At 66.3% G+C, this 461,373-nt stretch carries 416 protein-coding genes, 1 tRNA gene, 3 pseudogenes and 1 riboswitch (2 of these 421 cut by a window edge); of the genes and pseudogenes, 227 read left to right on the plus strand and 193 right to left on the minus strand.

All coding sequences use genetic code 11. The features are described 5' to 3' along the window. From ASG64_RS04865 to purD, 6 genes are all read right to left on the minus strand, one after another. Positions 1–1,779, minus strand: the 5' portion of a protein-coding gene (locus ASG64_RS04865) for a DUF4012 domain-containing protein (protein WP_056070495.1). Its footprint begins 27 nt before the window's first position; only the first 1,779 of its 1,806 coding nucleotides appear in the window; it begins with the start codon at positions 1,777–1,779; its stop codon lies beyond the left edge, outside the window. Positions 1,780–1,862: 83 nt separating this feature from the next. Further along, positions 1,863–3,185 (minus strand): UDP-glucose dehydrogenase family protein, encoded by a 1,323-nt coding sequence (locus tag ASG64_RS04870; RefSeq protein WP_082518071.1) that lies wholly within the window; start codon positions 3,183–3,185, stop codon positions 1,863–1,865. A gap of 93 nt (positions 3,186–3,278) precedes the next feature. Beyond that, positions 3,279–4,700 carry an adenylosuccinate lyase gene (gene purB, locus ASG64_RS04875; protein WP_056070500.1) on the minus strand — a complete coding sequence of 474 codons (1,422 nt, stop codon included), beginning with the start codon at positions 4,698–4,700 and terminating at the stop codon, positions 3,279–3,281. A gap of 11 nt (positions 4,701–4,711) precedes the next feature. Continuing rightward, on the minus strand, positions 4,712–5,338 hold the full coding sequence (locus ASG64_RS04880; protein WP_056070502.1) for a TetR/AcrR family transcriptional regulator: 627 nt from the start codon (positions 5,336–5,338) through the stop codon (positions 4,712–4,714). A 57-nt stretch (positions 5,339–5,395) separates the two neighbouring features. After that, positions 5,396–6,553, minus strand: coding sequence for a pyridoxal phosphate-dependent aminotransferase (locus ASG64_RS04885; protein WP_056070506.1), 1,158 nt, complete (start codon positions 6,551–6,553; stop codon positions 5,396–5,398). Between the two features lies 1 nt (position 6,554). Next, positions 6,555–7,814 carry a phosphoribosylamine--glycine ligase gene (gene purD, locus ASG64_RS04890; RefSeq protein ID WP_056072713.1) on the minus strand — a complete coding sequence of 420 codons (1,260 nt, stop codon included), beginning with the start codon at positions 7,812–7,814 and terminating at the stop codon, positions 6,555–6,557. 107 nt (positions 7,815–7,921) lie between these two features. On the opposite strand from purD, the gene ASG64_RS22000 reads away from it, so the two are divergent. Next, positions 7,922–9,013 carry a serine hydrolase gene (locus ASG64_RS22000; protein WP_056070509.1) on the plus strand — a complete coding sequence of 364 codons (1,092 nt, stop codon included), beginning with the start codon at positions 7,922–7,924 and terminating at the stop codon, positions 9,011–9,013. Further along, entirely contained in the window at positions 9,010–9,477 is a 468-nt protein-coding gene (locus ASG64_RS22005; protein ID WP_056070512.1) for an ArsR/SmtB family transcription factor, read from the plus strand. Before ASG64_RS22000 ends, ASG64_RS22005 begins: the two co-directional genes overlap by 4 nt. Positions 9,478–9,538: 61 nt before the next feature. Here ASG64_RS22005 and ASG64_RS04905 read toward each other — a convergent pair whose 3' ends face one another. Together ASG64_RS04905 and ASG64_RS04910 are read right to left on the minus strand one after the other, a co-directional pair. After that, positions 9,539–11,530, minus strand: coding sequence for an ArnT family glycosyltransferase (locus tag ASG64_RS04905; protein WP_056070516.1), 1,992 nt, complete (start codon positions 11,528–11,530; stop codon positions 9,539–9,541). Beyond that, positions 11,527–12,786, minus strand: coding sequence for a bifunctional glycosyltransferase family 2/GtrA family protein (locus ASG64_RS04910; protein WP_056070521.1), 1,260 nt, complete (start codon positions 12,784–12,786; stop codon positions 11,527–11,529). Before ASG64_RS04910 ends, ASG64_RS04905 begins: the two co-directional genes overlap by 4 nt. Positions 12,787–12,895: 109 nt before the next feature. Between ASG64_RS04910 and ASG64_RS04915 the strand changes: the two genes are divergently transcribed. Further along, positions 12,896–13,324, plus strand: a complete 429-nt coding sequence (locus ASG64_RS04915) for an HIT family protein (RefSeq protein WP_042574482.1) — start codon at positions 12,896–12,898, stop codon at positions 13,322–13,324. Here the strand turns inward: ASG64_RS04915 and ASG64_RS04920 are convergent. Further along, the gene (locus ASG64_RS04920; protein ID WP_056070524.1) at positions 13,284–14,183 is read right to left on the minus strand and encodes a LysR family transcriptional regulator ArgP; all 900 of its coding nucleotides are present in this window, start codon (positions 14,181–14,183) and stop codon (positions 13,284–13,286) included. The genes ASG64_RS04915 and ASG64_RS04920 overlap by 41 nt on opposite strands. A 72-nt stretch (positions 14,184–14,255) precedes the next feature. Between ASG64_RS04920 and ASG64_RS21450 the strand changes: the two genes are divergently transcribed. Next, positions 14,256–14,870: a LysE/ArgO family amino acid transporter gene (locus ASG64_RS21450; RefSeq protein ID WP_056070527.1), complete on the plus strand. Its 615-nt coding sequence runs from the start codon at positions 14,256–14,258 to the stop codon at positions 14,868–14,870. A gap of 18 nt (positions 14,871–14,888) precedes the next feature. On the opposite strand, the pseudogene ASG64_RS04930 reads toward ASG64_RS21450, so the two are convergent. Both ASG64_RS04930 and ASG64_RS04935 read right to left on the minus strand, forming a co-directional pair. Next, positions 14,889–16,286 (minus strand): annotated as a pseudogene (locus ASG64_RS04930) (sensor histidine kinase); the annotation flags it as partial. Then, positions 16,283–16,999 (minus strand): response regulator transcription factor, encoded by a 717-nt coding sequence (locus ASG64_RS04935; RefSeq protein WP_056072715.1) that lies wholly within the window; start codon positions 16,997–16,999, stop codon positions 16,283–16,285. The gene ASG64_RS04935 and the pseudogene ASG64_RS04930, both read right to left, overlap by 4 nt. Before the next feature lie 107 nt (positions 17,000–17,106). Beyond that, a riboswitch (guanidine-III (ykkC-III) riboswitch) is annotated at positions 17,107–17,169 on the plus strand. A gap of 15 nt (positions 17,170–17,184) precedes the next feature. Between ASG64_RS04935 and ASG64_RS04940 the strand changes: the two genes are divergently transcribed. Both ASG64_RS04940 and ASG64_RS04945 read left to right on the plus strand, forming a co-directional pair. Beyond that, the gene (locus ASG64_RS04940) at positions 17,185–17,499 is read left to right on the plus strand and encodes a DMT family transporter (protein ID WP_042574479.1); all 315 of its coding nucleotides are present in this window, start codon (positions 17,185–17,187) and stop codon (positions 17,497–17,499) included. A 34-nt stretch (positions 17,500–17,533) separates the two neighbouring features. Continuing rightward, positions 17,534–18,406 carry an ABC transporter gene (locus tag ASG64_RS04945; RefSeq protein ID WP_235579486.1) on the plus strand — a complete coding sequence of 291 codons (873 nt, stop codon included), beginning with the start codon at positions 17,534–17,536 and terminating at the stop codon, positions 18,404–18,406. On the opposite strand, the gene ASG64_RS04950 is transcribed toward ASG64_RS04945, so the two are convergent. Together ASG64_RS04950 and ald are read right to left on the minus strand one after the other, a co-directional pair. Next, on the minus strand, positions 18,403–19,104 hold the full coding sequence (locus ASG64_RS04950) for a dienelactone hydrolase family protein (RefSeq protein ID WP_056070530.1): 702 nt from the start codon (positions 19,102–19,104) through the stop codon (positions 18,403–18,405). The two genes, ASG64_RS04945 and ASG64_RS04950, sit on opposite strands and share 4 nt — an antisense overlap. 11 nt (positions 19,105–19,115) lie before the next feature. Next, positions 19,116–20,201: an alanine dehydrogenase gene (gene ald, locus ASG64_RS04955; RefSeq protein ID WP_056070533.1), complete on the minus strand. Its 1,086-nt coding sequence runs from the start codon at positions 20,199–20,201 to the stop codon at positions 19,116–19,118. A 94-nt stretch (positions 20,202–20,295) separates the two neighbouring features. Between ald and ASG64_RS04960 the strand changes: the two genes are divergently transcribed. Beyond that, positions 20,296–20,817 (plus strand): Lrp/AsnC family transcriptional regulator, encoded by a 522-nt coding sequence (locus ASG64_RS04960; RefSeq protein WP_056072719.1) that lies wholly within the window; start codon positions 20,296–20,298, stop codon positions 20,815–20,817. 183 nt (positions 20,818–21,000) lie between these two features. Beyond that, entirely contained in the window at positions 21,001–21,699 is a 699-nt protein-coding gene (locus ASG64_RS04965; RefSeq protein WP_042574558.1) for an anti-sigma factor, read from the plus strand. Positions 21,700–22,043: 344 nt separating this feature from the next. Here the strand turns inward: ASG64_RS04965 and ASG64_RS04970 are convergent, their stop codons facing one another. Further along, positions 22,044–22,991, minus strand: a complete 948-nt coding sequence (locus ASG64_RS04970; protein ID WP_042574476.1) for a proline dehydrogenase family protein — start codon at positions 22,989–22,991, stop codon at positions 22,044–22,046. A 2-nt stretch (positions 22,992–22,993) separates the two neighbouring features. Further along, entirely contained in the window at positions 22,994–24,631 is a 1,638-nt protein-coding gene (gene pruA / locus ASG64_RS04975) for an L-glutamate gamma-semialdehyde dehydrogenase (protein WP_056070535.1), read from the minus strand. 138 nt (positions 24,632–24,769) lie between these two features. Here pruA and ASG64_RS04980 point away from each other — a divergent pair, with 138 nt between their 5' ends. Then, positions 24,770–26,416 carry a PucR family transcriptional regulator gene (locus ASG64_RS04980; protein ID WP_056070538.1) on the plus strand — a complete coding sequence of 549 codons (1,647 nt, stop codon included), beginning with the start codon at positions 24,770–24,772 and terminating at the stop codon, positions 26,414–26,416. Here the strand turns inward: ASG64_RS04980 and ASG64_RS04985 are convergent. Further along, the gene (locus ASG64_RS04985; protein ID WP_056070541.1) at positions 26,401–27,033 is read right to left on the minus strand and encodes a DUF2461 domain-containing protein; all 633 of its coding nucleotides are present in this window, start codon (positions 27,031–27,033) and stop codon (positions 26,401–26,403) included. The two genes, ASG64_RS04980 and ASG64_RS04985, sit on opposite strands and share 16 nt — an antisense overlap. Positions 27,034–27,042: 9 nt before the next feature. Beyond that, a complete protein-coding gene (locus tag ASG64_RS04990; protein ID WP_056070544.1) occupies positions 27,043–28,182 on the minus strand; it encodes an acyl-CoA dehydrogenase family protein in 1,140 nt (379 codons plus the stop codon). Positions 28,183–28,287: 105 nt separating this feature from the next. Here ASG64_RS04990 and ASG64_RS04995 point away from each other — a divergent pair, with 105 nt between their 5' ends. The 8 genes from ASG64_RS04995 (at position 28,288) to ASG64_RS05030 (ending at position 33,806) form a co-directional block, all read left to right on the plus strand. Beyond that, positions 28,288–28,860 (plus strand): TetR/AcrR family transcriptional regulator, encoded by a 573-nt coding sequence (locus tag ASG64_RS04995; RefSeq protein ID WP_056070547.1) that lies wholly within the window; start codon positions 28,288–28,290, stop codon positions 28,858–28,860. Positions 28,861–28,922: 62 nt separating this feature from the next. Continuing rightward, positions 28,923–29,399 (plus strand): VOC family protein, encoded by a 477-nt coding sequence (locus ASG64_RS05000; protein WP_042574471.1) that lies wholly within the window; start codon positions 28,923–28,925, stop codon positions 29,397–29,399. A 46-nt stretch (positions 29,400–29,445) separates the two neighbouring features. After that, a complete protein-coding gene (locus ASG64_RS05005) occupies positions 29,446–30,132 on the plus strand; it encodes a hypothetical protein (RefSeq protein ID WP_056070550.1) in 687 nt (228 codons plus the stop codon). Between the two features lie 122 nt (positions 30,133–30,254). Further along, positions 30,255–30,857: an FAS1-like dehydratase domain-containing protein gene (locus tag ASG64_RS05010; protein WP_082518335.1), complete on the plus strand. Its 603-nt coding sequence runs from the start codon at positions 30,255–30,257 to the stop codon at positions 30,855–30,857. A gap of 10 nt (positions 30,858–30,867) precedes the next feature. Next, positions 30,868–31,479: a pentapeptide repeat-containing protein gene (locus tag ASG64_RS05015; protein ID WP_082518077.1), complete on the plus strand. Its 612-nt coding sequence runs from the start codon at positions 30,868–30,870 to the stop codon at positions 31,477–31,479. 296 nt (positions 31,480–31,775) lie between these two features. Then, on the plus strand, positions 31,776–31,985 hold the full coding sequence (locus ASG64_RS05020; protein WP_056072724.1) for a dodecin: 210 nt from the start codon (positions 31,776–31,778) through the stop codon (positions 31,983–31,985). Between the two features lie 100 nt (positions 31,986–32,085). After that, positions 32,086–33,234, plus strand: a complete 1,149-nt coding sequence (locus ASG64_RS05025) for a zinc-dependent alcohol dehydrogenase (protein ID WP_056070553.1) — start codon at positions 32,086–32,088, stop codon at positions 33,232–33,234. 11 nt (positions 33,235–33,245) lie between these two features. Then, positions 33,246–33,806 carry a hypothetical protein gene (locus tag ASG64_RS05030; RefSeq protein WP_056070556.1) on the plus strand — a complete coding sequence of 187 codons (561 nt, stop codon included), beginning with the start codon at positions 33,246–33,248 and terminating at the stop codon, positions 33,804–33,806. Between the two features lie 102 nt (positions 33,807–33,908). Here the strand turns inward: ASG64_RS05030 and ASG64_RS05035 are convergent, their stop codons facing one another. Next, complete coding sequence (locus ASG64_RS05035; RefSeq protein ID WP_056070559.1) at positions 33,909–34,352, minus strand: 6,7-dimethyl-8-ribityllumazine synthase; 444 nt, start codon at positions 34,350–34,352, stop codon at positions 33,909–33,911. A gap of 75 nt (positions 34,353–34,427) precedes the next feature. Between ASG64_RS05035 and ASG64_RS05040 the strand changes: the two genes are divergently transcribed. The 3 genes from ASG64_RS05040 (at position 34,428) to ASG64_RS05050 (ending at position 35,759) form a co-directional block, all read left to right on the plus strand. Then, complete coding sequence (locus ASG64_RS05040; RefSeq protein ID WP_056070562.1) at positions 34,428–34,781, plus strand: TetR family transcriptional regulator; 354 nt, start codon at positions 34,428–34,430, stop codon at positions 34,779–34,781. Between the two features lie 5 nt (positions 34,782–34,786). Beyond that, on the plus strand, positions 34,787–35,131 hold the full coding sequence (locus tag ASG64_RS05045; protein ID WP_235579488.1) for a hypothetical protein: 345 nt from the start codon (positions 34,787–34,789) through the stop codon (positions 35,129–35,131). Between the two features lie 73 nt (positions 35,132–35,204). Continuing rightward, positions 35,205–35,759 (plus strand): hypothetical protein, encoded by a 555-nt coding sequence (locus ASG64_RS05050; RefSeq protein WP_056070568.1) that lies wholly within the window; start codon positions 35,205–35,207, stop codon positions 35,757–35,759. Positions 35,760–35,772: 13 nt separating this feature from the next. Here ASG64_RS05050 and ASG64_RS05055 read toward each other — a convergent pair whose 3' ends face one another. The 3 genes from ASG64_RS05055 to ASG64_RS05065 form a co-directional block, all read right to left on the minus strand. Then, positions 35,773–36,987 carry an alanine racemase gene (locus ASG64_RS05055; protein ID WP_235579489.1) on the minus strand — a complete coding sequence of 405 codons (1,215 nt, stop codon included), beginning with the start codon at positions 36,985–36,987 and terminating at the stop codon, positions 35,773–35,775. A 59-nt stretch (positions 36,988–37,046) separates the two neighbouring features. Further along, positions 37,047–37,355: a chorismate mutase gene (locus ASG64_RS05060; protein WP_056070571.1), complete on the minus strand. Its 309-nt coding sequence runs from the start codon at positions 37,353–37,355 to the stop codon at positions 37,047–37,049. A gap of 154 nt (positions 37,356–37,509) precedes the next feature. Then, positions 37,510–37,818, minus strand: a complete 309-nt coding sequence (locus ASG64_RS05065; protein WP_056070575.1) for a chorismate mutase — start codon at positions 37,816–37,818, stop codon at positions 37,510–37,512. A 378-nt stretch (positions 37,819–38,196) separates the two neighbouring features. On the opposite strand from ASG64_RS05065, the gene ASG64_RS05070 reads away from it, so the two are divergent. Continuing rightward, positions 38,197–38,745, plus strand: coding sequence for a hypothetical protein (locus ASG64_RS05070; RefSeq protein WP_056070578.1), 549 nt, complete (start codon positions 38,197–38,199; stop codon positions 38,743–38,745). Positions 38,746–38,792: 47 nt separating this feature from the next. Here the strand turns inward: ASG64_RS05070 and ASG64_RS05075 are convergent, their stop codons facing one another. Continuing rightward, entirely contained in the window at positions 38,793–39,239 is a 447-nt protein-coding gene (locus ASG64_RS05075; protein ID WP_056070580.1) for a Rieske (2Fe-2S) protein, read from the minus strand. Between the two features lie 106 nt (positions 39,240–39,345). Here ASG64_RS05075 and ASG64_RS05080 point away from each other — a divergent pair, with 106 nt between their 5' ends. From ASG64_RS05080 to ASG64_RS05090, 3 genes are all read left to right on the plus strand, one after another. Next, a complete protein-coding gene (locus tag ASG64_RS05080) occupies positions 39,346–40,566 on the plus strand; it encodes a low temperature requirement protein A (RefSeq protein WP_056070582.1) in 1,221 nt (406 codons plus the stop codon). A gap of 94 nt (positions 40,567–40,660) precedes the next feature. Continuing rightward, the gene (locus ASG64_RS05085; protein WP_056070585.1) at positions 40,661–41,446 is read left to right on the plus strand and encodes a GAF and ANTAR domain-containing protein; all 786 of its coding nucleotides are present in this window, start codon (positions 40,661–40,663) and stop codon (positions 41,444–41,446) included. Positions 41,447–41,493: 47 nt separating this feature from the next. Continuing rightward, entirely contained in the window at positions 41,494–42,714 is a 1,221-nt protein-coding gene (locus ASG64_RS05090) for an AGE family epimerase/isomerase (protein WP_056070588.1), read from the plus strand. 28 nt (positions 42,715–42,742) lie between these two features. On the opposite strand, the gene ASG64_RS05095 is transcribed toward ASG64_RS05090, so the two are convergent. The 5 genes from ASG64_RS05095 to ASG64_RS05115 form a co-directional block, all read right to left on the minus strand. After that, entirely contained in the window at positions 42,743–43,606 is an 864-nt protein-coding gene (locus ASG64_RS05095) for an ABC transporter ATP-binding protein (protein ID WP_056070591.1), read from the minus strand. Next, positions 43,603–44,634 (minus strand): FecCD family ABC transporter permease, encoded by a 1,032-nt coding sequence (locus tag ASG64_RS05100; protein ID WP_042574458.1) that lies wholly within the window; start codon positions 44,632–44,634, stop codon positions 43,603–43,605. The genes ASG64_RS05095 and ASG64_RS05100 overlap by 4 nt, the downstream gene beginning before the upstream one ends. Next, a complete protein-coding gene (locus ASG64_RS22010) occupies positions 44,631–45,656 on the minus strand; it encodes a FecCD family ABC transporter permease (RefSeq protein ID WP_042574457.1) in 1,026 nt (341 codons plus the stop codon). The genes ASG64_RS05100 and ASG64_RS22010 overlap by 4 nt, the downstream gene beginning before the upstream one ends. Further along, complete coding sequence (locus tag ASG64_RS05110) at positions 45,653–46,681, minus strand: iron-siderophore ABC transporter substrate-binding protein (protein WP_042574456.1); 1,029 nt, start codon at positions 46,679–46,681, stop codon at positions 45,653–45,655. The genes ASG64_RS22010 and ASG64_RS05110 overlap by 4 nt, the downstream gene beginning before the upstream one ends. A 107-nt stretch (positions 46,682–46,788) precedes the next feature. Continuing rightward, positions 46,789–47,826: an NAD(P)-dependent alcohol dehydrogenase gene (locus ASG64_RS05115; RefSeq protein ID WP_042574455.1), complete on the minus strand. Its 1,038-nt coding sequence runs from the start codon at positions 47,824–47,826 to the stop codon at positions 46,789–46,791. A 93-nt stretch (positions 47,827–47,919) separates the two neighbouring features. On the opposite strand from ASG64_RS05115, the gene ASG64_RS05120 reads away from it, so the two are divergent. Then, a complete protein-coding gene (locus ASG64_RS05120; RefSeq protein ID WP_056070594.1) occupies positions 47,920–48,489 on the plus strand; it encodes a TetR family transcriptional regulator in 570 nt (189 codons plus the stop codon). 27 nt (positions 48,490–48,516) lie between these two features. Here ASG64_RS05120 and cynS read toward each other — a convergent pair whose 3' ends face one another. Beyond that, complete coding sequence (cynS, locus tag ASG64_RS05125) at positions 48,517–48,957, minus strand: cyanase (protein ID WP_042574453.1); 441 nt, start codon at positions 48,955–48,957, stop codon at positions 48,517–48,519. Positions 48,958–49,098: 141 nt separating this feature from the next. Next, positions 49,099–49,245, minus strand: a complete 147-nt coding sequence (locus ASG64_RS21850; protein ID WP_197074734.1) for a hypothetical protein — start codon at positions 49,243–49,245, stop codon at positions 49,099–49,101. Positions 49,246–49,363: 118 nt separating this feature from the next. Between ASG64_RS21850 and ASG64_RS05130 the strand changes: the two genes are divergently transcribed. Continuing rightward, positions 49,364–50,107 carry a glycosyltransferase gene (locus ASG64_RS05130; RefSeq protein WP_162245358.1) on the plus strand — a complete coding sequence of 248 codons (744 nt, stop codon included), beginning with the start codon at positions 49,364–49,366 and terminating at the stop codon, positions 50,105–50,107. A 6-nt stretch (positions 50,108–50,113) separates the two neighbouring features. Here the strand turns inward: ASG64_RS05130 and ASG64_RS05135 are convergent, their stop codons facing one another. From ASG64_RS05135 to ASG64_RS05155, 5 genes are all read right to left on the minus strand, one after another. Beyond that, entirely contained in the window at positions 50,114–50,680 is a 567-nt protein-coding gene (locus ASG64_RS05135) for a class I SAM-dependent DNA methyltransferase (RefSeq protein ID WP_056070599.1), read from the minus strand. Then, a complete protein-coding gene (locus tag ASG64_RS05140) occupies positions 50,677–51,426 on the minus strand; it encodes a PIG-L deacetylase family protein (protein ID WP_056072730.1) in 750 nt (249 codons plus the stop codon). Before ASG64_RS05140 ends, ASG64_RS05135 begins: the two co-directional genes overlap by 4 nt. Continuing rightward, positions 51,423–52,385: an acyl-CoA dehydrogenase family protein gene (locus ASG64_RS05145; RefSeq protein ID WP_235579490.1), complete on the minus strand. Its 963-nt coding sequence runs from the start codon at positions 52,383–52,385 to the stop codon at positions 51,423–51,425. The genes ASG64_RS05140 and ASG64_RS05145 overlap by 4 nt, the downstream gene beginning before the upstream one ends. Before the next feature lie 65 nt (positions 52,386–52,450). Next, positions 52,451–53,641 (minus strand): acyl-CoA dehydrogenase family protein, encoded by a 1,191-nt coding sequence (locus ASG64_RS05150; protein WP_056070602.1) that lies wholly within the window; start codon positions 53,639–53,641, stop codon positions 52,451–52,453. 27 nt (positions 53,642–53,668) lie between these two features. Continuing rightward, entirely contained in the window at positions 53,669–54,472 is an 804-nt protein-coding gene (locus tag ASG64_RS05155) for a bestrophin-like domain (protein ID WP_056070605.1), read from the minus strand. Positions 54,473–54,617: 145 nt separating this feature from the next. On the opposite strand from ASG64_RS05155, the gene ASG64_RS05160 reads away from it, so the two are divergent. The 5 genes from ASG64_RS05160 to ASG64_RS05180 all read left to right on the plus strand — a co-directional run bounded on the left by ASG64_RS05160 (position 54,618) and on the right by ASG64_RS05180 (position 58,950). Beyond that, positions 54,618–55,496, plus strand: a complete 879-nt coding sequence (locus ASG64_RS05160) for an SDR family oxidoreductase (RefSeq protein ID WP_056070607.1) — start codon at positions 54,618–54,620, stop codon at positions 55,494–55,496. Further along, positions 55,493–56,461, plus strand: coding sequence for a Bug family tripartite tricarboxylate transporter substrate binding protein (locus ASG64_RS05165; protein ID WP_056070610.1), 969 nt, complete (start codon positions 55,493–55,495; stop codon positions 56,459–56,461). Before ASG64_RS05160 ends, ASG64_RS05165 begins: the two co-directional genes overlap by 4 nt. Next, on the plus strand, positions 56,458–57,366 hold the full coding sequence (locus ASG64_RS05170) for a DMT family transporter (protein WP_056070613.1): 909 nt from the start codon (positions 56,458–56,460) through the stop codon (positions 57,364–57,366). The genes ASG64_RS05165 and ASG64_RS05170 overlap by 4 nt, the downstream gene beginning before the upstream one ends. Before the next feature lie 173 nt (positions 57,367–57,539). After that, positions 57,540–58,040 carry a hypothetical protein gene (locus tag ASG64_RS05175; RefSeq protein WP_056070616.1) on the plus strand — a complete coding sequence of 167 codons (501 nt, stop codon included), beginning with the start codon at positions 57,540–57,542 and terminating at the stop codon, positions 58,038–58,040. Further along, positions 58,027–58,950, plus strand: a complete 924-nt coding sequence (locus ASG64_RS05180; protein WP_056070619.1) for a LysR family transcriptional regulator — start codon at positions 58,027–58,029, stop codon at positions 58,948–58,950. The genes ASG64_RS05175 and ASG64_RS05180 overlap by 14 nt, the downstream gene beginning before the upstream one ends. On the opposite strand, the gene ASG64_RS05185 is transcribed toward ASG64_RS05180, so the two are convergent. The 11 genes from ASG64_RS05185 to ASG64_RS05235 form a co-directional block, all read right to left on the minus strand. Then, positions 58,951–59,820, minus strand: coding sequence for a dioxygenase family protein (locus ASG64_RS05185; protein WP_042574443.1), 870 nt, complete (start codon positions 59,818–59,820; stop codon positions 58,951–58,953). It abuts the gene before it with no gap. 9 nt (positions 59,821–59,829) lie between these two features. Further along, entirely contained in the window at positions 59,830–60,900 is a 1,071-nt protein-coding gene (locus ASG64_RS05190; RefSeq protein ID WP_056070622.1) for a maleylacetate reductase, read from the minus strand. Beyond that, entirely contained in the window at positions 60,897–61,604 is a 708-nt protein-coding gene (locus ASG64_RS05195; protein WP_042574441.1) for an alpha/beta fold hydrolase, read from the minus strand. Before ASG64_RS05195 ends, ASG64_RS05190 begins: the two co-directional genes overlap by 4 nt. Next, positions 61,601–62,398: an SDR family NAD(P)-dependent oxidoreductase gene (locus tag ASG64_RS05200; protein WP_056070625.1), complete on the minus strand. Its 798-nt coding sequence runs from the start codon at positions 62,396–62,398 to the stop codon at positions 61,601–61,603. Before ASG64_RS05200 ends, ASG64_RS05195 begins: the two co-directional genes overlap by 4 nt. Before the next feature lie 50 nt (positions 62,399–62,448). Further along, the gene (locus ASG64_RS05205) at positions 62,449–63,654 is read right to left on the minus strand and encodes a VOC family protein (RefSeq protein WP_056070631.1); all 1,206 of its coding nucleotides are present in this window, start codon (positions 63,652–63,654) and stop codon (positions 62,449–62,451) included. Positions 63,655–63,656: 2 nt separating this feature from the next. Continuing rightward, positions 63,657–64,673 (minus strand): fumarylacetoacetate hydrolase family protein, encoded by a 1,017-nt coding sequence (locus tag ASG64_RS05210; protein WP_042574438.1) that lies wholly within the window; start codon positions 64,671–64,673, stop codon positions 63,657–63,659. Positions 64,674–64,713: 40 nt separating this feature from the next. Further along, positions 64,714–65,106, minus strand: coding sequence for a nuclear transport factor 2 family protein (locus tag ASG64_RS05215; RefSeq protein ID WP_056070634.1), 393 nt, complete (start codon positions 65,104–65,106; stop codon positions 64,714–64,716). Then, complete coding sequence (locus tag ASG64_RS05220) at positions 65,103–66,581, minus strand: aldehyde dehydrogenase (protein ID WP_056070637.1); 1,479 nt, start codon at positions 66,579–66,581, stop codon at positions 65,103–65,105. The genes ASG64_RS05215 and ASG64_RS05220 overlap by 4 nt, the downstream gene beginning before the upstream one ends. A gap of 155 nt (positions 66,582–66,736) precedes the next feature. Further along, a complete protein-coding gene (locus ASG64_RS05225; RefSeq protein ID WP_056072736.1) occupies positions 66,737–67,576 on the minus strand; it encodes an HpcH/HpaI aldolase/citrate lyase family protein in 840 nt (279 codons plus the stop codon). 1 nt (position 67,577) lies between these two features. Beyond that, on the minus strand, positions 67,578–68,738 hold the full coding sequence (locus ASG64_RS05230; protein ID WP_056070640.1) for a CaiB/BaiF CoA transferase family protein: 1,161 nt from the start codon (positions 68,736–68,738) through the stop codon (positions 67,578–67,580). 33 nt (positions 68,739–68,771) lie between these two features. Next, positions 68,772–69,977, minus strand: a complete 1,206-nt coding sequence (locus tag ASG64_RS05235) for an FAD-dependent oxidoreductase (protein WP_056070643.1) — start codon at positions 69,975–69,977, stop codon at positions 68,772–68,774. 92 nt (positions 69,978–70,069) lie between these two features. On the opposite strand from ASG64_RS05235, the gene ASG64_RS05240 reads away from it, so the two are divergent. Further along, the gene (locus ASG64_RS05240; protein WP_056070646.1) at positions 70,070–71,005 is read left to right on the plus strand and encodes a LysR family transcriptional regulator; all 936 of its coding nucleotides are present in this window, start codon (positions 70,070–70,072) and stop codon (positions 71,003–71,005) included. Between the two features lie 5 nt (positions 71,006–71,010). Here the strand turns inward: ASG64_RS05240 and ASG64_RS05245 are convergent, their stop codons facing one another. The 8 genes from ASG64_RS05245 to ASG64_RS05280 all read right to left on the minus strand — a co-directional run bounded on the left by ASG64_RS05245 (position 71,011) and on the right by ASG64_RS05280 (position 77,977). Next, entirely contained in the window at positions 71,011–72,216 is a 1,206-nt protein-coding gene (locus tag ASG64_RS05245; protein ID WP_056070649.1) for an NAD(P)/FAD-dependent oxidoreductase, read from the minus strand. After that, entirely contained in the window at positions 72,213–73,034 is an 822-nt protein-coding gene (locus ASG64_RS05250) for a hypothetical protein (protein ID WP_056070652.1), read from the minus strand. The genes ASG64_RS05245 and ASG64_RS05250 overlap by 4 nt, the downstream gene beginning before the upstream one ends. Continuing rightward, positions 73,031–74,422: an MmgE/PrpD family protein gene (locus ASG64_RS05255; RefSeq protein ID WP_056070655.1), complete on the minus strand. Its 1,392-nt coding sequence runs from the start codon at positions 74,420–74,422 to the stop codon at positions 73,031–73,033. Before ASG64_RS05255 ends, ASG64_RS05250 begins: the two co-directional genes overlap by 4 nt. After that, positions 74,419–75,630, minus strand: a complete 1,212-nt coding sequence (locus tag ASG64_RS05260) for a cytochrome P450 (RefSeq protein WP_042574428.1) — start codon at positions 75,628–75,630, stop codon at positions 74,419–74,421. Before ASG64_RS05260 ends, ASG64_RS05255 begins: the two co-directional genes overlap by 4 nt. Then, entirely contained in the window at positions 75,627–75,818 is a 192-nt protein-coding gene (locus ASG64_RS05265) for a ferredoxin (protein ID WP_042574547.1), read from the minus strand. The genes ASG64_RS05260 and ASG64_RS05265 overlap by 4 nt, the downstream gene beginning before the upstream one ends. Positions 75,819–75,960: 142 nt before the next feature. Beyond that, positions 75,961–76,245 (minus strand): antibiotic biosynthesis monooxygenase family protein, encoded by a 285-nt coding sequence (locus ASG64_RS05270; protein WP_042574427.1) that lies wholly within the window; start codon positions 76,243–76,245, stop codon positions 75,961–75,963. Then, positions 76,242–76,781, minus strand: coding sequence for a flavin reductase family protein (locus ASG64_RS05275; RefSeq protein ID WP_231568664.1), 540 nt, complete (start codon positions 76,779–76,781; stop codon positions 76,242–76,244). Before ASG64_RS05275 ends, ASG64_RS05270 begins: the two co-directional genes overlap by 4 nt. Continuing rightward, a complete protein-coding gene (locus ASG64_RS05280) occupies positions 76,778–77,977 on the minus strand; it encodes an acyl-CoA dehydrogenase family protein (RefSeq protein WP_042574426.1) in 1,200 nt (399 codons plus the stop codon). The genes ASG64_RS05275 and ASG64_RS05280 overlap by 4 nt, the downstream gene beginning before the upstream one ends. Positions 77,978–78,258: 281 nt before the next feature. Between ASG64_RS05280 and ASG64_RS05285 the strand changes: the two genes are divergently transcribed. Further along, the gene (locus ASG64_RS05285) at positions 78,259–79,200 is read left to right on the plus strand and encodes an NAD(P)H-binding protein (protein ID WP_042574425.1); all 942 of its coding nucleotides are present in this window, start codon (positions 78,259–78,261) and stop codon (positions 79,198–79,200) included. A 90-nt stretch (positions 79,201–79,290) separates the two neighbouring features. Next, positions 79,291–80,673, plus strand: coding sequence for an MFS transporter (locus tag ASG64_RS05290; protein ID WP_082518086.1), 1,383 nt, complete (start codon positions 79,291–79,293; stop codon positions 80,671–80,673). 23 nt (positions 80,674–80,696) lie between these two features. Here ASG64_RS05290 and ASG64_RS05295 read toward each other — a convergent pair whose 3' ends face one another. Next, positions 80,697–81,236: a winged helix-turn-helix transcriptional regulator gene (locus ASG64_RS05295; protein WP_235579492.1), complete on the minus strand. Its 540-nt coding sequence runs from the start codon at positions 81,234–81,236 to the stop codon at positions 80,697–80,699. A 138-nt stretch (positions 81,237–81,374) separates the two neighbouring features. Further along, on the minus strand, positions 81,375–82,607 hold the full coding sequence (locus ASG64_RS05300; RefSeq protein ID WP_056070658.1) for an oxidoreductase: 1,233 nt from the start codon (positions 82,605–82,607) through the stop codon (positions 81,375–81,377). Positions 82,608–82,850: 243 nt separating this feature from the next. Here ASG64_RS05300 and ASG64_RS05305 point away from each other — a divergent pair, with 243 nt between their 5' ends. From ASG64_RS05305 to ASG64_RS05335, 7 genes are all read left to right on the plus strand, one after another. Next, positions 82,851–83,786 (plus strand): NAD(P)H-binding protein, encoded by a 936-nt coding sequence (locus ASG64_RS05305; protein ID WP_042574542.1) that lies wholly within the window; start codon positions 82,851–82,853, stop codon positions 83,784–83,786. Positions 83,787–83,832: 46 nt separating this feature from the next. After that, positions 83,833–84,237, plus strand: coding sequence for a 5-carboxymethyl-2-hydroxymuconate Delta-isomerase (locus tag ASG64_RS05310; RefSeq protein WP_052493219.1), 405 nt, complete (start codon positions 83,833–83,835; stop codon positions 84,235–84,237). 99 nt (positions 84,238–84,336) lie between these two features. Beyond that, the gene (locus ASG64_RS05315) at positions 84,337–85,653 is read left to right on the plus strand and encodes an MFS transporter (RefSeq protein ID WP_056072744.1); all 1,317 of its coding nucleotides are present in this window, start codon (positions 84,337–84,339) and stop codon (positions 85,651–85,653) included. A 139-nt stretch (positions 85,654–85,792) separates the two neighbouring features. Continuing rightward, positions 85,793–86,479 carry a hypothetical protein gene (locus ASG64_RS05320; protein WP_056070661.1) on the plus strand — a complete coding sequence of 229 codons (687 nt, stop codon included), beginning with the start codon at positions 85,793–85,795 and terminating at the stop codon, positions 86,477–86,479. A gap of 63 nt (positions 86,480–86,542) precedes the next feature. Continuing rightward, entirely contained in the window at positions 86,543–86,908 is a 366-nt protein-coding gene (locus ASG64_RS05325) for an ArsR/SmtB family transcription factor (RefSeq protein WP_056070665.1), read from the plus strand. Beyond that, positions 86,905–87,993 carry an ACR3 family arsenite efflux transporter gene (gene arsB / locus ASG64_RS05330; protein WP_056070669.1) on the plus strand — a complete coding sequence of 363 codons (1,089 nt, stop codon included), beginning with the start codon at positions 86,905–86,907 and terminating at the stop codon, positions 87,991–87,993. The genes ASG64_RS05325 and arsB overlap by 4 nt, the downstream gene beginning before the upstream one ends. Next, positions 87,993–88,403 carry an arsenate-mycothiol transferase ArsC gene (locus ASG64_RS05335; RefSeq protein WP_056070672.1) on the plus strand — a complete coding sequence of 137 codons (411 nt, stop codon included), beginning with the start codon at positions 87,993–87,995 and terminating at the stop codon, positions 88,401–88,403. The genes arsB and ASG64_RS05335 overlap by 1 nt, the downstream gene beginning before the upstream one ends. Positions 88,404–88,482: 79 nt before the next feature. On the opposite strand, the gene ASG64_RS05340 is transcribed toward ASG64_RS05335, so the two are convergent. Next, on the minus strand, positions 88,483–88,938 hold the full coding sequence (locus tag ASG64_RS05340; RefSeq protein ID WP_042574420.1) for a MarR family winged helix-turn-helix transcriptional regulator: 456 nt from the start codon (positions 88,936–88,938) through the stop codon (positions 88,483–88,485). 61 nt (positions 88,939–88,999) lie between these two features. On the opposite strand from ASG64_RS05340, the gene ASG64_RS05345 reads away from it, so the two are divergent. Further along, positions 89,000–89,371, plus strand: coding sequence for a VOC family protein (locus ASG64_RS05345; RefSeq protein WP_042574419.1), 372 nt, complete (start codon positions 89,000–89,002; stop codon positions 89,369–89,371). Between the two features lie 27 nt (positions 89,372–89,398). On the opposite strand, the gene ASG64_RS05350 is transcribed toward ASG64_RS05345, so the two are convergent. Together ASG64_RS05350 and ASG64_RS05355 are read right to left on the minus strand one after the other, a co-directional pair. Continuing rightward, positions 89,399–91,750, minus strand: a complete 2,352-nt coding sequence (locus ASG64_RS05350) for a transketolase-like TK C-terminal-containing protein (protein ID WP_056070675.1) — start codon at positions 91,748–91,750, stop codon at positions 89,399–89,401. Between the two features lie 197 nt (positions 91,751–91,947). Then, a complete protein-coding gene (locus tag ASG64_RS05355; protein WP_042574417.1) occupies positions 91,948–92,307 on the minus strand; it encodes a cyclophilin-like fold protein in 360 nt (119 codons plus the stop codon). A 329-nt stretch (positions 92,308–92,636) separates the two neighbouring features. Between ASG64_RS05355 and ASG64_RS05360 the strand changes: the two genes are divergently transcribed. The 4 genes from ASG64_RS05360 to ASG64_RS05375 all read left to right on the plus strand — a co-directional run bounded on the left by ASG64_RS05360 (position 92,637) and on the right by ASG64_RS05375 (position 96,611). Continuing rightward, on the plus strand, positions 92,637–93,845 hold the full coding sequence (locus ASG64_RS05360; RefSeq protein WP_231568662.1) for an MFS transporter: 1,209 nt from the start codon (positions 92,637–92,639) through the stop codon (positions 93,843–93,845). 26 nt (positions 93,846–93,871) lie between these two features. Further along, positions 93,872–94,531 (plus strand): SDR family NAD(P)-dependent oxidoreductase, encoded by a 660-nt coding sequence (locus ASG64_RS05365; protein WP_056070679.1) that lies wholly within the window; start codon positions 93,872–93,874, stop codon positions 94,529–94,531. A gap of 94 nt (positions 94,532–94,625) precedes the next feature. Beyond that, positions 94,626–95,672, plus strand: a complete 1,047-nt coding sequence (locus ASG64_RS05370) for an NAD(P)-dependent alcohol dehydrogenase (protein ID WP_056070682.1) — start codon at positions 94,626–94,628, stop codon at positions 95,670–95,672. A 66-nt stretch (positions 95,673–95,738) separates the two neighbouring features. Then, on the plus strand, positions 95,739–96,611 hold the full coding sequence (locus ASG64_RS05375) for a helix-turn-helix transcriptional regulator (RefSeq protein ID WP_042574413.1): 873 nt from the start codon (positions 95,739–95,741) through the stop codon (positions 96,609–96,611). 75 nt (positions 96,612–96,686) lie between these two features. Here ASG64_RS05375 and ASG64_RS05380 read toward each other — a convergent pair whose 3' ends face one another. After that, complete coding sequence (locus ASG64_RS05380; RefSeq protein ID WP_056070685.1) at positions 96,687–97,289, minus strand: TetR/AcrR family transcriptional regulator; 603 nt, start codon at positions 97,287–97,289, stop codon at positions 96,687–96,689. Between the two features lie 81 nt (positions 97,290–97,370). Between ASG64_RS05380 and ASG64_RS05385 the strand changes: the two genes are divergently transcribed. The 3 genes from ASG64_RS05385 to ASG64_RS05395 are packed head-to-tail and all read left to right on the plus strand — an operon-like array spanning position 97,371 to position 99,978. Then, positions 97,371–98,102, plus strand: coding sequence for an SDR family oxidoreductase (locus ASG64_RS05385; protein WP_056070688.1), 732 nt, complete (start codon positions 97,371–97,373; stop codon positions 98,100–98,102). Next, positions 98,099–99,118, plus strand: a complete 1,020-nt coding sequence (locus ASG64_RS05390; protein WP_056070691.1) for an NADP-dependent oxidoreductase — start codon at positions 98,099–98,101, stop codon at positions 99,116–99,118. The genes ASG64_RS05385 and ASG64_RS05390 overlap by 4 nt, the downstream gene beginning before the upstream one ends. Further along, a complete protein-coding gene (locus ASG64_RS05395) occupies positions 99,115–99,978 on the plus strand; it encodes an alpha/beta fold hydrolase (RefSeq protein WP_056070695.1) in 864 nt (287 codons plus the stop codon). The genes ASG64_RS05390 and ASG64_RS05395 overlap by 4 nt, the downstream gene beginning before the upstream one ends. Before the next feature lie 39 nt (positions 99,979–100,017). Here ASG64_RS05395 and ASG64_RS05400 read toward each other — a convergent pair whose 3' ends face one another. From ASG64_RS05400 to ASG64_RS05410, 3 genes are all read right to left on the minus strand, one after another. Further along, a complete protein-coding gene (locus tag ASG64_RS05400; protein ID WP_056072747.1) occupies positions 100,018–101,805 on the minus strand; it encodes a multicopper oxidase family protein in 1,788 nt (595 codons plus the stop codon). Positions 101,806–101,939: 134 nt separating this feature from the next. Next, positions 101,940–102,578: a TetR/AcrR family transcriptional regulator gene (locus ASG64_RS05405; protein WP_027504457.1), complete on the minus strand. Its 639-nt coding sequence runs from the start codon at positions 102,576–102,578 to the stop codon at positions 101,940–101,942. A gap of 60 nt (positions 102,579–102,638) precedes the next feature. After that, positions 102,639–103,454: an esterase/lipase family protein gene (locus ASG64_RS05410; protein WP_056070698.1), complete on the minus strand. Its 816-nt coding sequence runs from the start codon at positions 103,452–103,454 to the stop codon at positions 102,639–102,641. Between the two features lie 196 nt (positions 103,455–103,650). On the opposite strand from ASG64_RS05410, the gene ASG64_RS05415 reads away from it, so the two are divergent. The 8 genes from ASG64_RS05415 to ASG64_RS05450 are packed head-to-tail and all read left to right on the plus strand — an operon-like array spanning position 103,651 to position 112,099. Further along, positions 103,651–104,391 (plus strand): MlaE family ABC transporter permease, encoded by a 741-nt coding sequence (locus ASG64_RS05415; protein WP_052493233.1) that lies wholly within the window; start codon positions 103,651–103,653, stop codon positions 104,389–104,391. Positions 104,392–104,402: 11 nt separating this feature from the next. Then, positions 104,403–105,242 (plus strand): ABC transporter permease, encoded by an 840-nt coding sequence (locus ASG64_RS05420; protein WP_197074732.1) that lies wholly within the window; start codon positions 104,403–104,405, stop codon positions 105,240–105,242. Between the two features lies 1 nt (position 105,243). After that, positions 105,244–106,437, plus strand: coding sequence for an MCE family protein (locus ASG64_RS05425; RefSeq protein WP_056070700.1), 1,194 nt, complete (start codon positions 105,244–105,246; stop codon positions 106,435–106,437). After that, entirely contained in the window at positions 106,434–107,456 is a 1,023-nt protein-coding gene (locus ASG64_RS05430; RefSeq protein ID WP_056070702.1) for an MCE family protein, read from the plus strand. Before ASG64_RS05425 ends, ASG64_RS05430 begins: the two co-directional genes overlap by 4 nt. Further along, positions 107,453–108,508 carry an MCE family protein gene (locus tag ASG64_RS05435; RefSeq protein WP_056070704.1) on the plus strand — a complete coding sequence of 352 codons (1,056 nt, stop codon included), beginning with the start codon at positions 107,453–107,455 and terminating at the stop codon, positions 108,506–108,508. Before ASG64_RS05430 ends, ASG64_RS05435 begins: the two co-directional genes overlap by 4 nt. Continuing rightward, positions 108,505–109,662 carry an MCE family protein gene (locus tag ASG64_RS05440; RefSeq protein ID WP_056070706.1) on the plus strand — a complete coding sequence of 386 codons (1,158 nt, stop codon included), beginning with the start codon at positions 108,505–108,507 and terminating at the stop codon, positions 109,660–109,662. The genes ASG64_RS05435 and ASG64_RS05440 overlap by 4 nt, the downstream gene beginning before the upstream one ends. Beyond that, positions 109,659–110,816, plus strand: a complete 1,158-nt coding sequence (locus ASG64_RS05445) for an MCE family protein (RefSeq protein ID WP_056070709.1) — start codon at positions 109,659–109,661, stop codon at positions 110,814–110,816. Before ASG64_RS05440 ends, ASG64_RS05445 begins: the two co-directional genes overlap by 4 nt. After that, positions 110,813–112,099: an MCE family protein gene (locus ASG64_RS05450; RefSeq protein WP_056070716.1), complete on the plus strand. Its 1,287-nt coding sequence runs from the start codon at positions 110,813–110,815 to the stop codon at positions 112,097–112,099. Before ASG64_RS05445 ends, ASG64_RS05450 begins: the two co-directional genes overlap by 4 nt. A 9-nt stretch (positions 112,100–112,108) precedes the next feature. Here the strand turns inward: ASG64_RS05450 and ASG64_RS05455 are convergent, their stop codons facing one another. Then, positions 112,109–112,681, minus strand: a complete 573-nt coding sequence (locus tag ASG64_RS05455) for a hypothetical protein (RefSeq protein WP_056070723.1) — start codon at positions 112,679–112,681, stop codon at positions 112,109–112,111. After that, complete coding sequence (locus ASG64_RS05460) at positions 112,678–113,166, minus strand: hypothetical protein (RefSeq protein WP_156388254.1); 489 nt, start codon at positions 113,164–113,166, stop codon at positions 112,678–112,680. The genes ASG64_RS05455 and ASG64_RS05460 overlap by 4 nt, the downstream gene beginning before the upstream one ends. 185 nt (positions 113,167–113,351) lie before the next feature. Between ASG64_RS05460 and ASG64_RS05465 the strand changes: the two genes are divergently transcribed. Genes ASG64_RS05465 through ASG64_RS05490 form a run of 6 tightly spaced genes read left to right on the plus strand, consistent with a single transcriptional unit; the run spans position 113,352 to position 120,407 of the window. Then, complete coding sequence (locus ASG64_RS05465; protein ID WP_197074731.1) at positions 113,352–114,509, plus strand: alpha/beta hydrolase; 1,158 nt, start codon at positions 113,352–113,354, stop codon at positions 114,507–114,509. Further along, positions 114,506–115,750 carry an oxygenase MpaB family protein gene (locus ASG64_RS05470; RefSeq protein WP_042574400.1) on the plus strand — a complete coding sequence of 415 codons (1,245 nt, stop codon included), beginning with the start codon at positions 114,506–114,508 and terminating at the stop codon, positions 115,748–115,750. Before ASG64_RS05465 ends, ASG64_RS05470 begins: the two co-directional genes overlap by 4 nt. Continuing rightward, complete coding sequence (hmgA, locus tag ASG64_RS05475) at positions 115,747–117,060, plus strand: homogentisate 1,2-dioxygenase (protein ID WP_042574399.1); 1,314 nt, start codon at positions 115,747–115,749, stop codon at positions 117,058–117,060. The genes ASG64_RS05470 and hmgA overlap by 4 nt, the downstream gene beginning before the upstream one ends. Continuing rightward, positions 117,057–118,538, plus strand: a complete 1,482-nt coding sequence (locus tag ASG64_RS05480; protein ID WP_056070731.1) for an aldehyde dehydrogenase family protein — start codon at positions 117,057–117,059, stop codon at positions 118,536–118,538. The genes hmgA and ASG64_RS05480 overlap by 4 nt, the downstream gene beginning before the upstream one ends. Next, the gene (locus ASG64_RS05485; RefSeq protein WP_056070734.1) at positions 118,535–119,605 is read left to right on the plus strand and encodes a lipocalin-like domain-containing protein; all 1,071 of its coding nucleotides are present in this window, start codon (positions 118,535–118,537) and stop codon (positions 119,603–119,605) included. The genes ASG64_RS05480 and ASG64_RS05485 overlap by 4 nt, the downstream gene beginning before the upstream one ends. Before the next feature lie 25 nt (positions 119,606–119,630). Continuing rightward, positions 119,631–120,407: a hypothetical protein gene (locus ASG64_RS05490; protein WP_156388255.1), complete on the plus strand. Its 777-nt coding sequence runs from the start codon at positions 119,631–119,633 to the stop codon at positions 120,405–120,407. A 24-nt stretch (positions 120,408–120,431) separates the two neighbouring features. Here the strand turns inward: ASG64_RS05490 and ASG64_RS05495 are convergent, their stop codons facing one another. Both ASG64_RS05495 and ASG64_RS05500 read right to left on the minus strand, forming a co-directional pair. After that, positions 120,432–120,824, minus strand: a complete 393-nt coding sequence (locus tag ASG64_RS05495; RefSeq protein WP_056070741.1) for a hypothetical protein — start codon at positions 120,822–120,824, stop codon at positions 120,432–120,434. A gap of 95 nt (positions 120,825–120,919) precedes the next feature. Further along, positions 120,920–122,227: an NtaA/DmoA family FMN-dependent monooxygenase gene (locus tag ASG64_RS05500; protein ID WP_056070745.1), complete on the minus strand. Its 1,308-nt coding sequence runs from the start codon at positions 122,225–122,227 to the stop codon at positions 120,920–120,922. Positions 122,228–122,364: 137 nt separating this feature from the next. Here ASG64_RS05500 and ASG64_RS05505 point away from each other — a divergent pair, with 137 nt between their 5' ends. Both ASG64_RS05505 and ASG64_RS05510 read left to right on the plus strand, forming a co-directional pair. After that, on the plus strand, positions 122,365–122,988 hold the full coding sequence (locus ASG64_RS05505; RefSeq protein WP_056072750.1) for a TetR/AcrR family transcriptional regulator: 624 nt from the start codon (positions 122,365–122,367) through the stop codon (positions 122,986–122,988). Between the two features lie 56 nt (positions 122,989–123,044). Continuing rightward, a complete protein-coding gene (locus tag ASG64_RS05510; RefSeq protein ID WP_056070748.1) occupies positions 123,045–123,752 on the plus strand; it encodes an NADPH-dependent F420 reductase in 708 nt (235 codons plus the stop codon). Positions 123,753–123,817: 65 nt separating this feature from the next. On the opposite strand, the gene ASG64_RS05515 is transcribed toward ASG64_RS05510, so the two are convergent. Beyond that, positions 123,818–124,501: a GntR family transcriptional regulator gene (locus tag ASG64_RS05515; RefSeq protein ID WP_056070751.1), complete on the minus strand. Its 684-nt coding sequence runs from the start codon at positions 124,499–124,501 to the stop codon at positions 123,818–123,820. A 96-nt stretch (positions 124,502–124,597) separates the two neighbouring features. On the opposite strand from ASG64_RS05515, the gene ASG64_RS05520 reads away from it, so the two are divergent. The 4 genes from ASG64_RS05520 (at position 124,598) to ASG64_RS05535 (ending at position 128,067) form a co-directional block, all read left to right on the plus strand. After that, positions 124,598–125,761: a mandelate racemase/muconate lactonizing enzyme family protein gene (locus ASG64_RS05520; protein WP_056070753.1), complete on the plus strand. Its 1,164-nt coding sequence runs from the start codon at positions 124,598–124,600 to the stop codon at positions 125,759–125,761. Positions 125,762–125,979: 218 nt separating this feature from the next. Next, positions 125,980–126,405 (plus strand): PaaI family thioesterase, encoded by a 426-nt coding sequence (locus ASG64_RS05525; RefSeq protein ID WP_327212883.1) that lies wholly within the window; start codon positions 125,980–125,982, stop codon positions 126,403–126,405. Between the two features lie 3 nt (positions 126,406–126,408). Further along, positions 126,409–126,924, plus strand: coding sequence for a winged helix-turn-helix transcriptional regulator (locus ASG64_RS05530; protein ID WP_056070759.1), 516 nt, complete (start codon positions 126,409–126,411; stop codon positions 126,922–126,924). Positions 126,925–127,041: 117 nt separating this feature from the next. Next, positions 127,042–128,067 (plus strand): YncE family protein, encoded by a 1,026-nt coding sequence (locus ASG64_RS05535; protein ID WP_056072753.1) that lies wholly within the window; start codon positions 127,042–127,044, stop codon positions 128,065–128,067. A 24-nt stretch (positions 128,068–128,091) separates the two neighbouring features. Here the strand turns inward: ASG64_RS05535 and ASG64_RS05540 are convergent, their stop codons facing one another. The 9 genes from ASG64_RS05540 to ASG64_RS05580 all read right to left on the minus strand — a co-directional run bounded on the left by ASG64_RS05540 (position 128,092) and on the right by ASG64_RS05580 (position 135,780). Then, positions 128,092–128,538: a GtrA family protein gene (locus ASG64_RS05540; RefSeq protein WP_082518092.1), complete on the minus strand. Its 447-nt coding sequence runs from the start codon at positions 128,536–128,538 to the stop codon at positions 128,092–128,094. Then, the gene (locus ASG64_RS05545) at positions 128,490–129,170 is read right to left on the minus strand and encodes a TIGR04282 family arsenosugar biosynthesis glycosyltransferase (protein WP_056070765.1); all 681 of its coding nucleotides are present in this window, start codon (positions 129,168–129,170) and stop codon (positions 128,490–128,492) included. Before ASG64_RS05545 ends, ASG64_RS05540 begins: the two co-directional genes overlap by 49 nt. Beyond that, positions 129,167–129,823: a glycosyltransferase family 2 protein gene (locus tag ASG64_RS05550; RefSeq protein WP_042574386.1), complete on the minus strand. Its 657-nt coding sequence runs from the start codon at positions 129,821–129,823 to the stop codon at positions 129,167–129,169. The genes ASG64_RS05545 and ASG64_RS05550 overlap by 4 nt, the downstream gene beginning before the upstream one ends. Before the next feature lie 2 nt (positions 129,824–129,825). Then, complete coding sequence (locus ASG64_RS05555; RefSeq protein WP_056070768.1) at positions 129,826–130,887, minus strand: NAD-dependent epimerase/dehydratase family protein; 1,062 nt, start codon at positions 130,885–130,887, stop codon at positions 129,826–129,828. A gap of 39 nt (positions 130,888–130,926) precedes the next feature. Next, positions 130,927–132,303 carry a hypothetical protein gene (locus ASG64_RS05560; RefSeq protein ID WP_056070771.1) on the minus strand — a complete coding sequence of 459 codons (1,377 nt, stop codon included), beginning with the start codon at positions 132,301–132,303 and terminating at the stop codon, positions 130,927–130,929. Beyond that, the gene (locus ASG64_RS05565) at positions 132,300–133,001 is read right to left on the minus strand and encodes a class I SAM-dependent methyltransferase (protein ID WP_042574383.1); all 702 of its coding nucleotides are present in this window, start codon (positions 132,999–133,001) and stop codon (positions 132,300–132,302) included. The genes ASG64_RS05560 and ASG64_RS05565 overlap by 4 nt, the downstream gene beginning before the upstream one ends. A 189-nt stretch (positions 133,002–133,190) precedes the next feature. Further along, positions 133,191–133,880, minus strand: a complete 690-nt coding sequence (locus ASG64_RS05570; RefSeq protein WP_056070774.1) for a hypothetical protein — start codon at positions 133,878–133,880, stop codon at positions 133,191–133,193. A gap of 164 nt (positions 133,881–134,044) precedes the next feature. Beyond that, positions 134,045–134,557, minus strand: coding sequence for a hypothetical protein (locus tag ASG64_RS05575; RefSeq protein ID WP_082518094.1), 513 nt, complete (start codon positions 134,555–134,557; stop codon positions 134,045–134,047). Continuing rightward, a complete protein-coding gene (locus ASG64_RS05580; protein WP_056070777.1) occupies positions 134,554–135,780 on the minus strand; it encodes a molybdopterin-dependent oxidoreductase in 1,227 nt (408 codons plus the stop codon). The genes ASG64_RS05575 and ASG64_RS05580 overlap by 4 nt, the downstream gene beginning before the upstream one ends. A 220-nt stretch (positions 135,781–136,000) precedes the next feature. Here ASG64_RS05580 and ASG64_RS05585 point away from each other — a divergent pair, with 220 nt between their 5' ends. From ASG64_RS05585 to ASG64_RS05610, 6 genes are all read left to right on the plus strand, one after another. Next, positions 136,001–136,351, plus strand: a complete 351-nt coding sequence (locus ASG64_RS05585) for a VOC family protein (protein WP_056070779.1) — start codon at positions 136,001–136,003, stop codon at positions 136,349–136,351. A 20-nt stretch (positions 136,352–136,371) separates the two neighbouring features. After that, positions 136,372–137,244 carry a hypothetical protein gene (locus ASG64_RS05590; protein WP_200933420.1) on the plus strand — a complete coding sequence of 291 codons (873 nt, stop codon included), beginning with the start codon at positions 136,372–136,374 and terminating at the stop codon, positions 137,242–137,244. A gap of 126 nt (positions 137,245–137,370) precedes the next feature. Further along, positions 137,371–138,228 (plus strand): GAF and ANTAR domain-containing protein, encoded by an 858-nt coding sequence (locus ASG64_RS05595; RefSeq protein ID WP_056070782.1) that lies wholly within the window; start codon positions 137,371–137,373, stop codon positions 138,226–138,228. Beyond that, a complete protein-coding gene (locus ASG64_RS05600; protein ID WP_056070785.1) occupies positions 138,225–138,581 on the plus strand; it encodes an STAS domain-containing protein in 357 nt (118 codons plus the stop codon). The genes ASG64_RS05595 and ASG64_RS05600 overlap by 4 nt, the downstream gene beginning before the upstream one ends. Positions 138,582–138,679: 98 nt before the next feature. Beyond that, positions 138,680–139,084: an ATP-binding protein gene (locus ASG64_RS05605; protein ID WP_082518339.1), complete on the plus strand. Its 405-nt coding sequence runs from the start codon at positions 138,680–138,682 to the stop codon at positions 139,082–139,084. Positions 139,085–139,136: 52 nt separating this feature from the next. Then, positions 139,137–140,294: a N(5)-(carboxyethyl)ornithine synthase gene (locus ASG64_RS05610; protein ID WP_056070789.1), complete on the plus strand. Its 1,158-nt coding sequence runs from the start codon at positions 139,137–139,139 to the stop codon at positions 140,292–140,294. Between the two features lie 470 nt (positions 140,295–140,764). On the opposite strand, the gene aztA is transcribed toward ASG64_RS05610, so the two are convergent. Next, positions 140,765–141,412 carry a zinc ABC transporter ATP-binding protein AztA gene (gene aztA, locus ASG64_RS05615; RefSeq protein WP_056070792.1) on the minus strand — a complete coding sequence of 216 codons (648 nt, stop codon included), beginning with the start codon at positions 141,410–141,412 and terminating at the stop codon, positions 140,765–140,767. A gap of 55 nt (positions 141,413–141,467) precedes the next feature. Here aztA and aztB point away from each other — a divergent pair, with 55 nt between their 5' ends. The 4 genes from aztB (at position 141,468) to aztD (ending at position 145,773) form a co-directional block, all read left to right on the plus strand. Beyond that, the gene (aztB, locus tag ASG64_RS05620; RefSeq protein WP_235579493.1) at positions 141,468–142,334 is read left to right on the plus strand and encodes a zinc ABC transporter permease AztB; all 867 of its coding nucleotides are present in this window, start codon (positions 141,468–141,470) and stop codon (positions 142,332–142,334) included. A 54-nt stretch (positions 142,335–142,388) separates the two neighbouring features. Further along, positions 142,389–143,600: a hypothetical protein gene (locus ASG64_RS05625; protein WP_056070795.1), complete on the plus strand. Its 1,212-nt coding sequence runs from the start codon at positions 142,389–142,391 to the stop codon at positions 143,598–143,600. 110 nt (positions 143,601–143,710) lie between these two features. After that, positions 143,711–144,529, plus strand: coding sequence for a zinc ABC transporter substrate-binding protein AztC (aztC, locus tag ASG64_RS05630; protein WP_327212888.1), 819 nt, complete (start codon positions 143,711–143,713; stop codon positions 144,527–144,529). Between the two features lie 32 nt (positions 144,530–144,561). Next, positions 144,562–145,773: a zinc metallochaperone AztD gene (gene aztD / locus ASG64_RS05635; protein WP_156388257.1), complete on the plus strand. Its 1,212-nt coding sequence runs from the start codon at positions 144,562–144,564 to the stop codon at positions 145,771–145,773. A gap of 77 nt (positions 145,774–145,850) precedes the next feature. Here aztD and ASG64_RS05640 read toward each other — a convergent pair whose 3' ends face one another. Further along, complete coding sequence (locus tag ASG64_RS05640; RefSeq protein ID WP_082518096.1) at positions 145,851–146,669, minus strand: alpha/beta fold hydrolase; 819 nt, start codon at positions 146,667–146,669, stop codon at positions 145,851–145,853. Positions 146,670–147,266: 597 nt separating this feature from the next. On the opposite strand from ASG64_RS05640, the gene ASG64_RS05650 reads away from it, so the two are divergent. From ASG64_RS05650 to ASG64_RS05660, 3 genes are read left to right on the plus strand one after another with little or no spacing between them, the layout of a single operon-like run. Continuing rightward, positions 147,267–148,517: an MCE family protein gene (locus ASG64_RS05650; protein ID WP_056070806.1), complete on the plus strand. Its 1,251-nt coding sequence runs from the start codon at positions 147,267–147,269 to the stop codon at positions 148,515–148,517. A gap of 28 nt (positions 148,518–148,545) precedes the next feature. Next, the gene (gene moaA, locus ASG64_RS05655) at positions 148,546–149,634 is read left to right on the plus strand and encodes a GTP 3',8-cyclase MoaA (protein WP_056070809.1); all 1,089 of its coding nucleotides are present in this window, start codon (positions 148,546–148,548) and stop codon (positions 149,632–149,634) included. After that, positions 149,627–149,884 carry a MoaD/ThiS family protein gene (locus ASG64_RS05660; RefSeq protein WP_235579495.1) on the plus strand — a complete coding sequence of 86 codons (258 nt, stop codon included), beginning with the start codon at positions 149,627–149,629 and terminating at the stop codon, positions 149,882–149,884. Before moaA ends, ASG64_RS05660 begins: the two co-directional genes overlap by 8 nt. A gap of 28 nt (positions 149,885–149,912) precedes the next feature. Here the strand turns inward: ASG64_RS05660 and ASG64_RS05665 are convergent, their stop codons facing one another. Both ASG64_RS05665 and ASG64_RS05670 read right to left on the minus strand, forming a co-directional pair. Then, positions 149,913–150,125 (minus strand): TOBE domain-containing protein, encoded by a 213-nt coding sequence (locus ASG64_RS05665; RefSeq protein ID WP_056070812.1) that lies wholly within the window; start codon positions 150,123–150,125, stop codon positions 149,913–149,915. Between the two features lie 125 nt (positions 150,126–150,250). Continuing rightward, on the minus strand, positions 150,251–152,494 hold the full coding sequence (locus tag ASG64_RS05670) for a molybdopterin-dependent oxidoreductase (RefSeq protein ID WP_056070816.1): 2,244 nt from the start codon (positions 152,492–152,494) through the stop codon (positions 150,251–150,253). Positions 152,495–152,775: 281 nt separating this feature from the next. Between ASG64_RS05670 and fdxA the strand changes: the two genes are divergently transcribed. The 3 genes from fdxA (at position 152,776) to ASG64_RS05685 (ending at position 154,888) form a co-directional block, all read left to right on the plus strand. Beyond that, entirely contained in the window at positions 152,776–153,102 is a 327-nt protein-coding gene (gene fdxA, locus ASG64_RS05675; protein ID WP_056070820.1) for a ferredoxin, read from the plus strand. Positions 153,103–153,128: 26 nt separating this feature from the next. Next, the gene (locus ASG64_RS05680; protein ID WP_162245360.1) at positions 153,129–154,310 is read left to right on the plus strand and encodes a molybdopterin molybdotransferase MoeA; all 1,182 of its coding nucleotides are present in this window, start codon (positions 153,129–153,131) and stop codon (positions 154,308–154,310) included. 146 nt (positions 154,311–154,456) lie between these two features. Continuing rightward, on the plus strand, positions 154,457–154,888 hold the full coding sequence (locus tag ASG64_RS05685) for a molybdenum cofactor biosynthesis protein MoaE (protein ID WP_235579496.1): 432 nt from the start codon (positions 154,457–154,459) through the stop codon (positions 154,886–154,888). A gap of 8 nt (positions 154,889–154,896) precedes the next feature. Here the strand turns inward: ASG64_RS05685 and ASG64_RS05690 are convergent, their stop codons facing one another. Continuing rightward, entirely contained in the window at positions 154,897–155,907 is a 1,011-nt protein-coding gene (locus ASG64_RS05690) for a LacI family DNA-binding transcriptional regulator (protein ID WP_042574365.1), read from the minus strand. Between the two features lie 113 nt (positions 155,908–156,020). Here ASG64_RS05690 and ASG64_RS05695 point away from each other — a divergent pair, with 113 nt between their 5' ends. The 7 genes from ASG64_RS05695 (at position 156,021) to ASG64_RS05725 (ending at position 164,078) form a co-directional block, all read left to right on the plus strand. Next, positions 156,021–158,252, plus strand: a complete 2,232-nt coding sequence (locus tag ASG64_RS05695) for a glycoside hydrolase family 3 C-terminal domain-containing protein (protein ID WP_056070824.1) — start codon at positions 156,021–156,023, stop codon at positions 158,250–158,252. Continuing rightward, positions 158,252–160,219 carry an alpha/beta hydrolase fold domain-containing protein gene (locus tag ASG64_RS05700; protein ID WP_056070826.1) on the plus strand — a complete coding sequence of 656 codons (1,968 nt, stop codon included), beginning with the start codon at positions 158,252–158,254 and terminating at the stop codon, positions 160,217–160,219. The genes ASG64_RS05695 and ASG64_RS05700 overlap by 1 nt, the downstream gene beginning before the upstream one ends. Before the next feature lie 320 nt (positions 160,220–160,539). Further along, positions 160,540–161,136 (plus strand): hypothetical protein, encoded by a 597-nt coding sequence (locus tag ASG64_RS05705; RefSeq protein ID WP_056070828.1) that lies wholly within the window; start codon positions 160,540–160,542, stop codon positions 161,134–161,136. A gap of 135 nt (positions 161,137–161,271) precedes the next feature. Beyond that, positions 161,272–161,721 carry a hypothetical protein gene (locus tag ASG64_RS05710; RefSeq protein ID WP_156388258.1) on the plus strand — a complete coding sequence of 150 codons (450 nt, stop codon included), beginning with the start codon at positions 161,272–161,274 and terminating at the stop codon, positions 161,719–161,721. Beyond that, a complete protein-coding gene (locus ASG64_RS05715; RefSeq protein ID WP_082518102.1) occupies positions 161,714–163,177 on the plus strand; it encodes a multicopper oxidase family protein in 1,464 nt (487 codons plus the stop codon). Before ASG64_RS05710 ends, ASG64_RS05715 begins: the two co-directional genes overlap by 8 nt. After that, complete coding sequence (locus ASG64_RS05720; RefSeq protein WP_056070838.1) at positions 163,174–163,443, plus strand: hypothetical protein; 270 nt, start codon at positions 163,174–163,176, stop codon at positions 163,441–163,443. Before ASG64_RS05715 ends, ASG64_RS05720 begins: the two co-directional genes overlap by 4 nt. A 23-nt stretch (positions 163,444–163,466) precedes the next feature. Next, positions 163,467–164,078: a hypothetical protein gene (locus tag ASG64_RS05725; protein WP_056070841.1), complete on the plus strand. Its 612-nt coding sequence runs from the start codon at positions 163,467–163,469 to the stop codon at positions 164,076–164,078. Here the strand turns inward: ASG64_RS05725 and ASG64_RS05730 are convergent, their stop codons facing one another. Further along, entirely contained in the window at positions 164,079–167,522 is a 3,444-nt protein-coding gene (locus ASG64_RS05730; RefSeq protein ID WP_056070844.1) for an AAA family ATPase, read from the minus strand. Between the two features lie 441 nt (positions 167,523–167,963). On the opposite strand from ASG64_RS05730, the gene ASG64_RS05735 reads away from it, so the two are divergent. From ASG64_RS05735 to ASG64_RS05750, 4 genes are all read left to right on the plus strand, one after another. Next, the gene (locus tag ASG64_RS05735; protein ID WP_056070847.1) at positions 167,964–168,875 is read left to right on the plus strand and encodes an NADP-dependent oxidoreductase; all 912 of its coding nucleotides are present in this window, start codon (positions 167,964–167,966) and stop codon (positions 168,873–168,875) included. Positions 168,876–168,946: 71 nt separating this feature from the next. Beyond that, positions 168,947–170,002 carry an alkene reductase gene (locus ASG64_RS05740; RefSeq protein ID WP_056070851.1) on the plus strand — a complete coding sequence of 352 codons (1,056 nt, stop codon included), beginning with the start codon at positions 168,947–168,949 and terminating at the stop codon, positions 170,000–170,002. A 15-nt stretch (positions 170,003–170,017) separates the two neighbouring features. Then, positions 170,018–170,527 (plus strand): MarR family winged helix-turn-helix transcriptional regulator, encoded by a 510-nt coding sequence (locus tag ASG64_RS05745; RefSeq protein ID WP_056070854.1) that lies wholly within the window; start codon positions 170,018–170,020, stop codon positions 170,525–170,527. Positions 170,528–170,684: 157 nt separating this feature from the next. Next, on the plus strand, positions 170,685–171,392 hold the full coding sequence (locus ASG64_RS05750; RefSeq protein WP_268793316.1) for a glycoside hydrolase family 26 protein: 708 nt from the start codon (positions 170,685–170,687) through the stop codon (positions 171,390–171,392). Between the two features lie 159 nt (positions 171,393–171,551). Here the strand turns inward: ASG64_RS05750 and ASG64_RS05755 are convergent, their stop codons facing one another. After that, positions 171,552–172,265, minus strand: coding sequence for a YoaK family protein (locus ASG64_RS05755; protein ID WP_056070859.1), 714 nt, complete (start codon positions 172,263–172,265; stop codon positions 171,552–171,554). 337 nt (positions 172,266–172,602) lie between these two features. On the opposite strand from ASG64_RS05755, the gene ASG64_RS05760 reads away from it, so the two are divergent. Together ASG64_RS05760 and ASG64_RS05765 are read left to right on the plus strand one after the other, a co-directional pair. After that, a complete protein-coding gene (locus tag ASG64_RS05760; protein ID WP_056070862.1) occupies positions 172,603–172,881 on the plus strand; it encodes a hypothetical protein in 279 nt (92 codons plus the stop codon). Between the two features lie 41 nt (positions 172,882–172,922). Then, positions 172,923–173,243, plus strand: a complete 321-nt coding sequence (locus ASG64_RS05765; RefSeq protein WP_156388259.1) for a hypothetical protein — start codon at positions 172,923–172,925, stop codon at positions 173,241–173,243. Positions 173,244–173,339: 96 nt separating this feature from the next. Here ASG64_RS05765 and ASG64_RS05770 read toward each other — a convergent pair whose 3' ends face one another. Both ASG64_RS05770 and ASG64_RS21455 read right to left on the minus strand, forming a co-directional pair. After that, positions 173,340–174,242, minus strand: a complete 903-nt coding sequence (locus ASG64_RS05770) for an oxidoreductase (protein WP_056072769.1) — start codon at positions 174,240–174,242, stop codon at positions 173,340–173,342. 132 nt (positions 174,243–174,374) lie between these two features. After that, positions 174,375–174,539 carry a hypothetical protein gene (locus ASG64_RS21455; RefSeq protein WP_156388260.1) on the minus strand — a complete coding sequence of 55 codons (165 nt, stop codon included), beginning with the start codon at positions 174,537–174,539 and terminating at the stop codon, positions 174,375–174,377. Between the two features lie 192 nt (positions 174,540–174,731). On the opposite strand from ASG64_RS21455, the gene ASG64_RS05775 reads away from it, so the two are divergent. The 7 genes from ASG64_RS05775 to ASG64_RS05805 all read left to right on the plus strand — a co-directional run bounded on the left by ASG64_RS05775 (position 174,732) and on the right by ASG64_RS05805 (position 181,706). Then, positions 174,732–175,394, plus strand: coding sequence for a MerR family transcriptional regulator (locus ASG64_RS05775; protein ID WP_056070868.1), 663 nt, complete (start codon positions 174,732–174,734; stop codon positions 175,392–175,394). A 494-nt stretch (positions 175,395–175,888) separates the two neighbouring features. Then, entirely contained in the window at positions 175,889–176,272 is a 384-nt protein-coding gene (locus ASG64_RS21765; RefSeq protein ID WP_056070871.1) for a hypothetical protein, read from the plus strand. A gap of 358 nt (positions 176,273–176,630) precedes the next feature. After that, positions 176,631–178,784: an MMPL family transporter gene (locus tag ASG64_RS05785; RefSeq protein ID WP_056070874.1), complete on the plus strand. Its 2,154-nt coding sequence runs from the start codon at positions 176,631–176,633 to the stop codon at positions 178,782–178,784. Positions 178,785–178,802: 18 nt separating this feature from the next. Next, a complete protein-coding gene (locus tag ASG64_RS05790) occupies positions 178,803–179,222 on the plus strand; it encodes a DUF302 domain-containing protein (RefSeq protein ID WP_056070877.1) in 420 nt (139 codons plus the stop codon). A gap of 59 nt (positions 179,223–179,281) precedes the next feature. Further along, the gene (locus tag ASG64_RS05795) at positions 179,282–179,551 is read left to right on the plus strand and encodes a metal-sensitive transcriptional regulator (RefSeq protein ID WP_042574340.1); all 270 of its coding nucleotides are present in this window, start codon (positions 179,282–179,284) and stop codon (positions 179,549–179,551) included. Between the two features lie 104 nt (positions 179,552–179,655). Further along, positions 179,656–180,483: a class A beta-lactamase gene (bla, locus tag ASG64_RS05800; RefSeq protein ID WP_162245362.1), complete on the plus strand. Its 828-nt coding sequence runs from the start codon at positions 179,656–179,658 to the stop codon at positions 180,481–180,483. A 32-nt stretch (positions 180,484–180,515) separates the two neighbouring features. Then, positions 180,516–181,706: a GDSL-type esterase/lipase family protein gene (locus ASG64_RS05805; protein WP_056070881.1), complete on the plus strand. Its 1,191-nt coding sequence runs from the start codon at positions 180,516–180,518 to the stop codon at positions 181,704–181,706. 415 nt (positions 181,707–182,121) lie between these two features. Here the strand turns inward: ASG64_RS05805 and ASG64_RS05815 are convergent, their stop codons facing one another. Beyond that, complete coding sequence (locus tag ASG64_RS05815; protein WP_056072774.1) at positions 182,122–182,883, minus strand: SDR family NAD(P)-dependent oxidoreductase; 762 nt, start codon at positions 182,881–182,883, stop codon at positions 182,122–182,124. Positions 182,884–182,985: 102 nt separating this feature from the next. On the opposite strand from ASG64_RS05815, the gene ASG64_RS05820 reads away from it, so the two are divergent. The 3 genes from ASG64_RS05820 (at position 182,986) to ASG64_RS05830 (ending at position 186,889) form a co-directional block, all read left to right on the plus strand. Beyond that, the gene (locus ASG64_RS05820) at positions 182,986–183,837 is read left to right on the plus strand and encodes a helix-turn-helix transcriptional regulator (protein ID WP_056070887.1); all 852 of its coding nucleotides are present in this window, start codon (positions 182,986–182,988) and stop codon (positions 183,835–183,837) included. 540 nt (positions 183,838–184,377) lie between these two features. Further along, positions 184,378–185,346 carry an iron-siderophore ABC transporter substrate-binding protein gene (locus ASG64_RS05825; RefSeq protein ID WP_056070891.1) on the plus strand — a complete coding sequence of 323 codons (969 nt, stop codon included), beginning with the start codon at positions 184,378–184,380 and terminating at the stop codon, positions 185,344–185,346. Between the two features lie 688 nt (positions 185,347–186,034). After that, entirely contained in the window at positions 186,035–186,889 is an 855-nt protein-coding gene (locus tag ASG64_RS05830; RefSeq protein ID WP_235579497.1) for an alpha/beta fold hydrolase, read from the plus strand. Positions 186,890–187,213: 324 nt separating this feature from the next. On the opposite strand, the gene ASG64_RS05835 is transcribed toward ASG64_RS05830, so the two are convergent. The 3 genes from ASG64_RS05835 to ASG64_RS05850 form a co-directional block, all read right to left on the minus strand. Continuing rightward, positions 187,214–187,885: a hypothetical protein gene (locus tag ASG64_RS05835; protein ID WP_156388261.1), complete on the minus strand. Its 672-nt coding sequence runs from the start codon at positions 187,883–187,885 to the stop codon at positions 187,214–187,216. A 933-nt stretch (positions 187,886–188,818) separates the two neighbouring features. Continuing rightward, positions 188,819–189,343: a hypothetical protein gene (locus tag ASG64_RS05845; RefSeq protein WP_056070904.1), complete on the minus strand. Its 525-nt coding sequence runs from the start codon at positions 189,341–189,343 to the stop codon at positions 188,819–188,821. 69 nt (positions 189,344–189,412) lie between these two features. Beyond that, positions 189,413–190,087, minus strand: coding sequence for a hypothetical protein (locus ASG64_RS05850; RefSeq protein WP_056070909.1), 675 nt, complete (start codon positions 190,085–190,087; stop codon positions 189,413–189,415). 463 nt (positions 190,088–190,550) lie between these two features. Here ASG64_RS05850 and ASG64_RS05855 point away from each other — a divergent pair, with 463 nt between their 5' ends. Continuing rightward, complete coding sequence (locus ASG64_RS05855; RefSeq protein WP_235579498.1) at positions 190,551–191,282, plus strand: GAF and ANTAR domain-containing protein; 732 nt, start codon at positions 190,551–190,553, stop codon at positions 191,280–191,282. Between the two features lie 1,103 nt (positions 191,283–192,385). Next, positions 192,386–192,523, plus strand: coding sequence for a hypothetical protein (locus ASG64_RS21460; protein WP_156148859.1), 138 nt, complete (start codon positions 192,386–192,388; stop codon positions 192,521–192,523). Positions 192,524–192,727: 204 nt separating this feature from the next. Here the strand turns inward: ASG64_RS21460 and ASG64_RS05860 are convergent, their stop codons facing one another. Further along, complete coding sequence (locus ASG64_RS05860; RefSeq protein ID WP_082518108.1) at positions 192,728–194,089, minus strand: FAD-binding oxidoreductase; 1,362 nt, start codon at positions 194,087–194,089, stop codon at positions 192,728–192,730. A 402-nt stretch (positions 194,090–194,491) separates the two neighbouring features. Here ASG64_RS05860 and ASG64_RS05865 point away from each other — a divergent pair, with 402 nt between their 5' ends. The 5 genes from ASG64_RS05865 to ASG64_RS05885 all read left to right on the plus strand — a co-directional run bounded on the left by ASG64_RS05865 (position 194,492) and on the right by ASG64_RS05885 (position 197,291). Beyond that, positions 194,492–194,818, plus strand: coding sequence for a polysaccharide deacetylase family protein (locus ASG64_RS05865; protein ID WP_056070915.1), 327 nt, complete (start codon positions 194,492–194,494; stop codon positions 194,816–194,818). Between the two features lie 35 nt (positions 194,819–194,853). Further along, complete coding sequence (locus ASG64_RS05870; protein WP_042574328.1) at positions 194,854–195,552, plus strand: SDR family oxidoreductase; 699 nt, start codon at positions 194,854–194,856, stop codon at positions 195,550–195,552. Between the two features lie 95 nt (positions 195,553–195,647). Next, the gene (locus ASG64_RS05875; RefSeq protein WP_235579499.1) at positions 195,648–196,130 is read left to right on the plus strand and encodes an ester cyclase; all 483 of its coding nucleotides are present in this window, start codon (positions 195,648–195,650) and stop codon (positions 196,128–196,130) included. Between the two features lie 45 nt (positions 196,131–196,175). Next, complete coding sequence (locus ASG64_RS05880) at positions 196,176–196,364, plus strand: hypothetical protein (protein ID WP_042574326.1); 189 nt, start codon at positions 196,176–196,178, stop codon at positions 196,362–196,364. Between the two features lie 36 nt (positions 196,365–196,400). Continuing rightward, the gene (locus ASG64_RS05885) at positions 196,401–197,291 is read left to right on the plus strand and encodes a LysR family transcriptional regulator (RefSeq protein WP_042574325.1); all 891 of its coding nucleotides are present in this window, start codon (positions 196,401–196,403) and stop codon (positions 197,289–197,291) included. Between the two features lie 280 nt (positions 197,292–197,571). Here ASG64_RS05885 and ASG64_RS05890 read toward each other — a convergent pair whose 3' ends face one another. Beyond that, complete coding sequence (locus ASG64_RS05890) at positions 197,572–198,297, minus strand: hypothetical protein (RefSeq protein ID WP_056070921.1); 726 nt, start codon at positions 198,295–198,297, stop codon at positions 197,572–197,574. Positions 198,298–198,409: 112 nt separating this feature from the next. Then, positions 198,410–199,162 (minus strand): hypothetical protein, encoded by a 753-nt coding sequence (locus ASG64_RS05895; RefSeq protein ID WP_156388262.1) that lies wholly within the window; start codon positions 199,160–199,162, stop codon positions 198,410–198,412. A gap of 61 nt (positions 199,163–199,223) precedes the next feature. On the opposite strand from ASG64_RS05895, the gene ASG64_RS05900 reads away from it, so the two are divergent. Continuing rightward, entirely contained in the window at positions 199,224–199,826 is a 603-nt protein-coding gene (locus ASG64_RS05900; protein ID WP_056070927.1) for a TetR/AcrR family transcriptional regulator, read from the plus strand. A gap of 79 nt (positions 199,827–199,905) precedes the next feature. Continuing rightward, on the plus strand, positions 199,906–200,082 hold the full coding sequence (locus ASG64_RS21465) for a hypothetical protein (protein WP_156148857.1): 177 nt from the start codon (positions 199,906–199,908) through the stop codon (positions 200,080–200,082). On the opposite strand, the gene ASG64_RS05905 is transcribed toward ASG64_RS21465, so the two are convergent. Beyond that, complete coding sequence (locus ASG64_RS05905) at positions 200,079–200,600, minus strand: CGNR zinc finger domain-containing protein (protein ID WP_042574322.1); 522 nt, start codon at positions 200,598–200,600, stop codon at positions 200,079–200,081. The two genes, ASG64_RS21465 and ASG64_RS05905, sit on opposite strands and share 4 nt — an antisense overlap. Positions 200,601–200,740: 140 nt before the next feature. Here ASG64_RS05905 and ASG64_RS22300 point away from each other — a divergent pair. The 4 genes and pseudogenes from ASG64_RS22300 (at position 200,741) to ASG64_RS05925 (ending at position 205,584) form a co-directional block, all read left to right on the plus strand. Next, positions 200,741–202,265: pseudogene (locus ASG64_RS22300) on the plus strand (MFS transporter). Further along, positions 202,252–202,791: a TetR/AcrR family transcriptional regulator gene (locus ASG64_RS05915; protein WP_056070932.1), complete on the plus strand. Its 540-nt coding sequence runs from the start codon at positions 202,252–202,254 to the stop codon at positions 202,789–202,791. Before ASG64_RS22300 ends, ASG64_RS05915 begins: the two are co-directional and overlap by 14 nt. A gap of 308 nt (positions 202,792–203,099) precedes the next feature. Then, on the plus strand, positions 203,100–204,695 hold the full coding sequence (locus ASG64_RS05920; RefSeq protein ID WP_056070935.1) for an MFS transporter: 1,596 nt from the start codon (positions 203,100–203,102) through the stop codon (positions 204,693–204,695). Between the two features lie 58 nt (positions 204,696–204,753). After that, a complete protein-coding gene (locus ASG64_RS05925; RefSeq protein WP_056070936.1) occupies positions 204,754–205,584 on the plus strand; it encodes an NmrA family NAD(P)-binding protein in 831 nt (276 codons plus the stop codon). On the opposite strand, the pseudogene ASG64_RS05930 reads toward ASG64_RS05925, so the two are convergent. After that, a pseudogene (locus tag ASG64_RS05930) lies at positions 205,581–206,563 on the minus strand (IS481 family transposase). The gene ASG64_RS05925 and the pseudogene ASG64_RS05930 overlap by 4 nt on opposite strands. 1,179 nt (positions 206,564–207,742) lie before the next feature. After that, positions 207,743–209,188, minus strand: coding sequence for an aldehyde dehydrogenase family protein (locus tag ASG64_RS05935; RefSeq protein WP_056070940.1), 1,446 nt, complete (start codon positions 209,186–209,188; stop codon positions 207,743–207,745). A 235-nt stretch (positions 209,189–209,423) separates the two neighbouring features. Between ASG64_RS05935 and ASG64_RS21470 the strand changes: the two genes are divergently transcribed. From ASG64_RS21470 to ASG64_RS05965, 6 genes are all read left to right on the plus strand, one after another. Beyond that, positions 209,424–210,257 carry an IclR family transcriptional regulator gene (locus ASG64_RS21470; RefSeq protein WP_056070943.1) on the plus strand — a complete coding sequence of 278 codons (834 nt, stop codon included), beginning with the start codon at positions 209,424–209,426 and terminating at the stop codon, positions 210,255–210,257. A gap of 112 nt (positions 210,258–210,369) precedes the next feature. Then, the gene (locus tag ASG64_RS05945) at positions 210,370–211,323 is read left to right on the plus strand and encodes an acetaldehyde dehydrogenase (acetylating) (protein ID WP_056070946.1); all 954 of its coding nucleotides are present in this window, start codon (positions 210,370–210,372) and stop codon (positions 211,321–211,323) included. Continuing rightward, positions 211,320–212,345 carry a 4-hydroxy-2-oxovalerate aldolase gene (dmpG, locus tag ASG64_RS05950; RefSeq protein WP_056070949.1) on the plus strand — a complete coding sequence of 342 codons (1,026 nt, stop codon included), beginning with the start codon at positions 211,320–211,322 and terminating at the stop codon, positions 212,343–212,345. Before ASG64_RS05945 ends, dmpG begins: the two co-directional genes overlap by 4 nt. Further along, the gene (locus ASG64_RS05955) at positions 212,342–213,883 is read left to right on the plus strand and encodes an AMP-binding protein (protein WP_156388264.1); all 1,542 of its coding nucleotides are present in this window, start codon (positions 212,342–212,344) and stop codon (positions 213,881–213,883) included. Before dmpG ends, ASG64_RS05955 begins: the two co-directional genes overlap by 4 nt. A gap of 10 nt (positions 213,884–213,893) precedes the next feature. Further along, a complete protein-coding gene (locus tag ASG64_RS05960) occupies positions 213,894–216,173 on the plus strand; it encodes a CaiB/BaiF CoA-transferase family protein (RefSeq protein ID WP_056070957.1) in 2,280 nt (759 codons plus the stop codon). Further along, positions 216,170–216,946 carry an enoyl-CoA hydratase/isomerase family protein gene (locus ASG64_RS05965; RefSeq protein WP_056070960.1) on the plus strand — a complete coding sequence of 259 codons (777 nt, stop codon included), beginning with the start codon at positions 216,170–216,172 and terminating at the stop codon, positions 216,944–216,946. The genes ASG64_RS05960 and ASG64_RS05965 overlap by 4 nt, the downstream gene beginning before the upstream one ends. A 3-nt stretch (positions 216,947–216,949) precedes the next feature. Here ASG64_RS05965 and ASG64_RS05970 read toward each other — a convergent pair whose 3' ends face one another. From ASG64_RS05970 to ASG64_RS06000, 7 genes are read right to left on the minus strand one after another with little or no spacing between them, the layout of a single operon-like run. Then, on the minus strand, positions 216,950–218,275 hold the full coding sequence (locus ASG64_RS05970; protein WP_056070963.1) for a M20 family metallopeptidase: 1,326 nt from the start codon (positions 218,273–218,275) through the stop codon (positions 216,950–216,952). Then, a complete protein-coding gene (locus tag ASG64_RS05975; RefSeq protein ID WP_200933421.1) occupies positions 218,272–219,258 on the minus strand; it encodes a quinone oxidoreductase family protein in 987 nt (328 codons plus the stop codon). Before ASG64_RS05975 ends, ASG64_RS05970 begins: the two co-directional genes overlap by 4 nt. Further along, on the minus strand, positions 219,255–220,130 hold the full coding sequence (locus ASG64_RS05980) for an alpha/beta fold hydrolase (RefSeq protein ID WP_056070966.1): 876 nt from the start codon (positions 220,128–220,130) through the stop codon (positions 219,255–219,257). Before ASG64_RS05980 ends, ASG64_RS05975 begins: the two co-directional genes overlap by 4 nt. Before the next feature lie 30 nt (positions 220,131–220,160). Further along, positions 220,161–220,304 carry a hypothetical protein gene (locus tag ASG64_RS21475; RefSeq protein WP_156388265.1) on the minus strand — a complete coding sequence of 48 codons (144 nt, stop codon included), beginning with the start codon at positions 220,302–220,304 and terminating at the stop codon, positions 220,161–220,163. A gap of 22 nt (positions 220,305–220,326) precedes the next feature. Continuing rightward, the gene (locus ASG64_RS05990) at positions 220,327–221,223 is read right to left on the minus strand and encodes an alpha/beta fold hydrolase (protein WP_056070973.1); all 897 of its coding nucleotides are present in this window, start codon (positions 221,221–221,223) and stop codon (positions 220,327–220,329) included. Next, positions 221,220–222,161 carry a catechol 1,2-dioxygenase gene (locus tag ASG64_RS05995; RefSeq protein WP_235579539.1) on the minus strand — a complete coding sequence of 314 codons (942 nt, stop codon included), beginning with the start codon at positions 222,159–222,161 and terminating at the stop codon, positions 221,220–221,222. Before ASG64_RS05995 ends, ASG64_RS05990 begins: the two co-directional genes overlap by 4 nt. Before the next feature lie 50 nt (positions 222,162–222,211). Further along, positions 222,212–223,417 carry an aromatic ring-hydroxylating oxygenase subunit alpha gene (locus tag ASG64_RS06000; protein WP_056070975.1) on the minus strand — a complete coding sequence of 402 codons (1,206 nt, stop codon included), beginning with the start codon at positions 223,415–223,417 and terminating at the stop codon, positions 222,212–222,214. Between the two features lie 241 nt (positions 223,418–223,658). On the opposite strand from ASG64_RS06000, the gene ASG64_RS06005 reads away from it, so the two are divergent. Together ASG64_RS06005 and ASG64_RS06010 are read left to right on the plus strand one after the other, a co-directional pair. Further along, on the plus strand, positions 223,659–224,654 hold the full coding sequence (locus ASG64_RS06005; protein WP_056072787.1) for an NAD(P)/FAD-dependent oxidoreductase: 996 nt from the start codon (positions 223,659–223,661) through the stop codon (positions 224,652–224,654). A 33-nt stretch (positions 224,655–224,687) separates the two neighbouring features. Beyond that, a complete protein-coding gene (locus ASG64_RS06010; protein ID WP_056070978.1) occupies positions 224,688–225,023 on the plus strand; it encodes an indolepyruvate ferredoxin oxidoreductase subunit alpha in 336 nt (111 codons plus the stop codon). A 7-nt stretch (positions 225,024–225,030) separates the two neighbouring features. On the opposite strand, the gene ASG64_RS06015 is transcribed toward ASG64_RS06010, so the two are convergent. The 9 genes from ASG64_RS06015 to ASG64_RS06055 all read right to left on the minus strand — a co-directional run bounded on the left by ASG64_RS06015 (position 225,031) and on the right by ASG64_RS06055 (position 239,304). Then, the gene (locus tag ASG64_RS06015; RefSeq protein WP_056070981.1) at positions 225,031–225,603 is read right to left on the minus strand and encodes a TetR/AcrR family transcriptional regulator; all 573 of its coding nucleotides are present in this window, start codon (positions 225,601–225,603) and stop codon (positions 225,031–225,033) included. 35 nt (positions 225,604–225,638) lie between these two features. Next, positions 225,639–227,162 carry an aldehyde dehydrogenase family protein gene (locus ASG64_RS06020; RefSeq protein WP_056070984.1) on the minus strand — a complete coding sequence of 508 codons (1,524 nt, stop codon included), beginning with the start codon at positions 227,160–227,162 and terminating at the stop codon, positions 225,639–225,641. Positions 227,163–227,217: 55 nt separating this feature from the next. Then, on the minus strand, positions 227,218–228,006 hold the full coding sequence (locus tag ASG64_RS06025) for a 2-keto-4-pentenoate hydratase (protein ID WP_442971116.1): 789 nt from the start codon (positions 228,004–228,006) through the stop codon (positions 227,218–227,220). Positions 228,007–228,081: 75 nt separating this feature from the next. Next, on the minus strand, positions 228,082–229,266 hold the full coding sequence (locus tag ASG64_RS06030) for a multidrug effflux MFS transporter (RefSeq protein ID WP_056070988.1): 1,185 nt from the start codon (positions 229,264–229,266) through the stop codon (positions 228,082–228,084). An 80-nt stretch (positions 229,267–229,346) separates the two neighbouring features. Further along, entirely contained in the window at positions 229,347–229,838 is a 492-nt protein-coding gene (locus ASG64_RS06035; RefSeq protein WP_056070992.1) for a hypothetical protein, read from the minus strand. After that, positions 229,829–231,757, minus strand: a complete 1,929-nt coding sequence (locus ASG64_RS06040) for a primary-amine oxidase (RefSeq protein ID WP_056070995.1) — start codon at positions 231,755–231,757, stop codon at positions 229,829–229,831. Before ASG64_RS06040 ends, ASG64_RS06035 begins: the two co-directional genes overlap by 10 nt. 103 nt (positions 231,758–231,860) lie before the next feature. Next, on the minus strand, positions 231,861–232,697 hold the full coding sequence (locus ASG64_RS06045) for an alpha/beta fold hydrolase (protein ID WP_056070998.1): 837 nt from the start codon (positions 232,695–232,697) through the stop codon (positions 231,861–231,863). A gap of 4 nt (positions 232,698–232,701) precedes the next feature. Beyond that, entirely contained in the window at positions 232,702–234,150 is a 1,449-nt protein-coding gene (locus ASG64_RS06050; protein ID WP_056071001.1) for an APC family permease, read from the minus strand. A gap of 1,176 nt (positions 234,151–235,326) precedes the next feature. Further along, positions 235,327–239,304 (minus strand): helix-turn-helix domain-containing protein, encoded by a 3,978-nt coding sequence (locus ASG64_RS06055; protein ID WP_082518118.1) that lies wholly within the window; start codon positions 239,302–239,304, stop codon positions 235,327–235,329. A 76-nt stretch (positions 239,305–239,380) separates the two neighbouring features. Here ASG64_RS06055 and ASG64_RS06060 point away from each other — a divergent pair, with 76 nt between their 5' ends. After that, complete coding sequence (locus tag ASG64_RS06060) at positions 239,381–241,330, plus strand: DUF4209 domain-containing protein (protein WP_156388266.1); 1,950 nt, start codon at positions 239,381–239,383, stop codon at positions 241,328–241,330. Between the two features lie 1,810 nt (positions 241,331–243,140). Here ASG64_RS06060 and ASG64_RS06070 read toward each other — a convergent pair. Beyond that, positions 243,141–243,707 carry a TetR/AcrR family transcriptional regulator gene (locus ASG64_RS06070; RefSeq protein ID WP_056071013.1) on the minus strand — a complete coding sequence of 189 codons (567 nt, stop codon included), beginning with the start codon at positions 243,705–243,707 and terminating at the stop codon, positions 243,141–243,143. Continuing rightward, on the minus strand, positions 243,707–244,291 hold the full coding sequence (locus ASG64_RS06075) for a sugar O-acetyltransferase (RefSeq protein ID WP_056071016.1): 585 nt from the start codon (positions 244,289–244,291) through the stop codon (positions 243,707–243,709). Before ASG64_RS06075 ends, ASG64_RS06070 begins: the two co-directional genes overlap by 1 nt. Positions 244,292–244,422: 131 nt before the next feature. Between ASG64_RS06075 and ASG64_RS06080 the strand changes: the two genes are divergently transcribed. After that, positions 244,423–245,010, plus strand: a complete 588-nt coding sequence (locus ASG64_RS06080) for a DUF1349 domain-containing protein (RefSeq protein ID WP_056072790.1) — start codon at positions 244,423–244,425, stop codon at positions 245,008–245,010. A gap of 429 nt (positions 245,011–245,439) precedes the next feature. Here the strand turns inward: ASG64_RS06080 and ASG64_RS06085 are convergent, their stop codons facing one another. Together ASG64_RS06085 and ASG64_RS06090 are read right to left on the minus strand one after the other, a co-directional pair. After that, a complete protein-coding gene (locus tag ASG64_RS06085) occupies positions 245,440–246,636 on the minus strand; it encodes a hypothetical protein (protein WP_056071019.1) in 1,197 nt (398 codons plus the stop codon). 211 nt (positions 246,637–246,847) lie between these two features. Next, entirely contained in the window at positions 246,848–247,927 is a 1,080-nt protein-coding gene (locus ASG64_RS06090) for a HoxN/HupN/NixA family nickel/cobalt transporter (protein ID WP_056072791.1), read from the minus strand. Positions 247,928–248,574: 647 nt separating this feature from the next. Between ASG64_RS06090 and ASG64_RS21480 the strand changes: the two genes are divergently transcribed. Further along, positions 248,575–248,721, plus strand: a complete 147-nt coding sequence (locus ASG64_RS21480) for a hypothetical protein (protein ID WP_156388267.1) — start codon at positions 248,575–248,577, stop codon at positions 248,719–248,721. A gap of 222 nt (positions 248,722–248,943) precedes the next feature. Here ASG64_RS21480 and ASG64_RS06105 read toward each other — a convergent pair whose 3' ends face one another. The 3 genes from ASG64_RS06105 to ASG64_RS21485 form a co-directional block, all read right to left on the minus strand. Next, a complete protein-coding gene (locus tag ASG64_RS06105) occupies positions 248,944–249,129 on the minus strand; it encodes a hypothetical protein (RefSeq protein WP_056071030.1) in 186 nt (61 codons plus the stop codon). A gap of 127 nt (positions 249,130–249,256) precedes the next feature. Then, complete coding sequence (locus tag ASG64_RS06110; RefSeq protein ID WP_056071032.1) at positions 249,257–249,889, minus strand: DJ-1/PfpI family protein; 633 nt, start codon at positions 249,887–249,889, stop codon at positions 249,257–249,259. A 104-nt stretch (positions 249,890–249,993) separates the two neighbouring features. Continuing rightward, a complete protein-coding gene (locus ASG64_RS21485) occupies positions 249,994–250,164 on the minus strand; it encodes a hypothetical protein (protein ID WP_156388268.1) in 171 nt (56 codons plus the stop codon). Between the two features lie 1,041 nt (positions 250,165–251,205). Between ASG64_RS21485 and ASG64_RS06115 the strand changes: the two genes are divergently transcribed. After that, positions 251,206–251,712, plus strand: a complete 507-nt coding sequence (locus tag ASG64_RS06115) for a gamma carbonic anhydrase family protein (protein WP_235579680.1) — start codon at positions 251,206–251,208, stop codon at positions 251,710–251,712. A gap of 95 nt (positions 251,713–251,807) precedes the next feature. Here ASG64_RS06115 and ASG64_RS06120 read toward each other — a convergent pair whose 3' ends face one another. Continuing rightward, positions 251,808–253,199 (minus strand): helix-turn-helix domain-containing protein, encoded by a 1,392-nt coding sequence (locus ASG64_RS06120; protein ID WP_082518122.1) that lies wholly within the window; start codon positions 253,197–253,199, stop codon positions 251,808–251,810. Between the two features lie 69 nt (positions 253,200–253,268). On the opposite strand from ASG64_RS06120, the gene ASG64_RS06125 reads away from it, so the two are divergent. The 4 genes from ASG64_RS06125 to ilvC all read left to right on the plus strand — a co-directional run bounded on the left by ASG64_RS06125 (position 253,269) and on the right by ilvC (position 260,178). Next, positions 253,269–256,676 (plus strand): pyruvate carboxylase, encoded by a 3,408-nt coding sequence (locus ASG64_RS06125; RefSeq protein WP_056071041.1) that lies wholly within the window; start codon positions 253,269–253,271, stop codon positions 256,674–256,676. 156 nt (positions 256,677–256,832) lie between these two features. Continuing rightward, on the plus strand, positions 256,833–257,591 hold the full coding sequence (locus tag ASG64_RS06130) for a GntR family transcriptional regulator (RefSeq protein ID WP_082518341.1): 759 nt from the start codon (positions 256,833–256,835) through the stop codon (positions 257,589–257,591). 59 nt (positions 257,592–257,650) lie between these two features. After that, positions 257,651–258,796: a PDR/VanB family oxidoreductase gene (locus tag ASG64_RS06135; protein WP_235579501.1), complete on the plus strand. Its 1,146-nt coding sequence runs from the start codon at positions 257,651–257,653 to the stop codon at positions 258,794–258,796. 368 nt (positions 258,797–259,164) lie between these two features. After that, complete coding sequence (gene ilvC, locus ASG64_RS06140) at positions 259,165–260,178, plus strand: ketol-acid reductoisomerase (protein ID WP_056071046.1); 1,014 nt, start codon at positions 259,165–259,167, stop codon at positions 260,176–260,178. A 35-nt stretch (positions 260,179–260,213) separates the two neighbouring features. On the opposite strand, the gene ASG64_RS06145 is transcribed toward ilvC, so the two are convergent. Continuing rightward, positions 260,214–261,116 carry a LysR family transcriptional regulator gene (locus tag ASG64_RS06145; protein WP_200933422.1) on the minus strand — a complete coding sequence of 301 codons (903 nt, stop codon included), beginning with the start codon at positions 261,114–261,116 and terminating at the stop codon, positions 260,214–260,216. A gap of 105 nt (positions 261,117–261,221) precedes the next feature. On the opposite strand from ASG64_RS06145, the gene mmsB reads away from it, so the two are divergent. The 4 genes from mmsB to ASG64_RS06165 all read left to right on the plus strand — a co-directional run bounded on the left by mmsB (position 261,222) and on the right by ASG64_RS06165 (position 265,852). Then, positions 261,222–262,109 carry a 3-hydroxyisobutyrate dehydrogenase gene (gene mmsB / locus ASG64_RS06150; RefSeq protein ID WP_056071052.1) on the plus strand — a complete coding sequence of 296 codons (888 nt, stop codon included), beginning with the start codon at positions 261,222–261,224 and terminating at the stop codon, positions 262,107–262,109. A gap of 47 nt (positions 262,110–262,156) precedes the next feature. Continuing rightward, a complete protein-coding gene (locus ASG64_RS06155; protein ID WP_056071055.1) occupies positions 262,157–263,632 on the plus strand; it encodes an aldehyde dehydrogenase family protein in 1,476 nt (491 codons plus the stop codon). Positions 263,633–263,769: 137 nt separating this feature from the next. Beyond that, on the plus strand, positions 263,770–264,651 hold the full coding sequence (locus ASG64_RS06160) for an enoyl-CoA hydratase/isomerase family protein (protein WP_056071058.1): 882 nt from the start codon (positions 263,770–263,772) through the stop codon (positions 264,649–264,651). 1 nt (position 264,652) lies between these two features. Next, the gene (locus tag ASG64_RS06165; protein WP_056071061.1) at positions 264,653–265,852 is read left to right on the plus strand and encodes a CaiB/BaiF CoA transferase family protein; all 1,200 of its coding nucleotides are present in this window, start codon (positions 264,653–264,655) and stop codon (positions 265,850–265,852) included. A gap of 141 nt (positions 265,853–265,993) precedes the next feature. Here the strand turns inward: ASG64_RS06165 and ASG64_RS06170 are convergent, their stop codons facing one another. The 6 genes from ASG64_RS06170 to ASG64_RS06195 all read right to left on the minus strand — a co-directional run bounded on the left by ASG64_RS06170 (position 265,994) and on the right by ASG64_RS06195 (position 272,834). Next, the gene (locus tag ASG64_RS06170) at positions 265,994–267,976 is read right to left on the minus strand and encodes a HoxN/HupN/NixA family nickel/cobalt transporter (protein ID WP_156388269.1); all 1,983 of its coding nucleotides are present in this window, start codon (positions 267,974–267,976) and stop codon (positions 265,994–265,996) included. 231 nt (positions 267,977–268,207) lie between these two features. Then, positions 268,208–268,597: a nitrile hydratase accessory protein gene (locus ASG64_RS06175; protein WP_056071063.1), complete on the minus strand. Its 390-nt coding sequence runs from the start codon at positions 268,595–268,597 to the stop codon at positions 268,208–268,210. Further along, entirely contained in the window at positions 268,594–269,172 is a 579-nt protein-coding gene (gene nthA, locus ASG64_RS06180; RefSeq protein WP_056072799.1) for a nitrile hydratase subunit alpha, read from the minus strand. The genes ASG64_RS06175 and nthA overlap by 4 nt, the downstream gene beginning before the upstream one ends. A 65-nt stretch (positions 269,173–269,237) precedes the next feature. Next, a complete protein-coding gene (nthB, locus tag ASG64_RS06185) occupies positions 269,238–269,936 on the minus strand; it encodes a nitrile hydratase subunit beta (protein ID WP_056071067.1) in 699 nt (232 codons plus the stop codon). After that, on the minus strand, positions 269,933–271,507 hold the full coding sequence (locus ASG64_RS06190; RefSeq protein WP_235579502.1) for an amidase: 1,575 nt from the start codon (positions 271,505–271,507) through the stop codon (positions 269,933–269,935). The genes nthB and ASG64_RS06190 overlap by 4 nt, the downstream gene beginning before the upstream one ends. A gap of 265 nt (positions 271,508–271,772) precedes the next feature. Then, complete coding sequence (locus tag ASG64_RS06195) at positions 271,773–272,834, minus strand: ABC transporter substrate-binding protein (protein ID WP_056071070.1); 1,062 nt, start codon at positions 272,832–272,834, stop codon at positions 271,773–271,775. 66 nt (positions 272,835–272,900) lie between these two features. Between ASG64_RS06195 and ASG64_RS06200 the strand changes: the two genes are divergently transcribed. Continuing rightward, on the plus strand, positions 272,901–273,296 hold the full coding sequence (locus ASG64_RS06200) for a MarR family winged helix-turn-helix transcriptional regulator (RefSeq protein ID WP_056071073.1): 396 nt from the start codon (positions 272,901–272,903) through the stop codon (positions 273,294–273,296). 251 nt (positions 273,297–273,547) lie between these two features. Here ASG64_RS06200 and ASG64_RS06205 read toward each other — a convergent pair whose 3' ends face one another. The 4 genes from ASG64_RS06205 to ASG64_RS06220 form a co-directional block, all read right to left on the minus strand. Beyond that, a complete protein-coding gene (locus tag ASG64_RS06205; RefSeq protein ID WP_056071077.1) occupies positions 273,548–274,045 on the minus strand; it encodes a Rieske (2Fe-2S) protein in 498 nt (165 codons plus the stop codon). Beyond that, positions 274,045–275,175 carry an amidohydrolase family protein gene (locus ASG64_RS06210; RefSeq protein WP_056071080.1) on the minus strand — a complete coding sequence of 377 codons (1,131 nt, stop codon included), beginning with the start codon at positions 275,173–275,175 and terminating at the stop codon, positions 274,045–274,047. The genes ASG64_RS06205 and ASG64_RS06210 overlap by 1 nt, the downstream gene beginning before the upstream one ends. Positions 275,176–275,180: 5 nt before the next feature. Further along, a complete protein-coding gene (locus ASG64_RS06215) occupies positions 275,181–276,299 on the minus strand; it encodes an amidohydrolase family protein (protein WP_056071083.1) in 1,119 nt (372 codons plus the stop codon). Between the two features lie 231 nt (positions 276,300–276,530). Then, on the minus strand, positions 276,531–277,988 hold the full coding sequence (locus ASG64_RS06220) for an MFS transporter (RefSeq protein ID WP_056071086.1): 1,458 nt from the start codon (positions 277,986–277,988) through the stop codon (positions 276,531–276,533). A 338-nt stretch (positions 277,989–278,326) separates the two neighbouring features. Here ASG64_RS06220 and ASG64_RS06225 point away from each other — a divergent pair, with 338 nt between their 5' ends. From ASG64_RS06225 to ASG64_RS06240, 4 genes are read left to right on the plus strand one after another with little or no spacing between them, the layout of a single operon-like run. Beyond that, positions 278,327–279,073 carry a (Fe-S)-binding protein gene (locus ASG64_RS06225; protein ID WP_056071087.1) on the plus strand — a complete coding sequence of 249 codons (747 nt, stop codon included), beginning with the start codon at positions 278,327–278,329 and terminating at the stop codon, positions 279,071–279,073. Then, positions 279,070–280,596 (plus strand): LutB/LldF family L-lactate oxidation iron-sulfur protein, encoded by a 1,527-nt coding sequence (locus tag ASG64_RS06230; protein WP_082518130.1) that lies wholly within the window; start codon positions 279,070–279,072, stop codon positions 280,594–280,596. Before ASG64_RS06225 ends, ASG64_RS06230 begins: the two co-directional genes overlap by 4 nt. Next, positions 280,593–281,195 (plus strand): LutC/YkgG family protein, encoded by a 603-nt coding sequence (locus ASG64_RS06235; protein ID WP_056071089.1) that lies wholly within the window; start codon positions 280,593–280,595, stop codon positions 281,193–281,195. The genes ASG64_RS06230 and ASG64_RS06235 overlap by 4 nt, the downstream gene beginning before the upstream one ends. 46 nt (positions 281,196–281,241) lie before the next feature. Further along, a complete protein-coding gene (locus tag ASG64_RS06240) occupies positions 281,242–281,559 on the plus strand; it encodes a WhiB family transcriptional regulator (protein ID WP_056071093.1) in 318 nt (105 codons plus the stop codon). Between the two features lie 200 nt (positions 281,560–281,759). Here the strand turns inward: ASG64_RS06240 and ASG64_RS06245 are convergent, their stop codons facing one another. The 3 genes from ASG64_RS06245 to ASG64_RS06255 all read right to left on the minus strand — a co-directional run bounded on the left by ASG64_RS06245 (position 281,760) and on the right by ASG64_RS06255 (position 284,017). Beyond that, the gene (locus ASG64_RS06245) at positions 281,760–281,984 is read right to left on the minus strand and encodes a hypothetical protein (protein WP_056071096.1); all 225 of its coding nucleotides are present in this window, start codon (positions 281,982–281,984) and stop codon (positions 281,760–281,762) included. A 239-nt stretch (positions 281,985–282,223) separates the two neighbouring features. After that, on the minus strand, positions 282,224–282,961 hold the full coding sequence (locus ASG64_RS06250; protein ID WP_056071099.1) for an SDR family NAD(P)-dependent oxidoreductase: 738 nt from the start codon (positions 282,959–282,961) through the stop codon (positions 282,224–282,226). Positions 282,962–283,150: 189 nt separating this feature from the next. Next, positions 283,151–284,017: an NAD(P)-dependent oxidoreductase gene (locus ASG64_RS06255; RefSeq protein WP_200933423.1), complete on the minus strand. Its 867-nt coding sequence runs from the start codon at positions 284,015–284,017 to the stop codon at positions 283,151–283,153. A gap of 253 nt (positions 284,018–284,270) precedes the next feature. On the opposite strand from ASG64_RS06255, the gene ASG64_RS06260 reads away from it, so the two are divergent. The 3 genes from ASG64_RS06260 to ASG64_RS06270 are packed head-to-tail and all read left to right on the plus strand — an operon-like array spanning position 284,271 to position 288,468. Further along, positions 284,271–285,443, plus strand: a complete 1,173-nt coding sequence (locus ASG64_RS06260) for a thiolase domain-containing protein (RefSeq protein WP_056071105.1) — start codon at positions 284,271–284,273, stop codon at positions 285,441–285,443. Continuing rightward, positions 285,440–287,047 (plus strand): acyl-CoA synthetase, encoded by a 1,608-nt coding sequence (locus ASG64_RS06265; protein ID WP_082518134.1) that lies wholly within the window; start codon positions 285,440–285,442, stop codon positions 287,045–287,047. The genes ASG64_RS06260 and ASG64_RS06265 overlap by 4 nt, the downstream gene beginning before the upstream one ends. After that, positions 287,044–288,468: an FAD-binding oxidoreductase gene (locus ASG64_RS06270; RefSeq protein ID WP_056072809.1), complete on the plus strand. Its 1,425-nt coding sequence runs from the start codon at positions 287,044–287,046 to the stop codon at positions 288,466–288,468. The genes ASG64_RS06265 and ASG64_RS06270 overlap by 4 nt, the downstream gene beginning before the upstream one ends. A gap of 321 nt (positions 288,469–288,789) precedes the next feature. Here the strand turns inward: ASG64_RS06270 and ASG64_RS06275 are convergent, their stop codons facing one another. From ASG64_RS06275 to ASG64_RS06285, 3 genes are read right to left on the minus strand one after another with little or no spacing between them, the layout of a single operon-like run. Then, positions 288,790–289,653 carry a PRD domain-containing protein gene (locus tag ASG64_RS06275; RefSeq protein WP_056071108.1) on the minus strand — a complete coding sequence of 288 codons (864 nt, stop codon included), beginning with the start codon at positions 289,651–289,653 and terminating at the stop codon, positions 288,790–288,792. 11 nt (positions 289,654–289,664) lie between these two features. After that, entirely contained in the window at positions 289,665–291,077 is a 1,413-nt protein-coding gene (locus tag ASG64_RS06280) for a glycoside hydrolase family 1 protein (RefSeq protein ID WP_056071111.1), read from the minus strand. Positions 291,078–291,090: 13 nt separating this feature from the next. Continuing rightward, positions 291,091–292,956, minus strand: coding sequence for a beta-glucoside-specific PTS transporter subunit IIABC (locus tag ASG64_RS06285; protein ID WP_056071114.1), 1,866 nt, complete (start codon positions 292,954–292,956; stop codon positions 291,091–291,093). Positions 292,957–293,607: 651 nt separating this feature from the next. On the opposite strand from ASG64_RS06285, the gene ASG64_RS06290 reads away from it, so the two are divergent. Then, the gene (locus ASG64_RS06290; RefSeq protein ID WP_056071117.1) at positions 293,608–294,669 is read left to right on the plus strand and encodes a hypothetical protein; all 1,062 of its coding nucleotides are present in this window, start codon (positions 293,608–293,610) and stop codon (positions 294,667–294,669) included. Positions 294,670–294,733: 64 nt separating this feature from the next. Continuing rightward, positions 294,734–295,732 (plus strand): alpha/beta hydrolase, encoded by a 999-nt coding sequence (locus ASG64_RS06295; protein ID WP_056071120.1) that lies wholly within the window; start codon positions 294,734–294,736, stop codon positions 295,730–295,732. Between the two features lie 1,781 nt (positions 295,733–297,513). On the opposite strand, the gene ASG64_RS06300 is transcribed toward ASG64_RS06295, so the two are convergent. Further along, positions 297,514–298,200 (minus strand): DUF3089 domain-containing protein, encoded by a 687-nt coding sequence (locus tag ASG64_RS06300; protein ID WP_056071123.1) that lies wholly within the window; start codon positions 298,198–298,200, stop codon positions 297,514–297,516. A 299-nt stretch (positions 298,201–298,499) separates the two neighbouring features. Here ASG64_RS06300 and ASG64_RS06305 point away from each other — a divergent pair, with 299 nt between their 5' ends. From ASG64_RS06305 to ASG64_RS06335, 7 genes are all read left to right on the plus strand, one after another. Further along, complete coding sequence (locus ASG64_RS06305; protein ID WP_235579503.1) at positions 298,500–298,940, plus strand: DUF6640 family protein; 441 nt, start codon at positions 298,500–298,502, stop codon at positions 298,938–298,940. Between the two features lie 43 nt (positions 298,941–298,983). Further along, on the plus strand, positions 298,984–299,946 hold the full coding sequence (locus tag ASG64_RS06310) for a fumarylacetoacetate hydrolase family protein (RefSeq protein ID WP_056071126.1): 963 nt from the start codon (positions 298,984–298,986) through the stop codon (positions 299,944–299,946). A 24-nt stretch (positions 299,947–299,970) separates the two neighbouring features. After that, positions 299,971–300,651 carry a helix-turn-helix domain-containing protein gene (locus ASG64_RS06315; protein ID WP_056071129.1) on the plus strand — a complete coding sequence of 227 codons (681 nt, stop codon included), beginning with the start codon at positions 299,971–299,973 and terminating at the stop codon, positions 300,649–300,651. Continuing rightward, positions 300,648–301,082 carry a nuclear transport factor 2 family protein gene (locus ASG64_RS06320; protein WP_056071132.1) on the plus strand — a complete coding sequence of 145 codons (435 nt, stop codon included), beginning with the start codon at positions 300,648–300,650 and terminating at the stop codon, positions 301,080–301,082. The genes ASG64_RS06315 and ASG64_RS06320 overlap by 4 nt, the downstream gene beginning before the upstream one ends. A gap of 194 nt (positions 301,083–301,276) precedes the next feature. Then, the gene (locus tag ASG64_RS06325; protein ID WP_056071134.1) at positions 301,277–302,134 is read left to right on the plus strand and encodes an alpha/beta fold hydrolase; all 858 of its coding nucleotides are present in this window, start codon (positions 301,277–301,279) and stop codon (positions 302,132–302,134) included. After that, the gene (locus tag ASG64_RS06330) at positions 302,131–303,030 is read left to right on the plus strand and encodes an alpha/beta fold hydrolase (RefSeq protein WP_056071137.1); all 900 of its coding nucleotides are present in this window, start codon (positions 302,131–302,133) and stop codon (positions 303,028–303,030) included. The genes ASG64_RS06325 and ASG64_RS06330 overlap by 4 nt, the downstream gene beginning before the upstream one ends. Beyond that, entirely contained in the window at positions 303,027–304,598 is a 1,572-nt protein-coding gene (locus tag ASG64_RS06335; protein ID WP_056071140.1) for an FAD-dependent monooxygenase, read from the plus strand. The genes ASG64_RS06330 and ASG64_RS06335 overlap by 4 nt, the downstream gene beginning before the upstream one ends. 35 nt (positions 304,599–304,633) lie before the next feature. Here the strand turns inward: ASG64_RS06335 and ASG64_RS06340 are convergent, their stop codons facing one another. The 3 genes from ASG64_RS06340 to ASG64_RS22020 form a co-directional block, all read right to left on the minus strand. Further along, positions 304,634–305,293, minus strand: coding sequence for a TetR/AcrR family transcriptional regulator (locus ASG64_RS06340; protein WP_056071144.1), 660 nt, complete (start codon positions 305,291–305,293; stop codon positions 304,634–304,636). A 149-nt stretch (positions 305,294–305,442) separates the two neighbouring features. Further along, positions 305,443–305,691: a hypothetical protein gene (locus tag ASG64_RS22015; protein WP_235579504.1), complete on the minus strand. Its 249-nt coding sequence runs from the start codon at positions 305,689–305,691 to the stop codon at positions 305,443–305,445. Then, positions 305,688–305,843 (minus strand): hypothetical protein, encoded by a 156-nt coding sequence (locus tag ASG64_RS22020; protein WP_235579505.1) that lies wholly within the window; start codon positions 305,841–305,843, stop codon positions 305,688–305,690. The genes ASG64_RS22015 and ASG64_RS22020 overlap by 4 nt, the downstream gene beginning before the upstream one ends. 99 nt (positions 305,844–305,942) lie before the next feature. Here ASG64_RS22020 and ASG64_RS06350 point away from each other — a divergent pair, with 99 nt between their 5' ends. Continuing rightward, a complete protein-coding gene (locus tag ASG64_RS06350; RefSeq protein ID WP_056071147.1) occupies positions 305,943–306,365 on the plus strand; it encodes an EAL domain-containing protein in 423 nt (140 codons plus the stop codon). 1,032 nt (positions 306,366–307,397) lie between these two features. Here the strand turns inward: ASG64_RS06350 and ASG64_RS06355 are convergent. Next, positions 307,398–308,117: a FadR/GntR family transcriptional regulator gene (locus tag ASG64_RS06355; protein ID WP_056071150.1), complete on the minus strand. Its 720-nt coding sequence runs from the start codon at positions 308,115–308,117 to the stop codon at positions 307,398–307,400. Between the two features lie 113 nt (positions 308,118–308,230). Here ASG64_RS06355 and ASG64_RS06360 point away from each other — a divergent pair, with 113 nt between their 5' ends. The 4 genes from ASG64_RS06360 to ASG64_RS06375 are packed head-to-tail and all read left to right on the plus strand — an operon-like array spanning position 308,231 to position 312,890. After that, the gene (locus ASG64_RS06360) at positions 308,231–309,862 is read left to right on the plus strand and encodes an AMP-binding protein (RefSeq protein ID WP_056071153.1); all 1,632 of its coding nucleotides are present in this window, start codon (positions 308,231–308,233) and stop codon (positions 309,860–309,862) included. Positions 309,863–309,870: 8 nt separating this feature from the next. Further along, positions 309,871–310,641 (plus strand): enoyl-CoA hydratase-related protein, encoded by a 771-nt coding sequence (locus ASG64_RS06365; RefSeq protein ID WP_056071156.1) that lies wholly within the window; start codon positions 309,871–309,873, stop codon positions 310,639–310,641. After that, positions 310,638–311,828, plus strand: a complete 1,191-nt coding sequence (locus ASG64_RS06370) for an acyl-CoA dehydrogenase family protein (protein WP_056071159.1) — start codon at positions 310,638–310,640, stop codon at positions 311,826–311,828. Before ASG64_RS06365 ends, ASG64_RS06370 begins: the two co-directional genes overlap by 4 nt. A 9-nt stretch (positions 311,829–311,837) precedes the next feature. Then, a complete protein-coding gene (locus tag ASG64_RS06375; protein ID WP_056071162.1) occupies positions 311,838–312,890 on the plus strand; it encodes an acyl-CoA dehydrogenase family protein in 1,053 nt (350 codons plus the stop codon). Positions 312,891–312,909: 19 nt separating this feature from the next. On the opposite strand, the gene ASG64_RS06380 is transcribed toward ASG64_RS06375, so the two are convergent. Next, a complete protein-coding gene (locus ASG64_RS06380) occupies positions 312,910–316,293 on the minus strand; it encodes a pyruvate carboxylase (protein WP_056071165.1) in 3,384 nt (1,127 codons plus the stop codon). A gap of 208 nt (positions 316,294–316,501) precedes the next feature. Here ASG64_RS06380 and ASG64_RS06385 point away from each other — a divergent pair, with 208 nt between their 5' ends. The 4 genes from ASG64_RS06385 to ASG64_RS06400 are packed head-to-tail and all read left to right on the plus strand — an operon-like array spanning position 316,502 to position 321,043. Continuing rightward, positions 316,502–318,241, plus strand: a complete 1,740-nt coding sequence (locus tag ASG64_RS06385; protein WP_056071167.1) for a PEP-utilizing enzyme — start codon at positions 316,502–316,504, stop codon at positions 318,239–318,241. Continuing rightward, positions 318,238–319,173 (plus strand): TIGR03619 family F420-dependent LLM class oxidoreductase, encoded by a 936-nt coding sequence (locus ASG64_RS06390; RefSeq protein WP_056071170.1) that lies wholly within the window; start codon positions 318,238–318,240, stop codon positions 319,171–319,173. The genes ASG64_RS06385 and ASG64_RS06390 overlap by 4 nt, the downstream gene beginning before the upstream one ends. Continuing rightward, on the plus strand, positions 319,173–320,279 hold the full coding sequence (locus ASG64_RS06395) for a zinc-binding dehydrogenase (RefSeq protein ID WP_056071175.1): 1,107 nt from the start codon (positions 319,173–319,175) through the stop codon (positions 320,277–320,279). The genes ASG64_RS06390 and ASG64_RS06395 overlap by 1 nt, the downstream gene beginning before the upstream one ends. Then, positions 320,276–321,043 carry an SDR family NAD(P)-dependent oxidoreductase gene (locus ASG64_RS06400; protein ID WP_056071178.1) on the plus strand — a complete coding sequence of 256 codons (768 nt, stop codon included), beginning with the start codon at positions 320,276–320,278 and terminating at the stop codon, positions 321,041–321,043. The genes ASG64_RS06395 and ASG64_RS06400 overlap by 4 nt, the downstream gene beginning before the upstream one ends. Here ASG64_RS06400 and ASG64_RS06405 read toward each other — a convergent pair. From ASG64_RS06405 to ASG64_RS06430, 6 genes are read right to left on the minus strand one after another with little or no spacing between them, the layout of a single operon-like run. Further along, a complete protein-coding gene (locus ASG64_RS06405) occupies positions 321,040–322,086 on the minus strand; it encodes a zinc-dependent alcohol dehydrogenase (RefSeq protein WP_056072815.1) in 1,047 nt (348 codons plus the stop codon). The genes ASG64_RS06400 and ASG64_RS06405 overlap by 4 nt on opposite strands. 8 nt (positions 322,087–322,094) lie before the next feature. Continuing rightward, entirely contained in the window at positions 322,095–323,072 is a 978-nt protein-coding gene (locus ASG64_RS06410; RefSeq protein ID WP_056071183.1) for a TIGR03621 family F420-dependent LLM class oxidoreductase, read from the minus strand. Then, positions 323,069–323,911, minus strand: a complete 843-nt coding sequence (locus ASG64_RS06415; protein ID WP_235579507.1) for a sugar phosphate isomerase/epimerase family protein — start codon at positions 323,909–323,911, stop codon at positions 323,069–323,071. Before ASG64_RS06415 ends, ASG64_RS06410 begins: the two co-directional genes overlap by 4 nt. Positions 323,912–323,917: 6 nt before the next feature. Beyond that, entirely contained in the window at positions 323,918–325,042 is a 1,125-nt protein-coding gene (locus tag ASG64_RS06420; protein WP_162245364.1) for a sugar ABC transporter substrate-binding protein, read from the minus strand. Positions 325,043–325,061: 19 nt separating this feature from the next. Further along, a complete protein-coding gene (locus ASG64_RS06425) occupies positions 325,062–326,090 on the minus strand; it encodes an ABC transporter permease (protein ID WP_056071196.1) in 1,029 nt (342 codons plus the stop codon). Between the two features lie 10 nt (positions 326,091–326,100). Then, positions 326,101–327,645: a sugar ABC transporter ATP-binding protein gene (locus ASG64_RS06430; RefSeq protein ID WP_056071199.1), complete on the minus strand. Its 1,545-nt coding sequence runs from the start codon at positions 327,643–327,645 to the stop codon at positions 326,101–326,103. A 228-nt stretch (positions 327,646–327,873) separates the two neighbouring features. Between ASG64_RS06430 and ASG64_RS06435 the strand changes: the two genes are divergently transcribed. Beyond that, positions 327,874–328,362, plus strand: coding sequence for a VOC family protein (locus ASG64_RS06435; RefSeq protein ID WP_056071202.1), 489 nt, complete (start codon positions 327,874–327,876; stop codon positions 328,360–328,362). 21 nt (positions 328,363–328,383) lie between these two features. Here ASG64_RS06435 and ASG64_RS06440 read toward each other — a convergent pair whose 3' ends face one another. Together ASG64_RS06440 and ASG64_RS06445 are read right to left on the minus strand one after the other, a co-directional pair. Beyond that, on the minus strand, positions 328,384–328,857 hold the full coding sequence (locus ASG64_RS06440; RefSeq protein ID WP_056071207.1) for a nuclear transport factor 2 family protein: 474 nt from the start codon (positions 328,855–328,857) through the stop codon (positions 328,384–328,386). A 1-nt stretch (position 328,858) separates the two neighbouring features. After that, positions 328,859–330,301, minus strand: a complete 1,443-nt coding sequence (locus tag ASG64_RS06445; RefSeq protein ID WP_056071210.1) for an aldehyde dehydrogenase family protein — start codon at positions 330,299–330,301, stop codon at positions 328,859–328,861. A gap of 243 nt (positions 330,302–330,544) precedes the next feature. On the opposite strand from ASG64_RS06445, the gene ASG64_RS06450 reads away from it, so the two are divergent. Genes ASG64_RS06450 through ASG64_RS06460 form a run of 3 tightly spaced genes read left to right on the plus strand, consistent with a single transcriptional unit; the run spans position 330,545 to position 334,784 of the window. Continuing rightward, positions 330,545–331,171, plus strand: a complete 627-nt coding sequence (locus ASG64_RS06450; protein ID WP_056071213.1) for a hypothetical protein — start codon at positions 330,545–330,547, stop codon at positions 331,169–331,171. Further along, positions 331,168–333,717 (plus strand): putative PEP-binding protein, encoded by a 2,550-nt coding sequence (locus ASG64_RS06455; RefSeq protein ID WP_056071216.1) that lies wholly within the window; start codon positions 331,168–331,170, stop codon positions 333,715–333,717. The genes ASG64_RS06450 and ASG64_RS06455 overlap by 4 nt, the downstream gene beginning before the upstream one ends. After that, entirely contained in the window at positions 333,714–334,784 is a 1,071-nt protein-coding gene (locus ASG64_RS06460) for an acyl-CoA dehydrogenase family protein (RefSeq protein WP_056071218.1), read from the plus strand. Before ASG64_RS06455 ends, ASG64_RS06460 begins: the two co-directional genes overlap by 4 nt. A 6-nt stretch (positions 334,785–334,790) precedes the next feature. Here ASG64_RS06460 and ASG64_RS06465 read toward each other — a convergent pair whose 3' ends face one another. The 6 genes from ASG64_RS06465 to ASG64_RS21860 are packed head-to-tail and all read right to left on the minus strand — an operon-like array spanning position 334,791 to position 341,075. Further along, positions 334,791–336,041: an acyl-CoA dehydrogenase family protein gene (locus ASG64_RS06465; RefSeq protein ID WP_056071221.1), complete on the minus strand. Its 1,251-nt coding sequence runs from the start codon at positions 336,039–336,041 to the stop codon at positions 334,791–334,793. 16 nt (positions 336,042–336,057) lie between these two features. After that, positions 336,058–337,209 carry a thiolase family protein gene (locus tag ASG64_RS06470; RefSeq protein WP_082518142.1) on the minus strand — a complete coding sequence of 384 codons (1,152 nt, stop codon included), beginning with the start codon at positions 337,207–337,209 and terminating at the stop codon, positions 336,058–336,060. After that, entirely contained in the window at positions 337,206–337,586 is a 381-nt protein-coding gene (locus tag ASG64_RS06475; RefSeq protein WP_056071225.1) for a Zn-ribbon domain-containing OB-fold protein, read from the minus strand. Before ASG64_RS06475 ends, ASG64_RS06470 begins: the two co-directional genes overlap by 4 nt. Positions 337,587–337,594: 8 nt before the next feature. After that, complete coding sequence (locus ASG64_RS06480; RefSeq protein ID WP_056071230.1) at positions 337,595–338,983, minus strand: dihydrolipoamide acetyltransferase family protein; 1,389 nt, start codon at positions 338,981–338,983, stop codon at positions 337,595–337,597. A 4-nt stretch (positions 338,984–338,987) separates the two neighbouring features. Continuing rightward, positions 338,988–340,025, minus strand: coding sequence for an alpha-ketoacid dehydrogenase subunit beta (locus tag ASG64_RS21855; RefSeq protein ID WP_056071233.1), 1,038 nt, complete (start codon positions 340,023–340,025; stop codon positions 338,988–338,990). Positions 340,026–340,046: 21 nt separating this feature from the next. Then, entirely contained in the window at positions 340,047–341,075 is a 1,029-nt protein-coding gene (locus ASG64_RS21860) for a thiamine pyrophosphate-dependent dehydrogenase E1 component subunit alpha (protein ID WP_235579508.1), read from the minus strand. Positions 341,076–341,237: 162 nt separating this feature from the next. Between ASG64_RS21860 and ASG64_RS06495 the strand changes: the two genes are divergently transcribed. Genes ASG64_RS06495 through ASG64_RS06505 form a run of 3 tightly spaced genes read left to right on the plus strand, consistent with a single transcriptional unit; the run spans position 341,238 to position 344,019 of the window. Beyond that, positions 341,238–342,782, plus strand: coding sequence for an AMP-binding protein (locus tag ASG64_RS06495; protein WP_056071236.1), 1,545 nt, complete (start codon positions 341,238–341,240; stop codon positions 342,780–342,782). A gap of 38 nt (positions 342,783–342,820) precedes the next feature. Further along, positions 342,821–343,423 (plus strand): histidine phosphatase family protein, encoded by a 603-nt coding sequence (locus tag ASG64_RS06500; protein WP_056071240.1) that lies wholly within the window; start codon positions 342,821–342,823, stop codon positions 343,421–343,423. After that, complete coding sequence (locus ASG64_RS06505; protein ID WP_056071243.1) at positions 343,420–344,019, plus strand: histidine phosphatase family protein; 600 nt, start codon at positions 343,420–343,422, stop codon at positions 344,017–344,019. Before ASG64_RS06500 ends, ASG64_RS06505 begins: the two co-directional genes overlap by 4 nt. A gap of 9 nt (positions 344,020–344,028) precedes the next feature. Here ASG64_RS06505 and ASG64_RS06510 read toward each other — a convergent pair whose 3' ends face one another. Beyond that, positions 344,029–345,042 carry an NADP-dependent oxidoreductase gene (locus tag ASG64_RS06510; protein WP_235579509.1) on the minus strand — a complete coding sequence of 338 codons (1,014 nt, stop codon included), beginning with the start codon at positions 345,040–345,042 and terminating at the stop codon, positions 344,029–344,031. Continuing rightward, positions 345,039–346,763 (minus strand): PEP-utilizing enzyme, encoded by a 1,725-nt coding sequence (locus tag ASG64_RS06515; protein WP_056071246.1) that lies wholly within the window; start codon positions 346,761–346,763, stop codon positions 345,039–345,041. Before ASG64_RS06515 ends, ASG64_RS06510 begins: the two co-directional genes overlap by 4 nt. Positions 346,764–346,922: 159 nt before the next feature. On the opposite strand from ASG64_RS06515, the gene ASG64_RS06520 reads away from it, so the two are divergent. Continuing rightward, complete coding sequence (locus tag ASG64_RS06520; protein WP_056071249.1) at positions 346,923–347,699, plus strand: SDR family NAD(P)-dependent oxidoreductase; 777 nt, start codon at positions 346,923–346,925, stop codon at positions 347,697–347,699. A 31-nt stretch (positions 347,700–347,730) separates the two neighbouring features. After that, the gene (locus tag ASG64_RS06525; RefSeq protein ID WP_056071253.1) at positions 347,731–348,525 is read left to right on the plus strand and encodes a maleylpyruvate isomerase family mycothiol-dependent enzyme; all 795 of its coding nucleotides are present in this window, start codon (positions 347,731–347,733) and stop codon (positions 348,523–348,525) included. A gap of 23 nt (positions 348,526–348,548) precedes the next feature. On the opposite strand, the gene ASG64_RS06530 is transcribed toward ASG64_RS06525, so the two are convergent. The 5 genes from ASG64_RS06530 to ASG64_RS06550 form a co-directional block, all read right to left on the minus strand. Further along, positions 348,549–349,328, minus strand: coding sequence for a ThuA domain-containing protein (locus tag ASG64_RS06530; RefSeq protein WP_056071256.1), 780 nt, complete (start codon positions 349,326–349,328; stop codon positions 348,549–348,551). A gap of 36 nt (positions 349,329–349,364) precedes the next feature. Then, positions 349,365–350,765 (minus strand): dihydrolipoyl dehydrogenase, encoded by a 1,401-nt coding sequence (gene lpdA / locus ASG64_RS06535; RefSeq protein WP_056071259.1) that lies wholly within the window; start codon positions 350,763–350,765, stop codon positions 349,365–349,367. Positions 350,766–350,773: 8 nt separating this feature from the next. Next, positions 350,774–351,535: an SDR family NAD(P)-dependent oxidoreductase gene (locus ASG64_RS06540; RefSeq protein ID WP_056071261.1), complete on the minus strand. Its 762-nt coding sequence runs from the start codon at positions 351,533–351,535 to the stop codon at positions 350,774–350,776. Between the two features lie 35 nt (positions 351,536–351,570). Continuing rightward, positions 351,571–352,278 carry a histidine phosphatase family protein gene (locus ASG64_RS06545; RefSeq protein WP_056071264.1) on the minus strand — a complete coding sequence of 236 codons (708 nt, stop codon included), beginning with the start codon at positions 352,276–352,278 and terminating at the stop codon, positions 351,571–351,573. Positions 352,279–352,387: 109 nt separating this feature from the next. Further along, positions 352,388–353,029, minus strand: coding sequence for a TetR/AcrR family transcriptional regulator (locus ASG64_RS06550; protein ID WP_056071265.1), 642 nt, complete (start codon positions 353,027–353,029; stop codon positions 352,388–352,390). A gap of 69 nt (positions 353,030–353,098) precedes the next feature. Here ASG64_RS06550 and ASG64_RS06555 point away from each other — a divergent pair, with 69 nt between their 5' ends. The 7 genes from ASG64_RS06555 (at position 353,099) to ASG64_RS06585 (ending at position 361,481) form a co-directional block, all read left to right on the plus strand. Continuing rightward, positions 353,099–353,884 (plus strand): TetR/AcrR family transcriptional regulator, encoded by a 786-nt coding sequence (locus tag ASG64_RS06555; protein ID WP_056071268.1) that lies wholly within the window; start codon positions 353,099–353,101, stop codon positions 353,882–353,884. A 66-nt stretch (positions 353,885–353,950) separates the two neighbouring features. Further along, a complete protein-coding gene (locus ASG64_RS06560) occupies positions 353,951–354,694 on the plus strand; it encodes a ThuA domain-containing protein (RefSeq protein WP_056072829.1) in 744 nt (247 codons plus the stop codon). Positions 354,695–354,807: 113 nt separating this feature from the next. Beyond that, positions 354,808–355,113, plus strand: a complete 306-nt coding sequence (locus ASG64_RS06565; protein WP_056071271.1) for a hypothetical protein — start codon at positions 354,808–354,810, stop codon at positions 355,111–355,113. Further along, positions 355,110–356,492: an aromatic ring-hydroxylating oxygenase subunit alpha gene (locus ASG64_RS06570; protein WP_056071275.1), complete on the plus strand. Its 1,383-nt coding sequence runs from the start codon at positions 355,110–355,112 to the stop codon at positions 356,490–356,492. The genes ASG64_RS06565 and ASG64_RS06570 overlap by 4 nt, the downstream gene beginning before the upstream one ends. A gap of 1,912 nt (positions 356,493–358,404) precedes the next feature. Next, positions 358,405–358,923 carry a restriction endonuclease gene (locus ASG64_RS22025; protein ID WP_042574318.1) on the plus strand — a complete coding sequence of 173 codons (519 nt, stop codon included), beginning with the start codon at positions 358,405–358,407 and terminating at the stop codon, positions 358,921–358,923. Then, a complete protein-coding gene (locus ASG64_RS22030) occupies positions 358,901–359,419 on the plus strand; it encodes a helicase-related protein (RefSeq protein ID WP_042574317.1) in 519 nt (172 codons plus the stop codon). The genes ASG64_RS22025 and ASG64_RS22030 overlap by 23 nt, the downstream gene beginning before the upstream one ends. A gap of 1 nt (position 359,420) precedes the next feature. Then, positions 359,421–361,481, plus strand: a complete 2,061-nt coding sequence (locus tag ASG64_RS06585) for a heavy metal translocating P-type ATPase (protein WP_082518146.1) — start codon at positions 359,421–359,423, stop codon at positions 361,479–361,481. A 102-nt stretch (positions 361,482–361,583) separates the two neighbouring features. Here the strand turns inward: ASG64_RS06585 and ASG64_RS06590 are convergent, their stop codons facing one another. Together ASG64_RS06590 and ASG64_RS21770 are read right to left on the minus strand one after the other, a co-directional pair. Next, positions 361,584–362,219, minus strand: coding sequence for a DUF305 domain-containing protein (locus tag ASG64_RS06590; RefSeq protein ID WP_042574315.1), 636 nt, complete (start codon positions 362,217–362,219; stop codon positions 361,584–361,586). 84 nt (positions 362,220–362,303) lie between these two features. Next, on the minus strand, positions 362,304–362,732 hold the full coding sequence (locus ASG64_RS21770; RefSeq protein WP_162245349.1) for a hypothetical protein: 429 nt from the start codon (positions 362,730–362,732) through the stop codon (positions 362,304–362,306). Between the two features lie 96 nt (positions 362,733–362,828). Here ASG64_RS21770 and ASG64_RS21140 point away from each other — a divergent pair, with 96 nt between their 5' ends. From ASG64_RS21140 to ASG64_RS21490, 4 genes are all read left to right on the plus strand, one after another. After that, on the plus strand, positions 362,829–363,155 hold the full coding sequence (locus ASG64_RS21140) for a hypothetical protein (RefSeq protein WP_371829995.1): 327 nt from the start codon (positions 362,829–362,831) through the stop codon (positions 363,153–363,155). A 278-nt stretch (positions 363,156–363,433) separates the two neighbouring features. Continuing rightward, positions 363,434–364,339, plus strand: a complete 906-nt coding sequence (locus ASG64_RS06605) for a LysR family transcriptional regulator (RefSeq protein WP_229746301.1) — start codon at positions 363,434–363,436, stop codon at positions 364,337–364,339. Between the two features lie 69 nt (positions 364,340–364,408). Then, a complete protein-coding gene (locus ASG64_RS06610; RefSeq protein WP_082043007.1) occupies positions 364,409–365,581 on the plus strand; it encodes a TDT family transporter in 1,173 nt (390 codons plus the stop codon). 247 nt (positions 365,582–365,828) lie between these two features. After that, the gene (locus ASG64_RS21490) at positions 365,829–365,981 is read left to right on the plus strand and encodes a hypothetical protein (protein ID WP_156148856.1); all 153 of its coding nucleotides are present in this window, start codon (positions 365,829–365,831) and stop codon (positions 365,979–365,981) included. Between the two features lie 28 nt (positions 365,982–366,009). Here ASG64_RS21490 and ASG64_RS06615 read toward each other — a convergent pair whose 3' ends face one another. The 3 genes from ASG64_RS06615 to ASG64_RS06625 all read right to left on the minus strand — a co-directional run bounded on the left by ASG64_RS06615 (position 366,010) and on the right by ASG64_RS06625 (position 368,301). Beyond that, entirely contained in the window at positions 366,010–366,645 is a 636-nt protein-coding gene (locus tag ASG64_RS06615; RefSeq protein ID WP_162245516.1) for a uracil-DNA glycosylase, read from the minus strand. A gap of 419 nt (positions 366,646–367,064) precedes the next feature. Then, positions 367,065–367,136: transfer RNA gene (locus tag ASG64_RS06620), tRNA-Thr, on the minus strand. Between the two features lie 25 nt (positions 367,137–367,161). Further along, a complete protein-coding gene (locus ASG64_RS06625) occupies positions 367,162–368,301 on the minus strand; it encodes a GGDEF domain-containing protein (protein WP_056071289.1) in 1,140 nt (379 codons plus the stop codon). A gap of 244 nt (positions 368,302–368,545) precedes the next feature. Between ASG64_RS06625 and ASG64_RS06630 the strand changes: the two genes are divergently transcribed. Further along, positions 368,546–370,015 carry a threonine/serine ThrE exporter family protein gene (locus ASG64_RS06630; protein WP_442970492.1) on the plus strand — a complete coding sequence of 490 codons (1,470 nt, stop codon included), beginning with the start codon at positions 368,546–368,548 and terminating at the stop codon, positions 370,013–370,015. A 3-nt stretch (positions 370,016–370,018) separates the two neighbouring features. Here the strand turns inward: ASG64_RS06630 and ASG64_RS06635 are convergent, their stop codons facing one another. From ASG64_RS06635 to ASG64_RS06650, 4 genes are read right to left on the minus strand one after another with little or no spacing between them, the layout of a single operon-like run. Beyond that, positions 370,019–370,267 carry an MbtH family protein gene (locus tag ASG64_RS06635; protein ID WP_027506921.1) on the minus strand — a complete coding sequence of 83 codons (249 nt, stop codon included), beginning with the start codon at positions 370,265–370,267 and terminating at the stop codon, positions 370,019–370,021. Continuing rightward, on the minus strand, positions 370,264–371,634 hold the full coding sequence (locus ASG64_RS06640; RefSeq protein WP_056071292.1) for a lysine N(6)-hydroxylase/L-ornithine N(5)-oxygenase family protein: 1,371 nt from the start codon (positions 371,632–371,634) through the stop codon (positions 370,264–370,266). The genes ASG64_RS06635 and ASG64_RS06640 overlap by 4 nt, the downstream gene beginning before the upstream one ends. Positions 371,635–371,667: 33 nt before the next feature. Continuing rightward, the gene (locus tag ASG64_RS06645; protein WP_056071297.1) at positions 371,668–387,684 is read right to left on the minus strand and encodes a non-ribosomal peptide synthetase; all 16,017 of its coding nucleotides are present in this window, start codon (positions 387,682–387,684) and stop codon (positions 371,668–371,670) included. A 21-nt stretch (positions 387,685–387,705) separates the two neighbouring features. Continuing rightward, positions 387,706–388,518 (minus strand): alpha/beta fold hydrolase, encoded by an 813-nt coding sequence (locus ASG64_RS06650; RefSeq protein WP_056071300.1) that lies wholly within the window; start codon positions 388,516–388,518, stop codon positions 387,706–387,708. A 147-nt stretch (positions 388,519–388,665) separates the two neighbouring features. On the opposite strand from ASG64_RS06650, the gene ASG64_RS21865 reads away from it, so the two are divergent. From ASG64_RS21865 to ASG64_RS06660, 3 genes are all read left to right on the plus strand, one after another. Beyond that, complete coding sequence (locus ASG64_RS21865; RefSeq protein WP_197074725.1) at positions 388,666–388,839, plus strand: hypothetical protein; 174 nt, start codon at positions 388,666–388,668, stop codon at positions 388,837–388,839. A 72-nt stretch (positions 388,840–388,911) separates the two neighbouring features. Continuing rightward, positions 388,912–390,405 (plus strand): alpha,alpha-trehalose-phosphate synthase (UDP-forming), encoded by a 1,494-nt coding sequence (locus ASG64_RS06655; protein ID WP_082518152.1) that lies wholly within the window; start codon positions 388,912–388,914, stop codon positions 390,403–390,405. Between the two features lie 19 nt (positions 390,406–390,424). Beyond that, on the plus strand, positions 390,425–391,174 hold the full coding sequence (locus ASG64_RS06660; RefSeq protein ID WP_056071305.1) for an FAD-binding oxidoreductase: 750 nt from the start codon (positions 390,425–390,427) through the stop codon (positions 391,172–391,174). A 3-nt stretch (positions 391,175–391,177) separates the two neighbouring features. Here ASG64_RS06660 and ASG64_RS06665 read toward each other — a convergent pair whose 3' ends face one another. From ASG64_RS06665 to dnaK, 4 genes are read right to left on the minus strand one after another with little or no spacing between them, the layout of a single operon-like run. Next, the gene (locus ASG64_RS06665; RefSeq protein WP_042574307.1) at positions 391,178–391,603 is read right to left on the minus strand and encodes a heat shock protein transcriptional repressor HspR; all 426 of its coding nucleotides are present in this window, start codon (positions 391,601–391,603) and stop codon (positions 391,178–391,180) included. Next, positions 391,603–392,787, minus strand: a complete 1,185-nt coding sequence (dnaJ, locus tag ASG64_RS06670; protein WP_042574306.1) for a molecular chaperone DnaJ — start codon at positions 392,785–392,787, stop codon at positions 391,603–391,605. The genes ASG64_RS06665 and dnaJ overlap by 1 nt, the downstream gene beginning before the upstream one ends. A gap of 38 nt (positions 392,788–392,825) precedes the next feature. Continuing rightward, positions 392,826–393,386 (minus strand): nucleotide exchange factor GrpE, encoded by a 561-nt coding sequence (grpE, locus tag ASG64_RS06675; RefSeq protein ID WP_442971127.1) that lies wholly within the window; start codon positions 393,384–393,386, stop codon positions 392,826–392,828. 44 nt (positions 393,387–393,430) lie between these two features. Continuing rightward, on the minus strand, positions 393,431–395,275 hold the full coding sequence (gene dnaK, locus ASG64_RS06680) for a molecular chaperone DnaK (RefSeq protein ID WP_042574304.1): 1,845 nt from the start codon (positions 395,273–395,275) through the stop codon (positions 393,431–393,433). A gap of 444 nt (positions 395,276–395,719) precedes the next feature. On the opposite strand from dnaK, the gene ASG64_RS06685 reads away from it, so the two are divergent. Both ASG64_RS06685 and ASG64_RS06690 read left to right on the plus strand, forming a co-directional pair. Next, positions 395,720–396,559 (plus strand): ABC transporter ATP-binding protein, encoded by an 840-nt coding sequence (locus ASG64_RS06685; protein ID WP_056071310.1) that lies wholly within the window; start codon positions 395,720–395,722, stop codon positions 396,557–396,559. 1 nt (position 396,560) lies between these two features. Beyond that, on the plus strand, positions 396,561–397,691 hold the full coding sequence (locus ASG64_RS06690; RefSeq protein WP_056071314.1) for an ABC transporter permease: 1,131 nt from the start codon (positions 396,561–396,563) through the stop codon (positions 397,689–397,691). Positions 397,692–397,696: 5 nt separating this feature from the next. Here the strand turns inward: ASG64_RS06690 and ASG64_RS06695 are convergent, their stop codons facing one another. Continuing rightward, on the minus strand, positions 397,697–398,413 hold the full coding sequence (locus ASG64_RS06695; protein ID WP_056071318.1) for an SDR family oxidoreductase: 717 nt from the start codon (positions 398,411–398,413) through the stop codon (positions 397,697–397,699). Between the two features lie 150 nt (positions 398,414–398,563). Between ASG64_RS06695 and ASG64_RS06700 the strand changes: the two genes are divergently transcribed. Continuing rightward, the gene (locus ASG64_RS06700) at positions 398,564–399,379 is read left to right on the plus strand and encodes a hypothetical protein (protein WP_056071319.1); all 816 of its coding nucleotides are present in this window, start codon (positions 398,564–398,566) and stop codon (positions 399,377–399,379) included. Positions 399,380–399,403: 24 nt separating this feature from the next. Here the strand turns inward: ASG64_RS06700 and ASG64_RS06705 are convergent, their stop codons facing one another. Beyond that, complete coding sequence (locus tag ASG64_RS06705; RefSeq protein WP_082043030.1) at positions 399,404–400,618, minus strand: lipase family protein; 1,215 nt, start codon at positions 400,616–400,618, stop codon at positions 399,404–399,406. A 286-nt stretch (positions 400,619–400,904) separates the two neighbouring features. On the opposite strand from ASG64_RS06705, the gene ASG64_RS06710 reads away from it, so the two are divergent. After that, positions 400,905–401,462 carry a hypothetical protein gene (locus ASG64_RS06710; protein ID WP_156388270.1) on the plus strand — a complete coding sequence of 186 codons (558 nt, stop codon included), beginning with the start codon at positions 400,905–400,907 and terminating at the stop codon, positions 401,460–401,462. A gap of 3 nt (positions 401,463–401,465) precedes the next feature. On the opposite strand, the gene ASG64_RS06715 is transcribed toward ASG64_RS06710, so the two are convergent. From ASG64_RS06715 to ASG64_RS21495, 3 genes are all read right to left on the minus strand, one after another. After that, positions 401,466–402,935, minus strand: a complete 1,470-nt coding sequence (locus ASG64_RS06715) for a dynamin family protein (RefSeq protein WP_042574297.1) — start codon at positions 402,933–402,935, stop codon at positions 401,466–401,468. After that, on the minus strand, positions 402,932–404,827 hold the full coding sequence (locus tag ASG64_RS06720; protein WP_042574296.1) for a dynamin family protein: 1,896 nt from the start codon (positions 404,825–404,827) through the stop codon (positions 402,932–402,934). The genes ASG64_RS06715 and ASG64_RS06720 overlap by 4 nt, the downstream gene beginning before the upstream one ends. 161 nt (positions 404,828–404,988) lie before the next feature. Next, positions 404,989–410,526, minus strand: coding sequence for an IniB N-terminal domain-containing protein (locus ASG64_RS21495; RefSeq protein WP_056071326.1), 5,538 nt, complete (start codon positions 410,524–410,526; stop codon positions 404,989–404,991). Positions 410,527–410,834: 308 nt separating this feature from the next. Here ASG64_RS21495 and ASG64_RS06730 point away from each other — a divergent pair, with 308 nt between their 5' ends. The 6 genes from ASG64_RS06730 (at position 410,835) to ASG64_RS06755 (ending at position 418,995) form a co-directional block, all read left to right on the plus strand. After that, the gene (locus ASG64_RS06730; protein ID WP_056071329.1) at positions 410,835–412,628 is read left to right on the plus strand and encodes an Hsp70 family protein; all 1,794 of its coding nucleotides are present in this window, start codon (positions 410,835–410,837) and stop codon (positions 412,626–412,628) included. Beyond that, entirely contained in the window at positions 412,625–414,565 is a 1,941-nt protein-coding gene (locus ASG64_RS06735) for a LuxR C-terminal-related transcriptional regulator (protein ID WP_056071332.1), read from the plus strand. The genes ASG64_RS06730 and ASG64_RS06735 overlap by 4 nt, the downstream gene beginning before the upstream one ends. Continuing rightward, positions 414,562–415,572, plus strand: a complete 1,011-nt coding sequence (locus ASG64_RS21500) for a hypothetical protein (protein WP_056071335.1) — start codon at positions 414,562–414,564, stop codon at positions 415,570–415,572. The genes ASG64_RS06735 and ASG64_RS21500 overlap by 4 nt, the downstream gene beginning before the upstream one ends. Before the next feature lie 110 nt (positions 415,573–415,682). Beyond that, positions 415,683–416,762, plus strand: a complete 1,080-nt coding sequence (locus tag ASG64_RS06745; RefSeq protein ID WP_056071339.1) for a hypothetical protein — start codon at positions 415,683–415,685, stop codon at positions 416,760–416,762. A gap of 188 nt (positions 416,763–416,950) precedes the next feature. Further along, complete coding sequence (locus tag ASG64_RS06750; protein ID WP_442971128.1) at positions 416,951–418,246, plus strand: S1 family peptidase; 1,296 nt, start codon at positions 416,951–416,953, stop codon at positions 418,244–418,246. Positions 418,247–418,686: 440 nt separating this feature from the next. Beyond that, a complete protein-coding gene (locus ASG64_RS06755) occupies positions 418,687–418,995 on the plus strand; it encodes a hypothetical protein (protein WP_056071343.1) in 309 nt (102 codons plus the stop codon). Positions 418,996–419,059: 64 nt separating this feature from the next. Here ASG64_RS06755 and ASG64_RS06760 read toward each other — a convergent pair whose 3' ends face one another. Next, complete coding sequence (locus ASG64_RS06760) at positions 419,060–419,716, minus strand: hypothetical protein (RefSeq protein WP_056071346.1); 657 nt, start codon at positions 419,714–419,716, stop codon at positions 419,060–419,062. Positions 419,717–420,207: 491 nt separating this feature from the next. Between ASG64_RS06760 and ASG64_RS06765 the strand changes: the two genes are divergently transcribed. Then, positions 420,208–423,498, plus strand: a complete 3,291-nt coding sequence (locus ASG64_RS06765; protein ID WP_056071349.1) for a (Fe-S)-binding protein — start codon at positions 420,208–420,210, stop codon at positions 423,496–423,498. Positions 423,499–423,937: 439 nt separating this feature from the next. Next, positions 423,938–424,858 (plus strand): type IV toxin-antitoxin system AbiEi family antitoxin domain-containing protein, encoded by a 921-nt coding sequence (locus ASG64_RS06770; protein ID WP_082518158.1) that lies wholly within the window; start codon positions 423,938–423,940, stop codon positions 424,856–424,858. A 382-nt stretch (positions 424,859–425,240) separates the two neighbouring features. Here the strand turns inward: ASG64_RS06770 and ASG64_RS06775 are convergent, their stop codons facing one another. The 4 genes from ASG64_RS06775 to ASG64_RS06790 all read right to left on the minus strand — a co-directional run bounded on the left by ASG64_RS06775 (position 425,241) and on the right by ASG64_RS06790 (position 428,139). Continuing rightward, positions 425,241–425,708: an SRPBCC family protein gene (locus ASG64_RS06775; protein WP_056071354.1), complete on the minus strand. Its 468-nt coding sequence runs from the start codon at positions 425,706–425,708 to the stop codon at positions 425,241–425,243. Then, complete coding sequence (locus ASG64_RS06780) at positions 425,705–426,757, minus strand: AAA family ATPase (protein ID WP_235579510.1); 1,053 nt, start codon at positions 426,755–426,757, stop codon at positions 425,705–425,707. Before ASG64_RS06780 ends, ASG64_RS06775 begins: the two co-directional genes overlap by 4 nt. Beyond that, the gene (pnuC, locus tag ASG64_RS06785) at positions 426,754–427,383 is read right to left on the minus strand and encodes a nicotinamide riboside transporter PnuC (RefSeq protein WP_056071357.1); all 630 of its coding nucleotides are present in this window, start codon (positions 427,381–427,383) and stop codon (positions 426,754–426,756) included. The genes ASG64_RS06780 and pnuC overlap by 4 nt, the downstream gene beginning before the upstream one ends. Positions 427,384–427,452: 69 nt before the next feature. Beyond that, positions 427,453–428,139: an SOS response-associated peptidase gene (locus ASG64_RS06790; RefSeq protein WP_056071360.1), complete on the minus strand. Its 687-nt coding sequence runs from the start codon at positions 428,137–428,139 to the stop codon at positions 427,453–427,455. Positions 428,140–428,269: 130 nt separating this feature from the next. Between ASG64_RS06790 and ASG64_RS06795 the strand changes: the two genes are divergently transcribed. The 3 genes from ASG64_RS06795 to galK are packed head-to-tail and all read left to right on the plus strand — an operon-like array spanning position 428,270 to position 431,414. Continuing rightward, on the plus strand, positions 428,270–429,058 hold the full coding sequence (locus ASG64_RS06795; protein WP_056071363.1) for a DeoR/GlpR family DNA-binding transcription regulator: 789 nt from the start codon (positions 428,270–428,272) through the stop codon (positions 429,056–429,058). Then, positions 429,055–430,209, plus strand: coding sequence for a galactose-1-phosphate uridylyltransferase (gene galT / locus ASG64_RS06800; RefSeq protein WP_056071366.1), 1,155 nt, complete (start codon positions 429,055–429,057; stop codon positions 430,207–430,209). The genes ASG64_RS06795 and galT overlap by 4 nt, the downstream gene beginning before the upstream one ends. Further along, complete coding sequence (gene galK / locus ASG64_RS06805) at positions 430,206–431,414, plus strand: galactokinase (RefSeq protein WP_082043210.1); 1,209 nt, start codon at positions 430,206–430,208, stop codon at positions 431,412–431,414. The genes galT and galK overlap by 4 nt, the downstream gene beginning before the upstream one ends. On the opposite strand, the gene ASG64_RS06810 is transcribed toward galK, so the two are convergent. Both ASG64_RS06810 and ASG64_RS21775 read right to left on the minus strand, forming a co-directional pair. After that, on the minus strand, positions 431,329–432,348 hold the full coding sequence (locus tag ASG64_RS06810; RefSeq protein WP_162245517.1) for a DUF3068 domain-containing protein: 1,020 nt from the start codon (positions 432,346–432,348) through the stop codon (positions 431,329–431,331). The genes galK and ASG64_RS06810 overlap by 86 nt on opposite strands. 5 nt (positions 432,349–432,353) lie before the next feature. After that, entirely contained in the window at positions 432,354–432,524 is a 171-nt protein-coding gene (locus tag ASG64_RS21775; protein ID WP_162245366.1) for a DUF2613 domain-containing protein, read from the minus strand. 155 nt (positions 432,525–432,679) lie between these two features. On the opposite strand from ASG64_RS21775, the gene ASG64_RS06815 reads away from it, so the two are divergent. The 11 genes from ASG64_RS06815 (at position 432,680) to ASG64_RS06865 (ending at position 441,523) form a co-directional block, all read left to right on the plus strand. Beyond that, positions 432,680–433,126 (plus strand): phage holin family protein, encoded by a 447-nt coding sequence (locus ASG64_RS06815; protein WP_042575868.1) that lies wholly within the window; start codon positions 432,680–432,682, stop codon positions 433,124–433,126. After that, positions 433,123–433,494, plus strand: coding sequence for a DUF3618 domain-containing protein (locus ASG64_RS06820; RefSeq protein WP_042575869.1), 372 nt, complete (start codon positions 433,123–433,125; stop codon positions 433,492–433,494). The genes ASG64_RS06815 and ASG64_RS06820 overlap by 4 nt, the downstream gene beginning before the upstream one ends. Beyond that, positions 433,491–433,763, plus strand: a complete 273-nt coding sequence (locus tag ASG64_RS06825; RefSeq protein ID WP_042575870.1) for a DUF4235 domain-containing protein — start codon at positions 433,491–433,493, stop codon at positions 433,761–433,763. Before ASG64_RS06820 ends, ASG64_RS06825 begins: the two co-directional genes overlap by 4 nt. A 28-nt stretch (positions 433,764–433,791) precedes the next feature. Further along, positions 433,792–434,379 carry a hypothetical protein gene (locus tag ASG64_RS06830; RefSeq protein ID WP_042575871.1) on the plus strand — a complete coding sequence of 196 codons (588 nt, stop codon included), beginning with the start codon at positions 433,792–433,794 and terminating at the stop codon, positions 434,377–434,379. Beyond that, entirely contained in the window at positions 434,376–435,023 is a 648-nt protein-coding gene (locus ASG64_RS06835; protein ID WP_056071371.1) for a hypothetical protein, read from the plus strand. Before ASG64_RS06830 ends, ASG64_RS06835 begins: the two co-directional genes overlap by 4 nt. A 66-nt stretch (positions 435,024–435,089) precedes the next feature. Then, positions 435,090–436,349, plus strand: a complete 1,260-nt coding sequence (locus ASG64_RS06840; RefSeq protein WP_042575873.1) for a pyridoxal phosphate-dependent aminotransferase — start codon at positions 435,090–435,092, stop codon at positions 436,347–436,349. Continuing rightward, a complete protein-coding gene (gene add, locus ASG64_RS06845; RefSeq protein ID WP_056071374.1) occupies positions 436,346–437,344 on the plus strand; it encodes an adenosine deaminase in 999 nt (332 codons plus the stop codon). Before ASG64_RS06840 ends, add begins: the two co-directional genes overlap by 4 nt. 368 nt (positions 437,345–437,712) lie before the next feature. Beyond that, on the plus strand, positions 437,713–438,975 hold the full coding sequence (locus tag ASG64_RS06850) for a YibE/F family protein (protein ID WP_056071377.1): 1,263 nt from the start codon (positions 437,713–437,715) through the stop codon (positions 438,973–438,975). Positions 438,976–439,131: 156 nt separating this feature from the next. Next, complete coding sequence (locus ASG64_RS06855) at positions 439,132–439,386, plus strand: acyl carrier protein (RefSeq protein WP_056071379.1); 255 nt, start codon at positions 439,132–439,134, stop codon at positions 439,384–439,386. A gap of 5 nt (positions 439,387–439,391) precedes the next feature. Next, positions 439,392–440,576: an acyl-CoA dehydrogenase family protein gene (locus ASG64_RS06860; protein ID WP_056072839.1), complete on the plus strand. Its 1,185-nt coding sequence runs from the start codon at positions 439,392–439,394 to the stop codon at positions 440,574–440,576. Between the two features lie 2 nt (positions 440,577–440,578). After that, the gene (locus ASG64_RS06865; protein WP_056072842.1) at positions 440,579–441,523 is read left to right on the plus strand and encodes an amino acid--[acyl-carrier-protein] ligase; all 945 of its coding nucleotides are present in this window, start codon (positions 440,579–440,581) and stop codon (positions 441,521–441,523) included. Here ASG64_RS06865 and ASG64_RS06870 read toward each other — a convergent pair. The 3 genes from ASG64_RS06870 to ASG64_RS06880 all read right to left on the minus strand — a co-directional run bounded on the left by ASG64_RS06870 (position 441,509) and on the right by ASG64_RS06880 (position 445,990). Next, the gene (locus tag ASG64_RS06870) at positions 441,509–443,926 is read right to left on the minus strand and encodes a glycosyl hydrolase 2 galactose-binding domain-containing protein (RefSeq protein WP_156388272.1); all 2,418 of its coding nucleotides are present in this window, start codon (positions 443,924–443,926) and stop codon (positions 441,509–441,511) included. The two genes, ASG64_RS06865 and ASG64_RS06870, sit on opposite strands and share 15 nt — an antisense overlap. Beyond that, positions 443,923–444,927 carry a DUF1839 family protein gene (locus tag ASG64_RS06875; protein ID WP_442971117.1) on the minus strand — a complete coding sequence of 335 codons (1,005 nt, stop codon included), beginning with the start codon at positions 444,925–444,927 and terminating at the stop codon, positions 443,923–443,925. The genes ASG64_RS06870 and ASG64_RS06875 overlap by 4 nt, the downstream gene beginning before the upstream one ends. Positions 444,928–444,988: 61 nt before the next feature. Next, positions 444,989–445,990: an Hsp70 family protein gene (locus ASG64_RS06880; RefSeq protein WP_056071382.1), complete on the minus strand. Its 1,002-nt coding sequence runs from the start codon at positions 445,988–445,990 to the stop codon at positions 444,989–444,991. A gap of 472 nt (positions 445,991–446,462) precedes the next feature. Here ASG64_RS06880 and ASG64_RS06885 point away from each other — a divergent pair, with 472 nt between their 5' ends. Genes ASG64_RS06885 through ASG64_RS06920 form a run of 8 tightly spaced genes read left to right on the plus strand, consistent with a single transcriptional unit; the run spans position 446,463 to position 457,537 of the window. Further along, positions 446,463–447,551 (plus strand): glycosyltransferase family 4 protein, encoded by a 1,089-nt coding sequence (locus ASG64_RS06885; RefSeq protein ID WP_056072852.1) that lies wholly within the window; start codon positions 446,463–446,465, stop codon positions 447,549–447,551. Beyond that, positions 447,548–448,711, plus strand: coding sequence for a glycosyltransferase family 4 protein (locus ASG64_RS06890; RefSeq protein WP_056071386.1), 1,164 nt, complete (start codon positions 447,548–447,550; stop codon positions 448,709–448,711). Before ASG64_RS06885 ends, ASG64_RS06890 begins: the two co-directional genes overlap by 4 nt. Then, on the plus strand, positions 448,701–450,089 hold the full coding sequence (locus tag ASG64_RS06895; protein ID WP_082518346.1) for a lipopolysaccharide biosynthesis protein: 1,389 nt from the start codon (positions 448,701–448,703) through the stop codon (positions 450,087–450,089). Before ASG64_RS06890 ends, ASG64_RS06895 begins: the two co-directional genes overlap by 11 nt. After that, a complete protein-coding gene (locus ASG64_RS06900) occupies positions 450,086–451,087 on the plus strand; it encodes a CgeB family protein (RefSeq protein WP_056071388.1) in 1,002 nt (333 codons plus the stop codon). Before ASG64_RS06895 ends, ASG64_RS06900 begins: the two co-directional genes overlap by 4 nt. A gap of 36 nt (positions 451,088–451,123) precedes the next feature. After that, positions 451,124–452,530: a hypothetical protein gene (locus tag ASG64_RS06905; protein ID WP_056071389.1), complete on the plus strand. Its 1,407-nt coding sequence runs from the start codon at positions 451,124–451,126 to the stop codon at positions 452,528–452,530. Continuing rightward, on the plus strand, positions 452,521–454,422 hold the full coding sequence (locus tag ASG64_RS06910) for a Wzz/FepE/Etk N-terminal domain-containing protein (protein ID WP_056071391.1): 1,902 nt from the start codon (positions 452,521–452,523) through the stop codon (positions 454,420–454,422). Before ASG64_RS06905 ends, ASG64_RS06910 begins: the two co-directional genes overlap by 10 nt. Next, complete coding sequence (locus ASG64_RS06915; protein WP_056071394.1) at positions 454,419–456,188, plus strand: alpha/beta fold hydrolase; 1,770 nt, start codon at positions 454,419–454,421, stop codon at positions 456,186–456,188. Before ASG64_RS06910 ends, ASG64_RS06915 begins: the two co-directional genes overlap by 4 nt. Beyond that, a complete protein-coding gene (locus tag ASG64_RS06920; RefSeq protein ID WP_056071397.1) occupies positions 456,185–457,537 on the plus strand; it encodes a glycosyl hydrolase family 28-related protein in 1,353 nt (450 codons plus the stop codon). The genes ASG64_RS06915 and ASG64_RS06920 overlap by 4 nt, the downstream gene beginning before the upstream one ends. Here the strand turns inward: ASG64_RS06920 and ASG64_RS06925 are convergent, their stop codons facing one another. Continuing rightward, on the minus strand, positions 457,538–458,800 hold the full coding sequence (locus ASG64_RS06925) for a glycosyl hydrolase family 28-related protein (RefSeq protein ID WP_162245367.1): 1,263 nt from the start codon (positions 458,798–458,800) through the stop codon (positions 457,538–457,540). A gap of 228 nt (positions 458,801–459,028) precedes the next feature. Then, positions 459,029–459,805 (minus strand): hypothetical protein, encoded by a 777-nt coding sequence (locus ASG64_RS06930; protein WP_056071405.1) that lies wholly within the window; start codon positions 459,803–459,805, stop codon positions 459,029–459,031. 180 nt (positions 459,806–459,985) lie between these two features. Between ASG64_RS06930 and ASG64_RS06935 the strand changes: the two genes are divergently transcribed. Both ASG64_RS06935 and ASG64_RS06940 read left to right on the plus strand, forming a co-directional pair. Continuing rightward, a complete protein-coding gene (locus tag ASG64_RS06935) occupies positions 459,986–460,285 on the plus strand; it encodes a phosphopantetheine-binding protein (protein WP_235579511.1) in 300 nt (99 codons plus the stop codon). Further along, a protein-coding gene (locus ASG64_RS06940; RefSeq protein WP_056071407.1) for a sugar transferase crosses the window boundary here: on the plus strand, positions 460,282–461,373 show its 5' portion. 441 nt of this gene lie beyond the right edge of the window; the window shows 1,092 of its 1,533 coding nt (coding positions 1–1,092); its start codon is at positions 460,282–460,284; its stop codon lies off the right edge, out of view. The genes ASG64_RS06935 and ASG64_RS06940 overlap by 4 nt, the downstream gene beginning before the upstream one ends.

Consider the following 461,373-nt stretch of genomic DNA (forward strand, 5'->3'; position numbering starts at 1 on the left):
GACGGTCGCGGTGCCCTCCAGCGTCTGCGGCTGGATCGGCACGCGGGCAGCACCCGGAACAGCGGGCTCCACCAGGTCCAGAACGATGGTCTTGGTCTGTCCGGGTTCGACGACGAGGGGCGTGTAGAAGAGTGGATGGTTGCGTTCCTGACCGGTCAGCAGCAGTGCCTGCTTGCCGTCGACGGTCGCCTTGGTCAGCGTCGACCCGGTGGTGGTGAAGATTCCGACGACGGAGCGATTGGTGCCCGGAGGACCCTCGTACGCCGTGGTCTCGTTCTGACGACCTGCGATGTAGACCGGATAGTCCTGCGCCGGTGCGGTATTGGTGACGCTGGCGGTGATCTGCGAGGTTCTCGTGCCGCCCGTGCAGGACGACGCGGTGTAGGTGATGTCCCGCTTCAGGTAGTAGTCGAGTTTGCCGCCCGCACCGTTGTTGACGACGAGCGAGGCGTACGGCGCGGGGTCGTCGGGCACCTCGTGAGCGATCTTGGTTCCCGACAGCACACTCTGGATCGCGGGGTCCGCGCTCCACACTGCGGTGTGGCCCTCGCTGACACCCTTGCCGATCGCATCGAGCAGCTGGGTGGGGTTGCTGATCTTGCCTTCGACCTTCGAGAACACCCGAGCGGCGATCTGCTGGAGGTAGTCCTTGCGGGCGGTGTTGTCGTCGGCGAAGCGGAAGTACGCCTCGGACTGCGTCAGGTTCACCACGTTGTCGGCGGTCACCTGCTCACCGTCGGCGAGTGTCACCGGTCCGACGACACCCAGGATGTAGCTCAGGGCGACCGGATCCGTCGCCAGGACACCGTCGACGTCCTGACCGGATTCCTGCTGCCAGATCGAGCGCAGGATCTCGCCCGTGTACGGGAAGTGCGGGCTGGCATTGGCGTTCTGCCAGTTCGCCGTCGCGTTGTACAGATTGCCGTAGTTCTTGGCGAAGTCCGGGCCCAGATCGATCGGGTCGTACGTCGCACCGAGTTCACTGTTCTTGGCCAGCGCGTCGAGGCCGATCTTGCCGCGGTCGGCGTCGATGATGGCGAAACCGCCCATCAGTCCACCGGTTCCGCGCGATTCCGAGTTGGTCTGGAACGCCAGGAAGTAGCTTTGGGGCGAGTTCTCCCCCAACATGTCCGGCAGGATCTTCGCCGCGAGACTCGTGTTCGTCAGCAGGTTCGACAGATCGTCCAGCTGGGCCTTCAGCGAGTCGCCGGCCTCCGTGACCTGAGGAACGTAGGTGTCGGTGTCGACGGCCTCCGCGCGGGCGTTCAGCGCATCGGCGGACACGGAGACCTCGTCGAGTGTGGGCGCCGCCTGGCGGAGCGCCGCAAGGTCGATGGTGCCGTCGTCCGCGCGGAGCTCGCTCGGGTTCAGCACCGCCCCGACGTCGACCGCGGGGCGGAGCACGTCGACCGTCAGGTCGTGCACGAGTCCGGTCAGCGGACCGACGACCTCCAGCGGCGACCCCACTCCGGGGATCGCCGCGACGGCCTTCCAGATGGGCGACTCGGTGGCATCCACCGCATCTGCGGAGGACGAGGTCGCATCGTCGACATGAGAGCGACCGGCCTCGGCGTCACCGGCGAGGATGGCGGATCGCGCGGCGAGGGCGTCGTCGCGTGCTGAGCTCAATCCCTGGTACGCGGAGTAGGCCGTCCACCCGAACCAGGCCACCAGGGCGAGCAGGACGAGGAGCACGACCCAGACCCAGACCGGAACGCGTCTGCCGCGGCCCGTGGAACGGTGTCTGTTCGTTGCGGTACCACCGAGCTCAGCCGACACGTAATTCCTTTGCTCGTCACGAATTCACGATCGGCCGGAAGTGTACCAATCGGTTCGACCGGTCGAGAGTTCTCGAAATCGACTCAGGGACGACCGAGTCCGCGATAGACCCAGCCGGCAGATCGCCACATGTCGAGATCCAGGCAGTTGCGCCCGTCGATGATGCGCCGCTCCCGCACGACGCCGTCCAGATCCGCGGGAACGAGATCTCGGAATTCGCGCCATTCGGTCAGCACCAACACCACATCGGCTTTGTCGCACGCTTCGAGCGCCGACGACGCGTACCCGAGTGTGGGGAACAGCGCGCGCGAGTTGTCGTTCGCCTTGGGATCGTAGACGGTGACGCCCGCACCCTGAAGTTGCAGCTGCCCAGCAACATTCAGGGCGGGAGAGTCCCGGACGTCGTCGGAGTCGGGCTTGAACGCAGCGCCGAGTACGGCCACCTGGGTGCCGAGGAGCGTTCCGACCGTGTCGCGGACGACGTCCACCATTCCGGTGCGTCGGCGCATGTTGATGTTGTCCACCTCGCGCAGGAATGTGAGCGCCTGATCGGCGCCCAATTCACCGGCGCGTGCCATGAAAGCACGGATATCCTTCGGCAGGCAGCCACCGCCGAATCCGATACCGGCGTTCAAGAATTTGCGCCCGATACGGTCGTCGTGACCGATTGCGTCGGCAAGAACGGTGATATCGGCGCCCGCGGCGTCGCATACCTCCGAAATCGCATTGATGAAGGAGATCTTGGTCGCAAGAAAAGCATTGGCCGACGTCTTCACCAATTCGGCGGTAGCCAGATCCGTCACGATGAACGGTGTGCCCTCGGCGAGCAGCGAGGCGTAGACCTCGCGTGCCACCTCCTCGGCCCGACCGGGACGGTTCCTGTCGACGCCCAGTACCAGGCGATCGGGGTGCAGCGTGTCCTCCACCGCGTGACCTTCGCGGAGGAACTCGGGGTTCCACGCCACCTCGAGGTCGTCGCCCGCAGGAGAGAGCTCGTGCGCCATGGCGCCGAGCCGCTCGGCAGTGCCCACCGGAACCGTCGACTTGCCGAAGATGACGGCGGGGCCGGTGATCAACGGCGCCAGGTTCTGGACGACCGAATTCACGTACGTGACGTCCGCGGCGTACTCGCCCTTCTTCTGGGGCGTACCGACAGCGAGGAAGAAGATGTCACCGAACGCCGCTGCGTCCTCGTACGACGCGGTGAATCGGAGCCGACCTGCGGCGATGTTGCGCTGGAGCACCTCACCGAGGCCCGGCTCCCAGAAGGGGACCTCTCCTGCCTCCAGTTTGGCCAGCTTGCTCGGGTCGACGTCCACACCCAGCACCTCGTGGCCGATGTCGGCCATGCACGCCGCGTGGGTTGCCCCCAGGTATCCGGTTCCGATCACGACTACTTTGCTCACAGTCGAACCGTAAGGTCTGACGGCCGACAGTTCCACCGGAGGACCTGCCGACCGTCACGGGTCACATCGGAGCGCCGCGCTCACGGCGGACAGTCACAGAATCGGTGCCGGACTGTAGGCGGCAGCGCCCGGCCGGGTGTCGACGAGTGCCTGCACCGCGGCGACGACAGCGGCCACCTGAGCGTGCGCCGCCCCGATGAACGCCGACCGGTCCGCCAGCGCCACATCGAGCGCTGCGCGGTCGAGCGGCAACCGCTCGTCCGCAGCGAGTCGGTCGAGGAGGTCGGGCTCCTTGCCCTGTTCCCGCATGGCCAGCGCCACCGCGACGGCATGCTCTTTGATCGCCTCGTGGGCGGTCTCCCGACCGACGCCCGCGCGGACCGCGGCCATGAGCACCTTGGTCGTCGCCAGGAACGGAAGGTAGCGGTCGAGTTCGCGGGCGATCACGGCCGGGTACGCACCGAATTCCGCGAGCACGGTCAGGAAGGTCTCCATCATCCCGTCGATGGCGAAGAAGGCGTCCGGCAGTGCGACGCGGCGGACCACCGAGCAGAACACGTCACCCTCGTTCCACTGCGCCCCCGCCAACTCGGCGGCCATGGACCCGTATCCGCGCAGGATCACCTGCAGGCCGTTGACGCGTTCGCAGGACCGGGTGTTCATCTTGTGCGGCATCGCGGAGGATCCGACCTGGCCGGGCTGGAAGCCCTCGGTGACCAGCTCGTGGCCCGCCATCAACCGCACCGTGTGCGCGAACGAGGACTGCGCGGCGCCGACCTGCACCAGAGCCGAGACGACGTCGTGGTCGAGCGAGCGCGGGTACACCTGACCGACGCTGGTGAAGACGGTGGCGAATCCGAGATGCTGGGCCACGGCGTTCTCGAGTGTCGCGAGCTTCTCCTCGTCGCCCCCGAGGAGGTCGAGCATGTCCTGGGCCGTGCCCATCGGGCCCTTGATCCCGCGCAACGGGTACCGCGCGATCAGCTCACGCAGACGAGTGAGACCGACCAGAAGTTCGTCGGCCGCCGACGCGAACCGCTTGCCGAGTGTCGTGGCCTGCGCCGCGACGTTGTGGCTGCGGCCGGCCATGACGATCTCGGTGTACTCGGCCGCGCGCTCTGCCAGCCGCGCCGCCACCGCGATGCCGTGGTCGTAGACGTATTCCAACGACCGCAGGATCTGCAGCTGCTCGACGTTCTCCGTCAGATCGCGGCTGGTCAGACCCTTGTGGACATGCTCGTGGCCGGCGAGGGCGTTGAACTCCTCGATGCGCGCCTTGACGTCGTGTCGGGTGACGCGTTCACGATCGGCGATGGATCCGAGATCGACCTGGTGGAGAACTCGCTCGTAGTCGACGATGGCCTCGGCCGGAACGTCGACACCCAACTCCGCCTGCGCGCGCAACACGGCGATCCACAGCTGGCGTTCGAGCACGATCTTGTGTTCGGGCGACCACAGCTGTGCCATGTCGGGGCTGGCGTAACGGTTGGCAAGGACATTCGGGATACGGCTCACGAGCGGCCAGTTTACGGCCCGGCAGTCAGGGGTGCGTGACGGTCCACCGCGTCGAGCAGCACCTCGCGCGCACGCGCCCGCGGATCGCCTCCGCCCTCACCCAACGCGGCCATCACCACGCCGTCGACCAGCGCCAACAACGGTCGCACATGGTCCCGGTCGGTGGGTCGCCCGGCGCAGGACAGTGCGTCGAGGAGCATGTCCTCGAGGTCCGCACGCAACCGGCAGTGCAGTTCCTGCAGTTGCGGATGACGCGCCGCGGCCAGCACTCGCTCGTACCGCGCGACCAGCAGATCGTGGCGGTCGATGTCGCTGTCGACGGGTCCGATCAGCAGGTCGACCATCAGGTTCACGGTCCCGGCGGTGTCCAGCGCCGTCGGTGAGAAGCCGTCCATCTGCTGACGGATCAACTCGTGCTCCCTGGCGCCGTTCAGTTCGGACGCATGGGTCACGAGGTCGTCGAGGGAGTCGAAATAGTAGGTAGTCGACGCCAGCGGAAGCCGAGCTTTCGCGGCGACGCTGCGGTGCCGGACGGCGTCGTACCCCCCTGCGAGCAGCAGGTCGGCTGCTGCGGAGATGAGGGCTTCCCGCCGACGCCGACCCTTGGGCGTCGAGCGCGAAGCGGAGCCGGTCGACATGGCTACACATGCTGCCACCGACTCGACGGCCGTCGAGGGGAAACGGCGGGATGCCGGTCAGCCTCGGAGGCGGGGCGCCAGTCGACGCAGTGCCTCCGACATGTCCTCCGTCGACCCGGCGAAGGAGAACCGCACCGTGTGATGACCGTCGACGATGTCGAAGTCCGCGCCGGGTACCACCGCGACTCCTGTCTCCCCGAGCACCTGCGCGCACCACTGCATCGAGTCGTCGGTCAGATGTGCGATGTCGGCGTAGGCGTAGAAGGCGCCGTCCGCCGGAGCCAGCCGCGTGATGCCGGCCGCGCGGAGCCCGCCGAGTAGCACGTCCCGGTTGTCGGCGTAGCGGCGCACGTGCCCGTCGAGCTCTGCGATCGACTCGTCCGAGAACGCCGCGACGGCCGCCAGTTGCGACACCGTCGGTGGGCACACGGTCATGTTCGACGCCAGTCGCTCCACCGCACGAGTGAGACTGCGCGGCAACACCATCCAGCCGAGTCGCCATCCCGTCATGGAGAAGTACTTGGACACCGACCCGATGGAGACCGCCTGATCGGAGAACTCGCGCGCACTCCGTGTGTCTAGGTCCCCGTAGGAGATGCCGTGGTAGATCTCGTCGGAGATCAGCAGCGTTCCGTGCGCGTCGCACCAGCGCGCGAGCGCCTCCAGTTCGGCGGGATCGATGATGGTGCCCGTCGGATTGGCCGGACTCGCGACGATCAGTCCCGCCGGAGGCTCGTCCAGGGCATCGAGCATCGCGACGGTCGGTTGGAAGCGCACGTCCTCGCCGCAGTCCAGCTCGATCACGCGTGCACCCAACGCCGACAACGTGTTTCGATAGGCGGGGTACCCGGGACGGGCCATCACCACCGTGTCTCCGGGATCGAAGGCCGCGAGGAACAGCAGTGTGAACGCACCCGACGAGCCGGTGGTGACCACGACGTCCTCGGCCTCTATCGCCACGCCGGTACGGCCGGTCAGGTACTCGGCGATGGTTCGACGCAGCACTGCCCTGCCGAGGGACTCCGAATACCCGATCACGTCCTCGTCCAGCGCTCGCCGCATCGCGTCGAGTACCGGGCGCGGCGCTCGCGTCGACGGCTGACCGGCCGCCAGGGACACCACGTCGCCGTGCGTCTCCTGCCGACGAGCGGCGGCGGCGAACACGTCCATGACGTGGAACGGCTCGATACGGGAGCGCCGACTGTCCGACCTCATGTCAGGACGGGATCGCGATGTCGCCCCGCTCGGCTGCCAGCCCGATGTCGGTGCGGAAATGGCTGCCGGTCAACGACACGTGGGACAACACCTCGTAGGCGTCGGCGCGGGCCTCGGCCAGATCGGCACCCGTTCCGACCACGCTGAGCACCCGGCCGCCGGCCGACACCAACGCCCCGTCCTTGCCCAGTGCGGTACCGGCGTGCAGCACCCCGGAACGGTCGGCGCCCGTGATGACATCCCCCGTCCGCGGGCGGCCCGGGTAGTTCTCGGCGGCCACGACGACCGTGACGGCCGACCCCGGCTTCCACTGCAGCGCAGGGAGGTCCGCCAACGTTCCCGTCGCGGTCGCCTTCAGAGCAGCCCCGATCGGCGACTCGAGCAGGGCGAGCACCGCCTGTGTCTCGGGATCGCCGAAGCGACAGTTGAATTCGATGACAGCGGGGCCCTCGGCGTCGACGGCCAGACCCGCGTACAGCAGTCCGGTGAACGGGCAGCCGCGCGCCACCATCTCGGCAGCGACGGGTACGACCACCTCGTCGACGATGCGCGTCACCATCTCCTGCGGCAGCCACGGCAACGGCGTGTACGCGCCCATACCGCCGGTGTTGGGGCCGACGTCACCGTCGCCGACTCGCTTGTGATCCTGTGCGGGCAGCAACGGAACCACCGTCTCGCCGTCGACGAAGCAGAAGAGGGACACCTCGGGACCCGACAGGAACGACTCGAGCAGCACGGGATGGCCCAGCTCGAGCAGTTCCGCAGCGTGGGCGCGAGCCTTCATCCGATCGTCGGTGACGACGACGCCCTTGCCGGCGGCCAACCCGTCGTCCTTGACCACCCAGGTGGGGCCGAAGCGGTTGAGCGCCGCGTCGAGAAGCGCGGGGGTGTCCACTATCTCGCTGTGGGCTGTGCGGACTCCCGCCGACGCCATGACGTCCTTGGCGAAGGCCTTCGATCCCTCGATGCGTGCTGCTGCGGCGGACGGGCCGAAGCACGCGATGCCGGCCTCACGGACCGCGTCGGCCACTCCCAGGACGAGCGGAACCTCGGGACCGATGACGACCAGGTCGGCAGCACGCTCGCGGGCGAGCGCGACGACAGCCTCCGAGGACGCCACGTCCACCGCGAAGGTCGGCGCGATCGTCGCGATCCCCGCGTTGCCGGGGGCGCACATCACCGCGCTGACGTCGGGATCGGCCGCGAGGGCGATGAGCAGGGCATGTTCACGGGCTCCGGAACCGATGACGAGTACTCGCACGAGAGCAGCGTACTGGCACGCGCACTGCGACCTCGACTCCGCGACCGGCATGCTGTTATTGTCGTTATTCCGGAATATCGTAATAGCCGAACACATGGAGGACGTCGATGATCAGGACCGTCACAGTGCTCACCGCCCTGTCCGCCGTTCTTGCGGGATGCACCGCCGCGACCCCCGACTCCGACAGCGCATCGGACACCACGGTGTGTTCGGCAGCCCCTGCCGCCGACGTCACGACGCCGGACGGGTGGATCGGCCTGGCGGCCGAGAATCCCGACACGGTGTCGTTCTCCGTCGACGACGGCCGCGGCACCACCGCCGTGCACGCGGCGGACCGCGATCAGCCGTTGGCGTCGGCGGTCAAGGTGGTGCACCTCGGCGCGTACGCCCGTGCGGTCGCCTCCGGGGTACTCGATCCGGACGAGCAGGTGCCGGTGTCCGAATGGCAGCGCTGGTACGCCCCGGGAACGGACGGCGGAGCACATATCGCCGCGCTGGACCGCCTGGGCATCGCCCACGACTCGACGGTTGCGCTGGACCCCGCCGCGACCGTTCGCCTGGACGACATGGTCTCCGCGATGGTCCGCGAGAGCGACAACACTGTCCCCGACTATCTCCGTTACCGCCTCGGAGACGACGCCCTGCGGGATGCCGCCGCAGCGGGCGGGTGGACCGACTTCGAGCCACCGACTCTCATCGGCACGACGATCGGCGTCTTCGATCGCGATGTCCCGGCCGACCAGCTGTGGCCGCTCACCCAGCGATTCGCTTTCGACACGGACTTCCGAGCGACGTACGGCCAGGACTCGGCGCCCACGACCGAGTCCGACCTGGTCGACTACTTCGACCGCGTCGGGCCACGGGGATCGGCCGCCGACCTGGCCCGCTTCTACGGCGCCATTGCCGACGGCTCGTTCGGCCCGGGCGTGGACGACGTGCGGCGTCAGCTCGAGTATCAGGAGCCGCCGGACGGGTTCACGGCCATGGGATTCAAGGGCGGCAGCCTCCCCGGAGTGCTGACGCAGGCATTCGAGTTCCGCAGGTCCGACGGTTCCGACGCCGTTGCCGTGTGGCTCACCAGCGGGATGGACACCGCCGAATACACCGCCGCGGTGTCCAATCTCGCGGCCCAGCAGGGACTGCTGCTGCAGGCGGTCTCGGATCCCGCGACGCTGGAACGGATAGCCTGCGTGTCGTGAACGACGAACCGGATCTCGCCGAGAGGGTGGCGGCCCTGGAGGCCCGCGTCGCCGCGCTGGAGGGATCCGGTGGTGAGGCATCACCCGGCACCGGCGGCTCGATCTCCTACGCGGGCGACGTTCACCTGTCCGGCGACGTCTCCTGGTCCATCGGCTACTCCCCCGACGGCGTTCTGAACCTGCCGCCGGATCGGTCGGTCGAGGTCCTGGCCGCGCTGGGGCACCCGGTGCGTTTCGCCGTCGTCCGCGCGCTGCTGCACGGCCCTGCCACCGCAACCGACCTGCAGTCCGCGGTCGGGTTGTCCTCGGTGGGCCAGCTCTACCACCACCTGAAGACACTGACGTCCGCCCGCGTCGTCGAGCAGCACGGCCGCGGGGACTACCGCCTGGCACCGAAGACCGTCGTTCCGGCGCTGGTGTTGATGCTGGCGTCCGCGGACGTCGCCGGCGAGCTGACACGATGAGAATCCGGTGCGGAAATGTTCGTCACGCGAACGTTTCCGCACCGGATTGCCGGCCAGGTCCTCAGGCGGTCAGGTCGTACAGCGTCACGTTGTCCACCGTCTGTGCGGTGAAGTTCGCTGTCACCCACTCGCTGATCTCCGCGGAGGTTCCGGAGTCGCGGCCACCCATGCCGCCGCCGGCGATGAACCAGTGGATCTCGCCCTGCTGCACGTAGGCCTGGAACTGCGCCAGCGTCGGTGACGGATCGCTGCCGTTGAACCCACCGATCGGCATGACCGGGTCCTGCGTCGCCAACTGGTACCCGGACGCCGAGTTCGACCCGATCGCCGCAGCAACCCAGGTGTAGCTGTCCGCGTCCTCCGCGAGCAGCTCGGTCAGTTCCGCGCTCGGCGTGCTGCCGCTGAGCAGTCCGCCCATACCGCCGCCGTCCGCGCCGCCGGGCATCGCACCGGTCGGAGCTTGGGCTCCCGGAACCTGACCTGCAGGAGCCTGACCACCCGGAGCCTGACCACCCGGAGCCTGACCGGCACGCATTCCGCGGCCGTCGTCCCTACCGCCTCCGCGGCCGAAGCCCATGCCGCCGCTGTTCGGGCCCGCGGTGACGATGGAACCTTGGTGAGCGGTCGCGATGGTGTCCACCGCGTAGGCCGTGGGTCCGGCAAGTCCGGCGAACAGAGCGGCCAGCACAGCCACCGTCGCGAGGCGACCACGGGTGAGGCGGGGAATCAGCAGGGCCACGATCGCGAATACCCCGACCACGGCGACGACGACCTTCAGCCACGGCACGAATGTCGCACTGCGCGAGAGCAACACCCACTCGGTGACGACGGTTGCGGCCATCGCCACAGCAAGAACGAGACGGGTCCAGTACTGCTCACGTGCCCGCCACAACGCGACGCTGCCCATGCCCACGACGGCGGCGACAGCAGGTGCCAGCGCCACGGTGTAGTACGAGTGGAAGATGCCGGCCATGAAGCTGAACGTCAGTCCGGTCACCAGCAGCCACAGTCCCCACACCACCAGCGCAGCACGGCGGGCGTCGGCACGAGGAGCCCTGCCCCGCAGGACGATCGCGGCGACACCGAGTATCAACGCGGCCGGGATCAGCCAGGCGATCTGGCCGCCCTGGGACGAGTCGAACACCCTGGTGATGCCGGTTTCACCCCACATGCTCCCGCCGCCGGTGCCGCCACCCGGTGTGACCGATCCGGTCTCTTCACCGTTGAGTCGACCGAGGCCGTTGTAGCCGAGCGTGAGTTCGAGGATCGAGTTGTTCTGCGAGCCACCGATCCAGGGGCGTGACGACGCGGGCCACAGTTCGACGATCGCGATCCACCAGCCTGCGGCGACGATCATGGCGCCGAGCGAGACGAACAACTGCCCGATGCGGGCGCGTACCGATACCGGTCCCGCGAACAGGTAGGTCGCGGCGATCGGTGGCACGACGAGCATGACCTGGAGTTGCTTGGTCAGGAAGCCGAAGCCGACGAACACTCCGACGAGAACCAACCATCGGGTGCGACCGTCCTCCACCGCGCGCAGCATCGCCCACACCGCCGCGATCATCAAAAAGCTGAGCAGGGCATCCGGATTGTTGAACCGGAACATCAGAGCCGCAACGGGAGTCACGGCCAGGACCAGTCCGGCGAGCAGACCGGCCGCCGGACCGAACTGGCGGCGGACCGTGCGCCACATCAGCGCCACGGACGCCGCACCGAGCAGGACCTGCGGCACCAGGATCGCCCAGGAGTTCAGGCCGAAGACTCGGACCGACAGTTCCATCAGCCACAGCGACATCGGGGGCTTGTCGACGGTGATGGAATTGGCCGCGTCGGACGAGCCGAAGAAGAAGGCCTCCCAGGATTGCGAACCTGCCTGTACCGCAGCGGAGTAGAACGAGTTGGCCCACCCGTTGCTGCTCAGGTTCAGCAGGTAGGCGACGGCCGTACCGACGATCAGGACGGTAGCGGCGATGGGCTCCCACCGGCGATGGCGGGACGGCGGCGTGTAGCCGCGGGCATGATCTTCGGGAGCGGTGACGAGAGTGGTCATCGGTTCGTGTCCATATCTGTCGTAGAAGTATCGGTCGTCGAAGTACGGAAGACCCATCGCAAGGCGATGAAGCGGGTGACGGTGGCAACCAGATTGGCGAGGACGAGGACCGCCAGCTCGAGGTGCTTCGACGCATCCGGGAGCCAGTCGTGCAGCGCGAACAGGGAGCCGGCGGTGATGAGCCAGCCGACGACGAATACCGCGAGTCCCTGGAGGTGATGGGTCGCTGCGCCGCCGGAACCGCGGACGCCGAAGGTGAAGGCGCGGTTGGCCGCTGTGTTCAGCACGGCCGTCACGAGCAGTGCAACGAAGTTCGCGCCCTGGGCGCCGAGCACGGTGTGCAACATCAGATACAGCACCGCGTAGGCGACGGTGCTGGCGACTCCGACGAGACCGAACCGGACCAGTTGTCCGACCATGCCCACGGGAACTCCTGTCACCGGACCGATCGGCTCCCGCCCCAGGCTGCGACGCAGGTCCGCCACCGGGAGTACGCCCGTGGCGAGTGCTCGACCGACGCGCCAGCACCCTTTGAGATCGGCGACGGCCGTGTCGACGATGTCGACGCTCGAGCGGGGATCGTCGATCCAGTCCACGGGCACCTCGTGGATCCGCAGCCCGACACGTTCGGCAATCACCAGCAACTCCGTGTCGAAGAACCATCCGGCGTCCTCGACGAGCGGCAGGATCTTCCGGGCGACGTCGGTGCGGATCGCCTTGAATCCGCACTGGGCGTCGGAGAACTTCGCGCGCAACGACGTGCGGAGGATCACGTTGTAGCTGCGAGAGATGAACTCTCGCTTGGCTCCTCGGACGACCCGCGACGACGTCGCCAGGCGGGACCCGATGGCCAGGTCCGAGTGGCCGGATGCAAGCGGTGCCAGGAGCGGCATGAGCGCTCGTAGATCGGTGGACAGGTCCACGTCCATGTAGGCCACGATGTCGGCGTCCGACTCGAGCCACACCGCCTTGAGTGCTCGGCCGCGCCCCTTCTCGTCGAGATGACGGACTGCGACCCCGTCGAGTTCCGCGGCGAGCCGCTCGGCGATGGCGCGCGTCTCGTCGGTACTCGCGTTGTCGGCGACGGTGATGCGCGTGGAATAGGGGACATCGACGGCGAGGTAGGCGTGCAGCCGGCGCACACACGCCTCGATGCCGTCCTGCTCGTTGTAGACGGGAACGACGACCTCGACGGTGGCCACACCCCCGCGCCGCCGCGCCCGGAACTCCGGCCGTTCGATGGAATCAGTTGTCATGACCTGAACACTCGCTCCGCGCCCCGGGACCGCCCCGGGCTCGACCCGGGAGTTACCCGGGAGCGTCAGGCCACCGCGCAGGACCGCGCCCGACCATTACAGTCGCATCATGGCATCCGTGTTCAGCGCAATCATCGCCGGCGACATCCCCGGTCGCTTCGTCTGGGAGGACGACGACGTGGTCGGGTTCCTCACCATCGCCCCGGTCACGCAGGGCCACACGTTGATCGTTCCCCGAGCGGAGATCGATCAGTGGCAGGACATCGATCCCGCCACGTTCGGCGCTCTCACGTCCGTCGCGCAGACGGTGGGCAAGGCGGTGCGCACAGCATTCGGGGCGCCGCGTGCCGGGTTGTTGATCGCCGGTCTCGAGGTGCCGCACCTGCACCTGCACGTCTTCCCGGCGTTCGACATGGCCGACTTCGACATCACGAAGGCCGACACCTCACCGTCGCCCGAGTCGTTGGACGAGGCACAGGAGAAGATCACGGCTGCCCTCACCTCGTTCGGTCACGGTCAGCACGTTCCGACGCGCTGACCCGGGCCAGCATCGTCCGCGCCGCTCCGATGACGGCGTGGGCGACGGCGTCGAGGGCCGGTGATGCGAGCGACCACTGTTGCCAGAACAGCGCCACGTCGATGACGGTGTCGTCCAGTTCGACCACGTCCAGATCGTCTCGCTGTTGATCCGGCACCATCCCCCATCCGAAGCCCAGGCCCACCGCCCGCGCGTACTCGGTCGATGACGGCACCAGATGTCGCGGCGGGGTGTACGCGCCGACACCGTGGAGCGACAGGTAGCGATCCTGCAGCGAGTCCTTCTCGTCGAATGCGATCACGTGGGCGTGCGACAGCGCCGCGGGCGTGATGCCGTCGGCAAAGAACCGATCCACGAAACTCTCTGTCGCACAGGGTCGGTAGAGCATCGAGCCGAGCGCGGTGGACGAGCATCCCCGCACGGCGGAATCCACCGAGGTCACCGCGGCGGTGACGGTCCCTCCTCGGAGAAGGTCCGCGGTGTAGTCCTGGTCGTCGCGGTGGATGTCCAGGATCACCGAACCCGCAAGCGGCGCCAACGCCGGCAGTACCCACGTGGCCAGCGAATCGGAGTTGACGGCCAGGGACACGCGCGCGACGCCGTCGGTCGCACGCAACTCGTGCACGGCGCCGTCGGTCAGCGTCTGGATCTGACGGGCGAGACGCAACAACACCGCCCCTGACTCGGTGGGCGCCACCGGCTTCGTGCGCGTGACCAGGACGGCGCCGACACTCACCTCCAGCGCCTTGATGCGTTGACTCACGGCCGAGGGCGTGATGTGAAGCGAGCGAGCGGCGGCCTCGAATGTGCCGTCGTCGACCACGGCGCGCAGGGCTTCGAGCTGGTCGGACTGCATCATATGAAGCTACGCTCATGACTGCTGAAAAACATGAGCTGGACTGCATTACAACCACGCCCTAGCGTTCGTCGCATGTCATCCATGCTGGTCGGCTTCGGTGTCGGCCTCTCACTCATCGTCGCCATCGGCGCACAGAACGCCTTCGTGCTGCGTCAAGGAATCGCCCGGCAGCACGTCCTCGCGGTAGTGCTGGTGTGCGCGCTGTCCGACGCGATCCTGATTCTTGCCGGTGTGTCCGGCATCGGCGTCGTGGTCGAGACCTACCCGACGGCCGTCACCGTCGTGACCGTCGCCGGCGTCGTCTTCCTGACCGTGTACGGCCTCACCGCTTTCCGACGCGCCCTGCACCCGTCCGCGCTGACGGTCGAGAAGACTGCAACCGGCGCGTCCCTGCGATCGGTGATTCTGACGAGTGTGGCTCTGACCTGGCTCAACCCGCACGTGTATCTGGACACCGTGGTGTTCCTGGGATCGGTGGCCAATCGTGAAACCGGTTCAGCGCGTTGGTGGTTCGCTGCCGGCGCTGTCCTGGGCAGCGTGGTGTGGTTCACGGCTCTCGGTTTCGGCGCCCGCTTCGCGACGCCGATCTTCGCCAAGCCCGTCGCCTGGCGAGTCCTCGACGTCGTGATCGGTGTCGTCATGCTCCTCATCGCCGTCGTCCTGGTCGAGGGACTGGTAGCCGGCTGAGTCGGCGAGTGGCAGGAGTCGGGGCAGTTCGACCCGGAACGTGGCACCCTCCCCCGGCACGCTGTGCACGGACACGTGGCCGCCGTGCGCCGCGACCAGAGCCGACACGATCGAGAGCCCCAGTCCACTGCCGCCGCTCTCGCGCGTGCGTGACCTGTCGGTGCGGTAGAAGCGCTCGAACACTCGGTCCGCGTCGTCCTCACTCAGGCCCGGCCCGGTGTCGCGTACTTCGAGAACCGCTGTCTCACCCACGGTTCCGACGGCGACGGTGACCGACGCGGTGACCGGGGTGTGCCGCAACGCGTTGCTCACCAGGTTGCTCAGAACCTGGCGTAGCCGCGCGTCGTCGCCGAGCACCTCGGGTACGTCGCTGTGGTCGATCACCTCGAGGCGCACGGCCCGCTCGGGCGCGGTCGCCGACGCGTCGTGCACGGCGTCGGCCGCGATCCTGAGCAGATCGACGGGCTTCTGCTCGACCGGGCGCTGCGCGTCGAGGCGCGCGAGCATCAGCAGATCCTCGACCAGCAGCCCCATCCGAGCCGCCTCACCACCGATGCGGGTCATCAACATCTCGGTGTCGGTCATCGCGCCTTGGCGGTAGAGCTCGGCGAATCCGCGGATGGTCGTCAGCGGTGTCCGCAGTTCGTGGGACGCGTCGGCGACGAAGCGACGCATCCGGTCCTCCGATTCACGGGCCGCGTTCTCCGACGCCTCGGTGGCCGCGAACGCCTGCTGGATCTGGGCGAGCATCCCGTTCAGTGCGGCCGACAGTCGTCCCACCTCGGTCCGCTGATTCCATTCCGGGACGCGACGGTGCAGATCTCCGGCGGCGATGGCGGCAGCCGTGGTCTCCACTTCACGCAGCGGCCGCAGACTGCGCCGGACCACGAAGTACGCGAGGACACCCAGGACCAGCATGACCCCGAGCCCGATGAAGATCTGCAGCCTCACCAAGCTCGAGACGATGGCCTGATTTCCCGTCAGCGGAATGGCGACCGTGGTCTCGCCGTCGGAGTTGGTCACGGTCACCGTCCGCCACTGCTGATCGACTCCGTCCAGAGACCCGACCGTTCGGGGCGTCGCGGACACCGCGCCACTGAGATCCGGTTGGACGTCGCCGAGGTCGCTCACCGGCTCGCGGACGGACCCGTCCGCCCCGACGGCGCGCACGTAGAACGCTGCCGGCGGTCGCAGCGGATTCGCCTCGGACGGAGGCGGACCGAGGAAGCGGTCACCACGCGGCTTGGCCCATCCCGATGCAGCATCCATCAACTGCTCGTCGACACGCTGGGTCAGCGTGTTCTGCAGAGCACTCGTGACGGCCACGCCGGAGCCCGCGAGGCCGAACGCCACGAGCAGCAGCAGCACCGCCACCAGCGTGACGCGGAGCGGGACGGCCCCGAGACGGCGCCTCACCGTCGCGGTTCCCGCAGGACGTACCCGACCCCGCGCAGCGTATGGATCAACCGTGGTTCCGTCGTGTCCACCTTCCGGCGCAGGTAGGAGACGTAGGACTCCACGACGCCCACCTCGCCGCCGAAGTCGTAGTGCCAGACGTGGTCGAGGATGCGCGGCTTGGACAGCACCGTTCCGGCGTTGACCATCAGGTAGCGCAACAGCGTGAACTCGGTCGGCGACAGCGCCACCGGTTCGCCGGCCTTCCACACCTCGTGGGTGTCGTCGTCGAGTTCGATGTCCGCGAACACGAGCCGGGACGGCTGCGTCAGCGGCCCGGGTGCCGACCGGCGCAGGATCACGCGGAGCCGTGCGACGACTTCCTCGAGACTGAACGGCTTGGTGACGTAGTCGTCGGCGCCCATCGTCAACCCGGTCACCTTGTCCTCCACCGAATCTCGTGCGGTGAGGAACAGGGCCGGTGCGTCGATACCGTCGGCGCGCAGTCGTCGCAGCAACCCGAAGCCGTCCATGTCCGGCATCATGACGTCGAGAATGAGGGCGTCCGGCTTGAAGGTTCGCGCGACGTCGAGCGCCGCCGGGCCGCCCGATGCGGTGCGCACCTCGAAGCCCTGGAATTTCAGACTCACCGACAGCAGCTCGACGATGGTCGGCTCGTCGTCGACGACGAGCACCTTGGCCTCGGCAGTCGTGGAGGGGCGCGACGTCGTCATGGTGGAATTCTCGCTCACGACTGCCATCGTGTCCGTCGGTGCTGACATCTACCCGGGGCGTCGCTGTGAGCTTGCTGTGAGCCGCGGCGACTTTGCTACGGTCGAGGGCAGACTGCTGACACAGACCCGGACGAGCGCACCGTACCCGGCCAGCGACAAGACGGTGCCAGGAGAGTCGACGACACATGGCTTGGATCGTTCTCGTACTGTCCGGCGTCCTCGAGGCCGTCTGGGCGACGGCACTGGGGAAGTCCGAGGGCTTCACTCGTCCCGTACCCACCATCGTCTTCGGCACGGCGCTGGTGATGAGCATGGGCGGGCTGGCCTACGCGATGCGCACGATTCCCACCGGCACGGCGTATGCCGTATGGGTCGGGATCGGCGCGTCCCTCACCGTCGTCTACGCGATGGTGTCGGGCACCGAGTCCGCCACCCCGATCAAGATCGCGCTCATCGCGGGCCTGGTCGGCTGCGTGATCGGATTGAAGCTCGCGCACTGATCCGCGACGTCGGATGCAGGGTTACAGTGACCCCATGAACTGGGTGTCCGCAGTCACATTGCCGGTGCGCGTCGGGCTGGCGGTCGCCGAGTCTGCAGTCGGCGTCGCCGAATCCGCCGTCGCGACGACGAGGATGGCTCTGGCCGCCGGAGCGTCCGGCTCGATCGACGCCTTCGCGCTGGCCAATCCGCGCGGCGGACCGCTGGCCCTTCTGGGTCAACTTGCCGAACTCACCTCGGACGACCGGGCGTTCGGCCACGCTCTGCGACCCGGTGGACCGCTGGATCGCCTGCTCGAGCCGGGTGGCGCCGTCGACCGACTCACCAGCAAGGGCGGCACCCTCGACAGGTTGCTCGAACCCGGCGGTCCGCTCGAACGCATCCTCGCCGACGACGGTCCCCTCACCCGAGTCCTCGCCGAGGACGGTGCCTTGGATCGACTGCTGGCCGAGGGAGGACTGCTCGACCGGCTCACCGCCGTCGACGGTCCCATCGAGCGGTTGACGGCGAAGGACGGTCCGATCGAGCTGCTGACCATGGAGGGCGGCGTCATCGAGGCGCTGACCAAGAAGAACGGCGTGATCGACACGGCCATCGCCGAGGGCGGCCTGGTGGAGACGCTTCTCGGAGACGACGGCGCCATCAAACGACTCACGGCGAAGAACGGCCCGCTGGATCAGCTGGTCACCGTCGCCGAGTCGCTCAGCTCGCTGGCGCCCAACCTCGAACGCATGAGCGCCAGCGTGGAGATCCTGCAGGACACCGTCGACGTTCTCGCGGCGGCGGTGAACCCGCTGGGCGAGCTGGTGGGCAAGCTGCCCAGCCGATGGGTCAAGAGTCGCGGCGCCATCGAGCCCAAGACCGGCGAGGTGCGCGGTGCGCTGCAGGGGCCGGGAGTCGGACGCTAGTTCTTCACGTGGCGCCCGAAGAAGTCGAAGACGCGGGCGAACGCATCCTCCGACTGATCGTGCTTGTAGCCGAAACCGGTGATGCGGAGCAGTAGTGCGGCGGGACCTCGTGCCGAATCGTTCGCGAAGCTGTGGCCGGCACCCGGGTACGTCTTCACGTCGTGCTCGATCCCCTTGTCCTGCAACACCTTCTCGACCTTCTTGCCGGCTCCCTGCAGAACCGGGTCGTGCTTACCGAAGCTGGCGACGATGGGGCACGCGCCCTCGAGTGCCTCCTCGATGTTCTTGGGGAGCACACCGTAGAAGGGCGCGCTGGCGTCGAATCCACGAGGCGCCAGGGCCAAGGCGAATCCGCCGCCCATGCAGAACCCCACGATGGCCACGGAGTCCGTCGTGTCGTCCCGCGCGACCAGCGCGTCGCGACACGCCATCAGATCGTCGACGGCCTGCCCCTGGCGGGCGAACAGCGACCGGAACACCCCGACGACGCACTTGGCCCGGCCACCTCGTGCGTACAGGTCGGGCACCAGAGCCAGGTACCCCTTGTCCGCGAATCGCTGTGCGATGTTGCGGACGTCGTCCGACATGCCGAACACGTCGTGCACGATCACGACCGCCGGCCACGGCCCCTCTCCCGACGGTGTCGCGAGTGTCGCGTCGATGCGATCGGTACCGGTGTCGACCTGGATGACAGTCATACCGGCCGACTCTAGCGACCCAGCGCCGTTCTCACGGTGTCCGAGAGCAGGTCGCCGTCGTGGACACTGAGACCGTCGGCGAGACCGGGCATCGTGCGGCACGCCTGCTCCCATCCCTGGTCCGCCAACGTGAGCACGTAGGGCAGGGTCGCGTTGATCAGCGCTTGCGTCGACGTGCGCGGAACGGACCCCGGCATGTTGGCGACGCAGTAGAACAGCGAGTCGTGCACCGCGAACGTCGGATCGTCGTGGGTGGTGGGGTGTGAGCTCTCGAAGCAGCCACCTTGATCGATGGCGATGTCGACGAGGACGGATCCCGGCTTCATCCGCGCCACCAACGCGTCCGACACGAGTGTGGGGGCCTTCGCCCCGGGCACCAGGACCGCGCCGATGACGAGGTCGGCGTTCACGACCGCCTGTTCGAGTTCCCACGTGGTGGACACCAGGGTCTTGACCTGGCCGCGGTATCTCGCGTCGATCACCCGCAACTTGTCGACGTCCAGATCGAAGACGGTCACGTCCGCTCCGAGACCGTGCGCCATCGAGACGGCGTGCGAGCCGGACACCCCGGCGCCGATGACGACCACCGACGCCGGACTCACTCCGGGCACACCCCCCATCAGCACTCCGCGGCCACCGGCCTGCTTCATCAGGTGGTAGGCGCCGGCCTGCGTCGCCAAGCGGCCGGCGACCTCGCTCATCGGCGCGAGCAACGGGAGTCCGCCGCCGCGCCCCGTCACCGTCTCGTAGGCGATGGCCGTCGTTCCCGACGCGAGGAGGGCGTCGGTGCAGTCGGCCGACGCGGCCAGGTGCAGATAGGTGAAGAGAGTCTGACCGGCCCGAAGTCGGGAGTACTCGGCCGCGATCGGTTCCTTGACCTTGAGCAGCAGGTCGGCCTCGTCCCAGACCTCGTCCGCGGAGCGCCTGACGTCCGCACCGGCCGCCTTGAAGTCGGCGTCCGAGAACGAGGAACCCTCGCCCGCGCCGGTCTCGATCAGGACCCGGTGCCCGCGACCCACCATCTCGTGGACACCGGCCGGGCCCGCCGCCACCCGGTATTCGTGGTTCTTCAGCTCACGGGGGATGCCGATCTTCATGACGGGTCCTTTCCAGTCGGAATACGTCCCCATATCGTGAACTTTGTTCGCCATCTCCGCGATCCGAGTGAAGATAATTCTCTACGATGCCGTCATGGACATCGAATCGTCGGACCTCGGCCTGTCGGACCCGGTCACGTCGAACAATCTTCGGCCCTCGACGCTGGACCGTGTCGACCGCGTCATCCTGCGGGAACTGGCCGTCGATGCCCGCATCCCCAACAACACACTGGCCGGAAGAGCGGGCATCGCCCCGTCCACGTGCCTCGGCCGCGTGCGGTCACTGGTCGAGCGCGGCGTCATCCGTGGATTCCATGCCGACATCGACCCGGCCGCCCTGGGGCAGGGTCTCCAAGCCATGATCGCCGTCCGCCTGCTCGCCGGAGCGCGGCGCCACCTCGGCGAGTTCGCGGAATCGTTCACCGCGCACTCGGAGGTACTCGACGTCTACTTTATCGCCGGAGCGGACGACTATCTGATCCACGTGGCGATGCAGGATTCCGCACATCTCCGCGACTTCGTCGTCCAGAACCTCAGTGCTCATCCCTCCGTGGCCTCGACCGAGACGATCCTCATCTTCGAACACCTACGGCCGCGCTTGGTGGACGGCGGGTGACCGCCTGCGGAGGGGGTGCCCATCCGGCCGGTCGAGCGCACCGAATACCCGGTGTACTTGCCAGGAGAGACGGCCGTGGATGTAACGGGGGTTCTGTGTCGCCCACTCTCTGCCTGAGCCCTATTCGACACATGGAGGCACTTCGAGATGAGCGACCACGGTTCGCCCGATCAGCCTCTCAGGATGCCTGACAGAGATCTCCTCGAGCTCGCGTACGTATGCGCTCTGGATGCGATGGCAGCGTCCGAGCAGTTCGAGACCATGACTCGACTCGACAACTCCGACACATCGACGCGGCGCCGCTTCGACGCCATCGTGCGCGACGTCCGCGAGACCATGGCCGTCACGTCCGAGTCGACACGAGTGCCCGCACCGGCCGAACTGCGCGATCGCATTCTCGGTGCCGTCGAGGACACGCACCAGGTGCCGGTCGCCGGAGCCACCGTCGTTCCGCTCCGCCCGTCTCGCCGTCGCGGTCGACGCACCGCGGCCCTGGTCGCTGCTGCGGCCGCCGTGGTCGCCGTCGGAGGCGCAGTCACGTTCCAGCAGAACACGACTGCGGACGCGCCCGTCGTGGCGGTGGCCGCTCCGCTGGAATCACCCGTCGTCGGCGGCGGAACGATGACCGTCGACTACGTACCCGGCCAGGATCGCGCGATCGTGCACATGACGGGAGTGGAGGCGCCTCCCGCCGGCTCGGTCTACCAGGTCTGGCTCATCGAAGGCACACCCGTGTCCGTCGGCACCATGGACGCCGATGCCCTGGCGGTGCCGGCCTCCGTTCCTGTCGACGACGCCACCGCTTTGTCGGTCACCGTCGAACCTGCGGGCGGTTCGCCGTTCCCCACCTCGGGTGCCGTCGCGCGCGTCGATCTCGCCTGACGCATCGCTGTCGAACACATGTTCGATGTGTTGTAGGGTGATGTCACTGCACCGCCCGACGTCAGACCTTCCCTCGTGACGTGTGATTCCCGAGGAGACGTCCGTGATGAACCGCCGTCGGCAGCTGCATCTCATGAACGGGGTGTGGCACGAGGAAGCGCCCGCTACCTGCACCAACGGCCATGCGCTGCAGGCCCGTTCGGTTCTGGTCGGCGCGCGGGCATGCTCGTGCGGCATCGGCCATCACCGCACGCACTATTGCCGCACGTGCGGTGACACCATCTTCACTCCCGCCCTCGGTGAGTCGTGCCGGGACGGAAGCTTCGACGGACGCGCGAACCGGCTCAGGAGCGGGAGAGAAGTGAGCGGAGGAAGAACGTCATGTTCGCCGGACGCTCCGCCAGCCGACGCATGAAGTAGCCGTACCACTGGGTGCCGAACGGTACGTAGACGCGGACGCGGTGACCTTCGGACGCCAGCCGGACCTGTTCGCCGTCGCGGATTCCGTACAGCATTTGAAACTCCATGTCGCCGGGACCGCGGCCGAGCTCAGCGGCGTCGCGGAGTGCAGCGTCGATCATCCGTGGGTCGTGGGAGGCGACCATGGGGTAGCCGTCGCCCTCCATCAGCACGCGCAGGCACCGTTCGTAGGAGGCGTCGACGTCCTCCTTCTTCTGGAATGCGACCGCCTCCGGCTCGCGATACGCGCCCTTGCACAGGCGAATTCGCGATCCGGGGCCGGACAGGTCGCGGCAGTCCTGCTCCGTGCGGTGAAGGTACGCCTGCAGGACGGTGCCCAACGACGGGAAGTCCTTGCGCAGCTCCCGCACGATGGACAGCGTCGAGTCGGTGGTGGTGTGGTCTTCCGCGTCGACGGTGACCCAGACGCCCGCGGCGTCCGCGGCGGCGCAGACCTTGTGTGCGTTGGCCAGCGCGACGTCGTGGCCGTCCCCCGGCAGCGATTGCCCCAGGGCCGACAACTTGAGAGACACCTCGAGCGCGTGCTCACCGGGCGCTCGCAGTGCGGCGTAGGAGTGCAGTAGCGACAGGTAGGCGTCGACGGTGGCCGTGGCCTGCGCGGCGTCGGTGGTGTCCTCGCCGAGGTAGTCGACGCTGATGGCGCGACCGGAGGCGAGCAGGCCGCGGACCGATGCCAGGACCTCCGGCTCGGTGCTTCCGGCGATGAACCTCTGGACCAGCGAACGGGTCAGCGCCGACTTCGCGACGACGCGTTCGAGTCGGTGCGAGCGCCCGGCGGCGAGCAGGACGGGACGGAGCGGATTGGTCGGCATCGTCAGACTCCCTGGTGGGGGTAGGTGTGATCGGTTGCGGGAACGAACGTTTCCTTGATGGTGCGTGCCGACGCCCACCGCAGCAGGTTCTGCGGTGACCCGGCTTTGTCGTTGGTCCCCGAGGCTCGGGCTCCACCGAACGGTTGTTGTCCGACGACGGCTCCGGAGGGCTTGTCGTTGACGTAGAAGTTCCCGGCGGCGAAGCGGAGGGCGTCGGTCGCCTGCGTCACGGCGACGCGGTCGGTCGCGATGATCGATCCGGTGAGCGCATACCTGGAGGCCTTGTCGACCATGGCGAGGGTGTCGGCGAATGCCCCGGGTATCGAATCGTCGTACACGTGGACGGCGAGGATCGGCCCGAAGTACTCGGTGTGGAACGCGTCGTCGCTCGGGTCGTCGCCGAGCAGCACCGTCGGGTCGACGAACCAGCCCTCGGAGTCGTCGCAGGTACCACCGGCGGCGATCGTCAGGCCGGGGGCGGACTTCGCCCGGTCGAGAGCTGCGGCATTGCGGTCGAACGCCTTCCGGTCGATCACCGCTCCCCCGAAGTTCGACAGGTCGGTGACGTCGCCGTAGGTCAGGGACGACGCGGTGTCGACAAGGGTGTCCCCCATCTTCGCCCAGACCGACTTCGGCACGAACGCCCGTGATGCGGCCGAGCACTTCTGGCCCTGGTAGTCGAAGGCGCCTCGGATCAGGGCGGTGGTGAGGACGTCGGGGTCGGCAGAGCTGTGGGCGACGACGAAGTCCTTGCCGCCCGTTTCGCCGACGAGCCGCGGGTAGCTGTCGTAGTTCGCGATGTTCTCGCCGACCTCACGCCACAGTCGCTGGAAGGTCGGCGTCGATCCGGTGAAGTGGATTCCTGCCAATCGACGGTCGGCCAATGCGACCTCCGAGACCAGCGGCCCGTCGCCGAGGACCAGGTTGATCACTCCGGCGGGCAGCCCGGCGGCTTCGAGCAGTTGCAGCGTCAGGTACGCGGCCACGGCCTGCGTCGGAGACGGCTTCCACAGCACCGTGTTGCCCATGAGGGCGGGAGCGGTGGGCAGATTGCCGGCGATGGCGGTGAAGTTGAAGGGGGTGATGGCGTAGACGAATCCCTCGAGCGGTCGATACTCGACTCGGTTCCACACGCCGGCCGACGACATCGGCTGCTCGCTGAGGATCTGGCGGGCGAAGGAGACGTTGAAACGCCAGAAGTCGATCAGTTCGCACGGGGAGTCGATCTCGGCCTGGTAGGCACTCTTGGACTGTCCGAGCATGGTGGCCGCAGCGATCGTTTCGCGCCACGGGCCGGACAGCAGATCGGCGGCGCGGAGGAACACCGCGGCACGCTCGTCGAACGGGAGCGATCGCCAGGCGGGTGCCGCCGCGGCCGCAGCGTCGATCGCGTCGCGCACGTCCTGGTGCGTGGCGCCGGCGAAGGATCCGATGACCGACGAGTGACGATGGGGCTGGACGACGTTCTCGCGTGGGCCGCTCGCATCACGGTGCACCCCGCCGATCACCTGCTTGATCTCGGTGGGTGTGCCGGCCAATCGGTCGAGCTCGGTGGTCAACCTGGTTCGTTCGGCGCTTCCCGGTGCGTAGGTGTGCACGGGTTCGTTCGTCGGGGTGGGTACGGCGGTGACGGCGTCCATCTCGGGTCCTCCGGGTGTTCTCGTCGATCGGGGTGTGATCACTCAATCCCATGACCGCCCCCCGGATATTCGGCCGATCCGACGAGAGTTCGTCCGATGCTCTGTCCGACCGGACAAGGGATTGTTATCGTCGACGGCATGGTGTCCCGTCGGAACGCGCCGAGTCTCGACGCGGTGGTCCGCGCACTGCACGCCGCCTTCGTCGAGGTCCTGGTCGCCCCGGCGGGTCTCGAGGTTCCGATCTCGTCCGTCACGCTGGTGGATCCGGACGACCTGTCCGCCGAGGCGTACACGACGGCGGCAGCCGCCGATCTCTATCTTCTGGCTGGTGTCCGCGAGGCGGACGCGGTGACGTGGCTCGAAGAACTGGGGACGCGCAGCGCGGACCTACGACCGGTCGCTGTCATGAGCAAGGCCGCCGCGTCGTCGACGTTGATGCAGCACGCTGCCCGCGTGGCGGGGGTTGCGCTGATCACGGTGCATTCGCAGACGCGCTGGGACCGGTTGCTGTCCATGGTGCGCGGCGTGCTGGACCAGTCGAACCAGCACATCGTCCCGACCGGACCCTCCGACCTCGGCGGCGTACTCGGTGCCGACACCGACCTCTTCGGCCTCGCGCACACGGTCGCCGTTCTCACCCGGGGCATGGTGAGCATCGAGGACGAGCGGTCGCACGTGCTGGCCTACTCCGCCTCGAACGATCAGGCCGACGAGTTACGCACGTTGTCGATCCTCGGCAGGGAGGGCCCGTCCGAGTACCTTCGGCGTCTCGAACAGTGGGGTGTCTACGACAGTGTCCGGCGGTCCGACGACGTCGTCGAGGTTCCGGCGCACCCCGATCTCGGCATCCGACGACGGCTGGTCGCGGGCATCCGGACGACGTCGTCCGAGCCGAAGTTGCTGGGCACCCTGTGGATCCAGGAGGGACAGCGACCTCTGACCGACGACGCCGGCAGCGTGCTGCGCGGAGCCGCCGCGGTGGCGGCACGGCTGATCACCCGCATCATCGAAGCCCCGACGAACGAGGCACTGCAGATCCAGCGTCTGCTCGGCGCCCGCGGCGGCGGTGTCGACGTCCCGTCGCTCGCCGCCGCACTGTCCATCCCCACCGACGGGCCTGCCGCGGTGATCGGGTTGGCAGCCACCGGCGCCACGTCCGCCACCGCGACGTCCGATCTGTCGACGGCGATTCGACTGCACGCCAGCTCTTTCCACCGCCTGTCGTTGGTGACCACCATCGGCGACCGGATCTACGTGCTGATACCGCGAACACGCGCCGAGACGTCGGTCGAGTCATGGACGCGCCAACTCCTGGACCGCATCGACGCGCGCACGACCGTCCGCCTCCGCGCAGCCGTCGCATCGCCCGTCGCCGCCCTGAGCGAAGTGGCGGCTGCGCGGACCGAGGTGGACCGCGTGCTGGACGGAACGTCGGAATCCACCGGCGACCGCGTGACGACGCTGGCGGATTCGCGCACGTCGGTGCTGCTCGGCGAGATCGTGGACATGGTGGCGGCCCACCCCGCTCTGCAGGATCCGCGGATGAGCGCCCTCGTCGAGTACGACGCCAGAACGTCGTCGTCGATGTGCGAGAGCACCCGGGTGTACTTGACGCACTTCGGTGACGTCCGCAGGGCCGCTGCCGATCTGCACGTCCACCCGAACACGTTGCGCTACCGAGTGCGCCGGGTGGAGGAGATCACGCGGACCGATCTGTCCGACCCCGCCGCGCGTCTGCTGATGGAGATCCAGTTGGCGGTGTGGGCCCGTCAGGCCAGAACCTGACGGCACCATTCCATCAACGGAGTGAAATCGCGCCACGCCGCTCGGACGTGGTCGGCGCAGGCCTCGGTGTCCAGCCAGGGCGGGCACCCGAAACCGCGGCCGAGGGTCAGGGATTTGTGACGCAGCAGGTCGATCCGCGGGTGATCGGCGTCGTATCCACGAGGGGACGTCTTCAGGCGATCACCGCCGCGGTCGTACCCTCGCCCTTCCAGGTCGGCGACGATCTTCTCCAGCTCGGCACCCCTCACGTCGTCGTCGACGACGGCGCGGAACTGCGCGATCGTGTCGGACGTCGATGCGTAGAAGCCGCCGGCGACCATCAGACCGGCCGCGTCGACCTGGACGTAGTACCCGGTGGACGGCGCCACCTGCACATAGGCGCCCTGGTGAGTCTTGTACGGCACCTTGTCCTTCGAGAAACGAACGTCGCGGTGCGGGCGGAACAGCTTGGCGCTGCCGAACTCGTCGGCCAGCACCTCGGTCAGCGCGGTCATCGGCGCACGGACCGACTCGTCGTAGGTGTGCTTGTGCTCGGCCCACCACGTCTTGCTGTTGTCGGCCTCGAGGTCCTCGTAGAAGTCGAGGGCGGCTTCCGGGATGCCGGTGAACGAGGTCATGTCTGCAGGCTATCGCCCCAGCGACCGACTGATCACCAGTCGTTGGATCTGGTTCGTCCCCTCGAAGATCTGCGTGATCTTGGCGTCGCGCATGTAGCGCTCGACCCGGAAGTCGCGGGTGTAGCCGTAGCCGCCGAAGACCTGCACGCCGTCCGTCGTCACCTTCATCGCAGCATCGGTCGCGACGAGTTTGGCCACCGACGCCTGGCGGGAGAACGGCAATCCGGCGTCCTTGCGTCGCGCAGCATCGATGTACGTCGCGCGAGCGGAATCCACTGCCGCGGCCATGTCGGCGAGCACGAAGCCGAGACCCTGGTGGTCGATGATCTTGCGGCCGAACGTCGTTCGCTCCTGCGCGTAGGCCACGGCGTCGTCCAGGGCCGCCTGCGCGATCCCGACCGCGACGGCGGCGATACCCAATCGGCCGGCGTCCAGTGCGCTGAACGCGATACCCAGGCCCTGCCCTTCGGCGCCGACGAGCCGATCCTTCTCCAGCAGCGCCCCGTCGTAGTGTGCCGCCGTGGTGGGGACGGCGTGCAACCCCATCTTCTCCTCGGGCGCACCGAACGAGAGCCCGTCGAGATCGGCGGGGACGAGGAAGCAGGAGATGCCCTTCGAGCCTTCGCCCGTCCGGGCGAACAAGGTGTAGAAGTCGGCCTTCCCGCCGTGGGTGATCCACGCCTTCGATCCGGTGACCGTGTACCCGTCGGGTCCGGGAACTGCCTTGCAGGCCAAGGCGGCCGCGTCGCTTCCCGCCTGGGGTTCGGACAGGCTGTAGGCGCCGATAGTGCTGCCGCTCAACATGTCCGGGAGCCAGCGCTGCTTCTGCTCCTCGGTTCCGAACGCCATCAGCGGGTGGCACGAGAGCCCGTGCACGCTGACCGCCACCGCCACGGCGGCCCACCGCGATGCCAGTTCCTCGAGCACCTGCAGGTACACCTCGTACGGTTGACCGCCGCCGCCCCACTCCTCCGGGTACGGAAGGCTCAGCAGTCCCGCCTCGCCCAGCGTCGCGAAGACCCCCTCGGGGTAGGTCTCTTCTTTCTCGTGCCGATCGACGATCGGGTCGAGAACCTTGTCCGCGATGTCGCGGGTCAGCTGCAGCAGATCGCGCGCGTCGTCGTTCGGTAGCAGGCGGTCGACAGCCATGTCCGGTCCTCGTTCCCTCGGTGGTCGTGAGCGCACCAGTACTGCGGCGGCCCTGTCAGTACTATCGACAGTACTGTATCGGCGGCTCCAGTACTATGAGCGCTCATGACGGCAGCTCACGCGACGGCGCGGCGCGCACAACTCTTCGACGCCGTCGTCACGCTGTTCCTCTCCGAAGGCTTCGCGCACCTCACGCTCGAGGACATCGCCGCTCGACTCCGGTGCTCCAAATCGACCCTGTACACCCTCGCGCCCAGCAAGGACGAGCTCGTCCGCACCGCCACGGTGCACTTCTTCACCTCGGCGGCCCACTCGGTCGATGCGGCGGCGGCCCGAGCGCACGGGACCCGCGCGCGCATCGCCGCCTACCTCGGCGCGGTGGGCGAGGCACTGGCTCCCGCATCGGAACAGTTCATGACGGACCTCGCGGAGTTCGAGCCGTCCCGGTCGGTCTACGAACGCAACACGGCGATCGCCGCCGAACGCGTACGCCGGATCATCGACGACGGAGTCCGCGCCGGGGACGTACGCGACGTGCACGCAGCATTCGTGGCCGACGTCGCCGCCTCGGTCATGGTCTCGATCCAGAGTCGCGCGCTCCCGCGGCGCACCGGACTCGACGACGCCGACGCCTACCGCGAACTGGCCACCTTGCTGACCGAGGGCATCGCGCGATGAGTTTCCTCCTGTCGCGCAGTCAGAGTCGGTACACCGTCCACCTGTGACATCAGGAGCTTCGCATGCAGAAGATCACCCCCACGCTCTGGTACGACGACAAGGCCGAGGAAGCCGCCGAGTTCTACATCTCCACCTTCGGTGACGGCGCGATCCTGAATGTCAGCCGCTACGGCGACGACGGCCCGGGCACCCCCGGCAGCGCGATGATCGTGGATTTCGAGTTGTTCGGTCAGCGGTTCAACGGCCTCAACGGCGGGCCCATGTTCACCTTCACCGAGGCGATCTCCATGTCGGTCAGTTGTGACGGACAGGAGGAGGTGGACCGGTACTGGGATGCGTTGGTGTCCGACGGCGGCGCGGAGTCGCAGTGCGGGTGGTGCAAGGACAGGTTCGGAGTGTCGTGGCAGATCGTGCCCGTCCAGCTGATGCACCTGATGAGCAACCCCGATCCGCAGGTGTCCCAGCGGGTCATGCAGTCGATGCTGTCCATGCGCAAGATCGTCATCGCCGATCTGCAGCGAGCTCACGACGCGGCCTGACGCACTCCCCCGGTTTCGCGGGCCGTATCGCGGGAACACCGCGTCCGTGTCCGACTCCTTGCTCGTCCGCGCCCTGGCGGCCCCGTTCGGCCTGGGGTCGGCGGTGCGGCACGCGAAGCTGTTCCATCCGAAAGGCATCGTTCTCCGCGGCACCCTCGAGCGGATCGCTGCCGACGGCGCCGGGTTGCCGGTGGGATCGGCCGACGACGTGCTGGTCCGTCTGTCGTCCGCGCTGGGTCTGCCCCGCTCCGTTCCGGACGTGGCCGGGTTGGCGATGCGTCTGCCACCCACGGACCTCACCGACTCCGCGTGGGACATCCTGCTCGCGAGCGCCGGCCGCGACGTCGTCACGCGGTGCGTTCCCCTGCCCGTCGGCTCGTTCGACTCCGCGTCGTTCTCCTCGCTGATGCCGTTGCGCCACGACGGCCGCAACTGGTGGCTGCGCGCCGGCGTCGTCAGCGCTCCGACACTGCCCACGCTGGAGTCGATCTCCGATGCCGTCCTTTTCCGACCCCTCGTGATCGAGCTCGAGCAGTCCCCCGGCACCGACGACTACCAGCCGCTGGCGAGACTGTCGCTGACCTCGGTCGACAACTCCGGTGGGCAGGTGTCCTTCGATCCGGTCCGGCGCACCCCGAGCAGCGTCCGCCCCGGCCCCGAGTGGTTGCGATCCCTCCGGGCGCGCGCCTACCTGGACAGTCGGCGCGGCCGGGAGACCTCGAGGTCTGGTTGAGGGTTCCCGGTTGTGGTTACTCACACCCTCAGTAGGCTGTGATCACAGACAACGTCGTTCGTACGACATAGGGGAGAGTTCCACGTGAACAGGATTTCGGCGTGACCGGTGACATCGGGTCGATGGCACCTGACGCAGTGCAGGAGACGCGCCCCCTCGTTCCCCACGAGGTGGACCACCGCTTCGAGCGCACCACCACGCTCGTCGGGCACAAGTACGTCATTCCCGACTACTACGAGGTCGGTCGCGAGAAGATTCGCGAGCTCGCGCGTGCCATCCAGAACAATCACCCGGCTCACCACAACGAGGCAGCTGCCGCAGACCTGGGATACGACGGTCTGATCGCTCCGGCCACGTTCGTCAGCGTCGTCGGCTCGATCGCCATCGACTACCTGTTCTCCCACATCCTGGTCGAGTACGAGATCACGGCAGTGCTACAGACGGACCAGAGCTTCGTGCTGCACCGCCCGCTGTTGCAGGGGGATCGCCTGGTGTCGGAACTGCAGGTGATCTCGGTCCGGCAGTTCGCGGGGAACGACATCATCGTCGTCCAGAACCACATCACCTCGCGCGGCGAGGATGCGTGCACCAGCACCACCACGTTCATCGCCCAGACCGACGCCGATGTCGATCCGCGAGCGGCCGCTCTGGTGAGCGCCGTCCTGCCCGCGAGCACTCCGCGCATCGGACCCACCGCACGACCGGAGGACACGGACAGCGTCTAAGGTCGCTGCGGTGGTGGACGAAAACGCGGACCAGTCGTTCGAGGGCGAGAACTTCAACGAGATCGACGCGCACGGTGAGCTGTGGACCGGCAGGACCTACACGTCGTGCTCGTTCATCGACGCCGACCTGAGCGGGCTGTCGACGCACGGCGTCGTCTTCACGGGGTGTGATTTCTCGGGCGTCGACCTGACCGACTCCACACATACCGGCACGGCGTTCCGCAACTGCGAGTTCCGACGTAGCCGCTTGTGGCACAGCACGTTCCGCAGTACATCATTTCTCGGATCGTCCATCTCCGACACTCGGATCAAGCCGTCGACCTTCGACGAGGTCGACTTCATGCTCGCCTCGCTCGGCGGACTCGACCTGCGCAACCTGGACCTGACGGGTGCGCGATTCCGGGAGTCGAACCTGGTCGGCGCCGACCTACGGTCGTCCGTGCTCCGCAACGCCGACTTCGGCGGAGCGCGCACCTCGGGACTGCGCGTGAACGACGCGGACCTGCGCGGAAGTACGGCCGACGCGACGTTCTGGACGTCGGCGACACTGGACGGCGCTCGTATCGACGCGGTCCAGGCGTTGGCCTACGTCCACGCACACGGCCTCGTCGTCCAGGACTGAACCTGTTTTTCGGTCTCGTCCGGTAGGCCGTCCGCGTCGAATAGACCGTGGAAACTGCCTCCCCGCGCGATACGTCCGGGCGGGAAGGCAGTTCCGTCGGGAAGCTGTGGTCTCAACCTCCCGGGCGGTGACGCGGACGTCGCCGCCGCCAGTCAACTACCCGGAGCCCGCCGTCCCGAAACGACGGGGCCCTCGAAGCCGTTGCAACCGAGTTGATCCGAATCCTGGACGTAGCGCCGTACCGAGCGCACGATGACGGCGCAGGTACATCCGAGAAGAGGGTCGAGGACACCACAATGAGCGACAACGTCTACCGCGTCACCGAAATCGTCGGCACGTCCACCGAGGGCACCGACGACGCCGTGCGCAACGCCATCTCCCGCGCCAGCAGCAGTCTCCGAGAACTGGACTGGTTCGAAGTCGTCGAGACCCGCGGCCACATCGAGAACGGTGCGGTCGCGCACTTCCAGGTGACGATCAAGGTCGGGTTCAAGCTGGAAGCCTGATCCGTCCCGCGGCGCCCCGTCAGCCGTCCGCCGTCGAATTCGGACGAACGTTTCGGGGCAGTTCTGTTTGAGGGCAATATCACAGGGTAGTTCGCACGGCATGAAAGCAATGACGTACCGCGGCCCGTACAAGGTCCGCGTCCAGGACAAGGACATGCCCACCGTAGAACACCCGAACGACGCGATCGTGCGCGTGGAGATGGCGGCGATCTGCGGATCCGACCTCCACCTCTATCACGGCATGATGCCGGACACGCGTGTCGGGATGACGTTCGGCCACGAGTTCATCGGCGTCGTCGAAGAAGTCGGTCCGTCCGTGCAGAACCTGCAGCGCGGCGATCGAGTCATGGTGCCGTTCAACGTCTACTGCGGTTCGTGCTTCTTCTGCACACGCGGTCTGTACTCGAACTGCCACAACGTTAACCCGAACGCGACTGCCGTCGGCGGCATCTACGGCTACTCGCATACCTGCGGTGGGTACGACGGCGGTCAGGCACAGTTCGTCCGTGTGCCGTTCGCGGACGTGGGACCCTCGATCATTCCCGACTGGATGAGCGACGAGGACGCGCTGCTCTGTACCGACGCTCTGGCCACCGGATATTTCGGTGCCCAACTCGCGGACATCGTCGAGGGTGACACCGTCGCAGTGTTCGGCGCCGGACCCGTCGGCCTCTACGCGGCGAAGTCCGCGTGGCTCATGGGAGCCGGTCGAGTGATCGTCATCGATCATCTGGAGAATCGACTTGCCAAGGCGCGGACGTTCGCTCATGCCGAGACGATCAACTTCGCGGAGCAGGACGACGTCGTGGTCACGATGAAGAGGACGACGGATCACCTCGGCGCCGATCGAGTCATCGACGCGGTGGGGGCGGAGGCCGACGGAAACTTTCTCCAGCACGTCACCGCCGCGAAGTTCAAGCTGCAGGGCGGCTCACCCATCGCCCTGAACTGGGCGATCGACAGCGTCCGCAAAGGTGGGACCGTCTCGGTCATGGGCGCGTACGGGCCCATGTTCAGTGCGGTCAAGTTCGGCGACGCGATGAACAAGGGACTGACGCTGCGCATGAACCAGTGCCCGGTCAAGCGCCAGTGGCCACGCTTGTTCTCGCACATCCAGAACGGCTACCTGAAGCCGAGCGAGATTGTCACGCATCGCATTCCGCTCGAACACATTGCCGACGCGTATCACATCTTCTCGTCGAAACTGGACGACTGCATCAAGCCGATCATTCTTCCGCACGCGAGCTGAGAGGGCCCCTCATGGTCTACACCGCCGATCACCCGTCGACCCCCGATATCGAGGGTCTCCGCGCTCGAATACCCGGCTGGGGCGTCGACCTCGATCCAGCCGACCGGCCCTCCGTCCCCCGTGAGCGCATCGACCCGGCCGGCACCGGTGCGCACTGGGACTTCCCCGAACGGCAACCGGAACTCCGCCCCCGTGAGCGGTCCATCGAGCACGGGATGCTGACGCCCGTCTTCGGAACCACCGCTCCCCTACGCGGCGCGTCCGGAGCCATGCGACGATTCGCCTATCGATACAGCGAGGGCAGGGCCGCGCACTGGCTGATGCTCCTTGCAGCCGATCGCGTCGACGCGATCGAATCGCACGCCCAGTCGTTCCTCAGCCTGCATCCCGACAACCCGATCACTCAGACCGGGGTCCGAACGGAGTTCACACACAACGGACTTCGAGCCCGGCGTGGCACGACGCGTGTTGATACGAAGCACGCGTGGATGGACCCGATCATCGTCGCCGGACCCTGGGTTGCGACTGCCGCGGTGATCGCCCGCACCGTTCGCTCGCTGCGTCGCGGGTGATTCACGTTCCCGCGTGCGTTCCGTGTTCCCGCGGTGACTGCACCACCCGCCGGAACATACAACGCCCGCGGGAGCCGAGAAACGTCGTGGCCGACTGACGGATCAGGCTTCGGCCTTCACGATCGCGTCGCAGGCCTCCGCCGCTTGGGCACCCTTGGTGACGAAGTGGTCGCGGAAATAGGTCAGATGTTCCTCGTGCTCGTGGAAATGGTGCGGGGTCAACACCACAGAGAACACCGGCACATCGGTGTCGAGCTGCACGCGCATCAGCCCGTCGATCACGGCCGTCGCCACGAACTCGTGTCGGTAGATTCCTCCGTCCACCACCAGACCTGCCGCGACGATGGCGTCGTAACGTCCGGTGCGCGCCAGTCGCTGGGCCTTCAGCGGAATCTCGAAGGCACCGGGAACCTCGTAGAACTCGAGGCTGTCGCGCTGGTGTCCGAGAGCGAGCATCCGGTCCGTGAAACCCTCTCGGGCCTTGTCGACGATGGCGCGATGCCATGTTGCTTGAATGAAAGCTATCTGTCCCGGTGCGTCGGCCATGCAGTGAAACTAGCCCAGCACCGGTCCCGGCGGTCACGAGTAGCCGTTCTTGACTGTTCAGTCTAAAATGAGCTCATGGCTCGACCTCGCGCGTTCGACACCGATGAGGTGGTGGCCGCTGCCGTGGCGGTGTTCACCGAGCACGGCTATCGGGGCGCGTCGGTCGATCAGATCCTGGCCGCGACGGACATCCGGCGAGCCAGTCTGTACAACGCGTTCGGGAGCAAGCGCGGACTGTTCCTGACGGCGCTTCGATCCGACAGAGCGACGATGGACCTTCTCCTCGTCGCACTCATGGAACTCGCGCCCACCGACGCGGCACTACGCCGCGAGCTCGGCGCCACACTCGCCGAGAGGGGAATCGACGAGCGCGCACTCGGCACCGCACTGCTCTCCCGCGCCGACATCCGACGAGAGGAAACACTGTGAACACCGTGACGATCGAAGGCGGACGGCTGGTCGTCAGCCCTCGTGGCCTGGACAAGCTGTGGAGCTTCACTCGCCGACTCGACGTGCCGTTGTCGCAGGTGAAAGGTGCGACCGCCGATTCGGGTGTCCGCCGGGAACCCAAGGGCATCCGCGCTCCCGGCCTCTCCGTTCCTGGCAAGTACGCCGGAACCTTCCACCGTGACGGGGAGAAGACCTTCTGGAACGTCAGCGACCCCGTGCGGAACGTCGTCATCGAGCTGGACGGCACCGGGAAGTACGATCGACTTGTCCTCACGGTGGACGATCCCGGCGGCATCGAGAACGCGATCAACGCTGCGATGACGTCCTGAAAGCCGTCCTCTCGGAGGTATCGACATCCGGAGCTGGTCGTCCGAGCGCCACCAGTGCTTCATACTGACCCACATGGCGTCCAACTCGAAACGAGCAGTACTGAGCAATGAGGGCGACTCGGTCACCGTCTTCCACGACGGCCGGATCAAGGTCACCTCGAGGGATCACCGCTGGGAGATCGTCGAGGTCGGCAGGCACAGCGCCCTCGGCCAGTACGTGACCCTCGGCGTCGGACGCCCCCTGTCGGCGAGCGAGACCGCGACGGCTGCAGCACCAACCGCCGACTACACCGTGGCCTTGACGCCCGACCGTGAGACCGAGGTCGCCGGCACCGTCGCCGCGACCAACGGCACCTTCATCCAGTTCCTGCACAACGGTTCCATCACCGTCGGAAGCGACGGACGGGACATCGCCGAAACGTTCAACACGGGCCCGGAAGCCAACTCGGAGATCGTGTCGGTCCGTGGTGGCTCGGTGACCGTGACCTTCCGCGGCTCCTACCGCCCGTCGTCCCTGCGTGAGCACGACTTCCTGGTCGACATCCCGTCGCCCGAGAAGCCTGCCCTGAACCGTCTGCACCCCGGCGAGCACGAGTCGCGTGCCGGAAAAGTGGGCCCGTTCCGCTGATCGAGGAATGCCCTCAGAGGAACGCAAAGCCCTCTCCGCGGTAGGTCGGTAGCTCGCTGATCAGGCGGTCGCCCGAGACCAGATGCAGGACATCGACTCGCTCGCAGAGCTCCCCTGCCTTGGCGTGACGGAACCACACTCGGTCTCCTACCCGTAGCGACGCAGCCGTCGGCCCGACAAGGGGCGTCTGCGCTTCGCCGGCCGCCTCACGTCCTGTCAGTTCGAGTCCGTGAGGCCACGCCACCGTCGGCAGTCGGTCTGTGCCGACCGGCCCCGAAGCCACCCATCCGCCACCCAGGACAGTGGCGGTGGACGCGGACGGCTTGCGCACGACGGAGTTGACGAAGAACGCGGCGGGCTCGGGCCGGAAGCGTCGATAGTGATCGAAGAGGGCGGGCCCGTACAGCCCTGACCCGGCGCCGACCTCGGTGATCACAGTTTCCGACGCGGTCTGCTCGATCGATCCGGTACCGCCTCCGTTGACGAACTGCAGCGGTGCGATCGCTCGTACCGCGGCGACGGCATCGGCTCGGCGTGTGCGCAGTTCACGGGCGGATGTCCCCTGGACGGCTCGCAGTGCTGCGCGAGCAAGAGGGTTCCCGGGCTGATCGTCTCCGATTCCGGCGATCTGTCCCTCGTAGGACATCACGCCGACCAGATCGAAGCCGCGTCGCTTGTCGATATGTCGCGCCAGTTCGGTGGCAGCAGCAACCGAGTGCACGGGAGATCGCAGAGGACCGAGATGTACCCGACCACCCAGGAATTCGAGGGAGGCGTCCATGTCGAGGCAGACACGAATCGATGACCGCACAGAAGGCACGACCTCGTCGATGTACTCGAGCTGATCTGTCGAATCGATCATGATCGTCACGCGCGAAGCCAGGCGATCGTCACTGCACAACATTGTCAACGCAGCGCGATCCGCAGTCGGATATCCGACGACGATGTCCTCGTGCTGGTTTGCGAGCCAGATCGCTTCCGGAAGCGTGAGCGCGAGAATCCCGCGGTAGCCGTCCAGGGACAGTGCACGGTCGATGAGGCCGCGACAGCGGACTGATTTACTGGCCAACCGAATGGTGGCCGAACCGCCGGTGCGAGCGACCAGACGGGCGGCATTGGAGTCGAACGCGTCGAGGTCGACTACCGCGAAGGGCGGCTCGAGATCAGAAGTAGCCGACTCGAGCGCATCCATGCGGGCGGAGCGGCCGTGTGCGGCGGGGCGTCGCATGAGCCAGAAGTCTGGCCGGACGCACCGACCGCGTCAAGGTCGGTGAAACTACTACGAACCTACTGGCCGATGCGGCCGCGGCCCATGCGCAGGAGGAGCATCCCGAGGGTGCGACCTTCCTGGCCCAGGTCACCGAAACGCTGGAGTGCGGACATCTCGCGAACGTTGGACGCCGACCGGCCCTGCGCGGCCTGGGCGAGCCCGACCGTGCGGGCAACTTGGTTGCGACGCTCGACTGCCGCGAGGATCGTGGCGTCGAGGCGCTCGATCTCGTCATGCATCGCGTCGATCTCCTGCTCGGCAACCGTGACGTCGACGTCATCGGTGCGAGTGAAGGATGCGGCGGCGAAGTCGATTGATGCGCTCATGATCAGTACATCGCCCGCCGCCCGACTTTCATTACCGAGTCTCGCGATACGACGGTGTGACGTAGGCAACACCGGCTGTGACCTGCACAGACGACAGCACCCCACACGTCCGAGGACGTATGGGGTGCTGTCGTGAGAGCGGGTGGGTGGGAGGTCAGTGAGCCATGCGGCCGCGGCCCATGCGCAGGAGGAGCATCCCGAGGGTGCGGCCTTCCTGACCCAGGTCGCCGAAGCGCTGGAGAGCGGACATCTCGCGAACGTTGGACGCCGACCGGCCCTGCGCGGCCTGGGCGAGTCCGACGGTGCGTGCGACCTCGTTGCGACGCTCGACTGCCGCGAGGATCGTGGCGTCGAGGCGCTCGATCTCGTCATGCATCGCGTCGATCTCGTGCTCGGCGGCGGTGACGTCCGCGTCATCGGTGCGAGTGAAGGATGCGGCGGCGAAGTCGATTGATGCGCTCATGACTACTACGTCGCACGGGGCTCCGATTCCGTTACGCACACTCTCGAGTATTTTTTTCGAGCGCTGAAACCGCTGGTAAGCGCATCGAAGAGTCTGCAGAACCGGATCCATGGCTACCCGCGTTCTGGGAACCGCGCACCCGCTCCCCTTCCAGCAAGGCTCACCGGTTGCAACCAGAGCAAGTTGCTGGAACCGGAGCACGTACGTCGATCACCACCACCACACCGCTACCTGCAACGGTTTCGGCAACCTGCAACGGCTACAACCGACGCAGGTTGCCGGAACCGTTGTGGGAACGCCCAAGCCCAAGCCCCACCCCCACGTTTCGAGGCACCGGCCACGGGTAGAGCGAGGTACGTCACAACAGAGGAGATTCTCATGGCACGTGCCACCCTTGCCCACCTGCTTCACGACGTCGGGATCGCTACCTGGTTCGGTGGAACGCTCGCGAATGCTGTCGCCCTCAACAAGGCTGCGTCGAGCGCGGACACCGCCGGTTCGACGGGCGCCGTCGCCAACAAAGGGTGGGATCGCTGGACGCCGGTCAACGCTGCGGCGATCGGGGTTCACCTCGCCGGCGCGGCCGCGCTGCTGAAGAACGACTACGGCCGGATGAAGACGCAGGACGGTGTCGCCACGATGGCCGTCGCCAAGACCACCCTCACGGCTGCCGCGCTGGCAGTCACCGGGTACAGCCGTCTTCTGGGTCAGACCATCTCGAGGGAAGGGTCGGTTCCGGCAGCCGACGGCACCACGCCCACGGCGTCGACTCCGCCTCACGTGGCTGCGGCGCAGAAGAAGTTGCAAGCTCTGCAGTGGGTCGTCCCGGCACTGACCGGCGGGATCGTTGCCGTCTCCGCGTACGCGAGCGAGCAGTTCCGTCCGGAGGAAGTGACGAAGGGCGTGCTGTCCCGCGTCATCGGCTGAGCCGCCGCACCCGGACGGCCCCGGCACCGAACTCGGTGTCGGGGTCGTCAGTCGGTCAACCAGATGAATCCGTCTAGCACCTCGACGGCGTAGGTGGACAGCGTCGCGATCCGTCCGACGGCGGTCACTGCGGCCGAGTAGGGCGGGAAGCCGAACACGACGCCCTTCGGCCCGCTGCGCATCGATCCGTCCGTCACGTCGAACTCCGCTCGATGCCACGGGCACTGCAGGCACCCGTCGTCCGTGACGATTCCCCGGCCGAGTTTCCCGAACTGGTGTCGGCACACGTTGCTCACCGCGAACGGGGTGTCGTCGGGAAGCATGCCGACGGCGATGACTCCGTGCTCGTCGGTACGAACTTCCGTCACCCGCCGCTCACCGAGGTCGTCGATGCCGACCAACCGTCGACCGACCGCCTGCACGGTGTCGTTGTGGAAGACCGGAGGAATCAGGCCGCGACGCTGGGAACCACCGCGTCCGTGCGCTTCGCTCATGACCCGGACATACCCTGGCCCTCCGGTCCTAAGCGTGCGAGGTTTGCCCGTTCCACGTTCGGGCACTACCGCGGAGCCCTGTCGGAGCTCTCGGAGTGGAGATCACGTGGCACGACAACCGGACGACGGTGCCGACAGCGACGCCGGTGCCGATCAGTCCACTCCCCTGCTCGAACCGCCGAAGCTGCGTCTCGAGGACGACCGGGTCGCGACCAGGTTGGAGCTCTTCTTCGACCTGGCGTACGTCCTGGTCGTCCACCAGCTCGCGCTCGCACTGAAGGACGATCTGCGATGGCAGGGAGTCGCGGAGTTCGCCGGGCTGTTCGCCGTCACGTGGTGGTCGTGGGTGACCCCCACGCTGTACGCGAACCGGTTCGACACCAACGACGTGCTCTACCGGTTGCTCGAGCTTGCTGCCACCTTCGCCGTGGCGGTGATGGCCGCCAGCGCGGCGACGGCGGTGGGCAGCGACGGAACCGTCGCGTTCGGTGTCGGGTACATCGCCACGCGGGTGATCCTCGCTCTCCTGTACCTGCGCGCGCGGCGTCACATTCCCGATGTACGCGTCACGGTCGATCTCTACCTCGCGGCGACGGTCGTCAGCGCCGTGATCTGGGCACTGTCGTTGCTCACTCCGTCACCGGTCACCTACATCCTGTGGGCGGTGGGGATCGCCATCGAAGCCGCGGCGCCGTTCGCCGCGACCCGGTGGGGCCCGGACGTGCCGCTGCACCTCGAACACCTGCCGGAACGCTTCGGACTGTTCGTCATTCTCGTCCTCGGCGAGTCCATCTCCGCGGTGGTGCTCGGGATGCACGACACGCACTGGGCGTTCTCCTCGGTGGCGGTGGCGGCCCTGGGCTTCACCATCGCGTCGGCCGTGTGGTGGATGTACTTCGACATCGGTGGTGCCGAGGCGAAGACGGAGATCCAGGACGACGACCGCGCCGTCGGCAGTGGTCGCGCCGACGGATACGTCTGCGGACACCTCCCCCTCACCCTGGGCGTGGCACTTCTCGGCGTCGGAATCCAGCAGTACGTCCTGCACCCGGTGGGCGAGCTGACCGACACCGGACGCTGGGTACTGTGCGGCGGAGTCGCACTGTTCGTCACCGGGGTCTGCGCCATTCTCGGATGGAGTTCCGGCCATTGGCGGACGGTCTTCCCGTGGCCGGCGCTGGCCATTCCCGTCGTCATCGTGGTCGGCTTCGTCGACACCAGACTTCCCTTCGCCTCCGCAATTGTCCTGGCTGTGGGGGCGATCGCGGCGGTCGTCACCGGCGTCGTGCGTCGGCGCCGCAGTCCGGTCGACACCACCGAAAACTGACGCAACACCCTTTTCGAGCCATTCTTCGACGTGGTTCGGAGGCGCTTCGACGTTGCGGTTCGGTAGGTCGGTTCGATCGGTCATAATCAGTGACATGCATGCAGATGATGCACGCGCTGCGGTCGCCGACTCGCAGCTCGAGGCACCCGTCCCGGTCGTGCGCTGGGGTCGTCCCGAACAGGGCGCCGACCTTCGCGACGCCCTGGGCGGACAGATCGACAGCGACGAGCAGCTCGCGCGGGCGCTTCGTACCCTCGTGGGCCTCGCTCACAAGACCATCGACGGTGCCGCGAGTTGCGGAATCTCGGTCTCGGTATCGGGTCGCTCGTTCACCGCGGCGCACAGTGACGCCCGCACCCTGATCGTGGACACCGAACAGTACGAAGCCGGTGACGGTCCGTGCCTGCACTCGGCCCGCACCGGAACCGTCGTGCGCGTCGATGCCATCGACGCCGAGAAGCGGTGGCCGGTATTCGCCGCGTCCGCGCGCAGCGAGAACATCCGGTCGTTCCTCGCAGCACCGCTGCACACACCGGAGACGCGCTTCGGATCTCTCAACCTGTACGGTGAGGCACCCTCGGCATTCACCGACGCCGACGTCGACACCGCGCTGGCGCTGACCGACGCCCTCTCGCACGCCGTCGGGCACTACCAGCGATTCGATCGACTCCTGGACCAATACAACGGGTTACGCCTCGCACTGGAACACCGGGCTCCCATCGAGCAGGCGAAAGGCATGCTGATGGCTGTCCACCGCATCGATGCCGACGCCGCCTTCGACATGCTCGCGACTCGTTCACAGCACGAGAATCGAAAGCTCCGTGACATAGCCGCCGACGTCATCACCGACATCGTCGGACGGCCCACCGCAGGGGAGTGACCGGCCGACCCTTGCCTCGGACACCGATCGACGGGTCGAATGGCACCATGGATTCCTGGCTGGACAGCTCTACCCACACGACGTGGCTCGATTCGCAGACCCGCGCTCTGCTGAACTTCGGTCGCCGGGTCGCCGACCCTCGTGGCGGGGCCGGCTGGCTCACCGACGACGGATCGATCGATCCTGCCCAGCCGATCCATACCTACGTCACGGCTCGGATGACCCACGTCTACGCACTGGGAAGCCTGCTCGGGATTCCGGGAGCGCGTCCGATCGCCGAGCAGTGCATGGACGGGCTGCGCACGCTGCTGCACGACGACGATGCGGGCGGATGGTTCTCGTCGGCGGACGGTTCCGGCGAGCACGGCGACGGTAAGTCCTGCTACGAGCACGCATTCGTGCTCCTCGCCGCGTCGTCGGCAGTTCAGGCGGGAATCGCGGGAGCCGACGCTTTCTTCGCCGAGGCGCAGCAGGTGTTCCTGGACAGGTTCTGGAGTGAATCGGACGGCCTGTGTATCGACATGTGGGACACCGCGTTCACCGCGCCCGACGACTACCGAGGGCTGAACGCCAACATGCACGCGGTCGAGGCGATGCTGGCGGCGGCATCCGCGTCGGGTGACGCCGACTGGATCTCGCGGAGTGAACGCGTGTGCCACTTCGTCGTGGAGTCCTCGAAGGACCGTGCGTGGCGTATCCCCGAGCACTACGACGCGACATGGCAGCCGGATCTCGATCTGAACCGCGACCAGCCGAGTCACCCGTTCAAGCCGTTCGGCGCCACCGTCGGTCACGGATTCGAGTGGGCCAGATTGATGCTGCACACGGAGGCGGCGCGCGATTCCACCAGCGACTGGTTGCTCGATGCTGCCCGGAACCTGTTCCATCGGGCTGCTGCCGACGGGTGGTCCGTCGACGGCGCACCAGGATTCGTCTACACGACGGACTGGGACGGCGAACCTGTCGTCCGCGACAGGATGCATTGGGTCGCCGCGGAAGCCATCGCGGCGGCCGCAGCGCTGTACCGCAGAACGGGCGATCGGATGTACGCCGATCACTACCGCCGGTGGTGGGACTATGTCGCCACCGTGATGATCGATCCGGTGGACGGTTCGTGGAGGCATCAACTCGACGAGCGGAACGAGCCGACCGACACCGTGTGGTCGGGTAGGCCCGATCTCTACCACGCGATCCAGGCGACCTTGATTCCTCGCCTTCCGCTCTACCCGATGATCGCAACTGCGGTGGCCGACGGACGTGTGCGCTGAGCGGCCGGCCGCGGAACTTCCACCGTCGTCATAACGTCGACCGCGACGACACCGCTGCCTCCTCGTGTCCGGGCGTCTGCTCGTCGGCAGCGCGGACCAGATGGTGACGACCCATCGGAAGCATCAAGGGTGTACCGGAGACGGGGTCGGTGATGATGCGACAGTCGAGGCCGAAGACAGCCCGCACACATGACTCCGTCAGAACGTCCGCCGGCGTTCCGGCAGCGTGAATGGTGCCCTCCGACAGCGCGATCAGATGGTCGGAGTAGCGCGCCGCCAGATTCAGGTCGTGCAACACCATGACGATGGTCGTTCCCCGCGCAGCGTTCAGATCTGTCAACAGATCGAGCACCTCGACCTGGTGGCTGACGTCCAGGAATGTCGTGGGCTCGTCGAGCAGGAGAAGATCCGTGTGCTGCGCCAGCGCCATGGCGATCCAGACACGTTGACGCTGACCGCCGGACAATTCGTCCACGGTCCGATCGGCAAGGTCGGCGGTGCGTGTCATGTCCAGCGCATCGGCGACCGCGATGTCGTCGGCGGTGTTCCAGCGAGAGAAGGCCGACTTGTGCGGATGCCGCCCCCGACCGACCAGGTCGGCGACGGTGATCCCCTCGGGCGCGAGGGGCGACTGCGGAAGCAACCCCAGTGTACGAGCAAGGTGCTTGGCCGGGGTGCGGTGGACGTCGCGTCCGTCCAACAACACCCGACCGCCACTGGGCTTCAGAAGTCTCGACATCGATCGCAGCAGGGTCGACTTCCCACATGCGTTGGCACCCACGATCGAGGTCACGCGGCCCGGCAGGATGTCGAGGTCCAAGCCGTCGATGACAGTGCGATCTCCGTACCCGAGAACGAGATCGTGCATCGTGAGGGTGTGGTCGGTGGTCATATGGATCCTCCCGCGCGATTGCTGCGGACGATGAGATAGATGAGGTACGGAGCGCCCAGGATCCCGGTCACGATGCCCACGGGATACCGGGTCCCGAAGGCGTATTGGCCACAGAAGTCCGCCGCCAGGACCAACAGGGCGCCGACGAGAGCGGACGGGACCAGCAAGGATCCGGCCGGGCCCACGATGCGTGCGGCGATCGGTCCGGACAGGAACGCGACGAAGGCCACGGGTCCTGCTGCCGCAGTGGCGAACGCGATGAGGCCGACTGCGCTGACGATGACGACCAGTCGAGTGCGGTTCACCCGCACGCCCAGCGCCGGCGCCATGTCCTCGCCCAGTCGGGTGACGGCCAGGTCGCGGCTCCTGCTCATCAGGACGGGCGCGAGAAGGACGAACGGCACGATGACGGTGACGACGTTCGACCATGTCGCACCGTTGATGCTGCCGGTGAGCCACCGGGAGGCTTCCTGCAGATCCCACTGAGCCGCACGCGAGAGCACGTACGCGGTGACACTGTCGAGCATGGCCGCGATACCGATGCCGACGAGGATCAGTCGCGTCCCGACGACTCCGTCCTTGAACGACAGCACGTACACCGCGACGGCGACGACGAGTCCGCCGACGACAGCGAACACCGAGACCTGTGTGGCACCCAGGGACAGCGTGATGATGGCGAATGCCGCTGCGGCGCTTGCCCCGGCGCTGATGCCGATGATGTCGGGACTGGCGAGCGGATTGCGCAGCATGGTCTGGAACGCCACTCCCGCCATCCCGAAACACAGTCCCGCGACCGCTGCCAGAACCGTGCGAGGCAGTCGCAACCTGCCGACCGTGTACGACGCACCGGGCACGTCCTGGCCGAGGATCACGCGGACGACGTCGTCCAGCGGGTAGTAGGTGCGTCCCACCGTGAGGCTGACGACTGCGATGGCGACGACGAGTACAGCGAGAACGGCGAGAGATGTTCGGCGACGCGTCGACCGACTACGGCGGCCTGCCACGACACGCTCGAGTGTCGTCGTCACAGCGCACTCACCCTCCGTCGACGGACGATCGCGATGAAGAACGGGGCACCGAGGAGCGCGGTGATGATGCCGACGTCTATCTCGGCGGGCCTGGCGACGATGCGACCTGCCACGTCCGCGACGGTCAGCAGCACCGCGCCTCCCACCGCGCAGTACGGGAGCAACCATCGGTGGTCGACTCCGACGAGCAGCCGGAACACATGTGGCACAACAAGTCCGACGAATCCGATAGGTCCCGCCACGGCCGTCACGGCGCCGCACAGGACGACTGCCCCGAGAGCGGAGGTCGCGCGCACCAGAGCCACGCGCTCCCCAAGTCCCGCGGCGAGATCGTCGCCCAGAGCCAGCGAGTTGAGCGACCGTGCCGATGCCAGACACAGCGCTCCGCCGACGATCAGGAACGGCAGGATCATCGACGTCCGCTCGAAGGTGGCTCCGCCGACTCCCCCCACGAGCCACGACCTGATGCCACCGGCGAGGTCGCTACGCGGTAGCGCAACGGCGCTGACGAACGACACCAAGGCCGCCGACGTCGCCGCGCCGGCGAGCGCCAGCTTCAATGGCGACGCCCCACCGCGGCCGAGAGAGCCGACGGCATAGACGAATACGGCGGTCACACCGGCTCCGGAGATCGCGACCCAGAGATAGCTGGTCGCGGACGACAGAGAGAAGAACACCAGTCCCGTGACCACGGCGAGCGACGCACCCATGTTGACTCCGAGAATTCCGGGGTCCGCCAACGGGTTCCGGGTGACGCCCTGCATGACGGCGCCCGACACTGCCAGGGCTGCGCCGGCGAGCACCGCCAGCAGCGTCCGCGGAAGACGCGTCGCCACCGCAGCTCGGTCGAATCCTTCCGTCGATCCACCGAGTGCGGCGACGACGTCGTCGATACCCACATCGCGGGAGCCGATGGTCACCGACAGGAACACCGCGACGGCCAGCGCACCGACGGCGGCGAGCAGCCCGGCGCCGCGCGCCCATGTCGCGGACGACGGTGCCGGCCCGACGACCGATGTCACTGTGTCGGTCGTGCTGCTCGTTCGAGGAGTCCGAGGTAGTCGTCGAGCACCCAGGAGAGAGACAAGGGGGTGGGATTGGACGCGGTACCCAGCGTGCCGTCGCTGGGAAGGGCGACGATGGCGTCGTTCTTCACCGCGGGCATCTGTGACAGCAGGGGGTCGGCCTCGAGCGATCGGACCAGCTCGTCGCCGCCGTAGGTGACGATGATGTCGACGTCGTTGAACGCGTCGGCCTGCTCGGCGCTCTGCTTCAGGCTGAACTTGTCCGTCGTCGCCGAGGCGGTCGCGACGCTCGGCGGCGTGACCATGCCGAGGTCCTCGAAGAACATGGTCCGGGTGTCGTGCGTGGTGTAGAAGCTGACTTCGCTGAGATTCGTCGTGTCCACGTGGGTGAGGAACATCGTCGACTTCCCGGCGATGGCCGGATGAGCGGCAACGGCCTCGTCGATCTGTGCGTCGAGATCGGCGATGAGCCGCGTGCCTTCGTCCTCGAGGCCGAGCGCACGGCTGCTGACGGAGATCATGTCCCGCCACGGCGTCCCCCACGCGGTCTCCGGGTAGGCGACGACCGGTGCGATTTCGCTGAGCTGGTCGTATGTCTCCTGGTCGAGACCCGAATAGGCGGCAAGGATGACGTCGGGGTCGGTGTCGGCGACAGCCTCGAAGTCCACTCCGTCGGTCTCGTCGAACAGCACCGGTCGCTCGCCACCCAGCTCGTCGAGCTTGGCGTCGACCCAGGGAAGGACGCCGTCACCGTCGTCGTCGCCGAAGTCGGCGAACGCCATCCCGACGGGGACGATGCCCAGCGCCAGGGGAACTTCCTGGTTGGCCCAGTTGACCGTCGCGACCCGCTCGGGTTTCTCGGCGATCGTGGTCGTCCCGAGAGCGTGTTCGATGGTGACGGGTGTCCAGTCGGAGGCGGCACTGTTCCGGTCGTTCGACTCCGTCGACGTGGAGCACGACGTGAGGCCGACAGTGACCAGGAGCGCGGCGGAAAGCACGGCGAACCGTGACGCGTGGGACATGAGATCCTTCTGGTCGAGGCGCGAAGTTAGGTGAGGGTTACCTCAAACGAAAGTAAACCATTCCCCATGTTCTGCGCAATCGAGCCATCGCGTCCGACCCGTCCAGGTCACTCGAGATCACTCATGTCGAGCACGAATCGATACCTGACGTCCCCCGCCTCGAGACGCTCGAGTGCCGTGCCCACTCGGGCGGACGGCATGACCTCGACATCGGCCGTGATGCCGTGTTCACCGCAGAAGGCCAACATCTCCCGAGTATGTGTGCGCCCGCCGCTGCCGGCGGAACTCAGTGACTTGCGTCCGACCAGAAGACCGAGAGTGTCCACCGAGATCGGCCCGAGAAAGCCGACGGTACAGAGTGTTCCGTCGAGCGCGAGGCTCGCCAGGTACGGCGCCAGGTCGTGCGAGACCGGAATGCAATCGACGATGAAATCCAATGATCCGACCACCGCCTCCATGGCGTCGCCGTCCCGCGAGAGCACTGTGTGGTCCGCTCCGAGTGCGCGCGCCTCGTCCGCCTTGGTCGTCGACGTCGTGAATACCGTGACCTGCGCTCCCAACGCGTGGGCGAACTTGACCGCCAGGTGCCCCAGCCCGCCGAGTCCGGCGACGCCGACGCGCGACCCGGGTCCGATGTTCCAGCGCCGCAGGGGTTCCCACACCGTGATGCCCGCGCACATCAACGGTGCGACGGCGGCGGCATCGAGTGCCGCGGGCCGATGGAAGACGAACCTGTCACGCACGACGTACTCCGCGCTGAACGCGCCGACCGTCGTCGTGCCGTCGACTCGATCCGTGCCGCCGTAGGTGAGGGTGGGAAAGTCGCGGCAGAAGTTCTGCTGCTCCGCGGTGCACATGTCGCACCGACCGCAGGAGTCGACGATGTTGCCCACGGCGACCTCGTCCCCGGTAGAGAAGTCCGTGACTGCGTCCCCCACGGCTACCACCGTGCCCACGAACTCGTGGCCCGGGGTCAGCGGAAAGTGTCCGGCCGGATCGTTCACCGCGTGCAGATCCGAGTGGCACACACCGCAGAACGTGACGCGGACCGCGACGTCGTCGTCACGAAGCGCGCGGCGAGTGAAGGCGAACCGTTCCAGCGTCGCTCCCGTAGTGAGCGCGCGATATCCGGTGGTGGGCCTCATGGTTCCTCCTCGGTCGTTTCCAACCAACTAGTTGTTTATCGACACCCTACCCCTTCCAACCAACTGGTTGGTGGCCTGCCTACACTCGTGCCCATGGGAGATGCGGCGATGACGAAAGAACGGCTACTCGACGCCGGCGTGACCGAATTCGCGCAACACGGCATCGCCGGCGCGCGCGTCGACCGCATCGCCGCGAGCGCCGGGATCAACAAGTCGCAGATCTACGCGTACTTCGGCAGCAAGGACGGACTGTTCGACGCGGTGTTCGATCACCGTGTCGACGTCGATATCGCAACGGTCGCACTGGATCCGGACGACATTCTCGCGTACGTGACGGCTCTGTACGACATGTACCTCGGCGATCCGGAATTGGTGCGGCTCCTCACGTGGGCCCGTCTCGAGCGCACACCTCGGGGAGCACTGTTCGGCCACCGCGGCGACCCGGACCGTCCCGTTCTGGACGCACTACGGGACGCGCAGAAACGCGGGGTGCTGGTCGACGACATCACCCCGGAAGACCTCTGGTCGATGATCGTCGCCCTGGCCGCGACCTGGGCGCGGTCAGCGATCGTCCACACGGCGGACACCCGCGAAGAGACTTCCGTGCACGACCGTCGGAAAGCCGCTCTCGCCCTCACGGCGCGCCGAGCGTTCTGTGCGTGACCGGTTACTCAGGCCCCACGGCGCACGTCACGTCGTCCACCGGTAGTCGAGGAACTTCCCGTCGAACGTGACGACGACTCTGTCGCCGTCCTCGTGGGGCCTCCGCGACACATCGACCGTGAAGTTGATGGCGCTCATGATCCCGTCGCCGAACTCCTCGTAGATCAGTTCCTTCAGGGCCGGCCCGTACACCTGGAGCGCTTCGTGGAAACGGTAGACGGTCGGATCCGACTCGAGGTTCAGAGCGCCTCGGTACGGGGCCAACGTCAGCTCGTCGAGCGACCCGTCGGGTAGTTCCAGCAGATCGGTCAGCACCCGAGCCTGAGCGTCGTCCAGGGGATGCTGTCCGTACAGTGCCGACACCGTCCACGCTGTCGGCGACCCCAGCGCGGCGGCAATGTCCTTCCAGGACAACCCGAGACGCTTCTTCGCCAGTCTGACGGCCGTGGTGGCGGTGGGCGCGTTCATGCTGCTACCTCGGCAGCAGTCGACTGCACTTCCTGGTTGCACATCCGGGTGACCTCTCGGTGGTGGGAAGACGCTGTCGTCGTCATCCCACCACCGACCGGGGCGATCCGCGACCGGACGCGGGTCGCTACTGCGTCGGTGTCAGGAATTCTCGTTCGCGTCGCCGGGATGAGGCACGTTCTCCTCGTCGACGTATGCCGTGTGCTCGGTGTCCGCGTCGTGGTCCCGCGGGCCCTCGTTGGTTCCTGCGGCGGGTACTGCGTCTGCGGCATCGCTGGGCATCGTCATGTTCTCTGCTCTCGTCGAGGAATCCGGATGTACGAGGTGATGAATGCCCCACCCGCCGTCCGCGCAACCATTCCCGGCCCCTCGCGGCTCGACGGCCGTGACTCGTACTCGCTCACGATTGGCAGAACACGGAACTGGGCATCTCGGTGGGGTGCACTTCACTCCGGTCCGCCCAGACCGCTTCGTCGTCGTCGTCCCTGCGCACAACGAGGTCGAACTACTTCACCGGTGCCTGGTCGCCCTGCGCAATGCTCGTGCAGCATCGCCGATCCCGGTCAGGATCGTCGTCGTACTCGACTCCTGCACGGACGGCACGTCCGACGTGGTCGGCACCGGTGTCGACGTCGTCGTCACCGAAGTGCGCAACGTCGGTTCGGCCCGAAAGATCGGATTTCGCGCCGCAGAGGTGACGAGCAGCGCGTCGACCTGGTGCGTCAGTACCGATGCCGATTCCGTCGTGGACCGCGACCATTTCCGGACATTGGCGGAGTGCGCCCGCGACGCACACGTCGTCACCGGATCCGTTCGTGTGTCGGAATGGGCGCACCGCTCCACTGCTCTCGCGCGGCGATACGAACGAGACTATGCAGCCGAACACAGTCGTGGTCTGCGGCACGTCCACGGGGCCAATCTTGCTGTCCGCGCCGATGCCTATCGGTCGGTCGGAGGTTTCCGCCCTCTCGGCGAACACGAGGATGTCGATCTGGTCGACCGGCTGGAACGCCGAGGATTCCGGGTGCGCAGCGAGGGCGCGCCGTCGGTGATCACCTCCGCGCGCTCGAGCCGGCGGACAGCGGGCGGATTCGCGTCATTTCTCGACACCCTCGCCGAGGAAACGGACCCGCCCGCGATCACCGCCTGAACGCGGTCAGGAATCCACCCGGAACACATCGATCAGGACGTCGTCGTCGCGGTACTGCGCAACGATCGTCATCCTCGATGCGGACCCGAATGCGGTGTGCACCTGGTCCGCTGTACTCGGGTACTCCGGCACGTCGTGACGCCAATGCGCGATACATACTGCGCCACCCGGCTCGCTCGCCGACACTGCAGACGACGCCAACCGGTCGAGATCGAACGGGTCGAAGTAGTAGCACATCTCGCTGAGGACGACGAGGTCGAAACGGCCGTCCGGCCACCCGTCGTGGAGGGATTCTCGACGGAACGTCGCGTTGGCGATTCCGCGTTCACGGGCACGACGCAGGGGCGCCTCCGCAATGTCCGTCGACAGCACGTGGTCGCATCGGCTCGCGAGGAGTTCCGTCAGCACCCCGATCGAGCAGCCGGGCTCGAACGCCGACCGGTAATGCTCGTCCGGCAACATCGACAGGGTCAGCGCATACTTCCTCCGCTCGTACCACCGGGTTTCGAAGCCCCAGGGGTCCGGGTCGGCGTCGTACATACGCTCGAAGTACTGCCCGGACATCCCGCTCATACGAACACCGTCTCGTGACGACGGGTGAGCCGTTCCAGCACCCACGGCGGGAGGATTTCGTCATCGTCGTCGGCGCGGATCTGTGTGTGGAACCTGCTCACTGCAGCCAACTTTCGGTCGTAGGATTCGTCGCTCGTGAGCACCGTCCGGGCCGAGGTCCAGGGAACCTGCGGATCGGCGGGCTCCGCCCAGTGCCACATCCAGATGGGGTATTCCACCACCACGCACCCGGCGGCGGTCGCTGCGTCGACCGATGCCCGGCCGACCGCCTCGTGATCCGGATGTCCGTCCGTGCGCAGTGTCGTCGCACACCAGACGTTCTCACCTCCGCCGAGTGTCGTCAGGACGTCGTGAAGACGCTCGGCCAGTTCCCGTTCGTGCTTGTCGACCTGCCCGTCCGGCACACCCAGTCGCACCGAATCACGCACCCCGAGATCCTCGCGTGCGGCGTCACTTTCGGCGACCCGCAGCCGTTCGAGGTCGCGCCGGGTTCGAGACGGTCTCGGGGTGTGCGACGCACCGCCGTCCGTCACGGCCACGAGAGTGACCGCAGCGCCGGCCGCCGCCCGTGCCGCAGCCCATCCGCCCACTCCGAGCACCTCGTCGTCCGGATGAGGAGCCACCACGACCAGGTGTGAACAAGCGCTGTCGTCGAGGAGCGGAAAGACCGTGCCCGCCTGCAGCCACACTGATTCCGGCGTGCCGCGGGCGGCGATCGGACGGTCGGCGAACCGCTCGACGCTCACCGACTTTCCCACCCGGCTGCAACAGCATGCCCGAGCGTCTCCAGATCGACCTCGGCATGGCTCTGCCGCAGGTACACCGTCAGATCTGCGGCTCGCCGGGCATGGGCGTCGTCGAGAGCCCACGGCGCTGCCCCGAGCGCGCGGCCTACCCGGTCGAGCACCTCCTGTGCAGCGCGTTCGACGATGGCCCGAACACGGAACGCACGGATTCGCGCATCCTCGAGTGAGTCCGGGTGTCGATCGACGGCCGCTGCAGCTCCCTCGAAAGTGTGCCTACAGGCTGCCAGTGCCGCGTCCACTGCTCCGAGATGAGCCAGCGCGTGCGGCCCGGCGCGGCCCTCTCCGGCTCGGCGATACAGCGGCTCGGCAACTCCGGACGCGGCTCCGAACCAACACGCCGCAACTCCGATCGCACCGTGCCAGAACCCGGCGCGACCGGTGTAGAAGTCGGGGTCCCCGACCGCGGAGGCACGAGCACCGTCGAAGGACACTGCTCCGGTATCGCTGTCATGCATACCGACGGGGGGCCAGGAGTTGGGTTCGGGACGAACCGTCGACCGGTCCAGCACGACCGCGAACAGGCGTGAAACACCGTCGGCCCGAGCAGTGACCAGGGCGTGGGTACATCTGTGCGCCCCGGAACACCACTGTTTACGACCCGACAGGGTCCATGAACCGTCGGCCAGTCGTCGCGCCTCGACCGCCGGGGCCACCTCGGCTGCCCACACGCCCCACAGCTGACCCGACGACACAGGATCAGCGCCTGCCTCGGCAAGGATCGCGGCAGCGTCGTAGTGCGCTTCGAGCAGTCTGCCCACGACGGTGTCGGCGCGGGTCCAGTCCGTCAGCGCGGTCCACCGCTCGCCGGTAGCACCCGAGCCGGGCAGAGGGAGATTCCCTGTGTCGGCAACGATGGTGCGGACAGCGGCCGATACCCGGCTGCCGATGTCATGGGCCACGCGTCGCTCCCGAGGTTGTCGTTCGAACTGACGGTGTACCCCGACGGCCCGATCCCCACGCGGAGCTACGTGGCCCGCCCCAGCAGTTCGTCGGAGATGATCCGCATCTGGATCTCGCTGGTTCCTTCGAAGATCTTGGTCAGCCGCGCGTCACGCCAGTGTCGCTCGACTTGGTAGTCGGTGGTGTAGCCGGCACCCCCGTGGATCTGGACGGCCTCACTGGTCACCCGTTCCGCCATCTCGGTCGCGACGAGTTTGCACATGGACGCTTCGAGTGAGCAGCGCCGCCCGGTGTCGATATCGGTGGCGACGGAATACATCAGCTGCCTGGCAGCCTCGATATCCGCCGCCATCGTCGCGATCTTGAAGCGGAGGTGCTGGAAATCCGCGAGTGGTTGTCCGAACTGGCGACGCGTGTGCATGTAGGCGATCGAGTCCTCGAGTCCCGCGCGCGCCAGCCCGATAGCCCGCGCGGCGGTGTGCACACGGCCCACCTCCAGTCCACTGACCGCGAGGTAGAAGCCGCGGCCCTCCTCCCCCAGCATGTTCGACGCCGGTACTCGGAACTCGTCGAACGCCAATTCCCATGTCTTCCAGCCGAAATATCCGATCGTCCGGGCGGCGGTGCCGCGGATGCCGGCCGGAAACGATCCACGCTCCTTGTCGATGAGGAAGGCACTGATACCGCGGTGCGGCGCGGCCGGGTCGGCACGAGGATCCGTCCTCGCGAACAAGACGATGTAGTCGGCCTCGTCCGCGTACGTGCACCACATCTTCGTTCCGGTGACGATCCAGTCGTCGCCGCTGCGGGTCGCGCGGCACGCGACGTTCGCGATGTCCGACCCGGCGTCGGCTTCCGACAGTGCGTAGGAGCCGAGGTAGTCGCCCACGGCCACCCTCGGCAGCAGCGCGGCCTCCTGTTCGGCCGTGAATCCGCCGCCCATTCCGTTTCCGCGGGCGAGCAGACCGGACACGCTCATCCACGCCCGCGACAATTCTTCGGCGACGAGGCAGTACTCGAACACGCCGAGTCCCAGGCCGCCGTGCTCCTCGCCGATCAGGATGCCGAAGAAACCGATGTCGGCCATCGCCTTCTTCAGGGACTCGGGGATCCTGCCCTGCACGGGGTCGAGCTCGTTCGCCACCGGAAGTACGTGCGTCATCGCGAAGTCGCGGGCGAGATCGCGAATCGCGATGCGGTCGTCGGTCAGGTGCCGCGGTGAGTCCGCGCGGGGGTTGCTCGGTCGATGGGTCACGGGACTGCTCCTGACTGAGGCCGAGGGCTAGGTCGGGATACCGTTCGCATCGCACGGCACCGAATGTCCGTCGTCGATGAGGTGCAACGTCACCCGCATCTCGTCGGGTTGGATACTGCCGGACCAGTCGGCGTACGGATGGTCGAGAAACGCGACGACGACCAGAGCCGACGCTACCAATGCGGAGACGAAGGCAATCGGGATTGCCTGCACCACTGCGCTTTCCCGCTTGTCGGCCTGGACGCACATGTAGGTCAGGATCGCCGACGCTCCGATACCCAGCACGATCCACAGCGGAAGAGGAACGGACGGTTCTGCCTCGGCCGCGCGGGCACGGCGACCGTCCCGGCGCTCGGCCTGCTGATCGAACCATTGCCCGTACGCCGCCTCCTGAGAGGCACCGACCGGTTCTTTGGCCGCGAATTCGTCCACCATGGAGTCGACCCAGTGATCGACCGCCGGGGACCGCTCTCCACGCGCCATGGCCGGCCACTCGTCGGAGACCACGGCACGGGAGTAACAAATGAGGCCACCGTGCAGGCGGTCACCGTCATGCCCTTCGAGAACATCGGCGACGTTGTGCAATTCCGTCACAGCAACGGCTTCCATGCTGGCTCCGTTGCGCGCACTCTGATAACTCTGCAACGCGAAAAAGATGGTGAATGCCAGCAGCACGGCGAACATGGTTCCGATCACCGTCAGAGCGCCTGCCGCCCGGGTGCTGTCGATGAACCAGCCGGGGTCGGGTGCCCGGGTCCGCACTGCCAATTTCACGGTGACGGCCAACGCCACGACGACGACCACGATCGCACCCAGTATCCAGCTCGACACCGCGCAACTGTAGGCGCGCCAGCAGTTTCGCGCGACCGGTACCGCATTATCCGAGACCGACCATTCCGCTACGCTGCGCGCCGGCGGATTCTATGGTGTTCAGCGACGCAGGATTGCGCCGTGCGGACCGGACAGAGGACGTGCTGTGATCGCGAGCATCAGAAGGTCGCTCAGGCTGGCCGGAATGCGTCCACTCCCTCGATGGCATTCCGGTCCCGCAATTTCTCTGCACGGCAAACGAATTCTCGTAACCGGCGCGTCGTCCGGAATAGGCGCCGTCGCGGCCGTGAAACTTGCTTCCGAGGGTGCGACCGTTCTCGCGGTCGCGCGTCGGGAAAGCCTCTTGAACGACGTCGTCGGCACGATCAAGGCCTCGGGTGGCACCGCGATCGCCATTCCGGCGGACCTGTCCGACCTCGACGACGTCGACGCCGTGGTCGAGCGCGCCGGGCACGTGGACGTCCTCATCAACAATGCGGCCAGATCGATTCGGCGGCCGCTCTCGGAGTCCCTCCAGCGGTGGCACGACATAGAGCGGGTGATGGCACTGAACTATTACGCGCCGCTCCGGCTCGTCCGGGGACTGTCTCCCGGAATGCTCGAACGCGGAGACGGCCACATCATCAATGTCGCCACGTGGCGTGTCCTTCCTGAGTCGTCGCCGATGTTCGCCCCCTACAACGCCTCCAAGGCCGCGCTGAGCGCGGTCAGCCGTGTCATCGATACCGAATGGGGCGCAGCGGGTGTCCATTCCACGACCATCTACTACCCCTTGGTGGCGACACCCATGATCGCGCCGACACGCGCCTACGACGGTGTCGGCGCGCTGAGCGCGGAGGAAGCCGCCGACTGGATGGTGACCGCCGTCAAGACCCGACCCATCCGCATCGCTCCCCGTAAAGCCCTGGCTCTCCGGGCACTCGATGTCGTCGCACCGCGCATGCTGAACACCATCCTCGAACGGGAGACGGACCGGATGAACGCGAGAACTGCTTCTGCTGCCCTGATGGCGGACCCGGCGTGAACAGGTCCGCGTTCGCTGCCGCGGTCGCCGTCACGCTGACGCTGACCGGTTGTGCGACAGAAGAACCCACCGCGGACGTGACGTATCCCGCGGGGCCCGTCACGATGACTGCCGGGGCCGACGAGGGCAGCGGTTTCGACCTCACCATCCGCTCGGTCGTCGACGCGCTGCAGAAGGAACGCATCGTCGATATTCCACTGCCGGTGCAGAATCGACCGGGCGGCAGCGGCGCCGACTTCCTCGCCTCCATGGTCCGCGACCACAAGGGCGCCGACGACCAGATCGCGGTGACGTCGCTGTCGATGATGGTCAATCAGGTACGCGGCACGTCCGACCTCGGATACACCGACGTCACCATGATCGCCCGCCTCATCACCGAGTACTACATGGTCGTGACACCGACCGGGTCCCCCCTCGGCACTCTCGGCGACGTGATAGCCGCCATCAGGACCGACCCGGCAAGCGTCACGGTCGGGGCCGCCAACGACGACGAACTCCCCTTCGGTCTCCTGGTGTCGGCGGCCGGTGGCGACCCGTCGACCGTCCGCTACGACACCCGTGAAGGTGGCGGTGAGCAGATCGCCGCCCTCGCGGACGGCACCGTCGACGTCGCGGTGGGCGGCGTCAGCGAATTCGTCGATCAGGTCACCGCCGGAAACCTCACGGCACTCGGTGTCCTCGCCGAGGACCGCCTTCCCGGACTCGATGTCCCCACCGCTCGTGAACAAGGGTTGGACGTCACGCTGTCGAACTGGCGAGGCCTCTACGGACCGCCCGACATGCCGGCCTCCGCCGTCGACTACTGGCAGAACGCGCTCGCCGCGATGGTCGAGACACCCACCTGGAAAAAGATCGCGGAACAGCGCAAGTTCACGACCACCTTCATGATCGGCGCCGAGTTCCAGGACTTCCTGGCGTCGAGTCAGGAGGACGTCGAGACCGGATACCGCGCAGCGCCGCGATGACCGACTCCGGCTCCGCGGCAGCACTTCCCGGCACGACATCATCGGGACACAGGCCCGAGAATCTGGTCCTCGGCGCGACCTTGATCACCGCAGCGTTCTTCTGTGTCGCCCTGGTCGGAGCTCTGGCGAAACAGTCCGGAACATATACCTCGACGGGCGTGCTGCTGCTGTTCCAGAACGCGATAGGACTGCTCTTCGTCGTCCCGGTGGCTCTGCGGGGCGGACGGTCGACGGTGGCGACCGGGCGGTTCGGCATGCACGTCCTGAGAGCGGCTATGGGGACGGCATGCTGGTACGCGCTCTTCTTTGCCATCACCCGAATTCCGCTTGCCGACGCGACGCTGCTCACCTACAGCGCACCGCTGTGGATGCCGTTCATCGCATGGGCGGTCACCCGGCAGCGAGTCGCGGGAGCCACCTGGATCGGCGCGGGCATCGGGTTCGTCGGAGTGATTCTCGTCCTCCAGCCACAGGGACACAGCTTCGGCCTCGGCTCGGCATCCGCCTTGGCCGGCGCGCTGTTCTTGGCTCTCGCGATGATGTCGGTCCGCTGGCTGGGTGCCACCGAACCGGTCATCAGAGTCCTCTTCTACTACTTCCTGCTGTCCACCGTCATCTCCGTCCCGATCGCGCTGGCGGACTGGGAACCGATACCGCCGCAAGCGTGGGTGTCGTTGACGGCTCTCGGCTTCGCGCAGCTGGCCTCGCAGACGCTCATCGTGGTGGCCTACCGGTACGCCTCCGCCGAGAAGATCGGCCCGTTCATCTACACCGTCATCATCTTCGCCGCCCTCGTCGACTGGGTCGTCTGGAATCACCGACCCTCGCTCGTCGCCGGCCTCGGCATGGCGCTCGTCATCGGTGGAGGGCTCGTCGCGGTCCGGGTGCGACGACGGTCGGGGTGAGGGCGACAAGCCCGTCGACGGAACCGCCCGCGTGTCCGCCGATCGTGCCGTAGGTTCCCTCCATGCTCCGAGCGCCGATCACTGCAACCCGTGGCCGCTCCATTCACCGCAGACATGGTCACCCCAGCAAGATAGGCCAGGTCGCAGGTGGTGATCCCTGCAACACTCGGTACATGCCGTCACCCGCCTCCGTGCCCCGTCTCCAGACCTCGAGGCACCTGTATGTCGCACTGGATACACAGAGGACCGACCCCTGCGTCCGACGCATCCAGGCCACCGACCTTCGACGTGCGACGGCCGTTCACGACGAGCTGAGCGACCCTGCCGCGGGAATCGTCGCGGTCCTGGACGTCGAGTTCCTCATCGCGTCGTCGGCACGTACGGCCCGCCAGGAGTATCGACGCCGCGGGCTGGACGACGTCACCGCGAGGACGGTGCAGTACGTCGGCACGCCGACAGGACTCGCGGGACTGATCGCCGACATCGGCGCCGCCGGAGTGGCCGACGGGGTCGTCCTCGTCGCGCTGGACGACAGTGCCTCGACCGAGTTGTTCTCGTCCACAACGCTTCCGCATCTCCTACGGCTCGGTATCGTCGACACCGAGAACGCGTCGGTAGTGGGTGCCGAGGCTCGATCATCTGCGAGAGAGTGTGTAGCACATGGAGGTTCGTGAACTCGAGTGGTTTGTCGTGTTGGCGAGGACGGAGAATGTGACCAACGCGGCGACACAGCTCCATGTCAGCCAACCGACGTTGTCCAGAGCGCTCGCCAGAATAGAACGTCAACTCGGCGTGAAGCTGTTCGACCGCAATCAGAATCGGCTACGTCTGAACAAGTACGGTGAGATCTACCGGGCACATGCCGAGCGCGCCATGAAGGAGCTCACGCAGGGCGAAGAACGCATCCGCACCCTCGTCGACCCGCATCAGGGCGTCGTGTCGTTGGGGTTCCTGCACTCTTTCGGTGGATGGCTCGTTCCGTCGTTGCTCGATCGCTATCACGTGCAGGCGCCACTCACGTCGTTCGAATTGGAAGGTGGGGCTGCCGATTCCATCGTCGAGGCAGTGCGCTCGGGCCGGATCGACATCGGCTTCGTCGCACCCCGACCCGTGGCCGACGATCTGGCGTGGGTGCGGCTGGGTCGCGAGCTGCTGTGTCTCGAGGTGCCACCGGGTGACGAGTTCGCCGATCGGGAGTCCATCTCGATCGCCGAGATCTCGACGCGCCCCATGATCGCACTCGGACAGAGCTACGGACTGCGACACGTGGTGGACAGATTGTTCGACGATGCCGGCTGCGTGCCGTCGATCAGCATCGAGGCCACGGAGCTGTCCACGCTCCGCGCCCTGGTGCGCCACGGAAGTGGAATCGCGATCGTTCCGGTACCGCGTTTGGATCAGCAATCTCCCACTGTCACAGTGCCGATCAGCGACGCCAACGCATTCCGCTCCTACGGCGTCATCACGCGGAACGACGGTCCGACGGGGAGTGCTGCGCGCGCATTCCTGGAATTCGTGACCGGTTCGTACGACGAGTCGTTGCTCGACGAGCCGACCACGGCGTCGCCGGTCCCGACGGCCTGATTACTGCGACGGTGCGAGCACGATGTCGAAGGTGACCTCGCTCCATGTCGACACCGCGCGACCGTCGGGCGTCGGAACGCCCTCGCGACGTACGAACTGCTTGATCAACGACTCCTTGACGCCGAACACCGCATCTTTCCAGCCGATCTCGTCACCGTCGACGAAGATGTGCGTGACCAACCGGCGATAGCCGTCGGCAGTGACCATGAAGTGCAGGTGGCTCGCGCGCATCGGCGACCGTCCCACCGCGGCGAGCATGCTCCCGACGGGGCCGTCGTGCGGAATCGGGTAGGGCGTCGGAGTCAGCCCCCAGAAGCGGAACGCGCCGTTGTCGTCCGAGAACAGGTGCGCCCGGGCGGCCGTTCGATCGTCGTCGTACTGGACGTCGTACAGGCCGTCCTCATCCGCTTCCCAGACCTCGATCCGCGCACCGACGACTGGACGGCCATCGGTCCCCCGGACGGTTCCGCTCACCCAGCAGGGCTCACCGGCCGCACCGAAGGCCATGTCGCCGCCGTCCTGGATCTCGGGAGCCCCGTCGACGAAGAAGGGCCCGAAGACGGTGGCCTCGGTGGCATCCGCCACCGGTGGGTTGTTCATGCCGATGACCTGCATGGACAACCCCAGCACGTCGGACAACAGGATGAACTCCTGACGGGTCTCGGTGCACGTCTGCCCGGTCCGGGTGAGGAAGTCGATCATCGTGTTCCACTCGGTCTCCGTGAGCCTGAGCTCGCGGGCCGCGGCGTGAACATGGCGGGTCACCGTCTGCATGATCTGCCGTAACCGGCCGTCGGGTGCTCCGTCGAAGGACCGCACCACGGTGTCGACGAGCATCTGCTCGCGTTCTGTCTGTACATCGTCGGACATGGTTGCTCCTCAGTAGTCGCGGCGTCCCACAGGGGCACCTGCCCACGCGGCGCCGATCAGCGCACTAAGCATCGCTGGGTCGACCGGGCGCGGAGTGGACGGTGGTACGAGTGCCGCGACCCGCGTTGCAGCATCGTCGATGCCGCCCTCCGGCATACCGAGTTCCCGCAACGATCCGACCACACCGAGCTCCTCGCGCAGGGCGAACAGGCCGGATGCGGCGTCGGGGCCGCCCACCGCGTGTGACACTCGCGACGCGGCATCCGGAGCCGTCGACGCGAACAGATCCATGACGTACGGCAGCACGACGGCGTGGGTCTGCGCATGGGCCAGATCGAAGGTACCGCCGAGCACATGGCAGATCTTGTGGTGCAGTCCACTCCCCGCCGACGCGAAGGCGACGGCGGCCAGATACGCGCCGTACAGCGTGCGTTCGAGGGCATCCAGGTCGTCTGCGTCGGCGGCGATCCCACGGAGCCCGGGAACCAGTGCCCTGATCCCCTCGGTCCCCAGCGCGGTGTTGATCGGGTCGGCGCGAGGTGCCCAGAAGCCGTCCACCGCGTGCGCAAGGGCGTTGAGTCCCGACGCCACGGCCAGGTCGGCGGGCAGCGTCGCGAACAATTCGGCGTCGTAGACGACTGTCCGAGGGAGCACCGCCGGACTCGACCCGGTGGTCTTCCGATCGCCCGCGGTCTGCCCCCACACGTCGGTCGCTTCGGATCCGGCGAACGTCGTCGGAACCGCGACGATCGGTGTCCCGGTGTCGCGAGCGACGTACTTGGCGAGTCCGGTGGCGGACCCTCCACCGATGGACACGACCACATCGACGTTCTCGCGCCGGGCGAGCGCCACGGCTGCGTCGCCGTGTTCCACGGGTACGTGCTGGACGATCTCGCCGATCCTGGCGACCACCGGGATTCGCGTCGCCACCGAGTCGGCCACCGCGGCCACCGAGGTGTCCGCGACGAGCAGAACTCGAGCGCCGGACAGTGCGGCGACCGCGGCCTCCACGTTGTCGACGACGCGACCGTGCTGGAACAGCACTCGCTGCGCGAGGGTGGTGTGGTCGAAGGCCATCATGCTCGGGCCACCGAGTCGGTCAGCGCGGCATGCCAGCGAGCGAGGTTCGCGGCGACGGATTCCGGTGCTTCGAGCGTCGACAGATGACCCACGCCGGCGAGCACGACCAGTTCGGCACCCGGAACCAAGCTGGTGACCTCACGACCCAGGTCACTCGGTGTGATGGCGTCGTCGGTGCCGGCGATCACCAGGGTGGGCACGGTGAGAGAAGACAGTTCGTCCCGACGATCGTGTCGGGTCATCACGGCGACCTGCTGGGCGACGAGGACGTCCTCCCCCAGGTCGCGTGCCATCGTCGCGGCGAGATCGGCGACCTCCGGCCGACGGGGTGCTACAGCACCGGACATCGCGGTCACCGCCTCGTCGAAGCGTCCCCCGCGCACCATCTCGATGATGCGACGAGAGTTCTCCCGACGCCCGGCGTCCGCTGCGATCGCAGACGAGTTCAGCAGAGCCAGGCCGTGCACCCGCGGTGACATCCGGAGCGCTATCTCCAGGGCTACATAGCTTCCCATCGAGTTCCCCGCGACGGCGAACCGTGGGGGGCATTGCTCGAGGACGCTGTCCGCCATCGCCGAGATCGATGATCCTTCTCCGCGAACCACGATCGTCTCGATCGAGTCCGCCAGCAGGTCGGCGACGGGCTGCCAGAGACGTTCGTCCGACCCGAGTGCGGGGACGAAGACGAGCGGGAGTGCTGTCATGTCGCTGCTCCGTCGACAGCCAATATGCATCCCGAGGTGAAGCCCGCGTGCTCGGACACCAGGTAGGCCACCGCTTCGGCTATCTCCGACCCGGTTCCGGTGCGGCCCAGCGGTATCGCTGCTCGGGTGGCGGCCTGTGCATCGGCGGGGAGTGCATCGAAGATGTCCCGGACTCGACCCGCGTCCGGAAGGACCAGTCCGGGAGACACCGCGTTGACGGTGATTCCGGTGGTTCCCAGGTCCTTCGCCAACTGCTTGGTGAATCCGTTCACGGCGGCCTTCGACGCGGCATAGGGCAGACGCGCGCCGACTGTCCCCGAGGGGCCCGAGAGCCCCTTCGCCACCGCCGACGAGAAGTTGACGATACGGCCGTAGTCGTGTCGGAGCATGAGCTGCACCGCTTCTCGGCTGCAGAGGAACGCACTGGTGAGATTGTTGTCCACCACCCTGCGCCACACGTCCACCCCGAGATCCGCGAGCGAGCGCACCGGGTCCGTGCCGCTACCTCCCGCAGTGTTGACCAGGGCGTCGAGTCGGCCGAAGCGTTCGTCGATCTGCTGGAACGCCGCCACGACGGCCGCCTCGTCCGCGAGATCGGCGACGACGGTGATGACCTCGATGCCGGGGTGCAGCTCCTCGATGTGGGCTCGGGTGTTCTTCAGGCCCGTGTCCTGCAGGTCGAGGAGAGCGAGTGAGAAGCCCGCTCTCGCCAGACGTTCGGCGATCTCGGCTCCCAGGCCCTGTGCGGCGCCGCTGACGGCGGCGACGCGGGTGACGGTGGTGTGGTCGGACACGGATCTCCTATGACGTGATGTGAACGGACGGGTTCGCCGAGAAGCGGACATCAGCCGAGCGGACCCCAGAAGGTCTCGCCGCCGTATGTGTCGGACATCGGCTCCAGGGTCTCGGGCCACACGCCGGCCTCCACCACACGACGACCCGACTGCGGACGCACGGCACCGTCCCAGCCGACCTGCTCCATGTAGTAGTAGAGCTGCATGACGTGTCCGTCCGGTGACACCGCGTGCAGGACGTAGTCGATGCCGGGGTGGATCTCCGGCGGGAGGTCGACGAGCTTCACGCCCCTGCCCTCCAGGAAAGTCCGTGCGGCCCGCAACTGCTCGTACGATCCCACCTGGACACCGAAGGCGAGCAGCGTCGTCTCGTCACCCAACCCGAGCGGCTCGCGTGCCTCGACCGGGAACAGAGCGATGCTGTGATGCTCGGTGTTGGCACGCAGGAAGACCGCGCGATGGCCGAGTACAGACGTCTCCTCGGACACGACGAGTCCCAGCGTCTCGGTGTAGAAGCGCACAGCGGCATCGAGATCGGAGACGAAGATGCTTACGGGGCCGATGCGTACGGGCTTGAACGGACGGGACAACAGCACGCCGCCCACGTCGTGCGTCTTGGGGAGAGTGTCGACCCACCGGTGTCCCGAGGTCAGGTCGATGCCTGCCTTCTCCGCATCGTCGAGCTCGGTTCCCTCCGAGCGGGTGGGCAGAGCCGGATGCTCGTTCGCCCACGGCCACATGATCTCCGGCTTGCTGACGCCGTCCCATCCGACCTGCTCGATGCCGTACTCGAGTTCGTTCGTGTGACCCGTCGGATCAGGGAAGTAGGTGTGCCAGTTGGACCCCGGATCGCGACCGTACCGGTCGACCTTCGACCCCTGCTCCTCGAGCCACAGACGCGCCTCCACGACCTCGCGCAGCGAACCGACCTGCCACGTGATCTGGTTGACCGTGATGTCGTCCCGAGCCGGGCTCTCGTTCTTGTCCACCCACGCCCGCGGCATGAGCACGAGGGTGTGATGGTCGCTGTTGTGGCGCAGGAAGTAGATGCGCGTGTCCGGGAGGCCGTCGAGCCAGGGTCCCGGGTCGTACTTGTTCAGGTCGAGCATGTCGGCCACCACGAATCCGAGAAGGTCGCGGTAGAACGCCACGGCGTCACCGGTGTCGGCGACGCTGATGCCGAAGTGGTTGAGCCGACGAATCTTGAACGGGCGGTCGTACGTCACTCCGCCGACGGAGTACTTCTTCGCGGCCACGGCTAGTGCCCCTTCCGCGTTCCGGTGACGGTGTTGGTGATGGAACCCAGTGCAGCCGAGCTGATCTCGACGACGTCGCCGGGGCTCAGGAACTTGGAGTCGTCGTCGAAGCCGCCGTCCGCGTTCTTGGTGCTCGAGTCGACTGCGGTGCCCTTCGGGGTGCCGCCGCTGATGAGATCTCCCGGGAACAGGGTGGAGTCACGGGAGAGGTACTCCCCCAACGCGGCAAACGAGTGGATCATGGATTTGGTACTACCGCTCTGCCGGACCTCACCGTTGACGCGTGCCTCGACGGGAATGTCCTGCGCATCCAGTCCCTCGTCGACGACGATCCACGGACCGACGCTCGCTGCACCGTCGAAGTTCTTCGAGTACTGGAAGTCCGGGCCGAAGGAGATGTTGTCTCGGATCGACCAGTCGTTGACCAGGGTGTAGCCGTAGATGTACTGGTCGAAATCCGCTGCGGCGATGTCCTTCCCGCGCCGACCCAGGACCACGGCGACCTCGGCCTCGTAGTCCAGCAAGTCGGTGCGGGCGGGGTAGGACAGATCGTCACCGTCCGCGGACACCACTCGGGGATCCTTGATGAAGTACTTTGGCCCACCCGACACCAATCTGTCGAGGGTCGCCTTGTCGGTTCCACTCGACGTGTTGTCCGCTGCCGCCTGCATGTGGTCCGCGAAGTTGGCCAGCGCGGCGAAGATGCGCGACGGGCTCTCGATCGGCGCGTGCAGCGTGACCTCGCCGAGGTCGAATACCAGTTGCTCCCCGTCGACTCCCCTCGTATCAGGTCGCTCGGCGAGGTGATCTAGTGCCGCGCGGGCACCGGCCAACGCGCTGTCCCCCTGCTCGATGAACGAATTCAGGTCCGACGGGACTTCGTGATCCGCTCGTGCCGATGCCCGTGGGCTCGGCTCCTTCTCCGTCAGGTAGGCGATATAGGCCGCATGGAGGTCGACGACGGTCCCGTCGACGACGGCTCCCACGCGGCGGTGCGGTCCGAAAACTGCGATCTTCATGAATCTCCCTGTAGTGGTGAGTGAGTCAGTGGGGACCGAGTCACGTCGTCGGTGCGGACGGATCGACCCCGACGTCGTCGAGCAGGCGCCCTCCGGCGGGTGTGAGGCTGTAGATCGCCAGAGAGGTGATCAGTCCGTCGCGCACCGTGAAGAAGTCACCGAGAACGACGACGTTGCCGTTCACGTCGAGGTCGATCTCCACGGCGACGTCGTCACCGTCGACCAGCAGGCGACGCGGGGACGGACGCATCATGGTGGTGCCGTTCAGCCCACCCTCGTACATCCGCCCGATAGCTGCGGATCCGGTGAGGGTGCCGGCGGCGTTGCTCAGTACCGCGTCGGGTGCGAAGAGTGCGGTGACCGCGCCGGCGTCACCGGCGGTGACCCCGGCGAAGTATGCGGTCACGACATCGGCCGGCGACTCGCCGCTCATGCGTCGAGGTAGCGCGTCGAGGCGTAGACCGACTGGTACTCCAGGTACGCGTTGATCCCCTCGGGACCGAGTTCGCGTCCGAGGCCGGAATCCTTGAACCCGCCGAACGGTGCACCCAGATCCAGTGTGTAGTAGTTCAAACCGATAGTCCCGGTGCGCACCTGACGGGCTACCGCCAACGCCCGGTCTTCGTCGGCGCTCCACACCGAACCGCCCAGCCCGTAGTTGCTGTCGTTGGCCATCCGAACGGCGTCGGCGTCGTCCTCGAACGGGATCAGTGCCATCACGGGGCCGAACACCTCTTCCCGCGCCAGGCGATCACCGTTGTCGACGTCCGCGAAGACCGTCGGCTGTACGAACCAGCCGCGATCGAGATGTGCAGGACGGTCGCCGCCCGCGACGAGGCGTGCACCGGAGTTCTTGGCGATGTCGATGTAGCCCAACACCTTGTCGCGATGGCCACTGGTAGCCATCGGACCCATCGTGGTGGCGGCGTCCAGTGGATCACCGAGCACGTAGGAATCGGCGAAGTGTCCGATGGCCTCGACGACCTCCTCGTACCGCGACCGGGCGACGAGAATCCGCGATTGCGTGGTACAGGTCTGGCTGTTGTTCAGGAAGGACGCGTTGTCCAGACCCGCGAGCACCGTGTCGATGTCGGCGTCCTCGAGGACGATCGCGGCGGACTTGCCACCGAGCTCCAGCGTCGATCGCCGAAGCAGTCGTCCGCACTCCTGACCGATGATGCGTCCGGCCTCGGTGGAACCGGTGAACGCGATCTTGTCGACCAGCGGGTGCGACACCAGTGCGGCACCCGCGTCACGGTCGCCCAGGACGATGTTCAGGACACCCGCCGGGAGGCCGGCCTCGAGGGCCGCATCGGCGAAAACATAGGAATCCAGGGCAGTTTCGGGCGAGGGCTTGAGAACGACGGTGCATCCTGCGGCCAGAGCGGGCGCGATCTTGAACATCGCGAGCGCCTGCGGGAAGTTCCACGGCGCGATCGCGCCGACAACACCGACAGGGAGACGACGGACGATGGTCGAACCCGCCTGGCTCGGTCGCACCGACTCGAGCGGAAGCGCCTCCACGATGTCGGCGTACATCCGCAGCAACGCTCCGGGCGCACCGCCGTTGAGTGCGTGCGACAGACCGAGAATCATGCCGTTCTCGCGGCTGACCAGGGTGGCCGTGTCTCCGGCTCGCGCGTCCAGGGCGTCGGCGAAGGCGCGCAACACGGTGGCGCGCTCGGACGCAGTGGTGCGGCCCCACGGGCCTTCGTCCAGTGCCCGACGGGCCGCGCGGACGGCGCGATCGATGTCGGCCTCGCCGGCGAGAGCAGCGACGCCGAGGCGTTCACCGGTGGCTGCTTCGATCTGGTCCCGCAGCTCGATCCGCACGGGATCGACCCACTCGCCGTCGATGAAGAAGCGGGTGCGATCCAGACTGCTCGGCCTGTCGACGGTGACGGACATCAGGGATTCTCCTCGGTACTCGGAACGAAGGGCGACGACCGTGGAGTGAGACTCCGGTCACTGTCGAGTCTGTGCGCCGGCACACAGTCGCTGCAATGCCAGGATGTTCCCGGCCACCATGCCTGCGGCGTATCACTGCAGTTCCGGCGCTCGCGCTATCCGGCCGAAGACGGCGCGGAACCCACGCCGGCGGAGTGCAGGACGCGGTGAGCGCGAGCAAGCACTGGCGCGTCCACCATGAACCCGTCGACCTTCACAGCAGCCCCCGACCTAGCAGCCGCGACGATCCTGCGCGCGGCCTCCACCTGATCGTCGGAGGGCGCGAACGCGCGCCTGGCCGGGTCGACCTGCGACGGATGGATCAAGAGTTTGCCGCCCATACCCATCTCCTGCGCATGCCTGATGTCGTCGGTGAGAGCACTTACGTCGCCGAGCGCTGTGGTGACTCCGTCGATCGGCGGGGGCTTGCCGCCCACTCTCGATGCCAGGACCAACCGGGACCGGGCGTGCATCATCGCCGCCCGAGACGGTTCGGCGCCGAGATCGACGGCGTAGTCCAGGTGGCCGAACGCCAGCCGCGCCACGTCCGGGTCGCGTGCGAGAGCAGCCGCGCAGTCCAGGCCCGCGGCCGTCTCGACCAGCGCGACTGCCTGTCCGCGCACGCTCCGCTCGATTCCGGCCCAGTCCACAGTGACGTCCGCCTTCGGAACCATCACGCAGCACAGGCCCGCGACGTCGGACAGAGCTTCGATGTCGTCGTGGTGATGATCGCTCGTGACCGCATTGACCCGGACACAGCCGATTCCGCCCTCCGACAGCCAGCGCACCACGTGTGTGCGTGCTGCGGCTTTCGCCCCCTCTGCGACGGCGTCCTCGAGATCGAGAATGACCATGTCGGCGCCGGCGCGCGCGGCTTTGTCGAACCGCTCGGGGCGATCTCCGGGAACGAAGAGGAATGTGGAGGCGTGGTCGACCGACGGTCGATCGGGCCTCACGTCACGCACCGGTGGCGACCGGTGACGCGATGCCGAACTCCGCGAGCACGGCGTCGGTGTGCTGGCCCACCTCGGGAATTGCGCCCATGAACGGCGCCGCGTCCGACATCGTGACCGGCGGTACCAGCGCACGCAGCGGGCCGGCCGGCGAATCGTAGGTCCGCCACCGATCTCGGGCGGCGAGCTGCGGGTGCGCCGCAAGGCCGTCCATCGTACGCAGCAGCGCGTTCGCTATGCCCGCCTGCTCCAATTTCTCCGCCACCGATTCCGCTGTGTCGGAGGCGAAGACGGCCTCGATGGCACTGCGCAACTCGGCGTTGTTCTCGACCCGGCTCGAGTTGCGGAGGAACCGCGGGTCCTGCGCGAGCGCCGGGGTGTCGAGGATGACGTCGCAGAACGTCGCCCATTCGCGCTCGTTCTGGATACCCAGGAATACCTCGTTCGCGTCCCCACAGGTGAAGGGCCCGTACGGGGCGATCGCCGCGTGCCTGGCGCCGGTCCTCGACGGGGACGATCCGCCGTACATGGCGTAGTTGAGGGGGAACCCCATCCACTCGGCGAGTGCCTCGAGCATGGACACCTCGATGGTGGCGCCCTCACCTGTGCGGTCGCGGCGGATCACCGCGGTCAGGACGCCCGAGTAGGCGTACATCCCGGATGCTATGTCCGCGATGGAGATTCCGACTTTCGACGGCTCGTCCTGCGTTCCGGTAATCGAGACGAGACCGGCCTCGCACTGCACGAGCAGGTCGTACGCCTTCTTCGACGAGTACGGCCCGCCGCGTCCGTACCCGGAGATCGAGACGTGGATGAGACGGGGGTGGCGGGCACGCAGATCCTCGGCGCCGAGCCCCAGCCGCTCGGCAGCACCCGGGGCGAGGTTCTGCACGAAGATGTCGGCCTGTTCGACGAGCGCGTGCACCGCGGCACGCCCCTCGTCGGACTTGAGGTCGAGCGCCACGGATTCCTTGGAGCGATTGAGCCAGACGAAGTGACTGGCCAGCCCGTGCACGGTCTCGTCGTAGCCACGGGCGAAGTCGCCGACGCCCGGTCGCTCGATCTTGATGACGCGGGCGCCGAGATCAGCAAGCTGCCGCGTGGCGAAGGGCGCCGCGACAGCCTGTTCCAACGACACGATCGTGAGTCCGTCGAGAGGATTCATGGTGGTACACCTTCGTTTCGGGTGGTGGTCGCGCTACACGGAGAGCAGCGACGGACTTTCGAGGGTCTTGGTGAAGTACAGGACGTCGGCCGCGAACTCGCGGTCCCGGGACATCCGGCGGAACATCTCCAGATCCCGATCTCGCTGCACGGGGTCGGACGAGTGGAACAGCAGCTTCTTGTTCGACGATGCGCGCGGACTCGCCTTGTCGACGAAGGCCGACCGTCGTTGTCGCGCATACTCGTCGAGAACGTCGTCGCTCGCTCGACCGGTGACGACAGCACCCAGACCTTCGATGAGCGAGTAGGCGTCGAACAGGCCCATGGTCAGCCCGAGTCCACCCGTCGGGTTCGTCGCGTGCGCGGCGTCACCGGCGAGCAGCACCCGGCCCACCCGGAAGGCGGATGCGGCGCGTTGATGCATCCGGTACGGGGACGTGGCGACGACCTCGATCCGGTCGGCCACCTCGTGCCCGAATACCGCGGACAGGAAGCGTGGCATGCGGTCGTCGATCGAATCCGCGGCGAGATCCGCGTCCTCCATGTACGTGTACCGCCACAGCCCGTGATCACCCGACTCGTCGATCTTGGCGATGATCGCGCCGTACACGTCGTCGAGGTAGAAGGTGGACTGCGCCCATCCCTCACGGTCATCGGGGAAGCGAATGTTGGTGGCGACGAACCGTTCCGGCCATGTCATACCCTCGAACTCGAGTCCCGACAGTCGCCGGACGGCCGATCCGGCCCCGTCGGCACCGACGAGCCACTCCGAGCGCAGGACTTCCTCCGAGTCGGCACCGCGCACCGTGACGTTCACTCCGGTCGCGTCCTGCTCGATCGCGGTGACCTCGTGGCCCCACAGCACCCGGACGTTGTCGAAGGCCTCGAGTCTGCCGAGTACGACCGCGGCGAGGGCGCCCTGACCGAGGTGCAGGTTGTGGGGTCTCTCGACCTTCCCGTCGAGCGCCGCGAGTCCGTACGAGATGATCTCGCCGGTGGCACGGACTCGATAGGCGTAGTCCTGCTTGAAGAATCCGGCACGACCGGCGTCGTCGAGGAGATCGAGTCGCGCCAAGCCGTCCAGGGTGGACCAGTGGTACACGATGGCCCGCGGTGTGTCCTGCAGACCCGGCGCCCGCTCGACGACCGTGACCGTGACGCCCTGTCGAGCCAGGCCGAGGGCGGTCAGGAGCCCCGTCGGGCCGGCCCCGATCACTGTCACCTGCTGATCTTCGGACACTGTTCCTCCATCACTCGCCTGGTTGTTCACGATCCTGCACTCGTCCCCGAAAGGCCAATACCATTGCGGTGGCCCTGCCATACACTCGGCGCATGGACATCCGGAGCGTCACTTACTTTCTCGCCGTTGCGGATGCCGGATCCATCACCGAGGCGGCACGTATCCTGCATCTGTCGCAGCCCCCGCTCAGCTCTGCGATGACCAAACTGGAGTCCGAGCTCGCCGTCCGGCTTCTCGAGCGCCATCCGCGCGGCGTGACCCTCACCGACGCCGGGCGCTACCTGCAGAACGCGGGCAGGCGACTCGTGGCCGAGGAGCAGCGCATCACGGCGGCGCTCAGGTCCATGGGGCAGGGATTGGACGGCGAACTCCGTATCGGCGCGGAACCGATCGGGTTGTGGCACATGGTCAACAGCGCGGTATCCGACTTCCTGGCAGAGTATCCGCGCATCACGTTCGAACTCGCCGACGCCAATCCTCTGGTTCTGCTCGAGAACCTGGCGGACGGCTACCTCGATCTTGCCGTCGTTCCCGTCCTGGTGGAAGAACCACTGCCCACGGTGAACGACGTCGCCTTCGACACGACGATCATCGCGCACTCGCCACTGACGCTGGTGGTGTCGGGGTCGTCGCCCCTCGCCGCACGGAAGCGGGTTGCTCTCGAGGAACTGCGGGGCGAGCGGTGGATACTTCCGTCCCGGGTGCCAGGGGCACGTAGCCTGTCCCGACTGATCGACGACAGATTCGCCGCCGTCGGCGGCAGCCCGGAGTCGGTCGTATCCGTCCCCACCGTCGAGACCGCAGCAGGTCTCGTCGCCGCAGGCGTAGGAATCTCCGTCATCAGTACCGTTCTGGCAGAGCATCATCCGGGCGTGGTGGCGGTCGAGGTGCAGGGTGGCTGGCCGGATCTGCCGCTCGGCGTCGTGACCCGGAGGGGAGGCGTCATCACCCCTGTCGCCGCACAGTTCGTCGATGTACTTCATCGCCGCGGCGACGGCAGTTCGGCGGCGCAGCCGTCGACGGACTGACACGGTCAGGCTCCGACGGACAGGATGTCGCGGGCCGCACCGACCGTCGTCTCACGACGGAGCATCGCCCGGATCTTCACGAACTCGGCGCGCCGCTCGAACGCCAGCACACCGTGGAGCGTGTCGCCGCCGGCGTACAGGTACAGGGATCCGCCCGGACCCGGGCACTCGACGATCTCCTCGTCACCTCGGATGAATCCCGAGAACTGGATGCGGACACCGTGCTGATCGGACCAGAAGTAGGGCACGGTGACACAGTCGATCGGGGCCAGACCCGTCACGGCGTTGGCCGCGTTGATTCCGGCCGCGCGGCCCTGCTCGGCCGCGTTGGTCCAGTGCTCGATGCGCATCGTCGCACCGAATCGCTCGTTGGGCCAGGTGACCGCGTCGCCGGCCGCGTACACACCGTCCGCCGCACGCAGCGTCGAGTCGCACACCACACCGTTGTCCAGCGTCAGTCCTGAGTTCTCCATCCACCCGGTGGACGGTCGCACACCGATGCCGAGAAGGATGACGTCGGCCGGGACGGTGGCACCGCTGGCCAGGCGGAGCACTCTGCCGGCCTCGGCGTCCTCCACTCCGGTCACCGCGTCCCCGAGTACGAGTGTCACACCGGAATCTCGATGCAGCGCCGCGTATTCGGAAGCCACCGGGTCCCCGAACCGGCCCAGAGGTTTCGTAGCGAGATCGACGATGGTGACGGGTCGTCCGACCGTCGCCAGCGTGGCGGCGAATTCCCCACCGATGAAGCCGGCCCCGATGACGGCCACCGACTTTCGTCGATCCGCCACCGCGGCGCGGAGGGCGACAGCGTCCTGGAAGCGCCTCAGCACGAACACGTCGGGGAGCTGTCGGAACATCGGCGGAAAGATCGGTTCGCATCCGGTGGCCAGAATCGCTGCGCCGTAGGTGATGTCACCGGCGGTCGTGGAGACCGTGCGGCCCTCGACATCGAGAGAGGTGACTCGGGTATCCGTCACGAACTCCACTCCGTGCTCGCGTAGACCTGCGACGGAGGGGTAGGTCAATGCCGAGAGGTCGAGGGTGCCGTCGAGTGCGGTCTTCGACAGTGGTGGCCGCTCGTACGGTAGGTGCGGCTCGTCGCTGACCATCGTCACTCGAACAGCGGGCGCATGCCGCGAGATCGCCTCGGCCGCACGGACCGCAGCCACGGACCCGCCCACGATCAGAACGTCGGTCTCGGCGCTCATCGCTGCGGCCCGTCGGACAGCGTGCCCACCGCGCACATGACACCCGCGGCGCTGCGTGCTTCGGCGCCGACCTGGAGACCGTCGGCATCGGGGGTCACGGTGACTGTCTGCGGCCGCGTCATCGGTGAGACCAGTCGGTACCCGAACGTCCGGTTCAGCAGCGAGATTCCCTGGCGACGCATGTGATCGGCCATCAGGAACGCGAGCAGTGGTCCGTGGATCACCAGCCCGTCGTATCCCTCTCGGCGGCACCAGTCGAGGTCGTAGTGGATGCGGTGCGCGTTGTAGGTCAACGCCGAGAACCGGAACAGGAGCGCCTCGTTCACTGGGAGGGACAGCGACGGCTCACGCACCGGATCGACCGCCGGAGCGGGTGTCGGGAGGGGCGCAGAACCACCCTCCCGGTAGACGATGTCCTGTTCCTCGCGGATGACCAGTTCGCCGTTCTGGGTGATCTCCTGGAGCACGGTGGTGAGCGTCAGCGCACCGGTGCGGCCCACCTTGTCCACCGACTTCGCGATGGAGGTCATCTTCGTCGCGGGCTCCCCGATCCGCAGCTCCCCGAAGGTCGTCACGCGACCTCCTCCGAACATGCGTCGGCGACCACCACCGGGCGGTGCCGGGATCCCCGTCAGCGGGTGTCCGTCTTCACCCAAATCTGCCTGCGGGTCACGAGGAAGCAGGTGCAGCCAGTGCCAGATCGGCGGCACCGTGTCACCGAGTGCGTGGGGAACGTCGATGTCGAGAAGTGCGGCCATCGACTCGACCGGTTCGGCCGAGATCACCTCGGTCCGCGCGATCGTCTCGGGCGTGGTCATGATGTGGGTACCCTTTCGGCCGCCAGCACGGCGAGGAGTTCGGTGAGGTAGGGAGCGTCGTCGAGGTTCTCCACGGCAGCGACCAGGCGAGACGCAATGTCCCCGCCCAGTGGGCGGAGCACCGACGTAGCCTTGGCGACGACCTCGTCGTGGGAGAGCGGGCGCACCGCGGATCCGCGTGCGTCGGTGGGGTTTCCGGCGTCCACGGTGATCGTCTCGCCGTCGGTGAGCACGAAGGACAGCCGAGGACCGTCCTCGATCTCGATGGAGTCGTCCACCTCCATCGAGATCGCCGTCAGAAGATCGGCGATCCGTGCCTCGCCGTGACGGGGCGGGTCGTAGTCGGCAAGCCCGAGGTCGCTGCCACACAGCGCGAGAGCGACAGCGTAAGGAAGGCTGAACTGGGCGTCGAAGACGTTCTCGATCGGCGAGACCGACAGCATGTTCACCGCGGTGGTGCCGGCGGTGATCGTCACCGACCGGACGTTCTCCGGAGTGAGGCCGCGTTCGGCGATCAACCTCCGCACCGCGTCGACGGCGGAGTGGCTCCCGCGGCAGCACGCGTACGGCTTGAGATAGGAGGTCGCGACGTTGAAGTCGACACCCAGATCCCGCAGTGCGCGCTCGGGATGGCCGATCCCGTCGGCGAGAACCGAGTGCAGGCCGCCCCACTCGGCTTCGAAGATGCGCCGAGGTCCGGTGATGCCTCCGACGGCCAGGACCGCGGCGTCGACGCCGGTCTCACCGGCCTTGCCCGGGTGGATACGTTTCGTCAGCGCACCGTCGTCGATGAACGCCCACACACCTCCGGTGAACGATCCCGCGATCCCGAGAGCGTCGGCATAGGCTCCGCGGTCGGCGCCGAGAAGCGACGCCGCCGCTGCGGCTGCGCCGAGGCTGCCCATCGTGCCGCTGGTGTGCCAGCCGCGATCGGTGTGCGCGGCGAAACCACCGAGCGATTGCAGTGCGCGATACCCCACGTCGTAACCCGCGACGACCGCGGTGATCACCTGTCGCCCGGTCGATCCGGCATGTTCACCGACGGCCAGTGCGGCAGGTAGCACCGTCGAGCCGGCGTGGCCCGCGCCGCCACCGTCGTCGAAATCGCGGGCATGCGCCGAAGTACCGTTGACCAGGGCGGCGTGCGCGGGGGTGAACCGGTGTCCGGTCCCCCAGACGACGGATCCCGTGGGCGAGGACGAGAACGACACGGACGCGTCGATCACGGCCGTCACCTCGGGTGTGCTCGCACCCACGAGCGCGACGGCCAGCGTGTCGAGGATGTGGTCCTTGACGGCGTCGACGACATCGCGCGGGAGATCGTCGTACGTCGTGTCTGCCCACTGCGCCGCAAGGTGTTCGGTGATCGTCTGCGCTGCCGCGGTCACGGCGTGGCCTCCGCGACAGATCGGCCGGCGCGTGCGGGTCCGAGGTCGACGGCGAGCGAGTCGACGAGCCAGCGTCCGCCGGCATGTCCGATGCGTGTCCCCTCGTCGACCACCGTCGCATCGGGGTAGCGGTCGAGCAGGAAGCCCACCACCTCCTCCATCTCCACCTTGGCAAGGCTCTGTCCGAGGCATCCGTGCAGACCTGTACTGAAGGTCAGTGGTTGCACGCGTTCACGATCGATGTCGAAGGCATCCGGGTTCGGAAAGCGTTCGGGATCGCGATTGGCCGACCACACCGCGACATGGACATCGGATCCGGCCGGGACGGTCGTGCCGGCGATGTCGATGTCCTCGGATGCGATCTTGCTGACGATGCCGGGACGGGGGTAGAGCCGGCATGCCTCGACGACCGCGGCAGGAACCAGGGATCGGTCCTCCTGCAAGCGCTTCCACGTCTCCCGCTCCCGCAGGAGTGTCCACACGACGAGAGCAGTCTGGTGGGAGGTGTTCACCGAACTGGCCTCGAGCATCGCCGTCGCCTCGCTCAGCAACTCCTCGGCATCGAGCTTTCCCTCGATCTCCTGGCCGATGAGGAACGAGAGCATGTCGTTGCCCAGTCCCTGTTCGCGCTTGCGTGCAATGAGCGAGGTCAGGTATGCGAACAGTTCGTCGTAGGACTGCAAGATCGAGTCCTTCAGACTCGGATCTCGTTGCAGCAGCGCGAGAGTGCCCGCGGACAACCTGGCGACCAGAGGTGCGTCCTCGGCGGGCGCTCCGGCGAGGAGGCAGTAGACCCGCGCCGGGATCTTCCGCGCCACGGTCTCGTTGAAGTCGACCGGGCCGTCGGACCGGCCACCCGGATCGATGTCCGCGAGGATTGTGCGGAGTTCGACGCGAATGTCCTCGACCATCGTCGGGCCCATGAATCGGGCGAGCGGGGTCCGCAGCCGAATGTGCCGTGCGCCCTCGGCCATGATGAGGCTGCGGGCCCGGAAATCGTGGACCGGACCGTCGGTGATGCCGAACTGTTCCATGAGCGTCAGCGCAGCGTTGACGAAGCGCATGTCGCGCAGAACGGTGGTCGCGAGCGCGAAGTCGAGGACGGCGTATCCGTACTCGCCGCGGATGACCGACTGGCCATCGGCTGCGCCACCGGAATGGGTGGGCGAATCGGGTGCGAACGGATCCAGAGCGTGTGAGGTCGTCATGAGCGCGAGATCGCTCCCATCGGGCAGCAGAGAATCGCTTCGTCGAGGTCCTGGTCTCGATCGTCCGGCACGGACTCTGCGAGCTGGACCAACAATCCGTCGTCGCCGATACGGAACACGTCGGGCATCAGCGCGGCACACGTGCCGTTGGCATCACATCGGGCGAAATCAACAGTGACGTCGATCATGGCGAACATCCTCACTCGGTCGAAAATTTATGGCGTGGAACACAGTCTTCGCCGGCTCCAACCATTTGACAAATATCAATAAAGCGCCCCTGCCATAGCGTGAATATATGGCAGGGGCGCGAGTAGCCGAGTGGCTCATGACTCAGCAGCAGTAGTGCGTCACCCGCGGCATCTCTGCGCAGAGCGGCTCCAGGATGCGGCGCACACGAGCGCCGGACTCCGAACCTGCGAACGTCTCGGTGTGGTCCTCGAGCCGTGCCCACCGCGCGGTCAGCAGGTACGTGTCCTGACGATCGACGCTGGCGGCGAGCGCCGCGTCGGAGCATCCCGGTGCGGCCAGCAGCAGAGTGCGGATCTCGTCGAACCCGCTCTCGAGGTCGCCGGCACACCCCTCCCTGACCCGGATCTCCACGTGCTCGGCGATCATCGGTCGACACCTCGGTCCGCGATGGCCGACATGTCCACGAAACCACCTCGCAGAAAGATCAATGGTTCGTCGGAACGCTGCTGCGCGATGGCTTCCACTCGACCCACCACGTGCAGGTGATCACCGATGCGGTCCACCGAGTGCGGACTGCAGTCGATCGAGACGATGGCGTCGGACAACCAGGGCACACCGTGTCCGGACGGACTCCACTCGACCCCCAGGAAGCGTTCGGCGCCCCGTCGGGCGAACGCGCGACAGAGATCGCCGGCGTGAGCACCGAGAACGTTGATCCCGAAGTGGTCCGCCTCGGCCAGGACCGGCCAGGTAGTCGAACCCAGATCGACGTAGAAGGCGACCAGGGGCGGGTCGAGCGACACCGAGGTGAAGGTTCCGACGGTCATACCCGCCGGACCGTTCTCGGTCATCGCGGTGATCACCGAGACGCTCGTGGGCACGTGGCTCAGAACGTGACGGTAGTCCTCGGCATTCGCCTGACCTGCGAACGTCTGCGCCACGGCGGCGGTCACCGTCCTCACAAGCCGATCGTCGGATCGTAGTTGCCGAGAAGCTGACGGCCGTAGGCCTCGCGGCCGATCTCGGGCGTCACCAGCGCGTGCCGCGCAGCCGTCTCGCTGTCGCGCCAGACGCGGCCGAGGACGTTGACGTCGGCGAACGAGCCGGCGCCGTTGGCGGTGAGCAGGTAGTCGATCTCTTCCTTGACCAACTCGGCGACCACGCCGGTGTCGTTGCGGATGCGCGCAAGAATTTCCGGATTCGGCAGCTCGTGCTTTTCTGCGGCGCCATCGATGTCCGCCGCCATCGCGTCGAGCAGCAGCTCGGCGAGACGGAGCTTGGTGGCAGCGCGCGCCACACCCAGCTGGTGGGTCGGCGAGTCCTTTGCCTGGCCGTACGCGGTGTAAGCAACGGGCTTCTTCGGCAGCTTCTCACGGGTGAGCTCGAGGGCGTGACGGCCCAGACCGATCTGAGGCGCGACGAGGATGCCTGCCGCGACCGCGTTGAACGGCATCGAGGCGACGTGCTCCTCGGTGAACGGTGAGCGGAACTTGGACGAGAACATGTCGGCGACCGGCTGGACGCGGTATTCCGGCACGAAATGATCCTTGACCACGATGGTGTCGCTACCGGTTCCCTGCATGCCTGCGACGAACCAGGTGGGCTCGATGGTGAACGCCTCGGCGGGGATCAATGCCATACCGGGTGCGCCACCTTCGAGAGTGATGGTGAGGCTCGCCCACTGGGCCGCGAACGAACCGGAGGCATACGGCCACTTGCCGCTCACCAGATATCCGCCCTCGACCTTCTCGCTCTTGTCACCCGGGGAGAAGATCCCGCAGATGCGCGCACCGGGGTTCGCACCGAAGACATCGTCCTGCGCCTGGGTGGTGTTGGTGGCTCCGTAGGCCGTCGCGAGCAGAGTGAGCGCCGTGACCCAGCCGGTCGATCCGTCGCCGCGGGCGATCTCGGCGACCACGTCGCACGCTGTCTTGAACGTCGCACCCTGTCCACCCCAACGCTTGGGGACCATCACATGGAACAAGCCGGCCGAGGCGATCGCATCGATCACCTCGGGCGAGACCTTGCGATTCTTCGTGGCGTCGGCGGCGTGTTCGCGAATGAGCGGGATCAGCGCGGTGGCGCGTGCCACCAGCTCTGCGTCCGATACGCCGGCGGTGTCGAGATCTGCGAGCTCGGGGGTGGCGAAGGCGGTCATGTCGGGTCTCTTTCGTTCGGGAGGACGTGTCCGTCGGGTTCGGTGACCCCGATCACGTCTGGCTTCCCCAGCATGCGACGCCCGTCAGAACGCTGCAACGCCGAAATGTTGGGCGGGACCATGCATCCGACACATGCCACACGATGCTCGGCGTGCATGGTCGACCACATGATTCTGGTGGTGGACCGGACACGTGGACCGATGGTCGTATGTAGCGCACGTCACAACATCAGACGCGGTTGCGGTGCGACACAGTCCCATCGCCCACACAAGGAGTGCATATGAGTCGAATCATCATCAGCGGAGCCTCGGGCGATCTGGGGAGGAGAGTGACGCGCCTGCTCCTCGACGCCGACCCCGATCGCGAGCTCATCCTGACCACCCGCACCCCCGAGAAGCTCGCGGACTTCGCCTCGGACACCGTGCAGATCCGGCACAGCGATTACCAGTACCCGCCGACGGTTCGGGAGGCCTACGTGGGTGGGGACGTGCTCTTCCTCATCAGCGGCCTCAACCTCGGGAGGCGAGTGTCGGAACATCGCGCCGCGATTGCCGCCGCTCAGCACGCCGGTGTGGGCCACATCGTCTACACCTCGGTCGGCGGCGTGCAGCCGGGCAACCCCGCGCTGTCGGCCATCGATCATCTGCAGACAGAAGCCGATCTGCGGGAGTCCGGCATCACGTACACCTTCATGCGGAATCACCTGTATGCGGAGATCGTCAGCAACATTCTCGTCGCACCGGCAGTACCGTCGGGCGTCCTGTCCCAGGCCACCGGAGACGGAATGTTCGCTCCGGTCGCCAAGGAGGATGTCGCACGCTGCGCCGCGCAATGCCTGATGCACCCGGCGGCGCATGCCGGACGGATCTACGAGATCACCGGTCCCGAGCTACTCGACTTCCACCGGATCGCGGCCATGGCCTCGCACGTGCACTCGTCTCCGGTCGAGTACAAGCCGGTCTCCGAGGAGGAGCGACTGGCATTCTTCGACGCGGTCGGAATCCCGCGCACGTACGACCCGAGCATGCCCCCCAGCCCGGACGGCCACCTGTGGGCCAGCGACGAGCTCGTCTCCGCGGAAGTCGGTCTCGCCCAGGGATATCAAGCTCTCCAAAGCTTGCACGTGCAGCAGATCACCGGACGCGCGCCGGAGCCGCTCGCCTCGGTGATGGAGCGAGTTCGCGAAGTCCGTTACGACAAGATCGACGCCACTGTAGCGTGACCGATCTTCCGCCGGGGGTGGCCGCGTGTCACAGCGGCCGCCCCCGGCGGACACACCTCGACACCCGTACCGAAGGACCGAAGACCCATCATGACGATTCCCGTGGAACCGACACCGCTTCGACCACGCACCCTCGGTGCGGACAACTCTGCGCTGGTGCCTCCACCGACCGACGCGAGACGCCGCGAGATCAGACGGGTCGTTCTGTCCAGCTATCTGGGCAGCACCATCGAGTACTACGACTTTCTTCTCTACGCCACATCCGCCGCCATCGTCTTCGCTCCCGTGTTCTTCTCCGACCTCTCACCCGTCGCGGGCACCATCGCGTCACTCGGCACCTTCGCGGCCGGTTATCTGGCACGGCCTCTGGGCGGAGCGATCTTCGGCCACTTCGGTGACAAGTACGGACGCAAATCGATGCTGCTGGTGTCGATGAGCGTGATGGGCGCGGCGTCGTTCCTGATCGGACTGGTTCCGCCGGCCACCGCCATCGGTTCCTGGGCAGCGATCATCCTGGTTCTGCTCCGCGTCCTGCAAGGCATCGCCATCGGCGGTGAATGGGGTGGCGCGACCTTGATGTCGCTCGAACACGTCGGTGGTCGAGGGCGGGGCTTCGCTGCCGCATTCACCAACGCAGGCGCACCGACCGGCTCGCTGCTGGGAACCCTCGCCCTCGCTCTCGTCGCGCTGCTTCCGGAGGACGACTTCCTCGCGTGGGGTTGGCGGATCCCGTTCCTCCTCTCCGCCGTCCTTCTCGCCGTCGGCCTGTTCGTTCGCAGCAGGGTCTCCGAGAGTCCCGTGTTCCGCGAGGCACTCGAACGCAGTGCGGCACAGGCTTCGGGAGCGCGTGCGGCCGCGCCGATCGTGAGCATTCTCCGTCGCCCGCGCAATCTGATCCTCGTCGCCGGCGGGTGCATGGCCAGCGTCGCCATTCAGATCATGTTCGCCACCTTCGCCATCGGTCACGCCACGAAGTCCGGGGTGGCCCGGTCGGACGTCCTGCTCGGTTTCGCCCTGTGCCAGTTCGTGGCAATCTTCGCTCTTCTCGGTTTCGCCCGACTGTCCGACCGTGTCGGCCGTCGACCGGTGATGCTCGCCGGGCTCGGCGTGTTCGCGGTGGTGATCTTCCCGGTGCTCGCGATGCTGTCCTCCGGAAGCGCACTGCTGGTGACACTGGCCTTCGTGCTCGGTTTCAGCCTCGTCCAGTCCGCGACGTTCGGCCCGATGGCGGCATACATCGCCGAGCAGTTCGGCACGTCCGCGCGGTACACCGGCGCGTCGCTGGGGTACCAGGCCGCCACGCTGCTGGGTGCAGGATTCACTCCGGTGATCCTGGTGTCTCTTCAAGCCGCCGCGAACGGTTGGACATTCCTGGTGGGCCTTTACATGATCGGCCTCGCCGTCGTCAGCGCAGTGTTCATCGCACTGTCGAAGGAGAGCAAGGACCGGGATCTGGACACGTACAAGCACTGACCGACGCTCCTATCCGCCCCCGACTACGACGTCGGGGGCGGTTCGTGTGCGCCGTGCTCGGCGGTCTGATCGAAACGCGTCCGGGCACGGTCGATCTCATCGGTGTGCCGGAATCCCCAGTCGATCAGGTTCACTACGAGATCGGACAACTCACAACCCAGCGGAGTCAGGGTGTACTCGACGTGCCTGCGCGCGCCGGCGATCACCGTCCGCGTGTACATGCCGTCACGCTCGAGCATGCGCAGATTGTGGGTCAGCATCTTCTGGGACAGAGGGTGTGTGGGATCCAACGTGTCGAGCAGCCGGCGCATGGCCGAGGGGCGTAGCGCGCCGACGCGCGAGATCACCAGAAGCCAGTTCCGCCAGTAGTTTCCGACATGCCCGACGATGCCCACCACCGGCACATTTCTATTCCTGTCGAACTCGGTGAGCACGGAGGCGAGACTTCGGAACAAGTCCTCGGTCTCCTCGGAAGGTGCGGACACGCCGCGAAGTACGAGTGCGATGTCCTCCATGATGATGTCCACGGGTGACGCGTCACCGGGGACTGCGTCGACGCCCACGGGTCGGCCCTCCTCATGTATCCGTCCGCACAGTACCGCGAACGCAGCCACGTTCTCGCGTATTCGTCACACGGATCGACGAGCCGCACACCATGGTGCGGCTCGTCGACCGGTCAGCGCCTCGGGTCTCTACCGCCGTCAGCGAGCTGGAACGTCGCTGTCGCCTTTCCTGGACTGGTCGACGAGTTGCCCCTCGTGCGAATAGCTTTCGTACGCCTCGGCGAGGTCTCGGTATTTCCTGAACTCGCGCAGGCCGTCGTAATCACCGCGGCGCACACGGTCGACGAAGTCGGGGTTCGATATCTGGGCGCGCCCGACGCCGATCATGTCGAAGTCGCCGGCCTCCAGGCCCTGACGCACTCGGACGACGTCGTCCTCGACCTGAAGGAGCGGGTCCTTGTCATCGAAGACGTCGCTCGCCAGATCGGTGGACAAACCGACACTTCCGATGGTCATGACCGGAAGGTCGGTCATGGCCTTCACCCATGCTGCGACGCTCCTGCGCGGGTCCAACTCGGGCCACCCCGGAGTGTCGAATCGCCGCGCCGAGATGTGGAAGACGTTGGCGCCCGCCTGCTCCATGCGCTCGAGGAACGGTCCGAGGTCGTCCGGGTGCTGCGCAATCTTCGCTCCGTAGTCCACTTCCTTCCATTGTGAGAATCGCACCGAGACGATGAAGTCGGGTCCTGTCGCCGCGCGGATAGCTGCGATGATCTCGGCGGGATAGGTTGCGCGCTCGGCAAGTGTGTCGCCACCGTACTCGTCGGTGCGAATGTTGCTCTCGTGCCACAAGAACAGGTCGAGGAGGTACCCGTGTGCGCAGTGGAGCTCGATCCCGTGTGCACCGAGACTCTGCGCGATCCGGGCGCTGTCCACGTAGGCGTTCTTGGTGTCCTCGAGGTCCCGTCGAGTCATGGCGACACCGTTCGGCCGTCCCTCCTGGATGAGGCCCGACGGGCTCCACGCGGGATGATCAGGATAGGGGTTCTCGATGCTGTCGACGACGAGGCGCAAGGCTCCGGGGTGCCACAGCTGCATGAGCACCACGACGTCTCCGGTGCCCAGCACCTCGCGAACCACGAGACCCCAGTCGTCGGCGGTGTCGCGGCCCAGGATGCTGAACGCCGGCTGCCAGTATCCCGCAGGATGTTCCGGCGCTGCCCCCTCCGTGATGATGACCCCCGGCCCCTGCTCGGCAGTGGTTCGGAGTGTCGTCGCCATTCCCGCCGTCGGCCGATAGCCACGCGATCCTCGCTGCATCGCCGGCAGATAGAACCGATTGCGAACGGGTGTCGTGTTGAGCACGAGTGGCGAGAAGAGTGGGTCCGTCGCGGTCGGTTCCGGATCGAGGAGAATCGAATTCTGTTGCATGCGCCTGCCTTTCGAAGGTCACTGAGACGCTCGTCACATTATGTCCATCACGTTTGCCGTGACAATCGGGCACTTTTTCGTTCCCGATCGCCCCCGCCTCGTCGGGCATCCACATGACAAGCGGCTATGCACGTCGGGCATGCCTCGGATGAAGTACGTGGTGTTGCCCGGGTCACTCGCCGACGTCACGCTTGGTGCTCGGCAGAAACACTCGGCCCGCACAACCAATCGATGGAGGAAGTCGTGACCCGGATCGTCATCAGTGGAGCATCGGGCGACCTGGGACGCCGGGTCACGCAGCAACTCCTCGAGGCGGACCCGGGTCGAGAGCTGACCCTGGTCACGCGCACCCCCTCGAGCATCAGCGTCGACGGGCCCGGCGTCAGCGTCCGTCCGGGCGACTTCGAGAAGCCGGAGCTCTTCGACGACGCGTATCGCGGGGGCGATGTCCTTCTTCTCATCAGTGGTTTGAACCTCGGTCGTCGCACCATCGAGCACCGAACTGCTATCGACGCCGCCGAGCGAGCCGGCATCCGCCACATCGTCTACACCTCCGTGGGCGGCGTGCAGCCGGGTAATCCCGCACTCTCGGCGATCGATCATTACGAGACGGAGCGCGATCTCCGCACGAGCCGACTGGCGTACACGATCCTCCGCAACTCCCTGTACGCAGAGATCGTCGGCGCCATCTGGTTGGCCCCCGCCGCCCGCGAGGGCGCTCTCGAGATGGCCACCGGGCAGGGGTCGCTGGCTCCCGTGTCCAAGGTCGACGTCGCCCGTGCGGCCACCGCCGTCCTGGAAGACCCGACCGAACACGCCGGCGCGGTGTACGAGATCACCGGGCCGGAGCTGCTGTCGATGTCCGACATCGTGCGCCTGGGAGCGGAGGCGTTCGAGACACCCATCGAATACCGGCCGGTGTCGGAGGAACAGCGGCTGGCCTATTTCGATTCAGTCGGGCTGCCGCGGACCTACGACCCCTCCATGCCGCCCAACGAGGAGGGCCATCTGTGGGCGAGCGACGAACTCGTCTCGGCGGATCTGGCAGTTGCCGGCGGATATCAGTCGATTCTGTCCGGCCACGTCGAGCAGATCACGGGTCGAGCTCCGGCCTCACTTCGGTCCGTGCTCGACACCGTCAAGGACGTCCGGTACGACCGCATCGGGTCGATGGTGTGACGGAGCTCGACCCTTACCGCTGCAGTCTCGGAGAAGAGGGATCCTTGTGCCACACATAGCGATCGAGTACACCGACAACGTGTCCGACCTGCTGGACGCGACGGGTTTGGTCGATGCGATGCATGCGACGGCCCAGCGGCTGGGCGTGTTCCCGCACTGGGGCATCAGGACGTTCGCGACAGCTGTCGAGACGTCGCGTATAGCCGACGACGCCGTCGGCGGTCCGACCGGATACGTGCATGTCCGCGTCAAGATCGCAGCCGGTCGTGACGAGGCCACCACTGGACGGATTGTCGAGGAGTTCCATCGGACCTTGTCCACGCACCTGGTGGACCTGTGTGCCGATCGGCCCGTGGGTTTCCAGCTCGAGATCTTCGAGTTCGATCCGGCGAAGACACGGTCGGGTGGAAGTATCGCGGGGTCGCCGACTCGGACGACACCGACTTACTGACCGTGGCCTTCTGCCAGCCGTCTCACACCCGCCGGACTTCCGATCACCTCGAGCGCAAAGGGTGACCGAGGGGCCGTCGGTACGTCAGTGTCGGATTACATGACCGCTCTCACCGAATCGGCGTCGCTCGAATCCGATGTCGACCGGCGCAAGCGACTCCGCACTGTGATCGCGTCGAGCCTGCTGGGCACCACTGTGGAGTGGTACGACTTCTTCCTCTACGCCACCGCTGCCGGCCTGGTGTTCAACCAGTTGTTCTTCCCCGACCAGTCCTCGTTCGTCGGAACCATGCTCTCGTTCGCCACGTTCGCTGTCGGTTTCGTCGTGCGCCCCATCGGCGGACTGGTCTTCGGCTATTTCGGCGACCGAATCGGCCGCAAGAAGACCCTGGCTTTGTCGATGCTCATCATGGGTGTCGCGACCACCCTGATGGGTGTGTTGCCGACGACAGCGGACGTGGGCCTACTGGCCCCGGTTCTGTTGTTGCTACTGCGAATCGCGCAGGGATTCGCCCTCGGCGGTGAGTGGGCGGGTGCGGTACTCCTTGCGGTCGAGCACAGCCCGGCCCGGAGGCGCGGCCTGTTCGGCAGCATCCCGCAGATCGGCCTCGCCCTCGGACTCGCTCTCGGTACCGCGATGTTCGCCGTGCTGCAGGTGGTCTTCGACGACGAGCAGTTCCTGTCCTACGGATGGCGAATCGCGTTCCTGTTCAGCCTGGTGCTGGTGATCGTCGGTCTGGTCGTACGCCTGAAGGTCGAGGAGACGCCGGCCTTTCGCGAGGTCTCCGACCTCCAGCAGCGTTCGAGCGCACCGATCAAGGAAGTTTTCTCTCGACGTCACGGGCGGAACACCGTGCTGGGGTTGCTGTCGAGATGGGGCGAGGGCGCGGCTTTCAACACCTGGGGAGTCTTCGCGATCACCTACGCGACGACGCAACTGAAGTTCGACAAGGTGTCGGTGCTGTTGGTGGTCACCGTGGCGGCCGTGGTGATGGCACTGCTCATTCCCGTGTCCGGTCTGCTCGTCGACAGAGTCGGCGCGAGAAGGATGTACCTCGTCGGCATCGCGGCGTACGGGCTGGCGGTGTTCCCCGTGTTCGCCCTCTTCGACACCGGCAACTTGTGGTTGTTCGGAGTCGGCCTGGTGCTGGTGTTCGGCATCGTGCACGCGACGTTCTACGGAGCTCAGGGCACCCTCTACGCCGGCCTCTATCCGACCGAGATCCGGTACACCGGGCTGTCGGTGGTCTACCAGTTCTCCGGCATCTACGCCTCCGGAGTGACCCCACTCGTCCTCACCGCCCTGATCGCCGCGGCAGGCGGATCACCGTGGTTGGCGTGCGGATTCCTCGCCGGCACGTCGGTGATCAGCGTCATCGCCACGGCACTGATCCGCAAGGACGATCTGTACTTGTAGCCGGCTCGGGCGCCACGACCTGTCCCGAAAGTGTGACCGCGCATTCGGTGTAGACGCTCTGTTACCGGGTACAGAAGGAGTGGCGAGTTCTCCCTCAGCTGCGGTCTGCACAGGCCGGATTCCCGTGAAGGGCTCGCCCATGGATTTCGACGACACACTCCTCCGAGGTCTCGGCGGAGCCGTCACACCGCAGACGTGGATCGGTGAATGCCTGCGGGTCCATTCCGCCGACGGCGCCGCGGTCGTCGCCGAAGGAAGCCCGGACGACGCCGGAACTCGCGCGGTCACCTACACCACCGATGACACAGCAGCCGCAGTCGCCGACCTCCAGTACGCGGTGGGTATCGGCCCGCACGCCGAATCCATGGCGGACGGCCGACCCCATGCCGCTCATGTCCACGATACTCGGGACTGCGACCGGTGGATGACCCTTGTCGACGAACTTCACAGACTCGGAGTCGTTGCCGTCCGCACATTCCCGATCGGTCCCCCGTCGCGGCCGCTGGGCACGCTGCAGATGCACTGGTGCACCGGTTCGGCGTCGGAGGTGGACACCACCGCCGTCGCGGTCGTCATCTCCCGTCGACTCGAACTGCTCACTCCCCGACTCTCCCCCCTGCGTGACCGCGTCGTTGTCGACGCCGTGCTCGACAGCACCGACGACGGTTTCGACCACGGCACCGTCAACATGGCCATCGGGGTTCTCATGGCCCGACACAGTCTTGCGCCGTCGGCCGCTGCCGCGATGCTGCGTGCCGACGCCTACAGCAACGCGGATTCCGTCACTGGCCGCGCCCGCGCTCTCCTCGATGCCCTCGACGAGTGACCCTGAGCGCGGGGGCAGCTCGCGTGAATTGACCCCTGTATCGCCATCGGTCAATATAGACAAATGTCGAAACAGCAGCCGTCCGCGGCGACAGCCGGAACCGAATGCTGCATTCCGCTGGTCCATGAGCCGCTGTCCGCGGACTCGGCTGCCGACCTGTCCCGGATGTTCAAGGCGTTGGGCGACCCTGCGCGGTTGCGTCTGCTGAGCGTCGTCGCCAGCCACGAGGGCGGCGAAGCATGCGTGTGCGACATCTCCGACTCCTTCGACCTGTCGCAGCCCACCATCTCGCACCATCTGAAAGTACTCAGAGAAGCCGGCCTGCTGGACTGCGAGCGACGGGGCACATGGGTGTACTACTGGATCGTTCCTGCTGCCATGCAGCAACTCTCGACGATCCTCTCGTCCGAGAACCTGGTCGCCGCATGAGCAGCTCGGCAGCTACCTCCGACCGCCCTGCCGTCGTCGGGAAGTTGTCCACCCTCGACCGCTTCCTCCCGGCGTGGATCGGCGTCGCCATGGTCGTCGGACTCTTGCTCGGACGGCTGATCCCCGGGATGAACGACGCTCTGTCGTCCATCTCCGTCGACGGCGTCTCACTACCGATCGCGATCGGCCTGCTCATCATGATGTACCCGGTGTTGGCCAAGGTGCGTTACGACCGGCTCGACACGGTCACCGGCGACAAGAAGCTCCTGCTCGGTTCCCTGGTTTTGAACTGGATTCTCGGCCCGGCGTTGATGTTCGCGCTCGCCTGGCTGTTCCTGCCCGACCTGCCGGAGTACCGCACCGGGCTGATCATCGTCGGCCTCGCCCGCTGCATCGCGATGGTCATCATCTGGAACGACCTCGCCTGCGGCGACCGCGAGGCCGCCGCCGTTCTCGTGGCGATCAATTCGGTGTTCCAAGTGGTCATGTTCGCCGTCCTCGGCTGGTTCTACCTGTCCGTCCTTCCCGGCTGGCTCGGCCTCGAGCAGACCACTATCGAGGCGTCGCCCTGGCAGATCGCGAAGTCGGTCCTGATCTTTCTCGGCATTCCGTTGATCGCCGGATTCGCCTCGCGATACTTCGGCGAACGCGCCAGGGGACGCGAGTGGTACGAGACCTCGTTCATCCCGAAGATCAGCCCCTGGGCGCTCTACGGCCTGCTGTTCACCATCGTCGTCCTGTTCGCCCTGCAGGGCGACCGCATCACCTCCCAGCCCCTCGACGTCGTCCGCATCGCCGTCCCGCTGCTCGTCTACTTCGCGGTGATGTGGGGCGGCGGATACGCCCTCGGCGCAGCGATGGGCCTGGGCTACGAACGCACCACCACGCTGGCATTCACCGCCGCGGGCAACAACTTCGAACTCGCCATCGCCGTCGCGATCGCCACCTACGGGGCCACCTCCGGCCAAGCGCTCGCCGGGGTCGTCGGACCGCTGATCGAGGTGCCCGTCCTGGTGGGACTCGTCTACGTCTCACTGGCACTGCGTAAACGGTTCTCACACACCCCGCGGACGAAGGAATCGTGATGTCCGACAAGCCCAGTGTGTTGTTCGTCTGCGTGAAGAACGGCGGCAAATCGCAGATGGCCGCAGGCCTGATGCGCACGCTCGCTCGCGGCGACGTAGAGGTGTATTCCGCGGGCACCGCTCCCGGTAGCTCCGTCAATGCTCTGTCGGCACAGGCGCTGCTCGAGGTCGGTGTCGATCTGGCCGGTGAGCATCCCAAGCCGATCGACCCGGACCTGTTGTCCCGCATGGACTACGTAGTCACCCTCGGCAGCGAGGCGACGATCGACCCGGTCGAGGGACCGACCTATCTGAACTGGGACACCGACGAGCCGTCCGAGCGCGGCATCGACGGGATCGACCGTATGCGGCTCGTGCGCGACGACATCGCCCACCGGGTCGACGATCTCGCCGCACGACTTCGGGGCTGAATTCGCCGGTGTAGCGGCGGTGACGATCACTGACGGCGACTCGACAGGGAGCGCATCCATGTCACCGGGTGCATCCGAGCTACGTGGCGCCTCGGTCATGCAATCCGTGGACGATGTGTCGTAGGCCGTCGAGCACGCCCTGCCGCTCGGCATCGGTCATGCCGGACAGCATGTCGACCTCGACCGACCGGACGGCCGCGCTCGCCTCCTCGAGGCGCCGCCGACCGCGAGCGGTCAATCGGGTCGGAAGCGCTCGTCCGGCGGGCGCTTCCGATGGTCGGGTCACGAGCCCCTCCCGTTCGAGGGTCTGCAGCAGCACGTTCATCGATTGCCGCGTCACGAACGCCCCGCGCGCCAGCTCAGAGTTGGACAGCCCCGGTCTCTGCGCCAACAGCTCGAGACACGAATAACGCGTCACCGTCATACCGAGCGGTCCGAGCACGTCGTCCATCGCCGCCCGAAGCGCACTCGCCGCTTCTTTGAGCAGATAGCCCACGGACGTCCGGAGGTCGATTCCCTCTCCGTCTTGACTCATGTCAGCATCCTGACATACGGTCCCTCATGTCAGATAACTGACATACCGAAAGGACATCTCGATGACCGTCACCGGGCCTGATTTCATCTCACTCCAAGTACGCGATCTCGACACGTCGAGGACCTTCTACGAGCAGTACCTCGGCATGGTCCGATCGCCGACCGGCCCCCCACATGCTGTCGTCTTCCAGACGACGCCGATCGCGTTCGCGCTGCGCGACATCGTTTCCGGTACCGATCTCGCCTCCGCTCCTCAGCCTGGCATCGGCGCCGCGATCTGGTTGCACGCCGACGACGTTCAGGCAATTCACGACGCCATGCTCGACGACGGCCACACCATCGTGTCCGCGCCTGTCGACGGACCCTTCGGCCGGACATTCACCTTCGCCGACCCCGACGGCTACCGGATCACTCTGCACGACCGCGCCGAGTGACCGACCCTGCCGTGGTGACGTGCGCTGTCAGCGCCCCGTGACGTCGAGCGCGGCGCGCACGATCGAGTCGGTGTCGATGCGGTGGTGTCGGTACACCTCGTCGAGTGAGCCGACCTGCCCGAAGTCGCTGACTCCCAACGATGTCGACGCCACCCGATTGACGGTGGCCAGGAACGCGAGCGTGTGCGGGTGGCCGTCGAGGACGGTCACGATCGGTGTGGCGCGCTCCGCCGGCAGCAGCTGATCGAGGATCCACGTCTCCGCCTCGAGGTGCCCCTGCCGCGCCTGCACCGCCCGATACAGCTCCCCCGGACTGGTGATGCACAGGACGTCGGCGACCAGCCCGATCTGCTCGAGCCGCTCCGCCGCCGCGAGGGCCTCGGTCATCATCGCGCCCATCGCGGCGATCGTCACCGCGGCACCGTCCCGCCGTACCAGCGGGTATCCCCCGGCGACCACCTGCCGTCGACGACGCTCTCGCGCAGCAGGATCGGCCGGAACATTCGCCATGCTCTGGTCGACCGGCCTGGTCGACAGTCGCAGATACGCCGACGTGCCGCCGGGGCGCCCCAACCGCCCGATCGCCGCCAGGAGAGTCCACTCGACGTCGATCGCGAACGCCGGTTCCCAGCTCACACACCCGGGCTGCTCCAACCCGATCGACGGCGTCTTGATCGACTGATGCGCACCACCTTCCGCGGCCAGCGTCACCCCCGACGGGGTGCCGACGAGGATCGATTGTCCGCCCGCGTAGATGCCGTACGACCACGGTTCGAGAGCGCGTTCGACGAACGGGTCGTACATCACCCCGATCGGGAACAGCGGCTGACCCCACCGGCTCCACGTCGCACCGAGCTCACCCATCAACCCGACGAGGTTGGTCTCGGCGATACCCAGCTCCATGTGCTGCCCGGTCGGCGCTTCACGCCAGTGCATGATCGTCTCGGCATCGTCACCGAACCAGTCGTGGCGCTCCGAGGACGACCACACTCCGACCTTGTTCACCCAGCCGCCCAGGTTGGTGGTGGAGCTGACGTCCGGGCTGACGGTCACCACACGTCGGGCGGCCTCCGGCGCCGCCCTGGTCAGATCGAGAAGGACACGCCCCAGAGCTGCCTGCGTCGTCGCCGTTCCCTTCGGCGTCCGCCCGATGTCGGTCGGGACCGCGGGGGGCCGAGAGGACGGCACAGGGTCGCGGCGCAGGCGTTCGGCCACCTGCGAGCACAGTTCACCGGCGGAGGTGTCGGAAGGGAAACGGTCCCAGGGCGATTCCGGGTTCTCGTCCTGTGTCGCGGCGAGCGCGGCGTACTCCTCCACGGTCAGCAGCGATGAATGATTTTGCGGGTGACCCTGCGTCGGCAACCCGAAGCCCTTCACCGTGTACGCGATGATCACCGTCGGTCGGGTGTCGTCGATACGCGCGTAGGCGGCGCGCAGCGCGTCGAGATCGTGTCCGCCGAGGTTGCGGATGGATTCGGTGAGCATGGTGTCGTCGATGTCGGCGATGAGGTCGGCGATCGCGGCAGCGTCGTCACCCGTACCGGGCAACCGAGTGCGCACCTCGTCCGCGGAGCAGCGCAGCAGACGCTGGTATTCCGGGTTCGGCATGTCGACGATGCGCCGACGCAGTGCGTCACCGCCGGGACGTGCGAAGAGGTTCTCGAGCAAGCGACCGAAGGTGACGGTGATGACCTGCCAGCCGGCGGCATCGAACATCTTCTCCAGCCGACGCGCCGCGAAGTTCGGGACCACTCGATCCAACGACTGCCGGTTGAGGTCGACGATCCACACGATCTCCCCGAGTTCCGCGATGCCCGGATCGATCACCGCCTCCCACACGGCGCCCTCGTCGAGTTCGGCGTCGCCGACGAGTGAGTACTGCCGACCCCGGAAACCCTCGGCGGCGGCCGTGTCGTCGTCCCCGAAGGCAGCGTCGACGTAGCGACGCGACATCGCACCCCAGATAGGTGCCGTCGCACCGATTCCCACCGACCCGGTGGAGTAGTCGACGGTGTCGGGGTCCTTGGCGCGCGAGGGGTACGACTGCAAGCCGCCGTAGGAGCGCAGCGTCGTCAAGTACTTCTCGTCCAGCTCACCGAGGAGATAGTTGATCGCGTGCAGCACCGGAGATGCGTGCGGTTTGACCGACACGCGATCCCCGGGCTGCAACTGCTCGAACCACAGGGACGTCATGATCGACACCATCGACGCGCAGGAGGCTTGGTGGCCTCCGACCTTCAGCCCACTCGGATTCGGACGAATCCGATTGGCGTGATGGATGATCGACGTCGACAGCCACAGCACCTTCTCGGCGACGGTGCGGAGGTCGTCGTCCGTACCGTGCGCCGAGCGGCGGTCGGCGGGACTGATGCTGGTCATAACCGTGCTCCTGAGGTGGTATCGAAAGGGTGAGGCGACGCCTCGGCCTTCGGATCGCGAAGCACCTGGAGTCACTGGCGGGTGGGTGACTGCGCTCAGTCGACCAGAGCTGATCGAGCTGCACAAGAGCGATGCAGGAAAGTGAGCAGAATGCTCGAGTGTGCCGGTTCATGCCAGGGTGACGACGCGCGGCGTGCTCAGCTCTCCCCAGCGGACAGGGTCACCGTCGCCGCGTTGCCCGCCGAAGCGACCACGTCGACGCCCGACGGATCCATCGCCCCGAGAATCACGATGCCGGGGAAGTAGCTCTGATCGCCGTAGTACAGAACGAAGTCCTCGGACGGCGCGTAGTAGCCGATGTCACCCGGCACCGGATCAGCGCCGTCCGGCGCCCCCTCGGTCGTCAACGCCGCGGACAACGGACCCGTCTTCTCCACTCCTCCGTGGTCGGACATGGTGACGGTCACCGGTAGCCGGGCTGCAAGATCGCGAGCGGCCGCACTCTCGTTCAGTGTCCCGGTGACCGTGGTGCCTCCGACGTCGATCGTGATGCGCACGGCGACTCCGTTCTGTTGTTCGGTTGCTGCTTCCGTGCTTCCTGCCGTGGTTGTGGTCGGACCTGTACTGCCACAACCACATCCGGCCGGCAGGGCGAACACCGATACCAGAGCGAAGGAGGACAGGAGTCTTCTCATCGTTCGTACCTCGTCACGTCGGCAAGCTGGAATGTCCTCGGAACGCTAGGGACTGAATCGATGCGGTGGGAGTCCCTACGAGGGAACCCCTGACTGGGGTTCCCTCCCAGTGCCTCGTTGATCCGATCGGCTCCGGTTACGGTCGTTTCCGACCCACGATACCGTCCGCATCCGAAAGTGAAGCTCTCCCTGTGTCTTCCACCGCGCGACAACCCCTTCCCTTTCTCGTCTCCGTGTTGGCGATGGGCACGTTCCTCATGGGCACGTCGGAATTCGTCGTGGCCGGGCTGCTACCCGACATCGCCACCGACCTTGCCGTCGACATCTCCGACGCAGGACTTCTGGTCACCGCATTCGCGATAGGCATGATCGCCACACCGCTGGTCGCGGTGGCCGCTCTGAAGATCCCCGAGCGCACCACGCTCCTCGTGTCACTGGCCGTGTTCGCCGCAGGCCATGTCGTCGTCGCCCTCACCGACGACGTGACCGTCGTGCTCCTTGCCCGATTCGCGACTGCGCTCGTGACGGGTGCATTCTGGTCGATCGCCGCGTCCGTCGGTGCACGAGTATCCGGGCCCGACAATGCCGCTCGCGCAATCGGACTCGTCCTCAGCGGCGGCATCCTGGCCACTGTCATCGGAGTGCCTCTCGGATCCATCGCCGGACAGATCATGGGATGGCGTGGTCCGTTCTGGATACTCGCCGGCCTTGCCGTGCTCGCAGCCGTTCCGGTCGCACGGTTCGTTCCGGGTGGCCGCTCGTCCTCGACAGTGGTTCCGTTGCGCTCACAGCTCGCCTCGCTGACCTCCGGTCGACTCTGGATCGTCATGGCTGCGTGTGTCCTGGTCACCTCCGCCGTGATGTCCACCTACTCGTTCATCGCTCCCCTGCTCACCGAGCGATCGGGCCTCTCGGCAGAGCTGCTTCCGATCGGTCTGGCGATCTTCGGAGTCGGCGCCGTCACCGGGACGCTCGGCAGTGGACGCTTCGCCGACCGGGCGCCGTACGCCACCGCGCTGACCGGCGGCATCCTCGTCGTCGTGTCGCTCGGACTGCTCAGCCTGTTCTCGGAATTCACGGTCGCCTCGATCGCGCTTCTCGCCGTCGCGGGGATGGCCGGGCTGGGCATGAACCCCGTGCTCATGTCGATGGCGGTCCGATTCGCCGAGGGCGCACCCACCCTGGCTACCTCCCTGTGTACGTCGATGTTCAACCTGGGTACCGCAGTCGGCAGCTGGGTGACCGCGCACGCCATCAGCGGTAGCGGACCCGTCGCAGTGCCGATCGTCGGCACGGTGTTCGCGGCGGCGCTACTCGTTCCACTCGCTACCCTCGTAGTCGTCGACAGAAGTCGAGCAGCGAGCAGCCACGCGGTGACCGAGCACGCGAGCGTCCCGTGACCCCACCCCCGCCCACGAGGAGCACTATGACCACGATCGCCATCATCGGTGCAGGAGAAGGGCTCGGCGCAGCGGTGGCTCGCCGATTCGGGCTCGAAGGGTTCTCCGTCGCACTGATCTCCAGGAACCAGGACAACGTCGATCGCATCGCCGCTCGGCTGACCGACGAAGGGATCACGGCCCGCGGTTTCGCCGCCGATGTCCGGAACACGACATCGCTGACGGCAGCATTGTCGGACGCCGAGCAGCTCGGTCCGATCGAGGTGCTGCAGTACAGTCCGGTTCCTGCCAGGGAATTCATGAAGCCCGTTCTCGAGACCCGTGCCGAGGATCTGGTCGGTCCGGTCGAGTTCTCCATCTTCGGTCCCGTCACTGCTGTCACGCAGGTCCTACCCGGTATGCGGGCACTGGGACGCGGCACCGTCCTGTTCGTCAACGGCGGCAGTGCCATTCGTCCGGGCGCTACCGTCACCGGCACATCCGTCGCCTTCGCTGGTGAGAGTGCCTACGCACAACTCCTGCACGATGCTCTCGTGCCCGAGGGCGTGCACGTCGGTCAGCTGATCATTCCGAGGGGAATCGGAGCCGGTGAGCCGTCACACGAGCCTGCTGCCCTCGCCGAGTCCCTGTGGACCATCCACACCGAACGCGCGCAGTTCCGCACCCTCGCGGCGCCCCTCGACTGACCGGGCCGAGAACTCGTCGACTCGAGGGGCGCCCTGCCGGTACACCTCACGTCAGGGACTCCCTCGGTCTCGGCATCGGGTGTCGACTGGTCGTATGACTACTTCCGTGAAGGCCTACGCCGCCACCGCAGCCGATCAGCCGCTGTCCCCCACCACCATCGACCGCCGCGACGTCGGGCCCCACGACGTCCGCATCGACATCGCGTTCGCCGGGATCTGTCACTCCGACATCCACACCGCTCGAGGCGAATGGGGCCCGTTGCCGTACCCGCTCGTCGTCGGCCACGAGATAGCAGGACTCGTGGCCGAGATCGGCTCGGAGGTCACCGAGCACGCCGTGGGCGACCGCGTCGGCGTCGGCTGCATGGTCGGCTCGTGCGGCGAATGTGCCCAGTGCATCAAGGGATCGGAACAGTACTGCCTCGTCGGCAACATCCAGACGTACGGCAGCACGGACCGCGACGGCACCACCACCCAGGGCGGCTACTCCCAGCAGGTCGTCGTCACCGAGCATTTCGTCGTCAAAATCCCTGACGGCATCGAGCTCGACGCTGCGGCGCCGCTGCTGTGCGCCGGCATCACCACCTATTCTCCTCTCCGCCACTGGGGCGCCGGGCCCGGCAAAAAGGTCGCTGTCGTCGGAATGGGGGGACTCGGTCACATGGCCGTCAAGATCGCCCACGCCATGGGCGCCGAGGTCACCGTTCTGTCGCAGTCGCTGAAGAAGCAGGAGGACGGCCTCCGCTTGGGAGCCGACCACTACTTCGCGACCGGGGATCCCGACACGTTCACCGCACTCGCCTCCACGTTCGACCTGATCATCAATACCGTCAGTGCCGCGATCGATCTGAATGCGCATCTGTCGTTGCTCGCTGTCGACGGGGCCATGGTCAACGTCGGCGCTCCTGCCGAGCCCCTGCCCCTGCAGATCTTCTCCCTCATCCCCCACCGACGGACGTTCGCAGGCTCTGCCATCGGCTCGATCGCCGAGACGCAGGAGATGCTCGACTTCTGCGCCGAGCACCACCTGGGGGCGGAGATCGAGGTCATCTCCGCCGACAAGATCAACGACGCGTGGGAGCGAGTACTCGCCTCGGACGTCCGCTACCGCTTCGTCATCGACACGGCCACGCTGGCCTGATCACCGCGGGAAAGGTGTACTCGTAGGGTCTCCCTCCCTCGCCGTCGCCGCCCTACCCTGGACATCATGGACAACAAGGCCGAGGTGCGTGAGTTCCTCATGACGCGCCGCGCGAGGATCACACCGGAGGATGCCGGGATCGCGAGCAGCGGCACTCGTCGGGTGGCCGGCCTGCGGCGCAGCGAGGTTGCGTCGTTGGCCGGCCTGTCCGTCGAGTATTACGCCCGCATCGAGCGAGGCGCCATCGGTGGCGCATCCTCGTCGGTGCTCGACGCACTGTCACGCGCACTCCACTTGGACGACACGGAGCACGCGCATCTGCTCGATCTCGCGCGCGCGGCGGACGGCGTTCCGACATCGGGGCGACCCCGCCGTAAGGCGGCACGCCCCGCGGCACCGCGAATCAGCTTGCAGTGGGCACTCGACTCGATCACCGACGGCGTCGCCTTCGTGCGGAATCAGCGGCAGGACATTCTGGCGACGAACGAACTCGGCAAGGCTTTCTACGCGCCGATCATCGGCGACGGCGGACGAGTTCCCAATCTCGCGCGGTTCCAGTTCCTGGACCCGGTCTCGCGCGAGTTCTATCCCGACTGGGATCTGTTCGCACAGATGTGTGTCTCGATCATGCGCTCGGAAGCGGGCAGAGATCCCCACGACAAGGGACTGCAGGACCTGGTCGGCGAATTGTCCACTCGCGACCGAACTTTCCGCACGTTGTGGGGAGCCCATGACGTGCGAACCCATGGCGCGGGTACGAAGCGCTTCCATCACCCCGTGGTCGGAGAGGTGCACCTGGCTTACGAGGAACTGGTGATCACGGCGGACCCCGGCTCCATTCTCATGGTCTATACCGCCGAGCCGGGGTCTGCCAGCGCGGAGCGCCTTCGACTCCTCGGATCGTGGGCGGCGCAGCAGGCTGCGCCACACAACGCCTGACACCCCGCGCCACGATAGTGGAATCGGGACCCCGGATTCCGGGGTCCCGATTCCACTATCGATGCCAGAGCCGAATCACCGCAGCAGGACGGCCACCTGAGCCTCGATCTCACTCAGCAGATCCTCGACCGACTTGTCGGCGTTGAAGGACGCAGCCATCGCGACGAACATGATGGCGGAGACGATGTGCGCCGTCACCTCGGCACGCGCCGGGTCGGCTGTCTCGTCACGCAGCAGTACCGAGGCAATTTCTCCCTCCGTCTCCACGGTCAAACCCAGTGCGGCACGGTGGTGCGGTTCGTCGGGATCTCCGAACACGATCTCGCGCAGATACGTTCGCCCGTTGTCCACCCTCGTCCTGTTGCATTCGACCACCGGACGCACGATGGCCATCACCGCACCGAGCGTGTCCTCGATACGAGCCGCGGCGGCCCTACCCCTGACGAGTGCGTCGGCGTAGAACGAGTTCTGGACGAGCAGCAGGAGTTCGCTCTTCGTCTTCGCGTAGAGGAACAGCGTTCCGGTTCCGATGTCGGCTCTGTCCGCGATCTGCTGCGTCGTGACGTCGTCGACTCCGTGCTCGAGGAAGAGCTCACCGGCCGCAGCGGTGATGCGGGCAAGCTTCTCCTGCTTGTTGCGTTCTCGGCGCCCCGGTGTCTGCGGGCGAGCGTCTGGCATCGGACCTCCTTCGGAATAAACCTGATCGCACTCAGTTATGAGTATAGTCGTGAATATCGAACGCCCGAAGGAGCCTCGACCATGCCCACACTGCTCAACTCCATTGTTCTGGTCACCGGCGCGAACGGGGGCATCGGGACCCAGTTCGTCCACGACGCGCTCGAACGCGGCGCCATCAAGGTCTACGCCACAGCGCGCACACCGAGGGATTGGAACGACGACCGGATAGTTCCCCTGACCCTCGATGTCACCGATTCCCGCTCCATCGCGAGCGCGGCCGACACCGCATCCGATGTCACGGTGCTCATCAACAATGCCGGGGCGACGCCGCCGAGCGCCAGCCTCCTCGATGTCACCGAGGCCGACATCCGAGAGAACTTCGAGACCAATTTCTTCGGGCCGGTTCTGCTCGCCCGCGCGTTCGCACCCATCCTGGCTGCGCGACCCGGATCGGCGCTGATCGACATCCATTCGGTTGCGAGCTGGCTCGCCTTCGGCGGCGCGTACAGCGCGTCGAAAGCAGCCCTGTGGTCGGCGACCAACGTTCTGCGGGTCGAGCTCGCACCCAGGGGTGTGCACGTGGTCGGAGTCCACATGGGATACGTCGACACGGCCATGGCCGCGCACGCCGAAGGCCCCAAACTGACCACCGAGGACCTCGTGCGCTCGGTGTTCGACGCCGTCGAGTCGGACCGGTTCGAAGTGCTGGCCGACGAGATCTCCCACCACGCCAAGAACGCCCTGAGCCAGCCGGCCGAATCCGTTTACGCCGACCTGCTCACGGTCGCCGCAACCCGGAATGCGGCGTCGTGAAAGCGTTCGTGCTCCCCGGCTACAGGAAGCCACTCGAACTCCGTGACGTTCCCGAGCCGACCATCGGTGCCCACGACGTCCTGGTCCGAGTGGACGCCGCCGGCATCAACGTTCTCGACGAGAAGATCCGAGCGGGCGAGTTCAAGCAGATCCTCCCGTACTCGCTTCCCCGGACGGTCGGTCACGACGTCGCCGGAACCGTTGTCGACGTCGGTCCGGAGGTGCGGAGCATCGCACCGGGCGACGAGGTCTACGCCCGCGTCGGCAAGGACTACATCGGCACCTTCGCGGAGCGGGTCGCGATCGCCGAGGCCGACCTCGCGCTGCGCCCGACCACGGTGACCGCCGTCGAGGCAGCGTCCCTGCCTCTCGTAGCGCTCACCGCGTGGCAGGCACTCGTCGACAAGGGCAACCTTCGAGCAGGACAGAAGGTCTTGATCCACGCCGGGTCCGGCGGCGTCGGCACCATTGCCATCCAACTCGCGAAGCACCTCGGAGCGACGGTCACGACCACCGCGAGCGGGTCGAACGCGCAATTCCTCCGCGACCTGGGTGCCGACGTCGTCATCGACTATCGCAGCGAGGATTTCGAGGACGGTGATCACGACTTCGACCTCGTTCTCGACAGCCTCGGAGGCGAGAACCTCGAGAAGTCGCTCCGAGTACTGAAGCCAGGCGGCATCGCAGTCGGCATCGCCGTTCCGCCCGACCCGGCATTCGCACGGGAGGCCGGCCTCAATCTTTTGGTACGCACGGTGATCGGCGTGCTGAGCCGCAGGATCCGCAAGCAGGCGGACAAGCTCGGCGTCACCTACACGTTCCTCTTCATGCACTCCGACGGCGAGCGACTGCGCCGCATAGCCGCGCTGATCGACGACGGCACGATCCGCCCCGTCGTGGGCGCCACCTCCCCCTTCGAGCAGACGCCGGACGCACTGGCCTCGCTCGGTACGAGCAGCGTTCGAGGCAAGACCGTCATCACCCTCCCCCACCACGAGACGAGCGAACCAGCATGAGTGACAACACTATCGGCGATCGCACCATCACCTCCTACGCGGAGGCGCCGACCCGGACGATCTCCGCGGGCGGGACGACGTACGCGTACCGGGAGCTCGGTCCGCGAGGTGGTGTCCCCGTCGTCTTCTTCGTCCATCTGGCAGCCAACCTCGACAACTGGGACCCTCGGATCGTCGATCCCATCGCGCAGACCCGCCACGTCATCGCCTTCGACAACAAGGGGGTCGGGGCGTCGTCCGGAGCAGTCGCGAGGACAGTCGAAGAAGCTGCCGCCGATGCGTACACCTTCATTCGCGCCCTTGGCTTCGACACGATCGACATCTTCGCCTTCTCCCTGGGAGGCATGGTCGCGCAGGATCTCACCCTCGCGCACCCCGAACTGGTTCGGAAGCTCGTGCTGACCGGCACCGGGCCGCGGGGAGGAACCGGTATCGACAAGGTCGCGGGTGTCACCTACAAGGACATCCTGCGTGCGACGCTGACCCGGTCGGACCCGAAAGAATTCCTGTTCTTCGACCGGAACGCGCCGGGTAAGAAGGCCGGCAAGGAATTCGTGTCACGACTGAAGGAACGCACCATCGATCGCGACACCGAGGTCCCCGTCAGCACGCTCCGCACGCAGCTCGCGGCGATCAAGAAGTACGGGCGGTCCGCACCGTCCGACCTGTCCCTGATCACGCAGCCGACGTTGATCGCGAACGGCGACAACGACCGCATGGTGCCTAGCATCCTGTCCGAGGACTTGCACCGGCGCATCGCCGGCAGCGAGTTGATCATCTATCCGGATTCCGGCCACGGGGGGATCTTCCAGTTCCACGAGCAATTCTCCTCCGCCGCAGTCGACTTCCTCACCGACTGATCGACGTCGGCCTGAAGGCGGGTGATCACGTCGTCCACATCACCGAATAACGCGGTACCGCAACATCATCTCGTGATCCTCGTGGTCGAGGATATGGCAGTGCCACATATAGCCCTGCAGGTCTCCGGCCGGTGCGCTGTGAGCTGCATGGTCGTAGGACGCCAGAGCACCCGGTTCGGGCGGCCGGGGGAACACGGCGTCGGGATCGAAGTCGAGTTCCTCAGCGGTGGGGAATCGCACGACGATGCGAGTCACGGTGCCGGGATCGAGTCGCACCGTGTCCTTCCACCCGCTCTCCCACGGCGCCGGAGGGAGTCCCGGACCGGCGAGGAAGGGTTCCGGTGACGGCGTCCACTTCGTCCCGACGGCGGGTTGCGGATGAGCGAGTTGAAGATCCACGGTGCGCAGCGGGACGCGCTCGAGAATGCGGAAGTGCACCAGGTGCAGATGGATCGGATGCGGATCCGCGGTGATGTTCACGATGTCCCACCGCTCGGTGGTCCCGGCGCGGGGCGACTCGATGTCCCCGTCGGTGTAGCGGAGGTTGTTGAGAGCCATGTACGCCGGCGGAAGCCGTAGCGCGTACGGCTGACTGACGGTGACGACACGGTGGCGGTCGGGAGTCGCGATCGGCGGTAGGGGTTCCGGTCGTGATCCGCCGTCGCGCAGACGGTTCGGAATCGCGCCCGTGTGGCCACGAGCTGCGGTGACGTCGAAGCGGCAGAAGTGCGTCATGGCGACGGCGCCCAGTTGCGCGGCCTGCAGTGGAGGTACCTCGTCGTTGAGAAGCCGCACCGCCGTGCCGGGTTCGACTGCACCGAAGTCCACGAGCACGTCGTATCGCTCGCCCGGCGCGACCCGGAGGTGCCGCGTCTCCACCGGCGCGTCGAGCAGTCCGCCGTCGTTACCGATGACCAGAAACGGGATCTCGTGGTCCAGGTAGAGATTCCAGACGCTGTACGAGCCGGCGTTGATCATGCGAAAGCGATACAACCCGCGAGCGACCGGAATACGCGGCCACACAGCACCGTTCACCACTCCGAGGTCGCCGACGGCACCGCCTTCCCAGGACCCCTCGGGCACCACGGGCGTGGATCGCAGACTCGCTCTCCCGTCAGGATTCAGGATCTTCTCCTGCAGAACGAGCGGCATCTCGAACTCACCTGCGGGCAGACCCAGCGGATTGCCCGGCTCGCCGGTGTCGAAGCGGTCGCGGAGCAGGACGTTCCCGGCGAGTCCGCCGTACACGTTCGCGCGGGTGATTCCCATGGCGTGGTCGTGATACCAGAAGTGCGCCGCCTCCTGGCGGAACGGGAACTCGTAGCGCAGGGTGCGACCGTAATGCACGAGTTGCTCGGCGTGCCCGTCGCTGTCCGGCGGGGTCAGCCCGCCGTGCAGATGCAGCACCGTCGGCGGACTGGTCCGGAAGAGAGGCGAGACTCCGTGGAGACTCGTGTCGAGATCGCGCGCGAACGGATGCGGGCCGAGGTCGTTGCTGAGGGTGAGCGACATCCGTTGACCGGACACCGCTTCGAGGGTGGGGCCGAGCACCGTGGTCGCCACCCCGTCCACCTCGTACGCCATCGCGGGCGCGGCAGACACTCCCGAGTGATATCGATGCATCGTGGACACGGTTCGGACGACGTGGTCGGTCCCGCGCACAGTAGGTAGCGGAGCCACTTCGTCGATGTACGGCGTCAGTGCCGGCGAGTGGAACAGCAGCGGACTCGAGAGGGTCGGCTGAGCCTGAGCGCGGGTAGCAACACCCCCCGTGGCACCTACTGCCACCGCCAAGCCCAGATTGCGCAGGAACCGCCGGCGCGCCATCGCACCGTCACGACCGACCGAGAATTCCTCCGCCACTTCGCACCCCCATGCCCGCGGCGCGAGTGCGCCGAGGCTGACCGTACCGCACCGTATGGTGTGTCGGGTGCGTTTTACGCGAGCTCGGTACCGACCCGCTACCGCGCGGTCAGCAGGGCGAACATCGCCCGCACCTCGTCCGGGGTGGGCGTGGGAAGGTTGTCACGGGCATGCACGAAACCGATTCCCGCGTACACGAGGAAGCCTGCTCGCAACCGTGCCTCGGCCTCGTCGAACCCCAGTTCGCGCATCGAGTTCTGGACGACGTCGAAGATGCGCTGATCGAGCTCGCGGACGACCACGGCGATCTTGTCGTAGGTCCGAGCCCAGTCCCGCACCGCCGCCTCGACAGCCCAGGTACGTTCCTGCAGAAGCAGTTCCGCCATCACCTGCAGTCTCGCGTCCACGGGTACGGTGTCCACCTGCGCCAGCCCGCGAAGCGTGTCGTTCTGCTCGTCGCACCACTTGTCGGCGATGGCGGTCATCAGCTCGTCGATGTCGGCGAAGTGCCAGTAGAAGCTGCCCTTGGTCACCTTCAGCCGCTCGCACAGCGTCGTGATCTTCACTTCCGACACGCCCTCGCTCACCAGCAGTGCGAAGGCGGCGTCGATCCAGTCGTCGACGGTGAGCCGCGGAGCCCGTGGCGCGGGCGCCGACTTCTTCTCACTGCCACGCCGTCGACGCGCGGGGGCGCCACTCCGGGTGCGGGCATCGCCGGACGCGGCTTCGGGTGCCATCGCTCTCCTTCGTGTCGTGATGCTCGACTGATCCGTCGATCGTACGATCACCTCGCCGGGTCACACCCGACCGAGGGCGTCCAGCGCGAGTCGCCGGACCTGCTCGTCGCCCGAGAGCTGGGCGTGGTCGACCGTGCTCGTCGGATCGACGGACTGCACGACGATCGCCTCACTGCCCGGCATCGCACTCGTGAGCGGATCGGTCACGAGTCCGTCGGTCGCCGTGGCGACGTCGACATACCGCACGCCGACCACCGGTACATCGACGGGCGGAGTCGTGAGAAACGTCGACCCCGTGACGATCTCACCGCACGCCCCGCACCATGGACCCACCACTGGCTTCTCCAGACGGGCCAGCTCGTCGTAGATACCGATACCGCGGTTGAACGCCGCAATGGTGCCGGCCCCGGCGAGGTTCGTTCCGCGCCAGAGCGGTCCGAGCGTGACCAGTGTGGACACGGGGGCAAGTCCGTCGTTCATAGAGCGGGTCAGTGCAGACTGCACGGCCAACGCTCCCGCACCGCGTGCCACGACGCGGATTCGCGACTCCCCGGTGCGGTACAGGATCCCGTCGATCGCCGACCGAATCTGCGACGCGGAGTCCTCGAGGGCAGCCAGACCGGCGACGGTGGCGACCGGCCGGAGCGCCTCCGTGAGAGCCGATTCGCCGTAGGTCAGCGCGACCGGACACCACCCCCGACTCGTCAGATCATCGGCCCACCCGTCCCACTCCGCCGCGGAGGAACCGAGATCGTGCACCAGGAGAACAGTGTCGACGCACGGATCCGCCGGGCCGGCCATGGACGGAGCCACGACACACGCCTGGACTCCGATCGCGATGAGCACCGCGTAAATGAGCCTGCTGCACAACGACATTCATGTCTCCCAGGGCCGGATCGTCGAAACCGTTCGAACACACCATACAGTGCGGTATGGTGGCCTGAGTCACAGACGCTGTGCCGAGGATCGCCGGAAGGGCAGGTCGCATGGACCACGAACGGACACAACCCGGTCGGGTAGGCCGGTGAGCGTCTCCACCTCGAGAGCAGTCACGTCCGCGGCACGCGGCGCGGTGTCGTCTCTCGGGGAGTTCTACGCCTTGACACTCGACACCGCCCGAGCCGTCGCGAAGCGGCCGTTCCAGTGGCGGGAGTTCGTCGATCAGAGTTGGTTCATCGCACGGGTCTCCCTGCTGCCGACGATCCTGATGTCGGTCCCGTTCACGGTGCTGGTCGTCTTCACTCTCAACTCGTTGCTCATCGAGATCGGTGCCTCCGATCTGAGCGGTGCGGGCGCAGGTCTGGGCGCCGTCACCCAGATCGGGCCGCTCGTGACCGTTCTCGTCGTGGCCGGCGCTGCGGCCACCGCCATCGCCGCGGACCTCGGATCGCGCACCATCCGCGAGGAGGTCGATGCGATGGAGGTGCTGGGCATCGACCCGGTACACCGCCTCGTCCTGCCTCGCGTTCTCGCCTGCACCCTTGTCGCGGCTCTTTTGAACGGCGCCGTGTGCACCATCGGACTGGTGGGCGGGTTCTTCTTCTCCGTGTACCTCCAGGACGTCACGCCGGGTGCCTATGCCGCAGGAGTCACGCTGCTGGTGGGACTTCCGGAACTGCTGCTCTCCGAGGTGAAGGCAGCACTGTTCGGTCTCCTCGCCGCGCTGGTCGCCTGTTACCGCGGACTGTCCGTGCGGGGTGGACCGAAGAGCGTCGGGGAGGCGGTCAACGAGACCGTGGTGTTCTCGTTCGTCGCCCTGTTCCTGGCCAACCTGGTCCTCACCTCCGTGGGCCTCGCCGTGAGCGGCCGCTGATGGTTCTCGAGATGAGCGACGTCGCCGCTGCGATGCGACGCCGGACGAACGCTGCCTCCGGAGCGGTCGATGTACTCGGCGAACGCGCGATCTTCTTCACGCGTGCACTTGCGTCCACCGGCCGAGCCGTCCGGTCGTACCGTGGGGAGACGATGCGCGTCATCGCCGAGATCTCCCTCGGCACCGGGGTTCTCGCCGCGATCGGCGGCAGTATCGTCATTCTCGGCTTCCTCACGCTGTTCGCCGGTGCCACCGTCGCGGTGCAGGGTTTCGACTCGCTCGGGAGCATCGGGGTCGACGCGTTGACCGGGTTCCTCGCCGCCTACGTCAACGTCCGGGTGGTCGCACCGGTCACCGCGGGAGTGGGCCTTGCCGCGACCATCGGCGCCGGGACCACGGCGGCCCTCGGCGCCATGCGGATCAGCGAGGAGATCGACGCGCTCGAGGTCATGGCGATCAAGTCGCTGCCGTACCTCGTCGGCACCCGCATCGTCGCGGGCATCGTCGCCGTGGTGCCGCTCTACGCGTTGTCACTCATCACGTCGTTCCTCGCGAGCCGGGTCGCGACAGTCGTGGTGCTGGGCCAGTCCGGAGGGGTCTACGACCACTACTTCTCCACGTTCCTCGTCCCGACGGACGTTCTGTGGTCGTTCGTCCAGGTCATCGTCATGGCCGTCGCGGTCATGGTCATCCACACCTACTACGGCTACACCGCCTCCGGGGGTCCCGCGGGCGTCGGCACGGCCACCGGACGCGCCGTGCGACTGTCCCTCATCACGGTCGTCAGCGTCACGCTGCTGATCTCGCTCGCGCTGTACGGCAGCGCACGATCCGTGCACCTGGCAGGGTGAGATGACGCAATCCTCCGCTCGCCTCAAAGGTGCTGCGCTCCTGTCGATTCTGCTGATCATCGGAGTGGTCGCGGCGGCCTACCTCGCCTATCGGGGCACCGTCACCGAAGCGATCATGCCGTCGGTCTCGGTGTCGGTGCAGTCCGATCGCGCCGGGCTGGTGATGCAGCGGGGCGCCCTGGTCAAGATGAACGGTGTCGAGATCGGCACCGTCTCGCAGGTCCGCCGGTCGACCCGCGGCGCTGTGATCGACCTGCGCCTCCGCGGCGACATCGCGGCTTCGGTGCCCTCCGATGTCGGGGCCACCATCGCCGCCACCACCATCTTCGGATCGAAGATGGTCACCCTCACCGCTCCTCCGTCACCGTCCGCTAGGCCCATCGCCGACGGCGCCGTCATCGCCGCCTCCTCCGTCACCGTGGAGGTGAACTCCGTGTTCGAATCGCTGACGTCCGTTCTCGTCGCGTCGCAACCCGAGAAGCTGAACACCACCCTGGGAGCGCTCTCGACCGCCCTGAACGGTCGCGGCCGCGCGCTGGGCACGACCATCGAGAACCTGGACACCGTGCTCGGGGCGGTCACTCCGCTCGTTCCCACACTCCGACGTGACCTGCGTTCCGCTGCTGTCACATCAGGTGCACTGGGCGACAGCGCACCGGATCTGGTCAGTATTCTGGCCTCGCTGACCACCACCGCGCGCACGGTCACCGACAGCACCGATGCGCTGGGCCCCGCCCTGACATCGCTGACGGGAGCGGCGACCGACGCTCGCACCGTTCTCGCGGAGAACGCCGACGGAGTGACAGCCACGGTGGCCGATCTCGTCCCGACGACCGGGTTGCTGCGGGAGTACTCCCCCGAGTTCACGTGCTTCCTTCAGGGCGCCGACATCGCACGGCAGGCCGCGGAGAAGGTCTCCGGCGGCAACGGCCGCACGATGTTGCTGAACAGCACCGTGCTGTTCGGGGTGCCGGCGTACGAGTACGCCGCCGACCTTCCGAAGGTCGCGGCCACCGGCGGGCCCCGGTGCGGTGCGCTACCGCTGTTGTCCGACAACGATATTCCGGCTCCCTACGTCCTGGCCGACACCGGCTCGAACCCCTTCCGCGCCGCGACCACCGCCCCCGTCCTCGACCCGACGTCCATCATCGACTTCCTCCCCGGCGGTCTTGCAGCACCGAGAACGACTCGATGAGCCACCGAGGCACCCTCGTTCGGCTCACGACCTTCGTCGTCGCCATGACCTTGGTGCTTGCCGCCCTGGTGGTCGTCTTCGGCCAGGTCCGCTTCGACTCGACCACCACCCACCGGGCGATCTTCACCACCGCGTCAGGACTGCGCAGCGGCGAGTTCGTCCGAGTGGCGGGTGTCGAGGTCGGATCGGTGGGCGCGGTGGACGTCGACGACAACGACCACGCCGTGGTGGAGTTCGACGTGACCGACGCGTACACCGTGACCGAGTCCACCACGGCCACGATCCGCTACCAGAACCTGGTCGGCGATCGTTATCTCGAACTGGCCGACACTGCCGGTGACGCCGCGCCTCTCGATGCCGGCGCCACCATCCCGGTCGACCGGACCTCTCCTGCACTGGATCTGGACCGACTCCTGGGCGGATTCCAACCCTTGTTCTCCGGCCTCGACCCCAGCACCGTGAACAGAGTGACCGGCGAACTCGTCGACGTCTTCCAGGGGCAGGGCGGCACCGTCGCCTCGGTGCTGGCGCGGCTCGCGAGTCTGACGTCGTCGTTGGCAGACCGTGACGAGGTGATCGGACAGCTGGTCACGAATCTGCGGACCACCCTGGCGACACTCGCAGGGCGCCAGGACGACGTGTCCCTCGCGATAGACAGTGCTCAGACGCTGGTGTCCGGCCTCGCTGCCGACACCCGGACCTGGGGTGAGGCACTGACGAGCATCGACAGTTCGGCCGCCACGATCGGCGACCTGCTCGTCGACGCACGTCCCCCGTTGGACACCACCGTCGACCAGTTGCAGCGCACGGCAGCACAACTCGATGCCGGCAAGGACACCATCGCGAGCATCACTACTCGCCTTCCGGACACGTACGCCTCCCTCAGCCGCCTCGGCGCGTACGGGAACTTCTTCAACTACTACCTGTGCGGCATCAGGTTGAAGATCGACACGCCCGACGGGCAGGGCCTGACGACACCGCTCATCGGTCAGAACACGGGAAGGTGTGCCCCAGCATGATGGAACGCTTTCGCACGGTCGACACCGTCCGCACCGGCATCGTCGGCACCTTCCTCGTGGTGATCGCTGCAGCAGCAGCGATGAACGCGGCCGCACTGCCGATCGTCTCCGCCGGAACGTCGTACAGCGGATTGTTCCTCGACACCGGAGGACTCGAGACAGGCGCCGCCGTGGAGGTCGCGGGAGTGCGGGTAGGGACGGTCACCGACATCGCGGTCGCAGGAAAGGCCGTCCTGGTGACGTTCTCGATCGAGGGAAAGGTGCTGCCCGGCAATGACACCCGTCTCACCATCGCCACCGAGACCGTCCTCGGCACCAAGAACCTCCGGATGGATCCGCGTGGCGCCGGCCGCCTGTCGACGACGGAACCCGTCGGACTCGACCGCACCACCAGCCCGTATCAGCTCACGGACGCTCTGGGCGACCTCACCGACGACGCGGCCGGTATCGACACCGAGCAGCTCACCGACTCACTCGCCGCCACCACCGAGATGCTCGATCGCACACCGGACGACCTGGGCCGCGCCATCGACGGGGTGGGTCGTTTGTCCGCGACGGTCGCGTCGCGGGACGAGAGCTTGCGTGACCTCCTGGCGTCGGCCGAGAAGGTCACCGGCGTCCTTGCCGACCGCAGTGCGCAGGTCGACACGCTCATCGTCGATGCGGCCACGGTTCTCGCCGAACTCGACCGACGACGCGGCGCCGTGGACACACTCTTCGGAACCGTGACGCGGTTGGCGGACCAACTGCGCGGACTGGTGGCCGACAACCAGGCCGAGCTTGCGCCGACACTGGCCTCGCTCGACTCCGTCCTCACCGTCCTGACCGACAACAAGGCGGACATCTCCGCCGCGATCGAGAACCTGGGGCCGTACGTGACGCAACTCGGCGAGGCGGTGTCCAGCGGACCGTTCTTCAACTCGTACATCCAGAACCTGATCCCCGGCCAGGTCATCAGCCCGTTCATCCGGGCTGCCCTCGGACTGGGCCCGGCTCCGGCCGATTCCACCTCCGTCAATCCGCTGACTGCGTTGAACGGAGCACCCCGATGACCAGGAGGCTCGTCGGCGTCGTGCTGTTCCTCGTCGTCGCTGCGACCGCGTCCTATGCGATCGTGCCGCGGTTCACTTCGGTTGCGGTGACGGCGGAGTTCGCGAACACCACCGGTCTCTACGTCGGTGACGACGTGCGCCTGATGGGAGTGACCATCGGCTCGGTGACCTCGATCGAGCCTCGCGGCGACCACGCGGAGGTGGGACTGCGCTACGACTCGTCGTATTCCATTCCGGCCGACGCGAAGGCGGTCATCGTCTCGCAGAGTGTGGTGGCGTCGCGCTTCGTCCAGCTCGCCCCGGCGTACGACGGCGGCGACACCCTCCGATCCGCCGACACCATCCCGCTCGATCGGACCGCAGTGCCCGTCGAGTGGGACCGCATCACCGAACAACTCGCTCGCGTGTCCGAAACGCTCGCGCCGCAGGGCCCCACCGGGCCCGACTCGGTCGACGCCGCCAGGCCCCTCGGAGCGCTCGTCGATGCGGTGGACGCCAATATCGGCGGGCGTGGGCAGGACATCCGCACCACGCTGACCCAGCTGTCCGACGCGATGCGCACGCTCTCGGACGGTAGAACCGACCTCTACTCCCTCGTGCGCAACCTCCAGGTCTTCGTGTCGGCACTCGCTGCGAGTGATCAGCAGATCGTCACGTTCAACGAGACGATGGCCTCGGTCACCTCCGTGCTGGCCGACGATCAGGACGAGATCGGCAGCGCGCTGGCATCATTGGACGGCGCGGTGTCGGACGTGGAGCGCTTCGTCCGCGAGAACAGGACGGGCGTCGCAACCACGCTGGGCAGCCTGGAGGAGCTCACGGCCGAGCTGGCGTCCCAGCGGGACGGCATCGCGCAGATCCTCCACGTAGCGCCTACTGCGCTGTCGAATCTGAACAACATCTACCAGCCGGCGCACAACGCGATCGTGTCGTCGTTGGCGCCGAACAACTTCGCGAATCCGATGGACTTCGTCTGTTCGGCCATCGCCGCCGCCGAGCAGGTGGGAGCGCAGGAGGGAGCAGAGTCGTGTGTCCGGTACCTGGGTCCTTTGCTGAAGACTCTCGCGTTCGACTACCTGCCCCTGCAGGCGAACCCCATCAAGGGTGTCGGCGCTCTGCCGGGCCAGATCGTCGACAGCGAGGGTGGGCGATGACGACACGGAAGGCCGCGGCGTCGGTGGCACTCGTTCTGTGCACGTCGACACTGCTGTCGGCGTGCGGATGGCAGGGCCTGAACTCGCTTCCGCTGCCGGGCACAGCGGGGGACGGTCCCGGATCGTACGAGGTGGTCATCGAGATGCCGGACGTCTCGACGATCGAACGCAACGCGCGAGTCCTCGTCGGCGACGTCACCGTCGGACGTGTGGCCGATCTGGCGCTCGTCGACGGGCACGCCGAGGTGACCGTGCGTCTCGACGGCAGTACTGCACTCCCTGCCGATGCCGTCGCATCGGTGGGGCAGACGAGCCTCCTCGGATCGACCCACATCGAATTAGCCTCTCCGACAACGGGAGAAGCCCAGGGTCGACTCTCCGATGGCGATGTGATCCCCCTCGACCGGGCGGGCGCGTATCCGACGACCGAGCAGACGTTGTCGTCGTTGTCCCTGGTACTGAACGGGGGTGGGCTCGCCCGCATCAACGACATCACGACCGAGGTGGACGCGGCACTGGACGGCAACGAGGAGTCGCTGCGCTCGGTCCTGGCGGGTCTGGAGACACTGCTCGTCGGACTCGACGATCAGAAGAGCGACATCCAGAACGCCATCGTGGATCTGGACCGATTCGCAGGGACGGTCGCCGCGAACGACGCGGTCCTGGGCGACGCGGTCACCGCGCTGGCTCCGGCTCTGACCGTGTTGTCGGATCGCCGGGGGGACCTGGTCTCGGCCCTCGACTCCCTCGGACGCCTCGGTACGACGGCGGAGGCCATCGTGAACGACACCGGCGACGACCTCGTCACAGCACTGGACGATCTGGGCCCGGTCCTGAAGTCTCTCGCGGATTCGGGAACATCACTCACCGAATCATTCCGGTATCTCCTCACCTATCCGTTCCCCATCGACGTCTACAAGAACGCGGTGCGCGGCGACTACGCCAACGGCGAGGTGACGCTCGATCTCCGAATGGCCACGCTGGACAACGCTCTTCTCCTCGGCACACCGTTCGAAGGGATGCTCGCCGGGCTCGAGGGAGCCGTGGGCGCCATGGCACCCACGCCGACGCCAACGCTTCCCACCGTGAACGACCTGCTACTGCCCCCGAACCTCTTGCCCCCGAACCTTCTGCCACAGAACGGCGCACCATGACTCCGACTGTCCGACTCCGTGTTCAGCTGACGGTCATCGCCGTGGTGGCAGTGCTGTCGGTGGGGATCACGGGTGTCCACTACGCACGCATTCCGCAAGAGCTGGGGCTGGGCCGGTACAGCGTGACTGTGGAGCTCGCGGGGGGCGCCGGTCTCTACACCAACGCGAACGTCACCTACCGCGGCAGCGAGATCGGCAAGGTCAGTGCCCTGCGCGTCACTCCCACCGGTGCATCCGCTGTCGTCTCGCTGTCGTCGGACGTGTCGGTTCCTGCGTCGACACGTGCCGAGGTGCACAGCATGTCGGCCATCGGCGAACAGTTCATCGATCTCCTGCCCGACACGGACGACGGCCCCTTTCTGGGGGACGGGTCGGTCATCCCGATCGACCGCACCACGATCCCGACGGCGGTTGCCCCGACCATCGACCGTCTCGACGCGGCGTTCCGCTCCGTCGACCCGGTGACTCTCGGCCGCGTTCTCGACGACAGCTCCCTCGCGCTGGGTGCCGACGGTGACACCCTCGGCGAGCTGCTCGACTCGCTCGGGTCCGTCACCTCGGCGACGCGGGAGAACATCGACCCGATCGCGGCCCTCGTCACCGATCTCGACCCGGTGCTCGGTGCGACCGCCGCGAGCAGTGACGCCATCCGGTCGTGGGCCGCGTCGCTGGCCACCGTCACCGGTCAGGTGTCGACGCGCGACGGCAACCTACGATCCGTCATCGACGGTGGTGAACCCCTGGGCGCTGCGGTGTCGGGACTGTTCCAGGACCTGCGCCCCACACTCCCCTTGTTGTTGTCGAACCTGATCAGCGTCGAGCAGGTAGCCGTCACCTATAACGCTGCGCTGGAACAGATCCTGGTTCTGTATCCCCCACTCATCGCCGCCACGCAGGGCACCGGTAAGGCGAATGCCGACGCCGGTGACCCCGGCCAGAACACGTACTTCGCCGCACAACTCAACGACCCGCCGCCGTGCACGGAAGGTTTTCTCCCCGCCGGCCAACGCAGATCACCCGTCGAGGTCGACACCGTGCCGACGCCGACCGACCTGTACTGCAAGGTTGCGCCGGACGACCCCAGCGCGATCCGCGGTGCACGCAACCTGCCGTGCCAGGAGTTCCCGGGCCGGCGGGCGGCGACGGTGCAGTTGTGCCGACAGGGTGCCTACGACCCGAACAACGGGTCCTACATCACCGATGACGGGTCGCGATGGGTCGAGTCGACACTGTCCGACGCGCCGCCCGCAACAGTGGAACAGATGATGCTGCCGGACGAGTGACCCGGCGACCTACCGCACAGGATCCAGCGCGGAGACGAGCCAGCGGCCGTCCACCTGCGCCATCTCCACGCGGAGGCTGGTCGAGGTGGCACGCGGATCGGGAGAGTCTGCCGCAGTGACAGTCTGGTTGACGAACAGCAGCGCGACGGCCTCGGCGTCGTCGATCGAGACGAGCGCGGCACCGGACACGACCGCGCTGGAGGTGAGTCCGCGTTCGATCGCTCCCGGAACGACGGACTGCTCGGCGAAACCGGAATAGTAGGTGAGGAAGTCGCCGGTGAGGCGTGCCTTCGCGCCGTCGACGTCGGACTGCACGCTGTCGGCTCGGTAGGACAGGACGGCGACGGTCCCCTCCGTCGCCGCCCGGACGACGTCCGACTCGACGGCATCGGATACCGCCCGATCCGGGACCGTCAGTTTGATCCCGACCGGGACAGCAACCAGCGCAACGATTCCGACGACGATCGAGATCTGCGCACCCCTCCGGCGCAGGCCCCGTCGTCGATCGGTCGCCGCGCCGTCGTCGACCGCATCCTCAGGTTCCGTGTCGGCGTCCAGAGTGACCGCCACGTCGTCGCTCACGGCACGAACTGCACGTCGGACAACGCGAGGCGGTCACCGTCGCGTGCGACCGAGACGCGCAGGCGCCAGACACGCGGCTCGTCCGTGGCTCCCGAGGCATTGGTGACCGTCGATGTCGCCGCCACGAGCACCTGCGCGTCGGAATCGGTCATCGTCTCGATTCCCGCCTCGCTCACCGCTCCGGTGGCAGTGACGTCCGCATCCCGGACGACGGACACGAAATCCGCAGCGCGCTGGGAGAACTCGTCGCGGAAGCGACCGGTGGACGCCGACGTCACCCGCTCGACGTCCGCATCGACCGTGTCTGCGGAGATGGTCGTGAGGTCGAGGACGCCCTGCCGTGCGACCTGCAGGTACTGCTGCTCGAGCGTGGTGCGCTCGCGAGCCTCCTGAGATCGCGTCCACGTCGTGGCCGAGACCGTGACCGAGGTGGCCACCGCGGCGACAGCGAGTACACCGACGATCACCCGCGTTCGTGTGCGCACAGCCACTCCTGTCCCGGGCCACTTCCAGCGCGGCCCTCAGGTCCGACCGTACTACAGAGTACGGATGCTGTTTCCGAAACAGCGGAACAGATTTCGTTGTCCGAAACGCTTTCTCCATACCCGGTAGTACGGTACGTTCGCTCCACACGAACAACCGGATTTCACCGATCGAAAGCAGGGGGCAGGTGCCGGAGACAGTCGACGAGTTCCAGCGAATACCGTACGAACCGGCGCGGGACGGGCGCGTGGAGATGCATTCCGGACTCTCCCGGCACTACCCGACGTTGCATGCGAATCTGGTGTCGCCCATCGGCAGGCCTGATCGACGCGTCGGCATCCTGATGGCGCACCCGTCGAGCGACTTCCTGTCGCACTTCCTGCTCCGCGGATTCGCGGCCGCCGGCATCCCCACGATGGGTCTCAACACCCGCTACTCCTCCAACGAGCCGGCACTGATCATGGAACGCGCGGCTCTGGACGTGGGCGCCGGTGTGCGGTGGATGAAGGACGAGCTCGGGTTCGAGAAGGTCGTTCTCCTCGGATTCAGCGGCGGCGGTTCGCTGTCCGCGTTCTACCAGTCGCAGGCCGAGACTCCGACGATCACGACGACTCCCGCCGGAGACCCTGTCGATCTCGCGTCGGCGGAGCTCGTTCCCGCGGATGCCCTCATGCTTGTCGGAGCGCACTCCGGACGCGCCCGCGTCCTGCGCCACTGGATCGACGGAGCAGTCGTGGACGAGTCCGACCCGTCCTCGGTCGCCCCCGACCTCGACCTCTACGCACCTGGACGTACGACGCCACTCGACCGCACGTGGGTCGAGGAGTACCGGGCGGCGCAGCTCGCCCGCATGCGCCGAATCGACACGTGGGCACTGGGCGAACTCGACGATCTCACGCGGCGCGGGGCGTCGGACCGGGCCTTCGTCGTCCACCGCACCGTCGCGGATCCACGCTTCGTCGACATCACGCTGGACCCGAGCGATCGGGTTCCGGGCAGCATGTACGGAGACCCGTTCGCGGCCAATTCCGCTGCCGGCGGACTCGCGCGCTTCGTCTCGGTCCGCAGCTGGCTCAGCACGTGGAGCCTCGACCACACGAACGCGGATGCCGTGCGCAACCTGACCGACGTGACAGTTCCTACCCTCGTCATGCCTCTGCTCGGTGACCAAGCGGCCTTCGCCGACGATGCGCGTGCGATGGCCGCAGCTCGCGGCGGCGCGACGGTCGTCGAGATGCCCCACCTGAACCACTACCTGGTCGATCAACCCGACGGAGTCGACCGAGTCACCACCGCAGCGCTGGCCTGGCTGACGGACGCCCTGTCGGAGAGGACATCGAGATGACCAGCGCCACCCGCACTCCTACCGCCTTTACCTACTGGGAGAACCGGCAGAGTCCCGGTATCCAGCGCGCTGAAGCGTTGTTCGAGCGAGTGTTCCGGTCGTCACCGTTCCCCAGCGATGACGTCGCGAGGGAGTTCTGCGAGAGTCTGTTCCTCGGCGACACAGTGGCCGAGAACTTCGTCGACGAGGTGTACGCGGCAGACCCGACGGGAACACGCGCCCTCCTCGACCGTGCACTCGCTCACGGGATCGATTCTCTTCCCGACGTTCCCGAGAGCATGCGCGTCCTGTTCGACGAGTTCGAGACCGAACCGGACTGGCTCGACACCGATCTGGTGGAACGCGGGGCCGCGGTGTGGCGACGGTGGGGCACGATGCTGTTCACCGTTGCCGGCGGCATCACCCTCGAGATGTACACCGAGGCTGCCGTCGCCACCCCGCTCTCACTGGCAGGCGGGTACGCCGGCGACAACGCGATGCGCCGATTCCTCGAGACCTGCAAGTTCTGGATCGACACCTCCGAGCCGGGTGCCCTGTCCCGCATAGGGTCCGAAGGCCGAGCCACCGCGATGAAGGTCCGCGTCATGCACGTCGCCGTACGTCGCAAGGTCGACGGACACCCGGAGTGGGATCGCGAGAAGTGGGGCTACCCCATCAGCCAGGGCTACCAGATGCTGACTCTCCTCGGCGGCAGCACCGTCCCTGCTCTGGCTCTGCGGCTGGTGGGTCTGCAGACCACCGCCGACGAGATCCGGGCGTTGCTCCATTTCCAGAAGTACATGGGTCACCTGCTGGGTGTCGACGTGTCGAACTTCCCCACCACCATCGCCGACTCACTCCGCATGACGGCGATGGTGTCGGCCGCCCGCAGTTACGACGCCGGACCACACGGCAAGGAACTCATCGAGTCCTTCCCTGCAGGGTTCGCACCGCGCCCCGAGCAGCGAGGCCTCGCGCGTCTCCGCGCGCGGTACAACTACGGCATTCACGGCGCTTACACCGCTCTCTTCATGAGTCCGGTGACACGGTCGGACTACACGATGCCTCGGGCGTTCCCGTGGATTCTGATCATCCTCCTGCGCTTCCCTCTCCTGACAGCGATCGAGCTCTCCCGACGATTCCTACCCGGAGTGGCGCCCGTCGTCGAGAAGGTCGCTGTGGCACAACGACTCCGGTGGTACCGGGACCAGATGGACGGCCGCGAGGCCGAATTCGACGCGAACGGAGCACTGCGACGATGACCGAGTATCTATCCGGCTTCGGCAACCAACACCAGTCCGAAGCCCTCGACGGTGCACTCCCCCGAGGTCAGAACTCGCCGCAGCGAGCGCCCCACGGTCTCTACGCGGAACAACTGTCCGCGACGGCGTTCACCGAGCCGCGAGAGGTCAACCGTCGCACCTGGACGTACCGGATCCGCCCCAGTGCAGCGCACCGGCCGTATCACCTCATCGACCACCCAACGCTCCGATCCGCGCCGCTGAGTGACGGAGTTCTCGACGTGAACCGGCTTCGGTGGAATCCCGTGGCCCGACCCTTCGAGACGGCCGACTTTCTCGACGGCCTCACGACCATCGCTGCCAACGGTGATGCGCTGCAGCGTGACGGCATCGCGATCCACCTGTACCACGCGACACGATCGATGACCGACCGCTACGTCGCAGACCTGGACGGAGAGTTGCTGATCGTTCCCCAGTCCGGCCGTCTACGGATACACACCGAGGTCGGAATCGTCGACGTCGCTCCCGGCGAGATCGCCGTCGTCGGACGGGCCATCACGTTCCGAGTCGTGCTGCTCGACGACGATGCCGCGGGCTATGTGTGCGAGAACTACGGGTCCTACTTCACGCTCCCCGAACTCGGACCCATCGGCGCGAACGGTCTCGCCCACGCGCGGGACTTCCACTACACCGTCGCAGCGTTCGAGGACGACGACCGACCCGTCGAGAAGATCCAGAAGTTCGGCGGCCGACTCTTCTCGACAGAGCTGGACCACTCGCCTCTCGACGTGGTGGCCTGGCACGGCAATCACGGTGTGTACAAGTACGACACTGCCGACTTCAACGTCATGGGAACACTCGGGTGGGACCACCCCGACCCGTCGATCTTCACGCTTCTGACGTCGCCCTCCGAACGGCCGGGACAGGCGAATGTGGATCTCGCCATCTTCCCGCCCCGGTGGAACGTCGCCGAGCACACGTTCCGGCCCCCGCACTTCCATCGCAACGTCATGACCGAGTTCATGGGACTGGTCCGGGGGCAACACGATTCCAAGGCAGAAGGCTTCCTGCCCGGGGGTGCAAGTCTGCACAACATGTGGGGTGCGCACGGACCGGACCAGGAGACTTTCGACCTCGCCACCGCGGCCGACCTGGCACCGCAGAAGCTCGAAGGATCGTTGCCGTTCATGTTCGAGACACGGCTCCCCCTGCTCGTCACCCCACTCGCCCACGACGCACCGCATCGCCAGCCGGATTACGACTCCTCGTGGGCCGGACTGCAGCGCCATTTCACGTCTCCCCTCACTCCCAGCAACCCGGAGCAGCCATGACCGCGAGCACCACCACCCGTCCCTCTGTCGCCCTACCCGATCCGCTGCTGCGTATCGGCGGCGCCTCGCAGGCTGCCTCCGATGGGCAGACCTACGACAGCATCGATCCGACCACGGGTGCTCTCGTCACCTCCGTCGCTGCCGGCGCCGAGGCCGACGTCGACCGGGCCGTCCGCGCTGCACGTGCGCAGTTCCACGGTGACTGGTCGCGCGTCAGCGGCCCGGAACGTACGAGGATCCTTCTCACGATCGCGGATCTGATCGATCGCGACTGCGAGACCCTCGCCGCACTCGAAGCAGTCGAGATGGGCAAGTTGTTCCGCGACTCCGTGAACGGCGACATCCCGGCCGCTGCCGCGGTGTTCCGGCACTTCGCTGGGTGGGCGGACAAGATCTCCGGAACCACCGTCATGCTGCCGGACTTCGGACCGCAACGTCGGTTCGGCTACACCGTCCGGCAGCCTCTCGGTGTCGTCGCCGCGATCACGCCGTGGAACAACCCGCTGTTGATCGCCGCGTGGAAGCTGGCACCCGCACTCGCCGCAGGAAACGCGGTGGTCATCAAGCCCGCGGAGGACGCGTCCTTGTCCACACTGCATCTCGCGGATCTGTGTGCCGAAGCCGGCCTACCGCCGGGTGTGCTCAACGTGGTCACCGGTCTGGGCGTCACCGCCGGTGCGGCTCTGGCCGGCCATCCCGGTGTGGACAAGGTGTCCTTCACCGGCAGTCCCCGTGTCGGCCGGCAGATTCAGTCGCTCGCCGGCACCACGTTCCGCAAGATCGTCCTCGAACTCGGCGGGAAGGCACCGCAACTGATCTTCGAGGACGCTGACCTCGACGCGGCGATGCCGTGGATCGCGATGGGCAACTTCTATCACCAGGGCCAGGTGTGTGCCGCGGGCACGCGCGTTCTCGCACACGAGTCCGTCGTCGATCGTGTCGTCGAGGGGCTGGTTGCTGCGGCCGACGCGGCCGTGATCGGAGACCCGTTCGACGACGCCAGCACGATGGGCACCATCGTCAACGAACGACAACTGGACGGCATCATGCGATACATCGACTCCGGTGTCGCCGAGGGTGCAGAACTGGTGACCGGGGGGCGCCGACTGGACGGCCCGGGACAGTTCGTGCAGCCCACCGTCTTCCGCGGACACAACGACCTGACCATTGCCAGGGAGGAGATCTTCGGTCCCGTCGCCACCGTCATCAGCTTCTCGTCCACCGAGGAGGCCGTCGCGATCGCCAACGACACGCAGTACGGCCTCAACGCGATGGTGTACTCGCAGAACATCTCCCGAGTGCACTCCGTCGTCGAGCAACTTCGCGTGGGCACCGTGTGGGTGAACGGGTGGGGTGTGCCGGATCCGGCTCTGCCGTGGGGCGGACGCGGTGCGAGCGGGGTCGGCCGCGAACTCGGCCGTACCGGACTCGACGGAGACACCGAAGAGAAGACCGTTCACATCGGATTCTCCGCATGAGCGCGCCGGAGATCGTCGAGACCTGGAACGGCCCCGGCCGCCGCGACGCGCGACTGACCGACGTCCACCCGCGCCACAACGCGGCCCACCCTGTGCCGGGGAGCCGGTCCGGCTTCGAGCACTGGTACTTCGACGCACATCTCGACGACGGTCACACCATCATCGGATTCCTCAACCTGCGCCGGCCGGAAGAGCCTGCGCTGGTGGCGAAACCGAGCGTGGAGATCTTGATCTACGCACCCGACGGCTCACGGCGGCAGATTTTCGTCCGTCACTCCAAGAAGGACGCCACCGCGTCGATCGCCGCCTGCGACGTCGTCGTGGGGCCGAACCACGCATGGGCGGAGTTCCCTGCGGACGGGCTTCCCATCCATCATCTCTACCTTTCCGAGGAGGACGTCACTTTCGATCTCCGCTTCCACAACGAACTTCCGAGCTGGATGCCCGGAGAGGGAGAGACGTTGTTCGGAGGCACCGACGTCTTCGGCTGGGTCGTCGCCGCGCCGCGTGCGCGCGTCGAGGGATCCATCACCATCGGCGGACGAACCACTGCCGTCACCGGGCGCGGCTACGCGGACCACAACTGGGGCGCGGGCGACATGAAGCGCGTCATCGACCGCTGGCACTGGGGCCGACTGTACGACGACGATTACTCGCTGCTCTACGCCTTGGTCAAGACGCAGGCTCGGCTCGGCGCCCACGAGAGTCGCCCACTGATGTTGGCGTACAGGGACGAGATCATACTGAGCTCCGGCGAGGCGGACGTCACCGAGGGACCGATGGTGTTCAACGAGATCGCCAACCGGTCGTACCCCGCGTGGCTCCGCATCGAGGTACCGGGACAGGTGTCCCTCCTGCTGACCGTCCAGAACGTCGTGCACGCCCACGACCTGCTGGACGACGTTCCCGTCGCCGGCCATCGCATGTTCCGACCGTTGCTCTACAGCCTCGTCGGACACCCCGGGTACTTTCGCTTCGACTCGACTTTCGAGCTGACCGTCGTGCGCGACGGGGTGACCGAGACCCGCACGGGGCGAACGCTGCACGAACTCGTCGCCTTGAACTGACCGTTCACGCCACAGGAAGATGTCGATGCACACACATTCGAAGGACTTGCGGCTTACGGCCGTCTCGTTCACCGCGGCACTCGTGTTCGCCCTTGCTTCGGCGGTCGCCCCGTCCGCGTCCGCCACACCGAACGATGTTCTCGGCAGCTTCCAGCTTCGAGACTGCGTCGAGGTGTCCGCCATCGTCTCGGTGCCACCCGAGCGCGCAGCCGCAGCACTGCCGGACGGCTATACCTCCTCGTCCTTCATCGGATTGCCCGGTGGCCCCGGCATTCCGGGTAACTCGTCACTCCTGATGGGTGTCGAGACCTGCCAGAGCGGGACCATCGACGGCGTCCCCGTCGACGGTCCCGTCACCTTCGGTGAGCGTGTGCTCTCCGTCGACCGCAAGGATGCTCGGCCGGGGTACCACTTCTACGCCGTGGAGCAGGTGACCGACAATCAGCAGATCCACGATCTGATGCGTTCGGCCGGGTTCGATATCACGTTGGTGCCGGGAGTCGGCGCGACTGCCGACGCAGTCGGCGGAGTCTCGGAGGGCGGCTCCGTACGGATCGTGGACGAGGCGCCCGTTCCACGACTGCCGTCGCCTCTCGGTCAGGTCAGCATCTGGAAGGACACCGAGAACAGCAGAAGTGCTCTTCGCTTGACGGTCGATCGGCCGACGGCGCAGGCCGGAATCGGGCACGTGACCGCCGAACCGAATTCACCCATCGCGTCCCTGATGGGCACCGAGACGACAACGGGAATCGGAGCGATCAACAGGTTCGACTTCGATGCTCAGGTGGAGATGGTGCGCTGACCGTCGGATCACGTGGTTCGGCCGTCACCGATCCAGGTGCATCTCGGCCAGGGCGCCGGCGATGGCGAAGCCCCCGGCGATGATGCATCCGGCTGTCCGCGTCCTGGTCGGCAAGTCAGCGGTGCAGGCGAATGCAGCGGTGTCCCACATGTCGACGACCACCCCTGCGCGGAGCAGTGTCCGCACAACGGCCGGTGCGTGACGAGTTGCCGCGTACAGCCCGCCGCCGATGTAGATCTCACGGACACCGAATGTTCGGGCCGCTGCGCGGGTCGTGGCGAGCGACGCGTCGGGGCCGGCGAGCAGCTCGTTCGCACGAGTCGGCGCGATCATGTGGGCGATACCGATCGCCGCACGGGCGAGCCCGACGGCCGCGGGAAGGTCTCGCGAAAGCCCGCGCGGCGATGTTCGAAGCATGATGATCCTCAGGTTGCCGACTATTTGACGATATCGTCACCTATGACGGCATCCGCAGTCAAGGAGCCGACGTAGACAGGACGGCGCCACCGGGGTCACCTCGTCCCGTACAGCGCCGGGACGTCGAGGTGGTCTCGCAGGGTCGACCCCTCGTACTCCCGGTGGAACAGACCGCGGTCCTGCAGGATCGGGACGACTCCGTCGACGAACGCATCGATCCCTCCGTCGTAGACGTCCGGGGAGACCCAGAAGCCGTCGACTGCTCCTGCCTCGAACCATTCCTGCATGTGATCGGCGGCGTCGGAGGCCGGACCGACGATGACAGGGTGGTAGTCGATGACCCCGTGGGCGAGCACGTCTCGGACGGTCCAGCCCTCACGTGCGATGGCCAGGGCGTGACCCGATCGGGGGTCGCCCGGCGACGGACGGGCCGCGGACAATTGCTGGGCCGACAGTGGTTCGTCGAGGTGCGTGTGGTCGAGGCGCAGTCCCAGCATGCGTCCGAGGTAGGACACGCGCGGGGGAAAAGTCCGCCCGCTGAGCAGGATTCGACGATCGAGCGCATCCCTCCGCGTGTCGGCGAGGGAGGTCATCAGACCGGCGACGTAGCGAATCGCATCGGGGTCGCGCCCGGCGCGCTCGGCCGCACGTCGGAACGCATCGCGCTGCCCACGTGCGTCCTCGATGGTGAATGCGGCACCGATCACGGCGTCGGCGAAACGACCGGCGAGCTCGAGGGAATTCGCGCTTCCGCCGGCATGGAAGATGACCGGTTGTCCCTGCTCCGACGGTGGGATGTACAGCGGACCGCGTGAGGCGACATGGGCACCACCGAGGTTGATCGGAGCGATCTGTTCGGCATCCGCGAAGCGGCCGGTCTTCTGGTCGTGCACCCAGGCGGATTCTCCCCAGCTGCCCCAGAGCGACTGCACCAGCTGCACCGTCTCGTGTGCTCGTGCGTAGCGCTCGGGCCCGGAGGGCAACGACCTGCCGTAGTTGGCCGCGACATCCTCGCCGCTCGAGGTGACAGCGTTCCACCCCGTCCTACCGTGGCTCAGAACGTCGAGCGCCTTGAACTGCCGGGCGAGGGTGAACGGTTCGGTGAAGGTGGTGGAGCCGGTTGCTACCAGGCCGATCCGGGTCGTTTCGCGCGCGACAGCAGCCACTGTGATCATGACGTCGAGGTTGAAGTTCGGCGGCTCGTTCTCGATGTCGCCGACGTGGGTGGGCCCGTCGGGCAGGAACAGGAACTGCAGCTTTCCTCTCTCGGCCGTCTGCGCGTGTCGCACCTTCGCGTCGTAGCTCGCATAGCTGGTGGGGTCGACTCCGGGTGCCCGCCAGGAGCCGGGCAGGTTGCCGTACCCGTTGCCCAGATGCATGCCGATGATCATCTGTTCGGACATCGTGTCTTCTTTCCGTGGCAGAGCGTGGTCGCGATCGAGAGACAACCGGCTGTCGACACCGTCGACAAGAGGAGGTAGTCTCCACTTCAGCAAGATATGGAGACACTCCCCGCTTTGTCAACAGAGAGGTGACCGACGTGGCCGATGACGCGATCAGCAAGGTTCGCGCCCCGCGAGCCGATGCACGCCGCAACAGGGACCACATCCTCGGCGTCGCCGAACAGTTCTTCTCCGAACACGGAGTCGGCGGTTCCCTCGACGCGATCGCGAAGCAGGCCGGCGTCGGCGCGGGGACGCTGTACCGCCACTTCCCCAGTCGCGAAGCACTTCTCGCCGCACTGCTCACCGCGCGAGACGACGCACTGGTCTCCCGACGCGACGAGCTGCGCACCCGATCGACGACTGCGGCCGACGCCCTCGACGGGTGGCTCGAGGCACTGACCGAGTGGGCGAGCGCGTTCGACGGGCTCCCCGAACCACTGCGGGCCGCGACGACGACGGACCAGTCCCCACTCGCCACGACGTGTCAGGGATTCATCACCACGACCGAAGAATTCCTCGAAGCCGCACAGCGCGAAGGCAGTGCACGCTCCGACGTCCGAGCACGCGACCTGTTCCTCGCCGGCCTCGCCACGAGTTGGGTCCGAGGTGCGGCGATGGCCGACCGCGACTCCGCCGCGGCACTGGCCACCCTCACCCGCAGAGGGTGGGAGACCACCTCGCACACCCGCGACACGACCGGCGAACCCGCCCAGAAGTGACCGACGACTTTACGTTTCACGACCGTGAGACGACATCGACAGAAGGAGACAGCACCATGACACGCTTGGGAATCATCGGCAGTGGATCGATCGGATCCGCGGTGGCCCGACTCGCCGTCGCCGCGGGCCACGAGGTCGTGATCGCGAACTCGCGAGGACCGGAGTCCCTGACGGACCTGATCGCAGAGTTGGGACCCGGCGCTCGGGCAGGCACGGTCCGCGACGCCGCAGAGTTCGGTGACATCCCCCTGCTGTCCGTGCCGCTCGGGGCGTACGGGAACCTCCCGGTCGATGCTTTCGCCGGAAAGACCGTCATCTCCACCGGCAACTACTACCCGCACCGCGACGGACGCATCGCGCAACTCGACTCCCTCGACAACACCACCGCCGAGTACGAACAGGCACTGCTACCCGACACCGTGATCGTCAAGGCGTTCAACAACATCCTCTTCCATCACATCCCGAACCTGGCCCACTCCACACCCCGGACAGCCCTGCCGATCGCCGGAGACGACGCCGACGCCAAAGCGCGCGTGGCGGCCATCGTGACCGCCCTCGGTTTCGACACCGTCGACGCCGGAACCCTCGCCGAATCCTGGAGCTTCGAACCCGAATCCGGCGCGTACACCCCGATCTACGCTGCAGATCAAGCCGCATTCACCGCCGACTATCTCGCCGACCCCGGAGCGCCGGTCCCGGCCGACCGTCTCCGCGAGCTGCTCGCCGCCTCCCACCGACCTGACGTCGCCGCGCGACAGTTCTGACGGCGACCAGGCGCCGGCCCCCGAAGGCTCGGCCTGACCTGTGCGGGGAGCGGCTGACCACCGGGTCAGAAAGGGGTGACCTCGTCACCCTCGAGCGCCTCGATCGCTGCGGCGGTGAGGCTGTTCAGGATGTGCGTGCGGGTCAGCTCCCCCGCCGCGCGACTGTCACCCGAGACGACGAGTTCCAGGATCTGGAAGTGCTCCTCATGATCGATGGTGCGCGGTTCGGCGCCGGGCGGTAGTTCCAGGCCCACCCGGCGGTACCGATCGGACTTGTCCCACAGGTCCTCGAGCAGATGAATGAGAACGTCGTTGTGGGACGCGAGGTACAAGGTCCGGTGGAAGTCACGGTGCGCGATCAGACCTTCTTCACCCCACCTCTGCGTCACCGGAACCAGTCGAGAGGCCGCGGCCCGCATCTCGAAGATGTCGCGTTCGGTGCGCCGCTCGGCCGCCAGTTCCACGGCGGTCGGGTCGAGAGACAGACGCACCTCGAACAGCTGGCGTGCCTCGGTGGCCGACATCGATGCGATGCGCACGTTCTTGTGGCTGTCGAGTTCGATCAGACCTTCACTGCTCAGTCGCCGCACCGCCTCTCGTAACGGGGTGATGCTCATCTGCAGACGATCGGCGAGTTCGTACTGCGCCAGACGGGATCCCGCGGGAAGTGTTCCCAGCAGGATCCAGCTACGCAGTTGGGCGTAGGCCACGTCTCCCTTGCTGGAGAAGACATTCTGCGCAACGGCCACGGTGGTCCGCCTCTCGTCACGGGTTGTGTTCTCGGTCGTGATGAGTATAGCGTTCGAATATCTTATAAGGCTTACAAGATTCAAGAAGGGGTCCAGATGAAAATCACCGCTGTCCACGAGGGCACAGTTCCGATCAGCTCGTCGATCCGCAATGCCTGGATCGACTTCAGCAAGATGGACTGCTCCATCGTCGCGATCGTGAGCGACGTGGTGCGCGACGGCGAGCCCGTCGTCGGATACGGCTTCAACTCCAACGGCCGCTACAGCGCCGGCGAGATCCTGCGCCGCCGCATCATCCCGCGCCTGCTCGACGCGACGCCGGACTCGCTCCTCGACGCAGAGGGCGAACTCGATCCCACCATCGCGTGGGACGTCATGATGAGCAACGAGAAGCCGGGCGGCCACGGTGAGCGGTCGGTCGCCGTCGGTGTCGTGGACATGGCCCTGTTCGACCTCGCCTCGAAGATTGCCGAGAAGCCGCTCTACCGTTGGCTTTCCGACAAGCACGGCGATGGCGTGCCCGACGACTCCGTCTTCGTCTACGCGGCGGGCGGGTACTACGCCCCCGGGAAGACCCTCGCCGATCTACAGGACGAGATGCGCGGGTTCCTGGACATGGGATACCACGTGGTCAAGATGAAGATCGGCGGTGCTGACCTCGCCGAGGACCTGCGCCGCATCGACGCGGTGCTCGAGGTCCTCGACGGTGACGGGTCACGCCTCGCCGTCGACGTCAACGGTCGATTCGACCTGGCGACCGCCCTCGAATACGGCGCGGCGATCGAGCCGTACGGACTCTTCTGGTACGAGGAGGTCGGGGATCCACTCGACTACCGACTCAATGCTGTTCTTTCCGAGCATTACTCGGGTCGCATCGCTACCGGCGAGAACTTGTTCTCACTCCAGGACGCTCGTAATCTCGTGCGCTACGCCGGCATGCGACCGGACCGCGACATCATCCAGGTCGACCCGGCGCTGAGCTACGGCCTCACCGAGTACCTGCGCATCCAGACGATGTTGAAGGACCACGGCTGGTCGTCACGTCAGTGCATCCCGCACGGCGGGCACCAGTTCTCGCTGCACATCGCCGCCGCATTGAAACTGGGCGGCAACGAGTCCTACCCCGGCGAGTTCCAGCCCACCGGCGGGTTCGCCGACGGCGCGGTCGTCGAACGCAGTCAGGTGGGGCTCACCGAGAGCCCCGGCATCGGGTTCGAGGAGAAGGCCGCGTTCTACACGGTGCTGCGCGAACTGCACTGATCCCCCGGATCCACAGACCGCAATCATGGGCACAGTCGATCACCATGGTCGGTTACTTGCATCATGCTAGTAACCACCATAGTGTCGGCACCACACGCCGGCGACGGCCCGATTCGAGCACCTATGGGAGCGCTATGCACAGCGACACCGACGAGCTTCAGCGGTCCGAAACCTTCACCTGGGCAGACCCGGGTCCGGTTCTGGCCCGGGCAGCAAGCATGAGCGGACTCGAGGTGATGCAGGCGTTGGTCGACGGCGAACTGCCTCCCCCACCGATCGCCGCCCTGATGAAGTTCACCGCCATCCGGGCCGAGGTCGGCACGGTGGTGTTCGAGTGCACGCCCTCCCAGGCGCACTACAACCCGATTGGGACGGTCCACGGCGGACTCGCGTGCACGCTGCTCGACACGATCGTCGGGTGCGCAGCCCAGACGACACTGCCCGCCGGCACCGGTTACACCTCGATCGACATCAATGTCAGCTACCTCCGCAACATCCTGGACACCAGTGGCCCGTTGATCGCGACGGGACGGGTAACCAAGACGGGGTCGCGGGTGATCTTCGCCGAAGGGTCCATCGTCGACAACCAGGGCAGACTCGTAGCGACCGCCACCAGCTCGCTGCTCGTCATCGCACCGCGATAAACGATGCAGCGCAGCAGCTTCGACAGCATGGGATGCCCTATCGCCGACACCCTCGAGCAGGTCGGCGAATGGTGGACGCTGCTGATCCTCCGCGACGCTCTCGACGGTTTCACCCGCTTCGACGAGTTCGAACGCAACCTCGGTATTGCGCCGAACATGCTCACCAGGCGTCTGAAGTCTCTGGTCGAGGCGGGTCTGCTCGAACGTCGGCAGTACCAGGACCGTCCACCCCGCTACGAATACGTGCCGACCCGCCGGGGACGTGAACTCACGCCCGTCATCATCGCCCTGTACGCGTGGGGCAACAAGCACGTCGACTCCGACGATCGAGGGGTAATCCTCGTCGACGACGCGGGCGAGGAGATCGACCCCGTGTTCGTGGATCGTCGAACGGGCCGCACTCTGGGCGAGAGCAACGCTCGGTTCGTCGCCGGCCCCGCGGCATCCGAATCGCTTGCGCGGCGACTCGATCCCGACCTCCGAGCCGAGCGGCGCACACGGCAACCTTCCACTCGATGAGGAGTGCTCGATACGGAATGCCGCGCCTGATCGAGCCCACTCGCGCAGATCCGGCCGACCTACTGGGTATGTTCGAAGGAACGCTCCATGCCGCACTAGGGAAGCTCGGTGCACAACGTGAAACGACTCGTCGTCGCTCTGTCGGTACTCGCTCTTCTCGCCGGCTGTTCCACCGAGGAACCTGCACCCGCGCCCACACAGACGCCTGCTGCGGAACCCGCCCGGGCACCCGAGGCACAGGACCCGATCGGCACCGTCGTCCCGCTTCCGGGAGCACCCGAGGGCATCGTCGTCACGGCGTCCGGCATCGCCGTCGCCGCAGTGCGTGAACCCGACGGTCTGAGGCTGCTCGATGCGGCGACCGGGGTGGAGCGGCAGTTCGTGCCGACGGTCGGTGCGCCGCGGCACCTCTCTCTGGCCGGCTCGGACGGACCGGTACTCGCGCCACTCGAGTCCAGTGACGAACTGATCCTGGTCGATCCGGCGAACGGCGCGTCGCTCTCCACCACTCGAGGCGTCGGACGGCAACCGCACGATGCCGTGGTGACCGCCGACGGCACGACCGTCGTGACCAACGAGATGGGCGGCGGAGTCGTCTTCGTCCGCAACGGTGTCGTGACAGCATCTCTCCCCGCCGGCCCCGTACAACCGGGCGGAGTTGCCGCTGTGGGCGATTACGCAGCTGTCGCCGATGTTCAGGGCAACGGGATCTGGATCTACAGCGGGCCGGACCAGAAGCTCGTCGCGCAGGGACCGTTGGGGACCAAACTGACGCATGCGACATCGCTCGGCCCCGACCTCGCTGCCTTCGCCGACACCGACGGTGGCGCGGTCTACCTCGAGCGCATCACCCCGGACATCAGCGAGGTCGCTCGCATCGACGCACCCGGTAATCCGTACGGGCTCGCCTACGACGCCGATCGGAAGCTACTTCTGATCACGCTGACCGAGAGCAACATCCTTCGGGTGGTCGATGTCGCCGACCCGGCGTCGCCGCGGATCGTGGCCGACTTGCCGACGGTTCGTCAGGCCAATTCCGTTGCCGTGGATCCACGAACGGGAAACGTCCTGGTGACGGGCAGCGATCCCGGCGCGGACTCGAGCCTGCAGATCATTCCTGCCGACAGTGTCGACGCGTCGTGACACGTGCCTGTGCGACGTTCACGATCAGTGTTCGGTGAACACTCGGCGCAGCCCTAGGAAGCGCACCACCGCGGCCACGAGGTTCGCGGCAACGAGGACGGACACCTCCACTGCTCGCGACGCATCAGGTACCCACCTGTGGAGGAGCACCAACGACCCGCTGGTCACCGCCAGCCCGAGGGCGAAGACGACAAGTCCTTGCACGTACTGGCGAACGATCGCATCGGTGCCGCGAATACCGAAGGTGAATCGGCGGTTGATCGCGGTGTTCGCGAGCGCAGAGACCAGGAGCGCCAGCACATTCGCAGCCTGGGACGACATGACGACCCGAAACACGAGAAACAACACAACGTACGCGACGGCGCTCGCAGCCCCGACGAGGTAGAAGCGGAACAGCACACTCCGGGTTCCGGATGTCGTAGTCAGAGCATCTCTCCCGTCGGCCTCGAAACGGGGAGCGCAGCCACGCATCGGGCGAACTCACTGTTCGGGTGGCACTGTCGTGCGATCGGGTCGAGATCGACGAGTTCGTCCGCGTCACGCAGAGTCGGTGCTGCACCGACGACGAGGCCGCAGCGCTGCAGGGCGTCCCGGGTGTCGTCCCCGGTGCGGTCGGTGGACATCTCCACTGCTCGCAGGGCCTGCGCATCGGATGCGTCGTGCAGTCCGAGCACCCACCACCCTCCGTCCTCGGCACGGCCCAGGATCGCCGACGACGGTGCCAGAGCCTCACCGACGTCGGTGAGCATCGCGGGGTCGACCTGCGGTGTGTCCATGCCTATCTGCACGACGGGACCGGATCCGGTCCCGTCGTGATACGCGTGGATCAGGCGTTCCGCAAATCCGTCCCCGCGTTGGTCGATGACCAGAAAATCTGCCAGTGACTTTCGGATCTCGTCGCTGCGCATCGCCTCGGCCAGGTCGCCGGTCATCGCGACCACCCGCCGGGCAAAAGGAGCCTGCCTCGCCGCGGCGAGCGTGTCGAGCAGCGCCGCAGCCGCCACCGACGCGGCGTCCTCGGCGGTCATGGCGGCCATCAATCGAGTCTTGGCGAAGCCGGGTACCGGCGCTTTCGCGATGACGAGCAGCGTCGCATCGATCATGGAATCACCTTCGCGAAATCCCAGACGGCCACCACCGTGCCGCGAACCGACCCCGACACCTTCGACACTCCCCCGGTACGCGGGCGGTAGGTGATGTCGTGCTCGACAACTGTCCACCCTGCCCGAGCGGCGAGAACCAGCAGCTGCAGCGGGTAACCGGAGCGTCGGTCCGGGACGTCGAGCGAGAGCAGATCCTCTCGGCGTGCCACCCGAAGAGCGCCGATGTCGTGGACGTCGATCTTCAGCCGTCTGCGCAGACGCCAGGCAATGGCCTTGTTGCCGAGGCGGGCGTGCCACGGCGAGCCACTGCGGTGCACCGGGCGGCGCCGACCGACGACGAGTTGGGCGGAGTCCAACGCTGCGACGAGCCCGGGCAGCTCGCGCGGGTCCATCGACCCGTCCCCGTCCATGACGGCGACAACCGTCGTTCGCGCGGCGGTGATTCCGGCGTGCACGGCGGAGCCGTACCCGGGAACAGCCTCGACGACCACGTGCGCCCCGTGCGCGCGGGCCACGTCCGCAGTGCCGTCGGTGGAGCCGTTGTCGACGACCAGACGGTGATAGCCGTCGGGCACGGCGTCGAGAACATCGGGAAGAGATTGCGCCTCGTTGCGGCACGGGAGTACGACGGTGACATCGGAAGGATCGATCATCGTCACACCACCGGGGCCGAGCCGTCGGATGCCGCCCGAAGCGGTGCCGACGCGAACCGCGTCAGGCCCTCGTCCGGACCGACGGCAGCTCGGAATCCGAGAATCTCGTCGGCCCGATCGGCACCGGCAACGATGTGCCGCACGTCGCCGGGACGGAACTGACCCGTCACCTTCGGCTCGATGCCGCCGCCGTGGGCACGACACAGAATGCGCGCAACGTCACCGATCGAGATCGGGTGTCCCGAACAGACGTTGCAGGCCACGAACCCCGCTCCGTCGTGCTCGACGGCGGCAAGGTTGGCGGCGGCGACGTCCCGGACGTCGACGAAGTCTCGCATCTGCCCACCGTCCTCGTACACAGTCGGTGATTCACCGCCCTCGAGCGATGAGCGGAACATCGCGGCGACACCGGAATACGGTGTGTCACGCGGCATTCGGTCACCGTAGACGTTGTGGTAGCGCAGCGCCGTGACCGATCCGCCCGTCGCCAGCGACCAGGCGAGTGCATAGTTCTCCTGCGCGAGTTTGCTTGCTGCATAGAGACTCCGGGGCTCGAGCGGAGCGTCCTCGTCCACCGTCTCCCACGTCACCGGCTCGTCACCCTCCGGGCACTTCGCATCGAAGACACCGTTCCGCAGATCCGACGGATTCCGGGGGCGCGGACGGACGACACCGTGCACGGGGCAGCGGTAGCGACCTTCGCCGTAGACGACCATCGACGACGCGAGAACGAGCTTCCGACACTCTGCTCGGGCCATCGCGGCGAGTACTTCGGCAGTACCCAGGTCGTTGTGGCTGGCGTATGCGGGTGCGTCCGCGGTGCTGACGCCGGCTCCGACGACGGCGGCCTGGTGACACACCACGTCGACCCCCGCCATGACATCGTCCAGAGCGCCGGGGTCGCGGACGTCGACCGTCGTGACGTTCGGCGCGTGCAGTGGCGTCGAGCCGTGCGCCGAGGGTAGGAACGCGTCGACAGCCGTCACGTCGTGGTCGGCCGCCAGTAGTGCTTCGTGAATGTGTTCACCGATGAAACCGGCCGCGCCGGTGAGTAACACGTGCATCGTTTTCTCCTTGTCGTGTCGATCGAGGGGGCGGGTCGCTCACCAGTTCGTGTACGTCAGATGGTTGATCGCCAATGCCAGCACGACTTGCGCTGCCAGCCAGAAGCGCACCGAGCGGTCCCCGATCGCGACAGTGGCAACCGTCATCCACACCTGGAACGGCAGCCAGATGCGTTCCGTCTCCGCCTTGCTCAGCCTGCTCAGGTCGGCGAAGGTCACCGCCAGCAGAGCTGCCACCACGAGTAGCGTCACCGGCTCGGCACGTCGCACACGTGGCAGTGACACCACGCGTGACAGGGCGGCGGGCACCGCGAGTCCCACGGCGCAGACCAGAGCCGCGATGTTGCCCCAGCTCCAGTACTGGAACGGACGTGCGGACGCGATGCCCTGCCAATACCGTTCCTGGACGGCCACATACCCGTCGAACCACCAGAAGCCCGACGCGGTGAAGAGGCCGGCGACGACGAGGGCGCCGCCGATCGCCGGTACCAGTGGCCGCACGCGGCGAGAGGCGATCAGGACCGCCAGGGCCGGCAGTCCCATCAGAGCGAGGCCGTAGTTCAGGTAGACCGAGAACCCGAGCAGGAGACCCGCCGCGACGGCCGCGGCATCGTGCCGAGGTCGTCGACCGGCTGCTGCGACGGCCAGAAAGGCGATGCCCCAGGCGGACACACCCGTGAAGAATCCGTCCGCGGAAACACCGATCCAGATCGCGCTCGGCGCGATCACGGCGAACGGGATCAACCGTCGGGCGGTGTCGCGGTCGACGAGCGCTGCCACGGCGACAGCGGTGGCGACGGCGGCCGATGACCCGACGATCACACACAACCATGCGGCGGCCGCGCCTCCCCCGAGTCCGATGCGGTCCAACCACACGAACGTCAGAATCGCGCCGGGGGGATGCCCGGAGACGTGCGTGGTCCAGGACTCCGCCTGGCCGTCGACGATCCGGTCGGAGAAGCCGCGCAGTGTGGCACCGATGTCGTCGATACCACCTACTTCGGACAGATACTCGTCGCGGGACGTCAACTTGTCGACGAACCCTTTCTGCCAGCCGTCGACCGCAGCCAGACCGACGGTCCAGACAAGGGTCGTCGCCCAGGTGACGAGGAGCAGCGGACGCCACGACATGCGTGCCGCCACGGACGGGCTGAGGATCACCACCAGGACGCCGACGATCACCGCGACCGGAGTCCCCGGCCCCACATGAGCGCCCCACCGCCCGAACAGAGGCGCGAGCGACGCGAAATCGTCGAAGTCGAAACCCATGCCGCCGATCAGCGGAGTGACGACGGCATTCTCCCGCCGCGCCACGACCACTGCCGCGACGACCAGTGCAGCCGCGAGGAGTGCGCCGATCAGTTCCGGAACTCGAGGAACCCACCCCCGGCGATCGGTCGCGGTCGGGCCGCTCACTCGGAAGTCTCGGGGGCCGAACCGTACGGGGGTTTGACGAAGTGAGCGAAATGCCGACCGGCGATCGCGGTCACGCCCACCGGCACCAGCCCTCGTGCCGCAGCGAGCGGCGCCAGCGTCTCCGCATCGATTCGCGCCCAGTCGTACCAGGGCCCCGCAGTCTCGTCGCTCTCGATGCGCAGACATTCGGCGACGAATCCCGTTCCGGGGGTTGCCACTTCGACGTGGACCGATCCGCTCTCGCACGCGATGTCGTGAGCACGACCGATGACACGGCCGGGATCACCACCGATGCCGATGTTCCCGTCGACGAGAAGCACTGTGTCCCAATGCCCTTCGTGTGGAACGATGTCGAAGATGTCGGCCAGCTCGGCTTTGGCACCACGTTCACGGACCAGCGCGACAGCTGCCGGGGACGTGTCCACACCCATCGCCGACACTCCCCGTCGCCGCAGTTCCTCGACCAACCGGCCCGGCCCACACGCGAGATCGATCGTGCGTCCCCGGCAAAGGGCGAGCAACGTCTCGTCCACTGCGCGGTCATCGGCGTCCGCGTGCTCGCCGCCGAGCCAACGCCCGACCGGCAACAGGTTCCGTCGGCCGTCCCGGTGCCGCACCCACCACGCGGTACCGGTTGAGGCAGTGTCGAACAGAACATCGAAATTGTCAGGGGCCTCGCCCGCCGAAGTCGCTGTCACGCTTGTCCCTTCTACAGACCCCGACTGGTCCGGCACTTCCTCGATGTGGATGCTTGTCCATTCCCGGTGGACGTCGGCGACAAACGTCGCGTTCAGTCGTTTTCCACGTTCAGGGGCCATCGCCCGACTCGTCGACACGATCCGGCCCACATCGGTGTCGATGTGGGCCGGGTAGGAGGCTGTGCCTCGTTACTGCGTGTTGACAGTGATCGTGGCGACTCCCACCAGCAGTCCCGGGGTGACGGCGTCGGTCTTGAACGTCTCGTTCAGCAGGCCGGCGGCGGTCTCGGAGATATGCACGGTCGTGCCCTGCAGAATCGCGGTGTTGTTCGAGCCGGTGGCCAGCGGCTCGAGTGTGCGGCCGTCGAGATCGAACAGCACGGCGTCGGTGGCGGCGCTCTCTCCGTTGACGGTCACATCACCCATGAGCAGTGAGGTGCCCGGATCGATGACGAAGTTGGTCAGCTCCACCGTGGTACCGCCGGCGGTCAGCGACAATCCGCTGCCTTCGTGGTCGATGGAGCCCTGCACGTATGGATCGACCGTGCCCGGCGTCCAGTACTTGACGTTGCCGCCGGTGATCGGGAATCGAAGTGATCCATCCGCGAGGGTCGCCGTGCCCACGGTTCCCGGGGTCAACCCGAGCGTGGTCAGAGCGTCCGTGAAGCCGGTATCGAGCGCAACGGCGGTGTCCACGCCGGTCAAAGCATCGACCTGCGCGGCAGGTTCGGGCTGAGTGGACGTCGATGCGGCGGCGGAGGACGAACTGGACGTCGTCGCTGCCGATCCGCCGTCGTCACTGGACGAGCAGGCGGCCAGCGGAATCAGGGACATCACGCCGATCGCAGTAGCGGCCACGGATTTACGGATGGTGAACATATCAGCTCCTTGTCGTCGGTAATGGTTACTCCACATTCGCCGCGACACGGCCCATGGATGGTGTTCGACCGCAATCGTTCCCGCGGCCACCTGCGTGGCAGCGACGGTGGAACGCCACCGGACCGGGCGTGAAACGTTCTCGCGGAGGTCTTTTCGCATGATCCCTAGGCGCCCTGTGTATCCGTCCGATCGTGGCCGTGTGGCGTCGCTGGTGACGGCCGCCTCACCGCCGCGAGCACCCGCACCACGAACACCGCGACGCTGATCGCGACCATGGCCGCCACGACCCACAGCCACCGCTCGAGATACGGGTCACGGTTCAGGCCAGTGGCCGCCACGATGGCAGTGTCGTCGGTGTTCAGGATGCCCGGGAAGAACACCAGCAGCGTCAGGGCGGCGCCGAGGGCCGGCACCCGAATGTGCTGCCGCACCGGGACCTGTCGAACCGTCCAGTTGCGAGTCGGGCGCGTCGCCCGATCCGCCAGCGAGTACAGCGGGTACAGAACGAGGTCGTGCAGGATCGCCGCGCCGATGAACCACACGGCGATCGACTGCCACCACCTGTCCGAGTTCCACAGTGCGTCCACCCCGAGAGTCAGGACGGCGGCACCCGCGAGGACGAAGGACACGACCATGACGGCCGCGTGAGCCGCGCCTGCCCCGTACAGCCGCCTCATCGATCGGCCCCGCCTGCGAAGTCGATACGCGACACCCACTTGGTGTTGTGGACACCGGGAAGGCCCGGAACGATCACCCGCGCGGGATAGCCGTGGTCGAGCGACAGCGCCGCACCGTTGACGGTCAACGCGAGAAGCGAATCCGGATGCCACACCTGGTTCTGCGCCAGCGTCGCCTGCGCGAACGCACCTCCCTGTTCCAGCGAGGCCACTGTGGCGGTGCCGTCGGTCACGCCGGCGAGGCCGGCGAGGTCCCGCAAGCGCACCCCGGTCCACTCCTGCGTCGTCGACCACCCCTCGACGCACGCGATCGGCAATACCGCGGTGTGCTGATCCATCGCCTCGAGTGCTGCTCGGTCGAGAACCACGCTCGTCGTTCCCGACAACTCCACACGCCATGAATCCCCGGTGGACGCCGGATCGATTCCCGCTGCGACCGCCGTGCGATTGATCTGGAAGTCGTTCGGCCCGTCGCCGTAGGAGCGGCCGCGGGGCACCAGCAGAGCGGTCGATCGCAATGGCCCGTCGATGGTCTGCCCGATAGTGAGTGCCGCCAGCAGTCCGCTCCCGCCGGCCACGAGTGCAAGGGCCCCGCGCCGAGAGATGCCGTCCGGCGCTTTCTGCTCGTGCTCCGGTTCCACCCCGGCCGCTCGATTGCGCTCCCGGAGCACCTCGGACAGCGACGTCTGTCGCAACGTCCTCCACATGACCGGAACCTTGACGGCCACGTGCGCGAGGAATCCGGCAATGAACACCCATGCCCCGAAGTAGTGGGCGGTGTAGAAGTCGAAGCCGAAGACGTAGTCGTACTGGATGTTGAGTACACCGGTGACGATCTCGAACAGCACACCACCGACCAGCATCAACAGGCTGAGCCGCTCGAGCGCCTGCGCCGGGGATCGGACCGGCGGCCACTGCACCAGCTTCGGCATCACCGACCACAGCTTCGCGAGCACCAACGGAATGATGACGATGCCGAGCGTGACGTGCAGGCCCTGGTTCACCCGGTAGATCCATGACGGATCGGTCGGCCAGTCGAACTGGGGCAATCTCAGCCACCCCACGTCACCCGGGCGGGCCTGCCCGAACTGGGGCCCGTACGCGATGAAGGACAGCAGCCCGGTCACGGTGATCACCGGAAGGGCCACCACAAGGACCGCACCGAACACCGACGTCAACCAGGGACCGCGAATCGCACTTCGGAATTCAGGCAGCTGACGCAACGGCGGAACCCTTTCGACTGACTGTTCTCCGACTCTCGAAGTGTTGCACGGCCACGCGTTGCAGGCCGGACGATCTCGAATCGTCGGCACAGCCGACCTACGCCCACTGATCAGCACGTATCGAGCGGGGTCGAATCGACGCGGATAGCGTCCGGAACATCGATGAGTTCGCGACCTCTCGCCGGTCTACACCCACGACACCCGACGAGAGGACAATCCCATGATCGACCACGTGCTGACCGTCGTACCCGTGCGCGACATCGATGTCGCACGCGATTGGTACACACGCCTGCTGGGACGTGAGCCCGACAACAACCCGATGCCGGGTCTGATCGAATGGCAAGTCGTTCCGGGTGCATGGATCCAGGTGTTCCGCGATGCCGACCGGGCCGGCCACACACAGTCGAACCTTGCCGTCGACGATATCGACGCTCACATCACGGAGGTCACAGACCGCGGACTACGCGTCGGCGACACGACGGATGCCACCAACGGAGTCCGACTCGCACCGGTCACCGATCCTGACGGGAACGTAGTCACGTTGATCGCCGGGTTCAGGCCGGTGTACTGACGGTTTGCGACACTGATCGAGTGAATGCCCAGGCTCTGTCCAGCGTCTCCGCCCCACCCGCCCGCAAGCGGGTTCTCTACGTCACCGACCTCGCCTACGAGGCTCGTGGGCGCCGCTATTGCGACGAGGACATCTACCTCTCGACACGTTTGCGAGAGCATTTCGACATAGCACTGTGTCATCCCCTGGACGCGTCGCACTTGATGGACTTGTTCGATGCCGTCCTCGTTCGAAACTCCGGCCCCGCAATCCATTACCGACAGGAACACGATGCGTTCAGGGCGCTTGCCGAGGCCCGGAAGGTCTTGGTGCTGTCCGAGTTGAGCGGCAAGGCCGACATGGCCGGCAAGCAATACCTGGTGGACTTGTTCGCCGACGGGTACCCGGTGATTCCCACCGTCGATCGTCCCGCGGATGTAGCACGCCTGCCCGAGTCGGTCGAATATGTCGTCAAACCGAAGTTCGGCGCAGACTCGGTCGGTTTGCGCTTCGTCCGTGATGCCGAGCTCGCGGATCTGGACGACGACGACAGTCTCGTTCAACCCCGGATCATGTTCGAGTACGAGGTGTCCTTCTACTTCATCGGTCATACATTCGAGTACGCGCTCTACGCACCGGATCCCAGCCGGCGGTGGGCGTTGGAACGCTACGAACCGACGCACGCCGATCTGGTGTTCGCTCGAACTTTCATCGACTGGAACGACATCGACCGTGGGATCCAACGCGTCGACGCGTGTCGCACCGGTGCCGGCGACCTACTTCTCGTCGAACTCGAAGACTTGAACCCCTATCTGTCGCTGGACCGAGTCGCTGCCGAGACACGCGAGGTGTTCGTTGCCGATCTGGCGGCATCCATCACGTTGTTGATCGGAAGCCGGTCCCGGCGGAAGTAGGCCGCGCGAGACGTCAGGGGGGGTTGACCCGCAGCGTACGGTTGGCGTCATCCGGTGAAGTCATCACCGCGCAGCGTCCTCCGCGCACGTCGACAGGTGTCATGACTGCACCACAGAGGACTCCGCATGACGGATTCGATCTCGTCCGGCCTGCCCCCGGATGATCACAGCACGGCGGCCACGCTGGCGGCTGCGACCGCCTTCGACGACGAGATCGCGGGGGCGTTGTCGTCCCGCCCTACTCGTGCGACTCCCACCCCGATCACGATGCGCTACTTCGCTGCGGACACTTTCGACGCGTTGGACGTATTTCGTGAAATCCTGCTGTCACACAGTCGGTTTCAGGCCCTTCTTCAGGGATTGTGCGACCAAGCGGTGGCCGCACTCCCCGGCGCGGACATGGCCGGGGTGACACTCCTGCATCACGATGCGGCCAACCCGGAAACCGCGGCGAGATCCGATTCGAGGGTCAGCGACATCGAAGCCGATCAGTACCGCGTGAACGAGGGGCCCTGCCTCGAGGCCGCCCGGACCGGGCGCATCGTGCGGGATCGCGTCGAAGAAGCAGCTTCGCGGTGGCCGCTCTTCGCGGCGGCGGCCACCGACGCCGGCGTACGCAGCTTCCTGTCCGCACCCTTGGATGTGGATTCGGAGCATGCAGGGTCGTTGAACGTCTACAGCGTCGGCGATCACGGCTTCAGCGACATCGACGAGGTCCTGGTGAAGGTCCTCGTGACCGCCGTGGAGGTCGCTGTGTGGGAATCGCGGCACACCGCGGAGGCCCGGGAAGAATCAGGCAACCTGCGTCGTGCGATGGAGACCCGCGCTTGCATCGAACAGGCGAAAGGCATCGTCATGGCGGTACGCGGTATCACCGCGGATGCGGCTTTCGCCGCTCTGGTCGAACAATCTCAACGGGAAAATGTGCGTGTGTCAGTGCTCGCGGAGCGCACGGTCAGCTCGGTTGTGGCGGTAGCGCAATGAACCGGAACCACGACACCCGCTCCGTCGAGGTCACCACTGCCCGCGATGGTTCGGTGTTGATCGTCTCGGTCCGGGGAGACCTGGACCTCGACTCCACGCCGATGCTGACGGCAGCGCTCGACCGAGCGCTGTCGCAGACGATGCCGTCCGCTGTCATCGTCGACCTGACGGAGGTCGCCTTCCTGTCTTCCACCGGGATGACGGCTCTGATCGACACGCACCGTCGGATCGGCGCGCTCGCGGTCGTCTCGAACGGCCCGGCCACGACGCGTCCGCTGATGCTCGTCGGATTGGACGAGATGCTCTCCCTGCACGCCGACCTCGACACGGCGCTGGCCGCGGTGTCGTCCTGAACGGCCGTGCGTTGGGCGTACTGGAGACGACACGCGACCCCGCCAAGGACCGCAGCGGCGTCCCCGGCCTTCCGATCACCCGGCACCCGCACTTCGTCATGTCCGAAGTACCCGCCGACGCCCTGTGCATCGGCGCCGTGCGGAGGGCGCTGGCCGCGTGGCTCTACATCCTGCCGTTCGACAGCACGCGCAGAGCAGACGTCGTGCTGGCGGTGTACGAGGCGATGGCCAACGTCGTCGATCACGCGTACCTCGACTCGGACGGTGTCGGCACGATGCAGATCAGCGTCATCTACACGGTCGACGTCGGTTCCCTCGACGTCACCGTGATCGATCGCGGACGGTGGAAGAACCCCGTACACAACGGTCTTCGCGGCAACGGCCTGCCGCTCATCGCGGCGCTGAGCACCGTCTCGACGGTCGACCGTTCGGCGACCGGGACCACCGTCCGCGCGAGATGGTCTTCCACGACCCCCCACCCGCAGGAACCGGCATTCACCTGACGTCCGATCTCGTTCTCCGACACTCGGTTGCACTGCAACCGGAAGGGCACTCGTGCACCAGCTCACCCTCGGCGTCGCATCACTCTCCAGTAAACCGAGCGAACGTCGCCTCCCGATCCATCCCCGACACCTCGAACGCATCGACCCGGATCTTCGCGCGCGCATCTACTTGGAGAAGGGATACGGAGCACCGTACGGCGTGACGGACGACGATCTGTCGACTCTGGTCGCCGGGCTGCGATCGAGAGACGACCTGATCTCCGACTGCGACGTCCTCCTCCTCCCCAAACCGCAGGTCTCCGACCTCGCGGGAATGCGCGTCGGGCAGACACTGTGGGGGTGGCCGCACTGTGTTCAGGACGAGAAGCTCACGCAGACAGCCATCGACCGCCGGCTCACATTGATCGCATTCGAGGCCATGAACCACTGGTCCAGCAGCGGTTCGTTCAAACTGCACGTCTTCCACAAGAACAACGAACTCGCCGGCTACTGCTCCGTACTGCACGCACTCCAACTGGCCGGGTCGACCGGTGATTACGGTCGCCGACTCCGCGCAGCCGTCATCGGATTCGGCAGCACCGCCCGCGGCGCAGTGACCGCGCTGAACGCCCACGGCATCCACGACGTCGATGTCCTGACCCAGCGAGGCGCATCGGCGGTGAGCTCGCCCATCCACTCCGCGCGCATCGTCAATTTCGATGTCGACGAGCACGATCCGCACGAGAACCGAGCCCTCACCGACACCGGCCGAGTGCCGCTGCCCGGGTTCCTCGCCGACCACGACATCATCGTCAACTGCGTCCTCCAGGACACCGCGTCACCATTGACGTTCCTCTCCACCGACGACTTGCAGGCCGTGCCGTCCGGAACGCTCATCGTGGACGTTTCCTGCGACGAGGGAATGGGATTCGAGTGGGCACGGCCGACGTCGTTCGACGCTCCGACATTCCTCGTCGGCGACAACGTCCGGTACTACGCCGTCGATCACAGCCCGTCCTACCTGTGGGACTCCGCGACCTGGGAGATCAGCGAAGCCTTGCTGCCCTATCTGCGCACCGTGATGGACGGCCCGTCCTCATGGGACTCCTCCCCCACCATTGCCCGGTCCATAGAGATACGGAACGGCAAGATCAGCAACCCTGCGATTCTCGCCTTCCAGCACCGCGAGGCGGACTACCCCCACCGGACGGTGCCGACAGCGACTGCGTGACAACCGATCAACCCGGCGCGAATCCAGGTGCGAGGCCGTTGTGGCGACGATCGCGACGCCGTGTGCATCCACCACATCGGCGCACACACTCGCCCAGTCGGTTCCGCACGAAAAATCCGACAGCGAATGACGACCTGCCGGAAGCCCGTGCGGGTGATCGGAGTCCAAGTCGGACACGGGACGGCTCCTCCTGCCGAGCGTTCGTCGACGATGTTTCGACGTACCCGAATTCGGGCCGACGAACCGTGCAGCGAGCGCAGCTACTCCCCAGGGGTCGCCAAGACCTGAACGAAGCGTTCAGTACTGGACGACGGCAACCGCTTCCGCTCGATCCGTTTCGAGACCCCTCATGGGTGTCAATGCCCACCTCAGGCGCCCCGCTACGCCCGGAGCGGTGCGCCCGTCAAGCAGCGGCGAGCGCACCGTATCCGCACTCGCGACCCGTATTCTGCGTTCTGCCCCTGGTGCTGTCAGGAAACGATGCGACCGTCCTCGAGTGTCACGACCCGATCGGCGGTGCCCAGCACCGACGGGTCGTGAGACACGCAGACAACGGCCGCGCCGCGCTGGGATTCCGCTCTCATCACGGCCCGAATCCGTTCCCCGCTCGCAGTGTCCAGACCTGTGGTGGGTTCGTCGAGCAGGAGCAGGTCTGCCTGGCCCGCGAGACCCTGGGCGAGCAGCGCACGTTGGCGCTGCCCACCGGACAGTGTCGAGAAAGGCACCGCCGCCAGTTCGGTGATGCCGAGACGGTCGAGGGCGTCGTTCACCGAAGCGCGAGAGCCGGAGTCGAGTCTGCGCCACCGACCGGTTCGACCCCACGCGCCTACGGTCACGACATCGCGCACGGTGAGAGGCAACCGGTCGGACACCGCTGCACGTTGCGGCACGAACGCAATCCGCTGTGTCGCAACACGACTACCCGACGTCAGCGAGGTGGTGCCGGCGATCACCTCGAGCAGAGTGGACTTGCCGGCACCGTTGGGACCGGCGATCGCCATGATCGCACCGCGTGACACGTCCAGGTCGACATCGCGCACGGCGACGCGGGTCGGGTATTCGACGCGCACCCCACGAAGACGAGCGGCGGGTGACTGTTCGGATCGGGAGGTAAACACGATCCCACCCTAAACGATTTTGAAAACCGTTATCACTGTCATTAACATCCCGTGGGTGATAGTCGAGGCCACCAGCACCCTGTTCGAGCCGTTCACGCTCGGCTTCGTACAGCGGGCCATGTTCGGCGGCGCACTGGTGGCGGTGCTGTGCGGAGTCGTCGGCACCTGGGTCGTCATCCGCGGCATGGCATTCCTGGGCGAGGCGCTCGCGCACGGGATGCTGCCCGGCGTTGCTCTGGCCACGGTCTTGGGAGCACCGGTACTGGTGGGCGGAGCGGTGAGCGCGGTGGCGATGAGTCTCGGAATCACCGCACTTCAGCGGCGGGGGAAGTTGTCCTACGACACGAGCATCGGCATGTTGTTCGTCTCGATGCTCGCGCTGGGGGTCATCATCATCTCCCACTCGGGGAGCTTCGCGACCGACGCCACGTCGATCCTGTTCGGCGACATTCTCGCCATCACCGCCGTCGACCTCGTTCTCCTGGCAGTAGCGGCCGTGATCGGTCTCGCAGTCGCAGTCGCCTTTCATCGGCCGTTGGTGGCGCTCGCGTTGGACCCGCGGATCGCCGCCGTTCTGGGTCTCGGTCCCCGCTCGGCCCAGGCCGGCCTCGTCGCTCTGGTGACATTGGCGGTCGTCGCCTCGTATCAGGCCGTCGGCTCGCTTCTGGTCGTCGGACTTCTTCTCGCCCCTGCCGTCGCGGCCGGGCAATGGACCACCCGCATCCCGACCCGGATGGTATTGGCCGCACTTCTGGGGGTGCTGTCGGTGTTCGGGGGGCTTCTGGTGTCCTGGCACGCAGCCACGGCCGCCGGCGCCTCCGTCGCCGCCACCGCGATCGCGATATCAGGCCTGTCGGTGGCCTCGAGATCTGCCGTCACATCGCTCGGACGCCGCGGCGCGGTGGCAGCTCTCCCCGCCTGACAACTGCCCGATCACCCACCACTTACCCGTAAGGACACTGTGCGACAACGAATCATGACCGCAGCCCTCGCACTCGGCGTCCTCGTCGTCGGCTCGATCGCGTGCTCCACCGAGCAGGCGGCGCCGCTTCCCGTCGACGAGGCGTCCGGTGAAGGCCACGGGGCCGTCGCCGACGCGGCGGAACTCGCCGAGCCTCGCTTGGGGCTCACCACCATCGACCCCACCGGGGCCGTCTCACACCTCGATCTTCTGGACGACTCGGTGTCCGATCTCGGCACCATCGGCGCACCCGCGGCGATGACCACCGACGGCCGCTACCTGTTCGCCACGACGAACGCCGGCATCGAGATCGTGGACAGCGGCGTCTGGACCTGGGACCACGTGGACCACTTCCACTATTACCGCGCCGAACCCCGACTCCTCGGCACTGTCGAGGGTGACGGTGAGCCGACCGTCGCCACGTCGAACCTGTCGACCTCGGGAGGAACCGGGCTGTATTTCCCCGACTCCGGCGACGCCGTGCTTCTCGACACCGAGGCACTGTCGAAAGGCGATATCGCCGAGTCCTTCCGCCTGCAGAACCCACCCGGCGTCGGCATGGTCGTGCCCGTCGGAACGTTCGCACTCGTCACCGAGGGCGTCGGCGCGTCACGGACGGTCGTCGGCTATACCGCCGACGGTCAGCGCACCGGCCTCGTCGAGCCTTGCCCCGATGCCGCCGGCACCATCACCACCCGGGTCGGCGCCGTTGTCGGCTGCTCCGACGGCGCACTGCTCGCGTCAGCCACCGGAAACGAGCTCACGGTGGAGAGGATCCCGTACCCCGCCGAAGCGACCGCCCCTCCCGCAACAGCATTCGACAACCGCGAGGGTCGTCCTACTGTCGCAGGCCTTGCCGGTGACCAGGGCATCTGGTTGCTCGACACCCGCGAGAAGTCGTGGACGCTCCTGCCCACCCCCACACCGTTGGTGCACGTGTCGGCGGTCGACGACAGCGACGAGAACGTCCTGGCTCTCGCGACCGACGGTCGCGTCCTCGTGTTGGACGGAAGCGACGGTTCCGTGGTCGCCGAGACGGGTCCGCTCGTAGCCGCATCCCTGGCCTCAGGGAAGGCACCGACCCTGGTCGCCGATCAGCAGCGCGCTTATCTCAGCGCGCCCGACGAACGTCGTGTGTACGAGATCGACTATGCCGACGACGCCCGCATCTCACGCACATTCGAGACGGCGACCGAACCGGCCTTCACCGCCGAGACGGGACGCTGAGCATGAGAGGACATCGGACAGGATCATCCCTCGCCGCGGCGGTGGTGACGATCGGCGTATTCCTCTCGGTCACTGCGTGTTCGGTGGTAGGAGACGACCGTCCGTCCGTGATGGTCTCGACGAACATCCTGGGCGATGTCGTCGTGGAACTCGTCGGCGACGAGGTGGACGTCGTGACCCTGATGAAGCCCGACGCCGACCCGCACTCGTTCGAGATCTCCGCACAGGAGGGCGCTCGACTGCGCTCGGCGGACCTCGTCGTCTCGAACGGACTCGGCCTGGAGGAGGGTCTGCAGCAGCATCTCGACGCGGCAGCCGCGGAGAACGTCCCGATGTTCGTCGCCGGGGATTCCATCGACGTCCTCGACTACCGCGAGGGGGACGCGGCCGGCAGCCCCGACTCGCATTTCTGGACCGATCCTGCGCGCATGATCGCCGTCGTCGATGCCCTCGAGCCGGTGCTTGCCGGACTCGACGGCGTGGATCCGACCGCGATCGCCGAGCGCGCCGGCGTCTATCGCACGAAGTTGGACACTCTGGACGCGGAGATGTCCGCCGCTTTCGCCGCGATCCCGGACGAACGGCGTGCGCTCGTCACCAATCACCACGTATTCGGTTACCTCGCCGATCGCTTCGACTTCGAGGTCGTCGGCGCTGTCATTCCCGGCGGCACCACCCTCGCCGCACCGTCGGCGTCGGACCTGTCCGACCTCGTCGACGCCGTGAACACCACCGGAGTCCGCACCATCTTCGCGGAGTCGTCGTCGCCGGACCGCCTCGTCCAGGCACTCGCCAGCGAGGCCGACATCCGTGTCGACGTCGTCCCGCTGTTCACGGAGTCCCTCTCCGGCGCCGACGGCGGCGCTCCCGACTACCTCACGATGATGCGCGTCAACACCGAGCGCATCGCCACGGGCCTCTCTTCCTGATCAGTTCCGTTCCCCACAGAAAAGGACATCACATGCGCATCAGTCACGTCCGGCGAGCAGGCACCACGGTGCTCGCTCTGGGAGCAGTCGCTACCCTCGCGGCCTGCTCCTCTGGAACTACCACTGCCGCCGACTCCACCTCTACGACCACGTCGGTAGCGCGAGAGGCCGGGCCCCGTGTCGCGGTCTCCTACGAAGGCGGCCTGCGGGTGCTGGACGCGGCCACCCTCGAGACCGTCGCAGACTTCGACTCGGAGGACTACACGCGGCTCAACCTCGCCGGAGACGGTCGCAACGTCATGGTGACCACGAGTCAGGGCTTCCAGGTACTCGACACCGCCGCCGGAACTACGGACGAACCCGTGCTCACCGACACTGTGTTCGAGGCGCAGAAGGCCGGCCACGTCGTCCGCCACGGCGGCAAGACCGTTCTGTACGCCGACGGGACCAGTGATACAACCATTTTCGACACGGCCGCACTTGAATCGACCGACGGGCTCCCCGAGGTGGAGAGCATCCCCGGCGTCGAGGCGCACCACGGAGTATCGATCGTCCTCGAGGACGGCACGTTCCTCACCACCGTCGGAAACGCCAACGGACGCACCGGTATCGAGGTGCGTGACACCTCCGGCGCCGTCATCGCCCGCAACGACCAGTGCCCCGGCGTGCACGGTGAGGGAACGGCACAGAACGAGGTCGTCGTCTTCGGCTGCGAGAACGGCGCTCTGGTCTACGACAAGGGTGAGATCACCAAGCTCGACGCGCCGGATCAACCCTACGGGCGCGTGGGAAACGCGTACGTCAGCGAGACCAGCCCCCTGATCGTCGGCGACTACAAGGACGACGCCGACGCGGAAGGCTCACTGCTGCACGCGGTCACCGTCATCGACACCGCCACCAAGACACTCGAGGTGGTCCAGATGCCAGAGGGTGCCGAGTACACCTGGCGCGGGGTGTCCCGTGGTCCCGACGACAAGGCATACATCATCGGCACCGACGGCGCGGTTCACGTCTTCGACCCGACGACGCGCGAGTTCACCGCCTCCTACCCCGTCATCGGTGAGTGGGAAGGCCCCACCGAATACCAGGATGCGCACCCCGGAATCTCCATCACCGGCGACACCGCCTACGTCACCGAACCGGACACCGACGGCATTCACGCCGTCGACCTGACCACCGGTGACGTCACCGTCAGCAGCACACTCGACATCACCCCGAACGAGTTCGTGGCCGTCACCGACTGATTCTTTCGATCGACTGTCGCGGGTGCGGAGTGCGTGCTCCGCACCCGCGACAGTCGTCGCGGGGCGATCATGCGTGCTCAGGAAGTCGTCGTCGAGCCCGTGATCAGATCCGCGACGAGCTCCGGATCGTCCCATGTCGGAACGTGACCCAAGTGCTTGTGCGCGACGACGGCAACGAGCGACGGCAGCTCACCCAGGTCGGTCTCCGCTGCCCGGATCAGCGGGTCTCTGCCCCCGAAGACCACCGTGATCGGGACATCGACGTCTGCGCCGCCGCCGAATCGGGTGCCTTCGAGTGCCGCCATCGTGCGATCGAAGTCGCAGGTGGCGAGATTCCGTGCATCGTCTGCCGCCACGGCGGGCGGAATGCGCCACGGACGGCCGAACAAACCGAACAAGCCGATGGTCCGCAGCAGCGAGCGACGCAGGAGGAACCCCGCACCCGGAAGTCGAGAACCGTTCGTCCACAACGAGAACAGCACTTGCCGCCGCACACGCGCTGTGCCACCCGTCGACCGCCACAGACCGGCGGGCATGAGTGCACACACCGACGTCGCCCGACCACGGCGCGCCAGCACCAGCGAGAGCCATCCACCGAGAGAATTACCGACGAGGTGCGCACTGCTCCAGCCCAGTTCGTCCATCACCAGCTCCACCCGATCCGCCAGCCGTGCCGGCGTCGGTACGTCACCGTCGCCGAGGGGATCGCTCTCTCCGAAGCCCGGGAGATCGATCGAGACGGTGTCGAAGTGTTCTGCCAGTATCGGTATCACCGGATCCCACATCTGATGTCGATGCCCGATCCCGTGAATCAGGAGCATGGGAGCCCCCCGGCCCGTCCTGCTGTAGCGGGGCAAGCCAGAGGCATCGATGTCGGTCACGTGACAAGTATCCATCCGAGACGGACGTCGTCGATGTGGACTGTGGCCAGTATCTGTCCCCGGAGTCAGGACACCCGACAACCGAGCCGTGTAGGTGGGCTTACGCGACGGCGACGACCCTCACGGGTGACGTCATAGGGCGGACTCAGAGCGTCCGGCATCGCTGTCGCCGCAGTGCGCGAACCCGACAGTCTGAGGCTGCTCGACGCGGCGACCGGGGCGGAGCGGTAGTTCGTACCGACGGTCGGCGCCCCGCGGCACCTTCCCCTGGCCGGCCCCGACGGACCGGAACCCGCGCCACTCGAGTCCAGTGACGAACCGCTTCTGGTCGATCCGGCGAACGGCATGTCGCTCTCCACCACTCGAGGCGTCGGACGGCAACTGCACGATGTCGTCGTCAGAGCATCTCCCCCGTCGGCCTCGAAACGGGGAGCGCAGCCACGGCTCGGGCGAACTCGCTGTCCGGGTGGCCTACCCGCGCCGTCGACGCTCGGGATGCGTTGCGAGAAGGGCATAACATTGATATACATGCGCTATGACAGCGTTACACGGCACTGCACATCCTCACACGGTGACGGACTGCCCTCCTGCGGCTGACCGCGCGACCGCTGCATGACCGCCGTCGGACGCAGCACCTACGTCAGACTCGCCGCCCTCGCAGTAGCCGCGACCGCTCTCGCCGTGGCCGGCGGATCATATGTCCGCATGGAGTCCCTCCTGGGGATCGGCCAGTATTCGGTCACAGTGCAGCTCAGCGACTCCGGCGGCATCTTCACCAACGCGGAGGTGACGTCGCGCGGCATTCCCGTCGGTCGCGTCGGATCGCTGACACTTGTCGACGCGGGCGTCGACGTCGAATTGTTGATCGACGACTCGTCCGATCCGATTTCCGCGTCGACCTCCGCGGTGGTAGCCGCACGCTCCGCCATCGGTGAGCAGTACGTGGACCTGCGGCCCGATACCGACGAGGGCCCTTATCTCGAGGACGGCTCGATCATCGAACGATCGATGACGACCATCCCGACTCCAGTGGAGAGCGTGCTGTCCAACGTCGACGGCCTCGCGCGCAGCATTCCGGTCGATGAACTGCGAACCGTCGTAACCGAACTGGGCGACGGGTTCGACGGTATGGGAGGTGACCTCGCGACACTCGTCACATCACTGGACTCGCTCAGTGCGGCGCAGCTCGACGCCCTACCCGAGACACTTGATCTCGTACGGGATGCGAGTGTCGTGCTCGACACGCAATCCGAACAATCCTCCGCAATACTCGATTTCAGCTCGGGGCTCGATGACATCACCGCGCAGCTCCGCGCGAGCGACGGCGACCTACGTCGAATAGTCGACAGCGGAATCGACGCATCCTATGAAACCGGTGCACTGATCACCAGTGCAGGAGCGAGCATCACATCGATCGCGAGCGACGTCGCCTCGGTGACCGCCGCGGTCAGCCCACGGGCATGGGCCCTTCGACCGCTGCTGCAGGTTCTCCCCCGGACGGCCATGGGGGCCCGAGCTCAGAGCCCCGGTGACGGAACCACCCACTTCGGCCTCGTCGTGGAGACGAACAACCCCCCGCCGTGCACCGTGGGATACGAAGCCACCCAGAGAACCCTCGAGCGAGAACGCGCTGCCGATCCCGACTTCGACGAGACGACCCGGGACTTCCCGATCGATCTGTCGGTCGGGTGCACAGCACCGCGAGGATCCGTGACGGGCGTCAGAGGTGCCGGCAGTGCGCCCTACATGGATCCCGCCGTTCCGCAGCCCTGGGACGACAAGCCCAAGGTGGACCCCGGCGCACTCGACCTCAATCCGATTGCGAATCAGCTGGCCACACTCCTCGGTGTCACGGTGCGATGATGCCCGCGACTCGACGAGAGGTGATCGGATGACGGCGGTGAGCATGGGAATTCCCAGCCTGCCCGGTGTCGCACGCGCGCCGTCCGCCCTACCGCGTCCGCAGCACATGATGGTCGGCCGTCCGGACGTTCCGCACCTGCTGGACAGTTTCGGTCGCATCGCGCGGGACCTCCGCATCTCGGTCACCGAGAAGTGCTCGCTGCGATGCACCTACTGCATGCCGGCCGAGGGGCTGCCGAACCTGGAGTTCGAACAACTGCTCGCGGCGGAGGAGATCGCCCGCCTCGTCGGCATCGCCGATCGTCTTCTCGGTGTGCGGGAGGTGCGCTTCACCGGCGGCGAACCGCTGGTCCGCAAGGACATCGTGGACATCATCGCCCTGACTGCTGAGCACGCGCCCGGTGTCGAATTATCGATGACCACCAACGGGATCGGCCTCGAGCGCCGCGCGGAGCGTCTGCGCGCGGCGGGTCTGACGCGGGTCAACGTCTCCCTCGACACGGTCGACCGCAAACACTTCGCGTCGTTGACGCGGCGGGACCGTCTGCCCGCCGTGCTCGCCGGTATCGACGGGGCCCTGGCGGCCGGTCTGACGCCGGTCAAGATCAACGCCGTCCTCATGCGCGAGACTCTGCACGGCGCCCGGGACCTGGTGCAGTGGTGCCTGGACCGGGGTGTCGATCTGCGGTTCATCGAGCAGATGCCGCTCGACGCGGACCGGGAGTGGGCTCGTTCGACGATGGTGTCGGCGGCAGAACTGTTGGATGTGCTCGGGGGTCGGTTCACCCTGGAGGAGATCGGACGCACCGACCCGTCGGCACCGGCCGAGGAGTGGTCCGTGAACGGCGGCCCGGCCACGGTGGGAGTCATCGCCTCGGTCACCCGCTCGTTCTGCGCCGACTGCGATCGGACGCGGTTGACGGCGGAAGGGACCGTGCGGTCGTGCCTGTTCAGCGACTCCGAGACCGATCTGCGCGTGGCGTTGCGCGGGGGTGCGACCGACGAGGACATCGCCGACTTCTGGCGCGGAGCGATGTGGAACAAGTGGGCCGGGCACGGGATGGAGCGAGAAGACTTCGTGCCACCGGAACGCTCGATGGGCGCCATCGGTGGCTGAATCCGTGACTGTGAGCGTGCGGTACTTCGCAGGGGCCGCGGACGCCGCGGGCACCACGCAGGAGTCGTACGATCTGAGGGTCGGCGCGACCGTGGCGGACGTGAAGTCGGCGCTGCGTGGACGCCACGGGCACAAACTGGATCGTGTGCTGGACGTGGCGGTGTTCCTCATCGGCGACGAGATGGTCCGCGACGATGCCTACCCCGTAGGTTCCCGGATCGACGTCCTGCCGCCCTTCGCCGGCGGCTAGCTGTGTCGACCCGAGACTGCTGACCGGCTCACTCGACGCCGATCGTCACCTCGGTGGACTTGACGAACGCGGTTGCGTTCTGACCGACTTCGAGGCCGAGGTCTTCGGCCGCCTCTCGTGTGATCGAGGACGTGACGGTCTGGTCGCCGCCGTCGAGACGTACCTTCACGGTCGCCATCACGCTACCGAGAGTGACCTCGGTGATGGTGCCGACGAGCTGGTTGCGAGTGGACAGTCGCATGATGAATCCTCCTGTGAGAACGACGTTGTGACGAATTCGAGAAACGGGTTACTACCAACGGCGCAGGATCGCAACACGTGGCGCAGTGTCGATGCCGCGTGCCCGTGTTCACTGCGCCGGCGCAGTTACTCCGGAGTGTGCATCGCGTCCACGCGTGCGGGCACGTTCTTGTGCCAGGGGGTGGCCGAGTACTCGTCGCGGCGGGCAGCATCGGTCAACTCGTTGGGTGCCACACCCACGCGGGCCGAACCGGGAAGGTCGAGTCCGAACCCGTTCGGCAGGGCGATGTGGCCGGGCTGCATGGTGTCCGTGATCTCCACATGTGCCATCGCTGAACCCTTGGCAGTCGTGATCCGAACAGTGGAACCTTCGGAGAGACCGAGCTTCTCGGCATCGAAGGGGCAGATGCGCAAGGCGCCGTTTCCGCCCCGCTTGCGCCACGTGTCATCACGGAAGATTGTGTTCGCGGTGAACGCGCGTCGCTCGCCGGCGGAGAGAACGAACGGGAATTCGTCGCTGACATGGGACGGGTTCTTGCCCGTCAACGCCGTCAACGACTCCAGCAGGGGTGTGATGGCCAGCTGTATCGGTCGGTTCGCAGCGGGAACATAGTTCCACGCTCCACCGTCGAGATCGTCCACGGTGATCTCGACGCCTGATCTGGTCTCCAGGATCGCGGTGAACAGCGCCTCGGCGTTGCGATGGCCTGCTGCGCGGACCGAGTCGGGATGTTCGTGGAAGACTTTCTGGGACAACGCCCACATGACCGAGGCCGATGTCGCGCCGTTCGGGAGCGTGGGCCCCAGTGTCGCGTAGAGCAGGTATGCCGCGACCGGGACGGACCTCTTGTCCAGTCTTAGCAGCGCGAGAAAAACGGCGCCGTACACCTTGTGACCGAGCTTCAGCGCTCCGCGCAGCAGCGCGAGCCACCACGGTTCGATCAGCCCGAGAGCGTCGATCAGTCGTGCGTAGATCTCGGGTTCGGGCAAGGCGCCCGGCAGCGGGTCCAGAATCGGCGCCCGGAGCTGAAAACTGTTGCGTGGGAACTCCAGACTGAAGAAGGTTGCCTCCCACTTCTCGAACTGGCTGGACGCGGGCAGCACGTAATCTGCGCACCGTGCGGTCTCCGTCATGGCGACATCGATCACGAGGCTGAACTCGAGGTCCTCCATGGCTTGCCGGAAACTCGCCGAGTCGGCCATCGAATGCGCCGGGTTGGACGACTCGATCACCATCGCCCGGAATCTTGCGGGGTGATCGTTCGACACCTCCTCCGCGATGGCGTTTCCCGGAACCAGCCCGCCGAACATCGGAGTGCCGTGGACCGGTGTGTGCTTCACGTCCAGCGAGTAGTTCACCACCGGCGCCATCCACGAGTGATTGTGCATGGCACCACTTTTTGCGAAATTTCCGGTGATCAGCCAGATGAGCTTCTCGAGGTAGGACACCAAGGTGCTGTTGGGGCTCTGCTGCACTCCGAGATCCTCATACATCGAGACGCTCTCCGCTGTCCCGATGAGATGCGCCGCTCGTCTGATCGACGACTCGTCCACCCCACACGTCCGTGCGTACGCCGAGACGTCGAGTCCGCGGACAGCGGCCACGATCTGCTCGACACCGGCCGTGTGCTCACGGAGGAAGGCGTGGTCCATCATTCCGTCGTCGATGATGACGGCGAGAACGGCAGCGAGGCACCAGGCATCGGTTCCTGGCTTGACCTGGAGATGGAGGTCGGCGCGCTCCGCTGTGTCCGTGCGTACCGGGTCCAGAACGATCATCGACCTGTTCGGGTCCTTGCCGATCTCCTGCAACACGGTGCGCGCCCGAGCGACACCGTGAGACTGCCACGGATTCTTTCCGAGAAAGACGCTCACCTGCGCACGGTCGAAGTCGCCCACCGTGTGCCCACCGGTGAGGTGCGCGTCCACCCAGGCTTCACCGGTCTTCTCCTGAGCGATGGCGTTCGATCTGTACCTCGCGCCGAGTCCGCGCATCATGGCACCGGCGTACGCGCCACCCAGATGGTTTCCCTGTCCTCCACCCCCGCAGAAGAAGATGCTCTCGCCGCCGTGTTCGTCGCGCACGGCCCGCAGACGGTGTGCGATCTCGCTGATCGCCGTGTCCCAGTCGACCGGGCTGTAGGTGCCGTCGGTCTCACGTCGCATGGGGGTGTCCAGTCGAGACCCGCCGTTCTGGTAATGGTCCAGTCGAAGTGCTTTGTTGCACGTGTACCCCAGCGACTTGGGGTGCTCTTTGTCGCCACGTATCTTGGCGATACTCCGGCCCTCCATGGAGACAGTGATACCGCAGTTGTTCTCGCACAGAATGCATGCGGTCTTCTGCCAGCCGGGGCCGTTCTCGTCCGTCACGGTCGTCTCCAGTCGTTGTCTGTGATGAAGCACGGATCGTCGCCGTGCGTGATCGCCGGGGGTGGGTCTTCCCGGCCGGAATCGCCTCGAGCGGCGTCACCTGGCCCTGATTGCGAGTGTTGCTGGGACCGAGTGGCGACGACAAGAGGTGTGAGTACACGTTCACGTCGGAAATGCTGTGCACACGCACACATCACGCATTCCGGCGACTGCTGCTTCGAGATACGTTGTGCTGCTTTGGAATCTCTGTATTATGGAGGCGTACATAGAAGGGGATTTTCATGACTTACGTGGTGGCAGAGCCGTGCGTCGACGTTCTGGACAGGGCCTGCATCGAGGAGTGTCCGGTCGACTGCATGTATCAGGGTGACCGCATGCTGTACATCCATCCGGACGAATGCGTCGACTGCGGAGCGTGTGAACCTGTGTGTCCGGTGGAGGCAATCTTCTACGAGGAGGACGTTCCTGCGCAGTGGTCCGCGTACGTCTCGACCAACGTGGACTTCTTCGACATCATCGGATCACCGGGCGGCGCAGCAAAATTCGGTGCCACCGGCGTGGACACGGACCTCGTGTCCGCTGTCGTCGTCGGCTCACCTTCGCCGTGATGCCGTCGGCACCGAGCCTTCGGACGGTGGAGCAGCATCGAAGGATCATCGCCGGCCTGATCTCGCGCACGCCGACAGTGCTGACGCCGCTGGCGGCGGCAACGGGACTCGTCCTTGCCGAGGAGGTGAACGCGTCGATCCCGCTTCCGCCGTTCGACAACTCCGCTGTCGACGGATATGCGGTGCATGCCCAGGACGTGGCCGCCGCCGGATCGGACGCGCTGGTCCGGCTCCCGGTGTCCCACCTGATACCCGCAGGTCACCCGATACCGGAAGAGCTGCGCGCGGGAACGGTGGCGCGCATCATGACCGGCGCCCCGCTTCCTGCCGGGGCCGATGCGGTGGTGCCGGTGGAGGACGCTCGGTACGACGGCCTGCAGGTGGCGTTTCGTCGTCCCAGCACGCTCGGCGCGCACGTGCGGCGGACCGGCGAGGACGTCATGCCTCCCGAGCGGCTCTTCGGTGCGGGGACGGTCCTGACACCGTTGCGGATCGGACTACTGGCAGCGTCCGGCGTGGGGCAGGTTCTCGTGCATCGCCGAATCCGTGTCGCCGTGGTGTCGACCGGAGCCGAGATCGTCGACGCCTCCACTCCCCTGCGGCACGGTTCGATCCACGATGCGAACTCGGCACTCCTGTCTGCCGCAGTCGAAGACTGCGGGGCCGAACTCGTCGCGTGTGTCGCCGTGCCGGATTCGGTGGACCGGCTCAGCGCACACCTCGAAGACCTCGGAGCACGGGCGGACGTCGTCATCACCTCGGGCGGAGTCAGCGTGGGGGATCACGAGGTGGTCAAGCAGACGCTCACGCCCCACGGCGTACTCTTCGCCGGCGTGTCGATGTCGCCCGGGCGACCGCAGGGTGCCGGGACCGCCTTCGGTACGACCCTGCTGACGTTTCCGGGCAACCCCCTCGCGGCCTACGCCTCGTTCGAGATCTTCGCGCGGCCGATTCTCCGGCGCGCCATGGGTCTGGTGCCGGACAACCGTCCCACCGTGCGGATGCCGCTGGCCCACCCGATGGCCAGGAGGCCTGGCCGACACACGCTGGATCTCGCCGCCGAACGCCCTGACGGGTCGCTCGCCCTGCTCACCGGTTCGGGACGACACGGACTCGGGGCGGTGCGGGAGGCGCGCTGTCTCGTGGAGCTGGACGGCGAAGTTCCTTCGCTCGACGCCGGAGAGACGGTCACGGCGATTGTGCTCTGACCGGGGCGCCCGCGTCGGATCACCACCACGAGTGGAAGGAATCGTTCATGCTCGAGAGCAGCACAACCAGCGGATCGCAGAAGACGGACTGCCCGCCGTATCGACACACCTCTGCCGCTACGCACAGAACTGATTCAGCATCCGGCGTGAGCGACAGGCACCTGAGGCCAACGGTTCTCGCCCGGATCTCGAGCGACCCGATCGATCCCGCGGGGGTCTCCGACGCCGTGGCCGGTCCGGAACATGGTGCCGTGCTGGTGTTCTGGGGAGTCGTGCGCGACCACGACCACGACGAGTCGGTATCCGCACTCGAATACCGAGCCCACCCCGACGCCGTGAAGTTCCTCCGTCGCTGCTGCGAGGACGCGGCCGCGTCGTCCGGCCTGCCGGCAGCGGCCGTCCATCGCGTCGGCGACCTGACGATCGGCGACACTGCTCTCGTTGCCGCGGTCGCGTCCCCTCACCGCGCCGAGGCGTTCGCAGCGTTGCAGGCCTTGGTCGACCGGATCAAGACGGAGGTGCCCATCTGGAAGCGCCAGCAGTTCGCCGCCGGCACCAGCGAATGGGTGGGTCTCTGACGTGGCGCTCACACGGAGTCGCGCTCGACCACTCCCGCGACGTCGGGACCCACCTCGGGAACCTCGCGGCCATCCAGCAACGCGGTGACCACGTCGACGACGAAGCCGGCACTCGCCGCCACGTCCAGGGTCACCATAGTTAGGGCGGGGAACGCGAGAGCCGCTGCGGAAGAATCGTTCACGCCGATGACGGCCAGGTCTCTCGGCACCTCGAGGCCGGCGTCGCGCGCTCCGGCGAGAACGGCGAGCGCGGTCAACGCATCGTGCGCGCAGACGGCGGTGACCGGAGCCGGCCCCTCCCGCCACGTCGAGACAGCGTCGCCGGCGAGACCTCGATCGAGCGGAACACGCACGGCGACCGGGGCGGTCAGTCCCTTTTCGGCGCAGACACGTTCCAGCGCGCGCAGACGGAGCGTCGCAGCTGGGGACAAACGGTCGTCGTCGGGCACCGCGTAACCGAGCGTTCGATGGCCGGCTCGACGCAGCCGATCGACCTGCAGGCGGGCGATTCGATCCTCGCGAGGTCCGGTGACCCACCGACCGATGGCGTCGGGCCCGGTCAGCGAGGCCGTCACCCCGACACCATTGCGCCGCAGACGATCCGCGTCCGTGCCATCGAGCGTCCACGCAATGACCGCCGCGGGTGTCACCGCCGTCCAGGCCGAGCCGCCCGGAAGATCGGTGGACGGCACAGTCATCAAGGTCAGTCCGGTACGGCCGAAGTCGTGCGACAGATGCTCCACCAGTTCCCCGACGTCCGAGGACAAGGGAAGTGCCGGAGGAAGGATCATCAACACCACGTCGCTGCGCCCCCGGCTCAGAGCGCGTGCCTCCGCGAACGGCGCGTACGACAACCGTGCCGCTGCGTCGAGCACACGGCGACGCGTCTCCTCGGGGAGCACCTTGTGCGGAGCGTCGTTCAACACGAAGCTCACCGTCGTCCGCGAGACACCGGCCTCCCGCGCGACGTCGGCGCTCGTCGCACGCCGCCCGCGCCCGGCGCTCACCGCATCGTCCATGAGCTCATCCTGTCATCCGGCCTTGCGCGGCTGTAAGTCCGTCTCTACTCTGACATGCGGTAACACGCGTTACTGACACGGGTAACCACACCCCGAACGTCTGGAGTCGACCCATGACCCATCCCGTCGTATCCGAGATGACGGCGGAGGAGAAGGCGCACCTACTCAGCGGTCGAGACTTCTGGTCCACCCACTCGGTCGAGAGACTCGGCATCACGTCCGTGACGATGACCGACGGTCCGCACGGAGTCCGGTTGCAACGACGTTCCGATGAATCGGGCACGCCCGCGACCTGCTTCCCTCTGGCCGCAGCCGTGGGTGCGAGCTGGGATCCCGCCGTCGCGCGCGCGATCGGTGCGGCGATCGCGATCGAGGCGCGCGCGCAGGGCGTCGGCATCGTTCTGGGGCCGGGGGTGAACATCAAGCGATCACCGCTGTGCGGGCGGAACTTCGAGTACTACTCCGAGGATCCCCTGCTGTCCGGCGTCCTCGGCGCAGCCCACGTAGAGGGTCAGCAAGCGGAGGGAGTTGGGGCGTCGGTCAAGCACTTCGCGGCCAACAATCAGGAGACGGACCGCATGCAGATCAGTGCCGACGTCGACGAGAGGACGTTGCGCGAGATCTATCTCCCGGCCTTCGAGCGGGTGGTCACCGAGTCCGCTCCTGCCACCGTCATGGCCGCCTACAACAGGATCAACGGCACACCCGCATCGGCGAACACCTGGCTGCTGACGGACGTCCTCAGGGGCGAGTGGGGATTTCGGGGTGCGGTGGTCTCCGACTGGGGAGCGGTCGCCGATCCCGTCGCATCGGTCCGGGCGGGTCTCGACCTCCAGATGCCCGGAACCGGCGGCAGAAGTGCACGCCTGATACTCGATGCGCTGGCCGACGGGTCGCTCGACGAGACCGTCGTCGACAGGGCCGCCGCGCGTGTGCTCGAACTCGGTCGCGGCGCCGCGGAGATGGACGACCGCGACGTCGACTTCGCAGCTCATCATGCGCTGGCCAGAACTCTCGCCTCAGAATGCGCGGTACTCCTGACCAACGATGGCACTCTCCCACTGCACCAAGGCACCAGGATCGCGGTGATCGGCGAATTCGCCCGGACTCCCCGCTTCCAGGGCAGCGGAAGCTCACGCGTGGCAGCTGTCGATGTCGACGAGCCACTCGCCTGTCTGTGCGAACTCGCCTCGATGCGCGACTGCGACGTCACCTTCGCACCGGGATTCACTCTCGACGACGCCCCGTCGACCGAGGCGGCCACCGCACTCCGCGCGGAGGCCGTGGCTACCGCGAGCGCAGCAGAGGTCGCGGTGATCTTTGCCGGACTACCCGACACCGCCGAATCCGAAGGGTTCGATCGCTCGACGACGCTCCTGCCCGAGCAGCAATCTGCGCTGATCACCGCGGTGGCGGCCGCCGCACCTCGCACCGTCGTCGTACTCGCGCACGGCGGAGTGGTGACCATGGAGGAATGGCACGACGACGTTCACGCCGTCCTGGACGTGTCGTTGGCCGGCGAGGCCGCCGGTGGTGCGGTAGCCGACCTGCTGTTCGGCGTCGCGAACCCGTCGGGCCGACTGGCGGAGACCATCCCGGTACGCCTGTCGGACACTCCCTCCTACACCAACTTCCCCGGAGAACAGGGGCATGTCCGCTACGGCGAGGGTGTCATGGTCGGATATCGCTGGCACGAAACTGCGGAGCGCCCTGCTCGACACCCGTTCGGACACGGGCTGTCCTACACCACCTTCGGGGTCGACGACCTGACTGTCACAGCGGTCGGCGACGACAGTGCCACGGTGACGGTGACGGTCCGCAACACCGGCCGGCTGGCCGGTTCCGAGGTCGTGCAGATCTATGTCTCCACCACCGCCGGCCCCGTTCGCCGTCCCGTACGTGAGCTCCGGTCCTTCACGAAGATTCGCCTCGAACCGGGCGAGAGTCACCGAGTCGAGTTCTCGTTGTCGCGACGAGCGTTCGCGTACTGGGACATTCGTCGCCACGGCTGGGTAGTGGCGCCCGGTGACTACACCGTCCAGGTGTGCCGGGACGCTGCGACGGTGCTGACAGATCAGGTCGTCACTCTCACCGGCGACCACACCGCGGCAGCACTGACTCTGCAGTCCACTGTCGAGACCTGGACGACGCACCCGCAGATCGGACCCGAGTTGCTCGAGTTGCTTGCACAGGTGCCACCCGATCGTGGACTCCCCGAGATCACACCCGAACTGCTCCGCATGGTCGGCTCCATGCCGATGCAGAAGATCGTCGACATGCTCGGCGACGTCCTACCGGCCCCGGTACTCGACGAGATGATGACACGCACCGAGACGGAGGCATGATGACCGACAGAGCGAGCGTCGTGATGCGCACTGCGGGATCGCTGGCCGGGATGCGCGCACGACGGCGAGAGGGCAGGCCCGTCGACCTCGACGCGGAGAGACGCAGTATCGACAGGATCACGGGTCTCCTGAGAGCCCCGCGGGGTGTGAACGTCACCTCGGAGCATCGCGGAGGAGTACCCGTCGTACGCCTGTCCTCCGGCGCAGCGCAGAGCGGTGTCGTGCTGTACCTGCACGGAGGTGCCTACGTACTCGGGGACGCCCGGCAAGGCCTCACCGTCGGATTCCTCGCCGCTCGCGGCGGTCTGGACGTGGTGAGTGTCGACTATCGGCTCGCACCCGAACACCCCTGTCCTGCAGCGGTGGACGACGCCCTGTCCGTCTACGAGGACCTCGTGGTATCCGTCGGGGCGCGGAACGTGATCGTCGTAGGCGAATCCGCAGGCGGTGGACTGGCACTGCTGATGCTGCAACGGGCCAGGAACCGCGGTGTGGTTATGCCGGCCGGTCTGGCCGTGGCCTTTCCCTGGGCCGACCTGACCATGAGCGGTGCCAGCATCGTCGGCAACAGTGGCCGAGACATGCTCACCCGATCCGAACTCGTCCGCGAGGCAGCGTGGTTCGCCGGCGAACGCGATCTCCACGACCCGGCAGTGTCCCCGATCCACGGATCGTTCAGGACGTTCCCACCCACCATGATCTCGGTCGGTACGCGAGACCTCCTGCTCGACGACTCGCGCGCGGTCACCCGCGCCATGCGTTCCGACGGCGTCGACGTCGATCTGGTCGAATACCCCGGCGCACTACACGGATTCACCGCTCTGCCGTCACCCGAACAACGGCGTCATAGACGCCACCTGCTCGCTTTCGTATCGACACACTTGCCCGCACCATCCGACAGCACAGGAGCAGCCACGGCCGTCGCCGACACACCCCCCGGCAGGCGCCGTTACGCCGCTCTCGGTCACGTGGTGCGCGTGATCACCCATCTCCCGGGACCGATTCGAGAGCGGTTGTTGGACAGCATGACCGGCTCCATCACCGGCGATCTGCCACCGGTCCCCGATCTGGTCCGTCTACTCGACGCGGCGGGCGGCATGCCGAACGGGAAAAGATGGAAGAACAGGCTCCTCGCGAGCGAACCGCACCTGAAGACCGTGCGTACGAGGGACCTCGTCGCCGACACCGGCGGTCGGTTACGCGCGCGCCTCTACCTTCCGCCCGCGGGTGGGCCCGAGGCGACCGCGGCGTTCGTCTGGGTCCACGGCGGCGCCTTCCTGGTGGGCGGCCTCGATCAGGAGGAAGCGCACTGGCCCGCCATCGAACTCGCTGCCTCCGGTATCCCCGTCCTGTCCGTCGACTACCGCATGTGCCTAGGCGGCGTGAGCTACCCCGCGCCGCAGGACGACGTGCTCACCGCATGGAGATGGGCGGTCGCTCACGCTGACGAGATCGGTGTCGACCCCACCGCACTGCACCTCGGCGGGGGCAGCGCGGGCGCCTGCCTCGTCGCCGGCGCGACCCTGCGACTGCGAGACGCCGGAGAACCTCTCCCCGCATCCCTGTACTTGGGGTATCCAGTTCTGCAGGCGCATCTTCCGCCGCCCACTCCCGACATGGCCGAGGCGATGGCGGCCCACGACATCATCGATGACGCGTGGGTCGAGGCCATGGTGCGGCACTGGGCCGGTTCGACGCCGATCGACTCTCCCTACGTGTCACCGGGGCTGGCAGACGTGCGTGGACTTCCGCCGACCTACGTCATGAGCTGCGGGCTGGACAGCCTGCGGCGCGCCAGCGAACCGTTCGCGGCGCGCCTGCGGGAGAACGGTGTACCCGTTCAGCACGACGTGTTCGGCGAATCCGAACACGCGCCGCTCGACCGGCCCGGCACACCCGACGGGATCCGAGCCGTGAAGCGTCTCCGAGAGTGGTTGGTGGGCGGCTACAGCGACCTGCGGGATTGAGCGTCGGCAGGGCAAGGGCCGCTGCCGACCCCCGGAGGAGCTCGGATCGGAGCACCTCGGCGTGGAGCCCTGCCGCTGGCTCTACCGGCCTACACCAGCTCTGACGGTCTGTTTACACAATGTGCAGTGGTGCTGATTGCTGCCGGGCGGTCTCGCCGTCAAGACTCGGCACGCCTCCATCGCCGTGTCAGCTGATCTGGTCATATCCTCCGACACTTTGTGACATTGCAAAAAAATTGCAGTCGTCAATCAGAGTTTCGCCGACCACCATCAACACCTGAGCCGAACCCACTGGGATGACTCACAGTCGAAGGACTTCCATGATCCGTCGTTTCCGCATTCTCGCGGCCGCCATCGCTGTCGCGGCCGCCATGACCGGCTCCCTCGTCGCACCCACTGCCATTGCCTCGGCGGACCCTGTCCAGTCGACAGCGCAAACCAAATACTTCAACACACACATCCGCGTAGCCGACGGACCGCAGGGCTCCCCGCGGTGCTACCGCAACGCTAGGTTCAGCTACGAAGGAAGTCGTTGCGAGGACTCGGGGTTCTACGACGCCGGGCACACCGCCGGGTTCAACAACATCGATGGCCGCGTGTACTACGGCGGGTACCCCGGCGGCACGGAGCTGGTGTTCACGACCAAGGCCGGGTCGGTGGTCAAGGGCACCATTCCAAGCCGCGGATCCGGCGACTTCACCATCACCGAGTTCAACGTCCCCGAATTCGGAACCTTGGCACGCCCTGGACAGAAGTTGTTCTTGAAAGTCGACGGCGACGGCCCCGGCCTGACCGGCGATGCGTGGCAGGACTTCTACCTCAGCGGCAACCTCGACATCGTCTCTCCCCCCACCGGCGGTAACGGCGGCCTTTTCGGTGACTTCTTCGACGATCTGTCCGGCATCTTCGGCAGCTGAGCCAGTACCAACTGCGAATACCCCCTACCCCTCCGCGGGGTAGGGGGTATTCGCGCCACCACCGATGAGCACCAGGAGAACTTCATGCAAGCCCCAGCGGGACGGCGACATTCACCACCACGTGCACTGGTGTCCATGACCATTCTGGCAGCGGCGCTGCTCGCCGCAGCATGCTCTGCCGACTCCGAGGATCGCGCCGGGTTCGTACCCGTACCCACCCGTACTGCGCAACCCGCATCATCGTCGCCGACGCCCGGGTCTGCGATCGAGGTCGCCGACTTCACCGTCCTGCCCACCTTCGGATGCCTGGACGAAACACCACCCCGTGCACTCGTCACAGTGGGGTGGACCGCCCCCTCTGCCACCGCTGTCGAAATCACCCTCGACGGACGCGTCCTCCCCGCCGGCATCGAAGACCGACTGCCCTATCAAGTTCCGGCCGGAGGGCCGACCGGCATAGGCGCCTCCGTCGTATTCGCCTGCGACGGTGCACCCGGCCACACCATCGACGTCACCTGGACCGCGGACGGCGTCGACCCCGTCACCCGCACCGCCACCATCACCAAGGAGCCCACCGATGGCTGACCCGGCATCCGCGCGTAGTGCCTTGAACCGTCGACAATTCCTCGGCGCCGCCACAGCACTCCTCGGGCTACCCCTCCTCGCCGGCACCACCCTCACCGCCTGCGCATCCGAACCGGACGCCGACGCCATCACGTGGTTCGAACCCGAGGTACGGCGCAGCAATGGTGGCACTCTGTCCACCCAGCTACGAGTGGCCGACAGCGATGTGGCACTCGGCGGCAGCAGGATTCGAGCCGTCACCTACGAGGGCACCTACCCCGGCCCCACCCTCGACGTGCGCCCCGGCGACCGCATCGAGGTCGCGCTGATCAACGACATCGACGAAGCCACCAATCTCCACACCCACGGCTGGCATGTCTCGCCGAAGCAACCCAGCGACGACGTCCTGCTGGCTATCGAACCCGGCGACACTTTCGACTACGCCTACGATCTCCCGGCCGACCATTCCGCCGGCACGTTCTGGTATCACTCGCACCAGCACACCCTCAGCGACACACAGGTTTTCGGCGGCCTGTTCGGAGCACTCGTCGTGCGCGGCGAACTCGACGACCTTCCCGGCGTCGCCGACCGCCCCGAGCGCCTTCTGGTGATCAGCCAGACCCAGATCATCGACGGTGAGATGGTCCCCGGTGACAAGAGCTCGAACGACCTACAACAAACCCTGATCAACGGTACCTACCAACCCACCACCGACATCGCGCCCGGGGAAATTCAACGCTGGCGCATCATCAACGCCAGCTCGCTGTTCCTCCGCCTGCAACTCGACGGCCACCGCATGCACATGCTGGCCGTCGACGGGGATGCACTCACCTCCGTCACCAGCCACGACATCATCGAAGTCATTCCCGGCGGACGCGCCGACGTCCTCATCGAAGGCGCCAACACCGGCACCTACCAACTCCGCTCACTGAGCTGGGAAGAATTCGGCCCCTACTACTCTTCTATGGTCCCCGCGCCGATGCCGCTGATGAACCTCGTCTCCCGCGGCGGCACCCAGCAGCCCGCGTCTCTGCCTACGACACTTCTGCCGTTCGACGACCTTCGCACCGCCACCATCGACCGCCGTCGGGAATTCGTCTTCGAAGAACTCGAACCCCGCGGCACCGGCGACATGGGCCACTTCATGTATTACATCAACGGCACCACCTTCGATCACCACGTCGTCAACGAGACGATGATCCTCGGCGACACCGAGGAATGGCACTTCGTCAACCGAACCTACGAACCGCATCCGGTTCACATCCACGTCAACGACTTCCAGGTTGTCGCCATCAACGACGAACCCGTCGACCAACAGCATTACCGCGACACCGCGATGCTCCCACCGTTCGGATCACTCACCATTCGTCACAGATTCGAGGACTTCACCGGCCAGTTCGTGATGCACTGCCACATCCTCTTCCACGAGGATCACGGCATGATGCAACTCCTCGAAGTCGTCGAGCGTCCGGCATGACCGGCTCGAGTCCCACCCGCCGGGCCCCCGCCGTCGTCCTGCAGGTGATCGTCGGCATCGTGCTCGGGCCCGTCGTCGCCTGGGTCCTGATCAACGCGCTCCCCATCAGCTCCGGGCGCGCTTCGGTCATCGCCGCCGCCGGCATCGCCCTTGTCGTCGCAGCGGTCCTCTGGACTTCGGTGCGACGAGTTCGGCCCATGACCATCGCCTTCGCCGTTGCTGCGGCAGCGACGTGCCTGCTCGTCGGCCTCGTCGTCGCATCATGATCCCCTCTCCCGAAAGGTCTCCGATGACGACAATCGCAGTAGGTCGACGTCCCCTGCGGCGCGCGTTCCTCGGTGCGCTGGCCGTGCTGGCAACCTCGACGCTGGCCACTGCACCCGCGTCAGCCTCTCCGGTGAGCGACATACTCGACGGCATCGACTTCGGATCGTCCGGTTTCGGCTCTCCCACCGACCCACCGGGATCCACCGCAGGCTTCAGCTACCCCGTCACCTTCAGGTACACGGGCAGCGTTCCTTTCACGTCAGCGCAGTTCGAGTTCGGTTATCCGGGGGCGTACAACAGCTGCGTGTTTCTGTCATCCGAAGGGTTCTTCGAGCAGCAGGACGCGTTCCCCAGCACCAGGACGGCAACCTTCACCTTCCGTAAGAGCGGAAGCTGCTCGACGGCCACCGGAAACTTCCGTCTCACTCTGCGGTCGGAGGGCAGTCGTGATCGGTACACCGGCAACTTCCAGGTGGTCATGTTCGCCCCGTCGAGCGGCAACCCCACCACGACCGCCTGGACGCGATGCGCCGGGGAGCCCGACTACATCGTGCCCGGCTACACCGGTATCCGTATGGGCTGCACCGCCGACGGCGTGCGCGGCGCTGACAGCGCTACCGTCGTCTACTCCTGATCACTGCTCGCACGGCACCTGCATGTCGTCGATTCTGTCGAGCAGTGCGGTGGCACCGCAGTGGTACGCGATCGAACGCGCCGCCTGCAAGTGTTCGGGGTCGATCTCTCGTCCGGACGCGATGTCGATCTGCGCCGCCAGAAGGAGACTCTCGGCCTCCCATACGCGGAACCCTCGCTGCCCATGAAGTTCTCGGGCTTTCACGACATGGCTCCGGGCCTCGTCCCACCGTCTCAGCGCCATGCAGACGTGCGCCAGATGGTGATCGACGACCCCTAGGACACCGGGAGTCAGCACGATGGTGTGCTCTGCGTAAGGGGCCAGCAGATCGAGTGCCTCCTCACAGACCGAGGTGACGCGTGTCAAGGCGGCCGCCCGCGCGGCCAGCACGACGGTGGCGAGCCACAGGATGCCGTCGGGAACTGCACTGAGGCGCCCATAGGCGAACCACCCCACGATATCTCGGGCACCATCGACATCGCCTATGTCGAACAGCGACAGTGCGATAGCGCCTCGGTAGGCAGGAATGGCGTCGAACTTCGGTGCCATGTCTTCCCTCATGGCGGCTATCTCACCGAGGCCGCCGCGGAACATACGCAACTGGAGCAGTGCAGTCTTGTCTCGACCCCATGTGTGGAGACCCATCGGGGCGGGTGGAGGTTCGCGGACGGCGTCGTCGAAAATGGTCTCCGCGCGACCCAGATCGCCGGCGGTCACGAGGAGACCGACGCGCATGTAGTGCACCGTCCACGACGCCTCCGTGTCGATCGCCAGGCGGGAGGCGGACACCATATCCAGGGCATCACCAGCTGCGTGGGTGTCCCCCATTTCCAGGTGGGCTCTGGCGAGAGTGACTGCCAGCGATGGGTCGAGGGGACGCTGCTCGGTATCGACGAGCATCTGCAATTCCGCCACAGCAGCTCGGCGCTCGTCGCGATATGCAGGCACGCGAAGTCCCGTGAGCACGGCGCGGAGGGCGTGCATCAGCGCGCCGCGGTCGGTGGACCGGCCGATCTGCATTGCCCGCGCCAGCTGTGCGGCTCGGCGTGACCAGCCCGAGGACGTCCAGGTCATCTCCTCGGTGGTCTGCGTCAGCAGTTCCGCGACCGCCGCGGTCGTACCGCGCCCGGCGCGCTCGAGGGCGTCGAGGCCCGCGTAGAGGTGGCTCAGCCGCGTCGAATCCGGTTCGTACAATTGGAACAGCGCGATGCCGTCGATCACGTCGGAGGTCAGGGCATCGACGAGTAGGTCGAGATCGCCCAGACGGTGGGCCATGTCGACGGCCTCGAACAGTGTGGCGCGGTACTCACGATCCAATGCCCGCCGCTGCGCCCGCCCCCGTCCGATGAGAAGCTCGCACCGGGTGCGGGTGTGCCCACGAGGAATCGACGCGGCCAACGCGCGACGGTAGAACTCGGCGGCATCTTCGTATGCCGCAACGGCATACGACCGGTCCCCCGCACGGCGGAGGAAGTCGGCGGACGCCGCGCGATCCGCGTCCAGCCCGCGCTCGAGGTGATCCGCCACTCGTGCCAGCTGGTCGACTGTCGAGGTGGCACCCACCGCGATCAGGGCCACGGCGAGCGCGGAATGGACCGCGGCACGTGTTGTCCCGGAGACGGTTCCGTCGACGACATCGACGATCAGCGCGTGGCGCATCGTCAACGCGTTCTCGACAGCGCCGACCAGGCCCGCATCCATCAGCTCGTCCAAGGCTGCGACGAATTGCAGATCGGTGCAATCGACGGCGTGTCGAACCACCTCGCGGGCAGTGTTCGACCCGGCGATGGCGCAGGCGGTGACAATGTCTCTCGCCGTGGATGTCAGCCGATTCAGCAACCAGAGCACTGCGTCGTCGACGGACGACGGAGACGGCCCGTCGGGGTCTCGGCGACGCGCGTCGAGCACCGCCTCGACCAGAATCGGCAACCCCGATGTCCACCCGTGCAGCCACAGAGGGTCCAGGTCACTGCCGACGCGCCGCACCCACTCGGCGACGTCTTCCACAGCGAGAGCGGAGACACCGACAGACGTCACCTCGGACGGAGGAAGCGCCGAGCGCAGCGCGTCGGTGCTGCTGTGACTGCGGCCGGCGCCGCGCACGGTCACCACCACGCACAGTCGTCGGTGGGCGGCAGAATGCAACAGATACCGCAGAACCGACAGCGTTGCGGGCGATGCCCACTGCAGGTCGTCGACGACGAATACCGTCACCGGACCTCGGTCGGGCCCGGTCAGCCAATGCTCTACCGCAGCCACCAGCATCGAGCGGTGGTCTGCTTCCGGCCCCTCCGCCGACCACTTCTCCGAGCCACCCCATCCGGTAGTCAACATCGACAGAATCGTCTGTCCTGCACTTTCACCTTGCCCCGTCGACGGGGAACCACCCGTATGAGGGTCGGATTCCCGCACGAACGCATCGATGAACGGTTCGAACGGAATCAGAGCGTTCATACTGCACCGCCCCACCAACACATCGGCTCCGGTGACAGCCGCGCGGCGGACAGCTTCGGCGACCAATGTCGTCTTTCCCGCACCCGCGTCACCGGCGACGACGACCAACTGTGCCCGACCCGCCGACGCGGCCGTTATCGCATTCTCGATCATGCGAAGTTCTCGTTCGACCCCCACCACGACGGTCCCCGGACCATTCGCATCCAACCGACGGGACACGGCCACTGCAGCCGCATCCGAGCCGGCGAGTTCTCCCGCTTCGGGCCCATCAGGGACCACATCGACGGGTGCCAGGGAGACAGGCACCGGGTCGACCAGCAGCTCCGAGAACACGGCCTGTGTCTCCGCCGACATCTCGACACCGAGCTCGTTCGCCAGCACGGTACGACACTGTTGCGCCACACCCAGTGCCCGAGCTCTGTTCCCGAGCGCAGCGTGGGAACGCATTGCTACCCGATACGCCTCCTCGCAGAACGGATCCGCCTCCAGCAGCTCCTGCGACCTCCGTAGCGCATGGTCGTGGCGCCCGAGCTCCGCTGCCGCGACTGCATCGACTTCCAGCGCGCGCAATCGAATCCGGTCGAACACGCCGCGAACCTCGTCCGCCCACGGACTGTGCAGACCTTCGAGCGCCGGCGCGGCGAGCAGCCCCAACAGTCGAGAGGCCCGATGCGCACGATCGAGCGCAGCACTGTCCTCGCTGACTTCGAGATGTCGCCGAGCGAGGTCCAGGTCGACCTGCACCGACGGAGCCAACGACAGAAGAAGTGCCCCGGACCTACTGGTAAGAGTCGACCCGGCAAGAACGTCGGACTCGGTGAGCAGTTGGCGGACCTTGGAGATGACACTTCGCAGAGCTGCGGCCCAGGTGGTCGGGCGATCCTTCGACCAGACAGCAGTCGCCAGTTCTCCGTAGAGGACGGCTCGCCCGTTGTTCATGGCGAGGTATGCGAACACGGTCGCGCACCGCGGACCACCGAACGCGCGCACGTCGACAACACCTGAAATCCCCTGAACCCGAGGCGAACCGATCAGCCTGATCGCGGCGGTTTCCGAAAGGTGCACGTCCGAGAAACTATCGCACACAGCGCTGCGCGGTGTCCCAACTCGGCACCACACGGTGCGCACCGACGCCCGCGCTCGCGGTGCTCGATCGCAGCGCCCGGTGCTGTCCACATTATCGGGAGCAGACAATGTTTCCAGGCTGCCGCGGACAGTCCACCGCTGTTTCAGTTGCTTGAATCATGCCCCCGATGTTCGAGGCCGGTTGTCGCAACGGGTCCGGGTTCCGGGGGTGCGCCACGTGCCGGTGTGACCTGGACGGCCTCACTGTCACCCGACCGAGTCGAAGCAGCCGTCAGCAGCAGTCATTACTTGGCCAGCCACATAATTGTGCTAACGTGTGGCTAGCCAAATAAATGAGGAGACTTCGTGAAAGCCATCCAGTTCGATCGATTCGGTACCACCGCAGAACTGCACCTTGCAGACATCGAGATCCCGCAGCCCGGCCCCGGCCAGGTGCGCGTCGAAGTGCGGGCCGCAGGGGTCAACGCCCTCGACGGCAAGATCCGTTCGGGCCAGATGTCCGGCGCCATCACCACCTCGCTGCCGTCGACACCCGGGTTCGAGGTCGCCGGCATAGTCGACGCCGTCGGTCCGGACGTGAACGACATCGTCGTCGGAGACGAGGTGTTCGGTTGGTCGGACACCGGGAGCTATGCCGAGTACGCCCTCGCCGGCAACTCCGCTGTGGCGATCAAACCCGCCGACCTCTCCTGGGAACAGGCGGTGGCGCTGCCTATCGCCGGAGCGACCGCCGAGCGGGTTCTCGATCTACTCGAAGTCGCTGCGGGCGAGACGGTTCTGCTGCACGGTGCCTCCGGGGCGGTGGGCACCATCGCCATCCAGCTCGCCACGGCGCGCGGTGCCCGAGTGATCGCGACCGCCGGGCCGGCGAACCAGGACTACATCACCTCACTCGGCGCAGTCGCCACTGAGTACGGGGAGGGCCTCGTCGACCGGGTGAAGGCCTTGGCCCCCTACGGCGTCGACGCGGTGTTCGACCTGGCGGGCAGAGGTGCGCTCGACGACTCGATCGCACTTCGCGGCGGGACCGAGCGGATCGCCACCATCGCGGACTTCCGCGCCCGCGAGCTCGGTATCCCGTTCGTGAGCGGCCCCACTCCGCGCTCGCCGAAACGCCTGCGCGAGCTGGCCCGTGACGCAGCCGCCGGCACTCTCGTCACCACCGTCAACACCTATCCGCTCGAGCAGGCCGCTGCCGCCCAGGACACGAGCGATGCGGGCCACTCCCGCGGCAAGCTCGCTCTGACAATCGACTGACCTCGCCACGCTCCGAGCGGCCTCGACCCGCTCCCCCGATGGCACACCCCCACCACACGTCAGGAAATCCCATGTACGACGCTCTCTGGTCACCGACAACCGTCGGCGGCACCGAAGTCGCCAACCGCCTGGCGATGGCCCCGATGACCCGCGATCGCTCCACACCCGAAGGCGTTCCGACCGAGCTCAACGCCCTCTACTACGCCCAACGCGCCTCGACCGGCCTGATCATCACCGAGGGAACCCAACCGTCGGATGACGGACAGGGCTACCTGCTGACCCCTGGCATCTACACCGACGCCCACATCGCCGGGTGGCGCCAGGTCACCAGCGCAGTCCATGCAGCCGGCGGCAAGATCGTCATCCAGCTGATGCATGTCGGACGTGTCTCGCACCCCGACAACACTCCCCACCGACGTCAACCGGTAGCACCGTCGGCGATCACACCCGCAGCGTCGATGTTCACTGCGTCCGGGATGCAGCAGATCCCTCAGCCTCGGGAACTGTCCGGTCGGGAGATCTCGCAGACCGTCGACGACTTCCGCGAGGCCGCCGCCGCGGCGATTGCAGCCGGCGCAGACGGCGTCGAGATCCACGGAGCAAATGGATATCTGATCCATCAGTTCCTCTCCGACAACACCAATCACCGCACCCACACCTACGGCGGTTCGCTCGACAACCGGATCCGCTTCGCCGTCGAGGTCGCAACAGCCGTCGCCGACGACATCGGCGCCGATCGAACCGGATTCCGCATCTCTCCCGGCAACACCCTCAACGACATCGCCGAATCCGACACCCGGGAGCTCTACCCGGCACTCGTCGGCGCCCTGGCGCCGCTGGGCCTTGCATACCTGCACGTCATGCACTTCGGCGACGATGCTCTACTCACCGGCCTCCGCGACCTGTGGCCGACGACACTGATCCTCAATCGCGCCGGCACCGACATCGCCACCCGCGTCGCCGACGTCGACAGCGGAGTCGCCGATGTCATCTCCGTCGGCAGCCTCACCTTGGCCAATCCCGACCTCGTGGCCCGGCTGAGGAGTGGTGCCCCGCTCACCGAGCCCGACCCCAGCACGTTCTACGGCGGAGGAGAGGTCGGGTACACCGACTACCCGACCTTGTGAGCCGAGAATAGAGACATGCCTGACTCCGCAGCACCGCCTCCAGGAACCGTCTTCGTCGAAGGGAACGTGAGCTACTCGATCTTCCAACTAGCACGCGCCCACCGCAGCTACGCCTCAGCACTGCTGCGGCGTCTCGACCTTCACCCCGGGCAAGAACTGATTCTCATGCACCTGCATCAACGAGACGGTCAGACACAGTCCGAGCTTGTGGCGAATGTCGGCGTCGACCACTCGACCATGTCCAAGGCGCTACGACGGATGCAGGACACCGGGCTGCTCACGCGCCGACCCGCCGAGCACGACCGCCGCGTATCGGTCAACCACCTCACCGCGAAGGGTGAATCGATGCGCGAGCCGATCGCCGCGATGTGGCGCGAACTGGACGACGTCACCACCGCGAACCTGACAGCCCGTCAGCGCACAACGCTGGTGACAACCGCGCACACCATCGTCACCTCCATCAACTCCCGACTGCCGTCGACCGGGACCAACGAAGGCGACCCACCAAGATCCCCCGGGCCATGACTGTTCAGGTCGGCGACATGGGTGAAGGTGTTGTCCACTACGCGGAGATCCTCGCCCGCGCTCGTTAGGAACACATCGACCGACGAATAGCGGGCGGGTGCCCGGGACGCCATTCTGCAAGACACACTCGAAGGTCGTCTGTACTCCTGTCGACCTCGTGTCTTGTGGTGTCCTGCAGCAGCCCGGTGCCGAGTTCGCGAGTTCTCGGCTTGTCGTCGGAAGGGCTCGAATCGGGCGTGGATGCCGCCGTTGCGCGGCAGGGACATTCGACCCGTACATCGAAGAGTGGGCGCGCGCAGCAGCGACTTTCGGCAAACCGATGCAGATCCGATTCGGCCATGAGATGAACGGCACGTGGTACCCGTGGGCCGTCGGCGTCGGGGGCACCACCGCAGAGCACTACCGTGACGCCTACCGCCACGTGCACGACGTGTTCCTTCGTGCAGGCGCCACCGCCGTTCAGTGGGTGTGGTCGGTCGGCGGCTCGTCCGAACGACCAGCAGGGCTCGACGCGGCAAGGGCGGCATATCCGGGAGATGCCTACGTCGACGTCATCGGCGTCGACGGATACAACGGCGGTGCATCGGGCGCTTTCTGGCAGACACCCGCCGAAGTGTTCGGTCCGATCCTGTCGACCGTCGACATGATCGCTCCTTCCGCGCCGGTATGGGTCTACGAAACAGGATCAGGTGACCGCCACGGGGATAAGGCAACCTGGACGGGCGATCTTTCGGCGTATCTGTCGTCGGAGAACGTGTCCGGAGTCCTGTGGTTCGACTTCGCCAAGCTGGGGGAAGCCGATTGGACACTCACCAGTGATCCCGGCGTCACGAAGGCGATGGCTGACGCACTCGCGTCTTGGTGAATTGCCGCATGCATCCGTGCTTTCGGCTCGGCTACGCGTAGAGGCCGCCTACCTCGAGTCGCACGACACCGACCGGCGCCTGCGAAAGTGGGCAGTGTCCGGTAGTCACGAGACGGCCGGGGTTCAGTACCCCGCCCTCGATTCGTAAGGCGTAGAAGGTCAGCCGAAGACCGACTGGCGCTCGGTATGCGTCAACGTGAAGAGCGTGGCACCGAAGCTGATGGCCGCGGCAATCAGAAGCACCTGGGGGCCGGTGATGACGACGCCGATGAAAGCGCCGAAGGCGCCGCCGAGCGAGAACGATCCCAGAAGCATGACGTAGCAGAGCCAGTCGTAGCGGGTTCCGCCACCGAACAGGTGGCGCTCGATTCCTTGCCCCAATTTGACGACGGTCCCGGTGACATAACTCAGAGGAATGTAGGTCTCCTCCTTCTTCGTGAAGGCGGTATTCAGCGCGCCCAGCGCGAAAGCGATGAGCAGAATCGGATAGAAATTGACGTCGGCGGACGACCATCCGGACAGAGCGATATCGATCAGTCCGGCAGCCGCGAGGGCGATCGTCGTCACCACGGTGGCGCCGTGCGGGTGATTGGACCAGTATCGCCGTCGACAGATCGATGCGATGACCACGCCGAGCAGGAACGATCCCATCAGAGCGAGGGCCGCCCAGGGTGATGCACCCGGCGCCACCTCCTTGCCGGCGGGCTCGCCGAAGTGACCCACGACCGCACGTTCGGTGTTTCCGGTCATGAAGGTCACGAAGTATCCGGCGGAATGCAGGAATGCGACAGCCCCGACCATCCCGGCGAGGCCGGACAATATCCAGGACAACCGGGCTTCGGGGCCGACTGCTGTGTCACGACTGAGAGCCATAGGTGAGGTCACCCCCACTATTGTCCGGACAAATCGCGGACCACCGACCGCCATGAGGCGGGAATCACACATGCCAACCTATGTGAGCCTCTTCGTTTCGACCGTAGGTTCGAACATTCAGAGGCAGGCCGCGGCATCGAAGCATCGAGCCTCTCGGGTCTCGAGACGACAGTCGATTCATAGGCCGGCCGCACCGTGAACGCCACCGGCGCTGTACCGATCGTGTTCGGCGTACGGTTTCAGCGTGGCCGCCGCGAGCATGCTTCGTCGCCGGATCGTTCGGACCAGAGACCGATACCCCGGATGAGTTCACTCTGCGCAGTGGAGAGACCCACCGATGGCTGAAGCACCGCCCGGCCGACCGGTGTATCGCAACGGCGCCGGCAACACCGCTCTCGTCGCCGGAATAGTCGCTCTGGTCTGCGCCTTCATTCCGCTCATCGGCGACTACGTCGCAGTCCCCGCCGGCGTCCTCGCCGTCGCGTGCGGGTGGATCGGCCTGTGCCGCGACGAGGACGGCGTTGCGACCAACGGGCGCGACGCCGTGATCGGCGCAGCACTCGGAGGAGCGGCACTGTTCGTGGTGTTCCTGACCTTCGCTGCCACCTTCGTGTAATCGGCGCCGGCACGTCGGTCACGAGCGGTGTTGCCCTGGAGGTGAGATCGGATGCTGGACAGGGGATGTCGGCGCATCAGAAGATCAACATCAACAAGCGTGGCCTGCTGGTGTGGCCCACCACCGGCGAAATGGTGACTTTCGAGCCCAATCGGGAGATCTCGTACCGGATCACCGAGAATGGCATGGTGTGGGGTTTCGAGATCACCCCGACCACAGGCGGCGTGACGTTGACGGAACCCCGCGTGGCGGCGAACGGAGAAACGGTTTCCGCTGTTACGCGACTGCCGGTGAACGGCATCTCGGCAGCGTGTCCGGATGCGACCGGTCGCTACAACGCGCGCGTAGGCGGAACCGGGTAGGCGATGCTCGAACGCGCCAAGGGCATCGTGAATGCACAAGCCACGTCGGTGTCCCGCCGAGACGGGAACCCCGCGGCCCCCAGGGACGTGGAGCCCTCAGGCAATCGGCGGGTCCCGGCGCAGGCTCGTGTAGCTCACCCCGGTCAGCTGCTCGGACAGATTCCACAGGGCGGTCGCGAGCTTCAGGTCGCGCGAACGGTTACTGGACGAGACGACAGTCGGATGGCCACGCATCTCCCGGAAACCGTCGGGTCCGATGTATGAGCCTCCCTCGACGCCGGCGGCCGTGGCCGCGTACAGCTGCGGCAACGCTCCCATATTCGAGGTCTGACCGATGACGCCCGCTCCGAACGAGAGGATCTTGTCGAGGGCAGACTCGGTGTGGGACGCCAGGTTCGTGGACGAGATGCCGGGATGCGCCGCGACGGAGACGACCGAGGAGCGCGCTTCCGACAGGCGCCGCTGGAGCTTGTACGCGAACAACAGATTCGCCAACTTGGACTGGCCGTAGGCAGCCCAACGACTGTAGCGGCGGTGCTCGAAATTGGGGTCGTCGATCGAGATGTCTCCGCTCGTGTGCGCGAGACTGGACAGTGTGACGATCCGGTCGGAGATGCGGTCGACGAGCAGTCCGGTCAACGCGAAATGCCCGAGGTGATTGGTCCCGAACTGCATCTCGAAACCGTCAGCCGTCGTCTTGTGCGGCAACGCCATCACACCGGCGTTGTTGACCAGGACGTCGAAGGGCTCGGTCGCGTCGGCGAAGCGTCTCACGGAGGCCAGATCGGCGAGATCGAGCTCGCGAACGGTCGCAGTCGGCCCGATCTCGCGGGCGACATCCTCTCCCCTGTCGGTATTGCGACACGCGAGTACCACCTCCGCCCCACGAGCACCCAGGGCTCGCGCCGTGGCCGCACCCAAGCCACTGTTGGCGCCGGTCACGACGAAACGCCGCCCCGTCTGATCCGGGATGTCTGCGGTCGTCCACGTCGAGGTCACCGGTCCGAGAGTAGCCGTGCGCGTGCCGAGGGCGCAGGCGGCGAGCACGCATTGCATCGACCGCGTCGCGGTCTCGCCAGGAGCTGAGTGTGTAGAACTCACGACGCAGCGGCCTCGCGATCAGGGCTACCCCTATCGCTCCGTCGGATCGGCGCACCTGACGATGTATGCGGAGCGACGCGACCTGAACTGCATGACGTGCCGGGTGGAGGCGAGCTCGAATCGCGACGCCATGACGACAGCGGTGTCGAGTCCCTTCGCGTCCTGGGGGCCCGCGAGCCAGGGCAGTGCAACCATGCAATTCTCCTCTGCGGGTACGGGTTCACCCGAGTGAACACCCTTGTCGGCGGTCGCCTATTCGTCTACTGCGGAAGCTCAACTTCGGGCGACACCCGCATATGGGCGGGAAGCGCCCCTCAGCAAATTAGAAACCTCAGCTATCCATAATGGATATGGCTCGTCTCCGATTGTGATGTCAAGGCCCCGGTCGTGAAGATCGCCGAACTGAGCACGCGCTCGGGCGTGCCCATTTCAGCGATCAAGTACTACCTCCGCGAAGGATTGCTGCGAGGCAGAGTGCGGACGGCGACGAATCAGGTGGACTCCGGGGAATCGCACGTGCGTCGACTCAGGCTCATTCGCTCGATGACCGAGATCGGCGAACTGCCGCTTGCGCGTGTGCGCGCCACCTTGGCTGCGGTGGACGACGACACGGTGACGCTGCACGACACCTTCGGCGCCGTGACGCACGGCCTGGGCGACCCTCGTACCGCCTCCGATACCGATCCGGACCTGGTTGCCGCGCGCGACGAGGTGGAGGCATGGATGACCGCCCGGCACTGGCACGTCGACCCGGCTGCGCCTGCGCATCACCGACTTGCGGAACTCATCACCACGATGCGCCGATTCGGCATACCGGTGTCGATGTCGGACTTCGACACTGCCGCAGACCATGCCGAGACCGTAGTAAGAAGCGAAGTCGCCTACGCCAGGGCGAGCAAGGACCGCGCGGCCGCTGTCGGAACCATGATCGTGGGCACCGTCATCATCGAACGAGCGTTGCTCCAGATTCGACGACTGAGCCTCGAGTCCGCCAGCTTCGACCTCGAGAACGCGGACACCATGTCGCGTACCTCCCGAAAGGGCGATTGACCCGAAGCGGCTGTCCAGCTGAGGCGTTCGAGAATTGTTGCCGTGCGTGGGCGTATTGGCACGTACAGTTGCCGAGTTGTGGGCTACTGGCGATCTGCGACTGTCGGACTGTACCTACTCGCGGTCATCGTGCGCGTGTCGACGTGGAGTGACACCGCGGCCGCGGATCGCAGCAACGATGTCATGATGCTGTTGCTCGTCGGAGCTGTCATCGCGGCAATCCTGTCGACAGGACACCGATCCCGCTAGTCGTGATTCGCACCTCTGTCGACTGCTTCTTCACGACAAGACACCCAGTTCAGCGTCGATCAGTCGTGAGCGGCTGGTCGGCCTGTCGGGGCTCATCGTGTCCGGATGTCGAGATTCGCGTCGGATACCGACTCGGATCGACGACTTCCCGACCCCCGCGCAGGGACAGTAGGGGTTTCTACTCTGTCATCGGCCGAACCGATGTGCGAACGTCGAGGACAGGCAGCTCAGAACTGGAGGCGTGAATGAAGAAATGTGTAACCGCAGGGCTCGTCCTCGTCATAGTGGTCTCGTGGACAGGACTGGACATTTTCGAAACATCGCTGTGGATTGCGTTGGCTGCCATGGCCTTCGCCGAAGCCTTGCTGGCGGCCGCGCTGTTCGCATCGCGGTGTCGCAACAGATGGGCCGCGGTCGTCGTAGCGGTGTTGGCGGCGTTCCAATTCGGTCAGAGCTACTTCGCTGAACGAGCGCAGCACACATCCGGTGATCCTGTAATTCCGATCGAGAATGTCGGTGTGCTCATCCTGTGCGGGACGGCAATCGGTCTGATCGCGACCGGGCCGTCGTGGCCGCGCAACAGAGTTCATGCAGTTCTAAGGCATTCCAAAGCCTCTTTTCGGGAGTAGACGGAAGACCGCTCGCTCACCCGGCGTCGACCACCCGCCTCGTCCATTCATCTGGACTGCCGAAACTTCCTCTGCTGCACGATCGGTTATTGGCGTCCACCTCGGTTCATACCGACTTGCGCTACTCCCGTGAAACCAGCAATCGCAGCTGCTGGTCAACACATTTCGTTGGGTGAACGGTCTGCTCAGGCGCACCTGGCGCCATGACGGTTCTCGCTACGCACCCGGATGAGCATAGTCCCGACAGCACAGCGACATAGTTTGATACCCCCGGGGGTACTTGCATACCCCCCCTCGTATGTGGCACCGTGGGCGCAGTTCGGCCGTTCTGATACCCCCACCCGTATAGGAGTACATCGTGTCCCAGTCCGACACCGTCGCCGAATCCCGACCTGGCGACCACCACGACAGTTCCCCCGGCCGCCTCGGCCGGTGGGGCGCGGCCATGGTCACCCGCCGCCGCTGGGTCTTCGGCACCTGGTTGATCTTGTTGATCGCCCTCGGATCCGTTGCGCCGTCGGTGTTCTCGTCCCTCGCCGGCGCCGGATGGCAGGCGAACGGATCGGAATCGGTCCAGGTCCGCGAGCTGGCCGAGGAACACTTCGGCGGCAACTCTTCCGCCGCCGTGCAGGTCGTCGTCCACAGCGACTCCGGTGCGCTGACGGACCCAGCCTCCACCGCCGTTCTCGCCGAGGCCACCGCCATCCTCACCGGCGATCCTCGTTTCGGTGAGATCGTGCCCCCGCAGCCGGGGATGACCATCAGCCCCGACGGGCGCACCGGCATCCTCATTGCCGGGGCCGACGGCACCACCGACGAGATGGTCGCCGCCGTCGACGACGTCAAGGACCAGCTCACCGCACTCTCCGGCGACGGCATCGAGGTCTATCCCACCGGCGCATCGGCGCTGTGGTCGGACTTCAACAAGGCCAACCACGACGCGATGATCCAGGCCGAACTCATCTCCTGGCCCGTCACCCTTGCCATCATGGTCCTCGCGTTCGGCTCACTCGTCGCCGCCGGATTACCCCTGCTGCTGACCATCGCCGGCCTCGTCGCCTCCGCGGGCGGGCTGGTCCTGCTCAACGAGATCACCCCGATCTCGGTGTGGGCCATGAACTTCGCCATGATGTTCGCGCTCGCACTCGGCATCGACTACGCCCTGTTCCTCGTCGCCCGCTTCCGCGACGCCCTGCGCTCCCGCGATCCCCGCGCGGCCGTCGCCGAGACCATGGACACCGCCGGCAAGGCCGTGGTCCTGTCCGGACTCACCGTCCTGGTGAGCCTGTCCGCCGTGCTGATCGTTCCCGCCCCCGCGGTGCGGACCATGGCGGTCGGCATCATGCTCGCCGTCACCTTCGTCCTGCTCGCCACCCTCACCCTGCTCCCCGCCGCCCTCGGTGCGCTCGGACCGAAGGTCAACGCCGCGTCCCTCCCCTACGCCAAGCGCCAGCAGCACCGCTCACCCATGTTCGCCGCATGGGGCGCACTCCTGCACAAGCACCCGTGGCCGTTCGCGCTCGCCTCGATCGGCGTCCTCGTCGCACTCGCACTGCCGGTCCTCGGCCTGAAGGTCGCGATGCCGTCGATCTCCGTCGTCCCCGAGGACGCACCCGTGCGGCAGGGCTACACCCTCGTCCAGCAGCAGTTCGGTGACGGCGCCCCCGGCGCACTGCAGATCGTCGTCCCCGACTCCGACGCCGCCGACACGGCCGCCGCGGCGGCGCAGGTGCCCGGCATCGCCATGGTCACCGCACCGCAACCCGCCGCCGACGGCTCCGGCTACGCACTCCTGCAAGCGATTCCGACGGTCGACCCCTCCGACGAGTCGATGGGCACCATCCTCGCCGACCTCCGCGGTCAGCTTCCGGAGTCGGCACTGGTCGGCGGCGCCCCCGCGGAGAACCTCGACCTGCAGCAGGCACTGAACGACTACCTACCGCTCGTCGTCACGATCATCCTGATCCTCGGATTCGTGCTGCTCCTCGTCGCACTGCAAGCACCCCTGATCGCTTTCCTCGGCACCGCGGTCAGCCTGCTCTCCACCGCCGCCGCGTTCGGCGTCGCCAAGCTGATCTTCCAGGACGGACACGGCGCCTCGCTGCTCGGATTCACCCCGCAGGGCTTCCTGAACGGGTGGGGACCGGTGTTCTTCTTCGCGATGATCTTCGCCATCGCCATGGACTACACCGTGTTCCTCCTCGCCACCGCCAAGGAGCACTTCGAGCGCACCGGCGACGCGACGACGGCCATGATCGACGGCCTCGCCCACTCCGGACGGGTCATCTTCGCCGCCGCCGCGGTCATGGTGGCGGTGTTCTTCACCTTCGCCCTCGCCGACCCGCTCCCGCCGAAGGAGATGGGCATCATCCTCGGCGTCGCCGTCCTCCTCGACGCTGTGCTCATCCGGTTGATCCTGCTGCCCGTCCTGCTGCGCGTGACAGGGTCCGCCGCCTGGTGGTCGCCCACGTGGCTCCGCAGAGCTCTCCCGTCCATCAGCTCCTCCCACTGACCCCACGAAAGATTCCTCATGAGCATCGCACTGACCACCACCCTGACCGGCACCGACTTCGACACCGCCGTCCAACGCACCCGCAACGCCCTGGCACAGCAGGGATTCGGCGTGCTGACCGAGATCGACATGCAGGCCACCATGAAAGCCAAGCTCGACGAAGACATGGAGCGCTACCTGATCCTCGGCGCGTGCAACCCGCCCCTGGCCCACCGCGCCGTCGGCATCATGCGACAGATCGGACTGCTGCTCCCGTGCAACGTCGTCGTCCGCGAAGACCCGGACAACGCGGATGTGATCATCGTCGACGCGATGAACCCCGACATCATGGTCGACGCAACCGGAGAGCCCGCACTCGGCGACGTCGCCCGCGACGCCGCGACCAAGCTCCGCGCCGCCATCGCAACACTCGCCGAGCAGCCGACACCCGAAAGCTGAGACCTCGATGCCCCCGGGGGTACCATCGGAGTCTCACAGTAATTCTGACAGGAGTTCACATGATCGGCGACGAAGACAGCATCGCACTGGTACTCAACCGGCTCCGACGCGCCAACGGCCAACTCACCGGGGTCATCTCGATGATCGAGAACGGCCGCGACTGCAAGGAGGTCGTCACCCAACTCGCCGCCGTCTCCCGCGCACTCGACAAGGCAGGATTCAAGATCGTCGCCACGGGACTGCGCGAATGCATGACCGGTGCCACCGCCGACAACAAGGAACCCATGACCGAAGCGGAACTGGAAAAGCTGTTCCTCGCACTGGCGTGACGAGTCGAGTACCGCGGCACATGCCGGCCCGACCGTGCGCCGCGCTCGCTGTCGTCGCTCTGGCCCTCACCGCCTGCGCTCCCTCGGGGGGTGACCAGGGAGGCGTGCCTGTCTCGACGGATCCCACGTCGAACCAAGCAGTGCGCGAGGACTTCTCGACCGAACTACAGGCTGTCGAGGATCGCTACGACGTGACGGTGGGTGTCAGCCTCCTGGACACCGGGACCGGAGAGACGATCAGCTATCGCGGTGCCGAACGTTTCGGTTTCGCCTCCACTGTGAAGGTGTTCCTGGCAGCCGAGTTCCTGCGACGAACTCCTCAGGACGCTCGGGACGACATCGTGAGGTGGTCCGCGGCCGACATCGAGCGCGCGGGCTACTCACCGGTGACCACGGCACGTCTGGACACCGGACTCACTGCGGCCGAGTTGGCAGAAGCGGCCGTGCGGGCGAGCGACAACACGGCGACCAACCTCGTATTCGACCGGATCGGCGGTCCCGCACAACTCGATGCTGCTCTCTCCCGACTCGGTGACGACGTCACGGACATCGTCGACGTGGAGCCGGGCCTCAACACGGTCGAACCCGACAGCACCGCAAACACCACCACCGCCGACACGTTCACGGCGAATCTGGCCGCATTGCGAGGTGACGGCTCGTCCACCGATGCCGACGCAGCGACTCTGGTCGAGTGGATGAGCGAAAACGCCACCGGCGATGCACTCGTTCGTGCAGGGGCGCCGAGCGGATGGACGGTGGCCGACAAGTCGGGTGGCGCCGGGGGCGTGCGAAACGACATTGCCGTCGTCACACCACCCGGCCGTCCCCCACTCGTCCTGACGGTGCTGACACGGAAGAACGACCCCTCGGCACCGTACGAGGACGCCGCGGTGAGCGAGAGCGCCGCGGTTGTCCTGAACACCGTTCGGTAGCCCTTGAACACCGTTAGGTAGCCTCGGACAGCATGATTGCCGCACCGCTCACCGACGACCTCGTTCTCGGTGCAGCCGAGCTCGAGCAGGTCGAACGCGGGGTACGCCCGCACCGTCTGCCCCGCGCAGTCCGGCAACGCGACGCGGATCCGCAGCTCGCGATGATGGAGGCGCAACCGTCCGGAGTACGTATCGCTACGCGCACGACCGCCGTCACGATGGTCGTCGAGGTCCACACCACGCGCATGACCTACCGGGGTGTGATGCGCGACCGGGGCGCCGTCGACGTGGTGGTCGACGGCTCGGTTCACCAGTCGCACGTGCTCTCGGGTGGTGACACCGTCGAGATCGATCCGACCACCGGGACAAGCACGGTTCACCCGGGAACAACCGAATGCATCACCCTCACCGACCTGCCGGCCGGGGAGAAGACGATCGAAATCTGGCTCCCCCACAACGAACAGGTGGATCTGGTCTCCCTGTCAGCTGACGCAGTTCTGCACCCGGCTCCGACGAGTGGACCGAGGTGGCTGCACCACGGCAGCTCCATCAGCCAGGGTTCCAACGCCGCGAGCCCCACGCGCATCTGGCCTGTCGTCGCGGCCCGTCGTGCCGGCGTTCGGCTGCGCAACCTGGGGTTCGGGGGCAGCGCCCTCGTCGATCCGTTCATGGCTCGCGTCGTGCGGGACTCCCCCGCGGACTTCATCAGCGTGAAACTGGGCATCAACGTCGTCAATCTCGACGCGATGCGCCTTCGTTCGTTCGTTCCCGCCGTTCACGGGTTCCTCGACACTGTCCGCGACGGGCACCCCACCACACCGTTGCTGCTGGTTTCGCCGATTCACTGCGCGATCCACGAGCACACGCCCGGCCCCGGGGCACTCGATCCCGAGGCATTCGCCGCCGGCTCCGTAAGATTCCGGGCGACGGGTACGGAGGGCGATACCGCCTTCGGACGACTGACACTTCGCGTGATCCGTGACGCGCTCGCTCAGATCGTCGAGAGTCGATCGGACGATCCGAACCTCCACTACCTCGACGGGCGAGTGCTCTTCGGCGAGGATGACGAACGGCGCCAACCACTTCCGGACAGTCTGCATCCCGACACCGATGCCCACGCCCTCATGGGACAGCGCTTCGCGAACACCGTTTTCGGACTATCAGGGCCGTTCGCGCCGAGAACGACTACAGAAGACGTGCCCGATCGGTCGTCGAGAGGGTGACGGTGGCTGCGGCCGGATCCTCCGCCACTGCGGTCGTCGCCGGCGCTGAAGATGTTCTTAGATAAGCACATTCGTCCGTAACCCTTAGCCTCGGTGTCACCTCGACGTCCGCAGCGCCGACCCGTCGGATCAGTACCTCGCCGCCGTGCAAGGACTGATCGACGAAGTGCACTCCACTCCACTCGCGCACGGAAACGACCGCATCTACTACCCAGGTGAGGCCGAAGACGTTGCCGCAGGACGCAACTCGGTGGACGGCGGAGTGGTCCTCGCCGACCGAACCCTCGACGACCTCGATGCGCTGGCATCGGAGTCCGGAACCACGCTTCCCTTCCGAGCCTGCAACTGGCCTGACCGTCCCCCGGTCGGGAAAGTTGAGTTCGATGAATCGCTGTGGTGACTCTCCGTCCGCCGCCTAACGGGTTCCGGTGATGCCACCGTCCACCGGGATCGTCGCCCCGTGCAGGTAAGCCGCCTCGTCGGAGACCACCCACGCGATGGCCGACGCGATCTCTTCCGGCCTACCCGGACGTCCCGCCGGAATGCCGGCCGTCATCTGACTGATGACGTCGCTACTGGAGTCGTTGATCGGAGTTCGGGTGGCGCCCGGCGCGACGGTGTTCACTCGCACCCCTCGTGGTCCGAACTCGGCGGCCCAGCTTCGAGCGAGCTGAGCTTCGGCCGCCTTGGTGGCGGAGTACAGGCCGACGAATGCATGGCCCACCGTGGCCATCCACGACCCGACGACCACGATCGCGCCGCTGCCTCGTTCGGCCATTGCCGGCGCTAGGGCAGCAGTCAGGACATGCGGTGCCCGGATGTTGACGGCAAGTGTCGCTTCGAGATCGGCGTCGGTGAGGGAGACGGTGTCGACGGCGGGGCACAGTGCCGCGTTGTGCACCAGGATGTCGACCCGCCCGTCGAGAGCGGTGGTCCACGCGGCTGCCAGCGCACGCAGGTCGGCAGGTGACGCGGCGAGATCGCCGTTCACGAACGCGGCGGATCCGCCGGCGCCTTCGATCTCGGCGACCAGATGCGCACCACGTTCGGCGTCACGCCCGGTGATCACGACGCGAGCGCCACGGGCTGCGAGTTCGCGGGCGGTAGCGGCGCCAATCCCGCTCGTCGAACCGGTGACGACGGCGGTGCGGTCGGACAAATTCAGTGGGTTGCTCATGAAGACCAGTTCACCGTCCGGTTCCGTATCGCACCAGGGCGAGCGCTGCCTGGTCACGGCACGACCAGGCGCAGGAAGCGGTCTCTCCGTAGTCTGACCAAGGTGCCAGCAGACAGATCCGCACTCGGGGCATTCCTCCGGTCACGACGTGACGCACTCACCCCGGCAACGGCGGGGATTGCGCCGTTCCCCGGACCGCGGCGCGTTCCGGGCCTCCGCAAGGAGGAACTTGCGGTGCTCGCAGGACTGAGCCCCGACCACTACAGCCGGCTCGAACAGGGCCGCCAGCACACGGTCACCGACGACATCGTCGACGCCTTGAGCCGGGCCCTGCGCCTCGACCGGATCGAGGACGCACACCTGCGGAATCTCGCCGCTCCGCTTCGCCGGAAACGCTCGAGTACGTGGGAGTCTGCGCAGCGTCCCGATCCCGGCCTTCTGCGGGTGCTGACCATCATGGACCACGTTCCTGCGCTCGTCCTCGGGCGCCGGTCGGAAATCCTGGCGTGCAACACGCTGGCGCGGGCGGTCCTGGGGGCAGAGATAGACGCGGGCGCCGTGTTGGTGCGCTGGCTCTTCCTGGACCCACGTGCGAGGGAACGCATCGTCAACTGGTCCGATTACGCGTCGGCCGCGGTAGGGGCGATGCGCTACGAGGGCGGTCGTCACGTCGCCGACGCGCGATTGACGGTTCTGATCGACGAATTACGTTCGGCAAGTGAACACTTCGCCCGGTGGTGGAATGATCACGGTGTGGCGGATCGCACGTCCGTCGACAAGAAGATCGCTCACCCCGTGGTCGGCCGTCTCTCGTTCGGCATCGAATCGCTCGTGTCGCCGCACGATCCGGAGCAACGCTTGATCATTTACACCGTCGAGCCCGAGTCGTCTACTGCTCGAGCACTTCCGATGTTGGCGTCGTGGGGCCCGGCATCCGCCGAGTCGATGGGCTGAGGCGCGGATGATGAATCGATCGGTCGGTCCGCATTGTGGTACCGATATCAAGTTGGGTAGAACTGCTGACATCGAGCCCCGGTTCGGAGCATTTCGCAGGTGAGCGAACGCCCTGGACCGTGGCGGACCTGCACGGACGTACAGCGGAAGTCGTGAACCGAGAGGTTAGATCGGGCTGTTTCGGAGATCTTTGCGGGTCAAAGGCAATCGAGAGCCTGTCAGGATCTGAATGACGACCACTCGCTACAAGGCTCCGACGTCACCTGAACTCAGAAAAAATGTTCTGACCGGCACACTCGTCCTTCAACGTCCGTTTCGGTCGACCTCCGTCCGTCCCCACTTGTGACACTCTTGTGACACCGAGAATCCGACAGTTCGACGTCACGTATCCAGAAACATGTTGTCCAACAGAGTTCTCGACGCCGTAGACACCAGCTCCTACGAGCCCGGTTTTGCGGCAGCCGTGGTGACCGTTCGACTGGAGCAGGTGGTCGAGGTAGCACCCCCGCGGCGAACCACCGGACCCTAAAATAGTCCGGTATGCGAAGAATTCTCGTCGCCCTGATCGTCGCCGTCGCGCTCGCAGGTTGCTCGTCGAACGAGCCCACCGGGGCGTCGCCGACGGGGACCGCAGGCGCCGCTGCGTCGTTCCCTACCATCACTGACGGGGCGCTCGGATCCGCCGCCGTCGAGAGCGAACCGGCACGTGTCGTCGCGTTGTCGTGGATCGACGCGGACATCCTGCTGGCACTGGGCGTGACACCGGTCGCGACCGCCCGCGCGACGGCCGAGTCGGGATTCCAACCCTGGACCGAGGCAGCGATGGCGGGGAAGGACGCACCCGCATTCCTCCAGGGCGCCAACGCCGACCTGTCGATAGAGGACGTGCTGTCCTACGAACCCGACCTGATCGTCGGCACCAAAGCATTCGGGCTCGACACCCGCTACGACCAGTTGTCGGCGATCGCCCCCGTCGTGCACTACGCGAACACTCCATCCGCCGAGACATGGCAGCAGGCCACACGGACCATCGCAGGCGCGCTCGGTCGCACCGCCGACGGCGAGCGCGTGATCGAGGAAACCGAATCGACGATCTCCGCTGCCGCCGAAGCGAACCCCGACTTCGCAGGCCGCACGTTCACGTTCTTCGTCGGTCCCACCGACGGTGGTGTGTACGTCGTGAACTCGACCGACGACGCCGGTGCACAGTTCCTCGACGCCCTCGGGATGCGGCCCACCGATCACGCGACGACGCTGCCGACCAGCTCCATTCCGGGACGGGCTCAGATCACCTACGAGGACCTGTCGAACAACGATGCCGATCTCGTCATCGCCACGGGTCAGCCCGCCGCTCTCGACGAGTTCCGGGCACTACCCGGCATCTCGGCCCTCGCCGCGGTGCAACGAGGGGACTACGTGCCGCTCGCTCCGACCGACGCGCAATCGATCGCATTCCCGTCCCCATCCAGCCTCACATGGGCGGTGCAGAACATCGTGCCCAGGTTCTAGCTCTACCGGTCATCGGTGCTGGAAGTGGCCCGGTGGCGGGGGCATGCGCTGCCCTGCGGCGTCCACCGCGCAAGATGCGGTTAGGTCGCCCGGCTGCATGACCAGGATGTGCCACTGCACCGCTCCCCAGGGGTATCCGTACGCAAAACAGCATCGTCGACGTGCCCGCCCGTGGTGGGGTCCGCGCGGGGTGACTCGGTCATCATCGATCCGTTCGCTCGGCGATCGATGGATGCGAACCGGCGTCGGCGAGACCATGTCCGTACAAGACCGGCCCGATGAGAACGGGCCACTGAGGGAAAACCCGACCCGAATCTCTTTCCGCGCGACCCGTGCCGGCGCGGGCATGCCTCACCCGACGCATCGGCTGTTGCTCCCGGCGAAGTCGACCGTCGCCGCGTGATCGCTGACGCACGACCGGACAGCATTCGCCAGTGCCTGTAATTCGCCGATCATCGGCACGTGCATGGTGCCGGGGGTGCGTTCTCACCGCGGGACGAGCCGGAACCCGAGGACGAGCTGTCGCCTCCGGGACATCTCGCGATCGTCAGCGAACGCGTACCTCGTCCCACCCGTCCACCATCCGACAGTGGCGCTATCCCGGTCGTACCGGGGTGCCTCGGCCGCGAACTCGGTGACGTGGCCCCGAACAGTCTATACCCGGCGAGAGGTTGCATTTGGACACTCGGTGAGCGGGTGCCATCGGTCTTCCGGAACCCGTTCATCAGCCGGGCATTCGCGTACCGTCGACTATATGACGCTGAATTATGTCAGATTCGGACACGGCAGCCCGCTGTTGCTGGTGCACGGCTTGGGCGTGGGATGGCGATCCTGGTCCCCGATCATCGACGAACTGGCGAAACACCGTGATGTCATCGCGGTCGACTTACCGGGGTTCGGCGAAACGCCGCCGTTGACGGGCGAGGTATCGATCGCTGCTCTCGCCGACTCCGTCGCGGATTTCATTCGCGAACACGATCTAGGTGGCATTTCCACCGTCGGTCAATCTATGGGCGGTCGAATCGTCCTCGAACTTGCGCGACGGGGAGTCGGCGGCGACACCGTGGCACTCGACCCCGGCGGTTTCTGGAGCGACCGCGAACGGGCTGTCTTCGGCGCCACACTGCGGCCGTCGATAGCCCTTGTCAGAGTGTTGCGGCGCTTCCTGCCTGCACTTTTGGGCAACCCTGCGGGAAGGACCCTGCTGCTGGCACAGTTGTCGGCGCGGCCATGGGCGCTCTCGCGCGACACCGTGTTGCCCGACGTGCGCGGGCTCGCCGACTCCCCGTCGACCCAGGCCGCTCTCGATGCCCTCATCCACGGGCCGAAGCAGGAAGGCGCCTCGTCCGGCACAGTGCCCGGGCGGGTCACAATCGGTTGGGGACGACGAGATCTGGTGACGGTGCCGAAGCAAGCGGCGCGCGCATCGGAGCTGTTCCCCGATGCCGTTCTGCACTGGTTCGAGCGATGCGGTCACTTTCCGCAATGGGACGCACCGAAAGAAGCCACTCGACTGATTCTCGACCGCACCGAAAGAGGATGATCTTCGAACGAGTCGGACCAGTTCATGTAAATTGCGGGTCGACAATTTGCCGGTGAACTCGCCCGGGCCCTCGGCGAACTCGCCGCGAAGGAACGACCGTCGCGAGGTTCGCGGCGTACCTACCGGGGGATTCGCGAAGGCCTGCACATCAGCTCCGAGGCGGCGTGCGGGCAGCGCTGGAGGTTGCTCAGCCACCCTCGGCGATGACCCGACGTGTCCCCCTCCGCGCCGACATAGAAGTCAAATCTGCCCATGAGCCGACTAGCCGAACTCCGTGTCGCCATCTTCGGCCGGCGACTCGTACATGATGGGAGCGGCTGGTCCTCAGGGGTCGACAGAGTTGATCGAGTCGATGACGCGATGTGCTTCGCCCGCGGAGCCGTGCCCGCGGGAGTAGGCGCCCGCTCTCAGCAGCGCAGAGGCCACCGCAACGGTGCAGCCGTGCCGGGCGGCCAAAATCCCGATGGCGATGTTCACCGCCTCGCTGTCCTGGTGACGACGGATGAGCATGTCGGCGGCCACGCCGGCGGCGACGATGCCCGTGCCGAGCATGCGAGCGAGTTGGGCGATCATGGTGTGGGTAGCGCGGTCGTCCCCCGCGAGTCTGTGTGGTGACCTCGTCCGGCGGTAGAGCTGCAGCGTGCCCAACGGGGCGCGATGGTCGCCGAGCGGGTGCGCTTGCACCCATCCGATCCCGCTGACGGCCAGTTCGTCCACCAGTAGCGGCCAGCGGCCCCGGTCGGCAGCGTCGTCGACGTCCACAGCGCACGCATTACTTGTCGACATGGCCTCTATGTGGGGGCCACACCCGAGGATGTACCCGAGGTCGGCGGCCTGCACAGCGACGGAGTCGGTGGCGTGCACCACCTGATGGGTATCGGGGTGGTCCTCCGCAGCGACGACGAGCGCGGCCCCGTCCGCGGCGGCCAGATCGACGCACACATCGACCCAGTCGATCGCGGTGACACCGTCGAACGCCCCGCGCGCATCACGCATCGAATGTGCATCGTCGTCACCCCACACTGGGGTCCTCCCTGCATCGGCCACGGCAGCATACGAACACAACGACGGTACCCACGACATCGTCCGGCAAACCGAGGGAGCGCTCGGGTCCCCGGTCGTCGAGACGACGGATGCTCTCCGGGACCACGGTGAGGCCACCGGGAACACAATCCCAGGCAAAGGCAAGGCATCGCAGGCGACCTTCGGCGCCATCATGGCACTGGGCAGCTACCTGATCGACGTCTTCCTCGTCCTCGAGAAGGAGGGCGTCCGGAAGTTTCGAAGCATCGTGGGGCGAACTATTCGACACCACCCGAGACCAGCTCGCGGAGGCAGAACGCGATCGCGGATGAGCTGCCCGAGGCGACTCGTCCGCACGCACGGGTCGGCCCGCGACTGACGGCCGGTCTACGAGTACCGCTGTCGGGCAATCTGATTCATATCCGTTCATCAACGAAGCGCCCGCGTCAGCGCAGTGTTTTGATTGAGCCCGGGGGCACCGGGGCACCCCGAGAACAGCAAGCGGGGACCGAACCGCTTCTGCGCCTGAGGAGGCCCTATGTGTGGAAGAGGTCGGTGGGTTCGATCGCGGTGACACTGTCGGGGAGGCGAGTGACGAGGTGCGGGGTACGACGGGTGTCGGCGGACCGGTACATCCACGCACATGGTGGGCACAGTCCCACCCCGCGTGGGCGCACCCACAGCGCCGATGCGGCAGCGACATGCCCGGCACTCTCGTGGCGGGCGTCAGCTGAGGCGTCGTGGTCGCGCAGCGTGCGCACGTTCCCGTCGCAATCGCGGCGGCATCGGGCACGCCGGCGTTTCCGGTGGCCCGATGGGCTGCGTGTTCCGGGCCGTCGGTGGTCGGACTCGGGGGTGCTGCGGCAACGGCGTCTTCCGAATTGCCGGCCATACCGTCCGTCGACGTCATCTCGATGAGGTTCCTGCCGGTGAGGGTGTCGAACGCGGAAAGTGCCCGTCGGGGGCATTGCTGACCACGAGGGCGCGACTGCGGAGGTCGGGCGGTAGTAGCTGCCGCCAGCGCAGCGCCGCGTCGAGATGGGTACTGGTCCAGAGCGCTGTCACCAATTCCTCACGCCCGGTGGAGCGGGGAGAACGGAGCTCGACGGTGTAGACGTAGGGCAGGGGCGCAGTGCCCGAACACAGCGTCTCCCACGTTGCACGTGGCACCACCTCGCCCCGCGGATCCTCGATGTGACGCACCTGCGCACCCCACGCTGCGCAGTACGCGCGGGCCACGTCGACGGCATCGGTCAGAGAGCTCGCGGTGCGCAGGATGACTGTGTCCCGGTCGTCGACCATCCACACCAGGAACCTTCGCTCGTCGGTGACATGGGGTGCGGTCGCGTCGGGTGCGGGCGTCTCGGCGGTGGGGCCGACGAGGTCGAGGAAGTCGCACGAGCGCGGTGTCGGATTCACACGGTCGGTCATCGACGGGCTTCGCTCTCACGTGTGGTGATACCCGACGTGCCGTTCACCACGGCGCGATGTTCCCTGCTGTCACGATTCATGGTCGCCGAGAGACTCGACAACGCGTTGCGCCTCGTCCAGCGACGAATGTTCGCGCGCATAGGCGCCGGCTCGGAGCAGCGCCGATGCCGCCGGCACCGAAAGACCGTGCCGGGCAGCGAGAACGCCGATCGCGACGCTGACGACGTCGGAGCCCGCAACCGGCTCCGATGATGCACCGAGGACCCGGTCGGCGACCGGTTCGCTACCGAGCGCTCGCGCCAGCGCGCTGACCGTGGTGTCCGCATCGAGCGACCGCGCGGGCGGTCGACGCCGCCGGTAGAGCTGCAGGGTTCCCAACGCCGACCCGGGTGACCCGATCGCATGGACCTGTAGCCAGTGAACGCCCACCGCGACGAGTTCGTCGATCAACAGCGGCCAGGTGCGGCGGTCGTCGGGATCGGTGGTCGTCACGGTCTGCACCGGATGCGTGGGCGTCGTGCGGGGTCCGTAGCCGAGGACGAAGAGCAGGTCCGCCACGCGCTCGGCTGTCGGGTCGGTGGCATAGAGGATCCGGTGCCTGTCATCGTGGCGCTCGGTGGATGCGACGACAGCTGCGCCGTCCGCGGACGACAGGTCGACGCACACCTCCACCCACTGCGACAACGACTCCAGGCCGGACAGTGGATGATCCCTCGGCTGACGGTCGTCGGCGTCACCGGTCACCGGGACTCGCAGACCGGCACAACCTGGTGTGCACGACGGGGGCACGCGGCGACGTTGACGCACAACGTTGTTCGAGAATCTGGATCCGAGCGCCCGCTCTCGCCCGCAGGTGCGGAGTCAGCTGCAGGACAGGTAGGGCGGGCGACACGTGACCGACCGCCGCGACGATATCGGGACGGTCGGGTAAATGCTGAGACATGTTTCGCGCACACTCCTCGAGGTCGTCTTCGCGCCGCAGCGGCGAGACGACTGGTTCGGATGATCGGTCCGAACGGCAAGGGTTGTACCGAACTGACGGTAACTGTACGCCGCGTCGCCCTACACCGGGCGACGACGAACTATCGAGGACTGCCGTTCTACAGCGGCGGTGCACTTCGTTGCGGGCGCCCAACACCCGTGTGACATGGTGTGCTCGACCTCGGCGTACGTTCTCACGACCGAGGATCTGGAAGAAGGTACGTTCGTGACCGCTACTTCCGACCCGCCGCTCGACCCGGCGCGCGCCGACAGTGATTCCGAGACAGTGTCTTTGGGCGCCGCCATGGCCGAGATGGCCAGGGTGATCCAACAAGAACACGGCAGCGTCGAGGGCACCCTGCTCTCGATCACGGCGGAGGCGGTCCGGCTGATACCGGGCGCTGATCACGCCGGCATCACCCTCGTCGTCCGCAATCGCAGAATCGAATCCCGCGGTGCCACCGACGAACTCCCTCGCCGTGTCGACGCCCTGCAGGAGGAGACCGGGCAAGGGCCGTGCTTGGACACGGTGTGGAAACACCACAGTGTGTCCGTCCCCGATATGGCCCGTGAGGATCGGTGGCCACAGTTCGCTCCCGCGGCCTCAGAGGCCGGAGTGCGCTCGATGCTGACGTTCCGGTTGTACACCCACCACGATCACCTCGGGGCGCTGAACCTGTACTCCGACGCCGTTCACGGCTTCGACGACGCCGACGATGACGTCGGCGTCCTGCTCGCCACGCACGCCGCCCTCGCTCTCGTCGCCGCCGAGCAGGAGCACAATTTCGAGTCCGCGCTCGCGACCCGCGATGTCATCGGACAGGCCAAAGGCATCATCATGGAGCGCTATGACCTGCGCGCCGACGCTGCGTTCGCGATGCTCGTGCGACTGTCCCAGGACTGGCACACACCGGTGACGGATCTGGCAACGAAGATCGCGCGACGCGAACCCGAATGACGACGGCCTAGCACCGGAGACGAGTAACCGACGGGAAGGGTCGCTGCTTCCGGTGGACCCGTCCGGTGTACCGGACAGTGCCACCACAGCGGTGAGCACCGACCTGCCGCCTCGGCCACGGCTCGCGGGATAGGTCGTCGAGGAGGGGCCGAGAGCGCGCCGCAACAGACGTCGAGCTACGCCGCTGACCGGCTCGAACTCGACTAGGCAATAAACACCTCTGACCGCATCGCCCGCACGACGCGAAAATGCCTGTCCTACAACGGTTCGGCACCTTCTCAGCACCCGGTAAGCCGACGTGAACGAAGACGGCCGCGGATGGTTCACGAGGACCAGTGAGCCCCGCCCTGCCCGATGCTCGTCGATTCGACGAGGTTCCGGCGTTCGAACATCGCACCGTCCGCCGAAGTCCGAGAATGTTCACGCCACCCGTGACGGGGAGTTGAACGAGTGGTTTCCGTCCACAGACGTTTCTGGAGGTCCGCAGACTGTCGTGGACTCTTCGGCGCTGAGGTCCACCCACAGCCATCCACGTCCACCGGAGTCCATCGAACGAGTTACGAATGAGTTGTGACAACTCGTGACATCGAGCGGCATTTCGGCAGTTTTCGCAGGTGACCGGACTCCCCTGGACCGTGACGGACCCGCACGGACGTATCGCCCAAGTCGTGAAACGAGAGGTCAGATCAGGCTATTTCAGAGCATTCGTGCTGGTCAGAGGCGTATCGAGAGCCTCCTTTCGGGATTGAACCGAAGACCGCTCGCTTACAAGGCTTCGACGACCCGATCAGGTGGATTCACCTGGACTTAGAAGAACCGGCCTGAGCTGCACATTCGTCCATCGAGGTCCGCCTCGGTCCACCTCCGTCCGTCCCGACTTGTGACACTCTCGTGACACCGACAAACCCTTGCGTCGTTCTCACTAGAATCTGTATCAGTCTGCTGGACAGTCTATCTCGTTCACGGAGAAACGACTGAGACGGGCAATGCGGCGGGGGCGGTTTCGGCCACAGGCGCCGGTAGGCCGCAGCCCCATCAGCTACTCGGCTCTCCACACTCGAACGCCGGATCTGACACGACAGCGTGTCACACAGGTGTATGTTTTGATCACGAGCAGTTCCGTCCTGAGCGCCTCTCTCGCCGATCGCCGCACCGCAGTGGACCGGTCGAAATACCGAGTGATGGTCGTGGCCATCAGTTACGCCGCGCTGATCGTCGCCATCGCCGTCGCGATGTTCTGAAACAGTGCTGTTCCTGGGTCTCCTAGGTGGTGTGTGGGCGGCGCAGAGTGCGCGGCGACAGCGTCGCGTGGCACCGACGAATGGGTCGGTCGCGCGCGGGTGCGCGCTGCGGTGATCTTGACTGGGGTCGATCATGTCGGACCACCTCTTCCGGGATGTGTGGTTGGGGTGGTGCGCGGGTGCGCGCTACCGAGGGTCTTCGTGTTACCAGCGCGCCGCTGGAGCGAAGATGCCGACAGGGTCGACGACGTGCCGGATCGACTCCAACCGGTTCAATTCCGTGGCATTCCAACCGGCGCGGACTGGGAGCATCGATCCTGTGCCGGCGAGGTTGAGGAAGGCGCGACTGGCAGAATCTGCGTCGAACCGTGAGAGAAGTCGGTCGAGTACTTCCGGTAGGTCTGCCGCGGTGGATGATTCGGCAACGCCGATGAGATACAGGTTGAACGCGGCGCCCCGGCCACCGACGGAACTGGGCGATCGTGTCGGACGATCGAGTGCTCCGCCCATCAGTCGCAGCTCGACAGTGGCGATCGGAAGTTCAGCTGCCGACAGGAAGGCTTCGATGCTGTGATCGCTCAGTCCGGTCAGCAGCATTCCGCGCTCGATCACGGGTAGGGGTTCGACAGGATCCATGTGGATGGACGACACCGCGGTCAGTGGGATGGTCGCCACCGTGTCGATGATCGGGTCGGCGGTCGATCGCATCGGTTCGAGCAGTTCGATTCCGTGCTCGGTGGACCCGACATGCGCGTACCGCACGTGAAGGACGGTGCGGCCACGGAGCTGTTCGGGGAGTGCGGGATCGGGCGGGAGGTGCAGGAGCGCTACTGATGTCGAGACCGATTCCGGCAGCTCCCGTGTCCATGTTCGCCACCGGTAGAGGACGTCGGAGGCGTCGGACACCGCGAAGAAGAGGCCGCCGCCGTACACCGTGTGCACGGGCAACAGGTCGATTACCATCTCGGTCACGACGCCGTACCCGCCGCCGCCGCACCCCCTCAGTGCCCAGAACAGGTCTCCGTCCGACTGCTCGTCGACGGTGCGGATCGTTCCATCAGCGGTGACCAGTCGAAACGAGCGGACGAGGTCGGCACCGAAGCCTGTGGTCCGGCCCAGAGGGCTCAGACCGCCGCCGAGTGTGTACCCGACGGCTCCCGCTGCGGTCGATGACCCGGACGCGGCTCCGAGACCGTGCGGCGCGGCGGCGTCGAGTACCTGTTGCCACAACACGCCGGCTCCGATGGTCGCGGTGCGTGAGGCGGGGTCGATATGCAGGTCGGTCAGGCGCCGTGTGGAGATCATGATCGAGTTCGCGTCCGCGGCGCGGGCGCCGTGGCCCGTGCACTTGACCGATACCCCCAGTCCGGCGGTGGAACAGATGCGCACTGCCGCTGCCACGTCGTCAGCGTCCTCGGCAACGACGACCGCGAGCGGTGAATGTGACACGGCACGATTGAAGCCCGCGATTTCGGAGTCGTAGTCCGCACATCCCGGGCTCAGCACCGCGCCGCGGGTCGCGCGCTCCAGGAGTGCGGTGATTGCGTGGTCGTCCACAGTTGTCATGAATTCCTCAGGTCGGGGTTCCAGATGTGACTCCTTGCTTTCCCGTTGTACCGCAACGGGTTCGGTATGTCCGATCACCAGCCTGCCCGCTGGTCACGCGACCAGGCAGGAGGCGGGGCCGTGGGGGGCCACCACGATCGGTGACAATCTGGACCCTTACCAGCGCTGATCGGCTGACGAAGCCGTCCGTGGTCTTGGCCGGAGCGCGGTGGGATCGATTCGCACCGTCGATGGGTGCCAGAGAGAAAACGAACGAAGTGTGCGGCGTGGGTGCGTTCGCCGGTAGGAATGCAGAAGTCGATTCCGAAGGAACCTGAAAATCGTTCGTAAGACGGGCCTTTGAATCAGGGTCTGTCGGTGCCAGAGAGGCTCCGCAGCACACCTCCACGACAGGACACCACCATGACCACACACACAGGATTCTGGCCGGACGGGGCACGGACGGCCGTCACTGTGTCCATGCAGTTCGAAGCCGGCGGACAGCCCATCAGCGGTGCAGGCGGACCCATCACCGAGCCGGTGCTGGCAGGACTCCCCGACCTCGGACAGAACAGCTTCTACGAATACGGTGCTCGCGAGGGGGTACCGAGGATTCTGGACCTGCTCGACAAGCACTCCATTCCCATGACCTCGTTCATGATCGGTGGACCGAGATGCTCGGTATTCGTCATATCGATGGCACGTGACAGATCTATCGATTGTTCGCCGGGCACATCCCTGCTTCACTGAGAAATCCACGCACACAATGAGAAAGGGTCGTCCACATGCGGATACTTCTGGTCAGCGGCGCGTCGGGAATCGGCCGATCCATCGCAACGGCGGTTCTGGACAGCGGCGGTGAGGTGATTCTCGCCGGGCGCCGACCGGACACCCTCGACACGGCAGTGGCGGAACTGGGCCCGGGAGCGAGCGCCGTGACGATCGACCTCGCCGATGAGTCGACCATCGCACGGGCCGCCGCGTCAGTCGGGGCAGTGGACCACGTCGTCAGTCTCGCTGCCGACCACGCGAACGGACCGCTGGTCGACCTGGACGGTAGCGGCGTCCGAAAGGCATTCGACGCCAAAGTGATCGGACCTCTACTACTCGCTAAGCACTTCGCGCCCGTGATCCGCGACGGAGGGTCGTTCCTTTTCTTCTCCGGTGTCGCTGCGTGGAAGCCCGCACCCGGCCTCTCCGTGGTGTCCACGACGAACGGCGCGGTGGCGTTTCTCGTCGAGGCGCTCGCGGTCGAGCTCGCACCCACCCGCGTCAATGCACTGTCACCCGGAATCGTCGAATCCGGTGCCTGGGACTCGATGGGACCCGACAAGGACACTCTGTTCGCCGACACCGCACGCACCAACCCCGTGCGCAGAGTCGGTCGACCGTCCGACATCGCAGCCGCTGCGCAGTCGCTGCTGACGAATACCTTCGTCACCGGCGTCACATTGCACGTCGACGGAGGTGGACGGCTCGCATGAAAGGGCTTACAGCGATGTCGGCATCGGTGGCAACGGCGTTTGTGGCAACGGTCTTGGTGGCCTGCTCCCCCGTCAGGGCGACCACGGATGAGCCCGTGATCGATTCCTCGACCGACCTCGTCTCACCAGGAACGGTGAACGTCGGGGACGCACCGGTCACCGACCGCACCCGCCAGGTCGTACGCGTCGCGCAGACCCTGTACACATTCTGGAACACAGGAGACGCCGCGTACCTCGACGACGCTGTGGATCCCGGTTTCGTGGACAACACCCTGCCCCCGGGTCGCCCACAGGGCCCGGCCGGCCCCGTAGCGGCGTCCGTCACGTTCCGGGCCGCGGTACCCGATCTGACCTGTGAACTTGCGGATCTGTACGTCACCGGCGACACGTTCACGGCGCGGTTGATCTTCCGGGGCCACTTCACCGGCACCTACGGCGGCCGCGCCGGAGCCGGACAGCAGATCGACTTCGGAGCCATCGACATCCAGCACGTCGGTGACGACCGCATCGTCGAGGACTGGCACCTCGAAGACAACCTCACCTTCCTTCAGCAAGCAGGGATCGTCCCGGTCGGTTGACCGAGCCAGCCACCACCGACAGCACTCTTCGAAAGGAACCAGCGTATGAGCATCGACCCCAGAATCAAGATGACCGCAGGCATCATCATGGCCGCGATCTCCTACGTCGTCGCCGTCACCAACTTCATCGACGGCGACGTACGTTCAGGTCTGATCCTCACCCTCATCGGGATCTTCTTCAGCACGGTTCTCGTGCAGACGATCGGCCGTTTCGTGGCTGACAAGTCCCGCTGACGGCACCCGTCCCCGACCGTCGCTTACCCTCGACCGATGCCGACCCTGCGTGCCCTCGAGTGCTTCGTCGCCGTCGTGGACGCCGGTTCCGTCACCGCCGGGGCGGCGCAGTTGCATCTCTCCCAACCTGCGTTGTCCCATCAGTTGGCGTCGTTGGAGTCCGACATCGGCACCGCACTGCTGGACAGGCTCCCTCGCGGGGTCCGTCCGACTCCCACCGGCCGCGCGTTGCTCGCCGATGCTCGGGTCGCGCTGGCGGCCGCCGACCGAATCCTGCGGACCGGTCGGGCTCTGGCGGAAGGAAGCGAAGGTCGCCTGCGCCTGGCCTGCGCAGAGAGCATGACGGTCCCTGTCCTCGCCCCGACACTGCGTAAGTGGACGAGGAAGTATCCGCACATCGGGTTGGATCTGACCGAGTTCACCAGCGCCGACGCCATGGCGGACGCGATCTCGAACGGCGACATCGACCTGGCGGTCGGCCCGTCCCCCACCCAGTTCGCCGGCGTCATCCATGGCATCGGTGCCGAAGACGTCGTCGCCGTCGTCCCCGAGGGACTGGATCTCGCCGATCTGCCGGCAATCACGTGGGCAGATCTCGCCGGCGCTCCGATCGTGCATTACCACCGTGCGAACGGTCTGCGCGGGTGGTTGGACACCATCGCTGCAACTCACGACATCCATCTCGACACTGTCACCCTCACCCGAAATGCCACCACGGCAGCCCAACTCGCTCACGCCGGACTGGGTGTCGCCCTCGTACCGAACACTGCACTGCCGGCGCGCTTCGCCGGCATCGTTCGACCATTGAGGCCGGCGCTGCAGCGGACGGTGGTCGTGATGACAGGGATCACACCGGACGCTTTGACGCGCCGGTTCGTCGACGATCTGCTGTCGCGAGGAATGGGCCCGCGGAGCGGCCAGGTGTAGTCGGGCAGCCGACCCGCGCTGCGAGCCGGGACTGTTCGGGGCAAGCATCGCCGGTCCCACGTATTCGCCGCGTCGGGAGCCCTCGACGGTGGGGCGTCCCCTCCGTACGAGGTCACCCGCGCCAAAGCTGTCGGACTCCGCGGGCGGGGTTGCGAGCAAGTCACCACCAGTGTCGCCGTCGTGGCCTGACTCCACGAAACGAAGACTGTGCTCGGGCAAGGACTGCGAGCAGATGCAGATCGACCGAAGACACGCCGCGTTCCGTCGGTCGGACGGTCGGCTAGGTGTTCGCGTGGACGATCCAGTTCGAGAACTCGCACGCGAGGTGCCAGCGGTGGCCGGCGATCATCGTCCACAGGGTCGGGAATGGGAACTCGACTGTGAGGCGGGCCTCGAAACCGTCGGGGGTGTCCCGGAACTGATGCCGAACTCCTCCGATCGGTTGTCCGTTGCCGGCGAGGGCGACTCCTGCGATTTGATGTGGGAAGGTCTGATCGATTGTCGTGACGAGTGAGCTGATGTCCTGGTAGTCGATGCGGAACCGGGCCGCGAGTGGACTTCCTCCGGGTGTCTCGCACACGTCCTGTCGCCCGTCAGGTGCGGTCCGGATGACGAAGTGGTCTGGGCATCCTCGAAGCAGTGCTGTGTCGTCGCCGGACTGTGACGCGTTCTCGAACCACTGCACGAAGTGGCTCGCTCCTCCCCCTGCAACTCGGAGGTCTACGGTGCTGGTGCGTCGCCGCGTAGTGACAGCCGACTGCAGGCGTGCTGTACGGTCGGCCCAGCGAGTCTCTCGCGCGAGGCGTCGGGTGATTCCGTCCTGTCCCAGTTCGAGCTTGCGGCGTAGGAGTTCCTCTCGCCGGACGCCGATGTGGCCGAGCGACGGAACCGTGACGCCGAGTTTGTCGGCGGCGGCAGTGATGCGTGCGCCCTCCCAGCGAAGTACCTCGGCACGCGGAACGTGGCGTCCGTCGATGACGGTGTCGATTCGGACGCTCTCGGTCATCGCTGCCCTCTGGTGGTGACGCGGCCGGTCCGGTCCGGGATTCGACCCACTCTGGACGTTCGCAGGTCATGAGAAAAGCTGCGTTGGGGCCGTCCGGCATCCTCGTGCGCAGTCATGCGGAGAGTGCGCCGGTCCCGGTGTGATGAGCGTGCAGAACGGGGATGACGTCCTCGGATCGGCCCGTCTCCTCGATGTTGTGCCGTATCCAATGATCAGCGGTGCGCGCCGAATACATCAAGGGTCGAACCAGATTGGCGAGACGGCCCGCGCGGGTGGGGAGACCGATGACCGTCTCGGCGTAGAAGCGCAGACCGCCACGTTCGGGGCTGTACCGGTGCAGCACATGCCCGACTGTCCGTCCGAGCATGCGGATCTCGAAGGTGAACTCCGCATCGTCGAGGTCGGTGGTGACGACGGTGGCACTGATCCGGTCGCGGTAGTCGTTGAACCGTTCGTCGATACGGGTGCGTGCGCCGACGGCGAAGCCGGTGCTCACGGTCGAGGCGCCCAGGTCTGACTCATCGCAGTCCACAGGAGCACCGCGGTCGAGTGGTGTGACGGCGATGTGGTCGCGGTGGTGCCAGAGGTGGTAGTGGCTGACGGCGGGTCCCGAGAAGTCCACGCCGTTCCAGGTCGTGCTGTCGGCAAGGTGTTCGAACCACCATCGCATCATCTCGGGAGTCACCCCGCGGATGGTGTCGTGCTCGATCTGCACTCGCACCATACCGTTGCTGCTACTCACGTCGACCCATTTGGCCGAGGACACCGGCTTGAACGGCAACCGCTGCGCACGGTGCAGCGCCGACCGTGCGAGGAGACGACCCCGGCGCAGGTCATCGAGATCGTCGACTGCCGGACCGGACATGGCCATCTCCTTGCTCGGTTCTCTACGAATGTAGAACTTCTACGAATGTAGTGTGAACGGTATGGAGACCGCAAGAGCCAAGGCCGCCTCTCGGCGACGACGCGACATCGCTGACGCCGTCATCGCCCTTCTCGCCGCGAAGGGTTCTCGCAGTGTCACCCATCGAGCCGTGGACCAGCACCTCGACCTCGCCGAGGGTTCGACCAGCGCGTACTTCCGAACGCGGGTCAGTCTGCTGACGGCCGCCGCGCAGCGTCTGGCGCAGCGCGACCGGTCCGCAGTGGACGCGTTGACCGCCGATCTCGGTGAGAACGCACGTACGTCCACCTTCGCGGAGCTGCTGGCTGCGATCGTCGACGAGTGGACAACAGTGGACGCGGCACCTCGGCAGCTCGCGCGTCTCGAGCTGCAACTGGAGGCGCGCTCTCTCCCGGACCTTGCCGACGCCTTCGCCGAGCTGCGGGCGGCGTTCGTCGACTCGGCACGTCTGCTCATCGCGCTGCGGCAACCCGAGCTCGACGACCACTCGGCGACGGCATTGGCCGGCGTCATCGTCGCGATGGTGGACGGGCTCGTCGTCGACCGCCTGCTTCATCCGGCCACGGCAGTGTCGACGCAGGCATTGCCGGCGGCGATCGCGAGCCTGGCGGCATCGAACTGGTGACACCACCGGCCCACCGCGCGGCGGAGCACGCCTGTTGTAATGGTTGAACTGTACTGACGCATTGCATCAGGCTGCGGCCATGAGCATCTCGCAGGAAAAGTGGTCCACGGTGTCGACGCACGAGAGCAGCGACGGAGTCGTGCACTACGAGCGAAACGAAAGTGGAGTATGGCGGGTGACGTTGGCCGCTCGCGCAGCCGATCGCGATGTGATCGGCGGCGTCACTCCCGAGTCGAGTCGATCCGTGATCGGCTAGCGCTGGGACCGGTGACGTCGGACGGCGTCTCTGTTGCCGCACCGTGCGGTGCAGTAGCTGCGTCGACCGTTCCGACTGGTGTCGACGAAAGCCCGAACGCAACTCGCTCGCGCGCACACCCCCAGGCGATGGCCGTCCGCCTCCACCGTGAACAGCGCCAGACCGCCTGCGGTCACCGCCATCACTCGCCCGACCACATCGTCGTCGTCGGGCGTGAAGTGCAGATGCGGGCGCAGGCCGTCATGGGTCGTCAGGTGCACGTTGGCGACACCGTCGACGAGAAGAGCGTTGATCGTCTCGCACCGTGACGCTTCGTCCGCCGCGGCGAACACGGTCCGCATCCGAGCCGACCATCGGCGCAGCGCCACGAAGGTCGACTTGCTGATCTCCACCCGGCGGATCGAGTGCTCGAGCAGCAGCGACTCGACATCGCTGCCCGTCGGCTCGTCGCCGCTATAGAGGTTGACCAGGCCAGCGGCCAGGAACGCGCCGGTCATGTTGTCATGGTCGAACTGCACACGACAATTGCACCACGCGGTGGCGCCGCGAGGCGGGTGGCGCCGATCCGCGTGTTTGGGGACCCGCCCTCAGCCTGTTACTATACTTTTTGTACGGTTACGGAGCAGTGCTCGAGAACGTGAAATTCAGGGGTGCAGGTGTGAGCTCGACGCGGCGATGGGCAGTACTGGCGACGGTGGCGGCGGGTCTGCTGCTGATCACACTGGACAACTCGATCCTCTACACGGCGCTACCGACGCTCGTCGACGAGCTCGACGCGAGCTCATCGGAAAGCCTGTGGATCATCAACGCCTATCCGGTGGTCATGGCGGGTCTGCTCCTCGGAGCCGGGACGCTCGGGGACCGCGTCGGGCATCGCCGAATGTTCGTCATCGGGTTGTGCATCTTCGGCGCGGCCTCGCTGATGGCGGCGTTCTCACCGAGTCCGGTCCTGCTGATCGCCTCGCGTGCTGTACTCGCCGTGGGAGCTGCAGCGATGATGCCCGCCACGCTGGCGTTGATCCGCGTCACATTCGAGGACGAACGCGAACGCAACATCGCCATCGGTGTTTGGGGAAGCATCGCGGTCATCGGAAGTGCCCTCGGACCCATCGTCAGCGGCCTCCTGCTCTCCCAGTTCTGGTGGGGGTCGGTGTTTCTGATCAATGTCCCGGTGGTCTGTGCTGCTCTGGTCGCCACCACGTTCCTCGCCCCCCGCAACGACGCGGACCCCTCCAAGCAGTGGGATCTCCTGTCCTCGTTCCTCGCGTTGGTTGGCACTGGCCGGTCTGGTCGTCGCCATCAAGGAGATCGTGAAAACCGACAACTCAGCGGCGACGGCGACATCGGCGGCGGCGATCGCCGCGGTCGGTGCAGCCCTGTTCGCCCGTCGCCAGGCACGGTTGCCCTATCCCCTGCTGGTCTTCGGCATCTTCCGCAACGCAGCCTTTCTCTCCGGAGTGTTGGCGGCGGGTTTCGCGATGTTCACCATCGGCGGCGTTCAGCTCGTCACCACCCAACGGTTCCAGCTGGTCGCGCAGTATTCCCCGCTCGACGCCGGGATCCTCGTGGCCGCCATCGCGTTGGGTTCGCTCCCCACGTCGATCCTCGGCGGCGCGGTCGTCCACCGAACAGGCCTGCTGCCGCTGATCAGCGGCGGTCTCGCTGTGAGTTCCGTCGGAGTGCTGACGGCAGTGCTGACCTTCGACGGCTCGGTCGTCGCGTTCGCGGCCGCGTTGGTCGTCACCGGTATGGGCCTGGGTGCTGCGATGGCAGTCGCCTCGTCGGCCATCATCGGCAACGTTCCGGTCAGCCGCGCAGGGATGGCCTCCTCCGTCGAGGAAGTGTCCTACGAGTTCGGGAACCTGACCGCCGTCGCACTCCTGGGATCACTGGCCTCGGCAGTGTTCACCTCGACCGTCGTGCTCCCGGACGGCGCCGACCCCGAAGCGCGGGAGAGCATCGACGGCGCACTCGCAGTAGCCGAACAGAACCGCGATATCGGCGAGGAACTGGCCCGCGCCGCCGGTCAGGCCTACGACACCGCGTACTCCACGGTCATGATGGTCGTCGTGATCGTTCTCGCCGCCGCGGCGGTCGGCACCGGCGTGCTGCTGCGTCGACACGGACCGGGGTCTGACGTCGTCGCCGCCGACAGCGAAGGGGCTGGCCATGCGACCCAGTAAGAAGACGAGCATTCTCGACGCAGCCGCGCGAGTCGTGGAGAAGGACGGTATCGCGGCCGTCACCTACGACAGCGTCGCCGCGGAGTCCGGTATCACCAAAGGTGGACTGGTGTATCACTTCCCGTCCAGGGAATCGCTGATCACCGCTCTGCACCACCACCTCGCCGACGCCTGGGAAGCAGGAATGGCCGCCGCGGCCGGTCGAACACCCGATCAGGCCACCGACACCGAGCGGCTACGCGGATACGTCCGCGCCGCGGTGACGAGCGCGACCCGCGCCGAGATCCTCTTCCTGCTCGAAGGTGCCACCACCACCGAGCACGCCGCCCCGTGGAACACCGTCCTGCAGCGCTGGGTTCCGCACGCCCCTGGCCCTGAGGCGGACGCTGGCGACGTCGATCGGTTCATCGCTCGCCTGGCTGCCGACGGACTGTGGATGTACGAGTCCCTGTCGTCGGACACTCTCGACCCCGAGGTCCGCCAGAAGATCGCCGACGCGATCTCCGAACGCATCATCGACCGCTGAGCCCCACGATGCCTGAAGACCCGGAACGCGGCCTACCGGTGTCCGCAGAGCTGCTCGTCGTATGACATGTATCGCGCCGGCAACCCTCGACACCATCGTGAGGCTGTGTGCAACGAAAGGTAACGCCGCGGCCGGCATGACTTCACCAGCACTTATTCTGGTAAGGGCATAGTCCAGAACTGTTGTCAAGCAACATAATTCGACTTCGCTCACGTTCACTCGGCTTGAACCGGCCCCTCATACGAGGCTAGTTTCGACGTTCAGAACAACTCGTTCACTTTCACAGACAACACCATTGGGGGTGACGCGTGACAAACGCGTCCGCACAGACTTCGGCCGGTTCCACATCGGCCTCCGATCCCAACTACGAGCGACGATGGCTGGTCCTGGTCATCGTCGCCGTGACCCAGCTGATGATCGTCTTGGACGCGACCATCGTGAACATCGCCCTCCCGCAGGCACAGGCGGATCTCGCCATCACCGACGGAAACCGGACCTGGGTGGTCACCGCATACGCCCTCGCGTTCGGCGCACTTCTACTTCTCGGCGGCCGCATCTCCGACTACTGGGGCCGCCGCAGGTCGTTCGTGGTGGGGATGTCCGGATTCGCAGTCGCCTCGGCCGTCGGCGGACTCGCACAGGAATCCTGGCAACTCTTCGTCGCCCGAGCAGGACAGGGCATATTCGCAGCACTGTTGGCCCCCGCCGCGTTGGCGATCCTGACCGTCACCTTCACCGACCCCAAGGAGCGAGCCAAAGCCTTCGGCGTCTTCGGCGCCATCGCCGGCGGCGGCGCGGCCGTCGGTCTACTGCTCGGAGGAGTTCTGACCGAGTACCTCAGTTGGCGCTGGTGCCTACTGGTCAACGTTCCCGTCGCCGTCATCGCGGTCGTCGCGGCAATCGTGGTGGTGAAAGAGAGCAAGGCCGACGGTGACACCCGCTACGACCTTCCCGGCGCCGTCCTCGTCGCACTGGGTCTCGGGTCGCTGGTGTACGGGTTCACCCGAGCGGAGCACGGCTGGGGTTCTGTGTCCGCGGTGTCGTTCATCGCGATCGGCCTGGCGCTTGTGGTGGCGTTCGGATACGTCGAAGCGCGCTCCGACAATCCCCTGCTGCCGCTCAGCGTGCTGTTCCACCGGGACCGCGGGCCTGCGTTCTTCGCATCGATGATGGTCGGAGCAATCCTGGTCGGTGCCACCCTGTTCCTGACGTTCTACTTCCAAATCGTGCTGCAGTACAGCCCGATCATGGCGGGACTTGCGTCCATGCCGATCACCGCAGGAATATTCGTGACCGCGGGAATCGCATCGGCCCTCCTGCCTCGCTTCGGCCCTAAACCGCTCATGTCGGTCGGTCCGGTGATCGCCGCAGTCGGCTTGCTGCTGTTGACGCGCATCGGCGTCGACTCCTCTTACTGGGCTTCGGTGTTCCCCGCTTTGATCCTGGTCGGACTCGGACTCGGACTGCTTATCATCCCCCAGCAGAACGTCGCGCTCATCGGCGTCGCCGACCACGATGCAGGCGCAGCGAGCGCACTGGTCAACGCGACGATGCAGGTAGGCGGCGCGCTCGGAGCGGCGATCTTCACCTCCGTCTACACCTCCGGGAAACAGACCTTCCTCACCGACAATCCAGCCCCCACCCCACCGGCGACCATGCCAAGCCCCGCGGCGTCGATGAAGCAGGTCCCCTCCGACCAGGAACTCGCTGCCATGCCCGAGTCGATGCGCGACTTCGTCCTTGCGAGCGTTGACCGGATCTTCCAGGCGGAAGTAAACGCTTACCACACCGTGTTCGCCATCGCCGCGGTGTTCATCGCCCTCATCTCCCCGGTCGTCGTTCTGGTCGTCCGAGCCAAAAAGGACGACCTCCCGGCCGGAGACGTCGTCGTCCACGCTGGCTGATCCACCACGGGGTAGCTCCCCGCCCAGCTTCATGCACACAAAGAGAGAAGAGACGCACATGGCAAACACGACAGTGTTGGTGACAGGTTCGACGGGAAAGACCGGCCGGCGCGTCAGTGAGCGTCTACGACAACGTGGGCACGACGTACGCGAGGCGTCCCGATCCTCCAGACCGTCGTTCGACTGGCAGGACCACAATACCTGGCCGCCCGCACTCCACGGCGTGGACGCCGTCTACGTCGTCATCCCCGACCTCGGTGACCCGGCAGCGGTCGAGACCACCCGCTCCTTCGCCGCCCACGCCGCCGCAGCCGGGGTCCGCAAAGCGGTGATGGTGTCGGTGCCGATAGCCGGAACCGACGACTCCGCAGCAATCACCGACACCGAGAAGGCCTTCACCGCCGCCGGACTCGCACTCACCGCGTTGCGACTGCGGTGGTTCAACCAGAACTTCAGCGAGGACTTTCTTCTCGACTCAGTGACCGTCGGCGACATTCGCGTACCCGCCGGCGACGGGCGCGAAGCATTCGTCGACGCCGACGACATCGCCGACGTCGCAGTCCAGTGCCTGCTCGACGACGTCCACGACGGAAGGTATTACGAACTCACCGGACCAGATGCGTTGTCGTTCAAAGAAGTCGCGGCAATTCTCACCGAGATCACCGGACGCACCATCACCTACAGCCCGCTCAGCGCCGCCCAGTTCATCTCCGAGCAAGAGGCGTCCGGGGCGCCCACAGATTGGGCGCACGCCCTCACCGGTCTGTACTCCAAGATCGCTGACGGGTCACTCGACTCCACATCCACCGACATCGAGGCGGTACTGGGAAGACCCGCGCGTAGCTTCCGCAGCTACGCAACCGCCACTGCACAGGCATGGACGAGCTAGCTGTTCTTCGCGGGGAGGTTGTGGACGGTGAGTCGCTCGATGGGTGACTTTCCGTCGATGCCTGTGTGGGGTCGGTGGTGATTGTAGTGATGGACCCAATCCTGGTAGGTCGCTGCGCGGGCTTCGTCGGAGAGGTAGGTGTGGGCGTAGGCCCATTCCTGGTTCAGGGTGCGGTTGAACCGTTCGACTTTGCCGTTGGTCTGCGGTCGGTAGGGGCGGGTCCGCTTGTGCACCACAGTTCCGAGCGCTTCGGCGAACAGTGCTGGGCGGTAACAGGATCCGTTGTCGGTGAGCACTATGGCGATGGTGACGCCATGCGCTGCGAAGTACGCGACGGCGCGCCGGTAGAACCCGGCGGCGGTCTCCTTGCGTTCGTCACCGAGGATCTCGGAGTAGGCGAGCCGGGAGTGGTCGTCGACGGCGTGGTGGACGTACGCGTATGCGAGACCCTGTTTCTTGTTGTGCCGGTTTCCGATCGTGCGGCCGAACTTGCGGTGCCCGCCGCCGTCGGGAATCCGGCCGGGTTTCTTGATGTCGACGTGCACCAGATCGCCGGGGGTGGGGTGTTCGTAGCGTTGCGCCCGCGGTCGGCGGACGGGTAGTCCGGTGTTCTGGTCCAGGTGGGACAACAAGGGCATCGCGTATCGGCGCAGTACTGCTTCGACGGTCGAGCGGGCCAGGTGCAGGTGGTAGGCGATACGGTGCGGTCCCCACCGGTTGGTGAAGCGCAGCGCCACGATTCTGTGTTCGGTGCGTCTCGGTGTGCGCGCGGGGCTGCGGCGGGGCCGGCCGGACCGGCCGACCGGTCGATCATCGCCGGCGCCCCGCCGGCCCGGTACCGGTCGGCCCACTTCGATGCGGTGGCGGGTGAACACTGGAATCGTTCGGCGGCGCGGCGGACTGTCCAGCCGGCGTCGACGATGGTGCGCGCCAGGTCCAACCGTCCCCGCGGCGTGAGGTAGGCGTTAGCGTGTGTCATGAGGGCCTCTGGTGGTCGGGGTGTGTGTGGTAACCACACCGATACCGGAGGCCCTCCCTCATCGACTCACGCCACGCCGTTCACAACCTCAGCAAGAACTACAGCTAGTCACCTCGACGGGACCTGCCCAGCGATGTCATCAGAGCGTGCGTATCGTCGGCGTGCCGACACGCCGTGGCCCCAGCCGTATGCTCGTCACGGACACCGACGCCGGTGTCGCGTGGGTCGTAGGTCACCAACGGTCGATCGGTGATGTGCGCGGCACGTGGTGATATCGCGCATCAATCGGTGATCCGATGAGCGTCGGGTTGCACCCGAGTTCAGTTTTCGTGGACGTCGTTGGAAATGGTGGCGCCGGGAACAGCGAGCGTGTGTAGTCATGCGTGTCGAGTCGACTAATGTCCACTGTCGAATCCCTCGCCGGGACTGAGTGGAACCTCCGCGTCGCCGCTTCGTTCAATGGCTCGGAAAACGTGTTGGAGAGTGATCGCACGAGTTCCCGGGCGTCGCGATGTGGCCAACGGCTGCCATCTTGCTGGTCGAACGCCGAGGCGCAGCGGTCAGTCCACTCGGGTCCGTCCCACGTCCACGCCACCCGTGACAGAACGCGAAGCGAGTTGAATCCCCCCGCAGAGGTCCATGGACTGTCGCGGACTTTTCTCATCCGAAGCCCACCCACGTCCCCCGTCCACCCAAGTCCATCCAACGAGTTACGGATGAGTTGTGACAACTCGTGACATCGAGCCGAGTTTCGCAGGTGACAGGACACCCCTGGACCGTGGCGGACCTGCACGGACGTATCGCTGAAGTGGTGAAACGAATGGTCAGAACGAGCTATCTCGAAGCATTTCTGCTGGTTCAATCCCGAAAGGAGGCTCTCGATATGCCCCTGAACCGAAGACCGCTCGCTTACAAGGCTTCGACGACCCGATCAGGTGGATTCACCTGGACTCCTTAAAACCGGCCTGAGCTGCACATTCGTCCACCACCGTCCGTGTCGGCCCACCTCCGTCCGTCCCGACTTGTGACACTCTCGTGACACCGAGAGCATGCCCGTTCACGAAGCCCTGGTCCGTATTGCGTTGCATCGCATGGTGATTCCCGATGGGAAAGATCGCGAGGTCAGGCATCGCACACACAGAGCAGAGTCGACTGACTGGAGTTCACGCGATCGGTCGATCACCCGAGATTGATGAACGTCGTCTTGGTCTCGGTGTAAGCATCGATCGAATGCGAGCCGAATTCACGACCCCAGCCGCTCATCCCGAAGCCGCCCCAGGGTGACGCGGGATCGATCAAAGGCAGCTGATTGACGAACACCGTTCCGAAACGCAGTCGAGGCGGGAGCGCGAGAGCCGAGTGGAGCTCCTTGGTCCACACCACCGCGGCGAGTCCGTAGTCGGTGTCGTTGGCGCGCGCCACGACCTCGTCCTCGTCGTCGTATTGCATGACGGCGAGAACCGGCCCGAAGATCTCGTCTCGCGCGATCACCATGTCGTCACGGACGCCGGCGAATACCGTAGGAGCGTAGAAGAATCCGTCGGCAAGGTCACCTCCGACGCGGCCTCCTCCGGTCACCAGTTCGGCCCCCTGCGAGCGACCTGACTCGACGTAGGAATGGACGCGATCAAGGTGTTCCTGCGACACCAACGGCCCGACGACGGTCGACGGATCCGATCCATGTCCGATCGGTAGTGCATCGGCCGCGGCGGCGATCTTCGCGGTGAACTCCTCCGCACGTGAGCTGTGCACGAAGAAGCGGGTATATGCACCGCACGCCTGGCCGGTGTTGAACAGTGCGCCCTGCAGATTGCCGGCCACCGCAGCATCGATGTCGGCGTCGGCCGTGATGATGCTGGGTGCCTTGCCCCCGAGTTCGAGCGACACCCTTTTGAGATTCCCGGCCGATGCGCGGACGATGTGCTGGCCGACCTCGGTGGAACCCGTGAAGGACACCTTGTCTACGCCGGGATGCGCCACCAGCGCCTTACCGACCTCGGGCCCACCGGTGAGCAGGTTGACCACACCTGCGGGCACTCCCGCTTCGCGGCAGAGTTCCACCAGCCGCACAGTCGAGAGCGGGGTCTGCTCCGCGGGCTTCATGACCACCGCGTTGCCAGTGGCCAGGGCCGGTGCCAACTTCCACGCAGCGATGGCCAGCGGGAAGTTCCACGGTGTGATCAACGCGCAGACCCCCACCGGGACTCGCTGCTGGAAACTCAGATTGCCGGGAATCGACACCGGCGACACCGTGCCCTCGATCTTGGTCGCGTATCCGGCGTAGTACCGGAACACCTGCGCGGTCAGCGGCAGGTTGACGCCGACGCTCATGAAGGACGGCTGCCCCTGATCGGCAGTCTCCAGCGCGGCGATCTCCTCGGCGTCACGGTCGAGCAGGTCGGCGATCCTCCACAGCAGTCGGCCGCGCGCATCCGGCGTCATGTTCTGCCAGTCGTCGGATTCGAATCCGGTACGCGCCGCCGCCACTGCGGCGTCGACGTCGGCACCGGTGGCCTCGGAGAATCGGCCGATCACCTGATTAGTCGCCGGGTTCACGGTCTCGCCGGTGCGACCGTCGGACGCGTCGACCCACTCGTTCGCGATGAGCAACTGTGTGTTGTGCATGGTGTTTCCTCAACATCTCGTTCGACGAGCGCCGTCTCGGGCTTGTAGCGGCCACTGTCCCAGCGAAAGGACCCAGAGACCCTCGGGCGTATCGGTCAGCGAACCGACTTCCGAGACCCACCGCTGTGAACAGTGTGTTCCGGTCGTGTTGCCCGGCTGGACTTTATTATCCATCTGGATAATGATGGGTGTGACAGGGAGCACACTCCCTACCGAGCACGCACTGGAGGCAACTATGTCCGAGTCGGCACACACTTTCGACTCGGACGACGAGTCGTTGCTCACCCCCCCGAATTCGGTTCTGGGCAAGGCGTTCTCGATCCTGTCGGCCTTCGACGGCGAAAGCGAGTCACTACGCCTGGTCGACCTGTGTCAGCGCAGCGGTGTGCCCAAGCCGTCCGTGTATCGCCTCGCCCAGGAACTGGTGGACCTGGGCCTGCTCGAACGTGTCGGGTACGAGTACCGCATCGGATTCAGCGTGTTCGCCCTCAGCCAACGCGCCGGAAGCACGTCGCTGCTGCGACGGGTGGGTCGCCCGGTTCTCGTCGACCTCGTCGCATCGACACGGGGGACCGCCCACCTCGCCGTCCGGAAGGGCACGCACACGTGCTATCTGGAGAAACTGGGCGGCACACGCAGCGTGCACTCACTGTCGCAGGTCGGCGGCAGACTTCCCCTTACCTGCACGGCGTCGGGAAAGCTCCTGCTCGCCATGGCACCCGATACGAACGCGCTTCTTTCCCAGCTGGTCGACAGTGACCTCCCTCGTCTCACGACGCAGAGCACCCGCGACCTGCACGCCGTCCGCCGCGAGATGGCCACGATCCGGACACAGCGACTGGCCACGGAACGCGAGGAGGCGCTTATCGGGTACAAGAGCTTCGCCGTACCCATCTACGATTCCGGCGACAATGCCATCGCGGCGCTCTCCCTCACGGTTCCCGTGGATCACGCCGGAGACGCCGCACTGGTCAGTGCACTTCGAGGTGCCTCGCACGCGATCACACGGCAGCACACCCGCGCGGTCATGAGCATGCCCACGACATTCGGCGCCTTGCGTCCGGCATAGGCACGTATCGCTCAACGGACCCGGATCACGCCTCGTTCGTCGATGGACTGTGAAGCTGACGCCGTTCTGCCACAGGGGCGGTGACATCGCAGTTCCGTGAGTGAGGTCAACCATGACAAACGCCGTAAGGGTCGCCATTATCGGATCCGGCAACATCGGAACCGATCTGATGGTGAAGATTCGACGCTCGCACGTACTCGAAATGGGTGCCATGGTCGGGATCGATCCCGAGTCGGACGGCCTCGCGCGTGCATCTGCACTCGGCGTACCCGTCACTCACCGTGGCGTCGAGGGACTGATCGGCCTCGACGGGTTCGACAACATCGAGATCGTGTTCGATGCGACGTCGGCGAAGGCACACGTGGCCAACGCCGCCAGGTTGCAACCGCTGGGCAAGACGATGATCGATCTGACCCCCGCGGCAGTGGGGCCGTATGTCGTTCCCGCGGTCAACCTGGACAGTCACGTCGACGCGCGGAACGTCAATATGGTCACCTGCGGCGGCCAGGCCACGATACCGGTGGTCGCCGCGATCAATCGCGTCGTCCCCGTCGCCTACGCGGAGATAGTCGCGTCGATCGCGTCGCGGTCCGCTGGTCCCGGAACCAGAGCCAACATCGACGAGTTCATGGAGACCACCGCCGCCGCCATCGAGTCGGTCGGAGGCGCCGCTCGTGGCAAAGCGATCATCGTTCTCAACCCCGCCGAACCCCCGCTCATCATGCGTGACACCGTCTTCGCTCTCGTCACGACCGACAACAGTGCCGGCCTGACCGAACGAGTGCGTGATTCCGTTCGCGCCATGGTGGCCGACGTCGCCGCGTACGTGCCGGGCTACCGACTCAAACAGGAGGTTCAGGTGACCTCTGTACCCGACGATCAACCGGTGGAGACTCTGCTCGCCGATACATCGACACCACGACCCACACACCAGATCTCGGTCTTCCTCGAAGTCGAGGGTGCAGCGGACTACCTCCCCGCCTTCGCGGGCAATCTCGACATCATGACCTCCGCCGCCATTCAGGTGGCCGAGCGAATCGCGACCCGGAAGGTGGCCCTCCGATGAGCACGTCCATCTACGTTCAGGACGTCACCTTGCGTGACGGCATGCATGCCGTCCGCCATCGGATGTCTCCCACCGACGTCGCCAGGATCGTGGTGGCTCTCGACAACGCCGGCGTCGACGCGATCGAGGTCGCACACGGCGACGGTCTGGCGGGGTCGTCGATCAACTACGGCCCGGGTTCGCACAGCGACTGGTCCTGGTTGGAAGCAGCCGCCTCCGTGATCGAGCGAGCCACGCTCACAACTCTCCTCCTGCCCGGCGTCGGTTCGATACACGACCTGAAACGGGCGTACTCCCTCGGAGTCCGGTCGGTGCGCGTGGCCACTCACTGCACGGAAGCAGACATCTCCGCTCAACACATCGCGGCCGCTCGCGAGATCGGCATGGATGTGTCCGGGTTCCTCATGCTCTCTCACATGGCGGAACCGAGTGACCTCGCGGAGCAGGCCAAGTTGATGGAGTCCTACGGGGCCCACTGCGTGTATGTCACGGACTCCGGCGGCCGCCTGACCATGGGTGAGGTCGCAGCGCGAGTACGCGCCTACCGCGACGTCCTCGAACCGACCACGCAGATCGGGATCCACGCGCACGAGAATCTGTCTCTCTCGGTCGCCAATTCCCTCGTCGCCGTCGAGAACGGTGCATACCGGGTGGACGCATCACTCGCCGGGCACGGTGCAGGCGCCGGAAATTGCCCCATCGAGGCGTTCGTCGCAGCCGCGAATCTGACTGGGCTCCAGCATGGTAGCGATCTGTTCGCGCTGCAGGATGCCGCGGACGACATCGTCCGTCCTCTCCAGGATCGGCCGGTTCGCGTGGATCGGGAGACTCTGACCCTCGGCTACGCCGGCGTGTATTCGAGCTTCCTCCGGCACGCCGAATCGGCCTCGACCGCTTACGGAATCGACGTGCGAGATCTGCTCATGGAGTGCGGACGCCGCGGGTTGGTGGGTGGCCAGGAGGACATGATCATCGACATCGCGCTCGGCCTGGCGGCCGGGAGACAAGCACAGCCGGCGTGACTCCTCCAAGCTCCTTGGCCGAGGCCGTCGAGCGTCGTGCGCACGCCGACGCGGACGGTGAGGTCATCCGTCGCGTCGGCGGGTCGTCGATGAGCGCCGGGCTGGTGCTGGAGAACGCTGTCGACATGGCGGGCTCACTTGCGACGCTCGTCGGGTCCGGTGATGTCGTCGCGACAGCCTGCCCGTCGGGACCGACCGCCGTGACGCTGACGACGGCACTCTCCTGGCTGGGAGCAATCGAACTACCGATTCCCATCACACTCGAGTCCCGTGTCGCGGTTCGACTGATGACCGCTGCAGGGTGTGTCCTCGTCGTCGCCTCGACGGATCGGCTGAGCGCCGAACTGCACTCGATCGACCTCGCCGGCGCTGTCGGGATCCCCGTCGTCACGGTCGACGGGCGATGGGACGGACTCGCAGCGCTGTCGGACCGGACCGGCCCCCGCCCGTCACGCCGCCGGACGTCGAGAAACGATCCCGCCGCGATCATGGTCACCTCCGGCACGAGCGGGCGGCCCAAGGGCGCACTGCTGTGCAACGGTGTCGGCCTCGGTCAGTCCGCACGTGTACGACGAGCCATGCAGTACGACTCTCGTGACGTGCTCCTCAATGTCTTTCCGTGGCAACATGTCAACGCCCGACACGCCGCCTTCCTCCCCGCGGTCGAATCCGGGGCTCGACTCGTGGTGGACGACTTCTCCGCGCGTCGGTTCTGGCACACGGCACGCGAGGAGAACGTCACTGCCTTCAACTTCATGGGTGCAGTGTGTGCGATCCTGTTGCGCGGGAACGAGAGCGATGACGACCGCGCCCACAGCATCTCCCGCGCCTACGGAGGACCGGCACCGGAGTGGATGTGCCGGGAAGTGTCCCGACGGTTCGGTGTCCAACTGCGTCAGGCGTATGCGTCGACCGAGCTCGGCGATGTCGCGACCACCGGCAGGCTCGTGAAACCGGGTGCGGCCGGGCAGATCGTCGCCGACTATCGGGTTCGCGTGACCGCCGATGACGGCAGCATCCTCGAAGACGGCCTCACGGGTTCACTGGAAGTGCTTCCCCGTAGGAGTGATTCGACGTTCACCGAATACGTCGGCGAGCCGGAGACGACTCGACAGGCGTGGCGTGATGGCTGGTTCGTCACCGGTGACCGTGGACGACTGGTGGACGGCTGGCTCCACTACGAGGGGCGATCGGCCGACACCATTCGGCGGCGAGGACTGACCGTCGACGCCGAGCACGTCGAACGGGTGGCGTCCGTCCACCCCGATGTCGCACACGCCGCTGCAGTGGGGGTGCCGTCCGAGCTGACGGAGGACGAGGTCCTGTTGGCGGTGGTCCCGCACGTCGGACGAATCATTCACCCGGCCGACCTCTTCCGGCATTGCGCTCGCGAATTACCCCGCCACGCCGTTCCCCGCTACATCACCATCGAGACGGACCTGCCCACGTCGACCGGCACGAAGCTCGATCGCCGTGCCCTGCGCGATCGTGGTCTGCCGACCGCAGCGTGGGATGCCGAGGCGCCACACCATGACTAGGAGCACCACTGTGTCCGTCGAACCTCTCCGCGTCCTCGACCTGACCGATCGGCTCGGCTACAACGCCGCACGTATCTTCGTCGGCCTCGGCGCCGATGTCGTCCGAGCGCCTCGGTCGGACGAGTCCGACTCGGCAGTCGACGATGTTCACTGGCACGCCGGGAAGAGGATCCTGCGACACTCCGCAACCGAGCTCACGCATGCAGACTTGTGTTCGTTGATCACCGAGGCCGATGTCGTGCTCGAGTCCGGCCCGGTGTCGACGCTGCGAACCCTCGCTCTACGGGATTCGCAGCCGGCACTCTGGAGCCCGATCGTGCACACCCTCATCACACCGTTCGGACTGTCCGGACCACGACGCGAGTGGCTCGGGGACGACACCGTCATCACTGCGGCCGGCGGCATGGCATGGCTGTGTGGTGACGCGGGTCGGGCTCCCGAGGCGCCACCCCGCGAGCAGGGCACCCAACTCGCCGGTACGCACGGCGCCATCGGCGCCCTCCTTGCCCTGATCGCGCGGCGGCGCACGGGGACAGGCCAACTAGTCGAGATCTCCGCGCAGGAAGCCGTCGCCGCCACTCTGGAGATCGGTGCCATCTCGTGGATTCACGGCCGGACGATTCCCGCGCGCACCTCGGGGGTCTACGGCCATGTCGCTCACCGGGTGTTCCGAGCACGGGACGGATTTCTCGGCGGTGGCTACTCCGGATCACCCCGCATGTGGGACGACTTCCTCACCTGGATGATCGACGAGGGCGAAGCCGAGGATCTTGTCGACGACCGTTGGCGGGACACCGATGTCCGGTGGCGCGAGCGAGCGCACGTGGACGCTGTGGTCGCGCGATTCACCGGCCGCCGCTCGGCCCGGTCCTTCGCCGAGGAGGCGCGGCGCCGCGCTCTGCCGTGGGCCGAAGTGGCGAGTGCTCACGCTTTGTTGGACAACCCTCAACTGCTGGACCGGATGTTCTTCGCCGACACCGGCGAGAACGGCAGTATCCGGGATGTGGGATTCGGCTGGGAATCACCAGCTCTCCCCCGCCCGATACGTCTGGCCCCACCGCTCGACGTCTCGACCGACGACGCATGGGCGACGGGATCCCCTCGATCCGCCGGCGCGGGCCGCGGAGACCATCGGTCGGAAAAAACGTCGCCCGGCCATGCCGGTGCGCTGGACGGCGTTCGCGTATTGGACCTCACGTGGGTGTTGGCCGGGCCTTATGTCACCAAAGTCTTCGCCGAACATGGTGCGGACGTCCTCAAGGTGGAGTCCTACCACCGGAAGGACCCGACTCGTTTCGCGCCGGGAATGCGGCTGCGCCCGGGTGCCGACTTCGACGAGAGCGGATACTTCCTCAACTTCAACCGCAACAAGCGAAGCATCGCCCTGAATCTGAAGACGGACAGCGGTCAGGCTCTTCTGCGCCGACTCGCTGCGGACGTCGACATCGTCGTCGAGAACTTCAGTCCGGGTGTTCTCGCGCGATGGGGTCTCGATTTCGACCGACTGCGCGAACTCAATCCGCGCGTCGTGTTGGTGTCGATGGCGGGTGTGGGCCAGACGGGACCATGGCGCGACGCGGTGACGTTCGCCGACACCCTGGCCGCCATGTCGGGGCTGACAGCGGAGACCGCCCGCCCGGATCGGGACCCACAGGGGCTGACGTTCGGACTGGGCGACATGGTCGCGGCGAACTCGGCCGTGATCGGTGCGCTCGAGCTCCTCCACCGCGGGGAGGGCGGACACGTCGACCTGTCTCAGCTCGAGGCAATGGCATCTCATCTGGGTACCGCCGCGGCCGAGAGCCAGCTGCCGACGGAATCGACGGACGATATCCCTGCTCGCATTCTCCGTTGCCTCGGCGACGACCGGTGGATCGCGATCGGCGCGAGTGCACCCGACACACTGCACAGCGTGGCATCCGACCTCGGGTTCGGGACCGACCACGATCCGATGGAGTCGCTGACGAGGGCGGCCGCGCAGATGGACGCCGACTCACTCGCAGAAGTCTTGCAGGGTCGGGGAATTGCTGCGTACGCAGTCCGCGACGGGCGCGACCTCGTGGAGACGGATGCGCAGCTGCGTGACCGCCGCTTCTACGTCGATCTCGAGCATCCGCTCGCCGGCCCGGTCGCTCACGAAGGACTCGTGGCGCACCTTTCCGACACGCCGGGAAGCCTGCATACCTCCGCTCCCCTGCTGGGCCAGCAGACGGACGACATCCTCCGCGAGCGACTGGGACTGAGTCCGCAGGAGCTCGCCGACCTGCACACCGAAGGAGTACTCACATGAGCACTGGACCCACCGGCCACCGTTACGAGCGCGACGGGGACATCGTCACCGTGGTCATCGACCACGGGCCGATCAACATCGTCGACCCGGACCTCATCGAGTCGCTCATCACGCACCTGCCGTCGGTACTGGACGACCCGACGGTGCGGTGCGTCGTACTCCGCGGGAAGGGCCGGATATTCGTCGGCGGCGCGAACCTACGCGTCATGCATCGCCTCGATGCCGACACCTACCGCGAGATGCGGCGGTGGGTAGTGGTTCAGCGCCTGCTGGAACTGGCACCGAAACCGGTGATCGCCGCGTTGAACGGACATGCGTTGGGCGGAGGAGCAGAGTTGTCGCTCGCGTGCGATCTGCGAATCCTTCACGCGGACGCCCTGTTCGGTTTCCCCGAGACCGACCTGGGGATCTTCCCCGGTGCAGGCGGTTCACAGCGCCTGCCCCGACTGGTCGGCCCCCACCGCGCGAAGCGTTTCATCATCGACGCCACCAGGTTCACCTCGGAGCAGGCACTCCGAGAGGGTTTGGTGGACCTCGTCGCCGGCGAGGACTTCGAGGAGGTGGTCGCACGGGAGGCCCGGCGCCTGGCTCAGCGCCCCACAGCCACGATCGGTCTGGTCAAATCTGCGATCGACCAGGGCTGGGACCTTCCGATCGACGAGGCCATGTCGGTCGAGGAGCAGCACGTTCTGGCAAACCTCGAACTGGACGACGCGGCCGAGGGAATCGGAGCGTTCCTCGACAAGCGCACTGCGCTGTTCGAGGGGCGCTGAGCGTCACGTCGTTCGGTGGTCGATCTTGGTGGGAAGAAGGAAGACGGTACGGATCAGGATCTCGGCCAACCGCCGCATGTCACCGAGGTCGACGAGGTTCATCCCCCGCGTGAAGTCGATATCCGAACCATCGGGTAGCGCAGTCACTTTCGGCATTCCGACCCGAGCTGTCGGCACGCCGCGCATGCGCAGGATATTGGCGTCGGTCGCCCCGCTGTTGTCCATGGTGACCGCGTGGGGTGCACCGGACACGGTCTCGAACGCGTCGACGGCCGCCAGGACAACCGGCGAGTCCGGCCGGGTGTGCGTCGCGGGGATGGCCGCCACTTGTCGTGCCGACACCTCCACTCCGAGCTGTTCGCTCACACCGTCGAGCATGGCGCGCACGTCCCGCAGCACCGTGGCCGGAGTCTGTCCGGTGGTCAGCCGGAGATCGAGCCGGAGCGTCACGACCGCAGGGGTCGACGCCGCCAACCGTTCGAGTCCGCCGTTGATCGACGAGACGATTCCTTGCGGTGTCATCGTCGCGTGTCGGTGGCGATGCGCGTACTCCTCTAGCCAGTCCTCGAGAGCGATGGCTACGCGGCCGGCGGAGGCGACCGCATTGCTGTACGGGATTCGGTGCCGGCTGCCGACGTAGGTGTGCCGACCGTGCACGGTCACGTCGATCCATACCAACCCGACCTCCTCGTGCAGAACGGTCCACCCGGGCTTGGCTATGACGGCGAAGTCGGTGGTGTGACCGCGCTCGAGCATGAACCCCGCACCCACCCCGTGACCGGTATTCGTGCGGTCGGGCGCGCCGATACCCGACACCGCGAAACTCGGCATGCCGCCGGCTCCGAAGCCCCCGACGACATCGCCGGGTGGAGTGACGCCGGCCGCGTGCAACGCGTGCACCACGGCCAGCACCACAGCGCCGTGGCCCTTGGGATTACCGGCTCCGAGTCCCTCGACGATGTCGCCCGAGACCACCGACCGCGCAGCGAGATCCGGCCGCCACCGCGCAGCGGCACCGGGGATGTCGAGCGCGGGATCGCCGGTGGTGAACGTATCGATCGGGGCGTAGAGCAGAAGCGATGGTCCGTCACCACCGGAAACAGTGGCGACGGCATTCGCCTGGCTCCCGTCGATTCGTTGGACCTCGGCATCCACTCCCGCTGCCGCCAGGTCCGACGCGATCCACTCGGCCAACGGTGCCTCGCCGCCTGTGGGGCTGGCGATGTCCACCATCGCGCGGACGGCAGCGAGCAGACGTTCACGAGTGACCTGAGCGAGAACGCGCTCGACGGCCTCGTCGGCAGAAGGCCTCGTGCTCTCGATCGTCACGTCGGCAGGACGACCGCTCGGCCGCGGACCTTTCCCGCACTCAACTTGTCGAGCGCTATTCCGGTCTCCTCCAACGTGAAGTCCTCGAAGTCGAGAGTCAGCTCACCCGCAGCCAGCAGAGCGGCGAGTTCCGGGACCGCGGCACGCGCCGACTCCTCACGCCGAATCATGTTGACCGGCAGCAGAGCAACGTCGTCGAGCAGCCAGTTCGACAGACCGATCGAGACATCGTTGCCGGCAACGTATCCGATCGACACTGCGCGGCCACCGGGACGAACCCACCGTGACCTGACGACCAGGTTCGACCCACCCAGTGTGTCCACCAGCAGGGTGGCCGGGCGCTGTTCGGTGAGTTCGGCGAATCGCTCGTCGTCGTCGGCGACCACAGCGGTGGCCCCGTCCGCGACCCGCGACGCCTGCTCGTGATCGGCCACCAGGGCAGTCACGGTCGCCCCGTGTCGCAGGGCCAACTGGGTGACCATCGAGCCGACGGCCCCGGCGGCACCGGCCACGATGACGTGCTCGTCTGCAGCGCTGCCGACGTCGGGCAACCAGGATCCGAGTCGCCCGACGTCGACGAGTGCGGTGTGCGCGGTCGTCGTCGGGACCCAGAACGTCGCAGCGACCTCGGGTGAGAGACCGTGGGGCACCTCGACCAACGCCTTGTCCTTGACGACCACGTACTCGGCCCAGGTCCCGTTCTTGAACAGACCGAGACCACCGCCGCGCAGGACCACCTTGGTGCCTGCGGGGAAGAGAGCCGACTCGACGACGACGCCGCTTCCCTCCACGCCACCGGTGTAGGGCAGGGTCGGCTTGATGCCGAACTCACCACTGGCGACGGTGACGTCGAGGTGCGCCACCGAGGCGGCCTCGACGCGAACGAGGGCTTCCCCCGGGCCGGGGGTCGGCACCGGGACGTCCTCGACGACCGGTGCCTGTCCCCACGCGTGGACCCGGGCTGCTCGCATCGCCGCACTCATGCGATCGGGTGCTTCTCGAGGAACGCCAGACTGGCCGAGTTGTACTCGTCCGCGTGCTCACGCTGCGGCCAGTGGCCACAGTTGTCGAACAACAGAAGCTCGGATCCGGCGATGTTCTGGTGCATCGCCGTCGCTTCCGGAATATCCCCGAACGGGTTGTTGCGACCCCACACGACCAGGGTAGGAACGGTGATCTGCGCGAGGTCCTCGGGCGTGAGGATGTTTCGCATGCGGGTCTCGAGATTCTGCAACGACAACAGGTTGTCGATGCCGGCGACGAAGTCCGGCTGGTGATAGATGGTGTGGCGGACCGACACCAGTTCCTCGGTCGCGTTCGCCGGATCGTGCATGAGCAGCTGCATACGGCGCCGGGTGAGCTCGACGTCGTCCGTCTCGACGGCCTTGCGGGTACTCGTCCGGATGCGGTCCATCACCTCCGGATTCGCAACCGTCCCTCCGGCGGCGATCATCTGCAACGAGGCGACGCGGTCGGGGTTGTCGATCGCAGTCCGACCGCCGACCCACCCACCGAGCGATTCTCCGCCGATATGCGCCTTGTCGATTCCGACGGCATCGAAGTACGCCAGAAGATGATCTCGGTAGCGCGGGATCTCGTAGGGGTAGTCCGGCTTTCCGGTGTAGCCGTGGCCGAGCATGTCGATCGCGTGGACGGTGTAGCGCTCCGCGTGCGGCTTGATGTTACGGGCGAACGCTTCCAGGTGGCCACTGGTGCCATGAAGGAACACGACGTGCTCGGCACCGTTGCCGGCCCTGAGTGATCGTGTGGGGATTCCACCCGCGTTCACGGTGCTGACGCTGAAGTCCAGCCCCGCGAGCTCTGTCCAGATCGTCTGTGCGAGTTCTTGTGTCATGATCGTTGCTCCTACCGAGAGGTGTGCGTGCTACTGATTGATGCGATGTACTTGGGTGTTGACGTGGGCCAGCGGATTGGGGATGACGCGCTGGTGGGTGGCGACCCGGTCACTCAGCTGACGCAGCGCGCCCACCGCCAGAGCGGCGGCGAGAGGGATGTACACGAACTTCACAACGGTGTCCTCGTCTTGTCGGTCAGGGGTGCCGGCTGGCGGTGAAGAAGCCTGCGACCACCGCGTGATATGCAGCGGGGCGCTCCTCCTGCAGGTGGTGCGAGACGTTGTCCATCACGTGGAGGTTGCCGCGCTTGATCATGCGAGCCAACATCATCGGGTAGTCGGGCGTGAGAAATGCGTCCTCACGCCCCCAGATGAACAGGGTGGGCGCCTCGATCAGGCCAAGTTGCCGGGTCAGGTCCTGCCAGTCGCCGCGCGGGCTGTCCGACATCGCGGCGAGAGCTGTCTCCTCGGGATCGAGGCTCTGCCGGTACCGCATGTCCAGGGTCTCCTCGGGGAGACGGTCGGCGTCACACCATTCCAGACGGGTGATCAGTGTCCGCATCTTCTCCCGGGTGGGCCCCTCGCCGCCGTAGTAGACGTCACGAGCCGTTCGTCCCCGATGACCGCGCTCGGGAAGCGGGGCCAGTGGACCGTAGAACACCGGCATGCTTCCCGTGATCACCAGCGACCGAACACGTTCGGGATACAGCGCCGCCAGATTCAGTGCGATCGTTCCGCCCCAGGAGTTGCACACGAAGTCGGCTTGCTCGATGCCGAGCGCGTCCATCAGCGCGACGGTCTTGGCCGCATGGAAGTCCCACATCGGACCGGTGATCAGACATTTCTCCGATTGCCCGTACTGCAGGATGTCCACCAGGACGCAGCGGCGATCAGCCTCGAAATACGGCGCGACCGGTCCGAAGTCACTCCATGCGGTGCACCCCGGGCCGCCACCGTGCAGAAAGAGGGTGTCCGGGCCGGTACCTATGTCGTAGTAGTGGTAGGTGGCACCGTCCGCGTCGACGAAGTGGCTTTCCGGGGGTGCCGACGCGGCGGGCGATGTCGGGGCCGCGACCGGCGATGCGACAGTCATGACGTCTCTTCTCGCGAGGAATCGGGTTCGATCAGGGCCACGCCCATCCCGGTGAGCCACTCCGGCATCGGCGAGTACGCGAGGGCTTTCCCCGGTGCGAAACCGAGTGCGGCGGCCATGAGCAACCAGGTCCGCAGCTCCTGCCCGCCGTTACCCGCGTTCTCTGCGATCCGTTCCGACGTCCACCGCGTGTACTGGTCCAACGCACCGAGTTCGAGATCGCGGAGAAACTGCTCGTCGAACTCGGGAAAGATGGTCGGCTGGGCACCTACGATGATCTCCCGACGGCGCTTGTCGTACCGCTCCCACTCGCCGCGCCCGTTCAACCATGCCTCGACGAGGAATTCCTCGTCCTCGCCGTCCGGAGACGTCCAGTCACTGGGCCAGGGCAGCTGGTGGGACAACCCACCCGAGGCGATGACCACGACGCGTCGATCACCGATCGCGGCGACCGCTTCGGCGATGTTGCGGCCGAGCTCGGCGACTCGCGGAAGCGTCGGCAGAGGTGCCGCGAAGACGTTCACCACGAGCGGTACGACCGGTACGTCGATCCCGTCGAGCAGGTACTGGATCGCGTGCGATTGCCCGTGGTCGATCTGCAGGCGCGCGGAGATGGCCACTTCGGTACCGGCGTCGACGAGGCGCTGAGCGAGAGCGCGGGCGAATTCGGGATCCGTCTTCTGCGGGCCTTTCGGTGTTCCGCCGTCACCGGCGGCGACGACCTCGCCGACACCGAGGGTGAAGGACGGGATGAGGTCCAGCCAGAAGCCGCGGAAGTGGTTGGACCCCACCAGGACGACGACGTCCGGGCGTGCTTCGACGATGCGCTCACGAGCGACTGCGAGGCCGGCTCGGAACGCCTCCGCTCGGTCGGTGTGCACCACCTGGTCCCAATGGGTGTTCATCAGCGTGGAGTGGGATGCCCCGACGCCCAGCACGATGGACAAGGGTGTTCCTTTCGGTCGAGATTCGGATGGGTGAGGTGCGGTCAGGCCGGCCCGGAGACCTCGATGCCCTGGTCTGCCAGAGCGTCGATCCGGTCCTCGGTGGTGTCCTCGGCGAGCTTGCGCCACTGCAGAAGCGAGTCGTCCGGGCGGTAGAGCTTCTCCGGTGGTGCGTCGGTCACCTCGACCATCCACTTGTCCTGCCCGGAGAACTGCCCGTGGAACAACCATCGGACAGCGCCGAGATACTTGAAGTAGAAGGGGATCGTCCGCCACCCCTTCTTGAAGTCCGCGAGAACTCCGACGTAGAGGTGATTGTCCTCGTCGACCGGCACGTAGAACTCGTAGTGGATGAAGGTCGGATAGGCGATCCGGAGGACACCCGGCATGCTGACCGACGCGAAGCCCGGGAATTCCTGTGCCGCGATCACCTCGTTCACCTCGCGGTGCGAGCCGGTGTTGCCGATGTTGGTGGTCGTCTTCGGAGGCTTGGTCTTGTACCAGGCCTGGCTGCTCCACTTCCCCAGCCCGGGGAAGTCCGCATCCCAGAACTGTTCGAGCTGAACGCGATAGATCCACCGCCCACGCTTCACGATCTTGGTGGTGTTCCACACCGGCATGGACTTGAACACCCGCCACAGCGCAGTTCTGTGCAGATACTTGGCGTGGCCTTCGTCGTAACCGTTCTCGCATGCGAAGCGCCAGTTGCCTTCACGCCGTTGAATGCGCGCTCCGATCACGGCAGCGTTGCCGACGAGCTCCTCGGGCAACTGTTCGTCGATCGGGTGCGGTTCCTCCCCGTCGCCGACGAACACCCACACCATTCCCAGACGCTCCTCGACGTGGTAAGTCGGCTGGGTGACCTTGCCGCAGATCGGCGACTTCGGGCCGTCCGTGATCGCAGCCTTCAGATCGCCGGACTCGAGGTCGAACGTCCACCCGTGGTATACGCAGGAGATCGTTCCCGGGAACTGCTTGTTCCCGTAGCTCAGGGGCACACCGCGGTGAGGGCAGCGGTTGGCCATCCCGCGCACCACCCCGCGGTCGCGGATGACGAAGAGGTCTTCGCCGAGCAGCGTCACGCGCAGCGGCCGCTCACCGACCTTCGAGGAGAACGCGACCGGGTACCAGTACCCTCGGAAGCCCGCGCCGGCCGCCTGGTACAGGGGCCAACTCGACCAGTCCTGACGCCCGGGGAGGTTGCCCTCCTTCTTCTTCCGCGCCGGCGTCGCCTCTCGCGTCTCACTCATATGTGTTCTCCAGGTGCAGTTCGAGTCGTGTCGGGCGGAACGACCGCCGTGGTCGGATCGCTCCGAGTGGCCACAGGACACCACCCGCCGACCGGCCCCACAATCGATGCGGTTCACCTACCGAGATCTCGAGCCGACCCGGCCACCGCGCGAGTCGGGTTCCGCTCAGCGATCCAGCGCTGCGCTGTCTCTGCCGGTCGCACCTACCGTCCAGCGAGACAACCAGAACCAAGGAGAACCGATGACCTCTCAGCCACCGGTCGTCACCACCGATGTCGCCATCGTCGGGGCCGGCCCGACCGGCCTCTACGGCGCGTACTACGCCGGCTTTCGCGGCCTGGACACCGTGGTGATCGACGCCCTTCCCCAAGCGGGGGGCCAGGTGATGGCGCTGTACCCCGAGAAGCAGATTCGCGACGTCGCCGCGCTGCCCTCGATACGGGGTCGGGACTTCATCGCCAACCTCGTGCAGCAGGCCGACGCATTCTCACCGACCTACATGCTCGGCCGTCAGACCGTCGACCTGAGCCACGAGGACGGCGCACCGGTGTTGACACTCGACGACGGCACCGTGATCCGCGCCGGCGCGGTGGTGCTGACAGCAGGCATCGGCACCCCGACACCACGTGCCATCGAAACGGGGACGGAATGGCTCGGTTCAGGCCTCTCCTACTTCGTCGTCGATCCCACCGTCCACACCGGTCAGGACGTGGTGATCGTCGGAGGCGGTGACTCCGCGCTCGACTGGGCTGACGCTCTCTCGTCGATCGCCGGATCGGTGACCCTGGTACACCGCCGGGCCACGTTCAGGGGCCATGCAGCGACTCTCGACCGTGTCCGATCGGGGAAGGTTGCCATTCATACCGATACGGAGGTGACCGGTCTCGTCGGCGATGTGGAGGCCGGTGTACTCACCGAGGTGACCCTGCGCGCCAAGAGTGGTCACGAGACCGTCGTCGCTGCCGACCATGTGATCGCGGCGCTGGGTTTCATCAGCAATCTCGGACCCATCAAGGAGTGGAACCTCGAACTTCGTGGTCGCTCCATCGCGGTGGACCGCTCGGGACGGACGAACCTCCCGCGCGTCTACGCCGCCGGCGACGTCACCGACTACGACGGCAAGGTCAAGCTCATGTCGGTCGGGTTCGGTGAGGTTGCCACAGCGATGAATCACGTCGCGGTGGATCTCGATCCCGATCTCGTGCTCTTTCCCGGCCATTCGACCGACGGCGCCTGAGCTCCACACCCACCATCACCAGGAGGAACAACCATGTCCTACGTTATCGGCATCAACTGCATCGACCAGCTGGATCGGTCGTGCATCGAAGTGTGCCCCGTGGACTGCATCTACATCGGAGACCGGCGGAGCTACATCAATCCTAACGAGTGCATCGATTGCGGTGCCTGCGAGGTGGAATGTCCCGTGGACGCCGTCTTCGTCGACCGCAAGGCTCGCAAAGATCCCGAACTCGCCGAGTTCGTCGCGGATTCGATCGCTTTCTTCGCCGAGCCGTTGCCCGGACGCGACGAGCCCATCGGCGACCCGGGCGGATCCCAGAAACTGGGACCGTTGGGCGTGGACACAGAGTTCACGGCGAATCACTGATCGACCGTCAGGTCGCCATTCGTCGCAGCATCTCCCGTACTTGTTCCAGTAACCGCGATGTGCGGTCGTCGTCGGCGAAGATCATGTGTTGCAACACGATTCCATCCAGAGCGGAGAACACCAGGCCGGACACCGATCCGTCCGGATCGGGGACGCGCGCAGCGTGCAGCGTGCCGGCGACCTGGTCGGTGTATCGCCGATACAGCCCTCGCACGTTCTCGATCGGCAGATTCCCACGCACAGCCTGTGTCGTCTCGTCGTACTGCAGCAATTGACGACGCCGGGAACCATTCAACGTCTCGACCAGGCCGGCGGCGAACTCGTCTATCGAGTTCGCCGCCAGTCCTGCCTCGTCGGAGTCTTGAGTCGCTGCCCGGCGGAACGCTTCGACCAGCAGCTGCTCACGGGTTCCGAAATGGTGTCGGACCAATCCGTGTGCCATTCCCACACGTGTCGCGACCGCTCGGTAGGTGACCGCCTGAAGACCTGTCTCGCCGGCGATGTCGATGGCAGCGTCGAGCAGTCGATCGCGGGTGGATTGGTCGGTGTCACTGTCCAGGGAGTCGTCGGCGGCGCTCATGCACACAGCCAATCACGCCGCCGACCACCCGGTCTCTACTGGCCGGTCAGACCCCACAGGGGCGGCCGTGCGTCCCCGAGATCGATGTTGACGGACTTGACCGCGGTGTACTCCCGGAGGGTCTCGAACGAAAGTTCACGTCCGAATCCGCTGTCGCCCCGGCCACCCATCGGCATACCGGGCGGGAGGTCGAACCAACGATTCACCCAGACGATGCCGGCATTCAGACGATCGGCGAACTGGTGCGCGCGGCGCAGGTTCTGGGTCCATACCCCGGCGGCCAAGCCGTACGGCGACGCATTGGCGCGCGCGATCGCCTCGTCGTCGGTGCGGTATCGCTCCGCGACCGTGACCGGGCCGAACACCTCGGTACGCACGATCGTCGACCGTCCCTCCGGATCGGCCAGCAACACGGGTCGGTGGTAGAAACCCTCGCGTAACGAGTCGTCGAGCTCGAGCGGTTCGTCACCGACGACGACCGACACACCTTCGGCGCGCGCCTTCGCGACGTGAGCGCTGACCAGCTCCAGTTGACGACGCGAGACCAGTGGGCCCATCTCGCTGCGCGGGTCGGTCGCATCGCCCACCCTGATCGTTCGCGCCACCGCCGCGAACCGGTCGACGAAGTCGTCGTGGATGTCGTCGTGCAGAAGCAATCGCGACGAGGCTATGCACGCCTGCCCGTTGGCGAGATAGATCCCCATCAGGGCGTCCTGGACAGCGAGATCGAGATCGGCGTCGGCAGCCACGATCATGGGTCCCTTGCCACCGAGTTCCATCAGACTGGGGCGAAGGATCTGCGCCGCCGAGCCGAGGATGGCCCGCGCGGTCTCGGGACCTCCGGTGAACGAGATCTTCGCGACGCCCGGATGGGAGACCAGAGCCGCGCCCGTCTCGGGCCCGAAGCCCGTCACGATGTTGAGCACCCCGGCCGGCAGCAGATCGGCGATCAGGCGGGTGAATTCCAGAATGCTCGCGGAGGCGTACTCGGACGGCTTGACCACCACGGTGTTACCCGCGGCGAGTGCCGGTGCCACCTTGTTCGCGAAGGTGATCAGCGGGGAGTTCCACGAGATGATCGCGGCGACGACTCCGAGGGGTTCGCGCTTGGTGTAGAGCAGCGTGTCGGCGTTCGACAGTGGGATCTGTTCACCGTTGAAGGCGCGCACGACGCCGGCGTAGAACCGGAAGATCGCGGTGACAGTGGGTATGTCGGCGATGCCCGCCTCCCGCACAGGCCGGCCGTTCTCGGTCGCCAGGAGGGCGCCGAAGCGGGCGCCGTCCGACTCGAAGCGGTCGGCGATCGACAACAGAAGTGCCTGTCGCTGTTCCTGTGTCGTCCTGCGCCACAGCGTGAACGCCTGGCCGGCCGCCGCGACAGCGGACTCGACATCGGCGGCCGTCCCCTGCGGCAGCACCGCCCACGGGGTACCAACGCTCGGATCGACAGCGTCGAAGGCGTCACGGGAGCGCACCCACTCGCCTCCGATGAACTGCTCGTAGTCCCCTCCGGGTACGAAAGCCGCGCGCGCGGACTCCGTCGACAGTGTGGTGGACATTGTTTCTCCTTCTGACGTGACTTCGGTCGGCGACGGGTCCATCCCGACGACGGTGCTAACGAAACGACGCCGTGACGGATCCGAGACCGGTCAACGACGCCGTGACCGTCTGCCCTGCCACGACCGGGCGCATCGGACCCAGCGCTCCGGACAGGACCACCTGCCCGGCACGCAGAGGGCGGCCGAGGTCGCGAGCGGTCCGCGCCAGCCACCGGACAGCAGTGACCGGGTCCCCGAGGCAGGCAGCACCGGTGCCCTCGGACACCTGATCACCGTCGATGGTCATCGTCATCGATACGCCGACGAGGTCGAGGTCTTGCACGCTTACCCGGTTCTCGCCGAGCACGTAGGCGCCCGCCGACGCGTTGTCGGCAACGGTGTCGGCGAAGCTGATGTCCCACTTCGCGATACGGCTTCCGCAGACCTCGAGAGCAGCGACCACGTAGTCGGTCGCCGACCGTATCTGGTCCGCATCGAGCGGCCCGTCCGCAAGATCGTCGCCCAGCACGAAGGCGATCTCGGCCTCGACACGAGGTTGCATCACTGCGCCCGTGGGAATCTCGGCACCGTCACGATGAGCCATGTCGTTGAACAGAATTCCGAAATCCGGACGATCGACACCGAGTTGCGCCTGCACGGCCTCGGAGGTCAGGCCGATCTTGCGCCCCACGACGACCGCCCCCGCCTCCTGGCGTCGTACGGTGAGGATCTCCTGCACCGCATAGGCGGCCGCCACGTCGTCGCGGCCTATCAGATCGCGAACCGGCTCGCACGGATCGTCATGGGCAGCAGCGTGATACAGCCGCACAGCGGCCGCCTCGATGTTTCTCTGGCTCACAGTCACGTCGCAAGCTTCGGACACGGGTACATCACCGACAACACCCGCGTCTCGCTCAGTGATCCCCCCGGCCACGCCCAGTCACACGGACGTCGTCGGACGCGGCCGAAGGCCGACCACGGCGAGCACCACGGCGACCGATGCGGCGAACGCCATCGACGATGCGACCGCGAGAGCATCGTTTCCGAGGAGTCCGACCACCGGGGCGGCCGCTGCGGCACAGGCGAACTGGACGCCGCCGATCACCGCCGCCGCGGTTCCGGCGACCGCTCGCTTGTCGGCCATGGCCTGCGCCGGGGCGTTCGGCAGGACTGTGCCCATCACCGCCAGCATCAGGAAGACCGGAACGATGAACCCGGTCGCTCCGCCGGAGCCGGTCGCCGCCAGCACCACGAAGACGACTGCCACGGCCGCGCCGAGGAACAACGCCGTCAGCAGCACTGTGCGTGTCGGCCATCGACGGACGAAGAGCACGTTGAGCTGGGAGGAGGCGATCAGCACCACAGCGCCGGCGGCGAAGGCCCACCCGAACTGGTACGGCGTGAGCCCGAAGCTGCCTTGCAGGACGAACGGCGACGCCGAGATATAGGAGAACATCACCACCCGCCCGAGACCGCACACGAGGACCATCGACACGAAAGCGCGGTCGGAGCCGAGGGACAGGTAATTCCTCATCACTCTGCGCGCGCCCGCCTTCTGGCGTGCGCCCGGAGGCAGTGTCTCGGGCAGCGCCACCATCCCGAGAACGACCGACGTCAGCCCCAATGCCGCCAGGACGACGAAGATCACCCGCCAGGTCGACACGTCGACGACGAGACTTCCGATCGACGGAGCCAGAATGGGTGCCACGCCCATCACCAGCATCAACCGGGACAGCATGGCGGCGGCGGCATCACCGTCGTACAGATCTCGCACCACGGCCATGGCGAGAACGGCCCCCGCGGCGCCTCCGAAACCTTGGATCACTCGCAACACCGCGAGTGCCTCGATCCCCGGCGCGACGGCACAGCCCAGTGAGGCGACCACGTGCAGTGTCGAGCCCACTATCAGCGGTCGTCGCCTACCCATCGCATCCGAGAGCGGACCGATGACCAATTGTCCGGCTGCGAACCCGAGCAAGGTACCGGTGAGCGTGAATTGCACCGCCGTCTCCGAGATTGCGAACTCGGTCGCGATGAACGGGAAAGCAGACAGATACATGTCGACGGTGAACGGTCCGAGCGCGGTGAGTGCACCGAGCAGCACGACCAGACGACGTCGGGTCATGCCGCTCGGTGCACTCCAGGCGGGGACGACAGAGCCGCTACCCCGACTGCGGCCGGCGGCCGTCGTGGGAAGAAAGTCGGTCAACGCGACGAGCGCAGAAGGCGCACGGCCGCGCCCACCGCCACCACGACCTGCAGGACCGCGAGAATCAGTCCGGCCTGCATCGGTCCATCGACCAGTCCTGTGGTTGCCGGATTGCCGGATCCTGTCATGCCCGCGTCGGTGTGACCCATCGCCGCGTGGTCCATGCCTGCGTGAATCCGGTGGCCCGCACTCGAGTGCACCAGCAGCATCGCGATCCCGAAACCGGCGGTCACCATGTACCCCCGGAGCGAGCCACCGCTCCCCCGCCGGCACGTGAACGCCACGCAGAGACCGGACAGCAGGAGCATCGGCACGACCATGGCGAGCATCGACGTTCCGGTCACCAGCAGCAGCACGACGTGCATTCCGAAGCACAGGACGGCGACTGCAGGGAGCGCAGCGATGACCAGATCGACCGGCGATGCGCTGTTCCCGCGCCGAGCCTCGGAATGCACCACGGCGTCGGGCAGTCGATGCGTCAGTGACATGACGGGCCGCTGTCGGACGTACCGCCGGTGTGTGCCGTCGACGAGGCGGGCACGTCGAGTGCCGGGTTCTTGTCGAAGAAGTTGACGGGCAACAGATGGAAGCCCACGACCTCGGTCGGCATCACCGGCCAGTCCTCGGCCCGCGGGATATGCGTCACGCCCAGGGTGTGCCACAGAACGACGTCCGTGTTGTCTGTCGCGCGATTCTCCGCGGTCCACCGGGGAAGCCCGTCACCGGAGCGACTCTGGTTGGGGAAATCGCCACTGGGGCGCATTTCGGCGGGAGAATACGGCGTCACCCACATGTTCCTGGTGGCGAAGCCGGCGCGCGCTGCGATGAGAGACGGTGCTTGCGCCAGCATCGTCGCCGAGGACCACCCGGGCAAGAACTTGTAGCCCACCGGGTTTCCCCACGCGTTGCGCTTCGACGTGTTCACGACGGACCAGCTGCGAGACGATTGCGGGTTGGTGTGGTCGTCACCGGTCAGCTCACGGTCGATGATCGTCTTCTTGACGCCGATCGCGTTGCCGTACGGATTCTCCGGCCCCACCGGCACCCCGTAGGCATCGTTCTGTACGACCGTGTTCTCCCACCCGTCGATCTCGGTGTCCAATCGGAACGAGAACAGATGCTGGTGATAGCTGGACACGAGATTCTCGGCGATGCGGGTGCCATGTGCGGACGTCTCTCCCGCTTCGACGGAACGGGTCTGCACGATGCCCAGCAGCTTGACCTCCATCTGAATGGACGCGTCCTGGTAGAAGTTCCAGTAGAAGCCGTAGTGGTAGTTGCCGACGGTGGCGATGAAGCTGATGACCAGCCGACGGGAGCGGCGCACATCGACCTTGCCGGTCATCCAGTCGGTGTGCTTCCACAGGATGCCGGCGTCCTCCTCGTGAATGCAGATGGCGTTCTCGATCGTGGTCGGCTCCCCGTTCTCACCGGCGTTGACCGCGTCCAGGTAGACGATCTCGCCCAGACAATCGCACCCGAGCCGCAAGGAATTCGCGAGCTTTCCGAGGCCGAATTCGCCGGCATCGAACGCACTGCGCCAGAAGTGCTCCTTGGACGGATCGCCGTAGGGAACGACCATCTCTCCCAGGGACGCGCGATGGAGCACCGAGCGGTAGTCGTCGCCGTCCTGGTACTCCACCGCGTGCAGGACCAAGCCTTCGAGCGGATGCCAGTTGATGCGGAATCGCCACTTCTGCCACGTCAGTTCATGGCCGTCGATGGTGAATCCGACGCCCTCCGGCTGGGTGATGTGCAGCGGAGCGATGTCGGAACGCATCGGCTGATTGGCGTCCGCCGTGTAGTTGGCCTGGTCGACGTTCATCGGCCGAACCCCGAAGTCGTGCACCTCGAGGACCTTCATCGCGACCAGGTCGACCACAGCGATGACGCCTTCGATGGGATGCGCGTACCCGTTGTCGTCGGGGAAATCGCGGTAGTAGGACACTGATCCCGCGAGACGTCGGCCCTCCACCTCGTAGTCGAGCACGCCGGGAACTGCCATGTTGGCCACTCCCCACGGGTCGATCTGAACCTTGCTCATGTCGGTGATGCCTCGCAGGGCCAACGCGGCTACATAGCGCGGGTCCTGCTTGATCAGGTCCGGAGCGAGGTCGAACTCGTCGAGGAGGACAGGTGCGGCGCCGTCCGTGATCACCTCCGAGGAGACGACTGCAGCAGCCTCGAGATCGACGACGACGTCGTGTGTCGTGCCGGATGCGCGATCGACGAGCAAGACCCGTGCACGACGGGGGATTCGATGACCCTCCCGAAGCAGTCGTTTGTCGGGTTCGTCGGTATAGACCGCGGCGAATCCAGGCCTCGCAGCGATGGCTTCACGGCGGACGACATCCGCGACGAGGCTGAACTCGTCAGCAGTCAGGGAATCGAAGAGCGGGTTACGCACGGGTGGTTCCTTTCATGGCGTTCATCCGGCTCGGGTTGCGATGTGCCGGCGTGTGATGCCCACACAACCAGCGAGTCGACCTGCGTGCAGCTGAAGGTTCTGCTCAGCGATCCACGGTCGTTCGAGCGTTCAGAAACTCCACGACCGCGCCGGCGACTTCCACCGGCAACTGCTCCATCATCGGAATCGTCCCGCCCTCGACGACCACGATCTCCACGGCGGACGCACCGACGAGCGCTCGTCTCATCACCTCGACATCGGGGAACGAGAACGGGTCCGCATCACCGCCGAGGATGAGTACCGGAGCAGTCACCGAGGCGATGCGGTCCTCCATCACGTACCGCGCGCAGGCATTGTGTCCTTCGGCGGGATCGACTCCGGGCGCGAGCGCATCGCGCACGAAGCGATCGAGAAGGTCGGGACGATGTGCGGGGTAGTACGGGGCGCGTTGGTTCCACCACGTGATCAGGTGACCTCCGTCGTCGTCTCTCTCCGCGGCGTCGACGGAGGGTCCGTCCTTGTGACGAGCGCGGTATTCGGGTCCGGTGAAGGAGGGGGACGACAGCACCAACGCATCCACACGACCGGCTGCTGCGGCAGCGAGTTCCACGGCGACGACGGCCCCCGTGTGATGACCCAGGACCGAGAAGTGGTCGAGCCCGAGGGCATCGGCCAGATACAGGGCACCCGACGCGTACTGCTCGATCGACTGCGGCCCGGACGGTTTGGCCGACTGACCGAATCCGTACATGTCCATCGCGATCACGCGACGTGACGACGCGATGAGCGGCAGAAGTTCGGCGAACTCGTCGCAGGAGCGCGGAGTCTGATGCAAGCAGATGAGCGGGACGCCGTCGGAACCGGCTTCGGCGTAGTGCAACTGCCCGAGCGGTGTGTCCGCGTAGCCGTGCCGAACCGCGGTCGCGTCATCCTTCGGCACAGCGTCAGTCGACAAGGGTGCGTCCCATGTTGGCGTACGCCTCCGGGCGGTTCCTCCGTGCATGGAGCGCGACCCCGACAGCGACAACGATGGTGAGCACGTGAAGCAAGGGCAACCCGTTGATGATCACCGAATCGGTGCCGGTGATAGCGGGGAAATTGGACAGTGCGAAGTACGTGATCGCGCCGAAACCGATCAATGCCAGGGTGGGCGCAACCGTTCGGGCCCAACCGAACTGGCGCTGCCGCGCGAAGAACACCAGCACTGCCAGCGAGGTGGTGGTGATCAGGACCATCAGGCCTACCGCTCCGAAACCGGTGAGCGAGGACGAGAGGTTCGTCAGGGGGTCGAGACCGGCGAGAGCGAACGCCACGATGACGAGCGTCTCGATCACGTAGCTCGTCGAGCCGGCGACGACAGGAGATTGATGGCGCGGATGCAACGTACGCATCGACCGCGGTAGGAATCCGTCGCGCCCCAGAGCGAAAAGGTAGCGCGACGCCGCGTTGTGGAACGCGAGCATCCCGGCGAAGCAGCTGGTCACGATCAGCACCTCGAGCGTCGTGGTCCACGCCGGCCCGACGAACTCGTCACTGAGGTCGTAGACGAACGTGCCAGGACTCGCGGCCGCTGCAGCCGTGGCACCGCTCGAGCTGGCGAGGAAGGCCCACGATGTCAGGACGAAGAACAGTCCGATGCAGGCCATCGAGATGTAGGTCGCCCGTGGAACTGTGCGCTGCGGATCACGCGCCTCTTCTGCGTAGATGGCCGTTCCCTCGAAACCCTGGTAGCACGAGAACGCGAAGATCATGGCGACGCCGATGACTCCTGGAACGAAGACCTCGCTGGGGCTGAAGGATTCCAGCGGCAGACTTCCGAACCCGTTCCGCGCGATGATCGCGACGTCCAGCACGACGATCACGACCAATTCGATGACGAGAGCGACGCCCAGGACTCCAGCAGCGAGGGTGATCTTGCGATACCCCAGGAGGAACGTGATCAGCAGACCAGCCAGTGTGTAGACCCACCACGGAAGATCGATGCCCGCCAGCTTGTTCATGCTGCCGGCGGCGAAGAAGCCCATGGCGCCACCGGTGGCGACGGAGAGGGCGATGTACGCACTGCTGGCGATGTAGGCACCGGCCAATCCGACGGGACGGCCCAACCCCTTGACGATGTACGCGAAGAAGGCCCCGGCATTCTGCACGTACGGAACCATCCGTGTGAAACCGACCGCGAACAACAGCATGATCACCACCACGAACACGTACATGCCGGGCGTGCCGAGTCCCACTCCCAACCCGAACGCGAGCGGCAGAATCGCCACCGCGCCTCCTGCAGGTGCGACGGTGGCCATCACCATGAACACGATGTGGGCGACGTTCAGGCTCCCCTGCGCCAGCTCGGTCGTATCCTCCGCCGACGACGTGCCGTTCTGCGTGCGTGGCACCATAGATGTCAACTCCTCGAACCTGTGCAAGTGACGGCGGATGCCGTCGGACGCGATCAGTGTGAAGAGTTGTCGCCCCGATCATCACCAGCATGGTTCACTCAGCGACACCACGGACCCGTGCGCACCGAACTCGATCGATGCGAGTGGTTGCTGTCGGCGTCCACCGACGTCCGCACGCGTCCACGCCACCCGTGACGGGAGGTGAAGCGAGTGGTGTCCGTCCACAGAAGTCTCCGGAGGTCCACCGACCGTCGTGGACTCTTCGGCGCAAAAGTTCACCCACAGCCACTGACGTCCACCCGAGTCCATCGAACGGGTTACGGATGAGTTGTGACAACTCGTGACATCGAGCCGAAATCCACTAGTTCTGCCAGGTGACCGGATATCGAGAGCCTCCTTTCGGGATTGAACCGAAGACCGCTCGCTTACAAGGCTTCGACAACCCGATCAGGTGGATGCACCTGGACTCACGAAACCCGCCCTGATCTGGACGTTCGTCCATCATCGTCCGTCCCGGTCCGCCTCCGTCCGTCCCGACTTGTGACACTCTCGTGACACCGAGAATGTTCTACGTCGAACTTCTTGGCTATGTATTACTCTGTTGGACAGCGTATCTCGTTGTCCAGAGGAGCAGCCGAGGGGGTTGCGGCCGCATGACAGATGTGGCCACGCGCAGGTGGGTCTGGGTCCGTCGGCAGCTCGTCTCCCCGTACGGCAAATCCCAGGTCTTACAAGAAGGCGTGCTGTGCCATCGAGGTCCTACCGAAGCCGTCCACCACCTTTTCGACGCGGCGTACACCGCTGGCGCTGCGACTACCGCCTCGACGCGCGGACCCTAGGCGAGCCATGTCGCCCACTCCACAATTCGCCCCTACAGTCCGGAGCGTGGCTGATCAGTACCGCGTCGTCGACCTCGTCGGCTGGACCCGCTGAGAGACGAAACCACGCGGCGCCGAAGAGAAGCGGTGGTTCAGGGGCTCCTGAGGCGTCGCGGGACGACAGTCACTGGCTGTTCAAGCCGCGGCGGATTAAGGACCTGACGCTGTCGAAGGAACGACGCACTCTCGGCGATACACCACTGAGCTGAAGAGGCCACTCCCGACGGCTTCACTCGGCCAGTGCAGCGAGGATAACGTCGCGACAGCCATGGCGTTCATCGCCATGGCTGCCGGCGGTTCAGTCCAGGTCTTGGTCCAGTTGGGCTCGTTCGTCCTCGCGGACGGCATCGCGTTCATAGGACTCAGCAATGGCGCGCAGGATGCGCGCAGTTCGGGGCCAATGCACCTGGACAGCCAGACTCCAATGCTTGTACTGCTCAGCCAGCGTCCGCTCCTGGATGCCGCCGTCGTAGACACCACGCCAGGTGACACCGCGGCGGTTCAGTCGGCCGGTGATTACGCCGTTCTCGAGGTCTCGACTGCCGATCGACTCGATAAGATCTCGAACTGGGGCGGGTGGCCAGATTCCGTCAGCGTCGTCCGGCGCGTGAGCAAAGGTTTGGCCAATCAGTTCGTCACCGATGTCCGCTCGGTCAAGGTCGGATAGTTGCAGACGAGCCTGCTTCACCCACTCCCGCATCGCAGCTTGATCTAGTGTGCCGTCCTCCTGTCGTCCCGGGAAACCATGCCAACCGTGAAGGACCCACCAAGCGTGCTCAGTGAGCGGATCCGCACTCTTGCGCTGACGGTGAGGCTCGTTTGCACCCCGGAACGTGCGATGAACGAGACCAACGAACAGGGCAGGGTCCGAGGCGAGGGCCTGGTTAAGGGCACGTGGTTCGCGGTCGTGCTGGAGGAGCCTGAAATATCCGAACTCCACAGATGCAAGGTCGGCAACTGGCACGTCGGCTGCGGCTAGGTAGTCAAGCAATGTCCCGACGTCGTGGCCGGTCATCTGTGACATCCCCGCCCGCCCCGGGTCTTGGGTGATCGCCGCGCGCAAGATGGATTGGACGAGCGCTGCGCTCGGAAGATAGACCTTCTGGTCTGCTGCCGGATCGAAGATGCCGTGGCTCGCGATCGTCATCGCCGACCAGGCTCGTGCTCGCTCAAGGAGCACCTCAATGGCTTTGGTGAGATCTTCATGGGGAACGACCTCGAAAGGCGCCTCGGACCAGAAGAGGTCTTCAGCGGCTGGGAACTCGCGGAGTACGTCCCAGAACCGGCTCTCTGTCGGGACGTTAAGCACAAATCTTCTCAGGGCTTTGCTCCCCACGTCTCCCCGTTCGAGCGCTCGCCTGAGATCCGGTGGTCCATCGACGGCGAGGCGGCTACGGACCCACGTTGTCGCGGCTTCCTGAAGCGCTGTGCTTTCCGATGCCAGCCAGTCCAACATGGTGTCGAGAGCATCAATCGGCTCGTAGGTTGAGACAGTCCAGCCGACCTGTGATGGAGCCTCTGTACGGGCCGCTATTGCGCCGAGCTGTTCCCAGGCGTCGGAGCGGGCAAATAGAACGTCAAGTGCTTCGCGACGTTTGGCTTTCAGCGCCGACCGGTAGTGCTCGTAGTCGTTCAGGTCTGCACCTGGCAGGTCCGGGTGCCAATTGAAGAGATACGCGAACCGGCGGAGGTCATCAGCTGGTTGAAGTAATTCGGCCAGTTTTTGTAAGCGGGCGCGTCGCTCCACCGGCATTGCCCAGTCCGCGTCCTGGAAACGCTCGTGCCGCGCTGCGGTCTCTCGAACCTGTTCGAACAGGGCCAGTCGAACGTCCTCATCCAAGTCGCCGCGCGATGCCTCGTCCTCAAGGAACTCGATAATCCGATTCGCTTCGTCTGGGCCAACCGTGGACAGCGCTTCCACAAGCCATGGCAGGGCGGTGCGATCTGCCATGACCCATGCGAGCGCTCGGTCGACCAGGCTCTTCGCGAAAGCGAACCATTCGCTGTTCGGCATCCGATCGCTGGGTGGCTTCCAGAGTTGATAACGCGGCTCATAAGGAGGTGAGACCCAAGCATTGCTGTCGGGCCACAGGGCCTTGAGTAAAGCCCAACCTGTCGTCTCGCTCACGATCCGGCAGGCATCAAGCGCTTGGAGTCGGATTGCAAGATCTGCGCCAGTGTTCCGAATCCATCCGCAAAGGACGGTCGACATGCTTGCAAGTGGATTGTTGCCCGAGTTCTTCGGCAGGTCGTAGCGGCAGAGTTCGGTCAGGATCTGTGTTGCGCGAACGAGGTGGTCGGGCGACCAGCAGAGCATTTCCAAGGCCCACAACAGGTGATGCTGTTGACTCGACGGGCCCAGGGTCAGCGGCTCGTCAATAGCCTGGAACAGGTGGCCGATGGTCGGATCGCTGGTTGCAAGGTCATCTTCCAGTGCCGAAAGAACAATGTTTGGAGCAGCCTCGGCGAGAAGAGGAAGCACGTCGGCGATCGCACCCCACGTGTGACCTTCAGAGCCGGTAGTGACCTGACGCAGCACATCGTGGACAACCCGTTCGGCCACTGAGGATGCGTGACTGGTGTCACCGGGGCCTGACTCGATCGCTCCCGCCAGGGCGAGACTCTCGGCGATACCGTGCCGTAGAGCAGGCGAGTAGGTTCTCCGCTGCCCCTTTAATTGGGCGGCGATCCGCTCGTGCGAACTGAGGCCTTCATATGGATTTGGGTCCAGGAGAACGCTGGTTGCGATCTCTGCCCACCGCGATGCCAGTTCTGATGACACTAGGTTGCCGAACTCAAGGAACGCCTCCTCTAGGGAGGTGAAGACGAAGACGTTCCGAACGCTCCGGATCGCCGGATCGGTTCCGCGACTGGCTTCGGCGATAGCGCGCTGTAAATCGACTGAGGGGACGGAGGCCAGTTCACTCAGGACTCGCAGGTCCTCGGGTCGATCGGTCCACCGACTGGCTAACATCAGTGCGGCGAGCGTGGCGGCCAGCGGTGGTCGAGACCATGTTGGCTGCTGTACGCGAGGTGAGCGCGAAAGCCGCCGGGCCAATGCAGGCATGCTCCGACGAGCGAGTACCGCGAGGCGGTCGGCTTGGCGCCATTCGACGTCACCTGCTCTGAATGCCTCGACCGCCTCGTTCCGGCCAACCCTCGGCAGGCGGATGTCGACACTACGGCGCATGGCAGAGCTGTTGTCGACGATAGAGACGACGTGCCTACCGCTAGAGAGGGCGTGAGCTACGTCTGCATTGTCGAAGTCGGGCACCAAGATCCCAGGCCCTGAGATAGCAACTATTCGATCCCAGACGCCAGGTGACCGGACGATTGTGGCGGTGCCAGGCTCACTCGACTTATCGCCCTCTGGCGCGAGGCACGTGTGCAGAAACCCCAAAGCGTCGTCGACCCACTCGGTCTGGATCGACGTAACCCTCGGCTCGTCACTAAGCAGGGATCGCAGTCGCTGCGCCTCTTTAGCTCGCCCGGCGACGAAAAGATCGTGCGGCAGAGCTGGTTCGGTGGCAGCGGAGAAGCGGTCCCACCATGTCTCCAAAGTCAGCGCGTCCCGGGGCCGAAGACCGAGAGTTTCTGAGATCCACAGGTGCGCGGCGGGCGCAACCTGCAACCAAGCTTCGAGGTCATCCGCATCGAGAACGAGAACGTCCTTGAAGAGTTTTTCGGCGCGTCGCTCGTCGGCCCACGAGTCCTTGCCCTGCCATCGACGGATCGTCACGAAGACGAAGGTGACATCTCGCGATGCCTCGCCCTTTCGTCCGTCGTAGTCCTTGGTGGCTTTGCGCTTTGTGTCCTTGTCGGTGCCGAACTCGAACCAGATTTGTCCGGCTGGCAGCAAGTGCGTCCGCCTCTCGAGGGTCGCCACCCCGTCCTTGCCGGCCAGGGCAACTCCATCGCCTGTCCGAATCGAGATTTGTCCAGCCGCGGGGGTCTCGAACAGCAGCCTACGCACCAACTCTGGAAGCCGATCCTGAGCTTCTCGAGCGTTGGTTTCGGGCCACAGCGCGAGCTGGCTCGCAGTCGCATATTCGGGACTGGCGGTTCGTCGTTCGGTAGCCAGGCTCACGGCCGGTGCGCCGCGTTGCGCTTTGAGGCGCTCCACGTCGCTCGCACGGAATCTATAGAACGACGTCCCTGGCACTCGGGCATCCGGGAGCAGTCCCCGCTTGGCGTACGCCCGCACGGTGTTCTCGTGCACGGCCAGTCGCCTGGCTGTCTCGCGCACGTTCAGCAACTCAGAAGAATCGTTATTCACAACAGCATGCTACATACATGTAGACTTTGTGCACTTGGAGACGACGGACTTGCCGCTGCGAACCGGAGGATTGGACATGGATACGATGAGCGACGCAATCGACCCGTCGTGGTGGGAGAACGCGCTGGCGGCGGCATCGGTTAATGACCGCTATGAGCCGCCAGAGTTGTTGTCGACGCATCTAGAGCGGGCGGCTGCCGATCCGTCTGTCACGGGTCTTCACGAACTGGCGCTGCAAGTGTTGGCGATGGCGTCGTCGGCGATGTTGAACCCCGAGGACTGGTTAGAGCCGTTCACACCCGCGATGCAGTTCCATGGCAAGCGGACGGTAGTACCGGCAGACTTGGATGCTGACCAAATGACACTGCTGGCGCGTATCGCTCCGCTGGTCGAACGTGAAGATCTGCGGGCTCGAGTCGCTGATGTCGCCTGGGTCTACGGGGACCGGTCGGACGTCGCGATGTTGGACCGAGCCATCGACGCCTACCGGGCAACGCCCCTGACGGGTGATGTGTGGTTCAGCGTTGGGAAGGACGCGTGGGTCCGGGCCCTTGCGCTCGCGGCGCGGCGCGGCGCGGACGGCCAGGCCCGGACGCAGGACATGTCGGACGCACTGAAGGCTCAGGTCTTGGCCGGGCAGGTTACGGACAACTTTAGAACAGTGGAGTTCGCTGAAACCTTGCGCAAGCACGGTCGTGTCGATGCGTCCGGGCGAGCTGAGGTGAGCGAAGCGCTGTTCGCGCTCGCAGCAAGAGCGTCGTCGATATCACCGCGCCTGTCACGTCACCTCGAGCGTGAGGCACTCGCATGGCTCGGCGGTTCCAACGAAGCGGCGGCCAATGCGGCGACCGAGCGCGTTGCGCGAACATACATCGCTGAAGCCGATGCCCGCATTGAGGCGGACCCGGAGGCAGGCGCGCTTGTCGAAGGCCATTTCCTAGAGAAGGCCATCGCAGTGCTCCGAACCATCCCTCGCTCTCACCGGCTTGAGAACGGACTCGACGACCTCGTTGATAACCTCCGCTTCCGGCTGCGGGAGAGTCGGGAGTCGTCGATGGAGCAGATGATGCATATCCAGTCGGACCCAGTCGATCTGACTGAGGCCGTTTCTTACGCTCGGTCCCACGTTTCGGGCTACGCGGACAAGTTCGACGCGCTTGCTGCATTCGCGACGCTCGCACCGCCGCTAGATGAAGCCAGTACGCGCAAAAACGCCGAGAAGATGCTGGAGGGCACCATCAGCCACATCTTCGGATCATCTACGTTCTCGTCTGACTTCCGAAAGGTCGCATCGAGGCCGGGGTGTTCGGGTCAGGCCGATGAGGACACGGTTTGGGACGAGATGGCCCGCACGGTCTTCTTTCACTCCCAGTTGCTCGGGAAGGGCATAATTCAACCCGCACAGAACATCCTGACTACTGAGCATCGGTTCAGCCGGCAGTACATGGTGTCGTTGTGCAAGGAATCGCCGGCAGTGCCCGAGGGTCATGAGACGTTGTGGGGTAACGGCCTGGTTCTGGGCATGGGCGGCAACTACGGCGCTGCGGTCTCTGTTCTGGTCCCACAGTTGGAGCAGGTCGTGCGGGTCATGTTGAAGCGGCACGACGTGCACACGGTGTTCGTCGATGAGCACGGCGTGGAGAGCGAGAAGAGCTTGAACGCCCTTCTCGACATGACCGAGACCAGCAACGTCTTCGGTGAAGGGATCGTCATGGAGATGAAGGCGATGCTGATCGTCCAAGGTGGTCCGAACCTCCGCAACGACATCGCGCACGGCCTTCTCGATGACAACTCTGCGTGGAGCTACTCGGCGCTCTACATGTGGTGGTTCTGCCTTCGGCTGGTGACGTGGCCGGTCATCAAGATGATGGACCATGCTCGGACGCAAGGAGCAGAGTCGGATGAAGGCACAATGGCAACCGGCGAAACGGACATTAAACCGGCGACGCAGACCGCAGCCGAAACGGACACGGACACGGACACGGACACGGAAAGTTTTGCGGAGGACCAGCCGCGCGAGATATAAATCGGTTCAGGCGAAAGGTGGTCGAGTCGCCTGGGTGCCGAAACACCCACGTCGGCACCAGCGGGACGCGGATTGCGACCCGATGACGTCCCAATGTCGTTCGGGCAGCACCACTGCAGACCCTTGCTCGCTTCTGAAACGGCGCGAACCTGAACGAGTCCGGGCGTTGTCAATAGCGGTCGATTTCGGGTCACCGCTTTGAGACAACGAGCTGGGGCAAACGGCCGAGCGCAGACGTCGCGCCGCGCACATGGTCAGCGGCGCGGTCGACAAGGTCGGAGGCGGGTTGGGCGTTGCCCGCCTCCGAACTGCAGGCGAATCGTATCCGGGGGTCGTCGACCATTACCGCGGCATTCCACGCTATGCGGGGTCGCGGAAACAGAGTCGAGGCACTCTGTCAACGCCGCAGGGAACTCGGCGGGCCGACCAGTCTGGCCGAACTCACCTCTAAGGAACCCCTGATATCCGCCGGGGAAGACGATTGTGTCCTGGTCCATTGGCTGGGCGACTGCAGGGACTGCGCGAACGGCCGTCTCGCCGTCCACTGGCCCCACCGGACTCCTCGCCGACCGCGGCGACAGTCTGAGTCGACGATGCCTTGAAGCGCTCCGTGTCGGGCGCACAGTCGACGCCTAGGCCACCCATGTTCGACATCAGCGGATCGGTACGAGAACCGTCGTCCTCAGCAGGAAGTCCGAATTGCGCCGGGTCCGACGCCGACCCGGCGAGGTACGCATCGTCGACCGGTCCGCGGTGCACCCTAGGCGAATGAACTCGGCCACGTCCCCGCCGCGGGACTCCACCATGTGCGCGCACGCGGTGGAGTCGTGCTCGCGGTCAGCGAGTGCACCACCGGCGACTCATGGGCGACGAGACCTCGGATCGCGCCCGGCCGGCGTTCGACGCAGACGAGGGCGTTGACCGCGCCGCTGCCGGACGCGAACACCTGCAATCTTCATTCGAACGCCGAGCGCGCTGCGGTCCGCCCACGTCCGAGCCACCGGCGAGAAAATCTGTAGCTAGTGGTTTTCGTCCACAGAAGTCCGCGGAGGCCCTCGTTCTGCCGTGGTCTCGATTGCGCAGAAGTCCACCCACAGCCACGTACGTCCACCCGAGTCCATCGGACGAGTTGCGGATGACTTGTGACAACTCGTGACATCGAGCCCATATGCGAAGCATTTCGCAGGTGACCGGACGCCCTTGGACCGTGGCGGACCTGCATGGACGTACCGGGAAAAGTCGTGAAACGAGAGGCCGGATCGAGCTATTTCGAAGCATTTATGCTGGTCAGAGGCATATCGAGAGCCTCCTTTCGGGATTGAACCGAAGACCGCTCGCTTACAAGGCTTCGACGACCCGATCAGGTGGATTCACGAATACCGTCCTGGGCTGCGCATTCGTTCAGCGGCGTCCGCCTCGGTCCACCTCCGTCCGTCCCCACTTGTGAAACTCCCGTGACACCGAGAACCTCTCACGTTGATCTCATGGAATCTGAATCACATTGCTCAACAGCGTATCTCGGTCGGCACAGGAACAGCGCAGGCAGACCTTCCATATGACGGTTCCGGCAGGGTGCGCCACCGAGCCAGGGGCCCGTTTGCAGCGCGGCTCACCATCTGGTGAACGCCGAGTCCGACACTGAGCGTGCCCCATCATTGCGGTCTGGTTGTATCCGCCGCCCGAAACCGCGATGACGTCGAGAATTGCCGTCGCGCCAAAACCGACCTTCATTGAACGAACCGCCGCAACGGCCCGTGCACGGATGTCGCGGTCGTTGACGCATCCTGAGCCTTCGACGCCTGATGAGCATCTACCCCAGGATGCGTCGAACTGCCTCTGCTGTGATCGCGTCGTCGGCCGGCTCCATGTCGAGATTGCGATGGCTGGCAAGCCCTTCCACCAGTGCGTCGAGCATGTGCGCGGTGGCGGGATCGAACCATCGCTCGAACACGGCACGGCTACGCGCCATCCAGGTGTGTGTGATCTCTCGGAAAGCCGGATTGCGGGCAGCGAGGGTGTAGAGCTCGTAGGTGAGGACGAGGTCACGCTCGTTGCCGAACACCTCGTGGATGATCACATCGATGACGGCGTCGTATGCTTCGCTACGCGTGGTCGCGATCATCATGCGGCGATCGAAGCGGTCGGCCACAGTGTCGGCGAAACGCGAAAATGCCTCGTGCAGCAGGCCTTCCATGCCGGTGAAGTGATATGTCATCGACCCCAGCGGTACATCGGCGACCGCGGCGATGGTGCGGTGTGACGCCCCGGCGACACCCTTCTGCGCGATGACGTCCAGACACGCGTCGATGATCCGATCCCGACGATGCGGATCGTTGCGCCGTGACCGGGTCGCCGCGTCGGTCGGGGCGGCACCCATCAGTCGATCTGTCGGATCACGCGGGCAGGGTTCCCGGCCACGACGACGCCCGGTGCCACATCACGGGTGACCACAGCGCCGGCACCGACGACTGAATTGTCGCCGATGCTGACGCCAGGACACACGATGACGCCGCCCCCGAGCCACACGTTGTCGCCGACCGAGATAGGCAGCGCCGACTCGAATTTGGCGCGTCGCGGTTCGGGCTCGATCGGGTGAGTCGGCGTCAGGAGCTGAACGTTCGGACCGATCTGGCAGTCCTCACCGATCGTGATGCGGGCGACATCGAGCGCCGTGAGGTTGTAGTTGACGAAGGTTCTGGCACCGATGTGAATGTTCTCGCCGTAGTCGACGTACAGCGGAGGCTTCACCAGCGCGCCTTCGCCCAGGCTGCCGAGAAGCTCGTCGAGAACCTCTCGGGCTGCGACCAGGCCGTGGCTCGCAGCGTCTCGATAGGCGTCGGCAAGGCGTAGGGCGCGTTGTGCGAGCGCAGCGTTGTCCGCGTCGTCGTCGATGTAGAAGTCGCCGGCCAGCATGCGCTCGCGGTTGCTCCGCCCGTCGGCCGCATAGCTGTCCGTTCCCATGTGTACGATCGTACACTCAGCCCGCCTGCACCTCATCGGCGACGGGGCAGAACAGCCCCCGCTTGATCACGAACGGTGCGGCTCATACCTAAATGCCGCGCAGCGCACCGTTTTTCCTCGGAAAGGACGTCATGCCTCACACGATTCCCTGGACCGCGGGGACCTGGACCAACGAACCCGTCCACGTCGCATACGACGACGGGATGCGTGTCACCGCACACGAGGGCAGCGACGCATGGCGCCTCACCTCCTACGGTTTCATCCACGCGTCGGAACATGCTCTACTGGCACCCCTGCCCCCGGAGACCGCGGTCGAAGTGCAGTTCCGCCTCGACTTCATCCGCCAGTTCGACCAGGCCGGCATCTTCGTCAAGGTCGACGACACGTCGTGGACCAAAGCCGGCGTCGAGGTCAGCGACGGAGAGAGCAGCGTGGGAGCGGTGGTGACCCGAGGCACCTCCGACTGGTCGTTACGACCGGTGGACGACTGGACCGGGCACCTGGTGACAGTCCGCGGCAGCCGGTCCGGCAACGCGCTCACCGTGCGTGCCCGTGTCGAGGACGACCCCTGGCAACTCGTTCGAGTCGCACCCCTGGATCCGGACGCCGACGTGACGGCTGGCCCCTACTGCTGCGCACCGACACACGCCGACCTCACCGTCCACTTCACAGCGTGGCGCAGCGTCCCAGCCGACGTCGCTCTACATCCGAAACCGTGAGCCTGGTTGCTCATGCGAGATGTCTCAGCGGCGCCAGCGCTACTGTCATGCTCTCGCCGTGACCGAACCACCCACGCTTACCTCTTCACCACAGTTCTCGTCGGCCAGTCCCTGACAATAGGTGCATCTTCCTGAGCATGAAGCCGCGCATGCAGGGCACAAGCGTGGGCCATGGAGAACAATCAGTCAGCGACCATCAAACTGCTGCGCGGCAGCCGATTCCTACGCATCATGACCAACACACCGTGCTCCGTGGCCACCGTCGATCATGGACGAATTTCCCATGACGAGCACCGGCAAAATCCTCGAACGCCAGTTCGCTCGCACCCCATAGCTCGGAAGTTTCTATAGTCGCGTGAAAGTCTCGGGCCTGTGCGAGTATTGCCGCCCGGTGCGAGGCCCGTACCGTGGGTCACCGTTCGCATGTCACTAATGGGAAATGGTGTCGCCGAGGGGTCGACCGTCTTCGACAGCACCACTCGGGTCACTGTGTGGACGCAGTTTCGAGAGACCGAGACTCTCGAAACACAGCACGTACACGAGCGCCCACAACACCCACCAGTCAACCCACCCGAGTGCATTGCCGTTCATGCGGGACGTGATCGCTGGTTCGTGGAGAACGGCCGAGGCGGCGAAGAAGTAGTACGAGACGAAGGTCGTAGTTCCCAGAACGAAGGTGATCAGAACTCGCACCACGACGTTTCGAGCGGCGGAACCTGCCGTAGGTGAATTCCCGAAGCAATTGGCCCACACGATCATCCAGAACACCCAGCAGACTCCGATCTGCGCTGAGAAGATCGGGAGAGTGGCGCCCAGTTCGGCCACATCATCGGGACCGAGAACGAGGTGCGCCAGAGCTTGAAGCCCGAAGTACAGGACGATACCCACGACGGTGTTGCCGGCCGTCGCCACCAGGGCGACACGAGTGGGCGACCCGGCCGCCCGCCAGGGCCAGTTCTGGGCCAGAAGTCCGGTCATGACGATCGAGACGACGATGCTGTAGAAGACACCGATGGCAGTGTTCGTGTCCATGAGGGCCGATCCCTCCCGAGTCCAGGTAGCCAGACTCGGCAATCCGAATACGAGATAGAGCGCCGTGGTGGGGACGATAAGGACGATGATCTGCGCTGCGCCCAACCACGGTTGCGTCAGTCCGGTCAGCGAACTGGGCCAGTGATTCCAATTGACCACGCTCATGACGTAGACGACGAAGGCGAACAGTACCCACAGCGCTCCCGTGAAGTAGCCGAGGTCGCCCTCACGCTCAGCGGCGAACGACACGTCGACGCTGCCCCACAGGTGCGCGAGCCCGTAGGTCATCACGGCGGCGAAGACCGCCGCCACCGCTACGATCACGAGACCTTTCACGGGTTGCCGGAACTTGGCGAAGGCCGCGAACTCTTGATTGAAGCCCATGCCCACCACCGCGATGATGCCCCAGAAGAGCAGCGCTGTGTAAGGCTCGGGGTAGCTGCGAAGCGGACTCCACTCGGGATCCACGAGCAGGTACCACAGGGCCAGTGCGAGAACCGTCACGACAACGACGTTGGCGAGGCCGAACACCATCCACGAGGAGCGCTTGTTCTGCACAGGTTCCGAGGCCGGTCTGACCGTGGGCGCGGTCATGCTCGGCCCCCCGGCTCGGATGCGCGTGCTGCGGACCCGTCGCTACGGGCCCTGCGGAGTGATTCCGGAGAGTGCTTGCTGACGTTCATGGGGTCACCTGTTCTCGGGTTCGCTCGGTGCCGCAACGACGGTGTCGTCACGGTGGGGAGTTTCGAATGCCTGCTAGCGCAGGCGATGCCTCGCAGATAGAGGTCGCGGTGCTCCGCTGGAGCTATCCGCCCGCGGGCTCGCAGACCACGGGTGAGTCCTCTCGCACTCGCGAGTACACGAGGGCAGCGATCCACGTCGCCGCGAACAGGCCGACGACGATGTATCCGAGCAGCTCGAACTGCTCCGACAGGGAACCGATCGGTGCAAGCCAGCGGAAGCCGGGGACGGTACTCATCAAGGCGCACAGGTAGATCAGCGCGACGGCGAATCCGATGGTGACCGTCACCGCGGTGGTGGCGGTGTTGAAGTACAGGCGCCGCTGAGGCTTGCTGTAGGACCAGGAGTATGCGCGCGTCATGAACAGCGAGTCGGCGGTGTCGAATGTGCTCATACCGGCGGCGAAGAGGAGCGGCAGGCTCAGCAACCCGATCATGGTCAACGTGCCCGCCGTAGCAGCTGATGCGGTCAGCGCCAGCAGTGTCACCTCCGACGCCGTCTCGAGACCCAAGCCCATCAGCAGGCCGACCGGGTACATGTGCCACGAGGATCGAATCAGTCCGCGCAGACGCGATCCCAACAGGCGGGCGAACAGTCCTCGATCGGCGAGACTGCGCTCGATGTCGTCCGTGACGTCCTGCCCCGCGCGGAGCCTGCGCGTGAGGCCGATCAGGTTGCGTAGGACTACTGAGTTCAGGCTGGCAACAAGGAGGAGGAAGAGAATTGCGATGACTGTCGCAACCAGTCCCCCCACTTCCTGGATGCCGGCGAACTCGGACTCGCTGAGCGACTTGGCGCCGACCGCGACGACGACCGCCAGCACGAACACGACAGTGGAATGGCCCATGGCGAAAAAGAATCCGACACCTACGGGACGACGTCCCCGGACCAGCATCACCCGAGTGGTGTCGTCGATGGCGGCGATGTGGTCGGCGTCGAATGCGTGTCTCACCCCGAGCATGTACGCCAGCACCCCGGCACCGGCCAGGCCGCCGGCAGCGGCGACGCTCCCGGCGTAGATCTGGTACGCCGCGATACCGAGAATGTGGACTGCAAGGATGGCGGCGACGATGGTCGCGAGCCGGCGGCGTTCCGCACTTGTCCACGCACCTGCCGGAGGCACAGCAGTAAGAATGGTGGTCACATCGTCATCCTCTCCTGAGGGCAGGACACAGAGAGACAGCATGGGCGGATACTTCTGCAGAATTCATATCGACGGCGTAGCATTTCGTCTCCTCAGAATTGGCGTCGGTCGCGGTACCGCGCGTGCGATGGCTGACCCCTGACGAACATCGACCGGGCGCCTACAGACGGCGGTCGACTGGTCACTCCGATGGACACAAGGTCCGATGCACCTTCGCTGAATCGTCTCGCGACTCGATGTTGCTTGGTGTTCGAGTAGAAGTGGAAACGGAACAGGTCGCATCCGGACTGAACACGCGCCGGATACGCGTCGGTCATATGCAGGGCTGACCGTGGACCGCTCGAGTCGTCGGAGTGCGCGGCGTGCGTCGTCTGCCCCCTGCGGGACCAAAGCGGCCTCGATCCATGTGCTGGATCAGCGGTGCTGGGCGAAATCGGCCCGAGTCGACACACGAAAACCGTTCGGGTGCTTTCGTCGGAGGTGAACTCACAGGTGACATGACGATCGCGGGTCAGGCACGCCGGCTCCGTTGCTTCGGAGTACGCGTTCTCGTCACGGTCAGTCACTACCTGCGCTCCTTCGTGGTGTGGACGGAAACGTACCGGAAACTGTTTTCGCACGAAAACGTTTTGGAGAAATCGGCCTCGATGAAGTTGGCGCGTAGCGTCGACTTCCAACCCGACGGACGTCCCGCGACGGTGCTGATCGTGTCGGCGCCCCCGGTGCGGGCATCGACGGCTGCTACCCCCGCGCGACTCGCCGTCGACGACTTATCCGACCGGCCGATGACCTAGGAAAGTATGAACGCGAGCGTTGTCGAGTCCGGCCTCTTGCGCTGCTCGCACCCGACAACTAGCGTCCCCGGCCACAGACTCCCTCAGTATCGTTACTCGGTCACGAGACAGAACCTGAGCTGCACGCTCGTAGCGGGCGGCTCAGGTCTTTTCGTGTCCAGTACGGGAGAACGACAAGGAACTAACAGGTCAAATCATCGGCTCGCACAGTCACACCGTCGACTACGCTGAGCGAGTCGCGTTCGGGGTGTCCATTCGAGCCACGATGCAGCGCAGCTCGTGGAAGTACGAATCGACGGTCAGACCGAACTCCGCGGGTATGAACTCGAGCCCGCCTTCGTCGTAGTGCGCCCACTGCTCAGCGAATTCGACGAGTCGAAGCGCGAAAGTGTTGCGCGGCTCATCCATGTGCTTACCTAGGCCATCGTGCTGCTTCGTCCGGTGGCACGCCCTTTTCCGCACCAGAATGTGAGCCTCCCCCGGGTTCATTGTCCGACAGACTCAGGGGAGGGCTGTCACTCTCGAAGAGGAGGCGTCATTCCTGCCCGAGGAGTTGCCTCTTCGCGCGCTCCACTACAGAAGTGGAGGCTTTTGCTTCCGAACCGGAGTCGAATGGGGGCTGCGGGTCGTACTCGATAATCAGTTGCAGCGCCTGCGCGCCCTCGGTTCCCACGATCTCGCTTGCCAGGGTCAGTGCGGCATCGATACCGGCGGAGACGCCGGCTCCGATCAAGTACTTGCCGTCGATTATTACGCGTTCTTGTGTAGGAATTGCGCCGTACTCGCGCAACTCGTCCATCTGGAGCCAGTAGGTCGTTGCTCGACGGCCTTCGAGGAGACCCGCAGCCGCCAGAATCAAAGAGCCTGTACACACCGACATGGTCCAGGTGGTGGTCTTGTCCACATGCCGCAGCCACTGATGCAGAGGCCCGTCCTTCATCTGATCCAGCTGTCCGGGGCCCCCGCCTATGACCACCACGTCTGGCGAAGTCGTGTCGTCGAAACTCGCGACAGCTTTGATGGACAGGCTCTGCTGGTCATTCAACACTAGGCCCGGACTTTCGGCTACGAAGACCACCTCGACTCCCGGCAGCCTTCCCAGCACTTCGTAAGGACCGACTACGTCCAACGAAGTGAATCCGGGGTAGAGAACAATTGCGATTTGCATTGGGCCTCCTTGTTATTGTTTTTGACCATCAGCGCACTTTTTTCAGGGAATCCAATTCCGCGGCGGAAACAGAATTTCTTGGGCGATTGTCAGCGCGTTCTCATTCACGAGATACCGTGGTTCAGCCTGTGTGCGTAGCCGAGCAGGGCGGGGTCCAAGGCGTCAATACGTGCGAAAACCGCTTCGGTGACCTCGACAAGACGAAACTGGCGTCTGTGAACCACGTCTGCTACCTCGGTGAGGTCGAGATATGCGACCTCCTCGTAGTCGATCACTGTGCGCTACTCCGTGGGATGGATCCTAGTTTAACCGTAACTGCTTTCGTGTGAAAACGTTATGGAGAATATTCCCGAGGCGTAGGTATCGGTGTTCACAAGTACGCGTCAGCCGTACCGCCGTCGCACTCGTCTCGCATTCGACATCCATCCTCGTGCGCCCGACACTGCGCAGACCGTGTTGAGCGGCATGAATACGTGACCGTCGCCTACGACTGGGCGTTCGCACGGGTCCGCAAGGTCACAACAGTTCCACCACCACCGTGCTATCCGTAGCAGTGGCGCTGGTCATCGGAACCATAGAGGTGGTCTCGGTCCTGCACGACAATTTCGGGCTGGTCGACCCGGTCACCATCCCGATCGGCTCCCTCAACCTCGATCACGTCGGCCTCGGGGTCGCCGCCATGTTGGTGATCGTCTGGGCCCGCGCAGTCGGGTACTGGAGACCACCAAGGTCGAACAGCGTTACGCGGCGCTCTCCTGACACTGCACCCGATCCACGGATCGGCCGACTTAACCAGGTGCCAGCGCACCGATGACACTGTCCATTGCCACTCATCTAAAGATAACCCGGTGAAGCCCTCGCTCCGCCGTCCAGTTGGACGGGATTTCAACAGTCCGCACGCCTCAGACGGGGAACCATCGGATCCATTCAGCGACCTCATGGCGAACATGTCGGGTTCAGCCTTGAACGCTTCGTCGAAATCGGCTCGGGTCCACAGCCTGGTGACAAGCTCCTGGCCAGTTTCCGACCGCGGTGACCTCAGCTCGACGATGTACGCGTACGGCAAACGGGGCCATCGAGCTGAGCAACGCCTTCACAAGGCGCGAGGAAACATCTCCCCGCCTGGATTCTCAACGCAACGGACAGAGTAGATCGCAAGACCGCGATGTGGTCCCCTATCGGCGCACGCCCCGGATTTCCAGTATCGAACATTCCGTGTTCTCCGCGACCATCATGCTATACCGTACGTCGTGAAATGTATCCTGGATCCATGGAGGGCGATCGTGATCGTTGCTTTGAGTGATGGACGGAATCCTGTGGTTCCCGCTAGTACGTGGGTGGCCCCGAATGCCACCGTCGTCGGCTCGGTGACGCTCGGCCAGAATGTCGGGGTCTGGTACTCGGCCGTGATTCGCGCGGACAGTGAGACGGTATCCGTCGGAGACGACACCAACATTCAAGACGGCTGCGTTGTCCACGCGGATCCGGGATGGCCAGCAAGGATCGGCTCGAACGTCTCGGTGGGGCACAACGCGACTCTGCACGGCTGCATCATCGGAGACAACGTCCTGGTCGGCATGGGCGCGACCGTCATGAACGGCGCATCGGTAGGCAACGACTGCCTGGTCGCAGCGGGTGCTCTGATCACAGAGAACACAGTCGTACCGGACGGGTCCTTGATCGCGGGCGTACCCGCCAAAGTCCGCAGAGCGTTGTCCACCGGCGAGATCGGTGCGGTACGTGCGAACGCCGAGGGGTATGTGCCACGACGCCTGGAGCACGAAAAAGCGCTTACTCACGCGCGCGAAACGACGACCACATAAGACTCGGCTGCGTCGTGCCGTCAGAAACCCGGTCGCGGCAGCGTGGATCCGGGGTGGCGGAAGTTGCGTCTTGCGCCCGCTGCCCGGAATCAGGCTCAGGGGGATGACCTGCTGACGTCGAGCATCCGCAACGAGGCGTGCAGAAGCAGACGGTTTTCACCGTCCTCGAGATCCATCTGCAGTGCCTCCCTGATGCGATCCATTCGGTAATAAAGCGTGGTCCGGTGTATGTGGAGGTGCTCGGCCGCCCGTGGACCCGAGCCACTGGAGTCGAGATATGCGAGCAGCGTTTCTCGCATCCACGAGGGTTGCCCCGGGTCGACAAGTGCTTCCAGGGCGGCGGGAAGAATCAGGGGCTCATTGACTGCCGGGCTCTGCAAGAGTACGGAGTACGCCCCGAGTTCACTCCAGGCAACGATCGGCCCGAACCGTCGACTACGGGTGGCGGCATCTGCAGCGATCGCCGCCTGACGGTATGACCGCCAAGCGTCCGACAGCCCGTCGGCCGAATCCCCGACGCCCACAACGCACGTTCTGTCCCCACCGAGGAGGGCATCCGCAACACTCAACATCGCCTCGACGCTGTGTTGCGCCGGACCGGCACGCCCCGCGAACGGCACCTTCTCGATCACTCGTGCACCGTCATCGGACGTGGAAAATACGTAATGTTGCGGCGCGATCCCCGGGCGAGTGCCCAGGGCAGCGCGCAGGGCGCGGCGAGGTGCTTCGCTGCCGGCGCTCGACGAGACGACGCGGATCGCGAAACATCTCACCTCGCTACCGTCGGTCAACCAAGGAACGCCAGCCATGCAGGCAATCGCAGTACGTCTGACGTCCTCTGACACGTCGAGGATGTCGTCCAGATCGACCTCCAGCGACGAAGTCTCCTGATTGTCTTCGGACTCCGCGTACAGAGCTGCGCCAATCTGCCCAGCGGCCGCCTCTATGAGGCCCTTCTCAGATCTGGTCAGGGTCTGCTGTGCGTCGATGACCACCATGAGCCCGATCAGGTGGCCTGCATGCCGAACCGGTACGCACCAACGCGACTCCATGCCGACGTCCAATTTCGGAGGCAGTCTGGTCGGGCCAGTCCACACTCGCGCACCCTGACTCAGTATGTGCTGCAGAGCGTCAGGGCCGATTTGTCGCTGAAGGACGGATCGAACGCGCTGCCCGTCCTCATCACCGTAATGCCGGCTTGCGTAGAGCAGTCGTAGCTGCGTGTCGTCGACGACCACTGCGCGACGCAGGGTCTCCGCGATCTCGTCCACCAGCGCTTGAACACGGTCTAGTGACATGTGCCCGGAATCTGCCTCCCTCCAGCGTTCATTCTGGTCGTATGCGCCACACGCCGCGGCGCAACCGGGTTCCATGTTCCATTTCGTGACGCTTGCCTCGGACTCTACGAGCTTGCATGACCCCGTCGACAGCTTTTCGGATACTGGATCCACCGAGTGATGTAGTTTACAGTCGGTTGCCTGGCGCATCGCCGGTCGTCCCCTTCAGCGCGCTGCTCGATTCACGCGTCTTGCCCCCTTCATCTTCGAGGTAGGTACATGTTCTCCAAAGTGTTGGTCGCCAACCGCGGTGAAATCGCGATCCGTGCATTCCGCGCTGCATACGAGCTGGGTGTCGACACTGTCGCGGTGTACCCGGTCGAAGACCGCAACTCGCTGCATCGGACCAAAGCCGATGAAGCCTACGAGATCGGGGAAGCCGGTCACCCGGTCCGCAACTACCTCTCTGTGGACACGATCGTGAACACTGCGATCCGAGCGGGTGCCGACGCGATCTATCCCGGTTACGGCTTCCTGGCGGAGAACCCGGAACTCGCGGCCGCGTGCGCCGAGAACGGCATCACCTTCGTCGGTCCGTCGACCGAGGTGTTGCAGTTGGCAGGCAACAAAGCTCGCGCTGTCGCGGCGGCCCGCGCGGCAGGATTGCCGGTGCTGGCTTCCACCGCTCCGTCCGACGACGTCGAGACTTTGATGTCGGCGTCGCACGAGATGTCGTTCCCACTGTTCGTCAAGGCGGTGGCCGGTGGCGGTGGCCGCGGAATGCGAAGGGTCTCTGAGCCTGCTGACTTGAAGGACGCGATCGAAGCGGCGGCGAGAGAAGCTGAATCGGCGTTCGGCGACGCGACGGTATTTCTCGAGCAGGCGGTGGTGGAACCGCGGCACATCGAGGTACAGATACTCGCGGACAAGTCGGGCAGCGTCATTCACCTGTTTGAACGTGATTGCAGCGTGCAACGCCGTCACCAGAAAGTGGCCGAGATTGCACCTGCTCCAAACCTCGACCCCGACCTGCGGCAACGGATCTGTGATGACGCCGTCGCCTTTGCGAGATACATCGGATACTCGTGCGCCGGCACCGTCGAGTTTCTGGTCGACAGGGACGGCCGGCATGTGTTCATCGAGATGAATCCCCGCGTCCAGGTCGAACACACGGTCACAGAAGAAGTCACCGACGTCGACATCGTGCGGGCACAACTGCAGATCGCGGCAGGGGCATCACTCGACGAACTCGGTCTGCGCCAGGAGGACATCGCGACTCGCGGGTTCGCGATCCAGTGCCGCATCACTACCGAGGATCCCTCGAACGGCTTCCGACCGGACACGGGAAGGATCACCGCCTACAGAACCCCGGGCGGAGCGGGCATCCGGCTCGATGGTGGCACTACCCTCGGCGCGGAAATCTCGGCCTATTTCGACTCCCTGCTGGTGAAGGTCACCTGTCGGGGTGGTGATTTCGCCAGCGCAGTGGCTCGAACTCGTCGCGCTCTCGCGGAGTTCCGCATCCGGGGCGTCTCGACGAATCTTCCCTTCCTTCGCGGGCTGCTCGACGATCCCGATTTCGCCGCCGGTGAAGTGACGACCTCCTTCATCGAAGACCATCCCCAGCTACTGACGGCTCGCGCCTCGAACGACCGAGGCACCAAGATACTTCGCTACCTCGCGGACGTCACGGTCAACAGACCGCACGGAGACCGACCCGCCACCATCTACCCGATCGACAAGCTTCCTCACGTCGATCTGAGTGTCCAGCCTCCCAGCGGCAGCAAGCAGCGGCTCGACGAACTCGGTCCAGTCGAGTTCGCATCCCGCCTGCGCAACCAGAACGCGCTCGCAGTCACCGACACGACCTTCCGGGACGCGCACCAGTCCCTGCTGGCCACGAGAGTGAGAACCACCAGCCTGTTGGGCGTGGCAGCGCACGTCGCCCACACCACGCCCGATCTCCTGTCGGTCGAGGTCTGGGGTGGAGCAACGTACGACGTGGCACTTCGGTTCCTGCACGAGGACCCCTGGGAGCGCCTGGCACTGCTGCGCGAGAAGATCCCGAACATCTGTCTGCAGATGCTTCTTCGGGGTCGAAACACGGTGGGCTACACGCCGTACCCGGACACCGTCACCCAAGCTTTCGTCTCCGAGGCTGCCGCCACCGGGATCGACATCTTTCGCATCTTCGACGCTCTGAACAACATCGACCAGATGCGGCCGGCGATCGATGCCGTCCTCACCACGGGAACCGCCGTCGCGGAAGTGGCGATGTCGTACACCGGGGATCTGTCCGACCCGTCCGAACGCCTCTACACCCTCGACTACTACCTTCGACTGGCAGAACAGATCATCGATTCGGGCGCCCATGTTCTCGCCATCAAGGACATGGCCGGGCTACTTCGCCCACCCGCGGCGGCAACGCTGGTCACTGCCCTGCGACGTAATTTCGACGTGCCCGTACATATCCACACGCACGACACTCCTGGTGGGCAACTCGCCACCTATCTCGCCGCATGGTCAGCCGGTGCGGATGCGGTCGACGGCGCGAGCGCTCCTATGGCCGGAACCACCTCACAGCCGCCGCTGTCGGCCATCGTCGCGGCTGTCGCGAACACGTCACGTGACACAGGTATGTCCCTGTCGGCAGTGTGCGACCTCGAGCCGTACTGGGAAGCGCTCCGAAAGGTGTACGCACCGTTCGAATCCGGCCTCCCCTCCCCCACCGGACGTGTGTACACGCACGAGATACCGGGCGGGCAGCTCTCGAACCTCCGCCAACAAGCGACTTCGCTGGGTCTGTCAGACAAGTTCGAGGCCATCGAGCAGGCTTACTCCGATGCCGACCGCCTGCTCGGCCGTCTGACCAAAGTGACACCTTCGTCCAAGGTCGTCGGCGACCTGGCGCTGCACCTCGTGGGCTCGGGGGTTGCAGTACACGAATTCGCCGAGACACCTGAACGCTTCGACATTCCAGACTCGGTCATCGGGTTCCTGCGCGGAGACCTGGGAACTCCGGCAGGTGGGTGGCCGGAACCGTTCCGAACACGGGCTCTTTCGGGGCGCGGGTCGGCACGTGGGACAACAGCACTCACCGACGATGACGTGCGCACTCTAGACTCCGACTCGGCCGCGAGAAGGCAGCGCCTCAACGAGCTGCTCTTCCCCGGGCCGGCCAGAGAGCTCGCAGGCCACAGGAAGAAGTACGGGGACACGACCGCCCTGTCGGCAAACCAGTTCTTCTACGGTCTGCGTCAGGGCGAGGAACACAAAGTGCGCCTCGACGAGGGTGTGGAACTGCTCATCGGCCTGGAGGCGATCTCCGATCCCGACGAGGCGGGAATGCGCACGGTCATGTGCATTCTCAATGGTCAGCTACGACCCGTCTCGGTGCGGGACCGGTCGATCGCCACAGACTCCCCCACGGCTGAGAAGGCTGACCGCAACGACCCGTCGCACCTTGCTGTCCCGTTCTCCGGCGTGGTCACGATGTCCAAGTCGAGAGGTGACGCCGTGCAGGTCGGAGACACGATCGCCACCATAGAAGCCATGAAGATGGAGGCCACGGTCACGGCGCATCGATCCGGGCTCCTGACCCGGGTCGCCATCGGCAACGTCGCACAAGTCGACGGGGGTGACCTGTTGTGCGTCATCTCCGTCGGTAACACCACCGATCCTTCCTGAGTCGATCGGCAGCGCGACGCAGCCATCTTGAGGGCTCGGAGAGAAGAACCGAGCACAGGTAGGACGCGGATCGTGGATCCACGAGGCGTATTGTGCTCAGTGATTCGAGCTGCGTTCTGCGGCATGAGTGCGACGAGTGAAGCCAGGGTGACGGTCATGGGTGACAGGAACGATGCGACCCGCGCAACCAGTACGGGCGGCACCGGCGTGGGAACGTCCACGGTGACCGAATCAGTGCTCGGCCAGCTCCCCCCTCGCGACACGACCGCGCTCGTCCGTGGGGTGCGCGACCGACTCAGACTGGCCATCACGCTCGGTGAAATCGCTCCGGGGTCGCGGTTGAATCAGGTCAGACTCGCCAAGCAACTCGGTGTCAGTCGGATGCCTGTGCGATCAGCGATCACCGAACTGGTGTCGGAGGGATTGCTCGAACTCGCGCCGGGAGGTGGGGTCGACGTTCGCATTCTCACCGAGAAGGACGTCAAGGACGCCTACGAAATACGACTGGCTCTCGAGATCCGCGCTGTGCGGCACATCGCCGAGCACCAGCCGACGTGGGGGCTGAACAGGATCGAACAGCTAGTAGCTAAGCACCTCCCACAGATCGGCCATTACGGCCCCTCGGATCTGCTCGCAGCCGACCGCGATTTTCATATGACGATTCTCGATGCGACGGACAACCAGTACATGCGTCGTGCGATCCTCCCGGTCTGGTCGACCGTGGAGCGCGCAATGGTGCAGGTACTGCACTTCGAGGGTGTCTTTCAGAACGCCTGGGACGAGCATCTCGGTATCGCCGAGGCGATGCGAGCCGGAGATGCCGACCTGGCCGAGGACAGGATGCGCAAGCACCTCGGGACCGCCATGGTCGAACTGAGCTCGATGCTCTCAGGTGAGGCGAACTCGCTAGCGTGACTCATGCGTCGGCGACCCGCTGAGGGTCACGTTCGTACACAGTCGACCATCTGCGGTCGATGAGTCTGCAAACGCTGCGGAAAACCATAGCCAGACAAAAGCATTATGTGTATCCTGGACTCTGGATCCATGGTGTGATTACGAACACTACGGCGCCGGCGCCGTCGGTCGTGCGAGACGTACGACGCGAACGGGCACCCACTCTGCCGCACCCTTCGATCAGGATGGCGATTCCAGTGAATACGAGACAATCAGGCGACACGGTCGTCGAACTAGAAGTCGTGATCGTCGCTACTCATGATGCTGCTGACGGTATCCGCGCTCTAGACTTCGCGCGGGTCGACGGTGAGAAGATGCCTCCCTGGCAGCCGGGTGCTCACATCGACCTTCTGCTCGCCCCGGGACTGGAGCGGCAATACTCACTCTGCGGCAATCCCGACGAGCTCGAGACCTGGCGCGTTGCGGTATTGCGCGAGCCGGAGAGCCGCGGTGGGTCCAAGTGGGTGCACGAACAGCTCACCGAGGGCGAGAAACTACGAATTCGTGGACCACGTAACAATTTTCCGCTGGTGGACGCAGCCGAGTACATCTTCATCGCAGGAGGCATCGGCATCACTCCCCTCCTGCCGATGATTGCGGACTGCGAAGCCAAGGGCCGGCCGTGGAGCCTGACCTACGGTGGCCGCAGCCAGACGTCCATGGGCTTTACGCACATCGAGTCGGACTACGCAGGCAAAGTCACGCTGTGGCCCCAGGACAGTCGGGGCCTGATCGACCTTCCCTCGCTGCTGCAAACCCCGCGTGAGGGCGTCGTGGTGTACTGCTGCGGGCCCGGCGTGCTGTTGGACGCAGTAGAGAAGTCCTGCGAGCACTGGCCCCAGGGGTCCCTTCATCTCGAACGGTTCAGGCCGAAGGCGGGAGCGTTGGACGGTGTTGCTACGAGCTTCGAGATCGAACTCGATCAGTCCGGCCTCGTGCTCACGGTCGGAGAGAACGAGTCGATCGTGGACGTCCTCGACAGGGCGGGTGTCGAGGTGGCGACGTCCTGCCGCGAAGGCACATGCGGTACGTGCGAGACGGTGGTGCTGGAAGGCACCCCCGATCACCGCGACTCGTTCCTCACGGATTTCGAGAAGGATTCCAACGAGGTCATGATGGTGTGTTGTTCTCGTTCCAAGTGCGATCGGCTCGTGCTCGACCTCTGACGGACGATAATTCTTGAAACAGACGTGGGACAACGCTTTTCGCTGCCGCGCTGCGTTCGCCGAATGTCGGGTCCTGGTGCCCGAGTAAGCAGCCGACGGGCCCCGCAGCACCGCTCTCGTACGACACGCGGTTGCGCTGTCACACCTCGCGGTACGCCCGAATGCTCGATCTCGACCCTGGGCACGTATCCTGGATCCACTCCTCTTTTGGGATCGACCCGTCGAGCGGGTTGACGCGTCCACAAGATCGCGTCAGCAGTCCGCCCGTCTCATTACGTGCATGGTTCGTACGGTCCGCCCACGGAACCTCCGGTCCGACCGTCACGGAACTTCACGCATCCGAATGCCACTTCAGCAAGGAAATGACTATGCCTGCGAAAGTTTATTACGAAGATGATGCCGACCTGTCGGCGCTGAGCGGGCGCAAGGTCGCCGTTATCGGATACGGCAGCCAGGGCCACGCACATGCGCTCAACCTGCGCGATTCCGGAGTCGACGTGCGAGTCGGCCTCCCCGAGGGCTCGAAGTCGCGGGCCAAGGCCGAGGAGCAGGGCTTACGTGTACTCACCCCCGCGGCGGCCGCGGCGGAAGCCGACGTGATCTCCATCCAGGCTCCGGACACCGTGCAGCGCTCGTTGTACGCGCAGGACATCGAACCCAATCTCGAGCCCGGCAACATGCTGCTGTTCAGTCACGGGTTCAACATCCGCTTCGGATACATCACCGCCAAGGACGGCATCGATGTCGCTCTGGTGGCACCCAAGGGCCCGGGACACCTCGTGCGTCGCCAATTCAACGACGGTCACGGTGTGCCCTGCCTCGTCGCAGTGGAGGAGGATGCGTCCGGCCGCGCTCTCGATGTCGCTCTGGCATACGCCAAGGGCATCGGTGGAACTCGCGCCGGCGTCATCAGTACAACGTTCGCGGAGGAGACCGAGACCGATCTCTTCGGCGAGCAGGCGGTGCTGTGCGGCGGAGCCTCCTCGCTCATCCAAGCTGGTTTCGACACCCTCGTCGACGCCGGTTACCAGCCGGAGATCGCGTACTTCGAGGTGCTGCACGAACTGAAGCTGATCGTCGACCTCATGTACGAAGGCGGTATCGCTCGTCAGCGCTACTCCTGCAGCGACACCTGCGAGTACGGTGACCTGACCCGCGGACCGCGGATCGTCAACGACGCCACGCGCGCGGAGATGAAGAACATTCTCGGGGAAATTCAGGACGGTACGTTCGCGGCCGAGTGGATCGCCGAGGACGACAACGGTCGCCCGAACTTCCTGCGGCTGCGAGAGCAGGGGAAGCAGCACGGCATCGAAGAAGTCGGAGCCGGTCTCCGAGGTCTGATGTCCTGGGTCGATCGACCCATCACCGAAACCGTCTGATTCGACCTGACCGGGGACGCCGACAGCGTCCCCGGTCAGCTTCTGTGCGGTGGCGGCAGCAATCGGTCCCCGAACATCAAGGCCGTGGTGTTGAGGTGCTCGCACACGGCGGTGACGCGCTCGGTGTTGAGCAGTCGCGCCGGTACGACGAGCCAGAAACTTCGCACTGCGCGAACTTCGTCGTGGAGTACCGGCCGCAGCCGCGGGTCGTGCTGGGCAAGGAAGCTCGGAATCAGCGCCAGGCCGACACCGCTCGCGGCAGCTTCGAGTTGGCCGAACAAACTGGTGGTCCGAAAGACGATCTTTGCGCGCGAGGCGATGTCCTCGGCGCTGCGGAGTTCGGGCAGATCCAGCATCGACTCGACGAACCAGATCATGTCGTGATCGCGCAGATCGGCAATACTGCGCAACGTGGGGTGCGACGCCAGATAGCTGGGGCTCGCAAACAGCCTGAGGTCGTAATCGCACAAGTGCGTCATGGTGAAACCCGGGCGCTCAGGCTTGTGCACGGTCACCGCGATGTCGAACTCCCCCACGTTGTACGTCAGCAGGTGGCTACTTGTCACGAGCTCGACCTCGATGCCCGGGTGCTCGTCGCGCAGTCGGGCCATACCCGGCGCGACGACGGAGGCGCCGAAGCCATCGGTAGCGACGATGCGCACGGTTCCACTCAAACTCAGTGTCTGGTTTCCCACGGCGGCCTCGGCCGCGTCGGACTCGGACTCGATGCGCTGGGCGTACGGCAGCAACCGTTGGCCTGCCGTAGTCAATGTCCAACCGCGCGTGGTCTTGTCGAACAACCGCTTCCCGAGCACCTTTTCGAGCGCGGTCACGCGTCGACGAATGGTCGTGTGCTCGACTCCGAGTCGATCCGCAGCCACGGACAACGTCCCGTACCGGGTCAGAGCCAAGAAGAAACGCAGATCCTCCAGATTCATGCTGTGCATTCTGGCACACGACCGCTGCGCAGGACCCTCTTGTTGTGCACCGATCACCGTCTCATAGTGAAGGGGACCACAATCAGATCTTCGGGAAGAGGCATTATGAGCACGATCGGTTTCATCGGCCTGGGAACGATGGGGCGCCCGATGGCCGCCAATCTCGTCAAGGCCGGCCACGAAGTGCGCGGCTTCGACGTCACCGCCCAGGCGCGCGACGCGGCTGCCGCCGACGGTGTCAAGGTCGTCGCATCCGCCGTCGAGGCAGCGACCGGCGTCGACACCTTGATCACCATGCTTCCCAAGGGCGATCACGTCAGGTCCGTGCTGCTCGCCGACGACGGCCCCCTGTCGGCTCTCCCCGCCGGCGCCGTCGTGATCGACTCGTCCTCGATCGACGTCCCGACGTCCCTCGACGTTCACGCCGCAGGCGAGAAGCTGGGTCTCGAGGTTCTCGACGCCCCGGTCTCCGGCGGGCTCGCAGGTGCGGTGAACGGCACGCTGACGTTCATGATCGGCGGGAACGAGACGACCATCGACAAGGTCCGCTCTCTCTTCGACATCATGGGCGCACGCCTCGTCGTCTGTGGAAGTGCCGGAGCCGGCCAGGTGGCCAAGGCCTGCAATCAGATGGTGTTCGGAAGTGCGCTCGTCGCGACCGCCGAGGCGTTCGTGATCGCCGAGAACCTAGGCCTGTCCTCGCAGAAGCTGTTCGACGTACTGAGCACCTCCTCGGGCGACAGCTGGGCACTGCACAACTTCTGCCCGGCCCCGGGCCTGGTCGAGGGATCGGCCGCGGACAACGACTACGCACCCAAGTTCGCTGCGGCACTTCTCGCGAAGGATCTCGGGTTGGCGGCCACCGCCGCCGAGAGCGCCGGCGTCGAACTGGTCGTCGGTGCGGGTGCACGCGCGAAGCTCGACGAACTGTCCACCGACCGCGGCCATCTCGACGCCTCTGCAGTCATCACGACGGTGCGCGTGCAGGCCTGAGCGCTGCTCGCACACTCTCCCCGAACATTCTGCGAAAGGACACAACCATGGCTGCAGTGACAGTCGACTACGCCAATGAGTACCTCAACCTGATCGACGGCGAGTGGGTCGCAGGACGCGACGATCGATGGATCGACGTCGAGAGTCCCCGCGACCGTTCGACGATCGCCCGCGTACCGCGCGGAGGCGAGAAGGACATCACAGACGCCGTCAACGCCGCATCCCGCGCCTTCCCTGGCTGGCGTGACATCTCACCGCGAGCACGCGGCCGCCTGCTCCAGCAGATCGCCGATGCCATCGAGCCTCACGTCGAGCGCATCGCCCGGATCATCTCCGCCGAGAACGGCAACGCGCTGCGCACGCAGTCGCGCGGCGAGGTCAACTTCGCGATAGACGTCTTCCGTTATTTCGGGTCGGTTGCAGGCGAGGTCAAGGGCGAGACCTTGCCGCTGAACTCGCACGTCCTGGACTACTCACGCCGCGAACCGATCGGTGTCGTCGGCGCCATCACGCCCTGGAACGCTCCGGTGCAGCTGGCCGCCATGAAGATGGCGTCTGCGTTGGCTGCGGGTAACACCCTGGTCCTCAAAGCGGCCGAGGATGCGCCGCTGGCGGTACTCGAGATCGCAGCGATCGCCAACGAGCACCTTCCGCGAGGCGTCCTCAACGTCGTCGTCGGCTACGGCACCGAGGCCGGGGAAGCGCTTATCACCAACCCCGACGTCGGCAAACTGTCCTTCACCGGTTCCACTGCGGTCGGTTCGCGCATCATGCAGGCCGCCTCGGAACGTATCGTGCCGGTCTCGCTGGAACTCGGCGGGAAAAACCCGCAGATCGTCTACCCGGACGCGGACGAGGACTGGGTGGCGCAAGGAACCGTCACCGGTATGCGATTCGTCCGTCAGGGCCAGTCCTGCACTGCCGGGTCTCGAGTCTTCGTACACCGCTCGATCGTGGACTCGTTCGTCGACAAGGTGACGGCGAATCTGTCGACTCTGACCGTCGGCGACCCCCTCGACGAGGCGTCGGACATCGGTGCCATCGTCAACAAGAAGCAGTTCGATCGCGTCTGCGGATACATCGACGAGGGGCTCAACGGTAACGGCAGCAGCGCCGCGGTCGGTGGGCTCCCGCCCACGGCCGGCCCGCTGGCCGGCGGCTACTACATCGAGCCGACCGTCATCCTCGGTGTCGAGAACAGCTGGCGCGTCGCGCAGGAGGAGATCTTCGGACCCGTCATGTGCGTGATCCCCTGGGATGACGAAGACGAGGTCATCCGCATGGCCAACGACACCCACTACGGACTGTCCGCGTTCATCTGGACCCACGACATCGGTCGTGCGTTGCGGGCCGCGCATTCCATCGAGGCCGGCTGGATCCAGGTCAACCAGGGCGGCGGACAGGTACTCGGACAATCTTATGGCGGAGTCAAGAGCAGTGGCATCGGACGCGAGTTCTCGCTCGAAGGAATGATCGAGAGCTTCACGCAGCGCAAGCACGTCTCCATCGACACCTCTCGCTGACCACGGCGCTGCACGGGGACGAGCACGACACGCGCTCGTCCCCGTTCGGCGTTCCCCCACAGGCACACCAGTTGCACCGTGATGACGCTCCCCGATCCGGAGCACCCGACTCATCGACCCGAGGAAGCAGCAAGGCCATGACCACCAGTACAGAACAGCTCACCGCCACCCGTCGTACGAGCGAGCTGATCGACCTCATGACCGCCGAGCCGCCGGCAGACGCTGTCATCGACCGCATCGGGGTCCAGCGGTGCGGACCGGTCGCGATCGTCACCCTCAGTCACCCATCCGCGCTCAACGCCCTCGCACTCGAGAGCTGGCAGCGTCTCCGGAGCACCTTCGAACAACTCGCCCACGACAGCGAACTTCGAGCGGTGATCGTCCGAGGCTCCGGCGCAAGGGCTTTCGCCGCCGGTGCCGACATCAAACAGTTCCCCGATACCCGCATGACCTCGCGCGACGCCATGCACTACAACGAGTTCGTATCCGGAACCCTGCGCGCCGTCACCGCACTCCCCGTTCCCGTCATCGCAGCTGTTCGCGGCCTCGCAGTCGGCGGCGGGTGTGAACTCGCCACGGCATGCGACATCCGCTTGGTGGCCGACGACGCGCGGATCGGAATCCCGGTCGGCAAGCTCGGTGTCATCCTCGGTTACACCGAATCTCGGGCCGCATCTGCCGTCATCGGGCCCGCAGCGCTGAAGTACCTGCTCTTCAGTGGCGAGCTGCTCGACGCAGCGGACGCCGAACGCATCGGATTCGCCCAGAAGGTCGTCGCACCGGACGACCTCGCGGCGGAGACGGTCGCTCTGGTCACCTCTATCTGCAATCAATCCGCCGTGACGATTCGCGCAGCCAAAGTGATCGCCGACATGCACGGCAGAGCGCTCACCGCAGAGGACACCGAGCTCATTCATCGACTCACTGTCGAAGCGTACGAAGGCGACGACCTCAAAGAAGGCGTCGCCGCATTCACCCAAGGTCGCCGCCCTGTCTTCGGCGACGGAGAAGGAGTCTGACATGGCCGCACTGGACGGCATCCGAGTAGTCGACCTGACGAGATACCTCTCCGGACCCACCCTGACGATGCAACTTGCCGATCTCGGCGCCGATGTCATCAAGATCGAATCGCTCCCCATCGGCGATCCGGCGCGGGAGTCGGGCCCGTTCCAGGACGACGAGAGCGTCTATTACATGTCGATCAATCGCAATAAACGCAGCGTGGCCCTGGACCTGCGCACCGACGAGGGCATGCAGGCGTGCCTCGACCTCATCCGCTCAGCCGATGTGTTCGTGCAGAACTTCAAGCCCGGGACCGCAGACGCGATGGGACTCGGTCCTGCGACACTGCACCAGACGAACCCACGTCTGATCTACGTCTCGCTCAGTGGGTTCGGTCAGCGAGGCCCCGGAGCGTCCCTTCCGGGTTTCGACCAGACCGCACAGGCGATGTCTGGCCTCATGAGTATCACCGGTACCCCCGAGACCGGCCCACTACGCGTGGGTATAGCCGTCGCCGATTCCGCCACAGGAGTTTTCGGGGCTGTGGGGGTGCTGGCGGCGCTGTTCGAGCGTGAACGCACCGGTGTGGGATCCGTCGTCGAGGGATCGCTCATGCAGACGATGCTGACCATGTTGTCCTACCAGGCGCAGAAGTATCTCAGCACCGGGATCGTGCCCGGCCAGGACGGTAACGACCACCCGATCATGTTCCCGCAGGGAACATTCAAGACCGGCGACGGTGCGATGACCCTCGCGTGCGGAAACGAGAAGATGTGGCATCGGCTGTGTGACGTCCTCGACCTGGAGGAGTTGAAGCGAGACGAGCGGTTCGCCGACAACGCCGCGCGGATGGCGCACCGCGTCGAGTTGCGACAGCTCATCGAAGAAGTGCTTGCCCGTCGTGACACCGAGCAATGGCTCCGAACCGTCGGCGCGTCAGGCGTTCCGTGCGGACCCGTGCTGACCGTCGATCAAGCTCTCGAACACCCCGTGACAGCGGGGCTCGACATGATTGCCACAGTCGAGCACACCACGATCGGGCCGATGAAGGTGCTCGGCCAGGCCGTGACGGTGACCGGAAGCGAGAAAGGGTGGTTGCGCTACCCCGCACCCCTGTTGGGCGAGCACACCTGTGAGGTTCTCTCCGAGATCGGGTACGACAAGGCGCGACTGTCGGGGCTACTCGATACGAACAAGATCGTGCAGTGGACTGACTGACTCGCTCGACCTCGACGGGCCCCGGCACCTCCAGGTGCCGGGGCCCTTTGTCACCGTCGAACGCGGGCACGAGGACCCGCGCACCGACTGCGCCGGACCCGGCACGGTAGTGCCGGGTCCGGCGGGGAGACGAGTGTCAGGTCATGCGGATTCGGCGGCCGGTTCGGGAGCCGGGGAGCTGCGCTCGTAGAACCGCCCCTTGGTCAGAGCTGTCAGCGGGATGTGTACCAACGGACCGACAATCATCGCAGCGAACGAAGCATAGTACGACGGGTACAGCTCGAAGATCCCGGCTGCCCCCACCAGCAGACCCGCGACCATCGAGATGATGCCGCACGGATTCCAGTCCACAAGGAAACCGTCTCGGTACTCGATGTTCCCACTCGGAGCCAGCTTCAACAGTTTGCGGCAGACGAAGTAGTCCGCGAGAACGATGAAGATCCACGTATTGGTCATGATGCCGGTGACCGCCAGTGCCTTGTCCAGATATTGCAGCACGTTGAGGGGGTAACACGCGATTCCCGCGATGATCAGGCCCACCATCCACCATTGCCGGCCTACTTTTCGTGGTGACACTGCGTCGTTAGCGTTCGCCAGAGCAAGGGAACCTGAGTACAGGTTCATCACGTTGATTCGGACTTGGGTGATGATGGCGAACACGACACCGAGCAGCCCCATCACGACCGCGAAGTACAAGCCTGGGTCGATGGAATCGAGCACGGCGGTCGGGCGCCCTTCATCGGTGAACACCCTCACCATCGTCTCGGTGAAGAGCACGCCGATCAGAAGGATCGGCACGATGGCAATCAGTTCGACGAACATGACGCCTGCGGTTCCCGCGTACGAGACCTTCCGCTTGACGAAGCGGCCGTAATCGGTCGCGATCAGAGCCTGAAACACCACCTGGCCGTTGACGAGACTGAAGGCTTGCCACATAGCAGTCCCGGATGTGCTGTCGGACTGCTTCCATTCACCGGGCCCCACAAGTTCGTAGCCGTTGGCTAGCATGTAGATCCCGATGGCGAACAGCACCAGAAATATCGGGGCACCGAAACGCTGGAGGACATTCATCGAATGCATGCCCCGCCAGGCGAAGTACAGTGTCACAAGCGCGACGGCTGCGAACACCACCGTGGCCCAGAAAGAATCGATGGCAATTCCGGCGTACTCGCTGATCGCATGCGAAACGATGCTGCCTTCGAAGATGAAATAGAACACGAAATTCACACCGTAGATGAGGGAGGCAATTGCTGAGCCCTTGACGCCGAAACCGAGACCGCGCGTCAGCAACGGTAGTGAGAGTCCTTCCTGGCTCGCCATCCGCATCACCACTGATCCCACCAGTGTCGCCCCGATGACGAGGTACGAAATCGGGAGCAGAAGGCCGGGCCACCCGACCAGACTTCCGATCTGACCTCCGAGGATGAACCAGAACATGGCTGTGATGTTGCCTGTCAGGACAAGAAGGATCGCCGGCCGACGCCAGCGTTGACTGTCCGGTACGCGCGTAGTGGCAAAACTTTCGATCTGGTCGTCGAGACTCGTCGACGGACCTGCGAAATAGTCCTTGAAGGGCATGGCTTTCCCGTTCGGGTGAGATGTTTCAGGCGACGCCACGATCAGGTGGCAGGAGGGAGTGGTGCTACGAACAATGGGGCAGTTCAAGACTGGCGACTCGACCATGTGCCGGTATCGAACCGTCCAGAGCAGTCTTGCAATCAGCCACCATAGGGCGAAGAAGCCCGCGATGCAGTAGCCCAGAAGTTCGAAGTGTGCACTGATGTCGCCGTACGACGTCAGTCCTCGATCGACCACGTTGTCCGAATCGACGTGGCTCGAGACAAATGCTGCGAGGTACACCGATGCGACCAGAATGCCGACAAGCACGGTGCCGGCGGTGGTCGCCACATTGAAGAACAGTCTGCGCCCGGGTTCGTCAGCCGCCCAGGAGTAGGCGCGCGACATCGCCAGGCTGTCGACGGTGTCCATCATGGTCATGCCGGCAGCGAAGAGAATGGGCAACAACAGGACGGTCAGCAAGGAGATCTCGCCGGCTGCGGCTGCAGTTGCGGACAGGGTGAGCAACGTGATTTCGCTCGCGGTCTCGAGTCCCAGCCCGAACAAGAACGTAAAGTGACCAGCCGATCGGGTGCAGTACGACGACAGCTCCGAGCACACCAGCCAGACGCAGCCGTTCCGACGAGGCCGCCACGGGGTGAACGAAACCTGTGTGGATCACGTGCCGCTCCTGTGTCGGGTGTCTGAAAGATGTGCGTCGAGGGCGGCCGTAGTTGGAGGTGATTGCCCGTGCCGGACGCGCGAGGCGCCCGGCACGGAATTACTTGTTGTGCGCTGTCAGTGAGCGTGATCGACAGCAGCAGGGCCGTCGTGCGCGTGCTGATGTGTCGCATCGCGCGGCGTAGCCAGGATCTCCGCCGTTCGTCGATCCAGATCGCTCGGGTCGACGCCGTCGAACTCGGTCACCAGCGCTAGCAGAGCTTCGACCCAGCGCTCGTAGTACTGCTCGGGTGCGTCGGTTGCTTCGGACTCGGCGATCGCCGACACGAGGCGATGCTGGAAATCTGTCCACGGGAACCCGCGCGACTCGAAGTAGGCGACCGCGAGAGCGAAACTACGGAGCTCCCAGGGCAATCGGAACGGTTCGTCACCGTCGGGGGCCGGCCGCGCACTTCGCTCGCGGATGTCGGCGAGTTCATCGCTGCTGAGCTGGAAGCACTCGGTCACGACGAGGCCACTTCCACGACATCGGCGATGGTGCCCACACCGATGATGGAGTCTCGTGTGACGACCGACTCGAGTTGTTCGGGTGTCCAGCCGTCGGTTCCGTGAGGTCGCTGAGGCAGCACCCAGTAGCGCATCTCAGCGCTCGAATCCCACACGACGATCTCCTTGTCGCCGACGTCGGTACCGAATTCGGCCAGTACCGACCGAGGATCGCGCACCACTCGCGCCCGGTAAGGCATGGCCTTATACCAGTTCGGAGGCAGCCCGAGGACCGGCCACGGGTAGCACGAGCACAGAGTGCAGACGATCACGTTGTGGGTCGAGTCCGTGTTTTCCACGGCGATCATGGCTTCGCCTTGCAGACCACTGACGCCCATCTCGGCGCAGGCCGCTGTTGCGTCCGCCAAGAGACGCTCCTTGAAGCTCGGGTCGGTCCAAGCGCGTGCGACCACCTTGGCGCCGATCTGTGGGCCCACTTCGTGTTCGTAGATGTTGGTGATGCGGTCGACTGCGTCGGTGGAGACGACACCGCGTTCGATGAGGATCGATTCCATGGCCTTCACGCGCGCGGTCATGTACTCGTCGAATTCCGCGGTGTCCAGCGGAACGATGGGGCCACTGAAAGCGTGGGTGTACTCGGTCATTTCAGTCCTTCGGAAGTAGCGTGGGACAGGTAGGGCTCCCACAGGTCGATGGTGTTCCAAGTGTGGGCGTCGCCGATGCCGTCGCCGAACAGGTCGCTGGCGCGGAACCGGACGCTGTACACGTGGTGGGGTTCTTCGCCGCGGCCGTCCGCGTTCGAGTCCGGGAAGACGTGCCCGCCGTGATGGAGAACGATCTCCCCGACCTTGCCCTGGACGTAGCCGGCCTTGCGGGTGTGATGGAAGGGAACCGTCGAGGAGACGAGCACCCGGTCGCCCACCGAGAACACTGGTTCCGTGTCCACGTCGCGATGCGTCGGGGCGCCCGCATAGGCGAGTTCACCGATCAGATCGGCGAGCTCGTGGTTCGTGTTCGGGGGAAGAGGCTTGTCACGGTCCGCGAGATACTCTTGGGTCCGCCGATCCATCTCTGCCACGAAGGTGTCATCGCTGCGAGCGATGTGGTGCTCGAACGAATGGAACCAGTGTGCGTAGTAGGGGGTCAGAAGGTAGTCTGCGGGACTCATCCGTTCGATCTCGGCGCGGAACTCGTCCAGGTTGAAGAATCCAGCCACGGCGCCCTGGGTGAAGAACGAGAAGACAGCCTTCTCCCATTCCGCGTGCCAGATCTTTTCGTCGGCGTCGACCACGATCGGGCCGTAGCCGTCGGATCCCCCGACGTCGTGTATTCCCTTCATTGTGCGACTCCTTCGAAGCGCGAATTCGCCACCGGCTGCGGATGCGACCGATGGAATGCTGTTACCTGTTGGAACGCATGGGCGGCCTGCAGCATCAGTTGCTCCTCGAACTGCCTGGCCACGAATTGGAATCCGAGCGGTGTGCCACGGTCGGTGAAGCCGCCCGGCAACGTGATGGTGGGCACCCCGGCCATGTCGAACGGCGCTGTGGGAGTGAGGAGGGCGGCCAGTAGGTCCGCATTGGAGCCCAAAGTCTCCAGGATCTCCACGGTGGGGGATGCGAATCCCACTGCGGGCATGAGCAGCAGGTCAATACTGTCGAAGACGCGACGCAGACGGCCGGCGAATGCGCGCCGGTTCGTCTGCAGTCGAACGAGTTCGACCGCGTTCATGGATCTTCCTGCATCGAGAGCATCGCGAAAGACCTGGCCGTATTCTTCTGCGCGGGAGGGATAGGTGTCCGCGTGCGCTGCCGCGGCCTCCGCCGCGCACAAAGCAGCAAAGTCCGCTGCAATCACAGGAAGGTCGGGCGTCTCGACTTCCACTACCTGCCACCCGAGGCCGCGTACCACGTCGAGCACGTTTCGCAGCATCTGTCGCGTGGTTTCGTCGAAGCTGGACAACAGGCTGCGGTCGAGGCCGATTCGGGGACGCGCGGTCCGTGCGAGGCCGCCGAGATAGTCCGGGACGGGTTCACTCGAGCTGGTGGGATCGTTGTGGTCCTGCCCGGCGATGACTCCGAGCATCGCCGCACAGTCTTTGGCGCTACGGCACATGGGGCCGATGTGATCCATGCTGCCGGCCAGTTCCACGACGCCGTACCGACTCACACGGCCCCAGGTCGGCATCACGCCGGTCACGCCGTTCGCGCTCGACGGAAGTCGAATCGAACCACCGGTGTCCGAGCCGAGGGAACCGAAGCAGAGACCGGCCGCGGTGGCGACTCCGGATCCGCTGGACGACACGCCGCTCCAGGTGTCCGGGTGCCACGGGTTGACGGGGGTCGGGAGATCCGGGTGATGATTGGTGTACGCACCTTCGGTCATTCGCAACTTGCCGGTGATGACGGCACCGGCGCGACGAAGTCGGGTAACGACCGTGGCGTCGAACGAGGAGAGATGGGCGGCGTGCAGCGTTCCACCCGACGCGGTCGGGGCATCGGTTGTGTAGCAGAGATCTTTCACGCCGATCGGCACTCCGTGCAGGGGCCCCCTGTCACGCCCGTGCGCCAGGTCGTCGTCAGCTGCATCGGCCGCCGAGAGGGCTGCGTCCGGCATGGGATGGACGTAGCTGTTCAACGTTGGATCGAGAGTGTCCATTCGCGACAGGATCGCCTCGGTCACCTCCCTCGACGTGAGCTGGCGCGCCTTGATCAACTCCGACACTTCGGTCAGTTCCAGGTACGCGATCTCGGTGTGGTCGATCACGGTCTCTCCTTCCGTGCGTGGTTCTTGCGATGACCCGCAAGGTAGTTTCACGTGAAAACAGTATGGGCGAGGTGTTGCAGACTCGTTTCCTGATCGAGTCGAGGAGGTTTCGCATGCAACATAGCCAAATCGACTCGCGTGCAATTTGTTACGAGAACATACCCATGCTCGGCACAGAGCCCTGAGAGTCCGCCCAGCCGGCCCGGCACCGCAACATGTGCACGGGCGGACTACTCAGTCGGTGCTGTGTGACCCGGCCCACCCGATGGACACACGCTAGCGCACTGTTTGCAGCTGAAAATAGTTTTTCGGGATTTTCCCCAACACGAAATGATGTCCGGGTCGACGGCGTGGCTACCGCGGGTCAGCGCGAGCGCCGCGGCCGTTCGGAGGATGCGCGGGTGCCGACCTACAAGACTTCGAACCGCGACCCGGCGGCCACGGCAACGTGCATGTCGTACTTCGGTTCGAGCATCGCCGCCGCCCCGACCGCGGGATGGTCCCGACCTGGCAGCAGATCCCGAGAATCGAGATTGGCCAGGAAGTGAACCCCGTCGTAGCAATGCTCGGCCCAGGAGTTGAGTACGGGGGCGTCGTCACCGTATGCGGACCGGTACCGATCGTTGAGTGCCTGACGTCGAGGCGAAGCCAACGACTCGAACGAGTGCAACGCCGAGTACAGGTTGCCACTGCGGTCCCCGCCGATCCCGTACAGGACATTCTCTTCCAACCCGCCCGAGTATCGAATTAGGCGACTGTCGAGTCCCGCAGCGGACAAGCACGACAGCGCCGCTGTCAGATCGCTACCCGGCATGTTCAGCACCGCTCCCTCGATGCCGAGTCGGTGCAAGGAAGACACCACGTCTGGCATGTATGCCCGCACATCGCCGACCGGCAGCAGCGTGTCGAGGAGAACCACGCCGCCGTTCCGTTCGATCTCGGCGCGTGAGGCACCGCGCATGACCTGCGGCCAGAGGTAGTCGGTGCCGACGACCGCCCAGATGAGGGTCCCGCGCTCCCGCATCACTCGGCTCAACCCCGATGTCGACTGCAGGGGTGACTCGCCGGAACAGTAGACCCCGCCGACGTGATCGGTGCCCTCGTGGCTCGGAGTACAGATGTAGGGCATCGTCGATGCTCCCAGCGCCACTTCGATGGCGGCCATCCGATCGCTGGTGTGCAGTCCGACGAACGCATCCACCAGTCCGCCATCGGCGAGCTCCAGCACCTCGCTGGCAACGTGTGCCGCGGTCTGGCCGGAATCGACGAGTACCAGCTGCAATGGCCGCTCGGATCGTCCGCGATCGGCCCGGATCTCGTCTGCCGCGAGGAGTACCGCGTCCAGTGCTGAAGGTCCGACCTGACCCAACACGCCCGTCAGCGGCAGAGCAACGCCTATCCGCAACGCGCGTGGATCCGTGCCGGCGACCCTGGCCTCGAGAGCGTCGATCATCGCAACATGCAACGACATGGCGTTATGCTACGGGAATCGCGCGCATTCGACAGTGCAGAAGTGCACGAACCCAGAAGAGAGCAGGTGTCACCGTTGTTCCCTGTCGACGGCTTTCGGGTCCTGGATTCGATGCTCACCAACGCACGCCGCGTCAGCAGGGAGTTGAACACAATTCTTGCGGAGATCGGACTCCGGGAAGACTCGTGGCGAACGCTGCTCGCATTGGAGGCGAGGCCGGGAATGTTGATGAGTGACATCGCGGAGGCCCTGACGGTCTCGAACGCCACCGTCACGCGACTCGTCAACGACTTGGTGGACGAAGGTTCGGTGTATCGCAAACCGGGGCCGGACGACGGCCGCAGCATCGTGGTCCACCTCTCCCGGCAGGGCAGGCAGCGCCTTGCCCGAGCAAATGCTCTGATCGAGGGTCGCCTCGACTTCACGCCCATAGCTCCCTCGTTCCACACGCTGTCGAGGTGAACCAGCTCGAGTCCTCGCGCGAATGAGCTGACTGCATCCTCGCTGGCGGCTTCCCCGCTCCCCCAGGCGAGCACGACTCGTCCGAACTTGATGTCACAGAACATGTTCGGGCTCGTGGTGGCCCTCTCTTTCATTGTCCGGTGAAAGGTGACCACGCCGGGACTGCGTGAGCCCGACTCCGACGCTTCGACCGTGTCAGAACGCGAAAAGTCCCGGCAGTCGATCTGCCGGGACTCTCCGCACTGCGTCTGTTACTTGGCCACAGCTTCCGCCTCACGGTTTCGCTGTGTTCCTGCTCGACGACGACTCGTGTCGACGACGACAACGTTTTCTTCCAGCGAGATCGCGTATCCCTCCATGACGTGAGGACCCTTCTGCAGGCCCCCATCAGGATCGGTCACGTCTTCGGGTGAGCCGGCCATGACGTCGACTTCGTACTTACGTACCTTCGTCCGACGCGGGTCGTACCACGATTCCCCAGTACGGATGTTGAACTCCCATTGATGCCACGGGCAACGCAACGACTGGCCGCGCTGGTATTCGATATCGGTATCGGGGCCGTCCGCGGCCGACACACCGAATATGGTCCCGTGTTCGCACAGGGCCGCTCCAGCGTGCGGGCACTGGTTCAGGAGCGCGAAGTACTCGCCGTCCACATTGAACACTCCGATGGACCGTCCCTCGAGTTCGACGATCTTGCGCTCGCCCGGAGCGATCTCGGTCGAGTTCGCCACGATGTACTTCGCCATCAGGCACCCACCTCGAGTCCGAAGAACCTCTGACCATTCGTACGCAAGACCTTCTCACGCAGGTCCGCCGGGAAGCTACGAGGAAATACCGTCTCCGGTGAGTCGAAATCGAAGTGCGGGTAGTCGGAGGCGTACAGCACGTTGTCCGGGCAGAACTCCTCGATCATCTCGGCGAGGTGCGCCGGGTTGTCGGGCTCGTCGATGGGCTGGGTCGATGCCCAGATGTGGTCCCGGACGTACTCGGAAGGCTTGCGCTGCAGGTCGACCTCGGAGCGAAGGGTCTCCCAGTGGTAGTCGAGGCGCTCGATCAATGGTGCGAAGTGAACGACGTTGCCCTCGACGAACATGATCTTCAGGTCCGGGAACCGGTCGAAGGTGCCCGTGAGGATCAGGCTGAGAATCTGCGACTGGAAGCTCTGCACGTGCCCGACGTGGTACTCGGTGTGGTAAGAGGTCCAGCCGGTGCCGGTGTTGGCATGTCCACCGCCGGTGGAGAGGTGGAACTGGAACGGCAGGCCGCGTTCGACCGCAGCTTCGTAGAGCGGCCAGTACCGGCGGCTACCCAAGGGCTCGAGGGTCTTGCTCAGACCCAGAATCGATACCACGCCCGGGTCGTCTCCCACGCGCTCGATCTCCTTGATCGCGAACTCGGGGCAATCGAGGGTCACCGGCATCGCCGCGCGCAGCCGGGGATCCGGGTACACCAGGTGTTCGAGCTGCCAGTCGTTGATCGCGCTGCACAGCGCCGCACCGAGTTCGGGGTTGAGGGCCTGCGACGCAGGGTTCAGGGTCTGACCACCCGGCGCGAGGCACTGCAGAACACCGAGCTGGACGTCGTGAAGGTCCAGCAGCTGCTTCTGGATCAGGCCCAGGTCCGAACCCGGGTAGCCGGAGTCGGGCCAGGAATCGGCGCGCATCGCGCCGCCGTACATCTGCGGGTATTCGCCGATCGACTGCAGGCCGTTCGTGGTGCGGACGCCGTACTCGTCGATGTGGTCGCGCCACTTCTTGGGCAGGTAGGTCCGAATGAGGCCGTCGCGAGGAACAGGGTGGATGTCGACGTCGATGATTCCGGTGTCGACCTTGGGTGCACCGAGCTTGCCGGATGTCGAGGTTTCGATTGTCGTCATGATTGTTACGCCTTTCCCTGGGGTGCTTCGAGGTTGTACAAGCCGAACGCGTTGTCGCGGTAGATCCGGTTCAACAGTGCGTTGTCGGTGGTACCGCTCTCGATCTGCCGAGGTCCCGTCGTGTGGTTGTGCGGGTAGTCGCTCGAATAGACCAACATCTGATCCGATCCCATACGGTCGACGATGCTGTCGAGTCCGCCGGATCGCTCGGCGCCGTCGGACGGAGCGGTGGTGAAGCGGACGTGTTCGCGAATCAGGTCCGACGGTGCCCGGTCGACCCACGGCAGATCGGGCCGGTAGCTCTTCCACAGCTTGTCGAATTTCCAGATGAACGGGGGGAGCCACTTGAACCCGACCTCCGTCACCACGATCTTCGTGGCCGGGAACTTCTGCAGAATGCCCTCGGAGACGATCGACGCGAGCTGAGCTTCGAGGTTCGCCTGCTGGCCCACGTACCACTCGAGGTAGGTCGTCGGCCAACCCACCGATGTGGGCGCCTGGCGGAACACGCCACCGATGTGGATCGCGACAGGGAGGCCGGCGGCTTCTGCGGCCTCCCAGATCGGCCAATTCGCTTCGCGTCCCAGCAGTAGTTCCGACTGACCGAGAACGAGGACCTGGACGAAGCGCTTGTCGTGCGCCCAATAGGCGATCTCTTCGGCCGCGGCGCGGGCGGTACCCATCGGTACGACGATGGATGCGCGCAAACGGGGGTCGACATCGAGCCACTCCCGCGCGATCCAGGTGTTCAGCGCCCGCGCATGCGCCGCCTCGCGGCGAGGCTGGTGGATCTGCTGCACCGCGTAGAGGGGATTGAGGATGGCGAAGTCGGTGAATCCGTCGCGGAAGACGTCGGACACGAGATTGTGCACCTGGGTCCCGGCGCGGCCCTGCTTGTCCTGCAGCGCATCGGGGCGCTGCGCGATCGCAGACCCGCGAGGGTGGTAGTTCGGTTCGTACGTCGGCGAGAGCGCCGCGACCAACTGGTCACCCCAGTACTGGTCCAGATACGGGAGAAGTTGAGTCGAGTCGGTCAGAACGGGGTGGACGTCGCAGTCCACCACGGCCGGCCGCACGGCCTGCAACCCTTCGACGGGACTGTCGACGACAGCGTTTGCAACCATGAGTGTGGTGCCACCTAACTTGGTCGAACCTCGCGGCGGCGAGGCGTTGATGCTTGCATTCTTCGGTCAAGACGCCCGGGGCTGCCGGTGCCACGTAACGAGGGACCGGCAGCCCCGTCGACCGGTCGGTAACCGGATCGAGTCGCTGACGTAATTCTAGTCACACTATGGATCCAGTGTCCAGGATTCATAGCGTGGATATGACGTTGCGACTCGATCCAGCCAACAAGGTCAGTTCTGGTGTGCGACGGGCGTGGACGTGGCAGACGGCGAAACGATCTCGTCGTCGTCCATGTTCTTGCCCTTGGTCTCCTTGATCAGCGTCGAACACGCCACGCTCAGCAGGGCGAGTGCGGCGAGCATGACTCCCACCCAGATGCTGTCGTTGTCGGCGACGATCTGCGCGGCGACGAGAGGCGCGATGGCGCCTCCGAGAATGCCGGCGAGGTTGTAGCTCAGGCCTGCGCCGGTGTACCGGAAGCGGGCCCGGAACATCTCGGGGAGCAGTGCCCCGGTGGGACCGTTCGACGCGCCGTACAGGGACAGAGTCACGGTGGTGGCAAGGAAGAACGCCCATGGTGAACCGGTGTCGAGGAGCGGGAACAGCACCAGAGCCCATGGGACAGCGATGATCATGACGGCGCGGATGATGGTCTTGCGACCGATCTTGTCCGACAGGATCGACGAGAGTGCGGTGACGATTCCGAACACTACTGCCGCACCCATGCCCATTCCGAGGATGGTGGTCCGGCTCATTGCGAGCGTGCCGGTGCCGTAGCTGGTGAGGAACGCGGTGCCGATGTAGAACAGCGAGAACAGGGTCGTCGTCGCACCGGCGGCGACCAGGATCTCACGCCACTGCGTCTTGATGACCTCCATGAACGGCAGCTTGCGAGGCGCCGCGGACGAGACGGCTTCGCGCGCCATGGCTGCCTTGCGCTCGGTGAATACCGGCGTCTCCTCCACGGACAGGCGAATCCAGAAGCCGACGATGATGAGCAGGGACGAGGCGATGAAGGGGATGCGCCAGCCGTAGTTGAGGAACGCGTCACTGGTCGCGCCGACGGTCACCGAGGCCAGAAAAAAGGTGCCGCTGGCGAGGAAGAAGGCGAACGCAGGACCGAGCTGGGGCCACATCGCCATGCGTCCGCGTTGACCGGGAGGTGCGTACTCGGCGGTCAGCAAGGTTGCGCCGGCCCACTCGCCTCCGACTGCAAAACCCTGCAGGAAGCGCATGACCACCAACAGGACCGGTGCCCAGATGCCGATTCCGCCGTCGAAGAAGCCGAAGACTCCGGTCTCGTAGCCCGGCATGAAGCCGATTCCGACCGTGGCAACGCCCATGATGAGCAGGGTCCATACCAGCGTGCGCTTGCGCCCGATGCTGTCGCCGAAGTGGCCGAAGATGATGGAACCGACCGGCCGCGCGAAGAACGCGACAGCGAATGTGGCGAACGAGGCGATGGTGCCGACCGCCGGATCGGAGTTGGGAAAGAAGACACTCGGAAAGACCAGGGCAGCGGCGGTTCCGTAGATGAAGAAGTCGTAGTACTCGATCGTCGTTCCGATCGAGCTCGCCGCGGCGACGCGCTTGAGGCTCGTCGTGTTCGGTGCACCGCTCGTCGGTGAAATGTGCCGACCCTGCTGGGGTCGGTCGGCCTCGCTGTGAAGACTGGTCACTCGGGTCATCTCCTCGTGGGCTTGAAGCGCCGGGATTGCCGGATCAACTTGACGAATCCAGGACTCTGGATCCAGGATGTGACGACGCTAACAATGTGGAACCTCCGCGTCAATGGATATCGGCAGTCGATCTCGTGTGCCGCGCGATCAGTCGGGCCGGAGCTCGGCATGACCGGAAGTAGTCCCGAATCGAACGAAATACATTGCACTCCAATGAAAGTTGCGTCTCTGATGACCAAGTCGATCTCAGTCCACTCTCCGCGGGCACACCCTGCCCGGTCACGGGGGTCGAGCACACCGGTGCACTTCTGCGTGTCAGCACATCCACTGCACAGCGCGGCGATCCGATGAGGATTGCTTTGTTCGCCACCTGTCTGGCGGACGCACTCTTCCCCGAGTCAGCGAAAGCGACTGTCTCACTGCTCGAACGGCTCGGCCACACCGTCGTCTTCCCGTCGGACCAGACGTGCTGCGGCCAGATGCACGTCAACACCGGCTACCTCACAGAAGCCGCACCCCTGGTGCGTCACCACGTCGAGGTGTTCGAGACGTCGTCGTGGGATGTCGCCGTCGCACCGTCGGGTTCCTGTGTCGGATCGGTCCGTCACCAGCACGCGATGGTCGCCCGTCGCGCCGGTGACGAGGACTTGGCCACGCGCGCCGAGGACATCGCCGGACGCACCTACGAGCTGTCCGAACTCCTCGTCGATGTTCTCGGCGTCACCGACGTCGGCGCCTACTACCCGCACCGCGTCACCTACCACCCCACGTGCCATTCGCTGAGAATGCTGCGCGTCGGCGACAAGCCCCTCGAGCTGCTGCGCAACGTGCGAGGCATGACGCTGGTCGAACTGCCGCAAGCCGAGTCGTGCTGCGGCTTCGGCGGAACGTTCGCGTTGAAGAACTCCGAGACGTCGACGGCGATGCTCTCGGACAAGATGGCCAACGTCCTCTCCACCGGTGCCGAGGTGTGCAGCGCCGGCGATTCGTCCTGTCTCATGCACATCGGCGGTGGCCTGTCCCGCCTGCGCACAGGCGTGAAGACCGTGCACCTCGCCGAGATCCTCGCCTCCACAGAAAGTGCGGCACGATGACTGACACATTCGAAAGCACACAGCCGACTCCCCGAATCGCTGGAGAGCGTCCGCCGCCGTCCGTGTTCCTGGGCACGCCGGGCTTGGGAAACCTCCGAGGCACGGAGAGTTTCCCGAAGGCAGCTCGCAAGACGTTGCAGGACACTCAGATGCGCCGCAACGTCGGCATCGCCACCCGCACCATTCGCGACAAGCGCCTCCAAGCGGTCGCGGAGTGTGACGACTGGGAAGAACTGCGCCTCGCCGGGAGTGCCATCAAGACCGACGTGATGTCGCGCCTCCCCGAGCTGCTGGACCAACTCGAAGCCAACGTCACCGCCCGCGGAGGAGTGGTGCACTGGGCACGCGACGCCGACGAGGCCAACCGCATCATCACGGACTTGGTCAAGGCCACGGGCAGTGACGAGGTGGTCAAGGTGAAGTCCATGGCCACCCAGGAGACCGGCCTGAACGAGTACCTCGAAGCCGAGGGCATCGCCGCCATCGAGACCGACCTGGCCGAGCTCATCGTCCAGCTCGGTGACGACAAGCCCAGTCACATCCTGGTTCCCGCAATTCACCGCAACCGGGCGGAGATTCGCGAAATCTTCCTGCGTCGCATGCCCGGTGTCGACGCTGCCATCACCGACGAGCCGCGCGAACTGGCCATGGCCGCACGGGAGCACCTACGACGGAAGTTCCTGTCGGCGAAGGTGGCTATCAGTGGCGCCAACTTCGGTGTCGCCGAGACGGGGACCCTCGCCGTCGTCGAGTCCGAAGGCAACGGGCGCATGTGTCTGACGCTGCCCGACACGCTCATCACGCTGATGGGCATCGAGAAGCTGGTGCCGAGGTTCGCGGACCTCGAAGTGTTCATGCAGCTGCTTCCCCGCTCGTCGACGGCCGAGCGGATGAACCCGTACACGTCGATGTGGACCGGGGTGCACGAGGGCGACGGGCCGCAGAATTTCCACCTGGTGCTCATCGACAACGGCAGAACCAACGTGCTCGCCGACGAGGTAGGCCGCGCCGCCCTCAACTGCATCCGGTGCAGTGCGTGCCTGAACGTGTGCCCCGTGTACGAGCGCACCGGTGGACATGCGTACGGATCGGTCTACCCCGGTCCGATCGGTGCAATCCTCAGCCCACAGTTGACCGGTAATACCGGACACGACGACCCCAACGCCTCGCTCCCCTACGCATCCTCTCTCTGCGGGGCCTGCTTCGATGCGTGCCCCGTGCGCATCAACATCCCGGAGATTCTGGTGCACCTGCGCGCCAAGCAAGTGGACTCCGAACGCGGCGGCATCCCCGGCGCGCAAGAGATCGCGATGCGGGCGGCAGGGTGGGCGATGAACTCGCCGAAGCGATTCGGGATGGCCGAGAAGGCTGCGGGCGTCGGGCGCTTGCTGGCAGGGAAGAAGGGGCACATCGAGTCGCTTCCGTTCCCCGGATCGCTCTGGACCGCCGCCCGCGATTTACCCGCACCGCCGAAGGAGACCTTCCGGCAGTGGTGGGCACGAACTCACGAGGAGAATTCATGAACGCCAAATCCGAGATCTACGACAGGATCCGCACTGCGACCGCCGGCGCTGCCCCACCCGATGCAACCCCGCGAACGTACGAACGCGCCCCCGCACGCGGCCCCGGAAACGCTGATCGATTCGCCGAGACGGTCGACGAGTACCGGGCGCAGGTTCACCGTGTCGCGCAGCAGGACGTCGCGGCAACCGTTCGGGCGCTGACCTCGGCACACACAGCCATTGTCGTACCGCCAGGCCTCCCATCGGAATGGACGGCAGAGGTGGACGTCATCGAAGACTCCGACATGACCGTCGATGCCCTCGACACCGTCGATGCAGTCATCACCGGATGCCGCGTGGGTATCGCGGCCACCGGAACAATCGTGCTCGACGGCGAATCCGGCCAAGGGCGGCGAGCGCTGACACTGGTACCGGACCACCACGTGTGCATCATCAGGGCAGACCAGGTGGTCGACACGGTGCCCCAGGCTTTCGCGGCATTGGAGGCAACTCGACCGCTGACCTTCATCAGCGGGCCCAGCGCCACGAGCGATATCGAACTCAATAGGGTGGAGGGAGTCCACGGACCCAGAACTCTCGACGTCATCATCGTGGAATGACCGGACGGTCAACACTTCTCGACGACGGACTGCACGAAAGCGAACCATGCCGAACTCGCCGGAACACGTGATCGTCAGCAAATACCGCACCACCAAACCGGCCCTACCCAGCCCCGTCGCCGAGGCCTGGTACTGGCAACTGAGCGCTCGGTGCCGGGGCAAATCCTCCGACGGGTTCTTCTCCCCCTCCGACCTGCGAGGAGCCGCACTGGACCGCTTCAACGCCGACGCCAAACGCACATGTGGTCAGTGCCCGGTGATGGCGCAATGCCGGTCCTACGCGATCGAATCCGCGGAGCCGTACGGAGTATGGGGCGGCTTGACGGCCAAGGAGCGAGCACTGCTCCGCTCAGACGACCCGTGACTCGCGCCCGGTGAGCCAGGCGAGGATCACCTCCGACGCGCGTGACGGCTCGGCACACTCGAGCCCGACAACTCGCTGCTGATCACTGTGCAAGCACCATGGCCGCACACCGGCTGCGATGGGTACGCCGCGGTGCAGATTGTTCGCGCGTGAGGGCGCGGGTCCTCGAGGCACCGCCTACCGGTAGCTCGAGACCGGAATCAGGGGGGCCGCACCCGCGCGTCGAGTTCGCGATCGAGCGTCGATTTGGCGTCGTCGTCCCGACCCTGCAGCGGGGTGATGCGCAGCTCGGCGCAGATCAGGTGCTCGGTCGAGAATCCCAGTACGTCGGCCGCCAGTACCGCTCGGACCTTGGCGAGCCCACGTGACCAGCACCGTGCGGATTTACTGCTCATCACCACACGGTCGTCGTCGAAGTCGTCCATGATGCGCCTTCCTGCTTCACCGTGCCCCGATGAATATCGCCCGTACGAAGGTCGACCGAGATTCCAAATCTGCTGTCACGCAGATAATTCGGCGTGGTCAGTATCCGTCGTCGCAGGTCCCGGTCACAACCGGGACCTGTGCACCCGACAGGTGCATCGATGCACACGGAACCATCGCCCCGGTCCTGGTGACGGAACTCGATCGCCCGCCGTCACCAGGCACATCGAACGGACGTGATTCAGGCGAGGTGTGATCCGCCGTTGATGTTCAACGTGGTGCCGGTCAGGTACGAACCGGCCTCCGACCAGAGGTACAGAACGCCGTTCGCGATGTCATCGGGACTGGCGAGTCGGCCGAGCAGCGTGCCGTTGGTCAGTCGATCGACCACACTCGGATCGTCACCGACCATTCCGGTCGCCGTCGCTCCCGGCGCAACGCAGTTCACTCGTATTCCCCGTGATGCGAGCTCTCGGGCAGATCCGCGAGTGAGTCCGATGACACCGGCCTTGGAGGCGCCGTACACGGAACCGCCCACGAAGCCACCACCGGTATGCGCAGCCACCGAAGCAGTGAGCACGATGGACGCATCAGAGCTCAGATGCGGCACCACCGCAGTCACAGCGTTGATGGAGCCCATGAGGTTGATCATCAAGCAACGCTGGGCATCACGTGCGGACACGTCCGCGATGTTCGCCGGAAGGGTGATCCCCGCGCTGACGAAGACGCGGTCGATCGGACCGCGGTCGGCGATCGCCGCGAAGCGTGCTGCCAGGCGCTGATCGTCGAGGATGTCGGCCCCGGAGTACGAGACGTCGGGAAGCGACGCCAGCGTGTCCGGTCGGTCCTCGTGCAGATCGATGACCGATACCGAGGTCGCGGACACAGCCACGCGTTGTGCGACGGCAAGGCCGATGCCGCTGGCGCCTCCGACGATCACGACGTTGCCGCTTACATCGAACTGAGTCTGTCGGGTCATTGTCGTACCGCCTAGTCGAAGGGAGAGGTTTCGGGGAGATCTGGTTGGCGGTCCCATCCTTGGGCCGCGCGGCGCAAAACGCGCTCGGATCGAGTCTTGGTCACGAGATGATCGGCCGCGACCGTCCCCCGCAGGAAACAGCACATCGACATTCCGCCTCCCGTCGCAGGTTTCGACAGATCCGTCATGTCACTTGTAGACGTCGCGAACTCGCGAATCATCGGACCGGCCCAAACCGAGAGTCGCCGCTCGAGTGAACGCGTCGGCAGCGACATCGAGGAGCGGTACGTCGGATCCGATCCCGGTGGCCGCGTCGCGGACCAGAGCGCTGTCCTTGACGAAGATGTCGAGAGCGGTAATCCCATCTTCACTGTCTTCGGCGGCGATCATGCGCGATCCACGATCGCTGAACATGAACGATGCGCCGGCGCCGGTACTGATGGCACGGTGTACGTCCCGGGGGTCCAGGCCAAGTGCCTCGGCGAATGCGAGCGCCTCGGCTGCGGCAACCAGATGCACACTGCACAGCAACTGATTGACCAGCTTCATGCTCTGTCCATCGCCGGGTTCGTGACCGCACGGATGAACGGAGCCCATGGCGTTCAGGACATCAGCGGCGAGGGCCATCGCGTTCGCGCTGCCGGCAGCAAGAATAGTCAGTTCACCTCGTCCGGCCCGTTCCAGACCGCCGGTCACCGGAGCGTCGACGACATGGATGCCGTGTCGGGTGAGCTTCTGAGTGGCCGCCCGAACAGCGTCGGGTCCCACGGTCGACATCACAACGCACACCGATCCGCGTGGCAGTACATGAACGAGACCGCCCTCGTCTTCCACCACGTGGGTCAGCTGGTCACCGGAAGCCACCATCACCACCGCGATATCGGCCGGCGTCGGTGCAGACGCAGTGCGCAGCCCCTTACGCTCCGCCTCGCGGCGTCTGTCCTGCGACCGGTCGACTGCCGTGACGTGATGCCCCGCCCTTGCGACGCGAACAGCCATGGGCAGACCGATCGCACCGGTTCCGATGAACAAGACCTGGGTCGTCGAAGGTTTCACGGCTTCGAGCATCACGGACAGGGACGCGAGAAACCACCGCCCCGAGGAGGGAAAACGCGGCCGGTAGTGCTCTTCCGGAAGGACTTGGACCGGTGGATGGCGTCGTCTCCTCTCTGGGAAGGACGGTACTGGTCGGATACCCGACTCAGGACGGTCGCCCACGAGATGAATCCGCCCGATACTCGAATGACACGAGGCGATCGGTCACCTTTCGGTCACCTCACCAACATGAACTCGACGCGAAGGTCTCATCATGACTGACACACCCGCGATCATCGGCTGGTCCCACGGCCAGTTCGGAAAATCCGCTCACCCCGATGTCGAAGACCTCATGGCCGACGTCGCCCTTTCCGCACTGGAGGACGCGGAAGTTTCTGCCTCCGACGTGGACGCGATCTATGTGGGCGTCTTCAACAATGGTTTCTCCCCACAGAGTTTCGAAGGGGCTCTGGTCGGCGTCGGACACCCCGAGTTGGCGCGTGTGCCCGCAACGCGTGTCGAGAACGCGTGCGCGTCGGGTAGCGCGGCCATCTTCGCCGGCCTCGATCATGTGCAGGCGGGTCGCGGGCGCGTCGTCCTGGTCATCGGAGCGGAGAAGATGACCGGCCTCCCCGGAGTCGACGTCGGCGATGTCCTTCTCGGCGCATCTCATCGTCGCACCGAGTCGGGCGCGGGGAGTTTCGCCGGGATCTTCGGGAATCTCGCGTCCGACTATGCCGCGCGTTTCGGAGATCAGCGACAGGCGCTGGCTCAGATCGCAGCCAAGAATCATCTCAACGGGGTACGAAATCCGTTCGCACACATGAGGAAGGACCTCGGCGTCGAGTTCTGCGCGACCGAGTCCGACAAGAACCCTGTCGTCGCCGGTCCGCTGCTTCGGAGTGATTGTTCTCTCGTGTCCGATGGGGCAGCCGCTCTGGTCATCTCGAACGGAGCAGTGGCCAGCCGCGCTCGCCGCGCGGTGACGTTCCGCGGGCGCTACCAGGCGAACGAGCCGCTACCGCTGGCAGCGCGCCGCGATCCGCTCTTCTTCGACGGGGCCCGCACGGCGTTCCTCGGCGCACTGGAGGAGGCCGGGATGACCTTGTACGACCTGGACTTGCTCGAAACTCACGACTGCTTCACACAGGCGGAGCTGATGCAGTACGAGGCATTCGGGCTGGCTGAGCACGGCAAGGGGTCGTCGGTGCTCGCAGATGGCATCACCCATCGCGACGGCAAGCTGCCCACCAATGTGTCCGGTGGCCTGAAAGCGAAAGGCCATCCGGTCGGTGCGACAGGGGTGTCCCAGCACGTCGTGACCGCTATGCAGCTGACGGGCGAAGCCGGCGACATGCAGCTCGATCACGTCGATCGTGCAGCAGTGTTCAACATGGGTGGCGCAGCAGTGGCCAACTACGCATCGATCCTGGAGCGTGTGAAGTGAGAGAACTTCCCTACCGTGCCGTCAACCTCGCCAACTTCCTCACCAAGACCGCGAGTCGCCTTCCGGACGCTCCTGCGCTGATCGAGGGGGACAAGACCATGTCATGGAGGGAGCTCGACGACTCGGCCACCGCCCTGTCGCACACGTTGCGTGCGCGTGGTGTGGGCTCCGGCGACTGCGTCCTCATTCACAGCACCAACCATGTCGAATACGTTCAGGCAGTGTTCGCGGTATGGCGCGTCGGCGCCGTGATCGCCCCGACCAACGTGCGGCTGACCCCGGATGACGTCGTGGTCATCGCCACCACCTGCACGCCGTCCCTGGTCATCTGTCACAAGGATTTCCCGGAACATGCTCGCGCGGTGACGGACGCCGTGGACGTCGCGGGCGGGGTGCTCTGGATCGACGAGGACCCCGCTACTCCGGACTCGGTGTCGGGATCCGCGCCACGTGGACCACTGGCGGACGCCCCCGTCATCGTCGGAGATCACGCCTGGTACTTCTTCACCTCGGGAACGAGCGGCGCCCCCAAGTGCGCCATCCTGACCCATGACCAAATGGGATTCGTCGTCACCAACCATCTCTGCGATCTCATGCCCGGTACCACGGAACACGACCGGTCTCTCGTCGTCGCGCCCCTCTCCCACGGGGCGGGGATTCACCTCCTCCCGCAGGTCGCCGCCGGTGCCGCCACGATCCTGACGCAGTCCGGCAAGCTGGACGGCGCCGAGGTGTGGGACATCGTGGAACGAGAGCGTGTGACCAACATGTTCACCGTCCCGACCATCCTCAAGGTCATGGCGGAACACCCTGATGCCGTCGCGCGGGACCACTCGTCTCTGCGATACGTGATCTACGCGGGAGCACCGATGGGGTCGGCCGATCAACAGCATGCGCGGAACACACTCGGAGACGTCCTCGTCCAGTACTACGGTCTCGGCGAGGTCACCGGAAACATCACCGTGCTGCCGCCGTCCGAGCATGATCACCCTCGACCCGACGGGGTCGACATCGGTACCTGCGGCTACCCGCGGACCGGCATGCAGGTGAGCATTCAGGGTGATTCCGGAGAAGAACTCTCCCCCGGCGAAACCGGCGAGATCTGCGTCGCCGGCCCGGGTGTCTTCGAGGGTTACCTCGACAACGACGCCGCCAACGACTCCGCCTTCCGTAATGGATGGTTCAGAACCGGCGACCTCGGTCAGGTAGACGATCAGGGATACCTCTACGTGACAGGCCGTGCGTCGGACATGTACATCTCGGGTGGGTCCAACATCTACCCGCGCGACATCGAGGAGAAGCTGCTGCTGCATCCCTCCGTCACGGAGGTCGCGGTACTCGGAATGCCCGACCCGAAGTGGGGCGAGGTCGGCGTCGCCATCTGCGTGCCCACAGCGGGAGCGGAGTGCTCCCCGCGCGAACTCCACGAATGGCTCGGTGAGAAGTTGGCCCGATACAAGATGCCCCGCCACTTCCTCGTCTGGGACGAACTCCCGAAATCGGCGTACGGGAAGATCGTCAAACGCACCGTTCGAGAGCAGCTCGAAGCGTCATCGTGGCCGCCCGTCACCGAACCGGCGCTGCCGAACGCGGTGCCGTCGTGACCCTCACGACCGATGGCACCACCGCTCTTTTCCTCCGGGCACTCACGGATGAGCTGGGCGCGGACCTGGTGGCAACAGACCCCGACATCGTTGCCTCGTACCGTCATGATCAATCGCAGTTCACCGACAGCTCGGAGCCAGCCGCTGTCCTGATGCCGCGCACCACAGATCACGTGTCGGCGATGCTCGCACATGCTCATCGGTTCAACGTGACCGTCGTACCGCGGGGAGCAGGCAGCGGACTGAGCGGAGGAGCGAATGCATCGGAAGGCTCGGTGGTGCTGAGCCTGCACCGGATGAATCGGATCGTCGAGATCGATCCGGGTAACCGGACCGTCGTCGTCGAACCTGGTGTCATCACCGCAGATCTACGAGCAGCCGTCGGCGAGAAGGGTCTGCATTACCCTCCCGATCCCGGCAGCGTGGACTTCTGCAGTATCGGTGGCAACATCGCCACCAATGCGGGTGGCATGTGCTGCGTCAAGTACGGAGTGACCGGCGACTTCGTCCTCGCGCTGTGCGTGGTGATGGCAGATGGACGCGTGCTGCGAACCGGACACAAGACGGTCAAGGGCGTGGCTGGATACGACCTGACAAGTCTGTTCGTGGGATCCGAGGGGACCCTGGGTGTCATCACCGAGGCAACACTGCGCTTGGTTCCCAAGCCCGGGACCGCGCACACACTGGTGGCGTCGTTTCCGACACTGGAATCGGCTGGGCTCGCGGTGGCGGGCGTCGTCGACACCGGTCTCACACCATCGATGCTCGAAATACTCGATCGCACCACCATCAGGGCGGTCGACGCGATGACCCATATGGGACTGGGCGACGGAGTCGAGGCGCTGCTGCTCGCCCAGAGCGACGAACCGGATGCCGCGGCGGTACTCGAACGCATCGAGCAACTCTGTGAGTCCGCAGGAGCGACCGACGTCGTCGCTTCCGACGACGTTGCCGAGTCAGCAATGCTGCTCGAAGCGCGCCGGATGGCATTGCCCGCCCTGGAGCAGTTGGGTGACTGGCTTCTCGACGACGTGTGTGTGCCTCGAACACGCATCGTGGAGCTCATCGCCTATATCGAGGAGGTTGCCGAACGTCACGACCTCACGATCGGTGTCTTCGGGCATGCCGGCGATGGAAACCTGCACCCCACCATCATCTTCGACAACGGTGATCCCACCAGCCGAGCATCGGCCATCGAAGCGTTCAACGACATCACCGAACGTGCACTCGAACTGGGTGGCACGGTGACCGGAGAACACGGCATCGGGCAACTCAAGAAGTCCTGGCTGGGCCGGGAACTCGGGCCGGTAGGCACTCAGGTACACCACGCTCTCAAGAACGCACTGGACCCGTCGGGCACCCTCAGCCCACTGGCTGTGCTGCCCCCACTCGAGGAAGTCGACCTCGGGAACCGGAGCTGACGACACGGTTTCCGAAGGCAGCCGATCCTGCGTCGAGTTCGGTCGAGCTGCCGGCGACCCGTCGAAGTGTTGTACGTACAGAAGGTCGTCAGCCTCCACGTTCGGGCAAGAAGGGGTGCCGTCAGCCTCCTCCGGATCATGGGCGGCGCACAGACACTCGTCCTCGTTCTCGTCTCCTCGCTTCTGGTCACCGCGACGCTTCTGGTCGGGGGGCGGTGACATTCCTGGCCCGCGGTCTGCCATGACCGCGGGCCGAGGTGCGGCCTTCGATCTCGTGAGTTGTAGGGACACCGTAGGTATGCCGCGCTTCCGGCCGCATTGTCATCGCCCGGAGCGGACGTCGCCGGGTCGCACCTCGTCGACCATGCGTGCCACATGCAGAGTGAGGTAGGTGACCTCGTCGTCGGTCAGCGGAACACCGAGCCGGAGCTCCAACACCGTCTGCAGTTTCACGGCAGTCGCATGCGCATCCGGATAGACCCCTTGGATAGCGTCACGTAGCTTTCCCGACCGTTCCTCGAGCTGCCGGCCAGTGCTGGCACGGACGAAAAAGTAGCGAAGGTGCGTGATGAATCTCGCTGCGTTCACCGAATCTCGGTCGAACACCCGGTCGTACTCGACGCCCATGATGTCGAAGAGCTGAGTGAAGACGCCCGTCATCTGATAGGTGAACGACAGGTCACCACTGGCGAACCCTGCGTTCACCAGATGCAGCGCGATGGCAATGGCTTCGTCCACTACCAGCGGGCGGTCGAGTTGGGTGTTGACGTACTCGAGAACCTTGGTGGCAACCGCGTACTCGCGTGGGTACATGTGAACGACCTCGCCTCGCAACGGGTAGCTCATCGGCATGTTCTTCTCGCTGCGGACGACCGCGAAACTCAGATGATCGGCGAGGGCTATCACCGTCGTCGACCCCAACGTCGTTCCCAACTCCGCACGAGCCACGTCGAGCGCACGGTCGGCCAACACGAGGTGCTCCGGCGGGACGGCAGCGACCAGGGCACCGAAATTGTCGGGGTCGCGGCCGTCCTCCGGAACGAAGACCCTGGCCACCCGCGTGGTATCGACCGGGTGCCCGGGCTTCGCTTGGAAACCCAGTCCTCGCCCGGTCACGATCACCTCTCCGCCGTGGTCGGCTCGCGCCAACACGACGTTGTTGTTGAAGACCCGCAGGATCTCCATGACGCTTCCCTTCAGCCGAGTGATGCGCCGTTGCTCGTGATGACATCTCGATACCAGAGGAAGGACTTCTTCCGATATCGATCGAGCGATCCGGTTCCATCGTCCTGGCGGTCGACATAGATGAACCCGTACCGTTTGCTCATCTGGGCCGTCGACGCACTGACCAGGTCGATGCAGCCCCAGGCGGTGTATCCCAGCACGTCGACGCCGTCGGCCACCGCTTCGCCGACCTGGAGGAGGTGCTGGTTCAGGTAGTCGATGCGGTAGTCGTCCTCGACTGTCGGAACACCGTCGACCTCGACCAGGACATCCTTGGCACCGAGCCCGTTCTCCACTATGAACAGCGGCTTCTGCCATCGCTCCCAGTAGTCGTTCATGACGACGCGGAGCCCCCGGGGGTCGATCTGCCATCCCCATTCGGATGCCTCGAGAGTGGGGTTGGGAACGCCACCGAAGATGTTGCCGGCACCCGTCACTCGATCCGAAGTATCAGCTGTCTCACACGTGCTCATGTAGTAACTGAACGAGACGAAGTCGACGGTGTTCCGGAGGTCGACGCGATCCTGCTCGGTGATGTCGAGGTCGATCCCGGTGTCCCGGAAGTAGCGCAGCAAGTATCCCGGGTATTCGCCTCGGCAGTGGACGTCGCCGAACGCGTAGCTCTCGTGCTGCGTCTGCATCGCGGCGACCACGTCGACGGGAGCCGGCGTCAGGGGGTACGCCGGGAGCGCCAGGATCATGCAGCCGATCTCGGCATCGGGCATGATCTCGCGCGCCAGTCGGGTCGCTCGCGCCGAGGCCACCAGTTCGTGGTGAATAGCCTGATACAGATCCTGTTGCGTCAGATCGTCTTTCGGCGTCTCGATACCCGCGGACAAGAACGGCTCGTGAAGTACAGAATTGATCTCGTTGAAGGTGAGCCAGTATCTGACGCGCGCACCGTACCGCGTGAACAGGGTTTCGCAGTACCGCTCGTAGTACCCGATCAGCGCACGACTGCTCCACCCGTCGTACGTCCGCGCGAGGTGTAGTGGAGTCTCGTAGTGGCTGATGGTGACAAGCGGTTCGATTCCGTGCCTTTCCAGCTCGTCGAGCACCCGATCATAGAAGGCGAGACCTTCCTCGTTGGGCTCGTCCTCGTCGCCCATCGGGAAGATGCGACTCCACGCGATGGAGAATCGGAAGACCGTGAATCCCATCTCGGCGAAGAGAGCGATGTCTTCTGCGTATCGGTTGTAATAGTCGATGGCGCGCAGCTTCAGATTGTCCTGGGTCGGGGCGTCGGACGGCGGGGCGGTGATGCCGCGAGGCATCACGTCCTGGATCGAGAGGCCTTTGCCGTCCACGTCGTACGCGCCCTCGATCTGATTCGCCGCGGTGGCACCGCCCCAGAGGAAGCCTTCTGGAAATGTGTTCTTCGTCATCGGAAGTTCCCTTTCACACTGTGATTGCAACGGCGGGTGTGCCGTGCGACACGGCACCGGAAGAGATGGGTTCGATCGATGCGATCTGCTTGGAGTTGGTGACCACCACCAGCGTCATCGGATCGAAACCTGCTGCGCGCACAGCGTCGACATCGAATTCGGCGATGATCTCGCCTACCGTCACGACATCGCCCCGAGCGACCGAAGGCACGAATCCTTCACCGTTCATACGAACGGTGTCGATTCCGATGTGGACGAGAACCTCGACCCCGTCGGAGGATCTGATGCCGTAGGCGTGTCCGGTCTTCATGACGGTAATCACGGTGCCGGAAATGGGGGCGCGCACCACACCTTCACTGGGGATCACACCGAATCCTTGCCCGAGGACACCGGACGAGAAGACCCGGTCGGGAACATCCGCGAGGGCGACGATGGTTCCGTCGACCGGTGCCACGATGTGCACGCTCGCCACTTCTTCGGCCGGAGTGATGGATTCGCCGAGCTCGTCGACGCTCTCTCTGTCGACGAAAAGGAAGGTCAGAGTGAACGAGATAATGACAGCGAGGACGATTCCCACTATCTGCAGGGCCAGGCTACCGACAGTGGTCAGGGCGGACAGAGCGAGAAGTGACGGGAACACGAAAGATGTTGCGGCGCTGCCTCCGGACGCCGCGATCGCTCCGCCGACGGCACCCCCGGCGATGCCGAACAGGAATGGTTTCTTCAGCGGCAGATTGACACCGTAGATCGCCGGCTCTGTCACACCTGCGATGAATCCGGACACTGCGGCGGGGCCGGCAACGCCGCGGCGGGCCGCACTGCGGGTACGGAGGAACACGGCGGCAGTAGCGGCGGCCTGAGCGAGCACCGCACTCAGCAAGGTGCCGAGAAGAACGGAACTGCCGTTCACAGCAATGTCGTTGAGCATGGTCGGCACGAACCCCCAGTGCAGCCCGAACAACACGAACACCTGCCACAGTCCACCCATGACCCCGCCTGCCAACCACGGTGCGAAGTCGAAGACATTGCTCACTCCCGTGGAGAGCGCGTTGGCCAGGAAGGATGTGACCGGTCCTACCGTCAGCAGAATGAGGGGGAGCATGACGATGATGGAGACCATCGGTGTGACGAAGTTGCGCATCATCTTGGGAACGGTCCGCATGGACAATTTCTCGAGCCATGACTGGATCAACACCGCGACGATGATGGGAATCACCGAACTCGTGTAATTGAACATGGTGACGGGGATCGAGAAGAACTGGACCGACTCACCGGACGCATTCAGCTCGACGATCGACGGGTAGACCAGTGCACCTGCTATCACCATCGACGTGAACTTGTTGGCACCGAAACGGTTGGCAGCGGTGTAGCCCAGGAAGATGGGCAGGAAGTAGAAGATCGAGTCGGCCGCGGCCGCCAGGATCACGTACGTCTGACTGGTGGCGTCGAGCCAGCCGAACTGCAGTACGAGGCTCAACAGCGCTTTGAACAAGCCGGCACCGGCGAGTGGCCACACGATCGGCTGGAATATCGAGGACACCACCTCGATGAACGCGTTGAGCAGACGCCTGGGAGACCAGTCGGCGGATTCAGTGGCCGCCTCGGTCCGTTTGGTGGTCGAAGCGCTACCGTTCGTTTTCACGATCTCGGCGTGCACCTTCGGAACATCGTCACCGATGACCACCTGGTACTGGCCGCCTGCTTTCATGACCGCCAGTACGCCCGGAAGTGCCTTGATCCTTTCTGTGTCAGCTCTTGTACTGTCGCGCAACTTGAATCGAAGTCGGGTGGCGCAATGAATGACCGAGTCGACGTTGCTCGTTCCCCCAACCCCCTCGAGAATGTCGGACGCGAGCGTCTTGTGGTCGATGATCGCCATGGTCTTCCTTTGCCGTTCTCCCGTACCAGGGCACAAAAAAAGACCTGAGCTGCACGCATCACATGCGTGTAGCTCAGGTCTTGCCTCGTGACCGAGTAACAATCCTGGTGGTTCTTGTGATCGAGGACACTAGCGTCATGTGACTTGGAACGCAAGACACATGCCGAGCGACTGCTGTCGACGCCCGACGGAGTTGCCGCGGTGTCGGTACCGCCGCCTGAATCCCGGAATGCTCATCGGGACAAACGGCGGAGAAGACGCCGCTGTCGCCGCAGAACCCCCCTGAAACCGGGCATCGCCTGCTCCTTGCGCGGCAGCGATAACCCGGTCCGCGCCGCGCTACCAGGCCGGGGATGAGGATCTCGACGCGGTCATTCGCGCCGCGTGTTCACACGAACGGACGCCGGAGGCTCTCCGGCGTGCAACCGAGCACGTCACCATGCCGTGACGGCGTTCCGACGACGTGACACGCTCGCGTACAGGACATCCGCTGTGTCATCGACTAGTGAAAGACAAGGATCTCGTGTTCGACGAGGTGTCAGCGGACAATGGCGGCAAGATCGCGATCCGCGCGTTTCATGCGACGCACGAGCTCGAAGGTCTCCCACCGATTCAGGCGGGAACATCAGCATCAGTGGAAGGACTGACATCGTGCGTGACTGGATCATCAAGCTCACCGCCATCGACGATGACGCAGCGTCGGCGCTACGTGTAATCGAGCACTTCGACACCCTGGTCGATGAGCGCGTATCCGCGACAGCGCTGCTCCGCGCAGTCACGGTCCTCGCCGATTGCGGCGCCGGCTTCGACGACGCCGATCGCGGGTTGCCCATAGAAGTGGACGAGCACGGACGCGCATTCTCGACACCTGAGATGTCCGCTCGGCCACACTTCGAGCAGTTCGGGGGCGTCACGGTCTGGCTGAACCGCCAGGGACCACCGTGGCCATTGGACCACCTGATTCTCGAACGTTTCGCTCGCAGCCTGCACGCCGTCAAACGACCCCGGGATCGGCATCCTGCAATCGCGGCGATTCGAACTGTCTGCGACGCGGACGCAGAACCAGCACAACGCACTGCCGCGCTGAGCACCCTCGGGTTGACGGGACCTGTCACCATTGCGGCAACCTTGCCGAGCGATTCCCGTCTCACTCCACTCGGCATGACCGCAGACGGAGTACGCATCCACCTGCTGTCGAACCGGCCCGCACTCGCCGGTGTTCCCGCCGATGTCGCTGCCGGCTACACCGTGGCGAACGGACTTCAGGTGTGTACGCGCTGGCGGCGTGCGGTATCAGCACTGAAGATTGCCGTGGACCCGACCACCGCCGGCCCGGCGCACGTCTGCCACGACGATCTCGGCGCAGTAGCGGATCTGTTGGACAACATAGATGCAAGCACTGCAGCCGGCTCGCTAGACGTGCAGGTACTGGAAACGTTGAGGTTGGAGCGACAGTGGGTCACCGGGCTGCTCGACAGCATCCTGAGTCACAGCAGCTTGCGTGAAGCTGCCCGTCGACAGAACCTCCACCACTCGACACTGCAACAACGCCTCGACTGGCTTCAGAGCCGGCTCGGGTACACCGTGCTCAGTCCCTCCGGTTACCCGCGAGCCAGTACGGCACTCTTGCTTTGGCGCATCGCGCGCGCGGCTGACAACATGAGAACCCCCGTCGCGGAGCACCTCCCCCATCAACCGCCATTCGGCGGTTGATCCACGCCACACTCGACGCGATTGGCGGCTGTGACCGGTCACTCACCGCCTGTTGACTGACGTCATGACTCGAACAGAACCAGCATCGACATCACTCCCGCTCGCTCCCCCGCTGGACCCCGAACTCGTCCCCCCGTTGGAGATGATCCTGAGTGTGCTCCCCACGCTGGGCCCCGACACCCTGGAGGAGGTGCGGTCGATAACCCTGAATGGCCTGCCCGGCGCCGAGGAGGTCGACTGGACCGCGGGTGGACGAGTGCGGGTAGAGGAGGTCGTGGTTCCGTGCGACGACGGGGACACGGGTCTGCAGATGACCGTACTCAAGCCTGCGGAGGGGAATGGTCCGTGGCCACTCATCTACTACGTGCACGGCGGCGGCATGGTGATCGGTGGGCGTCACATCGGGTTGGACTCACTCGTGCGGTACGCAGCGGAGGGACATGCTGTTGTCGCCTCCCTCGAGTATCGAGTTGCTCCTGAGCATCCGGATCCCACCCCTGTGAGCGATTGCTACTCGGGATTGTGTTGGGCAGTCGACAATCCGGACCTCCTCGAGATCGACGCCGACCGCGTCCTGGTCAGCGGAGTAAGCGCCGGGGGCGGGCTCGCCGCCGGGATCGCCTTGATGGCACGCGACCGCGGCTTCCCCCGTCTTACGCACCAAATATTGTGCTGCCCCATGCTCGACGACCGTTTCATCACACACAGCTCGCGCATGGTCGCACACGAGTCTGCCGTGTGGACAAGCTATTCCAACGAGTTCGGGTGGTCGTCGCTGCTCGGCGAGCGCCGAGGTGGCCCGACTGTGTCCGAGTACGCCGCCCCGGCGCGCGCCGAGAATTTGGCGGACCTGCCTCGGACGTACATCGACGTCGGCTCCGTCGAGGTCTTCCGAGACGAAGCGTTGGATTACGCGCAGCGACTTTCGCAGGCCGGAGTCAACGTCGACTTCCACCTGTGGGGCGGAGGCTTCCACGGGTACGAGATAGCGACGAACGCCGCGCTGACACAAGCCGCCGCTGCAACCCGACACGAATTCTTCCTGCGCGCGCTGGAACGTTGACACCATCGATCGGGGAGGGCCGTAACTTACCGTCCATACACGGCGCGACGGCTCCGGTACTCTGGCCCGCCGAATTCGAACCGTAGGCAGTCAGGCGTTCGGTCAGAGCCCGGCTGACCAATGCGGATATCGCGTTGCCCATCGACACTCCCGAGCACCCTGTGGTGTCGATGGGCACTCCGGGCGTCCTCGTCAGCCGATACTTCAGCTCGCGGTACCGCTCTCACAAGTTTGTTCAGTTGATGCGCAACGCAACTAAACGGCGTTGTTAGCAAAACCGTTATGCGCAAACGTGACTCGGCGTCACGTTCGAGCTTCTGGTCACAGTGATCGATGTCGGCTGTGAGAGGCACACCATCGTGCCGGCCTGTACCAGACCCCTTCGGCATCCAACGCGTGTTCACGGCGCAGTGAATCCGCTCGCATCCATCGATGAACCGACGAGCATCGGGGCAGTACCCGACGACCGACCGTGGACCGTGGACGTCTAGGTGCTAGTGGTGCCGGAAACGGCGAGCCTGTGTGTGGTCATGCCGTGTCGGCCACGGTCCGCCGCCGAACCGACCCAAAAAATGACTGCTGGAGTCCCAGATGTGGCCGTAATCACGCCCACGGCCGCCACATTCCCAGTCGAACGCCGACGGCGCAACGGTCCGTCCACTCGGGTCCACCCACGTTCACGCCTCCCGTCACGGGATGGGACGTGAGCAGAATCTGTCCATGGAAGTCCCTGGACGTCCGGGGATTAGCGTGGCCTTTTCGGCGCTGGAGTCCACCCACGGCCACTGACGTCCACCCGAGTCCATCGAACGGGTTACGGATGAGTTGTGACAACTCGTGACATCGAGCCGAAATCCACTAGTTCTGCCAGGTGACCGGCGGACGTACTGGGGGAAGTCGTGAAACGAGAGGTCGGATCAGCCAATTTCAGAACGTTTCTGCTGGTCAGAGGCATACAGAGAGCCTCCTTTCGGGATTGAACCGAAGACCGCTCGCTTACAAGGCGTCTACGACCCGATCAGGTGGATGCACCTGGACTCATACAACCCGTCCTGAACTGCTCGTTTGTCCACTGGCGTCCGCCTCGGTCCACCTCCGTCCGTCCCGACTTGTGACACTCTCGTGACACTGAGAACCCGCGGCGTGGTACCCAGGGGTTTGGTATCCCATTGCTGGGCAGCATATCCCGCCAGGCGAACGAAGAGGCGACTGATCGACGTGCGGCGGAGTTCCCACCACTTGCCACTCCGATGTCCACGGGCCGACCTGACAACTCGGACGATCGATTGTCACGACCGGTCGACCGCGATCCCCAACCAGGACAGCGGCTCGGCGAGAACCAACGCCGCCTGGTCCCGCACGTCCGACTACTCTGCCGACGAGTGATCCCGCGGCCTTTCACGGTTCGTACCCCGATCGTCATTAGGCACCCACGGCGGAGGGAACTCATACCAGTCCGGACACCACCGCCGCCTGCCACAGCGACACAGGTCCCCGCGTCACACCAGACAAAGATGTCGAGCCGGCATTGCCCGGCCGATGGTCGGGAACGCGATAGAAAGTCATGGATCGACAAATCCGGTCAACCGAGACCACTACACCGAAACTGGAGGAAGTACGGTGCACTGCCCGGTGACGCCGCAGTCTCTCTGAGAGCCTCAAAGCGTCTGCGCTCTAACCGATACGCTCGACCGCGCTGCGGTTCTGAGACCAACCGGCGGCCACTGCCATAATCGAGGCGGACCCCAAGCGTCCATCGCCCGTGCGAAGTGTTTCGGCGGTCAGCCGGCGGATTGCCAGGCAGCCGTCTGCTGATCGGCGATGCTGACCAGTCGGTCGAGGCCGGCATTCATGTCGATCAGGTGCGAATCGAGCAGAGGAACCTCGTTGATCGGCTGAGGCACCACGAACTGCAAATGATACTGGTTGTATCCACCCGCATCGATGCAGGATCCGACGACACGGCCGCGACTGGTGGTCCACGTCGACTCGGACGTCGGTAGCGCTTCGGGAGCTGTGGTGTAGTTCAGCAGAATCGAGATGATGCCGAACGCGAACGGTGCGCTGGGCACAGTGACGCCGACCGGACGATCGTCTTCGCTGAGTTTCGCTGGATCGGTACACGCCACCTGGAAACCGGGTCCACTCGGCAGTCCCCAATGCTGGGACCACAGATCGACGTCGGCATTGCCGAAGGTCGAGAGCGGCGGCACGAGCGTGTTGGTGGAATACGCCACGATGCAACCGAATTGCCCGCGTTCTGTACACAGCGGAATGTTCTGGAAGTCCCCGCCGGTGGTACTGCCGCGGGCGGTTTCGACGTTCCCGCCCATCAGGAAGGCGCCGACGAGTTGTCTGCGCAGTGTCGCGTCTCGGTCGAAGGTCTCGCGCATCAGCTTCCGCAACATGAACGTGCCCTGGGAATGGCCGATGAGAAGGACGCCTCGACCGTTGTTCTCGGTGGCCATGTAGTCGTCCAGGCCGCACGCACATCGGCGTATGCCAGATCGATCGACGGTCCGGCGGCACCCAGCAGTGCGAGAGGGAGCATGAGAAGAGGGGTTTGACGGTAGACAGGTGCGACCTTCGCCCGTTGTCTCACAACCGTGTCTCCCCTGCGCTCCGTGGCGGTGACGGGTGTCACTGTCACCGCCGCAAAAGTTAACAGGTAGTGCTGGGCGTCACGGCACCACTGCCGAGGAGACCAGTTGCGCGGACGGGACATACCGACTACATATTTACTTGATCGATCATATAACTATTGGGGGTGACCGTGATCGTACTCGTCCAGGTCCTGTTCACCATCAGCATCCTGTCGTTCGCGCTGGTCGCGGCCGCGGCGGATCTGAACAGAACCCACGCCACCAACCCCGTGTGGGTGCCACATGCGCGCTTCCATGTGGTGTGGCAAGTCGCCACCCACATCGGCATCGGACTGCTGGCACTGGTCGTTCTCTGGGCACCGGTGGCGTCCCTGCCGGTCCGGTTCGCCATCGCGGGAACGATCACCGGCGTCGTGTTGGGCGGCTTCTTCGTCACCGCGGCGACCATGCCGCTCTACGGCGGCGAACTCGCCGACAACAACGGCTACCGACCGCTGACCCTCGACATCGCCGGCCGAACACGCACCTTGGATCAGAACGTGCTGCTCTTCGCCGGAGGTGTGGGCTTCCTCCTCCTCGCCGGCGCTGTCGCACTCACGCTCTGAAGTAACTCATCGCACCTACCCAGCACACCAGGAGATCCGCACCATGAAGTTGGCAACAGGAAACATCGACGGGACGCGGTGCGTTCTGGCCGAGACAACAGATGGGGGAATTGCATCTCTCGGGAATGGTGACATCGCTCCGACGATGCGGTCGATCATCAGCTATACCGCAAGCGAGCGACGGGCACTGGCATCGGTGATCGCCGACGGTCACCACACCACCAGGGTCGACCCGGCCGACATCGAGTGGCTCCCGCCGGTGACGGACCCGTCCAAGATCGTCGGTGTCGCACTGAACAACGATGTCTTCAACTACCTCGCGGCCCGAAAGATGACAGCTCCCATGTACTTCCTGACACCCCCGAGCGCGATGATCGGGCACGGCACGCACATCGAGGTCGACCCCGCATGGGGTCTCGTGCACCCCGAACCCGAACTCGCTGCCATCATCGGCACCACGCTGCGCCGCGCGACCCCCGAGGACGCTGCGGCGGGCGTCTTCGGCTACACCATCATCAACGACATCACCTCGCCCGGACTCAAGTCCGACGACAGCGTCGAATTGGTGATGCCCGAGGGCATGACCGTCGACGAGCCCTGGCGAACGATGCGCGGCGACGACGACCGTTCCCTCTACCTCACCTACCACGCCCGATCGAAGGGGACCGACACCTTCGCGCCCATCGGACCCTGGATCGTCACCGCCGACGAGATCACCGAACCGAACGGCCTTATCGTCCGCGGATACCTCGACGACGACCTCGTCCTCGAGGACTCCACCGCCAACCTCACCTTCGGCATCCACGACGTCATCGCACACCTGTCCCAGACCATGACCCTCACGTCAGGAGACATCGTCCACTTCGGCACCGCTGCACGCCCCGCGCTACCCGACCGGTTCCCCACCATCCGCTCCATCGACCTCACACGCCACGGCCATACAGTCAGCGTCGAGATCAGCGGCCTCGGCCGCCTGGACAACCCCATCCGCAGGATCTCGACCTGACGATCACCCCACGGGAGCACCACCATGACCGACAACGACGAGCACTCTCCCGACGGACGCCGCGCACGCGGAGCCCGCTCCCGTCAGGCGATGATCGACGCCGCGACGTCTCTGTTCTCCACCCGCGGTTACGCCGGAACAGGTATCTCGGAGATCGCTCGCAGGGCGGGCGTCAACAGCGGATCGATCTACCACGCGTTCGGCAACAAGGAAGGACTCCTCGACGCCGTCATGCACACCGTCGCCGACACGATGATCACCTCGATCGAAACGCTGCCGCACCAGGGTGACGCCACTGCTGCACAACGACTCGACGCCGCCGCCCGCATCCTCGTCGGGGACCCGGTGTTCCTGCGCCTGTTCCTACTCCTTGCCCTGGAACAGGACCAGAACCCCACAGTGAGAGCCACCGTGGAATCGGTGCGCCGGCGCGCACGCGATGTCGTCGTCGCGGCCATCGAACCGTCCCTCGACGCGATACCGGCCGCCCAACGACCCGCAGCAGCCACTGCCGTGGGTCGCATCGCCCTCATCCTCCTCGACGGAATCTTCGTCTCTCACCAACTCGACAGCGAAGCAGGCGATCTCGACGCCACGCTCGCGCTGGTGACGATGATGGCCGAGCTCGCCATCGACAGGCTCCCCACCTTGCTTACAGACCCCGATTCGTCACCACCGACGACCCACCCCACGGAGAAGCCATGACCACGCTCGCCACCATCCGATCCGAGATCGACGCGCTCGTCGCCGAATTCGCGTACCGCATCGACCACGAGGGCGGACACACGGTGCACGAACTGTTCACCGCCGACGGCACCTACGACCTGTCCGGATGGGCCATCACCGGCCACGAACAGATCAAGCGGTTCTACGACGACCGCAGAAACAGCGGACCGCGAACCTCCCGCCACCTCTTCACCGGCCTACGCCTCGACCCCACCTTCACGGCGGAGACAGTGACAGGGAACTGCGTCCTCACCCTCCATGCCCACGCCGGCGTAGCACCCCTCCCCCTCGACCCCGTCATGATCGCCGACTACGCCGACACCTATCGCCGAGACGGCAACGGACAGTGGCTATTTCATCATCGTAGAGTTACGCCGATCTTCCTCGATGCAGTCAACGTCGATCGCTGAGAACGCATGACATCGCGGAGCGACAAGGGCGGGTAAGCCCTCAGCGTCCGGAACACATACCGCCCACCGATCCAGATCGATCGCCGGCATACGGTTGGTCAGATTACGAGCACATCGTATCCAAAATCATCCTGGCGCACAAAACTGAAGGAGCCGCTTGCGCAGTGCCTCATAACGGATACGCTGTATCCATTATGAGCTACGAAACAGGCAGCAGCGTTGACCTGCACCACACCGCCGATGGAATCCGTTTGCGGTACCGACGATCCGGTACCGGGCCGACGATCGTGCTCCTGCACGGAACCACGTCGTCACTCGAACACTTCGACCGTCTCGCCCGCATGCTCGCTCGGCGTTACGACGTCGTGCGGGTCGACCTCCCGGGTTTCGGGATGACCGGACCACGCCCGGACCGGGACTACCGCATCACCACCTATGCGCGCACGATCGCCGCCTTTCTGGACGGCCTGGAGATCAAGCAGGCAGTCGTCCTCGGAAACTCCCTCGGCGGAAACGTTGCGTGGAACCTAGCGCGGGACCGACCCGACCTCGTTCGTGCGCTCATTCTGGTCAACGCCACCGGGTACCCCTCCAAGGAGCTCCCCCGAGGCATGCAGCTCGCACGCAAACCCTGGATTCGTCCACTCCTGCGGCGGTGGCTGCCACGGACCATGGTCGAGAAGAATCTCCGACAAGCAGTGGGCCCACTGTCCACCATCGTCGACGACGCGATGATCGACCGGGTGCACCGCTTGTGGTCGCGGCCGGGAAACAAATCCGCATTCGTGGACTTCGTCAACACCGACCAGACCGACCGCACCGACGAACTCGCCACCATCACCGCACCCACACTCGTCCTGTCGAGCGCGTCGATGCCACAACGATTCGCGGTCGACATTCCCGGTGCCCGCGAACGGATCAACCCCACGAGCGGGCACCTCCTGCCGGAAGAGGATCCCGAGTGGGTGCTGCGTGCGGTCACCACGTTCCTCGACCGGTCGGACGAGCAGGGCAACGACACCGACATCGACGTCGAGGAGTCGATCCGGTGAAGTTCTTCGTCACGCGCGACGAGCACCTCCGCCTCGACGCCGCCGCACGAGCCACGCTACGAGGAGACTTCGCACGACTGCCGGACGGACATACCCACTACGAACTGACCGGACCCCCGGCCGGCGATCTCATCGTCTGCGTGCCCGGGCTGACCATCCCCCTCTTCTATTGGGATCACGTGCTACCGCACCTGCACGCGAGCGGACTGCGCACACTCACCTTCAGCGCCTACGGACGCGGCTACTCCGACCGAGTCGAGGGACGGTACGACGAGGCGATGTTCGTCCGGCAACTCCGGGATCTGCTCATCCATCTGCAGATCGACGAGCCCGTTCACCTGGTCAGCACCTCGATGGGCGCCCTCATCGCGATGGCATTCTCCCTCCACCGTCCGGACGCGGTACGCACCCTCACGCTGCTCGGACCGGCAGGGTTGTCCACCGACACCGCGTTCCAGCAGAAAATACTGCAACTCGACCCGGCCGCCAGAACCGTGGCCCAGCTGCTCGGACGGTGGCTACTTCTCGGTCACCTCGAACACAATGTCGCCGACAAAATGCTCGTCGAACCCCTGACCCGCATGATCGCGGACTGCTACCACTATGAAGGATCGATGTACTCGTTCTTCTCCACGCTGCAGAACTATCCACTCTCCGGCAGGCACGACCTCTTCCGACTCACCGGAGACCTCGGCATCCCGACACTGCTGGCGTGGGGAACCCTCGACACCGTCACCCCGATCGCCGGGCTCGATACCGCGCGGGATCTGCTGCGCCCCATCGCCGTCGAGGCTCTCGACATGTGCGGCCACATGGCCCCGTACGAACGCCCGGAGACCACCGCCGACATCATCTCCGCATTCCTCACCATCGACCACGAGAGGACCACACGATGAACGACACCACACCGTGCGACACCGAGCACCCCGCCACGACTCTCGATGTCCTGATCGTCGGCGGCGGCCCCGCCGGAACCACCATGGCCATCGAGCTCATCCGCCGCGGACTCACCGTCCGAGTCGTCGACAAGGCCCCCGGCGGATTCCCCGGATCGAGGGCCAAGGGTATACAACCCCGAACACAGGAAATCTTCGAGGACATGGGCCTGCTCGCCGGGATCCACTCCGGCGGATCGACCTACCCCCGAATGGGCATCCACGCCGGCCCGATCACGGTGCCGTGGGCGTCGATCAAGACCAACACACCCACCGACGCCGTGCCCTACCCGAGCACCTGGCTGATCCCACAGTTCCGCACCGACCAGGTACTGCACGACCGGCTCGCCGCCCTAGGCGGGCGCATCGACTACGACCACGACGTGCTCACACTCACCCAGAACGACACGAGGGTGACTGTCTTCCTGGCGACGCCACACGGCGAAGAGACCGTCTCCGCGCGCTATGTGGTCGGCGCAGACGGCGGATCCAGCATCGTCCGCCGCTCCCTCGGCATCGAGTTCGAGGGCACCACCGACGAGACCGACCGCATGCTCATCGTCGACGCCGAAGTCGACGGCGATCTCACCCGTAACCGTTGGCACATCTGGCCTCTCGGCGGCGCATTCGTCGGAGCCTGCCCATTACCCGACAGCGATCTCATGCAGTGGATGGTCACACTCGACCCGGACGAGGAAGCCCCTTCCACCGCCGCGGACATCACCGCACGCATTCGAACGCGCACCAAGAAGAACATCACCCTGACCCGGATCGCGTGGCGCAGCGTCTTCCGACCCAACATCCGCATAGCGCAGTCGTATCGACAGGACCGGGTCTTCCTTGTGGGCGACGCCGCACACGTGCACCCGCCCGCCGGCGCCCAAGGCCTCAACACCGGAGTCCAGGACAGCTACAACCTCGCGTGGAAGCTCGCACAAGTCCTCGACGGTGCCGACGACGCGCTTTTGGACACCTATCAGGACGAACGGCAACCCATCGCCGCCACCGTTCTCGGCATCTCGGCGCAGAAGTACGCCGGTATCGCTTCGGCAAGTCCGGCCAGCCTGAAACGAGGCAAGGACGAGTATCAACTGGCTGTGAGTTACCACGGCGGTCCGCTCGCACCCGCCGACTCCGATCGCACCTCCACATTGTCCGTGGGCGACCGAGCACCCGATGCCGTGCTCGACGTCGCCGGCACCCCGGCACGACTCTTCGATTTCTTCCGCGGAACACACTTCACCGCCATCACTTACGGACTCGTCGCCACGGGCACGTCCCCGGCTCTCGACTGGCCCGGGCGAGGCGCCGCACTCCACACCGTCGCCATCGACGCGCCAGGGCAGATCGCCGACCATCAGGCTTCCGACACCCGCGGAAACTTCCGCAGAACCTACGGCCTCGACGGACCCACTACCCTCTTCATCCGGCCCGATGGCTACATCGCCGGCATCGTCCGAGTCGATCGACCGACCACGCTGCCTGCCTCGGTGCGTACCGTCACCGGAATGCTCCGCACCACAGCGTGATCGATGACTGTCTCGCGCAGCAGTCTCTTGGGACGCTAGTTCCCGATGCCCCAGGTTCGCGCGTGCGTGTCGAGCCCACTGACGAACAATTGGAGACCGAAGGCGAACTCGTCGTCCAAGCTCACCGTTTCCTCGGCGTCGACGGCCGACGATGCCGGAAAGTCCTCGGGATCGAGTGTCGACCACACATCGGGACGCTGATCCACACCCCCGGGACGCGACGACTGCACACCGAAGCCCAACACGAATCGAGCCAGACTCGACCATGCCCGCACAGCCTGCGGCGGTTCGAAACCTGCATGCAGCAACCGGGCGAGACAGCGTTCACGCAGGCGTACGGCGTTCCGCCCTGCCGGTATGCGTTCGAGCATCAGCGGCGCGATGTTCGGATGACGACGCAACACCGCGAACATCTCCCGCGCGCTCACCGACAGCGCCACTTGCCAGCTGTCACCCTCGGCCGACTCGCTCAACGTGACGGCCTCACCCATCACAGAGTCGACCACCTGCGCCACCAGATCGTCGCGACTGTCGAAATGCCGGTACAACGTCGCCGTTCCGGACCCCAACCGCTTCGCAAGACCCCTCATGGTCAACGCGTCGACCCCGTCATCGTCGACAAGTGCGACCGCGGCCGACAGGATTCGGTCCAGCTCGACGGGTGGCCGACCTGGAGACCGACCTGAAAGGGACATGACCCCATTATCGCCGAGCCGCAGAGCGTGTCCGACGTTGCACCTCGTTCACCGTCCTGGTCTCGACATCCGCCGCGGCTGTGGCGGAGAAGCGCGATGACATCGACTCGAACACCGCCCGAAGGTAGGTGCCGGTCCTTCTCACGATGTCAGCACACGTGCGGAGTCACCGATGATCGCAGAATGCCGGGGCGCGTCGGCACCAGCACCCGTGCGAGATCTGCCAGCGGCACAGGAGTGTCGATCACCTCGGCCCACGGGTACCTTCCCTGCGTCGCGTCGAGGAACACCACAGCCTGCGAGAGGTGACGGGGCTCGTAGTTGTGCACTCCGGTGATGGCCCACCAGTTCCGGACGACAGCCTCGGGGTCGACGGAGATCGGCGGGCCAGGGGTCACCGATCCGGCCAGGACGAACCGGCCGCCGATGTCGAGCCGGTGGAGTGCGGATTGCAGGGCCGCCGATGCCCCGTGAAGTCGATGATCACGTCCGCGTCGCCGCCGTCGTCGTCGATCCCTCCGAAGCGTCGAGAGATGTTCTGTCGGCGCATCTCACCCAACGCCGGTGACTCTCCGCACCCTGGAACCATCCACGTCAACGCTCTCCCTGTCGAACTCGACACTGCGCACCTCGAAGCGCGCTGAGCTCCGTGTTCGACACCGGCCTGCTCCGACCCCACCAACTGGACCTCGAAATCGCCGAGAACGCCATCGCACCGCATCACGACGACGCCCGCCGCGGTATCGCGAGGATGCAAGCCCTCGGCGTGCGGATCACCCTCGACGACTTCGGCAGCACCGACACCAGCCTGTCGATGCTCGCGGCGCTCGACGTCGACATTGTCAAACTCGGACCGGTACTCGTCGACGCACTCGATCGACTCCCCAGGATGGCCACCATCGTCCGCTCCCTGGTGCAGATGGCCGAAAGCCTGGACGCCGTGGTCATCGCAGAAGGTGTCGAACGGCCGGAGCAGCTCGACATGCTGCGCCACCTCGAAGTGCCCCTCGCCCAGTGGTACCTGCTCGGGATTCGCCACCTCGACACCGCGCAATCCGCCACCACGATCTGACGCCGCGAATCTCCGGCGACCGACGTGAAGCGAGTGGTTTCCATCCACAGAAGTCCTTGGAAGTCCACCTCCGGTAGTGGACATTCCTGCGCTGAAATCCATCCACGTCCACCCGAGTCCACCCGAGTCCACCGAAGGAGTTACGGATGAGTTGTGACAACTCGTGACAGCGAGCCCTTTTTCGGAGCATTTCGCAGGTGACCGAACGGCCCTGGACCGTGGCGGACCTGCATGGACGTACCGGGAGAAGTCGTGAAACGAGAGGTCAGATCAGGCCATATCAGAGCATTTATGCTGGTCAGAGGCATATCAAGAGCCTCCTTTCGGGATTGAACCGAAGACCGCTCGCTTACAAGGCTTCGACGGCACGATCAGGTGGATACACCTGGACTCACGAAGACCGTCCTGATCTGCGTATTCGTCCATCACCGTCCGCCGCGGTCCACCTCCGTCCGTCCCGACTTGTGACACTCTCGTGACACCGAGACTGAGCCGCCCGGCCCAAATATCGGCGTGTAACTAGCTGTGCCACAGGGTGTCACACAGCCATCGGTCAGTTCGGTCGACGCCAGGTTTCTGTCGGTGCGTGCACCGGCCCGTCCCTTTACCATTGTCGAGCATTCGGCGGAGCCACAAAAGCTCGTTCCTGTCTTCGACGACAGGCGTATCTTGCGCCAACGCTCGGTCGACGCAGGTGTAACGCTGACCAAAAATCCGCGCAGACTGCATGCGGCCGAATCGCATCCGCGCGGTTCGGAACGCCTCACTTGAGCAGCTTGGTCAGCGGTCTTGATCGGGGCAGACACCGTTGAGCCGAGAAGCCCTTACCCCTTGGACCTTCCGCACTTCACACTTTCGACGTCTGCACAAGCGGACGAAGGCGGGGCTCAATCCGACTAGGCGGGCTGCGAACTGGTTACCAGCTTAGGGTTGGCGATCGAAGACCTCAAAACCGCTCTGAATACCCAACCTCACGGCGGCAACGACCATGCCTACAGGTTCCAAGTCGTTCTCTGGCACAGCTGACGCTAGTTACATCTGCCACCGAACGGGCCCGGATATGATCTCGGACAGCCGGCGACGGTAGTACTTGGCCGTCTCCTCGACGAATGCGCTCATGGTGGCCGCCGCGGCGTCCTCGTCGCGCGCCCGCATCGCGTCGAGTACGTCCTGCTGCATCTCGATCGCCGCCAGCCGCGTCGCGATGGGGTGCTCGTTCGGCTCGGCGTCCCGCACGAGCAGCCACAGGGTTTCCATGACGATGTTGAGCACCGGGTTGCCGGCGGCGTCGTAGACGCTGCGCTGGAAAGCCGCGTTGTTCTCCTGGAAGTTGGCGTAGTCACCGGGGTCTTCGCGCATCCGGTCCAGCGCGGTCTGCATGACGTCGACCTGCTCGTCGCTGATGTTCGCGGCCGCTTCACGCGCCACGATCGGTTCCAGCATGAGCCGGACGTCGATGACGTCGCTGATGTTGGCCCCGTCGATCTGCAGGAAGAGTTTCATCGTGTTGCCGAGCGACTCGAGTTGAGGGCGCTTCGCTACCGGACCGCCGCCGATGCCCGACTTGATCGTGACCAGGTCACGGCTCTCGAGCAGCCGAAGCGCTTCACGAACGGTGGTCCGTGCGACGCCGTGCTCGGCCACCATGTCCTTCTCGGTGGGCAGTCGCTGCCCTTCGACGATGCCACCGGCCAGGATCTCGTCGGCGATGAGGTTGGCGATCTTCGCTGACATCTTCGGGGCCCGGACCATCGAACAACCATAGCCGTCGGCAGGTGTGCTCTACGTTAACTCTATACATAGTTTGCGCGGTTAGTTACTGTAGTTGTTGTCAGAAAAGTAACGACTCACGGCAGGGAGTAGCCATGTTGCCGACAAGGCCGCCGACCGCCGCTCTCGCGCACTCGTATCGAGCCGGCGGGCATTGGCAGGACCGGCCGATCGGGCACTACCTGACCCGCGCGGCACGCGAGTACCCGGACGCGGTCGCCGTGGTGCAGGGTGATCGACGCGCCACGTTCGCCGACATCGACCGGGACGCGACGCGACTCGCGGCGGCCCTGCACGCCCGAGGCGTCACGTCCGCCGACGTCGTCTCGTTCCAGCTCCCGAATTGCGTCGAGGCGGTCGTCGTCTTCCAGGCCGTGATGAAACTGGGCGCTGTGGCCAACCCCATCGTGCCCATCTACCGATCACGCGAGCTCCGCTTCATCCTCGGACAGTCACAGGCGAAGGTCGTCTTCGTTCCCGACGAGTTGCGTGGAGTCGACGTCGACGCGATGTACCGCGATCTGGCAGCCGACCTACCGAACCTCGAACTCGTCGTCTCCGTCGGAGAGTTGGACGATCTGCTGAGCCAGGTCACGGACGAGATGGTCACCGAATTACGTTCGCTTACATCACCTTCCGCCGACGACGTCTGTCTACTGCTCTACACGTCGGGCACCACCGCCGACCCCAAGGGCGCGCTCCACAGTCACAACACCCTGGTCTTCGAGAACATGTCGATGATCGACTGGTTCGGGCTGAACGAGACCGACGTGATCTTCAACCCCTCACCGGTCACCCACGTCACCGGTGTCAACTGCGCGCTCGTTCTTCCGTTCCTTCTCGGCACGACCGTTGTCCTCCAACAGACTTGGGACCCGGCGACGGCCTTGCGTCACATCGTCGACGAGCGCTGCAGTTTCATGATCTTCTCGACGCCGTTTCTCCGCGGGCTGCTCGACGCAGCCGAATCGGCGCAGGAGCAAACACCGTCGATCAGGTACATCGTCTGCGGCGGAGCCGACGTACCCGACACTCTCACCGCGGCGGCCACGATTCGCCTCGGCACCGTGGTCCGCATGTACGGCGCCACCGAGGGGCCGTCCGTCACCACGGCCGATCGGTGGGATTCCCCGGCTGTGCGCCAGAACTCCGACGGGCGCCCCATCGCACCCACCGAGGTGATCGTGTCGGACGCAGCCGGCGGAGTCGGCGAAATTCTGTGGCGCGGACCGGACACGTTCCTCGGCTACCTGGACCCCGCCCTGAACGCCGACGCCTTCACGCCCGACGGATTCTTTCGTACCGGCGATCTCGGCAGCTTCGACGCCGATGGCGCCATTCACGTGGTGGGCAGGATCAAGGACATCATCAACCGCTCCGGGGAGAAGATCAGCGCCCACGACGTCGAGAATCACCTCGGTGCCCATCCCGCCGTGATCGAGGTCGCCGTCGTCGCGGGACCCGATTCCGTTACGGGAGAACGGGGATGCGCGTTCGTCGTCACCCGCGATCATCAGGACATCACCCTCGACGAGGTCCACCGCTTCCTCCTCGACCGCGACATAGCCGTGCAGAAGATTCCCGAAAGCATCTTCGTGGTGGACTCGCTCCCCAAGACCGCCAGCGGCAAGGTGCAGAAATTCGCCCTGCGCAACTGGACACGCGATCGCGCTGCCGTGCCGGCGCAGATGGCGGCGATGACCTTCGCCGCGTCACACGAGAAATAGAGGCTCCCTTGTCTTCAAAGCCCGAACACGTCGTGGTCACCGAGCCCGAACCCGGTATCGCGCTGGTCGAGTTGGCCCGCGGCAAGGTGAACGCGATAGACACGCAGATGTACCGGGAGATCGCCAGCGTCTTCGAGGCACTGTCCGACAACCAGGACGTAAGGGTCGTGGTGCTGACCGGACGCGGCCGCATCTTCTGCGCCGGCAACGATCTCGGCAACTTCCGGGTGATGGACGCAACCAGCGGCGTGGTCGACATGCGCGAGGCCAAGCGTGCGATCTTCGGAGTGCTGGACTGCGCCCTGCCCGTGATCGGCGCGATCAACGGACCCTGCCTCGGCAGCGGATTCGGTCTCACGTCGATGTGCGATCTGGTGGTCGCCTCCAACCGGGCGACGTTCGGCCTTCCCGAGATGGGGGTCGGCGTGCTCGGCGGTGGACGCTTCACCGCGCGGATGCTGCCCCAGCAAGCCATGCGCCGGATGTTCTTCACCGCCGAGTCCGTCGATGCGGAGACGCTGAAGAACTGGGGTGCTCCGATCGAAGTCGTTGCGCACGAGGAGTTCATGGCAACCGCGATGTCTCGTGCTCGTTCGATAGCAACCAAGAGTCGGTACGCGCTGACCCTCGCCAAACAGTCGCTCAACGGCTGCGAAGACGTAGACATCAAGCGCGGTTACGAACTCGAGCAGTCGTACACCCTCCGCTTGTCCGAACACCCCGATTCCAAGATCGCCGTCGAGGCGCGCATCGCCGAGATGGCAGGAAGGAAGTCATGACGATCGACGTGCAGGCATTCGCCGAGAAGTCCGCGGCGTGGCTCGAGGAGAACCTGGAACGCCGGACGGGCACCACGACGTCCGATCCCAACTACGCGATCTTCCACAACCGCAGCCACGACGAGGAACGCGAACTGATCGAAGCTGCGGCACAGTGGCAGGGCCGCCGGGTCGACGCCGGATTCGGTGCGATCACGTGGGCCCCCGAGTGGGGCGGACCGGGACTGACGGCGAGTCACGAGCGCGTCTACGTCGGACTCGAGCGGCAGTACGATGTGCCCGAACGACACGAGACCGTCTTGGTCACAGTCGAATTGGTGGCGCCGACCATCCACGCCCTGGGTTCGCCCGAACAGCAGGCTCAGTTCGTGGCGCCCTTCCTGCGAGCCGACGAGCTGTGCTGCCAGCTGTTCTCGGAACCGGGCGCAGGCTCCGATCTCGCCGGCCTGTCGACGAAGGCCGTCAAGTCCGACGGCGGCTGGCGCGTCAACGGCCAGAAGGTGTGGAGTTCGGGGGCTCAGTTCTCCAAGTGGGGTCTTCTCATCGCCCGCACCGACACCACGGTTCCGAAACACCGCGGGATGACCGCGTTCATGATGCCCATGGACGCACCCGGCGTCGATATCAGACCCATCCGGCAGATGTCGGGCGGATCGACATTCAACGAGGTGTTCCTCGCCGACGTGGAGTTGCCCGACTCGCTGCGCATCGGCGCCGAGGGCGACGGGTGGACGGTCGCGCTGACGACGCTCGGGTTCGAGCGCAGTTCGAGCGCCGGCATCGTCAGCGCGGGCGGGAACAGCACGGACCTGGTCAGGCTGGCGAAGAGCCTCGGCATCTCCGACGATCCACTGGTCCGACAGCAGCTGGCCGAGGTCGCCGTCTACGAACGAGCGTCGGCCCTGATGGTTGCCCGATACGCCGAGCGCGAGCTGGCGGGAGGCGTTCCAGGAGTCGAAGGTTCGATCGGCAAGCTGGTCTGGACCCAGAACCTCAAGCGCATCGGCGACGCGGCGGCGGCGTTCCTCGGCCCCGCCATCCTGGCGGACACCGGGGCACCCGACACCTTCGCGTGGACCGAGCATCTGCTCGGCGCTCCGGGGTACCGGATCGCGGGCGGTTCGGACGAGATTCAGCGCAACATCATCGGCGAACGCGGGCTCGGCTTGCCTCGCGAACCACGTTAGGAGCACGGCATGACACTCGAACTGACGGTCGAACAACGGGACCTGCAGAGCAGCCTGCGTTCGTCGCTCGCGAGAACGGAAGCGGGCCAGGACGTTCGGCCGGCACTGCTGGAAATGGGCCTCACCGAGATCCCGTTCCCGGAACGGTTCGGCGGCGCCGGCTTCACACTGAAGGACACAGCGGTAGTCATGACCGAACTGGGTCGCTCGCTCGGCAGCGCCCCCTATTTGTCGTCGGTGATCCTGGCCGGCTTCACCGTTCTGCACGCCGGGTCCGAATCTGCTCGTGCACAGCATCTTCCGGAGATCGCCGACGGTAGCAAGACTGCTGCTCTGGTGACCGCGTTTCCGTTCGCGGCCTCGCCGATCACGGCTACCGCCGGCGTCGACGACACCCTTGTCCTCGACGGCGCACAGGAAGCCGTGGTGGACGGCGCCGATGCGGATCTGCTGATCGTGGTGGCCACCGGGCCGGACGGACCGGAGCTCGCAGTGATCGAGGGCGCCGCCGCCGGGGTGATCCGGACGCCCCGTGAGGCCTTGGATTTCACCAGATCGCTTGCGCGCATCGAGTTCTCCGGGGCCGTCGCCCACCGCGTGACCGGCGACGACATCGATGCCGGCCTCGACACCGCGCAGGCGGCCGCGATCACCGCCCTGGCCGCCGAACAGGTGGGGTCGGCCAGAGCCTGCCTGGAGATGTCGGTGGAGTACGCGAAGACCCGGCACCAGTTCGGCCGGGCCATCGGGTCGTTCCAGGCCATCAAGCATCGCCTCACCGACATGCTCATCGCAATCGAGCTGGCCGAAGCAGCCGTACTCGATGCGGCCGGGGCCGACGAGCGCAGCCGAAGCGAATTCGTCGTCGCCGCGGCAACCGCTCGCATGCTCGCATCCAGGGCAGCCACCTTCGCCGCCGAGGAGTCCGTTCAGATTCACGGTGGCATCGGGTTCACCTGGGAACACCCGCTGCACCGATACTTTCGGCGGGCCAAGACCAGTGAGCTGCTGTTCGGTGCCACCACCGTGCACGCCGAAACCGTTGCCGCCGACCTGATCTGAATCAGGGCGGCGGCTGAGGTCAGGCGACCACCAACAGCAGATCCCCACCGTCGACCTGGGCCGCGCGGCCGATCGGAACTCTGGTGACCGTGCCGGCCCTGGTCGCGGTAATGGTCGCTTCCATCTTCATGGCCTCGATCGAGCCCACCGATTCACCCTGCGCGACCACGTCACCCTCCTTCACCGACAGCGTCACGACGCCACTGAAGGGTGCGGGCAGGTGACCGGGGTCGGTGCGGTCGGCCTTCTCGGCGGACCGGGTGGTGGTCTCGATGCTCCGGTCACGAATCCGCACCGGGCGCAACTGTCCGTTGAGGATGCACAGAACGTTCCGGATTCCTTTGGCGTCCGGGTCCGAGATGGCTTCGAGTCCGATCAACAGTTCGACACCCTGCTCGAGCCGAACACGGTGCTCCTCCCCCTGCCGCAGTCCGTAGAAGTACTGGTTGGTCGAAAGCTGCGAGGTGTCGCCGTAGTCCTCCCGATGCTGTTCGAACTCCCGTGCGGGAGCCGGAAAGAGCAAGCGGTTCAACGTGGTCCGGCGTTCGGGACCGGAGGCGGACAGCTTCTCGTCGTCGGCCTCGGTCAGCGGCGTGACGGGATGCGGTTCGGCCCGGCCGGTCAGTGCCCGACTCCGCAGGGGTTCCGGCCAGCCGCCGGCCGGTTCACCGAGATCGCCGCGAAGGAAGTCGACGACCGACCCGGGGATGTCGTAACTCGACGGGTCGGCGGCGAACTCGGCTGCCGTCGCATCGGCTCCGACCAGAGCCAGCGCCAGGTCTCCGACCACCTTCGACGACGGTGTCACCTTGATGAGCCGGCCCAACACCCGATCCGCCCCCGCGTAGGCCGCCTCGATGTCCTCGAAACGGTGCGCGAGCCCCAGCGACGATGCCTGCTGTCGCAGATTGGAGAGTTGGCCACCGGGGATCTCGTGGGTGTAGACGCGACCGGTCGGCGCCGGCAGGCCGGATTCGAACGGTGCATAAGTGGAACGCACTGCTGCCCAATACGGTTCGAGGTCGCAGACCGCGGCGAGGTCGAGTCCGGTGGCGCGGTCGGTGTGATCGGTGGCCGCGACGATCGCCGACAACGCAGGCTGACTCGTCGTGCCGGCCAGTGCCGCACTCGCCCCGTCGACGGCATCGACGCCCGCTTGCCACGCGGCGTAGTACGTCGCGAGCTGACCGCCGGGGGTGTCGTGGGTGTGCAGGTGCACGGGCAGATCGAAGCGTGACCGCAAGGCGGTGACCAGGGTCGCCGCGGCCGCCGGGCGCAGTAGACCGGCCATGTCCTTGATCGCCAGGACGTGGGCACCCGCGTCGACGATGCGTTCGGCCAGGCGCAGGTAGTAGTCGAGGTCGTAGAGAGTCTCGTTCGGATCGGCCAGATCGCCGGTGTAAGACATCGCCACCTCGGCGACGGCGGTTCCGGTCTCTCGCACCGCATCGATGGCCGGCTTCATCTGATCGACGTTGTTGAGCGCGTCGAAGATTCGGAAGATGTCGACTCCGGTGTCGGTGGCCTCCTGCACGAAGGCGTGCGTGACGCGGTCGGGATACGCGGTGTAGCCGACCGTGTTTCGGCCGCGGAGGAGCATCTGCAGGCAGATGTTGGGCATCTCGGCGCGCAGGGCGGCGAGTCGGTCCCACGGATCCTCGTGCAGGAAGCGGAGCGCGACGTCGTAGGTGGCGCCGCCCCACGCCTCGACGGAGAACAACTGCGGCGTCAGGCGCGCGACGTGGGGCGCCACCGCCACGAGATCGCGGGTGCGCACCCTGGTCGCCAGCAAGGACTGGTGCGCGTCGCGGAAGGTGGTGTCGGTGACCGCGAGCGCAGTGGCGGAGCGCAGGTCGGCCGCGAAACCGGTCGGTCCGAGTGCGATCAGCCGGTCTCTCGAACCGTGGGGAGGCGCGGATCGGGTGTCGATCTGCGGAAGCTTGTCGATCGCGTACACCGGTGACGGCCGCTCACCGTGCGGACGGTTGACGGTGACGTCGGCCAGGTACCGCAGGATGCGCGAACCACGGTCGGCAGAGATGTTCTGCGTCAACAGCTCCGGATGCTCTTCGATGAACGTCGTGGTGACCTTCCACGCGAGGAAGTCCGGGTTGTCCAGTACCGCCTGCAGGAACGGGATGTTGGTCGCCACACCGCGTACTCGGAACTCGGCGATCGCCCGTCGAGATCGGGCGCTCGCCGTCGCGAAATCGCGCCCACGACAGGTCAATTTGACCAGCATCGAATCGAAGTGGGACCCGATCTCCGAACCCACTCCGACGCTGCCGTCGAGGCGCACACCCGACCCTCCGGGGGTGCGGTAGGCCGTCACGCGGCCGGTGTCCGGACGGAAGCCGTCGGTCGGATCCTCGGTGGTGATGCGGCACTGCATCGCGAAGCCGCGGATCACGATGGAGTCCTGGCTCAATCCCAGATCGGCCAGGCTCTCACCGGACGCGATGCGCAGTTGCGAGCCCACCAGGTCCACGTCGGTGATTTCCTCGGTGACCGTGTGTTCGACCTGGATTCTCGGATTCATCTCGATGAACACGTAGTTGCCGTGCGGGTCGAGCAGGAACTCCACGGTGCCGGCACAGGTGTAGCCGATGTGCCGGGCGAACTTGACCGCGTCCGCACAGATTCGTTCTCGCAGTTCGGGATCCAGGCCGGGTGCGGGAGCGACCTCGACCACCTTCTGATGGCGACGCTGCAGGGAGCAATCCCGCTCGAACAGGTGAATGACCTCGCCCGTCGCATCGCCGAGGATCTGCACCTCGATGTGCCGGGGGTCGACGACTGCCTGCTCGAGAAAGACGGTCCCGTCACCGAACGCGGTCTTCGCCTCGCGCGACGCGGCGTCGATGGCGTCGCGCAGCTGTTCCGGTGCGGCCACCCGGCGCATTCCGCGTCCGCCACCGCCGGCGATCGCCTTGACGAAGATCGGGAACGACATCGTCTCGGCCGCCGCGATCAACACGTCGGGATCGTCGGACGGTGCCGACGATGCGAGGACCGGAAGCCCTGCCGCTGTGGCTGCGGCGATAGCGCGCGACTTGTCTCCGGTGAGCTCGAGGATCTCGGCGGACGGGCCGACGAACGTGATACCGGCGGCCTTGCAGGCTGCGGCCAAGGTGGCGTTCTCCGACAGGAAGCCGTACCCCGGGTAGACCGCATCGGCGCCGGCTTTGCGTGCCGCCGCGATGATTTCGTCGACCGAGAGGTACGCGCGAACCGGGTGACCCGGCTCGCCGATCTGATAAGACTCGAACGCCTTGGCGCGGTGCGCCGAATTGCGGTCCTCGTAGGGGTACACGGCCACCGTGGAGGCGCCCAGTTCGACCGCCGCACGGAACGCGCGGACGGCGATCTCTCCACGATTTGCGACGAGGACTTTCGAGAACATGATGTTCCTCCCGGATAGGGGTGTGAGCTGAGTCTCCCACAAGATTGGACCTGTTACTAGATTGGGAGTCAAGTTAGTAGAACGGGACTCGAACCAAGATCACCGCTTCAAACTGCTGCGTAATATCTCTGTGCATGTTTCCATTGGCCCGTTGTTTCTATAGTGTGACTTGAAATACAGTCCCACAGCCACAGATGAGGAGGACTCGATGAGCACCGACCAGAATCCCGACAGTTGGATCACCGACTGGGAGTTCAGCGAGCGGTATCCGGTGTACACACGGGCGAACGCCGGTGAAGTTCTGCCCGACCCGTCGAGTCCGCTCAACGTCACCCTCGTGTGGAACAAGGGGTTGAACATCGGTTGGCGTGAGGGCTACGTCGAGCACCTCGGAACTCACCTCGCGTCGGAGATCGACGAGGAGATGCCGGAAATCATCGGCAACTTCGGCGGGTACCACTACACGAACTTCTCGATGACAGAACTCAACGGTGCGCGGCTGCCCGGACTCACCGTCCCGGTCTGGAACAGCCTGTGGGTCGGCGACCATCCGGACATCCCCGAGTACGTCGAGAAACCCGGCCACGAGAATGCCGAGCTCACCGCCGGCCTCGCCGAGAAGACCGCATGGTCGCTGACCACGGACACGTTCCCCGAAGCCGAAGAAGCCAAGCGCCGTGCCGATCTCGCGCGTGCGAATCGACCCGACGTCACCGCGATGAGCGACCAGGCGCTCGTCGACCACGCCCGCTCCTTCGTTCCGGACCTGATCTTCTGCTACGCCTACCACCCCGTCACCACCACACTGTCGACGATGGGGCCGGCCGTCGCGGGCGCGCTGCTGGAAACCATCGGCGAGGCAGACAAGCTCGGCGACCTCCTAAGCGGCCTCGGCGGAGTCGACTCCGCGGAGCCCTCCTACGCGCTGTGGAACATGGGCCGCCTCGTGGCCGGGTCCGCAGAACTCACCGCACTGTTCGACGACGGCCTGGCCACGTTGCTGGACACCGTCGATGCCAGCGGCACCCCCGACGCGAAACAGTTTCGAACGGACTTCGACGACTTCCTCTACAAGTACGGCTCGCGTGCGCCCAACGAGTGGGACATCCGTTCGGACAGTTGGGAATCCAAGCCCGTCCTGGCTCTGCTCGCCGTCAACGGCATGCGGATGAGCCCAGCCGAGAACGATCCCGAACTCATCCGGGAGCGCAACCAGGCCAAGCGCATCGCGCTCACCGCCGAACTCGCCGCAAAGATGCCGGACGACGCCACCAGGCAGAGCTTCCTCGACGCCGCCAAATCCATCACCAAGTTCATGCCGTGGCGTGAACGTACCAAGACCGCGTGCGTGAAGGTCATGGGCGAAATGCGGACAGCCCTCTACGAATTGGGCCATCGCATGGTGGACCGAGGAGTCATCGGCGACCACCACGACATCACCATGCTGCTCGACGACGAGCTCGACGCCTTCGTGGCCGACCCCGAGTCCTTCGAGGACACGATCGCGAGCCGGCGTGAGCAATACCTGGCTCTCTTCGAGCTCGAACCGCCGTTCTTCCTGTTCGAGAAGCCGTTGCTGTCGCAGTGGCCCAAGCGCACCGAACACAAGGCGCAGATCGCCGCACCGGGCGACAAGTTGTCCGGTGTCGGCGGTGCACCGGGCGTGAGCCGCGGCCGTGCCCGAATTCTGCACGACCCGTACGAGGTCGGCGACCTGGCCGAAGGTGACATCATCGTTGCGCCGCAGACCGATCCGGCCTGGACGCCCCTGTTCGTCTTCGCCGGCGGTGTCGTGGTCAACGTCGGTGCCACCATCACCCACTCGTCGATCGTCTGCCGCGAGCTCGGCATCCCCTGTGCCGTGTCGGTGCAGGACGCCACGTCCCGCATTCCCGACGGCGCGATGATCGAGGTCGACGGCAACACCGGAACGGTCACCGTTCTGTGAGGATCGGGCTCACCCTCCCCCAGCTCGGCGAGCACGTCGACGTCGGAGCCGTGCGCGAGTTCGCCACCTCGGCCGAGGAACTCGGGTTCGCGAGTCTGTGGGTCCAGGAGCACCTGTTCTATCCGGAACAGAACGAATCGATCTACGGTGGCCGGCACACCACCAGCGTCCACCCGGCCTACCGCTCGGTGCTCGGCGCCACGGAGCTGATGGCCTACGTGGCGGCCTGCACCCGGACGGTCATGATCGGCAGCAGTATCCTGGTGGCCGGCTATCATCGCCCCATCGAACTGGCGCAACGACTTTCGACTCTGGACGTCCTGTCCGGCGGACGCCTCGTTGCCGGACTCGGCGCCGGCTGGTCCGACGAAGAACACGGCCAGATGGACGTCGATCCGCGGACTCGCGGTCGACGGATGAGTGAACTGGTGCAGGCCGTCCAGGCGTGCTGGGGTCCTGATCCCGTGCAGTTCGACGGCGAATTCTTCACCATCCCCCGCTCCGTCGTTCGGCCCAAACCCGTGCAGCAGCCGCACCCACCGCTCCTGTCCGGCCTTCGCTCGGCGACCGGATTGGCCCGCACCGCAGCGTTGTTCGACATCTGGAACCCCAGTAGCGGGACACCCGAAGCGCTGCTCGACCAGCTCGCCACCATGGCCGGCATGCGGCCCGACGGCGCCGATCCGGTGCGGCTGTTCCTGCGGTCGTACTTGCAACGGCCGACGGATGCCGTCGGTTCGGGCGGTCACGGTATCGAGGGCGTGCAGGGAGACCTCCGGACCGCGCTCGCGGCCGGTGCGGAACAATTGATAGTCGAGCTCAACTTCTGGGACGAGATGGACTCGGCCGCTCACTGGGCCGAGGCCCCGTCGCGCCTGGCCGTGCTGCTCGAGACCGCCGCAGAACTGACCACGTCGAAAGCGAGTGCATGATGAGAGCCGCAGTGTTCGACGGCACCAGCCCGTCCCTGACCGTCGAAGAGATCCCCCGCCCGGAGCCGAGGCGCGGTGAGATCTTGCTGAAGGTGACCGCATGCGGTGTGTGCCACACCGACCTGCACGTCCTCAAGTCCGAGGTGAAGTTCCCCGTTCCCGCCGTGCTGGGACACGAGGTGTCCGGCGTCGTCGAGACCATCGGCGAGGGCGTGGAGAACGTCGCGGTCGGCGACCGCGTCGTCTGCAGTTTCATCATGCCGTGCGGCGATTGCCGGCACTGCGTGAGCGGCAAGGAAGATCTGTGCGAGAAGTTCTTCGCGCACAACCGACTGAACGGAACGCTCTACGACGGCGACACACGACTCGCCCGCGCGGACGGGACACCGCTCGCGATGTACTCCATGGGCGGACTGGCGGAGTACTGCGTCGTTCCCGCGTCCGACGCGTTCATCGTCCCCGAGGGCGTCGGTCTGGGCGAGGTGTCCATCCTCGGGTGCAGTTCCTTCACCGCGCTGGGCGCGATCAACAACGCCGAGCTCTCGCTCGGGGATCGCATCGCGGTCATCGCCGCGGGTGGGGTCGGATCGTCGATCGTCCAGTTCGCGGTCGCTGCGGGCGTCTCGCAGATCATCGCGATCGACATCGACGACGACAAGCTGAAAGCCGTTGCCGCCCTTGGCGCTACCCATACGATCAACTCGATGACCTCCGACGCGGTGGCCGAGGTCAAGGCGTTGACGGACGGGCACGGTGTCGATGTGGCGTTCGAGGCCCTCGGCAACGCACGCACGTTCGCCACAGCCCTGGACATCCTCGACGACGGTGGACGCGCGGTCGTCGTGGGCATCGCTCCCGCCGGCAGTGTCGGTGAGATCGACCTCGCCCGACTGGTGCGGCGCAAGCTCGAGATCCACGGCTCCTACGGTGCGAAGAGCCGCACGGACATGCCGGCACTTCTGCGGATGGTGTCGGGCGGAATCGTTGCGCCCGAGCGCGTCATCACCCGCCGCTATTCGCTCGACCAGGTGGACGAGGCCTATCAGGCGCTCGCACGCGGTGAGATCGTCGGTCGCGCGATCATCGAGATGGACACGAGCTCGTGAGCAACGGTCTCGTGGCGGTCGTCACCGGCGCAGCGTCCGGGATCGGCCGCGCCGCAGTCGAGATCATCCTCGAACGTGGCGGGTCGGTGGTCGCCTTCGACACCACCCCGGAGTCACTGGATTGGTTGGCGGGCAACGACAATGCGGTCTCGTTCGTCGGCGACGTGACGCACGCCGACGACAACCGCGCCGCTGTCGAACAGGCCGAAAAGTCCTTCGGCCGACTCGATGCCCTGGTTCTCAACGCCGGTGTCCCCGCGTCGGGGTCCATCGAGACCCTCGACATGGATGTCTTCGATCGCTCGATCGATGTCAATCTCAGGGCGATCGCACTCGGTGTACGCGAAGCCATTCCGGCGTTCCGCCGCTCCGGCGGTGGCTCGGTCGTGATCACGGCGTCGGCAACCGCACTGGGCGGGGAACCCAACCGGTGGCCGTACGCCGCAGCGAAAGCGGGTGCGGTCAACATGGCGCGGTCGTTCGCCCTCGACCTCGCGAACGACGGTATCCGCGTCAACGCCGTCTGCCCCGGCCCGATCAGTACCGGGATGACCAAGCGCATCGAAGAGAACACGCCCGATCGCTACGAGTCGCTCAAAGGCATGGTGCCTCTGCACCGTTGGGGCACCGCCCGCGAGGTGGGCGAGGTCATCGCGTTCCTCGCCTCCCCGCTCGCGTCGTTCGTCACCGGGGTGGCGATCCCGGTCGACGGCGGCGCCACCTGCGGCAGCGGCCAGACCGTCCCGGTGCCCGCCGGGCTCTAGCGGTTCGGGTCCACCAGCACCTTGGCGTGGGTGCTGGTGCCGCTGTCGAGTTCGTCGAACATGGCCACCAACTCCCCCAGACCGATCGTCCCGGTGTGCAGCGACTTCACGTCGATTCGGCCTTCGGCGATCAGCGTCATCGTGCCCTTGAAGTCCTCGTGCGAGTACGCCAGCGAGCCGATCACCGTCAGTTCGCGCGACTGCCAGTCGCCGTAGCTCACCGACGAATCGGTTCCGGGATATCCGAGCAGCGCCAGCGTTCCACCTCGACGAACCAACTCCGCCGAGGGCTGAAACAGCGCGGCGACGCCGGTGCATTCGAACAGGATGTCCGCGCCGAGACCGTCGGAGACCTCGCCGAGCAGAGCCGCGAGTTCGCCGGGTTCCACCACATGGGTGAAGCCCAGATTCGTTGCCGCCGAACGACGTGCGGCCGACGGTTCGCTGACCAGCACTCGACCGGCGCCGGCGGTGCGAGCATGCTGCGCGGTCAGCAGTCCGATGGGACCGGCGCCCTGGACCACGACGATCGACCCGAGCGTGATGGCGGCTCGTTTGACCGCATGGAACGTCACGGTGGCCGGCTCCATCAACGCGGCCTCCTCGTCGGACAACGCATCCAGTACTGGAATCGCCCGTCGTGCCGACACTTTCAACTTGGTGGCGAAACCACCGTGGACCGGTGCGTCGTCGGTGATTCCGTTGGCCTCCGCGAACGCGAGATCGCAATTGGCCGCGTGCCCGGCGCGACACTGAGCGCACACCCCGCACGCCGGCCCGACACCCGCGACCACGCGTTGCCCGACGCGCACCGTCGTGACGTCGGTACCCACCGCACTGATCGTGCCCGTCCATTCGTGTCCGAACACCGCCGGCGGCAGCGCCGCCGACGCGTATCCGTGCGTGTCGGTCGCGCAGATGCCGCAGTACCGGATGTCGACGACGACCCCGTCCGGGGCCGGTGTGACCGCGTCCTCGACGACAGTTTCCGCGTCCTTGGGTGCGACGATGTGGACGTACTTGTTCTCGACTGCAGATGTCATGTCAGCGTTCACTTTCCGGTCATACGCTCGACGACCGGTGCGAACTGTTCGTACGCGCGATCGCCGATGGTGAAGTAGGAGAAACCGAACTCATCGCGTCGCTGCTCGAGTTGATCGCAGATGTTGTCGACGGTCCCGACGAGCGCGTGCGGAAAAGCGCGCAGTTCGTCGCGGGAGAATCCGGTGCGGTCGAGCAGCGACTGTTCGGTGACGTCCGTCGCGCCGTCGATCGCGACGAAGTAGGCACCGGTCTCGAGTTCGATGTCCGGGAATCGATCACCGGCTCCGTCCCGCACCCAGGCAAGTTTCTTGTGCGTCTCGTCGACCGTCGAGGTCGCGACGCTGTCGGAACCGAGTACGCCGGAACGGTTGTTGAAGTTGATGCTCACGATGTCGGCGGTCTTGCCTGCCAAGGTGAGGACTCGCCGGGCGCCGCCGCCGATCATGATCGGCGGCGTGACCTCCGGCACCGGTAACGGTACGAAATCGCGTGCCTTGACGAATTTCCCGTCGACGTCGATCGCCGCACCCGCGAGATACTGCGTGATCAACTCGACGGTCTCCTCGAGCCTGTCGACGCGCATGCCGGCGGAGGGAAAGTCGATGCCCATGGCCTCGTACTCCGCGCCGAGCCACCCTGCACCCAGACCGACCTCGATCCGGTCGGGCGCGAACATCGCCAGTGTCGCAACCTCTTTCGCGAGTACCACCGGTTCGTGGTAGCTCGCACAGAACATGCGGCAGCCGACCTTCAGGGTGTTGGTCACCTCGGCGGCCACCGCCATGCTGGCGACAGGCGCCATGGTCACCGGACGATGCCCGGTCGGATCGAGCGCCGCACCGGGACCGATGTAGTGGTCGGACACGTGCAGGGCGGAGTAGCCCATGTCCTCGACCCGGCGCGCGACGTCCCGCCATTCCTGTCCAGTGTTCGCCCGATACACCTGGGCGGCGAACCGAAACGGTCGCTGGAGTTTGTTGGTCATGAGTACAGTTTCTCATTCGAGTGCGGCATCCGGTCGAGCACCGTCCACGTCGCCCGGCCGAGTTCGGCTATCCATCCGCCCGGATCGGTGACGCTTCGAGCCGAGGGAGCCTCGACACTCAGTGCGGCCGACGCCGGGAGTGCCTGCAAAAATTCCACGAGCGGGAGGGCACCCGCGCCCGGCGCCAGCCGGTCGGTTCGGGCTTCGGTGATGGCCGCGTTCGGATCCGTCGACGGGTCCGCCGACACCGCGTCGCACAGCTGGCAGTACGGCAACAGATCCGGTGCGACGGCGGTGAGATCGGCGACGCCGGAACCCGCACGCGCCCAATGCAACGCGTCGACGAGCACACCCGGCCGACCGGACACACCCTCGACGAATGCTGCGGCCGCCGTCACGTCCCGCACCGAGGAGAAGATCATCGGTTCCAGACAGGTGCGAAGGCCGTACTCGCCGGACAGTTCCGCGAGCTCCGAGAAGTTGCTCTCGGCGCGAACTCGATCGTCGTCGAGCACCGTGACGAGAAGGTGGTCCGCGCCCAGTTCTGCGCCGGCCTCGAGCACCGCTGACCAATCACCGCGCGAACTCCCGGGATGCAGTTTCACCACTTCGACGTCGAGCACCCGCATCCCGCTATCCGCCAGGGCGGACTTGGTGTCGCGGAGCAACGCGGACCCGGCAGGGAGCTGAAAACCCCTGTCCTGCCGGGTCTGCGCCACTCGGACACCCACTGCGGTGAACCCGCCCGCAGCTGCGAATTCCACGAATTGCGGCGGCGGCACCTCGATCGCCGACAAGGACGACAGCGACACGATGCGTCCGGCTGCTGACTGGTTCACGCGCGGCTACTTCTTCCAGAGAGTCTTGAACTGATCCTGGTAGTCGGCGACACCGACGTAGTAGCCGGTGTCCTCGTCGAGTACTGCCGTCTCGATGTTGTCTTTGTTGAGCAACTGAGTCGGCATGAACGCGGCGTCCGCCTCGGCGAGATCGTCACCGTTGAACTGACGGGCCAGCGTGTCCAGCACGCGCCATCCGAGAATCTGGACCGGGAACCCTACCCACACACTGTTGTCGCCGTCCTTCAGCGACTGCAGGTTGTCCGGTGTCGGAGTCTGACCGGCGAACGTGACCTGGTCCTGCAGGCTCGCGCCGCGCAGTGCCGCGTCGACACCGAGAACGAGGTCTCCGAAGGAGAAGACTGCGTAGTTGATGGTCGGGTCCCGCTGGAGCGTACTGACGACGCTCTGCGGGGTCTTGGTTCCGAGGTCGGTGACCTGCTGGTTGACGAGTTGAACCTTGCAGTCCGGGCATTGGCTCGCCAGCTGCTCGGTGAACGCGTCCGTGAACACGTTGAGGATCGAGTAATCGGTGATCGAGAAGATCGCGACGTTGGCTTCGCCGTTGCTGTCGGCGACCACCTGACTGGCCACCATCTTGCCCCATTCCTGCACCTGCGCATCGCCGTCGAGCGCGGTGGAGATGACGCCGGGAACCGGTTCGCCCGCAATACTGTCGGCGACCACCGGAATGCCCGCAGCCTCGGCCGAGGCGATCTGCTTCGTCAGCATCGTCAACGGTGTGCCGGAGATGTGGATGGCGTCCGGGTTCAGGGCAATGGCCTGATCCATGGCCTTGGGTGCCGCTTCGGCGTCGGTGCCCATCAGAACACGCTGGTATCGCCACCCCAGTACATCCGCGGCCTGCTGAATGGCGTCGTTCTTGGCACTGGAGATCGGCTGGGGCGTCTCGATGCTGATGACGTACTTGCCCTCGTCCGGCGCCTTGCTCAACGGCGTCGTCAGCACGAGATCGGTCGGCGCTGCTTCGTACTGGTCGGCGACCGCCTGCGCACCGGCGACGTCCGCCGCCTCACCGGTGGTCGTGTCTTCCGAGCTGCTGCAGCCGGTCAGGACCAGGCTCGCGGCAGCAATGCCGGCCAAAGCCTTTGTCCAAGTTGTGGTTTTCACGTGAGTTCCTTTCGAAGAACTAATTGCGACGAGCGGTCCGCGCGGCGAGCGCGACGGCGATGATGAGGGCGAGTCCGTTGAAGAGGTCGTTGACGTAGCTGGGTGCGCCGGCCAGTTGCAGGCCCTTCACACCGGTGGCGAGGAGGTAGATGGCGATCAGCGTGCCGAGCACGTTGACGCGTCCGGCACGGATCTGGGTGGAGCCGAGGAACACGGCCGAGAAGGCGGGAAGAAGGTACGACGGCCCGATGTCGGGCGCGGCGGTGCCCAGCTTGGCCGCCAGCACCACCCCGGTGAGCGCGGCGATGGTTGCCGATGTCATCAAGGCGCCGAACATGATGCGTTCGACACGCAGGCCGGCGAGACGGGCGGCCTGACGATTGCCGCCCGTGGCATACAGGTAGCGGCCCAGCGGCGTCTTCTCGAGCAGGACGTACATCACCGCGGCGACGGCGATCATGTAGAAGAACGGCAGTGGCAGGCCGAGGAAGGGCTTGCTGCCCATGTCGAGGAAGCCGTCGGTGAAGCCCTCGGTGATCTGCTTTCCGTCGGTCACCCAGTACGTTCCGGCCAGCAGGATGCTCGACATACCGAGCGTCGCGATGAACGAGTCGACATGCAGTTTCACCACCACGAAGCCGTTGACGGCGCCGATCAGCGCGCCGCACAGCAGGGTGGTGACGATGGCGATGGGCGTGCTGATGCCCTGCGAGAGTTGGTAGGACACCATCGCGACCGAGAACCCCATGACGCCGGCGATGGAAAGGTCGAACACGCCCGCGGCCAGCGGCACGATCAGGCCGATGGCCAACATGGCGGTGATCGCCTGATCACCGGCGACGATGCGGAAGTTGCCCTGGGTCATGAAGGTGTCGGGAATCCAGATCGCGAACAGCACGATGATGGCGACCCATACGTACAGACCGCTGAAGCGATCGAGTCCGAGCGAGAGCTTGCGGCCCTTGGTTCGGGTACCCGCGCCGTCGCTTCCACCCGGTGGTGGGCTCGCAGGCGCGGCCGCCGCTTCTTCGTGGGATTGGGTTGTCATGGTGATCCTTTCACCGAGTCCGAGTGCCGGCGAGGGTCACGGCGGGAGCAGGTTTCTTCAATGTCGAGGCGGTCAGCCGGTCCGGGTCGATCCGGGGCCGCGAGAATTCGTCGACGACACGGCCGACCGACAGCACGATCACCCGGTCGCACAGACGGGTGAGCTCGCCGTGGTCGGTGGACACCACCAGCACCGCTGCGCCGGCCTGAGCTGCGGAGTCGACCAGAGCATGGATGTCGGCCTTCGCGCCGATGTCGACACCCTGAGTGGGTTCGTCGAGCAACAGCACTCGGGGATTGCGTCTGAGCCACCGGGCCAGCACGACCTTCTGCTGGTTGCCGCCGCTGAGGGTGCTCAGATGTCGTTCGGTGTCGCCCGTGGGCCGGACTCCGAGACGTTCGAGCCAGTGCGCCACATCGGATTTCTCGCGCTTGACGCGCACGAGACCACCTTTGGCGAACCCCCACGGATCGGCGACCGACACGTTCTCGCGCAGCGACGCTGCGGCGAACGCTGCGTTGGACAGGCGCTCGGCCGGCACGCAACCGATACCCGCCGACATCGCCAGATCCGGTCGACCCTGTTCGACGGTCTTCCCGTCCACGGTGATCGCGCCGCCGCGACTCTCCGCGCCGAAGAGCGCGGGCACTATCTGTTCTCGACCGGATCCGGTGATACCGGCGATGCCGAGAACTTCACCGGAACGAATCGAGAAACTGAGGTCTTCGACTGCACCACAAGACAACTCGACGATCTGCAGAACGGGGTCGCCGGCGGAGTCCGTGGTTTCTTCCGGCTCGGCCAGGAACTCCTCGACGCGGCGGCCGATCATCAGCTCGACGAGACCGGATTCGTCGAGACCCTCGAGTGGGCGGGTGGTCACGATCTTGCCGTCTCGCATGACCGTCACGCTGTCGCAGAGGGAGAAGATCTCGTTCAGGTGATGCGAGACGAACAGCACGGCAACCCCGCGGTCGCGGATTCGACGGACCAGGTCGAACAGCCGGACTGCCTCCGCGGCAGGGAGATTGGCGGTGGGTTCGTCGAGTACCAGAACGCGGGCTCCACCGGAGTGATCCTGGACCGCACGGGCGATGGCGAGCATGGTGCGTTCGCTCATGGTCAACGCCCCGGCAAGCTTCTTCAGGTCGAGATCGACACCGAGCTCCGCGAGAGCCGTCTTGGCCCGAGCGCGTTCTGCCTTGAAGTCGATGGTGCCGATGGCGGTGGTCTTGTATCCGTGCCCGAGAGCGAGGTTGTCCACCACGTCGAGGCTTTCGACCAGTCCGAGTTCCTGGTGAACGAAGCGAAGACCGGCGGCCTCGCCGCTACCCGGAATTCCGAGATGCAGCTCGTCACCGCCGACCGCGATCGATGCGCCATCGTCGGGATCGTGATAGCCGGCAAGCACTTTGATGAGAGTGGACTTGCCACACCCGTTCTGCCCGACCAGTCCGCGGATCTCGCCGGGTGCGAGGAGAAGTTCGACGTCGTCGAGTGCCCGATGGCCGCCGAAGGTCTTCGAGAGACCGCTGATGCTCAGCGCATCTGTCATGAAATCCTACCTACGTGAGGTGAGTAACTTGAATCCTGCTGTTGTTACCTAGGTCATACTCAACTATGTACATGGATAAGTCCAGCATTCCGCGAAAGTTCGTATTGTGCGCTCAAGTGCATAAATAGGGAGAACAGAGCGAGCGCCAGGGACGCTGAAGTCGAGAGTCGGCCCTCGGCTGTATCTATAGTCGACGCGTAGTTAGCGAACGTCACCGAAAGGAAGTCCGTGAGCGAGTATCAGCTGGGCAGCGTCGTACAGATCGCGTACATGGTCGACGACGCGCGGGCGGCGGCCGCAGACTTCTCCGCCCGTACCGGAGCCGGGCCGTTCTTCGTCCGGCACAACCCCGGAGCGTTCGACCACACCTCGGCCTACGGCCAGTGGGGGCGCACCCAGATCGAACTGGTGCAAACCCACACGGCAACTCCCCCGGCGTTCGCGGAGACCACGACGGCACGACACTGCGTCCACCATGTCGCGATCATGGTGGCCTCGTTCAGCGAACAGCAACGCATCTTCGACGAGAGCGGCTGGCCCGCACTGTTTTCGGCGACCACCCCTAACGGAAACGCCTTCGCGTTCCACGACGCCCGAGCGGAGCTCGGACATCTCGTCGAGATCTACGAACCGCGACCGAGCATTCTGGCGTTGTACCGTCGCGTCGCCGACGCAGCCACCAACTGGGACGGAGTCGACCCGGTTCGCGACCTGTGATCGCGGTCGGCGCCGGACCGGTCAGGCGTCCGCGAGCAACGCGGCGGCACGTTCGCGGGCCATGGCCAGGATCTGCGGGTTACCCGAGTTCCACAGCACCGTCAGTTGTTTCTTGCAAATCTTCCACTCACCGTCGACCCGTCGGAGCGAATCGGTGTAGTAGCCGCCGATGGTGAACATCGCGTCGCCGGCCGTGTTGGGGAGCACGTGCTCCGCGCGCACGTAGGAGATGACCGTTCCGCTGTCTCCGTCGACGGTGATGTCCAGATTGGACAGAAAGTGCTGCGACGCAGCGAGTCCCGGAAAGAGCATCCGTCCCCGCTGCACCCAGTCGTCCGCCTTGAAGGGACCACCGTTGCCCGCGCGGTAGCTCGTGTAATCGATCTCGATGTCGTCGGTGAACACCGACCGGTACATGTCCCAGTCCCGCAGATCGATTCCGCGCGCGAATCGGGCCATCAGCTTCGTGATCTCCTGATGATCGTCGACGCTCATGTCACTTCGCCTTCGCGGGCAGCTGCAGGGAGACCGTCTCGAAGTACTCGTCGAGTCCGTCGGGTCCGAGCTCACGGCCGATTCCCGACTTCTTGAAGCCACCGAACGGTGCGGACGCGTTGAAGCGGCCACCGTTGATCGAGACCTGGCCGGTGCGCAACCGGCGAGCAATGGCGATCGCAGTGTCGTCGTCGCCGGCGAACACGGCTCCGGAGAGTCCGTAGTCGGAGTCGTTCGCGATGTCGACCGCGTCGTCGATGCCGTCGTAGGTGAGCACGGCGAGGACGGGACCGAACACCTCTTCGCGAGCGATAGCGGACTTGTTGTCCACGCGGGAGACGACGGTCGGACGGACGAAGAAGCCGGACTGCAGTCGCTCGTCGAGGTCGTCGACCTCGCCGGGTCCACCGACCAGGAAGACCGCGCCCGCCGGCACCTCGGCCAGATGTTTCAGCACGGACTGCTGCTGTTCCTGCGACGCCATCGGCCCGATGTCCACCGACTCGTCGAGGGGGTCGCCGACCGTCTGCGACCCCACGAGTTCCACCAGCTTCTGCTCGACCTCGTCGATCCGATCGGCGGGAACCAGCAATCGTGTGGTGGCGGTGCAGGTCTGGCCGTTGTTGATGTAGCACCCCCGAACGGCTGCGGTGATCGCGGCGTCCAGATCGGCGTCGGGAGCGACGATGAACGCAGACTTTCCGCCGAGTTCCAAGGTCACTTTCTTGATTCCGGCTGCAGCTACTTGTCCGACGCGGGCGCCGGCCGAGGTCGAACCGGTGAGGCTGACCAGGTCGACGTCCGGATGACCGGCCAATCTCTCGCCCACCCGGCCGCCCGCTCCGGAGACGATGTTCAAAACGCCCGGCGGCAGTGCGGTGGTGTCGGCGATCTCCGCGACGACGAACGCCGCCAGCGGCGCGACGCTACTGGGCTTGACCACCGTGGTGCAGCCGGCGGCGATAGCGGGTGCCACCTTGGCCGCAAGTTGGTACAGCGGGTAGTTCCACGGCGTGATCGCGCCGACGACCCCGATTCCGACCTTGATGATCAGCGACGTACCGCGGCGTTCCTCCAGGGACGTGTTCTCGAGGATGTCCGCCATCGACCGGAAGATGGTCACGCCCAGACCGACCTGCACGGTGCGGGACCGCGCGATCGGCGTGCCGACCTCGCGCGCCATGATCTCGGCGAGTTCGGCTTCCCGATCGACCAGCCCGTCGGCGATCTGCCGCAGCGCCGTCACGCGGTCGGCGATCGACGACTGCGACCACTCGCCGAAGGCGGCACGTGCTGCGGCGACCGCGTCGTCGACATCGGATTCGGTGCCCGCGGGCACCCGGGCCAGCAGCTGTCCCGTCGCGGCCTCCAGCACGTCGATCGTTCCGTCGCCCGACGACGGAACCCACTTGCCGCCGATGTAGAGCTCGTGCCGGTCGTCCATTCGAGGCCTCACTTCTTCTGCTGCGCGGCCGAGTGGCGGCCATCACAATCACCATAGCGATCTTAGAGGACTGATTGTCAAGTAAGTAGCGCAATCAAGTCTGTACATAGTTAGTGGTTCGTTTCTTGACATCCACTACTAATTGGGTAGGTTATGAGCACCGTCACAGTCCTACCGACGGCAAGCGCCGCATCACTTGCCGATGACCGTCCCAGACAGGGACCGGAGAATTCGAGGAGCACCATGAACGACCTCGCGACCAACACGTCCGCGCCGACCGTCGTCACGAGCGAATTGGTCGATCTCGTGGTCAAGGGCATGGTCCGTGGCCCGATCACGCCCGAACTCCAGGCCGTGGTCGACGCCGGAGACGCCGTCGCCAAGGGCCCCGTCGTCATGCCGACGCAGGCCGGTATCGCCAACGCCGGCGCGCAGGTTCGCCTTCCCGAGGGCGGCGACGAGGCCAAGGCCGTCACCGACCTGCTCCACGTCTTTCTTCCGGTCAACCGTCGCCTCCGCGAACTGTGCACCGCTTGGCAGTGCCGTCCCGACGGCTCCGCGAACGATCACTCGGACGCCCAGTACGACGCCAAGATCCGCGATCAGCTCGAAGACATTCACACCGACGTGACCAAGATGCTGCGCCGGACGGGCAAGCAGTGCGCCCCGCTCCTCGACTACCGCGAGCGGCTGATCGGCGCCCTCGAACGCTTCGACAGCGGCGACACCGCATCTCTGACATCGCCCCTGACGGACGGCTACCACACCGTCTGGATGTGGCTGCATCAGCACGTGCTGATGATGCTGGGTATGACACGGGCGCAGGACGAGGCCCTCGAGGAGAAGCTCGTATCCGGTAGCGCAGAATGACCGTGTCCGACAACGTCATCCACGCGTCCACGCGGACGGCGGTACCTTACGGTCAAGGCCGTGCTCGCGGACTCGGCGCCGACGTGCTGGGTGTACACGGTGTCGAGATGGACAACCTGGTGGCACTCGGACTTCCCGTGGTACCGGGATTGACCGTCCCGATCGGTTCCGGTGCCGGACTCGAGAACCGCGAGACCGCCTCTCTGGCAATCGACCTGCTCGAAAAGCTGGCCGTACGCGGGATCTGGCCCGAGGTCCGCACCGAGCGGCGGCCCATGTTGATGCATCTGCGCTGCAGCGCCCCTGTCCCGGTGTCGGCCCTGCCGCCGGCCATCTCGGCCATCGGTCTGTCGAGCCGCAACATCGACGCTCTGGTCGAGGTGATCGGACGAGAGCGCGACATCTACGACTCCTGGGCGGCGAACCTCCGGTTCGTCGCGGAGGGCGCTCTCGAGATCGACACCGACGATCTGGACGACCTCGACGACGACCACCCCGACAGCCGCACCCGAGTTCCCGCTCTGCTCGAACTTATCGAGAAGTCCACCGGTGCAACGTTTCCCACGGAACCGGCCGAGCAACTCGGTCTGGCAGCCAAAGCCATGCTCGCCCGTTGGGCCTCTCCCCGTGGACAGCGTGCGCGCAAAGCCCTGTCCCTGCCCGGTGACCTGGGAATCGCCCTGCACGTTCGCGCCCTGCGCCTCGGCTCCTGGGACGAATCCGGGTACGGATCCGCGATAAGCCGTGACCTGGAGACCGGCAAGTACGCACCCCATGGCGTCTTTCACCTCGGTGTTCGCCGGGCCGATCCCAACCCCGGTCCGGGCGCCCCACTCACGCACACCCCCGGTGGCGTGCAGATTCTCGATCAGATCTTCGCCACGCTCGAACCTCATCTTCGTGCCGTCGCGGAGGTGGAGTTCGAGGTCCGCGACCGCCAACTCGCACTGCTCAGCGCCGGTCCGCTCGAGCACCCCGGCCCGCGCGCGGTCACCAATCTGGCCGTCGACCTGGCCACCGGTCAATCGATCGGACGCAGCGAGGCCGTTCGCATGCTCGAACCCGACCTGATGCAGGACCTCCTCCACGCCCAGCTCACGCTCACCGGCCGCGAACAGCTGCTCGCGCACGGGCTTCCCGCGTCGCCGGGTGCAGCCATCGGCGAGATCGCGTTGTCGAGCGAGCGGGCCCTGCGACTCGCAGCCGAAGGCAAGGACGTCATCCTCGTCGCGTCCGAGACCAGCCCGGCGGACGTCCCCGCTCTGCTCGCCGCCACTGCGGTGATCACCTCCAACGGTGGACTGGCGTCGCATGCCGCCGTCGTTGCCCGCGGCGCCGGCCGACCGGCCGTCTGCGGCGCGACGACGCTGCGAATCGACCTCGACGCCGCCACCGTGACGTCCGACGGCATCACCCTGTCCGAGGGTGACACAGTCTCCGTCAACGGCCGAACCGGCGACGTCTACGTGGGCGCCGTACCGATCCGGCCCGCGGAACCATCGCCGGAACTCGAGGTGCTGCTCGGATGGGCCGACGAGATTCGCGAACTGGGCGTGCGCACCAACGCCGACAACGCCGAGGACGCAGCAACGGCGTTCCGGCTCGGCGCCGAGGGAATCGGACTGTGCCGCACCGAGCACCAGTTCATGGGTGATCAGCTGCCGCTGGTGCAACGACTCGTTCTCGCCGACAGCGAAGCCGAGGAGATCGACGCGATCGCGGCGCTGACGGCGGCCCAGCAGTCGGACTTCACCGATCTGCTTCGCGTCGTGGGGAATCGGCCCATCACCGTCCGTCTGCTCGACGCACCGCTGCACGAGTTCCTGCCACCTGACGGGCACTACCGAGACGACGCCCAGGCCGAACGGGCAGCTGCCACCCACGAATCCAACCCGATGCTGGGACTTCGTGGTGTGCGGTTCGCCATGGTGCAGAAGCGGCTGTATCCCGCGCAGGCCGAAGCGCTGTTCCGCGCATGGGTCACGGTGAACGCCGAAGGACTCACGCCTGCACTCGAAGTGATGATCCCGCTGGTATCCCTTCCGGGTGAACTCACCGAAGCCATCGCCCAGGTGCACCGTGCTGCCGCTACCGTCGCCGCCGACACCGGTGTCACGGTTCCCTACCTCGTCGGCAGCATGATCGAGACCCCGCGGGCAGCGCTGCTCGCCGCTACGTTGGCCGCCGAGGCGCAGTTCCTCTCGTTCGGCACCAACGACCTGACCCAGCTGACGTACGGGTTCTCCCGAGACGACGTCGAGAAGACGATGCTCGCGCACTACCTCGAGCACGGACTGCTGACCGACAGCCCCTTCGCGGTGCTCGATCGCGACGGAGTCGGTGCCCTGGTCTCCCTGGCCGCGGACAGTGCGCGCACCGTGCGACCCGACGTGAAGCTGGGCGTCTGCGGTGAACACGGCGGCGACCCGGAATCGATCTCGTTCCTGAATTCGGTCGGGCTGCATTACGTGTCGTGCTCCCCCAGGCGTGTTCCCGTGGCCCGCCTGGCGGCCGCGCACGCCACGCTGGAGAAGCAGACGACGTGAATTCCGAGCTGGACTACTTGCGGGCATCCGTGCGAGCCGCGGCGGCCGATCTCGGCGGACCCGACCTGTGCCGCTCGCTCGATCCAGCCGGCGCCGGCTGGGACGCCGGCGCCTGGTCGGTCATGGCGGGACAGATCGGGGTCAGCAGCCTGGGATTGCCCGAATCATGCGGCGGCCTCGGTGGTTTGGCCGAGCTCGCCGTGGTCGCCGAAGAACTGGGCGCCGCGCTGCTTCCGATCCCGTTCCTCTCGACGGTCCTCACCGCACAGGTGCTCGTCCACGCCGGCGGTGCCGACGACGTGATCACGGACATCGCCGAAGGTCGGCCCGCCGCGTTCGCGGGACTCGACAGGCGCGGATGGTGGTCACCCGACCACGAGATCTTCACCGCCACCGAGACGACAACCGGGTGGTCGTTGACCGGCCACGCGCCGGCTGTCCTCGGCGCCGCCGATGCTCGGTGGCTGGTGGCCGTCGCCCACACCTCGGACGGTCCAGACATCTTCGTCGTGGACGCCGCCGCAACCGAACCCGCTATCACGCCGCTGCGAACACTCGACCTGTCGCGGGCGCAGGCCGCGCTCACCCTGTCGGACACGCCGGCCCGCCGGCTGACGGTCGGCGGAAGCGCCTCGGCCGCAGTCGATCCCGCTCTCGACGTGGCCTGCATCGTGCTGGCTGCCGAGCAACTCGGTGGCGCTCAGGTGAGCCTCGACCGCACGGCCGCATACGCGAAGGAACGCCGTCAATTCGGGCGAGCCATCGGCAGCTTCCAAGCCGTCAAGCACACGCTCGCCGACATGCTGGTTCTCGTGGAGTCCAGCCGATCGGCAGTCGTTCGCGCGATCGAGGCCACCGATCTCACCGAGGCCGGCGCGGTGGCGCAGGCGTGGTGTTCGGACGCCTACCGGACCGTGAGCGCCGAGGCCGTACAACTCCACGGCGGTATCGGCTTCACGTGGGAACATCACTGCCACCTGTACTTCCGACGGGCCCGCGCCGACGCTCAGCTCTTCGGCGGGGCCGCGTTCCACCGGGAACGGCTCGCCACTTCTCTCGCCTGGTGAGGGCGTTCAGCGCTTGTCGCGCTGAGACCACGGCTGGTCGCGGTTCTCCCGCGGCTCAGGCGGCAACCCGAGCACCCGCTCGCCGATGACGTTGCGCTGGATCTGATCGGTACCACCTGCAAGTCGGTAACCCGGGCTTCCCAGCAGATGTTCGGTCCACGCGAAGCGGTCGTCGTCGACCGCGGCGGTGATCTCGGTACCCAGCAGATCCGCCGCGATTTCACCGATCTTGCCCAGGACGTCCGACGCCATGAGTTTGCCGACCGATGCCGCCGGCCCCGGAGACACACCCGCGGCAGCAGCGCGGGCCACCCGGTCCGCGGTGGCCGCCCGCAGTTCCGATCGGATGTACACGTCCGCGATGTTCTGACGCACCAACGGATCGTTCGCGACACCGAGAGACTGCGCCAGCGAGATCAATTCGGCCACCGAGCCGCCCTTCTTCCGGGTCACCGACCCGGAGGCGGTGCGCTCGAACGCCAGCGTGGCACCCGCGACCTTCCACCCTTGGCCCACCTCGCCGAGACGCATGCTGTCCGGCACCCGGACCTCGTGCAGAAACACCTCGTTGAACGACGATCCTCCGCTCATCTGCCGAATCGGCCGGATGTCGACCCCCGCGAGGTCGAGGGGAATCAGAAACGCGGTGATGCCCTTGTGTTTCGGTGCGTCCGGATCGGTGCGGGCCAGGAGCATCCCGAGGTCGGCGAAGCGTGCACCCGACGACCACACCTTCTGCCCGTCGATCACCCAGTCGTCACCGTCGCGCACGCCCCGGCACCCGAGTGCGGCCAGATCGGATCCGGCGCCGGGCTCGCTGAACAGTTGGCAGGCGAGGAGGTCGGTGCGGAGCAACGGGTTCGCGTAGGTGCGCCGCTGATCGTCGGAGCCGAACATCGCCACCGCGGGTCCGACGAGACCGGTTGTGACGCTGATGAGTTCGGTGGACGGCGGCACGTCGAACTCACGCTCGGCCTGCGCGATGGCCGACGCGAAGGAGGCAGGCAGTCCGCGTCCACCGTGTTCCACGGACAGGGTCACCGCGCCGTAGCCGGCGTCGAAGCGTTGCCTGCGATAGTGCCGGACGGCGTCGAGCAACGCCGTCTCGTCCTCGTCGGACAGATTGCGGAAGACGGCGAGGTCGGGCCGATCCTGCGGTGAGGGCTCAGGTCGGGGCGGGAGGATCGAGCCCAGCCACGACCGGACCTCGGCCTGGAAGTCGGCCAGCTCGGGGATGGTACCGAGACCCGTTGTCACAATGATCCTTTCGTCGTCACGCCGTCAACACCGTGCAAGCCGACAGCCCGGGAGCGCCGTACACGTGGGTGAAGCCGACCGTCGGGCCACCGGGCACCTGATTGCCTTCGGCGCGGCCCTGCAATTGCCGGACGACCTCGTGCACCTGCCGTAACCCGGATGCGCCGATCGGTTCTCCGCCGGCCAGGCAGCCGCCGTCGGTGTTGATCGGCATGCTGCCGTCGAAGCGGGTCGCTCCCGATTGGAGCAACTTCGCCTGTTCGCCGTGCTCGCACAGACCCGTTTCCGCCATGTGAATGATCTCGGACCCGGAATCGGTGTCCTGCAACTGCGCGACGTGGACGTCGGCGGGACGGAGGCCGGCCGCGGCGAACGCCGCCGCGGCGGCATCGATGCTCGGACTGCGAGTCGGGTCGGGAGCAAGCCACGGTGAGAACACCTCGAAGGATCCGAACCGTCGGGTTCGCACCTCCACCGCAGCCAGCCGAATCGGTTTGTCGCACATGTCGTGTGCGCGATCTCCCCGCGCCAGCACGAGAGCGACCCCGCCCTCACCAGGCGAGCAGAACATGTACTGGGTGAGCGGATCGTTCACCATGGCGGACGACAGCACCTGCTCGGCGGTGAGTTCCTTTCGCCGCCACGCCATCGGATGTGCTGCTCCGTTGGCGAAGGCTCGCTCGGAGACATCCGCCAGTACGGACTCGTCGAGGCCGTGCTCGTGAAAGTATCGGCGCGTCTTCATCGCGAAGTACTGGGTGGTGACCATCATGCCGGTCCGGGCGTACCAGGGGTCCAGACCGTACGCGGCGGGGTCGGAGGCGAATGCGCCACGCGGGTGCTTGTCGAAACCGACCACCGCCACTACGTTCGCTCGCCGGGCGGTGAGCATGTCGGTGGCCGTCGCCAGGGCGACTCCGCCTGTGGCGCAACCGTTCTTGACAGTCGTGAACGGGATGCCGGTCAGCCCGAGACGCGAGACCAGCGAATCGGGCTTGCCGGAGACGTTGCTGCCGCCGACCGCGGCATCGACGTCGGACCACGCAATTCCGGCGTCGGCCAGTGCGGCACGCAGCGCGTGCTCGCCCATGTCCATGCCCGAGACCCCGTCGTGCCGACCGAACGCGTGCATTCCGGCGCCGACGATGTAGACGTCGTCCGAACTCACGAGGTCACCTTCCCGAACGCGAACGTGACCTCGGCGTCTCCGACCGGGAGCAAACGCAGTTCGACGTCGTCCCCGATCGCGACCGTCCCGACGATGCGCGATTCGACGAGAACCCCGCCGAGGTCGACGTAACCGACGACGAACGGCTCGAACCCCGACGCCGGCACGTCGAAGGGGGGCTTCGGCGCGAAAGCCTGTGTGGTCCAGGTCCAGACCGTTCCTCGAGTCGGCAGCGGCCGCCGCGACACCGCCGCCCCGGCACATCCCGGGCACCGTGCTGCCGGTGGAAACGCCACGACTTCGCAATCGTCGCAGGCGCTTCCGGCCAGCACCGGTGGATCGAGTTGCCCGAACAGCGTGTCGTCGACGGCGTGCATTCTGCGCGCTACCCGGCCAGAAGTGACAGTGGTCGGGCGAGGATCTCGCCGAGGGTGCGCAGGTACTCCGCTGCGGGAGCCCCGTCCACCGCTCGGTGATCGAACGTCAGTGAAAGCGTCATGACCTGTGTCTTCACCGGAGTGTCACCCTCCCAGCGGAATCCGTCCTTGACCCGGCCGACGCCGAGAATGGCGACGTTGCCCGGATTGACCACCGGAGTGAAGAAGTCGACGCCGTACGCACCGAGCGTGCTGACCGAGAACGTCGCGCCCTCCATGTCGTTCAGTGCCAGTTTTCCAGTCCGAGCCGCCGTCGCCACCGCGTTGGTGCGGGTGGCGATCGCGGTGAGCGACAGAGCGTCGGCATCGCGGACCACGGGAACGACGAGTCCACCGTCGACAGCGACCGCGACCCCGATGTTGATCTCCTCGAACAGTGTCACCTTGTCATCGGCGATTCCGGCGTTCAGCAACGGATGCTGCTGCAGCGCAAGGGCTGCGGCCTTGACCACGAAATCGTTGAGGCTGGGCGGCTTCGACGCGGAGCCCTCGCCCTTGAGTTGCGCGCGGACGGCGACGAGAGCGGTCACATCCACTTCGTAGCCGTGCGTCAGCTGGGCCATCGTGTGCAGGCTGTCGACCATGTTGCGGGCTATAGCGCCGCGCATTCCCGAGAGCGGGATGACGTCACCGGGCTGTGGGCCGGTGACCCGGGCGGGCGTCGGCGTCGGCGCAGTCGAACCGGCCTGTGGCGTAGCGGCATTCTCGACATCGGCCTTCGTGACGCGGCCGCCGATTCCGGTACCGACGAGCCGGGTCAGGTCCACGCCGAGTTCGGTGGCCCGGCGACGGACCAACGGCCCGACGAACTGGCCGGCCGATTCACTGGGCTTCTCGACTTCGGCCGCCATCGCGGGTGCCGGAGTCGCAGCGAGGAACTCCTCGACATCTTCGGACACGATGCGCCCACCGGGGCCGGTGCCGCGTATCGCAGCCAGATCGACGTTCGACGCCGCAGCGACGCGGCGGGCGTTCGGCGACGACTTGAGTCGCGTCCCGTCGCCGGATACCGGCGCAGCCGTCGGGGCGGCCGCAGAAGCCACATCGTCAAGGACCGCGTCCACCGACACAGGAGCGTCGACACCGTTCGGTGCCTGCTCCCCCTCACCGAGGAGCCACCCGATCACCGCGCCGACCGGCAGTACGTCGCCGGCCTTCGCGGTGGTGGCGAGGATGCCTTCGGCTTCGGCTTCCACGTCGACCTCGACCTTGTCGGTCTCGAGACGCAGGAGCACGTCGCCGAGACCGATGCGCTGGCCCGGCTCGGCCAGCCATTCGCCGATGACGCCTTCCTGCATCGTCAGACCCAGCTTCGGCAGCACGATCTGCTGAGCCATTGCGTCAGTTCCTTTCGAGCAGGCGGCGCGCTCCGGCGACGATGCGGTCTGCGTCGGGCACGTAGGCCTTTTCGAGCGGGGTGCTGAACGGCACGGGGGTGAAGGGAGCGCCGATGCGCAGGACCGGTGCGTCGAGGTAGTCGAACGCTTCTTCCTGGATCTGCGCGGCCACTTCGGCGCCGATGCCACCGAACGTGACTGCCTCGTGCACAACCAGAATGCGGTTGGTCTTGGACGCCGATTTCACGATGGTGGCCGTGTCGAGAGGCTGCACCGACCTCGGGTCGACCACCTCCACCGACACTCCGGATTCGGCGAGGATGTCGGCAGCCTTCAGCGCTTCGGTGACCATGCGGCCGAAGGCGACGATGGTGACGTCGTCACCTTCGCGCGGAATCGCGGCCTGACCGATGGGGATCGAGTAGATCTCCTCGGGCACCTCGGCTCGCGCTCCGAGGAGGACCTTGTTGAGCATGAACACGACGGGATTGTCGTCGCGAACGGCCGAGACCATCAAGCCCTTGGCGTCGTACGCGTTGGACGGCATCAGCACCTTGAGCCCCGGGGTGTGGGCCAGCCAGGCTTCGAGCGACTGCGAATGTTGCGCACCCGCGCTCACTCCGGCGCCGTAGGCGACCGCGATGACCATCGGGACCTTGACCTCGCCGCCGTACATGAACTTCATCTTGGCGGCCTGGTTCACCACTTGGTCGAGGGCGACGGCCAGGAAGTCCATGAACATGATGTCGACGACGGGACGCAGCCCTCGCGCTGCGGCGCCGACGCCGAGACCGATGAGACCCATCTCGGCGATCGGGGTGTCGACCATGCGCCGCGGCCCGAACTCGTCGAGAAGTCCGTCGTACATGTGGAAGACGCCGCCGTATCCGGCCACGTCCTCGCCGATGACGAAGACGTTCTCGTCCTCCCGCATGGTTTGCGCGACGCCTTCGTTGTACGCCTTGACGTACGTGGTGACGCGAGCCGTCGCGGCCTCGGCCGGTGTGGTCGAGTTCGGTGACGTTTCTGTTGCAGTAGACATCGTTTCAGCCTTTTCGGTTCTTCAGTCGCTGTAGACGTTGAGGGCGAAGTCGGCCACGTCCGGGAAGGGACTGGCCTCGGCGAAGCTCACGGATTCTGCGATGTCCGCGTCCACTTCTGCCCAGACGGTGGCGAACTCGGATTCGGTCACCAGGCCTTCGGACACGGCCCGTGCTTCGAGGAGTTTGATGGCGTCGCGCTCTTTCCACGCCTCGACCTCTTCCTGGGTGCGGTAGGTCTTGCGCAGACCCTTCACGCCCTGGTGGTCGTAGTAGCGGTAGGTCTTGGCCTCGACCAGAGTGGGACCACCGCCGTTGCGGGCCCGTTCGACCGCACGCCCGACGGCTGCGCGCACCGCGATCGCATCCATGCCGTCGCAGATCTCACTGGGAAATCCGTAGGCCGGTGCGCGATCGGCGACGTTCTCGAGCTTCATGTGATCCCGCAGAGCGGTGAATTCCGCGTATCCGTTGTTCTCGCAGACGAATACGACCGGAAGTTCGAGAATGCCGGCCATGTTCGCGGCCTCGTGGAACGCGCCGATGTTGCTGGCCCCGTCCCCGAAGAACGGGATGGCGACGGAGTCCTCGCCGCGGTACTTGGCGGCGAATGCGGCGCCGACGGCGATCGGGATACCGCCGCCGACGATGCCGTTCGCGCCGAGCATGCCGATGGAGAGGTCGTTGATGTGCATCGAGCCACCGCGGCCCTTGCAGTATCCGTCGACGCGGCCGAAGAGTTCGGCGAACATCTGGCGGAACTGGGCACCCTTGGCGACGGCGTGACCGTGTCCGCGGTGTGTCGAGGAGATCTGATCGGTGTCCCGCAGGTTGCTCATCGCCCCGGCTGCGACGGCTTCCTGGCCGACGTACAGGTGCAGGAACCCTGGAAGCTTGCCGCCTTCCATCAGCCGGCCGGCCTCGGTCTCGAACTGCCTGATCCGAACCATGCGCCGATGCAGATCCAGCAGGATCTCCCGGCTCGGTGTCGGATCGTTGGATCCGATGGGCTCGACGGCCTCACGGGTTGGGTCGGTCGCGGTCGAAGTCACCACGTACACCTCTTCTCTGGTCCGAACGATGCAGCGATCCATCGCGCTGGGGACTTTGTTTACGTCTTCTACAGTATGGCTACTACAGTAGCTGAATGTAAGTAGAATCACTATAAAGTTACTGTTGCACATTCGAGGACCGAACCGTTGAAGGAGTGAGCCATGCTCGACCGAATAAGGGAGCGAGCGACGGCCGACCCGCACGGCCTGGCTCTGGTGGACGACCGCAGAGCGATGACCTGGACCGATGTCGCCACCACCCTCGACGCCCTGGGCGAACGACTCATCCACATCGCACCGAACTCCGACGAACGCATCGCCGTGATCGGCGAGAACACCGCCGAGACCCTCCTGACGCACGTTGCCGGCATCCGGCGGGGCGTCGGCACGGTGGCCGTCTCCCGGCAGCTCAAGCCCGACGAAATGGCCGACCAGCTGCTCGATTCCGGTTCCGTGGCCGTGGTGACGGGCCCCTCGGGTCTGATCTCGTCCTTCGAAGCGGGTCGCAAGGTCGGTCTCCGCGCGGTGATCGTCCACAACGCCGACGCGTTCGGCGGCGTCGACTGGTCCGAGTTCGTCGCGACCGACCGAGACCTGCCCGCGTCGGTGCCGGCGACCGAGCGTCCGGCTCGTCCGCCCCTCGTCTACACCTCCGGCACCACCGGACGTGCTCGCGGCACGCAGGTGCGCTGGTTGCCCGCTCCCGCCGAGACCGCCGCGGACTTCGTCGACGCGGTGTCCGCGCGGTCGGGCTATCCCGCCGGCGTCCACCTCGTCGTCGGACCGCTGCAACACAACGGCCCGCTCACCGCGATACGCCATCTGCTCTCCGGTCAGCCCGTGGTGGTGATGGGCCGCTTCGACGCCGAACGCACGTTGGAGCTGATCTCGGGTCACCGGGTCACGTCGACACTGATGGTTCCCACGCACTTCCAGCGCCTGCTGGGACTCGACGATGGCGTCCGCTCCCGCCACGACGTCTCGTCTCTGGAGTACGTCGCGCACACCGGTTCGGCGTGTCCCCAGGACGTGAAGCGTTCGATGATCGACTGGTTCGGTCCGGTGCTCGTCGAGTCTTACGGCGGCAGCGAAATCGGGTCGGTGTGCAAGATCGACTCGACGGAGTGGCTCGAGCACCCCCGGTCGGTCGGCCGAGCGGTCCCCCCGTTCGAAGCCGTGGTCGTCGGATCCGACGGCGGCGAACTCGGCCGCGGTGAGGTGGGTGTGCTCGGCTTCCGAACCCCGCCCGAGCGCAGCGTCGTCTTCCACGCCGATCCCGAAAAGACCGCTGCGGCTTACATTTTGCCGGGAGTCGCAACCCTGGGCGACGTCGGGTACGTGGACGACGACGGGTACGTGTTCATCACCGATCGAGTGGCCGACATGGTGGTCTCCGGAGGCGTGAACCTGTATCCCGCAGAGAGCGAGCGCGTTCTGTCGACGTACCCGGCCGTCGCGGAAGTCGCGGTGATCGGCGTGCCGGACGACGACCTCGGCGAAGCCCTGCTGGCACTGGTGGTGGCGCGGCCCGACACCTCGCTGGACGTGGACGAACTCGCCCGCTTCGCGAAGGACTCGATGGCCTCCTACAAATGCCCGAAGAACTACGTCGTGGTCGAAGAACTGAGCCGCAACGCCATGGGCAAGCTCGACAAGAAGGCCATGCGCGCTCCGTATTGGAGTACCGAACGCACCATCGCCGGCTAGCTCCCATACTCCGCACTTCACTTCGCCGAAAGGTAGTCATGATCGAGGTTCTACTGGTCCGGCACGGCCAACCGGTCTCCCGAGTGCGCAATCCGGGGTTGGCCCCCGAAGGCATCGCGGATGCCCGCAAACTCGCGACGTGGCTGCGACACGAGCAGATCGATGCGATCGTCGCCAGTCCCCTCGTTCGGGCCCGGCAGACGGCGGAAGAGCTTGCGGCAGGGATGGATCGGGAACTCGATCTGGTGATCGAGGACCTGCGCGAGTGGGACGACGACATCAGCCCCGAGGACTACATGGCCGTCGAGGACATGGCACCCGACGATGCTCGGCTGCGCGCGGTGGCCGACGGCCGGTTCGAGGAGTACGTTCCCGCCCTCGATCTGCCGAAGTTTCGCGCCCGCGCACGGTCGGCTCTGGATCAGGTCTTCGACCGGTACCCCTCCGGACGCGTCGTGGCGGTAGCGCACGGCGGCATCATCAACGCAGTGGTCGCCGACATCCTCGAGATGCCGAAGACGTTCTGGCACAACCCCGCCTACACCTCGGTCGCGCGCGTGCGGAAGTTGGACTCCGGTGTGATCGTCGTCGATTCGATCAACGACACCGCACACCTGCGCGGCACCGTCGTAGTCGCATGACGGGTGACACGCTCGCCGCAGCTAGCCGGGTGATTCTGGTGCGGCACGGTCTGCCGGGCGAGGAGGGCGCCGCCGATCCAGGGCTCGGGGACACCGGCACGGATCAAGCGCGGCGCCTCGGCGCGTGGCTGCGCAGCGAACCGGTGACGCAGGTGTTGTCGAGTCACTACAAGCGAGCCCACCAGACCGCCCTACTGGCGGCGGAACCACAGGGACTCGACGTCGCCGTCGACGAGCGGTTCCGGGAATGGGACAGCGATCGAACCAGTTACGCCACCCCCGAAGCCATCGCCGACACACCACAGGGACGAGCCTTCGCCGAGGGCCGGTTCGAGGATTTCGTTCCGAAGTACGACAAAGCCGAAGTGGCGCAGCGGATGCGCGCGGCGATTCTCGACGCCACGCGGCGGGCACCGGGTCAACTGACGGTGGTGGCGTCGCACGGCGGCGCCATCAACACGCTGTTGTCCGACATCCTGCAGGCGCCGTCACCGTTCTTCTTCAACCCCGGATACACGTCGATGAGCCGCATCGCGGTGCTGCGGTCGGGGCGCTTCGTCATCGAATCAGTCAACGACACAGCACATTTGCGCTGACCGCAGTTTTCAGGACAGACGGACCAGCATCTTGCCGACGTTCCCGCCGCCGAGCATGGACAGGAACGCGTCGACCGCGTTGTCGAGTCCGTCGTGGATGGTGGACTCGGCGATCAACTCCCCGGATGCCAGCCAGCCGGCGACGCGGTCCTCGAACTCGGGCCGCAGATCCTCGTGGTCGCGGACGATGAAGCCCTGCAGTGTGATTCGCTTGAGTATGGCGTTCATCAGGTGATCCATGGGCGGGCTGTCCGGACCTCCGTTGGAGATCATGCCGCACAGCGCCACCCGGCCACGCTGGTTCAGTGACGCCAGTGCCGCGACCAGATGGTCGCCACCGACGTTGTCGAAGTAGAGGTCGATGCCGTCGGGTGCCTCGTCCCGCAGCGCGGCACCGATAGGCCGCGCGCGGTAATCGATAGCCGCGTCGAAACCGAACCGGTCCGTGAGCAGCGCCGCCTTGTCCGGCCCGCCGGCGCTACCGACCACCCGCGAGGCGCCGAGCAACCTGGCGAGCTGGCCCGCCGCACTACCGACCGCCCCGGCCGCCGCGGAGACGAACACGGTGTCGCCGGTGCGTAATTCGCCCGCGCGCACCAGTCCGACGTACGCAGTGAAGCCCGTCTGACCGAGCACCCCGAGCCAGTGGTGCAGGTCGATCCCCCGCGGCTCGATCACGGTGGCCGCAGCGGTGTCGACCACCGCGTGCTCGCGCCAGCCCAGGCGATGACGCACGTAGGAACCCGTGGGCACGTCCTCGGTGCCCTCGACCACCACACCGAGTGCGGACCCGTCGAGCGGTGCGTCCACCTGAAAGTTGGTGGTGTAGTGCATCTCCGACGTTGCCAGCCGTCCCCGCATCGACGGGTCGACACTCATGAACAGATTGCGCACGAGGACCTGATCGACTGTGCGTTCGGGAATCGGAAGGTCCCGAACCTCGAAGTGCTCCGGTCCGGGATCACCACCCGGGCGCTTCGCGAGATAGACGGCCCGTGTGGTGGTGATGACCCCGGTGCTCACGGCAGTTCCAGGATGGTGACCGTGCCCTTGGATCCGTCGATCTCGACGAGCGTGCCGTTCGGTATGCGGCGGGTCGCGGCCTGAACACCGGCCGCGCAAGCGATGCCGAGTTCGCGGCTCACGATCATCGCGTGCGACCCCATCGCACCGACGTCGGTGATGGCGCCACCGGAAACCATGAACAACGGTGTCCACGACGGATCGGTTTGCGGTGCAACAAGAATGTCGCCGACCTCGAACGAGTCCAATTCGGCCATCGACGTGATCACGCGAGTGCGGCCCTGCGTGATTCCGGGTGAGGCGCCGGAGCCCTGGAGGACGTCGCCGACCTTCACGGCGGCGACGGCCGACCGACCCGTGCGGCCCAGCGTCGACAGGGCCGGGATCGGTTCGCGGGTGTCGAGGAAGGTGGGAAGTTCCAGGCCGAACAGCTCGCGCCAGTCGCGGTGTCGTTGCGCCAGAGTGATTCTCATCGACTCGGGGGCACTCGCCAGCGCGTCGAGTTCGTCGTCGACCGCCATGAACACGTGGTCGGCCGAATCGAGGTGACCATCGGCGTACAGCCGGCGACCGAGCTCCACCAGCGGAACACGCGCCTCGTGCAGCACCTTGATGCAGTTGGTCTTGGCGCGCTCACGCCATGCGGCGAACCTGCGGGCGGACGCCAACGCCGCTGCGAGCGTCGCCTGCCCCGCCTCGTCGTCGCCGACGATCTTCTTCGCCGCGGCCAGAGCGTCGGCTCCGGCCGACGCATGATCGGACAGCCGTGCGTCGGGCGCGGCCGAGTCGTCTTGGAGCCGCAGCCGGTCGATGAGGCCGAGGACGAGCTCGGGCCGGGTCTCCCACGAGACGGACCCGAGGTCCCATTCGTTGGGCCCGCGGTATCCGTAGTCGAGGAGGAACCGGTCGAGGGTGGCATCGAACTTCGGGTCGATTCCGGCGATCCGCTCACCGACGCCGGCAACTCCGGAATCGAATGCCGCCATCAGCTTCTCGTCGGCCCGGACCAAGCGGCCGAGCTCCCACAACGCATACGACGGCAGCGCCGAGTCCACGTCACCGGCCGCACCGACCAGGGTGACGATGAGATCTTGGTTCTCCGCGCCCAGCAGCTGGCCCAGAACGGCGGGACCCACCGCGGCGCAGTTGGTGGCGATCACCTCACCGCGCCACGCGACGCGCTCGAGCGGCATCACCGACCGGGCTCGCGCGACGAGCGCGGCCGGCGTCAGTACGGACAGGTCGGGACGTTCGGCGCGCAAGCGGTCGGCGAGAGTCCGGTCTTCTTCGAGTTCCGGGAACGTCTCGGTGGACAGCGCCCACGCGTTGCGGGCCTCCAGCCGGCGGCCGGCCTCGGCATTCTCGTCGTCTGGATGGCCGACGTAAGCCGGGATGTTCGGGTCTCCGCCATAGAAGAGCTGATCGACGAGTTCCACCGGCAGACCGCCACGGATGCCGACGAGACGAGACATCGACAGGTTGATGTAGAGGTGTCCGTAGAAGATTCCGGACGAGGCCGCGACGTCGGGCTTCTCGGCGAGCGAGTAGCTGCCCAGGCTGGCGTAGCCGAAGTTCCATCCGGGAAGAATGTTCTGAATCCACCCCAGATCCGCGCCGAGGGGCGTGATCGGGTCCGACAGCACGTCGCTCGCGTTGAGCCGCGTGTACACGGGCAGACGAGGACTCGGATCGGTGTCGACCAACCAACGCTGCTCGGACATTGCACTTCTCGTCTCTGACATCGGCGACTGCACCTCGTGGGTAGTTTTTTGATTCCGTCTGCAGATTTACTGTGACTTGAGCCACTCTACATGCAAGACTGTAGACGATGACAAGTTACTTGTCTCTGGTCCTGAGCGAATCGGTATGGGAGAAGATCAATGAAATTGCAAGACAAGGTTGTTGCCGTCACGGGCGGAACCCAGGGAATCGGACGCGGCATCGCCGAAGCGGCGTTGGCCGAAGGGGCGAAGGTGTCCCTCAACGGGCGCTCGAAGGACAAAGGCGAGAAAGCTCTTGCACAGTTCGGGGCCGGTGATCGCGCTGCCTTCTTCCCCGGAGACGTCACCGTGCAGTCCGATGTGGAGGACTTCATCGAGCAGACGGTCGCCACGTTCGGGCGCATCGACGTGCTGGTGAACAACGCCGGCGGAGCCAAGGATCTCCAACCCACGGCCAACCTCAGCGACGAGGAATGGACTCTGGTGATGAACTGGAATCTGAACTCGAACTTCTGGGCCACCCGCCGGGCCCTCCAGCACATGCTGCCCAACAAGTCCGGCCGCATCATCAACATCTCGTCGGTGGAAGGCAAGCACGGCAAGCCCGTGTTCACCGCCTATGTGGCCGCGAAGCACGCCATCAACGGCATGACCAAGTCCATCGCCCGCGAGGTCGGTACCGAGGGCATCACCGTCAACTCCATCTGCCCCGGACTCGTGATCACCGACATCATCAAGGACAACGGCCCCGCCACGGCCAAGGCCATGGGGATGTCCTTCGACGAGATGGTGGCGTTGTTCGCCGAGGAGTCGGCGCTCAAGCGACCCAACACGATCGAAGAAGTCGCCGCGATGGCGATGCTCCTCGCGTCCGACGCCGGCGCCGGTATTACCAGCGCGATTCTCAGCGTCGACGGTGGAACTGCGAACTACTGATGCACCACCCCTCTGTCACGAAGGAAGCCTTATGACTCGAGCAGGATTGTCGGCCAGTCGTGAACTGGCCGACCGATACGGGTCCGTGGTCCGCAGCCTCACTGCGGACGAATGGTCGGCTCCCAGCCGTTGCGCGGGCTGGTCGGTGAAAGATCTGGTTGCGCATACAGGTTCGAACTTCGCGGTCATGGTCGATCCGCCGCCCGCCGATCCGTCGGCACCTGCACCCAGCACCGCCGAGGAGCTGCAGAACCAATTGGTCGACGCGCGCCGGGATTGGTCCAGCTCGCAGGTCGCCGACGAGTTCCTCGCCAACATCGACGGTGCGATGGGGGTTCTGGAAGCGATGCAGCAGACCGAGCTGGCGTCGGCACCGATGACGCTGACCGACCTCGGAACCTATCGCACGCATCAGCTTTCGGACGCGTTCGCTTTCGACATGTGGTGTCACATGTACGTCGACCTGCTCGGATCGGAGGGACCGGTCACCCGGGAGGTACCCGACCCGGAAGACGATCTGGTGCGTACCGCCGTCGAGTGGATGTGGACCGGGTTACCGCAGATGTGCACTCCGGTGAGCGGGGTACTGGACCGCCCGCTGGGGGTGCGACTCACCGGCGCCGGCGGTGGCGAGTGGACCCTGCGGCCGGGCTTGGAGTTGCTCACCGTCGATCCCGGACTGTCGGCCGCCGACACGGTGATCACCTCGGCCGCTACCGATTTCGTCCTGTGGGGTACCACCCGCAGCCAATGGCGCAAGCACGTGACGGTCGAAGGCGACTCGGCCTACGCCGAGAAGGTTCTCGACACCGTCGACATCATCTGACCGAGTTCATCATCTGAACGAGCTCAGTGGTGGGCCGTCATCTCTCCGGTGACGGCCCACGACAGGCACCGCTCGAAGACGGTACGGAACTCAGGAACGGTCCAGCTCCCCCGGTCGACTCGACCCAGATCGTCGATGCCGAGATCCTGAACGTCGAACCGGCCCCGGCAGTGCCCCAACGTGAAGTAGCAGACCGTTCCGTCGCCGTGGTCCTTCAAGTACAACACCGGCCGCGGCTCGTCCTCGGTGGTGTGTCCCTCGGCGAATCCTGTGGACTCACCGACGAAGCGAGTGTGGGCCAGCACGTGAACCGGCGGATGGAGTTCGCTGACGTAGAGCTCGTCGGTGACCTCGAACGGGTCGATGCCGACGACGAACGGGTGCTCGGGTTCGGTGACCTCGACCGTGTACGGGGCGATCGGCGGGTGCCCGAGGAACTGGCTTCCCAGCACACCGGCCAGCTCACCCAAAGTCCGCGGAGTCACGTACTTGCTCGGCGATCCGGGCGGAGTCCGGTCGATCGCCGAGTTGGTGCCGTGCAATGCCAGCCACCGGCCACCGCGAGAGACGAACGCTGCCAACGCTTTCTGCTGCTCGCCGGTCGGCACCCGATTGCAGGTGTAGGTGACCAGCAGATCGGCCGAGTCGAGGGCGTCGAGGCAGTCGTAGTCCTCGAACACTCTGGTGCGGACCTGTTCGTGCTCACCCAGAGCCGAAAGCAGTTGCAGCCGAGCGTAATCGAAATCGTGCCACTGCCCGCCGCACACCACGACCGCGTCGAGCCGGCCTGCAGGTCCCGCCATCCAATCCTCTTCTCAGCGATCAGTCTCGTTCGGTGATCAGCCGTGCGCGTGCAGCGCTTTGCCGGCCAGGGCCAGGTGCGCTTCGCCCAACGCCTCCGCCTGAGTGGGGTGCGCGTGCACATGCTGGGCGACGTCACCTGCGGTCGCTTCCCAGTTGTAGATGAGCTGCGCTTCCCCGATGAGCTCTCCGACGCGAGCGCCGACGAGGTGGATGCCCACCACCGGTCCGTCCGGGCCGGCCTGGACAAGCTTGACACCCCCGGCCGTGCGGAGGATGCGGCTCTTGCCGTTGCCGCCGAGGTCGTAGATCACGGTCTCGACGTCGCCGTACTCCGCTGCCGCTTCGCTCTCCGTCAACCCGACGGACGCGACCTCGGGGTTGGAGTACGTGACTCGCGGAATTCCTTTGTCCACCACGGGTGTGCAGTCCAGCCCGGCGAGTTGCTCGGCCACGAGGATGCCCTGAGCGAAGCCGCGGTGGGCAAGCTGTGGGCCCGCCACGATGTCGCCGACGGCGAACACGCCCGGCACGGATGTCTGCAACCACTCGTCGGTGACCACGAACCCGCGATCGAGGTCGACGCCCGCTTCGGCGAAGCCCATGTCCACGGTCCGCGGTCCACGGCCGACGGCCACCAGCATGAGGTCGGCGTCGATGGTGGATCCGTCTGCGAGTTCGACGTGCACTCCTCCGCCTGCTCGTTCGGAGACGGCGCTGAACGACGTCTTTGTCTTCAGCACCATCCCGCGTTTGCGGAACGCCCGTTCGATCTGTTTCGACGTCCACGGGTCCTCGGTCGGCAGCAGCGTGGGCGCCGCCTCGACGATGGTCACCTGTGCGCCCAGCGATGACCAGACGCTCGCGAACTCGCACCCGATCACTCCGCCGCCGAGGACGATGACGCTGTCCGGGACGGTGTCGAGTTCCAGGGCTCGGTCGCTGGTCACGACCGAACCACCGATGTCGAGGCTCGGCAATGATTTCGACTGCGAGCCGGTCGCGAGGACGAGCGCTTCGCCGCGATAGGTGGCGACACCACCGTCGGCGAGTTCGACCTCGACGGTGCGGTCACCGACGACGCGGCCACGCCCGGCGACGAGCTCGATCTCGCGGGAGGCGACGAGGCCTTGCAACCCGCGGTACAGGCCGGCGATCACGTCGTCCTTGTAGCTGTTCACCGCGCTCATGTCGATACCGTCGAGGGTCGCCTTGATGCCGAAAGTCGGAGCCTCGCGGACGGAATCGGCGATTTCGGCCGCGTGCAGGAGCGCCTTGGTCGGAATGCATCCGTTGTGCAGGCAGGTACCACCGAGTTTGTCGGCCTCGATCAGGATCACCGACATGCCCAGTTGCGCAGCCCGCAACGCGCAGGCGTAGCCGCCCGATCCGCCGCCGAGGATCACCAGGTCGGCTGAGCCGGCCACTTCGGATGTCATGTCGGGACTCAGAAATCGAAGCGGTTGGTGAAGCCGCCGTCGACCACCATGTTGATGCCGGTGACGTGTCCCGCGGCGGGCGAGGACAGGAACGTCACTGCGTTCGCGACGTCCTGTGCGGCACCGAGTTTGCCCAGCGACGCCGACTCCAGCGCGGCCTCGTACAGTGCGGGACGACTCGTCTGGATGGTCTCCCAGGCGCCACCCTCGAAGAAGATGGGGCCGGGCGACACGGCGTTCACTCGAATACCCTTGGGCCCGAGTGCACGAGCCTGCGCCGACGAGTGTTGCAGTACAGCAGCTTTGAGTGCGCCGTAGCTGTTGGCGGTGGTGATCGGACCGGCTTCGAGCGCAGACGTGGTGCTGATGGTGACCACGGATGCCGAGGTACTGGCCTCGAGATGGGGGGCGGCCGATTCGATGAAGTTGACCAGGCTCATGAGGTCGACGTTGAAGCTGTTCAGCCACGCCTGCGGGCCCTTGCCGGTAGCGGCGGAGGCGTTGACCACGACGATGTCGATGCCACCGAGAGCCTCGGCGGCGGCGTCGACGAACGACTTCACGGCGTCGGCGTCGCCGACGTCGACCGACTTGTGGAAAACCGTTCCGAGTTCGGACAGTTCGGCGGCCACCTCGTTCAGGTGCTCCTCACCGCGAGCGCACACACCGACCGACGCGCCTTCGACGAGCAGCGTGCGGGCGATCGCGAGGCCGATGCCGCGACTGGCACCACTGACGATGGCGCGCTTGCCTTTGAGATCGAGATCCATCTGAAGACTCCTTGATCGGTGTTCAACTGCAGGACTTAGAGATTCATGGCTCCGACGGACGTCTGGAAGTCGAGTACATGAGAGAAATCGTTGACCGACTGGACCGCTCGGCGCGTGTCCGCACCTCGGACCACGCTGATCGAGGTGTGGTGGACTCGAACCGGCATGTCCAGACCGCTGCCCAGAGCGTCGGCGAGCACGGCGTTGATGACGCCGCCGTGACAGGTCACCACCACCCGCTCGCCGGGATGAGCGTCGACGATCGCGGCGATCTGCCCGAGCACACGGGCGCGGAACTCCGCCCCGTCCTCGGCGTAGGGGAACGCGTCGTATCGGCGCGTCCTGATGTGCTCGCGAAAGATCGTGGCGATCTCGTCGTGCGGCAGGGCGTCGAACGGACTGCGGTCGGCGGGGAACTTCTGCCAGGGCTCGTACTCGGTGAGGTCGTCCCGCACCACGGGGACGAGTCCGTGTCGATCGGCGATCTCCGTTCCGGTGCGGAGTGCACGACGGAGCGGCGAGCTGTAGACGGCGTCGACCCGAGAGGTGGCCAATCGCTGCGCCACAGCTTGCACCTGGCGTTCGCCGAGGTCGGACAACGGTGGGTCCACGGTCTCACCGGCACTGAGTTCCTTGCTCAGCGCCTGCTCACCGTGACGGACCAGTACCAGTTCGCACAATCCGGTCAGCGGCGCGAACGGGTTGTCGAGGTCGATGGACCGGGCGCGCGACTGGTTGAGCATGGAGCCAAGTCAACCACAAACTGTCGTCGGTCTAAAGATACTTCTACAAAGTCGCTGTTCGGCGGTCTGCCGGTGGCGACTTAGTGGTGTTCGGCTTCAGCAGTATGTGTCACAGACTGGAGATGTCAGCGGCCAGTCCCCGCACTTCTTCGGAGAACCTCCGGCGGCCGAGATTGGCAAGGACGGTGTCCTCGGTGAGCCAGGACGACACCGAGACCTCGAGCAGACTCGACAGCGCAGTCGCGGCGGCAGCTTGTTTGGCCCGAGTCGTGATGCCGCTCCGGGTGCGCAACTCGGCGGTGAAGACGTTGAGCATCGTCAGACGCACTTCCCGGCGAAGGGACTCGATCGACAGGCTCCATCCCGGCGAGCGCACGAAGTACACGAGCGACGCGGCGCGATGCTGGTCCGTCCACTCCAGCAATCGAACGATGATGTCGCCCAGAGAAGCGTCCGCATCGTTCTCGACCTCCGCACGAAGCTCGTCGAGCAACCCGTCCGCATAGAGCCGCAGCCCGCCGAGCAGAACCTCGTCTTTCGACGGGTAGTGGTAGTAGACGGCGGCAGAGGTCATCTGTGCCTCGGCGGCGATGTCGGCAACCGTGACGTCCTCGATGGACCGGACCGAGTACAGGTGCATGGCCGCGTCGACCACGACCTCACGCCGCGACGGGCGATGCGCGGCTCGCTTCCCACCCTTGCTCGTCGGGGTCGCCGCAGTGCGTCTCGGCGCCACTCCCTTGCCTGCCATGCACTAGATCATGACACCCGCCGCTCTTTTCAGGTGTCGCGACGTACACCAGCGAGTAACTTGGGGTCCGTGCCACGACGAAGCGCTGGAGAACTCGAGGAGCCGACCGGAGAAACACTCTCCGGCTGGGATTCGCTGCCCGCAGCCGACGACGATCCGGTCGTTGCGGTCTCGTCGGGTCCTGCCGACCCGGACGACGACGAGAGCGACGTCGCGACGCCCGCCGAGCCCGCGGCGCCGAAGGGCTCCGCCCACCGGCCGTCGCGCCGGCACCTCATCGTCAAAGCCGCTGTCCGCGTGTTCTCGCGTAAAGGGTTCGCAGAAACGTCGATTCAGGAGATCGCCGAGGCGGCGGGCATGGTCCCGACCGCCGTCTACTACCACTTCGCCAGCAAGGAAGAGCTGTTCGAGAGCGCCCTCGGGTATGCGATGGACGCCAGCTCCGCCGCCGCTCAGCAGGCCCGGCCGGACGACGCCGAGGCCGACGCCGAGACGTTCAAGAGCGTCATCGACGCCGTGTGGGATTGGACGGCTCAACACCCGAACGCGGCGCGGATGCTGTTTCTGCAGATGGCCGGCGGCGCCACCCCCGGGACTCGCCTTCTGACGAAGGAGTACGAGGACCGGCACATCCGGCGCGCGTTCGACTACTTCCCGGTTGCGGAGACACCGGCCAACAAGCGGTCCGCGGCAGCGCAACAGGCCGCGCGGTCGTTGCGGGTGCGGACGATGATCGCCACGACCATCGCCATTCAGCCGCTGCGCATCGAGGGTGGGCCGTTGTCCAGCATTTCGGTACCTCGACTGCGGGCGGCGACCACCGAGGTGTGCTCGAAGATGATCGAAGGCCGCTGAACTACCCCTCCCGTCGAGTAACTTGACTGCATCACCAGTTGAATTTCTTCGATGGGACACCCGTTCATGCGTATTGCGGCATTCACCGGTGGGCATTCGTTCGATCGCGATGCCTTCGCCGACTTCCTCGACTCGCTGCCCGGTGACGTGACCTGGCACGAACAACCGGACGCGGATCTCGGCCCGGACGACCTGGGGCAGTACGACGTCTCGTTGCACTACGACATGCCCGGCACCCTGCCCACCCCGACCGACCCACCGGAGGCTGTTCGCGCTGCGGTCGCGGCCGCACCGAACAGCGGACACGGGTACGTGGTGCTGCATCACGCGATCGCCTCGTGGGCCGGCTGGGGCGAGTGGGCCGAGTTCGTGGGTGGCCGATACCTCTACCGGCCAGGCGTCGTCCGCGGCGTCCACTGCCCGGACTCCGGCTACCGACACGCGGTTCCGCAGACGATCACCGTGGCCGACCCCACCCACCCGATCGTCGACGGCATCCCGGCGTCGTTCGACATCGTCGACGAGACCTATCTGTGCGAAATCTTCGAGGACGACGTCACTCCCCTGCTGCGCACCGACGCGGAGATGACCGACGCCGTGCACTGGTCGACAGCATTGGCCATGGCCGGTCGTCGCGACGAGCGTGCGGGTTGGACCCACCGGCCCGGATCCCAGCTGGTCGGGTGGACCAAGACCAACGGACGCAGCCGGCTCGCGTACCTGCAGCCCGGCGACAAAGCGCCCACCCTGTCCGATCCCATGTACCGCCGACTGGTGGCGGGAGCGCTCCGGTGGGCTGCACGCACTTGACCCTAGTTTTTGGAGTCAACGTAAAGAAAAGTGTGCTCGCTGTCACTGTTCGCTGCTACAGTTAGTGCATACGGCACCAAGTAAGGGCGTTGCCCCGTTCCAAGGAGATTGCGATGCGACAGATCAAGCATCCGATGAGCCACGCTATCTACGAATTCGATGACGACTTCAACGTTCTGGTCACCGACCGCCACGGCAAGACCGGAACGTTCGATCCCGAGGGCCGCTACCTACACGGCGACGTGAAAGCCGTCGACCCCGAGATGGCCCGCTGGGTCGGTCTCGGTCCGCGAGAACCCGTGCCGATCACGCAGAACCGTCGCTTCATGGGCGCCGCGAAACTGCTCGAGAAGATGCAGTCCGACAAGTTGGCTGAAGATGCCCGCGCCATCACGCTCGAACAGGGAGGCAAGCTGTGACCAACATCGAGGAACGCCCCGCCGCGGACGCCGGGTTCATCGAGAACGGCGTTGGCTACCAACGACTCCTGGACACCGACACCCACCCCGTGCCCGACATTCTGCGCATCGAGTCGCACGAGATGTACGAGGACCAGAACTTCGTCCCGGTCTCGCGCTACATCAGCCGCAAGTACCACGAACTCGAGCGGGACCGAGTTTGGTACAAGGTGTGGCAGATGGCGTGCCGCGAGGAAGAGATCCCCGAGCCGGGCGACACCCTGGTCTACGAGATCTGCGAGAAGTCCATCCTCCTGGTGCGCGGCAAGGACATGGGCATCCGGGCCTTCTACAACTCCTGCCTGCACCGCGGACGCACACTCCGCGAAGAGGACGGGCCAGCCGGCAACGAGCTGCGCTGCCCGTTCCACGGCTTCGCCTGGAACTTCGACGGATCGCTGAAGTCGATGACCTGCGCGTGGGATTTCCCGCAGGTGGACCAGGGCAAGATGGACCTTCCGCAGGTCAAGGTGGACACCTGGGGCGGCTTCGTCTTCATCAACATGGATCCGACGTCCGAATCGCTGGACAGCTTTCTCGGCGACCTCGGAAAGCACTTCGAGGCATGGCCGTTGGAGGACCGCTACATCCAGGCCCACGTCGCACAGGTGATCCAGGCGAACTGGAAGATCGCGCAGGAAGCGTTCTCCGAGGCGTTCCACGTCATCACCACGCATCCGCAACGCGTCGTCGGCACCGGTGACTCCAACAGCCAGTACGACAGTTGGGGCAACTTCAACCGCGGCATCACCGCCAACGGCGTGCCCAGTCCGCATATCAATTTCGTGCCCTCCGAGCAGGAGATGTTCGACTCCATGGTCGACGCTCGCATCGACGAGGACCCGATGGTGACGCTGCCCGACGGCGTCTCCGCTCGGGAGATGTCGGGCATGCTCGCCCGCGAAGGACTGCGCGACATTATCGGAGATGTCAAGGCTGACAACATGTCCGATGCCGAGTCGCTCGACAGCGTGTACTACACCGTGTTCCCGAACTTCCACCCGTGGGGCGCGTACCAGCGCATCGTCTACCGGTTCCGCCCCAACGGCGACAACCACGAGACGTCGATCATGGACGTCTACTTGCTCGCACCGTTCAAGGGCGAACGTCCGAAGCCGGCCAAGACCCAGTGGCTCGAGCCGGAGCAGTCCTGGTTGGAAGCAACGGTTCTCGGTAGCTCGGCGCGCGTGTTCGATCAGGATGCCTTCAACATGCCGAAGGTGCACAAGGGACTCAAGTCCGCGCAGTCGAAGACATTGCCGCTGGCTCGTTACCAGGAAGTGAAGATCCGGCACATCCACCACCTGCTCGCCAAGTGGATCGGCGAAGAGGCGGATTGAATTTTGAGTTTCGGGTGGAGCCGAAGGTCCCGGTCGGTCTCACGGTGGCGGTCGAATCATCACCGATGCCGATGCCGATGCTGTCGTTATTCCGCTGTTCACTTCACCCGATGAGAATGTGAAGGACTCGCGACTCGCGACTGGACGTCCCTGAGAAGAACCGAATCGCCGACGATTCGTCCCACCGCTCCGAACATCTCGGCGTCGCGGCCGGTTCAAGCGACGGCGGCTCCGGGCACACTGTCGTGGCCCACCGCACCTACGGAAGTGCATCGTGCCCGTCATCGTCGGGCGTCAACCCCGCAGTCGGATCCGGCACGGGGGACGACAACACGTGGGGACAGGTCGGTGGGGTCGCTCGCCGTGACATTGTCCGTGCAGCGAGTAACGAAATGCGGGGAGCGACGGGTGTAGGCGGACCGGCACATCCACGCACCTGACGGACACAGCTTCTTCCCGCGTGGGCGCACCCTCAGCGCCGATGCGTCAGCGGACATGCCCGGCAGTTCGTAGTGGACGTCAGGTGACGCGACTTGGTCGCGAAGCGTGCGCACGTTCCCATCGCAGTCGCCGTGGCGGTGGGCACGCCTGCGTTCTCGGTAGCCCCGATGGGCTGCGTGTTCCGGCCCATCGGTGGCCGGACTCGAGGGTCCTGCGGCAGTGCTGTCATCCGAATCCCGGCGGTACCGTCCGTCGACGTCATCGACTAGAAGTTCCCCGCCGGTGCGGGTGTCTCGAACGCGGGAAGTGCCCGTCGGGACACTGCTAACCACGAGGGCGCGACTGCGAAGGACTGGCGGCAGCCCCCGCCAGCGCAGCGCCTCGTCGAGATCGGTGCTGCTCCATAGCGCTGTCACAAGTTGTTCACGCCCGGCGGACCGGGGAGAACGATGCTCGACGGTGTACACGTACGGCTTGACGCGAAACGCACTGCTGTGTGATCGAGCCTGCCAAACCAGGCGTGTCGGTGAGCGAGCTGCGGTCTGTCCACCCGAGTCCGCGCACGTCCACGTCGCTCGTCAACACGGCGCGAGCGAGTGGGCTTCGTCCGGAGGAATCCCCAGAGGTCCACCGACCGTCGTGGACACTTCTGCACAGACGTTCACCCCCGGCCCCTGACGTCCACCCGAGTCCACCGAACGAGTTCTGAATGAGTTGTGACAACTCGTGACACCGAGCGAAATTTCGGCAGTTTTCGCAGGTGACCGGACGCCCCTGGACCGTGGCGGACCTGCACGGACGAATCGCTGAAGTCGTGAAACGAGAGGTCAGATCAGGCTATTTAGGAGCATTCGTGCTGGTCAGAGGCATATCAAGAGCCTCCTTTCGGGATTGAACCGAAGACCGCTCGCTTACAAGAATTCGACGACACGATCAGGTGGATTCACCTGGACTCACGAAACCCGTCGTGAACTACTCCTTTGTCCATAACCGTCCGCCCCGGTCCACCTCCGTCCGTCCCGACTTGTGACACTCTCGTGACACCGAGAATCCCCTACGTCGAACTCGACTAGTCCGTATTACCCTGGTGGACATCGTATCTCGTTGATCGACAAAGCAGCAGACGCGGGTCCAGCCGCATGACAGTTGCGGCCACGCGTCAATGAGTCGCGACTCGGCTTCACGATCGCGTCACTAGCAAACGCGGCTGAACGAAGGCCCACACCGGCCGAGTGCAATGCGTGGGAACGACCTCACCTCCGAGGACAACCCGCCAAGCTCGACCGGAGGTCTGCCGGAGCCGCAGAGGACGCTCGTCGGAAGCACTCGCGCCAGCTCACTCAACTAGTTTGATCCGCGCAACTCCTGGGTGGTGTGGCGCAGGATCTGCGCCCTAACGGTCCCGAGGAGTCATTCGAGTAGTTACGCGAGGGCGACAAACCAGTCGGTACGGCCAGCTGAAGTTCTCGGAATGGGCACATTCGCTGCCCTTTACGACACCTGCTCCGAAAACAATCACATCCGAGGCAGGCAGTTCGAGCGCATCTGCAAGTGGTACCTCGAGAACGACCCGTACTACCGACACACGGTTCGGGAGGTTTGGCTGTGGGATGACTGGGATCACAGGTGGGGCAGCGACGCCGGCATCGACCTCGTGGTCGAGGACAGTGTCGGGAAGGCCTGGGCGGTGCAGGTTAAGGCGTACAGCCCCGATCACGCCGTCACGAAGCGCGACGTCGACAAGGTCCTCTCCGAGTCGTCGAGGAAGTGGTTCGACTATCGCCTTCTCATCGCTACCACGGACCGGTTACACCACAGCCGGATCGGGCTGGCCGAAGCCATGCGCAAATATGACCTCCGCCGGGTCATCGCTTCCATTCGCGGGTGCTGCGAGCACAGAGATTCGCCGCCGAGATGCCCGACGTTCTCGACTGGATGCCTGCAGAAGAACGACCGTCCGGAACATTGTGACCGGGTTCGCCTCCGGTGATATGTCGTCCGTTGAACGCCACGTGAAGCTTCAGCGTCTCCGCCAACTCGACGACGACGAACGCGGCGTGCTGGCCAACGCCAGATGGCTCGCCGAGGGCGTCGACGTCCCCACCCTCGACGGTGTCGCCTTCATCGACCCACGAGGCTCGGAGGTCGACATCGTTCAGGCGGTCGGGCGGGCAATCCGGTTGGCCGAGAGCAAAACCGTCGGCACCATCGTGATCCCGGTGTTCATCGATACTGCCGCAGAAGGGTGCGGAATCGCGTCAGCTGCACGATCCGATGCGTGCAGGAACCGAGACCGAGTGAGACGGCACACCTTCCCACAGCCGACCGAGCGGCGTATGGTCTTGACTACATACCCCCTGGGGGTATCGACGCGGAGCAGGACACAGCGGGTAGCCGACCGCAGCGATGCGATTGACTACGGCACGTCCGAATCTCCGACCGGTACAGGGCATCGCACAGCAACACCTTTGAAATTGAGGAATTGACATGATCGAGTCATCACCGGCCACCGTCCGGACGGACAGTTCGCACGATCACGACCATCACGACATGGCCGGCGGCCACGGAGGCCACGGCGATCATGCAGGCCAGTTCCGCAGGTTGTTCTGGGTGATGGTCGTCTTGGCGGTTCCGGTGATCGCAGCGTCGGACATGTTCGCGATGATCCTCGGGTATTCACTTCCGCACAGCTCCTGGATCGGGTGGGTGTCCCCCGTGCTGGGCACAGTCATGTTCGTGTGGGGTGGCTCCCCGTTCCTCACCGGTGCCGTCAGCGAGATACGCGGCCGCACACCGGGAATGATGCTGCTGATCGCGTTGGCGATCACCGTCGCGTTCGTCTCGTCTCTCGGTGCGAGTGTCGGTCTACTCGATCATCAGCTCGACTTCTGGTGGGAGCTGGCACTGCTGATCGTGATCATGCTGCTGGGGCACTGGATCGAAATGCGCTCACTCGCGCAGACGACGTCGGCCCTGGACTCGCTGGCCGCGCTGCTCCCCGACACCGCGGAGCGGGTCGACGCCGATGGTGAGGTGACCGTCGTGGATCCGGCGCAACTGCAGGTCGATGACGTGGTGGTCGTGCGCCCCGGCGGCCGGGTCCCGGCCGACGGTGTCGTCGTCTCAGGGGCCGCGAGCATGGATGAGTCGATGATCACCGGCGAGTCCCGCACCGTGCGCCGCAGCGACGGGGACACCGTCGTCGCCGGCACTGTCGCCACCGACTCCGGGATCCGCGTGAGGGTGTCCGCCATCGGCGAGGACACCACCCTCGCCGGCATCCGGCGCCTGGTCAGCGACGCGCAGAACTCGACGTCGCGGGCGCAGCGGATCGCGGACATCGCCGCGGCGTGGCTGTTCTGGTTCGCCCTCGGCGCCGCCGTTCTCACCGCGGCCGCCTGGACCCTCCTCGGCTCCCCCGACGACGCGGTCGTCCGCACGATCACCGTCCTGGTCATCGCCTGCCCCCACGCGCTGGGCCTGGCGATTCCGTTGGTGGTGTCCATCGCGACCGAACGTGCCGCACGCGGCGGCGTCCTGATCAAGGACCGCCTCGCGCTGGAGTCGATGCGCACCGTCGACACCGTGCTGTTCGACAAGACCGGCACTCTCACCCGCGGCGAACCCGCCGTCACCGACGTCGAGGCCGTGGACGGGCGCACCGTCGAGGAGGTTCTGGCGCTGGCGGCAGCTGCGGAAGCGGATTCCGAGCACCCGTTGGCACGCGCGATCGTCGCCGCTGCTGAGGGCCGTCGGCTCGATATCCCGTCTGCGCAGGACTTCCGGTCCTCACCTGCGGTCGGGGTGTCCGCGGTCGTCGACGGCGCCGCCGTACGGGTGGGTGGTCCGGCGATGCTCGAGCAGGAGCGCCGGGCCGAGCTCGGTGTGGCCGATCGGTGGCGGCGGGACGGGGCGATCATCCTGCATGTCGTCGCCGACGGCGCCGTGATCGGAGCGCTGAAACTGGCCGACGAGATCCGCCCCGAGTCCCGCGCCGCGGTGGCCGATCTGCACGCCCAGCGGGTGCAGGTGGTCATGATCACCGGCGACGCCGACGCGGTCGCCGCCTCGGTCGCCGGTGAGCTCGGTATCGACCGCTACTTCGCCGGGGTGCGCCCGGAGGACAAAGCGCAGCGGGTGGCGGACCTGCAGGACGAGGGCAGGAAGGTCGCGATGGTCGGTGACGGTGTCAACGACGCCCCCGCCCTCGCCCGCGCCGACGTCGGCATCGCCATCGGTGCAGGCACGGATGTGGCGATCGCGTCCGCGGGGGTGATCCTCGCCAGTGACGACCCCCGCTCGGTGCTGTCGGTGGTCGATCTCTCCCGCGCTGCGTACCGGAAGATGAAGCAGAACCTGTGGTGGGCCGCCGGATACAACCTGCTCTCCGTGCCCTTGGCGGCCGGTGTGCTCGCACCCATCGGGTTCGTACTCCCGATGTCCGTGGGAGCGATTCTGATGTCCCTGTCGACGATCATCGTCGCCGCCAACGCCCAACTGCTCCGTCGACTCGACCTCCGGCCCGGCACTGGTACCCCGCGGGACTGACCTGCGGCCCTCCGATACGACGCAGCCCCGCACCGACATCGGTGCGGGGCTACGTCGTTCGTCGAGCAGGACCCGAAACTGCGGTACCGGCCGGGTTCTCGGTCAGCCCAAGAGCTGCTGCATGCGGGAGATCTCGGCGTTCTGCGTCTCGACGATGGTGCGGGCCATCGCGACCGCGTCCGTGTTGGAGCCGTCGGCGATCTCCTTCTCTGCCATCGCGACCGCGCCCTGGTGGTGGGCGATCATCATCGTCAGCCACTGGCGGTCGAAGTCAGCACCCGACGCGGCCATCAGCGAGTCCATGTCCTGTGGAGTCATCATCCCGCTGCCCGATCCGTGGTCCATACCCTCCATCGAGCTCGCGTCCGACGACGGCGCCGGCTGACCCCACTGCACCAACCACGACGTCAACTGCTCCATCTCGGGTTTCTGGGCGGCGGCGATCTCCCCTGCCAGGGCGACGATCTCCGGGTTCGTCGTGCGCCCGTCGACCATGGTGGCCATCTCGACGGCCTGCGCGTGATGGGGATACATCATCGACGCGAACATGACATCGGCGTCGGTGAAGTTCGCTGCGGGATCCGCGGACTGCGCCGACGAGGACTCCATCGAGGTGGACGAGCCCATCGAGTGGCCCTCCATCGACGTGCCCGATCCGTCGTCGCTACACCCTGCGAGGAGGGCGATGCCGACCGCCGCGGCGGCGAGGACGGTGGTTGTTCTTCTGTTGATGCGCATGGAAGTACTCCTGAGGTGTGACGAACGAGAGACGAGGTGGATCTGCCTGCGATCCGCCGGAGCACCGTGGCCCCGGACTCCCCGTCACACCCGAAGAAATACCGACTTGTCCAGTGAGTACACCGCCCACGGGGGCGCACGACCTGCCCGAGCCACGATCGCGACAACACGGTCGGACGCGGTGTCCAGTGTCGGCATGGACTCGGCGGTCACGGTCGGCACCGACATCGCAGGGAAAGACGTGACCGTCCCGATGCACGGATGCACCATGTCGTGACCGCTCGGGCACGGCACGTGCGCCGCCGCCGTCTCGGCGTCGACGGTGTGTGTGTCAGCAGAGTGATGGGCGACCACGCTGTTCGGCTGCCCTGGTGCGGGCATCGCGTCATGGGCCGCGGCGGTGGGGACGGGCAGGGTCGTGTGCATCAGCACCACGCCGAGCGCGATCAGAACCGTCCGAAGCACCGAGAGCGCAGACGAGGCCGACGATCGTCGCCGAGCACCGTCACGCACGTTGCCACCGTACCAAGCAATACCCCCTACGGGTATCACCGAGGCCGAAGGCAGATCCTGACGCGCCGCCGACTCGGCACACAGATCATGGATGTCATGGCCGCGGCGATGGTGCCGGTCATGATGGCCACTCTTGCCGTCGTCGTGGCGTCGCAGATCGACGCAGTCCGCTCCGAAGGCTCCCAGCTGATTGCCGCGGTGCCGATCTTCGCGGTGCCGATCTTCGTAGCGTTCCTGGTCATCATGGCGGTTGTCGGATGGGCGACGGCCAGAGTGACCCGCCAGGACGTCCCGGATGCTCGGGCCTCGACCTTCTCCGGCGCCACCCGATTTCGTTGGTCGTACTGCCGCTGGCGCTCGCGCTGCCACCAGCACTGTCTCTTGCTGCCGTGGTCGTGGTGTCGCAGACACTGGTGGAGCTGATCGGAATGGTCGCCTACGTCCGACTCATCCCCTGCCTTGTCCCAGCTCACGCTGCGAGAGCACCGGTGAAGTTCGAAACAACTCGCACGAACCAAGGCAATCCCGGGTGACGAGAATTGGATAAGTGCAGGTGGCGTCAGTGAGGGTGAACGAACCACGGGATCCAGTGCCGCGACCCCGTTCCACTTCCCGCGAGCACTGAGCTCGAATGGGGACTTTCCCGTCAAACGCGCCCGTGGCCCCGTGCCCACTACGATCGCAGTCTCTACGCTGGCACCGTGCCCCTGCCGACCCATGTGACCGACCTGATCAGCTACGAATTATTGCTGTCCGTCGCCGAGCTGGGAAGCATCGGACGCGCAGGGGCTGCGCATGGCATGTCGCAGCCAGCGGCGAGCGCACGCCTGAAAGCACTCGAAAGCCGCGTCGGGGCAGCACTCCTGCATCGCGGGCAGCGAGGTGCCACCCTCACCGCAACCGGCGAACTGGTCGCCGGCTGGGCCGAGCGCGTCATCGCCGAAGCCGCCGAGCTCGCCACGAGCATCGCAATGCTGCGCACCGACCGCCACAGCCACATTCGTATCGCCGCGAGCCTCACCATCGCCGAATACCTCATACCGCGATGGCTCATCACACTGCGCTCCCACGACACTTCCATCACACCGACTCTCACCTCCGGAAACTCTGTCGACGTAGCCGCATCGGTGCTCGACGGCCGCGCCGACATCGGATTCGTCGAAAGCCCCGATCTGCCCAGCGGACTCCACTCGAAGGACGTTGCCCGCGACGAACTCGTCGTCGTCGTCGCCCCCGATCATCAATGGGTTCGACGAACGATCACGGCGAGCGAACTGGCCGCGACACCGCTGGTCACCCGCGAACCCGGGTCCGGCACACGTCTCGCGCTCGAACGTGCGCTCCGGACTGCAGGCCCACTCGCCGCGCCACTGCTCGAGGTGTCCTCCACCACTGCCATCAAAGCTGCCGTCATCGGCGGCCTCGCACCGGCCGTACTCAGCTCCCTCGCGGTATCCGCCGAGATCGCCGCCGGAACACTGGCCCGCGTTCACACAGAGGGGCTCGACCTGCGCCGGTTCCTGCGTGCCGTGTGGCCCGCGGGCCGTGAACTGCGAGGACCGTCGAGCGACCTGCTCGTCGTCGCCCTCAGATCCCCGCAGTCATAACCTGAGGTTGGGACCGGCCAGGTAATCGGTGTCTACCGGTGACGACTGTGTGCGAGGACGCTGGAAGTCATGACCACGACAGCTCTGCACCGCTCCTCCATCACGTCTCGGCGCGGCGACGATACCGAGCGGCCGCGCAAGTGGCCGGTGCTCTCCGACCTCGACCACCCGAGCCAGATCTTCGAACACATCACCCCCAACTGGTTCGCCTCGGTCATGGGCACCGGTATCGTCGCCAACGCCGCCGCCACCCTGCCCGCCCACATCCCCGGACTGCACGTGTTCGCAACGATCGTGTGGATCGCAGCGTCGGTCGCCTTGATCACACTCTCCGGTGCCTTCGCAGTGCACTGGATCCGACACCGGCAGTATGCGCGTGAGCACGCCGCGCATCCGGTGATGGTGCAGTTCTACGGCGCACCCCCCATGGCGCTGCTGACCGTCGGTGCCGGGACGATGCTGCTGGGCAAAGACGTCATCGGAGCGGTGCCCGCAACCGTGATCTTTGCCGTCCTGTGGACCGCTGGCACAGCCCTCGGGCTGATCACCAGCATTCTCGTGCCCTACCTGATGATCACCGCCCACGATCACCAGACCGCCGTCGCACTCCCGGCGTGGTTGATGCCCGTCGTACCGCCGATGGTGTCCGCCTCCACCGGTGCGCTGCTGCTCCCTCATATCGCGGACGGGCAATGGCGCCTGGCCATGCTGTCCGGTTGCTACGCGATGTTCGGGCTGTCACTGATCATCGGAATGCTGACCATGACGCTCATCTACGGACGGCTCGTCCACGGCGGAATCCCGCCGGTCCAGGCAGCACCGACGGTGTGGATCACCCTCGGCATGATCGGTCAATCGATCACCGCCGCGAACCTGCTCGGCAACGATGCACCCTTGGTGTTCACCGGCGAGACCGCCTCCGTCGCAACCGGCCTGCACGTGTTCGGCATTCTGTACGGACTGATCATGGGCGGCTTCGGCGTCTTGATGTTCATCCTCGCAACCGCCCTCACCATCCATGCCGCCCAGAAGGGACTGACATTCTCACTGACCTGGTGGTCGTTCACCTTCCCCATCGGCACGTGCGTCACCGGTGCCACTGCCCTCGGCGGCACTCTGGGGTCGGCCGCGGTCGAGGCCCTTGCAATCGGACTGTATGCGGCCTTGCTCGCAGCCTGGGGCACAGTCGCCGCCCACACTCTCCGCGGCAGCGTCCAAGGAAAAATTTTTCAACCCAGCTGAACCGACCGCGGGTAGTACCCACTCGGAACGCTGATACCGAACGAACGGCGTCGATCGATGAACACACCGAATGCAGACACACCGACTTCCGATACCCCGAGACGGGGCCGCCGCGGACGCATCTGGGCACGAGTCACCGAAAATTATCTGGCCTGGCTGTTGCTGATGGCGGGAACAGCTGCTGCGGGGCCCTTCTCACTGCCCTCGCCGGCGGGAGGGCTGGACCGTCGTCGCAGCGATCGCGACAGTGGTGCTGTTCGCGGGATGTTGGTTCTCCTATCGAGACGGTGCACGCCGGGGTGTCGCCGAACAACACATTGTCCAGTACCACCCCGACAGCCCGGACGAGGTGATCGACATCGACACCAACACCGGCGAACGCCAGCCCCACCAGGACTGACCGGTCGGAGGCAGCAGCACGATCCGCCCTACCTCAGCACAGTGCGGGGTTCAGGTGCCTTCTCCAGGTGCGTTGCGACCGACAGTGCTGCGTTGATCAACCGCTGGCGAGCAGCCGCCGGTGCGTGTGCGTTGCGAGCCGAGGGGTGCGGTGCCGCAATCACCGGGAGGAGGCGGGTGGGAGCAGATGCAGTGATGACGCGCATGTAGCCATCGAGAGCCTTCGCACCGAGAACGAAAACCACCTCCAGTTTCGGCAGCAAGGCCATGAGCTCGCCGACATATGGGCCCGCCTCACCGAGAACGGATGCCGTCGGCGATACCGGATGACCGGCGTCGTCGAGCACTGCCCACGGCACAATATTCCACTTGACGCACTGCACCCGGTCGATACCCGCGTCGGCGAACACCGATTTCAGCACGGGGTTCGTTCGATCTGGATTGTCGAACGAACACATGTTGGTCCCGCCCGGACGCATCGTCTTCGGCCCCGGAGACTCCAACAGCACCAGACAGCGAGCCGCGTCACCGCCGTCGTCGGGATCGAACAGTGGAATGGACCGTGCAGTGTCGATCCTCCATCGCAACACCGACGCATTGAGTGACCGGACCGGGGCATCGTGCGCTCGGGCATGCTTTCCGGACCACACGTCATCATCTGTCATACCGCCGCACTCACTGCTGACCACGCCACACGCACTGCTGGCCATGGGGAAACGCACCGTGAGCCGTAGACGCCAGCTCTCGGTGGCTCGCCTCGACGACCACTGCTGAGCGTTCGACGACTCCGCTGCCTGAACACACCTGTCAGATAACCACGACAGGTCGTGTGATGCCTGTTGTACCCGTCTTCTCATCGACTTCGATTCCAGATCGGGTCGGTTAGGGTACCCGCGTCCACCGAACGAGTTACGGATGAGTTGTGACAAGTCGTGACATCGAGCCGGATTTCGGTAGTTTTCGCAGGTGGCCGGACGGCCCTGGACCGTGGCGGACCTGCACGGACGTACCCGGGGGAAGTCGTGAAACGAGAGGTCAGATCAGGCTATTTCGGAGCATTCGTGCTGGTCAGAGGCATATCGAGAGCCTCCTTTCGGGATTGAACCGAAGACCGCTCGCTTACAAGGCGAGTGCTCTACCACTGAGCTAAGGAGGCATGCCCGGCGTACCGGGCGCCACCATCATAACGAGAGGCCTTCCTGCCGACGCCCGCCCACCCCGTCGGTTCCGGAGCCGGCGACGCTGACCCTGTTCCCGCCTTGCCGCTTGGCCTCGTACATGGCGGTGTCGGCGCGGTCGAGCAGGCTGTTGAGCATCACGGCGGTGTCGCCGCGCGCCGTCGACAACGGTATGGATGCCACCCCGATCGAAGCCGAGATGGGGGTCGCGTCGTCGTCTCGATGAATGGCGTGCAGGAGGGCATGGGCGACCGCCGGCCCCCTCGATTCGTCGCCGACGACGACCACCAGGAATTCCTCGCCGCCGATGCGGGCGGACACGGCGTCGAACGACACCCGCCCGATGCGTGCGGCCGCGCGGCGGAGAACGTCGTCTCCGATGGTGTGGCCGAAGCGGTCGTTGACCGACTTGAACGCATCGAGGTCGAGGCAGATCGCGGACACGACGGTCACGTCGTCGGCCGGGATGAGCCGCGCGGTCCGGACCATGGATTCGACGTCCACGAGCATCCCCCGGCGGTTTCGCAGGCCGGTCAACTGGTCGTAGAAGGCACGGGCCGCGTCGTCACGCAGTGCCGTGAAGAAGAAGTGGTTGAGGGAGGACGCCGCGAACAGGATCACGAGGACGGTGATGAGCGTGGACACCGCGGCGGACAGCGTCACGGTGGTGTCGACCACCAGGCGGGTGAACAGGCACAGCGCGACACCGAGAGCCAGCAGCTCGTGAGCCAGGAACACTCGTACGCCGTGGAAGGCGTTGGCGTAGTTGCCGACGGTGACCAGCAGGGCGGCCGACATCACGACGATCTGCGAGGGCGAGAGCGCGAGAAGCACAGAGGCGATGCTGAGATCGGCGATGACGACGAAGCGCAGCGACCACTCTTCTGTGAAGAAGTGGCCGCGTGCCCACGCCACGCCGAGCACCACCGACACGATCGTGCCGACGATGAACACCCACCGCGGTCCGTCCGCTTCGCCGGAGGACAGCGAGGTCACCAGGTCCGCAGTGGTCTTCCCCGCGACGAGAAAGCACGCCGCGGCAATGAGGTAGGGCGCCGTCCGCAGGTAGGCGTGGGTCCGGTGATAATTGGCGACCCACGCGTAGTCGATCTCGGACGACCACCACTCGCGGAGAACACGCACTCGAACCAGCCTTGCATCGTGACGGACAACGGTGACGGGGGTCCCCACTCCGTCGCCTCGAATGGTATGCACGCAATGCCCAGTCGACATCATCAATGCCGGATAATGGCCCATAAACTGTGGTTTCCACGGTCTTCACGACTGTTTCCGCAGATGCCACCTCGTGCAGGGCACCCGGGGTCACCCGGTACCTTCGTCCTCGAACCACCGGACACGACAGCGGACCGAGAGAGGTATGAGCTTCCTGCAGGGCTTCACATCGACGTTACGACGCATGACGGGCGAACGACGCGCCATCGTCGACACCCCGGCGGGCGCACCCAGTCCGCTCCAGCCCATCGACCTCATGGACGACGCCAGTGTCGCCGAGGTGCTCGACCTCGCCGTTCGCGTCGGTGAGGTGACGCTGGCGGCCGGTACGGGTGCTATCGACACCGCGGCCCAGGTGCAGTTCATCGCCTCGACGTACGGCCTGTCGCGCTGCGACGTGGACGTCACGTACAACTCGATCGTCATCAGCGCCTACCGGGGGCCGACGCTGCCGCCGGCGAGCACGATGCGCATCGTCCACTACCGCTCGATGGACTTCACCCGCCTTGCCGACGTCGACGCCCTGGCCCGCAAGATCCGCATGGAGGTGCCGACGCCGGCCGCCGCTCTGGCCGAGCTCAAAGAGGTCATCACCGCACCCCACCCGTACAACCGGTGGATCGCCACGCTGGCATGGTCGGGAATGGCTGCCGCGATCTCGGTGCTCCTCGGCGGCGGTGTGCTCGTCGCGGCGGTGAGCTTCTTGACGACGATGGTGATCGACCGTGTCGGGCGCGTGCTGAACCGTGCCGGTCTGCCGTTCTTCTTCCAGCAGGTGGTGGGTGGGTTCATCGCCTCGGCGCCGGCGATCACGCTGTACAGCTTCCAGGATCAACTGGGTATCTCGATATCGCCGTCGCAGATCATCGCGGCCGGCGTGACGGTGCTGCTGTCGGGGTTGTCGCTGGTGGGCTCGGTGCAGGACGCCATCACGGGTGCACCCATCACCGCCGCCGCCCGATTCTTCGAGTTGTTGATGATGACGGGCGGCATCATCGCGGGCGTCGCGACGACGTTGCGACTGGCCGCGATGCTGGGCGCCGAACTGCCCATCCTGAGCAACGTCGCCCTTCCCGATATCGCGCAGGTGCCGACGAAGGTGCTGGCCGGCGCGTTCGCTGCCCTGTTCTACGCGCTGGCCTGCTACGCCGAGCGTAGGGGCCTCACGGCGGCGTTCATCGGCGGATTCGCCGGAGCCCTGGTGTTCCTCGTCGCGCAGCAGGTGGGCTTCGGGCCGGTGCTCTCGTCCGCGGTCGCCGCGACGGTGGTCGGGTTCGCGGGTGGTCTGATGGCACGCCGGGCGTTGATTCCGCCGCTGATCGTCGCCGTCGCCGGCATCACGCCGCTGCTTCCCGGCCTGTCGGTCTATCGAGGACTGTTCGCGCTGCTCAACGACCAGACATTGCTGGGACTGAGTGCTCTGCTGGCCGCCGTCGGTACCGGTGGTGCGCTCGCAGGAGGCGTCACGCTGGGCGAATGGGGCGCGCGGACGCTGCGCAGGCCCCGGATAGTCGAACGCACCGAGTCCCTGCGTCGACCCATCATGAGAATGGGCCGCGCGGACTCGGTGCGGTCGAAGCTTCCGATCAAGAACCGACGGCGAACCGAACGGGAGTGGAAGTAGAGATCAGGAAGGGTTCTCGACGCGGTGGCGACCCGCCGCGTCCTCTTCCATGGCCTCGCGGAGGCTGCGGGGACGCATGTCGGTCCAGTTCTTCTCGACGTACTCCAGGCACGCTGCGCGGCTCTCCTCGCCGAACACGACGCGCCAACCCTGGGGCACCTCGGCGAATGTGGGCCACAACGAGTGCTGATCCTCGTCGTTGACCAACACGTAGAAGCGTCCGTCTTCATCGTCGAACGGGTTGGTGCTCATCTTGCCTCGCTCACTGCAAAAGTCGGTGCCGGGCGATCCCGGCGGGCATTGTCCGTCTCGGCGCGGCTCGCCGCGTCGTCCGTCGAACCGCTGTCGACCCTAGCAAGGACCGCGGCTCCGGCACGCCTCGCAACGATCGAGTCGAGAATTTCTCCTGACCTGACGGCCACATTCGAGAGCAGTGACGACGTGATTCCGTGTGTCGTCTCCGTCCCTCCCTGCAGGTAGACGGCAGGTCCGTCCGACGTGTCTTCCCCGGACAGCAGCCGGTAATCCCGCGTGACGACGCGAGGAGCGTCGTCCGCCGGAGCGAGGTCGCCGAGCAGTGACCGCAGCGGGGCAGGCCGGAAGCCGGTCGCGAGGACCAGGGCGTCGCACACGAGCGTGTCGGCGATGCCGTCGATGGCGTCGCGCACTGTCACCTCGATGCCGTCGGCCGACTCGGCCACCGCCTCGATGGTCGAGGCGCGGCGCATGAACAGACGCCGGTGGCCGCTGACGCGCTCGGCGTACTCGGTGCGGTAGAGCTCCTCGATCAGCTCGAGGTCGACGACGGAGTAGTTGGTGCTGCGGTGCAGCGCGATGAGCCGCTCACGCTCGTGCGCGGGCGCCCGGTGCAGCTCGTCCACGGCAGAGGGATCGAAGATGCGGTTGGCGTAGGGGCTGTCGTCGGCGGGGCTGTAGCCGTACCGCGAGAAGACGCTGTGCACCTCGGCGTGCGGGTAGTGCGCGTGGAGGTACTGGACGACCTCCGCGGCGGACTGGCCCGCACCGAGAACCGCGAAGCGGCCGTGGGTGGGCTGGGGTAGCTCGGCCATCCGGGGCAGGAAGTCGTGGTTGTGGAAGCAGCGAGCCGACAGCTGCGCCCACTCGGGAACGCGCTGGGTCAGGCCGGCCCCGACCGCGACGTTGCGCGTCCGGACCACGGTGCCGTCGTCGCATCGCACGGTGAGGACGTCTCCGTCGGCGGCGATGTCGGTGACGGAGGTGCCGAAACGCACGTCGGCGTCGACGCGGTCGGCCGCCCAGCTGAGGTAGTCGTGGAACTCGTGACGCGTCGGGAAGAACGTCTGGTGGTTGACGAAGTCGACCAGGCGCCCCCGCTCGAACAGGTAGTTGAAGAACGTGAAGCCGCTGCGCGGATTGCGGAACGTCACCAGGTCCTTCGGGAAAGCGATCTGCATCGTCGCGCCGTCGAGAAGCATGCCGGGATGCCACCCGAAGCTGTCCTGTCGTTCGACGAACAGGGCGCGGACACGCTCACTCTCGGCACAGACGGCGTTGTGTTCCTCGATGGCGATGGCCAGCGCGAGGTTGGCGGGACCGAAGCCGACGCCGACAACGTCCATCATCTCTGGTGCGCTCATGTCCGCGAGCTTAGCTTAGGCTGTGCTCACTCACTAGAGCTTGCTCGCGGAGTTCAGGTGCAGAGTGAGGCGTTGCACGAACCGACCGATCGCCCCGCGATCACTCCCGGCCGGGAACTGCACCTGCGCGAACAGCGCACCCTCACCCGCCGGCTCGTGGACGCTGAACGTCAGGTCCGCCCGGGGCCGACCCACCGGAACCGGCAGCAGCGCGGCGCCCGCATCCCCGAGGTCGGCGACGTGGTGGTGGACCATCAGGAACTGCGGACGACGCAGGTTCGACAGACCCGCCGCGTCGACGATCTCGATGTACGACGGCCCCGAGCGGTCGAGCCCGGCGACGGTCTCGGCCTGCACGCGCGCCACGACGGTGGCCAGATCGCCATCCGTCGACGTGCGCACCGGCATCAGGTCGCTGAACGCCCCGACCATGGCGTGCGTGTCCTCGTGATCCCGTCCGGCGACAAGAGTCGCGACGACGATCTCGTCCCCCGCTCCGACGTCGGCGAGCGCCAAGGCGAACGCCGCGTGGAGCACGGACACGAGACTCGCTCCCGGCACACCGGCCAACTCCGCCCGCAGGGATGCGTCGATCTCCACGGCCATGGCGTCGGATCCCGACTCCCCCACCGTGAACGGCAACTCGACGCGTCCTGGCGCGGACGCCAAGGCCTCGGACCACGCATCGACGGTGCCCGGCGACGCCTCTCGGCGCTCGTTCGCCCACACCGCCACATCGCTGTAGCGGAGCGGGAGCGGGTCCGCCTGGTCGCCGCCCGCGACAGCACTCATCAGATCCGTCAACAACGGCACCACGGACCACTCGTCGACGGCCCAGTAGTGCATGACCACGAGCAGCAGGCGTTCCTCTGACTCATTGCGCAGCAACACTATTCGCACACCCGGTCGCTGCTCGAGGTCGAGAGGCTGCTGAGCGATCTCGAACGCCCGACGTCGGATGTCGTCCTGCGCGACGTCGACGGTCTCGAGCCGCAGCGGATTCCCGAGGGCCGATCCCTGACCGGGAACCAGCACCGAGTGCAACGGTTCGTGTCGAGCCGCCACGGCGTCCACCGCGGCAGCCAGGATCGACTCGTCCACGTCGGGCACCTCGATCACCAGCGCATGATCGGCGAGAACTCGTGTCTCGCCGCCGAGCAGGACACTCTCCTGCATCGGCGACAGCGGGACGACAGCCGACCGCTCGGCGCGTGCCGACAGGCGTGGCCCGCCTCCCTGCGTACGACCCGAGATCCTCTCGGCCAGAGCGCGCACCGTCGGAGCTTCGAAGACGTCGCGCACCGTGATGTCGACGTCGACACTCGATCGGACGGCCGATACCCACTGCATGGCTGCCATGGAATGCCCACCGAGAGCGAAGAAGTCGTCCTCCGTCCCGAGGGACTCGAGACCCAGGATCGACGCAGCCGACGAGACCAGCGCCCTCTCGACGTCGTTCTCGGGTGCCCGTCCGCCGACGACGGCCGACCACTCGGGCTGCGGGAGAGCTGCCCGATCGAGCTTGCCGTTGGGCGTCAGGGGCAGCGTCCCGTCGACCACGACGACGAGGGTAGGCACCATGTAGTCGGGAAGACGCGTCGCGGCGTGAGCGCGCACGTCGTCCCCGTCCAGGTGCCCCTGCCCGGTGACGTATCCGACCAGACGGCTGACGCCCGACGACTCGTGCACGACAACGGCGGTCTGATCGACACCCTCGAACGACGCCAGGGCAGCCATGATCTCGCCCGGCTCGATGCGGAACCCGCGCACCTTGATCTGGTCGTCGGCGCGGCCGAGGAAGTCCAGATTGCCGTCGGCACGCCACCGCGCTCGGTCGCCCGTGCGGTACATCCGGCCGCCGCCGAGGACGTCGGCGACGAATCGGTGGGCGCTCAGCCCGGGTTGCCCCAGGTAACCGCGGGCCAGACCGCGCCCGGCGATGTAGAGCTCACCGGAGACGCCGACGGGAACGGGCCGCAGCCGGTCGTCCAGGACGTAGGCGCGCTCGTTGGGGTCGGGCACGCCGATGGGCACCGACGACGTCCAGCCGGGCTGCGCCTGCCACAACGTGTTGTTGACCGTGGCCTCGGTGAGGCCGTAGGCGGCGAGGAGGTTCAGATGCTCCGACCACGCCGAGATGACCGCGGGCGGAACGGTTTCGGTTCCCACCAACACGGTGCAGCCCTCGGGCAGCGCACACCCGGGCGGAAGCGCCGCCATCAACGACGGCGGGATGATCGCATGCGTGACACCGTGCTCGGCACAGAAGTCGGTGAGCTCCGGAGCGGCCACGCGTGAGTCGTCCGGAACGATCACGAGGCGCGATCCGGTGCACAGTGCCATCGCGAGTTCGAACACGGCGACGTCGAAGCCGACGGACGCGAACTGTAGGACGACCGATCCCTGCGTCAACGCCATGCGGTCCTCGGCCGTCGCCACGAGGGACGAGATGCCCTCGTGCGGCACGAGGACGCCCTTGGGCCGACCCGTCGATCCGGACGTGTAGATGACGTACGCAGCGGACTCGAGGGACGCCGAACGAGGGAGAAGTTCCCGATCCGTTACCGACATCGATTCCAGCAGAACATGATCGACACCCGACGGTACCTGATCGGACACTGCGGCCGTGGTGAGAATCGCCTGCGCGCCGGCGTCGGCAACCATGTAGTCGAGCCGATCGGACGGGTGCTTCAGATCGAGTGGCAGATAGGCGGCGCCCACGGCGAGCACGGCCATCGTCGCGGCGATCGTGTCGACCGACCGCGGAACAGCCACGCCCACGATGGACTCCGCGCCGATACCTCTGTCCTGCAGGGCCGCAGCGATGTCTCGGACACGCGCGTGCAGCTGACGGTAGGTCCAGGTGGTGCGCTCGTCGACCACCGCCACGGCGTCCGGAGTGGTGTGCACCCACCGGAGATAGGAGTCGAACAGCGACTCCTCCGGAACGACGCGGGCCGTATCGTTGAACTGCGTGACGACGCGGTCCCGCTCGCCCGGCAGGAAGATGTCGACGTCGTCGACGCGGACGGCGGCATCGTCGGCCATCGCGGTGAGCACGGCGATCTGGCGCTCGGTGATCGTCTCGGCGGTGTCCTCGTCGAACAGGTCCTCCGCGTACTCGAGCTCGAGCACGAGTCGATCGGATGCAAGGTCCTCGGTGTAGTTGAACACCAGATCGAACTTCGCCGGCGTCATCAGCGTCGCATCACCGTCGGCCATCGGGCCGGTGTGGTGGCTGATCATGACCTGGAACAACGGGTTCCGCGACATGCTCCGCTCCGGCGCCACGCGTGCGACGACCGCGTCGAACGGCACGTCGGCATGGGAGAAGGCGGCAAGGTCGACAGCACGGGCATCGAGGACGCTCTCCTCCAGCGTGCGACTACCGGACACATCGGACCGCAGCACCAGCGTGTTGACGAAGAACCCGACCAGTTGATCGAGGCCCTCCTCACCGCGGCCGGCGACGGGTGCGCCGAGCACGATGTCGTCGGACCCGGTCATGCGGTGCAGCAGCACCGACGCGGCGGCGTGCACCGTCATGAAGACGCTGGCATCCGTGCGACGACCCAACGCTCGCAGCCGGCGGACGACGCCCGGGTCGATCTCTCGCCGGATCACCGACCCTATGTGACTCGGGCGCGGTGGTCGCGGACGGTCGGTCGCGAGCTCGATCTCGTCGGGCGCGCCGGCCAGAGCGTTCTCCCAGTAGGCGAGTTGGCGTCCGGCCAACGACTGCGGATCGGACGACTCACCGAGGAGCTCCGACTGCCACAGCGAATAGTCCGCGTACTGGACGGGCAGCGGCGGACGGGTGTCCACGGTGCCGGCCAGGCGCGCCGCGTAGGCCGCCATGAGGTCCGCCAGCAACGGCCGGTCCGACCACTCGTCGGTCGTGATGTGGTGCAGCACCAGGACGACGACGCATCCCTGCTCGACCGTCACCACCGCCGCGCGGATCGGGATGTCGCGGCGCAGGTCGAACGGTCGCTGCACCATCTCCGCGACGACCGGCGCGGAATCACCGTCGTGGAACGCCACGGACGGCGACGCATCGGTCAGAACACGCTGTGCAAGAACGCCGTCGGTGTCGTCGAAAACTGTCCGCAGGCTTTCGTGGCGGTCGACCACATCGCCCAGCGCCGCCGCGAACGCCGACTGGTCCACCCGCTCCGGGAGCGGAACGACGATGGGGAAGTTGTACGCAGCCGAGTCCGGATCGAGTTGATGCAGCAGCCACAACCGTTGCTGCGCAGCGGACATCGGGACCACCGCCGGCCGCTCGACGGACCGGAGCACGGGCCGGTCGTCGCGACGTCGGCCGTCGACGACGACAGCGAGAGCCGCGACCGTCGGTGCATCGAACAGATCGCGAACAGCCAGCTCACAGCCCAGAGCGGTCCGCGCGCGACCGACGACGCGAGTGGCCAGCAAGGAGTGGCCGCCGAGATCGAAGAAGTCGTCGTGGATGCCGGTGCCGACGCGGCCCAACACGTCGTCGAACACTCCGCACAGCGTGCGCTCGGTCTCGGTGCGCGGCGGCGTGGCCGCGGTGTCGACCTCGTCCGGCGCCGGCAGCGCCGCGACGTCGAGCTTGCCGTTCACCGTCATCGGGAATTCGGACACCAGGACCACCGCGGGGACCATGTAGTCGGGAAGCACGGCGGCACAGGATGTCCGGACGGAGTCGGCATCGTCCGCGTCCACGTACGCCACCAGACGTGCGAGCCCACCGGGACCGGTCGACACGACGACGGCAGCGCGGCGCACTCCGTCGAGCGCCGTTACGACCGAGGCGACTTCACCCGGTTCGACGCGGTGCCCGCGGATCTTGACCTGGTCGTCGGTCCGTCCGAGGTAGTCGATGAGCCCGGACCGCGTGCGGCGCACCAGGTCGCCCGTGCGATACATCCGGGAGCCGTCACCCGAAGGGTCTGCGACGAAGCGGTCGGCGGTCAGCCCGAACCGGTCGGCATATCCGCGGGCTAATCCTGCTCCCGCGATGTACAACTCCCCCGCCACACCGTCCGGGACGGGCCTGAGCCAACTGTCCAGGATGCGCGCGCGGGTCGACCGGATGGCCGTTCCGACGGTGGGCGTCGCACTGTCGTCGGTCCCGGCACCGAGAGTGTTGATCGTGTACTCGGTGGGTCCGTACAGGTTGTAGCCCAGCACGCCGTCGCCGTCGCGCAGCGTGTTCCAGACGTCGTCGCCCACCGCTTCGCCGCCGAGCAGCACCAGCGCCGGTCGGTACCCGTCGAGGAGCCCGGTGTCGAGAAGCAGGGCCGCGTAGGTGGGAGTCACGTTCACGACGTCGATGCGGTGAGCGTTCCCGTACGCCACGAGTGCCTCGGCGTCGCGTCTGAGCTCCTCGTCGGCGACGTGCACCTCATGGCCTTCGACCAGCCACAGCAGTTCTTCCCACGACATGTCGAAGGCGAACGACACGGTGTGGGCGATACGCAGAGTTTTTGCACCCGCCCCGGCCACGACGGGATCGAAGATCTCGCGCTGGTGGTTGAGCTGCATGTTGGTCAGACCCCGATACGGCGTGACGACACCCTTGGGCGTGCCCGTCGATCCCGAGGTGTAGATGACGTAGGCCGGGTGATCGAGACGTCCCGGCGAACCGGGGACGAAGCGGCCCAGTTCGGCTGCCGTCAGGGGTGTGTCGTCGAGCTGTTCTCCGAGCACCACGAGGCCGGGCCGACCCGACAACCTGGCGGCGACCGCGGACGTGGTGAGAATGCAGAGTGGTCGAGCATCGTCGAGAAGTGCGTGCACCCTCGCGTCGGGATGGTCCAATTCGATGGGCAGATACGCCGCTCCCGTGCGCAACACGGCGAACAGTGCGACCACCATGTCGAGGCTGCGCGGAATCGCCAGTGCCACGACGGTCTCGGGTCCGGCACCGCGCCCGAGAAGCATGCGCGCCACACCCTCGATGCGGGCGGCCAACTCGGCGTAGGTGAGGGAGTCCGCTCCGGCGACGAGCGCCACCGCGTCCGGTGAGGCCTCCGCCGTCCGGAGCAGCATCTCGGTGACCGTCACGTCGGGAACACTCTCGAGGTCCGCGGAGTCCCTGACCACCGGCGTGACGACGGAGTCGGTGCCACGGTCGGCGTAGGTCGACAGCAGGTCGACGAACTCGTCGGTCACCAGGTCGACGCGCTCGACGTCGATGGCCTCCGGCCGGTACTCGACCGTCACGGCCAGCCGGTCCCCCGGCGTCACCACGACGGTGAGCGGGTAGTTCGTGTGGTCGATACTGTCGCTGCCCTCGACTCCGTGCGCGGCGTTCAACGCCGACGCCGAGTCCTGGTTCACGAAGTTCTGCACCACGCAGAGGGTGTCGAACAGGGTGCGGTGCGGGGACACCTCGATGATCTCGGCGAGGCCGAGGTAGTCGTGCTCCATCGCCTCGACACGCTCGTTCTGCATGCGGCGCACCAGCGCGTCGATGCTCTCCCGCGGATCCAGCACTGCGCGCACCGGGACCGTCGACAGGAACATGCCGGGCGCGCTGTCCAGACCGTCCACCTCGGGCGGGCGTCCGGCCACGGTGATACCGAAGACGACGTCGGTCCGACCGGTGGCCGACGAGATCGCCAGTGCGAGTGCGGCGGTAACGACGGCATTGAGGGTGATGCCGCGCTCGCGTGCCGCACCGACGAGGGACGACGAGGTGTCCTCGTCGAGCTCTGCTCTGCGGCGCAACGGGATTCCGACGGGTGGCGCGAGGCGGTGCGCCAGCAGCGTCGGCTCCTCGAGACCGCCCAGTGCGGTCGCCCATGCACGCCGCGCCGCGTCGCGATCACGCGAGGCGAGCCACGTCAGGTAGCGCGCGAAGGTGGTGTCGGGCGTGCTCGGCAGGTCGGGGTTCTCGTAGCGCGCCAGCAGCTCGCCGACGACCAGTCCGTTGGACCAGCCGTCCCACACGAGGAACTGTCGGTTGATCACCACCCGGTCGCGCCCGTCCGGCAGGCGGAGCAGCAGCACTCGCCACAGTGGCGGCGACGCGAGATCGAACGGGGTGTCCCGGTCGGTCTGCATCATCTGCTCGGCCTCGGACTCGCTGTCGACGGACACGTCCCGGACCGGGACGTCGTAGCGTGCCGACACCACCTGCACCGGTACGCCGGCTGCTGTCTGCGTGAACCCGGTACGCAACTGCGGATGGCGCCGCGCCACTGCCGTCGCTGCCGCCTGCAGACGTGGCAGGTCGAGGCGGCGTCCGAAGTCGAGGGCGAACTGCGCGGTGTAGATGTCGCGCTCACCGGCCGTGAGACTCTCGAAGACCAGACCCTCCTGCAGCGGGGTCAGCGGCCAGACTGTCTCGACCGAGTCGCCGAGCGCCGTCAGGTCGTCTTGCGTGACCTGCGCGAGGGGCACATCCGAGGGTGTCAGACGGGGTGGACCGGTGTGTGTCGCCGCGGCGTCCACGAGCTCGTCGAGGGCGCGGGACCATTCCGTGGTGATGGTGTCGATGTCACTGTGCTGCAGATGCATCGACGACCACGCGAACGCTGCCGACAGCACGTCGCCCTCGCACACCACGTTGATCACGAGGCGGTACGGACCACCCATGTCGGGGTCGGGATCCGTGCGCAACGGTTCCGGTGCGCGGTCGAACGGCGCGGTGCCCGCAGCGGGCACGCGGCCCAGGTAGTTGAGGAGGATCTGCGAGCGCTCTCCGCGAGCGAGAACCGCTGCGGTGCGGGCATTCCCGTACCGCAGGAGGCCGTACCCCAGACCGGCGTCGGGTGCTTCCCGCAATGCCTCCTTGGTCTCGAGCAGAACAGCCGTCGGATCGGTGCCGGCACGCAGTCGCACCGGCGCGATGGAGGTGAACCAGCCCGTCGTACGGGTCAGGTCGGCCCCGCCCTGATCGGTCCGGCCATGACGCTCGAGATCGACGAGCACATCGTGGTCCAGCGACAATCGCGTCAGAGCAACCCGGAGCGCCGCGGCGATCACGTCGGTGACGTCCGCCCCGACGAACGCGGGGACAGCTCCGAGCACCGCGGACGTGACATCGGGAGTGAGGTCGACACGGACGACATCGCCCTGTCCGACCACGGCATCCCCGTCGTCCGGGCCCAGCGAGGCACCGGGTGCGGTGACCGCGGACCAGTACGGCAACTCGGCGAGACGCTCCGCGCTGTGGGCACTCTCGTCGAGAAGGCGCCCGTAGGAGCGCAGCGAGGTCCGCACGCGGGCCGGCGCCGGGTCCTGCCCGCTGTCGTGCGCGATCCAGGCCAGCGCCAGGTCCTCCAGCAGAATCGACCAGGACACTCCGTCGACGACCAGGTGGTGCGCAACCAGCAACAGGCGCCCGGAATCGGCACCGCGGTCGAACCACACGACGCCGATCACGTGTCCGTCCGCCGGGGCGAGTCGATCGGCCGCAGCATCGGACTGTTCGGCGACCAGCTCGGCGAACTCGTCGTCGCTCAGCCCCGTGGAGTCGACTCGCAGAACCGTGGTGGGGGCGTCGGCACGCACGGCGGTGGTCCACACACCGGGCGCATGCCGCGTGAGGACGGTGCGCAGGCTGTCGTGATGCGCAACCACCGCGTCCACGGCGCGCTGGGGCGTCGTCGGCAGTGCGGGTGCGGGGACCACGATCAGTGATGCCTGGTTGAACCTGTCGGTGCTGCCGGACCATTCGGAGAGTCGGTGGACCACCGGCAGTGCGCGGAGCTCGCCGATGCCCGACTCGACCGCCGCCGCGGCGGGTTCCGGCGCGTGTACCTCGGCGACACCCGCGAGCGCCCGAGGCGTGCGCTGCTCGAAGACGTTGCGGGCCGTGATCTCGAGACCACTCCCGCGTGCGAGGTTGACCAGGCGGATGGCGAGGATGCTGTCGCCGCCGCGGGCGAAGAAGTCGTCGTCCGCGGACACGGGTGCGCCACCGAGAACGGTGGAGAAGTGTCCGCACAGTACGGCGACGGGCCCGCTCGACACGGTGTCCTCGTTCGGGGCTGCGGGGGTGGCCAGTGACGCGAGAAGTGCAGCGCGGTCGAGCTTTCCGCTCGGACCCGTCGGCAGGTCGGTGACGACAGCGAGAGTGGTGGGCACCATGTGCTCGGGCAGCATCGCGGCCACGTGGGCACGGATCTCGGTCTCGGGAGCGGAGGCGACGACGAAGGACGCGAGCTGCGCCGTTCCGCGGTCGGTCCGCACCACCGTGGCCGCGCGCTCGACGTCGGGATGGGACCGGAGCGCGGCGTCGATCTCGCCGAGTTCGATACGGAATCCTCGGACCTTCACCTGTGAGTCCGCGCGTCCGAGGTACTCGAGTGTGTCCGCGGTGCGGCGCACCACATCGCCTGTGCGATAGAGCCGTTCGCCCCCGGATCCGGCGACGAATCTGGTCGCCGTCAGAGCCGAACGCTCGAGGTATCCGCGGGCGAGTTGCGGACCGGACAGATAGAGCTCACCTGTCGTTCCGGCCGGGACGGCTCCGAGCCACCCGTCCAGCACCCGGTACCCGACGGCGGGCAGAGGAGTGCCGATGGGCACGACATCGCCGTCGACGCCCTGGACGCCGAGGGCTGCCGTCACGTCGACGGCCGCCTCGGTGGGTCCGTACAGGTTGTCGAGCCGGACGTTCGGGAGCAGCTGGGCGACCCGACGTGCGGACTCTGCGGACAACGCTTCGCCACTGCAGACGATGACACGTAGCGACGTGCAGGAGGACACGTCCGGATCGGTGAGGAACGCGTCGAGCATGGACGGGACGAAGTGGATCCACGAGATCGACTGTGCACGAATCACGTCGACCAGGCGTGCCGTGTCACGGTGCGCGTCGGGTTCGGCGAGGACAAGGGTCGCCCCCGAGACCAGCGGCCCGAAGAACTCACTGACCGACACGTCGAAACTGGACGGAGTCTTCTGCAGCACGCGGTCGCCGACAGCCAGCGGAGTGGTCTGCCGCATCCACTCGAGGCGGGGCACGATGGCGCTGTGCGGCACCACCACTCCCTTGGGTCGACCGGTCGACCCCGAGGTGTAGATGACGTACGCGGCGTCCGCCGGGGCGGGCGACGCGAGCAGGGCGGCAGGCAGTTCCGCGAGGTCACCGTCGAGAACGATCACCGGGCGCGCGTCTTCGACCATGAAGGCCAGGCGGTCGGCGGGGTATCCCGGATCGAGCGGCAGGTACGCGGCGCCGGTCTTCACGACGGCCAGCAGCGCTACCACCAGGTCGACGGACCGTGGGAGCGACACGGCGACGACGGCGCCGGGGCGCGCACCGCGCTCGGCCAGGGCTGCGGCGACGCGATCGACCCGCGCGTGCAGCTCCGTGTACGTCGAGGACTGTTCACCGTGGACGAGGGCGACCGCGTCCGGTGTCGCGACGAGCTGAAGCTTCAGCAGGTCGACCAGCGTTCGACTCGGGACCGGATGCGGCCCTGCGACTTCGGTCGGGTCCGTCGCACTCGGGATCTCGGCGAGACGCGTGTCGACCGGGGCGGTGGCCACAGCGACGATGCCGTCGACGAGCGACGTCGCCATCGAGTCGGCGACGAGGGCGGCGTCGTACTTCAGTTCCAGCGTCAGTCGATCACCGGGAATCACCATGAGAGTCAACGGGTACGGCGAGTTCTCGTCGACACGGACGCCGGTCAGCGCTATCTGCCCGGTCGGGTCGGTGACGGCGGTGGTGCCCAGGGGGTAGTTCTCGACGACCACGAGCGAGTCGAACAGGGAATCGACACCCGTGACTCGGCGCAGCGCCGGCACCCCGAGGTGGTGGTGATCGAGAAGGTCGGCCTGCTCCTGCTGCCACCGCTGCACAGCGGTCGCGACGGTGTCCTCCGGCCGGAGACGCAGGCGCGCCGGAATGGTGTCGATGAACAACCCCACCATGCCCTCGATACCGGGCACCGGCGCCGACCGTCCCGACACCGTCGATCCGAAGACGACATCGCGGCGCCCGGTCACGCGGGCGAGCGACAGCCCCCACGCGCAGTGCAGAATCGACCCGAGAGTCACTGCGGCGTCGCGGGTTCTGTCTCCGATGGTGCGGGTGACGTCCTGTGACAGCTCCACACGGACGGTGCGGGTTCCTGTCCCGGACGCGCCGAACGCGGGTACGGGAACCGACTCCTGCACTCCCTCCAGTGCCTCGCGCCACACGCGGGTCGACGCCTCCGTGTCGCGGCCGACCAGGTGGCGGACCCAGGCGGCGGGCTGGGTGACGGGAAGGCCGGGCAGCGGTCCTGTCGTGTACGACGCGAGCATCTCGCGGACCATGATCGGAATGGACCAGCCGTCCGCGACGATGTGGTGGATCGACTGCACCAGCGACCACGACGTGTCGTCGTGGCGCACCACCGCGTACCGCACCAGCGGCGCGGAGGTCAGCGGAAGTCCGGCGCCACGCTGATCGGCGAGAACGTCGTCGACAGTGCCCGTCTCGACAGAGAACGGCACGTCCACCCGGGAGTGCACCACCTGCACCACACGGCCGTCCTGCAGCGGGCGGAAGCTGGTGCGCAGCGACGCGTGGCGTGCGACGACTCGTTCCAGGGCGGTCCGCAGCAGATCCGGCTCGAGGGGTCCACTAAGGCTCAGGACTTGCTGCACCACATAGGGATCGGTGTCGTCGAAGGTGCTGTGGAAGTAGATACCTTCCTGCACCGGCGTCAGCGGCAGCACGTCCTCGACGTCGCTCGGGAGCGACGACAGGTCGGCGTACGTCAACGCTGCGAGCGGGAAGTCACTGGGGGTTCGTCGTGCCGACGGGGCAGCCGCCGCGAGACGAGTCAGCGCGGCCGACCATGCGTCGACGAACGACTCGTCGACCACGCCGGGGACGCGTCGAACCGTCGTCGTCACCCGGCCGTTCGACTCCAGCACGTCGAGCGTCAGGGCGTGCGACGCGGGCCGGTCCGGGTCCGCTCCACCGGTGAACGTCACTCCGCTGTCGCCGCCGCGGCCGAGGTAGTTGATCAGCACCCGTGGGGGATTCGCGGCCGCCAGGTCGCGCGTGAGGTAGCGGAGCGCACCGTAGCCGAGTCCCGAGTCCGGGCCGGCGCGTAGATGATCCCGGACCTGCAGCAGCACATCGGCATCGGACAGGTCCCCGGTCGGAACCATGACGGGCCGCACGGTGGTGAACCACCCGACGGTGCGGGACAGGTCGAGCGACGGGTCACCGAGCGCGTCGACGTCGCGGCCGTGGCCTTCCACCTCGACCACGATCGACGGAGCCGAGTACCCGTCCCAGGATGCGAGGGCGACGCCCAGTGCCGCGAGCAGCACCTCGGTCGGACCGGTGCGATACGCCGCCGCGACGTCTCCCAGGAGTGCGCTGCTGTCGGCCTCGGACGCCGTGACCACATGGGTCACCATCGCGCCGTCCGTGTCGACGGCAGGATCGAGCTCCCGCGTGCCGACGGTGCCGCTCACGGTTCCGAGAACGTCGCGCCACCAGGGCAGTTCGTGATTCCATCGGCCCGCGCGGGCGGCACTGTCGAGCACGTCGGCCCAGCGTCGTACGGACGTCGTCACCGGAGGTAGTGCCGGCTCGCGCCCCTCCACCATCGCGGACATCGCCGCCAGCAGGTCGCCGAGCAGGATGCGCCACGAGACACCGTCGACGACCAGGTGATGCGCGGCCAGGACGAGCACGTCGTCGCCGAGTGACGCCGCCACCATGCCGCCGGGAAGCTCGTGCGCGAGGCGGGCCACGGTCTCGTCGGTCGACGTGCCGTTCGAGATCTCCACCGGTTCGTGCGTGTCCGGGACGGTGAGGGCGCCGTCGCGCCAAATTGCCCGCAGCGCCGGGTGGTGCGCGACGACATGGCGCACCGCCGCCCGGACGACGTCGCGGTCGATGTCCGCCGGCACGGGGATACGAGCGGTCTGATGGAAACCGCCGAGGCGATCATCCTGGTCGAGGACACGAGCGACGATGGGAGTCGTCGCCACGATGCCCGTGGGATCGTCGTCCACCACGACGAGGTCGGCAGGGGCAGCGGCGGCGATGGCCTCGGCGGTACGGAGCGTGAACACCTCACGCGGGCCGATCGCCAGACCCCGTGCACGCGCCTGCGCGACGACGGTGAGGGCGACGATGCTGTCGCCGCCGAGCGCGAAGAAGTCGTCGGTCACGCCGACGCTGTCCACGCCCAGCGCCGACGCCATGGCCTCGCACAGCACCCGCTCACGCTCGGTGCGCGGCGCGACCGCTTCTCCCCTGGCCTGTTCCGGATCGGGGAGCGCTCGGCGATCGACCTTGCCGTTGGCCGTGGCGGGGAACGCGTCCAGGACGACGAAGGCGGACGGCACCATGTATTCGGGGAGCAACCGCGCACAGTGCGCACGGAGAGCATCCACGCCGACGCCCGGAGCGATGACGTATCCGGCGAGAAATGCTGCGCCGCTTCCGGTCCGACGGACATCGACCACGGCGCGGCGGACACCGGGGCACGACGCCACCGCGGCCTCCACCTCCTCGAGTTCGAGGCGCATGCCGCGGATCTTCACCTGATTGTCGACGCGTCCGAGGAAGTCCAGTGTGCCGTCCTCGGTCCAGCGTGCGCGGTCACCGGTGCGGTAGAGGCGCGCGCCGTCGTCCGAGAACGGGTCCGCCACGAACTTCGACGCGGTCATCTCGGGGGCACCGACGTACCCGCGACCGAGGAGGAATCCCCCGGCGTACAGCTCGCCGCCCACTCCGACGGGCACCGGCCGCAGTGCCGAGTCCAAGACGTAGAGCCGGGTATTCGGGTTGGGTCTGCCGATGGACGTCGCGATACGCGGCGCATCGCCGGTGTAGATCACGTGCGACACACCGATGGTCGCCTCGGCCGGGCCGTACCCGTGGTACAGCGTCGTCGTCAGCTGGGAGCGGAAGCGCGAGAACAGTTCCGGTGTCAACACCTCACCGCCGCACCACACGTGCCGCAGTCCCGACAGCGACCCGTCGGTGTCCAGCGCGAGCAGCGCGTCGAGCATCGACGACACCAGGTAGACGAACGTGACGTGGCGCCGCGCGATGATGTCGAGGAGGTAGAGGCCGTCGCGTTCACCGCCGGGCTCGGCGACGACGAGCGTGCCGCCGGACAGCAGCGGCAGCAGGATCTCGTTCACCGAGATGTCGAACGACAGCGGAGCTTTGAACAGCGACGCGTCACCGGACCCGAAGCCCAACACGCGATCGCGCTGCCAGGTCATCCGCGCACAGATGGCCTCGTGGCGGATCATCGCGCCCTTCGGCGTTCCGGTACTGCCGGAGGTGAAGATGACGTACGCCAACCGCGACCCGTCGATACGCAGGTCGGGAGCCTGCGCCGAGAAGCCGTCGAATCGCCAGTCGTCCAGATCGACCGTCCACTCGTCCGATCCACCCAGCACGATCGCGGTGCGGGAATCGCGCTGCACACGGTCCCGGCGATCCTGCGGCCACTCGGGGTCGAGCGGAACGAAGGCACCGCCGGCCACCATCGCGGCGAGCACTCCGACGACCATCTCGAGGGAACGTGGCATCGAGATGGCAACCACGCCTTCGGGTTCCAGACCGGCGGCCAGGAGTGCGTTCGCGAGCTGGTTCACCGTCGCGCCCAGCTCCGAGTACGTCAGCTCCTTCTCACCCAGCACGACGGCGAGCGCATCGGGAGTGGCTGCGACCTGCGCGGCGAACAGCTCGGGCACGGACACCGAGACCGAGGGCTCCGCCGTGTCGTTCCATTCGTGCACGACTCGGGTGCGGTCCTCGGCCGACATCAGGTGCAGCGACGACAACGTCGTGTCGGGTCGTGCCAGAACCTGATCGAGAACCATGCCGAACCGGTCGCGGTGACCGACCAGGGCGTCGTGCGCACCGGGCCGTGACCGCAGGTCGAAGACCAGCGACTCGTCGTCGCGGCCACCGGTGACCGTGACGTCGAGATCGCGCACCGGGCCGGTCTCGAGGCTGCGCATGTGCGCCGGGAACCCGCCGACGTCGATGCCGTGCTGCACCATCAGGACGTTGATGCCCGGACCGTGGACCAGGCGGTGGGGATCGTCCTCGCGCAGTGCACGCACGATGTCCTCACCGCGGAACCGGCCGTGACGCACCGCGCCGATCGACGCGCGTTCGAGTTCCCTCGCGACGTCGGCGACGGTCATCGCCGGGGTGAGCTGCAACCGCAATGGAAGAATGGTCGACGCCATGTACGGCGTCGTCCGCGCACGCCTGCCCACGCGGGCCGTCGACGGCAGGGACACCATCAGGTCGTAGGCGCCCGTCACGGCTGCCAGGTACGCCACCCACACGGCCGGGGCCAGCCGGGTGCGGCGGATGTCGTGCTCCTCGCCGTACGCGTACAGCGGCGCCAGGCGGTCGGAGGGTGCCGAGACACGTTCGGTGACGGCGGAGCCGGTGTCCGGGACGTCGGGCAGCAGCATCGGCGGCTCGGGCGCATCGGCCAACCGCTCGATCCAGTAGTCGCGGTCGCGTCGGAAAGCATCCGACCGGCGGTACTCGGCATCGGCGTCGACAAGCGGTTCGAGGGCCCATGCACCGGGCGCCGTCCGACGACTCGGATCGGCGTAGCGCGCGCGGACCTCGTTGAAGATCAGCGACATCCCGAAGCCGTCGACGACGGCGTGGTGGTAGCGCTGATGCCAGAGAACGTGGTCGTCGGCCAGCCGGAGCAACGCGGTTCCGAACAGGTCTCCCGCGCCGGTCGTGTCCGCCGACGCGATGTCCGCGGCGATCCACGCCTGCGCCTCGGCCATCGGATCGGCCGCCGAACGCAGATCGACGAGCGCTACCGACCACTCGTCGTCGTGCACGCGGTGTTGGACGGGCTGCTCGCCGCTGAAGTCGAAGCGGACGTGGACAGCGTCCGCGTCGGCGATGACCGAGCGGATCACCTCGCGTGCGTGGTCGACGTCCAGCAGGCCGGTGATCTCGACCTGCAGCGAGATCACGAAGTCGGTGCGCTCACCCAGGAAGTGCTGCGCGGTCCAGACCTCGGTCTGCGCGGTGGTGAGCGGAAGCGTGGAGATTCGTGGCAGCGCTTCGCCGACCGTGACCCGTTGCATGAACGTAGGCTAACCTAAGACTCACTCCTGCAGGAACGACAGGATGGCCGCATTGACCTCGTCGGGCTTCTCGAGATAGCCGTAGTGCCCGGCGTCGGCGATCTCCACGTACCGGGCTCCGGGAATCAGATCGGCGACCTCCCGCGACAGGTACGCCGGGATCATCCGGTCGTCCGCGAACCCCAGCGACAGGCACGGAACCGTCACCGCGCGGTACGCCTCGCGGCGGTCGAACGTCTCGTCGAGAGAGATCTGAGCGCGCTGGCCGGGAGTGAGCGGCTGCACCGAGAACTCGAACAGGTCCAGCCAGTCGCGCGCCTTCGCGTCGTCGGACAACGATGCCGGGGACAGGTTCAGCGCGGCCGTCACCGCGGCCGCGTACTTCGCAGGGAGCTTCACGCCGCTGTCCGCCAGTTCGCGCTCGCCGGCACCGAGCACCTTCTGGAACGCGTCGAGCCGGGCGTGACCGGCCGCGAAGACGGCCTTCGAGACCAGGTCGGGCCTGGTCAACGCCAACTCCTGGGCCACCCGCGCACCCATCGAGGTACCGACGACGACGGCCTTCTCCGACGCGTCGGACCGCAAGTACTCGATCAGGGCAGCGGTGTCCGCGACCAGATCCTCGATCACCATGCCGCCCGCACTCTCGTCGGTCGGCGCGATACCGCGATTGTCGAACGTGCAGACCCGGTATCCCGCGGCCGTCAACGCCGGGACCTGGTGGAGCTGCCACACGCGGCCCGGGCTGCCGGTCCCCATCACCATGACGACGAGCGGACCCTTGCCCGTCACGGTGTAGTTGAGGCGGATGCCGTTGATGGTGCCGATGGGCATGACGGGGTCCTTCCGGTGATGCAGACAGTGTTCCGGTGGACGCTACCGGGCGTGACTTTGCAGGGGATGCGCCACTTCTCCTAGTCTTGACGTGCGGCCCGACCGGGATCGCCGACGAGCCGAACCACGAACACGACGGAGAAGCACATGGCCGCGGATACCACCGAGACGACAGACATCGCCGACGAAGAGATCGAAACCCTCACCGAGGAGACCGCACGCATGGCGCGTCGCGTCGTCGCCGCCTACGCGACCGACGCCGACGAATGCCGCATGTTGCTCTCCATGCTGGGCGTCGCACCCCCCGCACTCACCGAGTAGGTCCGCCGGCGTGTGTATATCTCGCCGGCATCGTCATCAGGTTGGCGATTTCCGAGCGGGGTACGCCCACGAGTGACAGCGTCTCGCCCAGACAGAGGATCATCAGTGACCGGTGCAGGTTCGGATTTCGTCGTCGTCGCCAACAGGTTGCCCGTCGACCTCGATACCGCGCCCGACGGGTCCCGTCGATGGAAGCGCAGCCCCGGCGGTCTGGTGACCGCGCTGGAGCCCATCCTGCGCAGCAACAATGGCGCGTGGGTGGGTTGGCCGGGCGTCCCGGACGTCGACGTCGAACCCTTCGAGGACGACGGCCTGGAACTGGTTCCCGTTCCGCTGTCGGCGCAGGAAGTCGCCGACTACTACGAAGGCTTCTCCAACGCCACCCTGTGGCCGCTGTACCACGACGTCATCGTGCGTCCCGTCTACGACCGGGCCTGGTGGGACGCCTACGTCGAGGTCAATCGCCGGTTCGCCGAAGCCACCTCGAAGGCCGCCGCGGAGAACGCCACGGTGTGGATCCAGGACTATCAGCTCCAGCTCGTACCCAAGATGCTGCGGATGCTGCGGCCCGATCTGACCATCGGCTTCTTCCTCCACATCCCGTTCCCCCCGGTCGAACTGTTCATGCAGATGCCGTGGCGCACCGAGATCGTCGAAGGCCTCCTGGGCGCGGACCTCATCGGATTCCACCTCCCGGGTGGAGCCCAGAACTTCCTGTACCTCTCCCGCCGCCTGGCCGGACAACCCACCTCGCGCGGCACCGTCGGAGTGCGCTCCAAGCTCGGTCTCGTGCAGGTGGGCTTCCGCTCCGTACGGGTCGGCGCGTTCCCCATCTCCATCGATTCCGGTGACCTGGACGAGAAGTCGCGTCGAAAGCCGGTCCGGGACCGCGCCAAGGAGATGCGCAAGGAACTGGGCAATCCGAAGACGATCATGCTCGGCGTCGACAGGCTCGACTACACCAAGGGCATCGACGTCCGCCTCGAAGCGTTCCTCGAACTGCTGGCCGAGGAGCGCGTCGATCCCGAGGACGTCGTGATGATCCAGGTAGCCACACCGAGCCGCGAGCGCGTCGAGAGCTACAAGCAGATGCGCGGTGAGATCGAGAGCATGGTCGGGCGCATCAACGGCGAGTTCAGCCGCGTCGGGCATCCCGTCGTGCACTACATGCACCGGCCCATCCCCCGCGACGAACTGATCGCCTACTACGTGGCGGCCGACGTCATGCTGGTCACGCCGATTCGCGACGGCATGAACCTCGTCGCCAAAGAGTACGTGGCGTGCCGCAGCGACCTCGGCGGATCGCTGGTTCTCAGTGAATTCACGGGCGCCGCAGCAGAATTGCGACAGGCCTACCAGTGCAACCCGCACGATCTGAACAGCGTCAAGGACGCCATGATCGCCGCCATCGAGCAGGACGCCGAGGCGGGGCGACGCAACATCCGGGCGATGCGTCGACAGGTCCTCGCCCACGACGTGGACCGATGGGCACGATCCTTCCTCGCCGCACTCGGCCGCACCGGTGAGGACGACACGAGCCAGATGATCACCAACCGGGACATGTGATGCACGGGAATCTGCGCTAGTGGCCGAAGCCCAAGTGGTGCAATGCCATCGGCTTCGACGCGATCTGCTGGTGGTGCGACTCGTCGGCGACGTCGTGGATTTCGAACCGGGGCAGTCGGTGGCCGTGACGGTACCGTCGTCGCCTCATCTGCCGCGGCGCTACTCCCCCGCGCTGCCACCGTCACGAGACGGCAAGTACGAGTTCCACATCCGGGCCATTCCGGCCGGGTGGGTCAGCGGCGTCATCGTCAACGACACGCGTGAAGGCGACATCTGGACGATCGACGACCCCGCGGGTGATCTACGGGTGGACGACACGGACGACGACATCGTCATGGTCGCCGGCGGGACGGGCCTGGCACCGATGCGGGCACTGCTGCTCGACCTGGCTCGCCGGCCCCGACCTCCCCGAGTGCACCTGTACGTCGGGGGACGCTCGTCCCGTGACCTCTACGCCGCGGACATGCTGTCGCTGATGGCGCGAACCGCGGACTGGCTCACCGTCATTCCCGTCGTCGAGAAGATGACGGACCCGATGTACCGGGACGAATACTTCGATGCCGCCGAGACCCGTCGCCTGCAGACGGCACCCGACACGGGCTTCGGCGCCGGGGAGTATCTGCAAGGGCGCGTCGGCGAAGTGGTCGCGCGACGAGGGCCGTACCTGTCGCAGCGGGTCCTGGTATGCGGGTCCCCCGCCATGTCCGCGTTCACCCTGCGAGCCCTGACAACGACAGGAACACCCGTGGCGAACATCCGCCACGGGTGATTGTCATTGCTGTCGTGGGTTTCTGGGCTTCCAGACCACCAGCGCGTTGCTTCGCACCGGGACCAGATCGCGTCGATACCCGGCGTGAACCTGCGCGAGTTCCGACGCCATCTCGGTGATCCGCGCCTGCAGCGCCTCCACCTGGTTGGTCAGCTCGATGATGCGCTTGATGCCGGCGAGGTTGACACCCTCGTCCTGCGAGAGACGTTGCACCTCACGCAGAAGCGCGACATCGCGCGGCGAGTACCGGCGGCCACCGCCCGTCGTACGGAACGGTGTCACCAGCCCCAGGCGGTCGTACGTGCGCAGCGTCTGGGCATGCATGCCGGCGAGTTCGGCCGCAACCGAGATGACGAAGATCCGTGCATCCGGGTCGGCGCCCGCATCACGCGGCTGCTGATCCGTGGGACGATCCTTCTCCCCGGCCATCAGGCACCGGGCCAACCGGATCGAGGATCGAAACCGCTCGCCTTCTCCGCCGCGGCGTACGTCTCCAACGCCTCCCGTGCAGCGTCGTCCAGCTCGGACGGCACCGCGACCTTGACGGTGACCAGCAGGTCACCCGTCGCCGTCTTCTTCGGTACGCCGCGCCCCTTGACCCGGAACGTGCGCCCGTCGACCGTGCCGGCCGGAACCTTCAGTCCCACACGGCCGTCGAGGGTCGGGACGGACAACGTCGTTCCCAGCACCAGTTCGCTGTAGGCGACGGGGACGGTCAGCGTCAGATCGTCCGCCGTGCGGCCGAACACCGCGTCGGGCCGGACGTGGATCGTGACCAGCAGGTCTCCCGCGGCCGCGCCGCGAAGTCCCGCCTCGCCGCGACCCGCGACGCGCACCCGCTGCCCGTCGGTCACACCGGCCGGCACCCGCACCGTCACCGAGCGGGTGCGGTTCTGCACACCCGTGCCGCGGCAGTCCGCGCAGGGATCGTCGATGATCGAGCCGGTACCGCGGCAGTCGTCGCACGGCTCGCTGAAGCCGAACGCACCCTGGTTGCGGCTGACCACACCGGCACCGTTGCACCGCGGGCAGACCCGCGGGCTGGTGCCCGGCTTGGCTCCACTGCCGTGGCACGTGGTGCACGACGACGGGCTCGTGATCGACAGGGGCACAGAGGTTCCCACTGCCGCATCGCGGAAGTCGAGCGTCACCTCCGCAGCGAGATCGCTGCCCCGACGCGGTCGCGACGACGACGCCTGCGTGCGGCCGGGGCCGCCGCCACCGCGGTTGAACAGTCCTCCGAAGAGGTCGCCCAGATCCGCTCCTCCGTTGGCGCCTCCGAAGAGGTCACCCACGTCGAAACCACCGGACGTTCCGCCGCCGCCGAAGTTGGTTCCGCCGCCGGGCGAGAACCCGCCCCGGCCGAAACCACCACTGGCGAACAGCGATCGAGCCTCGTCGTACTCCTTACGCTTCGCGGTGTCCGAGAGAACCGCGTTGGCCTCACTGACCGCCTTGAAGCGCTCCTCCGCCTTCGCATCACCCGGATTGGAGTCCGGATGGTTGTCGCGCGCGAGCTTGCGGTACGCCTTCTTGATCTCGTCCTGCGTCGCGGAGGAGGAGACACCCAGCTCCTTGTAGAAGTCCTTCTCGATCCACTCCCGTTGGCTCACCGGTTGCCTCCTCCTTCCACGTCACTCACTGTCGAGAACTATGCCTGGTCGGACGCCGCATCGGCGCCTGATCCGTCGACGACGGCGACCATGGCGGTGCGCAACACTCGGTCGCGCGCCGTGTAACCCCTGCGGAAGACACTGCCGACCACAGGATTCGAACCATCACCCTCGTGCTGCACAGCCTCGTGCAGAGCGGGGTCGAACGCGTCGCCCTCGGCGCCGAAACCGACGACGCCCTGAGCGGTGATGACGGATTCGAGCTTGTCCGCCACCGACTTCAGCGGCCCCTTCTCGAGGTCGCCGTGCTGACGCGCCCGGTCCAGATCGTCGAGCACACCGAGCAACTCGGCCAACACCGACGCCTTGGCGTTGTCGATGTCCACCTGCTTGTCCCGTGCGACGCGTCGCCGATAATTGGCGAACTCCGCACTCAGACGCTGCAGGTCGGCCGTGAGCTCCGCCTTCTCGTCCTTCTCCGGCGCGGCCTCGGGGCTCTCGGCCTCGAGAACCTCCGGCTCGCCGGACTCTGCGTCTACCGGGTCCGAATCTCCGCCGGGCTGGGGCGCCGTGGCGGAACCCGCGAGGGATTCCTCCACGGCGGGATCCACGTCCGGAACGCCGTTCCCGGTGTCGTCAGCACTCACTTCTTGTCCGTGTCGACCGGCTCGTCCACGACCTCGGCGTCGACGACATCGTCGCTACCGTCGGTCGGGGCGGCGCCGTCGGCACCCGCTCCGTCGGCTGCTGCCGACTCGTACAGTGCCTGACCCAGAGCCTGCGACTCCGTGCTCAGCTTCTCCACCGCTGCCTTGATGGCGGCGATGTCGGTGCCGTTCAGAGCGGTGCGAGCCTCGGCGATGGCCGACTCGACCTTCTCCTTGGTCTCCGCAGGAACCTTGTCCTCGTTGTCCTTGACGAACTTCTCCGTCTGGTACACGAGCGACTCGGCCTGGTTGCGGGTCTCGGCCTCCTCGCGACGGGTCTTGTCCTCCTCGGCGTGAGCCTCGGCGTCCTTGACCATGCGCTCGATCTCCTCCTTGGAGAGGCCGGAGCCCTCCTGGATCTTGATCGTGTTCTCCTTGCCGGTGCCCTTGTCCTTCGCCGTCACGTGCACGATGCCGTTGGCGTCGATGTCGAACGTGACCTCGATCTGGGGAACACCGCGCGGTGCGGGCGGCAGCTCCGTCAGCTCGAACGAGCCGAGAAGCTTGTTGTGCGAGGCGATCTCGCGCTCACCCTGGAAGACCTGGATCTGCACCGACGGCTGATTGTCGTCCGCCGTGGTGAAGGTCTCGGACCGCTTGGTGGGGATGGTGGTGTTGCGCTCGATGAGCTTGGTCATCACGCCACCCTTGGTCTCGATGCCGAGGGACAGCGGCGTGACGTCGAGGAGCAGAACGTCCTTGACCTCACCCTTGAGCACACCGGCCTGCAGTGCGGCGCCGACGGCCACGACCTCGTCCGGGTTGACGCCCTTGTTGGGCTCGCGTCCACCGGAGAGCTCCTTGACCAGCTCGGACACTGCCGGCATACGGGTGGAGCCACCGACGAGCACGACGTGGTCGATGTCCTTGACCGCGATACCCGAGTCCTTGACCACGGCCTGGAACGGCGCACGAGTGCGGTCGAGCAGGTCGGAGGTGATCTTCTGGAACTCGGAACGGCTGAGCTGCTCGTCGAGGAACAGCGGGTTCTTGTCGCCGTCCACGGTGATGTACGGCAGGTTGATCGAGGTGCTCTGGCTCGAGGACAGTTCGATCTTGGCCTTCTCCGCTGCCTCACGCAGGCGCTGGAGAGCCATCTTGTCCTTGGTCAGATCGATACCGTTCTGAGCCTTGAACTTGTCGACGAGCCACGTGACGATGCGCTCGTCCCAGTCGTCGCCACCGAGGTGGTTGTCACCGGACGTGGCGCGGACCTCGACGACACCGTCGCCGATCTCGAGCAGGGACACGTCGAACGTGCCGCCACCGAGGTCGAACACGAGGATGGTCTGTTCCTTCTCGCCCTTGTCCAGGCCGTACGCCAGCGCAGCCGCGGTGGGCTCGTTGACGATGCGCAGGACGTTGAGGCCGGCGATCTGGCCGGCTTCCTTCGTGGCCTGACGCTGTGCGTCCTCGAAGTACGCGGGAACGGTGATGACGGCGTCCGTGATCTCCTCGCCCAGGTACGCCTCGGCGTCACGCTTGAGCTTCATCAGAGTGCGGGCGCTGATCTCCTGCGACGTGTACTTCTTGTCGTCGATGGCGACAGTCCAGTCCGTACCGATATGGCGCTTGACCGAGCGAATCGTCCGGTCGACGTTCGTGACGGCCTGGTTCTTCGCGGACTGACCGACGAGGACCTCACCGTTCTTGGCGAACGCGACGATGGACGGGGTGGTGCGGGCACCCTCGGAGTTGGCCACCACGACCGGTTCGCCGCCCTCGAGGACTGACACGACCGAGTTGGTGGTCCCGAGGTCGATTCCGACGGCACGAGCCATTTGTAACCTCCTGATAGATGCTGCAGATGTTTCGAAAGGCGTCTGCCTGAGCGAACTGGACTCAAGTTTGCCTTCCGGATCCTCGACCCGTCAAGTTGTACTTGAGTGACCCACGCTCAATGGCAGTCGTACGGCTCAACGGAGGGGTGCGCGTGTTTGTTCCCGTTGCGTCCGGGCGTGCTCGAGCGTCCACGAGTCGACTGCGTCCCCGTCGACGACAGCCAGTTGTGGACACTGAGGCACGGTGGGTGCATCTGGTTGCACCCGATCGCACGCTTTTCTACCGAACGGCAGATTCCGGCGCGATTGTGTGCAGAAACGTGCACGAGCGTCCAGAAGTCGACCGGATCGACGGGATCCCGTCGATGACAGCGAGTTGTGGACACTCGGGCACGGCCTGACACGTGCACTTCGCCCGAGCGCCCGGCAGTTAGGGTCCACGGCATGTCCCTGACGGCCCGAGGTCTCACCCGCTCGTTCGGACGCCACACAGCGGTCGCCCACGCCGACGTCACGCTGACCCCTGGCAAGGTGACCGGGCTGGTCGGACCCAACGGCGCCGGCAAGACGACGCTGCTGCTCATGCTCGCCGGCCTCCTGGCTCCCGACTCCGGGACCCTCGAGCTCGACGGGTCGCCGGTCGAGACGGTCGCACTTCGGCGTGCCGTGGGGTGGATGCCGGATGTGTTCGGCACCTGGGACAGCCTGACCGCGTCGGAGATCCTGTCGACGTTCGGACGATTGCACGGATTGTCGTCGCGGGATGCCCGTGCGCGCGCCGCAGAGCTCCTGCAGCAGGTGCACCTCGACGACCGCGCCGACCGACCTGCCCACGAATTGTCCCGCGGTCAGAAGCAGAGGCTCGGCTTCGCACGCGCACTGGTGCACAGTCCACGACTACTCCTGCTCGACGAGCCGGCATCCGGCATGGATCCGCGCTCGCGAGTCGAACTACGTGACGAGATCCGACGCCTCGCCGACGGGGGATGCGCCGTGCTGGTCTCGTCCCACATCCTCACCGAGTTGTCGGAAATGGTCGACGACGTGATCGTCATGACCGACGGCCGCACGCGGGACTCCGCGCCGTCGGTCGAACGGTCATGGCGTGTGCGGGAAGCCGGTCGTCCCGCGTCCTCGGCGACGATCCTGCACTTCCCAGACGAGCAGGCCGCTGCGCAGCACCTCCGCACCCTGGTGGAGTCGGGCGCGCAGGTCGCCGAGTTCGCTCGGGTGGACTCGCAGCTCGAGGACACCTACCTCGCACTCGACGCGGACAGGACCTGACATGGCGGCACGGATGAGTAGCTGGTGGTCGGTGGTCGGCGTGCTGATCGGCCTCGAACTGCGGCAGCGACTGCGCACCACCCGGTGGCGCATCACCCTGGCCGTCACGTTCACGGTCATCTCGCTGGCCGTGTTCGGGTCTATGTACCTGGCTCTGTCTGTGGACGAGGCCGATGCGAACTACGACGGCTGGGCGCGCAATCTGTACGCGGTCGTGCTCGGAGTCGAGCTGTTCCTCGGCGTGGTACTCGCCCCCACCCTCACGGCGACCTCGATCAACGGTGACCGCAAGGACGCGACGCTCGCCGTGGTGCAGGCGACACCGATCAGCCACCGGCAGTTGGCCGTCGGCAAACTTCTCGGGTCGTGGGTGTCCTGCCTCGCGCTCGTCGCCGTGGCGTCGCCATACCTGGTGTGGGGGATCGTCGCCGCTCCGTACGGCGTCGGCATATCAGTGCTGGGCGTGATCGTTCTCTGCCTGATCTTCCTGTGCTACTGCGGGATCGGGCTGGGGTACTCCGCGCTGACCGCTCGGCCGGCAGGTTCGGCCGTCCTGACGCAGGCCACGGTGTTCTTCCTCGTCCTGGGCCTCCCGGCACTGTTCGGCCTGCTCTATACGACGACTGCCGAGGATCACGTCGTGGTCGAAGCCGAGTACATGTACGCCGACGACGCCACGTACGACTCCTTCCCGGAGTGTCGCGACGTGACCGCCGTCCGCAGCTACAACCACACCGAGCGGATCTGGTGGTTGCTGGCACCGAACCCGTTCCTCATGCTCCCGGATGTAGTGGCGGCGCACGACAACCCGAGCGTCCGAGTCTGGCCGACGGACCAGCGTCCACCCGACCCCAGTGTGGCGAGGCCAGTCGCGGAACTGTTGTCGACGGCGAGAACCGGGCCTTATATCGCGGAGCCGACCTGCGCGGAGTCCGTGTCTACCTACAGCTCGGACGGATCGATCACCGGCTTCTACCAGAAGCAGGCCGCCTTCGAGTCTGCGGACGTGGGGCGGAGTTGGTACCTCGGGCTGGCCGTCAACGTCATCCTGGGGGCTTTCGGACTCACCGTCGCCGCTCGCAGACTCCGCGTTCCTGCCCGCACCCTGCCGAGGGGCGTGCGGATCGCCTGAGGCGCTCAGCTCAGCCGTCCACCCCCGTCGACGTGGAGGGTGGTTCCGGTGACGAAGCCGTTGGTGAGCGCGAGAAGTACTGCGGCCGAGACGTCGTCGGGTCGACCCACTCGCCGAGCGGGGTTCTTGGCCGCGGTGGCATCGAACATGGCCTGCTTGTCGTCGCCCATCCCGTCCCAGGCGCCCGAGTCGACGATGCCGGGCGAGACGGCGTTCACGCGCAGCGGCGCGAGCTCCACGGCGAGGGCCTCCACGAGGAATGCGGCAGCACCGTTGGTCGTGGCCATGACGGCGAGGCCCGGTGCCGGCTTCCATGCGGCGACACCGGAGAAGAAGACGAACGAGCCGCCCTCACGCAGCACGGGCGCGAAGTGTTTGGCCAGCAGGATCGGGCCGATCACCTTGGCGGCGAAGGCGCCCTCGACGTCGGCGCGATCGAGACCCGTGATCGGGCCGTTGGCGTGGTTCGCCGCGAGCGACACGACGTGATCGAGAGGTCCGAGCGTCGTGGCGGCGCCGGCGATGGAGGACTCGTCGTCGAGGTCGAGGTGCACCGCCGAGGCTCCCGGGCCTAGTTCGGCGACCGTGTCGGCGAGCGTTTCGGGCCGCCGTCCCCCGAGCACGACCTCGGCGCCGGCCGCGAGGGCGTCCTCGGCGATGCGACGCGCGATGCCCGACGAGCCGCCGACGAGCAGGATCCGGGTGTTCTGCAAGGTGCTCATGTCGTGTGTCCCTTCCGCAGCCCCGTCTCTCGCGGCCACGGAAGGTTCAGCGCACCGGGCCCGCAGCATCATCCCGTCGCGCTATCGATTGTTCCGCGCCTTGCCATCAACGAAAGCTATGGCAGGAGCCAGGCGGCATAATCGACCAGCATGACGTTCGACGAGGTGGCCGACGAGCTGTACGGGCTGGACCCGTCCGATTTCGTCGCCGCGCGCACCGACCGGCAGAAGCAGGCGCGTTCCGATGGCGACAAGGCCCTGGCCAAGCAGATCGGTGCGCTGCGCAAACCGACGATCGTCGGGTGGGTGCTCAATGTGACGGTGCGCGACGCAGACGACGATGTCGCAGATCTGCTCGACCTCGGTGAAGCGTTACGGGAAGCGCAGCAACATCTTTCGGGCGCCACCCTCCGCACGCTGACGAAGCAGCGGCAACGGGCCGTGCGTGCGCTGGCGAACCGGGCCGCGGAGATCGCGGAGGATCGCGGTCACCCGATCGGCGAGGACGTCGTGCGCGAGGTGACCCAGAGCTTGAATGCGGCACTGTCCGATGCGGACATCGCCGACGAGGTGCGGCGCGGCCGGATGTTGGGTGCGGCCGAGTACAGCGGCTTCGGCCCTATGGGGCTCGTGTCCGTCGATCCCGAACCAGCCGAAGACCCCGAACCCGCCAAAGAACCCGAACCCGACGACACCGCCGAACGGGAGAAGGACGAGCAGCGAGCCCGCGCACAGGCCGAACTCGACGACGCCGAGGCGGCGCTGCAGGACGCAACCGACGCGCTGGACAAGGCCGACCATCGCGTCGACGAGCTGCAGGAGTCGGTCGACGCCCTCACCGAGCAACTCGAGAAGGCACGTCAAGAACTGAAGGCGGCGCAGGACGCGCATTCCGAGGCGGCGTCGGAGAAGGACGCCACGACCGCAAGGGTTCGGAACGCGACGAAGCGCCTCGATCGACTGTGATCGAGGCGCTTCGGCGGTGACGGGTCAGGCGCAGTTGCCCGCTGTGGGGACGTCGCGGAACCGTGCGTCGAGCCAGTTGGTGCCGGCGCCGAGTCCGATGAAGTCGGGCAGGACGTGGCCGAGCGCGAGCCCGGGGAGGAAGAACGGCAGCTGCTGAGTGTTCAGCTGGACGTTCGAGCCCTTTCCACACCAGGTGGCGGCGAGGTCGACGGCCTGGCCGTGCGGAACGATGTCGTCGCCCGTGCCGGTGTCGATGTAGACCGGCGTGGTGGGCGTGCGGTTACCGATCTTGTTCTCGGCGAGAACTGTCTGCGCCTCGGGGATCCGCTTCAGGTAGTCCGACAGTGACTCGCCGGTGGTGATCCACTCGTTGGTGCGGTGGAAGCCCACGGTGAGTGCGCTTTCCACGACGCACTGATTCTCGAGTGCCGCCAGCGCAGCCTTGCCGGCCGGGTTGGTCGACGCGTCGATGATCGGGCCCAACTCGGGGTTGGACCGGCGCAGACCGTTCAGGGTGTAACCGATGACACCGGTGAGGATGGTGCCGTCGACCTGTGCCAGCGTCGCTGCCAGATCGGCGACGGGCGCGCCGGCGTAGGTGCCCTTGATGTCCAGCTCCGGGGCGTACTCGGGAGCGAGCTCGACGGCTGCTGCCACGGCGCCGCCGCCCTGGGAGTAACCCCAGAGGCCCACCGGGGAATCGGGGCCGACCTTGGTGTTGCCCAGCTGCTGCGCGGCGCGGGCCGCGTCGAGCACCGCGTGCGCTTCTGCGGCGCGATTGACGTAGGTGTGCGCGCCCGGCGTGCCCAGTCCGTCGTAGTCGGTGATGACGACGCCGTAGCCGCGGGCCAGCAACGCGTAGGTGGAGAGCAGCTCGTACTCGACCATGAGTCCGAGCACGGGGGTGTAGGTGAGGACGTTGTTCAGCTGATGCGACGGCGCGCACTGGTCGCCCTGACCGTGCGTGCCGGGGGCGATGACGACCACGGGCCGGGGTCCCGGGCCCGTCCACTCGGCGAACGGATCGATGTAGGTGCCGGTCACCGCGACCGGGGCATCGTTCGCGTCCTGCGAGCGGTACATCAACCGCGTTGCACTGCCGGGGATCCCGCCTTGCGGCAGGGGCAGCGACAACGCCAGGTTGGACGGCCCGGTACGGATGAGGTCACCGTCGTTACCGGCCGGGAGGGGGCTGGGCGGGGTGTAGAAGCCGGAGGCGGGGCCCGGAGGCTCCGCCATGGCGGTGGGCGTGCCGGCTCCGAGGAGTCCGACACACAGGGCGAGGCCGAGGCCCGCGATACGTGACTTACGCACTGACGTTGCATCCCATCGAGAACGGGGTCGACGGCAATGAGAGCGCCCACCCGGCGGAACAGATAGATGTGACCGTAAGTGATGCGCACCACTGAACGAAACTGCGTCCGGGGTCGTCACAGCATTCTGGACCGCATCCATCCGACACACCCGGACCCTTGTGGTCGAGCACGATCGGCAACGGACCAATCGGACGCACTAGCCTTGGCGTATGAGTGATCCGGAAGATGCGGGCGTACCGACTCCACCCAAGCCGCCCAGGCCGTCCGTACGGGTCACCCCGTTGCGCGACCCCGTTCCCGACGAGCGCCCCCGTGCCGTCGACCTCGCGGTGGCGCTGTGGTCCCTGTGCCTCGTCGCCCTCGTCGCGACGGCCGCCCTCCTCGCGCTCGACTACCGCGGCCTCCGCGACCGCCTGACCGACGTGCTCACGGCCGAGACACCCGGAACGTCGGCCGAGGACATCGACTCCACCGTCATGATCACGCTGATCGCGGGAGCCGCGGTCGCGGTCGTCGTGCTGCTGGTCGGACTGTCGGGGATCCTGCAGATCCGTGGACGACGCCCGTCGGGGCGCTCCACTCTGACCGTCACCGGCGTCGTCACCGCAGCGGGAGCCGTCGCGTTCTGGATCGCCGTGTCCGACGCCCTGGTCCAGCCGACCACCTGGGCACCGTTCGTCGTGGCGGGACTGGCTGTGCTGGCTACCGCGCCGCTGTACGCGCCGGCCGTCGGAAAATGGTTGTCCGCCGCACCGGCGCGCCGCTGAGCGTCACATCCTGTCGAGCTCCGCGAGAATCCCCTCGGCGCTGCGCGCGGCGATCTCGCATGCGCGCACCGTGAACCTGTCCAGCAACGGATGAGCGGCACGTGAGCGCCAGGTGCGGACCGCGTCGAAGGCCGTCTTGCGTTGCAGTTCGACGGAGTCGTCCGGATCGAGGCCGAGGCGCGTGGCCGTGTCGATGCCACCGGAGCCGATCAACCGACCCAGCTCCGCCTTCTCCTGCTCGGGCAGCCGGACCTCGCGGGCACGCAGTTGACCCAGCAGCCGCAGTTCGCGGAATCCGTGCACGTCGGACAGGGTGTAGCCGACCTCGTCGATGATCGCCCGCGATCCCGAGGCCGGCGACGCCCGCAGCACACGCTCGAGCGCCACCAGTGCCGAGTGCGCCTTGAGCTGATCGGCGCGTTCCCCGAACTGCACATCGATGATGTGCCGGAGTTCGTCGAGTCCGCTGCGCTCCACCAGTTCCCGCGCCAGCGAGGGCGAGTCGCGGGTTCCCATCCGGATCAGCGTGACGGCCATCCGGATGCCGAACAGACCGAAGCGGTCGACCAGACCGGCGCGCGTCTCGGCGTCGACCGGAAGGGGCATGTCCGGGCGGGCGAACCTGTCCGCGGACAGCATCGCGAGCTGCAGATCGTCCGGTGGTGCGTCCGCGAGGGCGACGAGAGCGGCGAACTCGCTCTGCCGCAACGTCCGTGCCCCCAGCGCGAGCAGTCCCGCGACCGGCACGACGGCCTGGCAGAGCCCCGTCTTCTCCAGCTCCACCGCGAAGCGCGAGGCCACTTCCTTGGCCGACATCATCGCGTCCATCCGGCCGGCACCGACCTCGTCGGCACGGGAGACGACACCGACGACGCCGAGAGGACCGGAGTCGCCACCGACCGCGTCGTTGATGCGCGTGAGGAACGAGGTATCCGACGAACTCAACGTGCGCAGGAGGTACACGACGGCATCCGCACCGGACGCGGCGTCGTCGGGAGTCAGCATCGCCAGCGTCCGCTCGGAGACGTCGCGCGACAGCGACGACGTACCCGGCGTGTCGATGATGGTGTTGCGCGCCAACGTTCGCGCCGGCCACTCCACGTCGAGCCGGTCGACGCGGTCCGCTGTCAGGTCGCCGAAATCGAACGACAACCGTCCTCCGCGGCGCAACACGGGAATGCTCATGGAGTGCTCACCGTCGTACCGGGCGGTCACCGACGGTGAATTCCCCCGCCGATACCACGTGACGACGCGGGTGCACTCGGTCGCGTCGGTGGGTGCGATGTCCTGGCCCACCAGAGCGTTGAGCAACGTCGACTTTCCCGCCTTCAGGGATCCGGCTAGAGCGACGCGCAGTGGCTCGTCCAGCCGATCGGCGCAGACGCGCAACGCATCCCGGACATCCGGCGAGTGCGCGTACTCCGCCTGGGCGGCGACGACGAGTTCGCGGGCGCGATCGAGAGTGACACTCACGACGCCGGTCCGATCTCGGCCGTCTTGTCCTGCGCTGCCGCCTCCACCGCTTCGGGATCGAGCCGCTGGGCCACCGACCGCAGGGAGGCGATCTTCTTCAACGTCTGCTCCAATTCCGCTGTGCGCGTGCTGCGTTCGGAAGTCGCGACGCTCGCCGACTCCTGGGCGGCGCGCAACGAATCGCTCACCGAGCGCATCGTCTGGTCCGCCATCTCGGTGAAGTGGTCACGCAGAAGTCGCTGCACCTGCCGCAACCGGTCCTTCGATTCCTTGCCCACCTGGAAGCTGACGTCGTCGGTGAACTTGCGGATGGCCACCTTGGCGTCGGCACGCCGTTTCAGGACGCGGGACTCCTTGTCGTCCTTGTATGCCTTGCTGCCCAACAGGACTCCGGCACCGAGGGAGATCGGGTTGAGCAGGGCCAGGCCCATCATCGTGGTGATGAGGCCGAACATCAGCACACCGCCGTAGGAGCCGCGCATGCCGACCAGCACCTTGGACGTGATGCCCATGCGGCCTGATTCGAGGTCGCCCAGCGACGTCACCGGGTCCATGACACCGTCGATGTCGGAGATGTTCACGGCGGGCAGATGGGCGTCGGCGGTCTCGGCGAAGTGTCGGGCCACCGTCTCGGCCAACCACAGTGACCGCTCGTGCGCCCACACGAAGTTGTCCCCGACAGCCGAGGCGATCTGGTCCTCGAGCCACTCACCGATCTGCGGCCAGTCCTTGCCGGGGTCTCCCCCGTCGACGGCCTCCTCGGCCTCGCGGGTGATGACGCGCAGGCGATCACGCAGATCGTGGTCGATGTCGGACGCGAGGTCGGTGATGCCGTCGTTCAGCGTCTGCTGCCACTTGCTGCTGCGCTTCTGCATCTCCTCGGCGCTCGCCCGCGCGCGCTGCAGACCCGCGACGGCCGCAGCGGCGGCCTCCGGGTCGCGCAACGCGGCCAGTTCACTACCGAGCGAGAGGGCCAGATGCTCGGAGACGGAGCGGACGTCGAGCGCGACCGCCTTGCGCGTCAACACATCCGCACGCTGGACGACGCCGCGCAGGAAGTCGTACAACGCCGGGAACCCGGCTTCCTTGTCCAGCGACTCGTCCTTCAACCGCAGAGCGTGCGAGCGGAGCATCGACGAGATCGGCATCAGCGGAACGTCGACACCTTCGCGGGCGAGGTGTCCCCGGTCGGCGTCGACGATGCGTCGCCAATGCGGGTAGAGGTCGGTCTTGGTGATCAGGCACGCGACCGCGGGGCACAGGCTCACCACCTGGCGCAGGAAGGCGACCTCGGGTTCGGTGAATTCCTGACTCGAATCGGACAGGACCAGAACGGCGTCAGCCGACGTGACCAGTCCGAGAGTGCTGTTGGCGTGGGGATTGCCGTGTCCGCCGACGCCGGGTGTGTCGATGACGACGAGCCCGTCCTTCAGCAGCGGACTCGGAACCGAGATCTCGAGGCGGAGGATCTCGCGTCCCTCGGCGCGGGGATCGGCGGGCGTGACGGCGTGGATGTCGGCCATCGGCACCTCGATCCGGACGGGGTCCGAGCCGATCTCGGCGATCACCAGTTCGGCGCGCTCGGTCTCCGCGTAGGCGACCATCGTGGGGACGGCCGTCGTCTCGTCGTCGCCGACGGAGCAGACGTCGAGCCCCAGCAGCGAATTCACGAATTGGCTCTTGCCCTGTTTCAGCGGTCCGACGACGACGATGCGCAGACGGGGATCGAGCACACGCTCACGGGCCGCGGACAGTCGATCCACCAGGTCCCGACGCCCCGACGTGCTCGCGATCTCGCCCATGCGCGAGAGCAGTTCCGCCAGTTGTCCTGCCTGTGTCGCGAGCGAGGGCGACGGTGCGGCCTGTGACGCAGGCTGAGCGGTGTTCTGCATGTGGTCCCGATCTGTGTGCGGTAGCAGCGGTCGAGCGAATGACGCGAACAGTAGTGAGAGATCACCAACACGGTAAGCGCCGACGACCCCGTACGCATAAGCGCGTACGGGGTCGTCGGTGTTACATCACACCGCTGCGTCGAGGCAGCGGGGCGTGTCGATCAGTTGTCCTGGCCGAAGTCCAGCACGTTGTCGACGGCGGAGTCGGCCTCGGGGGCCTCGTCCGCGCCACCCAGTCCGCCACCGAGCGTGTCGGTCAGACCGCCGGTGAGTCCGTCGGTCACACCGGACACCGTGCCGGTGAGGCCGTCGGAGACGTCGCCCGCGGCGGCCGGGCCGTCGAACGCACTCTCGGCGTCGACGTCCTGCCACGAGGTGGCCTCGCCGGCGATGTCTCCGCCGAGTCCACCGTCCGTCGTGACAGCTCCCAGTGCGTCTCCGGTGACGTCGGCGACGGCACCGAGGCCGAGGCCGTCGGACGCTCCGGCGACACCGCCCAGAACGGCGTCGGTCGAGTTCTGGAACTGGCCGACCGCGTCGGCGGTGGCGTCGACGCCGCCCTCGAGTGCGCCGGTGAACTCGGAGGTGTTGTCCAGTCCGCCGGTGAACTCACCGTCGGGCGAGATCTCGAAGCCACCGAAGACTCCGCCGGTGCCCTCTGCCATGCCGGTCAGGCCGCCGGAGAGCTCGGATCCGAGCTGAGCGCCGCCCTGTGCGACGTTCGACAGGCCCAGTCCCAGCCCGGTGGCCAGGCCACCGCCCAAGTTGGCGACAGCACCCGCGACGGCGTCGGGGTCGGTGACCGCTCCGCCGACTCCGGTGAGCGTGCCGTCGAGGCCACCGGCCACGGCACCGGCCGCACCGAGTCCGCCGGTGAGGGTGGTCAGGGCGCTGAGTCCACCCTCGAGGCCGGTGTTCGCGTCCAGCAGTCCGCTGATCGGCAGGCCGTCGGCGGACAGTTCCCCGCCGGCCGCCAGTGCGGTGTCGAAGGCCGCGTCGAGCATCGTGGTCAAGTCACCCGTGGCGCCGAGTGCGGTGCCCAGTCCGGCCACCGGATCAGCTCCGCCGGTCACGTCGAGCAGTGCACCGAGTGCGGTACCCAGCTCGGCTCCCGCGGTGCCGCCGACTCCGAATGCGGCACCCAGCGTGGCGGGCAGGTCGCCCAGTGCTGCGGTGTCGAGGCCGCCGGTCAGGCCCAGCGCCGTGTTCAGCGCGGTGCCGAATCCGCCGACCAGGTCGGTGTCGAGGTCGAGGACTCCTCCGACGTTCAGGGCATCACCCAGGGCGGCGGAGACGATGCCGCCCAGGTCGCCGGCCAGCAGACCGTCCGCGTCGAGATCGGCGAGGACGGTTCCGCCCAGGACGGTTCCGAGAGCGCCACCCAGGCCTGCTGCGGCTGCGCCACCCAGTCCGAGTGCCGCCGCCAGGCCGGTGCCGAGGTCGAGGTCCGTGTCGGGCAGGCCGACGCCGGTGACGAGTCCGAGGCCGGTCGACAGGGCGCCACCGAGCAGGCCCGCGAGGTCGGCGTCCAGATCCAGATCGGGTGCTGCGCCGAGCACCGCGGCGAGTGCAGCGTCGACGTCGAGCCCGCCGGCCAGCAATGCGCCCAGCTGAGCCTGCAGGTCGGCCGTCAACGAACCACCCAGAGCGGCACCGAGGGTGGCACCGATGGTCGCAGCGACGTCGCCACCTGCGGCAAGTGCGCCGCCGAGAGCTGCGCCGACGGTGCCGGCGATGTCAGCGGAGAGGAGTCCGTCGAGGTCGAGCGCGCCGCCCAGGCCGAGCGCCGTGTTGAGCGCTCCGGCCAGAGTTGCCGCACCCTCGCCGGTGATGCCGAGTGCGCCGGCGATGGCGGCACCGAGATCGGCGCCCGCCGTCAGATCGGTGACTCCGGAGAGGACACCGCCGAGGGCGAGACCCAGGTTGCCGGCAGCCTCGCCGCCGAGTCCCAGGGCCACACCGAGTGCGGTGGACAGCTGAGCTGCGATGTCGCCGCCCAGCAGAGCCTGCAGATCGCCGGTGAGCAGTCCGCCGGCGCCGAGCACCGCGCCGAGTGAACCGGCGAGCCCGCCCACGAGGTCGAGATCGAGCAGACCACCGAGGTCCGCCACACCGCCCAGGTCGACGAGGCCACCGAGTCCGAGGGCGCCGCCGAGGACGGTCGTCAGAGCGGCGTCGAGGTCGATTCCGCCGCCGAGCAATCCGGCCAGCTGTGCACCGAGATCACCCGAGAGGACGGTTCCGAAGACGCCGCCCAGGGCAGCGCCGACGTTGGCGGCCAGCGGGCCACCGGCCGAGAGTGCGGCGCTGAGCGCTGCACCGAGAGTGGCGGCGACATCGGCGTCGGCACCGAGGATCGCGGTCAGGTCGAGGCCTCCGGCTGCTCCGAGCAGTGCGTCGAGAGCACCGGACAGAGTCGCTGCCGCGCCGCCGCTGACACCGAGTGCTGCGGCGAGGACGGCACCGAGGTCGGCGCCCGCGGACAGGTCGGTGACGGCTCCGACGAGCCCACCGAGGGCAAGTCCGAGGTTGCCGCCCAGCTCTCCGCCGAGTCCCAGGGCCCCGGCGAGCGCGGTGGACAGCACGGCCGTCAGGTCGCCGCCGAGGAGAGCGGTGAGGTCGACGTCCGCGAGACCGCCGACGCCCAGAGCGGCAGCAAGGGTGGTTCCGAGCGTGCCGACCAGGCCGGCGGCGACGTCGGCACCGATGCCGAACACGCCGTCGAGATCGAGTGCACCGCCCAGGACTGCCGTCAGTGCGGCGCCGAGGTCTGCGCCTCCTGCCAGCAGGCCGGTCAGCTGTGCACCGAGATCGGCGCCCAGCACCGCGGCCAGGGTGGTTCCGAGTGTGGCGCCGAGTCCGGCGGCGAGCTCTCCGCCGAGTCCGAGTGCCGCGGACAGTGCGGCCGTGACGTCCGCGCCGCCTGCGACACCGAGCACGGCGTCCAGGGCAGCAGCAAGCTGAGCGGTGATTCCGCCGGTCAGGTCACCGTCGAGGCCGAGTGCGGCCGTGAGGGCTGCGGCCAGGTCGGCGCCGAGGACACCGTTCAGGTCGAGACCGCCGGTGATGGTGCCGAGGACGCCGCCGAGGGCGAGACCGAGGTTCGCGGCCACGTCGCCGCCGGCTGCGAGGGCGGTGGCGAGCGCCGCGGACAGCTGTGCGGCGAGGCCGCCGGTCAGCAGACCCGCGAGGTCGGCGTCGAGGAGTCCGCCGGCGCCGAGGACGGCGGCGAGCGAAGTTCCTAGCGTGGCGACGAGGTCGGCTCCGAGGCCGACGACTCCGTCGAGTCCGAGGACGCCGGTCAGGTCGAGTGCACCGCCGAGGATGGTGGTCAGGCCGGCACCGAGGTCCAGGCCACCGGCGAGCAGGCCGACGAGCTGTGCGCCGAGGTCGGCCGACAGGACGCCGCCCAGCACTGCACCGAGGGTGGCGCCGAGGTTGGCGGCGACTGCTCCGCCGGCGGCGAGTGCGCCGGACAGTGCGGCGCCGAGGGTGGCGGCCAGGTTCGCGCCACCGAGGATGTCGAGGTCGCCGAGCAGATCCAGATCGCCCGCCAGTCCGAGGACGCCCTGGAGTGCAGCGCCGAGCTGTGCGGTCAGGCCGGCGGCGAGTCCGCCCGTGAGACCGGCGCCGACACCGAGTGCACCGGTGAGCGCAGCGGCGAGAGTGGCTCCGAGGCCGGCGACGGCGTCGATGTCCAGGCCGCCCGCGACGTCGACGAGTCCGGCGAGCACGCCGCCGAGGGCGAGGCCGAGGTCACCGGCGAGGTCGCCGCCTGCTGCGATCGCTCCGGACAGTGCCGCGGCGAGCTGGGCGCCGAGGCCTGCGCCCAGGAGTGCGGTCAGATCAGCGCCGAGCAGGCCGCCCGCGCCGAGGAGTGCTTCGAGTGATCCACCGAGGGTGGCGAGGACGCCGGCGCCGAGGCCCAGCGCGCCGTCCACATCCAGCAGAGCGGCGACGTCGAGCAGGCCGCCGAGGCCGAGTGCGCCGTCGAAGATGGTGGCCAGAGCGGCGCCGAGGTCGATCTCACCTGCGAGCAGACCGATGAGCTGTGCGCCGAGATCGGCGCCCAGCACTCCGCCGAGCACAGCGCCGAAGGCTGCGCCGAGGGTGCCCGCGACGGTGCCGCCGGCGACGAGAACGCCGCTGAGGGCGGCGGACAGGGTTGCTCCGAGAGCCGCGGCGATGTCCGCGTTGCTCGCGAGCAGCGCGGCGAGATCGAGGTCACCGGCCAGTGCGAGAACTCCGTCGAGTGCAGCGCCGAGCTGCGCGCCGAGTCCGGCACCGAGGCCGAGGGCTCCGGCGAGAGTGGCACCGAGGGTTCCTCCGACGCCGAGGAGGGCGTCGAGATCGAGGGCGCCGGTCGCGCCGGTGACAGCTCCGAGGAGCAGTCCGAGGGATGCACCGAACTCACCGGCGATGTCGCCGCCGGCTGCGAGAGCGGCACCGAGAGCTGCGGAGAGTTCGCCGGTCAACGTGCCCGCCAGAGCGGCGACGACGCTGGTGTCCAGCAGAGCGGTGAGAGTCGCACCGAGGCCGCCGGCCACGTCGACGACGGCTCCGAGAGCGCCGCTGAGTGCTGCCGTGACGTCGGCGGTCGCGCCGAGTGCGCCGGTCAGAACCGTGCTGATAGAGCCTGCGACACCGAGTCCTGCGGTGAGGGCTGCGGCGAGGTCGGCACCGATGGAACCACCCGTGGTGATGGCGGCACCGAGAACGCCGCCCAGTGTCGCTCCGACGTTGGCGCCGAGAACGCCGCCGACAGCGAGTGCGGTGGAGAGGACGCCGGACAGTCCGACGACGGCGTCGAGATCGAGGCCGCCGGCGACACCGAGCACGGCGTCGAGCGCTGCGGCGAGCTGTGCACCGACACCGGCGCTCAGGCCCAGCGCCGCGGTGAGGGCACCGGCGATGGTGGCACCGAGCTCGACGATGGCGTCGAGGTCGAGGACGCCGCCGAGTGCGAGGACTGCGTCGAGTGCCGCACCCAGTGCCGCGCCGAACTCTGCTGCGAGGTCGCCGCCGATCGACAGGCCGTTGGCCAGGACGAGCGCGAGGACGGTGGTGAACTGGCCTGCGATGTCGAGATCGCCCAGGTCGATGAGGCTCAGGTCGAGTCCGCCGAGCAGATCGATGTCGCCGATGCCGCCGAGGTCGAGAGAAGCGAGGTTCAGACCGCTGAGATCGAGCGAGGCCAGGTTCAGGCCGCTCAGGTCCAGATCACCGAGGTTCAGGTTGCCGATGTTGCCGATGCTCCCGATGGCCAGTCCGCCACCGATCAGGGTCGGGCTGAAGTTGAAACCACCGACGTTGAACCCACCGAAGTTGTTGCCACCGAAGTTGTTGTTGCTGAAATTGCCGTTGTTGTTGTTGTTCCCGACGTTGTTGACGCCGCCGAACGTGACGTTGTTGCCGCCGAAGGTCGCGTTGTTCCCGCCGAACACGGTGCTGTTGTTCACGCCGCCCACGGTGACGGTGCTGTAGTTGTTGCCGGCGTTCACGATGGAGGCCAGGCGCGATCCACCCGCGAACAGTCCGGACTCGGCGACCATCGGTGCGACGGCGACGATGTCGGAGTGGCACACGTCCGGCAGGCCGGCAGCGTTCAGGGATGCCTGCGGGTTGGCGCAGTAGGCAGCGGCGGCTTTGTCGTCGCGGAGAAGGCTGAGGATGAAGTCGAGAACGGCGTTGGTGGCCATCGTGAATCTCCTGTGTGTTCGGGGTTAGCTGGTGAGCCGGCGATCAAGCCGACGGGTGCGGCTCGTTGTCACCAAAACTAGGGCGATCCGTGACTTCTCCCAACGGGGCACAGCCCCCTTCCTCCACCCCGGGGTTCGCACCCGGACATTTCGGGGGAACTAGGGGGCATAGGGGATCGTCCCGCTCTAGAGTTGTGAGGAGTAACGAATCGGCCCCTCGCGACGACGTCATGCGTGGACGGCACTCTCGCACCCGGGAGAACGCGGTCCGACACACCGGCAAAAGCAGTGGAAACGGAGTCGGCGTCATGGCTGCAGGTCTGGGAATCGAAGTCGGGTCGAGTAGTTCGACCGCCGTGGTCGTCGACGGGCCGGGACGGCTGGACGACGCGATCACCGTCGTGCGATCGACCGCACTGTCCGTCGCGCCCGACCGTGCACCCGCGCTCGCCGCGCCGGGAACGGTCGACAGTTCGTTCCTCACCGGATACGCCGGACGCGTCGGCGATCCGGTTGCGTTGGTGACCGACGACGGCCGCAGTTACACCGGCGACGAGCTGTACGCGACGACGCTCGAATGCCTCGTCGACGAGGCCCGCGCTGCCGGTGCGGCCGAGAACTCCGCCATTGTCGTCACCTATCCGACGGCATGGCCCGAGTACACGGTCGACCGTCTCCGCAACGCCGCCGCGCGCCACGGACTGACCGACGTCACCTTCGTTCCCGACGCCCTCGCAGCCACGGCCTGGATGCAGCAGACCTCCGACGCCGTCGACGACGGCATCGTCCTGGTCGCCGACCTGGGCGGCAGCGCCCTCACCGTGTCGGTCGTCCGCACCGGCGCCGAGTCGGCGATCCTCGGACGCGGCGCACGCACCGAGGACGTCAGCGGCGCCCACATCGACCAGATCGTGCTGGCGCACGTCCTCGACAACATCGACTCCTCGTCGATGGACCCCTTCGAACCCGCCACGGTCGACGCACTCACCGCGTTGCGGGCGCAGTGCGCGATCGCCAAAGAAGCGTTGTCCTCCGACACCGAGACCGTGGTCCCGGTTCACCTGCCCGGCATCGATACCGACGTCCGGTTGGTCCGCTCCGAGATCGAGGAACTGCTGCGCGAGACGTTCGACGACGTCACCCGCGTCGTCGGTGATGCCCTACGCACCGCGGGTGTCGACCCGGAGTCGGTGGACCGTGTCCTCCTCGTCGGCGGCGGTGCCGCCATCCCGATGCTGACCGAGACCGTCTCCTCCGCACTGCGCAAGCCCGTCACCGTCGGGGCCAACCCGGCGGCGACGTCCGCGTCCGGCGCGGCTCTGCTCGCCGCCGAGGTCGCCTCGACATCCGCCGAACTGGACCGGGTGGGAGCGGGCGCCGCTGTCGTCGGCGCCGCAGCACTGGACGACGACGATGACACCGAACTCATCCCGCCGGTCACCGAGCGCCCCGCGTCGGCACGGACCAGCACGCCGGCGCCGGTGTCCCGCACGTCGTCGCACGCCAAGCCGGGCCCGTCCCGAGGCAAACGCATGGCCGTCATCGGCGGTGTCGCCGCGGCGATCGCTCTTCTCGCGGCGGGCGGTCTCGCCGCCGGCACCGGACTGGTCGGGGGCACGTCCGAGGACACCACCCCGGCCGGGACCAGCGCCGTGCAGCCCGCTGCCTCCGACGGCTCGGTAGCCCCGACGACCACCACGGTCGCCGGCGTCGATCCGGTCACCGGTCGCCCGCTCACCACCGGTGCGGCCGGAGCCTCCACGACCGGGGCTGCCGCCGTTCCCGGTGCGGCGTCCCCCACGGCCGGAGCTCCCGCACCCGGAGCAGCCACGGTCCCCGGCGCCGCTCCCAATGCGAACGTTCCGAGTGCTCAGGTGCCGAGCGTGCAGGCGCCGTCCGTGCCCGCCTACACGCCCCCCGCATACACGCCCCCGGCCTACACGCCGCCGCCTCTCCCCGCGAATCCGCTGCCGGGCGTCGTCGGAGGAGTCACCGACGGCCTCGGTAACGTCGTCGGCGGCCTCGGGAACACGGCCGGCGGCGTCGTCGGCGGCGTCGGGAACGGACTCGGCGGGGCTCTCGGCGGACTCACCGGCCAGTGACCTCGCTCGACGAGCGGACTGCTCTGGAGACACTGCTGTCCTCGCGTGATCACACCGCCCTGGCGGTGCTGACTCTCGCGTCGGTGGGGCTGTCACCGGATCCGTACCTCGTCGCGGATGTCGCCTCCACCCCGCTTCCCGACGCGTCCGCCGCGGTCGAACGAGCATGGGGCTGCGGCATTTTGAGCGAGACCGGCGTCCTGTCGGACTCCTCTCGTGAGGCCTTGCGTGCCGTGATGGGCGAGCACGGCATGTTCGGTGTGCTGCGTCGATTGATTCGCGTCCAAGTCGAGCAGGGCGGCCCGACGGCGGAGCTGGCGGTGGCCGTCGCCGCGGCCGGTATCCGCGATCCACTGCTGGCGGAGCATCTGGTCTCGGCTGCGTCGACGGCGGATCATGCCGCGGCGCGCGCACTCTGGGATGCAGCCGTCTCGGCCGGCGCACAGGGCGACGCCGTGGCCGTCGCATCGGCCGAGGCGTGCGTCGCCGACGGAGACCTCGATGCCGCCGCGCTCGCCGTGGATTCGGTGTTGAGTTCGGAGACGGCGTCGGTGCGCGATCTGCGCGCCGCGGTGAGGATCGCGGCGACCGTCGCGATGATGCGCGGCACCGCCTCTCACGCCGCGGACCTCTACCGGTGGCTCGGCCCCGAACGCGTCGGGCCGGACGCGTCCCACGCCGTCACCTCGCTTCTCGCCGTCGGTGACGTGTCCTGCGCCGTCGCCCTGTCGGCCGGCACGAGGCCCACCGCGGTGAGTTCTGCCCCGCCGACCACCGCAAATGCCCGGTCGGGTCTCGTCGCCCGCGGACTGTTGGATTCGGTGCGCGACTCGTCCACCGCCGCCATGGGGTCGTTGCTCCGGGCGTCGTCGATGTCGGACACGGCCATGGGCTCACGCGCCGAACCGGAGCACCCGTCGGCGATCGCTGCACTGCTCGCATTGCACACGGGCGATCCGGGCACCGCGAGAGCTGTTCTGTCCGAGATGATCTCCGCGTGCGGGGAGTCGGCACGCAGCCGACTATTGATGGCGTGGACGGCCCTGGCGTCGGGCGATACCGCCACGGACCACACCAGCGATCTGGATCCGGCCGACCTGTTCCAGCGAGATGCCCTGTCCTACTACGCTCTTCGTGTCGCGACGGCACGCCGCCGCGGCGACACGGGCGCGCTGATGACGGCATGGCAGGACGCGCGACGCACCGTCGCCGAAGCGGAACCCGACCTGTTCTCGTTGATTCCGCTCGGCGAACTGTGGCTTGCTGCAGTGCGTCTGGGGGACACCGATCGCATCTCCCATTCCGTCGCGTCGGCCACCGCACTCGTCGCATCGCTGGGGGAGCCGCCGACGTGGGCGGCGACCTGGCACTGGTACGGCATCCAGGCCGCCATCCTCGGCGGCACTCCGGCCGACCTGCTCCCCCACGCCCGCTCCCTCGGGTCGTTCTCCGACCGCAGTCCCTACGCCGCGGCGCTGGCGGCGGCGGGCAAGGCGTGGCTCCGCGTCCTGCAGGGCGAGCCGGACATGACCGAAGTCGAATCGTGTGCGCGGACCATCGCCAAGTTCGGCCATTCCTGGGATGCCGCACGCCTGGCCAGCGATGCCGCCCTCCGCGTCGCGGACACCAAGGACGCGACCTCGCTGCTCCAGATCGCCCGTGACATGGGCAGCACGGCGGCCGCGTCCGAGCCTGCCGATCAAGGCGTCACCGTGGCGGGCGCGCTGACCGACCGCGAGGCGGAGGTCGCGCATCACCTCGTTCTGGGACTGACGTACCGGGAGATCGGCGCGCAGATGTACATTTCGGCCAAGACGGTCGAACACCACGTCGCGCGCATCCGGCGGCGCCTGGGTGCGCAGTCACGTTCACAGATGTTGTCGATGCTCCGTGCAGCCGGATACGCGGAGAGCAAGGAACGCCAGGACCGATCATGAGTACCGAGAACCGGCCGCAGTCGGACCGATCCGTCGGTCTGCACGTGACCGATCTGCATTCCACCGCTGTCGTCGTCGCGACCGGCTCGGGAGAACTGGTGCGGGTTCCGGTCGTCCACGACACCGTCCTGTACCTGCGCCCCGACGGCACGTCGACGCTGCGTCGGCCGGACACCATGAGCACCGATATCGACGTCGTCGACAGGTTCGTCACCCATGTCGGCGATCCGGCCGGCGTCGTCTCGGCCCGCGGCGTACCGATGCGTGCCGAAGATCTGATGGCCACGGCGATGTTCCTGCTGCTCACGGAAGTGTCCGACGCCGGTGAGGACGTCACCGGCATCACCGCCGGCGCCACCCACCCGCGCGACTGGTCCTCGGACCGTATCGACGCGCTGCGGGAATCTCTCGACTTCCTCGGATTGCAGCAGGTGTCGCTGCACCCCGAGTCGACCAGCGCATCCGCGACGCTCGGACATGCCGACTCCCGCCTCGCCTCCGCCGTCGTGGCCGCACGTGCTGCGACAGGGGTGCCGGCCGCACCGACGGACTCCGGTGCGCCCGCCCGGAAGGATCGACGGCTGGTCTTTGCGATCGCCGGCATGGGCATCCTCGCTGCGATCCTCGTGCTGGCAGCGGGCGTGACCTATCTGATGTCGGGTCGCACGACCACGACGGCGGTGCCCGTCGTGGAAAACGCGACCACGACGCAGACCACCACGACGACGCGGGCGGCCCCGTCGTCGAGCATCGGATTCCCGACGGTGGTGCCGGGTGCACCGGCGCCCGCCGTACCCACCCGCGCCCCCGCCGTGGTGCCGCGGACGACCGCCGCGGCGCCTCCTCCCCCTGCGCCGCCGGCCCCCGCACCTGCCCCTGCGCCCGAACCGGCACCGGTCACCACCGAGCCCACAGTGACCGAGGAACTTCCCACCACGACCCCTGACGCGACGCCCTCCGCGACGGCGTCGAGCGCCAGCTCCTCTCCCCTGCCTCCTCCCGCGTAGACGACGGTTCGTCGGCGACCAAGCGTCACGGACGGTACGGTTGGGCTACCGGGGCGCTCGTGATCGAGTCGCTGCACCATGCCCGGTGGAGGTCGAGAGGGGGCGGAACCGTGACCGAACGAGCGCGCGGCACCGACTCGTCGCCGACCATCCACCTCGCCATGGCTGTCGGGGACTCCGCCACGGCAGTCGCTGTCGACATCGACGGTGGGGTCGAACTCTTCGAGTGCCCGACCTCCGTGATCCTGACCGACGACGGCCGCGTCGAACTCGCGCAGGCACCTGCGGGTATCCGCGGGTTCGTGTCGCAGATCGGCAATCCGTACGGAATCAGGCTTCACGACGGTCGCGTGGTCCGGGCAGAGGATCTCGTCGCCGGCTTCGCCCACACGCTGATGCGCACGATGTCCGAGTTGTACTCGCTGCCGGCCGACGCGCGGTGCACCGTCGCCTACCCGAGTGTCCTGTCCGCCGAGGCAGTCGAGGCACTGCGGGACGCACTCGACTACGTCGGACTGTCACAGTGCGTGCTGTCCGCGGCGACCGACGACGATGTCGCCGTAGCTGCGCGCGCCCTGTCGCCCGACGCGTCCGCGGCATCGACGTCGCGCACGTCGGACAAGGCTTTCGCCGCGATGGTGGCCGATTCCGCATCCACCCGTCGCCGACGCGTCCGTGCGGGGACGCCGACCCGAGCGGGCATCGCCATTGCCGCCGTCGCACTCGTCGTCCTCGCCGTGGGAGGCGCTGTCGGCAGCGTCGACAGGCAGTCGAACACCGTCGAGCCGCTCAACTCCCAGCAGGCCATCACCCCCGCAGCACCCGTCGTGACGTCGACGCTCGAACCGACCACCACGGATGCTCCCGCGCCGGTACAGGACGCGCCGCCGGTGGAGCCGGAACCGGTGTACGTCGACACGCCCGACCCCGTCGAACGGCCCGTCGCACCTCCCGTCGTGGAGACCACCGTTCCCGATCAGGGCTTGTTCTCCGATCGCTTCCCGTTCGGCGCTCCCGACATCGACTTCCCCGACTTCCCGACGCTGCCGCAGGTCACCGTTCCGACAGCGCCGACCGCCACCACCACGGCGCCCGGCACCACCGCCGATACGAGCACCACCACCTCGGTCGTCGTCCCGTCGGTAGCGGCGCCCCGAGTGATTCCGTTCCTCCCTGTGAGCGGTCCCTGACCTGACGCCGGGAGCTTCCACTCCGGCGGTCCGTCGGTCGTGATGGCCTATGCTCGGTCGCTGGCGCGGCCACGGCCGGCGCCCCTTTTCCAGACGTTCATAACGACCATCGACTGCGCGCAGGACCATGCGCGTCGTCGCCCGGAAGGATTTTCTTGCGTATCTCGGCGGTCATCGGAGCCACGGGCATGATTCACCCCACGTCGGGCAGGATTCGGGTGGCGGCCGTGCTGGGCGCCACGCTGATGGGTCTCGTAGCGGGCACGGCCACCGCCGGCGCAGCGCCCGTACAGGCTCAGCTTCCTGCGGACGCGTTGCCCACCGAGCTTGTCGACGCGGTGCAGCGGGACCTCGGGATGTCACCGCAGGAATACCTCGACCGCGCGTCCGATGCGCAGCGGCTCCGCTCGTACGCCGACGACTTCCGCAAGCAGCGCCCCGACGACTTCGCCGGCGCGTGGATGGGTGACGACGGCGTTCCGGTCGTCGCTGTCACGACCACCGAGGCAGCCAGTCAGGTGGCGCGGGACGGCTACCGCAGCCGCCAGTCCCCCGTGTCGGCGGACAACCTCGAACGCTCGCTCGACGAGTTCGGTCGGTGGGTGTCGGCTCTCCCTCGGGAGGTCTCGTCCCAGGTCAACTCCGCAGCCGTCGACGTTCTCGGTGGCCGCATCGTCGTCGACATCGCGAACAGTCCGATCGGCCGCGCGTTGAACTTGCCGACGGCCATCGCGAACCTCCAGGTCGTGCTGTCACCTCCCGCACTGGCCCCCACCCCGCCGCCCGCCGTCACCGGTGGCGACGACTACGTCACCGCAGCCGGTGACATCACGACGGCGCCGCTCGAGAACATCGAGATCTGCTCGTTCGGCTTCAGCGCCACCGACGGCTCGGGAAACCCCGTCAATCTCTCTGCCGGACATTGCGATCCGGGCAGCTCGGCCTCGGTCTACCTGCCCGATCGCGGCGACATCCGAGCGAGCACCCCGGTAGGGAAGTTCGCGCAGTCCAGCGTGGGCGCAGGCGACGGCCTCGACTACTCGGTGATCGCACTGGACGACGCCGGCGTGGCCGCAGGACTGAGCGAGCCCACCGTCCGCGGCGCCAACGGCACCGCCCTGACGATCACCGGAACGGCCTCACCCGTCGTCGGTGCACCCGTCTGCAAGTCCGGCCAGGCAAGCTCCTTCACCTGCGGGTTGGTCGCTGCCGACCGCGTCGAAACGCAGTTGTTCCTGGGTGACGGCGAAAGCCGGACCATCCGCGGATTCGCCAGCACTGCATGCACACTCGCGGGCGACAGCGGCGGCGCGATCGTCACCGGCACGCTCGCCCTGGGCATCACCAGCGGCTCCAACAGCGGCGGCGCACCCAGCTGCGGCGAGGCCAACCTGGCACTCGCTCAGTACGGCGGAACTGCCAGCCTGGGCATTCCGATCGACGCTGTCGCAGCGGCCACGGGAACTACCGTCCGAACGTCGTGACGAAGCACAACGTTCGGTCTCGTTGATGCGGTAATGTCACCGACCGAGGCGAGGCGCCTCCGCGCAGAGTCCGTGCGCGTCGGACCCACAGGAGGCCAGCCGTGGACCTGCTTCAACTCGCTCTCACCGTCTTCGGATACATCGTCAAGATCGCTCTGAACGCGAACGCACTCAGCTGACATCTCAGCAGCGGCCCCATCGTCACCGACGGTGGGGCCGTTGCTGTGTCACCGTGAAGGCCACGGCCGCATCACGTTTCGGATTCTGTCGCAGAAAGCACTCCAGTCACAGTGGTACCGTGGTAGTACGCAGTCGCTCCGTCAATGTCGACGTGACGCACCGACTGTCGTTCCGACCCACGTCCCGAGAAGGTGTTCTGCTGTGCTGCGCTGCGTTCGATACCCCCACATCGTCGGCTTCGCGCCGATGGGGGTATCACTGTGACCGATTTCGCCGATTCCTCTGTCCCCTACGACAACCGGGCCGGTGCGGCCGTCTACACCCCGGCCGACACCACGACCGCCCGCATCCTCGACGCCCGCCTCGCCGATGCGTCCGTCCTGCTGGGCGCGCTGTCGGTGGTGACGTTCTGGAGCTTCGGTGTCGGCATCCTTCTGGGTCTCGGCGCCGTCGTTGCCGGCGGGCTGGCCACGCGTGTTCCCGACGCCGACCGGTCCGACACCATCATCGGAATCCTCACCGGTGCAGTGGGAATCGCGGTGGGCGCACTCTTCCTCGCCGCGACCTGAGAAGAGTCCGAACACGACGAAGGCCGCCACCCAGCAGGGTGGCGGCCTTCGGTGTCTGGAGAGATTACTCGGCGAACTTGGAGGTTCCCGGAGCAGCGTTGTACGTGTTGAGCAGATCGATTCCGGCGACGATCAGCGTCGGTCCACCGGCGACGATGGTGCCGATGACTCCACCGACTCCCGCTCCGGGGACGATGCCGATCGCGGGAACGATGATTCCACCGACGACAGCGCCGACGATGGTGCCCGTCAGTCCGCCGATGGCGGTGGCGACACCGAGCTGCGAGGCGAAGGACTGCTCGGCCGCGGTGTTCTCGGCGGGCGATGCAGCGTTCTGCTCGAGCGCGGCAGGCGTGAGGCCCATCGGTGCTGCGAGGTTCGGGATGAGGGTGACGGTGCGGCCCTCGTCGGTGTACTCGACACCGTAGGGGAACTCGATGCCGTTGAGGTTGAACGACAGAGGCAGGCTGACGACCTGGTTGCCCTCGTTGTCCTCGAGCACGACGGACTTGCCGTCATCAGATGCGCGGAACAGGCCGGCGTCGACAGTGGTGACGACCTTGCCGCCTTCGACGCGCGATGCCCAGTTCACCTCGCTGTTCTGCTCGGTGGTGGGCACAGCGGGAGTGGTGGTGGTCGGCTGCGCGTACGCAGTGCCGGTCCAGACGCCCAAGGAGGCGATCGCGATCGCAGAGGTAGCGACGAGTCGACGCAGATTCATCTAGTTGTTCCGTTCGTTCAGGTTCAAGGCTTCGGACCCCGACCGGTGAACTGTAGCCGTTGAGGGCGACAGAACCGAATCATGGGTTCGTTTCCGGTACGAGTCAGGATTTGCCCGTGTGAACTGCCACGACGTGGACGACGCACGGACGGTGGCGCGGGTGAAGAGTAACAAAACAGACGCCCCGGCAGTGCTTCTTGACGGGCGTCGCGAAGTTACCGACAAGGCAAGTTAGGAATACCTGTGCGGCAGGCGTGTCGCTGTGCCGTAATACGGTAGGGCGCATCGCGTGGATCGGACCGACCAGCCCTCGGTCCGACCTGCGGAGATGCCACTTCCGGTGCTAAGTTACCGGCAAGTAGTGACCCACCGGTTACCGGCTGGTAACTTAGTGGTCGACAGATGTATCGGGCTGACCATCGGACTGCCCACGGGCCGGCCGGAAGCACACGGCGACGGACGTAGCTCTGTCGCCCGAGAAAGGCAACGTCATGAATGCCCTGACGATCACCCTCGGCACCGTCGGTGCCCTGCTCAGCATCGTGTGTTGGGCCTACTTCTTCCGCGGTGCCGCGCTGATGGTGCGATCCATCGCGTTGGGTCAGCCGGACAGAACGCGCCTGCGTCCGTTCATCCCGCGGTTCAAGCAGATGTGCATCGAGTTCGCCGCGCACACCCGCATGAACAAGTTCCGCAGCGTCGGCTGGGCTCACTGGCTGGTGATGGTGGGCTTCCTGATCGGTTCGATCCTGTGGTTCGAGGCGTACGGGCAGACCTTCAACCCCGAGTTCCACTGGCCGCTGATCGGCGACCTGGCGATCTACCACCTGATGGACGAGATCCTGGGACTCGGCACGGTGATCGGCATCGTCACGCTGATGATCATCCGCCAGCGCAACCACCCGCGCTCCCCCGAGCGCCTCTCGCGCTTCTCCGGCTCGAACTTCCGCGCCGCGTACTTCGTCGAGTTCGTCGTGCTGCTCGAGGGTCTGGGCATGATCCTGGTCAAGGCCGGCAAGATCGCCACCTACGGACACGCGAACCCGTACACCGACTTCTTCACCATGAACCTGGCCAAGCTGCTTCCCGCCAGCGCGGTCATGGTGTCGATCTTCGCGTTCGTCAAGCTCATGTCGGGCATGGTGTGGCTGCTGATCGTCGGTCGCAACATCACCTGGGGCGTCGCATGGCACCGCTTCAGCGCGTTCTTCAACATCTACTTCAAGCGTGAGGACGACGGCGGAGTCGCCCTCGGCGCAGCCAGGCCGATGATGTCCGGCGGCAAGGTCCTCGAAATGGAGGAAGCCGACCCCGACGTCGACGCGTTCGGTGCCGGCAAGATCGAGGACTTCACCTGGAAGGGCTGGCTGGACTTCACCACCTGCACCGAGTGCGGTCGCTGCCAGTCGCAGTGCCCCGCCTGGAACACCGGCAAGCCGCTCTCCCCCAAGCTCCTCATCACCTCGCTCCGCGATCACGGCAACGCGAAGGCGCCATACCTTCTCGCCGGTGGCCGCAAGGACATGGCCGGCGACGAGGTCGGTTTGGTCGACGCCGACGGCAAGCCCGACGAGGCCAAGCTCGCCAAGATCCCGCAGGCTGCCCGCGACGAGGCCGAGCGCAAGCTTGTCGGCGAGACCACGCTGGACGACGGTGGCCTCGGCGGCATCATCGATCCCGAGGTGCTGTGGAGCTGCACCAACTGCGGTGCGTGCGTCGAGCAGTGCCCCGTCGACATCGAGCACGTCGACCACATCCTCGACATGCGTCGCTACCAGGTGCTCATCGAGTCGGAGTTCCCCACCGAGCTCGCCGGGTTGTTCAAGAACCTGGAGAACAAGGGCAACCCGTGGGGCCAGAACGCCAAGGACCGCACCAACTGGATCACCGAGCTCGACTTCGACGTCCCCGTCTTCGGACAGGACGCCGACAGCTTCGAGGACTTCGAGTACCTCTTTTGGGTCGGCTGCGCCGGCGCCTACGAGGACCGCGCGAAGAAGACCACCAAGGCCGTCGCGGAACTCCTCGCCACCGCGGGCGTGAAGTTCATGGTGCTCGGCGCAGAGGAGACCTGCACCGGTGACTCCGCTCGCCGCGCGGGCAACGAGTTCCTGTTCCAGCAGCTCGCGATGCAGAACATCGAGACCCTGAACTCCGTGTTCGAGGGAGTCGACGAGAGCCGTCGCAAGATCGTCGTCACGTGCGCGCACTGCTTCAACGCACTGGGCAACGAGTACCCGCAGGTCGGCGGCAAGTACGAAGTTGTCCACCACACCCAGCTGCTGAACCGCCTCGTGCGGGCCAAGAAGCTGATTCCCGTGGCGTCGGTGCAGGAAGACGTCACGTACCACGACCCGTGCTTCCTCGGCCGCCACAACAAGGTCTACGACGCACCGCGTGAGCTCATGGCCGCGTCGGGTTCCACGCTCAAGGAGATGCCCCGCCACGGTGAGCGCTCCATGTGCTGTGGCGCCGGTGGTGCTCGCATGTGGATGGAAGAAAAGATCGGCAAGCGGATCAACATCGACCGCGTCGACGAAGCACTGGACACGCTCAGTGGCAGCGGCACGGCGACGCAGAAGATCGCGACCGGCTGCCCCTTCTGCCGCGTCATGCTCAACGACGGTGTCACCGCACGTCAGGAGGGCGGCAGCAACGAGAACGTCGAGGTCATCGACGTCTCGCAGATGCTGCTCAGCTCCATCACGCGCCTCGACTCCGCACAGCTGGGCAAGAACATCGCGGTCATCCCCCGCGAGAAGCCAGAGGTCGTGCCCGCGGAAGAGCCCGTCGGCAAGCCCAAGGCCGAGTCTGTCGCCACCGAGGACGTCGCTGCCGAGGAGGAGAAGGGCCGCGTCGAGGAGATCGAGACCGCTGCTGCCGGCGGCGATCCCACCGCCCCGGCACCCGGCAAGGGCCTGAAGATGAAGGGCCTCGCCAAGGCACCGGGAGCGAAGGCGCCCGGAGCGAAGGCACCTGCCAAGCCCGCCGAGTCCCCCAACGCAGACGGCGACGACGCAGCAGATGCGTCCAAGCCCAAGGGCCTCGGACTGGCCGGCAAGGCCAAGGCACCCGGCAAGGGTCTCGGTATGGCCGGTGGGGCCAAGGCACCCGGTAAGGGGCTCGGCATGGCCGGTGGAGCCAAGGCACCCGGCAAGCCTGCTGCGGCGTCTGCACCTGCCCCGGCAGCTGAGGCTCCGGCTTCGGAGGCCACGGCTTCTGAGGCCCCGGCATCTGAGGCCCCGGCACAGGCTCCCGCCGCTGGTGACACGGCGTCGGAGGTCAAGCCGACCGTCAAGGCCAAGGGACTCGCGGTGAAGTCGGGCTTCAAGAAGCCGGGCGCCAAGGCACCGGGATCGGCAGCACCCGCCGCTGCGCCTGCCGCCGAGACCCCGGCAGCTGCTGAGCCTGTCGCCGAGACCCCGGCACCCGCCGCGTCGGAGGCCCCGGCGTCGGAGGCTCCAGCCCAGGCGTCGGAGTCCATGCCGACCGTCAAGGCCAAGGGCCTCGCGGTGAAGTCGGGCTTCAAGAAGCCGGGCGCCAAGGCACCGGGTTCAGCAGCACCGGCGGCAGCTGAACCGGCCGTCGAGAAGGCACCGGAGCCCACAACTCCGGCAGCCGAGTCGAACGGATCGGCCGAGTCGAACGGTGCAGCCGAGTCGAACGGTGCAGCCGAGTCCAACGGTGCAGCGGAGCCGAAGGACAACCCGGCCCCGCCCGCTCCGAAGGCCGGCGGACTGGGATTCAAGTCGGGAGCGAAGGCACCGGGCAAGAAGTCCTGACCGAACACCCCCTGCACCAACCGAGCACCCCCTTCAGCACGCTGGAGGGGGTGCTCGCTTTATGGCAGAGGTGTGCGCACCACCCTGCCGCTGGCCGACGCGTGCGGCGATCACGACATCCCCACCGGACACCCCCTCCATAAACCGCACACTCCCTCCAGCACGCTGCAACAGGTGTTCGCTTCACGGCAGAGGTGTGCACACACTCTGCAGCCGGTCGATGCACGCGGCGACCATGTGCACGTGAACGGACGCCGGCCGATGCGTGCGGCCCCCACCAAACACCCCTTGCATCAACCGCACACCCTCTCCAGCACGCTGCAACAGGTGTTCGCTTCACGTAAGGGGTGTGCGCACCACTCATCCACAGGGGTGCTGGCCATCCACAGCTGCCGCTCGAGCACCGTTCGGCCAGGTCCACGTCGGCAACGATCGACCGATGGCGCGCATAACCTCTCGCTCGGAGGCATTGGCTCAGGGCTACACGGATTCCGAACTGCGGCGCATGTGCCGAACCGGAGATCTCACACGTTTGCGACGCGGGGCCTACGCCAGCTCGGACGACATCGCTAACCTCTCAGAACAGGAACGCCACCTCCTCTTGGCCCGCGCGATGCTGACGACAGGCAACCCGGCGCCCGACACAGTGCTGAGCCACGTGTCGGCGGCGATCGCTCACGGTATCGACCTGTGGAACGTGCCGCTCTCCGCAGTTCACATGACGCGCAACCGGCGGACAGGTGGTCGTACGGGCCGCGTGCGTCACGTTCACGCGTCGCCCTATGACGCGGACGAGGTCACCGACGCGGCGGGGTTCCGCTCGACTACCGTGAGCCGCACCATCGCCGATCTAGCCTGTTGCTTGCCGTTCGACGAAGCAGTCTGTTCTGCGGACGATGCGGCACGTCGACTCGGAGTGACGGGTACGCAGGTCGAGGAGATACTCGCTCGACGCCCCACCCGTAGCGGCCATGCGAGAGCGCACCGCGTCGCGCTGTTCATGGATGCCGGGTCCGAGAGTGTCGGTGAGTCACGCAGTCGCGTGCTGCTACGCGCTGCAGGTTTCGCGATTTCGACGCAGCGAGTCATTAACTGCGACAACGCTTCCTATCGTGTCGACTTCTCGGTGGACGGCACGAACGTGATCGGCGAGTTCGACGGGCGCGTCAAGTATGGCCGACTCGTCCCGACCGGCGAGACTCCGGCCGACGTGCTCTGGCGCGAGAAGCTCCGCGAAGATGCACTGCGCGGCGCGGGCTACGAGGTAGTGCGCTGGACGTGGCAGGACTTGGCGACGCCGAACGTCGTCATCGAGCGCATGCAGCGGGCACTCGACCGCAACCACACACCTCCTGCATGAACCGCACACCCTCTACAGCCTGCAGCGAAGGGTGTGCGCCCACCACAACACGTGTGCACACCCCCTGCAGGCCGGCGCCGAGCAGCCGCAGCTCGCACACCCCGGACGCGCGTGCGCCCTGCTGGAACAGGTGCGCACACCCCCTGCGTGGAGCGCACACCACCTACAGCCTGCAGCGAAGGGTGCGCGCTCACCACAACACGTGTGCACACACGCTGCAGCCCGGCGCCGGCAGAGTGCACACCCCCTGCAGCGCGTTCGCCCTGCTGGAACAGGTGCACACACCCCCTGCGTGGAGCGCACACCACCTACAGCCTGCAGCGAAGGGTGTGCGCTCACCACAACAGGTGTGCACACCCCCTGCAGGCCGGCAACGCTTCCGTCAGGACTCCGCGATCGCCTTGATCGCAGCGAGTGTGCGCGGTATCCCGTCGAGCGCCGCGGTGCGGCGGATCTCGATCTCCTCCTGCGCACGATCACCGAACTTCGTGTGGAAGTAGTCGATCCCCTGCTCGGTGAAGAGCCACGATTCGGTGAGCTGCGTCGAATCGTCGTCGATCGCCTCGAGTGTGTACCCCCACCGCACGAACGAATCTCCGACGAGCCAGGCGAACTCGGTGCCCGGGATGGCGACGGCAACGGTGGAGAACGTCTCCCACGTTCGGTCGGCAGTGACGTTGCGCCCGGTGAAGGTGGACCCGACCACGTCGGCGCTGCCGCCGTCGTTCCACCAGCACTCCTGGCAGATCGGGCTCCACTCGCCGGTCCGTGTGACGTCGGAGACGAGGGCGTACACGGCGTCGGCCGATGCGGCGATCACGGTGGAGTCGGAATGCTCGAGTGCTGTCATGCCTCGAGTATGCCGCCGAGCGGTGCAGCGAAAGTAGTGCGCCGCCGAAGTTCCTGCTCCGCCGCCCGAGTGCCCAGCTCGAGACGCTCCTCGTGGCTGCCGGTGAGCAGCACCCACGAGCGTCGGGATCGGGTGAGCGCGTCCAGGAACCACCCGGTCATCTCGGCGCGGACATGCTCGCCGTCACGAATGCCGTCCTGCACGAACGGAACTCCGTGGTGATCGGTCACCAAGTACAGGGCGTGTCGGTCGTCGGCAACGGCCCGATGCGAGTCGACGCCGAGGTAGCGGCGCTCCCACACCGTCGTCGCGAAGGCGTCGGTGTCGCAGATCAATACGGGCGATCCACGCCGCGCTGCCGCCTCCTCGTGAGCAGCCTGGGTGCGGGCGATGCGGGCGAAGTCGTCACCGGTCCAGACGATGTCGTCGACGGAACCGACCTCCGCACACTTGTCGACGGTGTCCTTCCGCCCGAACTCGTCGACGCACTCGGTGTCCGGCCATCGCTGCCGAAAGTGTGTAGTCAAGGCACCGGCAACAGTGGTGGTGCCCGTCGATTCGGAACCCACCACGACGATGCGCGTCGTGAGACCCGCTCTGGCGGGCGCATCGAGGCACCTCCACGAAGCAGCGAGATCGGCACGACACGACGTCCCGGACACGGGAAAGCCGGTGCGCGGCAGATCGAACGGCACGTGTCGAGCGTCGAACCACCGCGCCAGTTCTTCGCCGTACGGCTCGCTGGTGACCACCACATCGACGGGCTCGTTCCCGACAGCTGCACGCATGCACGCCACCTGCGCCGCCCACACGGCGCGGGACGTGTGGTCGATCGGTGCGTCGCACACGATGCCGGTGATGGTGACCGACTCGTCGCACGCATGCGATTCGGTCATCCAGGCGACGCGGTTCTGCAAAGACACCGACTCCACCGACGCGGACATCACCACGACGGTCACGCGCTCCGCCAGCGTGGCGGCGAAGCGGACCATCGCGTGGTGGCCGGCGTGCGGCGGGTAGAACTTGCCGATGATCAGAGCGTGCGTCACGCCGCCACCTCGACCCGGTCGTCGGTCATAGACCGCGTCCACGCCGACAGTCCGGCAACGCACAGTCCGATGAAGCCGAGGTACAGAACGCCGGTCAGGATCAGATCCTTGTAGAGGTAGAGCGGCACGTAGACGACGTCCGCCGCGATCCACAGCCACCAGGATTCGCGGCGCTTGGTCACCTGCCCCCACGTCGCCAGCAGTGACAGCACGGTGGTCACCGCATCCCAGAACGGCACGACCGACGTCGTCGCGGTGTCGAGGAACCACGTCATGGCCACCGTCGCGATCACTCCGACGACGCCGAGCCACCACCATTCCCGACGGCTGGTGGAGGTGACCACCAGCGGCCCCCGCGTTCCGCCGCCGACCCACAGAACCCAGCCGGAGAGTGCGAGAGCGATGTAGACGAACTGCAGCGCCGCGTCGGCGAACAGCCCGGCGCCGAAGAAGAGCAGGACGAAGGCGAGGTTGTTGGCGATGCCGATGGGCCAGTTCCACACCGACTGCCGTGCGACCAGGACGACGCAGGTTGCGCCGGTGACGAATCCGACGACCTCGACCCAGGACGTCGGTGCCCCGAACGACACGAACGCGGTGGATCCGAGCCACTCGATCAACGACATGACGCCTCCTTAGCTACGATTTGCGCTAAGCATGGCGCAGAAATGCTCCAAGTGCAACACGCGGCCCGCTCAGGCCACCGGCTCGAGCAACTGCGGCCCGTTGTTGCGCACGCTGTTGACGGCCGTGCTCACCTCGTACGGGGACAGATGCGGCTCGGGAATCGACTGGACCAGGTCCGCGACCGCGCCCTGATCGGTCAGCGTCGGGTCCAACCACGCATCACGCATGTCTGCAGGGACCACGACGGGCGACCGGTCGTGGATGTGCCCCAGCTCGTCGGTGGCCGTCGTGGTGAGCACAGTCGTGGTCCACACCCATTTGCCGGGATCGTCGTCCGCGAGTTCGGGGTCGGGCCACAGCTCGTACAGACCCGCCATCGCGAGAACGCCGTCGGTGTGGAGGAAGTGCGGCACCTTCTTGCCCTCCCGCTTCTCCCACTCGTAGTATCCGTCGGCCGGCACGAGGCAGCGTCGCTTCGCCGCGGCCTTCCGGAAGGCCGGCTTCTCGGTGATGGTCTCGGATCGCGCGTTGATCAGCCGGCTCGCGATCTTGCGATCCTTGGCCCACGACGGGATCAGACCCCAGCGAACGGTTCGGAGTTGCCGCGCCTCCTCCCCTCGCTCGAGGACGATGCGCACCGGATCGGTGGGCGCCACGTTGTACGACGGTTCCGGGGCCTCACCGAGCGCCACAGCAGCGTCGAAGATGGACGAGAGGTCGTCGTCGGACCGGGTACTCGCGTATCTACCGCACATGGTCCGATTCTGCCCCGGGTCACCGACACCTCGGCGCCTCGATCGAGTCGAACCCACACGAGTCCGTTTCTGTTCGAAATTGTTGACTCGTGTGAGATGCTGTGTCGATGCAAACAGCGCGGACGCCGTGATGCTCGCGCACCAACGGCAGCAGAGCATCCTCGACGAGGTGACGCGGCGCGGCGCCGTCAAGGTCGCCGACCTGGGCGTCGAATTGTCGGTGTCGGACATGACCATCCGTCGCGACGTGAACGAACTGGTCACGCGCGGTCTCGTCGAGCGAGTGCACGGTGGGGTCACACTCCCCCGAACCGCCAGCGTCTACGAGCCCGGGTTCTCCGCCAAGTCCGAGCTCGATCGTGATGCCAAGACGGCGATCGCCCGCGCCGCCGCCCGCTACGTCCGGCCGGGTACCTCCGTCGGCATCTCGGGGGGCACCACCACTCATGCCGTCGCGCAGGAGCTGCTGGATGTCGCCGACCTGACGATCGTCACCAACTCGCTCCCCGTGGCCGATCTGTTCCATGCCGCCGGCCGCACGGTCCTGCTCACCGGGGGCGAGCGCACACCGTCGCAGTCACTGGTCGGCCCCCTGACCGTCGACGCACTCGCCGGGATCCATCTCGATCTGCTGTTCCTCGGCACTCACGGGGTGGACGTGGAGTCGGGGCTCACGAGCCCCAATCTGATGGAGGCACAGACCAATCGGGCACTGGTCGCGTCGTCCCGGCGCGTGATCGTCGTCGCCGACCACACCAAATGGGGCGTGCGCGCACTCGCGAACACCGTTCCCCTCTCCCGTGTCGACGTCTTCGTCACCGACGCCGGCCTCGACCAGGGTGCACGCGAGGCCCTGAACGATGCCGTCGACGACGTCGTCATCGCCGGATCCACTGTCGAAGAAAAGAGCGTCCGATGACCACGCACGACCCGTCGGCACCCGCACGCCACGCGGTACGCAAGACCAGCACCATCCTGTCCGACGGCCGCGAACTGCTCTATTTCGACGACTCGGAACCGTACGTCTCCGGCGAGCTGACCAGGGATCTGGTGGACACCCGCCCCCTACCGACGTCGGAGTCGTTGTCGCAGATGCGTTTCGACGTCCTGACGGGCGACTGGGTCGTCATCGCCGCGCAGCGGATGGACCGGACGTTCCTGCCCCCGCCCGACGAATCCCCTCTCGCACCCAGCCGGCCGGGCCATCCTCCGACGGAGATTCCCGCATCGGACTACGACGTCGTGGTGTTCGAGAACAGATTCCCGTCGCTCGCGCAGTCCGCTGCGGCGCAACACCTTCCATCGTCGGTGGACGGTGAGGAGCTGTGGCCGCTGGCCGCAGGAACCGGGCGCTGCGAGGTCGTGTGCTTCGCCAGTGATCCCGACGCGTCCTTCGCCTCGCTCGATCCGCATCGGGTGCGGACCATCGTCGACGTGTGGGCGGATCGCACCGAGGCCTTGTCGGCGCTCCCGGGTGTGCGCCAGGTGTTCTGTTTCGAGAACCGGGGCAAGGAGATCGGCGTGACGCTGACCCACCCGCACGGCCAGATCTACGCGTATCCGTACCTCCCCCCGCGTACCGACGCCATGATGCGCCAGTCGAAGCTGCACGCAGAGCGCACGGGCCGCAAGCTGCTGACAGACGTTCTGGATGCCGAACTGCGTTCGGGCAGAAGGATCGTCGTCGACACCGAGCACTGGGTGGCCTACGTTCCGGCGGCGTCGCGCTGGCCGCTCGAGATCCACCTGGCACCGCGGCGCGACGTCCCCGACCTCGCCGCACTCACCGTTGCCGAGCGGGACTCGTTGGCGCACGTGTACCGCGACCTCCTGCGCTCGGTGGACAACTTCTTCGACGGCGTGGACGAGGTGCCGTACATCGCGGCGTGGCATCAGGCTCCTGTCGGCGAGGACCGCGACCTCGGACGCCTTCACCTGCAGTTGTTCTCGATGATGCGCTCGCCGGGCCGGATGAAGTTCCTCGCCGGATCGGAATCGGCGATGGGCGCGTGGATCAACGACACGACACCGGAGAAGATCGCGGACCGACTCCGCGAGGTGCACCCGTGACCGCGTGGGTGCCGGTGGTGGCCGAGAACGACCTCGCCGACGGAGCCGTTGCGCAGTTCCGCACGACGTTCGGCACGGAGCCCGACGGCGTCTGGATAGCACCCGGACGTGTCAATCTGATCGGTGAGCACGTCGATTATGCCGGCGGACTCGTTCTGCCCTTCGCGCTTCCGTACGTCACCGCGGTGGCGGTGCGTCGCCGCGACGACGGAGTCCTCCGCGGCGCCTCGACCGCGTCGAACGAACATTGGGGCGTCAGGCTGTCGGCTATCGCCCCCGGATCTCCGGCCGGATGGGCTGCGTACGTCGCGGGTGTCGCGTGGGCGCTCGGCATCACCGACGGGGCGGACATCGCCGTGCACTCGTCGGTCCCGCTGGGCTCCGGCCTGTCCAGCTCGGCCGCACTGGAATGTTCGGTCGCGCTGGCCCTGCACGACCTGTTCGACCTGGACGTGGACCGACAGGCATTGGTGCAGGCCAGCATTCGCGCCGAGAACGAGATCGCCGGGGCGTCCACCGGGGGCATGGATCAGGCGGTGGCGATGTTCGCCCGAGCCGGCCACGCTCTACTGCTGGATTGTCTCGACGGGAGCACCCGACAGATCCCCCTGGATCTCGCGGCAGTGGACGCACAGGTCCTCGTCGTCGACACCAACGCCCCCCACCGCCTCGTCGACGGTCAGTACGGTGCCCGCCGCGCATCCATCGAGAAGGCATGCGCCGACCTCGGCGTGACGACGCTGCGTGGACTCGACCCCGACACCGCGTCCGCAGCCATGACCGATCCCACCACCGCGGCACGAGTTCGACATGTCACCAGCGAGATCCGACGCGTCGAGCAGGCGGTGGACCTGCTCGACGGCACCGTCGACCTCGCAGCACTGGGCACCCTGCTGACCGCGTCGCACCGATCTCTGCGCGACGACTACGAGGTCAGTTCCCCGGAACTCGACAGTGCCGTCGACGCCGCGCTCGACGCGGGCGCCTTCGGGTCGCGCATGATCGGGGGCGGGTTCGGGGGGTCCGCCATCGCGCTGGTATCTCTCGATCAGGTGGACGCGGTTGCTGCTGCGATCACCGATGCGGCAGCACGATCCGGCCTGCCCACACCGTCGTTCCTTACCGCTGACCCGTCGGATTCGGCGCGTCGCCACGAGGGCGGCGCGACGCCGCCACCAGCAGAATCAGTCCCACCACGAGACTGACTCCAGCCACCGTCCACAGGATGATCGGCCCGCGGTCGATCCACTCGAGCTTGTCGACCGAGTCCCCGGCACGCGCGATCTGCTCGGCCTGGCTCTCCTCGCTCAGCGACAACGACGCCTTCAGGATGGTCACCTCGGGCACCGCGGCGTCGCGGGCGAAGTACTGGAACGGCTGCTCCTGGCCACCGACCAGGCCACCGCTGCGAGGCTCGACGTAGATCTCGCGGGTGTTGGAGTAGTACCGCTTCATCGTGATCGGCGCGTCGCCCTCGAGACCCCACTTCGACGCGGGGAGGGTGACCGTGTTGATCGGCGACTGCGTCGTCAGGGACAGATCCTGGTTCACGACGGTCGACCGGAAGTGGTAGATCTCGACCCCGTCGATGTCGATCGCTTCGACGAACTCCGCGGGGAACGTGGTCCATGCCGTCGCGTCGTACACCGGGTAGGTCTTCTGCTCGGTCCCGAACGGGAAGCGGTGTTGGAAGCCGGTGCGCGGCAACGGCACGGCTTGCGCATTCGCCGCGGTCTGGATCGACCCTGCAGGTTCGACCGGCACGGCGGTCCGTCGGTCGATGGTCACCCGGTCCACCGACGCCGTCAACAGGCCGGGATCGCGATCACCGCGGCTCACCGTCACCGATGCCTGGAACGTCATCTTGTCGGCGTCACTGGGTTCCTCGACCGTGATGAGGCGACGCAGTTCGAGCGGAACGCCCGTCGACACCTCGAGCGGGCCGGCGCTGGCGATCGTCGACGTGTCCAGCACGTCGCCGCCCTGCCCGTCCGGGGTGGAGGCCACGATGCTGCTGCGGATATCGAGAGGCGTGACAGCCAACTTGTCCTGCACGTAGGTCGGGATCATGACCGCGGCGACCGATCCCGCGGCGGCGACAGCCAGGAACGCGCACCCGGCGACCAGGAACTTCCGCACGCCGGTCACCTGGTCCCGTACTGGACGTCGTTCTGCACCGTGGTGGCGATGTCCGCGGACACCGTGTCGGGCCTGGCGTTCTGCTCGGCCGACATCGTGATGCCCACGACCGCCGCGAAGGACAGGACACCGCCCACGACCACACTGGCCAGCGCCGGTACTACGACGTTGTTCATCTGCTTCAGTCCCCCCGAGGATCTTGTAGAGCCCAACTGTCCCATTTCGGACAGGCCCATCCCGACCGTTGACTGTTGTGAACGGTCAGCGAGTACGGGTCGTCGGCCTGGACCGCACAGTTTCAGCAGGGTGGGCGGCGGGTAACTCCCGCGGCATGAACGAATCCACGGGACATCCCCCGGCCACGGACCGCGCGCCGTCCCCGGCCGCGTCCGATCTCTCGACGGTGCAGTTGGTCGAGCGGTTGACGCAGCAGGTCAGCACCCTGGTCCGTACCGAAGTAGGTAACGCACTCGACGAGGTGAAGTCGAAGGGAACCAAGCTCGGCGTCGGAATCGGCATCTCGGGCGCAGGAGCGCTGCTGCTGTTCCTCGGGCTCGCCACTCTCGTGGCCACCGCGGTCCTCGGACTCGCCACGGTGCTCGCGCCGTGGCTGTCGGCTCTGATCGTGGCGGCCGTGCTGCTCCTGGTCGGCGCAGTCCTGGCCAAGACCGGTGCGACGAAGGCCAAGAAAGCGGTGCCGCCGGCACCCGAGGCGACGGTGGCGAGCGTGCAGCGCGACGTCCAGACCGTTCAGAACGCCAGGAAGGCACACTCATGACAGAGCAGCACGAACCCAAACACCTCTTGCGCACCGAGGCCGACGTCGACACACCCGTCGAGCAGCAGCGTGAGGAACTCGCCGAGACCGTCGAGGCTCTCGCCGCCAAGGTCGACGTCCCCGCCCGCGTGTCCGCGGCTGCGCAGGACACGACGGCCAAGGTCCAGGAAGTCGCTCAGGAGACCACCGCGAAGGTGCAGGCCGTGGCCCAGGACGGCGCCACGAAGGTGAAGCAGAACCCGCAGACCGCCGGCGCGTCGCTCGCCGGTGCCGTACTCGCCGTCGTGCTGGTCGCGCTCGTCCGCCGTCGTCGCGCCCGCAAGGCCGTCGCGCAGCAGAGCGTCATCGACATCCTGGCCGGCCGATGACCAGCACGTCGAAGGCCTTCTACAAGCCGCTCTCCCTGGCCACGAGCATCGTCGGCGGCCTGGTCGCCGGGCAGATCTTCAACCAGATCTACAAGCGCGTCGGCAAGAACGACGCCGAAATGCCCGATCCGAAGGACCTCTCGCGCAGCAACCGCGAGGTCTTGATCGCCGCAGCCCTGCATGGGGTCGTGTACGGGCTGGTCAAGGCCGGCGTGGACCGCGCAGGCGCCAAGGGCTTCCGGGCGCTGGCCAACGAGAACCCCAAATGACCCACATGACGACGAACAGGAGCCGTACGTGACCGAGAACCAGGGTGCCGCCTCCGAGGCGCGCAGTGACTTCGTCGACAAGATCAAGGGCCGTGCCAAGGAAGTAGCCGGCGCGGTGACCAACAACGACGAACTCGCCGACCGCGGGCGACTCGAGCAGGCCGAGGTCGAGCGTCGACGCGACGCCGAAGCCACCGAGACCGCCGCAGCACTCGAGATCGAGGAAGCGCAGCAGGACATCGCCGAGACCGAAGCCGAGGCCGAGGTCGCACGCCAGTCCGTCGAGGACAGGACCGACGCCGCCGAGGCAGCAGCACAGAACGACCGTCTGCGCGCCCACCAGACCGCGCAGGCCGACGCCATGAAGGATGCGGAGCAGGGACGGGTGTCCGCCGAGGCACAGTCCGAGCGACGCATCGCCGAGGCGACCGCGGAGCGTCGTGACGAAGAGGCGAAGGCCGCCGACGAAATCTCTGCCGCACGCGACGACTACCAGGAGTCGCTCGACGACGCCGATCGACTCGAGCAGGAAGCCGCCGAAGCCCGGCGCCGCGCCGCGGAGGCCGAGCAGGAAGTCCGCGCCGACGCCGCTACCGACACGGAGGAGAACTCGTGAGCTTGTCCCTACCCCGTCGCGTCCTGCGACTGCAGTACTCCATCGCCCGCCTCCCGTTGCAGGCGCTCGAGGCGACCGTGATCAGTCGACTCGACGCCGAGGGCCCCATCCGCGCGACGTACCAGCAGATTATGGGCGGTGTCGACGGAACGGTCGGCGCACTCCTCGGTGACGAGGAATTGGCCCAGCGCGGACAGAAGATGCGCAGCGCGGCAGCCGATCTGGAGAAGGCCGCGCGTCTCGAGGCCCAGGCCCGTGAGAAGCGCGCCGAGGCCACGAGGGAATCGCAGCGCAAGGTCGACGAGGCGTCGGCACGTGCGAAGAAGGCACGCAGCACCGCCGAGGAGAAGATCGACGACGCGGCCGAGACCGAGATCGACGCGAAGGTGCAGGCCGGCAAGCAGGCGACCGCACGCCTCGAAGATCGCAAGTCGCGCGCCGACGACATCGCCGACAAGCGCATCTCCGCCGCCGAAGCCGAGCGCCAGGCGAAGCTGTCCGAGGTCGAGCGTCGCGAAGAAGAGGCGAAGGCCCCGCGCACCGACGAGATCGAGGACGCGACGGAGAAGTTGGAGTCCGCGGACGAGGCGCGAGACGACGCCGAGCGGCTCGCCGACGTCGTGGAAGCGTCGAAGGACACCTGAGAAAGACCGCCAGGATCCAGTGGACTGCTCGGGGGCAGACCACTGGATCCGCCGCGCAGTGAGACGATGGCAGACGTGAGCACATCAGAAGCGTCTCCTCCTCGCGTGCACCGGCGTCTCGAGCAGTCCGTCAAGCTGCAGAACGTTCTCTACGAGATCCGTGGGCCGGTCCACGCCCACGCCGCGCGCCTCGAGGCCGAGGGCCACCGCATTCTGAAGCTCAACATCGGCAACCCGGCGCCGTTCGGCTTCGAAGCTCCCGACGTGATCGTGCGCGACATGATCGCCGCGCTTCCCACGGCGCAGGGCTACTCCGAGTCCAAGGGCATCATGTCGGCGAGGCGCGCCATCGCCACCCGGTACGAGCTGGTCGACGGCTTCCCGTTCCTCGATGTCGACGACATCTACCTCGGCAACGGCGTGTCCGAGCTGATCACGATGACGATGCAGGCGCTGCTCGACGACGGCGACGAGGTGCTGATCCCGGCGCCCGACTACCCCCTGTGGACGGCGATGACCACGCTCTCCGGCGGCAAGGCGGTGCACTACCGCTGCGACGAGGAGAACGACTGGAACCCCGACCTCGCCGACATCGAATCGAAGATCACCGACCGCACCAAGGCGCTGCTGGTGATCAACCCGAACAACCCGACGGGCGCGGTGTATTCGAAAGAGGTGCTCCGCGGCATCGCCGCGCTGGCGCGCAAGCACAGTCTGCTGCTGCTGGCCGACGAGATCTACGACAAGATCCTCTACGACGGCGCGCAGCACGTCTCGATGGCGACGATGGCTCCCGACCTGCTGTGCCTGACCTTCAACGGCCTGTCCAAGGCCTACCGTGTGGCCGGGTACCGCGCCGGATGGCTCGCCATCACCGGGCCGAAGGACCACGCCGCCGGATTCCTCGAGGGCATCAACCTGCTGGCGTCGACACGCCTGTGCCCGAATGTGCCTGCGCAGCATGCCATTCAGGTCGCACTCGGCGGACACCAGAGCATCAACGACCTCATTCTGCCCGGCGGTCGTCTGCTCGAGCAGCGCGATGTGGCGTGGAACGGTCTCAACGCGATTCCCGGTGTCAGCTGCGTGAAGCCACGCGGGGCGCTCTACGCGTTCCCACGCCTGGACCCCGAGGTCCACGAGATCCACAGTGACGAGAAGCTGGTCCAGGACCTGCTGCTGCAAGAGAAGATCCTGGTGGTGCAGGGCACGGGCTTCAACTGGCCCGACCACGACCATCTGCGCATCGTCACGCTGCCGTGGGCCCGCGATCTGCGCACGGCAATCGAGCGGTTCGGCAACTTCCTGTCGTCGTACCGGCAGTGACCGTCAGGGCGTTCGTCGAGGCGCTGCCGAAGGTCGAGTTGCACGTCCACCTCGAGGGATCGATGTGGCCGAGCACGCTGAAGGCGTTGGCCGACAAGCACGACGTCGAGGCGATCCCCCGTACCGAGGACGCGCTGCGGGAGTGGTTCGAGTTCCGGGACTTCGCGCATTTCATCGAGGTGTATCTGACGTCGATCGGCGTGCTGCGTGATCCCGAGGACTTCGCCCGCCTCGCATACGACAGCCTGACGGCACTCGCGGCGCACAACGTGCGGTACACCGAGATGCACGTGAGCCTGTTCGGCCACCTCATGCGCGGAGTCGACGCCGCCGTGGTCTTCGAGGGCATCGAGGAGGGTCGCCGCCGCGCGGAGGCCGACAGCGGCATCGTCGCGGCGTGGATCCCCGACTTCCCCGGCGACTTCGGCGTCGATGCCGCGGAGCGGACGCTCGACGCGGTGCTCGCCCACCGGACCGAGTCGATCGTCGGGTTCGGCATCGGCGGCATCGAGGTGCCCCGCGGCGAGTTCGCCGACGTGTTCGCCCGGGCGCGGTCCGCGGGCCTGACGTCGTTGCCCCACGCGGGCGAGACCGGCGGACCCGGCCACATGTGGTCTGCGCTGAACGATCTGGGTGCGGCGCGTATCGGCCACGGCATCGCCGCGATGCAGGACGAGAGGTTGGTGGCGCATCTGGTCGAGCACCGGATTCCGCTCGACGTCTCCCCCACCTCCAACATCCGCACCCGAGTGGTCGAGTCGCTGGACGTGCACCCGCTGCCGGCCATGATCGACGCCGGCCTCGTCGTGACTCTCAACAGTGACGACCCGTCGATGTTCGGCACCGATCTGACAGGGGAGTACCTGGCGGCGCACTCGATGGGCGTGGATACCGAGGGGTTGCGATCACTCGCCCTGGCGGGGGTCGACGCGTCGTATGCGGACGCGGAATTGAAGCGGCAGCTGCGGGCGGAGATCGCCGCGGTGGAGGTGTAGGCCCGGTTCCCGCGGACGTTTCCGGTTCCCGCGGATGCTGCAACGCCTACGAGAACCCGGAACGTCAGCGGGAGCGCCGCGGCGATATCAGGCCCGCCGATAGTGTGACCCGCAGTGTCATACACCACGATGTGTGACGGCACACAACTTTTCGGACTCTATTTGCAACCCCGTGACCATCTCAGCGCCTCCGGGCGGGTATGTTCGTACATGAGCCCTTCGGGGTTCCGAAAGCGCCGATCGGCCCCCCACCCCCCCGGTGGGCCGCTCGGTCGGTGGCGGGGGACACCCCCCCTGCTTCCCCGCCACCCGCTTTCGTCGAGCCGCGCGAGGCGCTCTCACCTCGCCCCGGCAACTAGGGTTGCCACGTGAGTCACGGCCACGGACACAGTTCCGCTCCCGCACCGATCGGCAAGGTCGCTGCGCGTCTGGTCGTCGGAATCCTCGTCGTCGTCGGTATCGCGGCCGCCATCGGCGTGGTGCTGCTGTGGCCCAGTGATCGCACCGTCGAGGTGCCCGCCCCGTTCCAGAGCGCTGCCGGCGGCGTCGTCGCCACGGAATACGGCACCGTGGTCTCCCAGGACATCGGACCGTGCGGCAGCTCCTCGAACGGACGGGTCTTCACCGGATCGCCGACTCCCCCGACCGTGTCCGGCTTCGACTGCAATCGCAGCATTGTCTCCATCGACACCGGCGTGAACGAGGGCACCAGGACACTGCTGGAGGTGACGCCCGGGCCGGGCACCCCCGACCTGCGTGTCGGCGAGGAGATCCGCCTGGTGCGAGGCACCGACGACAGCGGCACCGCGATCTACGGATTCGACGACTACTCGCGGACCACACCGCTGCTGCTGGTCGTGGCGATCTTCGCCGTCGTCATCTGCGTCGTGGCCCGATGGCGAGGACTTCGTGCGTTGCTGGGCCTCGGCCTCGCGCTCGGTGTCCTGGTGACGTTCGTGCTCCCCGCGATCCTCGACGGCAAGTCCGCCATCCTGGTGGCCGTCGTGGGCGGCACCGTCATCCTCTACGGCGTCCTCTATCTCGCGCACGGCCTCAATCTGCGCACCAGCTCGGCACTGCTGGGCACCGTCGTGTCCATGGGCGTGGCCGCTGGACTGTCCGAAGCGGCGATCCGTCTGACCAAGGTGACCGGACTGTCGGAGGAACAGAACACCGATGTCCAGGCGTATCTGGACCATGTGAGCATCACCGGGCTCCTGTTGGCCGGCTTCATCATCGGCTCACTGGGTGTGCTGAACGACGTCACCATCACCCAGGCGTCCGCCGCGTTCGAGCTCGCCGAGCTCGATCCGGGCGCGTCCCGGCGGTCGATCTTCACGTCGGCGATGCGGGTGGGACGCGACCACATCGCCAGCACCGTCTACACCCTGGTCCTCGCCTACGCCGGCGGCGCTCTGCCGCTGCTTCTGCTGTTCAGCGTCGCGGGGCGCTCGATCAGCAACGTGCTCACCGGCGACGCGGTGGCCATCGAGATCGTGCGCTCCTGTGTCGGCGGCACGGCACTCGCGCTGTCGGTACCTCTCACAACGGCCATCGCCGTGATGCTGGCCAGGCCTCCTCGTGGCCGTTCGACAGCGACCGAGCGGTCGGGTCGGCACTCCGCCCGCTGAGCAGTATTCGCGTTCGGGAAACATCACAGCGAGTCACCATGAGGTATGCGGTGGTGCTACAAAACATTCTCATGTATTGTTTTGGAGGGTTCGGGAACCTGCGCGTTTGTTTGATGCATATTCGCAGAACGCGACGACTATGTGAGGACACACAAAATGAACACTCTGGCCGCAGAGGACGTCGACCGTATCCGTGAGGTACTCGGCAAGTACGGAAAGCTTCCCGTCGAGATCACGAGCGTCAGCGACGACGCCGATCTGTACGACGCGGGGCTCACGTCACACGCGAGTGTGAACGTCATGATCGCTCTCGAAGACGAATTCGATGTCGAGTTCCCCGACCGTCTGCTCCAGAAGACGACCTTCGCCAGCGTCACCGCCATCGCCAACGCTGTCGCAGAGCTGGCGTGATCGCGATGACGACACTCGAAGCTCCCCAGACATCTCCAGCACAGGCCGTCGGTCTCGACCTGATGCCCCTGGACGAAGTGCTCGCCGTGGTTCGCAGCAATGCCGAACTGGTCGACCGCGAAGGCCGCTTCCCCGCCGAGTCGGTCCAGGCCCTGCGGGCCGCCGGACTGCTGTCGGCGTCGGTGCCCAAGTCTCTCGGTGGTGCCGGAATGACACTCACCGAGTTGGCGACGGTCTCCCGCGCCCTCGGTGGTGAATGCGCGTCCACCGCCATGATCTTCGCGATGCACCACACCCAGGTCATGTCGCTCTCGCGTCACGGCCTCGAGTCGCCGGTCATCCGCGACTTCCTCGCGTCGATGGTGACGGACCAGCCGCTGGTCGCGTCCGCCACGACGGAGATCAACATCGGCGGCGACGTCCGCTCGAGCAGCTGCGCCGTCGAGTACGAGGGCGACCGCTACACGCTGACCAAGAACGCTCCCGTCATCTCCTACGGCGAGTACGCCGACGTGGTCCTCGCGACTGCGCGTCGTTCTCCCGAGAGCGCCCCCAGCGACCAGGTTCTCGTCGCGTGTCTCCGTGAGGACGTCACGCTGCAGAAGACCGGCACCTGGGACACGATGGGCTTCCGCGGCACCTGCAGCCCCGGATTCATGCTCCGTGCATCCGGTTCCGCGGAGTGGGTCGTCCCCGCCACCTACAGCGACATCTCGGCACAGACGATGCTGCCGACCGCCCACGTCCTGTGGGGAGGCGCGTGGCTCGGTATCGCCGACGCCGCCGTGCGCAAGGCACGCAAGTCCGTGCAGAAGCTGGCACGCAAGACACCCGGCGTCACTCCGCCGTCGGCCGCTCGTCTCGCCGAGCTCCTCGTCGTGCACCAGCAGCTGTCCGACACCGTCTTCACCGCCGGCGCCAAGTTCGACGCCATCAGTGACGACCCGGCCGCGCTCGGTGCCATCGGCTTCGCGCTGTCCATCAACAACGTGAAGGTCACGGCGTCCGATCTGCTGATCGACATCGTCGCTCGGGCGCTGCTCATCTGCGGCATCGCCGGCTACCGCGAGGACAGCGAGCTCCGCATGAGCCGCCACCTCCGCGATTCGCACGGCTCCGCGATCATGGTGAGCAACGAGCGGATCCTGAACCACAATGCTCAGCTGTCTCTCGTCTACAAGGGGCTGTGATCATGACCGACACACTCGACCGCAAGACCGTGTCCGACCTCGACCAGGCCCGGTCGGATTTCCGCGACCAGCTCGTCGCTGCCGGACTCCTGGTCCCCAGCTCCCTCGACGGCCTGTACGGCCGCTCCGGTGAGTTCGAGGACATCATCGACCTGATCGACGAGCGGGTCAAAGCTGCCGGCCGGGCTGCGCACGGAAACAAGTTGCAGCGCTTCCGCTTTCCGCCCGTGTTCCCCCGCGATGCGTTCGAGAAGACGGACTACATCGCGTCGTTCCCCAATCTGACCGGTGCGATCAACACCTTCTCCGGTGACAACAAGGCGCACGCGGAGCTTCTCGCCGCGCGGTCCGAGGGTCAGGACTGGGATCACTGGCTCGAGTCGGCAGGAACCATGCTGGTCTCCGCCGCGTGCCACCCCGCCTACTCGATGTTGACGGGTGCGCTGCCCGCCGAGGGCACCATGCTCGACGTCTACGGATACTGCTTCCGCCACGAGCCCGCCGTGGATCCCGCACGCATGCAGGCGTTCCGCATGCACGAGTTCGTCCAGGTCGGCACCCCCGACCAGGCCGTCGAGCACCGTGAGTCGTGGATCGATCGCGGACAGACGGTCCTGACCGAACTGGGTCTCGACTCGTCGCCCGTCATCGCCAACGATCCGTTCTTCGGCCGCGCCGGCCGCATGCTCGCCGCGAACCAGCGCAACGAGAACCTGAAGACCGAGCTCGTCGTCCGCCTCTACGGTGATTTGGACGAGGGCACCGCGGTGGTGTCGTGCAACTGCCACCGCGACCACTTCGGACACACCTTCGACATCGAGACCGCCGACGGATCAGAGGCACACAGCGCCTGTGTCGGGTTCGGTATGGAGCGCATCGCTCTGGCCATGCTTCGCACGCACGGACTCGACACCTCTCGCTGGCCGGGCGCTCTACGCCTGTCCTGACACGGTCACCGTCGCCCTGGCGATGCTGTTCACCGCTCGCACATGGCCCCTCGGGGTCGTGGCGGTCGCGTGCGGCAGCAACGTCAGGGCGCGAGACGTTCCAGGGGCCAGGTGGAACCACGAGTCCGACGGTCTGAAACCGTCGACGTCGACGCACACGTACTGCGCGGTGTCGGTACAGGACACCGTCAGCGTCCATCGCCCGTCATCGTTCGCTGTCGCCACTGCGGACAGTCCCACCGAGTTCTGCAGCGGCAACAGACCGCTCTCGGTCAGAACCACGGTCTCGGTGACGACGCCGTCGTCGCCCGCGAGCTCGACGCCGACGCTGTCGAACGTGCGGGCACCGAATCGGTGGGCGTGCGTCATGTCGGTGAACCGCCCGACCACACCATCGGCGGTGGTCGCCACCGCCGAGTGGGCGTCCAGTTCGATCGCTCTGCTTCCCTCGGCGGCAACGACTCCGGTACGTAAGTAGGCCCTCACGGTGAGCGTGCCGGAGAACGGTTCCGCACCGTCGTGCAGGACGTCGAGCCGTAGTCCGTCCATGCCCTCGTCGCTGACCAGAACTGTGGTCGGTGCAGCGGCGCGCGCCAACGCGAACCAGGGCGCCTTGGGCCCACCGTCACTGTCGGTGAAGCCCCAACCGGCGCCCGGTTCGAGGTCGCGCAGCGTGAGCACCAGCGCTCCCCCGCACTCCGAATCCGGCCGCCTCCAGTAACCCATGGTATGCGTCACCGCCTCGCACACAGCTGCCCGCCCCAGATCGAGATACCGCTCGGGATCGTCGCGCCGTACCAGTGAGGGCTCCACCCCGAAGAGGGTGCGCACGTAGTGATCTCGCACGTCTTCGAAGTCCCAGGAGGATCCACGATCGCGCGGCACCGTCGCCTTCCACCGCGGGTCGTGCCCGGCGGGATGCGCGGATCCGAACACCGTGTCGACGATGCGTCGCTCCGGCGGTACCGAGAACGCCAGGCACTCCGCGGCGAACCGCACTCGCGCCGTCCGCACGTCGGAGAGCGGCCTGAGATAGCCACCGACACCGAAGTAGTGGGCGAAGCCCGATCCGACGTGGGTCGCCAGGTCGCCGCCGGACGGCGTCGACGGAACGTAGGCGATGTCGGGACGGTCGCGTATCGACTCCGGAATCACACTGTCGAGCAACGGCATCCGCGACTCGTCCGCACCGAGGCCCAGCATCGTGGGCTGCTGGTACGTCTCGCTGCCACCACTGAGCACCATCAGCGACGGTCCGACGGCGGTGTCCAGGAGGGAACGGACCTCGGCCACGACGGACGCGTGGAAGTCCTCGTCCTCGGGTGGGTCGACGGTGGCCAGCATGACGTCCTGCCACACCATGATGCCCAGTTCCGCACAGAGGGAGTGGAATTGGGCGCTCTCGTAGACCATCGTTCCCGTGATGCGGACCATGTTGAGGCCGGCGTCGACGACGGATTGCAGGGTGTCGCGCAGCTGCTGCGGATCGTTCTGCAGGGAGACCGGGTCGAGCGGAACCCAGCATCCGCCGCGGCAGAAGATCGGTACGCCGTTGACATGCAGCGTGGTGCCCCGCAGTTCACCGGAGCGGAAGCCGACGAGCGATTCGATGACGCGAGTTCCGACAGTGGCCGTGACGGGGTGCAGGACCGGGGTGCCGTGGGTGTGCGGCCACCATCGCTGCCTGCGTCCGACGTCGATCGTGTGGTCGATCCGACCGTCGGCGTCGGAGACGACGTCGAAACGACTGTCGCCCAGCGTGATCCGTACCGGCGCGTTCGGCGGGCCCGAACCCACGACGTGCACGACGCACGTGTCGTCGACGACGGAACCACGGACAGCGAGCACCGTGTCGTCGACGGGAAGACACCGCACCGCCCGCCACGGACCGACTGGTGCCGGCGCACCCGTGAACACCGGCGCTCGTCCCAGCATGGAGGTGCGTATCCACCGCAGGCCTTGCGCCGACACCATCGACGATCGCCAGCGCCCGCGCGGGCGCCGCTTCTTCAGTGCACGATTCAGCGAGCGGAAGCAGAGAGCGATCGACATCGTGCCCGACACCTGCGCGGAGACGACCAGCGGTACGAACATCGACTCGCTGGTGGCCGACAGTCGGCCGTCGATCCACACCTCCGACATCGTGGCCAGACCGTCGAGGTGCAGACGGACCGACTCGACGCCGTCGGGCACGGTCACGACGGTGTCGAACCACCAGTCCTGGTCATCGAGGTCGTCGTACGAGACCCCCGCCGCTCGGAGGACTCCCCCGACTGTCCCGGGCACCACAGCGTCACGAGCCTCACCGCTGTCGATCAGCTGATCAGGACCCTCGACTGCACCCGGTGCGGTCCCTCGAAGGTTCCAGCGAGCATCTGCCAGCAGATCGAGGGGCTCGGTCACAGCGCCGAACGTACCTTGTCCATCCCCGTCTGCCAGGCCGTTGCCATCGCTGCGACCGACTCGCTGACGTCGACCTCGCGTCCGCGGGCGGCGCGTGCCATGCGGAACTGCACCGACTTGGCGCCCGACGCGACGGCCCGGAACGGTTCAGCTGCGGCCGCCGCTCCGACGACTCCGCGGCGTTCGAGGTACTCGGCCAGATCGGCGGCGAGTTCGGCGGTCGATCCGCATTGCCGGAGAGTGCCGAAGGACCAGAGGTGGAAGAAGTCCGGACCGGATTCGCGCACCAGTGCGACGTCCTCGATGACACGCCGACCGAGACGCTCCACCGGGTTCCCGCGATCGGCGCGCGCCAGATGCGAGCGCACGACATCGAGATCGTGGTCGTCCACCTCGGGTCCCGCTGCCAGCGCGTCGCGGTCGACGAGGATCCGCTCGACGTAGGGCGGCAGAGCGACCGCGCCGGGCGGGAGGGACCGCGCGAGCGCGCCGTCGAAGTCGTCTCCCTCGAGGCGGAACAACCCCGCGTTGTGGAAGTAGTCGAGTCGCCGTGCATCCGTGTCGATGGTCGTCGGCACGATGGTGGTCTTGGTGTGCTCGCGGCCGTAGCTGGTGCCGTCGGTGTCCGGGAGGTAGAACGCGTCGATCTCGACGGTGCTGAGCACGCCGTCGTGCATGTTCTCGACGAGGTGCTCGCCGAAGGGCTTCCAGATGTTCATCTCGGCGACGTCGATGCCGTACAGCAGTCGCAGGTCCTCCGGTTGGAACTTCACGAAGTCCCACTGGCGGCCGTCGAAGCCCGCACTGAGAGCGAAGGCGAGCGCGGGCGTCGGATCTGCGCCCATCGCGTGCAGCAGTTCGATCCACAGGTCGACGTAGCAGTTGGTCTCGGACCACGTGCGGTCGGACGAGTGCAGCGCATGGGAGCGGTACGTCGCCGGGTCGAGAGTCGCGGGCAAGGGCGACCCGCCCACCGGGGTGGCCGAAAGGTTCACCGTCACTGCTTCTCCTTCTGACGTCGCCGAGCTGGTCCCCTGACGACAGTAGCGGCGCGACGTCCGTTCAGAACCCGTCGTCGCTCGAGAACGAACCGTCCCCGGTGTCGGTCTCGTCGGCGAACGGATCAACCGTGGTGGTCACCGTCGACGGACGCGGAATCCCGCGTGACCCGACGGGCGCTGGCGTCGCGGTCGGCACGACGCTCGACGAGCTCGCCGGTGCCGGGTCCATGGGCGCCGGCATGGACGTGAAGGTCCACGCCGCCGCGCCCGCCATGATGGCGCACGACACCGCGATGACGATCGCGACGGGGACACGACTGCGCCGCGGGTCGGGCACCGGGTCACCGCCCACCGAGACGACATCGACGCGCACCGGGTCGATCTGCACTGGATCGACGTGCACCGGATTGTCGTGCACAGGGTCGACGGGTCCGTCGTCGTAGTACTCCCGGCGGACGTCCTCGGAGGGATACACGGGCTCGTCGACAGGATCCGGCGGCGGAGCGACAGGGGACTCGCGCGGCTTCTTCGGATCCGTCGCGGTGAGGACGGGCACGCCGAACTTCTCCGCGGCGGCGATCGACAGGACGGGAATGACGGCTCCGCCACCGATCAGGACGACGGCATCGAGGTCGCGCTCGCCGTCCAGGAGTGACGCCGCGGCATCCAGGGAGCCGTCGAGCAACGGTCGGACGGCCGTCTCGAATTCGTCCCGAGTGATGAGGGTCGCGCCGCCGCCGGGTGTGCGCGCCACGGTCGCGGACGACAGCGACTCCTTGACGCGACGGCAGAAGACCATGACGTCGGTGTCGTCGGAACCCTCGGCGGGCCGTTCCAGAATGCCCTTGTCGACTATGTGATCGAGCACTATGTGGTCGAAGACGTCTCCGCCGACCACCGAGGACGTCGAGCTGTCGATCACAGCCATCTCGTCGACGTCCACGAGGCTCACGGTGGCGCCGTGACGGCCCAAGTCGTACAGCAGAACCAACGAATAGTCGGACAAAACGCCCGTATCGACCACATCCGGGGAGACCGATGTCACAGCGTCGGTGGCGGTCATCCCTCGATGCTCCCTTCCCTGTGGTGGTCGGTCGATCTGCGTTGTCACATGTCACAGCCTTGTTCGCGTCTCGCCTGCTTCGGACGGCATAACCGAACGACTTCGGTCGTATGGCGTCCAAAAGAATCTTCCGGTATGTTAAACGATGAAATACGGAACTGCGAGATCGATACCGGTCACAGATGCGACCGGGCACACATTACTGCCAGGTAGGGCCCCAGGGCGACTGTCGGTGGTACATCGATCGCAGAAATTCCGACCCGAGCAGCGTATCGAGCGGGGCCGATGCGCACGGCCGAGCTTCGTCGACGCACACACGGCGCACCGGGCGCTCCGATCCAGAACTTTGGTTCGGTGTCACAACCCGTCGCAGTGAGCGCGTCGTCGTCCACCGGACCGAGACGAAAGGCTGTCGACCCCGATGATCTCCGCACCCGCCACTCGTGACCTGACGGCCACGGTGCAGGTTCACATGACCGGCGCCGAATGGTTCGCCGATACCCCGGGCGGCCTGAACCGTTATTTCACCGATCTCTTCCTCGCACTGACCGAGCTCGACGGCGTCGAGGCATCCGCCTCCGCCTTCGGCGACTCGGACCTGGGCACCGCCGGCTCCGATCCCCGCGCGTCGTCCTGGGGACCGACGGCCGGGTCGACCCTCTCCCGCGTCTGGTCGTCGCTGTCCGCCGACCGCGGCCTGCCGAAGTCCACTCTCATCGACCGCCACTTCAGCCTCTTCGGCCGTCCGACTCTGGGTCTGCGCGGCGCCCATCCGTCCGTGGCGCACTTCCACGGCCCGTGGGCCGCCGAGAGCGCGATGTCGGGGCAGAGCGACATGGTCGTCCGCGCCAAGTACTGGGTCGAGCGCCTCCGATTCCTCGACGTGCGCCGCTTCATCGTTCTCTCCGGACACTCGGCCCGGATCCTCACCGAGGACTACGCCGTCGATCCGTCCGCGATCACCGTCATCCCGCCGGGTGTCGACCTCGGCCGCTTCACCGTCACGCCGGCACCGAGCATCGCTCGACCCACCGTCCTCTGCGTCCGTCGCCTCGAGCGACGGATGGGTATCGACCGTCTGATCGCCGCCTGGCCGTCCGTCGTCGCCGAGCACCCGGACGCACGACTCGTCGTCGTCGGCACCGGTACCGAAGAAGCGGCCCTGCGACGCCTCGCGGCCGACTCCCCCGCCGCGGACTCCATCGACTTCGCCGGACGCACCAGCGACGAGCGTCTGTCCGCGCTGTACGCCGAGGCCACCGTGTCGGTCGTTCCCACCCTGAGCCTCGAAGGCTTCGGACTGATCGCGCTCGAGTCCTGCGCCAGCGGACGTGCACCGATCGTCACCGACTGCGGCGGGTTGCCCGACGCCGTCGCGGGTCTGGACCCCACCCTGGTCGTCCCGGCCGGCGACGTCGACGCACTCGCCCACCGCCTGTCCACCGCCCTGAGCGGCGAGGTCCCCAGCGCCGCGGCCTGCCGAGCGCACGCCGAGACGTTCTCCTGGGAATCGTCGGCGCGTCAGCATGTCGACCTCTACCGAGAGCTGGTCCAGCGATGACCCGCGCACTGTTCCTCGCACACACCGCGGCACCGTCCGGTGCGGAGATCGCCCTGCACCGCCTGGTCCGTGCCATGGACAAGACCGACGTCACTGTCGTCTTCACCGAGTCGGGCCCGATGGTCGACAAGCTGCGTGCCGACGGCACCGACGTGGTCGTCGTGGACGGTGCGTTCGACAGTCGCTCCGTGAAGATCGAGGGAATGTCGATCCGCCGCATGATCGGCGGGCTGACCGGGCTGATCCGCCTCGGCTGGGCCGTCGGCGCCGTCGTCCGCGAGTCGGGTGCCGATGTCGTCATCGCCGAGTCGTCCAAGGCGCTGCTCATGGGAACCATCGCCTCGCGGCGTGCCCGGGTGCCCCTGGTGTGGCACTCCCACGACCGGATATCGCGCGAGTACTTCGGCGCGCTGTTCACCGCCGTCCTCCACGTCCTGGGCTGGACCGCCTGCCGCGGGTTCATCGCCAACAGCACGTCGACACTGAAGTCGCTCCCCACTTGGCGTCGGCCGGCCGTGGTCGCCTACCCCGGTGTCGACGGGTCGGCGGACCGCCCGACGGGCGCCCGCCCCGAGCAGTCCGCTCCCGAGGACACCGTGCTGTGCCTCGTCGCCCGCCTCACCCCGTGGAAGGGACACGTCCTCTTCCTCGAGGCGATCGCCGCGATGACCACCCGCCCGGCGCACGTCTTCCTCGTCGGCGGCACCTTCTTCGGCGAGGAGCCTTACCGCGCCGAGCTCGAGGCCATGGCCGCCGCCCTCGATCTCCCCGTCACCTTCACCGGCCACGTCGACGATCCGCGGGACTACATGCGGATGTCCGACGTGCTGGTGCACTGCACCTTGACGGCCGAGCCGTTCGGCCAGGTCGTCGTCGAGGGCATGCTGGCCGGGTGCGCCGTCGTCGCGTCACGGCCGGGCGGACCTGCGGAAATCGTCGAGCACGGCGTCAACGGCATGCTGGTCGATTCCGGCGACCGTGAGGCGCTCACCGCCATGCTCGATCGCGTCGTCGCCGACCGTGACCTGCGGACGCGTTTGTCCGCGGCCGCCCCGGCTCGTGCAGCACACTTCGACATCGAGGAGTCGGCCCGCACGGTCGAGGACTTCCTCGAGCGTGTGCTCGACAGCGTGACGGTGGGTGCTCACCATGGTCGGTGAACTCACCCGAGGCGGCGTGCGGGGCGGTCCCCCCACCGAGTCTCCGAACAACCGTCCCGGCTCGCTGCACAAGCTCTCCGCCGTTCGCGACATCGCCTTCGTCAGCTTCGGCAAGTACGGCCAGTACCTGGTCACCATCGTGACGTTGCCGCTCACGGCCCGCATCCTGGGCACCGAGGGACTGGGTCTGCTCGCGATCGCGATGTCGGCGTACTTCATCGGCTCGCTGCTGGTCGACTTCGGCATCACCACGTTCCTCGCGGCGATGGCGAACGACGAGAACCTCAACCAGCTGCGCGGGAACTACCTCGCGCTGCGCGCCACCGTGCTCGCCGTGATGGGCACCGGGCTGCTGGCCAGCCTCACCCTGGGTGCGCACGTGCACCTGCACATGATCCTGCTCGGCCTCTTCGCCGGCGGCTTCGCGTCCTTCGGTGACGACTGGGTGCTCGTTGCCCAAGCACGGTTCGGTATCGGCGTCGTCTACCAGGGCGTCGCCCGCATCCTGTACCTCGTCCTGCTGGTGACACTGCTCCCGATGTTCCCCAGCGCCGCCGTGGCGATGCTCTGCCTGCTGGCGTCCTCGATCGTCCCCGTCGCCCTGACGTGGCGACTGACCATCCGGGAGTTCGGTCGACCGAGCCGGCCGAAGGACGTCACCACGATGGTGCGCCTCGGCGTGCCCGTCCTGACCTCGCGGTTGCTGATCACCAGCTACGGCCAGGGTGCGGCGACCTTCTACTCCGTGGCTCTGTCCGCGGCATCGCTCGGCATCTTCTCGGCCAGCGACCGACTGGTCCGCGCGTTCCAGTCGTTGCTCGACGCCATCGGTTACGGCCTGCTGCCGCGACTGGCGCGGGGCCGCGAGGACCAGTTCTGGCAGAACGCACTGCGCGGACTCGCCGCCTGCGTGGGTGTGGCCGTCGTGGCCACCGTCGGTCTGTGGATCAGCGCCCCGCTGCTGATCTCGCTGGTGTTCGGCGACGAGTTCACCTCCGCCGTCTCCATCATGCGGGTGCAGGTGTTCATCCTTCCGTTCACCGCCATCACCTCGTTCGTGACCACCGCGATCCTGCCGGTCCGCCAGGACACCAAGGGCGTGCTGATCGGCGCCGTCATCGGCACCGTGTTCGCCGCAGGGGCTCTGGCCACCGCGCTGTCCACCGGGTCCGTGTGGGCACTGGTGTACGGAACTCTGACCTGCGAGGTCGCTGTCGCCGCGTGGTACCTGCTGCGCGTGCGCATGCTGCACCGACGTGCCGACGACGCGCTGCGTCTCGAGGCCGACGCCCCCACCACACCCCTGTACGTCGTCGACGCCGACGCACCTACCGTCCCGTTCGCCGCCCGCACTCGCGGCAAGGAGGTCCGACGATGAAGATCCTCTTCCTCGGAGACGACTGGATCGGCAGCAACGCCCGGTCCATGGCGGACGGGTTCCGCGAAGCGGGCCACACCGTGCTCGTCGTCGACACGACACCTGTCGCGCTGCCGACACGGTTGTCGCCGCCGTGGGTGTACAGCAAGCTCGGCCGCGGCCGTGCCCCGTGGGTGCTCGAAGCTCTGCACCGCCGGATCGAGGCGGCCGCAGCGCAGTTCCGCCCGGACATGCTGTTCGCGTTCCGCACCGTGCACCTCGACCAGGACCGACTGCTGGCTCTGCCGGCGGGTCTGCACGTGCACTACAGCCCGGACGACGTGTCCAACCCCTACAACACCACGCCGGAATACCTGCGCCGCGAGGCGGACTGGGACCTCGTCGTCACGACCAAGCAGCACAACGTGCCCGAGCTGGAGTCGCGCGGAGCGAAGTCCACGCTGTTCGTCCACAGTGCGTACGACCCGGCCTGGCACCGTCCGACCGCCCGTCGGGATCCGGCCGAGTACCTCGTCGGCTTCATCGGTGCCTGCCGCCCCGACCGTCGCGACTCGATGGTGGAGCTCGCTCGCAAGCACGGGTCGGCGATGACGGTCCAGGGACCGGGATGGCGAAGGGTGTCCGCCCTGCGGACGACGTCGGCTCACATCGGGGGTCCCGTGTACGGCGAGGGATTCTCGGTGGCGGTGTCGGCCGTGCTGGCCAACCTGGTGCTGCTCAACTCCGACAACCGCGACACGCACACCTGCCGCACCTTCGAGGTGCCCGCGGCCGGCGGATTGTTCGTCGGCGAGCGCACCGACGAGCACATGTCGCTCCTCGAGGACGGACGGGAATGCCGACTTTTCTCGAGTTCGGAGGAACTCGATGACATCCTGACGTGGTGCCGCACCGAACCCGATGCAGCAAGGGACATGGCGGAACGCGGTCGGCTGCGGATCGTCGGTGACCACCACGCGTACGTGGACCGAGCACGGGAGATGATCGATGCGGTGTGACATCGGTTCCGTGACCCGTGCTCTCGGCGGTGCACGATGACCGCCGTGACCGGCGTCGCGCTGACGGCTGCGGCCATCGTCGCCCTCGTCGTGTCGGCGCTCTTCGTCCCGGGCATCGCCAAGGTGTTCATTCTGGCTCAGGCCGCCTACTGGTCCCTGAGCTACGTGGCGCGTCCCGTCGTGCTGCTGTGGACTCTGCCGGCACCCCAGTTCGCGGACAGCCTCGCCGATCCGCGCCTGGCCACCATCGGGTACGACATCGGCATCGCCGAGGTTCTGAAGCCGGTCGTGTTCGGGTTGTGGTTCTACGTCGCTCTCGTCGTCGCGTACGTGCTCTTCCGGCGGTGGCGAAAGGGACCGCAGGAACGCCAGACGATCGGCGCTGCGGTGTCGGATCCGAACTTCTTCCGCAGCCTCGGCACCATCTACGTGCTCGGCCTCGGCGGACGCTTCGTCTCCTTCGCGACCGGTAACACCGGGTCGGCCGGCGAGGTCTCGAGCTCCAACCCGCTTCTCGACTTCGCCGCGACGATGGCCACGGTGGGCGCGCTCGGTCTGATCGTGTTCGCGCGGCCGGAGAAGCTGTGGCAGACGACCGCCCTGCTGCTCGGCCTGATGGGCATGGAGCTGGTGTGGACCGTCATCGTCGAGTCCAAGACGCCGGTCCTCGGTGCGGCTCTGGCCGTCGCCGTGCGCTTCGCCTTGATCGGCTGGACCCGCGCGACCGTCGTCGGTGTCCTCGGAATCTCCGTGGGGGCGATCGGAGCCTTCGGCCTCCTGCAGTCGTTGAAGGTCGATCCCGAGGCTCGCGCGATCTCCGCGGCCGCCGAGGCCAGCTATCCCCCTGTCGTGCAACCGTTCCTGCCCATCCTGCGTCGCTTCGATCTGTTGGAAGCCGCGACGGATGCCTACTACATGCAGGGCCGGCAATGGATCTCGCACGCGGACGTGGTGAAGAATGCTCTGCTGAACTTCATCCCGTCGCAGCTTCTCGGATCCGAGAAGTTCCAGTCCGGCACCGCGTGGGCCAACCAGGTCCGCGGTTCGTCGGTGGACATGCGCAACGTGTCCGTCTCCCTCGCCGAAGGAAACATCAGCGAGGGCTACGTCTTCGGCGGTTTCGCCGGTGTGGCCGTGACCATGACGTTCACCTTCGTCATGGTGTTGGTCGCTGTTCGATGGATCGTGGCGAAGAACTTCATCTTCGTCGTCCTCGGGTTGACGCTCATCGAGTACCCGGTGCTCTTCGAGCGCGGGATCCTGGGCACCACCGAATCCATCGGTAAGTCACTGCAATTGGCAATTCTCGTGTGGATAGTGACGCTTCTCGTCGGCGAGTACTCACGTCAGTGTGCGGAGACACCCCCTCCGACCACCTACGTGCCCGACGACATTTCTGCACTCGACCGCTCTTCGAGCAAAGGATCAGCATCATGGGTTTGATCGATTACGTGAACATCGCACGACGCAGGTGGATGACCATCCTGGCCTTCGTCGTGTTGGGAACGGTTGCGGCAGCGGCGTACACGTCGACGCTGAGCTACTCCTACACCTCGTCGAGCCGTCTCTACGTCTCGATGGCGACGGGCACCTCGGTGTCGGACGCCTACCAGGGCAACATGGCGGCGCAGCAGCGTGTGACGTCCTACGTCAACCTGGTGACCAGTGAGCGCGTCATGGCGGGGGTCATCTCCGACCTGCAGCTCGACACCACCCCGGCCGCTCTCGCGTCGACGGTGACCACTTCCTTCGCCCCGGCCACCGTGCTGATCGGCATCTCGGTGTCCGACTCGACGCCGGACGGCGCGCGGGCGATCAACGACGCTGTCGTCGTCGAGTTCCGCGACCTGGTCAACGAGATCGAGACCACCGAGATCGGTGCCGCCCCGGCAGCAAAGGTGACCGTCGTCGACCCGGCGACCACACCCGCCGCTGTCGGTGGACCCGCCCCGATGCGCACCCTCGCGCTCGGTGCCATCGCCGGCATGATGCTCGGCTGTGCCGCGGCGTACGTCCGCGATCGCTTCGACAAGCGAATCCGCACCACCGGTCAGGTTCCCGCCGTGGCGGACAAGCCGTTCCTGGGTGACGTCAAGGCCGCCACGCGCACGGCCGACGCCCGACGCGCAGCGCTGCGCCTCGACGCCGGCGTGGGTCGCACCACTCCCCATTCGATCGCCGTCATCGGCGTCTCGCCCGCCGGTGGATCGGACACGGTCCTCGCTCTGGCACGTGCGCTCAGCGGCCTCGGCCGCCCGACGCTCGTCGTCGACGCCTGCACCGACGGCACCGGTATCTCGTCCCGCATGTCGAACGCCGAGGGGCTCGCCGATCTCGCGCGGTCACCGAAGCGCTCCGCGACCGACCTCACGCGGCCGAGTCAGGTCGAGGACCTGAGCATCCTCCCCATGGGCGTCGGCGACGACCGGACGACGATGTTCCTGGCCTCCCCTCGCTTCGGCACGATCGTGCAGTCCCTGACGTCCGATCGTGACTACGTGGTGATCGACGCGACCTCGGTCGCGGACGCCACGGATGCGCTCGCCATCGCCGTGCACGTCGACTACGTCATCGTCACGGTCGAGGTCGGCACCACCACCGCGGCACAGCTGCGGGCGTTCCTCACCGAGCTCGACTCGATCGGCGTCTCCGTCGCGGGGACCGTTCTGGTCCCCCACGTCTCGACCCGCCGCTGGCCGCTGTCCTTGCTGGGTCGCTCCGAGTCCAAGGACGACCTGGTGCAGGCACCGGCTCCGAAGGCTGCTGCCGCATCCGACGTGCAGGACGAGCCGACCACCAGTCGGCCTGCCGGCCCGTCGCGCTCCTACGAACCGGCACCGCGTCCGCAGATGGACTACCAGCAGAGCGATCGCCGGCACGACGACGAGTACGGCCACGGACGCGGCGACGCGTACGGCGACCGCTGGGACACCGTTCAGCCCGCACCGCGTGCGGACCGGTACGTGCGGCCGACCGGTCGGCCCGACGAGCGTTACGACGTGGTCCAGTCACCGGCCGACGCCGAGACGGACCGGATCCATGTCGTCGCACCGGAGCCCGCCCCGACGAGCGAGCCCGACACGACGGCCGTCGAGCCCGAGGTCGCGGATACCGTTGCCACGCAGTCGGATATCGACGAGCCGACCGAGGACGACGTGCCCGCCACGGAGGTATCCGAGAACGACACGGACGACGATGCCGAGAGTTCCGACGACTCCGACGACTCGGAGGCAGCCGCACCGGAGCAGTCCGACAAGACCACCGTCACGAAGGCGACGCGGACGCTGCGTCCCCGCTCGTCGGCGGGACGTCGAACGATTCGAGTCACGAAATGACGATCGAGGCAGTCCGACCCGTCACCGCCCCGAGCCCGATCGGCTCGGCATCCCGAGAGGAACGCACGCCCATGTCGACATCGCCGACCTGGTTCGGATCGGGTGGCCGACGCTTGTTCGGCGTCGTTCACATTCCGGAGGGCGGCCAGGCCAAGGCCGGTGTCGTGCTGTGCTCCTCGATGGGCAAGGAGCACGTCGACACCTACCGCGGCCTCAAGCTGCTGGCTCAGGAGTTGTCCGCGGCCGGTTTCGCGGTGCTCCGATTCGACTACTTCGGCGTCGGCGATTCCGGCGGTGAGCAGAACGACCCGGCCGCGGTGGATGGGTGGTTGGCCAGCATCGGGGACGCGGTGGCCCTGGTGCGCTCCCTCGGGTGCGAGACCGTGTCCGCGGTGGGCCTGCGATCCGGCGCGCTGCTGCTCGACCGCGCCGCCGACTCGGTCGGACCGCTCCACACGGCAGTGCTGTGGGATCCGGTTCCTCGGGGACGCGCGTACCTGCGCGAGCAGCAGGCGCTGTACCGCCTCGGAGTCGGGTCGGATACGCCTACCGACGCGTCGACTCCGGACGACACCGATCTGCACACCATCGGCCATTCCCTGTCGGCGGAGGCTGCGGCCGCCCTGTCCGCCATGGAGATCTCCGCGTCGTCGTCGTCGGTGTCGAACTGGGTGTTCGCCCTGCGCGACGGCTACTCCTCGCCGCGGCTCGACAAGGCCGTCCAGCGTTCCGGAGGCGTGGTTCGCGACGTCGGCCCGATGACCGAATTCGTCACTCCGGAAAGCTTTCTCGTGCCGATTCCCGCGCGAGCAGTCCGCGAGATCGTCGACATCGTCGAGGACGCGCACCGGGGCGACGTCGCGGTTCCCGTGTCGTTCGAGCCGGTCACCAGCGTCACGCACGAGGCAGTCGACGGCACCGTCTTCACCGAACACATCGAGAGCGTCGGCGCCCACGGCCTGTTCGGCATCCGCTCGACACCGGCCGAGGTGGACCCCTCTGCCCGGACCCTCGTGTTCTGCGCGACCGCCAACGACACCAGGACGGGTCCGGCCCGTCTGTGGGTCGAACTGGCCCGTGAGGCAGCTCGCGCCGGCACGTCGGCGCTGCGTTTCGATCGACGCGGAACAGGCGAGTCGGAAACAGTCCGCGCCGACGAGCACACCCCCATCTACTCGGCGGAGAGCGCCGACGACGTGGTCGCGGCCGCCCGTGCAGCGCACGAGGATCCGCGTCGCGTAGTCCTCGCCGGCATCTGCTCGGGGTCCTGGAACGCAGCTCACGCCGCGACCGAGATCGGTGCGGGCGGCGCCGTGATGGTGAACGCCATCGCGTGGAGTTGGAAGCGGAAGAAGTCCACTCAGGGCGAGATCGACCCCGCCGACCTGGGCATCCCCCGGTCCGATCCGGCGTGGCAGAAGACGCCGCGTGCACGTGTGAAGAACGCTCTGCAGACGCACCTGCCGTATCGGGCGTGGCGCCAGCTCGGCGTCCGCGGAGTCACCCAGGTTCCCGAGGTCATCCTTCGCTCCCTCGCCGGTAGCGGCGTGACGTCCACCGTGATCCTGGCTCCGGCGGATCACCGCTGGTTCGTCGATCAGCGTGGACCGGAAGGCATGGACCGCATCGAGCGGCGCTTCCACTCGGTTCCCGAGATCGTGCCGGCACCCGTCGGTGACCACTCCGCGTACCACGTGGACATGCGGCGCACGATCATCTCGACCGTCCTCGAACGCACGACGGAGAAACGCGACGTGACCACGTGAACTCGGAGTCCTTCGGTCGTCGGAGGCTGCTCACCGGCGCTCTGGTGGCAGCCACCGTCCCTCTCGCCGTTGCGTGTTCGCGTGACGACGCGTCGGCTACCCAGTTCCAGTCGCCCAACGTCACCGACACCCCGGCGGCACGCAACGTCCGGGACTTCGGTGCGACCGGTGACGGCACCACCGACGACACCGACGCGCTGGCGCGGGCCTTCGAGGGCGTCACGCAGGCGTCCGCGATCTACTTCCCCGGCGGCACCTACCGCGTGACGGCGTGGCCGGCGATGGCCGACTACGCCACCGTCTTCGGGGACGGCGCCGACGTCACGACCATCCTGTACGAGCAGAACGGCACGTTGATCGACCTGCGGGGTCGCCAGCGGGTCAACTTCCGCCGGATGGGGTTCTTCACCACCGGTGCCACGTCGACCTGCATCTCGCTCTCCGCGTGCTTCCGGTGCTCGTTCGACGCGGTCACCATCCGGGGCAACCACTCGTCGTCGAACTTCCCGCAGTACGCGGAACAGCGCGGTGTCGTGTTGACCGACAACACGGGCGGCACGACATTCGTCAACTGCGACATCAACAATCACGGTGTCGGCCTGACGTCGGAGTGCATCCAGAACTACGTGACGGCGTCGAAGTTCACCAGCAACCGCGTCGGCGTGCTGGGCACCGGCGGCGACTTCAACGCCGGCATGGCGTTCACCAACGTCGAGTTCGTGTCCGACAACAACCCGTCGACGACCGATCGCCACGTGATCGTCGACGGCCCGGCCAACGACTGGTGGTTCACCAACGTCTGGTTCGAGGGGTCCGAGGTCGCGCTGACCGTCGGCTCACGCGACACCGGTGGGCCGTCGCAGTTCGGCATGGTGAACTGCAAGATCTCTGCTCGGACGACGTGCATCGAGCTGCTCTACTGTCGCCAGCCGTATCTGGCGAACATCATCTTCGATCCGGATCCGGACAGCCGTCCCGCCGAACTGGTGATCGACGCCGAACACTGCCCCACCGGCACCGCGGTGAACCTGATCTCGGGCATCAACGACGACGTGAATCCGGCTCTGTTTCCCGATGCGTGGACGGTGATCGGTCGGGGCACGATGTCCGGGCCCACCTTCACCAGCACCGTCGTGACCCGGACCGTGCAGGACGACGTCGACCTGCTGCAAGCGCGCGACTCCGGTGACGCCGTGACCGCCGCGGTCCTGTCGGACGGCACGTGGCTGTCCGACAGGCGCGAGGCGGGTGTGGTGCTCAAGGACGAGTCGAATGCCTACTGGCGTCTCGTGGTGGGCACCGACGGTGCTCTGACCACCGAGTCGCTGGGCACCGATCGGCCCCGGTGATCAGAGCACGCCGAGGTTCTGACCGCTGATCACACCGGTGTTGCTGATGGACAGGCGCCAACTCTTGCCGTCGGGTGACTTGACGATGGGTCCGCCACCGGCCGACGTCAGCCTGCCGCGACCCAGCACGGTCCACCCGCCGGGGAAGGTGTTGCCGGGGAAGTCCGCTCCCTGGCTGGTGATGAGGTTGATCGCCGTTCCTTCCGGAACGTACTGGCCGTTGATGCGGATCAGCTGAGGCGTCGACTGCTGGTCGGCGTCGAACGCGACGTTGGACAGGTACGGCTGACGGCAGTGTTGCAGGTCGAGGCAGATTCCTCGTGCGGCGACCTTGCAGTTCACCATGCCGAACTGCGACGGCCCTCCCGTCCCGGCCTTGCCGATGACGAGAGCCGACGCGGCACCTTCGAACCACACGTTGGTCAGCCACCAGTCGTTGGCCCGGCCGTCGACGATGATGTGCGAGGTGGTCGTGTTCGCATTGATGTCGGAGACGAATTCCGTGTTGACGATGGACATTCCCGACGCGAAATTGTTGCCCGTTCCGAGCAGTCCGATCCAGTTGGTGGTGAACTTGCAGTTCGCGATGTACGACTGAATGGCCGTCGTGGACATCGCCGTTCCGTAATTGTTGAAGTCGCAATTGACGAACGACGTTCCGCCGGTGTTGTTGATCAGCGACACGCCTTTCTGTCCGAGGAATCGCGGATAGCTCTGCGGCGTGTGGTTGCCGCGGAAGACGACCGAGTCGAACGAGCAGCGGAAGCAGTGATCGAGCAGGACCGCCAGAGACGACGGGTCCTGCGAGAAGATGCCCATGTTCTTCAGGGCGACGCGCTGCCGGTCCTTGAGAGTGAGCAGGGTGCCGGAGCTGGTGTGCACGATCGTGGTCAGGTCGGCGCCGGCGCCGAACACGGTGGCGTAGTTGGCGAACTGCGGCAGAGTCCGCACCCGGAACATGCCCGGCGGGAAGTAGAGCGGTCGGTTCTGTTGCTGCGCTGCGGTATACGCCGCGGCGATCGCGGCGGTGTCGTCGGCCGCGTTGTCGCCCTTCGCGTTGTACGGCGCGGCTTTGACGTTGACCCACCCCAGAAGAGCGGCAGGGTCGGTCTCGCCTGCTGCCAACGTCACGCCGACGGGCTCGTCGGACGTCGCGAACAATCCGCCGGCCGCGAGCGCGGTGGTGCCGACGCCGGCCGCGAGACCGCCCATCAGCAATGCGCGGCGGTCGAGTCTGGAACCCGACGGACCTCTGTTGTTCATGGTCGACCCCTTCACCATCGTTGGCAGCGCTCCCGGGCCCCCGCTCGGCGCTGCACACAGACAAGCAAAGAAACGGCAGTTCACGTCGCGACGCGCCGATGCGCGTGACCGGGAAGACAATGCACACCGAAAAAGACCGACCGAGGCTTTTGCATTGATTCGGTTCGCCGGATGCTCATCTTGTTTCGTGCGGTCGAGTCAGGAAAATGCACGAAATGCCGGTCGGGGTCAGGATGCGCCGAGAACCCACCGCGGCCGCGACCACACCTGCCAGTACTCGACCGTGACGAAGTCCAGGGACGCGTACAGGGGCACGCCCGCCGGCGAGGCGAGGCACAGGTCCCGCGAGTCTCCGTTCCGCTCCACCTCGAGGTTCTTGCCGCCCGCGATCAACCGCGCGGCGTAGCCGGCACGTCTGTGGTCGGGATGCGTGGCCAGGGCCCACCCGGTCACGGTGCTCCCGGCGCGGCACGACAGCAGGCACGACACCAGGGCGTCGTCCACGAACAGACCGTAGGCCGTGGCGTCCGGTCGATGCAGTGTCTCGGCGGTATAGACGGCTGCGGCAAGTTCCGGGCCGACTCCGAAGGCGAGAGCGGCGACCTCCTGGCATGCGGGCAGGTCGTCCTCTGTGATCTCGCGCACGCCGTCGATGGGCCGGGCGCCACCGAGTGGTCGGTGCATGAACGGCATGGCCTGCAGGCTGACCCACCCCGCGTCCGCGAGGGTCTGAGCGCCCGACAGGCCGGCGCCCGCGAGCATCACCAGCGCCGGCTTCCTGAGCGCGGACACCGACTCGATGACCTGTCCGACCTGTTCAGCGGCATTGCCGCCGTGCACCAGAGCCAGGTTGTAGTCCGGTCGTGCCATGCCGCTGAACGCGAGCCAACCGGAGTCCGTGCACTCGAACGTGTGCTTCGCCCAGGCGCGTGTCGTCTCCCCGAACGAGCGTCGATAAGCGTCCAGATCCTGCTCGGCCGGGCTCCCGGTCGGGAAGTCGCTCATCTCGGTACCAAAACCTTCCTGCGGTATGAAAACTCTTGATATACACTTCTGGCAGATTGTTGCGGCGTCCACAAGAGCCGCATGGGTCTGATTTTCTCATGTAAGTCGACGATGCATTCGCCGCGGGGCGCGATATGAGCGTGACTGTCTGTCTGAACCGTAGGCAAGGAGTAAACCCTCGTGACGCACCCGTCACCAACCCGGGACACCATCGTCCGTAGTTCGCTCGAGCGGGCCGGTCGACTACCAGTCGACCCGTGGGCGCTCGCCGATGACGACAACCTCTTCGACGCCGGCTTGAGCAGCCACGCAAGTGTGGCCGTGCTCGTCGATCTCGAGGAATCTGCCCAGGTCGAGTTCCCCGACCATCTGCTGCGACGTTCGACGTTCTCGACGATCGCCACCATCCGTGACGCACTCGACCACGTGGCGGCACTTGTGCCCGCGTCGGACGAGCTGGCGAAGGGAGTTGCACGATGACCACATCGCATCCCGATACCGCACCCATCGACCTTCGAAGCGAAGACCTGGACATCCCGCAGCCGGAGAACCTGCTGCCGCGATTCGCCCGGCACGCCGAGGCCGTGCAGTACGCACAGGCCGCGCAGGAGGCGACCGCCACCGAGGTCACTCCGCCCATCCCGCTCCGGCCCAACATCCCGGATCCGCGGAGCCGCATCTCGCGGTTGCCTGCCCTGCATCTGAGCGCCGCCCTCGGCATCGCACTGGAATCCGTCCTCGTGTCTCTGGTGATCCTGTTCGCGCCGTTCGACGCGCCACGGCTCCTCGTGGCTGCGATGATCGTCGTGTTCGCCATCCTTCCCCAGCGTCGCCGTCAGCGCCTCACGCTGTCCCTCCTGGACGACCTGCCTCTCATGGCGTCGATCGTGCTCCTCGTCTCGATGGTCTCCATCGTGATCGTGGCGCCGTCGACCACGCTGCTCACCGCCGCTCTCATCGCGGCGTCCGTCCTCGCAGCCACCATGGTCGGCCGGGAGACCTCGTACATCGTCGCTCGCCGGTTGCGTCGACGCCCTCAGTTCCAACGTCGCACCGTCGTCATCGGCAGCGGAGTCGTGGCGTCCCAGCTGGTCGACAGCATGCAGTCCTACCCGGAGCACGGGCTCGAACCCCATGCGCTGCTGGACGACTCGCCGATGCCGGCCATCGTCGCCAGCCACATCCCGGTCGAGCCGCTGGCCAACCAGCTCCGCACGTACATCGACATGCACCAGATCGACACCATCGTCATCGCGTTCTCGGCGATGCGGGAGTCGGCTCTGCTGACCCTGCTGCGCGAGTGCGACCGGATGGACTGCGAGATCTTCGTGGTGCCACGTTTGTTCGAATTCGTCAGTGTCACAGGCGAGATGGACCGCCTGCACGCGATCCCCCTCGTGCGTATCCGACGCGATGCCCACCGGTCCTTCGCCTGGCGCATCAAGCGTGTGCTGAGCAGCATCCTGGCCGGAATGGCGCTGTTCGTGCTGTCCCCGCTGCTGCTCGCCATCGCCGCAGCGGTGCATGTCTCGGACTCCTCGGCGCCCGTGCTGTTCAAGCAGCTGCGC

The organism is Rhodococcus sp. Leaf247, from assembly GCF_001426185.1.
Taxonomy (GTDB): domain Bacteria; phylum Actinomycetota; class Actinomycetes; order Mycobacteriales; family Mycobacteriaceae; genus Rhodococcoides.

Bases quoted from the DNA above. Each gene is read 5' to 3' on its own strand.
- ASG64_RS04880 (WP_056070502.1), bottom strand. From the start codon at position 5,338: ATGTCGACCGGCTCCGCTTCGCGCTCGACGCCCAAGGGTCGGCGTCGG.
- ASG64_RS04885 (WP_056070506.1), bottom strand. From the start codon at position 6,553: ATGAGGTCGGACAGTCGGCGCTCCCGTATCGAGCCGTTCCACGTCATG.
- ASG64_RS22000 (WP_056070509.1), top strand. From the start codon at position 7,922: ATGATCAGGACCGTCACAGTGCTCACCGCCCTGTCCGCCGTTCTTGCG.
- ASG64_RS04905 (WP_056070516.1), bottom strand. From the start codon at position 11,530: ATGACCACTCTCGTCACCGCTCCCGAAGATCATGCCCGCGGCTACACG.
- ASG64_RS04910 (WP_056070521.1), bottom strand. From the start codon at position 12,786: ATGACAACTGATTCCATCGAACGGCCGGAGTTCCGGGCGCGGCGGCGC.
- ASG64_RS04915 (WP_042574482.1), top strand. From the start codon at position 12,896: ATGGCATCCGTGTTCAGCGCAATCATCGCCGGCGACATCCCCGGTCGC.
- ASG64_RS04920 (WP_056070524.1), bottom strand. From the start codon at position 14,183: ATGATGCAGTCCGACCAGCTCGAAGCCCTGCGCGCCGTGGTCGACGAC.
- ASG64_RS21450 (WP_056070527.1), top strand. From the start codon at position 14,256: ATGTCATCCATGCTGGTCGGCTTCGGTGTCGGCCTCTCACTCATCGTC.
- ASG64_RS04935 (WP_056072715.1), bottom strand. From the start codon at position 16,999: ATGACGACGTCGCGCCCCTCCACGACTGCCGAGGCCAAGGTGCTCGTC.
- ASG64_RS04940 (WP_042574479.1), top strand. From the start codon at position 17,185: ATGGCTTGGATCGTTCTCGTACTGTCCGGCGTCCTCGAGGCCGTCTGG.
- ASG64_RS04945 (WP_235579486.1), top strand. From the start codon at position 17,534: ATGAACTGGGTGTCCGCAGTCACATTGCCGGTGCGCGTCGGGCTGGCG.
- ASG64_RS04950 (WP_056070530.1), bottom strand. From the start codon at position 19,104: ATGACTGTCATCCAGGTCGACACCGGTACCGATCGCATCGACGCGACA.
- ald (WP_056070533.1), bottom strand. From the start codon at position 20,201: ATGAAGATCGGCATCCCCCGTGAGCTGAAGAACCACGAATACCGGGTG.
- ASG64_RS04960 (WP_056072719.1), top strand. From the start codon at position 20,296: ATGGACATCGAATCGTCGGACCTCGGCCTGTCGGACCCGGTCACGTCG.
- ASG64_RS04965 (WP_042574558.1), top strand. From the start codon at position 21,001: ATGCCTGACAGAGATCTCCTCGAGCTCGCGTACGTATGCGCTCTGGAT.
- ASG64_RS04970 (WP_042574476.1), bottom strand. From the start codon at position 22,991: ATGCCGACCAATCCGCTCCGTCCCGTCCTGCTCGCCGCCGGGCGCTCG.
- pruA (WP_056070535.1), bottom strand. From the start codon at position 24,631: ATGGACGCCGTCACCGCCGTACCCACCCCGACGAACGAACCCGTGCAC.
- ASG64_RS04980 (WP_056070538.1), top strand. From the start codon at position 24,770: ATGGTGTCCCGTCGGAACGCGCCGAGTCTCGACGCGGTGGTCCGCGCA.
- ASG64_RS04985 (WP_056070541.1), bottom strand. From the start codon at position 27,033: ATGACCTCGTTCACCGGCATCCCGGAAGCCGCCCTCGACTTCTACGAG.
- ASG64_RS04990 (WP_056070544.1), bottom strand. From the start codon at position 28,182: ATGGCTGTCGACCGCCTGCTACCGAACGACGACGCGCGCGATCTGCTG.
- ASG64_RS04995 (WP_056070547.1), top strand. From the start codon at position 28,288: ATGACGGCAGCTCACGCGACGGCGCGGCGCGCACAACTCTTCGACGCC.
- ASG64_RS05000 (WP_042574471.1), top strand. From the start codon at position 28,923: ATGCAGAAGATCACCCCCACGCTCTGGTACGACGACAAGGCCGAGGAA.
- ASG64_RS05010 (WP_082518335.1), top strand. From the start codon at position 30,255: ATGGCACCTGACGCAGTGCAGGAGACGCGCCCCCTCGTTCCCCACGAG.
- ASG64_RS05020 (WP_056072724.1), top strand. From the start codon at position 31,776: ATGAGCGACAACGTCTACCGCGTCACCGAAATCGTCGGCACGTCCACC.
- ASG64_RS05025 (WP_056070553.1), top strand. From the start codon at position 32,086: ATGAAAGCAATGACGTACCGCGGCCCGTACAAGGTCCGCGTCCAGGAC.
- ASG64_RS05030 (WP_056070556.1), top strand. From the start codon at position 33,246: ATGGTCTACACCGCCGATCACCCGTCGACCCCCGATATCGAGGGTCTC.
- ASG64_RS05035 (WP_056070559.1), bottom strand. From the start codon at position 34,352: ATGGCCGACGCACCGGGACAGATAGCTTTCATTCAAGCAACATGGCAT.
- ASG64_RS05040 (WP_056070562.1), top strand. From the start codon at position 34,428: ATGGCTCGACCTCGCGCGTTCGACACCGATGAGGTGGTGGCCGCTGCC.
- ASG64_RS05050 (WP_056070568.1), top strand. From the start codon at position 35,205: ATGGCGTCCAACTCGAAACGAGCAGTACTGAGCAATGAGGGCGACTCG.
- ASG64_RS05055 (WP_235579489.1), bottom strand. From the start codon at position 36,987: ATGCGACGCCCCGCCGCACACGGCCGCTCCGCCCGCATGGATGCGCTC.
- ASG64_RS05060 (WP_056070571.1), bottom strand. From the start codon at position 37,355: ATGAGCGCATCAATCGACTTCGCCGCCGCATCCTTCACTCGCACCGAT.
- ASG64_RS05065 (WP_056070575.1), bottom strand. From the start codon at position 37,818: ATGAGCGCATCAATCGACTTCGCCGCCGCATCCTTCACTCGCACCGAT.
- ASG64_RS05070 (WP_056070578.1), top strand. From the start codon at position 38,197: ATGGCACGTGCCACCCTTGCCCACCTGCTTCACGACGTCGGGATCGCT.
- ASG64_RS05075 (WP_056070580.1), bottom strand. From the start codon at position 39,239: ATGAGCGAAGCGCACGGACGCGGTGGTTCCCAGCGTCGCGGCCTGATT.
- ASG64_RS05085 (WP_056070585.1), top strand. From the start codon at position 40,661: ATGCATGCAGATGATGCACGCGCTGCGGTCGCCGACTCGCAGCTCGAG.
- ASG64_RS05090 (WP_056070588.1), top strand. From the start codon at position 41,494: ATGGATTCCTGGCTGGACAGCTCTACCCACACGACGTGGCTCGATTCG.
- ASG64_RS05095 (WP_056070591.1), bottom strand. From the start codon at position 43,606: ATGACCACCGACCACACCCTCACGATGCACGATCTCGTTCTCGGGTAC.
- ASG64_RS05110 (WP_042574456.1), bottom strand. From the start codon at position 46,681: ATGTCCCACGCGTCACGGTTCGCCGTGCTTTCCGCCGCGCTCCTGGTC.
- ASG64_RS05115 (WP_042574455.1), bottom strand. From the start codon at position 47,826: ATGAGGCCCACCACCGGATATCGCGCGCTCACTACGGGAGCGACGCTG.
- ASG64_RS05120 (WP_056070594.1), top strand. From the start codon at position 47,920: ATGGGAGATGCGGCGATGACGAAAGAACGGCTACTCGACGCCGGCGTG.
- cynS (WP_042574453.1), bottom strand. From the start codon at position 48,957: ATGAACGCGCCCACCGCCACCACGGCCGTCAGACTGGCGAAGAAGCGT.
- ASG64_RS21850 (WP_197074734.1), bottom strand. From the start codon at position 49,245: ATGACGATGCCCAGCGATGCCGCAGACGCAGTACCCGCCGCAGGAACC.
- ASG64_RS05135 (WP_056070599.1), bottom strand. From the start codon at position 50,680: ATGAGCGGGATGTCCGGGCAGTACTTCGAGCGTATGTACGACGCCGAC.
- ASG64_RS05170 (WP_056070613.1), top strand. From the start codon at position 56,458: ATGACCGACTCCGGCTCCGCGGCAGCACTTCCCGGCACGACATCATCG.
- ASG64_RS05175 (WP_056070616.1), top strand. From the start codon at position 57,540: ATGCCGTCACCCGCCTCCGTGCCCCGTCTCCAGACCTCGAGGCACCTG.
- ASG64_RS05180 (WP_056070619.1), top strand. From the start codon at position 58,027: ATGGAGGTTCGTGAACTCGAGTGGTTTGTCGTGTTGGCGAGGACGGAG.
- ASG64_RS05185 (WP_042574443.1), bottom strand. From the start codon at position 59,820: ATGTCCGACGATGTACAGACAGAACGCGAGCAGATGCTCGTCGACACC.
- ASG64_RS05190 (WP_056070622.1), bottom strand. From the start codon at position 60,900: ATGATGGCCTTCGACCACACCACCCTCGCGCAGCGAGTGCTGTTCCAG.
- ASG64_RS05195 (WP_042574441.1), bottom strand. From the start codon at position 61,604: ATGACAGCACTCCCGCTCGTCTTCGTCCCCGCACTCGGGTCGGACGAA.
- ASG64_RS05210 (WP_042574438.1), bottom strand. From the start codon at position 64,673: ATGAAGATCGCAGTTTTCGGACCGCACCGCCGCGTGGGAGCCGTCGTC.
- ASG64_RS05215 (WP_056070634.1), bottom strand. From the start codon at position 65,106: ATGAGCGGCGAGTCGCCGGCCGATGTCGTGACCGCATACTTCGCCGGG.
- ASG64_RS05220 (WP_056070637.1), bottom strand. From the start codon at position 66,581: ATGTCCGTCACCGTCGACAGGCCGAGCAGTCTGGATCGCACCCGCTTC.
- ASG64_RS05230 (WP_056070640.1), bottom strand. From the start codon at position 68,738: ATGAATCCTCTCGACGGACTCACGATCGTGTCGTTGGAACAGGCTGTC.
- ASG64_RS05240 (WP_056070646.1), top strand. From the start codon at position 70,070: ATGGACATCCGGAGCGTCACTTACTTTCTCGCCGTTGCGGATGCCGGA.
- ASG64_RS05245 (WP_056070649.1), bottom strand. From the start codon at position 72,216: ATGAGCGCCGAGACCGACGTTCTGATCGTGGGCGGGTCCGTGGCTGCG.
- ASG64_RS05250 (WP_056070652.1), bottom strand. From the start codon at position 73,034: ATGACCACGCCCGAGACGATCGCGCGGACCGAGGTGATCTCGGCCGAA.
- ASG64_RS05260 (WP_042574428.1), bottom strand. From the start codon at position 75,630: ATGACGACCTCACACGCTCTGGATCCGTTCGCACCCGATTCGCCCACC.
- ASG64_RS05265 (WP_042574547.1), bottom strand. From the start codon at position 75,818: ATGATCGACGTCACTGTTGATTTCGCCCGATGTGATGCCAACGGCACG.
- ASG64_RS05270 (WP_042574427.1), bottom strand. From the start codon at position 76,245: ATGATCGCCGAGCACGTGGAGATCCGGGTCAGGGAGGGGTGTGCCGGC.
- ASG64_RS05280 (WP_042574426.1), bottom strand. From the start codon at position 77,977: ATGACCGCCTTCGCCACCCCCGAGCTCGCAGATCTCGACACCGCCGGC.
- ASG64_RS05285 (WP_042574425.1), top strand. From the start codon at position 78,259: ATGAGTCGAATCATCATCAGCGGAGCCTCGGGCGATCTGGGGAGGAGA.
- ASG64_RS05290 (WP_082518086.1), top strand. From the start codon at position 79,291: ATGACGATTCCCGTGGAACCGACACCGCTTCGACCACGCACCCTCGGT.
- ASG64_RS05300 (WP_056070658.1), bottom strand. From the start codon at position 82,607: ATGCAACAGAATTCGATTCTCCTCGATCCGGAACCGACCGCGACGGAC.
- ASG64_RS05315 (WP_056072744.1), top strand. From the start codon at position 84,337: ATGACCGCTCTCACCGAATCGGCGTCGCTCGAATCCGATGTCGACCGG.
- ASG64_RS05320 (WP_056070661.1), top strand. From the start codon at position 85,793: ATGGATTTCGACGACACACTCCTCCGAGGTCTCGGCGGAGCCGTCACA.
- ASG64_RS05325 (WP_056070665.1), top strand. From the start codon at position 86,543: ATGTCGAAACAGCAGCCGTCCGCGGCGACAGCCGGAACCGAATGCTGC.
- arsB (WP_056070669.1), top strand. From the start codon at position 86,905: ATGAGCAGCTCGGCAGCTACCTCCGACCGCCCTGCCGTCGTCGGGAAG.
- ASG64_RS05335 (WP_056070672.1), top strand. From the start codon at position 87,993: ATGTCCGACAAGCCCAGTGTGTTGTTCGTCTGCGTGAAGAACGGCGGC.
- ASG64_RS05340 (WP_042574420.1), bottom strand. From the start codon at position 88,938: ATGAGTCAAGACGGAGAGGGAATCGACCTCCGGACGTCCGTGGGCTAT.
- ASG64_RS05345 (WP_042574419.1), top strand. From the start codon at position 89,000: ATGACCGTCACCGGGCCTGATTTCATCTCACTCCAAGTACGCGATCTC.
- ASG64_RS05350 (WP_056070675.1), bottom strand. From the start codon at position 91,750: ATGACCAGCATCAGTCCCGCCGACCGCCGCTCGGCGCACGGTACGGAC.
- ASG64_RS05365 (WP_056070679.1), top strand. From the start codon at position 93,872: ATGACCACGATCGCCATCATCGGTGCAGGAGAAGGGCTCGGCGCAGCG.
- ASG64_RS05370 (WP_056070682.1), top strand. From the start codon at position 94,626: ATGACTACTTCCGTGAAGGCCTACGCCGCCACCGCAGCCGATCAGCCG.
- ASG64_RS05375 (WP_042574413.1), top strand. From the start codon at position 95,739: ATGGACAACAAGGCCGAGGTGCGTGAGTTCCTCATGACGCGCCGCGCG.
- ASG64_RS05380 (WP_056070685.1), bottom strand. From the start codon at position 97,289: ATGCCAGACGCTCGCCCGCAGACACCGGGGCGCCGAGAACGCAACAAG.
- ASG64_RS05385 (WP_056070688.1), top strand. From the start codon at position 97,371: ATGCCCACACTGCTCAACTCCATTGTTCTGGTCACCGGCGCGAACGGG.
- ASG64_RS05395 (WP_056070695.1), top strand. From the start codon at position 99,115: ATGAGTGACAACACTATCGGCGATCGCACCATCACCTCCTACGCGGAG.
- ASG64_RS05400 (WP_056072747.1), bottom strand. From the start codon at position 101,805: ATGGCGCGCCGGCGGTTCCTGCGCAATCTGGGCTTGGCGGTGGCAGTA.
- ASG64_RS05405 (WP_027504457.1), bottom strand. From the start codon at position 102,578: ATGGCACCCGAAGCCGCGTCCGGCGATGCCCGCACCCGGAGTGGCGCC.
- ASG64_RS05410 (WP_056070698.1), bottom strand. From the start codon at position 103,454: ATGTCGTTGTGCAGCAGGCTCATTTACGCGGTGCTCATCGCGATCGGA.
- ASG64_RS05420 (WP_197074732.1), top strand. From the start codon at position 104,403: ATGAGCGACGTCGCCGCTGCGATGCGACGCCGGACGAACGCTGCCTCC.
- ASG64_RS05425 (WP_056070700.1), top strand. From the start codon at position 105,244: ATGACGCAATCCTCCGCTCGCCTCAAAGGTGCTGCGCTCCTGTCGATT.
- ASG64_RS05430 (WP_056070702.1), top strand. From the start codon at position 106,434: ATGAGCCACCGAGGCACCCTCGTTCGGCTCACGACCTTCGTCGTCGCC.
- ASG64_RS05435 (WP_056070704.1), top strand. From the start codon at position 107,453: ATGATGGAACGCTTTCGCACGGTCGACACCGTCCGCACCGGCATCGTC.
- ASG64_RS05440 (WP_056070706.1), top strand. From the start codon at position 108,505: ATGACCAGGAGGCTCGTCGGCGTCGTGCTGTTCCTCGTCGTCGCTGCG.
- ASG64_RS05445 (WP_056070709.1), top strand. From the start codon at position 109,659: ATGACGACACGGAAGGCCGCGGCGTCGGTGGCACTCGTTCTGTGCACG.
- ASG64_RS05450 (WP_056070716.1), top strand. From the start codon at position 110,813: ATGACTCCGACTGTCCGACTCCGTGTTCAGCTGACGGTCATCGCCGTG.
- ASG64_RS05470 (WP_042574400.1), top strand. From the start codon at position 114,506: ATGACCAGCGCCACCCGCACTCCTACCGCCTTTACCTACTGGGAGAAC.
- hmgA (WP_042574399.1), top strand. From the start codon at position 115,747: ATGACCGAGTATCTATCCGGCTTCGGCAACCAACACCAGTCCGAAGCC.
- ASG64_RS05480 (WP_056070731.1), top strand. From the start codon at position 117,057: ATGACCGCGAGCACCACCACCCGTCCCTCTGTCGCCCTACCCGATCCG.
- ASG64_RS05485 (WP_056070734.1), top strand. From the start codon at position 118,535: ATGAGCGCGCCGGAGATCGTCGAGACCTGGAACGGCCCCGGCCGCCGC.
- ASG64_RS05490 (WP_156388255.1), top strand. From the start codon at position 119,631: ATGCACACACATTCGAAGGACTTGCGGCTTACGGCCGTCTCGTTCACC.
- ASG64_RS05495 (WP_056070741.1), bottom strand. From the start codon at position 120,824: ATGCTTCGAACATCGCCGCGCGGGCTTTCGCGAGACCTTCCCGCGGCC.
- ASG64_RS05500 (WP_056070745.1), bottom strand. From the start codon at position 122,227: ATGTCCGAACAGATGATCATCGGCATGCATCTGGGCAACGGGTACGGC.
- ASG64_RS05510 (WP_056070748.1), top strand. From the start codon at position 123,045: ATGACACGCTTGGGAATCATCGGCAGTGGATCGATCGGATCCGCGGTG.
- ASG64_RS05520 (WP_056070753.1), top strand. From the start codon at position 124,598: ATGAAAATCACCGCTGTCCACGAGGGCACAGTTCCGATCAGCTCGTCG.
- ASG64_RS05525 (WP_327212883.1), top strand. From the start codon at position 125,980: ATGAGCGGACTCGAGGTGATGCAGGCGTTGGTCGACGGCGAACTGCCT.
- ASG64_RS05530 (WP_056070759.1), top strand. From the start codon at position 126,409: ATGCAGCGCAGCAGCTTCGACAGCATGGGATGCCCTATCGCCGACACC.
- ASG64_RS05540 (WP_082518092.1), bottom strand. From the start codon at position 128,538: ATGCGTGGCTGCGCTCCCCGTTTCGAGGCCGACGGGAGAGATGCTCTG.
- ASG64_RS05545 (WP_056070765.1), bottom strand. From the start codon at position 129,170: ATGATCGATGCGACGCTGCTCGTCATCGCGAAAGCGCCGGTACCCGGC.
- ASG64_RS05550 (WP_042574386.1), bottom strand. From the start codon at position 129,823: ATGATCGATCCTTCCGATGTCACCGTCGTACTCCCGTGCCGCAACGAG.
- ASG64_RS05555 (WP_056070768.1), bottom strand. From the start codon at position 130,887: ATGCACGTGTTACTCACCGGCGCGGCCGGTTTCATCGGTGAACACATT.
- ASG64_RS05570 (WP_056070774.1), bottom strand. From the start codon at position 133,880: ATGTTCACCATCCGTAAATCCGTGGCCGCTACTGCGATCGGCGTGATG.
- ASG64_RS05575 (WP_082518094.1), bottom strand. From the start codon at position 134,557: ATGAGGCGGCTGTACGGGGCAGGCGCGGCTCACGCGGCCGTCATGGTC.
- ASG64_RS05585 (WP_056070779.1), top strand. From the start codon at position 136,001: ATGATCGACCACGTGCTGACCGTCGTACCCGTGCGCGACATCGATGTC.
- ASG64_RS05595 (WP_056070782.1), top strand. From the start codon at position 137,371: ATGACGGATTCGATCTCGTCCGGCCTGCCCCCGGATGATCACAGCACG.
- ASG64_RS05600 (WP_056070785.1), top strand. From the start codon at position 138,225: ATGAACCGGAACCACGACACCCGCTCCGTCGAGGTCACCACTGCCCGC.
- ASG64_RS05605 (WP_082518339.1), top strand. From the start codon at position 138,680: ATGTCCGAAGTACCCGCCGACGCCCTGTGCATCGGCGCCGTGCGGAGG.
- ASG64_RS05625 (WP_056070795.1), top strand. From the start codon at position 142,389: ATGACCGCAGCCCTCGCACTCGGCGTCCTCGTCGTCGGCTCGATCGCG.
- aztC (WP_327212888.1), top strand. From the start codon at position 143,711: ATGGTCTCGACGAACATCCTGGGCGATGTCGTCGTGGAACTCGTCGGC.
- aztD (WP_156388257.1), top strand. From the start codon at position 144,562: ATGCGCATCAGTCACGTCCGGCGAGCAGGCACCACGGTGCTCGCTCTG.
- ASG64_RS05640 (WP_082518096.1), bottom strand. From the start codon at position 146,669: ATGGATACTTGTCACGTGACCGACATCGATGCCTCTGGCTTGCCCCGC.
- ASG64_RS05650 (WP_056070806.1), top strand. From the start codon at position 147,267: ATGACCGCCGTCGGACGCAGCACCTACGTCAGACTCGCCGCCCTCGCA.
- moaA (WP_056070809.1), top strand. From the start codon at position 148,546: ATGACGGCGGTGAGCATGGGAATTCCCAGCCTGCCCGGTGTCGCACGC.
- ASG64_RS05665 (WP_056070812.1), bottom strand. From the start codon at position 150,125: ATGCGACTGTCCACTCGCAACCAGCTCGTCGGCACCATCACCGAGGTC.
- fdxA (WP_056070820.1), top strand. From the start codon at position 152,776: ATGACTTACGTGGTGGCAGAGCCGTGCGTCGACGTTCTGGACAGGGCC.
- ASG64_RS05690 (WP_042574365.1), bottom strand. From the start codon at position 155,907: ATGGACGATGCGGTGAGCGCCGGGCGCGGGCGGCGTGCGACGAGCGCC.
- ASG64_RS05695 (WP_056070824.1), top strand. From the start codon at position 156,021: ATGACCCATCCCGTCGTATCCGAGATGACGGCGGAGGAGAAGGCGCAC.
- ASG64_RS05700 (WP_056070826.1), top strand. From the start codon at position 158,252: ATGACCGACAGAGCGAGCGTCGTGATGCGCACTGCGGGATCGCTGGCC.
- ASG64_RS05705 (WP_056070828.1), top strand. From the start codon at position 160,540: ATGATCCGTCGTTTCCGCATTCTCGCGGCCGCCATCGCTGTCGCGGCC.
- ASG64_RS05710 (WP_156388258.1), top strand. From the start codon at position 161,272: ATGACCATTCTGGCAGCGGCGCTGCTCGCCGCAGCATGCTCTGCCGAC.
- ASG64_RS05715 (WP_082518102.1), top strand. From the start codon at position 161,714: ATGGCTGACCCGGCATCCGCGCGTAGTGCCTTGAACCGTCGACAATTC.
- ASG64_RS05720 (WP_056070838.1), top strand. From the start codon at position 163,174: ATGACCGGCTCGAGTCCCACCCGCCGGGCCCCCGCCGTCGTCCTGCAG.
- ASG64_RS05725 (WP_056070841.1), top strand. From the start codon at position 163,467: ATGACGACAATCGCAGTAGGTCGACGTCCCCTGCGGCGCGCGTTCCTC.
- ASG64_RS05740 (WP_056070851.1), top strand. From the start codon at position 168,947: ATGTACGACGCTCTCTGGTCACCGACAACCGTCGGCGGCACCGAAGTC.
- ASG64_RS05745 (WP_056070854.1), top strand. From the start codon at position 170,018: ATGCCTGACTCCGCAGCACCGCCTCCAGGAACCGTCTTCGTCGAAGGG.
- ASG64_RS05755 (WP_056070859.1), bottom strand. From the start codon at position 172,265: ATGGCTCTCAGTCGTGACACAGCAGTCGGCCCCGAAGCCCGGTTGTCC.
- ASG64_RS05760 (WP_056070862.1), top strand. From the start codon at position 172,603: ATGGCTGAAGCACCGCCCGGCCGACCGGTGTATCGCAACGGCGCCGGC.
- ASG64_RS21455 (WP_156388260.1), bottom strand. From the start codon at position 174,539: ATGGTTGCACTGCCCTGGCTCGCGGGCCCCCAGGACGCGAAGGGACTC.
- ASG64_RS21765 (WP_056070871.1), top strand. From the start codon at position 175,889: ATGAAGAAATGTGTAACCGCAGGGCTCGTCCTCGTCATAGTGGTCTCG.
- ASG64_RS05790 (WP_056070877.1), top strand. From the start codon at position 178,803: ATGAGCATCGCACTGACCACCACCCTGACCGGCACCGACTTCGACACC.
- ASG64_RS05795 (WP_042574340.1), top strand. From the start codon at position 179,282: ATGATCGGCGACGAAGACAGCATCGCACTGGTACTCAACCGGCTCCGA.
- ASG64_RS05805 (WP_056070881.1), top strand. From the start codon at position 180,516: ATGATTGCCGCACCGCTCACCGACGACCTCGTTCTCGGTGCAGCCGAG.
- ASG64_RS05815 (WP_056072774.1), bottom strand. From the start codon at position 182,883: ATGAGCAACCCACTGAATTTGTCCGACCGCACCGCCGTCGTCACCGGT.
- ASG64_RS05825 (WP_056070891.1), top strand. From the start codon at position 184,378: ATGCGAAGAATTCTCGTCGCCCTGATCGTCGCCGTCGCGCTCGCAGGT.
- ASG64_RS05835 (WP_156388261.1), bottom strand. From the start codon at position 187,885: ATGCGTGATGCGCGCGGGGCGTTCGACGGTGTCACCGCGATCGACTGG.
- ASG64_RS05845 (WP_056070904.1), bottom strand. From the start codon at position 189,343: ATGACCGACCGTGTGAATCCGACACCGCGCTCGTGCGACTTCCTCGAC.
- ASG64_RS05860 (WP_082518108.1), bottom strand. From the start codon at position 194,089: ATGACAACTGTGGACGACCACGCAATCACCGCACTCCTGGAGCGCGCG.
- ASG64_RS05865 (WP_056070915.1), top strand. From the start codon at position 194,492: ATGACCACACACACAGGATTCTGGCCGGACGGGGCACGGACGGCCGTC.
- ASG64_RS05870 (WP_042574328.1), top strand. From the start codon at position 194,854: ATGCGGATACTTCTGGTCAGCGGCGCGTCGGGAATCGGCCGATCCATC.
- ASG64_RS05880 (WP_042574326.1), top strand. From the start codon at position 196,176: ATGAGCATCGACCCCAGAATCAAGATGACCGCAGGCATCATCATGGCC.
- ASG64_RS05885 (WP_042574325.1), top strand. From the start codon at position 196,401: ATGCCGACCCTGCGTGCCCTCGAGTGCTTCGTCGCCGTCGTGGACGCC.
- ASG64_RS05890 (WP_056070921.1), bottom strand. From the start codon at position 198,297: ATGACCGAGAGCGTCCGAATCGACACCGTCATCGACGGACGCCACGTT.
- ASG64_RS05895 (WP_156388262.1), bottom strand. From the start codon at position 199,162: ATGTCCGGTCCGGCAGTCGACGATCTCGATGACCTGCGCCGGGGTCGT.
- ASG64_RS05900 (WP_056070927.1), top strand. From the start codon at position 199,224: ATGGAGACCGCAAGAGCCAAGGCCGCCTCTCGGCGACGACGCGACATC.
- ASG64_RS21465 (WP_156148857.1), top strand. From the start codon at position 199,906: ATGAGCATCTCGCAGGAAAAGTGGTCCACGGTGTCGACGCACGAGAGC.
- ASG64_RS05915 (WP_056070932.1), top strand. From the start codon at position 202,252: ATGCGACCCAGTAAGAAGACGAGCATTCTCGACGCAGCCGCGCGAGTC.
- ASG64_RS05925 (WP_056070936.1), top strand. From the start codon at position 204,754: ATGGCAAACACGACAGTGTTGGTGACAGGTTCGACGGGAAAGACCGGC.
- ASG64_RS05935 (WP_056070940.1), bottom strand. From the start codon at position 209,188: ATGCACAACACACAGTTGCTCATCGCGAACGAGTGGGTCGACGCGTCC.
- ASG64_RS21470 (WP_056070943.1), top strand. From the start codon at position 209,424: ATGTCCGAGTCGGCACACACTTTCGACTCGGACGACGAGTCGTTGCTC.
- ASG64_RS05945 (WP_056070946.1), top strand. From the start codon at position 210,370: ATGACAAACGCCGTAAGGGTCGCCATTATCGGATCCGGCAACATCGGA.
- dmpG (WP_056070949.1), top strand. From the start codon at position 211,320: ATGAGCACGTCCATCTACGTTCAGGACGTCACCTTGCGTGACGGCATG.
- ASG64_RS05965 (WP_056070960.1), top strand. From the start codon at position 216,170: ATGAGCACTGGACCCACCGGCCACCGTTACGAGCGCGACGGGGACATC.
- ASG64_RS05975 (WP_200933421.1), bottom strand. From the start codon at position 219,258: ATGAGTGCGGCGATGCGAGCAGCCCGGGTCCACGCGTGGGGACAGGCA.
- ASG64_RS05980 (WP_056070966.1), bottom strand. From the start codon at position 220,130: ATGACACAAGAACTCGCACAGACGATCTGGACAGAGCTCGCGGGGCTG.
- ASG64_RS05990 (WP_056070973.1), bottom strand. From the start codon at position 221,223: ATGACTGTCGCATCGCCGGTCGCGGCCCCGACATCGCCCGCCGCGTCG.
- ASG64_RS06000 (WP_056070975.1), bottom strand. From the start codon at position 223,417: ATGAGTGAGACGCGAGAGGCGACGCCGGCGCGGAAGAAGAAGGAGGGC.
- ASG64_RS06005 (WP_056072787.1), top strand. From the start codon at position 223,659: ATGACCTCTCAGCCACCGGTCGTCACCACCGATGTCGCCATCGTCGGG.
- ASG64_RS06010 (WP_056070978.1), top strand. From the start codon at position 224,688: ATGTCCTACGTTATCGGCATCAACTGCATCGACCAGCTGGATCGGTCG.
- ASG64_RS06015 (WP_056070981.1), bottom strand. From the start codon at position 225,603: ATGAGCGCCGCCGACGACTCCCTGGACAGTGACACCGACCAATCCACC.
- ASG64_RS06020 (WP_056070984.1), bottom strand. From the start codon at position 227,162: ATGTCCACCACACTGTCGACGGAGTCCGCGCGCGCGGCTTTCGTACCC.
- ASG64_RS06030 (WP_056070988.1), bottom strand. From the start codon at position 229,266: ATGACCCGACGTCGTCTGGTCGTGCTGCTCGGTGCACTCACCGCGCTC.
- ASG64_RS06035 (WP_056070992.1), bottom strand. From the start codon at position 229,838: ATGTCACTGACGCATCGACTGCCCGACGCCGTGGTGCATTCCGAGGCT.
- ASG64_RS06050 (WP_056071001.1), bottom strand. From the start codon at position 234,150: ATGGTGCCACGCACGCAGAACGGCACGTCGTCGGCGGAGGATACGACC.
- ASG64_RS06060 (WP_156388266.1), top strand. From the start codon at position 239,381: ATGGATACGATGAGCGACGCAATCGACCCGTCGTGGTGGGAGAACGCG.
- ASG64_RS06070 (WP_056071013.1), bottom strand. From the start codon at position 243,707: ATGGGTGCCGCCCCGACCGACGCGGCGACCCGGTCACGGCGCAACGAT.
- ASG64_RS06075 (WP_056071016.1), bottom strand. From the start codon at position 244,291: ATGGGAACGGACAGCTATGCGGCCGACGGGCGGAGCAACCGCGAGCGC.
- ASG64_RS06080 (WP_056072790.1), top strand. From the start codon at position 244,423: ATGCCTCACACGATTCCCTGGACCGCGGGGACCTGGACCAACGAACCC.
- ASG64_RS06085 (WP_056071019.1), bottom strand. From the start codon at position 246,636: ATGACCGCGCCCACGGTCAGACCGGCCTCGGAACCTGTGCAGAACAAG.
- ASG64_RS21480 (WP_156388267.1), top strand. From the start codon at position 248,575: ATGAAGTTGGCGCGTAGCGTCGACTTCCAACCCGACGGACGTCCCGCG.
- ASG64_RS06105 (WP_056071030.1), bottom strand. From the start codon at position 249,129: ATGGATGAGCCGCGCAACACTTTCGCGCTTCGACTCGTCGAATTCGCT.
- ASG64_RS06110 (WP_056071032.1), bottom strand. From the start codon at position 249,889: ATGCAAATCGCAATTGTTCTCTACCCCGGATTCACTTCGTTGGACGTA.
- ASG64_RS06120 (WP_082518122.1), bottom strand. From the start codon at position 253,199: ATGCGCCAGGCAACCGACTGTAAACTACATCACTCGGTGGATCCAGTA.
- ASG64_RS06125 (WP_056071041.1), top strand. From the start codon at position 253,269: ATGTTCTCCAAAGTGTTGGTCGCCAACCGCGGTGAAATCGCGATCCGT.
- ASG64_RS06130 (WP_082518341.1), top strand. From the start codon at position 256,833: ATGGGTGACAGGAACGATGCGACCCGCGCAACCAGTACGGGCGGCACC.
- ASG64_RS06135 (WP_235579501.1), top strand. From the start codon at position 257,651: ATGAGTCTGCAAACGCTGCGGAAAACCATAGCCAGACAAAAGCATTAT.
- ilvC (WP_056071046.1), top strand. From the start codon at position 259,165: ATGCCTGCGAAAGTTTATTACGAAGATGATGCCGACCTGTCGGCGCTG.
- ASG64_RS06145 (WP_200933422.1), bottom strand. From the start codon at position 261,116: ATGAATCTGGAGGATCTGCGTTTCTTCTTGGCTCTGACCCGGTACGGG.
- mmsB (WP_056071052.1), top strand. From the start codon at position 261,222: ATGAGCACGATCGGTTTCATCGGCCTGGGAACGATGGGGCGCCCGATG.
- ASG64_RS06155 (WP_056071055.1), top strand. From the start codon at position 262,157: ATGGCTGCAGTGACAGTCGACTACGCCAATGAGTACCTCAACCTGATC.
- ASG64_RS06160 (WP_056071058.1), top strand. From the start codon at position 263,770: ATGACCACCAGTACAGAACAGCTCACCGCCACCCGTCGTACGAGCGAG.
- ASG64_RS06165 (WP_056071061.1), top strand. From the start codon at position 264,653: ATGGCCGCACTGGACGGCATCCGAGTAGTCGACCTGACGAGATACCTC.
- nthA (WP_056072799.1), bottom strand. From the start codon at position 269,172: ATGACCGCGCGCGTGAAGGCCATGGAATCGATCCTCATCGAACGCGGT.
- nthB (WP_056071067.1), bottom strand. From the start codon at position 269,936: ATGAAGGGAATACACGACGTCGGGGGATCCGACGGCTACGGCCCGATC.
- ASG64_RS06195 (WP_056071070.1), bottom strand. From the start codon at position 272,834: ATGTCGTTGCATGTTGCGATGATCGACGCTCTCGAGGCCAGGGTCGCC.
- ASG64_RS06205 (WP_056071077.1), bottom strand. From the start codon at position 274,045: ATGGCGAAGTACATCGTGGCGAACTCGACCGAGATCGCTCCGGGCGAG.
- ASG64_RS06210 (WP_056071080.1), bottom strand. From the start codon at position 275,175: ATGACGACAATCGAAACCTCGACATCCGGCAAGCTCGGTGCACCCAAG.
- ASG64_RS06215 (WP_056071083.1), bottom strand. From the start codon at position 276,299: ATGGTTGCAAACGCTGTCGTCGACAGTCCCGTCGAAGGGTTGCAGGCC.
- ASG64_RS06220 (WP_056071086.1), bottom strand. From the start codon at position 277,988: ATGACCCGAGTGACCAGTCTTCACAGCGAGGCCGACCGACCCCAGCAG.
- ASG64_RS06225 (WP_056071087.1), top strand. From the start codon at position 278,327: ATGAGGATTGCTTTGTTCGCCACCTGTCTGGCGGACGCACTCTTCCCC.
- ASG64_RS06230 (WP_082518130.1), top strand. From the start codon at position 279,070: ATGACTGACACATTCGAAAGCACACAGCCGACTCCCCGAATCGCTGGA.
- ASG64_RS06235 (WP_056071089.1), top strand. From the start codon at position 280,593: ATGAACGCCAAATCCGAGATCTACGACAGGATCCGCACTGCGACCGCC.
- ASG64_RS06240 (WP_056071093.1), top strand. From the start codon at position 281,242: ATGCCGAACTCGCCGGAACACGTGATCGTCAGCAAATACCGCACCACC.
- ASG64_RS06245 (WP_056071096.1), bottom strand. From the start codon at position 281,984: ATGGACGACTTCGACGACGACCGTGTGGTGATGAGCAGTAAATCCGCA.
- ASG64_RS06250 (WP_056071099.1), bottom strand. From the start codon at position 282,961: ATGACCCGACAGACTCAGTTCGATGTAAGCGGCAACGTCGTGATCGTC.
- ASG64_RS06260 (WP_056071105.1), top strand. From the start codon at position 284,271: ATGACTGACACACCCGCGATCATCGGCTGGTCCCACGGCCAGTTCGGA.
- ASG64_RS06275 (WP_056071108.1), bottom strand. From the start codon at position 289,653: ATGGAGATCCTGCGGGTCTTCAACAACAACGTCGTGTTGGCGCGAGCC.
- ASG64_RS06280 (WP_056071111.1), bottom strand. From the start codon at position 291,077: ATGACGAAGAACACATTTCCAGAAGGCTTCCTCTGGGGCGGTGCCACC.
- ASG64_RS06285 (WP_056071114.1), bottom strand. From the start codon at position 292,956: ATGGCGATCATCGACCACAAGACGCTCGCGTCCGACATTCTCGAGGGG.
- ASG64_RS06295 (WP_056071120.1), top strand. From the start codon at position 294,734: ATGACTCGAACAGAACCAGCATCGACATCACTCCCGCTCGCTCCCCCG.
- ASG64_RS06300 (WP_056071123.1), bottom strand. From the start codon at position 298,200: ATGGCCACCGAGAACAACGGTCGAGGCGTCCTTCTCATCGGCCATTCC.
- ASG64_RS06310 (WP_056071126.1), top strand. From the start codon at position 298,984: ATGAAGTTGGCAACAGGAAACATCGACGGGACGCGGTGCGTTCTGGCC.
- ASG64_RS06315 (WP_056071129.1), top strand. From the start codon at position 299,971: ATGACCGACAACGACGAGCACTCTCCCGACGGACGCCGCGCACGCGGA.
- ASG64_RS06320 (WP_056071132.1), top strand. From the start codon at position 300,648: ATGACCACGCTCGCCACCATCCGATCCGAGATCGACGCGCTCGTCGCC.
- ASG64_RS06325 (WP_056071134.1), top strand. From the start codon at position 301,277: ATGAGCTACGAAACAGGCAGCAGCGTTGACCTGCACCACACCGCCGAT.
- ASG64_RS06335 (WP_056071140.1), top strand. From the start codon at position 303,027: ATGAACGACACCACACCGTGCGACACCGAGCACCCCGCCACGACTCTC.
- ASG64_RS06340 (WP_056071144.1), bottom strand. From the start codon at position 305,293: ATGTCCCTTTCAGGTCGGTCTCCAGGTCGGCCACCCGTCGAGCTGGAC.
- ASG64_RS22020 (WP_235579505.1), bottom strand. From the start codon at position 305,843: ATGCGCCGACAGAACATCTCTCGACGCTTCGGAGGGATCGACGACGAC.
- ASG64_RS06355 (WP_056071150.1), bottom strand. From the start codon at position 308,117: ATGGTCCGGGCCCCGAAGATGTCAGCGAAGATCGCCAACCTCATCGCC.
- ASG64_RS06360 (WP_056071153.1), top strand. From the start codon at position 308,231: ATGTTGCCGACAAGGCCGCCGACCGCCGCTCTCGCGCACTCGTATCGA.
- ASG64_RS06370 (WP_056071159.1), top strand. From the start codon at position 310,638: ATGACGATCGACGTGCAGGCATTCGCCGAGAAGTCCGCGGCGTGGCTC.
- ASG64_RS06375 (WP_056071162.1), top strand. From the start codon at position 311,838: ATGACACTCGAACTGACGGTCGAACAACGGGACCTGCAGAGCAGCCTG.
- ASG64_RS06380 (WP_056071165.1), bottom strand. From the start codon at position 316,293: ATGTTCTCGAAAGTCCTCGTCGCAAATCGTGGAGAGATCGCCGTCCGC.
- ASG64_RS06385 (WP_056071167.1), top strand. From the start codon at position 316,502: ATGAGCACCGACCAGAATCCCGACAGTTGGATCACCGACTGGGAGTTC.
- ASG64_RS06395 (WP_056071175.1), top strand. From the start codon at position 319,173: ATGAGAGCCGCAGTGTTCGACGGCACCAGCCCGTCCCTGACCGTCGAA.
- ASG64_RS06405 (WP_056072815.1), bottom strand. From the start codon at position 322,086: ATGACATCTGCAGTCGAGAACAAGTACGTCCACATCGTCGCACCCAAG.
- ASG64_RS06410 (WP_056071183.1), bottom strand. From the start codon at position 323,072: ATGACCAACAAACTCCAGCGACCGTTTCGGTTCGCCGCCCAGGTGTAT.
- ASG64_RS06425 (WP_056071196.1), bottom strand. From the start codon at position 326,090: ATGACAACCCAATCCCACGAAGAAGCGGCGGCCGCGCCTGCGAGCCCA.
- ASG64_RS06430 (WP_056071199.1), bottom strand. From the start codon at position 327,645: ATGACAGATGCGCTGAGCATCAGCGGTCTCTCGAAGACCTTCGGCGGC.
- ASG64_RS06440 (WP_056071207.1), bottom strand. From the start codon at position 328,857: ATGAGCGTCGACGATCATCAGGAGATCACGAAGCTGATGGCCCGATTC.
- ASG64_RS06445 (WP_056071210.1), bottom strand. From the start codon at position 330,301: ATGGACGACCGGCACGAGCTCTACATCGGCGGCAAGTGGGTTCCGTCG.
- ASG64_RS06450 (WP_056071213.1), top strand. From the start codon at position 330,545: ATGAACGACCTCGCGACCAACACGTCCGCGCCGACCGTCGTCACGAGC.
- ASG64_RS06455 (WP_056071216.1), top strand. From the start codon at position 331,168: ATGACCGTGTCCGACAACGTCATCCACGCGTCCACGCGGACGGCGGTA.
- ASG64_RS06475 (WP_056071225.1), bottom strand. From the start codon at position 337,586: ATGCACGCCGTCGACGACACGCTGTTCGGGCAACTCGATCCACCGGTG.
- ASG64_RS06480 (WP_056071230.1), bottom strand. From the start codon at position 338,983: ATGGCTCAGCAGATCGTGCTGCCGAAGCTGGGTCTGACGATGCAGGAA.
- ASG64_RS21855 (WP_056071233.1), bottom strand. From the start codon at position 340,025: ATGTCTACTGCAACAGAAACGTCACCGAACTCGACCACACCGGCCGAG.
- ASG64_RS06495 (WP_056071236.1), top strand. From the start codon at position 341,238: ATGCTCGACCGAATAAGGGAGCGAGCGACGGCCGACCCGCACGGCCTG.
- ASG64_RS06500 (WP_056071240.1), top strand. From the start codon at position 342,821: ATGATCGAGGTTCTACTGGTCCGGCACGGCCAACCGGTCTCCCGAGTG.
- ASG64_RS06505 (WP_056071243.1), top strand. From the start codon at position 343,420: ATGACGGGTGACACGCTCGCCGCAGCTAGCCGGGTGATTCTGGTGCGG.
- ASG64_RS06515 (WP_056071246.1), bottom strand. From the start codon at position 346,763: ATGTCCGAGCAGCGTTGGTTGGTCGACACCGATCCGAGTCCTCGTCTG.
- ASG64_RS06520 (WP_056071249.1), top strand. From the start codon at position 346,923: ATGAAATTGCAAGACAAGGTTGTTGCCGTCACGGGCGGAACCCAGGGA.
- ASG64_RS06525 (WP_056071253.1), top strand. From the start codon at position 347,731: ATGACTCGAGCAGGATTGTCGGCCAGTCGTGAACTGGCCGACCGATAC.
- ASG64_RS06530 (WP_056071256.1), bottom strand. From the start codon at position 349,328: ATGGCGGGACCTGCAGGCCGGCTCGACGCGGTCGTGGTGTGCGGCGGG.
- lpdA (WP_056071259.1), bottom strand. From the start codon at position 350,765: ATGACATCCGAAGTGGCCGGCTCAGCCGACCTGGTGATCCTCGGCGGC.
- ASG64_RS06540 (WP_056071261.1), bottom strand. From the start codon at position 351,535: ATGGATCTCGATCTCAAAGGCAAGCGCGCCATCGTCAGTGGTGCCAGT.
- ASG64_RS06545 (WP_056071264.1), bottom strand. From the start codon at position 352,278: ATGCTCAACCAGTCGCGCGCCCGGTCCATCGACCTCGACAACCCGTTC.
- ASG64_RS06550 (WP_056071265.1), bottom strand. From the start codon at position 353,029: ATGGCAGGCAAGGGAGTGGCGCCGAGACGCACTGCGGCGACCCCGACG.
- ASG64_RS06560 (WP_056072829.1), top strand. From the start codon at position 353,951: ATGCGTATTGCGGCATTCACCGGTGGGCATTCGTTCGATCGCGATGCC.
- ASG64_RS06565 (WP_056071271.1), top strand. From the start codon at position 354,808: ATGCGACAGATCAAGCATCCGATGAGCCACGCTATCTACGAATTCGAT.
- ASG64_RS22025 (WP_042574318.1), top strand. From the start codon at position 358,405: ATGGGCACATTCGCTGCCCTTTACGACACCTGCTCCGAAAACAATCAC.
- ASG64_RS06585 (WP_082518146.1), top strand. From the start codon at position 359,421: ATGATCGAGTCATCACCGGCCACCGTCCGGACGGACAGTTCGCACGAT.
- ASG64_RS06590 (WP_042574315.1), bottom strand. From the start codon at position 362,219: ATGCGCATCAACAGAAGAACAACCACCGTCCTCGCCGCCGCGGCGGTC.
- ASG64_RS21140 (WP_371829995.1), top strand. From the start codon at position 362,829: ATGGCCGCGGCGATGGTGCCGGTCATGATGGCCACTCTTGCCGTCGTC.
- ASG64_RS06610 (WP_082043007.1), top strand. From the start codon at position 364,409: ATGACCACGACAGCTCTGCACCGCTCCTCCATCACGTCTCGGCGCGGC.
- ASG64_RS06615 (WP_162245516.1), bottom strand. From the start codon at position 366,645: ATGACAGATGATGACGTGTGGTCCGGAAAGCATGCCCGAGCGCACGAT.
- ASG64_RS06635 (WP_027506921.1), bottom strand. From the start codon at position 370,267: ATGAGCACCAACCCGTTCGACGATGAAGACGGACGCTTCTACGTGTTG.
- ASG64_RS06640 (WP_056071292.1), bottom strand. From the start codon at position 371,634: ATGAGCGCACCAGAGATGATGGACGTTGTCGGCGTCGGCTTCGGTCCC.
- ASG64_RS06645 (WP_056071297.1), bottom strand. From the start codon at position 387,684: ATGCAACGGGTCACGGTCGGCGAAGCGCTGCCACGAATCTCCACGCTT.
- ASG64_RS06650 (WP_056071300.1), bottom strand. From the start codon at position 388,518: ATGCCCATCGGCACCATCAACGGCATCCGCCTCAACTACACCGTGACG.
- ASG64_RS21865 (WP_197074725.1), top strand. From the start codon at position 388,666: ATGGCCGCGGATACCACCGAGACGACAGACATCGCCGACGAAGAGATC.
- ASG64_RS06665 (WP_042574307.1), bottom strand. From the start codon at position 391,603: ATGGCCGGGGAGAAGGATCGTCCCACGGATCAGCAGCCGCGTGATGCG.
- dnaK (WP_042574304.1), bottom strand. From the start codon at position 395,275: ATGGCTCGTGCCGTCGGAATCGACCTCGGGACCACCAACTCGGTCGTG.
- ASG64_RS06685 (WP_056071310.1), top strand. From the start codon at position 395,720: ATGTCCCTGACGGCCCGAGGTCTCACCCGCTCGTTCGGACGCCACACA.
- ASG64_RS06690 (WP_056071314.1), top strand. From the start codon at position 396,561: ATGGCGGCACGGATGAGTAGCTGGTGGTCGGTGGTCGGCGTGCTGATC.
- ASG64_RS06695 (WP_056071318.1), bottom strand. From the start codon at position 398,413: ATGAGCACCTTGCAGAACACCCGGATCCTGCTCGTCGGCGGCTCGTCG.
- ASG64_RS06700 (WP_056071319.1), top strand. From the start codon at position 398,564: ATGACGTTCGACGAGGTGGCCGACGAGCTGTACGGGCTGGACCCGTCC.
- ASG64_RS06705 (WP_082043030.1), bottom strand. From the start codon at position 400,618: ATGGCGGAGCCTCCGGGCCCCGCCTCCGGCTTCTACACCCCGCCCAGC.
- ASG64_RS06710 (WP_156388270.1), top strand. From the start codon at position 400,905: ATGAGTGATCCGGAAGATGCGGGCGTACCGACTCCACCCAAGCCGCCC.
- ASG64_RS06720 (WP_042574296.1), bottom strand. From the start codon at position 404,827: ATGCAGAACACCGCTCAGCCTGCGTCACAGGCCGCACCGTCGCCCTCG.
- ASG64_RS21495 (WP_056071326.1), bottom strand. From the start codon at position 410,526: ATGGCCACCAACGCCGTTCTCGACTTCATCCTCAGCCTTCTCCGCGAC.
- ASG64_RS06730 (WP_056071329.1), top strand. From the start codon at position 410,835: ATGGCTGCAGGTCTGGGAATCGAAGTCGGGTCGAGTAGTTCGACCGCC.
- ASG64_RS21500 (WP_056071335.1), top strand. From the start codon at position 414,562: ATGAGTACCGAGAACCGGCCGCAGTCGGACCGATCCGTCGGTCTGCAC.
- ASG64_RS06750 (WP_442971128.1), top strand. From the start codon at position 416,951: ATGATTCACCCCACGTCGGGCAGGATTCGGGTGGCGGCCGTGCTGGGC.
- ASG64_RS06760 (WP_056071346.1), bottom strand. From the start codon at position 419,716: ATGAATCTGCGTCGACTCGTCGCTACCTCTGCGATCGCGATCGCCTCC.
- ASG64_RS06765 (WP_056071349.1), top strand. From the start codon at position 420,208: ATGAATGCCCTGACGATCACCCTCGGCACCGTCGGTGCCCTGCTCAGC.
- ASG64_RS06770 (WP_082518158.1), top strand. From the start codon at position 423,938: ATGGCGCGCATAACCTCTCGCTCGGAGGCATTGGCTCAGGGCTACACG.
- ASG64_RS06775 (WP_056071354.1), bottom strand. From the start codon at position 425,708: ATGACAGCACTCGAGCATTCCGACTCCACCGTGATCGCCGCATCGGCC.
- pnuC (WP_056071357.1), bottom strand. From the start codon at position 427,383: ATGTCGTTGATCGAGTGGCTCGGATCCACCGCGTTCGTGTCGTTCGGG.
- ASG64_RS06790 (WP_056071360.1), bottom strand. From the start codon at position 428,139: ATGTGCGGTAGATACGCGAGTACCCGGTCCGACGACGACCTCTCGTCC.
- ASG64_RS06795 (WP_056071363.1), top strand. From the start codon at position 428,270: ATGCTCGCGCACCAACGGCAGCAGAGCATCCTCGACGAGGTGACGCGG.
- galT (WP_056071366.1), top strand. From the start codon at position 429,055: ATGACCACGCACGACCCGTCGGCACCCGCACGCCACGCGGTACGCAAG.
- ASG64_RS21775 (WP_162245366.1), bottom strand. From the start codon at position 432,524: ATGAACAACGTCGTAGTACCGGCGCTGGCCAGTGTGGTCGTGGGCGGT.
- ASG64_RS06815 (WP_042575868.1), top strand. From the start codon at position 432,680: ATGAACGAATCCACGGGACATCCCCCGGCCACGGACCGCGCGCCGTCC.
- ASG64_RS06820 (WP_042575869.1), top strand. From the start codon at position 433,123: ATGACAGAGCAGCACGAACCCAAACACCTCTTGCGCACCGAGGCCGAC.
- ASG64_RS06825 (WP_042575870.1), top strand. From the start codon at position 433,491: ATGACCAGCACGTCGAAGGCCTTCTACAAGCCGCTCTCCCTGGCCACG.
- ASG64_RS06840 (WP_042575873.1), top strand. From the start codon at position 435,090: ATGGCAGACGTGAGCACATCAGAAGCGTCTCCTCCTCGCGTGCACCGG.
- ASG64_RS06855 (WP_056071379.1), top strand. From the start codon at position 439,132: ATGAACACTCTGGCCGCAGAGGACGTCGACCGTATCCGTGAGGTACTC.
- ASG64_RS06860 (WP_056072839.1), top strand. From the start codon at position 439,392: ATGACGACACTCGAAGCTCCCCAGACATCTCCAGCACAGGCCGTCGGT.
- ASG64_RS06865 (WP_056072842.1), top strand. From the start codon at position 440,579: ATGACCGACACACTCGACCGCAAGACCGTGTCCGACCTCGACCAGGCC.
- ASG64_RS06880 (WP_056071382.1), bottom strand. From the start codon at position 445,990: ATGACCGCCACCGACGCTGTGACATCGGTCTCCCCGGATGTGGTCGAT.
- ASG64_RS06885 (WP_056072852.1), top strand. From the start codon at position 446,463: ATGACCGGCGCCGAATGGTTCGCCGATACCCCGGGCGGCCTGAACCGT.
- ASG64_RS06890 (WP_056071386.1), top strand. From the start codon at position 447,548: ATGACCCGCGCACTGTTCCTCGCACACACCGCGGCACCGTCCGGTGCG.
- ASG64_RS06895 (WP_082518346.1), top strand. From the start codon at position 448,701: ATGGTCGGTGAACTCACCCGAGGCGGCGTGCGGGGCGGTCCCCCCACC.
- ASG64_RS06900 (WP_056071388.1), top strand. From the start codon at position 450,086: ATGAAGATCCTCTTCCTCGGAGACGACTGGATCGGCAGCAACGCCCGG.
- ASG64_RS06905 (WP_056071389.1), top strand. From the start codon at position 451,124: ATGACCGCCGTGACCGGCGTCGCGCTGACGGCTGCGGCCATCGTCGCC.
- ASG64_RS06910 (WP_056071391.1), top strand. From the start codon at position 452,521: ATGGGTTTGATCGATTACGTGAACATCGCACGACGCAGGTGGATGACC.
- ASG64_RS06915 (WP_056071394.1), top strand. From the start codon at position 454,419: ATGACGATCGAGGCAGTCCGACCCGTCACCGCCCCGAGCCCGATCGGC.
- ASG64_RS06925 (WP_162245367.1), bottom strand. From the start codon at position 458,800: ATGAACAACAGAGGTCCGTCGGGTTCCAGACTCGACCGCCGCGCATTG.
- ASG64_RS06930 (WP_056071405.1), bottom strand. From the start codon at position 459,805: ATGAGCGACTTCCCGACCGGGAGCCCGGCCGAGCAGGATCTGGACGCT.